This window comes from Sutcliffiella halmapala (genome assembly GCF_002019665.1).
GTDB lineage: Bacteria > Bacillota > Bacilli > Bacillales > Bacillaceae_I > Sutcliffiella_A > Sutcliffiella_A halmapala.
Map to the genome: position 1 here is coordinate 2,663,470 of NZ_KV917375.1, position 461,373 is coordinate 3,124,842.

Annotated in this window: 458 protein-coding genes, 1 pseudogene and 1 other annotated feature (2 of these 460 cut by a window edge); of the genes and pseudogenes, 64 read left to right on the forward strand and 395 right to left on the reverse strand. The window is 37.1% G+C overall.

Features of this window, described 5'->3' with window-relative positions:
- The 16 genes and pseudogenes from BK580_RS13135 to proC all read right to left on the reverse strand — a co-directional run.
- Positions 1-11, reverse strand: the start of a protein-coding gene (locus tag BK580_RS13135) for a DUF4179 domain-containing protein (protein WP_078380778.1). It extends 1,993 nt beyond the left edge of the window; the window shows 11 of its 2,004 coding nt (coding positions 1-11); the start codon lies at positions 9-11; its stop codon lies beyond the left edge, outside the window.
- A 186-nt stretch (positions 12-197) separates the two neighbouring features.
- Positions 198-1,445, reverse strand: coding sequence for a GGDEF domain-containing protein (locus BK580_RS13140; protein ID WP_169864988.1), 1,248 nt, complete (start codon positions 1,443-1,445; stop codon positions 198-200).
- A gap of 591 nt (positions 1,446-2,036) precedes the next feature.
- The gene (locus tag BK580_RS23355; protein ID WP_139364895.1) at positions 2,037-2,222 is read right to left on the reverse strand and encodes a hypothetical protein; all 186 of its coding nucleotides are present in this window, start codon (positions 2,220-2,222) and stop codon (positions 2,037-2,039) included.
- Between the two features lie 228 nt (positions 2,223-2,450).
- On the reverse strand, positions 2,451-2,840 hold the full coding sequence (locus tag BK580_RS13145) for a VOC family protein (RefSeq protein ID WP_078380780.1): 390 nt from the start codon (positions 2,838-2,840) through the stop codon (positions 2,451-2,453).
- Between the two features lie 114 nt (positions 2,841-2,954).
- A complete protein-coding gene (locus tag BK580_RS13150) occupies positions 2,955-3,416 on the reverse strand; it encodes a VanZ family protein (RefSeq protein ID WP_078380781.1) in 462 nt (153 codons plus the stop codon).
- Between the two features lie 62 nt (positions 3,417-3,478).
- Entirely contained in the window at positions 3,479-3,958 is a 480-nt protein-coding gene (locus tag BK580_RS13155; protein WP_078380782.1) for an NUDIX hydrolase, read from the reverse strand.
- Positions 3,959-4,072: 114 nt separating this feature from the next.
- Positions 4,073-4,990, reverse strand: coding sequence for an aminoglycoside phosphotransferase family protein (locus BK580_RS13160; protein ID WP_078380783.1), 918 nt, complete (start codon positions 4,988-4,990; stop codon positions 4,073-4,075).
- A gap of 175 nt (positions 4,991-5,165) precedes the next feature.
- On the reverse strand, positions 5,166-5,669 hold the full coding sequence (locus tag BK580_RS13165; protein ID WP_078380784.1) for a GNAT family N-acetyltransferase: 504 nt from the start codon (positions 5,667-5,669) through the stop codon (positions 5,166-5,168).
- A gap of 498 nt (positions 5,670-6,167) precedes the next feature.
- On the reverse strand, positions 6,168-6,329 hold the full coding sequence (locus tag BK580_RS23635; RefSeq protein ID WP_169864991.1) for a hypothetical protein: 162 nt from the start codon (positions 6,327-6,329) through the stop codon (positions 6,168-6,170).
- A 70-nt stretch (positions 6,330-6,399) separates the two neighbouring features.
- Positions 6,400-6,507 (reverse strand): annotated as a pseudogene (locus BK580_RS23360) (nucleotidyltransferase domain-containing protein); the annotation flags it as partial.
- A 24-nt stretch (positions 6,508-6,531) separates the two neighbouring features.
- Positions 6,532-6,963, reverse strand: coding sequence for a hypothetical protein (locus BK580_RS13175; RefSeq protein WP_078380786.1), 432 nt, complete (start codon positions 6,961-6,963; stop codon positions 6,532-6,534).
- Positions 6,964-7,160: 197 nt separating this feature from the next.
- Complete coding sequence (locus tag BK580_RS13180; protein WP_078380787.1) at positions 7,161-7,592, reverse strand: hypothetical protein; 432 nt, start codon at positions 7,590-7,592, stop codon at positions 7,161-7,163.
- Positions 7,593-7,696: 104 nt separating this feature from the next.
- The gene (locus tag BK580_RS13185; protein ID WP_078380788.1) at positions 7,697-8,185 is read right to left on the reverse strand and encodes a tetratricopeptide repeat protein; all 489 of its coding nucleotides are present in this window, start codon (positions 8,183-8,185) and stop codon (positions 7,697-7,699) included.
- A gap of 37 nt (positions 8,186-8,222) precedes the next feature.
- Positions 8,223-8,690, reverse strand: coding sequence for an SAM-dependent methyltransferase (locus BK580_RS13190; protein WP_078380789.1), 468 nt, complete (start codon positions 8,688-8,690; stop codon positions 8,223-8,225).
- Between the two features lie 118 nt (positions 8,691-8,808).
- Positions 8,809-9,318 (reverse strand): hypothetical protein, encoded by a 510-nt coding sequence (locus tag BK580_RS13195; RefSeq protein WP_078380790.1) that lies wholly within the window; start codon positions 9,316-9,318, stop codon positions 8,809-8,811.
- Positions 9,319-9,504: 186 nt separating this feature from the next.
- Entirely contained in the window at positions 9,505-10,347 is an 843-nt protein-coding gene (proC, locus tag BK580_RS13200) for a pyrroline-5-carboxylate reductase (protein ID WP_078380791.1), read from the reverse strand.
- 361 nt (positions 10,348-10,708) lie between these two features.
- Between proC and BK580_RS13205 the strand changes: the two genes are divergently transcribed.
- The gene (locus tag BK580_RS13205) at positions 10,709-11,497 is read left to right on the forward strand and encodes a Nif3-like dinuclear metal center hexameric protein (RefSeq protein ID WP_078380792.1); all 789 of its coding nucleotides are present in this window, start codon (positions 10,709-10,711) and stop codon (positions 11,495-11,497) included.
- Positions 11,498-11,535: 38 nt separating this feature from the next.
- On the opposite strand, the gene BK580_RS13210 is transcribed toward BK580_RS13205, so the two are convergent.
- The 5 genes from BK580_RS13210 to BK580_RS13230 form a co-directional block, all read right to left on the reverse strand.
- Complete coding sequence (locus tag BK580_RS13210) at positions 11,536-12,000, reverse strand: DMP19 family protein (RefSeq protein WP_235864047.1); 465 nt, start codon at positions 11,998-12,000, stop codon at positions 11,536-11,538.
- Positions 12,001-12,062: 62 nt separating this feature from the next.
- Positions 12,063-13,262, reverse strand: coding sequence for a hypothetical protein (locus BK580_RS13215; RefSeq protein ID WP_078380793.1), 1,200 nt, complete (start codon positions 13,260-13,262; stop codon positions 12,063-12,065).
- Positions 13,255-14,427, reverse strand: coding sequence for a DUF58 domain-containing protein (locus tag BK580_RS13220; RefSeq protein WP_078380794.1), 1,173 nt, complete (start codon positions 14,425-14,427; stop codon positions 13,255-13,257). Before BK580_RS13220 ends, BK580_RS13215 begins: the two co-directional genes overlap by 8 nt.
- Before the next feature lie 2 nt (positions 14,428-14,429).
- Complete coding sequence (locus tag BK580_RS13225) at positions 14,430-15,365, reverse strand: AAA family ATPase (RefSeq protein ID WP_078380795.1); 936 nt, start codon at positions 15,363-15,365, stop codon at positions 14,430-14,432.
- A gap of 343 nt (positions 15,366-15,708) precedes the next feature.
- The gene (locus BK580_RS13230) at positions 15,709-16,500 is read right to left on the reverse strand and encodes an ATP-binding protein (protein ID WP_078380796.1); all 792 of its coding nucleotides are present in this window, start codon (positions 16,498-16,500) and stop codon (positions 15,709-15,711) included.
- A 127-nt stretch (positions 16,501-16,627) separates the two neighbouring features.
- On the opposite strand from BK580_RS13230, the gene BK580_RS13235 reads away from it, so the two are divergent.
- Entirely contained in the window at positions 16,628-17,053 is a 426-nt protein-coding gene (locus BK580_RS13235; RefSeq protein WP_078380797.1) for a DUF2621 domain-containing protein, read from the forward strand.
- 14 nt (positions 17,054-17,067) lie between these two features.
- Here BK580_RS13235 and BK580_RS13240 read toward each other — a convergent pair whose 3' ends face one another.
- The 3 genes from BK580_RS13240 to BK580_RS13250 all read right to left on the reverse strand — a co-directional run bounded on the left by BK580_RS13240 (position 17,068) and on the right by BK580_RS13250 (position 18,882).
- Positions 17,068-17,553, reverse strand: coding sequence for a CcdC family protein (locus BK580_RS13240; protein ID WP_078380798.1), 486 nt, complete (start codon positions 17,551-17,553; stop codon positions 17,068-17,070).
- 151 nt (positions 17,554-17,704) lie between these two features.
- A complete protein-coding gene (locus BK580_RS13245; RefSeq protein WP_078380799.1) occupies positions 17,705-18,064 on the reverse strand; it encodes a response regulator in 360 nt (119 codons plus the stop codon).
- Between the two features lie 107 nt (positions 18,065-18,171).
- On the reverse strand, positions 18,172-18,882 hold the full coding sequence (locus BK580_RS13250) for a cytochrome c biogenesis CcdA family protein (RefSeq protein ID WP_078380800.1): 711 nt from the start codon (positions 18,880-18,882) through the stop codon (positions 18,172-18,174).
- A gap of 227 nt (positions 18,883-19,109) precedes the next feature.
- Here BK580_RS13250 and BK580_RS13255 point away from each other — a divergent pair, with 227 nt between their 5' ends.
- Positions 19,110-19,271, forward strand: a complete 162-nt coding sequence (locus tag BK580_RS13255; RefSeq protein ID WP_078380801.1) for an aspartyl-phosphate phosphatase Spo0E family protein — start codon at positions 19,110-19,112, stop codon at positions 19,269-19,271.
- A gap of 68 nt (positions 19,272-19,339) precedes the next feature.
- Here BK580_RS13255 and BK580_RS13260 read toward each other — a convergent pair whose 3' ends face one another.
- The 9 genes from BK580_RS13260 to BK580_RS13305 form a co-directional block, all read right to left on the reverse strand.
- On the reverse strand, positions 19,340-19,804 hold the full coding sequence (locus tag BK580_RS13260) for a GNAT family N-acetyltransferase (protein WP_328589048.1): 465 nt from the start codon (positions 19,802-19,804) through the stop codon (positions 19,340-19,342).
- A 24-nt stretch (positions 19,805-19,828) separates the two neighbouring features.
- On the reverse strand, positions 19,829-20,173 hold the full coding sequence (locus BK580_RS24160; RefSeq protein WP_078380802.1) for a DUF4306 domain-containing protein: 345 nt from the start codon (positions 20,171-20,173) through the stop codon (positions 19,829-19,831).
- Between the two features lie 126 nt (positions 20,174-20,299).
- A complete protein-coding gene (locus BK580_RS13270) occupies positions 20,300-22,093 on the reverse strand; it encodes an ABC transporter ATP-binding protein (RefSeq protein WP_078380803.1) in 1,794 nt (597 codons plus the stop codon).
- A 3-nt stretch (positions 22,094-22,096) separates the two neighbouring features.
- Positions 22,097-23,845 (reverse strand): ABC transporter transmembrane domain-containing protein, encoded by a 1,749-nt coding sequence (locus BK580_RS13275; RefSeq protein WP_078380804.1) that lies wholly within the window; start codon positions 23,843-23,845, stop codon positions 22,097-22,099.
- A gap of 1,083 nt (positions 23,846-24,928) precedes the next feature.
- Positions 24,929-25,156, reverse strand: a complete 228-nt coding sequence (locus tag BK580_RS13285) for a YneF family protein (protein ID WP_078380806.1) — start codon at positions 25,154-25,156, stop codon at positions 24,929-24,931.
- A gap of 90 nt (positions 25,157-25,246) precedes the next feature.
- The gene (gene sirA / locus BK580_RS13290) at positions 25,247-25,678 is read right to left on the reverse strand and encodes a sporulation inhibitor of replication protein SirA (protein ID WP_169864997.1); all 432 of its coding nucleotides are present in this window, start codon (positions 25,676-25,678) and stop codon (positions 25,247-25,249) included.
- Positions 25,679-26,415: 737 nt separating this feature from the next.
- Positions 26,416-28,422 (reverse strand): transketolase, encoded by a 2,007-nt coding sequence (tkt, locus tag BK580_RS13295; RefSeq protein WP_078380808.1) that lies wholly within the window; start codon positions 28,420-28,422, stop codon positions 26,416-26,418.
- An 88-nt stretch (positions 28,423-28,510) separates the two neighbouring features.
- The gene (locus BK580_RS13300; RefSeq protein WP_078380809.1) at positions 28,511-28,741 is read right to left on the reverse strand and encodes a DUF896 domain-containing protein; all 231 of its coding nucleotides are present in this window, start codon (positions 28,739-28,741) and stop codon (positions 28,511-28,513) included.
- A 45-nt stretch (positions 28,742-28,786) separates the two neighbouring features.
- Complete coding sequence (locus tag BK580_RS13305; protein WP_078380810.1) at positions 28,787-29,461, reverse strand: YneB family resolvase-like protein; 675 nt, start codon at positions 29,459-29,461, stop codon at positions 28,787-28,789.
- Positions 29,462-29,598: 137 nt separating this feature from the next.
- Here BK580_RS13305 and lexA point away from each other — a divergent pair, with 137 nt between their 5' ends.
- A complete protein-coding gene (gene lexA / locus BK580_RS13310) occupies positions 29,599-30,216 on the forward strand; it encodes a transcriptional repressor LexA (RefSeq protein WP_078380811.1) in 618 nt (205 codons plus the stop codon).
- Positions 30,217-30,248: 32 nt separating this feature from the next.
- Here lexA and BK580_RS13315 read toward each other — a convergent pair whose 3' ends face one another.
- The 4 genes from BK580_RS13315 to BK580_RS13330 all read right to left on the reverse strand — a co-directional run bounded on the left by BK580_RS13315 (position 30,249) and on the right by BK580_RS13330 (position 31,552).
- Positions 30,249-30,443: a YqaE/Pmp3 family membrane protein gene (locus BK580_RS13315; protein WP_078380812.1), complete on the reverse strand. Its 195-nt coding sequence runs from the start codon at positions 30,441-30,443 to the stop codon at positions 30,249-30,251.
- Between the two features lie 51 nt (positions 30,444-30,494).
- On the reverse strand, positions 30,495-30,728 hold the full coding sequence (locus BK580_RS13320) for a hypothetical protein (protein WP_078380813.1): 234 nt from the start codon (positions 30,726-30,728) through the stop codon (positions 30,495-30,497).
- A gap of 119 nt (positions 30,729-30,847) precedes the next feature.
- The gene (locus BK580_RS13325) at positions 30,848-31,117 is read right to left on the reverse strand and encodes a phage holin (RefSeq protein ID WP_078380814.1); all 270 of its coding nucleotides are present in this window, start codon (positions 31,115-31,117) and stop codon (positions 30,848-30,850) included.
- 42 nt (positions 31,118-31,159) lie between these two features.
- A complete protein-coding gene (locus BK580_RS13330; protein WP_235864048.1) occupies positions 31,160-31,552 on the reverse strand; it encodes a hypothetical protein in 393 nt (130 codons plus the stop codon).
- Between the two features lie 231 nt (positions 31,553-31,783).
- Here BK580_RS13330 and BK580_RS13335 point away from each other — a divergent pair, with 231 nt between their 5' ends.
- Positions 31,784-32,107 (forward strand): hypothetical protein, encoded by a 324-nt coding sequence (locus tag BK580_RS13335; protein ID WP_078380815.1) that lies wholly within the window; start codon positions 31,784-31,786, stop codon positions 32,105-32,107.
- 145 nt (positions 32,108-32,252) lie between these two features.
- Complete coding sequence (locus tag BK580_RS13340) at positions 32,253-32,801, forward strand: DUF3231 family protein (RefSeq protein ID WP_078380816.1); 549 nt, start codon at positions 32,253-32,255, stop codon at positions 32,799-32,801.
- Positions 32,802-33,032: 231 nt separating this feature from the next.
- Here the strand turns inward: BK580_RS13340 and glnA are convergent, their stop codons facing one another.
- The 4 genes from glnA to hflX all read right to left on the reverse strand — a co-directional run bounded on the left by glnA (position 33,033) and on the right by hflX (position 37,668).
- Positions 33,033-34,367, reverse strand: a complete 1,335-nt coding sequence (glnA, locus tag BK580_RS13345; protein ID WP_078380817.1) for a type I glutamate--ammonia ligase — start codon at positions 34,365-34,367, stop codon at positions 33,033-33,035.
- A 68-nt stretch (positions 34,368-34,435) separates the two neighbouring features.
- The gene (locus BK580_RS13350) at positions 34,436-34,840 is read right to left on the reverse strand and encodes a MerR family transcriptional regulator (RefSeq protein ID WP_078380818.1); all 405 of its coding nucleotides are present in this window, start codon (positions 34,838-34,840) and stop codon (positions 34,436-34,438) included.
- 278 nt (positions 34,841-35,118) lie between these two features.
- The gene (locus tag BK580_RS13355) at positions 35,119-36,387 is read right to left on the reverse strand and encodes a methionine gamma-lyase family protein (RefSeq protein ID WP_078380819.1); all 1,269 of its coding nucleotides are present in this window, start codon (positions 36,385-36,387) and stop codon (positions 35,119-35,121) included.
- A gap of 12 nt (positions 36,388-36,399) precedes the next feature.
- Positions 36,400-37,668 (reverse strand): GTPase HflX, encoded by a 1,269-nt coding sequence (gene hflX / locus BK580_RS13360; RefSeq protein ID WP_078380820.1) that lies wholly within the window; start codon positions 37,666-37,668, stop codon positions 36,400-36,402.
- A gap of 195 nt (positions 37,669-37,863) precedes the next feature.
- On the opposite strand from hflX, the gene BK580_RS13365 reads away from it, so the two are divergent.
- Positions 37,864-38,472: a trimeric intracellular cation channel family protein gene (locus BK580_RS13365; protein ID WP_078380821.1), complete on the forward strand. Its 609-nt coding sequence runs from the start codon at positions 37,864-37,866 to the stop codon at positions 38,470-38,472.
- A 120-nt stretch (positions 38,473-38,592) separates the two neighbouring features.
- On the opposite strand, the gene spoVK is transcribed toward BK580_RS13365, so the two are convergent.
- From spoVK to BK580_RS13995, 125 genes are all read right to left on the reverse strand, one after another.
- The gene (gene spoVK, locus BK580_RS13370) at positions 38,593-39,534 is read right to left on the reverse strand and encodes a stage V sporulation protein K (RefSeq protein WP_078380822.1); all 942 of its coding nucleotides are present in this window, start codon (positions 39,532-39,534) and stop codon (positions 38,593-38,595) included.
- Between the two features lie 368 nt (positions 39,535-39,902).
- The gene (gene hfq, locus BK580_RS13375; RefSeq protein WP_078380823.1) at positions 39,903-40,130 is read right to left on the reverse strand and encodes an RNA chaperone Hfq; all 228 of its coding nucleotides are present in this window, start codon (positions 40,128-40,130) and stop codon (positions 39,903-39,905) included.
- 30 nt (positions 40,131-40,160) lie between these two features.
- Positions 40,161-41,111 carry a tRNA (adenosine(37)-N6)-dimethylallyltransferase MiaA gene (miaA, locus tag BK580_RS13380; protein ID WP_078382770.1) on the reverse strand — a complete coding sequence of 317 codons (951 nt, stop codon included), beginning with the start codon at positions 41,109-41,111 and terminating at the stop codon, positions 40,161-40,163.
- A 103-nt stretch (positions 41,112-41,214) separates the two neighbouring features.
- Complete coding sequence (mutL, locus tag BK580_RS13385; protein WP_078380824.1) at positions 41,215-43,101, reverse strand: DNA mismatch repair endonuclease MutL; 1,887 nt, start codon at positions 43,099-43,101, stop codon at positions 41,215-41,217.
- 18 nt (positions 43,102-43,119) lie between these two features.
- Positions 43,120-45,720, reverse strand: coding sequence for a DNA mismatch repair protein MutS (mutS, locus tag BK580_RS13390; RefSeq protein WP_078380825.1), 2,601 nt, complete (start codon positions 45,718-45,720; stop codon positions 43,120-43,122).
- Positions 45,721-45,857: 137 nt separating this feature from the next.
- Positions 45,858-46,397: an outer spore coat protein CotE gene (locus BK580_RS13395; protein WP_078380826.1), complete on the reverse strand. Its 540-nt coding sequence runs from the start codon at positions 46,395-46,397 to the stop codon at positions 45,858-45,860.
- A gap of 273 nt (positions 46,398-46,670) precedes the next feature.
- Entirely contained in the window at positions 46,671-47,102 is a 432-nt protein-coding gene (locus BK580_RS13400; protein ID WP_078380827.1) for a YlbF/YmcA family competence regulator, read from the reverse strand.
- Between the two features lie 2 nt (positions 47,103-47,104).
- The gene (miaB, locus tag BK580_RS13405; protein WP_078380828.1) at positions 47,105-48,640 is read right to left on the reverse strand and encodes a tRNA (N6-isopentenyl adenosine(37)-C2)-methylthiotransferase MiaB; all 1,536 of its coding nucleotides are present in this window, start codon (positions 48,638-48,640) and stop codon (positions 47,105-47,107) included.
- A gap of 234 nt (positions 48,641-48,874) precedes the next feature.
- Positions 48,875-50,053 carry a glycine C-acetyltransferase gene (locus tag BK580_RS13410; protein WP_078380829.1) on the reverse strand — a complete coding sequence of 393 codons (1,179 nt, stop codon included), beginning with the start codon at positions 50,051-50,053 and terminating at the stop codon, positions 48,875-48,877.
- Between the two features lie 354 nt (positions 50,054-50,407).
- Positions 50,408-51,448, reverse strand: a complete 1,041-nt coding sequence (tdh, locus tag BK580_RS13420; protein WP_211279029.1) for an L-threonine 3-dehydrogenase — start codon at positions 51,446-51,448, stop codon at positions 50,408-50,410.
- A 258-nt stretch (positions 51,449-51,706) separates the two neighbouring features.
- Positions 51,707-52,573: a 2-oxoacid:ferredoxin oxidoreductase subunit beta gene (locus BK580_RS13425; protein WP_078380831.1), complete on the reverse strand. Its 867-nt coding sequence runs from the start codon at positions 52,571-52,573 to the stop codon at positions 51,707-51,709.
- Positions 52,574-52,576: 3 nt separating this feature from the next.
- Positions 52,577-54,313 carry a 2-oxoacid:acceptor oxidoreductase subunit alpha gene (locus tag BK580_RS13430; RefSeq protein WP_139364896.1) on the reverse strand — a complete coding sequence of 579 codons (1,737 nt, stop codon included), beginning with the start codon at positions 54,311-54,313 and terminating at the stop codon, positions 52,577-52,579.
- Between the two features lie 263 nt (positions 54,314-54,576).
- The gene (locus BK580_RS13435) at positions 54,577-55,500 is read right to left on the reverse strand and encodes a dipeptidase (protein ID WP_078380832.1); all 924 of its coding nucleotides are present in this window, start codon (positions 55,498-55,500) and stop codon (positions 54,577-54,579) included.
- 104 nt (positions 55,501-55,604) lie between these two features.
- On the reverse strand, positions 55,605-55,865 hold the full coding sequence (gene spoVS, locus BK580_RS13440; protein WP_009330666.1) for a stage V sporulation protein SpoVS: 261 nt from the start codon (positions 55,863-55,865) through the stop codon (positions 55,605-55,607).
- Positions 55,866-56,015: 150 nt separating this feature from the next.
- Positions 56,016-56,810: a TIGR00282 family metallophosphoesterase gene (locus BK580_RS13445; protein ID WP_078380833.1), complete on the reverse strand. Its 795-nt coding sequence runs from the start codon at positions 56,808-56,810 to the stop codon at positions 56,016-56,018.
- Positions 56,811-56,939: 129 nt separating this feature from the next.
- The gene (rny, locus tag BK580_RS13450; protein ID WP_078380834.1) at positions 56,940-58,499 is read right to left on the reverse strand and encodes a ribonuclease Y; all 1,560 of its coding nucleotides are present in this window, start codon (positions 58,497-58,499) and stop codon (positions 56,940-56,942) included.
- A 553-nt stretch (positions 58,500-59,052) separates the two neighbouring features.
- Positions 59,053-60,090 carry a recombinase RecA gene (gene recA, locus BK580_RS13455; protein WP_078380835.1) on the reverse strand — a complete coding sequence of 346 codons (1,038 nt, stop codon included), beginning with the start codon at positions 60,088-60,090 and terminating at the stop codon, positions 59,053-59,055.
- Between the two features lie 241 nt (positions 60,091-60,331).
- Positions 60,332-61,582, reverse strand: coding sequence for a competence/damage-inducible protein A (locus BK580_RS13460; protein ID WP_078380836.1), 1,251 nt, complete (start codon positions 61,580-61,582; stop codon positions 60,332-60,334).
- A gap of 104 nt (positions 61,583-61,686) precedes the next feature.
- Positions 61,687-62,265 (reverse strand): CDP-diacylglycerol--glycerol-3-phosphate 3-phosphatidyltransferase, encoded by a 579-nt coding sequence (pgsA, locus tag BK580_RS13465; protein ID WP_078380837.1) that lies wholly within the window; start codon positions 62,263-62,265, stop codon positions 61,687-61,689.
- A gap of 275 nt (positions 62,266-62,540) precedes the next feature.
- A complete protein-coding gene (locus BK580_RS13470) occupies positions 62,541-63,416 on the reverse strand; it encodes a helix-turn-helix domain-containing protein (protein ID WP_078380838.1) in 876 nt (291 codons plus the stop codon).
- Between the two features lie 22 nt (positions 63,417-63,438).
- The gene (locus tag BK580_RS13475; RefSeq protein ID WP_078382772.1) at positions 63,439-64,230 is read right to left on the reverse strand and encodes a DUF3388 domain-containing protein; all 792 of its coding nucleotides are present in this window, start codon (positions 64,228-64,230) and stop codon (positions 63,439-63,441) included.
- Between the two features lie 153 nt (positions 64,231-64,383).
- Entirely contained in the window at positions 64,384-64,641 is a 258-nt protein-coding gene (locus BK580_RS13480; RefSeq protein WP_078380839.1) for a DUF3243 domain-containing protein, read from the reverse strand.
- 71 nt (positions 64,642-64,712) lie between these two features.
- Positions 64,713-65,429, reverse strand: a complete 717-nt coding sequence (gene ymfI, locus BK580_RS13485) for an elongation factor P 5-aminopentanone reductase (RefSeq protein ID WP_169865000.1) — start codon at positions 65,427-65,429, stop codon at positions 64,713-64,715.
- A gap of 80 nt (positions 65,430-65,509) precedes the next feature.
- Positions 65,510-66,793 (reverse strand): EF-P 5-aminopentanol modification-associated protein YfmH, encoded by a 1,284-nt coding sequence (yfmH, locus tag BK580_RS13490; protein WP_078380841.1) that lies wholly within the window; start codon positions 66,791-66,793, stop codon positions 65,510-65,512.
- Between the two features lie 3 nt (positions 66,794-66,796).
- Complete coding sequence (gene yfmF, locus BK580_RS13495) at positions 66,797-68,077, reverse strand: EF-P 5-aminopentanol modification-associated protein YfmF (protein ID WP_078380842.1); 1,281 nt, start codon at positions 68,075-68,077, stop codon at positions 66,797-66,799.
- A gap of 668 nt (positions 68,078-68,745) precedes the next feature.
- The gene (locus tag BK580_RS13500) at positions 68,746-69,471 is read right to left on the reverse strand and encodes a GntR family transcriptional regulator (RefSeq protein ID WP_078380843.1); all 726 of its coding nucleotides are present in this window, start codon (positions 69,469-69,471) and stop codon (positions 68,746-68,748) included.
- A 182-nt stretch (positions 69,472-69,653) separates the two neighbouring features.
- Positions 69,654-72,008: a DNA translocase FtsK gene (locus tag BK580_RS13505; protein ID WP_078380844.1), complete on the reverse strand. Its 2,355-nt coding sequence runs from the start codon at positions 72,006-72,008 to the stop codon at positions 69,654-69,656.
- 156 nt (positions 72,009-72,164) lie between these two features.
- Positions 72,165-72,386, reverse strand: coding sequence for a YlzJ-like family protein (locus BK580_RS13510; protein WP_078380845.1), 222 nt, complete (start codon positions 72,384-72,386; stop codon positions 72,165-72,167).
- Positions 72,383-73,135, reverse strand: a complete 753-nt coding sequence (locus tag BK580_RS13515; RefSeq protein WP_078380846.1) for a ClpP family protease — start codon at positions 73,133-73,135, stop codon at positions 72,383-72,385. The genes BK580_RS13510 and BK580_RS13515 overlap by 4 nt, the downstream gene beginning before the upstream one ends.
- Positions 73,136-73,272: 137 nt before the next feature.
- Positions 73,273-74,937: a ribonuclease J gene (locus BK580_RS13520; RefSeq protein WP_078380847.1), complete on the reverse strand. Its 1,665-nt coding sequence runs from the start codon at positions 74,935-74,937 to the stop codon at positions 73,273-73,275.
- A gap of 216 nt (positions 74,938-75,153) precedes the next feature.
- The gene (dapA, locus tag BK580_RS13525; RefSeq protein WP_078380848.1) at positions 75,154-76,026 is read right to left on the reverse strand and encodes a 4-hydroxy-tetrahydrodipicolinate synthase; all 873 of its coding nucleotides are present in this window, start codon (positions 76,024-76,026) and stop codon (positions 75,154-75,156) included.
- Positions 76,019-77,290 (reverse strand): aspartate kinase, encoded by a 1,272-nt coding sequence (gene dapG, locus BK580_RS13530; RefSeq protein WP_078380849.1) that lies wholly within the window; start codon positions 77,288-77,290, stop codon positions 76,019-76,021. Before dapG ends, dapA begins: the two co-directional genes overlap by 8 nt.
- A gap of 179 nt (positions 77,291-77,469) precedes the next feature.
- A complete protein-coding gene (asd, locus tag BK580_RS13535; protein ID WP_078380850.1) occupies positions 77,470-78,510 on the reverse strand; it encodes an aspartate-semialdehyde dehydrogenase in 1,041 nt (346 codons plus the stop codon).
- A 130-nt stretch (positions 78,511-78,640) separates the two neighbouring features.
- Positions 78,641-79,240 (reverse strand): dipicolinate synthase subunit B, encoded by a 600-nt coding sequence (locus tag BK580_RS13540; RefSeq protein ID WP_078380851.1) that lies wholly within the window; start codon positions 79,238-79,240, stop codon positions 78,641-78,643.
- 2 nt (positions 79,241-79,242) lie between these two features.
- A complete protein-coding gene (gene dpaA / locus BK580_RS13545) occupies positions 79,243-80,139 on the reverse strand; it encodes a dipicolinic acid synthetase subunit A (RefSeq protein ID WP_078380852.1) in 897 nt (298 codons plus the stop codon).
- A gap of 373 nt (positions 80,140-80,512) precedes the next feature.
- Entirely contained in the window at positions 80,513-80,755 is a 243-nt protein-coding gene (locus tag BK580_RS13550; protein ID WP_078380853.1) for a YlmC/YmxH family sporulation protein, read from the reverse strand.
- Between the two features lie 78 nt (positions 80,756-80,833).
- Complete coding sequence (locus BK580_RS23365; protein ID WP_139364898.1) at positions 80,834-82,078, reverse strand: M16 family metallopeptidase; 1,245 nt, start codon at positions 82,076-82,078, stop codon at positions 80,834-80,836.
- 30 nt (positions 82,079-82,108) lie between these two features.
- The gene (locus BK580_RS23370) at positions 82,109-83,074 is read right to left on the reverse strand and encodes a polysaccharide deacetylase family protein (RefSeq protein ID WP_139364899.1); all 966 of its coding nucleotides are present in this window, start codon (positions 83,072-83,074) and stop codon (positions 82,109-82,111) included.
- Positions 83,075-83,226: 152 nt separating this feature from the next.
- Positions 83,227-85,344 carry a polyribonucleotide nucleotidyltransferase gene (pnp, locus tag BK580_RS13560; RefSeq protein ID WP_078380854.1) on the reverse strand — a complete coding sequence of 706 codons (2,118 nt, stop codon included), beginning with the start codon at positions 85,342-85,344 and terminating at the stop codon, positions 83,227-83,229.
- A 415-nt stretch (positions 85,345-85,759) separates the two neighbouring features.
- Complete coding sequence (rpsO, locus tag BK580_RS13565; protein ID WP_078380855.1) at positions 85,760-86,029, reverse strand: 30S ribosomal protein S15; 270 nt, start codon at positions 86,027-86,029, stop codon at positions 85,760-85,762.
- Positions 86,030-86,113: 84 nt separating this feature from the next.
- Positions 86,114-87,103, reverse strand: a complete 990-nt coding sequence (ribF, locus tag BK580_RS13570; RefSeq protein WP_078380856.1) for a bifunctional riboflavin kinase/FAD synthetase — start codon at positions 87,101-87,103, stop codon at positions 86,114-86,116.
- A gap of 57 nt (positions 87,104-87,160) precedes the next feature.
- A complete protein-coding gene (gene truB / locus BK580_RS13575) occupies positions 87,161-88,081 on the reverse strand; it encodes a tRNA pseudouridine(55) synthase TruB (RefSeq protein WP_078380857.1) in 921 nt (306 codons plus the stop codon).
- Positions 88,082-88,603: 522 nt separating this feature from the next.
- Positions 88,604-88,963, reverse strand: coding sequence for a 30S ribosome-binding factor RbfA (rbfA, locus tag BK580_RS13580; RefSeq protein ID WP_078380858.1), 360 nt, complete (start codon positions 88,961-88,963; stop codon positions 88,604-88,606).
- A 13-nt stretch (positions 88,964-88,976) separates the two neighbouring features.
- A complete protein-coding gene (locus BK580_RS13585) occupies positions 88,977-89,255 on the reverse strand; it encodes a DUF503 domain-containing protein (protein ID WP_078380859.1) in 279 nt (92 codons plus the stop codon).
- Positions 89,252-91,393: a translation initiation factor IF-2 gene (gene infB, locus BK580_RS13590; RefSeq protein ID WP_078380860.1), complete on the reverse strand. Its 2,142-nt coding sequence runs from the start codon at positions 91,391-91,393 to the stop codon at positions 89,252-89,254. The genes BK580_RS13585 and infB overlap by 4 nt, the downstream gene beginning before the upstream one ends.
- A 17-nt stretch (positions 91,394-91,410) precedes the next feature.
- Positions 91,411-91,710 carry a YlxQ family RNA-binding protein gene (locus BK580_RS13595; protein WP_078380861.1) on the reverse strand — a complete coding sequence of 100 codons (300 nt, stop codon included), beginning with the start codon at positions 91,708-91,710 and terminating at the stop codon, positions 91,411-91,413.
- Entirely contained in the window at positions 91,707-91,991 is a 285-nt protein-coding gene (rnpM, locus tag BK580_RS13600) for an RNase P modulator RnpM (protein ID WP_078380862.1), read from the reverse strand. The genes BK580_RS13595 and rnpM overlap by 4 nt, the downstream gene beginning before the upstream one ends.
- Before the next feature lie 23 nt (positions 91,992-92,014).
- Positions 92,015-93,136 (reverse strand): transcription termination factor NusA, encoded by a 1,122-nt coding sequence (gene nusA, locus BK580_RS13605; protein ID WP_078380863.1) that lies wholly within the window; start codon positions 93,134-93,136, stop codon positions 92,015-92,017.
- Positions 93,137-93,216: 80 nt separating this feature from the next.
- Positions 93,217-93,687: a ribosome maturation factor RimP gene (gene rimP, locus BK580_RS13610; RefSeq protein ID WP_078380864.1), complete on the reverse strand. Its 471-nt coding sequence runs from the start codon at positions 93,685-93,687 to the stop codon at positions 93,217-93,219.
- Positions 93,688-94,007: 320 nt separating this feature from the next.
- Positions 94,008-98,318 carry a PolC-type DNA polymerase III gene (locus BK580_RS13615; protein WP_078380865.1) on the reverse strand — a complete coding sequence of 1,437 codons (4,311 nt, stop codon included), beginning with the start codon at positions 98,316-98,318 and terminating at the stop codon, positions 94,008-94,010.
- Positions 98,319-98,400: 82 nt separating this feature from the next.
- Positions 98,401-100,104, reverse strand: a complete 1,704-nt coding sequence (locus tag BK580_RS13620) for a proline--tRNA ligase (RefSeq protein ID WP_078380866.1) — start codon at positions 100,102-100,104, stop codon at positions 98,401-98,403.
- A gap of 100 nt (positions 100,105-100,204) precedes the next feature.
- Positions 100,205-101,464 carry an RIP metalloprotease RseP gene (gene rseP, locus BK580_RS13625; RefSeq protein ID WP_078380867.1) on the reverse strand — a complete coding sequence of 420 codons (1,260 nt, stop codon included), beginning with the start codon at positions 101,462-101,464 and terminating at the stop codon, positions 100,205-100,207.
- A 14-nt stretch (positions 101,465-101,478) separates the two neighbouring features.
- Positions 101,479-102,630, reverse strand: a complete 1,152-nt coding sequence (gene dxr / locus BK580_RS13630) for a 1-deoxy-D-xylulose-5-phosphate reductoisomerase (RefSeq protein ID WP_078380868.1) — start codon at positions 102,628-102,630, stop codon at positions 101,479-101,481.
- Positions 102,631-102,671: 41 nt separating this feature from the next.
- Positions 102,672-103,460, reverse strand: a complete 789-nt coding sequence (locus tag BK580_RS13635; protein WP_078380869.1) for a phosphatidate cytidylyltransferase — start codon at positions 103,458-103,460, stop codon at positions 102,672-102,674.
- 18 nt (positions 103,461-103,478) lie between these two features.
- A complete protein-coding gene (locus BK580_RS13640) occupies positions 103,479-104,252 on the reverse strand; it encodes an undecaprenyl pyrophosphate synthase (protein ID WP_078380870.1) in 774 nt (257 codons plus the stop codon).
- A 129-nt stretch (positions 104,253-104,381) separates the two neighbouring features.
- Positions 104,382-104,939, reverse strand: coding sequence for a ribosome recycling factor (gene frr, locus BK580_RS13645; RefSeq protein WP_078380871.1), 558 nt, complete (start codon positions 104,937-104,939; stop codon positions 104,382-104,384).
- Between the two features lie 2 nt (positions 104,940-104,941).
- Entirely contained in the window at positions 104,942-105,664 is a 723-nt protein-coding gene (gene pyrH, locus BK580_RS13650) for a UMP kinase (protein ID WP_078380872.1), read from the reverse strand.
- A 105-nt stretch (positions 105,665-105,769) separates the two neighbouring features.
- The gene (gene tsf / locus BK580_RS13655) at positions 105,770-106,651 is read right to left on the reverse strand and encodes a translation elongation factor Ts (protein WP_078380873.1); all 882 of its coding nucleotides are present in this window, start codon (positions 106,649-106,651) and stop codon (positions 105,770-105,772) included.
- A 136-nt stretch (positions 106,652-106,787) separates the two neighbouring features.
- Positions 106,788-107,495 (reverse strand): 30S ribosomal protein S2, encoded by a 708-nt coding sequence (gene rpsB / locus BK580_RS13660; protein ID WP_078380874.1) that lies wholly within the window; start codon positions 107,493-107,495, stop codon positions 106,788-106,790.
- 159 nt (positions 107,496-107,654) lie between these two features.
- Entirely contained in the window at positions 107,655-108,134 is a 480-nt protein-coding gene (locus BK580_RS13665; RefSeq protein WP_169865003.1) for a hypothetical protein, read from the reverse strand.
- 78 nt (positions 108,135-108,212) lie between these two features.
- The gene (locus tag BK580_RS13670) at positions 108,213-108,977 is read right to left on the reverse strand and encodes a FliA/WhiG family RNA polymerase sigma factor (RefSeq protein ID WP_078380876.1); all 765 of its coding nucleotides are present in this window, start codon (positions 108,975-108,977) and stop codon (positions 108,213-108,215) included.
- A gap of 37 nt (positions 108,978-109,014) precedes the next feature.
- The gene (locus tag BK580_RS23375; protein ID WP_139364901.1) at positions 109,015-109,515 is read right to left on the reverse strand and encodes a chemotaxis protein CheD; all 501 of its coding nucleotides are present in this window, start codon (positions 109,513-109,515) and stop codon (positions 109,015-109,017) included.
- Positions 109,516-110,142 carry a chemotaxis protein CheC gene (locus BK580_RS23380; protein ID WP_139364902.1) on the reverse strand — a complete coding sequence of 209 codons (627 nt, stop codon included), beginning with the start codon at positions 110,140-110,142 and terminating at the stop codon, positions 109,516-109,518.
- A gap of 11 nt (positions 110,143-110,153) precedes the next feature.
- Complete coding sequence (locus BK580_RS13680) at positions 110,154-110,603, reverse strand: chemotaxis protein CheW (RefSeq protein ID WP_078382773.1); 450 nt, start codon at positions 110,601-110,603, stop codon at positions 110,154-110,156.
- Positions 110,604-110,635: 32 nt separating this feature from the next.
- Positions 110,636-112,669, reverse strand: coding sequence for a chemotaxis protein CheA (locus BK580_RS13685; RefSeq protein WP_078380877.1), 2,034 nt, complete (start codon positions 112,667-112,669; stop codon positions 110,636-110,638).
- A 15-nt stretch (positions 112,670-112,684) separates the two neighbouring features.
- Complete coding sequence (locus tag BK580_RS13690; RefSeq protein ID WP_078380878.1) at positions 112,685-113,758, reverse strand: protein-glutamate methylesterase/protein-glutamine glutaminase; 1,074 nt, start codon at positions 113,756-113,758, stop codon at positions 112,685-112,687.
- A 45-nt stretch (positions 113,759-113,803) separates the two neighbouring features.
- Positions 113,804-114,685: a MinD/ParA family protein gene (locus tag BK580_RS13695; protein ID WP_078380879.1), complete on the reverse strand. Its 882-nt coding sequence runs from the start codon at positions 114,683-114,685 to the stop codon at positions 113,804-113,806.
- Complete coding sequence (flhF, locus tag BK580_RS13700) at positions 114,685-115,827, reverse strand: flagellar biosynthesis GTPase FlhF (protein ID WP_078380880.1); 1,143 nt, start codon at positions 115,825-115,827, stop codon at positions 114,685-114,687. Before flhF ends, BK580_RS13695 begins: the two co-directional genes overlap by 1 nt.
- Positions 115,824-117,863, reverse strand: coding sequence for a flagellar biosynthesis protein FlhA (flhA, locus tag BK580_RS13705; RefSeq protein ID WP_078380881.1), 2,040 nt, complete (start codon positions 117,861-117,863; stop codon positions 115,824-115,826). Before flhA ends, flhF begins: the two co-directional genes overlap by 4 nt.
- Before the next feature lie 27 nt (positions 117,864-117,890).
- Positions 117,891-118,979 (reverse strand): flagellar biosynthesis protein FlhB, encoded by a 1,089-nt coding sequence (gene flhB, locus BK580_RS13710; RefSeq protein WP_078380882.1) that lies wholly within the window; start codon positions 118,977-118,979, stop codon positions 117,891-117,893.
- On the reverse strand, positions 118,980-119,756 hold the full coding sequence (gene fliR / locus BK580_RS13715) for a flagellar biosynthetic protein FliR (RefSeq protein ID WP_078380883.1): 777 nt from the start codon (positions 119,754-119,756) through the stop codon (positions 118,980-118,982).
- A 4-nt stretch (positions 119,757-119,760) separates the two neighbouring features.
- Positions 119,761-120,030, reverse strand: a complete 270-nt coding sequence (gene fliQ / locus BK580_RS13720; protein WP_078380884.1) for a flagellar biosynthesis protein FliQ — start codon at positions 120,028-120,030, stop codon at positions 119,761-119,763.
- A gap of 18 nt (positions 120,031-120,048) precedes the next feature.
- Positions 120,049-120,714 (reverse strand): flagellar type III secretion system pore protein FliP, encoded by a 666-nt coding sequence (gene fliP, locus BK580_RS13725; protein ID WP_078380885.1) that lies wholly within the window; start codon positions 120,712-120,714, stop codon positions 120,049-120,051.
- Positions 120,711-121,394: a flagellar biosynthetic protein FliO gene (locus BK580_RS13730; RefSeq protein WP_139364903.1), complete on the reverse strand. Its 684-nt coding sequence runs from the start codon at positions 121,392-121,394 to the stop codon at positions 120,711-120,713. Before BK580_RS13730 ends, fliP begins: the two co-directional genes overlap by 4 nt.
- Positions 121,395-121,405: 11 nt before the next feature.
- Positions 121,406-121,768 carry a chemotaxis protein CheY gene (locus BK580_RS13735; RefSeq protein WP_078380886.1) on the reverse strand — a complete coding sequence of 121 codons (363 nt, stop codon included), beginning with the start codon at positions 121,766-121,768 and terminating at the stop codon, positions 121,406-121,408.
- Positions 121,769-121,786: 18 nt separating this feature from the next.
- Complete coding sequence (gene fliY, locus BK580_RS13740; RefSeq protein WP_078380887.1) at positions 121,787-122,995, reverse strand: flagellar motor switch phosphatase FliY; 1,209 nt, start codon at positions 122,993-122,995, stop codon at positions 121,787-121,789.
- Positions 122,985-123,983 (reverse strand): flagellar motor switch protein FliM, encoded by a 999-nt coding sequence (fliM, locus tag BK580_RS13745; RefSeq protein ID WP_078380888.1) that lies wholly within the window; start codon positions 123,981-123,983, stop codon positions 122,985-122,987. The genes fliY and fliM overlap by 11 nt, the downstream gene beginning before the upstream one ends.
- 36 nt (positions 123,984-124,019) lie before the next feature.
- On the reverse strand, positions 124,020-124,451 hold the full coding sequence (gene fliL / locus BK580_RS13750) for a flagellar basal body-associated protein FliL (RefSeq protein WP_078380889.1): 432 nt from the start codon (positions 124,449-124,451) through the stop codon (positions 124,020-124,022).
- A 14-nt stretch (positions 124,452-124,465) separates the two neighbouring features.
- Positions 124,466-124,657: a flagellar FlbD family protein gene (locus BK580_RS13755; RefSeq protein WP_078380890.1), complete on the reverse strand. Its 192-nt coding sequence runs from the start codon at positions 124,655-124,657 to the stop codon at positions 124,466-124,468.
- 39 nt (positions 124,658-124,696) lie between these two features.
- Positions 124,697-126,178: a flagellar hook-basal body complex protein gene (locus tag BK580_RS13760; RefSeq protein WP_078380891.1), complete on the reverse strand. Its 1,482-nt coding sequence runs from the start codon at positions 126,176-126,178 to the stop codon at positions 124,697-124,699.
- A gap of 30 nt (positions 126,179-126,208) precedes the next feature.
- On the reverse strand, positions 126,209-126,859 hold the full coding sequence (gene flgD, locus BK580_RS13765; protein WP_078380892.1) for a flagellar hook assembly protein FlgD: 651 nt from the start codon (positions 126,857-126,859) through the stop codon (positions 126,209-126,211).
- Positions 126,856-128,022: a flagellar hook-length control protein FliK gene (locus BK580_RS13770; RefSeq protein ID WP_078380893.1), complete on the reverse strand. Its 1,167-nt coding sequence runs from the start codon at positions 128,020-128,022 to the stop codon at positions 126,856-126,858. Before BK580_RS13770 ends, flgD begins: the two co-directional genes overlap by 4 nt.
- A gap of 26 nt (positions 128,023-128,048) precedes the next feature.
- On the reverse strand, positions 128,049-128,642 hold the full coding sequence (locus BK580_RS13775) for a MotE family protein (RefSeq protein ID WP_078380894.1): 594 nt from the start codon (positions 128,640-128,642) through the stop codon (positions 128,049-128,051).
- Positions 128,643-128,649: 7 nt separating this feature from the next.
- A complete protein-coding gene (fliJ, locus tag BK580_RS13780; RefSeq protein WP_078380895.1) occupies positions 128,650-129,099 on the reverse strand; it encodes a flagellar export protein FliJ in 450 nt (149 codons plus the stop codon).
- Positions 129,100-129,108: 9 nt separating this feature from the next.
- A complete protein-coding gene (gene fliI / locus BK580_RS13785) occupies positions 129,109-130,419 on the reverse strand; it encodes a flagellar protein export ATPase FliI (protein WP_078382775.1) in 1,311 nt (436 codons plus the stop codon).
- Entirely contained in the window at positions 130,419-131,192 is a 774-nt protein-coding gene (fliH, locus tag BK580_RS13790; RefSeq protein ID WP_169865008.1) for a flagellar assembly protein FliH, read from the reverse strand. The genes fliI and fliH overlap by 1 nt, the downstream gene beginning before the upstream one ends.
- Positions 131,185-132,204, reverse strand: a complete 1,020-nt coding sequence (gene fliG, locus BK580_RS13795) for a flagellar motor switch protein FliG (RefSeq protein WP_078380897.1) — start codon at positions 132,202-132,204, stop codon at positions 131,185-131,187. Before fliG ends, fliH begins: the two co-directional genes overlap by 8 nt.
- 18 nt (positions 132,205-132,222) lie before the next feature.
- Positions 132,223-133,809: a flagellar basal-body MS-ring/collar protein FliF gene (gene fliF / locus BK580_RS13800; RefSeq protein ID WP_078380898.1), complete on the reverse strand. Its 1,587-nt coding sequence runs from the start codon at positions 133,807-133,809 to the stop codon at positions 132,223-132,225.
- A 139-nt stretch (positions 133,810-133,948) separates the two neighbouring features.
- Positions 133,949-134,245, reverse strand: a complete 297-nt coding sequence (gene fliE, locus BK580_RS13805; RefSeq protein ID WP_078380899.1) for a flagellar hook-basal body complex protein FliE — start codon at positions 134,243-134,245, stop codon at positions 133,949-133,951.
- A 15-nt stretch (positions 134,246-134,260) separates the two neighbouring features.
- Complete coding sequence (gene flgC, locus BK580_RS13810; RefSeq protein ID WP_078380900.1) at positions 134,261-134,713, reverse strand: flagellar basal body rod protein FlgC; 453 nt, start codon at positions 134,711-134,713, stop codon at positions 134,261-134,263.
- On the reverse strand, positions 134,713-135,102 hold the full coding sequence (flgB, locus tag BK580_RS13815; RefSeq protein ID WP_078380901.1) for a flagellar basal body rod protein FlgB: 390 nt from the start codon (positions 135,100-135,102) through the stop codon (positions 134,713-134,715). The genes flgC and flgB overlap by 1 nt, the downstream gene beginning before the upstream one ends.
- Positions 135,103-135,945: 843 nt before the next feature.
- Positions 135,946-136,725, reverse strand: coding sequence for a GTP-sensing pleiotropic transcriptional regulator CodY (gene codY / locus BK580_RS13820; RefSeq protein WP_078380902.1), 780 nt, complete (start codon positions 136,723-136,725; stop codon positions 135,946-135,948).
- Positions 136,726-136,749: 24 nt separating this feature from the next.
- Positions 136,750-138,150, reverse strand: coding sequence for an ATP-dependent protease ATPase subunit HslU (hslU, locus tag BK580_RS13825; protein ID WP_078380903.1), 1,401 nt, complete (start codon positions 138,148-138,150; stop codon positions 136,750-136,752).
- A gap of 17 nt (positions 138,151-138,167) precedes the next feature.
- Positions 138,168-138,710, reverse strand: a complete 543-nt coding sequence (gene hslV / locus BK580_RS13830) for an ATP-dependent protease subunit HslV (protein ID WP_078380904.1) — start codon at positions 138,708-138,710, stop codon at positions 138,168-138,170.
- Positions 138,711-138,732: 22 nt separating this feature from the next.
- Positions 138,733-139,641: a tyrosine recombinase XerC gene (gene xerC / locus BK580_RS13835; protein ID WP_078380905.1), complete on the reverse strand. Its 909-nt coding sequence runs from the start codon at positions 139,639-139,641 to the stop codon at positions 138,733-138,735.
- A gap of 63 nt (positions 139,642-139,704) precedes the next feature.
- Positions 139,705-141,009 (reverse strand): FADH(2)-oxidizing methylenetetrahydrofolate--tRNA-(uracil(54)-C(5))-methyltransferase TrmFO, encoded by a 1,305-nt coding sequence (trmFO, locus tag BK580_RS13840; RefSeq protein ID WP_078380906.1) that lies wholly within the window; start codon positions 141,007-141,009, stop codon positions 139,705-139,707.
- Positions 141,010-141,186: 177 nt separating this feature from the next.
- On the reverse strand, positions 141,187-143,265 hold the full coding sequence (gene topA, locus BK580_RS13845) for a type I DNA topoisomerase (RefSeq protein ID WP_078380907.1): 2,079 nt from the start codon (positions 143,263-143,265) through the stop codon (positions 141,187-141,189).
- A gap of 698 nt (positions 143,266-143,963) precedes the next feature.
- Positions 143,964-144,833 (reverse strand): DNA-processing protein DprA, encoded by an 870-nt coding sequence (dprA, locus tag BK580_RS13855; RefSeq protein WP_078380909.1) that lies wholly within the window; start codon positions 144,831-144,833, stop codon positions 143,964-143,966.
- Between the two features lie 86 nt (positions 144,834-144,919).
- A complete protein-coding gene (sucD, locus tag BK580_RS13860) occupies positions 144,920-145,822 on the reverse strand; it encodes a succinate--CoA ligase subunit alpha (protein WP_078380910.1) in 903 nt (300 codons plus the stop codon).
- A gap of 18 nt (positions 145,823-145,840) precedes the next feature.
- Positions 145,841-147,001, reverse strand: a complete 1,161-nt coding sequence (gene sucC / locus BK580_RS13865) for an ADP-forming succinate--CoA ligase subunit beta (RefSeq protein WP_078380911.1) — start codon at positions 146,999-147,001, stop codon at positions 145,841-145,843.
- Positions 147,002-147,235: 234 nt separating this feature from the next.
- Positions 147,236-147,553 carry an EscU/YscU/HrcU family type III secretion system export apparatus switch protein gene (locus BK580_RS13870; RefSeq protein ID WP_078380912.1) on the reverse strand — a complete coding sequence of 106 codons (318 nt, stop codon included), beginning with the start codon at positions 147,551-147,553 and terminating at the stop codon, positions 147,236-147,238.
- A complete protein-coding gene (locus tag BK580_RS13875; protein WP_078380913.1) occupies positions 147,550-148,851 on the reverse strand; it encodes a hypothetical protein in 1,302 nt (433 codons plus the stop codon). Before BK580_RS13875 ends, BK580_RS13870 begins: the two co-directional genes overlap by 4 nt.
- 20 nt (positions 148,852-148,871) lie before the next feature.
- The gene (locus tag BK580_RS13880; protein ID WP_078380914.1) at positions 148,872-149,642 is read right to left on the reverse strand and encodes a ribonuclease HII; all 771 of its coding nucleotides are present in this window, start codon (positions 149,640-149,642) and stop codon (positions 148,872-148,874) included.
- Positions 149,643-149,798: 156 nt separating this feature from the next.
- Positions 149,799-150,656 (reverse strand): ribosome biogenesis GTPase YlqF, encoded by an 858-nt coding sequence (ylqF, locus tag BK580_RS13885; protein ID WP_078380915.1) that lies wholly within the window; start codon positions 150,654-150,656, stop codon positions 149,799-149,801.
- A 39-nt stretch (positions 150,657-150,695) separates the two neighbouring features.
- Positions 150,696-151,250, reverse strand: a complete 555-nt coding sequence (gene lepB, locus BK580_RS13890; RefSeq protein WP_078380916.1) for a signal peptidase I — start codon at positions 151,248-151,250, stop codon at positions 150,696-150,698.
- A 198-nt stretch (positions 151,251-151,448) separates the two neighbouring features.
- On the reverse strand, positions 151,449-151,793 hold the full coding sequence (gene rplS / locus BK580_RS13895; RefSeq protein ID WP_078380917.1) for a 50S ribosomal protein L19: 345 nt from the start codon (positions 151,791-151,793) through the stop codon (positions 151,449-151,451).
- A 121-nt stretch (positions 151,794-151,914) separates the two neighbouring features.
- Positions 151,915-152,661, reverse strand: coding sequence for a tRNA (guanosine(37)-N1)-methyltransferase TrmD (trmD, locus tag BK580_RS13900; protein ID WP_078380918.1), 747 nt, complete (start codon positions 152,659-152,661; stop codon positions 151,915-151,917).
- Positions 152,662-153,180 carry a ribosome maturation factor RimM gene (rimM, locus tag BK580_RS13905; protein ID WP_078380919.1) on the reverse strand — a complete coding sequence of 173 codons (519 nt, stop codon included), beginning with the start codon at positions 153,178-153,180 and terminating at the stop codon, positions 152,662-152,664.
- A gap of 357 nt (positions 153,181-153,537) precedes the next feature.
- Entirely contained in the window at positions 153,538-153,768 is a 231-nt protein-coding gene (locus BK580_RS13915; RefSeq protein WP_078380921.1) for a KH domain-containing protein, read from the reverse strand.
- A gap of 8 nt (positions 153,769-153,776) precedes the next feature.
- A complete protein-coding gene (gene rpsP, locus BK580_RS13920) occupies positions 153,777-154,049 on the reverse strand; it encodes a 30S ribosomal protein S16 (RefSeq protein ID WP_078380922.1) in 273 nt (90 codons plus the stop codon).
- A gap of 117 nt (positions 154,050-154,166) precedes the next feature.
- Positions 154,167-155,513 (reverse strand): signal recognition particle protein, encoded by a 1,347-nt coding sequence (gene ffh / locus BK580_RS13925; protein ID WP_078380923.1) that lies wholly within the window; start codon positions 155,511-155,513, stop codon positions 154,167-154,169.
- A 12-nt stretch (positions 155,514-155,525) separates the two neighbouring features.
- Positions 155,526-155,855, reverse strand: coding sequence for a putative DNA-binding protein (locus tag BK580_RS13930; protein ID WP_078380924.1), 330 nt, complete (start codon positions 155,853-155,855; stop codon positions 155,526-155,528).
- 411 nt (positions 155,856-156,266) lie between these two features.
- On the reverse strand, positions 156,267-157,256 hold the full coding sequence (gene ftsY, locus BK580_RS13935; protein ID WP_078380925.1) for a signal recognition particle-docking protein FtsY: 990 nt from the start codon (positions 157,254-157,256) through the stop codon (positions 156,267-156,269).
- A 16-nt stretch (positions 157,257-157,272) separates the two neighbouring features.
- Complete coding sequence (smc, locus tag BK580_RS13940) at positions 157,273-160,839, reverse strand: chromosome segregation protein SMC (RefSeq protein ID WP_078380926.1); 3,567 nt, start codon at positions 160,837-160,839, stop codon at positions 157,273-157,275.
- 119 nt (positions 160,840-160,958) lie between these two features.
- Positions 160,959-161,699 (reverse strand): ribonuclease III, encoded by a 741-nt coding sequence (rnc, locus tag BK580_RS13945; RefSeq protein WP_078380927.1) that lies wholly within the window; start codon positions 161,697-161,699, stop codon positions 160,959-160,961.
- A gap of 336 nt (positions 161,700-162,035) precedes the next feature.
- Positions 162,036-162,269, reverse strand: a complete 234-nt coding sequence (gene acpP, locus BK580_RS13950; protein WP_078380928.1) for an acyl carrier protein — start codon at positions 162,267-162,269, stop codon at positions 162,036-162,038.
- Between the two features lie 142 nt (positions 162,270-162,411).
- A complete protein-coding gene (gene fabG / locus BK580_RS13955; RefSeq protein WP_078380929.1) occupies positions 162,412-163,152 on the reverse strand; it encodes a 3-oxoacyl-[acyl-carrier-protein] reductase in 741 nt (246 codons plus the stop codon).
- The gene (gene fabD, locus BK580_RS13960; protein WP_078380930.1) at positions 163,145-164,101 is read right to left on the reverse strand and encodes an ACP S-malonyltransferase; all 957 of its coding nucleotides are present in this window, start codon (positions 164,099-164,101) and stop codon (positions 163,145-163,147) included. Before fabD ends, fabG begins: the two co-directional genes overlap by 8 nt.
- Entirely contained in the window at positions 164,101-165,120 is a 1,020-nt protein-coding gene (plsX, locus tag BK580_RS13965; protein ID WP_078380931.1) for a phosphate acyltransferase PlsX, read from the reverse strand. Before plsX ends, fabD begins: the two co-directional genes overlap by 1 nt.
- Before the next feature lie 26 nt (positions 165,121-165,146).
- Positions 165,147-165,713 carry a transcription factor FapR gene (fapR, locus tag BK580_RS13970; RefSeq protein WP_078380932.1) on the reverse strand — a complete coding sequence of 189 codons (567 nt, stop codon included), beginning with the start codon at positions 165,711-165,713 and terminating at the stop codon, positions 165,147-165,149.
- Positions 165,714-165,880: 167 nt separating this feature from the next.
- On the reverse strand, positions 165,881-167,929 hold the full coding sequence (gene recG, locus BK580_RS13975; protein ID WP_078382776.1) for an ATP-dependent DNA helicase RecG: 2,049 nt from the start codon (positions 167,927-167,929) through the stop codon (positions 165,881-165,883).
- Positions 167,922-168,809, reverse strand: a complete 888-nt coding sequence (gene sdaAA, locus BK580_RS13980) for an L-serine ammonia-lyase, iron-sulfur-dependent, subunit alpha (protein ID WP_078380933.1) — start codon at positions 168,807-168,809, stop codon at positions 167,922-167,924. The genes recG and sdaAA overlap by 8 nt, the downstream gene beginning before the upstream one ends.
- Positions 168,810-168,859: 50 nt before the next feature.
- Positions 168,860-169,522: an L-serine ammonia-lyase, iron-sulfur-dependent subunit beta gene (gene sdaAB / locus BK580_RS13985; RefSeq protein WP_078380934.1), complete on the reverse strand. Its 663-nt coding sequence runs from the start codon at positions 169,520-169,522 to the stop codon at positions 168,860-168,862.
- Positions 169,523-169,649: 127 nt separating this feature from the next.
- On the reverse strand, positions 169,650-171,323 hold the full coding sequence (locus BK580_RS13990) for a DAK2 domain-containing protein (RefSeq protein WP_078380935.1): 1,674 nt from the start codon (positions 171,321-171,323) through the stop codon (positions 169,650-169,652).
- 16 nt (positions 171,324-171,339) lie between these two features.
- A complete protein-coding gene (locus BK580_RS13995) occupies positions 171,340-171,702 on the reverse strand; it encodes an Asp23/Gls24 family envelope stress response protein (protein WP_078380936.1) in 363 nt (120 codons plus the stop codon).
- A 364-nt stretch (positions 171,703-172,066) separates the two neighbouring features.
- Here BK580_RS13995 and rpmB point away from each other — a divergent pair, with 364 nt between their 5' ends.
- Complete coding sequence (gene rpmB / locus BK580_RS14000; RefSeq protein WP_010193132.1) at positions 172,067-172,255, forward strand: 50S ribosomal protein L28; 189 nt, start codon at positions 172,067-172,069, stop codon at positions 172,253-172,255.
- Positions 172,256-172,411: 156 nt separating this feature from the next.
- Here the strand turns inward: rpmB and spoVM are convergent, their stop codons facing one another.
- The 17 genes from spoVM to BK580_RS14085 form a co-directional block, all read right to left on the reverse strand.
- Positions 172,412-172,492, reverse strand: coding sequence for a stage V sporulation protein SpoVM (gene spoVM, locus BK580_RS14005; protein WP_078380937.1), 81 nt, complete (start codon positions 172,490-172,492; stop codon positions 172,412-172,414).
- Positions 172,493-172,562: 70 nt separating this feature from the next.
- Positions 172,563-173,219 (reverse strand): thiamine diphosphokinase, encoded by a 657-nt coding sequence (locus BK580_RS14010; RefSeq protein WP_078380938.1) that lies wholly within the window; start codon positions 173,217-173,219, stop codon positions 172,563-172,565.
- A 473-nt stretch (positions 173,220-173,692) separates the two neighbouring features.
- Entirely contained in the window at positions 173,693-174,346 is a 654-nt protein-coding gene (gene rpe, locus BK580_RS14015) for a ribulose-phosphate 3-epimerase (protein WP_078380939.1), read from the reverse strand.
- Between the two features lies 1 nt (position 174,347).
- Complete coding sequence (gene rsgA / locus BK580_RS14020) at positions 174,348-175,226, reverse strand: ribosome small subunit-dependent GTPase A (RefSeq protein ID WP_078380940.1); 879 nt, start codon at positions 175,224-175,226, stop codon at positions 174,348-174,350.
- Positions 175,227-175,243: 17 nt separating this feature from the next.
- On the reverse strand, positions 175,244-177,229 hold the full coding sequence (gene pknB, locus BK580_RS14025; RefSeq protein ID WP_328589049.1) for a Stk1 family PASTA domain-containing Ser/Thr kinase: 1,986 nt from the start codon (positions 177,227-177,229) through the stop codon (positions 175,244-175,246).
- Positions 177,226-177,975, reverse strand: coding sequence for a Stp1/IreP family PP2C-type Ser/Thr phosphatase (locus tag BK580_RS14030; RefSeq protein WP_211279030.1), 750 nt, complete (start codon positions 177,973-177,975; stop codon positions 177,226-177,228). The genes pknB and BK580_RS14030 overlap by 4 nt, the downstream gene beginning before the upstream one ends.
- A gap of 9 nt (positions 177,976-177,984) precedes the next feature.
- Positions 177,985-179,076, reverse strand: a complete 1,092-nt coding sequence (rlmN, locus tag BK580_RS14035) for a dual-specificity RNA methyltransferase RlmN (RefSeq protein WP_078380943.1) — start codon at positions 179,074-179,076, stop codon at positions 177,985-177,987.
- A 3-nt stretch (positions 179,077-179,079) separates the two neighbouring features.
- The gene (gene rsmB, locus BK580_RS14040; protein WP_078380944.1) at positions 179,080-180,417 is read right to left on the reverse strand and encodes a 16S rRNA (cytosine(967)-C(5))-methyltransferase RsmB; all 1,338 of its coding nucleotides are present in this window, start codon (positions 180,415-180,417) and stop codon (positions 179,080-179,082) included.
- Position 180,418: 1 nt separating this feature from the next.
- Positions 180,419-181,363 (reverse strand): methionyl-tRNA formyltransferase, encoded by a 945-nt coding sequence (gene fmt / locus BK580_RS14045; RefSeq protein WP_078380945.1) that lies wholly within the window; start codon positions 181,361-181,363, stop codon positions 180,419-180,421.
- A 4-nt stretch (positions 181,364-181,367) separates the two neighbouring features.
- A complete protein-coding gene (def, locus tag BK580_RS14050) occupies positions 181,368-181,841 on the reverse strand; it encodes a peptide deformylase (protein ID WP_078380946.1) in 474 nt (157 codons plus the stop codon).
- 17 nt (positions 181,842-181,858) lie between these two features.
- Entirely contained in the window at positions 181,859-184,267 is a 2,409-nt protein-coding gene (gene priA, locus BK580_RS14055; protein ID WP_078380947.1) for a primosomal protein N', read from the reverse strand.
- Positions 184,264-185,484: a bifunctional phosphopantothenoylcysteine decarboxylase/phosphopantothenate--cysteine ligase CoaBC gene (gene coaBC / locus BK580_RS14060; RefSeq protein ID WP_078382777.1), complete on the reverse strand. Its 1,221-nt coding sequence runs from the start codon at positions 185,482-185,484 to the stop codon at positions 184,264-184,266. Before coaBC ends, priA begins: the two co-directional genes overlap by 4 nt.
- A 148-nt stretch (positions 185,485-185,632) precedes the next feature.
- Positions 185,633-185,866: a DNA-directed RNA polymerase subunit omega gene (gene rpoZ, locus BK580_RS14065; protein WP_060665844.1), complete on the reverse strand. Its 234-nt coding sequence runs from the start codon at positions 185,864-185,866 to the stop codon at positions 185,633-185,635.
- A gap of 1 nt (position 185,867) precedes the next feature.
- Positions 185,868-186,482 carry a guanylate kinase gene (gene gmk, locus BK580_RS14070; RefSeq protein WP_078380948.1) on the reverse strand — a complete coding sequence of 205 codons (615 nt, stop codon included), beginning with the start codon at positions 186,480-186,482 and terminating at the stop codon, positions 185,868-185,870.
- A gap of 14 nt (positions 186,483-186,496) precedes the next feature.
- Positions 186,497-186,757, reverse strand: a complete 261-nt coding sequence (gene remA / locus BK580_RS14075) for an extracellular matrix/biofilm regulator RemA (protein ID WP_078380949.1) — start codon at positions 186,755-186,757, stop codon at positions 186,497-186,499.
- Between the two features lie 60 nt (positions 186,758-186,817).
- Positions 186,818-187,693, reverse strand: coding sequence for a YicC/YloC family endoribonuclease (locus tag BK580_RS14080; RefSeq protein ID WP_078382778.1), 876 nt, complete (start codon positions 187,691-187,693; stop codon positions 186,818-186,820).
- A gap of 199 nt (positions 187,694-187,892) precedes the next feature.
- Positions 187,893-190,580 carry a calcium-translocating P-type ATPase, SERCA-type gene (locus BK580_RS14085; RefSeq protein WP_078380950.1) on the reverse strand — a complete coding sequence of 896 codons (2,688 nt, stop codon included), beginning with the start codon at positions 190,578-190,580 and terminating at the stop codon, positions 187,893-187,895.
- Between the two features lie 154 nt (positions 190,581-190,734).
- On the opposite strand from BK580_RS14085, the gene BK580_RS14090 reads away from it, so the two are divergent.
- Positions 190,735-192,444: an Rqc2 family fibronectin-binding protein gene (locus tag BK580_RS14090; protein WP_078380951.1), complete on the forward strand. Its 1,710-nt coding sequence runs from the start codon at positions 190,735-190,737 to the stop codon at positions 192,442-192,444.
- Between the two features lie 406 nt (positions 192,445-192,850).
- Entirely contained in the window at positions 192,851-193,582 is a 732-nt protein-coding gene (locus BK580_RS14095; protein WP_078380952.1) for a SurA N-terminal domain-containing protein, read from the forward strand.
- Positions 193,583-193,880: 298 nt separating this feature from the next.
- On the opposite strand, the gene pyrE is transcribed toward BK580_RS14095, so the two are convergent.
- From pyrE to BK580_RS14325, 45 genes are all read right to left on the reverse strand, one after another.
- Positions 193,881-194,513, reverse strand: coding sequence for an orotate phosphoribosyltransferase (gene pyrE, locus BK580_RS14100; protein ID WP_078380953.1), 633 nt, complete (start codon positions 194,511-194,513; stop codon positions 193,881-193,883).
- Positions 194,510-195,226, reverse strand: a complete 717-nt coding sequence (gene pyrF, locus BK580_RS14105; RefSeq protein WP_078380954.1) for an orotidine-5'-phosphate decarboxylase — start codon at positions 195,224-195,226, stop codon at positions 194,510-194,512. Before pyrF ends, pyrE begins: the two co-directional genes overlap by 4 nt.
- Complete coding sequence (locus BK580_RS14110; RefSeq protein WP_078380955.1) at positions 195,198-196,136, reverse strand: dihydroorotate dehydrogenase; 939 nt, start codon at positions 196,134-196,136, stop codon at positions 195,198-195,200. The genes pyrF and BK580_RS14110 overlap by 29 nt, the downstream gene beginning before the upstream one ends.
- Positions 196,133-196,909, reverse strand: coding sequence for a dihydroorotate dehydrogenase electron transfer subunit (locus BK580_RS14115; RefSeq protein WP_078380956.1), 777 nt, complete (start codon positions 196,907-196,909; stop codon positions 196,133-196,135). Before BK580_RS14115 ends, BK580_RS14110 begins: the two co-directional genes overlap by 4 nt.
- Positions 196,909-200,124: a carbamoyl-phosphate synthase large subunit gene (gene carB / locus BK580_RS14120; RefSeq protein WP_078380957.1), complete on the reverse strand. Its 3,216-nt coding sequence runs from the start codon at positions 200,122-200,124 to the stop codon at positions 196,909-196,911. Before carB ends, BK580_RS14115 begins: the two co-directional genes overlap by 1 nt.
- Positions 200,109-201,209 carry a carbamoyl phosphate synthase small subunit gene (locus BK580_RS14125; RefSeq protein WP_078380958.1) on the reverse strand — a complete coding sequence of 367 codons (1,101 nt, stop codon included), beginning with the start codon at positions 201,207-201,209 and terminating at the stop codon, positions 200,109-200,111. Before BK580_RS14125 ends, carB begins: the two co-directional genes overlap by 16 nt.
- The gene (locus BK580_RS14130; protein ID WP_078380959.1) at positions 201,206-202,495 is read right to left on the reverse strand and encodes a dihydroorotase; all 1,290 of its coding nucleotides are present in this window, start codon (positions 202,493-202,495) and stop codon (positions 201,206-201,208) included. The genes BK580_RS14125 and BK580_RS14130 overlap by 4 nt, the downstream gene beginning before the upstream one ends.
- A complete protein-coding gene (locus tag BK580_RS14135) occupies positions 202,461-203,387 on the reverse strand; it encodes an aspartate carbamoyltransferase catalytic subunit (protein ID WP_078380960.1) in 927 nt (308 codons plus the stop codon). The genes BK580_RS14130 and BK580_RS14135 overlap by 35 nt, the downstream gene beginning before the upstream one ends.
- A 166-nt stretch (positions 203,388-203,553) precedes the next feature.
- A complete protein-coding gene (locus tag BK580_RS14140) occupies positions 203,554-204,873 on the reverse strand; it encodes a solute carrier family 23 protein (protein WP_078380961.1) in 1,320 nt (439 codons plus the stop codon).
- Positions 204,874-205,016: 143 nt separating this feature from the next.
- Entirely contained in the window at positions 205,017-205,559 is a 543-nt protein-coding gene (gene pyrR / locus BK580_RS14145; protein WP_078380962.1) for a bifunctional pyr operon transcriptional regulator/uracil phosphoribosyltransferase PyrR, read from the reverse strand.
- 204 nt (positions 205,560-205,763) lie between these two features.
- Positions 205,764-206,678, reverse strand: a complete 915-nt coding sequence (locus tag BK580_RS14150; protein ID WP_078380963.1) for an RluA family pseudouridine synthase — start codon at positions 206,676-206,678, stop codon at positions 205,764-205,766.
- On the reverse strand, positions 206,678-207,145 hold the full coding sequence (gene lspA / locus BK580_RS14155; RefSeq protein WP_078380964.1) for a signal peptidase II: 468 nt from the start codon (positions 207,143-207,145) through the stop codon (positions 206,678-206,680). Before lspA ends, BK580_RS14150 begins: the two co-directional genes overlap by 1 nt.
- A gap of 209 nt (positions 207,146-207,354) precedes the next feature.
- The gene (gene ileS / locus BK580_RS14160) at positions 207,355-210,123 is read right to left on the reverse strand and encodes an isoleucine--tRNA ligase (protein WP_078380965.1); all 2,769 of its coding nucleotides are present in this window, start codon (positions 210,121-210,123) and stop codon (positions 207,355-207,357) included.
- Positions 210,124-210,179: 56 nt separating this feature from the next.
- Positions 210,180-210,416 (reverse strand) — a binding site (T-box leader).
- 92 nt (positions 210,417-210,508) lie between these two features.
- On the reverse strand, positions 210,509-211,009 hold the full coding sequence (locus tag BK580_RS14165; RefSeq protein WP_078380966.1) for a DivIVA domain-containing protein: 501 nt from the start codon (positions 211,007-211,009) through the stop codon (positions 210,509-210,511).
- 79 nt (positions 211,010-211,088) lie between these two features.
- Positions 211,089-211,862 (reverse strand): YlmH family RNA-binding protein, encoded by a 774-nt coding sequence (locus tag BK580_RS14170; protein WP_078380967.1) that lies wholly within the window; start codon positions 211,860-211,862, stop codon positions 211,089-211,091.
- A 91-nt stretch (positions 211,863-211,953) separates the two neighbouring features.
- Positions 211,954-212,223 carry a YggT family protein gene (locus tag BK580_RS14175; RefSeq protein WP_078380968.1) on the reverse strand — a complete coding sequence of 90 codons (270 nt, stop codon included), beginning with the start codon at positions 212,221-212,223 and terminating at the stop codon, positions 211,954-211,956.
- Positions 212,224-212,229: 6 nt separating this feature from the next.
- Positions 212,230-212,688 carry a cell division protein SepF gene (locus BK580_RS14180; RefSeq protein ID WP_078380969.1) on the reverse strand — a complete coding sequence of 153 codons (459 nt, stop codon included), beginning with the start codon at positions 212,686-212,688 and terminating at the stop codon, positions 212,230-212,232.
- A gap of 16 nt (positions 212,689-212,704) precedes the next feature.
- Positions 212,705-213,394, reverse strand: a complete 690-nt coding sequence (locus BK580_RS14185; RefSeq protein WP_078380970.1) for a YggS family pyridoxal phosphate-dependent enzyme — start codon at positions 213,392-213,394, stop codon at positions 212,705-212,707.
- Positions 213,387-214,223: a peptidoglycan editing factor PgeF gene (pgeF, locus tag BK580_RS14190; RefSeq protein ID WP_078380971.1), complete on the reverse strand. Its 837-nt coding sequence runs from the start codon at positions 214,221-214,223 to the stop codon at positions 213,387-213,389. Before pgeF ends, BK580_RS14185 begins: the two co-directional genes overlap by 8 nt.
- 107 nt (positions 214,224-214,330) lie before the next feature.
- The gene (locus BK580_RS14195; RefSeq protein ID WP_078380972.1) at positions 214,331-214,591 is read right to left on the reverse strand and encodes a YlmC/YmxH family sporulation protein; all 261 of its coding nucleotides are present in this window, start codon (positions 214,589-214,591) and stop codon (positions 214,331-214,333) included.
- A gap of 265 nt (positions 214,592-214,856) precedes the next feature.
- The gene (gene sigG, locus BK580_RS14200) at positions 214,857-215,636 is read right to left on the reverse strand and encodes an RNA polymerase sporulation sigma factor SigG (protein WP_078380973.1); all 780 of its coding nucleotides are present in this window, start codon (positions 215,634-215,636) and stop codon (positions 214,857-214,859) included.
- Positions 215,637-215,776: 140 nt separating this feature from the next.
- Positions 215,777-216,496 (reverse strand): RNA polymerase sporulation sigma factor SigE, encoded by a 720-nt coding sequence (gene sigE, locus BK580_RS14205; protein WP_078380974.1) that lies wholly within the window; start codon positions 216,494-216,496, stop codon positions 215,777-215,779.
- Positions 216,497-216,556: 60 nt separating this feature from the next.
- The gene (spoIIGA, locus tag BK580_RS14210) at positions 216,557-217,486 is read right to left on the reverse strand and encodes a sigma-E processing peptidase SpoIIGA (protein ID WP_078380975.1); all 930 of its coding nucleotides are present in this window, start codon (positions 217,484-217,486) and stop codon (positions 216,557-216,559) included.
- Between the two features lie 637 nt (positions 217,487-218,123).
- The gene (ftsZ, locus tag BK580_RS14220) at positions 218,124-219,275 is read right to left on the reverse strand and encodes a cell division protein FtsZ (protein WP_078380977.1); all 1,152 of its coding nucleotides are present in this window, start codon (positions 219,273-219,275) and stop codon (positions 218,124-218,126) included.
- 47 nt (positions 219,276-219,322) lie between these two features.
- Positions 219,323-220,612 (reverse strand): cell division protein FtsA, encoded by a 1,290-nt coding sequence (ftsA, locus tag BK580_RS14225; RefSeq protein ID WP_078380978.1) that lies wholly within the window; start codon positions 220,610-220,612, stop codon positions 219,323-219,325.
- A gap of 107 nt (positions 220,613-220,719) precedes the next feature.
- Positions 220,720-221,088 (reverse strand): small basic family protein, encoded by a 369-nt coding sequence (locus tag BK580_RS14230; RefSeq protein ID WP_078380979.1) that lies wholly within the window; start codon positions 221,086-221,088, stop codon positions 220,720-220,722.
- Positions 221,089-221,090: 2 nt separating this feature from the next.
- Entirely contained in the window at positions 221,091-221,807 is a 717-nt protein-coding gene (locus BK580_RS14235) for a DUF881 domain-containing protein (RefSeq protein ID WP_139364904.1), read from the reverse strand.
- A gap of 40 nt (positions 221,808-221,847) precedes the next feature.
- On the reverse strand, positions 221,848-222,534 hold the full coding sequence (locus BK580_RS14240) for a DUF881 domain-containing protein (RefSeq protein ID WP_078380980.1): 687 nt from the start codon (positions 222,532-222,534) through the stop codon (positions 221,848-221,850).
- Entirely contained in the window at positions 222,518-223,300 is a 783-nt protein-coding gene (locus BK580_RS14245; protein ID WP_078380981.1) for a cell division protein FtsQ/DivIB, read from the reverse strand. Before BK580_RS14245 ends, BK580_RS14240 begins: the two co-directional genes overlap by 17 nt.
- Positions 223,301-223,407: 107 nt before the next feature.
- A complete protein-coding gene (gene murB / locus BK580_RS14250) occupies positions 223,408-224,316 on the reverse strand; it encodes a UDP-N-acetylmuramate dehydrogenase (protein WP_078380982.1) in 909 nt (302 codons plus the stop codon).
- Between the two features lie 471 nt (positions 224,317-224,787).
- The gene (spoVE, locus tag BK580_RS14255; RefSeq protein ID WP_078380983.1) at positions 224,788-225,888 is read right to left on the reverse strand and encodes a stage V sporulation protein E; all 1,101 of its coding nucleotides are present in this window, start codon (positions 225,886-225,888) and stop codon (positions 224,788-224,790) included.
- 158 nt (positions 225,889-226,046) lie between these two features.
- The gene (gene murD, locus BK580_RS14260; RefSeq protein ID WP_078380984.1) at positions 226,047-227,396 is read right to left on the reverse strand and encodes a UDP-N-acetylmuramoyl-L-alanine--D-glutamate ligase; all 1,350 of its coding nucleotides are present in this window, start codon (positions 227,394-227,396) and stop codon (positions 226,047-226,049) included.
- A gap of 1 nt (position 227,397) precedes the next feature.
- Complete coding sequence (gene mraY / locus BK580_RS14265) at positions 227,398-228,372, reverse strand: phospho-N-acetylmuramoyl-pentapeptide-transferase (protein WP_078380985.1); 975 nt, start codon at positions 228,370-228,372, stop codon at positions 227,398-227,400.
- 406 nt (positions 228,373-228,778) lie between these two features.
- A complete protein-coding gene (locus BK580_RS14270) occupies positions 228,779-230,248 on the reverse strand; it encodes a UDP-N-acetylmuramoyl-L-alanyl-D-glutamate--2,6-diaminopimelate ligase (protein WP_078380986.1) in 1,470 nt (489 codons plus the stop codon).
- Positions 230,249-230,554: 306 nt separating this feature from the next.
- Positions 230,555-232,492, reverse strand: a complete 1,938-nt coding sequence (locus BK580_RS14275) for a stage V sporulation protein D (protein WP_078380987.1) — start codon at positions 232,490-232,492, stop codon at positions 230,555-230,557.
- Between the two features lie 214 nt (positions 232,493-232,706).
- Positions 232,707-234,923 (reverse strand): penicillin-binding protein, encoded by a 2,217-nt coding sequence (locus tag BK580_RS14280; protein WP_078380988.1) that lies wholly within the window; start codon positions 234,921-234,923, stop codon positions 232,707-232,709.
- Between the two features lie 6 nt (positions 234,924-234,929).
- On the reverse strand, positions 234,930-235,289 hold the full coding sequence (gene ftsL, locus BK580_RS14285; protein WP_078380989.1) for a cell division protein FtsL: 360 nt from the start codon (positions 235,287-235,289) through the stop codon (positions 234,930-234,932).
- Positions 235,290-235,334: 45 nt separating this feature from the next.
- Entirely contained in the window at positions 235,335-236,276 is a 942-nt protein-coding gene (gene rsmH / locus BK580_RS14290) for a 16S rRNA (cytosine(1402)-N(4))-methyltransferase RsmH (protein WP_078380990.1), read from the reverse strand.
- 128 nt (positions 236,277-236,404) lie between these two features.
- Positions 236,405-236,836 carry a division/cell wall cluster transcriptional repressor MraZ gene (mraZ, locus tag BK580_RS14295; protein ID WP_078380991.1) on the reverse strand — a complete coding sequence of 144 codons (432 nt, stop codon included), beginning with the start codon at positions 236,834-236,836 and terminating at the stop codon, positions 236,405-236,407.
- A 331-nt stretch (positions 236,837-237,167) separates the two neighbouring features.
- The gene (gene bshC, locus BK580_RS14300; protein ID WP_169865011.1) at positions 237,168-238,796 is read right to left on the reverse strand and encodes a bacillithiol biosynthesis cysteine-adding enzyme BshC; all 1,629 of its coding nucleotides are present in this window, start codon (positions 238,794-238,796) and stop codon (positions 237,168-237,170) included.
- 112 nt (positions 238,797-238,908) lie between these two features.
- On the reverse strand, positions 238,909-239,298 hold the full coding sequence (locus BK580_RS14305) for a DUF3397 domain-containing protein (RefSeq protein WP_078380993.1): 390 nt from the start codon (positions 239,296-239,298) through the stop codon (positions 238,909-238,911).
- Positions 239,299-239,369: 71 nt separating this feature from the next.
- Positions 239,370-240,281 (reverse strand): 2-dehydropantoate 2-reductase, encoded by a 912-nt coding sequence (locus BK580_RS14310; RefSeq protein WP_169865015.1) that lies wholly within the window; start codon positions 240,279-240,281, stop codon positions 239,370-239,372.
- Between the two features lie 167 nt (positions 240,282-240,448).
- Entirely contained in the window at positions 240,449-241,990 is a 1,542-nt protein-coding gene (locus tag BK580_RS14315; protein ID WP_078380995.1) for an acyl-CoA carboxylase subunit beta, read from the reverse strand.
- A 34-nt stretch (positions 241,991-242,024) separates the two neighbouring features.
- Positions 242,025-242,237 carry an acetyl-CoA carboxylase biotin carboxyl carrier protein subunit gene (locus BK580_RS14320; RefSeq protein WP_078380996.1) on the reverse strand — a complete coding sequence of 71 codons (213 nt, stop codon included), beginning with the start codon at positions 242,235-242,237 and terminating at the stop codon, positions 242,025-242,027.
- 27 nt (positions 242,238-242,264) lie between these two features.
- Positions 242,265-243,620 (reverse strand): acetyl-CoA carboxylase biotin carboxylase subunit, encoded by a 1,356-nt coding sequence (locus tag BK580_RS14325; RefSeq protein ID WP_078380997.1) that lies wholly within the window; start codon positions 243,618-243,620, stop codon positions 242,265-242,267.
- Between the two features lie 347 nt (positions 243,621-243,967).
- On the opposite strand from BK580_RS14325, the gene BK580_RS14330 reads away from it, so the two are divergent.
- Complete coding sequence (locus BK580_RS14330) at positions 243,968-244,474, forward strand: N-acetyltransferase (RefSeq protein ID WP_078380998.1); 507 nt, start codon at positions 243,968-243,970, stop codon at positions 244,472-244,474.
- Between the two features lie 80 nt (positions 244,475-244,554).
- Here the strand turns inward: BK580_RS14330 and BK580_RS14335 are convergent, their stop codons facing one another.
- The 5 genes from BK580_RS14335 to BK580_RS14360 all read right to left on the reverse strand — a co-directional run bounded on the left by BK580_RS14335 (position 244,555) and on the right by BK580_RS14360 (position 247,830).
- Positions 244,555-244,971, reverse strand: a complete 417-nt coding sequence (locus tag BK580_RS14335) for a thiol-disulfide oxidoreductase DCC family protein (protein WP_078380999.1) — start codon at positions 244,969-244,971, stop codon at positions 244,555-244,557.
- 147 nt (positions 244,972-245,118) lie between these two features.
- Positions 245,119-245,736, reverse strand: a complete 618-nt coding sequence (locus BK580_RS14340) for an RsfA family transcriptional regulator (protein WP_078381000.1) — start codon at positions 245,734-245,736, stop codon at positions 245,119-245,121.
- Between the two features lie 92 nt (positions 245,737-245,828).
- The gene (locus BK580_RS14345; RefSeq protein WP_328589051.1) at positions 245,829-246,617 is read right to left on the reverse strand and encodes an enoyl-CoA hydratase/isomerase family protein; all 789 of its coding nucleotides are present in this window, start codon (positions 246,615-246,617) and stop codon (positions 245,829-245,831) included.
- Between the two features lie 479 nt (positions 246,618-247,096).
- Entirely contained in the window at positions 247,097-247,270 is a 174-nt protein-coding gene (rpmF, locus tag BK580_RS14355) for a 50S ribosomal protein L32 (RefSeq protein WP_078381002.1), read from the reverse strand.
- Positions 247,271-247,314: 44 nt separating this feature from the next.
- Positions 247,315-247,830, reverse strand: coding sequence for a YceD family protein (locus BK580_RS14360; protein WP_078381003.1), 516 nt, complete (start codon positions 247,828-247,830; stop codon positions 247,315-247,317).
- 161 nt (positions 247,831-247,991) lie between these two features.
- Between BK580_RS14360 and BK580_RS14365 the strand changes: the two genes are divergently transcribed.
- Positions 247,992-249,236: a nucleotidyltransferase gene (locus BK580_RS14365; RefSeq protein ID WP_078381004.1), complete on the forward strand. Its 1,245-nt coding sequence runs from the start codon at positions 247,992-247,994 to the stop codon at positions 249,234-249,236.
- Positions 249,237-249,287: 51 nt separating this feature from the next.
- Here the strand turns inward: BK580_RS14365 and BK580_RS14370 are convergent, their stop codons facing one another.
- Both BK580_RS14370 and BK580_RS14375 read right to left on the reverse strand, forming a co-directional pair.
- The gene (locus BK580_RS14370) at positions 249,288-250,313 is read right to left on the reverse strand and encodes a SepM family pheromone-processing serine protease (protein WP_078381005.1); all 1,026 of its coding nucleotides are present in this window, start codon (positions 250,311-250,313) and stop codon (positions 249,288-249,290) included.
- Entirely contained in the window at positions 250,303-251,100 is a 798-nt protein-coding gene (locus BK580_RS14375; protein WP_078381006.1) for a patatin-like phospholipase family protein, read from the reverse strand. Before BK580_RS14375 ends, BK580_RS14370 begins: the two co-directional genes overlap by 11 nt.
- A gap of 529 nt (positions 251,101-251,629) precedes the next feature.
- On the opposite strand from BK580_RS14375, the gene ylbJ reads away from it, so the two are divergent.
- Positions 251,630-252,871, forward strand: a complete 1,242-nt coding sequence (gene ylbJ / locus BK580_RS14380; protein WP_078381007.1) for a sporulation integral membrane protein YlbJ — start codon at positions 251,630-251,632, stop codon at positions 252,869-252,871.
- 42 nt (positions 252,872-252,913) lie between these two features.
- Here the strand turns inward: ylbJ and coaD are convergent, their stop codons facing one another.
- The 3 genes from coaD to BK580_RS14395 all read right to left on the reverse strand — a co-directional run bounded on the left by coaD (position 252,914) and on the right by BK580_RS14395 (position 254,958).
- The gene (coaD, locus tag BK580_RS14385) at positions 252,914-253,402 is read right to left on the reverse strand and encodes a pantetheine-phosphate adenylyltransferase (RefSeq protein ID WP_078381008.1); all 489 of its coding nucleotides are present in this window, start codon (positions 253,400-253,402) and stop codon (positions 252,914-252,916) included.
- Between the two features lies 1 nt (position 253,403).
- Complete coding sequence (rsmD, locus tag BK580_RS14390) at positions 253,404-253,976, reverse strand: 16S rRNA (guanine(966)-N(2))-methyltransferase RsmD (RefSeq protein ID WP_078381009.1); 573 nt, start codon at positions 253,974-253,976, stop codon at positions 253,404-253,406.
- Positions 253,977-254,634: 658 nt separating this feature from the next.
- Positions 254,635-254,958: a hypothetical protein gene (locus BK580_RS14395; RefSeq protein ID WP_078381010.1), complete on the reverse strand. Its 324-nt coding sequence runs from the start codon at positions 254,956-254,958 to the stop codon at positions 254,635-254,637.
- Between the two features lie 124 nt (positions 254,959-255,082).
- Here BK580_RS14395 and BK580_RS14400 point away from each other — a divergent pair, with 124 nt between their 5' ends.
- On the forward strand, positions 255,083-255,472 hold the full coding sequence (locus BK580_RS14400; RefSeq protein ID WP_078381011.1) for a DUF7147 family protein: 390 nt from the start codon (positions 255,083-255,085) through the stop codon (positions 255,470-255,472).
- An 82-nt stretch (positions 255,473-255,554) separates the two neighbouring features.
- Here the strand turns inward: BK580_RS14400 and BK580_RS14405 are convergent, their stop codons facing one another.
- Positions 255,555-255,830, reverse strand: a complete 276-nt coding sequence (locus tag BK580_RS14405; protein WP_078381012.1) for a YlbG family protein — start codon at positions 255,828-255,830, stop codon at positions 255,555-255,557.
- Positions 255,831-256,044: 214 nt separating this feature from the next.
- Between BK580_RS14405 and BK580_RS14410 the strand changes: the two genes are divergently transcribed.
- The gene (locus tag BK580_RS14410) at positions 256,045-256,377 is read left to right on the forward strand and encodes a hypothetical protein (RefSeq protein ID WP_078381013.1); all 333 of its coding nucleotides are present in this window, start codon (positions 256,045-256,047) and stop codon (positions 256,375-256,377) included.
- A 40-nt stretch (positions 256,378-256,417) separates the two neighbouring features.
- Here the strand turns inward: BK580_RS14410 and BK580_RS14415 are convergent, their stop codons facing one another.
- The 4 genes from BK580_RS14415 to ylbD form a co-directional block, all read right to left on the reverse strand.
- Positions 256,418-256,867 carry a YlbF/YmcA family competence regulator gene (locus BK580_RS14415; protein ID WP_078381014.1) on the reverse strand — a complete coding sequence of 150 codons (450 nt, stop codon included), beginning with the start codon at positions 256,865-256,867 and terminating at the stop codon, positions 256,418-256,420.
- A gap of 73 nt (positions 256,868-256,940) precedes the next feature.
- A complete protein-coding gene (locus BK580_RS14420; protein WP_078381015.1) occupies positions 256,941-257,366 on the reverse strand; it encodes a hypothetical protein in 426 nt (141 codons plus the stop codon).
- A gap of 465 nt (positions 257,367-257,831) precedes the next feature.
- Complete coding sequence (locus tag BK580_RS14425) at positions 257,832-258,071, reverse strand: YlbE-like family protein (protein ID WP_078381016.1); 240 nt, start codon at positions 258,069-258,071, stop codon at positions 257,832-257,834.
- Positions 258,072-258,085: 14 nt separating this feature from the next.
- The gene (gene ylbD, locus BK580_RS14430) at positions 258,086-258,487 is read right to left on the reverse strand and encodes a YlbD family protein (RefSeq protein WP_078381017.1); all 402 of its coding nucleotides are present in this window, start codon (positions 258,485-258,487) and stop codon (positions 258,086-258,088) included.
- A gap of 132 nt (positions 258,488-258,619) precedes the next feature.
- On the opposite strand from ylbD, the gene BK580_RS14435 reads away from it, so the two are divergent.
- Both BK580_RS14435 and BK580_RS14440 read left to right on the forward strand, forming a co-directional pair.
- Positions 258,620-259,108 carry a PaaI family thioesterase gene (locus BK580_RS14435; protein WP_235864049.1) on the forward strand — a complete coding sequence of 163 codons (489 nt, stop codon included), beginning with the start codon at positions 258,620-258,622 and terminating at the stop codon, positions 259,106-259,108.
- A gap of 15 nt (positions 259,109-259,123) precedes the next feature.
- Positions 259,124-259,483, forward strand: coding sequence for a hypothetical protein (locus BK580_RS14440; RefSeq protein WP_078381019.1), 360 nt, complete (start codon positions 259,124-259,126; stop codon positions 259,481-259,483).
- A gap of 27 nt (positions 259,484-259,510) precedes the next feature.
- Here BK580_RS14440 and BK580_RS14445 read toward each other — a convergent pair whose 3' ends face one another.
- Positions 259,511-260,566 carry a CAP domain-containing protein gene (locus BK580_RS14445; protein ID WP_078381020.1) on the reverse strand — a complete coding sequence of 352 codons (1,056 nt, stop codon included), beginning with the start codon at positions 260,564-260,566 and terminating at the stop codon, positions 259,511-259,513.
- Between the two features lie 237 nt (positions 260,567-260,803).
- Positions 260,804-261,217 carry a CBS domain-containing protein gene (locus BK580_RS14450; protein ID WP_078381021.1) on the reverse strand — a complete coding sequence of 138 codons (414 nt, stop codon included), beginning with the start codon at positions 261,215-261,217 and terminating at the stop codon, positions 260,804-260,806.
- Between the two features lie 229 nt (positions 261,218-261,446).
- Between BK580_RS14450 and BK580_RS14455 the strand changes: the two genes are divergently transcribed.
- Positions 261,447-261,803 (forward strand): YugN family protein, encoded by a 357-nt coding sequence (locus BK580_RS14455; RefSeq protein ID WP_078381022.1) that lies wholly within the window; start codon positions 261,447-261,449, stop codon positions 261,801-261,803.
- Positions 261,804-261,864: 61 nt separating this feature from the next.
- Here the strand turns inward: BK580_RS14455 and BK580_RS14460 are convergent, their stop codons facing one another.
- From BK580_RS14460 to cyoE, 8 genes are all read right to left on the reverse strand, one after another.
- Entirely contained in the window at positions 261,865-262,203 is a 339-nt protein-coding gene (locus tag BK580_RS14460; RefSeq protein WP_078381023.1) for an Asp23/Gls24 family envelope stress response protein, read from the reverse strand.
- A 271-nt stretch (positions 262,204-262,474) separates the two neighbouring features.
- Positions 262,475-262,942, reverse strand: a complete 468-nt coding sequence (locus tag BK580_RS14465) for a DUF420 domain-containing protein (protein ID WP_078381024.1) — start codon at positions 262,940-262,942, stop codon at positions 262,475-262,477.
- 163 nt (positions 262,943-263,105) lie between these two features.
- Complete coding sequence (ctaG, locus tag BK580_RS14470; RefSeq protein ID WP_078381025.1) at positions 263,106-264,014, reverse strand: cytochrome c oxidase assembly factor CtaG; 909 nt, start codon at positions 264,012-264,014, stop codon at positions 263,106-263,108.
- A 202-nt stretch (positions 264,015-264,216) separates the two neighbouring features.
- Positions 264,217-264,546 (reverse strand): cytochrome c oxidase subunit IVB, encoded by a 330-nt coding sequence (ctaF, locus tag BK580_RS14475; protein ID WP_078381026.1) that lies wholly within the window; start codon positions 264,544-264,546, stop codon positions 264,217-264,219.
- A 6-nt stretch (positions 264,547-264,552) separates the two neighbouring features.
- Positions 264,553-265,170: a cytochrome c oxidase subunit III gene (ctaE, locus tag BK580_RS14480; RefSeq protein WP_078381027.1), complete on the reverse strand. Its 618-nt coding sequence runs from the start codon at positions 265,168-265,170 to the stop codon at positions 264,553-264,555.
- Positions 265,170-267,041, reverse strand: coding sequence for a cytochrome c oxidase subunit I (gene ctaD, locus BK580_RS14485; protein ID WP_078381028.1), 1,872 nt, complete (start codon positions 267,039-267,041; stop codon positions 265,170-265,172). Before ctaD ends, ctaE begins: the two co-directional genes overlap by 1 nt.
- 24 nt (positions 267,042-267,065) lie before the next feature.
- Positions 267,066-268,112, reverse strand: coding sequence for a cytochrome c oxidase subunit II (gene coxB / locus BK580_RS14490; protein ID WP_078381029.1), 1,047 nt, complete (start codon positions 268,110-268,112; stop codon positions 267,066-267,068).
- Between the two features lie 383 nt (positions 268,113-268,495).
- Positions 268,496-269,431, reverse strand: a complete 936-nt coding sequence (cyoE, locus tag BK580_RS14495) for a heme o synthase (protein WP_078381030.1) — start codon at positions 269,429-269,431, stop codon at positions 268,496-268,498.
- A 491-nt stretch (positions 269,432-269,922) separates the two neighbouring features.
- Here cyoE and BK580_RS14500 point away from each other — a divergent pair, with 491 nt between their 5' ends.
- Entirely contained in the window at positions 269,923-270,846 is a 924-nt protein-coding gene (locus tag BK580_RS14500) for a COX15/CtaA family protein (RefSeq protein WP_139364905.1), read from the forward strand.
- A 214-nt stretch (positions 270,847-271,060) separates the two neighbouring features.
- Here the strand turns inward: BK580_RS14500 and pyc are convergent, their stop codons facing one another.
- From pyc to glsA, 3 genes are all read right to left on the reverse strand, one after another.
- The gene (pyc, locus tag BK580_RS14505) at positions 271,061-274,504 is read right to left on the reverse strand and encodes a pyruvate carboxylase (protein ID WP_078381031.1); all 3,444 of its coding nucleotides are present in this window, start codon (positions 274,502-274,504) and stop codon (positions 271,061-271,063) included.
- A gap of 231 nt (positions 274,505-274,735) precedes the next feature.
- On the reverse strand, positions 274,736-275,017 hold the full coding sequence (locus BK580_RS14510) for an Fpa/YlaN family protein (RefSeq protein WP_078381032.1): 282 nt from the start codon (positions 275,015-275,017) through the stop codon (positions 274,736-274,738).
- 136 nt (positions 275,018-275,153) lie between these two features.
- Entirely contained in the window at positions 275,154-276,083 is a 930-nt protein-coding gene (gene glsA / locus BK580_RS14515; protein ID WP_078381033.1) for a glutaminase A, read from the reverse strand.
- Positions 276,084-276,226: 143 nt separating this feature from the next.
- Here glsA and BK580_RS14520 point away from each other — a divergent pair, with 143 nt between their 5' ends.
- A complete protein-coding gene (locus BK580_RS14520; protein WP_078381034.1) occupies positions 276,227-276,727 on the forward strand; it encodes a hypothetical protein in 501 nt (166 codons plus the stop codon).
- An 83-nt stretch (positions 276,728-276,810) separates the two neighbouring features.
- On the opposite strand, the gene BK580_RS14525 is transcribed toward BK580_RS14520, so the two are convergent.
- A complete protein-coding gene (locus BK580_RS14525) occupies positions 276,811-278,139 on the reverse strand; it encodes a PhoH family protein (RefSeq protein ID WP_078381035.1) in 1,329 nt (442 codons plus the stop codon).
- 252 nt (positions 278,140-278,391) lie between these two features.
- Between BK580_RS14525 and BK580_RS14530 the strand changes: the two genes are divergently transcribed.
- The gene (locus BK580_RS14530; RefSeq protein WP_078382782.1) at positions 278,392-279,000 is read left to right on the forward strand and encodes a YhcN/YlaJ family sporulation lipoprotein; all 609 of its coding nucleotides are present in this window, start codon (positions 278,392-278,394) and stop codon (positions 278,998-279,000) included.
- 55 nt (positions 279,001-279,055) lie between these two features.
- On the opposite strand, the gene BK580_RS14535 is transcribed toward BK580_RS14530, so the two are convergent.
- Positions 279,056-279,517, reverse strand: coding sequence for a pyridoxamine 5'-phosphate oxidase family protein (locus BK580_RS14535; RefSeq protein WP_078381036.1), 462 nt, complete (start codon positions 279,515-279,517; stop codon positions 279,056-279,058).
- Positions 279,518-279,638: 121 nt separating this feature from the next.
- Between BK580_RS14535 and BK580_RS14540 the strand changes: the two genes are divergently transcribed.
- Positions 279,639-279,839 carry a YlaI family protein gene (locus BK580_RS14540; RefSeq protein WP_078381037.1) on the forward strand — a complete coding sequence of 67 codons (201 nt, stop codon included), beginning with the start codon at positions 279,639-279,641 and terminating at the stop codon, positions 279,837-279,839.
- A 2-nt stretch (positions 279,840-279,841) separates the two neighbouring features.
- Positions 279,842-280,282, forward strand: a complete 441-nt coding sequence (locus BK580_RS14545) for a hypothetical protein (RefSeq protein ID WP_078381038.1) — start codon at positions 279,842-279,844, stop codon at positions 280,280-280,282.
- A 52-nt stretch (positions 280,283-280,334) separates the two neighbouring features.
- Here the strand turns inward: BK580_RS14545 and BK580_RS14550 are convergent, their stop codons facing one another.
- From BK580_RS14550 to typA, 3 genes are all read right to left on the reverse strand, one after another.
- Positions 280,335-280,619 (reverse strand): hypothetical protein, encoded by a 285-nt coding sequence (locus BK580_RS14550; protein WP_078381039.1) that lies wholly within the window; start codon positions 280,617-280,619, stop codon positions 280,335-280,337.
- Between the two features lie 15 nt (positions 280,620-280,634).
- Complete coding sequence (locus BK580_RS14555) at positions 280,635-280,955, reverse strand: YlaH-like family protein (RefSeq protein WP_078381040.1); 321 nt, start codon at positions 280,953-280,955, stop codon at positions 280,635-280,637.
- Between the two features lie 170 nt (positions 280,956-281,125).
- A complete protein-coding gene (typA, locus tag BK580_RS14560) occupies positions 281,126-282,961 on the reverse strand; it encodes a translational GTPase TypA (protein ID WP_078381041.1) in 1,836 nt (611 codons plus the stop codon).
- 128 nt (positions 282,962-283,089) lie between these two features.
- Here typA and BK580_RS23640 point away from each other — a divergent pair, with 128 nt between their 5' ends.
- Positions 283,090-283,263 carry a YlaF family protein gene (locus BK580_RS23640; RefSeq protein ID WP_169865017.1) on the forward strand — a complete coding sequence of 58 codons (174 nt, stop codon included), beginning with the start codon at positions 283,090-283,092 and terminating at the stop codon, positions 283,261-283,263.
- 88 nt (positions 283,264-283,351) lie between these two features.
- On the opposite strand, the gene BK580_RS14565 is transcribed toward BK580_RS23640, so the two are convergent.
- Both BK580_RS14565 and BK580_RS14570 read right to left on the reverse strand, forming a co-directional pair.
- Positions 283,352-284,155, reverse strand: coding sequence for an inositol monophosphatase family protein (locus tag BK580_RS14565; RefSeq protein ID WP_078381042.1), 804 nt, complete (start codon positions 284,153-284,155; stop codon positions 283,352-283,354).
- A gap of 185 nt (positions 284,156-284,340) precedes the next feature.
- Complete coding sequence (locus BK580_RS14570) at positions 284,341-284,529, reverse strand: hypothetical protein (RefSeq protein ID WP_078381043.1); 189 nt, start codon at positions 284,527-284,529, stop codon at positions 284,341-284,343.
- A gap of 261 nt (positions 284,530-284,790) precedes the next feature.
- Between BK580_RS14570 and BK580_RS14575 the strand changes: the two genes are divergently transcribed.
- Complete coding sequence (locus tag BK580_RS14575) at positions 284,791-285,435, forward strand: YktB family protein (protein ID WP_078381044.1); 645 nt, start codon at positions 284,791-284,793, stop codon at positions 285,433-285,435.
- Positions 285,436-285,490: 55 nt separating this feature from the next.
- Here BK580_RS14575 and BK580_RS14580 read toward each other — a convergent pair whose 3' ends face one another.
- Positions 285,491-285,760, reverse strand: coding sequence for a UPF0223 family protein (locus tag BK580_RS14580; protein ID WP_078381045.1), 270 nt, complete (start codon positions 285,758-285,760; stop codon positions 285,491-285,493).
- Positions 285,761-286,042: 282 nt separating this feature from the next.
- Between BK580_RS14580 and BK580_RS14585 the strand changes: the two genes are divergently transcribed.
- A complete protein-coding gene (locus tag BK580_RS14585) occupies positions 286,043-287,524 on the forward strand; it encodes an aminotransferase class I/II-fold pyridoxal phosphate-dependent enzyme (RefSeq protein ID WP_078381046.1) in 1,482 nt (493 codons plus the stop codon).
- A 292-nt stretch (positions 287,525-287,816) separates the two neighbouring features.
- On the opposite strand, the gene BK580_RS14590 is transcribed toward BK580_RS14585, so the two are convergent.
- Together BK580_RS14590 and BK580_RS14595 are read right to left on the reverse strand one after the other, a co-directional pair.
- Positions 287,817-287,942, reverse strand: coding sequence for a GapA-binding peptide SR1P (locus tag BK580_RS14590; protein ID WP_078381047.1), 126 nt, complete (start codon positions 287,940-287,942; stop codon positions 287,817-287,819).
- A gap of 234 nt (positions 287,943-288,176) precedes the next feature.
- Entirely contained in the window at positions 288,177-288,476 is a 300-nt protein-coding gene (locus BK580_RS14595) for a DUF3055 domain-containing protein (protein ID WP_078381048.1), read from the reverse strand.
- 153 nt (positions 288,477-288,629) lie between these two features.
- On the opposite strand from BK580_RS14595, the gene BK580_RS14600 reads away from it, so the two are divergent.
- Positions 288,630-289,052, forward strand: coding sequence for a DUF1885 family protein (locus BK580_RS14600; RefSeq protein WP_078381049.1), 423 nt, complete (start codon positions 288,630-288,632; stop codon positions 289,050-289,052).
- 48 nt (positions 289,053-289,100) lie between these two features.
- Here BK580_RS14600 and fosB read toward each other — a convergent pair whose 3' ends face one another.
- The 4 genes from fosB to BK580_RS14620 all read right to left on the reverse strand — a co-directional run bounded on the left by fosB (position 289,101) and on the right by BK580_RS14620 (position 291,664).
- Positions 289,101-289,517: a metallothiol transferase FosB gene (gene fosB / locus BK580_RS14605; RefSeq protein WP_408055262.1), complete on the reverse strand. Its 417-nt coding sequence runs from the start codon at positions 289,515-289,517 to the stop codon at positions 289,101-289,103.
- On the reverse strand, positions 289,517-290,242 hold the full coding sequence (locus tag BK580_RS14610) for a nucleotidyltransferase domain-containing protein (RefSeq protein ID WP_078381051.1): 726 nt from the start codon (positions 290,240-290,242) through the stop codon (positions 289,517-289,519). The genes fosB and BK580_RS14610 overlap by 1 nt, the downstream gene beginning before the upstream one ends.
- Before the next feature lie 168 nt (positions 290,243-290,410).
- Positions 290,411-291,292: a polysaccharide deacetylase family protein gene (locus BK580_RS14615; protein WP_078381052.1), complete on the reverse strand. Its 882-nt coding sequence runs from the start codon at positions 291,290-291,292 to the stop codon at positions 290,411-290,413.
- Positions 291,293-291,421: 129 nt separating this feature from the next.
- Positions 291,422-291,664 carry a hypothetical protein gene (locus tag BK580_RS14620; protein WP_078381053.1) on the reverse strand — a complete coding sequence of 81 codons (243 nt, stop codon included), beginning with the start codon at positions 291,662-291,664 and terminating at the stop codon, positions 291,422-291,424.
- A gap of 255 nt (positions 291,665-291,919) precedes the next feature.
- On the opposite strand from BK580_RS14620, the gene BK580_RS14625 reads away from it, so the two are divergent.
- Positions 291,920-292,336: a YbbN family protein gene (locus BK580_RS14625; RefSeq protein ID WP_139364906.1), complete on the forward strand. Its 417-nt coding sequence runs from the start codon at positions 291,920-291,922 to the stop codon at positions 292,334-292,336.
- Positions 292,337-292,490: 154 nt separating this feature from the next.
- Here BK580_RS14625 and lpdA read toward each other — a convergent pair whose 3' ends face one another.
- The 5 genes from lpdA to BK580_RS14650 all read right to left on the reverse strand — a co-directional run bounded on the left by lpdA (position 292,491) and on the right by BK580_RS14650 (position 298,754).
- Positions 292,491-293,903: a dihydrolipoyl dehydrogenase gene (lpdA, locus tag BK580_RS14630; protein WP_078381055.1), complete on the reverse strand. Its 1,413-nt coding sequence runs from the start codon at positions 293,901-293,903 to the stop codon at positions 292,491-292,493.
- Positions 293,904-293,906: 3 nt separating this feature from the next.
- On the reverse strand, positions 293,907-295,262 hold the full coding sequence (locus tag BK580_RS14635; protein WP_078381056.1) for a dihydrolipoamide acetyltransferase family protein: 1,356 nt from the start codon (positions 295,260-295,262) through the stop codon (positions 293,907-293,909).
- Between the two features lie 144 nt (positions 295,263-295,406).
- Positions 295,407-296,384, reverse strand: a complete 978-nt coding sequence (locus tag BK580_RS14640) for an alpha-ketoacid dehydrogenase subunit beta (RefSeq protein ID WP_078381057.1) — start codon at positions 296,382-296,384, stop codon at positions 295,407-295,409.
- Between the two features lie 3 nt (positions 296,385-296,387).
- Positions 296,388-297,503, reverse strand: a complete 1,116-nt coding sequence (pdhA, locus tag BK580_RS14645; protein ID WP_078381058.1) for a pyruvate dehydrogenase (acetyl-transferring) E1 component subunit alpha — start codon at positions 297,501-297,503, stop codon at positions 296,388-296,390.
- 585 nt (positions 297,504-298,088) lie between these two features.
- Positions 298,089-298,754 carry a YkyA family protein gene (locus tag BK580_RS14650; protein ID WP_078381059.1) on the reverse strand — a complete coding sequence of 222 codons (666 nt, stop codon included), beginning with the start codon at positions 298,752-298,754 and terminating at the stop codon, positions 298,089-298,091.
- A gap of 265 nt (positions 298,755-299,019) precedes the next feature.
- Between BK580_RS14650 and def (BK580_RS14655) the strand changes: the two genes are divergently transcribed.
- Entirely contained in the window at positions 299,020-299,574 is a 555-nt protein-coding gene (gene def / locus BK580_RS14655) for a peptide deformylase (RefSeq protein ID WP_078381060.1), read from the forward strand.
- A gap of 284 nt (positions 299,575-299,858) precedes the next feature.
- Here def (BK580_RS14655) and BK580_RS14660 read toward each other — a convergent pair whose 3' ends face one another.
- Together BK580_RS14660 and BK580_RS14665 are read right to left on the reverse strand one after the other, a co-directional pair.
- The gene (locus tag BK580_RS14660; protein WP_078381061.1) at positions 299,859-300,641 is read right to left on the reverse strand and encodes a Cof-type HAD-IIB family hydrolase; all 783 of its coding nucleotides are present in this window, start codon (positions 300,639-300,641) and stop codon (positions 299,859-299,861) included.
- A gap of 21 nt (positions 300,642-300,662) precedes the next feature.
- Positions 300,663-301,562, reverse strand: a complete 900-nt coding sequence (locus BK580_RS14665) for a DMT family transporter (protein ID WP_078381062.1) — start codon at positions 301,560-301,562, stop codon at positions 300,663-300,665.
- Between the two features lie 1,265 nt (positions 301,563-302,827).
- Between BK580_RS14665 and BK580_RS14670 the strand changes: the two genes are divergently transcribed.
- Positions 302,828-303,037, forward strand: a complete 210-nt coding sequence (locus tag BK580_RS14670) for a DNA-dependent RNA polymerase subunit epsilon (RefSeq protein ID WP_078381063.1) — start codon at positions 302,828-302,830, stop codon at positions 303,035-303,037.
- Positions 303,038-303,043: 6 nt separating this feature from the next.
- Positions 303,044-304,711 (forward strand): ribonuclease J1, encoded by a 1,668-nt coding sequence (gene rnjA / locus BK580_RS14675; RefSeq protein ID WP_078381064.1) that lies wholly within the window; start codon positions 303,044-303,046, stop codon positions 304,709-304,711.
- A 41-nt stretch (positions 304,712-304,752) separates the two neighbouring features.
- Here the strand turns inward: rnjA and BK580_RS14680 are convergent, their stop codons facing one another.
- Complete coding sequence (locus BK580_RS14680) at positions 304,753-304,986, reverse strand: hypothetical protein (protein WP_078381065.1); 234 nt, start codon at positions 304,984-304,986, stop codon at positions 304,753-304,755.
- 178 nt (positions 304,987-305,164) lie between these two features.
- The gene (locus BK580_RS14685) at positions 305,165-305,830 is read right to left on the reverse strand and encodes a potassium channel family protein (RefSeq protein ID WP_268877393.1); all 666 of its coding nucleotides are present in this window, start codon (positions 305,828-305,830) and stop codon (positions 305,165-305,167) included.
- Between the two features lie 175 nt (positions 305,831-306,005).
- Between BK580_RS14685 and BK580_RS14690 the strand changes: the two genes are divergently transcribed.
- Positions 306,006-306,461 carry a helix-turn-helix transcriptional regulator gene (locus BK580_RS14690; RefSeq protein WP_078381067.1) on the forward strand — a complete coding sequence of 152 codons (456 nt, stop codon included), beginning with the start codon at positions 306,006-306,008 and terminating at the stop codon, positions 306,459-306,461.
- A 143-nt stretch (positions 306,462-306,604) separates the two neighbouring features.
- Here BK580_RS14690 and BK580_RS14695 read toward each other — a convergent pair whose 3' ends face one another.
- From BK580_RS14695 to BK580_RS14710, 4 genes are all read right to left on the reverse strand, one after another.
- Positions 306,605-307,084, reverse strand: a complete 480-nt coding sequence (locus BK580_RS14695) for a GNAT family N-acetyltransferase (protein WP_235864050.1) — start codon at positions 307,082-307,084, stop codon at positions 306,605-306,607.
- Positions 307,085-307,097: 13 nt separating this feature from the next.
- Complete coding sequence (locus BK580_RS14700; RefSeq protein WP_078381068.1) at positions 307,098-308,036, reverse strand: DMT family transporter; 939 nt, start codon at positions 308,034-308,036, stop codon at positions 307,098-307,100.
- 104 nt (positions 308,037-308,140) lie between these two features.
- Entirely contained in the window at positions 308,141-309,964 is a 1,824-nt protein-coding gene (locus BK580_RS14705) for an ABC transporter ATP-binding protein (RefSeq protein WP_078382784.1), read from the reverse strand.
- A 40-nt stretch (positions 309,965-310,004) separates the two neighbouring features.
- Complete coding sequence (locus BK580_RS14710; protein WP_078381069.1) at positions 310,005-311,759, reverse strand: ABC transporter ATP-binding protein; 1,755 nt, start codon at positions 311,757-311,759, stop codon at positions 310,005-310,007.
- 344 nt (positions 311,760-312,103) lie between these two features.
- Between BK580_RS14710 and BK580_RS23645 the strand changes: the two genes are divergently transcribed.
- Positions 312,104-312,268 carry a hypothetical protein gene (locus BK580_RS23645; protein WP_169865023.1) on the forward strand — a complete coding sequence of 55 codons (165 nt, stop codon included), beginning with the start codon at positions 312,104-312,106 and terminating at the stop codon, positions 312,266-312,268.
- A 293-nt stretch (positions 312,269-312,561) separates the two neighbouring features.
- On the opposite strand, the gene BK580_RS14715 is transcribed toward BK580_RS23645, so the two are convergent.
- The gene (locus BK580_RS14715; protein ID WP_078381070.1) at positions 312,562-313,011 is read right to left on the reverse strand and encodes a redoxin domain-containing protein; all 450 of its coding nucleotides are present in this window, start codon (positions 313,009-313,011) and stop codon (positions 312,562-312,564) included.
- Positions 313,012-313,104: 93 nt separating this feature from the next.
- Positions 313,105-313,647, reverse strand: coding sequence for a peroxiredoxin (locus tag BK580_RS14720; RefSeq protein WP_078381071.1), 543 nt, complete (start codon positions 313,645-313,647; stop codon positions 313,105-313,107).
- Positions 313,648-314,086: 439 nt separating this feature from the next.
- Here BK580_RS14720 and BK580_RS14725 point away from each other — a divergent pair, with 439 nt between their 5' ends.
- Both BK580_RS14725 and BK580_RS14730 read left to right on the forward strand, forming a co-directional pair.
- Positions 314,087-314,926, forward strand: coding sequence for a mechanosensitive ion channel family protein (locus BK580_RS14725; protein WP_078382785.1), 840 nt, complete (start codon positions 314,087-314,089; stop codon positions 314,924-314,926).
- Positions 314,927-315,020: 94 nt separating this feature from the next.
- Entirely contained in the window at positions 315,021-315,431 is a 411-nt protein-coding gene (locus BK580_RS14730; RefSeq protein ID WP_235864051.1) for an RDD family protein, read from the forward strand.
- A gap of 219 nt (positions 315,432-315,650) precedes the next feature.
- On the opposite strand, the gene BK580_RS14735 is transcribed toward BK580_RS14730, so the two are convergent.
- From BK580_RS14735 to BK580_RS14750, 4 genes are all read right to left on the reverse strand, one after another.
- Positions 315,651-315,896 carry a YkuS family protein gene (locus tag BK580_RS14735; RefSeq protein ID WP_078381073.1) on the reverse strand — a complete coding sequence of 82 codons (246 nt, stop codon included), beginning with the start codon at positions 315,894-315,896 and terminating at the stop codon, positions 315,651-315,653.
- Between the two features lie 70 nt (positions 315,897-315,966).
- Positions 315,967-317,100 (reverse strand): N-acetyldiaminopimelate deacetylase, encoded by a 1,134-nt coding sequence (locus tag BK580_RS14740; RefSeq protein WP_078381074.1) that lies wholly within the window; start codon positions 317,098-317,100, stop codon positions 315,967-315,969.
- A 210-nt stretch (positions 317,101-317,310) separates the two neighbouring features.
- Positions 317,311-318,021 carry a 2,3,4,5-tetrahydropyridine-2,6-dicarboxylate N-acetyltransferase gene (dapD, locus tag BK580_RS14745; RefSeq protein WP_078381075.1) on the reverse strand — a complete coding sequence of 237 codons (711 nt, stop codon included), beginning with the start codon at positions 318,019-318,021 and terminating at the stop codon, positions 317,311-317,313.
- A gap of 149 nt (positions 318,022-318,170) precedes the next feature.
- Positions 318,171-319,058, reverse strand: a complete 888-nt coding sequence (locus BK580_RS14750; protein WP_078381076.1) for a transcriptional regulator CcpC — start codon at positions 319,056-319,058, stop codon at positions 318,171-318,173.
- A 121-nt stretch (positions 319,059-319,179) separates the two neighbouring features.
- Here BK580_RS14750 and BK580_RS14755 point away from each other — a divergent pair, with 121 nt between their 5' ends.
- A complete protein-coding gene (locus BK580_RS14755; RefSeq protein WP_078381077.1) occupies positions 319,180-319,920 on the forward strand; it encodes a sulfite exporter TauE/SafE family protein in 741 nt (246 codons plus the stop codon).
- A gap of 13 nt (positions 319,921-319,933) precedes the next feature.
- Positions 319,934-320,302 (forward strand): VOC family protein, encoded by a 369-nt coding sequence (locus BK580_RS14760; protein WP_078381078.1) that lies wholly within the window; start codon positions 319,934-319,936, stop codon positions 320,300-320,302.
- Between the two features lie 52 nt (positions 320,303-320,354).
- On the opposite strand, the gene BK580_RS14765 is transcribed toward BK580_RS14760, so the two are convergent.
- From BK580_RS14765 to BK580_RS14790, 7 genes are all read right to left on the reverse strand, one after another.
- Positions 320,355-321,863, reverse strand: coding sequence for an MDR family MFS transporter (locus BK580_RS14765; RefSeq protein WP_078381079.1), 1,509 nt, complete (start codon positions 321,861-321,863; stop codon positions 320,355-320,357).
- 292 nt (positions 321,864-322,155) lie between these two features.
- On the reverse strand, positions 322,156-322,599 hold the full coding sequence (cbpB, locus tag BK580_RS14770; protein ID WP_078381080.1) for a cyclic-di-AMP-binding protein CbpB: 444 nt from the start codon (positions 322,597-322,599) through the stop codon (positions 322,156-322,158).
- A 169-nt stretch (positions 322,600-322,768) separates the two neighbouring features.
- Positions 322,769-322,942, reverse strand: coding sequence for an antirepressor AbbA (gene abbA / locus BK580_RS14775; RefSeq protein WP_078381081.1), 174 nt, complete (start codon positions 322,940-322,942; stop codon positions 322,769-322,771).
- Positions 322,943-322,973: 31 nt separating this feature from the next.
- Positions 322,974-323,492: a ribonuclease H-like YkuK family protein gene (locus BK580_RS14780; RefSeq protein ID WP_078381082.1), complete on the reverse strand. Its 519-nt coding sequence runs from the start codon at positions 323,490-323,492 to the stop codon at positions 322,974-322,976.
- Between the two features lie 236 nt (positions 323,493-323,728).
- Complete coding sequence (locus tag BK580_RS23650; protein WP_169865026.1) at positions 323,729-323,872, reverse strand: hypothetical protein; 144 nt, start codon at positions 323,870-323,872, stop codon at positions 323,729-323,731.
- 11 nt (positions 323,873-323,883) lie between these two features.
- The gene (locus BK580_RS14785; protein WP_078381083.1) at positions 323,884-324,273 is read right to left on the reverse strand and encodes a YueI family protein; all 390 of its coding nucleotides are present in this window, start codon (positions 324,271-324,273) and stop codon (positions 323,884-323,886) included.
- Between the two features lie 55 nt (positions 324,274-324,328).
- The gene (locus BK580_RS14790) at positions 324,329-324,568 is read right to left on the reverse strand and encodes a YkuJ family protein (protein ID WP_078381084.1); all 240 of its coding nucleotides are present in this window, start codon (positions 324,566-324,568) and stop codon (positions 324,329-324,331) included.
- Between the two features lie 197 nt (positions 324,569-324,765).
- On the opposite strand from BK580_RS14790, the gene BK580_RS14795 reads away from it, so the two are divergent.
- Positions 324,766-325,002 carry a glutaredoxin domain-containing protein gene (locus BK580_RS14795; RefSeq protein WP_078381085.1) on the forward strand — a complete coding sequence of 79 codons (237 nt, stop codon included), beginning with the start codon at positions 324,766-324,768 and terminating at the stop codon, positions 325,000-325,002.
- A 130-nt stretch (positions 325,003-325,132) separates the two neighbouring features.
- On the opposite strand, the gene BK580_RS14800 is transcribed toward BK580_RS14795, so the two are convergent.
- From BK580_RS14800 to fadH, 5 genes are all read right to left on the reverse strand, one after another.
- Positions 325,133-325,927 carry a DUF3993 domain-containing protein gene (locus tag BK580_RS14800; protein ID WP_078381086.1) on the reverse strand — a complete coding sequence of 265 codons (795 nt, stop codon included), beginning with the start codon at positions 325,925-325,927 and terminating at the stop codon, positions 325,133-325,135.
- Positions 325,928-326,142: 215 nt separating this feature from the next.
- Complete coding sequence (locus tag BK580_RS14805; protein WP_078381087.1) at positions 326,143-326,382, reverse strand: hypothetical protein; 240 nt, start codon at positions 326,380-326,382, stop codon at positions 326,143-326,145.
- Between the two features lie 65 nt (positions 326,383-326,447).
- Entirely contained in the window at positions 326,448-327,665 is a 1,218-nt protein-coding gene (locus BK580_RS14810) for an EAL domain-containing protein (protein WP_078381088.1), read from the reverse strand.
- A 158-nt stretch (positions 327,666-327,823) separates the two neighbouring features.
- Positions 327,824-328,396 (reverse strand): LysM peptidoglycan-binding domain-containing protein, encoded by a 573-nt coding sequence (locus BK580_RS14815; RefSeq protein ID WP_169865028.1) that lies wholly within the window; start codon positions 328,394-328,396, stop codon positions 327,824-327,826.
- Positions 328,397-328,513: 117 nt separating this feature from the next.
- Positions 328,514-329,287: a 2,4-dienoyl-CoA reductase gene (gene fadH / locus BK580_RS14820; RefSeq protein ID WP_078381090.1), complete on the reverse strand. Its 774-nt coding sequence runs from the start codon at positions 329,285-329,287 to the stop codon at positions 328,514-328,516.
- A gap of 243 nt (positions 329,288-329,530) precedes the next feature.
- Here fadH and BK580_RS14825 point away from each other — a divergent pair, with 243 nt between their 5' ends.
- Positions 329,531-330,400, forward strand: a complete 870-nt coding sequence (locus BK580_RS14825; RefSeq protein WP_078381091.1) for a metallophosphoesterase — start codon at positions 329,531-329,533, stop codon at positions 330,398-330,400.
- A 90-nt stretch (positions 330,401-330,490) separates the two neighbouring features.
- Complete coding sequence (locus tag BK580_RS14830) at positions 330,491-330,676, forward strand: hypothetical protein (protein WP_078381092.1); 186 nt, start codon at positions 330,491-330,493, stop codon at positions 330,674-330,676.
- Between the two features lie 169 nt (positions 330,677-330,845).
- Here the strand turns inward: BK580_RS14830 and BK580_RS14835 are convergent, their stop codons facing one another.
- Together BK580_RS14835 and BK580_RS14840 are read right to left on the reverse strand one after the other, a co-directional pair.
- Positions 330,846-332,954: an RNA degradosome polyphosphate kinase gene (locus BK580_RS14835; RefSeq protein ID WP_078381093.1), complete on the reverse strand. Its 2,109-nt coding sequence runs from the start codon at positions 332,952-332,954 to the stop codon at positions 330,846-330,848.
- A gap of 93 nt (positions 332,955-333,047) precedes the next feature.
- Positions 333,048-334,568 (reverse strand): Ppx/GppA family phosphatase, encoded by a 1,521-nt coding sequence (locus BK580_RS14840; RefSeq protein WP_078381094.1) that lies wholly within the window; start codon positions 334,566-334,568, stop codon positions 333,048-333,050.
- A 97-nt stretch (positions 334,569-334,665) separates the two neighbouring features.
- Between BK580_RS14840 and BK580_RS14845 the strand changes: the two genes are divergently transcribed.
- Positions 334,666-335,163, forward strand: a complete 498-nt coding sequence (locus tag BK580_RS14845) for a L,D-transpeptidase family protein (RefSeq protein ID WP_078381095.1) — start codon at positions 334,666-334,668, stop codon at positions 335,161-335,163.
- Positions 335,164-335,409: 246 nt separating this feature from the next.
- A complete protein-coding gene (locus tag BK580_RS14850; protein ID WP_078381096.1) occupies positions 335,410-335,895 on the forward strand; it encodes a YkyB family protein in 486 nt (161 codons plus the stop codon).
- Positions 335,896-336,065: 170 nt separating this feature from the next.
- Here BK580_RS14850 and BK580_RS14855 read toward each other — a convergent pair whose 3' ends face one another.
- Positions 336,066-336,965, reverse strand: a complete 900-nt coding sequence (locus tag BK580_RS14855) for a chemotaxis protein (RefSeq protein ID WP_078381097.1) — start codon at positions 336,963-336,965, stop codon at positions 336,066-336,068.
- A gap of 198 nt (positions 336,966-337,163) precedes the next feature.
- Here BK580_RS14855 and BK580_RS14860 point away from each other — a divergent pair, with 198 nt between their 5' ends.
- Together BK580_RS14860 and BK580_RS14865 are read left to right on the forward strand one after the other, a co-directional pair.
- Positions 337,164-337,493 carry an ArsR/SmtB family transcription factor gene (locus tag BK580_RS14860; RefSeq protein ID WP_078381098.1) on the forward strand — a complete coding sequence of 110 codons (330 nt, stop codon included), beginning with the start codon at positions 337,164-337,166 and terminating at the stop codon, positions 337,491-337,493.
- 45 nt (positions 337,494-337,538) lie between these two features.
- Positions 337,539-337,784, forward strand: a complete 246-nt coding sequence (locus BK580_RS14865) for a hypothetical protein (protein ID WP_078381099.1) — start codon at positions 337,539-337,541, stop codon at positions 337,782-337,784.
- A 111-nt stretch (positions 337,785-337,895) separates the two neighbouring features.
- On the opposite strand, the gene BK580_RS14870 is transcribed toward BK580_RS14865, so the two are convergent.
- Entirely contained in the window at positions 337,896-338,543 is a 648-nt protein-coding gene (locus BK580_RS14870; RefSeq protein ID WP_078381100.1) for a glycoside hydrolase domain-containing protein, read from the reverse strand.
- Between the two features lie 141 nt (positions 338,544-338,684).
- Here BK580_RS14870 and BK580_RS14875 point away from each other — a divergent pair, with 141 nt between their 5' ends.
- Positions 338,685-339,353 (forward strand): HAD family hydrolase, encoded by a 669-nt coding sequence (locus tag BK580_RS14875; protein WP_078381101.1) that lies wholly within the window; start codon positions 338,685-338,687, stop codon positions 339,351-339,353.
- 72 nt (positions 339,354-339,425) lie between these two features.
- On the opposite strand, the gene treR is transcribed toward BK580_RS14875, so the two are convergent.
- The 17 genes from treR to BK580_RS14960 form a co-directional block, all read right to left on the reverse strand.
- Entirely contained in the window at positions 339,426-340,133 is a 708-nt protein-coding gene (gene treR, locus BK580_RS14880; protein WP_078381102.1) for a trehalose operon repressor, read from the reverse strand.
- A 28-nt stretch (positions 340,134-340,161) separates the two neighbouring features.
- Positions 340,162-341,862 (reverse strand): alpha,alpha-phosphotrehalase, encoded by a 1,701-nt coding sequence (treC, locus tag BK580_RS14885; protein WP_078381103.1) that lies wholly within the window; start codon positions 341,860-341,862, stop codon positions 340,162-340,164.
- Positions 341,863-342,049: 187 nt separating this feature from the next.
- Positions 342,050-343,468, reverse strand: coding sequence for a PTS system trehalose-specific EIIBC component (gene treP / locus BK580_RS14890; protein WP_078381104.1), 1,419 nt, complete (start codon positions 343,466-343,468; stop codon positions 342,050-342,052).
- Positions 343,469-343,499: 31 nt separating this feature from the next.
- Positions 343,500-344,009 (reverse strand): PTS sugar transporter subunit IIA, encoded by a 510-nt coding sequence (locus BK580_RS14895; protein ID WP_078381105.1) that lies wholly within the window; start codon positions 344,007-344,009, stop codon positions 343,500-343,502.
- Positions 344,010-344,109: 100 nt separating this feature from the next.
- A complete protein-coding gene (locus tag BK580_RS14900) occupies positions 344,110-344,634 on the reverse strand; it encodes a CBO0543 family protein (RefSeq protein WP_078381106.1) in 525 nt (174 codons plus the stop codon).
- 195 nt (positions 344,635-344,829) lie between these two features.
- Positions 344,830-345,315: a hypothetical protein gene (locus tag BK580_RS14905; protein WP_078381107.1), complete on the reverse strand. Its 486-nt coding sequence runs from the start codon at positions 345,313-345,315 to the stop codon at positions 344,830-344,832.
- A gap of 97 nt (positions 345,316-345,412) precedes the next feature.
- Positions 345,413-346,699 carry an MBL fold metallo-hydrolase gene (locus BK580_RS14910; RefSeq protein ID WP_078381108.1) on the reverse strand — a complete coding sequence of 429 codons (1,287 nt, stop codon included), beginning with the start codon at positions 346,697-346,699 and terminating at the stop codon, positions 345,413-345,415.
- 71 nt (positions 346,700-346,770) lie between these two features.
- On the reverse strand, positions 346,771-347,238 hold the full coding sequence (locus BK580_RS14915; RefSeq protein WP_235864052.1) for a GNAT family N-acetyltransferase: 468 nt from the start codon (positions 347,236-347,238) through the stop codon (positions 346,771-346,773).
- On the reverse strand, positions 347,213-349,438 hold the full coding sequence (locus BK580_RS14920; RefSeq protein WP_078381109.1) for an alpha/beta hydrolase: 2,226 nt from the start codon (positions 349,436-349,438) through the stop codon (positions 347,213-347,215). Before BK580_RS14920 ends, BK580_RS14915 begins: the two co-directional genes overlap by 26 nt.
- Before the next feature lie 76 nt (positions 349,439-349,514).
- The gene (locus BK580_RS14925; protein ID WP_078381110.1) at positions 349,515-350,675 is read right to left on the reverse strand and encodes an acyl-CoA dehydrogenase family protein; all 1,161 of its coding nucleotides are present in this window, start codon (positions 350,673-350,675) and stop codon (positions 349,515-349,517) included.
- Positions 350,676-350,735: 60 nt separating this feature from the next.
- Positions 350,736-351,287, reverse strand: a complete 552-nt coding sequence (locus tag BK580_RS14930; protein ID WP_078381111.1) for a DUF6241 domain-containing protein — start codon at positions 351,285-351,287, stop codon at positions 350,736-350,738.
- A gap of 397 nt (positions 351,288-351,684) precedes the next feature.
- A complete protein-coding gene (locus BK580_RS14935) occupies positions 351,685-352,380 on the reverse strand; it encodes a YjjG family noncanonical pyrimidine nucleotidase (RefSeq protein ID WP_078381112.1) in 696 nt (231 codons plus the stop codon).
- Between the two features lie 5 nt (positions 352,381-352,385).
- Entirely contained in the window at positions 352,386-353,249 is an 864-nt protein-coding gene (locus BK580_RS14940) for a GNAT family N-acetyltransferase (protein ID WP_078381113.1), read from the reverse strand.
- Between the two features lie 142 nt (positions 353,250-353,391).
- Positions 353,392-353,838, reverse strand: a complete 447-nt coding sequence (locus BK580_RS14945) for a PNPOx family protein (protein WP_078381114.1) — start codon at positions 353,836-353,838, stop codon at positions 353,392-353,394.
- A 225-nt stretch (positions 353,839-354,063) separates the two neighbouring features.
- Positions 354,064-355,296, reverse strand: a complete 1,233-nt coding sequence (locus tag BK580_RS14950) for a D-alanyl-D-alanine carboxypeptidase family protein (RefSeq protein ID WP_078381115.1) — start codon at positions 355,294-355,296, stop codon at positions 354,064-354,066.
- 323 nt (positions 355,297-355,619) lie between these two features.
- Positions 355,620-357,212: a M2 family metallopeptidase gene (locus BK580_RS14955; RefSeq protein ID WP_078381116.1), complete on the reverse strand. Its 1,593-nt coding sequence runs from the start codon at positions 357,210-357,212 to the stop codon at positions 355,620-355,622.
- Positions 357,202-358,095: a GNAT family N-acetyltransferase gene (locus tag BK580_RS14960; protein WP_169865030.1), complete on the reverse strand. Its 894-nt coding sequence runs from the start codon at positions 358,093-358,095 to the stop codon at positions 357,202-357,204. The genes BK580_RS14955 and BK580_RS14960 overlap by 11 nt, the downstream gene beginning before the upstream one ends.
- A 244-nt stretch (positions 358,096-358,339) precedes the next feature.
- On the opposite strand from BK580_RS14960, the gene BK580_RS14965 reads away from it, so the two are divergent.
- Entirely contained in the window at positions 358,340-359,485 is a 1,146-nt protein-coding gene (locus tag BK580_RS14965; RefSeq protein WP_078381118.1) for an amidohydrolase, read from the forward strand.
- A gap of 105 nt (positions 359,486-359,590) precedes the next feature.
- Here BK580_RS14965 and BK580_RS14970 read toward each other — a convergent pair whose 3' ends face one another.
- A complete protein-coding gene (locus tag BK580_RS14970) occupies positions 359,591-360,397 on the reverse strand; it encodes a polymer-forming cytoskeletal protein (protein WP_078381119.1) in 807 nt (268 codons plus the stop codon).
- A gap of 76 nt (positions 360,398-360,473) precedes the next feature.
- Between BK580_RS14970 and map the strand changes: the two genes are divergently transcribed.
- Positions 360,474-361,226 carry a type I methionyl aminopeptidase gene (gene map / locus BK580_RS14975; RefSeq protein ID WP_078381120.1) on the forward strand — a complete coding sequence of 251 codons (753 nt, stop codon included), beginning with the start codon at positions 360,474-360,476 and terminating at the stop codon, positions 361,224-361,226.
- An 82-nt stretch (positions 361,227-361,308) separates the two neighbouring features.
- On the opposite strand, the gene BK580_RS14980 is transcribed toward map, so the two are convergent.
- The 20 genes from BK580_RS14980 to BK580_RS15080 all read right to left on the reverse strand — a co-directional run bounded on the left by BK580_RS14980 (position 361,309) and on the right by BK580_RS15080 (position 380,406).
- On the reverse strand, positions 361,309-361,863 hold the full coding sequence (locus BK580_RS14980) for a GNAT family N-acetyltransferase (protein WP_235864053.1): 555 nt from the start codon (positions 361,861-361,863) through the stop codon (positions 361,309-361,311).
- A gap of 11 nt (positions 361,864-361,874) precedes the next feature.
- The gene (locus tag BK580_RS14985; protein WP_078381121.1) at positions 361,875-362,213 is read right to left on the reverse strand and encodes a hypothetical protein; all 339 of its coding nucleotides are present in this window, start codon (positions 362,211-362,213) and stop codon (positions 361,875-361,877) included.
- A gap of 11 nt (positions 362,214-362,224) precedes the next feature.
- Positions 362,225-362,740, reverse strand: coding sequence for a GNAT family N-acetyltransferase (locus BK580_RS14990; protein WP_211279035.1), 516 nt, complete (start codon positions 362,738-362,740; stop codon positions 362,225-362,227).
- Positions 362,741-363,844: 1,104 nt separating this feature from the next.
- The gene (gene safA, locus BK580_RS14995; protein WP_078381122.1) at positions 363,845-364,465 is read right to left on the reverse strand and encodes a SafA/ExsA family spore coat assembly protein; all 621 of its coding nucleotides are present in this window, start codon (positions 364,463-364,465) and stop codon (positions 363,845-363,847) included.
- 119 nt (positions 364,466-364,584) lie between these two features.
- A complete protein-coding gene (locus BK580_RS15000; RefSeq protein ID WP_078381123.1) occupies positions 364,585-365,346 on the reverse strand; it encodes a threonine/serine exporter family protein in 762 nt (253 codons plus the stop codon).
- A complete protein-coding gene (locus BK580_RS15005; RefSeq protein ID WP_078381124.1) occupies positions 365,339-365,818 on the reverse strand; it encodes a threonine/serine exporter family protein in 480 nt (159 codons plus the stop codon). The genes BK580_RS15000 and BK580_RS15005 overlap by 8 nt, the downstream gene beginning before the upstream one ends.
- A 125-nt stretch (positions 365,819-365,943) precedes the next feature.
- On the reverse strand, positions 365,944-366,525 hold the full coding sequence (locus tag BK580_RS15010; RefSeq protein ID WP_078381125.1) for a YdcF family protein: 582 nt from the start codon (positions 366,523-366,525) through the stop codon (positions 365,944-365,946).
- A gap of 91 nt (positions 366,526-366,616) precedes the next feature.
- Entirely contained in the window at positions 366,617-367,735 is a 1,119-nt protein-coding gene (locus tag BK580_RS15015; RefSeq protein ID WP_078381126.1) for a Ger(x)C family spore germination protein, read from the reverse strand.
- On the reverse strand, positions 367,732-369,171 hold the full coding sequence (locus BK580_RS15020; RefSeq protein ID WP_139364907.1) for a spore germination protein: 1,440 nt from the start codon (positions 369,169-369,171) through the stop codon (positions 367,732-367,734). Before BK580_RS15020 ends, BK580_RS15015 begins: the two co-directional genes overlap by 4 nt.
- Positions 369,155-370,255, reverse strand: a complete 1,101-nt coding sequence (locus BK580_RS15025) for an endospore germination permease (RefSeq protein ID WP_078381127.1) — start codon at positions 370,253-370,255, stop codon at positions 369,155-369,157. The genes BK580_RS15020 and BK580_RS15025 overlap by 17 nt, the downstream gene beginning before the upstream one ends.
- Before the next feature lie 519 nt (positions 370,256-370,774).
- Positions 370,775-371,758, reverse strand: coding sequence for a stage II sporulation protein P (gene spoIIP / locus BK580_RS15030; RefSeq protein ID WP_078381128.1), 984 nt, complete (start codon positions 371,756-371,758; stop codon positions 370,775-370,777).
- 401 nt (positions 371,759-372,159) lie between these two features.
- The gene (locus BK580_RS15035; RefSeq protein WP_169865036.1) at positions 372,160-372,630 is read right to left on the reverse strand and encodes a FixH family protein; all 471 of its coding nucleotides are present in this window, start codon (positions 372,628-372,630) and stop codon (positions 372,160-372,162) included.
- Between the two features lie 14 nt (positions 372,631-372,644).
- Entirely contained in the window at positions 372,645-374,021 is a 1,377-nt protein-coding gene (locus tag BK580_RS15040) for a PepSY-associated TM helix domain-containing protein (protein WP_139364994.1), read from the reverse strand.
- 79 nt (positions 374,022-374,100) lie between these two features.
- Positions 374,101-375,486, reverse strand: coding sequence for a sensor histidine kinase (locus tag BK580_RS15045; RefSeq protein ID WP_078381131.1), 1,386 nt, complete (start codon positions 375,484-375,486; stop codon positions 374,101-374,103).
- 4 nt (positions 375,487-375,490) lie between these two features.
- Positions 375,491-376,168: a response regulator transcription factor gene (locus tag BK580_RS15050; protein ID WP_139364995.1), complete on the reverse strand. Its 678-nt coding sequence runs from the start codon at positions 376,166-376,168 to the stop codon at positions 375,491-375,493.
- Entirely contained in the window at positions 376,158-377,135 is a 978-nt protein-coding gene (locus tag BK580_RS15055; protein WP_078381133.1) for a YncE family protein, read from the reverse strand. The genes BK580_RS15050 and BK580_RS15055 overlap by 11 nt, the downstream gene beginning before the upstream one ends.
- 511 nt (positions 377,136-377,646) lie before the next feature.
- Complete coding sequence (locus BK580_RS15065; RefSeq protein ID WP_078381135.1) at positions 377,647-378,195, reverse strand: GNAT family N-acetyltransferase; 549 nt, start codon at positions 378,193-378,195, stop codon at positions 377,647-377,649.
- Positions 378,196-378,210: 15 nt separating this feature from the next.
- Positions 378,211-378,603 carry a hypothetical protein gene (locus tag BK580_RS15070; protein ID WP_078381136.1) on the reverse strand — a complete coding sequence of 131 codons (393 nt, stop codon included), beginning with the start codon at positions 378,601-378,603 and terminating at the stop codon, positions 378,211-378,213.
- A 301-nt stretch (positions 378,604-378,904) separates the two neighbouring features.
- Entirely contained in the window at positions 378,905-379,468 is a 564-nt protein-coding gene (locus BK580_RS15075; protein WP_139364908.1) for a maltose acetyltransferase domain-containing protein, read from the reverse strand.
- Positions 379,469-379,485: 17 nt separating this feature from the next.
- Positions 379,486-380,406 carry a phosphatidate cytidylyltransferase gene (locus tag BK580_RS15080; RefSeq protein ID WP_078381138.1) on the reverse strand — a complete coding sequence of 307 codons (921 nt, stop codon included), beginning with the start codon at positions 380,404-380,406 and terminating at the stop codon, positions 379,486-379,488.
- A gap of 116 nt (positions 380,407-380,522) precedes the next feature.
- On the opposite strand from BK580_RS15080, the gene BK580_RS15085 reads away from it, so the two are divergent.
- Complete coding sequence (locus BK580_RS15085) at positions 380,523-381,071, forward strand: hypothetical protein (RefSeq protein ID WP_078381139.1); 549 nt, start codon at positions 380,523-380,525, stop codon at positions 381,069-381,071.
- Between the two features lie 62 nt (positions 381,072-381,133).
- Here the strand turns inward: BK580_RS15085 and BK580_RS15090 are convergent, their stop codons facing one another.
- The 22 genes from BK580_RS15090 to BK580_RS15195 all read right to left on the reverse strand — a co-directional run bounded on the left by BK580_RS15090 (position 381,134) and on the right by BK580_RS15195 (position 405,740).
- The gene (locus tag BK580_RS15090; protein WP_139364909.1) at positions 381,134-382,057 is read right to left on the reverse strand and encodes a DUF6612 family protein; all 924 of its coding nucleotides are present in this window, start codon (positions 382,055-382,057) and stop codon (positions 381,134-381,136) included.
- Between the two features lie 341 nt (positions 382,058-382,398).
- Positions 382,399-382,977, reverse strand: a complete 579-nt coding sequence (locus BK580_RS15095; RefSeq protein WP_078381141.1) for a nitroreductase family protein — start codon at positions 382,975-382,977, stop codon at positions 382,399-382,401.
- Positions 382,978-382,995: 18 nt separating this feature from the next.
- Positions 382,996-383,970, reverse strand: a complete 975-nt coding sequence (locus BK580_RS15100) for a siderophore ABC transporter substrate-binding protein (RefSeq protein ID WP_078381142.1) — start codon at positions 383,968-383,970, stop codon at positions 382,996-382,998.
- 364 nt (positions 383,971-384,334) lie between these two features.
- Positions 384,335-385,663, reverse strand: coding sequence for a group II intron reverse transcriptase/maturase (gene ltrA, locus BK580_RS15105; protein ID WP_078380098.1), 1,329 nt, complete (start codon positions 385,661-385,663; stop codon positions 384,335-384,337).
- Between the two features lie 665 nt (positions 385,664-386,328).
- A complete protein-coding gene (locus BK580_RS15110) occupies positions 386,329-387,087 on the reverse strand; it encodes an iron ABC transporter ATP-binding protein (protein ID WP_078381143.1) in 759 nt (252 codons plus the stop codon).
- A complete protein-coding gene (locus tag BK580_RS15115; protein WP_078381144.1) occupies positions 387,075-388,031 on the reverse strand; it encodes an iron chelate uptake ABC transporter family permease subunit in 957 nt (318 codons plus the stop codon). Before BK580_RS15115 ends, BK580_RS15110 begins: the two co-directional genes overlap by 13 nt.
- On the reverse strand, positions 388,015-388,974 hold the full coding sequence (locus BK580_RS15120; protein WP_078381145.1) for an ABC transporter permease: 960 nt from the start codon (positions 388,972-388,974) through the stop codon (positions 388,015-388,017). The genes BK580_RS15115 and BK580_RS15120 overlap by 17 nt, the downstream gene beginning before the upstream one ends.
- Before the next feature lie 205 nt (positions 388,975-389,179).
- A complete protein-coding gene (locus BK580_RS15125; RefSeq protein ID WP_078381146.1) occupies positions 389,180-389,626 on the reverse strand; it encodes a MarR family winged helix-turn-helix transcriptional regulator in 447 nt (148 codons plus the stop codon).
- 147 nt (positions 389,627-389,773) lie between these two features.
- Positions 389,774-390,928 (reverse strand): DUF2812 domain-containing protein, encoded by a 1,155-nt coding sequence (locus BK580_RS15130; RefSeq protein ID WP_078381147.1) that lies wholly within the window; start codon positions 390,926-390,928, stop codon positions 389,774-389,776.
- Positions 390,925-391,254: a PadR family transcriptional regulator gene (locus BK580_RS15135; protein ID WP_211279037.1), complete on the reverse strand. Its 330-nt coding sequence runs from the start codon at positions 391,252-391,254 to the stop codon at positions 390,925-390,927. Before BK580_RS15135 ends, BK580_RS15130 begins: the two co-directional genes overlap by 4 nt.
- A 222-nt stretch (positions 391,255-391,476) precedes the next feature.
- Complete coding sequence (gene leuD / locus BK580_RS15140) at positions 391,477-392,082, reverse strand: 3-isopropylmalate dehydratase small subunit (RefSeq protein WP_078381148.1); 606 nt, start codon at positions 392,080-392,082, stop codon at positions 391,477-391,479.
- The gene (gene leuC, locus BK580_RS15145) at positions 392,082-393,503 is read right to left on the reverse strand and encodes a 3-isopropylmalate dehydratase large subunit (RefSeq protein WP_078382791.1); all 1,422 of its coding nucleotides are present in this window, start codon (positions 393,501-393,503) and stop codon (positions 392,082-392,084) included. The genes leuD and leuC overlap by 1 nt, the downstream gene beginning before the upstream one ends.
- A 41-nt stretch (positions 393,504-393,544) precedes the next feature.
- Positions 393,545-394,636 carry a 3-isopropylmalate dehydrogenase gene (gene leuB, locus BK580_RS15150; RefSeq protein WP_078381149.1) on the reverse strand — a complete coding sequence of 364 codons (1,092 nt, stop codon included), beginning with the start codon at positions 394,634-394,636 and terminating at the stop codon, positions 393,545-393,547.
- Positions 394,633-396,183 (reverse strand): 2-isopropylmalate synthase, encoded by a 1,551-nt coding sequence (locus tag BK580_RS15155; RefSeq protein ID WP_078381150.1) that lies wholly within the window; start codon positions 396,181-396,183, stop codon positions 394,633-394,635. Before BK580_RS15155 ends, leuB begins: the two co-directional genes overlap by 4 nt.
- Positions 396,170-397,243, reverse strand: a complete 1,074-nt coding sequence (gene ilvC, locus BK580_RS15160) for a ketol-acid reductoisomerase (protein ID WP_268877456.1) — start codon at positions 397,241-397,243, stop codon at positions 396,170-396,172. The genes BK580_RS15155 and ilvC overlap by 14 nt, the downstream gene beginning before the upstream one ends.
- 62 nt (positions 397,244-397,305) lie before the next feature.
- Positions 397,306-397,563 carry an acetolactate synthase small subunit gene (gene ilvN, locus BK580_RS15165; RefSeq protein ID WP_078381152.1) on the reverse strand — a complete coding sequence of 86 codons (258 nt, stop codon included), beginning with the start codon at positions 397,561-397,563 and terminating at the stop codon, positions 397,306-397,308.
- Positions 397,560-399,278 (reverse strand): biosynthetic-type acetolactate synthase large subunit, encoded by a 1,719-nt coding sequence (gene ilvB, locus BK580_RS15170; protein WP_078381153.1) that lies wholly within the window; start codon positions 399,276-399,278, stop codon positions 397,560-397,562. The genes ilvN and ilvB overlap by 4 nt, the downstream gene beginning before the upstream one ends.
- A gap of 22 nt (positions 399,279-399,300) precedes the next feature.
- A complete protein-coding gene (gene ilvD, locus BK580_RS15175) occupies positions 399,301-400,968 on the reverse strand; it encodes a dihydroxy-acid dehydratase (protein ID WP_078381154.1) in 1,668 nt (555 codons plus the stop codon).
- Between the two features lie 33 nt (positions 400,969-401,001).
- Positions 401,002-401,907 carry a branched-chain-amino-acid transaminase gene (gene ilvE / locus BK580_RS15180; protein WP_078381155.1) on the reverse strand — a complete coding sequence of 302 codons (906 nt, stop codon included), beginning with the start codon at positions 401,905-401,907 and terminating at the stop codon, positions 401,002-401,004.
- A 531-nt stretch (positions 401,908-402,438) separates the two neighbouring features.
- Entirely contained in the window at positions 402,439-403,698 is a 1,260-nt protein-coding gene (gene ilvA, locus BK580_RS15185) for a threonine ammonia-lyase IlvA (RefSeq protein ID WP_078381156.1), read from the reverse strand.
- 223 nt (positions 403,699-403,921) lie between these two features.
- Positions 403,922-404,692 (reverse strand): hypothetical protein, encoded by a 771-nt coding sequence (locus BK580_RS15190; RefSeq protein WP_078381157.1) that lies wholly within the window; start codon positions 404,690-404,692, stop codon positions 403,922-403,924.
- A 64-nt stretch (positions 404,693-404,756) separates the two neighbouring features.
- Positions 404,757-405,740 (reverse strand): ABC transporter substrate-binding protein, encoded by a 984-nt coding sequence (locus BK580_RS15195; RefSeq protein WP_078381158.1) that lies wholly within the window; start codon positions 405,738-405,740, stop codon positions 404,757-404,759.
- Between the two features lie 212 nt (positions 405,741-405,952).
- Here BK580_RS15195 and BK580_RS15200 point away from each other — a divergent pair, with 212 nt between their 5' ends.
- Positions 405,953-406,798, forward strand: a complete 846-nt coding sequence (locus BK580_RS15200; RefSeq protein WP_078381159.1) for a patatin-like phospholipase family protein — start codon at positions 405,953-405,955, stop codon at positions 406,796-406,798.
- A gap of 108 nt (positions 406,799-406,906) precedes the next feature.
- Positions 406,907-408,190, forward strand: coding sequence for an ATP-binding protein (locus BK580_RS15205; protein ID WP_078381160.1), 1,284 nt, complete (start codon positions 406,907-406,909; stop codon positions 408,188-408,190).
- A gap of 131 nt (positions 408,191-408,321) precedes the next feature.
- Here BK580_RS15205 and BK580_RS15210 read toward each other — a convergent pair whose 3' ends face one another.
- The 11 genes from BK580_RS15210 to nagE all read right to left on the reverse strand — a co-directional run bounded on the left by BK580_RS15210 (position 408,322) and on the right by nagE (position 423,126).
- Positions 408,322-408,702 (reverse strand): TraR/DksA C4-type zinc finger protein, encoded by a 381-nt coding sequence (locus BK580_RS15210; protein ID WP_078381161.1) that lies wholly within the window; start codon positions 408,700-408,702, stop codon positions 408,322-408,324.
- A gap of 182 nt (positions 408,703-408,884) precedes the next feature.
- Positions 408,885-409,442 carry a GNAT family N-acetyltransferase gene (locus tag BK580_RS15215; RefSeq protein ID WP_078381162.1) on the reverse strand — a complete coding sequence of 186 codons (558 nt, stop codon included), beginning with the start codon at positions 409,440-409,442 and terminating at the stop codon, positions 408,885-408,887.
- Between the two features lie 24 nt (positions 409,443-409,466).
- Entirely contained in the window at positions 409,467-410,357 is an 891-nt protein-coding gene (locus tag BK580_RS15220) for a TIGR01777 family oxidoreductase (protein ID WP_078381163.1), read from the reverse strand.
- 514 nt (positions 410,358-410,871) lie between these two features.
- Positions 410,872-412,494 carry a long-chain fatty acid--CoA ligase gene (locus BK580_RS15225; RefSeq protein WP_078381164.1) on the reverse strand — a complete coding sequence of 541 codons (1,623 nt, stop codon included), beginning with the start codon at positions 412,492-412,494 and terminating at the stop codon, positions 410,872-410,874.
- Between the two features lie 72 nt (positions 412,495-412,566).
- Complete coding sequence (locus BK580_RS15230) at positions 412,567-413,682, reverse strand: CaiB/BaiF CoA transferase family protein (protein ID WP_139364911.1); 1,116 nt, start codon at positions 413,680-413,682, stop codon at positions 412,567-412,569.
- A 2-nt stretch (positions 413,683-413,684) separates the two neighbouring features.
- On the reverse strand, positions 413,685-415,253 hold the full coding sequence (locus BK580_RS15235; RefSeq protein ID WP_078381165.1) for a fatty acid--CoA ligase: 1,569 nt from the start codon (positions 415,251-415,253) through the stop codon (positions 413,685-413,687).
- Between the two features lie 24 nt (positions 415,254-415,277).
- Positions 415,278-416,429 (reverse strand): thiolase family protein, encoded by a 1,152-nt coding sequence (locus BK580_RS15240; RefSeq protein WP_078381166.1) that lies wholly within the window; start codon positions 416,427-416,429, stop codon positions 415,278-415,280.
- A gap of 30 nt (positions 416,430-416,459) precedes the next feature.
- Positions 416,460-417,605, reverse strand: coding sequence for an acyl-CoA dehydrogenase family protein (locus tag BK580_RS15245; RefSeq protein WP_078382793.1), 1,146 nt, complete (start codon positions 417,603-417,605; stop codon positions 416,460-416,462).
- 42 nt (positions 417,606-417,647) lie between these two features.
- Positions 417,648-419,171 carry a class I adenylate-forming enzyme family protein gene (locus tag BK580_RS15250; protein WP_078381167.1) on the reverse strand — a complete coding sequence of 508 codons (1,524 nt, stop codon included), beginning with the start codon at positions 419,169-419,171 and terminating at the stop codon, positions 417,648-417,650.
- Between the two features lie 408 nt (positions 419,172-419,579).
- Positions 419,580-421,652: a sigma-54-dependent Fis family transcriptional regulator gene (locus tag BK580_RS15260; RefSeq protein WP_078381169.1), complete on the reverse strand. Its 2,073-nt coding sequence runs from the start codon at positions 421,650-421,652 to the stop codon at positions 419,580-419,582.
- A gap of 121 nt (positions 421,653-421,773) precedes the next feature.
- Positions 421,774-423,126, reverse strand: a complete 1,353-nt coding sequence (gene nagE, locus BK580_RS15265; RefSeq protein WP_078381170.1) for an N-acetylglucosamine-specific PTS transporter subunit IIBC — start codon at positions 423,124-423,126, stop codon at positions 421,774-421,776.
- Between the two features lie 204 nt (positions 423,127-423,330).
- Between nagE and nagA the strand changes: the two genes are divergently transcribed.
- From nagA to BK580_RS15285, 4 genes are read left to right on the forward strand one after another with little or no spacing between them, the layout of a single operon-like run.
- Positions 423,331-424,527: an N-acetylglucosamine-6-phosphate deacetylase gene (gene nagA / locus BK580_RS15270; RefSeq protein ID WP_078381171.1), complete on the forward strand. Its 1,197-nt coding sequence runs from the start codon at positions 423,331-423,333 to the stop codon at positions 424,525-424,527.
- Positions 424,528-424,532: 5 nt separating this feature from the next.
- Complete coding sequence (gene nagB / locus BK580_RS15275) at positions 424,533-425,270, forward strand: glucosamine-6-phosphate deaminase (RefSeq protein WP_078381172.1); 738 nt, start codon at positions 424,533-424,535, stop codon at positions 425,268-425,270.
- 16 nt (positions 425,271-425,286) lie between these two features.
- The gene (locus tag BK580_RS15280; RefSeq protein WP_078381173.1) at positions 425,287-426,021 is read left to right on the forward strand and encodes a GntR family transcriptional regulator; all 735 of its coding nucleotides are present in this window, start codon (positions 425,287-425,289) and stop codon (positions 426,019-426,021) included.
- A 9-nt stretch (positions 426,022-426,030) separates the two neighbouring features.
- On the forward strand, positions 426,031-426,759 hold the full coding sequence (locus BK580_RS15285) for a sugar isomerase domain-containing protein (RefSeq protein WP_078381174.1): 729 nt from the start codon (positions 426,031-426,033) through the stop codon (positions 426,757-426,759).
- 242 nt (positions 426,760-427,001) lie between these two features.
- On the opposite strand, the gene BK580_RS15290 is transcribed toward BK580_RS15285, so the two are convergent.
- From BK580_RS15290 to BK580_RS15310, 4 genes are all read right to left on the reverse strand, one after another.
- The gene (locus BK580_RS15290; RefSeq protein WP_078381175.1) at positions 427,002-427,769 is read right to left on the reverse strand and encodes a 3-hydroxyacyl-CoA dehydrogenase; all 768 of its coding nucleotides are present in this window, start codon (positions 427,767-427,769) and stop codon (positions 427,002-427,004) included.
- A gap of 844 nt (positions 427,770-428,613) precedes the next feature.
- Positions 428,614-429,072: an immunoglobulin-like domain-containing protein gene (locus BK580_RS15300; protein WP_078381177.1), complete on the reverse strand. Its 459-nt coding sequence runs from the start codon at positions 429,070-429,072 to the stop codon at positions 428,614-428,616.
- 161 nt (positions 429,073-429,233) lie between these two features.
- Positions 429,234-429,935, reverse strand: coding sequence for a class I SAM-dependent methyltransferase (locus BK580_RS15305; protein WP_078381178.1), 702 nt, complete (start codon positions 429,933-429,935; stop codon positions 429,234-429,236).
- A gap of 295 nt (positions 429,936-430,230) precedes the next feature.
- On the reverse strand, positions 430,231-430,536 hold the full coding sequence (locus BK580_RS15310) for a hypothetical protein (RefSeq protein WP_078381179.1): 306 nt from the start codon (positions 430,534-430,536) through the stop codon (positions 430,231-430,233).
- Between the two features lie 246 nt (positions 430,537-430,782).
- Here BK580_RS15310 and BK580_RS15315 point away from each other — a divergent pair, with 246 nt between their 5' ends.
- The 5 genes from BK580_RS15315 to BK580_RS15335 all read left to right on the forward strand — a co-directional run bounded on the left by BK580_RS15315 (position 430,783) and on the right by BK580_RS15335 (position 434,084).
- Positions 430,783-431,028, forward strand: a complete 246-nt coding sequence (locus tag BK580_RS15315; RefSeq protein WP_078381180.1) for a hypothetical protein — start codon at positions 430,783-430,785, stop codon at positions 431,026-431,028.
- A gap of 28 nt (positions 431,029-431,056) precedes the next feature.
- Positions 431,057-431,455, forward strand: coding sequence for a hypothetical protein (locus BK580_RS15320; protein WP_139364912.1), 399 nt, complete (start codon positions 431,057-431,059; stop codon positions 431,453-431,455).
- A gap of 300 nt (positions 431,456-431,755) precedes the next feature.
- Positions 431,756-432,718, forward strand: a complete 963-nt coding sequence (locus tag BK580_RS15325; RefSeq protein WP_078381182.1) for a D-2-hydroxyacid dehydrogenase — start codon at positions 431,756-431,758, stop codon at positions 432,716-432,718.
- Positions 432,719-432,781: 63 nt separating this feature from the next.
- Positions 432,782-433,606, forward strand: coding sequence for an STAS domain-containing protein (locus tag BK580_RS15330; protein WP_078381183.1), 825 nt, complete (start codon positions 432,782-432,784; stop codon positions 433,604-433,606).
- 52 nt (positions 433,607-433,658) lie between these two features.
- Positions 433,659-434,084 carry a DUF1801 domain-containing protein gene (locus tag BK580_RS15335; protein ID WP_078381184.1) on the forward strand — a complete coding sequence of 142 codons (426 nt, stop codon included), beginning with the start codon at positions 433,659-433,661 and terminating at the stop codon, positions 434,082-434,084.
- A 50-nt stretch (positions 434,085-434,134) separates the two neighbouring features.
- Here BK580_RS15335 and BK580_RS15340 read toward each other — a convergent pair whose 3' ends face one another.
- Genes BK580_RS15340 through uxaC form a run of 5 tightly spaced genes read right to left on the reverse strand, consistent with a single transcriptional unit; the run spans position 434,135 to position 439,128 of the window.
- Complete coding sequence (locus tag BK580_RS15340) at positions 434,135-435,136, reverse strand: sugar kinase (RefSeq protein ID WP_078381185.1); 1,002 nt, start codon at positions 435,134-435,136, stop codon at positions 434,135-434,137.
- On the reverse strand, positions 435,133-435,780 hold the full coding sequence (locus BK580_RS15345; protein ID WP_078381186.1) for a bifunctional 4-hydroxy-2-oxoglutarate aldolase/2-dehydro-3-deoxy-phosphogluconate aldolase: 648 nt from the start codon (positions 435,778-435,780) through the stop codon (positions 435,133-435,135). The genes BK580_RS15340 and BK580_RS15345 overlap by 4 nt, the downstream gene beginning before the upstream one ends.
- 26 nt (positions 435,781-435,806) lie before the next feature.
- Positions 435,807-436,655 (reverse strand): SDR family oxidoreductase, encoded by an 849-nt coding sequence (locus BK580_RS15350; RefSeq protein ID WP_078381187.1) that lies wholly within the window; start codon positions 436,653-436,655, stop codon positions 435,807-435,809.
- Between the two features lie 11 nt (positions 436,656-436,666).
- Complete coding sequence (gene uxuA / locus BK580_RS15355; protein ID WP_078381188.1) at positions 436,667-437,707, reverse strand: mannonate dehydratase; 1,041 nt, start codon at positions 437,705-437,707, stop codon at positions 436,667-436,669.
- The gene (gene uxaC / locus BK580_RS15360; RefSeq protein ID WP_078381189.1) at positions 437,704-439,128 is read right to left on the reverse strand and encodes a glucuronate isomerase; all 1,425 of its coding nucleotides are present in this window, start codon (positions 439,126-439,128) and stop codon (positions 437,704-437,706) included. The genes uxuA and uxaC overlap by 4 nt, the downstream gene beginning before the upstream one ends.
- Positions 439,129-439,339: 211 nt before the next feature.
- Here uxaC and BK580_RS15365 point away from each other — a divergent pair, with 211 nt between their 5' ends.
- Both BK580_RS15365 and BK580_RS15370 read left to right on the forward strand, forming a co-directional pair.
- Positions 439,340-440,491, forward strand: coding sequence for an ROK family transcriptional regulator (locus BK580_RS15365; RefSeq protein WP_169865039.1), 1,152 nt, complete (start codon positions 439,340-439,342; stop codon positions 440,489-440,491).
- 114 nt (positions 440,492-440,605) lie between these two features.
- Complete coding sequence (locus BK580_RS15370; RefSeq protein ID WP_408055246.1) at positions 440,606-440,788, forward strand: H-type small acid-soluble spore protein; 183 nt, start codon at positions 440,606-440,608, stop codon at positions 440,786-440,788.
- A 70-nt stretch (positions 440,789-440,858) separates the two neighbouring features.
- On the opposite strand, the gene BK580_RS15375 is transcribed toward BK580_RS15370, so the two are convergent.
- The 5 genes from BK580_RS15375 to BK580_RS15395 form a co-directional block, all read right to left on the reverse strand.
- Complete coding sequence (locus BK580_RS15375) at positions 440,859-441,389, reverse strand: mismatch-specific DNA-glycosylase (RefSeq protein WP_078381192.1); 531 nt, start codon at positions 441,387-441,389, stop codon at positions 440,859-440,861.
- Positions 441,390-441,581: 192 nt separating this feature from the next.
- Positions 441,582-441,944: a cyclic-phosphate processing receiver domain-containing protein gene (locus tag BK580_RS24115; RefSeq protein WP_328589093.1), complete on the reverse strand. Its 363-nt coding sequence runs from the start codon at positions 441,942-441,944 to the stop codon at positions 441,582-441,584.
- Positions 441,945-442,114: 170 nt separating this feature from the next.
- On the reverse strand, positions 442,115-442,393 hold the full coding sequence (locus BK580_RS15385; RefSeq protein ID WP_078381194.1) for a hypothetical protein: 279 nt from the start codon (positions 442,391-442,393) through the stop codon (positions 442,115-442,117).
- 608 nt (positions 442,394-443,001) lie between these two features.
- Positions 443,002-443,736, reverse strand: a complete 735-nt coding sequence (locus BK580_RS15390) for a YwaF family protein (RefSeq protein ID WP_078381195.1) — start codon at positions 443,734-443,736, stop codon at positions 443,002-443,004.
- A 118-nt stretch (positions 443,737-443,854) separates the two neighbouring features.
- Positions 443,855-444,838 carry a S66 family peptidase gene (locus tag BK580_RS15395; protein WP_078381196.1) on the reverse strand — a complete coding sequence of 328 codons (984 nt, stop codon included), beginning with the start codon at positions 444,836-444,838 and terminating at the stop codon, positions 443,855-443,857.
- Positions 444,839-445,098: 260 nt separating this feature from the next.
- Here BK580_RS15395 and BK580_RS15400 point away from each other — a divergent pair, with 260 nt between their 5' ends.
- On the forward strand, positions 445,099-445,887 hold the full coding sequence (locus BK580_RS15400; protein WP_078381197.1) for an alpha/beta fold hydrolase: 789 nt from the start codon (positions 445,099-445,101) through the stop codon (positions 445,885-445,887).
- A gap of 43 nt (positions 445,888-445,930) precedes the next feature.
- Here the strand turns inward: BK580_RS15400 and rsgA (BK580_RS15405) are convergent, their stop codons facing one another.
- Both rsgA (BK580_RS15405) and BK580_RS15410 read right to left on the reverse strand, forming a co-directional pair.
- Positions 445,931-446,992: a ribosome small subunit-dependent GTPase A gene (gene rsgA / locus BK580_RS15405; RefSeq protein ID WP_078381198.1), complete on the reverse strand. Its 1,062-nt coding sequence runs from the start codon at positions 446,990-446,992 to the stop codon at positions 445,931-445,933.
- Between the two features lie 560 nt (positions 446,993-447,552).
- The gene (locus tag BK580_RS15410; RefSeq protein WP_078381199.1) at positions 447,553-448,749 is read right to left on the reverse strand and encodes an MFS transporter; all 1,197 of its coding nucleotides are present in this window, start codon (positions 448,747-448,749) and stop codon (positions 447,553-447,555) included.
- A gap of 392 nt (positions 448,750-449,141) precedes the next feature.
- Between BK580_RS15410 and BK580_RS15415 the strand changes: the two genes are divergently transcribed.
- Positions 449,142-449,318, forward strand: coding sequence for a YvzF family protein (locus BK580_RS15415; protein WP_078382794.1), 177 nt, complete (start codon positions 449,142-449,144; stop codon positions 449,316-449,318).
- Positions 449,319-449,420: 102 nt separating this feature from the next.
- Here the strand turns inward: BK580_RS15415 and BK580_RS15420 are convergent, their stop codons facing one another.
- Together BK580_RS15420 and BK580_RS15425 are read right to left on the reverse strand one after the other, a co-directional pair.
- Positions 449,421-458,906, reverse strand: a complete 9,486-nt coding sequence (locus tag BK580_RS15420) for a carboxypeptidase regulatory-like domain-containing protein (protein WP_078381200.1) — start codon at positions 458,904-458,906, stop codon at positions 449,421-449,423.
- 524 nt (positions 458,907-459,430) lie between these two features.
- Positions 459,431-459,922 carry a hypothetical protein gene (locus BK580_RS15425; RefSeq protein WP_078381201.1) on the reverse strand — a complete coding sequence of 164 codons (492 nt, stop codon included), beginning with the start codon at positions 459,920-459,922 and terminating at the stop codon, positions 459,431-459,433.
- 82 nt (positions 459,923-460,004) lie between these two features.
- Between BK580_RS15425 and BK580_RS15430 the strand changes: the two genes are divergently transcribed.
- Positions 460,005-461,066 carry an AbrB family transcriptional regulator gene (locus BK580_RS15430; protein ID WP_078381202.1) on the forward strand — a complete coding sequence of 354 codons (1,062 nt, stop codon included), beginning with the start codon at positions 460,005-460,007 and terminating at the stop codon, positions 461,064-461,066.
- A gap of 97 nt (positions 461,067-461,163) precedes the next feature.
- Here the strand turns inward: BK580_RS15430 and BK580_RS15435 are convergent, their stop codons facing one another.
- Positions 461,164-461,373: the 3' portion of a hypothetical protein gene (locus tag BK580_RS15435; protein WP_078381203.1), read on the reverse strand. 54 nt of this gene lie beyond the right edge of the window; 210 of the gene's 264 nt are visible here — the last part of the coding sequence; its start codon lies off the right edge, out of view — the gene reads right to left on this strand; it ends in the stop codon at positions 461,164-461,166.

Sequence of the window (461,373 nt, forward strand, 5' to 3'; positions counted from 1 at the left end):
TAATCATTCATCTCTCTCCACCTCTATCTCCTTGTGTTAATCGTATAGTCTTGTATCTTTCTCATTCAAAAATAACTCTCTTGACTATTTCTTTAAAAACCATAAAATTCCTGCAAAAAGGGAGAGTTTCCTTTATTAGAGAAACTCTCCCTTTTTAAAATGATTTCTATGAAAATATTAATTCTACCTATCTTTATCTAACTAATTACAAAACTTTCTTCAAAGACTTCGACACGATTTCGGCCGCTTGATTTTGATTTGTAAAGGGCTCTATCTGCATCTTCCATTAACTGCTCCATATCATTTTCATTTTCAACATTACCAGAAGCAATCCCAATACTGACCGTAACGTGGTTTTCGACTAGTGAAAATTCATGAGAAATCTTTAAATCGATAATGGACCTTCGGAGATCTTCTGCAAGCCGTACTACTTCTGCTTTCTCTAAATCAAAGACCGCTACAATAAATTCCTCTCCTCCAAAACGCGCAGCAATACTTGCAGAAGAGGCAATATTATATCGCATTCTTTGTGCAACCTTCCTGATTACTTTATCTCCTTCAAGATGTCCGTAGTTATCATTGAATAATTTAAAGCAGTCAATATCTAGCATCATCAACGTTAATTTTCGTTTTTCAGTGGAATTCGATAAAACTGAAGCTATATATTGGTGAAAGCCTCTCCGATTAGGAATATTCGTTAATTCATCAATGATTGTCATTTTCTTAAGCTGTTCATTAACCTTTGCCAATTCCAGATTGATTTTTTCGTTTTCTGCTATTTTCAATGCGAGACTATCATTAGATTCCGTTAAGAGCATTTTATTATAGAAATTCGAAGAAACACTTATGTATAACATTCGTGAAGCCAACCAACAAAAAAATAAAAATACAGAAAGATTGATATAATGACCCATTAAAATAGCACTTGAAGACTGAAAAATTGGCAATCCGATTACAAGTACACTAATTGGTAGGATGTACAACATTAGTATGGTCCGATTCGAGGTGTGAAAAAGGATAGATACACACATGAAATTAACGACAAACGCCATAACGTGTCCATAGTCCTTCTGATCAACTAAGGTTACTACTGCTCCCCAAACTAAAAAGAAATTCACAAAGCTCAACAAGCCAAAGCGGAACCTCTTATACTGTTCTTCTGTATATGTAAGCCTTTTTTCGAAGCTCCGCATATAGAAGAGCATGAATATACTCATGATTAACAAAATGAAATATAACAATAAATAGATATTAAAAACAAATATAGTGTTCATTGATGTATACATGGAAGATAAATTCATCATAATAAGAATTACTTCAAACAAGATTACAATACTCGCGAAAAGCTTACAGCGCTGTATGTTAACATTAAATAGATGCTTTTCGAGCAAGCCTTGTTTTTCAAGAGAAGCTTGTGGCATAGCAAACGCATACTTAATCTTCATTTTTGGCAGCCTCATCGTTCATTTATAATTTTCTTAATTATAAATCAAATAGGACAAAAGTAACATATTTTTTTACTTACACAAATTTGCAGCTCGTATAGCACTTATAAAAGTAAAATCGCAACACCACCTATGTTGAAATTATTGCTTAAAAATGAAAATAAACAAGTTTAAAATGATTCATAAGAAATTGGAGTTAGTCTAAAGAGGCTGGGACATAAATTAAATTCCCAGCTTCATTTACGAACAATTTAACCTTAATATAAAGGATCCGTTAAACACCGCTGTTGATTTCCGCACTAGGCTTCGCTTTCCGCGGGGCGCTTGTGGAGCCTCCTCGGCTTTGCCTGTGGGGTCTCCACAAAACGCTATCTCCCGCAGGAGTCTTCGCCTTGTGCTCCAATCAACAGCTAGGTTATCTAAAAATCAGACTTAAACAGAATAAAACTAAAAAAATACGAACTAATGCAAAACTCTACTTAGATTTTCGCATATCAGTTCGTATTTTTCTTTATCAAATATTCTTTTGTCCCAGCCTCTTTCTTTTCGTTATCTGCATACTTAAAAAGACTTCTTATAGCTGGGAATTCTTTATTTAAAACCTTTGATAAACAGTACTACAATAAGCAATATTATCCCAAATACAATTAAGAATGGGCCAAGACCTGAGCTAAACACGATGAATATCCTGATGTATCGGAAAGCACTCACCACGATATATAGGAGTAAGATGATACCTAAAAAAGCAATGAGTGGCATATATTTATTTCTATTCAAAGTAACCAACCCCTTAAGGATGCTTTTTCTTGTATGAAAGACCTTCACCTACTAGGTATTGGAAACTAAATCTAGTCCCTTTATTACACACTATGTTATACCTGACTTGTATTATTCAGAGAGAGCTATTAAATTTCTATTAAAAACACCTCAAACTATTCACAAGTTCGAGGTGTTGTCTTTTCATAATATGATTATGGCAAACTAAGTGTTTTGTTAATTTTAAAGTTAAAGTTGTTTACTTTTTTCCATGACTGCAAAATAATTATTCTCACTATCAGCAAAGTTAAAAACTCTACCGGAAGGCATATTTACAATTTCTCCGACTGTGACATTTTTACTTGATAGATCGTTAAATAATTTTTCTAGATTTTCAGAGAAAAACATTAACGATGGTGTGCCGAGATTTAGTCCAGAATCCATTTTCGCAATTAATTCCTTGTTATGAAGGATAATGCTTGTTTCAGCATCTTTTGTTGGGGCTATTTCAATCCATCTCATTCCTTGGCCGTTATTTTCATCAGAAATTACACTAAACCCTAGTTTTTCTGTCCAAAAATTCACTGCTTCATCTTGGTTATTTACGTACAACATAATTTGACCAATTTTATTAATCATTAAATTCCCTCCTACTAGTTTGAATGTTCTTAATTAATTTCTATTATCACTGCGGATAATTCTATATTTCATCACTTTCATGCAAATATAGAAAGAACTTATAAAAGATATGTATTATTTGAGCAACTTCTGAACAACTTTCATTTTCCACATTCCAAATCCTATTAATGCGCCGGATATATTAAGTAAGAAGTCATCTACATCAAAACTTCCTCTTCTTGTCACTAATTGTAGTACTTCAACACTAAGTATAACTATTGAAATAGAAATAATAAAAACTTTGATATTGTCCATTTTTCTTATTAAGAATGGTAGATAAATACCCATTGGAAAAAACAAAATTAAATTGCCAAGTAGATTTTTTATTGGTATGTCTATATTCATACTCCCATCAATAATTGCCATAACGTATATACTTATAGTCTTAAAGGGTACAAAATTTGATGAGCGTTGAATATATTCTAATAGTGGCATATGTACCCAATATCCCCTTGAACTCAAGAATAGAAAAATAGTTAAAACAAATAAATAAATTAAAAAACTTACTCCTAAAGATATCTTTAAAACTTTGTGCATCTAATCCCCCAACGTTCGTCTTGTGCATTTTTTTTGAAAAGCAAGTACATAACTATTAATTTTTAGGCTTCTTGGTTTTGCTTTACTACTAGCTGTTCTGTATGCATTGGTAAATTATTTATAGCAGTTCTTAAGAATTCTGGATACAATGCTACATTTCTCAGTTCCTCGATTGGCGTCCACTTGAAAACCAATCTCTTTCCCTCAACCCCATAAAAAGGATTTTCGGTAAAAACAAGTGGATCTTCATCTGATGAAATAATGAAATAAAAACCTATCTCATGAAAATCCTTTCCATCATACTCAAAGAAGTTTTCTACAATCCAAACTAATCTTTCGACATTTATATCAATTTCCAGCTCTTCACGAATTTCCCTTTTTAAACTTACTTGTGATTCTTCCTGAATTTCTACTCTCCCGCCGGGAAGTGACCAATGATCATCATCAACAACCTTATGTAAAAGAACATGTCCTTTTTCTATCCAAATTCCAGCTACTCGATAATTAAAAATTGCTTTATCTGTTTTAAATACTACATCCATATAGTTCATCCCCTAAAATTCAACTTATAAAAGAAGTATTTCTCTATGAATTAACAAATATTTTGTTCTAGTATGACTATGATGTGTTTTAATGCAACACCAAGAATTTCACTATTAGACTGTTTTATACCAAAGTGGTTTATCAAAATTAAAGTAATCATGATCTTGTAAAATCAAATCTATTCTTTCCAAGGCATCATCAAATGAATGTTCATCATACTTTCTTGTCCATACAATAGTTGAAAAAAGGTTCATGGCAGCATACAGAGCATATAATCTCCAAAATGTATGATCAGGTTGATTGTTTGGAAAATAACTTTTAATCTGGCCAATACAATAAGGAACACTAACCCTCCTACTAAACAAAGATAGGTTATAAAAATCGTGATAAGGGTCCCCAAAGTCATATCCGTTCAAATCAATGAATCCATTGTAAGCATTATTATGAAGTATTATATGCCCAAGATGAAAGTCATCATGAAGTAAAGTAGATGGTCTATGCTTTAGCTGGGACAGATTACCTTCAATAAAACGAATGATTTCATCCTCGTTTTTAAGCTTAAAACTACCCTTTCTATACTCACTTAAATAATAGCTAAACTTCTTCTTTTGAGTAACTTCCCAATTAAAATCTTGAGGGGCATTTACTGCGTGAATTTTTCTTAATTGTTGTCCAGCAACTATTCCTATTTCATATTGGGTTTCATCAGGAAGTACAGAAATCACCTCATTAGCAGGGATTCCATCTATGTAGCTCAGCACCATAACAGATAAAGACGCTTTCTCTAAAAATATGTGTTCTATTGCTTTATTCGTTTGAACACCTTGTTTTTCTAAATCTTGCAGTAATAAAAATTCTAGTTTTCTCTTATCTTTAAACCTCTTGTCAGATAGACGTAGTAAATACCTATTCAATCTAACATTCACTATATATTTGTTATCTGCGGAGTAACCTTCATCAATTTTCTCAACAGATGAATATCCCTTGAGGCTAGGTATATTTTCTAAGATGTCTATGACCTTAACATTCAAATTCTATCATCCCCCATCAATTAATCAGAAGATACAAAATACTACATAAATAAATGTCTGTCAATTATAAGAAAAAAGGAGCTATGTAAGTCAATTATTCCGACTTTATGTCAGCACCTTTTTACTAGTTATCTATTACATTATTAAGCCGCTAATTTTAAATCAAAGGATAAATTCAAGTAAACCTCCAGAATAATAACTCATCCGTTTCTTTATACATTTCTGCGCTAGCTTTTTTCAGTACTTTATGGGATGGAATATTATTCCTATCAGTATCTGCGATAACATATCTAACATTACTTTGACTTAACAACCAATTTTTCAGATTTAAAATAGCTTCCGTCATATAGCCATTGCCTTGATGTTCAGGTAGTGTATAGTATCCAATTACTACTTCTCCATCACTATTTGGAATACCTTTTACCATTACTCCACCAACAATACAGTTTGCATTTTGTAATATGATTATCCAATTGGTATACCAAATAAAGTTTTCCTCATCTTCTAGCAATCTTGAAAGTCTTATTTTCATCGCTTGTTTAATTTCTGTACTCAGAGATGTAGCTGATTCCTTTAATGATAATCTACGCTCCAATTCTTTTTGATTATCAATTAGTAATTTCAGATTTTCGGCATTTAATGGGATTAAACGTAATCTTTCCGTAATCATTTCTTTCATTATTTTAGCTCCTATCTAAAATTGTAAGTCGATTAAGTATTTTAAATAGGTTTATATGCGTATTGGCAGCTACTCCGATTCTCTAATTCCTTATAAAGGATGTCTATCATTTTATCACAACAACATACTGTCTTTCCCTAAACATAAAACGTTCACTTAAATCTTCATGTAGACGCTTTTCATTTAACTTAAATGTACCTAAATGATTAGTATAATGATTTGTTCTAAAATTTATGATGATATCTAAAGAATCATCTTTTTGTTTAAACTTATCTTCCGCAAAACATGTGTATAATTCGATTTTTTCATTTTCTAATAGAAACTGATCTATATAATAGAATAAGTTTTCATAACTCTTTCTGTCATTAGAACAATACAGATAATATACAAATGGATTTATAAATCTACTTTTTATCTCATCATTATCCTCTAATTCTGAGACTCCAATACTCGAAAAAAATTCTTCCTTGTTTTCATAAACTATCACATTCTGTTCGTTTAAATCAGATTGCTGCTTATATTATTCACCTTAGTTTTTTTGAATTCCAAACCTTTTATTTTAATGCCTGATATATCTGATATTGGAACTAAGTTAGTTTTTTCAGGGAAAACTCCTGTTAAAATATCACGATTGGCGGCTATATAATGGAAAACGGTCAAAAAGCTTCCTCCTTAAATGCTAGCAGAAATCCATTTTTGCACATATTTGTTTCTGAGATCTCTATAAATAGGAACTAAGTTCTTTATCAAAAATCACGATTTCAAGGTCCGATGTTTCTGTTACTTCTCCCCGTACTACACTCCCAGCCAATAGTGCGCCTTAACAAGTTAGAAAATGTTTATTAGTAAACTCCTGTGCTACTTAAATCCTCAAATCACCTATTTTATTTAAAATTAAACTACATCTGTCTTTTACTCTAGTACTTCTGAATATTTCATCAATACACCAAAAAAGACTAGAAGCTAAAATGCAAAGCATAAAAATGAAATTCACTAAAAAAGTCTTTAAATCAGAAAATGAAATACTTTCCTCCCACCCTAAGTATATAGGTATTAAATAAAACATCGTGGCGAAGAATAAGTGAATGAATAATGCCAAAATTGCTCTAATAACCCCTTTTAATCTTTTTGTAGTAAAATCGGACAATATAGAAACAGGTACTCCGTAAAGTAAGAGGATAGGAAGTAAGTACATCCCAATAAAAATAATAAACGCTGTCCTTTCTATGAAAAAGAAAATTAGCATAACTAAGCCACAGGTCAATATTGAAGTTACTAGTTTTCTAAATATCATTTTTTACCTCCTTCTGTACTAATCCAATTGGCAGGTTCCTGCCCTTCCTGGATGAGATAGAAACACAATCCGAGCCAATACTTAGTTGAACGTTGTTGCAATCATTCTATGAAATGAGTAGTTGAGTTGCTTTCTGTTCTTAGTTGTATTTTACCGGGCATAAAGGGGAAAAATTCCAATAACATTCTCGCTTAACTTCACTTTGTTTTTTCTAGCGCCATATATCCTTCATTTTTAGTAATTAATATATCATTTGCGTTAGCGAACTTTATTAACTCTTCCAATACATCATCAGGAGAAAAATTCACCACGCGCATATTAAAGCCTTTTTTGATTTGTATAATAGCACCTTTCTTAAACCATCCAACACGTTTAAACTTCATTTCGATAATCTGATTAGGAGATACCTTCTTTTGGTAGATAGATATTGTCAAAAGTAATATTTGATAGGTAATAAAACCGTCTTCTATCTTAAGCTTAAATTGGATTAGATAAGCTAAAAGAATTAGCAGTATAAATAAAATTCGAACGAAAATACCATTGGAAAAGTTATTTATTATTATAGGTAATAATGTTATCCCTAAGTAAAATCCTAGAACTCCTCTTTGAGTTCTTGCTACATAAAGCAATTTTCTTCCTCCTTAAAAACTTACACATTAACTGGTGCTTTCATTAACAAATAGTTGTGGGTCAACATACTTTTCAAAGTTGTTTTCTATTGTTTTTTCCCATTTCATTTTCTCCATACATCATCTAGCTTATTAGAATAAAAGTGGATAGCTTTCTCGTAATCTAATATGTTTTTATCAGTAGTTGTTTCGATTAGGCTTTTTAATAGTGTTTCCATTGCACTGCTATGTTCCTTTAAATTGTACAGAGTCATCGAGTAGAAAACGCGGAGTGCTCTGTTAGTTGGGAATAATTCTATTCCAGCAAGGAACACTTTTTGGGATTTTTCATATTCTCCTAGTGTTCGATATGTACTGCCCAGCCCTAAATAAGCCCCTTCTAACTCCTTACCAGTCAGTCCTAAATCAATGGCCTTCTCATAATAAGGAACTGCCTCTAACTCCTCACCTAGCAGATCAAAGCTCCAAGCGCATTGGTAGTTAATCATTGCGTCTTCTGGATATTCCATTACTAATCTTAAAAATAAGTTATTTGACTCCTGATGCTTCCCTTCTTTTCTTAGCTTGATGGCTCTTTCTATTTCTGTTTGCACATTTTCTCCCCCCAATTAAAATTCGATGATCTAATTGCTACTTATTCCAATAATTCTTCATTACATCATTTGTCCATGTTGGTTGTACAATCGATCCCTGTGGCAAGAACTCCTTCATTACAGGTTTGATATCGATAATAGGTGTTTCATCGATACAATCGAGTCCCAATACATACAAGTCCCTACCCTCTCTTCTAAGTAGTCTAACAGTGCTTAAACCTAACTGATTAGGTCGATTTTTCCCACGTTGTGCAAATATCCCAACTATCGGGAGATTTTTATTATTTCTTGGATGCCTTGCTTCCGTTACTATTTTTTCTTTTTTAACTCGATGAAAATAAAAAATGACTTCTAAATGGGAAAAGGATTCAATTCCAGCTAATGAATCCTCCGAAATATCTTGTACTAAAACAATTTTTGTTTCCACCTTACCCCAATTGTCATCAGTCATTTCTTTTCTTTCATTATAGGCGTGTGCTATTGGTTTAATAGAAAACATTATCATTCGCTCCTCCAAAATTTTAAGATGTTTTCTTTAAGTATAACTTGGAGAACTTGATAACAAAATTCACTTTTCGTTTATTGAAATGATAAGAAATTCTTATCTTTGTACCAATATAAATTTATTTAAATTCAGCAATATTATTCGAATACCACATAGTTATTTTGTTCGGCCATTTATTACTGTCGTATTCTATTGGTGAAAATCCTCCTAATTCTATAAGAGCATGATCTCCACGTACATTCACAATGTAATAATCTTCAAATGGAGTAGGATTAATGTGAAGAACCTCTATATTTTGCTTAGTATAAAAATCCCTTATTTCAGCTTCTGCTAATATAGGCACTTCCTTAACTTCCCCTTTCCCCTCATCTGGTAAATGGTTGCTACTAGATGCCTCTGTAGCTGGATCTTCGGTTAACGGATTTATTTTGTTATGTATTCCTGTTAGTAAGCGGAGGATCTCTGCAAAGCCAATCAAAAGTATCCCGTATATAGAGAGTGTAAAAAACTGACTAGCTGCTAACCATAGACTTGTTGTGTTTTCAAGTGTAATAAGTGCTGTGATAAAACCAAGCCCCATAACAACGAAGCCGATTACTTGAATCAATTTTCCTATTGAACTATTCATTTTAACTATCCCCTTTTCTTTTATGTCCTTTAATTCGACATTTTCCCATTATATTCCTCTATAAGGTCTGCAAAGTTCGACTTATTTCAGCCATTTTAGGTTTACATTTTAAAAATCCAAAAAAAAGAACCCGATCTCTTAAAAATCAGATGATCAGGTTCACTAATTAAATTCTTTAATTGCTCGTTAGCTTACTACCTTAATTCTAGAATTCTCTTTACTAATTTCCTTAGAACGACGTGCAGCACCTTTGATGGCGGCAGAAATCGCCTTACCTCCGCCATTTTTTCTTAATGCTTCAAGGCCAGCAGCTGTGGTCCCGTTAGGTGAGGTTACTTTTCTGCGTAAGCTTTCTGGTTCTTCATGGTTATTAAGTAGCATTTTCGCAGCTCCTAGGATGGTTTGCGCCACAACATCTCGAGTAACCTCTTCATCTAGTCCTGCTTCATTCGCTGTTTTTTCCATGTGTTCCATTAGGTAATAAAAATAAGCTGGGCCGCTTCCGGCAACACCAGTAAATACATCCATTTGCTCTTCATTAATCGTGTAGACTGTCCCAATTGTGTTTAAAATTTCTTTTGCATCCACTACATGATTCCCATTAACAGAAGCTCCTATAGAGATCGCTGTTGCTGATTCTCCAATCATACTCGAAGTGTTTGGCATAACTCGAATAACCGGTTGATTAAGATGCAAGCCGGCTTCTATATAATCTGTAGAAATTCCAGCTAAGACAGATAGTATTAACTGTGTTGGATTTATTTTATTTTTTAAAAAAGTAAGGGCTTGGTCGATATCTTTCGGTTTCATTGCAAGTACAATAATGTCTAACTCTTCAATATTTAAGTTTTCTTTTGGGACACCGACAACACCGTATTTATTTACAAGTTCATTCAATCGAATTATATTAGAGCGATTGCTCACCATTACATTTTCAACTGGTACGATTTTACTTGCCACAATTCCTGAAACCATTGCCTCTGCCATCGATCCTGCACCAATAAAACCAATCTTTTTTTCACCTAACATTGTATCTCTCCTATCTAATCCGTCCATTTATATAACGCATTTATAGTAACACGCAGAAAAAAAGTATCAAGGGGGTTTTCCCCATTACTTTGTATAAGGACCAGATAGTGAGTGTAAACGCTACCATTGGTAAGATACTACTCTTATTTACAGTAGAGCCTTAATAATCCTGAATAACAGTTAAATATGAGTGAATATAAGAAGTGCTGATTTACAAAAACATACTCCTTCTTTCCTGTAAAATCTACATTCATCGAAATCGATTAGATGGATTATAAAATAAATTTCCCAATATTGTTAAATTATTATGTTAAACTATGTAAAACCTATTTTAGAAGAACAAGTATCAGGAGGATGTTCAATGGACTTAAAAAAATTTGAAGAGTCGATAATAAAACTATTTAAAAAAGAGTTTTTAGATGCATTTGAGGATGAGCATGGCTTTACAAATAAAACTAATAACTCCATTTCAAGAGTAGGCTATTCTACTAATCTTTCTCTGGAAACTATTGATATTGCCATAAAAAATAAAATAGACTTAATGATTACTCACCATGATGCTTGGGATTTTATTTATGGCCTAAGAGATGATTGTATAAAGAAACTAAAAGAACATTCTATTAGCCATTTTTGGATACACAGTCCATTAGATTTTATTGAATTCGGAACCTGCACTTCCTTAATGAAAGTTCTCGAAATCGATACGATTAAACAATATTCACGCTTCACGAATGGTGAGACACCTGGAATCGGTGAGTTCAATGAAACTGTAGATTTCCCTATACTGGTAGATAGAATGCGCACGAAATTAAATGAGCCTGTAAGAGCATGGAAAAATAATAATAAAGGAGTAAAAAAAGTTGGAGTATTAACTGGTGCCGGACATTCAACCAATCATATTAAATTTGCATTGGAAGCAGGCTGTGATACATATATAACGGGTGAAGCAACATTGTATACGATACAATATGCCCAGTTTGTTGGAATCAATCTTTTAGTGGGAAGTCATACTTTTACAGAAATTTACGGGGTGGAGAGTTTAGCTAAAAGAATACAAGAATTCAATAATGATATAGAAATTATGGAGCTTCGAGAGGAACACGTTGAAATTAAATCACTGAGTTTTAAATGTAAGGGAAACTACACATAGTAGTTCCCTTACCTTCTCCATACACAATGATCTTTGTATCAATCTTCAACTACTTCAATCAGTTCGGTATAGATGTTTACAAAATATGACGCTAAGAACTCTTCTAGTTTTCCGTTAAGATTTGCATAATCGTTATTTGCTTTTTCGATAATAGATAAAAATTCATTTTCATCTACCTGATCATTTTCTAAAGCCATAAATATTTCCCACATTTTCAGACCATACTTTTTTACAATATTAGCATATTCATGAGCACCAATTTTCTCAAGTATGCTTATTAGTTCTTTTAAATAAGTGGTAATTCCGATGTCTTCGATATATTCGGATTGCCAATTGAGTAAGCTCTCATGCCCCCCACTTTCTAGCTCGGAATAGTATTGATAAACCGTACTCGCTTCCTGAAAAACTGTATTTTCTTTATTCTCACTTACTAACACGTCAATTACTGCATTCCAAATGTCGTCAGGATTCATTAGTGTGCTTCTGTACATTTTAGGCTTCAACGCTTTTCCTCCAGTTAATTAATAATAGCCATTATAGAAAAATTTCACACTCTATTAAAATCTCACTCCACCCTTTGCAATTCTTTTAATGTTTTACGAAGTTCTTGTGTCATTACTTTACACTGTGCGATTTCCTCAGGAGATAATTTTATATCTCCATATCTAACTTTTGCATATAACTGCATAAATTCTTGATTCAGGAAGGTCTCTTTTTTTAACCAGTCTTCTAAGGTTTCATAGGAGAGTCTACCTCTTTTTTTCTTAGCCATAAGCTTTTCTAAATCAAACATCAATCTTCTTACCTGGTCTTCAGGTGGTTTTTGATTTTCCCTTGAAAATCCGAACTTTTCACTTTTTCTAGTCATCTTGGAGGCGAAAGAAACTTCGTTTGTCTCTATTTCTTCATCCTTTTTTACCTTTGTCCTTTTTAGTAGCATGTAAAGAATGACGACAAACACGAGAATCAGAATTGACGCTAAGAATGGGTTACTATTTCCCTGTTCCAATATAGCTTCTGGTATCCCTTCCTCTTCCCCTTCGAAAATGACTGTGTTATCTCCCACAGTTTGATTTGCTTTCGGTTTCCAATCATGTAAGCCTAATAAATACATGATTGGTGTTGCTATTAAACCTGTTATAAAAGCTATCGCACTTCCAAAAAACGAAAAGGCTCCTGCAATTACCCATTTTCCTACTGTCGAAAAGAACAAAGCCGTCGCAACGATAGCAGCAAACACTCCAGTGGTTGTAATCAGGACTCGTTTCTGGATCGGACGGTTACCACTTAATGCAAAAAATGTTTCGCCACTATACAGTACAAGAACAAACACAAGCTGCAAAGCAAATAAGCCTAATAAGACGTTGCTAAAAGGATAATCTACTGCTACTCCACCAACATAGATAACTGACATCCAAAAGAAGGAATGCATTAATATAGCAAACGTAGAAATAGGTCTTTCCTCAATAAAATACATAAACCCCCTAAAGCTAAGAAACAATCCGATTAACAAGGAAACTACGAGGTTGTATGAAAAGAGATAAGGTACAATAGCTATTACAGGTGCAACTAGCATAATAGACACATAGGTGGTAGATAGTCTTGAAGCTAAGTAAATAAAGGTGGCAATAGTACTCGCATAAGCTAACAACACTCCTGGGATAGATGGGAGAATTCCACCATCCATGTAGATAAGCACAAGAAAAAAGTAAATGATATTTAATTCCATCAATATAGAGAGACTATTTTTCCAGCGATTAGCCATGAAGCACCTCCTGCTGTGTGGAATAACTCCATTGTCTCAATATAGAATGTTGTTCCTCCATAAACAGCCTATACGCATTGGTTGAGGAAGGCAGCTTCCAATCACTCACTCTATCTCTATCGGCACAAATAATGACATAAGGTGCCGTTAAGGCATGCTGATACGTAATACGCTCAAAGGTCTTCATTCCAATTGCTACATTATTTGTTTGAAGTCTGGCTAAAAAGGTTAAGGCAACTTGCAAATGCTTTTTCCCTTCACCATATGGCAATTCAAAGTAAGATGGCTTTCCAACTTTTTTAATATTTATTAAAAGAGAAAAAGGAATACTATAAGTGGTTGCATGATGTAATAGAAACGTAATCGCTTTTATTTTTTCTTCCAGTTCCCCAGAACGAATATCTAGGACAATCAACCATGAAAATTGAGAAGTTCGTTCAAACATCTTAGTTTGTAGCTTCGCCATACGTGCAGTAGCTTTCCAATGTACTTTATTAAATGGATCACCATTCTGATAATTTCTCGTGCCTACAATCGTGGACATATCTTCAAAAAGGGAGGTTTTTGTCGGGTAACTACCTTGACTTCGTGGAATAATCCTTTCTAATCCTGAAACAAGTCTTTGGTCGGAATATACAATCGCCTCAAATTTTGTCACATCATTTTTTTGTAAATAAACTTTACCAAAGTCCATAAAATGACTGATTTCGATATCCACTCGGTGAATTTTTGCTACTCCTCGTTGTACAACTATAAATGGCACATCTATTAATAGTTCACTTTTTCCAAACAAGGAAAACGGTATCTTCAAAACATTTAATCTGCTCTGTTCTTCCCCAATTGGAAACTTAATATTTTTATCTACCGCTAAATGTATGTTTCCAAAGAAAATTGGCAAACGAGAATGCTGCTCTATTTTTATCGTGAATTTCCCCTCATCTCTAGGAAACAGCTTCATTTGACCTTCCACAATAGTGAATTTTAGCTTCTTCCCCACATATGCCAGATAAAAATAGCTGGCAAGAAAATAGAACATGTATAAGCTTGCGATAAAAAAGAAAATCGTGTTGCCGCTTAAAAATCCAGCAAAGAGTAGCATGAAGGTAGCCGCTCTTAAGTATTTATGATAACTTAAATTATCTATTTGCTGATTCCAGTTATTCATTCCTATAATGTCGCCTCCACCGGTACCGTTACACGAGAAAGCACATCATCGATAATTTGCTTATTGGTCTTCTTTAAAGACCCTTCCATTGTCAATACAATGCGATGGCTAAGGACATATGGTGCCATTTTCTTTACATCCTCTGGAAGCACAAACTCTTTTCCATTAATAAATGCGTTTCCTTGAGCAGCTCTCATTAGCGCTAATGTTCCACGAGGGCTTACACCAAGCTCGATTTCCTCATGGTTTCGCGTAGTATGTACAATGTCCAATATATAATCTTGCACGATAGAAGAAACCTTTATATTCTTCACTTCATTTTGAAACTCTAGAATCTCTTCTTTCGTAAACAGGGAAGAAAGTTGCTGAATTGGATCTTCTACTCGGTAACTATTCATTATCTGCTTCTCTTCTTCTAACGTAGGATAGCCCATATCGACTTGAATGAAGAACCGATCCATTTGTGCTTCCGGCAACGGAAATGTTCCTTGTTGAGACTCAATAGGATTTTGCGTGGCTACTACCATAAATGGACCAGGAATCGGTAATGTAACCCCATCTATCGTCACTTGTCGTTCTTCCATTACCTCTAGCAAGCTCGACTGTGTTCTGGGTGTAGCGCGATTTATTTCATCAGCTAGTAAAACATTCGTCATGATTGGACCTGGTCGCAGCTCAAAATTCTGCTCCTTTGGATTGAAAAACTGAATGCCGGTTACATCACTCGGCAATACGTCTGGCGTAAATTGAATCCGCTTAAAGTCTGCATCCAACGTCTTAGCAAAGCTCTTTGCTAATAAGGTTTTCCCAGTGCCAGGTACACTTTCAAGTAATACATGTCCTTTATTAATTAACGCATTAAACATAAGCTCCACTACATCGTTTTTCCCGATTACTACATTGGCCATTTCACTTTTTAGTTGTTTTACCATTTTCATTGTTTAACCACCCTTTTATCTATCTATTTATAATTATTTTATCATTAATAATATTGCAAAAATAGAAATAAATTGTAAAAAAAGAAGGAACCGTTATTTTCAGCAGATTCCTTCTTCTATTTTGTTGATAGAAACATAGCAATCAAAATTTACTTTACCTTATTATTAGGTAGATTAAGGTAGTAAATAATGTTAGGCCAGATGAATTCGGGGAAGTGTTAGATAAAATTCAGGATGTGTCAGATATTTTTGATCATTTTTATAAAAAATCACAAAAAAAGACGTTACTCCAAGTTCATTCCCATGTGAACTTGAAGAAACGTCTCATCATCCCCAACCCTTACTAATCCTTAAACATCGTCAAATCTTTGGTACGGTAACTTTCTGGAGTCACGATCGAAATCAATTGATTTTGACTCATCTTATTCTTAATGCGATCGGCAATTCTTTCTCCGTAACGTTTCGTTAAATCACCTGGGTGAATGTTGGAGGTGAAAACGATACTTTTCCCTTGGCGTTGATTCAAAATTGAATAAATGGTTTGGTCCACCCATTCACTAATGCGCTCTACTCCAAGATCATCTAAAATAAGCACGTCTACCTCTGCTATCGCCTTCATAAATTTGCTCTCGGAATACCCCGAATCATTTTCCCATGAAGCGACAATCGTCTCCATCAGCTTGGGAACATCAAAAAACATAGCAGTAATGTTATTTTGTTTAAAGTATTTGTATAGCCCTACAGCTAAATGAGTTTTTCCTCTTCCGGTACGACCGTAGAAATATAGATTTTCTTTACCGGTGAACTGGTCAAAGAAATCCATCGCGTTGGCTAATGCTTCCCCTTGACTGCTGTAATCTACTTTGAAGTTTTCTAATGTTGCCTTTTCAAGCTCTTTGGGTACGATACAGAACTGCTCAAAATATTTATGTCTTCTCAGTTTTTCTGCTTCCATGGTTTCTTGGGCTAAACGACAATCACATTCGTTTTCATATTCTTGCCATTTACCTTTATTTTCGCCACCAATGATTTGCATACGGACTCTTTTGACTTCTCTGTTACACTTTGGGCATACTCTAGTAGACAAGATTTCTGTTTTGCCCATATTGCCTATTACAGCTCCTATTTTTTTCAATGGACACACCTCCGATAAAACTGTTGTTTCTATATTAATTTAATTAGTATCATTGTTTTACTAGTGCAATTATAATAGTTTCGGGTATAATAATACAAGAATGTTAACGAGTTCGGAGGGAAAGAACATGTTAACCGGATGGTTTTTATGGTTAATTTTATTTTGGGTTGTAACAATGGTTGGATTGCTTGCCATTGGTGGATTTTTTATGTTTCGAAAATTTTTAAAGCGACTGCCAAAAGCAGATGGAATGTCTGAATTAGATTGGCAAGATTATTATTTGAAAGAAACACGTCACCTTTGGCCTGAAGATTTAAAAATGTTATTGGAGGAGCTAGTGTCGCCTGTACCAGAACTATTTCGAGATATCGCTAGACAAAAGATTGCTGGTAAAATCGGGGAACTTGCATTTAAAGAAAAAGCACCTAAAATCACAAAAGAACATGTGATAAGAGGTTATATACTAGCAACCCCCAAGCGTGATCACAAATTCCTTATCAAAACATTAGAAAACCTAAACATTGATCAAACCCCATATCAACATTTATTTTAATAAAAACCACGGTTTTAAACCGTGGTTTTTATTGTGGATGGAAGTCCTCCACTCTCTAGCTTCTTATACTTTAGATACATTGCAATTCTCCACGGAACAATCATACCAAATGCGAGTAACCAGAACATTCCTGTTAGTTCACCAATATCAATTGTCGTGCTTAATACTAGCTTCAACACAATTCGAATAGCCAATAATCCCAATAAAATAAAGACAAATGCCTTTGAACGTTTTAAGTAGATGTCCGAATCTTTCACTTCAAATTTAGATGTTTTTATTAAGAAAATCGAAAAAATCGCTCCCACAGTTAGTGCTTCAATAATTTGAATGGAAGAAACACGAAATTCTGGAAACAGGAACATAAGAGCTCCGGTACTCATAAAAATTGGTGGCAAAATTATTTTTTTTACGGATGAAGGTTTTTTTGCAGCCTTCATTCTTATAAAAATGACAAGAAGCGCCATACATACTGCCAAAATCGTCGATAGAACTGTTTGCACAAGAAATCATCCTCTATTTTCACAACTTATTTCCTTTTACTATTATACCGAAAAAACGAAATAATAAAAGTGAATATATTATTTAAAAAGCCATAAATAAATGAATAAACTACCATTTATAAAGAGCTACAAATGGTAGTTTATCATTCTTTTATCCTAATACTCTTTTTACGGCTTCTATTACTCTACTTTCATCGAACGGTTTCACAATGAAATCCTTCGCTCCAGCTTCGATTGCTTCCACAATTAATCGCTGTTGGCCCATAGCAGAGCACATGATTATCTTTGCTTTAGGAAATTCCCTGAGGATTTCGTTAACCGCATCAATTCCGTTCATTTCTGGCATGGTAATATCCATTGTCACGAGATCAGGCTGATAGTCACGATAGAGAGAGACTGCTTCTTTCCCGTTCTCCGCTTCCCCGACAACAGTGTGGTTGGCTTTTGTTAGAATGTTCCTAATTGTTAGTCTCATAAATTTTGCATCATCCACCACTAAAACATTAGCCACACAGAAATCCTCCTTTTGTCCTACAAAAAAGTTTTTATTTTCCTTTATTCCCAATTTTACTTTACCCTTTTTATGTAGAGGAAGCAACTAAAACAGTGGCTAAATCATTAAAAACCTTGGAATCCACCTGTTAGTAGGGAAAACCATGCAATAATTTTTGTCATCCAGTCAAAGAACAAGAGAATCCCCATTACGATCATGGCGTACCCTCCAATTTTCATAATGAGAGCGTGGTTTCGTTTAATCCAAGATAGCTTATCAATAAAGAAGGATAATACGAAAAATGGAATTCCAAATCCCAGTACATAGGCAGTCATATACACGACACCTGAAGTAGGGTTGCTCGCTGCCAATGCCATTACTGAAAATAATATAGGGCCTGTACAAGGTGTCCACCCAGCTGCAAAAGCCATTCCGATTAAGACAGTCCCAAGATAGCCTGCAGGTTTATTTTTAAAGGAAAATTTCTTGTCCTGCATAAGGAACTTTGGTTGAAAGACACCTAGAATAACAAAACCAAAAAACAAGATTAAAATAGCTCCAACTTGACGTATTAATTCTTGATATTTACTAAAAAACTCTCCAATAAATGAAGTACCAAAACCTAAAGCAATAAAAATTATCGAAAAACCAATTAAGAAAAACAATGTATGTAAGATACTTTTTCTTCTCATCATTCCTTTTTCTTCTTTCAACTCTCCTACTGAAACTCCAGTTATGTATGATAAAAAAGCTGGATAAATAGGAAGCGTACAAGGTGAAATAAAGGATAAAATACCTGCACCAAACGCTAACAATAAAGTTAAATCTGCATCCACACTATCACTTCTCCTACACAGTAATATCTATAATAGTACCAGAAATAAGAGGAAATCAAACCATCTCTTCTTAACATTCTATGACGAAACCATGACAATCTTACCTACTACTATTTCAATTTCTTGACAATCATTATAGTACCATTAACTTGAAAATATTCTTTGAATTCCCTACCAGATTCTTGTATAATGTTATTAGGAATTGGAAGAAGAAAGGAAACTCAACATTGGCTACTAAACAGGAAATCTTACAACTAATAGAGAAAAAGCGAACTGAGTTAATAGATATTGTTGCAAAATATGGAATGTCTTCTTCTAAGACGTTACAAATCAGTCAAGAATTAGATACATTATTAAATAAGTATAACCATTTAATTGTACCGAAATAATATAAATTAAGTTACATATGGATACAGAAAGAACCATTGCCTTGAACAATGGTTCTTTTTCCTTCTCACTAACTTTTTTTGATTCTCTTCATAAAAGAAGTTAATGACAGGTTAGCTAGCACTATTTTTTCACCTGTTACCTGAAAACCGTGTTTTTGATAGAACTTTTTAGCTGGTACATTTTTAGATCCGGTCGATACAATAATCGTATCTATACTATTTTGGTTATTTTCCATCGTTTTCAGCAACGTTTCGGCAATTCCCTTTTTAAAGTGCTCTGGATGCACCATTAATCGATGTATATCCACTATTTCTTTTTCTACTTTATAGGAAATGGCTCCGCATATCTCACCATTAAGGTAATATCCGAGAAACGTCTCACCACATTCTTGTAATGATTGCACGGTATCTTTAAGTGGAGGAATCTCATAAAAATCAATAATTTGTGCTTCCACCAAATAGGAAGCTGTCTGAAGCTTAAGTATTTTTTTCGCTATTGCAGAATTTGTAATATCCAATTGTTTAATCAACATTCACACCTTCATTTTCCCAGTTTACTATCCAATAATCTCTATTTTGTTTTTTTCTTTTATGTACCTTATTAATTTTCTAATTAAAACTAAACTACTCACACATAGCACAATAAATGAAACTATACTTATTATTACAGGGCGAGGTTCAATCATGTACGAGTATACGAATTTATCGATTTCATATATTTGCCTAGGATCATTTATATCTACAGGAGTGAAAATGGTGTACTCTTCCCAGTTTCTATCATAAGGAAGATAACTTCCCGTCCACGAAGCAAAGAAGAAATAATAATTAAATACAAATAGACTTAATAAAAATACTACAAGCCATTTCAAAAAAACATCCCCTTTACTAGCTGATTCTTCCATCTACTAACTAAAACGAACTAAACAATTAGAAGGTTTACTTTCCGTATTAATTAACACACAAAATAAAAGACATGGTAATTCATTTAGTGATTTCCATGTCTTTTCACTTATAGCTGTTTTATCCTATTACAACACAGCATCCTCCACTTTATCCGGCTGGCCATTTTGTAAAAGATACATCTTATAATACAAGCCTTCCAGATTTAAAAGTTGCTGATGCGTCCCTCGTTCGACAATTTCTCCTTGATGAAGAACGAGTATTTGCTCTGCATCTTGAATAGTAGAAAGGCGATGGGCAATAGCAATGGTGGTTCGACCTTTCCTCATTTTTTCAAGTGCAGTTTGAATTGCCTCTTCAGTTTCGGTATCAATATTAGCTGTTGCTTCATCTAGGACTAGTATTTTTGGTTTCGTCGCAATAGTTCTTGCAAACGCAACTAATTGCCTTTGTCCACTAGAGAAAGTTGCTCCCCTTTCAACAACTAGCTGTTTATATTGATCTGGTAGTTTTCGAATAAAGGTATCTGCTTGGACGAATTCTGCAGCATCGATAATTTCTTGATCCGTGATACTCGGATCATGTAAACGAATATTGTGATTGATAGTTCCATAGAAAAGGAACGGGTCTTGCAAAACTAACCCCATTCTTTTTCGAAGCTCCACGTCCTCAAATCTTTTCAAAGATACTCCATCTATTAGAATTTCTCCTTTTTCAATTTGATAAAATCGCATTAAAAGGTTAATAATGGAGCTTTTTCCACTTCCGGTATGCCCAACTAACGCAATCGTTTCTCCAGGTTTTGCTTTAAACGTAACATCTTTCAAGACATCTCTTTTGCCATCATAGGAGAATGTAACATTCCGAAATTCGATTTCCCCCTCCGTAATGACAGGCTTACTTCCTTCAGTTGATGCTGTTGGTGCAAGCTCTTTCTCATCCAATAAAGTAAACACCCTTGAAGCAGATACTATCGCTTGCTGGTACATGGAAAGCCTCATCATCATTTGATTAACTGGCTCAAAGAATCTACCTAGGTAATTTACAAATGCGTATAGTACTCCAATTTCAATGACATTGCCAATAGAGGAAATTCCAAAATAACTTAGAACTAATATGAGTGACAACACATAAACAAAATCTATCGCTGGACGAAGTAATAGTCCGTCTAGTTTGATATTTTTCACACCTGCTTGGTAATGTGCTTCATTAATATCAGCGAATTCTTTCCGTAATCTCCGCTCTTGACGAAACACTTGAATGATTGACATTCCTTGTAATGACTCATTTAGCTTCGCGTTAAGCTGGCTAAGTCTCTCCCTCATATCCGCATAGAACCGAGAACTAAAATGACGATAAGTTGCCATAATCGCAAATATAATGGGGATAATTAGAAGACAGAACAATGCTAGTTTTACATTTAACAAGAACATCGCTATGAATATTCCAACTAAGAATACACCATTTTGAACAAAGGTGGAGATAACACTTACAAACATATCTTTAATCGCTTCTGTATCATTCGTAACACGTGATACGATACTTCCACCAGGGGTTTTGTCAAAAAACTTAAGTCCGAGACTCTGTACCTTGGAAAATATATCGATTCGAAGTTCTTGAATTATTTTTAATGAAATTTTCTGGAACATAAGTAGCTGAAAATAAGTAATGATAACCTTCAACACAAGTATGCCTAAGTAGAGTGAAGCCAACATAATTATAGGTCCTCTTTCCATCACTTGTGGGGTTAAATAATCATCGATAAAAATTTTAATAATGTATGGTCCGGCGATTTCTCCTATCGTCGCAAGCACTAGAAGTGAAAAAGCAAAAATAATTTGCTTCGTATGCGGCTTGGCATAGGACAATAGTCTTTTTAATACTTGTCTTTGGTCTTTTGCAGTTAATGTTTGATTATTCATCGTTTAGCCCCCATGCTCCACAAGGGATTCTAATTGCTGACGGTGATACATGTCACGATACCAGCCATCTTCCTCCATCAGTTCATCATGTGTACCTTTTTGAACGACATTTCCATTATCCAAAACAAGAATAAGATGGGCGTGCCCAATCGCACTCAAGCGATGTGAGGTAATGATGGTGGTTTTCCCTTGACGGTTTTCCTTTAATGCAAGCAGGATACTCTCTTCTGTTTTTGCATCCACTGCTGAGAGAGAATCATCCAGTATTAGTACTTCTGGATTCATTAGTAAGGCACGGGCAATAGACAGGCGCTGTTTCTGGCCACCTGATAATGAAACACCACGTTCCCCTACCATCGTTTGATAGCCATCGGTAAAACCGATAATATCATCGTGAATATTCGCTAATCTCGCAGCGTTTATAATATCTTCAAACGACGCATCTGGAACGGCAAAGGCTATATTATCTGCAATGGTAGCAGAGAATAAGAAATGATCCTGTGGTACATACCCAATTGCTTTTCGTAATGCATCTAGTGAATACTGATGAATGGAGCGCGACCCAATTGTTATATTCCCTTGTATACCATCGAATTCTCGTAGTAATATTTTTAAGAGAGTCGTTTTGCCACTTCCCGTTTTTCCTACAACTCCAAGTGTCTCTCCTTGTCTTAATTCAAATTTAATATCTTTTAGCAATGCTTCATCTTCCGTTGGATAAGTGAAGGTATCGACATTATAAATAATATCTCCTGTAGGTACTTCTTTTTTCGGGGAGTCGACATCCTTAATATCCACTTCCTCCTTTAATAGAGCTGAAACCCTGTCATAAGATGCGCGCCCACGCTCCACAATATTAAAGAGCCATCCAAAGGCAAGCATCGGCCAAATTAGTAGCCCTAAGTATGTCGTGAACGATATCAGTTCGCCAATTGTAAGTTCACCTTGTAATACATAATGAGAACCAAAAGCTAATGCTAAAAAGAAAGAGATTCCTATGATCAACCCAATCGTTGGATCAAATAAAGAGTCTATTCTAGCAACCGTGACATTCTTTTTCACCACATCTTCCGCCTGCTTTTCAAACTCGTTAATTTCTTCTTTTTCTTGCCCGAAAGTTTTAATAACCTTAACGCCATTTACGCTTTCTTGCACCTTGTCGTTTAAGGATGAAAAAGCTGCCTGCGCTTTGTGAAAGGTTTTGTGTAATAGTGATCCATAAAAGTTCGTTGCAAGCGCCATAATCGGTAATGGAATGAGACAGATTAGAGTAAGCTTCCAACTAATCATTGTTGCCATTGCTATTAAGACAAATCCACCGGTCATCAGGGAGTCCACTAACGTTAACACACCCACTCCAGCCGTCTGTTGAATGGCTTGCAGGTCATTCGTTGAGTGCGCCATCAAATCACCTACTCGACGTCTCTGATAAAAGCTAGGAGACATTTTCGTAAAGTGCTCATATAAATTATTGCGCAATAATCTTGCTAGTCGAACCGAAGGACCAAATATCATGATTCTCCATAGATAACGAAGAATATATACGATAATTGCTGTCCCTAAAAGAATCAGCATCAACTTCCAAATTAAATCGCTAGTTAAGTTGCCTTCTGCAATGTAGTCTACTGTAAGCCCCACTATTCTTGGTGGAATTAATTCCAAAAAAGCTACTAATGCAAGTAGGAAAACTCCTGGTAGGTAAGATCTCTTTTCTTGTTTAAAAAACCACCACAAGTCCTTAAAAATGCTCATAGATTTTCCCCCGATATTTTCTATCTATATTCAACTTAAATAGTTTAGCAAAAATTCTAATAGTTAGGAAGATTTTTTCAGTTTAATTTTAATTTTCGACACTAATAAATACGATATTTTTGTCTCAGAAATAAATGCTCAAACGGAAAAAAAACTCACACTCCAAATTAAACAAAATTTCTTCCTATAAACATAAATAAGACCACCAACATTCCCATCTGGCGGTCTTATTTTTATCCACAACCCTATCTAACCCAACTACTTCAAACTATCAGTATAAAACGGATACTTATTCTTAATCACTCCATAACTCCCAATATCCTTAATCAAATCCGTATCTTGCTCATAACAAGTAAAATGAGTCAAAGTATTAATCCAATTCATAATTATAATATCTTCATTATCCAACTCTTCACGACAATTACCACAATGAATTTCCATATAAACAACACCTTTCTATATTTGCATAAGGTATATTATACAGAATATTCTTGAATTGGTAAATGGAAAGTAAGACAATCCACTCAAACAATAACAGTACTCATCACAACTCCATTTTCGTAGAAGGATAAGTGCTTTTACTGGTTATAGAATTTTAGTTTGGAAATAAAGAAGAACCCACAAACTAATGTGAAAATCTTTTTAATGTTTTATGTAACTCTAGAACGTCTTACTGATTCATCTAAAGCATTGTAAGGAAGTTTATTTTGTCCACGCTCCTTACCCCCTTTTCCATTGACCCTACACTTTCTAATTCGGTTATAGCACGTTTTTCTTTCAGGAATGTTATTAACTACTTACCTTCTTAACGCTTGTTAATCATGGGTTTTCTTTTATATCCTTTAGCTATACAATGATAGTAATAATCTTCCATTACATCCTCTAACAATATAAAAAAGCCACCTCTCCTGCTTTATTTTTCAGCAGAAAAAGTGGCTTTACTAAAATTTAGAAAGATTCACCAAATATATCATAAAATTAAGAAGAAGGATTCAGTTTTCACCCTCTTCTCCTTAACTTTAGGTATCTTGTGACTAATCAAACCTTTGATGAACCTTAGAGCTATATTGAGTGCTCTATCGTCTATTTCACTTGTTGGTTATTCATTGCTTTCATCATTTGGTTGATTTTCTTTTGGGATGGTTTCATTCCCATTTGCATCATCATCACGCGAAGCATTTGCTCATTAATCGGTGGGTTTTTCTTCAGGTAAGTCATCATATACTTACGAGCGATGAAAAATCCTAGTGCAACTCCAGCAATTAACGCTAGAACTACAATCAGAATCCAAATCCAAGTGCTTAACACCATCTTACTTTCCTCCTCAAAACTATGTCTACCAATGTAGTGTACTAAACCAAATGCTATTATACAACATTTCCTGACAATTTTCTCTATCTATTAGACAAATTTCCTCTGTTTTATTGGTTGTAGCCAGCCAAACCGCTCCGATTTTGTATCAATAGCCAAAAAATACGGTGCTTGCTTTCTTATTATTTCAAAAAATATCGCTTCCGCTTCAAATGATCCCGTAGAAGTTAGCTTCAAACATTTTTCAAAGATGGACAATTTAGCGACAGAATCTACTTTCTCTATTTTATGTTGATAAGAATTTCGTTTATAACCATCTATACTTTTTAGGGTGTTTTCTAATACTTGCTGCAGAGGAAAGGTTGGGATTGGTATCGTGATGTAATCGACTTGTTGTTTCACAACATTTTGAAGACGATCCTCTTGTTCATACTGATTAAATAGCTGAAATAGTTTTACTTCATTCCCTGAGTAATGCTTTGCAATTTCTTCCTCTATGAGATATATCATGTATTGACGCAAACGGAACCCTCCTATCATCCTCTTTCTATTATTATAAAGAATGATAGAAGAAAGTTTTGTCTGTTGATGTAGCAGTCAATAACTTTCTTTGTTGAAAATTGTCGAATAGGATAAATAATTTGCTTTTAGGGAGTGCAGCCTTAGAGATGACGCGGTCAATTGGAAGTTCTTTCTTTTAGTAAGAAAACTTGTGTGATAAAAAGAATGGTGGGATGATTGTTACTCTCTTTTTTCTTTGGGGACTTTGAGGGTATGTGGAACCCTTGATCGTTACCTCTATTTTCATTTTCCCCAATTTGAGGGCACAATTAGCCCTTGATCGTTACCTCTATTTCTACTTTCCCCAATTTGAGGGCACGATTAGACCTTGATCGTTACCTCTATTTTCACTTTCCCCAATTTGAGGGCACGATTAGACCTTGATCGTTACCTCTATTTTCACTTTCCCCAATTTGAGGGCACGATTAGACCTTGATCGTTACCTCTATTTTCATTTTCCCCAATTTGAGGGCACGATTAGACCTTGATCGTTACCTCTATTTTCACTTTCCCCAATTTGAGGGCACGATTAGACTTTGATCGTTACCTCTATTTTCATTTTCCGCAATTTGAGGGCACGATTAACCCGTACACAGTATCTCATCATCTCCCCAAATCGAAAACTACAATAATCTCCCGATCGACCCAACATGAAAAGGGCTATGCACATATGCGCATAGCCCTTTTACAGTTAACTCTTAATTATCTAGTAATGCTTTCACTCTTGCTACTACATTTTCAACAGTGAAGCCGTATTCTTTCATGATTCTATCTCCAGGAGCGGATGCACCAAATGTGTTGATAGCTAAGATGTCTCCCTCGTCTCCTGTGTAGCGCTCCCAGCCTAGTGGAGTTGCCATCTCAATACCAAGACGCTTTTTCACGTCTTTTGGTAACACAGAATTTTTGTATTCTTGAGTTTGTTGTTCGAAACGATCCCAAGCAGGCATACTTACTACAGAAACTTCAATCCCCTCTTGTTGAAGTGCTTTTTGAGCTTCTACCGCTAAGCCAACTTCAGAACCAGTTGCAAGAAGCAATGCATCCGCTGTTTCTTTACCAGCTTTGGAAATAACATAAGCACCTTTTTTCACACCTTCATATGCTGTTTCGTCTGTTCCTTTAATTGTAGGTAGGTTTTGACGAGTTAACACTAGAGCAGTAGGTGTTTTTTCAGATTCTAACGCAAGTTTCCATGCAGCTGCTGTTTCATTTCCATCTGCAGGACGAATAACTGAAAGGTTCGGCATTGCACGTAACGATGGTAACTGTTCGATTGGCTCATGCGTTGGTCCGTCTTCCCCAACAGCAATGCTATCATGTGTAAATACAAACGTAACTGGAAGTTGTTGTAATGCCGCTAAACGGATTGCTGGGCGTAAGTAATCAGAGAAAACGAAGAATGTTCCACCGTATACTTTTACTCCACCATGAAGGGCCATTCCGTTTAATGCTGCACCCATCGCAAATTCACGTACACCAAACCAGATGTTACGTCCGCTATAATCCTCTGCAGTAAAGTCCGCTTCGTTTTTGATATTTGTATTGTTAGAACCTGCTAAGTCAGCTGAACCTCCAAAGAAATAAGGAACTTTCTTCGCAATCGCATTTAAAACTTCACCAGATGAAGCACGTGATGCTAAGCTTTTTCCTTCTTCATAAACTGGAATTTCAGAATCCCAACCTTCAGGTAATTCTCCTTTGATCGCTAATTCTAATTGTTGACCTAATTCAGGATACTTTTCTTTATATGTTGCAAAAAGTTCAGTCCACTCAGACTCAAGCTTTTCCCCTTTTTCTACAACTGTTTCACGGAAATGAGTATACACTTCTTCTGGAACATGGAAATCATTTTCGAAAGTCCATTTGTATGCTTCCTTCGTTAACTTTCTTTCATCTGCTCCAAGTGGTTTACCATGAACATCTGATTTCCCAGACATATTTGGTGAACCGTATCCAATCGTTGTTTTCACTTCAATTAGTGTTGGGCGAGAAAGATCACCGCGTGCTTCTTCTACTGCAGCTGCAATTTCTTCTAAGTTGTTTCCATCTTCTACGCGGATATACTGCCAGCCATAGCCTTTAAAGCGCAGCTCCACGCTTTCAGAGAAAGAACGGTCTAAATCGCCATCTAGTGAGATGTCATTTGAATCGTAAAGTACAATGAAACGACCTAGTTTCAAGTGAGATGCTAAAGAAGCTGCCTCATTTGAAATACCTTCCATCAAGTCTCCATCTCCACAAATGCTGTATGTAAAATGATTTACTAATTCCAAGTCTTCTTTGTTATATGTAGCTGCTAAGTGACGCTCTGCCATTGCCATTCCGACACCCATAGCGATACCTTGTCCAAGAGGACCAGTTGTAGCATCTACGCCTGCAGTATGTCCAAATTCCGGATGGCCAGGTGTTTTACTTCCCCATTGACGGAATTCCTTTAAGTCTTCGATCGATAGGTCATAGCCTCCTAAATGTAGTAGGCTATAAAGAAGCATAGAGCCGTGTCCTGCAGATAGTACAAAGCGGTCGCGGTTAAACCAGCTAGGATTTTTAGGATTATGATTCATAAATTTAGTCCATAAAGCATATCCCATTGGTGCAGCACCCATCGGCATTCCTGGATGTCCTGAATTTGCTTTTTCGATAGCGTCAATCGATAATGTGCGAATAGTATTAATGGAAAGTTGATCTATATTATGTGTCATCAATTCCATCCTTTCTTTTATCTTATTTTATTTAGGAAAATTCTATTTTAACATAAATAGTATGTTCCAATGTTCTGAAAAAAAGCGCTTAATGCTTTAAATTCTTTTTTTGTTCTTTTAGCTTTTCTGGTGTAACGTCATTTCCTTCAGGATCTACGATTGTTACAGAGTGAAGCGTGTTTTCCATAGATGCACGGAAGGTATTAATATATTCTTCTCGAAGTGCTTTTTGCTCTTGCGTTTCTTCATTGGTAAGGCCTTGTGATTTCGATTTTTTTGATAATGCATTAATCCTAGCAATTTTTTCTTTTGATAACATAAAAAACTCCTTCTTTCTTGCTTGTAAAGATATGTCTTTATCTTACTAGAGCGTTTCTTTTTTTACAAGCAAACTGCTAGCCTGTTCTTCCATAAATTCTTTGTATCGCCTATGTACAGTCGCTTTTGAGACTTCGTACCCTAACCCTCTTAACGTGGCAGCAATCTCATGAAATGTTAGTTTATTCTTCCTAAGCCTTACAACCTCTTCTATCGGAATTTCTAGCTTCTCTCGCCCTGGACTTAGGTGAAGATTCGAAAGATTTTTTGCAGGGTTGTACCCGTTTTTAACTGCTCTTTGCATCCCGCGCTTAATTTTCAGATTGTGTAATTTACGTTGATATTCTTCCACTATTGCTACAATATCCAATACCATCGAATCAGAATCTGATAGAGACACCTCTCCATTATCAGTTATCGTATATATCTTCACCTCATGTTTTCTAAGCCAGTGCAAAAAAGCAATCTTAGCATTCCCTCTTCCAAGTCGTGTTTCATCTTGAATAAGTAAAACATCAATTTCTTGATTCGAAATGATCTCGATAATCTGAAAGACACCTTCCCGCTCTAAATCAAAGCCACTAGCTTGTTCTTCTATTACTTCAACAATATTTATTTGGTGCTGAGTCGACAATGCTACCAATTCTTCTTTCTGTCTAGCTAATGAGGTTTCTTGACTATCTTTTTTCGTACTTACTCGGCAATAAATAATACCATTCATCTCACTCACCGTCCTCTACTTTCTAAACAATTATTATCATGCGAACATGTATTCCTGTCAATTATTCGAACTTATGTTTGTATTTGTACATTAAACATGCTATAATATTCATAATATTAATGATAGAGGTGCGGAATATGAAACTATCAAAAAGGCAGCAAGATATTCTAAATTTCATTAAACAAGAAGTGCAAGCAAAGGGGTATCCCCCTTCTGTTCGAGAAATTGGCGAAGCAGTTGGCCTAGCTTCTAGTTCCACTGTACACGGTCATTTAGCGCGACTTGAAACGAAAGGCCTAATCCGTCGAGACCCTACTAAACCGAGAGCTATAGAAATTATTAGTTTAGAAGACGACATGGTACCTAAAGTTTCCGCGATTAATGTACCAATTATCGGTAAAGTTACTGCAGGTCAGCCGATTACCGCTATTGAAAACGTAGAGGACTACTTTCCTCTCCCTGACCATTATGTTACGGCAGATGAGCAAGTGTTTATGCTAGAAGTCATGGGAGACAGTATGATTGAAGCAGGAATTTTAGACGGAGACTACGTCATTGTTCGCCAACAACAATCTGCTAACAATGGGGAGATTGTCGTTGCTATGACAGAAGAAGATGAAGCCACTGTAAAGCGATTCTTTAAAGAAAAAGACTTTATTCGTTTACAGCCTGAGAATTCCTCAATGGAGCCAATCATCGTTCGTAATGTTAGTATTTTAGGAAAAGTTATTGGGGTTTACCGGAATATTCATTAAAAAAGAGCCAACACTGCGCTGTTGGCTCTTTTTTATTTGTTTCTCATTAGCTTCGCTTGTTTCTTCATTCTTTTATCCGCTTTATGTTCATTTACTACTAAAATAGCGTGAACCGCACCTGGGATCCAAAAAAACAAAGTTAAGATTAGATTTAGAAATGCTTGGATTGGCCTCCCAGTAAACAAAACTGCAACAGGCGGTAATAAGATTGCAAGTAAATACATCATTAGGTATCAACTCCTGACCAATTAATATTTTACAAAGTACATTTTCTTCCCTTATATACTTCGTTCTTTCTCTCTTTCTTTCAGATATGTTTCATACGTCTCTTGTACTTTATCTGATTTCGGCCTAATTGGAGCAACTTGTTGTCTAATTACGTTAAGTAGGTATACGCCTCTAAATAAACATCCTCCGATAATACCAAAAGCGATAACGCCACCTATTAATGGATCCAACATAAGAAAAAAACCTAAAATGGTCGCTAGTATAATGGATAAAAGCAAATACAATCTTAACTCCCCCTACATAAATATTCCATTTTAATTATATAGGAATTCACTATATTATGCATCTATTGGAAAATAAATAAAGACCCCTTCTTAAAAAGAGGTCAAATGGCCAATTGCAATTATTTAATTCTTTGTCTTGCCTTCTTCGTCCAGTCATTATCCTTCCACCATGCTATTATTGATGCAACAATGGTCAACGTTATGGTGTATAGTTGTTCTAATTCTTCAGAACTTACTGGTATTGGGGACTTTCCTTGCATAACTAACACTTGGTTAACTAAAGCCAAGACTAAGAATACAACACGGAACCAAGCGCCTTTGGACACTGACCTTATTGGTTTTTCTGGTTTTTCCGGATTTTCTGGACTTGTTGTTGTATTTTCTGTCATTTTAGAACCTCCTCCATTTTAAAACCTATTTTTAACCTCTCATTATCTTGGGGTTGTTGGCTTTACGGTAATTGCAGGAGTAAATGTGGTAGTTTTGCAATCGACTAGATCATTTTCTTTCAATAGATTCAATTGAAAAGCAGCTGCGATTTTCGCTTCATCCGGCTTTTTTATTGTTTGAATTAAATCTACCATTTGAAGCTCCTCTAACCTTTTAATGGTCTCTTCATCGATAAATTTCTCTGATTTTTTTACTTGTCGTTGAAGTTTAAAACCATTTATAGTAATTTCGCCTTTCGAATCAAATCCGAATTGTTTATTAAAATAGTGATGAAACTTTTCCTTGAGCTCCTTCATCTCCAATTCGATTTCTTTTTTCTGTTTGTTATACTCATAATACTTTTGTAGCATTTCCCCAGTTATCTGTTGTTCCACACTTGATCCTCCTAAAACAGTAAGATACTTCATCATATTTTGTGAAAGTGAATATTATGACAAGGTGTACAACTTATCTAAATAGAAGTAATCTTAGATTAGAAAATACTATGAATTTTTTCAAAAAGGACTTCATTCTAATTGCCAATCTTTCACGGAACAAAGATAATTTAAACGAAATGTATTTTTAGAATAATTCGACTAAATCGTATATTGGGGGGGCTATTTAGTGTGCAAGCACAAAAATATAAAGCGAGGACAACTAGCGTGAAATATTTCAAATTCCTACTACTTTACTTCTTTTTGGCGAGTGTATTAATTATGGGAAATTATTATGTTAGTGACTATTTAAGCAAACCGTTTACCCTAATTGATTTCTTTGTCATCTGTATTTTTGCTATTGTTGCAATCATAATCGTTATAGTCATGGAACATTTCACCAAACGATTAGGACATATTCGATACATATATAAGCTCTTACTCTTTATCCCTGCATTTATATTGGCCAGTATAATTGTTGGGTTATCTCTAGGAGAAATCATTGTAATAGAATAATCCAAACTGTACACATATTAAAACTTTTGAAGCACAACAACTTATATAAACACTCCCTTTCTGCTAAAATTTATTTTTTGATTAAATGTATCAGTATCCTGTTCATGGAAAATATATATTTATAAGGAAAGGAGATCGATTATGTATGACATCTATATTTGAAACTTTTAAGGATTATTTGCAAATCAGCTTAGATAATGAACCAAAAAATCCCCTTCACATCGGAGAAGTAATGGGTTGTTGGCTTTATCTAACGATCATGGATGAGGCGAATATTTATATTCAAATAGGATTAAATACCACAACAGACGATGACGTAATCAAAATATTAAGAGAAAGCTTGAAGCAATGTGAAGCACAAGGGTACAGATTTAGAGAATTCATGAAAAAAGAAGGGATATCATTACCTAATACCAGTGAACAACGTCCAAATTCTGATTCGACCGGAGTGCCTTTAGGGGCAAAATTAACAGATGATGAGATCATGAATGGTTTAAGTATAAAAACAGTTGCTGCCATCATGCATTGTGCAACCTCAGCAAGCCAATGTATAAGAAACGACATTAGTACCCTTTTTACTGTATGTATGTTAGAAAAGATGAAGTTCGGGACTACCTTAAAAGAATTAATGATAAAAAGAGGTTGGATTAAAACCCCTCCTTATTACTATCCACCTGGAGCACCAACAAATTAGTTTGGTGCTTTTTCTATTCGATTTGAAGTAAAGAAAACAAAATCCATAACCTTTGTCATATATTTATTTTATTTATGACGTTTAAAAACATATTACATATTCTCTTGATTTTCGGACGTTAACCGGGCACTTATCGGGCTATTTATATATTAGCTATTCAAGCACAAACTGCCTGGATCCGTCACAACAAAAAACCCCTCAACACCAAACGGTATCAAGGGGTCATACATCTTAGTATTGAGTTAAATATTGATCGCGTTCCCATGGGTGAACTTGCGTGCGGAACATATCCCATTCGATCTCTTTTGCTTCGATGAAGTGCTCTAGTAAATGCTCACCAAGGGCTGATTGGATAATTTCATCGGATTTTAAGTTGTCAAGAGCTGCAGCTAGTGTGGATGGTAGATCTACGATTCCAGCAGCTAAGCGCTCTTCTTTGTTCATTACATAGATGTTGCGGTCGATTGGTTTTGGAGCTTCTAAGTTGTTTTTGATTCCGTCTAGACCAGCTTTTAGTAAAACAGCCATTGCTAAGTATGGGTTTGCAGCTGGGTCTACGCTACGTACTTCAACACGAGTAGAAATTCCGCGAGAAGCTGGGATACGGATTAATGGGCTACGGTTACGAGCAGACCATGCTACGTAACAAGGAGCTTCGTATCCTGGTACTAAACGCTTATACGAGTTTACAGTTGGGTTTGTTACCGCTGTAAAGTTAGGTGCATGCTTGATGATACCTGCGATAAATTGTCTTGCTGTTTCGCTCAACTCTAAATCACCTGTTTGATCGTAGAATGCATTTACTCCGTCTTTAAATAAAGATAAGTTACAGTGCATTCCAGATCCATTTACACCGAACAATGGTTTTGGCATGAATGTTGCGTGTAGTCCGTGTTTACGCGCGATTGTTTTTACAACTAATTTGAACGTTTGGATATCATCACATGCCGTAATTGCATCTGCATATTTGAAATCGATTTCGTGCTGTCCTGGAGCTACCTCATGGTGAGAAGCTTCTACTTCAAAGCCCATCTCTTCTAACTCAAGAACGATATCACGACGACAGTTTTCACCTAAATCAGTTGGTGCTAAGTCGAAGTAGCCACCTTTATCGTTTAACTCTAAAGTAGGTTCACCTTTTGCATCTAATTTAAATAGGAAGAACTCTGGCTCTGGTCCAAGATTGAAGTTAGAGAATCCTAAATCTTCCATCTCTTTTAAGATACGTTTTAAATTCGCACGTGGATCTCCATCAAACGGAGTTCCGTCTGGATTGTAGATATCGCAAATAAAACGAGCAACTTTACCTTTTTCAGAAGTCCAAGGAAATACTACGAAAGTATTTAAGTCAGGGTATAAGTACATATCTGATTCCTCAATACGTACAAAACCTTCGATAGATGAACCATCAAACATCATTTTGTTGTCTAATGCTTTTTCTAATTGACTTACAGGGATCTCGACATTCTTAATTGTTCCTAAGATGTCTGTGAATTGAAGTCGGATGTACTTTACGTTTTCTTCCTCAACAATGCGTTTAATATCCTCTTGCGTATACTTAGCCATTTACTTGTTCCTCCTCAGATTTTCTACTATTTTAGTTTTTAATAAAACTTTCTCAACTACTCAAAATATTAATGGAAGAATCGAGACATATCTCCTTGACGAAGATTAGTGCGATTATGTCTTCCAGCTTGCATCATATCTGCTCGTAATAATTTTCGAAGTTCTTCGTTCGATAGATCAGGTTTTGCAACTTCCGTCACCACTTCATTATGCTCCGGCGCTAATTGCTGCTTTTTTACAGCCATTAATTGCTTTATTCCTGCTATATTAACCTTTTGTTCAATGAGGCTTTTAATTTCAAGTAAAGTATCCACATCATTGAATGAAAAAAGGCGGCGATTTCCTTCTGTACGTGCAGGGAGAACTAATTCATTCTCTTCGTAATAACGGATTTGTCGAGCGGACAATTCCGTTAGTTGCATGACAATTCCCATTGGAAACAAAGGCATTGAACGTCTGATATTGTCACTCACTACAAATCCTCCTTTCACTATTACCTTGTGAAGTTAACCTAAGTTTATCTCATGTTAGATAATCTGTCAACAACATGTTAGGTTTTCTAACACCGTTTTTTAAGTAATTTACTTTTTAAAGAATAAAAGATTAATTTATGGGCAAGAAGCTTGTTCAATCCACTCTCTCTTCTTCTATCTAGTTATATACAAAAGACGAATTCCCTTAAGAATTCGTCCAAAAAAACTATATTAAATTTCATAAGTCTAAGCAGTGCAAATTAGCTGCTGCCCTTGAATTAAACTTCCAACAATTTTTTACTTATTAAATTGTCAACCGCAGTACAAACCGCAATTTTCACGTGCGAATAGGTTAAACCACCTTGTACGTATGCTACGTATGGTGCACGTATTGGACCATCTGCTGTTAATTCAATGCTCGCTCCTTGGATAAAGGTACCTGCAGCCATGATGACGTCATCTTCATAGCCAGGCATATAGTTGGCATATGGAGTGACATGCGAATTAACTGGGGATGCATATTGGATTGCTTGGCAAAAAGCAATCATTTTATCTTTGTCGTCAAACTGCACCGATTGAATTAGATCCGTTCTCGGCGCATCCCAACTAGGAGTTGTATTCATCCCAAACTCTTCTAGGAAAGCTGCTGTAAACATCGCTCCCTTGAGCGCTTGTCCAACTACATGTGGCGCTAAGAAAAACCCTTGATACATCTCTTGTAAGCTATAGAGGGATGCACCCGCCTCTGCACCGATTCCTGGAGAAGTCATACGGTATGAACAAGCTTCAACAAGCTTCTGTTTCCCAACGATGTATCCTCCTGTTTTCGCAATTCCTCCGCCCGGATTCTTGATAAGTGATCCAGCCATTAAATCCGCTCCAACATGACATGGTTCTAGCAGTTCAACAAATTCTCCATAACAGTTGTCGACAAATACTACGACATCTGACTTGATTTCTTTTACGAATGCAATCATTTCTTTTATTTCCTCTATCGTAAAAGAAGGACGAGTTGCATACCCTTTAGAACGCTGTATTCCGATCATCTTTGTGTTTGGTGTAATCGCCTTACTAACCGCTTCAAAATCAATACTGCGGTTATTTCGTAAGTCGACCGTTTTGTATCCAATATTAAATTCTTTCAGGGAACCTACTCCAGAACCGCGGAGTCCAACTATCTCTTCTAAGGTGTCATAAGGCTTACCTGTTATATATACAAGTTCATCACCAGGGCGCAGTACACCGAAAAGAGCAATGGAAATCGCATGTGTGCCTGAGATGATTTGTGGGCGGACTAATCCTGCTTCAGCTCCAAATACTTCTGCATATATCTTTTCCAGTGTATCTCGGCCAGTATCATCATAGCCGTAGCCTGTGGTTGGTATGAAATGGGAGTCACTCACGCGATTTTGTTGGAAGCTTTGCAACACGCGAAATTGATTCGTCTCTATGTTCGCGTCCACTTGCTTGAATAGCTCTTGTAGCTTGTCTTCTACTTTCGTTACAATTGGTTGTATCGTTTCTCCATGCTGTAATAACTGAAACATTGCCATTCTCCTCTAACTATGCGTTCTATTCTGTATATGCTGGGCTAATTTAGAATTATCAAAGTAGAAACCTTTTATTTCATAGCCTTCTTTTTCTTCGATAAAAGTTGTATCCTCTACAATCGTTTCTTGTTTCAATTGCGCCATCAATTTCCCTTCGGAAGACGGAAGAAATATATGGTAAGTCTGCATTTCTTTTTTCATAAGATTTTCTATTTTACTAATTAGCGCTTGAATATCAGCTTTTTGTAATGCGCTAATATGCATCATTTCTTCGTTATAAGAAGGAACAAAGGACTCCGTTACTTCATCCTTTTTATTATAAATGGTTAGTACCGGTATTCCTTCCACATTTAAATCCTTTAATAGCTTATCTACCGTTTTTTCATGGTTAACATGATCCGGACTAGAGCTGTCTACAACATGGAGGATTAAATTAGCTTCTGTTACTTCCTCCAGAGTCGAACGGAATGCAGCAATGAGAGACGTAGGGAGGTCTTGGATAAACCCTACCGTATCTGTTAATAACGCTTGAAAACCTGACGGCAAAGCGACTTTCCTTGTCGTTGGATCAAGCGTTGCAAACAGTAGATTTTCTTCAAACGCCCCTGCTTCAGTTAATCGATTAAATATCGTCGATTTGCCCGCATTTGTGTAGCCTACCAAAGAGAGTTGAAAAGCTTGGTTTCGTTTACGTCTATCACGGTATCGTTCTCGGTGACTTACTATAGAAGAAAGTTGCTGCTTTATATCAACAATCCTTCTATTAATATGCCTTCTATCCGATTCAAGCTTTGTTTCCCCTGGCCCTCTTGTTCCGATACCACCAGCTAATCTCGACATTTCCACACCTTTACCTGTTAAGCGCGGCAGTAAATATTGTAGCTGAGCTAGTTCAACTTGAAGTTTACCTTCTTTTGATTTCGCTCTCTGTGCAAAGATATCTAAGATTAGCTGTGTTCGATCAATGATTCTAGCTCCAATCACTTTAGAGAGGTTTCTATTTTGACTTGGAGATAATTCGCCATTAAATATAACGATGTCTGGTTCAAGTTCTTCTTCTAATTGAACCAGTTCTTCTAATTTTCCTTTTCCTATATATGTAGCTGGATGAATCCGATCTCGTTTTTGAGTAAGTATTACTAACACTTCTCCATTTGCCGTTTTCGTCAAAGATACCAGTTCATCTAAAGAATAAAGAAAGGAATCATCTTCATCCTTAGGCAATTGACAACTTATTAATATAACTCGCTCTTTTTCTTTGTTTTGCGTGTCGTTCAAGCACAATACCCCTTTTTCTATAAAATAAATGCATTATTTACATGACTTATTAAATATTTAGTGATGAAGTTCAACCTAATCATATCAAAATATCGTTTATTTCTCTAATATTTCTTCGATAACTATTGATTTCCTATAGGATTCTATATAAAATCAGGAAGGCTTTAATGTTTTTGTAAGAGAGTGAGTGATTAAATGACTTGGGAAGTATTTAGTATTATCGGTACGATTGCCTTCGCCATAAGTGGGGCGATTGTCGCAATGGAAGAAGAATATGATATCCTTGGGGTTTATATATTAGGTATTGTAACCGCATTTGGCGGAGGAGCTATCCGGAATTTATTGATTGGAGTCCCTGTATCGGCACTATGGGGTCAAGGCATGCTGTTTCAAGTTGCTCTAGTAGCAATGACAGCTGTATTCTTATTTCCAAATAATTTATTACGTCATTGGAGAAAGTGGGGGAATTTCTTTGACGCGATTGGATTGGCAGCCTTTGCAATCCAGGGTGCCCTCTATGCTACCAATATGAACCATCCCATTAGCGCAGTTGTCGTGGCCGCAGTGCTTACGGGAAGTGGTGGCGGAATAGTTCGTGACTTACTAGCAGGGAGAAAGCCGTTAGTATTACGTGCAGAAATTTATGCAGCTTGGGCCATACTAGCAGGTTTAGTTATTGGCTTTGGGATAGCAAGCTCCCCCTTCCAACTCTTTGTCCTTTTCATCGGTATCGTTGTGTTACGAGTACTTTCTTACACGTATAAATGGAGATTACCGAACAGAGCTCTACAGCAGCAAGCTTAGCTAGCATTTTACCAACTTGATAAAAGACGAGTAGAGAAGATGGTGTAGAAATTACGCCATCTTCTTTATTTTTCGCTAATCGCAGTAAAATAAAAAAACCGCTCTATTACTCAGCGGCTATCACCATTGCAAAACCAAGTCTTTCCCTTCAATTTTCATCAATTCACTTTTATCAAACCGATCAAGTGTTAGTAGTCTCATTGCCTGCGTTCGAATTGATTTCTCTAGGATATTTCGAATATAACGCCCGTTACTAAATGCAGTTGGTAACAGCATATTTTTCATTTGATTAAGATGATCCCGCAGTTTCCATTCCGCTTCTTTACTAAGTACATACTCTCTTTCTTTAAGCATCTTCATGCAAATTTCCATCAACTCATCTACAGTGTAGTCCGGGAAATCTACAATTATCGGAAACCGAGATACTAAGCCGGGATTGGTGCGTAGGAATTCTTCCATTTCTCGTTGATAACCAGCAAGAATTAAAATAAAATCATGCTGCTTATCCTCCATATGCTTCACAAGTGTGTCAATTGCTTCTTTTCCAAAATCCTTTTCCCCACCCCTTGCTAGCGAATAAGCTTCATCGACAAAAAGAATGCCTCCAAGTGCTTTTTTTACAAGATCGCGTGTTTTCTGAGCAGTATGGCCAATATATTCCCCCACTAGATCTGCTCTTTCTGCTTCTATTAAATGACCTTTCGTTAAAACATTCATATCACAAAATAATTTCCCTATCAGTCTGGCAACTGTTGTTTTTCCAGTACCAGGGTTTCCTTTAAACATCATGTGTAATACTTGTTTTTCTGCTTTGAGCCCTACCTCTTCACGTTTTTTATTCACATAGATCCAAGCATAAATTTCTTTAACTACCTTTTTCATCTCTTGAAGGCCGATCAACTCTCCTAATTCCCGCTCTATATCTTTTAAAATGGCATGTTTAGGATACGTATACTGTTCCTCGATAGTTTGTGTGGGGATATGAGTAACTTTTATTTGCTTTTTCTGTCCATTCAGGACAATATTTATTTTCCCATTATTATTAGTCATCGACTGTTCCAAGAGCATTCACCTCACATTCCGAACGTACCAAAATAATCAGCTCTTGCTGTATTTGTGACAAATCCCATACAAATACCAATAATCACGCCTTGCTTCGAGCCGATTCTACATTTTTTTGGATTCTTTCATCATTCTGTTGACAAATTTGTCAGATTATGCGCTTTCCCGAGAAATAATGAGGAATTTATTCATCCCTAGCATTAAGCCATAAAAAACAAATGGAGAGAATATCTCCATTTATTAACTAACTATATGTTCAGATTATTTGGAACATGAATATTTATTTGGAAGTGTCCGGTTTACCATCGACAAGCATGACGCATCCACGGAGTATTGACCTACAAAAAAAACCAGCAGTTACGCTGGTTTTAAGCTTCTGTTTCAATTTGGACATTTTTTGATGGAGAAAAAGTTGAAATAGCATGTTTATAAATTAACTGTTGCTTGCCTTCGGTTTCTAACAAAACAGTAAAATTATCAAATCCCTTAATTAATCCTCTTAGCTGAAACCCATTTAGTAAAAATACGGTGACATTTGTACCATCTTTTCTTAGTTGATTAAGAAATTGATCTTGGATATTAATTGATTGCTTCATCTTTTCGTCCTCCTCTTATCTCTATATTTGTTACTTATTCGCTTCAAGTTTGAGCTTTCCTGCTACAAATGAAAAAATTTCATCTAACTTTTCCTCAAAGTCTGCATCGGTCATATCAAACCAGGTGACATCCATTTTATTTCGGAACCAGGTTAGCTGACGTTTCGCATATCTTCTTGAGTTTTGTTTTAATGCATCAACAGCCTGTTCTTTAGTCACTTTGCCATCAAAATAGGCGTAAATCTCTTTGTACCCGATTGCTTGGATAGACTGGCATTCTCGAATACCTTTTCGATAAAGTTTTTCTACTTCTTCCAAAAGGCCTTCTTTCACCATTAAATCTACTCGTAAATTAATTCTATCATATAATGTTTCACGATCCATAGTTAAACCAACATACGCAACATCATACAATAGCTCCTGATTCTGGGACTGCTGATACTCCGTCATCGTCTTTCCGGTAGAATAAAACACTTCTAGCGCCCGAATGACTCTTCGCACATTATTGGGATGAATATTTTCAGCGCTTATTGGATCAATACGCCTAAGCTCTTCATATACTTCTTCAATCCCCTGCTCCAGCACTTGCTTTTCAATTCGAAGACGAATTTCTTCATCTTTTCCAGTGTCAGAAAACTGGTAATCATACAAAACAGATTGGATGTAGAGTCCAGTTCCCCCAGCAATAATAGGAACACAGCCTTTTTGAGTAATATTTTGAATAAGCTTTCGTACATCTTGTTGGAATTCTGCTACGGAGTATGGTTCAGTAGGCTCTTTAATATCTATTAGGTAATGGGGGACACCTTGCATTTCCTCGTGTGTAACCTTTGCTGTGCCGATATCCATTTCCTTGTAGATTTGCATCGAGTCTCCACTAATGATTTCTCCATTCACTCTTTTTGCTAACTCCACACTTAATTTCGTTTTTCCAACTGCTGTTGGACCAATAATAACAATTACCTTTTGCTTCTCTCCCAACACGCATTCACTCTCTCAACTAATCTATATCACAAGATTTCATTATACCCATTTCCCTATGGGTTCAATCCATTTTTTACGTAATTATGAAGTTTTTAGTGCACTACATTACTCGCTTAAACATTTTCTCCATGTCATAGGTGGAAAAATGAATTAATATAGGTCTACCATGAGGACATGTAAAAGGATTTTCCGCTTTTCTTAACGTATCCAACAGGGCAGCTATTTCTTCATTTCGCAAATGGTGGTTTGCCTTTATTGCAGCTTTACAACTCATCATGATAGCTGCTTCCTCTCGCAAATCTGAAAGTTTAATCTTTTTCTTCTCCATCACTTGCTCCATCATCTCGTCAATAATTTCGCGTTCCTCGCCCTTCGGAAACCATACTGGATGAGCTTTGACGATAAATGTTTGATGACCAAATGGCTCTAGAAAAACTCCTACTTCTCGAAAGGCCTCCACATGTTCTTCTAAAAATAAATACTCATCCATTGAACATTCTATTGTTAGTGGAACAAGAAGTTCTTGCAGATTTCTGTCCTCTTGCCCAAGCTTACGATAAAAGTATTCATAATTAATTCTTTCCTGTGCGGCATGTTGATCGATAAGATATAGCCCATTTTCATTTTGTGCCAGAATATAGGTGCCATGCATTTGACCGATTGGATAAAGTTGAGGAATTCTCGTGGATTCCGCTTCCATTACTACCGGTTCCTCTTCTTCCCTTCCTTCATCTTGACTGTCAATGTAACTCGATTCTTCTATATAATCTTCTATTTCACGCTCAGTTGGCTCAGGTGCTATGTCTTCTTTTACTATAGAAAAATCCGTGTCCTCTACTTTTTGTTTCGGTGATTGTTCTATTTCTGAAAAGAGCGAAGGTATCCTGCTATTAGATAGTTCCTCGTTCTCACTTTTATGTTCTAATGTAAAAGTTTGCTGGAACGGTTTTTCCTCCTGTAAATAGCTTGTAGTTTTTCTAGGAGTATTGGAAGGAATAAGTTGTTTCGATTGAAACACTGCTTTTATTCCATCAGCAATTAAACGATATAGCTCATCTTCTTTACTTAACCGTACCTCCAGTTTGGCTGGATGCACGTTTACATCGACCAGTAGCGGATCCATATCTACTTGTAGGTAGCATATTGGAAATCTTCCAATTGGTAAAAGAGTATGGTACCCCTCTTGAATAGCTCGAATAATAGTATAGTTCTTTACATTTCTACCATTTATAATAGTTGAAATATAATTTTTAGATGCTCTTGTTATTTCTGGTAGAGCAATATAGCCTCTTACTTCAAAATCTAAGGAGGTAAAGGAAATAGGAATCATTTTCTTGGCAATGTTCATTCCATAAATGGCAGCTAGAACATGAAGGCTATCTCCGCTTCCATTAGTTGCGAGCATTCGCTTTCCGTTATGGCTCAAACGAAAGGAGATGGAAGGGTGAGCAAGTGCCAAGCGATTGACTAAATCTGAAATATTACCAAGCTCTGTATGAATCGTTTTCATATATTTTAAGCGAGCAGGTGTGTTAAAAAACAAATGCTGAACGACAATATCTGTTCCTTTCCTACTACTTGCCATTTCATGGGTTTCTAAATGACCACCTTTTAGTTTTAAATAGGTGCCAGGCCCATCACCAGTGCTAGTTGTGAGTTCGAAAATAGAAACAGAAGCAATACTCGGCAAGGCTTCTCCTCTGAATCCTAATGTTCGAATGCGGAACAGATCATTTTCATTCTTAATCTTGCTTGTCGCATGGCGTTGAAAAGCGGTAATGGAGTCATCTTGGTCCATTCCATCTCCATTGTCTAGCACGCGAATTTTCGTTAATCCAGCTTCTTCTAATTCGATTTCGATAATAGTAGAATTTGCGTCGATAGCATTTTCCACAAGTTCTTTTACAACAGATGCAGGTCTCTCGACAACTTCTCCAGCCGCTATTTTATTGGCCAAGCTTTCATCTAATTGAATAATCTTCCCCATCCTATTCCCTCCTTTCTTTTATTTTTTCGTTTTAAGTAGCTTTTGAATTTCATATAATTTATTTAGTGCATCCATTGGTGTCGTATCTAATAAATCCATTTTTTTAATCTTGGCTATTGCTTGTGCCTCTTGCTTGTTAAGCTTTTCATCATTTGGTACTCTCTCCTCTTTCACTTCAAAGAATGAAAGTTGCGTTAGCGGATCTTTACTCTGTTCCCTTACTTGTGGGATATTGACTTTTTCTGGTGTAGCTTCTAGTTTTTCTAGGATGGATTGCGCACGTTCAATCAACTCTTTTGGAAGCTCTGCAAGCTCCGCAACATGAATTCCATAGCTTTTATCTGCTGGTCCCTCTTTCATTTTATGAAGGAATACAACTTTCCCATTCTGCTCAACAACACTCACATGAATATTTTTAAGCTTGTCCAGCTCTTGATCTAAGGTGGTTAGCTCATGATAATGTGTGGAGAATAAGGTTTTTGCACCAATTTTATCATGAATATATTCTATTAAAGCTTGAGCTAGTGCCATGCCATCATAGGTAGACGTTCCTCGACCTATCTCGTCAAACAAAATTAAACTATTTTGCGTTGCATAGACGATGGCATTTCGTGCTTCTAGCATCTCTACCATAAAGGTACTTTGACCAGAAATCAAATCATCTGCCGCACCAATTCTAGTGAATATTTGATCAAAAATCGGGAGAGATGCTTCTGTCGCGGGCACAAAACAACCAATTTGCGCGAGAATAGCCGTTAATGCCACTTGACGCATATAGGTGCTTTTACCAGACATGTTCGGCCCTGTAATCAGGAGCATTTCATTTTCTCTATCCATCCAACTATCATTTGGTACATATTCATTAGAATCCATGACCTTTTCAACAACCGGATGACGCCCATCCTTTATATATATTTTGCGTTCATCATTAAAGGATGGTTTTGTATAATGTCTTTCCTCACTAATCGTTGCAAAGCACTGCAAGACATCGATTCCACTAACCGCTTTTGCTAATTTTTGAAGTCTTGGAATAAATCCTTTTACTTCCTCTCGAAGTTTCAGAAAAAGCTCATACTCCAATGCAATGATCTTTTCTTCTGCTTCTAAAATGAGTGTTTCTTTTTCTTTCAATTCTTCAGTAATATAACGTTCTGCGTTTGCAAGAGTTTGCTTTCGTTCATAGCGTCCCTCAGGAAGCGTGGATATGTTCGCCTTCGTTATCTCGATATAATAACCAAAAATTCTGTTATAGCCTATTTTTAAAGAACGAATTCCTGTCAGTTCGCGCTCTCTTTTTTCGAGCTCTGCTATCCAGGTCTTCCCATTTCTTCTTGCATCACGATATTTATCTAATTCCTCGTGGAAGCCATCTTTCATCATATTCCCTTCTTTGACAGAAAGGGCAGGCTGCTCAACTAAACTATCGTGTAATAATCCGGTTAATTCCGTACATTCATCCATATTTTCTAATACAGAGGTCATATCAATAGGAAGTCCTGCTAATAGTTCTTTCAAGCTAGGAATTTGTGATAATGATTTACGTAGCTGTACTAGATCTCGAGCATTGACATTTCCAAATGCAACCCGACCAGCAAGTCTTTCTAAATCATACACTTCTTTAAGAAGCTCACGGATTTCCTGTCTCGTAAAATACTCTTTCATTAAGGTTTCTACTATTTCATGACGTTTTTCTATTTGATCTTTTTTTATCAATGGACGGTCTACCCATTGCTTTAATAATCTTCCACCCATTGCCGTTACGGTTTGATCAAGTAACCAGAGCAAGGAGCCTTTTTTTCCTTTAGATCGGATTGTTTCGGTTAATTCAAGGTTTCTTTTAGAAAACAAGTCGATTTTCATCGCATGATCTAACTCATAAAATAGCGCAGGTTGCAAGTGATCAAGGCTTCGTTTTTGCGTTCGTTTTAGATAGTGCAGAAGACGCCCAACCGTTATTAGTAGTTTTTCTTGCTCTAGCTTGTCTACTAAATGGATAAATTCTTGCGGAATAGTTTTTGCTTGTTCATAAGAGAAGGTAACAATCATTCTCTCTTTCAACATTTGAATAATACTCTCTGGGAAACTATCCTCCACTACTACCTCTTTAGCCCCAATAGAATATACTTCATTAATTAATTGCTGAACGGGACCAGAAATAATAGTTGTGTGCATTTCCCCTGTTGAAAGGTCTGCAAATGCCAAACCAAATGTTTCGTCACCAAAATCTGTTAAGGTGGTTAAGAAATTATTTTGCTTATCACTTAACCCTTTTCCCTCCATCACCGTACCAGGGGTGACAAGTTGAACGACTTCTCGTTTAACAACCCCTTTCGTGAGTTTCGGATCTTCCACTTGTTCACATATTGCTACTTTAAAGCCTTTATTAATTAATTGCTCTATATAATTAGGAGCCGCATGATGAGGAACTCCACACATCGGGATGCGCTCTTTGCCCCCTCCATCGCGGCTTGTTAATGTAATCTCTAGTTCTTGTGATGCGTTGACTGCATCATCAAAGAACATTTCATAAAAGTCTCCCAGACGAAAAAATAAAAAGGCATCCTGGTAATCTGCCTTCACTCGTAAGTATTGTTGTATCATAGGCGTATAAGAAGCCATGTTATTCCCCCAACTATTTTCCATTGTTTTAGCTGTTTAATTATATCATATTTTACAGATCCCTTATAGGAAAGTTACGTGTGGAAGTAAAAAGAAACAAAAAGAAAACTAGGAAGCAAACCTCCCTAGTAATCTTATTATTCCTCGTATCCGTCTACGATAAAGTCAGGATTTAGATCTTCGAATTCTTCATCATCGACATCCCAATCTGTATCATCTGTTAATGTTTCTGGATGTACTTCTACGACCACTTTTGTTTCCCCAATTATCTCTGCTAAAAATTCTCTTTCTACCTGCACTTCCACTTTTGCGCCAGTTTGAGCGATGCTTGCTTCTAAACAGTTCGGCTGTTGTAAGACTCGAGCCACTACCTCATGCTCGTCACCGATACTGTTGTCATCTTTATACCGAAGCTTTACTACATCCGTATAGGACACTGTCTCTGTTACTACTTGCGTTTTCGTATTATCGCTGTAGGAATACCAAACGTTAATATCATAAAATCCTGCTACTTCTACCGTATCGTCCACTTTCTTCGCATCATACTTATGGTTAATGACCCAGCATCCTAAAATACTAGTAGGACGATGCGAGGGACTTATCGTATGTTTAGACTGCGTAAACTTTCTGCCTTTACCGGTAACTGCTCTTGTGATAATTTCTCTGTATTCAGACATTCGAGCATACACCCTCCTCATTACAATCTTCATTTCATCCTATGCGGGTTAAATGACTATTGTGCTTTGATTACATTTACAACATAACAAATAATTTCTAACACATTAACGTATAGTTCATTGTATGCAAGCTTTCCAAGATATGTGCCTATTTTTTCTTGAAAATTTAGATTGGTAGTTGAGGGAGGAAGAACGCATAAAAAAAGAGTGTAAAATCCATAATTAGGATTTCACACTCTTTCGAAGCAAAACGAGCCAGCTTCGCTTTTTTTATCACCCACAAGATCCGCCGCTACTGTTTTTCACGTATGATCCTGTTTCGCCACGTAATACATCGCCACCAGTAGCAACGATAATTTCGTCTGTAACTTTATTTGAGATGGCAGAAGAAACTAATTGTAATAGTTCATTTACATTTTTTTGAGAGTCTTTGAACTCTTGTACAATTGGAAGGCCGTCTAATTCCTTTAATAAATTATCTAGCTTTTCTTCTGTTTTCTTTAATGCTTCTTGTTTGCCATAGTGTTGGAAATTCACTGCTTGCTTTTGCAAACTTTTCACACTAGCAACCATTTCTTTGATTTTTTGATTTTCGTTAATTTGTGCTTCTGCACGTTTAAAGTAATCTACCTCTTCTGTTTCAGCGATCATTTGCGCTAAGTCTTTTGCTCTTGCTAAGATATCGGATTTCGTGTACTTTGCCATTGTCATTTAACCTCCAGTGCTTCTTCTACCAATTCTCCGTCTAATGTCCAAGTCTTTGTTTTCGTTACTCTTACTTTAATTAACTTTCCAATAATCGATTTCGGTCCTCTAAAGTTAACTAATTTGCTCTTTGATGTATAACCAGCCAACACATCAGGGTTTTTCTTACTTTCGCCTTCAACAAGAACCTCGACAACTTGCCCTTCATATTCCTTCAGTTTCTTAGCTGAAATCTCGTTTACTAAGGCGTTTAGGCGTTGTAGACGTTCTTTTTTCACTTCTAACGGTACATTATCCACCATTTTTGCAGCTGGTGTGCCTTCACGTGGAGAATAAATGAACGTGTATGCCGTATCGAATTCTACTTCACGATATAAAGACATGGTTTCTTCAAATTGCTCTTCTGTTTCATTTGGGAAACCAACAATGATATCAGTTGTTAAAGAAGCATTCGGCATAGCAGCTTTAATTTTCCCTACTAGTTCTAAGTAGCGCTCTCTATCGTATTTACGAGCCATCATTTTCAATACTTCTGAGCTACCAGATTGTACTGGAAGGTGAATATGATCTAGTAGGTTTCCACCTTTTGCTAAAACTTCAATTAAACGATCATCGAAATCTCTTGGATGGCTGGTAGTAAAACGAATTCTCGGAATATCTATTTTACTAATTTCATCCATTAAATCTCCAAGACCGTAGTTCCCGTCTTCAAAGTCTTTACCATAGGCATTTACGTTTTGACCTAGAAGAGTTACTTCTTTGTATCCTTGTGCTGCAAGATGACGCACCTCTTGAATGATATCTTCTGGACGTCTGCTACGTTCCTTGCCTCGCGTGTAAGGAACGATACAGTACGTACAGAACTTATCACAGCCGTACATAATGTTTACCCAAGCTTTAATCTCACCTTTACGTACCTTTGGAAGGTTTTCAATAACGTCTCCTTCTTTAGACCATACTTCCACAACCATCTCTTTGGACATATAGGCTTCTTTCAGGATGTTCGGTAAGCGGTGAATATTATGAGTCCCGAAAATCATATCGACTTGCTGATATGTTTTAAGGATTTTGTTTACGACTGATTCTTCTTGCGACATACAGCCACAAACACCTATTAATAGATTAGGCCGTGTTTTCTTCAGCGTTTTTAAATGGCCTAATTCACCAAATACTTTATTTTCCGCATTTTCACGAATCGCACAGGTATTTAATAGAATGACATCCGCGTCATTAACTGTATCTGTTGGGTCATATCCTAATCCTAAGAATATTCCTGCCATCACTTCTGTATCATGTTCATTCATTTGACAGCCATATGTGCGAATATAAAACTTCTTACCAGCACCTAAACCTTGGAATTCCTCTGCGATATTAAAGTCTTTATAATCTACTTCTTCTTTTCCACGCTTTTTAGCATCCTTTAAGGACGGTGGCGCATAAACAGTTTCAAAGTATTTACTGAAATCCTTCTCGGATTTTTTGTCCGATGAATTCCTAGCGACTACTTGTTGTGATTCCACTCTTTGTTTTTCATTCATTGTTGTGTTAACTCCTTTCTATAGAGTGCATAAAACTCTACACATTAACATAGTATATAATTTTATACAGTCTTAAACAATATAAATACATAAGTGTAGGAAAATGTTCAAAAAAAGAAGAACCGAGCTTGCTGACTTCTTTTTTTCCTCACTTAACTCCATAATTACTATCCTTGCCTTAAACGCAAGAAGAGAGACACTTTATACGGTGTCTCTCTTTTGCTTTAGTGAAAGTTAAGAGATAATTCCTAACTCTTTTCCTGCTTTTTCAAAAATATCTAATGCTTCTTGTAGCTCTTCTTTTGTATGTTGAGCTGTAACAATTGTACGAACACGCGCTAATCCTTTTGCAACTGTAGGGAAAGCGATTCCTTGTGCAAATACTCCATATTCAAGTAATTTGTCAGAAAGCTGATGAGATAAAGCTTCATCTCCAACAATTACTGGAGTTACAGGAGTCTGGCTATGTCCTGTATCAAAACCAAGTTTCACAAGACCATCCTTGAAGAATTTTGCGTTATCCCAAAGCTTTTCAATTAGTTCAGGTTCTTCTAAAAGCACTTGAATTGCTTCATCACAAGCGGCTGTAACTGCTGGTGGATGAGAGGTACTGAATAGGAACGGTCTACCTTTATGAATAAGATAGTCTATTAAAGAACGAGTACTCGCTACATATCCGCCAAGGACCCCTACCGCCTTACTCAATGTTCCAACTTGAATATGAACTCTTCCATCAAGTCCAAAATGGTTAACTGTTCCTCGACCATTTTCTCCAAGTACTCCAGAAGCATGAGCATCGTCTACCATAACTAACGCATCATATTTCTCTGCAAGTTCAACAATTTTATCTAATGGAGCGATGTTCCCATCCATTGAGAATACACCATCTGTAACGATCAAACGTTTACGGTAATCGGCAGATTCTTTTAAAGCACGCTCTAAGTCTTCCATATCTACATGCTTGTACACTTTACGAGCAGATTTTGTTAGACGAATTCCATCTATAATAGAAGCATGGTTTAATGCATCAGAAATAACGACATCTTCTGGTGATAAAATGGCAGATAAAACACCTTGGTTCGTTGTAAAACCAGATTGAAATACTAACGATGCTTCTGTATGTTTAAACTTCGCTAGTTTTTCTTCCAATTTTTGATGCATGGAGAATGTTCCTGCAATTGTACGAACTGACCCTGTTCCTGCTCCGTATTTTTCTACGGCTTCAAGCGCAGCTTTTTTTAGTCTTGGATGTGTAGTAAATCCAAGATAGTTGTTAGATGATAATTGAATTACTTCTTTGCCATTGATAACAACTTTTGAGCCTTGATCTGATTCTAGAGGAACTAACTTACGAAAAGTTCCCTGCTCTTTCATTTGGTCTAATTCTTCTTGTAGGTATTCAAAACCTTTCATTAATAAGCCTCCTAAAAATAAATATTCTTCTTTTTTGGCAACCCCGAAAATATAAAGTGACCCCTTTTACCCCCCTGATGATTTCCGTGCCAGGTGTTCGCTTTCCGCGGGCGGCCTCGGGAGCCTCCTCGGCGAAGAGCGCCTGTGGGGTCTCCCTTCGACTCGCATTCCCGCAGGAGTCTCACGCCTTGCACTACAATCATCAGGGGAGACAGGGGATATTTGACGGGCCACTTTTTCATTATCAATGGTGCGATTTTTCTTTTCATTGCATGAGTGGCTACCCTGAAAATTGATAGGTTATATCTGTTAAACTCAGCAATAAGCTTGAACAAAGCTTTTTTTAAAATTTCCTTATGGTTGTAATACAACTTTACCACATTGACCTGAAATCATTAAATCAAAGCCTTTTTCGAAGTCTTCTAGTGGGAAGTGGTGTGTAATCATTGGTTTAACGTCAACTTGACCAGATTTTAAAAGTCTAGAAACCTGTTGCCATGTGCTATACATTTTACGGCCTGTGATCCCTTGAATGGTTACTCCTTTAAATACAACGTCATTGGTAATATCAAGTTCTACTGGACGAACTGGTAAGCTCAGAATAGATACTCGTCCACCATTTGTAATCATTTTAAAACCTTGGTTCATTGCAATCGGATGTCCGGACATTTCACAAACTACATCGACTCCGTGACCTTCTGTTAATTCCATTACCAATTCTACCGGGTTTGCTTCTTTAGCATTAATTACTGTGGATGCACCCATTTTTGTCGCTAAATCTAAACGATACTCATTTAAGTCGATTGCGATTACTTGTGAAGCACCTGCGGCTTTTGCAACTCCAACTGCCATAATTCCAATCGGCCCACACCCAATAACAGCAACAGTCTTACCAGCTACATCACCTGCAAGCACAGTGTGAACAGCATTCCCCATTGGCTCTTGAACAGATGCAACATCATAAGGCATATCTTTCGGGTTTTTCCAGACGTTTACAGATGGAAGTGCGACATATTCTGCAAAACAACCATGTGTGTCTACCCCAATAATTTTTGTGTCTTTACAAATATGGTAATCACCTGTTAAACATTGTGGACACTCATAACAAACAATATGTGTTTCTGCAGAAACTTGATCTCCAAGCTCTACATTAGTTACTTTACTTCCTACTTCAACGATTTCTCCAGCAAATTCATGTCCAAACACATAAGGTGGATTTACACGACTTTGAGACCACTCATCCCAAGTATATATATGAACATCTGTCCCACAGATAGATGTTGCTTTCACTTTTATTAGTACTTCATCTTCTTTAATTTTCGGAATATCAACCATTTGAAGTTCCGCACCATACCCACGATGATGCTTCACGATTGCTTTCATTTTTCCATTCACAGAGAACACTCCTTCATTAAGTACAACTATTATTCTTGATAACTAGTAATAGTGTATCATCTATGTGAAGTAGAGTAAACACCACTGTCCACTGGAGACGAACATGTGACTGTGTAGAATAAAATTTCAGGATATTTTTTTAGTTTTTAGTAAAGCGCTTTCATTTTAGATAGGTTTGCTTATTAATTATGAATTTATAGGATTATAAATATAAATAAAAAAGAGACCCTGAACAAATGTCCAGGGTCATCTTAACTATTACATAAACTCTTTCACTAATTCGTTAAATTGCGCTTCATCCAATTGAAGGTCCGCTTTTGCTAAAGGCTCTTTACTATAATTGTGCACTAATTCTTGGTAAGATTTTTGCTCTTTGTTTTGATAAATTAAACCTGTGACAAGACCATTGTGCTCCATAAGTGTTTGCATTGCACTTACTTTATTATGAGCATCGTAGCCTTCAATGCTGCTTAATTTCGTTAAATTCTCTTTAAACCAATCATACGTGTTCACTTTGTTGTACGTTACACATGGACTGAAAACATTGATTAAAGAGAAACCTTTATGGTTGATTCCTTGTTCAATTAAAGAAGTTAAATCTTTTAAATCTGTAGAGAAACTTTGTGCAACAAATGTTGCACCTGCAGTTAACGCCATTTCCATTACTGATAAAGAAGATTCAATCGATCCTTGTGGTGTGGATTTCGTTTTGAACCCTACTTCACTACGAGGAGAAGTTTGGCCTTTTGTTAATCCATAAATTTGATTATCCATTACGATGTAAGTAATATCAATATTTCGACGAATCGCATGGATTGTGTGTCCTAATCCGATAGCGAATCCATCTCCGTCTCCACCTGAAGCGATAACCGTTAAATCTTTATTAGCCATTTTCACACCTTGTGCGATCGGTAGTGAACGACCATGAATTCCGTGGAAACCGTAGGAATTAATATAGCCTGAAATACGTCCAGAACAGCCAATCCCAGATACTACTGCAAGCTCTTCTGGTACTAATCCAACATTAGCGGCAGCACGTTGGATTGCTGCTTGTACCGAGAAATCTCCACAGCCAGGACACCAGTTAGGTTTTACATTATTACGAAAATCTTTAAACGTTGCCATTATTTATAACAACTCCTTGCATTTTGTGTGGATTTCTTTCGGTAAAAATGGATCGCCATCATACTTCAAGACACTACTAATTTTCTCAGCATGACCAACATTCATTTTCAGAATGCTAGCTAACTGGCCTGTAGCATTGTATTCCACAACAATAACTTTTTTCGCCGCTTTTACAAGTGGTAATACTTCTGCAGTTGGAAACGGGTGGATTAAGCGAACTTGTGCATGGTTTGCTTTAATACCGTCTAATTCTAAACGCTCCATCGCTTCTTCGATTGTACCTCTTGTAGAGTTAAATCCAACGATTAACACATCTGGATCTTCATGTTTTGCATTAGTATGAACAGGGTTTTTAAACTTTAGGTTGTTTAATTTTCTTAAACGTTTGTCCATTTGAGCTTGACGGTTTGCTGCAACTTCGGAAGGTTTCCCAGTTTCCTCATGCTCTACACCTGTCACATGGTGAATACCATTTTTCATACCAGGAATGACACGTGGTGAAACCCCATCTTCTGTCACTTCATAACGCTTAAAGTAGCTCTTATCAGCTGATTCGGGAATTTCTTGGTTTATATCTAATTTACCACGTCTAATTTCGACGTTATCAAATTTAAGTGGTTCAACAGATTGCTTTCCAAGGGATAATTGTAAATCAGTTAAAAGAATGACTGGCACTTGATACTCTTCTGCAATATTAAATGCTTCAACCGTATCATAGAAAGCTTCTTGAACTGTACTTGGTGCAATTACTACTTTAGGAATTTCACCGTGAGTACCGTAAATCATTGCCATTAAATCAGACTGTTCAATTTTCGTTGGAAGTCCTGTACTTGGACCTCCTCGTTGAGTATCCACTACAACAAGCGGAGTTTCTGTCATTCCGGATAGACCGATTGCTTCCATCATCAAGGATAGCCCAGGTCCTGCTGAAGCAGTTAATGTACGCACACCTGCATAGTTAGCGCCGATCGCCATTGTACAGGCAGCAATTTCGTCTTCCGTTTGAATAACAGTACCACCAAATTTCGGTAGTTTTTTAATTAAATACTCCATAATTTCAGATGCTGGAGTAATTGGGTATGCAGGCATAAAACGTGATCCCGCAGCAACCGCTCCTAATGCAATGGCATCATTTCCAATCATGAATAAACGCTTTTTGCCATCAGCTTTATCAAGCTGCATCGTTTGGACGTTTTCCGCTTGTTCTTTTACGAACTCAACACCTGCACGGATAGCTTCCATGTTCTTCTCTACAATAGATTCGCCTTTTCTTCCGAAAATCTCTTGCACTACTTCTCGGAATGACTCAGTATCTAAATCTAAAATGGCACTTGACGCTCCAACTGCAACCATGTTTTTCATTAATGAAGTACCAAGTTCTGTAGCGATTTCCGTGAATGGAACCGCATACAATGTCGCTTTTCCATCTTCAGGAATACTCGGTTTGAACTTAGCATCAGCAATTACTACTCCGCCCTGACGTAATTCATGGTAGTTAACATCGATTGTTTCCTGGTCAAATGCTACTAATATATCAAGATCATCGGATATAGAACGAACTTGTGTTGTACTAACGCGAATTTTGTTGTTAGTATGTCCACCTTTAATACGAGATGAGAAATGGCGGTAGCCATATAAGTAATATCCTAAACGATTTAATGCGATGGAGAAAATCTCACCAGTACTCTCGATACCTTCTCCTTGTTGCCCTCCAACTTTCCATGAAAGTTGATTGATCATGTGCCTTACACCCCTTTAATTACGTTCATTGTCAGAATTAATAATACGATTTTAATTGTAGCATTTTTCCAATCGAATAACTAGAATATAACATGGTAGATTCAAGAAAATTATGCATTAAAATCACGTTAAATATGTACTAAACGCTTTCATTGTAGACCTATTTATTTAAAAATACAAGCGTTTGATTCAATTTCTTTCAAAAAATTTGAAAATTTTCTTAATAAAATATGAAAGCGCATTCAAAGATTACAATCCCCTTGTTACTTAGGGAATTTTCTAAAGAAATTTCCGAACAAGAACCCCTCTACCTCTGTTTTAGAATAGTATTTTACTAATGTATTAATTAAATTAGAATAATCTTCATAGCGATTCAATCCTTGCACAGTGTTTGTAATTCCATCAAAATCAGATCCAAATCCGATATGTTGTACTCCACCTAAACTACAAATATGATCGATATGATGAAGCACATCTGAAACTGTACTTGCTTTTCCATTTGACAAGAACTGAGGAACAAAGGTAATACCTATCACAGCGTCCTTTTTGATTAATGCCTGAATTTGGTTGTTCGTTAAATTCCGTGGATTCTGACAAAGCGCCTTACAATTGGAATGAGAAGCGATAACATACTTTCCTATTTCGAGAACATCCCAAAAAGCTTTTTCTGACAGATGCGATACATCTGTCCAAATAAAATGATCATTGTTCTCTACTACTACTCGTTTTCCAAATAAAGAAAGACCAGCACCTCTATCCTCTAAGATTCCATCTGCAACTGCATTCGCATAATTCCAAGTAAGACCTACAGAAGAGACTCCCAAACGATATAATGTACGTAACCGCTCAAGACTCGTACCAATTGCATCACAACCCTCTAAGGTTAAAACGGCTCCTATCTCTCCATCTTTCAATTGTAAAATATCTTTTTTAGTTGTTACTAACTTCATTTTCGGAAATCTGTATAAGATATTTTCATAGAATAAATCAATCATTTCCAAGGCTACATAAAATCCCGATTCTTTCCTTACCTTTTCTGGAATATAAATCGCGAAGCACTGCACTCTTGCATTCGCTTTCTTTAAGCCATCCCACGTAATATGTAATGCTTCACTATCTTTAAAGAATAAGTCTTGGTCTTCCCACATTCTATAAACCGTGTCACAATGAGCATCAAAAATACGCAAATTTATCGCCTCCTAATTCATCATTTTCCAGTCAAATAAAAGCTTCAGCCTGTTTGCATATGAAAAGCAAACAGGCTGAAGCTTTTATTGAACATAGTTGTTCTTTACCTAGGTTCTACAATTAATTTTATTGCCGTTCTTTCCTCACCATCAATTAAGATATCAGTAAAGGCCGGGATACATATTAAATCAACTCCACTTGGAGCAACAAACCCTCGTGCAATTGCTACGGCCTTTACAGCCTGATTTAAAGCTCCCGCACCAATTGCTTGAATTTCCGCATTCCCACGTTCTCTTAATACCCCTGCTAGAGCCCCTGCTACCGAATTTGGGTTTGACTTGGCTGAAACCTTTAATATTTCCATTTCTAGCTCCTCCTCAACATTTACAGTACATGGTGAAAGATCCATAGGTGAATGAATTGTTAATAATTTCATTCCTACTATATTCAGGAGAATCGAAATGTATTCCTGCTTGTATCACTTTTATGTCTAAATATTCAAAAAACTAGTGTTTTAATCAAAAAATGGATGATCCTCATTAATCATTAATGGTTTGATTGATTTCGCCTTACCAGTCTTCATATCTACATCTAGAATAATTGCATTTAACTGGGCTCTGCCCTCTGTTACTTCAAACCGGACAGGTAAGGAAGTCATAAATCGTTTCAGTACAGCGTCTCTCTCCACGCCTAGTATCCCATCATACGGACCAGTCATGCCTACATCCGTTATATATGCTGTGCCTTCTGGCAAAACACGGTAATCATTTGTTTGTACATGTGTATGAGTTCCTACTACCCCTGTAACTCTCCCATCTAAATACCAGCCAATTGCTTGTTTTTCACTTGTTGCTTCGGCGTGAAAATCTACAAAAATAAATGGTGTTCGTTTTCTCGCTTCCTCCACCAATTCGTCCGCCTTCTTAAAAGGGCAATCTATCGGGGGCAAAAAGGTTCTACCTTGCAAATTAATGACCGCTAATTCTTTACCGTGAAAGGGAATATAAGCGATTCCCTTTCCAGGTGTTTCGCTCGGAAAATTTGCAGGTCGAATCATGTTTTTCGCACGATCTATAAATTCAAAAATCTCGCGGTTATCCCATGTATGATTACCAAGGGTAACTAAATTTGCACCAGCCTCTAAAAATCCTTGATAGATTTTTTCTGTAATTCCTTTTCCCCCTGCAGCGTTCTCTCCATTAATAATAGTTGCAGCAGGTTGAAATTTATTTTTCAATTTAGGTAAGTATTCTTTAATCATATTTCTTCCAGGAGATCCTACTACATCCCCAATAAATAAAATTCTCATATGTACCGTATCCCTTCTAGCAAATCGTTAGTATTAGTTTTACACAACTTTTGTTTCTTCGCAAATTGCCCACCTAAAAAGCAGGATAGACAATGCTAGACAAACAAAAAAAGTGGTGCAAGCACCACTTTATTTTGCGTATTCTACGGCTCTTGTTTCACGAATCACCGTTACCTTTATATGACCTGGATAATCCAGTTCTTCTTCGATGCGTTTTCTAATATCTCTTGCAAGTCGGTGTGCTTCTAAGTCATCAATTGTATCAGGTTTCACCATAATACGAACTTCACGACCTGCTTGAATAGCAAAAGATTTTTCTACACCTTCATACGACTCAGAAATTTCTTCTAATTTCTCTAATCGACGAATATAGTTTTCTAATGTTTCACTACGCGCTCCTGGTCTCGCCGCTGATAATGCATCTGCTGCTGCAACTAGTACCGCAATAATAGAAGTTGGTTCTGTATCTCCGTGATGAGAAGCAATACTGTTAATAACAACAGGGTGCTCTTTATACTTAGTCGCTAATTCGACACCGATCTCCACGTGACTTCCTTCTACTTCATGGTCTACCGCTTTTCCAATATCATGTAACAATCCGGCACGTCGAGCAAGTGTTACATCTTCACCTAGCTCTGCAGCCATTAGACCAGCTAAGAATGCTACTTCTGTTGAATGCTTAAGTACGTTCTGACCGTAACTTGTACGGAATTTCAAACGACCTAAAATTTTGATTAAGTCTGGATGTAAGCCGTGTACGCCCACCTCAAATGTTGTTTGCTCTCCCATTTCACGAATATATTCATCCACTTCACGTCTTGATTTTTCAACCATTTCCTCAATACGTGCTGGGTGAATTCGACCGTCTTGGACTAGCTTATCTAAGGCAATACGAGCTGTTTCACGTCTAATCGGATCAAAACCAGATAAAATAACTGCTTCTGGTGTGTCATCGATAATTAAATCTATACCGGTTAATGTTTCAAGTGTTCGAATGTTACGGCCTTCACGACCAATAATTCGACCTTTCATTTCATCATTTGGTAAGTTAACAACGGAAACTGTCGTTTCTGCAACATGGTCTGCTGCACAACGTTGTACAGCTAATGAAAGAATTTCTCTCGCTTTTTTGTCCGAGTCTTCTTTTGCCCTATTTTCACTTTCTTTGACCATAAGAGCAATGTCATGGGACAATTCATTTTCAACACGGTCTAAAATAATATTCTTCGCTTCGTCTCGTGTTAATGCTGAAATGCGTTCGAGCTCTTCCTGCTGTTTACGCACTAATTGTTCCACTTTGCTTTCTAATTCTTCAATATGCTGTTGTCTATCGTTTAAAGAATCTTCACGCCTTTCTAATCCTACTTCACGTTTATCAAGCGATTCATCTTTTCGATCTAGATTCTCTTCTTTTTGCATTAAACGATTTTCTTGTTTTTGTAGTTCGCTTCTACGGTCACGAATTTCACGTTCAGCTTCTGTACGAAGTTTGTGAATTTCGTCCTTTGCTTCTAAAAGTGCTTCTTTCTTGAGTGATTCAGCTTCACGTTTTGATTCTTCAACAATTTGTTCAGCTGCACCCTTAGCGCCTAAAATCTTTTGCTCAGCAATAGATTTACGAACATAAAAGCCAACAACTACACCGACGAATAAGGCAAGCAAAGCGGAGATGATTACATCAATTCCCATTATTACACCTCCTCTTGCTATGAACTTTTTTCTTGCTAGATTTCATTGTCGGCATGTACATTGTAACAATGTGTGTCAACATACAGCTCAAAGGCTTTTTTAGCTTTTTTATAGCTCTAAAATTCTAACAAAGTATAAAATATACATACTAATTGTAAATCTGTGAAAATTTATTGTCAAGCCCGTCCTATCAAGGATTCCATCTTTTGGGTAAACTAATTAAGATTTTCTCTTTAAATCGGGAGAAATTAAGTTATATTTGCTTCTTTTATATTAGCTACCTTGAAAATAAATGGACACCTTTGAAGCCCCTGATGATTTCCGTGCTAGGATTTCGCTTTCCGCAGGCGGCCTTGGGAGCATTCTAAGCAGGATGCCAGCGCCTTGCACTACAATCTACAGGGGGATCCGCTTAGTCAGGATTTCGCTTTTTTCATCTCTCATAGGCGTAAAAAAAAAAGTGCTAGATCTTTTTACCAATAACAACATAGTACCTGCAAAAATCCAGGTACTATGTTATAGATAGCCGATCTACACACTTATTATTTTAAAATTAAAAATCTAATTCTTCTTGTTCGCGCTCATCTGCTGGTGCATTGGCGTCTTTGTCTAAGCCGTGATGGTCACGAATTAGTTGATGAATTTCTTGTAAAACTTCCTTGTTTTCTTTTAAGAATTGCTTGGCATTTTCACGACCTTGACCAAGTCTTTCCTCGTTATAAGAATACCAAGATCCACTCTTTTGAACGATATCTAAATCAGAGCCCATATCAATTACTTCGCCCTCTCTAGATATTCCTTCCCCATACATAATATCCACTTCTGCCACTTTAAAAGGAGGAGCAATTTTATTTTTTACTACTTTAATCTTTGTCTTATTCCCTACAATGTCATGTCCTTGCTTCAATTGTTCTGCACGACGAACTTCTAGACGGACAGAAGAATAGAATTTAAGCGCACGACCACCAGGAGTTGTTTCCGGATTACCGAACATTACCCCTACTTTTTCACGAATTTGGTTAATGAATATCGCGATTGTTTTTGATTTATTAATAGCACCAGAAAGTTTACGAAGTGCTTGAGACATAAGTCGAGCTTGTAGACCTACGTGAGAGTCACCCATTTCCCCTTCAATCTCTGCTTTTGGTACTAATGCAGCAACAGAGTCAACTACGATAATATCAACAGCACCACTTCTTACAAGAGCCTCTGCAATTTCAAGTGCTTGCTCACCAGTATCTGGTTGAGAAAGTAATAATTCATCAATGTTTACGCCTAATTTTTGCGCGTATACAGGATCTAGTGCATGCTCCGCATCGATAAATGCTGCTTGTCCACCTTGCTGTTGTACTTCTGCAATTGCATGAAGCGCTACAGTTGTTTTACCTGAAGATTCTGGTCCATATATTTCTACTACTCTTCCTCGTGGATATCCACCAGCACCTAATGCTACATCTAATGCTAAAGAACCACTTGGAATTGTAGAGATTTTACGATCTGTTTGTTCCCCCAACTTCATGATGGAACCTTTACCAAATTGTTTTTCTATTTGTTTTAACGCCATATCTAAGGCAGCTTTACGATCACTCATGCAATTTCCTCCTTCGTATCTATGAAACTAAATAATTGTTATCTATTAACTACTTTAACTATACCTCTTTTCTACGCATTTGGCAACTAAAAATCGAACATCCATTCGGTTTTTTTGCACCTATAATTTAATGAAAAATGCGGATTTCTTCTAAAGAGAAAATGTAATTTTGTCTTAGTAAATTAAGGAAAGTGTGCTTTTTGATTTAGCTGAAAAAAATAAAAGTAGCTGTCGGTTTCCCTTAGCTACTTTTGAATAATTCATTTAATAGGAGATGACAGCAGTATTTAACTGTTCTTTGCCTGATTCCGTCCCTGCTACCAACTAATTGGATGTGGTGAACCGTTGTTTCTCCACTCGGAAGTGCTAGTCCGATATATACCGTTCCAACCGGCTTACCGTCCATCGTTCCTGGACCAGCAACGCCGGTAAAGCTTACACCAATATCTGTTTGAAAAAGTTTTTTTGCACAGTCAGCCATATCCCTTGCACATTCTTCACTTACAGCACCAAATTGATCAAGAATTTCTTTAGAAACGCCTAATACGTTTTCTTTAATATCATTTGTGTAACAAACAACACTTCCTTCAATAACAGAAGAAGCACCGGTAAATGTGGTCATTCTTTCTGAAAATAGTCCACCAGTTAAACTCTCGGCACTACTCAAGGTATACTTGGATTGTTGAATTTTATCAAAAAGCACGGAGAAGATGGTGTCTTCATCATAGCCATAGAAATATTCGCCCACCCTAGCTAAAATTAGCTTTTCTGTTTGAGCAATTAATCTCTTAGCCTCCTCTTCGGAATGATGCTTAGCAGTTAATCTTAATGTAACCTCTTGATCTCCGGCTAAGGGAGCAATAGTCGGATTCGTTTGCTCTTCAATCAGGTCGTCAATATCTGTTTCTAATTGAGACTCTCCTATGCCAAAGAAACGCAATACTTTAGAAACAATCTGCTCTTTTACACCTAACTTTGAAAGAATATATTCTCTCCCGTAATTGACGAACATAGGCTGCAGCTCTTTAGGTGGACCAGGTAAAAGGATATAGGTATGTTTCTTTTCTGTAAGAGCCATGCCTGGTGCCATTCCATAATCATTTGCTAAAACATTTGAGCCTTCTAACACAATCGCTTGTTTTTTATTATTTTCACTCATTAAACGATTGGTTTTGCGAAAATAGGTTTCAATATTAACTAAGGCATTCTCATCCATTACTAAGTTTTTCTGTAATACCTTTGCAATTGTTTCTTTTGTTAAGTCGTCTTTGGTTGGCCCAAGTCCTCCAGTAAAAATAAGAAGGTCTGCCCGTTCTTTCGCTGTATGTATGGCTGTAGTTAGCCGTTCTGGATTATCTCCTACTACCGTATGAAAATAAACATTAATGCCAAGCTCTGCTAATTGTTTAGACAAAAATTGTGCATTGGTATTGCAGATTTGTCCTAACAATAATTCTGAACCGACAGCAATGATTTCAGCACTCCTAAACATTTAACTTCTCTCCCCTATTTTCAACTAAATGATACTATTTCTTTCACTCGCTTTTTAAGTAAATTCTAATCGAGTAAGTAAAGGACAGTATCGTTTTCTCTTTATTATTTCGAATTTAGAAAAGCTGCTCTGTTTTTGTAAAAATAATCCCATCCTGAAATGACAGTGAATATCATCGCTACCCATAGAGCAATCGTATCAAATGGGAATGAAATAAAGACAAATGGTATATTATGTAATAATAATGCCGAAACGGCAATAATTTGCGCCCATGTTTTAATTTTCCCTAACATGTTCGCAGCTACTACTTCTCCTCCACCTGCGAGGATTAGACGTAAACCAGTTACAGCAAATTCTCTACTAATAATAACAATCACAATCCATGCTGGTGCCATTTCAAGTTCTACTAAAGCAATAAGTGCAGCAGACACAAGTAATTTATCAGCTAACGGATCTAAAAATTTCCCTAGGTTTGTCACAAGATTATATTTTCTCGCATAATACCCATCTACCCAATCAGTAATAGAAGCAATAATAAATATGATTGCCGCTATAAGATGTGTATAAGGGATTGCTGCATCGCCTATTGCTAATTCACCAAAATCCAATGGTGCGAGCAATAAAATAAGAAATACGGGGATCATTATAATTCTTGAAACGGTTATTTTATTAGGTAAGTTCACATTCATTCCTCCAACTTCAATATTGCTTTTCCACTATACATAAATATAGAAAGTTTGTCTATTAATTAGAAAAGCGGAACCGGCTCGTTCAGCACCGACAAGCATAAGACAGCTTTTCGGAGGAGGTCGATTTTTACCTCCGCAGAAAAAATGGCTTATGACTCGAGGGGCTAGCCGGTGCAGCTAGACAATTAGAAAAGTGGAACGGGCCCGTTCAGATCCGACAAGCAACATATTCTGGTTTATGTACAAAAAAAGCCATCAAGCTGATGACTTTATTGTTCTCCATTTGGTAGAAATTTAATAGTAATCTTTTGTACAGTAGCTTCAGACGGGAATTCAAAAGGCACTTCATTAATCTTGATATCCGTTTCATAGGACCTACCAACATTAAAGACAATCTCTTCTTCTTGCGATAAATCAATGGTTTCCGTTTGACCTTCTTTTATCGAGTCAGAGAAAAAATTGTGACCCTTTGTATTACTAATTCCAATCCAAGTTTCACCAGAGGAAGTTAGCTCCACAATAAATTTATCTGTATCACTAAGCTCTAAAGTTGTATTCGCACCCGTTCTTGCCACCTCTGTAATAGTACCAGTAGTAGGTGTTTCTTCATCAGGCTCTTCATCTTCTTCGGTTGCAGCGTCTTCGTCAGTCGCGTTTTCCCCTGTATCTGAATCTGAGGTTTGATTTGGAGCATCTATTTCAGTAATGGTATCACCTTGTGGAGATTGATTTTGGTCAGGATTATCTTTATTCGAAAAATATAAAACAAGGCCATAAATTAATACACATAAGGCTATAAAGCCTAGTATCAACAATAATTTAGGTAAGAAATTTAAGACTTTCGTATCCTTAGGTTGGATCTGTTTTCTTGTTTTCACACGAGATAGCTGTGGAATTTCTTCCTTCTCATTAACAGGAATATCATTTTTATACTCCTCAAAAATCTCTTCTGGATCTAATCCGACTGCTTCAGCGTATTGCTTAATAAAGGCTCGCGCATAAAACTGTCCTGGCATGATGGAATAGTTACCTTCTTCTACCCCAATTAAATATCTCTTCTGAATCTTTGTTATGGTTTGTAGATCTTCTAAAGACAAATTTTTTGCTTCTCTTTCTTGCTTTAATTTATTTCCTAATTCTGTCACTAACTAACACCTTCCAACATTTTTAAAAATCAAAACCCCCAAAGGGATTATCCTCAAACATATTATTGGATTGCACCACTTCATATGTGATTTCTTCCTCTTCACTGTTACGCAATTCAATAATGTAATCAAAATCTTCAAGTTTATATTCTGTATTTTGCACGAAAATATCAGGATGTTCAACCACTTTCACTGCAGATAATCGCATAATTTCTCTAATTAACTGCCAATGTTTCTCATTTGCTCTTTTTGTTGAGACTATTCCATCTATAATAAAAAGGTTATCCTCACTGTACTCATCTTCTATTAACTGACTACGAATTGTCTGTTTTAACAACGTACTGGAAACAAAGAGCCATCGTTTATTTGCACAAACACTAGATGCGACAATCGATTCTGTTTTCCCTACTCTTGGCATTCCCCTTATTCCAATTAGCTTGTGACCTTCCTGCTTAAAGAGCTCTGCTAAAAAGTCAACTAATAAGCCCAATTCATTTCTAACAAAACGGAAGGTTTTTTTGTCGTCTGCATCTCTTTGTATGTATCTTCCATGCCTTACAGCTAAACGATCGCGAAGTTTGGGCTCTCGAAGCTTTGTTACAGTTATATTATCCATTGTATTTAAGATAGATTCAAGCCGGACTATTTGCTCATTTGTATCACTTAATAAAAGCATTCCACGTCTTGAATCATCCACACCATTGATCGTAACAATATTTATGGAAAGCATTCCTAATAAAGAGGCAATGTCACCAAGGAGCCCTGGTCTGTTAATATGTATTTCATATTCTAAATACCACTCTTTTTTCTCCATGAAACCACTCCAATCAAAAAACATTTCGTCCAAACCCATTGTTACCTCTATAATAGCTAATAATCAAGCAATAAGGAAGCAATTCCTATCCTTTGTAAAAAATTTTAACTAAATAAAACGTAAGCAACAAAAAAAGAGAGGAAATCGCCTCTCTTAGTGTGAACCATCATGTTGAACTAATTTAACCATCATGTTTGCGATTGCATGTTGCTCTTCAGGATTAGCAACTTTCCATAAATCTGCAAGCACTCTTTCTTGGGGGTTTTTTGCTTCTACTTCTTTAGCAAGATAATCGCCAATCTCATACGCAAGCTGTGAAATAGCACTGTTATCCATTCCCTCGTGCTCTGCATGGTTAAGACGTTCACCTAAAAAACCTTTCCACTGATCCCAATTTTCTAATACTGACATACTAACTCCTCCTTCCACATATGTTCAAGAGTTAGTATGTCATGAGTAATCTAGAATTATGCAAACTTCATTCAATTCCAACCACCATTAATTCCTAAGGTTTGACCTGTCGTGTAGGAGGATTTGTTAGAAATAAGAAAGGAAACAGAATCCGCTATTTCTTGCGGGTTGGCTAGTCTTCCCATAGGGATTTCTTCGCATATCTGAAGCATATCATCTTCGGAGAAATGATGAAGCATCTTCGTGTTCACTGCACCAGGAGCGATCGCGTTTACTCTAATTCCACTTGGAGCAACTTCCTTTGCAAGAGCTTTTACGAATGAAATTTGTGCTCCCTTTGTCATTGAATATAATACTTCACAGGAAGCTCCAACCTGTCCCCAAATCGAAGAAATAACTACAATATTTCCAGATCGACTTTTTATCATCCTCGGCAGAAAACTTTGTATAGTTGAATATAACGATGTTATGTTAAGTTGGATCATTCTATTTTTTGTTTCTTCATTGATATCAGTCATTAATCCATAGTAAGAAGCCCCTGCGTTGTATACAATTGTATCCACTGCACCAGCAATTCCGTTAGCCAATATTTCAACACTGCCTGGCTGAGAAAGATCCGCTTGCAGGACTTCTGTATTTTCAGTTCCAAGATTTTTTTGTAAATCGTGGATGGCTTGATGATCCCGATTGTAATGTAAATATGTATAATATCCCTCTTTAGAGAGATTCATCGCTATTGCTTTTCCGATATCTCCACTTGCTCCAATAATTAGTGCTGTTTTTTTCACTATTCTCACCTTCATTATCTTCTTTTTAAAAGGAAAGAAGTCGATTCAGACGTGCAAAAGCACTATGAATCGACTTTCTTTTATTTTGGCACAACTTGACAAACTGTGAAAGCATCTTCTTTAATAAAGTCATTTGCCACTTGAATTAAATCAGCTAATGTTATTTTCTCTAATTGTGGAATAACCTCAAATAGATCCATATCATTAAATGCGTATCTAGTGAATTGGTTTGCGATAAATTCAGGTGAATTTAAGGCACGTAAGAAGGAACCGATTTTTTTCTTCTTGATTCGTTCGAGTTCATCCTCTTTAATGGTAGTTGGATCCAGCGATAAAAGGATATCTTTTAGCTTATTTGCAAGCTTATCTGGTTCTGCAGTGTCTCCACCCAGCATCGCAAATCCAAAGCCATTTTCACCAGTGTAGTCGTAAGAAAATGTTTCATCAATAAGTCCACTTTCGTATAGCTCTTGGTAATTGTCCGAGCTTTTCCCGAAAAGTAGGTCTAATAATACGTTGACTGATAACTCATGCTTTAATAGGTCTACACCTTGTTTAGTTGGCGATGATTCTTTGATTCCTACTAAACTTTTGGATGTATGAACGTTCATTTTTAACACTTTCTTTTCTTCATGAACATTGGTAGGTTCTTCGTCGAAATGTCGTTTGATTTCCTTGGGCTCTTTAAAGGTTTTCTTTTGCTGATTTTCCTTGATAAAAGTCATCATTTCTTTTGTATCCATTGGTCCAACTACGAATAAGAGCATATTGCTCGGATGGTAAAATGTTTCATAGCATGTATATAGAAGATCCTTCGTGGTTTTCGAGATGGATTCTATCGTACCAGCGATATCGATTTTAACAGGATGATGATGGAACATACTTTCAATTAAACCAAAATAAGCGCGCCAATCAGCGTTATCTTCGTACATCGTTATTTCTTGACCGATTATCCCTTTTTCTTTTTCTACCGTTTTTTCCGTAAAATAGGGACTTTGTACAAAATCGATTAAGGTTTCTAGATTCTTCTCCACATTGGACGTACTTGAGAATAAATAAGCCGTTCTTGTAAAGGACGTAAAGGCATTGGCTGACGCACCTTGTTTACTAAAGTCCTGGAAGACATCCCCGTGCTCTTTTTCAAATAACTTATGCTCGAGAAAGTGAGCAATACCATCTGGAACAGAAAGGTACTCCTCCCCATCAATTGGGACAAATTTATTGTCAATGGAACCATACTTTGTTGTAAATGTCGCATATGTTTTGTTAAATCCGTCTTTAGGAAGTAAGTACACTTGTAAACCATTATCTAAAGTTTCATGGTACAAAGTTTCGGATAACTGACTGAATTCAATTTTTTCCATCGATTATGCCTCCTTTCCTGTTAAGAAATAGATGGTGTCAAGCTCCACGAGTTTCGCAACCTCCTGAATCTCTTCCTTTGTCACCTTTTCAAGGCCATCTAAGAAATCATCCACAGGTTTATTAACCTTTGCTACTTCATTATTATAATGAATTTCAATTAATCCTCGTGCTGTATCCACTGTTTCAAGTATTTGATTCTTTATCACTGCTTTTGTTTGAGCAATTTCGGCTTCACTGTAATCGCCTTGCTTCATTGCTTCAATTTGTTTATTAATAATGCTAACTGCTTTATCAAAATTCCCAAAATCAATTCCTGACATAACAAGTAGCAGTCCTTTATGACTTTCCACGCGTGAGGCAGCATAATAAGCCAAGCTTTCTTTTTCTCTCACATTTATGAAAAGTTTGGAATGTGAAAAGCCACCCAAAATCCCATTGTACACTTGAAGGGCATAATATAGATCATCATTGAAGGTAACATTTGTTCTATAGCCAATATTAAGTTTGCCTTGTTTAATGTCCTGACGTTCCACTATTTCCTTTGGTTCCTTATCACTTACGGGACTCTTTGTATGAATGGTTTCAACTGTTTCATCTTGTGCTTTTATTGTAAAATGCTGTTTTACAAAGCTTTCGACTTGTGCCTCTTCAATATCACCTACTACATATAGTTGAATATCATTTGTAGCGAGCATTTGTTCATAATAGTGATAGAGCGATTCAGGAGTAATTTCATCCACTTGTTCTTTAAGTCCATTAGCTGGAAGGCGGTAAGGTTCTTCTGCACACATTTCTTCCACTAAGCGTTGACTTGCATACCTCATCTTATCGTCATAGACAGATTGTATCCGTTGCTTTAACGCTCTTTTTTCTTTTTCAAGGGTTGTTTTTACAAACACTCCATTTTCTGTTACCGGTTGTAATAAGACTTCACTTAAAAGCTGGATGCCTTTTTCCAATAATGGCGTGGAATCTTTAAGAAACTTTTCATTAGCAATCTCTAAGCGGAAAGTGATAATGTGTGACTCCCCTTTTTTGCTAAGGTCAATGGCAAGACTAGCTCCATAAAGCTCATCCAAATACCCACGAAAATGTGAGGATTGTGGGTGGGACTTCGTGCCGTTCTGCAAGACATATGGTAATAATGCACGCAGTGTCACATCTTCTTCTAACAAAGGTGCCATTACTTTTAGAACAAGAGTATTCGTTTTGAATTTTTTGGTGGAAATGCTATGAACCTTTACCCCATTAAGGGAAAAAGTTCTCTCATCAATAAGCTTCAAGAAATCTCCTCCTTTTACTTTGTTTGAACATGTTTTACCAGCATGCTTTTTTTCGACTAAAGCTGAGAACTTAATGCTTCATTATTTTACACATGGTATTCATAATTATTGCAAATTAGACAGTACTATTCTTTCATTATTTCAAGAAAAATAGTCTTAATTCCAATATAACGTTTAATTAGAAAGTATTACAAGTATTCGGCTTCATTTTTTTGTTTACATAATATTATTATAGTTTATACAAAACTCTTATATTATTGTGCTGATTAATTGCTCGATAAGTAGAAGGAACATTAAGTCTAGAATTAATGGCTCTTTTCCTATTCATTGGATAAATTGGAAGATGTGTTAGATAAATCCAGCAATCTGTTAGGTAAATTCTAAGATCTGTTAGATAAATCTAAAAATCCTATTAAAATCATCCTCTAACTGGCCAATTCAAACCCGTTTAGCGGAGAATTTTTCAATTCCCATGTAATTTGAGTCTATTTTCTAAAAAATAAAGCTATTTCAGGTAATATTTTGGATGTTTTCGGTGCATGGGCGTTGTTTTTGCCATAAATGCTGTCCACTTCCTGCTCGGTTTTATCTTACTCCATCAAAAAAATGAAAGGGGCCTGGCACCAAATGGATATAATATCCATTTGGTGCCAGGCCCCTCTTTCGTTCTATGCACGCTTCCTTAAAACGTGGAAGCTAAATTTATCTGCTCTAAAGTAATTTAGCGAGTAGAGAATTGGCTCATCATTTTGGTCATAATGCATTTGCTTTAACACAAGCAATGCTGTTTCTGGTTCGCATTCAAGTATTGGTGAAATTTTATCATGGTAACCAATTGGCTCGATATGTGCGACAGCATATGAAACATACCTACCTGCTTCTTTTTCAAGTAGTGCAAGTAACGACTCATTTTTGTAAGATTGGTAATCTTCTACAATGGAAGTTGGTATTTTATCAATGCAATATACAACTGGTTGATCATCCGCTGTTCTTACACGTTCAAAATGTAAGAGTTCTTCCAAGGAAGGATCGTGGAATTTTTTCACATCTTCCTCAGTCGGGCTTTCGATGGTGGACGATAGGAAAATCGTACCCGGTTTCAACCCTGCTTGTGTGATCATTTCTGTCACACTATTTAATTGTTCAATTCCTGATGAGAAGACCGGCTTGGAATTAACAAATGTTCCAACGCCATGTCGACGTATAACAATGTTCTCTTCTTCCAAAACACGCAATGCTTCTCTCAGTGTTGCACGACTGACTCCCAAACGTCGTGATAGTTCAAATTCTGAAGGTAATTTTTCCTTTTCTTTGTATAGCTTAGCTTCAATATCTTGTTTTAATTTATCTACTACTAACAAGTATAAATGCCTACTGTCTGACCGAATCGACATAATTCTTCCCCCATTAAGCGTTTGCAAATCTTGTGTATTCTTTTTTATCCAAAATAATATAACATTTTTCATTCTTAAATTAAATAGAAAAATAAAGTAATTACTTGAAAAACTTAATTACAATAGCTTTTCTACGCTTTTCTCATGAAGAGAAGGATAACATATTGAGGTGTTATCCTTCCTTAAGATCCGACATCTTCATTATGGCTGGATACTAATACCGTTCGCGGTTTGCTGCCTTCATAAGGGCCAACAACTCCCCTACTTTCCATCGCATCTATTAAACGAGCCGCTCTTGTATAACCGATTCTAAATCGACGTTGAAGCATGGATACAGACGCAGTTTGCATTTCTATAACGAGCTGAACTGCATCATCATACAAATCATCGTTTACATCTGCTACTTCTTCGTTTATCTCTTGTGGAATCATTTCTTCTTGATATTGCGCCTTTTGCTGTTCAATAACAAAATCAACAATCCGCTCCACTTCTTCATCAGAAAGAAACGCTCCCTGTACCCTCACAGGCTTGGAAGCTCCAGCAGGTAGGAACAACATATCACCTCTACCTAAAAGCTTCTCCGCACCACCCATATCTAGAATAGTTCTTGAATCTGTCTGGGAGGATACGCTAAATGCAATTCTCGACGGAATATTAGCCTTAATGACCCCCGTTATTACATCTACCGAAGGACGCTGTGTAGCAATAATTAAATGAATACCTGCAGCTCGTGCCATTTGTGCAAGTCGTGTAATACAATCCTCTACATCTGAGGATGCGACCATCATTAAATCCGCTAACTCGTCCACTATCACAACAATATAAGGCAGCGAAGGTTGTTTCGCTTCATCGCTTTGATTGTGTCTTCTTATATAATCATTGTAACCTTCAATATTTCTTGTGCCGGTATGAGAAAATAATTCATATCGTCGTTCCATCTCATTTACAACTTTTTTCAAAGCTTGAGCCGCTTTTTTTGGATCCGTTACAACTGGTGCTAATAAATGTGGCACCCCATTATACATATTTAACTCTACCATTTTTGGGTCAATCATCATCATTTTCACTTCATGCGGCTTTGCCCGAACGAGTATACTTGTGATAATGCCATTAATACAAACACTTTTTCCACTACCAGTTGCCCCGGCTACTAATAAATGCGGCATTTTGTTTAATTCTGCTACTACTGCATCACCAGAAATATCGCGACCAAGTCCAATTAATAGTTTAGCATCAGGCTTTTCTGCTTGCTTTGTATCCAATACTTCTCTTAGTGACACCATTGCAACTTCATTGTTTGGAACTTCAATACCTATTGCAGACTTTCCTGGAATTGGCGCTTCTATTCGAATATCTTTCGCAGCTAAAGCTAAAGCTAAATCATCACTTAAATTAACAATCTTACTAACTTTCACCCCAACATCCGGATACACTTCATATTTTGTTACAGCAGGACCTAAGTGTACCTTAGTCACTTTTGCTTTTACCCCAAAACTTGCAAAGGTTTTTTCTAGTTTACGAGCATTCTGATAAATATTTTCATGCTCGGTTGTTTGAAGATTAGTAACTGGTTCATTTAATAAGTCTAAGGAAGGCAACTCATATTCTTTATTTTCTACTTCAGTAAAAGCCATTGGCGTCGCTATAACTTCCTCCGCTTCTAGCTCCTTACTTTCCACTGTTGACTCTTCTTGCAAAGTTTTTTTCTGTCTATTCTTCTCTTCATTTTGCTTTTGCTCAGCTCGATCATTGAAGGAAGAGATGATTGGAGGAGTCATTAATTCTTCTCCCTGTTCTTCTGCAACCACTATTTCTTGTTCTACTGCCTTTTTCGCTTCATTTTCTTTCACTTTTTGATTTTTATCCGTTTGTTTTTCCTTTTTCCGCTTTTTACTTTCTGTTCGCCAAACCTTCATATCCTCGGAAAAAGCTAACCATTGGTCTTTGACAAAAGAAAATATCCCCAGCACTACTTTAATAACTGTATCATTGAGGGATTTACCTGTAACAAGGATGATCCCAATAACAATGAAAATAGTAGCAATCCACTGCGCACCTTTTGCATCAAACAATAAGTGAAATAATGCAAAAAGGACCGCTCCAATCATGCCGCCACCTAAATCTATTGTGCTTGTCTCACCGTTAACTTCAAACCAAAATAGTTCCCATGTATTTGCAATAACAGATGGGTCTGCAAATGTTCCACCTCGAGATAGCATTTTAAATAATGAAACATGACTTAATAGGAGAACGGACATGATAATGACGTAAATCCCAACTAGTTGTCTTGTGAAAAAGGAAGGCACATCACGCTTCCATATAATATAGCCTGATAATATTAACAAACCGAGTAACATAAGCATGTACCATTCGCCACTAAAAAAGCGAAATAGCAAAACAAATGCATGGCCGACCATTCCTAGTTTAGCAATGGCAATACATGTAATGGCAAGTAATAACAGGCCCATTACCTCAAAGGTAACCGTCCGTTTCCATTCATTTCGATTTTTACTCTGTCTTTTTTTTCGCTTCGACATTTTACTCACCTATCTACCAACATAATGAGAAGAAGAAAGCAGCCAATCATTTAATGGCTGCTTTTTCCTCTGATGCTTGTATTATATCATAAGCCATTCTTCTTGAAAGGTAGTTTACAGAAAATATAGAGAAACTTCGCCTTATAACTGGATGCTTTACATATATTCGCTTAAATTGATTGTTTGTCCAGGTGAATACTCATTATTTAAGAAATGTGCAGGATCTGTACTTAGATTACGAACGATTTGATAAGAATTCATTTCTGTTTGCATGACAACGAATGATACCCCATTGTAAGAAACTACTCGTTGTTTCTCATATTCGCTATTGTCTACTGGAAAAATGACTTCCTGTGGCATGGTTGTATATAAAATCATTGCAGGATCTTTCCTTCCGAATGATCTTGGCGAGCATCCACCAATTCGTTTAATTTTTTTATCGCTTCCCCTACACCACCAACTTGATCGATTAATCCATATTCTACTGCATCGTTTCCAACGACATTGGTTCCAATATCGCGCGTTAAATTCCCTTTGGAAAGCATTAATTCTTTGAACTTTTCTTCTGATACTCTGGAATTCTTCGTCACAAAGTTTATTACCCTATCTTGCATTTTATCTAAGTATTCAAATGTTTGAGGGACACCAATAACAAGTCCTGTTAATCTTACAGGATGAATGGTCATCGTTGCTGTTTCCGCTATAAAAGAGTAATCACATGATACCGCTATTGGAACCCCAATGGAATGGCCACCACCTAATACAAGCGATACAGAGGGTTTAGAAAGAGAGGCTAGCATTTCAGATATTGCAAGCCCTGCCTCCACGTCTCCCCCAACAGTATTTAAAATCACTAACAACCCTTCTATATTAGGGTTTTGTTCGATTGCGACAATTTGTGGAATAACATGCTCGTATTTGGTTGTCTTATTTTGAGGTGGCAGTTGGATATGCCCCTCTATCTGACCAATAATTGTTAAACAGTGAATCTTTGAATCGGGTGGTAATTGTGGAACATTAGTCTGACCTAATTGTTGTATTTTGTTTACCAATGAATCTTTACCTGCATCTTGCTTATTTGGTTCTTGCTGGGGTTGCTCTGAAGATTGATATGTAGAATCTGACATGAACGTTTGCTCCTTTCATCCCTTCTAACTGAAAAACATAATCTATTCTAGTATGAACACATAGGATAATTTCATTCTTTTGGGGATTAAAAAAAGCTGTTAAGGGGCTCACCCTTAACAGCTTAATCAGCTAGTTTCTATACTTCCATAATGATTGGTAATATCATTGGTCTACGTCTTGTTTTTTCATAAAGATGTTGATTTAATGACTCTCGAATCTTTAGTTTCAAACTCGACCATTCCATTACTTGCTCTCTGACAGCATGGTCTAAAATATCTGCTACAATAGCATTTGCTTTTTCAAGAAGTTGTTCAGATTCTCGAACATACACAAATCCACGTGAAATGATCTCAGGACCAGCAACGATTGTTTTTCTTCCTTTGCTTATTGATACTACGACAATTAAAATTCCATCTTGAGATAAAAGTCTTCTATCTCGTAAGACAATATTCCCAATGTCTCCTACACCTAAGCCATCAATAAGGACATTGCCCGCATACACTTTTCCACCGTATTTCGCTTCTCCAGCTGAAAATTCCATGATTTCACCTTTATCTAGGAGAAAAATCGAATTTTCCGCTACTCCTACACTTTGTGCAACTTTAGATAAAGCTATTTGCATCTTATATTCCCCTTGAATAGGAATTACAAATTTCGGATTGAGTAAATTTAACATTAACTTCAATTCTTCTTGGCAGCCATGACCAGAAACATGAATTTTTTTCTGCCCATAAATAACCATTGCCCCTGTACGATAAATTTTATCAATTACCTTGGATACGGTTAATTCTGTGCCAGGTGAAGGAGATGCTGCAATCATCACAACATCATGTTCCTTAATTTGAACATGTTTATGCGTACCCTTTGCCATTTTCAGCAAAGATGACATCAGTTGAGAATGGGTACCTATCGTTAGAACTACCATTTTATCATTAGCCATTTTTCCCATTTCACTTACCGGTACTATAAGTTCATCTGGAATGTCTATGTATCCTAGGTTAAGGGCAATATCAATGATTTTACTAGTTGGATGAGATACGATTACCAGCTTTCTTTTGCTCTCAATGGTTGCTTGAACGATTTGTTGGATTCGAGAAAGGTTAGTTGCTAAACATGCTGCGAACACTCTTCCTTTTGCATTGTAAACAACATCTGCGATTTCCTGTTTTACCACCGCTTCTGAAATCGTATAACCCGGCTTTTCTGCGTTTGTACTATCCGCTAGTACGCATAGTACACCATCATTCCCAATCTTCGCCATCTTTCCAATATCAGCATTTTGTGCTAATTGAGCTTGGTCAAATTTGAAATCTCCAGTATGAACAATCGCTCCTTGAGATGTGTGAAAACAAATACCAACTGAATCTGGGATACTATGATTCGTTCTAAAAAAGGAGACGCTAACATTTCCTAATTCCAATATAGAATCTCCATTTATTTCATGAAAAACAACTTGTCCTGAAAGTCCTTCAGCTTTTACAAGTTCTTCCGCAAGAGCTAATGTAAGTTTCGTTCCATAGACAGGTGAATTTATTTTACGCAGAATGTAAGCTAGTCCACCTATGTGCTCTTCATGACCATGAGTTAGAAAAATCCCTTGAATTCTTTCTTTATTATCCACTAAATAAGATACATCTGGAATCACCATATCGATTCCAAACATTCCATCTTCGGGGATCATCACTCCTGAGTCTATTACATAAATATGCTCATCCACTTCTAAGACGTACATATTTTTCCCGATTTCTCCAACGCCCCCAAGGGAAAATACTTTGAGCTTCTCTATCTTTGTTGTATTCACTAGTCTTCCCTCCTACTTGTATGTAAAAACTTATGACGAAAATGCATACTTCTTTTTATGAGATCAACAAACACTAACCTTTTAATCTAAAAGAATATCCGCTCCAGTCATTTGCCATTATTATAACGTATGCAAGAATTGGAATACAAGAAATATTATGAGAATAAGAAAGGCCAAAGCTTAGTAATTCATGCTTTGACCTTAACTTTTATAAAATTATATGGATTGTAATAGGCTAGTTAATTCTGCTCTTTCTTGTTCAGATAATGGAACTAAAGGTAGTCTTACTCCACCAACATCTAATCCTTTTAACTGCAATGCAGTTTTTACTGGTGTTGGACTTGGTGCAGAGAACATTCCATTCATCACAGGTGTTAATTTTTGATGAAGCTTTGCTGCTTTCGCATTCTCTCCAGTTTCAAATGCATGGATCATTTCCTGCATTTCCTTACCAATGATGTGGGAAGCAACTGAAACAATACCGTTCCCCCCAATAGAAAGCACTGGTAACGTCAAGCTATCATCTCCACAGTACAAGAGAAAATCTTCTGGTGTTTTGGCAATAATTTCAGTAATTGTATCTAAATTGCCACTCGCTTCTTTTACCGCAATGATATTTTTTTCTTGTGATAATCGAACAATAGTATCCGCACTTATGTTTACAACAGATCGACCTGGAACATTATAAAGCATAACTGGCAAGGATGTTTCTGTTGCGATTGCTTTGAAATGCTGATAGAGTCCCTCTTGGCTTGGCTTGTTATAGTACGGTGCAACAAGCATTATTGCATCTACACCGACTTCTTCAGCTTTTTTAGTTAAGTCAATTGACGCTCTTGTGTTATTACTACCCGTACCTGCAATAACAGGGATACGCCCCTCGACAACTGTTACTACATGACGAAATAATGCTAACTTTTCTTCTGTTGATAGTGTTGGAGATTCCCCTGTTGTCCCTGCAATTACAAGCGAATCTGTTCCATTTTTTATTAGATAGTTCACTAATTGTGTGGTTTTCTCAAAATCTATATTTCCTTTATTGTCAAACGGTGTCACCATTGCTGTTGAAACTTTACCAAAGTTAATCATGGACACGAATCTCTCCTTCATCTATTACTGCTTGTAGAACAGTTAGTTGTTTTTTTGCTAGGTTAAATGCTCCGTGTAATGCATTAACCGCTTGAATCATGTCTTGTTGCTTGACTAAGACCCATATTGTCGTATGGCTGTCAGCTGATTGTAGTATTTGAATACCAAGTTCAGATAAAGCTGTCACAATTTTTGCCGTAACCCCAGGGACTCCCGTCATTCCTGCACCAACTGTGGCAACCTTTGCACAATGTCTGGTTACTTTCGGTTCATAGCCTAAGCCTCTCAAAACATTAATCGCTTTTTCACTCATTTCATCCGTTACTGTATAGACAACACTAGTAGGTGAAATATTGAAAAAATCCACACTAATTTCCTCATTTGCCATTGCTCGGAAAACCTCTGTTTGGATTCCGTATTTACCTTCTTTTGCATATACTTTGATTTGGGTCACGTTTGGCACATGTGCAATCCCTGTTATGAGTCGCTCTTTAACATCTGACCCCTTGCTAACTTTATCTAATGAGGTGACAAGGGTGCCAGGTGCCTTAGAGTAAGTAGATCGTATACGTATCGGTATCTTGGCCTGCATAGCTACCTCTACAGCTCGAGGATGGATAACCTTTGCACCTTGGTATGCCATGTTACAAATTTCGTTATAAGTGACAATCGGAAGTGGTCTGGCATCTTTCACAATTCGAGGATCTGCTGTCATCACTCCCTCGACATCGGTAAATATTTCAATCCACTCTGCTTGCAAAGCAGCTCCTAGTGCCGCCGCGGATGTATCACTACCACCGCGACCTATTGTACAAATGTCACCATTCTTGGACTCTCCTTGGAAGCCTGCAACCACTACAACATCGTGCCGATCCAATGCCTCTAAGAGACGATCACACTTCATGTCTATAATTCTCGCATTTGTATGATCATTGTTCGTACGAAATCCTGCCTGTGGACCATTTAGCGAAGTAACTGCTATCCCTTTATTTAATAGCATATTACTAAAAACAATCGAGGAAATAATTTCACCACAAGAAAGGAGAATGTCTATTTCACGTTTAGAAACGTTTTGCTTACCATCTTCTACTAAGCTCAGCAAGGTGTCTGTCGCATAAGGCTCTCCTTTACGTCCCATAGCAGAAACGACCACAACTACCTTAAAACCATCATCTACAGCTTTTTTAATATGTTGATAGGCAAACTCTCTGGTACTTTCATCTCTAACGGACGTTCCACCAAATTTTTGAACAACAATTTTCATAATTAGGCACCTCTTTGTTTTAAAACATCCATAATACATACGAAACATGCTGTCAAAATAGTACCTAATGTACTAGAATTCATTGTTCAAGATAAGAGGGGATGCGTTAAAGGGTTAAGGCCTGGGATTTACAGCAGAAAAGAAAAGGTCTCGCTTCATTAGACCTTTTCTTACGTGCTTTATTTTACTACACCTAGTTTGACTAAGCTTTCTGCTATTTGCACGGAATTCCAAGCAGCACCCTTTAAGAGATTGTCTGAAACAATCCATAAATGGAATCCTTTTTTATTGTCAAGGTCTTGTCTAATTCTTCCGACAAATACATCGTTTAACCCAACACAGTTTGCAGGCATCGGATAAAGTTGCTCTTCTGGTTTGTCTTGTAATACCACACCAGGCGCTTTCTCTAACAAAGCCCTCATATCTTGAACTGTCACATTTTCGTCCTCAATTTCAATATATACAGATTCAGAATGTCCTGTGACAACTGGTAGGCGTACACATGTTGCAGCAACTTGAAGATTTTGATCATGCATGATTTTCTTTGTCTCATTTATCATCTTTAATTCTTCAAAAGTAAAGCCATTTTCCTCAAACTTATCAATCTGAGGTACCGCGTTGAAAGCGATTTGGTAATGTTTTTTATCACCTTTAACAGGTAAGATGCTCGGAGTGAAATCTTCTTTATTTAAAATCGCTTGAGATTGAGATTCCAATTCTTCAATAGCAGCTGCACCTGCACCAGAAACTGCTTGGTACGTCGATACAATAATTTTGTTTAAGCCATAATTCTTTCTAATTGGTTCAAGCGCCACCACCATTTGAATCGTTGAACAATTCGGGTTGGCAATGATGCCGTTGTGTTCATTTATATCAAACTCGTTAACTTCTGGAACAACTAGCGGTACATTAGGATCCATACGGAACGCACTTGTGTTATCGACGACTATTGCTCCTCTTTTCGCTGCTTCTGGAGCAAGCTCTTTCGAAACACTACCTCCTGCACTGAATAAAGCGATATGAACTCCTTCAAATTTTTCCGGTTCCGCTTTTTCTACAGTAAACTCTTGTCCTTTAAATAATACTTTTTTACCTGCTGAACGTTCAGAAGATAATAGAGTCAACTTCTCGATTGGGAAATTTCTTTCTTCTAATGTATGGAGCATTTGCTGACCAACTGCCCCAGTTGCACCTACTACTGCTACATGATAACCTTTCATCTATTAAAGCACCTCTCCATAACAAATAAAATAGTATAAACATTCATACTTAATTTTTAATTTTATCATATTACTCAAATAAAGAAGAGAAGAAATTTGCTTTTCTTCTCTTCTTCATTCAATTTACTTTTTAGAGATCGTCTTTGTATCGTTCTACGATAACTGGCTGCACTTGTTTATTTTCTAATGCGTGTAAGACAGTAGGAACAAGCATTTCCATCCTAGCTACCATTGAATTTGGTTTTTTTTCTGGTGCGTCCTGTCCAAAAGGGATAAAATATATATTCTTTGTCGACATAAGCCTCATTAAATTCATTCCGTTTAAACCAAGTGCATCATTAGTGGAGATTCCAAGTACAACCGGGTTATGGTTACGAAGTGTTGCCTTTGCTGCCATTAGAACAGGAGATTCAGTTAAGGCATTCGCTAGCTTGCTCATAGAATTCCCAGTTAATGGCGCAATGATCATACAGTCTAATGGAATTTTAGGGCCAAGTGGTTCAGCCTTTACGATTGAATCAATTACTTTATTACCTGTAATTTCTTCAATCTTTTTTATCCACTCTTCCCCTTCGCCAAATCTCGTGTTTGTATTTTGAACAGTGAAGGTAACAACTGGTAAGACTTCTGCACCTGCATCTACTAATTTTTTCAATTCAGGTACCACTGCATCATACGTACAATGAGAGCCAGTTAACCCAAACCCTAGACGTTTTCCTCTTAAATCCATAATTAATTCTCCTTTCGCCCTTCCAAGCCATCTTTAAGTAACTGTGACAGCACATTTGCAACTATTTGCCCCGCAGTCTTAGGAGCTACAATTCCTGGAAGTCCCGGTGCTAATAACGCTTTTATTCCTCTTTTTTCTGCATAACGGAAATCTGTTCCACCTGGCTTAGATGCTAAATCAATGATTAATGTGTGAGCAGGCATCTTGGAAATGACATCTGAAGTAACAATTAAATGTGGAATAGTATTAATGACAACATCGACATCAGAAACACTTGTTGAAAGATCCTTTAATAAAAAGGGAGTTAAGCCCATCTCAAAGATCCGAGCAATATGTTCTGATTTTCTAGCACCAACCCGTACATTTGCTCCCAGTACTGAAAACGTTCGCGCGACACTCATTCCAACACGCCCAAGACCTAAAACTGCTATCTTGGAGTTGTGGATCGTGATATCTGTATGTTGAATTACCATCATAATTGTTCCTTCAACAGTTGGAATGGCATTATAAATTGCTACGTCATCTCGTTCAAATAACTGAACTAATTTCCGATTAGTACTCAACACTAACTGATCTAAATAACCGTTTGTTATACCTGAGTAAATCGTACAATGAGCGGGAGTTTGTTTTACTAATTCCTCTGTTAAAATAATCTTCTCATTCGAAAATATTGTATCCACCTGGCCTTCTAAATTCGTCCCAGGGACAGGTAGGATAATGGCACTAACGGTGGAGAAGTCCACTTCGTCTATTTGCTCCTTTGAAGCACCAGTAAAACCATGATCCAATTGATCAAATCCAACAAGAGATAGCTTTGCGTCAAGCTCAATAAGCTTACGAATCACTTCGAGCTGCCTTGCATCACCGCCAATGACAGCTATGTGCATTCCGGTCAGCATATATCGTTCACCTTCTTCTATTTCATGAAAGTATTTAAAAACAGCCTCAACTTTTCTTACTTCCACATCTTATGTCAAAGAAAGAAATTCTGTGATTGAATAGGCGTATAAAGGTAACATGACTTTTTTGGGTAGGGTAATACTTCCTTGTAATGGAAAAAGGAAGAGGACATTTTGAGTCGGTTCTCACCGTTCTTGATGAGATTCTCACGTAAATAGCGGGGGTGCTCACGCTTCCTCTCGACGTTCTCACATAAATAGCGGGGATTCTCACGTAAGTTGCGGACGTTCTCACATAACTTCAATACGTATTCATGCTCACCTCTTTATCCAATTTTCATATAAAAAAACGACTCAGCCTTGGCCAAGTCGTTTATTCTTCATCCGGAATATCGATAATGATCATATCTGTTCCGATTTTTTTTATATGTTGCCATGGGACTCGAATATCGTTGCCTTCTTTTTTCAAACCAAACCACTTTAACGAAGGGATAATTAAAGAACGTATCTCTCCAGTGTTTTCGTTTATCTCTAGGTCTGTATGCCCTAATATTCCTAACCTCTCCGCACGCTTCACATCGACAATCTCTTTGCCGCTCATCTCACTTAATCGCATCCACACCGCCTCCTTATACTTACTATATTAAGGAGTGTCCAAAAAAAAACCTGCTAGTTCTCCTAGCAGGCAAATTTATTAATTATTCAGCGATTTTGGCAGCTCACCGTTTGGACTAATGAGTGCTACAGAAAAATCATCCGTGAAAATCTTTTTCGCTAAACTATTTACAGACTCTTCTGTAATACTGTTAATACGATCTAGGATATCATCAAGGGAGCGATGTCTTCCGAGTAGCAGCTCATTTTTGCCGTTTCTACTCATACGACTATTTGTACTTTCTAAACTTAACATCAAACTTCCTTTAATTTGTTCTTTACTATTTACTAACTCTTTTTGGGTAATACCATCTTGCTTTAATTTCTCCAGGGTTTTTTGAATAGTATCAAATAAGAGATCTAATTGATGGCTTCCTGTTCCACCATAGATTGTGAGCATCCCATTATCCTGATATGTAGAGTGATAGGAATAAACCGAGTATGCTAATCCTCTTTCCTCACGAACATCTTGGAATAACCGACTACTCATACTACCACCTAAAACATTATTAAGGACGATTAAATTATAAATATCTTTATCCCCAATTGGTAAGCCATCATAGCCTAAGCATAGATGAGCTTGTTCCGTTGTTTTTTTCTTGGCAATACTGCCTGTTTCAAAAGATGGCTTTACATATTCACGCTTTGAAAATCCAGTTTCATAACTTCCGAATAGCTCTTCAATTTCTTTTATGAATGAAGCTTCATCTATATTACCAGCAACCGATACTACGACATTGTCTGGTGTATACGTTTCTTTCATATAGTTGCGAAGAGTATCTCCATTAAAAGTGGATAATGTATCTTCTGTCCCTAAAATAGGGTATCCAAGTGGATGATTTCCATAAGTTGCTCTACTTAAGACATCATGTACGATATCATCGGGAGCATCCTCATACATTTTAATTTCCTCATAAACAACATTTTTTTCTTTCTTCAGTTCATCTTCATCAAAGATGGAATGAAAGAACATATCTGCGAGTACTCCAAGAGCATAAGTCGAGTGTTCGTCCATTACTTTTGCATAATAGCAAGTATATTCTTTAGAAGTAAAGGCGTTTACTTGACCTCCGATTGAATCGAAAGCTTCTGCAATCTCTCTCGCATTTTTCGTTTTTGTACCTTTAAAAAACATGTGCTCTAAAAAATGAGACACACCATTATTTTCATGATCTTCATTTCTTGATCCTGTTCCGATCCAAACTCCGATCGCTACAGAACGAACGTGTGGAATATTTTCTACAACGATTCTAACTCCATTTGAACATGTATGTTTAGTAAGCAACGATAATCCTCCTATTCATGTTTGCCAATTCTAGTGATGGTTAACGATTCTCTCTTCACTTAATAAAGAGGAAACGGTTCCTAGTTCTAGCCCTTTGTCTTTTATAGAGGTGATAAGTGAGTCTAATGATTGAGCTGTAGAAAGCGTTGGATGCATTAGCACCATTGCTCCTGGATGAATTTTCTCCATGACCCTATTAATTAACACTGCTGGTTCAGGCTTTTGCCAATCGATGGTATCCACGCTCCACATAATGGTTCCTAGCTGTAATTCGTGTGCGATTTCGACTACTTCATCGCGGTAGCTTCCACTAGGTGGAGCAAACCAAGTGACATTATTTCCTGTAATCGCTTCTATTACTTCATTTGTCTTTACTAATTGCTCGCGAACCGCACCAGAACCAAGCGTTTTCATATTGGGATGTGTATAGGAATGATTCCCAACTTCATGACCAGCTTCTACAATCATCTTTGCTATGGAAGGATTCTCTTTTACCCAACGTCCTTCTAAGAAAAAAGTAGCTTGTACTCCATGCTTCTTCAAAGTTTCCAACATACCCGGGATATGTTCATTGCCCCATGCTACATTGATCAAAAAAGCAGCCATTTGTTTATCTGGATGCCCACGATAAACTGGGGATGGCGGTAAATCTTCTAAATGTACGTTAGGTGGTGTTTGTTCCAAGATAAGCTTTTTCTCATCAAAAACACCGTTTTTCTTCATATTCTCATATGATTTTTGGATGTCTACCTTTAATCCATTTAAACCCGGCTGTGCTTTCCATACCTTATCGATTATTGCATCCTGTGGAGCAACCTCATAATCTGCAGCTTTTTCACTAATTTCAGCATACAGCTCACTTTTTTGCTTTGACGTCTCCATAATATTTATCGATAAGACCGTGTTTAGATCTTCGGGATTCGGGTGACTTACCGTTTTATATGTAAAAAAAGCTACTATAATAAAAGCAATAAATTGGAACGTCCTTCTTTTCATATTATCCTTCCCCCTTTCTACTAAAATTTATGTAGAAGGAGGACAAGGTAGAACAGAAAGAGGCACGGAAATGCTAAGCCAATATAGCTAGGCAAGAACCAAAATTGTAAAAGTTTTTACAAAAAAAGCCCGGTGATTACCAGGCTCTAATGTTAAGACAATTGTTCATTCTTTTCTTTTTGTTCTTTTAGAAGGACTTTTCTAGAAAGATTAACTCTTCCTTGTTTGTCGATCTCCATTACTTTTACTAATACTTCTTCACCAAGTTTAACAATATCTTCTACTTGCTTCACTCGTTCTTCTGCAAGTTCAGAAATATGAACAAGACCATCTTTTCCGCTGAACAATTCAACGAAGGCACCAAATTTCTCAATACGTTTAACTTTACCTAAGTAGATTTCGCCTACTTGAACTTCACGTACGATATCTTCAATGATTTTTTTCGCTTTTTCGTTCATTTCCATATTGATGCTCGAGATAAAGACTGTACCATCTTGTTCGATATCAATCTTAACGCCAGTCTCTTCAATAATCTTGTTAATTTGCTTTCCACTTGGCCCGATTACATCACGAATCTTATCAGGGTTAATTGCCATCATTAAGATTTTCGGAGCGTATTGAGATAGCTCTGTACGAGATTCATTAAGAGTAGCAAGCATGGATTCTAGAATATGAATACGACCGACTTTCGCCTGTTGTAATGCCTCTTCTAAAATATCACGAGAAAGTCCATCAATTTTGATATCCATTTGAAGTGCCGTTACACCTTTAGCTGTACCTGCAACTTTAAAGTCCATATCTCCAAGATGATCTTCCATACCTTGAATATCCGATAGCACTGTATAGTGCTCGCCTTTTTTGATTAAGCCCATTGCAATACCTGCTACTGGTGCCTTAATTGGTACACCTGCATCCATCATCGCTAACGTACTTGCACAAATACTTGCTTGAGAAGTAGAACCATTAGATTCTAATACTTCAGAAACTAAACGAACAGTATAAGGGAAATCCTTTTCAGATGGAATTACTGGTTCAAGAGCACGCTCACCTAAAGCACCGTGACCTATTTCACGACGACCAGGTCCTCTCATTGGTCCAGTTTCTCCTACGCTAAATAACGGGAAGTTGTAGTGATGCATAAAGCGCTTCTCTTCTTCTACCCCAAGTCCATCCAGAATTTGCACATCACCTAAAGCTCCTAATGTACAGATACTTAATGCTTGAGTTTGTCCGCGAGTGAAAAGGCCAGAACCATGAGTACGAGGAAGTAAACCAACCTCAGAGGATAATGGACGGATTTCGTCACTCTTACGACCATCAGGACGTACTTTATCTTCTGTAATAAGTCTTCTTACTTCTTCTTTCACAAGCATGCTAAGGATTTCATTAACTTGCTTTAACGTATCATCCTCTACCTCTTGCTCTTCATATTTGGCAACAACTGCTGCTTTTACTTCTTTTATAGCAGCTTCACGTGCATGCTTTTCAAATACTTGTACAGCAGTGGTCATATCGTTTTCTGCAAGGGCACGAATTTCATTTTCTAAATTCTTGTCTACTTCATAAAGCTTTATTTCTGTCTTTTCTTTTCCAACAGCTTGTACAATTTCTTCTTGGAATGCGATTAATCGCTTTATTTCTTCATGTCCGAACATGATTGCTTCTAACATAACTTCTTCTGTTACTTCATCCGCTCCAGCTTCCACCATGTTAATTGCATCTTTCGTACCAGCCACAACTAAATTAATATCACTTTTTTCTAGTTGATCAACATTTGGATTAATGACAAACTCGTTATCAATTCTTCCAACAGTTACGCCAGCGATTGGTCCTTCAAAAGGAATATCTGATACTGAAAGTGCTAAGGATGATCCAAACATTGCTGCCATTTCAGAAGAACAATTTTGGTCCACACTCATTACAATGCTGATTACTTGAACTTCATTTCTAAACCCATCAGCAAATAACGGACGAATCGGACGGTCAATTAATCTGCTTGCTAAAATAGCTTTTTCACTTGGGCGGCCTTCACGTTTAATAAAACCACCTGGAATTTTCCCAACTGCGTATAATCTTTCTTCATAGTTCACAGTTAATGGGAAAAAGTCCAACTTTTTAGGTTCTTTTGATGCAGTTGCAGTACTTAATACTGCTGTGTCGCCATAACGAACCATTACAGCTCCGTTTGCTTGTTTCGCTAATTGGCCAATTTCTACCGAAAGACTTCTACCAGCCCAATCGATAGTAAAGACTTGTTTGTCTTGTCCCATGAATTCGTTTAACCCCTCTCTAGCATTTCATATGTATAGGCTTATCTTATTATAGCTACTTCCATTACATCTTAAATCAACATCTTTACTGAAAGAAAGAAGCCTCGATGTATTTAATTCTTCATATTATGTAAGAAGGTGAAAAGTAACGTTGGAGAAAAAAGCCTATTATTAAAATAAAAATAATGTATTTAGTATTATGTATAGTATGAACGAAATAACTACAACATATCAATAGAATTCAGTGGTGTATAGGTAAAAAGTTGCCTTTTTTATAGATATGTCCCTTTTAGTGAGTAACTCCACACTATTTGTAAGTAACAGAAGCTATGGAATATTAAAGGTACAACCTTAAGATATACTTTCTAAAAATACTAATAAAAAAGCGGGAATTCTCCCGCTTTCTCATAAAACATTATCGACGTAAACCTAATTTTGTAATTAGTTCACGGTAACGAGTTACATCCTTGTTACGAAGGTAAGTTAATAAGTTACGACGCTTACCAACCATCTTCAATAGACCACGACGTGAGTGATGATCTTTTTTGTGAGTACGTAAATGCTCGTTTAGGTTATTGATTTGCTCTGTTAGGACAGCAATCTGAACCTCTGGTGATCCAGTGTCAGACTCATGAGTTTTGTACTCATTGATTAGCTCTTGCTTACGCTCTTGTGTGATAGCCATCCTATTCACCTCCCTTTAAGTAAAAACCCCTATTACCGAGCAAGCGTTGGTGATTCGACTTGCCAAGCAATGGTTTTAGTACGTTTAATAGCATACATCTTTTTTCGTTAAAAAGCAAGTATTGGGTGTGTTTTTTTGAAAATAATCAATTGCTGTTTCTTTATCTTTTTGGATTTGTGCAATAAGTGTTTCAATTCCAGAAAATTTTTGTTCTTCTCTGATGCTTTGATGCCATTCTACTATCACTTTTTCTCCATAAATAGAGTCATGAAAGTCAAAGAGATGAACCTCAACTGTAGGTAAACTGTTTTCTTTTCTTTCCTTAAAGGTCGGTTTATAACCTATATTACAAACCCCATAATACCATTTATCTTGAACAAACATTCGTACAGCATATACACCAGTTCTAGGAATAACATAATCATCCGATAACTCTATGTTAGCAGTAGGAAAACCAATTGTACGACCACGTTTATCCCCATGCCCAACTGTCCCACGTATTACATAATAACGACCTAGGGTTTGAGGAAGATCCGCTACACGTCCCGCTTGTAACTCATCTCGAATAAAAGTAGAACTTACTTTATGATTATTGGATGTGAATTTCTCAATAACAGTTTGATCAAATTGCTCTCTTGAATGAAAAGGCAGTGTTTCCATAGTTCCCTTGCCTAAACGACCGTAAGAGTAATCAAAACCTGCTACAACATGCTTTATATTCAGCCCAATAATGTACTGATCCACAAAATCTTGTGGAACAAGACTAGCAAAATCAAAATCAAATTTCACGACGTATAAAATATCAACCCCTAATGAAGTTAACAACTTAATCTTTTCTGTAAGAGGGGTGATATAACGCACATGCTGAACACTGCGTCTTAACACAACAGAAGGATGAGGATCTAACGTCATAACTGCACTGTTCAAATTCAATTCTTCTGCTTTTTCTATAGCAGCAGTAATTACCTTTTGATGTCCTAAGTGGATACCATCGAAAAATCCAAGTGCTACAACAGAAGGATCACAATCATGTTGGACTTTTGTATGAGGATGTTCTAAATATACTACTTTCATATTAATCACCTAAATCTATATGTTCATACTGTATGTATGCCAAATTCTTTTAATCATCTACAATAGATTGTCAGTCCCGTGGAAAACTTTCTTCGGTTTCATTAAACCAGGTTTGGTAGGATGTTTCATGTAAATAGCTAAACATTCGTTATCATGAAAAATACTGAAGTATTCTAGATCTTCTTCCATTTCTTCTGGATAAGGTAACACCGCTCCATTACGGACTTTCTCTGCTACTGTATCACTTATCTCAAGCTTAGGCAACGAAATTAGTGCTTTTTCCATTGGAATTAGTACTTCACTGATTTTTTCCTCTGCCACTAGTTCTTCTAGCCCCTCAAGTGTAATAGCATGCTCAATAGAAAAACTACCTGATGCGACTCTTGTTAACAAGCTCATATGCGCCGGATACCCGAGCATCTCACCAATTTGAACCGCTAATGTTCTTACATATGTTCCTTTACTGCATGTAACCTCAAAAGAGAATCGAACCTGATCATGTTCCTGTATGATGTCACTTACTAAGAAAATATCATGTATCGTTACAGTTCTGGAAGGTCGCTCAATTACTTTCCCTTCCCTAGCGTATTCATACAGTTTTTTTCCGTTGATTTTTACAGCAGAGAACATGGGTGGAGTCTGTTCTATTTTGCCCTTTAAACTTTCGAGTAGTTCCTGAATTTCTTTGGTTGAAATAGAGGTAGAAACCTTTTTTTCTTCTACTATTTCGCCAGTTTGATCTTCTGTTGTCGTTGAGAAACCAATTGTTACTTCGGCTATGTATGTCTTTTTTTCTGCGGTTAAGAATTCTACAAGTTTTGTTGCTTTACCAATACACAGTGGTAAAACTCCTGTTACTTCTGGATCAAGCGTTCCTGTATGTCCAACCTTTTTCGTTTTTAATATTTTTCTGACTTTAAATACACAATCGTGGGAAGTTAATCCCTTTGGTTTGTTTAATACTAGAATGCCATCCAAAGGAAGCACCTCTTTCTTTTATTACTTTTTTTGGAGACGGGTTAATAAGCTAAGGTTATATTTCTCATTTATAGATGTCAGTTTTCGGAACTGAACGAGCCTTTTTCACTTTTCTAATAGGCTAACCTGAAAATGAAGGGACCACATTAAACACCCTGTTGATCTCCGTGCCAGGTGTTCGCTTTCCGCGGGCGGGCCGGGAGCCTCCTCGGCCTAACGGCCTGCGGGGTCTCCCTTGTCCCTTCCTCCCGCAGGAGTCTCACACCTTGCACTCCGATCAACAGGGGGGACAGGTTAAACATGGTGCTTAACGAATCTGAGTCACTTGTTTTTTTCCGACATAGAGAAAATTTGGTTTGTATGGATGCCTACCCTGAAATTAAGGCGTCACCTTTAAATGTCCTGTTGTTTCCGGGAGTTTCACGCCTAGCAGTACTATCTACAAGGGAGACGGGTTAAGCATTGTGTTTTGCTGAGATTTCTTATAAAAAAGGATAGACACAATTTGCCTATCCTTCTTTTTTACTCTTCATCTTCAGAGTCTTTTTTATTAAGTTCATGAATTAGGTTTTCGATTCGATTACCGTATTCAATGGATTCATCGAATTCAAAGAAAAGTTCAGGTGTTTTTCTTAAACGAATTCTACGTCCGATTTCGCTTCGAATAAATCCTTTTGCTTTCGCCAGGCCAATTAGAGTATCTTGTCTTTGGTCATCATTCCCTAGAACGGAAATGAAAATTTTGGCCTGTTGAAGGTCTCCTGTAACTTGTACGTCAGTAACCGTAACAAAGCCTACACGAGGGTCCTTAATCTTGCGACCAATAATATCAGAAAGCTCTTTTTTCATCTGCTCTCCAACACGATTTGATCTGAGTGTCATATCTTTCACCCCTTTAGAGCCAATCAAGCGAAGTTTCAGCTCTTTCTATTTCCGGAAAGGAATCTATATACTCGAGCACTTTTTGCAACTCTTTTTCTGTTATTACTTTCGACGAAGAAACGGATACAATCCCAAGCTTCGTTCGTTGCCATACGTCCTGATGGTCAATCTCTGCTACAGAGACATTAAAACGCTGTTTAAGCCTTGTCATAATTCGCTGTAACACCGCTCTTTTGTCCTTCAAAGATTGAGCATCATAGATCATACAGTCACATTCTAAATACCCGATCATTTTCTTTCGATTTCTTGCATTACATACGCTTCAATTACGTCGCCTTCTTTAATGTCATTGAAGTTTTTGATTGTAACACCGCACTCATAGTTTGTCGCAACTTCTTTCACATCGTCTTTGAAGCGTTTTAGAGTATCTAATTCCCCTTCAAAGATAACGATGCCGTCACGGATTAAACGAATGCTAGAATCACGCGTGATCTTACCTTCTGTTACATAAGCACCTGCAATGGTACCGATTTTCGACACTTTAAATGTTTGTCGAACTTCTACTTGACCGATTACTTTTTCTTCAAATTCAGGGTCAAGCATACCTTTCATAGCTGCTTCGATTTCTTCAATCGCTTTGTAAATAATACGGTGTAAACGAATATCTACGTTTTCTACATCAGCCGTACGTTTTGCTCCAACGTCTGGTCTTACATTAAAACCAATAACAATTGCATTGGAAGCAGAAGCTAAAATGATATCAGATTCTGTGATTGCTCCAACACCAGTGTGAATAATTTTTACTTTAGCGCCTTCAACGTCAATCTTTTGAAGAGATGCAGCCATCGCTTCTACAGATCCTTGTACATCCGCTTTTACAATTAGATTAATTTCTTTCATTTCACCTTGTTTAATTTGCTCAAATAGATCGTCTAATGTTACACGAGTCTTTTCGCTTCTTTGTTCTTGAAGTTGCTTTTGCGCACGAGCTTCTCCAACATTACGTGCCGTTTTCTCATCTGCAAATACCATAAAGTTATCTCCAGCTTGAGGCACATCATTAAGACCGGTAATTTCAACTGGAGTTGATGGACCAGCTTCTTTTACTCGTCGCCCTAAATCATTGACCATTGCACGTACACGACCAAAGGTATTACCAACAACGATTGGATCTCCCACTTTTAATGTTCCTTTTTGAACAAGAAGGGTTGCAACAGATCCTCTTCCTTTGTCAAGTTGAGCTTCAATAACAGTACCCGAAGCAGCACGTTTAGAATTTGCTTTATATTCTTCTACTTCCGATACAAGAAGAATCATTTCTAGTAAAGTGTCAATGCCTTCTCCTTTTAATGCAGAAAGTGGTACAAAGATAGTATCTCCACCCCATGCTTCTGACACTAGTCCGTGTTCTGTTAATTCTTGCATCACACGTTCAGGATTGGCACCTTCTTTATCCATTTTGTTTACAGCTACGATGATTGGTACTTCCGCAGCCTTAGCATGGTTAATCGCTTCTACTGTTTGTGGCATTACACCATCATCAGCAGCAACAACAAGAATGGTAATATCCGTTACTTGTGCACCACGCGCACGCATTGTCGTAAAGGCAGCATGTCCAGGAGTATCAAGGAATGTAATTTTCTTACCTTCAACTACAACCTGGTAAGCACCGATATGTTGTGTAATTCCGCCAGCTTCTCCAGCAGTAACTTTAGTGTTTCGGATAGAGTCAAGAAGCGTTGTTTTCCCGTGGTCAACGTGGCCCATGATCGTTACAACTGGAGGACGCTCTTCTAATACTTCCTCTTTATCTTCGGTGTCGTAACCTTCAAAATCCGTTACTTCAAAGATAATTTCTTCTTCTACTTCCACATTGAACTCTCCAGCTATTAACTCAATAGAATCCTTATCTAGGTCTTGGTTAATAGTTGCCATAACGCCTAGCATTAAAAGCTTTTTAATAATTTCAGATGGCTCTTTGTTAAGCTTTTTTGCTAATTCTCCAACTGTAAGGGAACCTGTGAAAGTGATTTTAGAAGGTGTTTCTTTTATCTTCACTGGTGGAGTTGGCGCTGATTGTGGGCCGCGGTTTTGTTGCGTTTTTTGTTGTTTCTTTTTCCCTTTTGAGAAATTATTATTGTTATTGTTAAAAGGTTTCTTCCCAGGCTTTTGAGAAGAAGGACTGTTTTTTGCTTGAGTTGCACCTTGGTTAGAAGCAGGTTTTTTGGGTGCAGTGTTTGCACCTTGGGAAGCTGCTGGCTTTTTAGGTGTTTCATTCTTATTAGTGCCATTTAATTTTTGGATCGTGTCTTCGTCTAATGTTGCCATATGGTTGGATACCTCAATATTCATTTCTTTTAGTTTTGTGATGACATCTTTACTTGATACGTTCTTTTGTTTAGCGTATTCGTACACGCGTAATTTCGTCATACATTCACCCCCAAAGATTAATCGAGCAAGGTGAGGAGCTTTTTTGCAAACCCTTCATCTGTAACTGCGATGGAAACTCTCGCATCTTTGCCTATCGCTCGACCTAACTCGTACCGATCTTCCACCGTTCTTATCGGTACTTCATAGTAAGTACACTTGTCATGTAGCTTCTTCATCGTATTAGGAGAAGCATCACCAGCAACAAGTACTAGTTTTGCATTTCCTGCTCTTACTTCTTTGATTACTAGCTCTTCCCCAGTAATCGTTTTTCTCGCTCTTGTTGCGAGACCTAATATAGATAGCCATTGATTATTCATGATGTTGAATCTTTCTCCGTTTCTACCAGTTGAAGCAATTCATCATACAATGAATTATCAATCGCTACATCTAGATGTCGGGATAATATATTTTTCTTTTGTGCGAGAAGGATACTCTCTTTGTTTCTCGCTAAATACGCCCCTCTACCAGACTTTTTTCCTGTCAAGTCAATGGAGACTTCTCCTTCTTTTGATCGTACGATACGAATCAATTCTTTTTTAGGTCTCAATTCTTGACTAGCAACGCATTTTCGCATAGGAACTTTCTTGCGATTGTTCACCTGGTTTCACCCTCTTTTTATGATCATTCTTCTGTGTTTTCTTCCTCATAGAAGTCGTCCATGTCATCCTCATCATTTTTGGATAAAGTTAGGCTTGGATAGATTCCTAATTCTTCGGCTTCTGTTTCACTCTTAATATCGATCTTCCAGCCAGTTAACTTAGCTGCAAGGCGAGCGTTTTGCCCTCTTTTTCCAATCGCTAGTGAAAGTTGGTAGTCCGGAACAACAACAGTTGTCGCTTTGTCTTCCTCACTCACTTGTACTTCAAGTACTTTTGACGGGCTAAGAGCATTTGCTACAAAATCAACAGGGTCCTTGGACCAACGGACGATATCGATTTTTTCCCCTTTTAGCTCATTCACAATAGCTTGAACACGCTGACCTTTAGGTCCAACACACGCACCAACTGGATCCACTTCTGGATTATCACTATGAACTGAGATTTTAGAACGGTCTCCTGCTTCACGTGCAACAGACTTTATTTCAACCGTACCGTCATAAATTTCTGGTACTTCTAATTCAAATAGCCTCTTGAGTAATCCTGGATGAGAACGAGAAACAAAGATTTGAGGACCTTTGGTTGTTTTCTCAACTTTTGTTAAGAATACTTTTATTCTATCATGAGGCTTGTAATGCTCATTAGGCATTTGCTCATTTACTGGTAACAAAGCTTCGATTTTCCCTAGGCTTACATAGATAAACTTAGCGTCTAATCGTTGGACAATACCTGTCATGATATCTTCTTCACGCTCAATATACTCCGAATAAATGACGCCACGCTCTGCTTCTCTTACACGTTGTGTGACAACTTGTTTAGCAGTTTGTGCTGCAATTCGACCAAAGTCTTTTGGAGTAACTTCAATCTCAACTACATCATTCTCTTGGTAATTCGGATCAATTCCTCGTGCTTCTTGTACAGAAATTTCTAAACGAGAATCAAATACCTCGTCTACTACATCTTTTCTAGCAAATACACGCATTGTTCCTGATGTTAGATTTAAATCTACTCGTACATTTTGTGCTTGATTAAAATTTCGTTTGTAAGCAGATATCAGTGCAGCCTCAATCGCTTCTATAATTACATCTTTACTAATGCCTTTTTCCTTTTCCATCAGGGTTAAAGCATCAAATAACTCGCTGCTCATACAACCATGTCCCCCTTAACATACCTATTGATTCGTTTTAGACACATATTAGAATGTGCCCTGTAGGTAATTAACCCTTTTTAAAATTTTACTGCCAAACGAGCTTTGGCTACTTTTGGATATGGAATTGCTACTTCTTTTTTACGTGTTTTTATTGTCATCGAGATAATTAATGTCTCTCCATCAAAACTAAGTAAGTCGCCTTCAAAAGTTTTTAGACCATCTAGTGGTTCATATGTTTTAACATGTACATATTTCCCAACTGATTTTTCTAGATCTTCTTTTTTCTTTAATGGACGTTCTGCACCAGGTGAAGATACTTCTAGGAAGTAGTTATGTGGAATTGGATCGAGTTCATCAAGCTTTTCGCTCAATTTTTCACTAACCGTACCACAATCTTCAATGTCGATGCCGCCTTCTTTGTCTACAAACACACGTAAAAACCAAGCAGAACCTTCTTTTACATATTCAATATCCACTAATTCTAATTTCATTTCATGTACGATAGGTAGTGCTAATGCCTCTACCGTCTCTGTTACATTTTTGCTCATCTTTTTCCTCCTTCGCTGTAGCGAGAAACGATGTATTTAAAATCTGAACAAAAGACCCTGCTTAAAAGCAGGGAATCATAAACAAGCAAGCTTATGTACACCTAATGCGAGATCTTACCTTATCCCTTTTTCCTAAACGGAGAGTAAGGTCGCTAGAAAAACGGGAATACAATACGAAAGAGCGGGTTTCCCCACTCTTTGTTAATTACCTGTATATAGCATTTCCAATGTAAATATATCATATCCATGCTTATTATGCAAATCTTTCTAGTAGTTGCAATGCTTACTGGCGCTTAGTTTCTGTCGTTCTCTACTCCTCATTAAAACAAGGAAAGTTGATTTTGATCTGGAAGGTCTCCTAGACAACCTTGCTTGTCAAGGTACTCCATAATCGTTTTAGATACTCTTCCTCGCTGCTGGAGGTCTTCTTTAGAAAGAAACTCTCCGTCTTTTCTTGAATTCACAATATTGATTGCCGCGTTCGTTCCAAGTCCAGGAATAGAGTTGAATGGTGGAATCAGTGAGTTTCCTTCGATAATAAAATCGGATGCGTGCGATTTATATAAATCAATCTTTTGGAATGAAAAACCACGCTCACTCATCTCTAGTGCCAATTCTAAAACAGTTAATAAAGATTTTTCTTTTGGAGCAGCATCTAAACCTTTTGCATTTATCTCTTCAACCTTTTGACGAATAGATGCCGAACCTTTCACCATATTTTCAATGTCAAAATCATCTGCACGTACGGTAAAGTATGCCGCATAGTACATTAATGGGAAATGCACTTTAAAATAAGCAATACGAACTGCCATTAAAACATATGCAGCAGCATGGGCCTTCGGGAACATATATTTTATTTTCAGACAAGAATCTATATACCATGCTGGAACATCGTTCTTTATCATTTCTTCTTTAAATTCATCAGATAAGCCTTTCCCTTTACGTACAGATTCCATTATTTTAAACGCCATGGAAGGATCAAGGCCTTTATATATAAGATATACCATAATGTCATCACGACACCCGATTACTTCGCTAAGTGTACAAGTTTTATTATGAATAAGCTCTTGAGCATTTCCAAGCCATACATCAGTACCGTGAGATAGCCCTGAAATTTGAACTAGCTCTGAAAATGTCGATGGCTTTGTGTCTTCAAGCATTTGCCTTACAAATCTTGTACCAAATTCCGGTATTCCAAGTGTCCCTGTTTTACACATAATTTGTTCTTCTGTTACTCCTAGTGACTCAGTGCCACTAAAGATCTTCATAACATATGGATCATCTGTTGGAATGGTTTTTGGATCAATTCCACTTAAATCCTGGAGCATCCTAATTACAGTCGGATCATCGTGTCCTAGTATATCTAACTTTAAAAGATTGTCATGTATAGAGTGAAAATCAAAATGTGTAGTTTTCCACTCAGAACTCGTATCATCGGCCGGAAATTGAATAGGTGAAAAATCAAAGATATCCATATAATCTGGTACAACAATTATTCCACCTGGATGCTGCCCGGTTGTTCTTTTTACACCAGTACAACCAGAGGATAATCGATCAATTTCCGCACCACGTAATATGAGGTTTCGGTCATTTGCATACCCTTTTACATATCCATAGGCTGTTTTATCCGCAACCGTACCAATGGTCCCCGCTCGGAAAACATATTCTTCTCCAAACAACTCTTTTGTGTAGTTATGAGCTCGCGGTTGATATTCCCCGGAGAAGTTGAGATCGATATCTGGAACTTTGTCCCCTTTAAATCCTAAGAACGTTTCAAATGGAATATCATGGCCATCTTTCGTGAACGATTCTCCACAGTTCGGACAATTTTTATCTGGCAAATCAAACCCTGAACCTACAGAACCATCGTCAAAAAATTCCGATGTCTGACATGCTGGACAAACGTAATGTGGTGGCAAGGGATTAACCTCTGTAATCTCTGTCATTGTTGCAACAAAGGAGGATCCAACCGATCCACGAGAACCAACTAGATATCCGTCATCTAATGATTTCTTCACAAGCTTATGTGAAATTAAATAAATAACAGCGAAACCATGGCCGATAATACTCTTAAGCTCTTTCTCAATTCGTTTCTCTACTAACTCAGGTAGATTTTCACCATAAATACTACGTGCACGAGAGTAACTCATTTCTCGTATTTCATCATCTGCGCCTTCAATTTTAGGGGTATACAGATCATCCTTGATTGGCTTAATATCTTCGATCATATTTGCAATCTTCTGTGTGTTCGTCACAACTATTTCTTTCGCTTTTTCTTTTCCTAAGAATGAAAAAGCGGCTAGCATAGCATCTGTTGTCTTAAAGTGAACATCGGGAAGCTTGTGACGGTTAAGAGGATTTGCTCCGGATTGAGAACGTACAAGTATTTCACGATGAATTTTATCTTCTTCTTTCAAATAATGAACATTTCCTGTCGCAACTACTGGTTTTTCTAGTTTTTCTCCCAGTTTGACAATGTTTGAGATTATTTCTTTTAGCGATTTTTCATCTTTAATTAATTCTAACTCTATTAAATGTTGATAATTACTAGGTGGCTGCACCTCGATATAATCATAAAACTCTGCAATACCTTCCACTTCATCTGGTGCTTTTTGCATCATTCCCTCAAAAACTTCTCCTTTATCACATGCTGTACCAACTATTAATCCTTCGCGTAACTTTTGCAGCTGAGAACGAGGAATTCGCGGAACACGATAAAAGTAATTCATATGAGAGATAGAAACGATTTTAAATAGATTCTTCAATCCAATTTCATTTACTGCAAGTAAGGTAATATGAGATGGCCTAGCTCTTTTATAAGCATCAGATTTACCAGAGTTATCATTTAATTGGTCATGATAGGTAATTCCTCTTTCAAGGGAATCCTTTAACATTTTCATAAGCAAATAGCCGGTAGCTTCTGCATCATAAATGGCCCGGTGATGTTGCGTTAATTCGATATCAAACTTTTTACACAGGGTATTTAATCGATGGTTTTTCATATCAGGAAATAACAGACGACCTAACTCTAAAGTATCAATTACAGGGTTTTTTGCTTTTCCTAGATTAATGCGCTGGAATCCGATGTTCAAGAATCCCATATCAAAACTCGCATTATGCGCTACTAAAGTATCATCTTCTATCCAGTTATAGAAATCCTTCAATACATCCCCAACCTCTGGTGCATTCCGGACCATATCATCTGTAATTCCTGTAAGATTAATTGTAGTCGCAGACAAAGGGTGATGCGGATTAGAAAAGGATTCAAAACGATCAATTATTTCCCCATCTCTAATTTTCACTGCTGCTAACTCGATAATGGTGTCATACATTGCTGATAAGCCTGTTGTCTCCACATCAAAAACCACATATGTTTCTTCTGCAAGATTTCGATGGGCTGGGTTATAGGCTATTGGAACACCGTCATCTACTAGGTTCGCTTCTAAACCGTACAGTATTTTAACGCCATTTTTTTTGCCAGCTGAATATGCTTCTGGGTACGCTTGTGCTACTGCATGATCTGTAATAGCAATTGCCTCATGTCCCCACTTTTTTGCTTGTCCAACAAGCGATGATATCGAACTAACGGCATCCATCGAACTCATTGGTGAATGTAAATGGAGCTCTACCCTTTTCTCGCCTACTGGGGCAGTGTCGATTATTTCTTTCCCTTTAAATTCATTGATATCGTTTGCCATCATTACGAGATCGCGAACAAATGTATCATTCTGAATACTACCTCGAACTTTTAACCACATTCCCTTTTTAATGCCTTGTAAAAGAGGGACATCCTCTTTATCACGTGAAAACATTTTTACAAGAATAGAATTGGTATAGTCCGTAATCTTGAACGTTAATAATGTCCGGCCACTTCTCAATTCTTTCGTTTCTGCATCAAATACATAACCCTGGACTGAAACTCGTCTTTCTTCTTCTACAATCTCAGCTAGGGTTTTCATTTCAGCATCATCTTTGATGTTATATCCGATCATAATCGGTCCCGTTATCGCTGCATTATCTTGATTTGCGCTATCTTTTTTCTGCATTTCTGTCATGGCAGCTAATGCTTTTTGTTGATCTTCTAGTTGTTTTTGCTCTACAAACTGCTTATATTCCTCTTCAGAATGTGAAAGACTTGTATCAAGAACATACATGGGAAATCCATAGCTTTCATAACTGGAACAAATAATCGTATTTAATTTTCTCTTTACCGCTATTGCTTCCGCTTCATTTCTTGCAGTAAGCATGAGCTTATTTCCGTGAAGAGTGGGTAGTTGACCTTTTAAAAGCATTAGTAACGGCGGAGAACAACCTTCTAATTCTCTTAAACAAATTGGCCAGTAATCCTGGATATAAGAATCTTCATAAGAGCGATCACTCACACTAATATGAAAAGAAACGTTTGCAATATGAGCAAAGCTTTTTGTCAGTTTTGTGTAAAATAATTCATAAATGGCTGCAGGTAATATTTTCTTTAAAACAAAATGAAAATGCCATTTTTTACTCGTTTTTTCTACGGTCAGTTTATCAATTCCAGCATCCGCAAAATAGGGGAATATATCATCACTTGTTAGTTCCAGTTGCTGAAGAAGAAGGCGAAATCTATCTTTTTTTTCTTGCAATAATTCCATAGAAATGTTCAGACTCCTTTCTCCATTCATAATAGAAGGTACCACACGAAGTGGTACCTGAAGTATAAGAATTTAATCTAGCTTATTTTACTACAGATTGACGAATAGTTTGAATTAATTGATCCACAGATAATTCTTCCATCTCACCTGTTTTTCTCCATTTTACTTCTACTATTTTTTCCTCTGCTTTTTTTCCAACTGTGACTCGAACCGGAAGACCGATTAAATCTGCATCAGCAAATTTCACTCCAGGTCTTTCTTGACGGTCATCTAGCAATACTTCAAGACCAGCTTTCTTCAAGTCCGAATATAGTTCTTCTGCAAGGTTTGCTTGTGCCTCATTTTTCACGTTGACCGGTATAACATGCACATCATATGGAGTAACAGAGTTTGGCCACACAATTCCGCTCTCATCATGGAATTGTTCTACTACTGCTGCCATCACTCGAGATACACCAATCCCGTAGCAGCCCATAATCATATGTTGCGTTCTTCCGTTCTCATCTAGATAAGTTGCACCCATTGCTTCACTATAACGTGTACCCAGCTTAAATATATGTCCAACCTCAATGCCTTTTGCAAATTGGATAACACCTTGGCCATCTGGGGAAAGATCGCCCTCTTGTATGAAGCGAAGATCGGTATACTGCGTAACAGTGAAATCTCTTACAGGATTTACATTTGTATAATGATAACCTTCTTCATTTGCTCCACTTACGCCATTTACGATATATTCTACCGCTGAATCTGCTATTACTTCGATGCTAGTAGGTATACCAATTGGTCCAAGAGATCCGATAGAACAACCGAATTGCTCTTTCACTTCTTCTGGTGTAGCTAATTCAACGATTGATGCCTGGTAAAGATTTTTCAGTTTCACATCATTAATTTCATGATCACCACGAACTAATACGGCAACAAACTTCTCATCTACTTTAAAACCAATTGTCTTTATGCAATCCGCACTTTCAACCTGTAAGAAGCTAGATACTTCTTCGATTGTTTTTTGGTTTGGAGTCTCTACTTTTTCTAACTCTTTATTTTCTTCGTTCTTACGTTCATAATTCGCTACAACCGGTGCCATCTCTATGTTTGCAGCAAAAGAAGACTCAGAGGAATACGCAATCGTGTCCTCTCCTATTTCTGATAGAACCATAAATTCATGTGTATCCTTCCCACCCATTGCTCCAGAATCCGCTATAACTGCTCGGAAATTCAAGCCTAATCTTGTAAAAATATTGGAGTAGGCAGTGTACATCTTCTGATACACATCATCCAAGCTTTCATGAGAGGCATGAAAAGAATACGCATCCTTCATAAGAAACTCTCTTCCTCTTAATAATCCAAATCGCGGACGCTTTTCATCACGGAATTTATTCTGAATTTGATAAAGTGTTAAGGGAAGTTTTTTATAGGATTTAACCTCATCACGAACAATGGTCGTAATAACCTCTTCATGTGTGGCACCAAGAGCAAAGTCACGATTGTGACGGTCTTTTAACCTCATTAACTCTGGTCCATAAGAGTACCATCTACCAGACTCTTGCCATAGCTCTGCTGCTTGCATTGCTGGCATCAAAAGCTCGACAGCATCTGCATTTTCCATTTCTTCACGAACAATGTCTTCCACTTTCTTCAATACTTTTTTCCCTAAAGGTAGAAAGCTGTAAATACCACTAGTATTTTGGCGAATAAAGCCCGCTCTTAATAATAATTGATGGCTTTTTACTTCTGCATCTGCAGGGACTTCTCTTAATGTAGGAATAAGCGTCATACTCTGTTTCATATAGGGCACCCCATAACATGTTTAATTTTTCAATAAAAGCAAAGAGAACTTGCATCTCTATCGATGATGCAAGTTATTGTCTCAGTACTATCTAACTATTTTACAAGAAGAATTTTTGGATATCATTCCAAGTAACGACTAACATTAATAACATTAATAAAGCAAAGCCGATAAAATGAACTAATCCTTCTTTTTGTCGGTCAATTGGTTTTCCTCTTACTGCCTCTGCTGCAAAGAACATTAGTCTTCCACCATCTAACGCTGGAATTGGCAGAAGATTGATGATTCCTAGATTTATACTAAGAACCGCCGTCCATCTCATAAGTAAGAAGATACCTGATTCTGCCACTACTTCTGTTGATTTATATATCCCCACAGGACCTGAAAGCATATCAATGGAGAATTGTCCGGTAATTAGTTTTCCTAGACCAGTAATAATCTCTTTTGTCCAATTATATGTTTCTGTCGCTGCTTTTGGAATGGCTCCTAAAACTGATTTTTCCATTGGCATGTACACACCAATAATTCCTCTTGTTTTCCCATCAACGGTATCTGCTTTAGGTGTAATAGGAATATTCACGGATTGCCCGTTTCTATCAATTAAAAATAACAGTTCTTCATTTGGGCTAACCTGAATAATTTCTACGATTTCTTCCCAAGTAGAGACACTTGTATCATTAATTGCTAACACTTTATCGCCTTGCTGTAAGCCTGAAGTTTGCGCTGGTCCATCTGGAGTTAATTCTCCGATAACCGATTCATTAACTGGGTATCCTTGAGCTATGCCTAAGAAAGCAAAAATCAAAAAGGCTAAAATGAAATTCATCATCGGTCCTGCAAAAATAGCCATAGTCCGCTGACCTAATGTCTTAGAACCAAATTGTCTATCATATGGAGCATTTTGTAATTCTTGTCCATCCATAACAAAAAAGGATTCTTTACTTACACGAAATTCTTGAAGTGTTTCTTCTTCATTCAGCTCGTATCCTCGTATAATGAGCTCCCGCTCTAAATCAGCGTGTTCCACTTCAATAATTTTCGCGTCTGGATATTTATCTTTATTGTTGATAATAACTTTATTTACTTCTCCTTTATCATCAAACAATAGACCAATATGATAACCTGGCTTTACTTCAATAATTTCAGGATCTTCACCAGCCATCCGGACGAAACCACCAATTGGCAATAGTCTAATCGTATACACAGTTTCATCCTTTTTAAAGGAGAAAACTTTTGGCCCAAAGCCGATAGCAAACTCTCTACATAAAATGCCCGCTCTTTTTGCGAAAACTAAATGTCCAAGTTCATGAACGAAAACAAGTACACCAAATATAATGATAAAAGCAATAACTGTATTCACTAGATTTCCCACCTCTAATCTATTAGTGAACGAACATATTCTCTCGTTTCAATGTCAACTTCTTTAATGGTTATTAAATCTGGATTTTTCTGAACCGAATGTCTTTGCATTGCTTTCTCAATTAAATCTTCAATAAATAAAAACTCGATTTTGCCTTTTAAAAAGGCATCTACTGCTTCTTCATTTGCAGCATTCAGTACAGTTGGCATCGTTCCACCAATTTTCCCCGCTTCAAAAGCAAAGTGTAAACAACGAAAGCGGTTCAAATCGAGCGGTTCGAAATGAAGTTTTCCCAAATCCATTAAATTTAGTCTTTTTCCTGTTGCATGTACATAACGATCTGGATAGCTTAAAGCATATTGAATCGGTACCATCATATCTGGTGTACCTAGCTGTGCAATGATGCTTGTATCATGGAATTCTACCATCGAGTGAATCACACTTTCTCTATGGAGCACCACTTTTATTTCCTCATATGGTATCTTAAACAACCAATGCGCTTCAATAACTTCTAAACCTTTATTCATCATTGTAGCGGAGTCTATCGTGATTTTTGCACCCATCGACCAATTAGGGTGGTTTAAAGCATCAGTTACGGTTACCCCTTTTAGCATTTCTCTGGATTTATCTCGAAAACTACCTCCTGAGGCTGTCAAGATTAGAGATTGAATATTTTTTTCTTTTTCTCCTTGCAAACATTGGAAAATTGCTGAATGCTCACTATCAACCGGGAGGATAGAAACACCATGCTGTTTAGCTGCTGCCATGACAATATGTCCTGCTGTTACTAATGTTTCTTTATTTGCAATTGCGATTGTTTTTTTACTTTCTATAGCATGTAGCGTTGGAACTAGTCCCACACTTCCAACCACAGCATTCACTACTATATCTGCATCCTTATAGGTAGCAACTTCAACTAGTCCTTCTTCACCATAGACAAAACGTATAGATTGAGTAGGAAATAAGTTCTTTAATGTTTCACTATCCTCTTTACTCTTTACGGAAACTACCTTTGGTGAAAACTCCTCAATAATAGATACAGCAGCTTTCACATTACTGCCAACGCTAAACGCGACTAATTGAAAGCGGTCAGGATGTTGTTTAAGTACATCTATTGTTTGGATCCCAATCGAGCCAGAGGCACCTAATAAACTAATTTGTTTCACAAGCCTTCACTCCTCAAAACAACCACTATTCAATCAAAGGGTTAGGATAAAAATTTATGTATAAAGTGTAGTAGTGGTAAAACGAACAGAAGGCTATCAAAGCGATCTAATATCCCACCATGACCGGGCAAAAGCTTCCCTGAATCCTTGACTTGATAATGCCTCTTTAAGGCTGATTCTGCAAGGTCACCTATTTGTCCAACTACAGATAAGATACTTGCAATCAATATTGTTATTAGTAAAGAATGCTCGAACCCAACTGTGAATTGAAATATTACCGCTACAACAATCGCACATACTACTCCACCTAGTGAGCCTTCCACCGTTTTGTTTGGACTAATCTCAGGCCATAATTTATTTCTTCCAAGCGATTTGCCGATAAAATAAGCACCGGAGTCCGTCGTCCAAATGACGATTAACGCAAAGAATACATAGGCTAAGGATATCTCACGAATTTCAATAAAATAGAAAAAGCCCATTCCGACGTATACGGTAGAAATTAAGATAAAACCTACGTCATCAAACGTAAACTTATTCTTGGAAATCACGGTATAGGTTAGCAACAATAAAGCAATGAGTAATAATACATCTACTTTTGCAAACACAAAATCAGTAGGTATCCAAGCACTTGGCACTAGCAGAACTAAAATAAGTAGAAAAGAAAGAAATCCAGGAATACTTGTGATAGAGAATCCCTTCATTTTTAAAGCCTCATAGAGACCTACTGTTGCTAATAAATACATAAAGATGACAAATGGTAATCCACCATAAATAACAATAGGTAAAAATACCGCCGCTGCTATTACAGCAGTTATAATCCGTTGTTTCATTGTATGTCCAACACCTTCTTATATACCACCAAATCTTCTACCACGCTGTTGAAAACTGTTTATGGCCTCATATAGGTGTTGCTCATCAAAATCAGGCCATAGCACGTCTGTAAAATAAAACTCCGCATATGCTAATTGCCATAACATAAAGTTGCTTAATCTTATTTCACCACTAGTACGAATGAGAAGATCTGGATCTGGTAGTAGATTACTGAAGAGATAATTTGAAAAAAGCTCTTCAGAAAGTTGATCCGTTGTTAACTTATTTTCTTGAATATCTGTTGCTACATTTTTTACCGCACGTAAAATTTCATCTCTGCCGCCGTAATTTAGAGCAAAGTTCAATATTAGACCGGTATTGTTTTTCGTTTTTTCCATCGCATTTTCAACAGCTCGAAGGGTATGCGCCGGAAGATCAGATTTGTTACCCATTAATCGTACGCGAACGTTTTCTTCCATAAGCTCTGGTAAGAATGTACCAAGAAATTCTTCCGGTAACTTCATCAAAAAGTCTACTTCTAGTTTAGGTCGTTTCCAATTTTCTGTGGAAAAAGCATACATAGTTAATACTTTTACACCTAAGCTATTAGCTGATTTCGTAATTTTCCTTACCGTTTTCATTCCTTCATGATGACCAGCAACTCTTGGAAGTGCACGCTTTTTAGCCCATCTCCCATTTCCATCCATAATTACAGCTATGTGCTCAGGTATGGGATGTTTTAAAAGTTCCTCTTTGGAAAAAGAGGATTTAGAGGTTTCTTTGCCTCTCCACTCTTGTATTTTTTTCAGCATAAAAATCCTCCATTAAAAATAAACAGATGTCCCTCTATTGGTTACCTATTTATAGTAACAGTATTAACAAAAAAACCCCCTGTAAACATTAGAGGGTCTTTCCATCTTTCTATTTTACATGTAAATCGCTTAGACTTCCATTATTTCTTTTTCTTTTTCTTTTGTAACTGTATCAACCTTCGCAATATAGCTATCAGTTTGCTTTTGGATATCTTCTGTGTATCCACGTAATTCGTCTTCTGTGATTTCACCGTTCTTCTCAAGCTTTTTCAAATCATCGTTACCATCACGGCGGATGTTACGGATTGCAACCTTTGCTTCTTCAGAAGATTTCTTAACTACTTTCACCAATTCTTTACGTCTTTCCTCTGTTAACGCAGGAATAGAAATACGGATTACTGTACCATCGTTGGATGGGTTTAAACCAAGATCCGCTTTAATAATAGCTTTTTCAACATCGCCTAAAGAAGACTTATCATAAGGCTGTACTACTAATAATCTAGCCTCTGGAACATTGATAGAAGCTAGTTGATTAACTGGAGTTGGTGCTCCATAATAATCCACTGTCACTTTATCTAAAAGCGCTGCACTAGCTCGTCCTGCACGAATCGAAGCTAATTCTCTTGAATAAGCTTGAATTGCTTTATCCATTCTATCTTTTGTTTGTGTAATCACTTGTTTTGGCATGTTTATTTCCCCCTTACAATCGTTCCGATATTTTCACCTAATACTACTCGTTTAATGTTTCCTTCTTCCATAATAGAGAAAACAATAATTGGTATATCATTATCCATACATAGTGAAGAAGCTGTGGAATCCATTACAGCTAATCCCTCACGAAGAACATCTAGATAGGAAAGTGTTTCGTACTTAGTAGCAGTGCTATCAATCGATGGGTCTGCACTATAAACTCCGTCTACATTATTCTTTGCCATTAAGATAACCTCAGCCTCAATTTCAGCTGCACGTAAAGCTGCAGTTGTATCTGTTGAGAAATATGGATTTCCAGTGCCAGCTGCAAAAATAACTACGCGTTTTTTTTCCAAGTGACGAATCGCTTTTCTTCTTATGTACGGTTCTGCAACCTGACGCATTTCGATAGAAGTTTGTACACGTGTTTCAACGCCAGCATTCTCTAGGCTATCTTGAAGAGCTAAAGAGTTCATAACCGTTGCTAGCATTCCCATATAATCAGCGGATGCACGGTCCATTCCCATCTCGCTTCCAACTTTTCCTCTCCAGATATTTCCGCCACCAACAACTACAGCAACTTCTACACCTAAATCAGCAAGTTCTTTCACTTGTTTGGAAACTGACTTAATGACAGTTGGGTTGATACCAAAGCCTTGTTCTCCAGCTAAAGCTTCCCCACTTAATTTTAATACAATACGACGAAATTTTGCTTGAGCCATTATAAACCTCCATAATAAAAGGATTTTCTTTTCTTCTTTTGAACTCTCACTTTTTCTAAAAAAGGGAACACAAATTGTGCTCCCTTAATATACAGAGTTTTCCTCTTATTTTTTAACTTGGCTCATTACTTCTTCAGCGAAGTTATCTTGACGTTTTTCAATACCTTCTCCAACTTCATAACGAATGAATGTTTTAACAGTTCCGCCTTTACTTTGTACAAATTGGCGTACTTTCATATCTGGGTTTTTAACGAAAGTTTGATCTAACAAGCAGATGTCTTCGAAGTATTTACCAAGACGACCTTCTACCATTTTCGCTACGATTTTTTCTGGTTTTCCTTCATTTAATGCTTGTTGCGTTAATACTTCACGCTCACGCTCTGCCTCTTCAGCAGATACTTCGTCACGAGAAACATATTTAGGGTTAATAGCTGCGATGTGCATTGCAACGTCTTTTGCAGCAGCTTCATCAGTAGTACCCTCTAGTAAAGTTAATACACCGATACGTCCACCCATGTGTAAGTATGCACCAAATGCATCAGCATCTGTTTTTGTAGCGATAGTAAAACGACGTAGAGTTAATTTTTCACCAATTTTAGCGATTGCCGCATTAATGTGTTCAGAAACTGCAACTCCACTTTCCATTTTCATATCAACAGCAACTTCTACTGATTCAGGCTTGTTAGCAATTAAGAATTCACCTAATTCGTTAACAAGAGTTTTGAATCCTTCGTTTTTCGCAACAAAGTCTGTTTCTGAGTTAACTTCAAGAATAACTGCTTCGTTACCTTTTGTTACGATTGCAGTTAATCCTTCTGCAGCGATACGGTCTGTCTTCTTAGCAGCTTTTGCAATCCCTTTTTCACGTAAGAAGTCGATTGCTTTCTCCATGTCACCATTTGTTTCTGTTAAAGCTTTTTTACAATCCATCATTCCAGCGCCAGTTTTTTCACGTAATTCTTTTACCATTTGAGCAGTTACAGCCATAGTTAATAATCCTCCTTAGGGTATGTAAATCGGTGGTAGTTGTTTATGCATGAAATATACTACCACCCTCTATAATATTTTCCAAAAAAAGGTGATAAAAGGCTATCCCCTCTTATCACCTTTTTGCTAAATCTAATTAAGCAGTAGTAGTTGCAGTCTCTTCACCTTGTTTAGCTTCAAGAATAGCATCTGCCATTTTGCCAGTTAATAATTTAACAGCGCGAATCGCATCATCGTTTGCAGGGATTACAACATCGATTTCGTCTGGATCACAGTTAGTGTCTACGATACCTACGATAGGAATGTTTAATTTTCTTGCTTCAGCAACAGCGATACGCTCTTTGCGTGGGTCAATGATGAATAAAGCATCAGGAAGGCCCTTCATGTCTTTGATTCCGCCTAAGAATTTCTCAAGACGCTCTAATTCTTTCTTTAACATTACAACTTCTTTTTTAGGAAGAACTTCAAAAGTTCCATCTTCTTGCATTCTTTCAATGTTTTTAAGGCGTGTAATACGCTTTTGAATTGTTTCAAAGTTAGTTAAAGTTCCACCTAACCAACGTTGGTTAACAAAGTACATTCCAGAACGTTCTGCTTCTTCTTTCACAGAATCTTGAGCTTGCTTTTTAGTACCAACGAATAAAACTGTTCCGCCGTTACCAGCAAGTTCCTTCACGAAGTTATAAGCTTCTTCAACCTTTTTAACTGTCTTTTGAAGGTCGATGATGTAGATACCGTTACGCTCAGTGAAGATAAATTTCTTCATTTTTGGATTCCAACGGCGTGTTTGGTGACCGAAGTGTACACCAGCTTCTAATAATTGTTTCATAGAGATTACTGACATGTTATATTCCTCCTAATGGTTTTTTTTCCTCCGTCCATTTCATTTCCAAGCAAAACTGAACGAATCAGCACCAATGCCTGGATCGACGAACGTGTGAATTTATAACACCGGAAATAAATATATCACAATCAGTTTTCACAATCAAGTCGAAAATACGTTTCACTGTCGAAATTTCCATAATAGTTCTATCTCAGTCTTCCCTTTGTCTAGCTTTTTCGCAATTTCTTCTAAAGAATAACCTTTTTCAACTAAGTGTGATACTTGCTCATAGGTGGTTAACCTTGCAAAATCAACTTCCTCACTTTGGATCCCCACTTCATCCTCAACAGCTGCAATTTGTCCAAGAAGGGTGTGTACATCATCTTGTGTAATTTCAGGCTCTATTTCATTCACAATAGGTTCTTCTCTTTCATTATTACTCGTTGTTTGCTGCGTTTTAGGTAGTTTGTCTAAAAACATCTTATTCTCTTCTTTTAATTCATACACATACCCACTGATTGTATCTTCTGCTTCTTTTAATAAATTTCGATAATCCTCTTCAAGCTGCTGAACCTTGGAAAATTTCAAGTATAAAATTATTACAAAAAAAATCGCAAGTAAGCTAATTGCGAAATTTATAGCCAATAAAATTCCTGTCATATTCATTCACGACCTTACTTTTGACGTATAAATAAAATGAACCGGTTGTGTTATAACACTAACACAACCGGTTATCCATTACATGATTAATGTCAATTCTTTTCGTAGCTTAAAGATAGCTTTGGAGTGTATTTGGGAAATTCTCGATGTAGTAAGTCCCAATACTTGTCCAATTTCAGTAAGTGTTAATTCCTCTTTATAAAAAAGACTAATAACAAGTTGTTCGTTTTCATTTAATTTTTCAATTTGGTGTATTAATTGTTGAATAGCTTCTGATTTTAGTAATTCTTCTTCTGGAGAAACACCAGAATCATCCTTTAATGTGAATGCCTGTTGACTTGAGTCATCCTGATCGTTTGGCATATCATCTATTGAAAGGATATTCGAAAAAAATACTTCATGGGTAATTGAAGCTACTTCTTCTTCAGACATAGAAAGTTCTGTAGCCAATTCCTCAAGCGTTGCATTTCTCATCAGAGATTGCTCTAATCTTTCCATGGTTGCTTCTATTCTTTTCACTTTTTCACGAATACTACGAGGGAGCCAATCCTCTTTCCTTAGACCATCTATTATGGATCCCCTAATTCGAAAGGAAGCATATGTGTCAAACTTTAAATCTCTTGTAGGATCAAATTTTTCAATTGCGTCAAATAATCCCACTAAAGCTAAACTTTTTAATTCTTCACGTTTTACGCTCTTAGGAAGGCCTGTTGCGATACGCTGCACATGATAGTGGACAAGTGGCATATATTTTTTCACTAAAAAGTCGCCTGCATCAGGATCTTTTTTTGATTTCCAAAGATTCCAATAATGCGATTCTTGGATTACAGCTGCTGTTTTCATGGCTCCCCCCTTAATATCACTACTACATTTAAAAGCATTAAATATACCTTATTCCTTTGTTCACGGTTTTAATCATTAGCTTTCCACTTTCAGGATAGAATTCAATTGTTCTCCCACTGTTTCCACCACAATCTTCTCCAATTAATGGGATATTATTAGCTTCTAGACGAGCTTTTACTGCCTCAACATTTCTTGGACCAATTCTCATCATATCACTGCTTTTACTTGTAAACTGGAACATTTGTGCCCCACCAGCAATTTTTGCTTTAAGTTGATATAATCTTGCACCTTTTAAAAGAAGTGTCTCTAATAAATGATCAACCCCTGTATCAGCATATTTGCACGAGTTGAAAGTTGATGTTCTTGCAAGACTAGATTCAGGGAGCATCACGTGTACCATACCCGCAATTTTAGCAGAATTATCATAGATAACTACGCCTACACACGAACCAAGACCAGATGTGCGAATAGAGTGAGGAGCTTGTACAATATTCATTTCTGCAATTCCAACTTTAGTGACATTTTGTAAGCCAAGCATTTATTTCTCCCCTAATGTAGCCATGATTTTTTCAAAGGAATCAGGAAAAGGGATAAGAAAGAAATGTCCTTTTGCTTTTTGGACCATCTCATCATTTATCTCAGAAAGTTCTGTATCAATAAAAATCGCATGATCACTAAATTGAGAAATCTCGAGTAGTCCCGCCATCACAATTGCCCCTACCATATCTACTTTAACTTGAGGTACTGAAGGAGTTACCCTTAATCCAATAGCATCTGATAAGGCAGTTAAGTAATGAGCAGAAATAATGTTGCCAAGTTCCTGCAAAGCGGATAATCCCATTTCATGTTGTGAGAAATTATCCTCACATAAACTTTTATCTTCAATTAATTGATTAACAAGCTTTAAAGCATCTTCAAGAGATAGAACAAAGAACAGGCTCCCAGCTAGTTCACCTTCCATCGTTAAAAAAACTGCAGCAACAGGACGATCAGGGCCACCAGCCAGTTCCATCATTTCATTAAATGAAACAATTTTAGCTCTAGGTACATTCATATTTATTTCTTTATTTAACAACTGTGAAAGTGCGGTTGCCGCATTGCCTGCACCAATATTTCCTAATTCTTTCAGTAAGTCCAGTTCATTTAACATTTCTTGATTATTCATCTCGTCATCCTTTAATTATTACTTGTTTCAATCTGAAGGACTTCAAATAGATCTAAGCAGACAAACAATCTTTTATCTAACTTCACGACACCTTGAATATACTTCGTCTCGACAGTTCCTACGACTTCTGGTGCTGACTCAATGTCATCCTCTGTTATATCTAATACATCATTTGCTGCATCTACTATAAATCCAACTTCATGATCGCCAACAACTGTAATAATGATTCTAGTAGATTCAGAATACTCATTTTCTTCCATTTCAAATCTTAAGCGCAAATCGACTATTGGTGTTATAACCCCTCTTAAATTGATAACTCCTTTTATATGAGACGGGACATTAGGGACACGAGTAATTGGTAATAGTTTTTCGATTGAACGAACTTGATGAACCGGTATAGCATATTCTTCCTTATTTAGTTCAAAAATAATAAATTTTAATTTTTGAGCGGTTGTCTGCATTCCTTTTCCTCCAGTCATTCCTCAAGTCATCCTCATTTTATTAATGCGTTGCAATCTACAATAAGCGCCACTTGACCATCACCTAGAATCGTTGCGCCACTAATAGCGAAAGTGGAATTCAAGTATTGTCCTAACGCTTTTAAGACCACTTCTTGTTGACCGATGAATGAATCAACTACAAGTGCTGCCATTTTTTCACCTTTTTTCACTAAAACGATTGAGTAAAGATTTGATTCTTTAGACTCTTCTTTGTTAACATGAAATACTTTTTCTAAATGCACAATCGGGACGATTTTCCCACGGAAATCGATGACCTCTTGTCCATGTGCGGTTAAGACCTCTTCTTTTTTTATTATGGCTGTTTCAATAATGGATGATAATGGAATTGCATACTTTTCTTTTTCTATCTCCGTTAATAATACGGAAATAATGGAAAGAGTTAATGGCAATTGAATAGAGAAAGTGGTTCCTTTCCCTTCAATCGAGTCAATGGTTATACTTCCTCCAAGCGATTCGATAGTGTTTTTCACTACATCTAACCCGACCCCACGACCAGAGATATCAGAAATTACTTCAGCGGTTGAGAAACCTGAAGATAAAATTAGTTGGAAAACTTCCTGATCTGTTAAGCTATCTGCCATTTGTGGTGAAACAATTCCACGACTAATCGCTTTATTTAAGACCTTCTGCTTAGAAATCCCACCACCATTGTCTACAATTTCAATGAACACATGATTGCCACTATGGAATGCTTTTAACGTAATTTTTCCTTCTTCATTTTTGCCAAGTGCTCTTCTTGCATCAGGCATTTCAATCCCATGGTCAATAGCATTGCGTAAAAGGTGAACAAGCGGATCTCCAATTTCATCCATTACTGTTCTATCTAATTCCGTTTCAGCTCCAATAATTTCTATCTCTACTTTTTTTCCTAACTCTCTAGCTAATTGTCTCACCATTCGTGGGAAACGGTTAAATACTGTTTCAATTGGAACCATACGCATATTCAAAATAATATTTTGTAAATCATTTGAAATTCTCGACATTCTTTCTACCGTCTCAATCAACTCTGATTCGTTTAACTCTTTTGAGATTTGCTCGAGCCTACCTCTATCAATTACAAGCTCTTCAAACAAATTCATTAAGCCATCTAATCGGTCAATGCTAACGCGTATTGTTTTAGTTGTTTGTACTCCTTTAGTGTTTGCAACAGGTTCAGCTTTCGTGATCGGTTCTATAGCAGGAGCCGCTTGTATTGCTGCTTGTTCTATTTCTACCACTTGCTCAGCTTGGTCAACTTTTGAAGTTTGAGAGACTTGAAGATTTTTTGTATGTATGGTTTTTATTTCTACCATTTCTACTTCAGATACCTTCATAATTCGTTCCTTGATCTCGTCCTGTTCTTCTTTTGTTACCATCGTAATAGTAAAGGATTCCTCAAAATTCTCTTCTTCTAATTGCTGAACTGGTGGAGTCGATTTAATAACTTCTCCAATTTGTTCGACCACTTCAAACACCATGAACACTCTTGCAGCCTTTAGCAAACAATCTTTTCGAAGTGTTACTGTAATTTCAATTGGGGAATAGCCTTGCTCCTCTGATTGTTCAAGGATTGTCACTTCATAAGAATCATAGGTATAGTCGTTAGTCCCACTAGCTTGTGTAACTTTGGTGGAATTCTCGACATTTTCACCTTTTTCAATTTTTATTAAAAGTTCAACGACATCTGTTACATTTTTCTTTCCGTCTCCACCATCTGCAATAGAGAATACCATTGCTTCCAAATATTCTACAGACTGAAAGACAACATCTAAAAGTGTCGATGTAACGGCTAATTTATGATTTCGAATCATATCTAACACATTTTCCATCTGATGTGTTAGGCTTGCTAGATCTTCATACCCCATCGTTGCAGACATTCCTTTTAACGTGTGGGCCGAACGAAAAATCTCATTTACTATTTCAATATTTTCAGGATTTCTTTCAAGCTCGACTAACTGATTATTGATTGTTTCTAAATGTTCCTTGCTTTCTTCTAGGAAAATATCTAAATATTGACTTAATTCCATTTTGAAACACCCCTATCACAATGTATATTGATGAATAACGTTTGCAATATCCTCTAAATTCTCTACTCTATCAACAAGCCCAGTTTGGATGGCTGCATTTGGCATTCCAAATACAACAGAAGTTTGTTCAGATTCAGCAATTGCAACAGTTTGTCCACTTTCCTTTAACTTTCTAATTCCTAAAGTTCCATCTGCTCCCATTCCGGTAAGGACAACCGCTATCTTTTGATAGTCTTGGATAACACTTAAAGAGGAAAATAATACGTCTACTGCTGGGCGATGGCCTTTAATTGGTGGAATCTTTTCATTTAGAGAAATATATAATTCTCTTTCTCGCTGCATTACCTCCATATGATAGCCTCCAGGAGCAATATAGACTTCTCCTTTTTTCACCTTTTGATTATGGGTTGCTTCCATAACTTCAAAGCTACAAAGAGAATTTAAACGTTCTGCAAGTGATTTCGTAAACTGCCTTGGCATATGTTGTACAATAAAAATAGGTACAGTTATGGTGGACAAAGATGTCAACAAGGTTTGCAAGGCACGAGGGCCTCCTGTTGATGTTCCAATACATACTAGTGATTGGGTTGTTTTTTTCTTTTTATCACTTAGGTCCATTTTACTATATTGTTCTTTTAGACGAGGAGTTTTTTTCACTTCTTGCCCTTGTCTTTTTTGTGAACGGATATTTGACCTAGCTGCTAGTAGTATTTTTTCAATTAGTTCTTCTTTAACTTTATAAATATCAATAGAAATAGCCCCAGAAGGCTTCGTTACAAAATCGACAGCACCTTTTTCAATGGCAATGATCGTATTCAAAGAACCAGTGGACGTTGTACTTGAAAGCATAATAACAGGAACCGGTGTATACTCCATTAACGCCTCTAATGCCTGTAAACCATCCATAACAGGCATTTCCACATCTAATGTAACAACATCTGGAGAGAACTCTTTTACCTTTTCTATTGCTTCAAGCCCATTTTTGGCAGTTGCAACCACTTCAATAACTGGATGGTCTTTCAACAAATCTGTGATAAGCTTTCGCATAAAGATAGAATCATCTGTCACTAATACCTTTATTTTATTCATAATGAAGTGAATCCCCTTTCGAAAGCAAGTTGTAGCTTTTTCTAGTCAAGTAAAAAGACGAAAAAGCTTAGAGACAAAGGATGTTTTTTCATGTGAACGAACTGCGGCTTTACTATTACCATCTAAATAAATCGTTGATAGTTTAAATATTGCCTTGCTCGCAGGACTATTAGGGTTTTTCAAGATAAAAGGTGTTTGGTCCATAACAGCAAGTAAAACAGCTCGGTCATCAGGGATGGATCCTAAATGATTTAATTTTTTTGTTAAAAATTGTTTTGCAACAGATTGTAAACGTTCTGCCGTTTTAGCAGCAATTTTCAAATCAGGTACCTTATTCAAGATAAGGTGAAATGGTATAGAAGGATTCTGAATATTTATATATTTTAAAGCGGAATATGCATCCGTAATAGATGTAGGTTCACATGTTGTTAGAAGGCAAATTTCGTCTACGGCTAAAAGTAATTGCAAACTTTCCTCTGTAATTCCAGCACCCATATCAAAAATAATAAAATCGTACTGATAGGTGGCCTCAGCCAATTGTGATAAGAAATATTTTCTTTTTTGTTCATCCAACTTAAAAATATCAGTTAAACCTGATCCTCCAGCAATATAGGATAGGTTTTCTGGTCCTTTTTGAATGATTTGATTTAAGTTTCGACCTCCTTCAAACAAATGAACAATGCTATACTTCTGCGTGGTCCCCATTAAAATATCAATGTTTGCCATTCCAATATCTAAATCGAATAATAGAACATTAAAGCCTCTCTGTTGTAAAGACAAAGAGAAATTCAAAGAAAAATTCGACTTTCCTACTCCACCTTTTCCACTTATAATTGCAATGGTTTTGGCTTCTTTTTCCACTTCGTTTGGATTAATTAAGCGGTGTTTTACTATCTGTTCACGTAAAAGTCTTGCTTGATCATTCATCACTTTAATTCCTCAAGCAAATCTTCCACTACCATTTCCTTACTTGCATTCAGCATATCTTCTGGAACACTTTGTCCATTCGTAATATAGGAAGCAGCTTTTTTATACTGATAAATTAAACTATACATCGAGCTAGATGATGACGTTTCATCCTTCTTCGTAAATAAAAATTTCTGAATACCAATATTCCAAAACTGATCGGTGATTTTCTTCATGTCACTTAATTTAGAAGTTAAAGATAACACTAAGAATGTATCCATTTCTTCTTCAAAATTTATAACCGCCTGCAAATCCTTGACAAACTCTTCATTCAGGAAATTTCGTCCTGCAGTATCAATAAAGATAACGTCTAAGTAAGAAAGTTTTTCCTTTGCTAGCTGAAAATCTTCGGCATTATAACAAACCTCAATAGGTGCCTCTAAAATGTTTGCATACGTTTTTAACTGTTCTATCGCGGCAATTCGGTACGTATCTGTTGTAATAAAGCCTACAGACTTTTCTTGCTTTAACACTGCATCAGCAGCCAATTTTGCTAGTGTCGTTGTTTTTCCTACTCCAGTTGGCCCTACTAGCGAAATAAATTTCTTTTTAGAAATAGGTTGATTGAACTCAATATCTGCTAATTGTTGAAGGAAATATCCCTTTAAAAGTTCTAACATTTCTGGCTTGGACAGTTTTTTTTGCTTTTCCCATTGCATGTATAAAAACTCACTAGCTTCTTCCGCAAGAGAAGTGGAAAGATCAGAGTACTTTAGCTTTTCTTCTATCTCCAAAAAGTAATCAGGTACAAGCGGATCCCGCTTTGCTCCATTCGTTAACTGTTTCATCATTCTCTTCATCTCATTTAGACTATGATGAATTTCACTTTGACTAATGGTGTTAGGTCGTGAATCATTTAACTCTGCCTTTATTTTTTTCTTCTGCGGTTCCTCAAAAGGTATAACTTGATTTTTTGTTTTGGGTTTAATCGGTTCTTCATCAACCGCTGCAATAACTTCTACACTTTTCTTCGTAATTAGACCGAAAAGCTTTGATGTTTTAATTGCTTTAGAGTTTAAGATTATTGCCTCATCTCCAAGTTCAAAGCGTACTTGACTCATTGCTTCTTGCATGGTTGAAGCTTTATATTTTTTCACTTTCATCCTTCCACATTCACCACCCCGATACTTTGTACTTCTACACTTGCTTCTAATTCGTTATAAGATAAAACTGGTATTTGTGGAAGATACCGCTCAAGCAATTGCTTCATATACATTCTTACAGCTGGCGAGCACAAGAGAACAGGAGTTTGTTCATAAATAGAGAACTGTTCTATTTGCTCTCCAACTTTTTGGACAATTTCAACCGACTTGTTGGGATCTAAGGAAAGAAAATTCCCATGCTCTGTTTGTTGAATATGATCGGCTATCAGTTTTTCTACTCTTCCTGCTAATGTCACTACTTTAAAGGATTCATTTCCTACAACATATTGATTAGTAATTTGTTTACTTAATGCCTGTCGAACATATTCCGTTAGCAACTCTGTATCTGCAGACATTTTTGCGTAATCTGCGAGGGTTTCAAATATAACTGGTAGATTTCTAATAGAAACATTTTCTTTTAATAGTTTAGCAAGCACTTTCTGCACATCTCCAATTGATAAAGGAGACGGTGTTACTTCCTCGATTAAAATAGGAGTAGATTCCTTTAAATGGTCGACCAACTGCTTTGTTTCCTGACGTCCCAATAATTCATGAGCATGATGCTTTATTTTCTCTGTTATATGGGTGGAAACAACCGATGGTGGGTCTACCACCGTGTATCCATACATTTCTGCTTCATCCTTCTTTTCTTCACTGATCCATTTCGCAGCTAAGCCAAAGGAAGGTTCAATTGTATCAATACCATCAATGCTATCATCTTCAATTCCTGGGCTCATTGCCAAATAATGATCAAGTAACAACTCGCCTTTTGCCACTTCATTTCCTTTAATTTTCAAGCGATATTCATTAGGTTGGAGTTGGATATTATCTCTAATTCTTACGACTGGAATGATAATACCTAGCTCTAACGCTAACTGTCTACGTATCATAACAATTCTATCTAATAGATCCCCACCTTGTTTCGAGTCTGCGAGTGGTATCAAACCATACCCAAACTCAAATTCAATCGGATCAACAGACAATAAATTTATGACACTTTCAGGGCTACGCAATTCATCTGTAACCACTTCTTCTTCTGTTTCCACTTCAACAATTTCTTCTTTTTTCAGTGATTGCTGAATCATATACCCTCCAACTACTAGCAATAAAGCAATTGGGAGTGTTATTACAATTCCAATCGGTGTAAAAATTCCTAATAATAGAATTGTTGCACCTGTAACATAAAGCATTTGTGGAAACGCAAATAACTGTTTCGTTATGTCTGTTCCTAGATTTCCATCTGAAGCTGCTCTTGTAACAACAATCCCCGTTGCGGTTGCTATAAGTAACGCTGGGATTTGTGATACTAATCCATCTCCAACCGTTAATAACGCAAATTTTTGAGCTGATTCACCAAAAGAAAGTCCCAGTTGAGCCATCCCAATTACAACACCGAAAATCAGGTTAATAAAAACAATAATAATTCCGGCAATCGCATCTCCTTTTACGAACTTACTTGCTCCATCCATCGCTCCGTAAAAATCGGCTTCTTTTGCGATTTTCTCACGTCTAGTTTTCGCAGTATGCTCAGAGATTAAACCCGCATTCAAATCGGCATCAATACTCATTTGCTTTCCTGGCATTGCATCTAATGTGAAGCGAGCTGCTACCTCTGATACACGCTCCGCTCCTTTTGTTATTACAATAAACTGAATTACAACTAAAATAAGGAATACAACTAGCCCTACTACAATATTTCCACCTATTACGAACGAACCAAACGTATCTACGACAGTACCCGCATCTCCTTCACTCAATATGGACCTTGTAGTAGAAACACTTAGCGCCAAACGATACAGCGTTAATAATAAAAGCAAGGAAGGAAATATTGAAAACTGTAAAGGCTCCTGAATATTCATCGTTGTTAATAACACAATTAAAGCAAGGGAGATATTAATAATGATAAGAATACTTAGCAACCATGCAGGGAACGGAATAATTAACATAGCAATAATCAAGATAACGCCAAGTATTACGGATAAATCTCTTACTGACATTTACTATCTCTCCTTAAGGTAAATCCATCATTTAACATAGTTCTTTAATCGATATACATATGCCAATATTTCTGCAACAGCTTGGAAATACTCTTCTGGTATGGCATCTCCGATTTCTGACTGACTGTAAATGGCACGAGCAAGTGGTTTATTTTCCACTGTTGTGATGTTATGTTCCTTTGCCACTTCTTTTATCTTCATCGCTACAAAATCTACACCTTTGGCAAGAACGTATGGAGCGTCTAGCTTATTTTCATCATATTTCAACGCAATTGCATAATGTGTTGGATTTGTGATAATTACATCGGCTTGAGGTATGTCATGCATCATTCTTTGCATTGCCATTTCTCTTTGCTTTTGCTTTATCTTTGATTTAATAAGGGGATCACCCTCTGATTTCTTATGCTCATCCTTTACATCATGCTTGGACATCCTGATGTTTTTTTCATAGTCGAATTTTTGATATAGATAGTCAAAAACAGACAAAAACAGGAGACCAGCTCCGGCAATCAATCCCATTTGAACGGTTAAATTCCCGAGAAAGCTCAAGGCTTCATGAATGTTTTTTTGAGACAGAATTAATAGATCCTCAAGACTTTTCCAAAGCAAGGAAAATGTTAGAATACCGATAAACATAATCTTTAATAATGATTTCACTAATTCAACAATAGCTCGGACAGAATAAATTCGCTTAAACCCTTGAATCGGATCTAGTTTGTTTAATTTCATATGAATGGCTTCTGTTGAAAACATTGGACCAACTTGAAGAAAGTTTGCTATGAAGGCCCCCACCATCGCTGCAGCCATTATTGGACCGATAATAATGATTAACTGCATTAATAAATCCATAAAAATAAAATGAACAGAATCTATTGTGACTTCATCTAGGAGATATATTTGAAACGAGCGTATGAATACCTCGGTAATCTTTTCTTTTAGGGTCGGACCAATCGCAAATAAACACAGAAAGACAGCAATTAACACAAAGGCTGTATTAACGTCAGAGCTTTTGGCTACTTGTCCTTTTTTTCGAGTATCCTGCCTTTTCTTAGGGGTTGCTTTTTCCGTCTTTTCCCCAGAAAAAAATTGCAAATCTAGTTTTAATAACGACGTCATTTACAATCCTCCAAGTAAATCCATTAAACCTCTCATCGTGTGAAGCATTAATTCGAATAATTTATAAAATAGTGTAAACAAAATAGTCATGGAAAAAATGATTGCAATAAAGCTTACTCCAATTTTTAAAGGTAATCCGACAACAAAGACATTTAATTGAGGAACAGTTCTAGCAACTATTCCTAAAGCAACATCCACCAAAAAAAGTGCCCCTACAATAGGAATTGCTAATTGTAATGCAACGATAAACATCATGTTAACTGCCTTTAAAACATATTCCAATAGACGCTCATCACCTAGAGGTAACCAAGCTTGCGTAATCGATATAAGCTCGTAACTATAAAAAATACCATCAAGCATTAAATGATGACCATTCACAGATAGTAATAATAACATCGCAAACATATAAAAGAACTGGCCTATAATAGGGCTCTGGCTCCCCGTTTGCGGATCAATGACATTCGCAATAGCAAACCCCATCTGGAAGTCGATAAATCCCCCAGCAATTTGAATCGCAGAAAGAATCATATAAGCAACTAGTCCAATGAGGAGTCCAACCATCATTTCTTTTACTACTAGAAGAATGAAGAAGCCATCTATGCCTATTACCGGTAAATCTATCGAAAATGACATGACAAGTGCGAAAAGAAATCCTAATCCTACTTTAAAAGTTGCCGGTACACTCCGATAGGAGAAGAGAGGGAGCGTTACAAAGAAAGCTGTTACTCTTGTTAAAACTAACAAAAATGCTGGAAAGTAATTTAATGATTCTAGCATCTTTTCAACTCACAAAACGGTGCATATTATTAAAAATTTCCATAGCATAAGAAAGCATATTTGACAGCATCCATGGTCCAAATATAACAAGTCCTACTAAGACAGCTACTATCTTCGGAATAAACGCTAATGTTTGCTCCTGAATTTGAGTGGTTGCCTGAAATATACTTACTATTAAGCCCACTACTAAAGCTAGTATTAGCAGAGGAGCGGATATAAGTAAGATAGTGAAAACTCCGCGTTCTGCCATGGAGATTACGAATTCTGGGCTCATATTTCTTGACACCTCTTCTTAAAATGTTTGCAATAATGATTTCACTACTAAATACCAACCATCCACTAAAACAAATAACAATATTTTGAATGGCAAGGAAATCATTACTGGGGGTAACATCATCATCCCCATTGACATCAACACGCTCGCCACTACCATATCAATTACTAAAAAAGGAATAAATATCATAAATCCAATTTGAAAAGCTGTTTTTAATTCACTTATAGCAAATGCTGGTACTAAGACGGTTAATGGTATATCTGCAATTGTCTCGGGTCGTTCCATTCCCGTGTAATCCATAAATAGTGCGAGATCTTTTTGTCTTGTATGCTTACTCATAAATTCCTTCATAGGAAGGGCTGCTAGTTCATATGCCTCATCTAAAGTGATTTCTTCATTAAATAAAGGCTGAAGAGCCTGTTCATTTACCTGTGAAAAAGTTGGTGCCATGATAAAAAATGTTAAAAACAAAGACAATCCTATTAACACCTGATTCGGCGGCATTTGTTGTGTTGCTAATGATGTTCGGACAAAGGATAAAACGATTATAATCCGAGTAAAACTAGTCATTAGTATGAGAATTGCCGGTGCCAAGGAGAAGATAGTTAGTAATAATAAGAGTTGTACAGAAGTGGAAACCGTCGATGCATCATTACCACTAAACATTTCCATTAATTCTGTCATCGTTTAAACCCTTCCTTATCATCTAACTCTTGTAGCTTCTTTTTTCGATCATCAGAAAGTTGAGACATCTGATGTTTTAGTAAAGAAGAAAATTCTTTCGTTTTCCCCGATTTTTTATTAAGGGGTAACTTTTTTACTAATTCAACGATAGTTTCAGGAGAAAACGATGTCGATTCTGTTCGATCCTTATAGGACTGTACTAACAATTCAGCTTCTTTTTCATCTGTAATTTCTTTTAATAGATTAATTGAATCCCCTACACCAACTACTAATATACTGTTTCCTACTTTCACTAACTGTAATGATTTATTATTCCCTAAGTTAGTCCCGCCGATATTCTCAACAGAACGGCCATTATCAAACCATTTATTACGCTTGTTAATAAATCGCAATGCACCATAAATTAATAACAGGACAAATAATAGAGCGAAAATCATTTTTACAAAATCCCACATCGAAACGGTTGGAGCACTCTGATCACTGATCATTTCTGAATCACTAATTGTTCTCTGTTTATTTTCTGAACTAGTTTCAGGTTTTTCATCATTATTTTCAGGTTTAAATAAATCATCTACCATCTCACTCCCGCCTCCACCTGGCTGAGAAGCAGCAAAGGGAGAAGGCAGGATAAAGAAAAGTAGTACGAAGAGTAAACTAAGTTTTTTCATGTTAGCCTGCAAAATGGACACTCCTAGGAAAGTGTTTTATGGATAGCTTCAATCACTCGATCCGCTTGGAATGGCTTGACGATAAAATCTTTTGCGCCTGCTTGAATAGCGTCTATTACCATCGCTTGTTGCCCCATTGCAGAACACATAATGACTTTAGCATTAGGATTAATTGCTTTAATTTCTTTAAGAGCTGTAATACCGTCCATCTCTGGCATCGTAATATCCATCGTTACAAGATCAGGGTGATGTTCTTTATATTTCTCTACTGCTTGGGCACCGTCAGCTGCCTCTGCTACTACTTCATAGCCATTTTTAGATAAAATATCTTTAATCATCATTCTCATAAATGCTGCATCATCTACTATTAATATACGTTTGCTCATCATTATTCCTCCTAGTAATCAACGAAGCTTTTTAATTCGATCTGTTTGACTTACAATATCTGTTACTCTGACACCAAAGCTTTCGTCTATTACAACTACTTCCCCTTGGGCAATTAACTTATTATTTACTAATATATCAACTGGCTCGCCAGCTAATTTATCTAATTCAATAATCGAACCAGAAGATAATTCTAGTATATCTTTAACTGAACGCTTTGTTCTTCCAAGTTCTACTGTCACTTGTAATGGTATATCTAAAAGCATATTTAAATTATTCGGTTCTGCTTCTGCAACAGCAGTTGATTCAAAGCTAGAGAAAACTGCCGGTTGAACATTAACTGTTGGTGCAGGGTTTGATGGAGTTTGGTGCATATTTCTTGTTGGTTCTTGTTGGTACTGCTGGTGGTTTCTTGTGTCTTGATTTGTATAAGGATATAGCTGTTCTTCCTGTTGTCTTATTGATTCTGTTGGTTTCATTTCTTCTCTACTAGTTGTTGTACTTGTAATCGGAGGAGATGAGACTACCTCTTCTACATTCCCATTCTGGTTTAACAATTCTTCTACTAATTTTTTTGCAAAACGGAAGGGCAATAACTGCATGATCGAAGAATCAATTAAATGACCAATTCGAATTGAAAAGGCTACCTTTATTAATAAATTGTCTTCTGGTAACTGTTCTGTACCTTCTCCCTCTTTGAAGTCTATCAGCAGAACAGCTGGAGGAGAGATATCAATTTTCTTCGAGAAAACGGTTGACATGGAAGTAGCTGCTGATCCCATCATCTGATTCATTGCCTCTTGAACAGCACTTAAATGGATCTCATCAAACATTTCAGAAGGATTCTCTCCTGTACCTCCAAGCATTAAATCAGCAATGATTGCCGCATCTCTTTTTTCTACCACTAGGATATTAGACCCGCTAAAGCCTTCTGTATAATTCACCCTAATGGCCACATAAGGTTCTGTGAATTCTGATTCTAATTGCTTCTTTTCTAGAATGGAAACTTTAGGGGTGGTAATTTCTACTTTTTGGTTTAGCAATGTCGATAAAGCTGTTGCTGAACTACCAAAAGAAATATTACCTATCTCTCCTAGTGCATCTTGTTCTAGACTTGATAAATGATCTGCTACATTTTGTTCAACAAAGAGGGGTTCTTCATTGTCATTATCTGAACCTCGAAGTAAGGCATCTATCTCGTCCTGTGATAACATTCCATCACTCATCATCTTCGTATCCCTCCTTGATTTCCTTCATTATTTGAATAGCCATACTCTTTTTCACTTGTCCAATTTGCGCCAAAAAACTCGGCTTTTCATCCACATTAACAAAGATAGGTTGCTCAATCTTTTGATTAAGTGTTAGAACATCGCCAATATTTAAGTCTACAAGGTCTGAAAAAGAAATTTCTGATTTTCCTAGCTCTGCTGTGATTGTTAGGGTAGTCGCTTTTATTGCTTTTTCTAAAGTTGCTACCTCATGATCTTGCCTTACCCTATGCTTATCCTCCATCCAATAATGGGCGGATAACCTAGGAATAATGGGCTCTAATACTACGTAAGGAATACACACGTTAATCATGCCGGTTATCTCACCAATTATAATGTTCATGGAAATTACTATTACTGTTTCATTTGGAGAGACCATTTGTAAAAATTGAGGATTCACTTCTAAATCTGCTAAGAAAGGCTGAATCTCGGTTACCGATTCCCAAGCTTCTCCAAAATTCTCAATCGCGCCTTCGAACAGGTTGGTCATTAATTTTGTTTCAATTTCTGTTAAGCTGTCCACTTTATTGAAACCAGTTCCTCTTCCTCCTAATTGACGATCGAGCATCGCATATGCAATGTTAGGATTTACTTCCAACACAACTCTACCTTCTAATGGGGTAACTTCAAACACATTTAGTATCGTCATCTTAGGGATAGATCGTATAAATTCTTCATAGGGTAACTGATCCACCGATGCTACACTTATTTGAATATACGTCCTTAACTGTGCTGAGAAATACGTTGTTAACAACCTAGCAAAATTCTCATGAATTCTAGTTAAATTTCTAATTTGGTCTTTTGAAAACCTTAAAGCCCGTTTAAAATCATACACCTTAACTCTTTTTTCTTCATTCTCTTTTTTTAATTGATCCGCATTCATCTCACCAGTTGAAAGAGCCGATAATAACGCGTCTATTTCACTTTGAGACATTACTTCTGTTGACATACCCACCACCTCCTTTTTCACATGAATCTCTTGGCGCTAGTTTTGTAGAAGAAAGGAAGTTGTATAAACCTGTACGACTAACCCATCCTGCATGACTTCATTTAATTTAGTCTGAATCTCTTTTTCTAGATTCTCTATTCCTTTATCATCACCAAAATCAGAAGATTTCTTATTTGAGATTTCGTGAATAACGATACTTCGAACTTGGAACTCTCTTTTTTCTAACTCTGTTCGTGCCTTTTTACTATCTGTTTGTACTTTGAATTGAACGCGAAGATACCCTCCACTTTTGAGATTTGTTGTAATCTCTTCAATATCGACTGTATGTTTTATTATCTCATCAATCGATTCTGTGTCTGTTGAATTATCTGCGTAAAATACATTCATCGTAATTAATGCAACTACACCTAGAAGGGTAATAATTAATAATATAATAATCATGGTATTAACTAATTTATTGCGGAACATTTTACTTGCCCCTCCTAACGCTCAACTTGATGAATGCTTGTATAAAAGTCTTTTGATAATAAAATTACTTCTTCCATCGCTTCTTTAACGATAATTTTCTTCCCATTATTAAGCGTGATCATAGTATCAGGTGTTTCCTCTACCTGTTCAATGAGCCACGCATTTAATGCAAAGGGTTTACCATTTAGCTTCGTTAATTTAATCATAGTAGAGGGCTAGAATAATATTCTCTAGCCCACCCCCCCTTATCGTTTCAAGTTTACAAGTTCTTGTAATATTTCATCTGAAGTGGTTATGATTCTAGTATTTGCTTGGAATCCTCTTTGCGCTGTAATCATTTCGGTGAATTCCTCTGATAGATCCACGTTAGACATTTCTAAAGTTCCTGAGATAATCGCAGCTGCACCATCTTCACCTGGTCTAAACATTTCACTTAATTGAATTCCATCACCATTTTTGTCCATTGTTCCTGAGTTGTTTGATTGCTGGAATAGATTTTCTCCGATGCGCTCCAACCCTGATGAATTAGGAAATTTAGCTAACATCACTTGGCCCGCTACCTTTAAATCCCCAAACTGATCAATGAATACTACTTTACCATCACCAGAAATGCTGTAACTTCTAGCATTAGGTGGGATTTGGATAAGTCCAGGACTACCACTTAACGAATCACTCCATGTTGGTAATTGAATCATTTCTGCTTTTGCTACAAAGTTTTCAAATGTCTTATATTCTTTATCTAAGCCTTCTTTAACAGATTGTGCGTAGAATACTAGCTTGGAAAGGTCATTGACGTTTGCATTTGTTGCAGTAGGGATTGTCCCATTGTATTGTTGAACAATTGGATCCAACATTTGATAGACTACTTCTCCAGTTGCATTAATAAATGCATCAATATCACTATTTAATGACTGACCAGCTGCGTTAAAGCTTGTAATTTGATCTCTATATATGTTGTTATGGAAATCGTTAAACTCATTAGCTGCTCTATTACGGGCCGTTTCTGCCGCTACTGCTGCAGCATTTAATTGTGGATCGTTTCCACCGGCTTCAACACTTGCTTTCTGTGCATCTTCATAGGTACGCTGAGCCTCTAAAAAGGCCTGTGATAAGTTTAAGAATTTATTTGTATCATTTCTAAAATCACGGTATTCGCCAAAGAAATTCTCTGCTGCGTTTAAAGCAGCATTCGATGCGTTTACCATATTATCTGTTGGAATTGATTTCTCACCAGTTTCTCCGATTAAGTACATCCCATTTGCATTAACAATATAACCATTATTATCCATGTAGAAATTTCCTGCGCGAGTGTAGTTCATCGCAACCGCATTATTTATTGCTCCACCAAGAATTCGATTATCACCATATACTGTATTAGAATCAACATTTACACGTGTTACGTCCGCAATAGAAGCAACTGCAAAATAGCCATCTCCTGAAAGAGCTAAATCTAGTGGTCTAGCTGTAGTTTGCAAGGAGCCTTGTGTTTGAATAGAATCAATCGTGCTAATCATTGAACCTAACCCAATTTGCTTACCGTTGACCCCACCTTTTCCACCAGCAGGCCCGCTTGCTCCAGAAAGTTGTTGAACCATCATCTCTTGAAAGGTTGCCCTTCCTTTTTTAAAGCCATACGTATTGACATTTGCAATATTATTACCTATAACATCTAATTTAGTTTGAAAGTTTCTAAGTGCTCCGATACTTGAATACATGGAACGTAACATCCTGTTTCCCCCTTTTTGGTAAAACCCTTGCTATTCAGATATTTTAGTAATTGCGTCTAATGGAATCTTTTTTTCTGCTAAGTTATCAGCGGTTACAGTAAAATACGTTTTTCCATTTTTTGAAAGAACTGAGTCGACTCTTACATTGTTATAAGTTATTTCGTCTAGTAATAAAGACACTTTTTTACCAATTAAATGACTTGCTTGTAACAGAGAGGAATTTGGATAGCCTGTCATATTATCCGAATGAGATACTTTTGTAATCTGCTCAACTGCAATTTCACTTCCATCATCCATTACTAATCTTGCTTTCCCATCAGCCATTGATATGCTTGTTACAACACCATTCTTCACTTCTACGAAAGGTTCATCCTCTATATAAGTAACATCTTGCCAGCTTATTTCTGTCCCTAAATATTGTTGTAAATATAGGACATTCATTTTGTTTTGCGCATTAAGGAAACTTTCCATATTATTATTCAAATTTGTCATCTGTTCTAAGGAGGAGAAAGTTGCCATTTGGGCGATAAATTCCCTATCTTCCATTGGATTCATCGGATCTTGATTTTGTAATTGCGCCATTAGAAGGCGTAAAAAGTCATCTTTTCCAAGGACATTATTTTGTTTTGTACTCTCGACTGGACGATTTTGAATATATAGATCTGACGAAATATTGGTCATACTCTCTCACCTACACGTTCATTTGATTCAATCTCTTCTAATAGAACCTCTTCAAAAGATTGTTCATTTTCTTCACTGGTGTTCCTATTGTTTTTAGAAGATTCCTTAAATTCCTGGCGCTCTTCTTGATTCTTCTCCTGATGCAGGAAGCGTTGTTCTTGTTCTTGGTAAACGACTTCTACTTTATCCACGTTTATATTCGCATTTAGAAGATTTTGTTTCAATCCAGCTATGCCACCTTCTAATAAGCTGGCACTATGTTTGGAGTGGGCAACTAGCTTTGCTACTAACCCGTGTTGTGTTTCCTGCAATTTAATGTGCAATGTCCCTAAATGCTCAGGATTTAACCTAATCGTGATAGACTGATTACCGTTCACAATCCTAGTTTGACTTTTTGAAAGAATAGCTTCTAATTTTTGAACGAGTTGTTCTCTTGCAACTTGATCACTGGTCGTATCCACTACCCACTGAATAGTTGCTTGTTTAGGCTGTTGAATCTGACTAATAGAAAAACTGCTTACAGTATGCCCCTCCGTTAAAACGTGTGGAAAAGGATTATTCATCACCTGAGATTTTTCTATTCTTGGTATTGATTTCTCTCCACTAGGCAACACTTTTGCTAGTTTACTCTCAATCAAAGTCATTAACTCTTTAATAGATGCTTCTTGCTTAACAGATTTTTGTTCTTTTTTCTCGATGTTTCCTTCCATCCACTGATTCATAAAAGCTATTACTCTTTCAGATAATTGGAAAAGTTTTTTAGGGATATTCTCATCTATTGGTTGGTTTGTTTCTTGTTTCAAGGATGCTGATAAAACAATCAGTTCTTCTATTAATTGATAATATTCTTCTGGCACCTCTTCATCCTGCAAATTATTTAGAAGTGCGAATTCAAGATACAATAACTCTTCAAGATCCTCTAAGTGAAAAAGGTTATCTCCATCCAAACTAGCCTTTAGCTTTAGATCAACATTTCTCGTTAATTGAGATAATTTAGGTAGTAATTCTAACGTTTCGCTTGAACCATCAAATAGACTACTTAATAATAGACTTTGAAACTTCCCATCTGTGTCTGAAACAACGCCTGTATTTTTGGTAACATCTGATTTAACTGATTTGGTTAGAAGAGGATTTCCTAATTCTCCTGTTACAAAAAATGTCATCTTCGTTCATTCCTTTCACAACCGTTCTACTCATCCTTCACCAACAACTTTGTAAAACGAGCTGCTTGTTCAGGTTCTAGCTGACCAAGAATAGAAGATTTCTTACCGACACTAAGTTCTGTAAGGATACGAATCGCCATATCTTCTTCTAACTCCATCATAATTTGTGCTGCCTTCTTTGTAGACATTCTTTCATAAAGGTTCGCTAACTCTTTTGTCGAAGCATTTACTTCCTCTTGTTTAGTTTCTAATTCTGTAATTCGCTTATTCGCTTGTTCTAATTCTGCAACTAATTTGGTAATCTGACGTTGTTTATCAGTAATGTCCCTCTCAAGTAATACAACCTGTTGAGATACTTCTGCTTTTTTTTCTTCTTGTTGCATACTAGAATTTTCTTTGTCTTCTTTTACTTCTTTTTCATCGCTTTGAGTAATAGCTGGTTTTTTAGGAATAAAGGATTGAGCAAGATCAAAAACATTCGTTCCATGAAAAGTTAAAACCCCTAACACCAAAGTAATTAAAAACAAGAAAGGGAAAATAAACAAATATAGCAGTTTTTGCATAAACGAATAGTTTTTTTCTTCCTCTTGCATGTTCTGTTGTTGTTTTACTTTTTTCATAGCTATTTCACCTATTCATGTGATGCGTGTAATGAAGGATCGAGAGTTCATCAATAAATGAAGCTTCCGTTCTACTCTCATTTTGTTGCCAAATAAGCTTTTGCTTATCGTCTAGCACTTCATACTTTTTGCACTCTATTGCTTGTTCTTTTAGTTTTTCTTCTTTAAGATTCATAAACGCACGCGCATGACTTACTTTTCCTTGTTGATTCTTGACGTTTTTTTCAATGTTTCCGATGAAATATTGTTGTTGCTTTAAAATATCAATAGGTATGCCGTTCTTCAGTCTGTCTTGGAGTGTTCCTTCTAGTTGCTCTTTTTTCTTTAGCAAAGAATATAATTCCTGACCCTCTGTTTCAAATTGAGAAATTGCTTCTTGGTATTCAGAGCTTGCTAAATCCTTTTCTGCTTTCTTAACGAACAATATCTTTTCTAGACGACCCTTTTTTCCTGTCATGCGACCACCCTACTTCATCAGGTTTATTAGCTCTGTTTTTGTTTGTGTAAAACTCCACTTCGATTCAACATCTTGTTTTAGAAATTGAATAATGGTTGGAAATGCTTGAATAGCATCATCTATTTCTCGAGAAGCACCACGTTTATATGCTCCAATATTAATTAGATCCTCTGCTTGATAGTACTTGGATAGCTTCTCACGCATATACTCAGCAGCCTGTTTTTGGTCTCGACTCACAATGTTATTCATTACTCTACTTACGCTTTTTAACACATTAATTGCCGGATATTGACCTTTGTTTGCAAGCTCTCTATCTAAAACAAAATGTCCATCTAATATTCCTCTAACTGTATCTGCAATCGGTTCATTCATATCGTCCCCATCTACAAGGACAGTATAAAACGCCGTTATAGTCCCATGTTGATTCGTGCCCGTTCTTTCTAATAATTTAGGAAGCATGGAAAAAACAGATGGTGTATAACCCTTTGTTGTAGGTGGTTCTCCAATAGCAAGTCCCACTTCTCGCTGTGCCATAGCTACACGTGTAACCGAATCCATCATGAGCATCACATTGTAGCCTGCATCTCGAAAGAATTCAGCAATAGCCGTTGCAGTGTATGCACCTTTAATTCTCATCAATGCTGGCTGATCCGATGTTGCAACAATGACAATAGAGCGCTTTAACCCCTCTGGTCCAAGATCTCTTTCTAAGAAATCTCTTACTTCTCTTCCTCGTTCACCAATTAATGCAATGACATTAATATCAGCATAGGTATTCCTTGCAATCATCCCAAGTAAAGTGCTTTTTCCCACTCCACTACCGGCAAATATCCCTACTCTTTGTCCTTTTCCAACCGTTAATAAACCGTCTATAATTTTCACACCAACCTCTAATTCTTCTGTTATAGATGGTCGGGTCATTGGGTTAGGTGGAGATTGATCTGTAGGATACGTTCCAAGTCCAATTGGCATCTCTTGAGAAGGATCCAATGGATTACCTAACGCATCCAAAACCATTCCGCGTAAGCTTTCTCCTATTTTTATTTCCAATGGTTGGTGCGTTGCTTCCACCATACAACCAGGTCCAATATCTTGAATGTCAGTAAACGGCATTAAAATGACATGATCATCACGAAATCCTACTACTTCTGCTTGAACTATTCTACGTTCTTTTTTATCAATGATGATATTACAAACGTCTCCGATGGAGCTTTCTGGACCTTTAGATTCAATCATGAGGCCAATAACTCGCTTAACCTTGCCATAGCGTTTGTAAGAGTTCATGCTGTCTATTTCTTGCAAAAGCTCTTCCAGCGTTATCATTTCTTTGCCCCCACTTTGACTAGATGTAACAATTTTTCCTTTATTTCTAATAATTGCGTTTGAACGGATACTTCCATCCTGCCTGCCGAAGAATCAATCCAACAACCATCTTCTGTTAGTGCAGTATCCGGAAATACCAGTAGTTCATATTGACTATTAATTATATTTTGTAAAATTGGTTTATTCTGAATGACAAGTGGGTATTGTTTAGGGTTGACGTATATTCTAATGTCTTCTTTTTCTTTCACTTCGATTAGGGCAGTCTGAATTAATTTCAAATACGATGAAGTGTCTTTTTCTAACTCTATCCCAATAATTTTCTCAGCGACTTTGATACTTAAAGACATAATGGTTTCAATGGAACTATTTACTTTCTCGTCATGCTCTTTTTTTGCTAGTTCTACAACGTGTTTAGCTTCGGAAATGTGGTTTTCAAACTCTGAAATGGCTTCTTTCTTCCCCTGTTGAAATCCATGCTCATACCCTTGGGCAGTTGCCTGATCTATCCATTGTTGCTTTTCTACCACCCAATTATTTTTTTCAGTAGCAATATTCTGATAAATTCTGTCTCTTTCGGAAGTAGCTTTTTCCAAAATTTTCGTCGCTTCATCCTTAGCTTCTTGGACGAGATTGTTTATATGTTCAATGGAATGATTGTTGGAAACAGTCTGTTGCTCCTTTTCTTGTTGTGTAAATATAGGAGCAACCTTAATAGAGATTTTCTCTTGTTCCTCTATTTTCAAAAAAGAAGATTTGATTAATCTAGACAATGATGTCATCTCCTCCACCACGGGCAATGACTATCTCACCAGCTTCTTCTAGCTTCCTAATAATACCTACGATTCGGGACTGAGCTTCCTCTACGTCCTTCAAACGAACAGGTCCCATATATTCCATATCGTCTTTCATGGTTTCTACCATTCTCTTTGACATATTCTTAAAGACTATTTCTTTAACTTCTTCACTTGCGACTTTTAATGCTAACATGAGATCTTCACTTTCGACATCTCGTATCACACGCTGAATAGCCATATTATCTAAGGTCACAATATCTTCAAAGACGAACATTCGTTTTTTGATTTCTTCTGCTAGTTCTGGATCTTGAATTTCAAGTGCATCTAGAATTGTTCTTTCTGTGCTTCGATCAACTTGATTTAATACATCTACTACCGAGTCTATCCCGCCTGTATTTGTATAATCTCTTGTTACAGTTGTAGAAAGTTTTCTTTCTAATATTTGCTCAACCTCATTGATTATTTCAGGAGAGGTACTGTCCATTACAGCAATTCTCTTAGCAATATCTGCTTGTAGCTCTTGCGGAAGTTCTGATAGTATTTGTCCTGATTTAGTTGGTTCTAAGTAGGATAAAACCAATGCAATCGTTTGTGGATGTTCGTTTTGGATAAAGTTTAAGATTTGAGAGGCATCTGCCTTTCTAGCAAAATCAAACGGCTTAACCTGCAGGGATGAGGTTAAGCGTGTAATAATTGCCGCCGCTTGCTCTTTTCCTAAAGCCTTTTCTAAAACTGTTTTCGCATACGTAATTCCACCTTGAGAAATATAATCTTGCGCTAAGGCGATTTGGTGGAACTCTTCTAAAATATCTTCTTTAACGTGAGAGTCCACTGTTCTTACACCTGAAATCTCTAATGTTAGTTTTTCAATTTCATCTTCAGAAAGATGTTTGTATACAGTTGCAGATACATCTGGCCCTAGTGAGATTAATAAAATGGCTGCCTTTTGTTTATTACTAAATGATTTATTTAAATTTGCTTTCGCCATATAAAAACCTTCCCATCTTTACTCTGATAACCATGATCTCAATAATTTTGCGAATTCATCTGGCTTTTCCTTCGCCATTTTTTCTAGTTGCTTTCTACGCGCCGAACCCTCTGACTCTTTTTCATTGTTTATATCAGGAATATTCAGTTGCACAATCTCTTCTTCTACTAGTTCTTCTTCTAACTCTTCCTCTTTATTACGTCGCATCAATAAGACAATTAGTAAGATGATAATAGCTACTAGAATACCACCAACTACATACATCCAAATTGGTATAATCGGAGTCGAAGTTTCTACCAATTCTGCTTTCCCATTAAACGTCTGCACAGAAACAACAATTTTGTCTTCCATATCTACTTCTTGTGGATTTTCTCCCAAAGCATTCTTATCAATGGATGTTCGAACAATGGTACTTAAGATTTGTCTAATTTCATCAATCGTATTGTTCTGTAGCGATAAAGGGTCATTTGCAACAGGAGGCTCTACCATTACTTGAATCCCCATATCTCTAACTTTGTAAGGACTCTCTACGATTTCTTTACTTATCCTGTTTACATCATTATTTATTCTTTCTTCAAGCCGCTCATAATCACCGCTACCATTTGCGCCACCAGCAATATAGGAATTCGGGTCTGCTTCCCCTGTTCCATTTATGCCACCTGCACCATCTTCACTACCAGTATAGGTTTCTGTGATTCTCTCTACGCTAACGGCAATTCCCGCCATATTGTCAGGGTCTACCGGTGTCACTAAGTCTTCTTTTCTATTTTCTTGGGTAAAATCAATGTCTGTTGTAACAGAAACGACTACCTTGCTATGTCCCATCATCATGCCAAGCATTTGCTGCACTTGACGTTGAATATCTCGCTCAATCTCTTTTTTTAATTCCAATTGAGTGGTAGCATTTAGACCATTTCCTAAATTGTTATTATTTGCAAGATCAAAGTACTCAAAGTTTTGGTTCATGATGACGATATTATCTGTAGAGAGATTGGAAATACTTTTTGAAACTAAATGATACAAGGCATTTATCTGCGCTTGGTCAAATTGATAGCCTGGTTCTGTATGTAAGACAATGGAGGCGGAAGCTTCTTGTCCGCTGTCTCTTACAAAAACTCCTTCATCTGGCATCGTTATCATAACCTTAGCGTCTTTTACCCCGTCTATACTCTTAACTAGATTCGCGAGTTCTGTTTGCATAGCATCTAATTTCATTATCTGAAACTCATTGTCAGTCATACCAAAGCCTGATCTCTCGCCAAAAAAACTATAATCGATACTCCCGCTTTTCGGTACTCCTTCAGCAGCTAAGTCGACCTTTAAACCATCGACAGCTTCCTGTGGAACCAAAATTGCTGTTCCATTATCAGTAATTTGTGAGGCTATTCCCCTAGTATCTAACACTTCTTTAATTTGACCAGTTTCTAGTGGAGTCAAATCTTTATATAATGGCGCCATTGTGGTCTTTGTTAAAAAATATACAATAGCGATAATGGCGAGTATCCCTACAAGAACACTTGTTATTATGGCAGTCTTTTGTGTTTTTTCTCGGCTTCCCCAAAAGGCTGCCGCTCTATTTTTCATTTCAAGTAATTTCTCTTTCATTCTGTCAATTCCCCCGGTTATTATCTAGCAGCACATATATGCAGTTAATAACCGCATTTATTTTTATAGAGTATCGTTTTTTAAATGTAAGATGGTATTACTGTCTGCAAATCTCTAGTTCAAACTTATATATGCTCTACTATACCTGCATTCTCATGATTTCTTGGTAAGCTTCAATACCTTTGTTTCTTATCTCCATTGTTAATTGAAGGGAAACACTCGCTTTTTGCTGAGCGATAAGTACATCATGCAAGTCGATTCCTTCGTTATTAACAAGCTTTTTAGTCGCTTCATTTGAAACAACTTGAGACTGATTCACTTCATTTAAGGCATCTCTCAGAAAGCTAGAAAATTGCTGATGTACTTCACCAGTGGATTTCTTCATACTCTCAGATGTTTGAAGAAGAGGTGTTTGATTTGAAATTTTTGAAATCATTCTTCTTTATTCCTCCTATTTCCCTAATTCAAGCGTTTTCATCATGATACCTTTTGAAGCATTAAAAACCGTTACATTGGCTTCGTAGGATCTTGTAGCACTCATTAAATCGATCATTTCTTTTAAAGGATCCACATTCGGTAGTTGCACATACCCTTCTTCATTAGCATCGGGATGTTCTGGATCAAAAACGATTCTAAATGGGGCATCATCTTCTTTTATTCTCGTAACTTTCACGCCACTTCCAATATCGTTACTATTACCTGAGGCTTTTTGTAAAAACGATTGAAAGTTTTGCTCCTTTGGTGCTGTCTCGACAAGCTTTCGTTTATATGGCTCCCATTCACCGTTAACAAATTTCCCTCTAGTTGAATCAACGTTCGCCATGTTGGATGAAATAACATCCATCCTTAACCGCTGCGCCGTTAGTGCGGAAGCAGATATATTCATACTTTTAAACATAGACATTATGCTCTGCCTCCTTTAATAACTGACTGCAGGGACTGAAACTTGCCATTCAGTTGATCGATCATCGTATAATAATAGATTTGATTTTCAGCTAAATCTGACATTTCTTTATCGATATCCACGTTATTTCCATTATGTGAAAATGAATGCGATGTATTATTAATGGAGTATGCTTGTTTGGATGTTGCACTGAACTCTCGATGTCGTGTGTCCGTTCTTGTCGCATGCATTGCTCCATTATATATTTCCTTAAAAGTTGGATTTACTACCTTTTGTTTATAGTTTGGCGTATCCACATTGGCAATATTATGAGAAATGACTTTGTGCTTCGTTCCAGCGTATTGAATTCCTTTTTCTAGTGCATTGATTGATGTCGAAAAAATTTTCATTATTACCCCCACAAAAGTAAGAAAAATGACGAATTATATTCGTTTGTCGAAAATTGTTAGTATAAACTCATTGTAAATTAACCCAACCCATATGTCTATGTGTCAAATGTTAAAAAAAATCGTCTTTTAGACTCATTTTTTAAACTAGTCCCAAAGACTCACGTATTGCCAACTTTTTCATTAGACTAAATCTAGGGTCCCGATCTCATTCAAAAATCGACATTTCATCGAATCTTTTTCCCGAACAATATGATTTTAGTCCTAGTTCTATTCGATTCTTCATTTTTCGATAGTTGAATATTAATTCTGAATATTTTTTTAGAATTAATTTGTTCATTCAGTTTCTTTTTTTCAAAAATTGTATGAAGCCACAAAAAAAGTAGGGTTCCTCAGGAATTGTCGACTTTCCAAAAAGAGAACCCTACTGCGAATTCTAGTATAACTAAAAGTGACTTCTCTATTCAACTTGTAAATTTAGTAAATAAATCATTAGATATTACTGGAGGCTGGGACATAAATTAAATTCCCAGCTTCATTTACGAACAATTTAACCTAAAGAGAGCCTTAATATAAAGGATCTGTTAAACACCGCTGTTGATTTCCGCAGGAGTCTTCGCCTTGTGCTCCAATCAACAGCTAGGTTATCTAAAAATCAGACTTAAACAGAATCAAACTAAAAAAATACGAACTAATGCAAAACTCTACTTAGAATTTCGCATATTAGTTCGTATATTTCTTTATCAAATATTCTTTTCTCCCAGCCTCGTTTTACAGAAATCGTTGTTAAATTTGCGCAACAAAAAACCCACCCTTTAAATTGCAGAGCGGGTTTTGTTTCAATTATTAATGTGATTTTAACTTTGCTAATTCCATTAAGAACTTATCGTTAAGTACTTTAATATACGTACCTTTCATTCCTAAAGAACGAGACTCGATTACTCCAGCACTCTCTAATTTACGAAGTGCATTTACGATTACTGAGCGAGTGATTCCGACTCTGTCCGCAATTTTACTTGCAACTAATAAACCTTCTTTTCCGTCTAACTCTTCAAAGATGTGCTCAATTGCTTCAAGTTCACTGTAAGATAGAGAGCTGATAGCCATTTGCACAACCGCTTTACTTCTAGCTTCATCTTCAATTTCTTCTGCTTTCTCACGAAGAATTTCCATTCCAACAACTGTAGCACCGTATTCAGCTAAGATTAAATCATCATCTGAGAATGGCTCTTGTAGACGAGCAAGGATTAACGTTCCTAAACGCTCTCCACCACCAATAATAGGTACAATTGTCGTTAAACCTGTTCCAAATAAATCTTTATTTTCTACTGGGAAAGCTGTATATTCACTATCAACATCTAAGTTAGAAGATGTTTCTGAGACGTTAAATAAATTCTTTGTATACTCTTCTGGGAATTGACGATCCTCTAGCATTTTTACCATTCGTTCGTTTTCGATTTTTTGGTTAATTGAGTAACCAAGTAATTTTCCACGACGGCTTAGTACGAACACATTCGCTTCAATTACCTCACAAAGTGTTTCTGACATTTCCTTAAAGTTAACTGGTTTTCCTGCTGCTTTTTGAAGCATTGCATTAATTGTTCTTGTTTTTTGTAATAACGCCATTTTATTTCCTCCTAAAATCTACTTCTATAATATGAATTGACTTAAATCTTTATTTTTCACGATGGATCCTAATTTTCCTTCGACATATTGAGGGGTAATCACGATTTTCTCTAAATTAATATCAGGAGCTTCGAATGATAAGTCCTCTAATAGTTTTTCCAGGATGGTATGCAAGCGGCGTGCCCCAATATTATCAGTATCCTGATTAACTTGAAACGCAACTTCTGCTATCTTACGAATAGCATCGTCAGAAAATTCAACTTGTATACCTTCTGTTTCCAATAATGCTATGTATTGCTTTAATAACGCATTATCTGGTTCGACTAATATTCTGACAAAATCTTCGATAGATAGTTTCGTTAGCTCTACACGGATTGGAAAACGTCCTTGAAGCTCTGGTATTAAGTCAGATGGTTTAGCGATATGAAACGCTCCTGCTGAGATAAACAATACATGATCCGTTTGAACTTGACCATATTTAGTCACTACTGTAGAACCTTCTACTATTGGAAGAATATCACGTTGGACTCCTTCACGAGAAACATCCGCTGATGAACCACTATTTTTCTTTGCAATCTTATCAATTTCGTCTATGAAAATGATTCCACTTTGTTCTGCACGAATAATAGCATCTTGTGTTACTTCATCCATGTCGATCAATTTATGAGCTTCTTCATTTGTTAATACCGGTCTAGCTTCCGCTACGGTAAGCTTGCGCTTTTTCTTCTTCTTGGGCATTAGATTACTTAATGCATCTTGCATATTCATACCCATTTGTTCCATACCCGAACCTTGAAGTAAATCAAACATAGAACCTTGTTGTTCTTCTACCTCAATCGTTATATAACGATCTTCTAGTTCTCCAAGAGCTAATTGATGCGCCATTCTTTTTCGTTGATCCCGAATGGACACTTCTTCTTGTTTTGATTGTTCTTCGGTTTCTGAAGACTGAGTATTACCTCCAAAGAACATTTCAAGTGGGTTTTTATAAGAGGTTCCTTTTTGTTTACCGGGAACTAAGAGTTCCACGATGCGTTTGTTTGCGTTTTCTAGCGCTTTTTCCTTAACGTTTACCATTTTTTCTTCTTTTACTAATCTAACAGAAGTTTCAACTAAATCACGTACCATCGATTCAACATCTCGCCCAACATAACCAACTTCCGTGAATTTTGTTGCTTCTACTTTAATAAAAGGAGCTCCTACAAGCTTGGCAATTCGTCTTGCAATTTCAGTTTTACCTACACCCGTTGGTCCAATCATCAAGATGTTTTTCGGCACTACTTCATCTCGCAAGCTGCCAGTAAGTAAGCTTCTACGGTAACGATTCCTTAGCGCTACAGCCACCGCTTTTTTTGCATTTGTTTGCCCTACAATATATTGATCAAGCATTTCCACTATTTGCCTAGGGGTTAATTTTATACTCATATTAGCAACCGCCTTTTCTATAGTTCTTCCACAATGATATTGTCATTTGTATACACACAAATCTCACCAGCCATATCTAAGGCTGCCTTTGCTATTTCTCTTGCCGTCATATGCTCACCTGCATACCTTTTTAACGCACGACCTGCAGCAAGTGCATAGTTACCACCTGATCCAATCGCTAAAATACCATCATCTGGTTCAATTACTTCTCCTGTACCTGAAACTAATAGCAGACTCGTATCGTCCATTACGATTAACATTGCTTCCAATCGCCTTAACACTTTGTCGCTTCGCCAATCCTTGGCAAGTTCAACAGCAGCACGTTGCAGATTGCCATTATATTCTTCAAGCTTTCCTTCAAACAGTTCGTACAAAGTAAAAGCATCTGCTACAGATCCAGCAAAGCCAGCTAAAATCTTCCCATTAAAAAGTCTTCGCACTTTCCTTGCAGTATGTTTCATGACAACAGCATTTCCAAATGTAACTTGCCCGTCACCAGACATTGCAGACTGTCCATTGTGTTTGACAGCAAATATCGTAGTGGCATGAAAAGATGACATGGGGATTCCTCCTGTTCGTTCCTCAAGCACGAGGATGAAATTGATTGTAAGTTTTCTGAAGACGATCTTTTGTCACATGTGTATAAAGTTGAGTTGACGAGAGACTTGCATGACCTAATAACTCCTGCACCACTCTTAAATCTGCACCTTCATTCAGCATATGTGTAGCAAAAGTATGGCGCAAAACATGGGGACTGATATGTAAGGTTGAGCTGGTCTGTTTCACCAATTCATTTAACACCACTCTTACACCACGGGGAGTGATGGGCTCACCACGGAAATTTAAGAACAAATGCTTCGTTGTGGATGGTTGTTTAGTTTTGGCCAATAGTTCCTTTCGACCATTTTCTAAAAAATATTCTATTGCATCATGTGCAAAACTTCCAAACGGTACATACCGTTGCTTATTTCCCTTACCGTTAATAAGAATAGTCCCAAGATCAAAGTCAATATCTTGCAGTTGAATCTGACAGCATTCACTAATACGAATTCCTGTTGCATAAAGCAATTCAAGGAGCACTTGGTTTCTTTGTCCAAGAGCTGTATCACGCTTTGAAACAGCAAAAAGTTTCTCCAACTCTTCACTATATAGAAATTGCGGAAGTCGCTTTTCTTGTTTTGGAAGAGAGACAATGGAGAAAGGATTGGTAGCTATTTGATCTTCTCTTAGCAAATATTTAAAAAAGCTTCTCAAACTAGACGTTTTTCTAGCAACAGATCTTCTAGCATACTTTTTCTTATGGAGTATGGTTAAATACAAACGTGCTTCTGTATGGGTGACATCACTAATGCTAGTAATCGCTTCTTCTTTCATAAAATCAAAAAAGTCTTCAATATCTTTCTGATAATATACAATAGTATATTTTGAATAATTTTTCTCTATTTGTAAATATTCTAAAAAAGAAATTAACGGAATCTTAACATTTTGCATTTTATCACCTCACAAGGGCTACTAAATAGTATCACAATTTAGTAGCCCTTGCAATTAATTTGATTAATTTTTTACAAAATTCTGAATTGTTTCCAACGCTCTCCTAGCATGTGCTTCATTACGTTCTTGTTTATTCTTAATCTTTGTTGGTAACTCTGGAAATAACCCGAAATTAGCATTCATCGGTTGGAAGTTTTTTGCGTTTGTCGTCGTTATATAGTGTGGCATACTACCAATAGCTGACTCTTTAGGGAATTCCAATGGCTCTTCCCCATTAACTAGTCTAGCGGCATTAAACCCCGCTATTAACCCGGATGCTGCAGATTCAACATACCCTTCTACCCCTGTCATTTGCCCGGCAAAGAAAAGGTTTTCCCTGTCTTTAAATTGATAGGTTGCTTTTAAGAGATTTGGGGAGTTGATAAATGTATTACGGTGCATAACACCATAACGAACAATTTCCGCATTTTCTAAACCAGGTATTAATCGTATAACATCTTTTTGAGGTCCCCATTTTAAATGTGTCTGAAAACCAACAATATTATACAAAGTTCCTGCAGCGTCATCTTGACGTAGCTGAACAACAGCATATGGACGCTTATCCGTTTTAGGGTCTTCTAATCCAACTGGCTTTAATGGACCAAATAACATCGTTTTTTTACCACGATTAGCCATTACCTCAATCGGCATACAACCTTCAAAAAAGATTTCTTTTTCAAATTCTTTTAAAGGTACTGTTTCAGCTGCGATTAATGCTTCATAAAATGTATTAAACTGTTCCTCTGTCATCGGACAATTCAAATATGCAGCTTCTCCTTTATCATATCTTGACTTTAGATAAACGATGTCCATATTGATACTGTCTTTTTCAATAATAGGTGCTGCTGCATCATAAAAGTATAAGTACTCTTCCCCGGTCAAGGATTTTAGTTGGTCTGATAATCCCTTTGACGTTAATGGACCTGTCGCAATAACCGTTGGTCCTTCTGGGATTACTTCTACTTCTTCATGAAATACCGTTACATTCGGATGGTTCTTCACACGTTCTGTTACTTTTGCAGCAAATTCATGACGGTCTACAGCTAACGCTCCTCCTGCTGGTACCGCACATTCGTCAGCGGATTGAATGATAACTGAGTTAAGTATACGCATTTCTTCTTTTAATACACCGACAGCATTTGTAAGTGTATTTGCCCGCAAGGAGTTCGAACATACTAATTCAGCAAATTTATCTGTATGGTGAGCCGGCGTTTGTTTAACTGGTCTCATTTCGTAAAGATGAACTTGAATCCCTCTATTCGCTAATTGCCATGCTGCTTCACTACCAGCTAATCCTGCACCAATAACTGTTACAATTTCAGTTGTCATAAAAAAAACCTCCATATCTGCTTACTATCTAATCTATTTTCACTAAAACTTTGTTAAACCACACTGTACTTTAACGGCGACTCCATTAAAGCTACTTTACCAAAGGAAAAGGGGCTGACGCAAAGTGTTGAGGTGTCAGTCCCTTTTTTTCTTTGTTTAGTTTGTATTCGTTCTTTCCTATGCCTGTTGTTCTTCTTTATAATCACATTGCACACATTGTACTTGAACACCTTTTTTGAGTTTCTTTTCCACTAATAAGGCTTCACATTTTGGACATTTACGAGCAATTGGTTTATCCCAAGATAAGAAGTCACAAGAAGGATATTGATCACATCCAAAGAAAATACGTTTTTTCTTGCTTTTTCTTTCCACGATATTTCCTTTTTCACATTTCGGACAAGGAACACCAATATCTTTTACAATTGGTTTGGTATTTCGGCAATCTGGAAAATTAGAACATGCCATAAATTTTCCATAACGGCCCATTTTAAAGACCATCTCATTTCCACATAATTCACAATCTTCTCCTGCAGGTTCATCTTTAATTTCGATTTCCTGCATTTCTTGCTCTGCCTTTTCTAGACGCTTCGCGAATTCATGATAGAATCCATCAATAATATTTACCCAATTTACTTTACCTTCTTCTACATTATCTAAATTTGTTTCTAGGTTTGCAGTAAACTCAACATTAATGATTTCAGGGAAGAACTCTAAGATCAATTGAATCACAATATCACCAAGCTCTGTTGGAACAAAACGCTTATTATCTAAAGCCACATAGCCACGTTTTTGAATCGTGTCCAACGTTGGCGCATAAGTAGAAGGTCTACCTATGCCAAGCTCTTCTAACATTCTAACTAACCTTGCCTCTGTATATCGTGGAGGAGGTTGTGTGAAATGCTGCTTTGGATCTACATCTTTCGAAAACACATTGTCTGTTTTTTCTAATGGCGGTAATAGATTTTCTTTTTCTTCTTGTTGATCATCATTACCTTCCACATACACCTTCATAAAGCCAGGAAACTTGACTGTTGAGCCTGTTGCTCTGAACATTACATCCTTTTGAGAAAGATCTATGCTCACGGTATTTAGAATAGCAGGTGCCATTTGGCTTGCAACAAAACGTTCCCAAATTAATTTATACAGTCTAAACTGATCCCGTGATAAGTATTCTTTAATCGATTGTGGATCTTTACCAGTAGATGTGGGACGGATTCCTTCATGAGCATCTTGAGTGTTTGACTTCTTTGTCTCTTTTCGTTGCTCCGTTGCAAGAAAGTCTTTCCCATACACATTTTCGATGTATTCTACAGCTTCTTTCTTTGCTGTATCCGAGATACGTGTAGAGTCTGTACGCATATAGGTAATCAATCCAACTGTACCTTCTTTGCCAAGTTCAATACCTTCGTATAATTGTTGGGCAAGCATCATCGTTTTCTTAGCACGGAAGTTTAATTTACGCGCTGCCTCCTGCTGCAAAGAAGATGTAATAAAAGGTAGTGCAGGATTACGCTTTCGTTCTTTTTTAGTAACATTCATTATTTCAAATGAGTTACCATCTAATTTTGAAAGGACACTCTTTACTTCTTCTTCTGAATTTAATTCGGTTTTTTTGCCATTAATTCCATAAAAACTCGCTTCAAATTCTTGGGAATTGTTAGTGATAAAGGATCCTTTTATTGTCCAATACTCTTCTGGTGTGAAAGCATTTATTTCTTTTTCACGGTCTATAATTAACCGCACAGCTACAGATTGTACTCGCCCTGCACTTAATCCCTTTTTTACTTTCTTCCAAAGTAATGGACTTATGTTATAACCTACAAGCCGATCTAATATTCTGCGAGCTTGTTGCGCATCCACAACATCTAAATTAATCGGTCTCGGATGTTTAAAAGATTCTTTAATCGCATCTTTTGTGATTTCATTGAATACTACTCGACAGTCAGAATGTATATCAATGTCTAAACTATGTGCCAAGTGCCAAGCAATAGCTTCCCCTTCGCGATCCGGGTCAGCCGCTAAGTATATTTTTTTCGCTTTTTTTGCAGCGGTTTTTAGTTCTTTTAATACAGGACCTTTACCGCGAATTGTTATGTATTTTGGTTCGAATTCATGCTCAACATCTACACCCATTTGACTTTTAGGTAAATCTCTAACATGCCCCATAGAGGCTTTTACTTTATATTTTTTCCCTAAATATCGCTCAATTGTTTTTGCTTTAGCAGGTGATTCCACAATCACTAAGTATTCTGACATTCAATAATCCTCCTCAAGAGGGTAAATTCTTAGAAAAAATTGGCACACAGCCTTTTGTTTTCTCAAAGTTTTTAACAGCCACTTTTTTAAGTTTTATACTAAAAAATCATTTAGTTCGTAATTTCATATGACTAAATCTTCACTATTATTAAATATTCTTAAACGTTTTGTCAAACACCAGGACGTATTTCTCTAGTGTTTTCCCCATTTTTCAATAAATCAGGTAGAAAAATAGATGATAATCCGTTAAATTCTATGTTTTTTATATCGTTATCTATTATGTAGTCAGATAAATTGCTTTTCATACTTATATTCAAGAAAAAAAGTACAACGAAGGAATATCGTTGTACCCTATAATAATATAGACATATATTGATTTGTAAAGTGAAAATAGCAAATTTATAAAAAAAATGTATTTTATTTGTCTATTTCTATAATTTTTTTGGCTGCCTTGAAAAATAAATCACTTGGTTAACACCCTGATGATCTCCGCTGCAGGTGTTCGCTTTCCGCGGGCGGTCCCGGGAGCCTCCTCGGCTAGCGCCTGCGGGGTCTCCCGTTGACACACTTCTCTAAGCAGGAGTCTCACACCTTCCACTACGATCATCAGGGGCAACGGAGAATATATTACGTACACATTTTCATTATCCATGATGCAAATATCTTTTCATGAGTGTCTCTGTTAAACACTGTTGTTGTTACTTAAGCTCTTGAAGGATATCTTGATAACTCATCACGAGTTTTGCGCCTTGTTGGATCAAAGAATTGGTTCCTGTTGAGGTGTTACTCATGATTGATCCTGGAATCGCAAATACTTCTCTTCCTTGGTCTAAAGCTTGATCTGCTGTAATAAGCGAGCCGCTTTTTTCTTTTGCTTCTATTATAATAACGCCTTCACTTAGGCCGCTGATAATACGATTTCTTTTTGGGAAATGCCATTTCTTTGGTGATGTAAAAGGGGGGTATTCAGATAATAAGAGGTGCTGTGTCGCTATCTGGTTTGCTAGTGACTGATTTTCTTTTGGATACACTTGTAAAATTCCACTTCCAAGGACCGCAATTGTCCTTCCATAATGCTTAATAGATAATGTATGTGCTAGTGTATCAATTCCCCTTGCTAATCCACTTACCATTGAAAACCCTTTGTTAATTAAAGGAGGAATGATTCTTTTCAAGGCAATTTCACCGTAATCAGACATATTTCTCGTTCCTACCACACCAAGACATCGTGAATGAAGAAGTGTTTTATCTCCTTTGATATAAAGAATGATAGGGGGATCAAATATTTCTTTCAAAAGGGGCGGGTAGCACTCATCAAAAATAGTGATTGTTTGGATGTTACGTTCTTCATATTTGGCAAGTAGGTGATCCATTTGGAATGTATTTAAAAAAGTGAGGATATCATTGGTTTTTTTAATTGGCATACGTAATAGGTGAGCAAGTTGGGTAGGCGAATGTTCAGAAATTCTATCTAAATTTGGGTTTAGTTTTAACAATTGAAGTAAGGAGGAGTTATTAATTTGTGGACAATGATGAAGAGTGATCAATCTTTTTTTCCAGGCTTCCATAGAGCGCAACACCTCTATTATTTTATTTTTGAAGCAAACAAGAAATAGGAATAGCCGATTGACGACTATTCCCATAAGGTTAACGATTAATGTGTTTTACATTTTTCATAAATACCTTGTTCTTTAATTACTTTTATAAGTGTTTCACCCATTACAGATGGAGTATCTGCTACTTCGATTCCACACTCATTCATTACACGGATTTTTTCGTCAGCAGTTCCTTTACCACCAGAAATAATCGCACCAGCATGGCCCATACGTTTTCCTGGAGGTGCAGTACGTCCACCAATAAACCCTACAACTGGCTTCGTCATGTTTTCTTTAACCCATAGAGCTGCTTCTTCTTCAGCAGTTCCACCGATTTCACCAATCATAATTACTGCATACGTATCTTCATCTTCATTGAATGCTTTTAATACATCAATAAAGTCTGTACCGTTTACAGGATCTCCACCAATTCCTACAGCTGTAGATTGACCAATACCTTCTTGAGATAATTGATGAACCGCTTCGTAAGTTAGTGTTCCAGAACGAGAAACAACTCCAACATGACCTTTTGTATGAATGTAACCAGGCATGATTCCAATTTTACATTCGTCAGGAGTAATAACACCTGGGCAGTTAGGACCTACTAAGCGGGTCTTTTTCCCATCCATGTAGCGTTTTACTTTTACCATGTCAAGAACTGGGATATGCTCTGTAATACAAATTGCTAGGTCTAATTCAGCGTCTACTGCTTCCATGATTGCATCCGCTGCAAATGGAGCAGGAACATAGATTACAGACGCATTTGCGCCAGTAGCTTTTACCGCTTCATCTACTGTGTTGAATACTGGTACGCCTTCTACTTCCGTACCACCTTTACCTGGAGTTACACCTCCAACGATCTTTGTTCCATATTCTAACATTTGCTTTGTATGGAACAGCGCAGTTGAACCTGTAATACCTTGTACGATTACTTTTGTATCTTTATTAATAAATACGCTCATGTATGTCCCCTGCCTTTCTTATCCTACTTGTGCTACTATTTTTTGTGCACCATCAGCCATCGATTCAGCTGCAACGATGTTTAAACCAGACTCACGTAAAATCTGTTTACCTAAATCTACGTTTGTCCCCTCTAAACGTACAACAAGAGGAACTTCTAAGCCTACTTGTTTCGCCGCTTCTACTACACCTGTAGCAATGATGTCACACTTCATAATTCCACCGAAAATGTTAACAAAAATCCCCTTTACACTGTCATCAGAAAGGATAATCTTAAATGCTTCTGTTACTTTCTCAGCAGTTGCACCGCCCCCAACGTCCAGGAAGTTAGCCGGGTCTCCACCGTAATGCTTGATAATATCCATCGTTGCCATAGCAAGACCGGCACCGTTTACCATACAACCGATGTTACCATCTAATGAAATGTAGCTTAAATCATATTTAGATGCTTCAATTTCTTTCGCATCTTCTTCTTCTAAATCACGGTATTCTACTACATCTTTGTGGCGGTAAAGAGCGTTTGCATCAAAGTTTAACTTTGCATCCAAAGCCATTACTTTTCCGTCGCCAGTTACTACAAGTGGGTTAATTTCTGCAATAGAGCAGTCCTTTTCCACAAATGCAGTATATAAACTCATCATAAATTTAACTGCTTGTCCCACTAATTCTTTCGGGATGTTGATGTTAAATGCAATACGACGAGCTTGGAAGCCAGTTAATCCAACAACAGGATCAATTACTTCTTTGAAGATTTTTTCAGGCGTTTGTTCTGCCACTTCTTCAATTTCTGTTCCTCCTTCTTCAGATGCCATTAATACAACACTAGAAGTTGCACGGTCAAGCACTAAACCAATGTAATATTCTTTCTTAATATCGCAGCCCTCTTCGATAAGTAAGCGTTTCACTTCTTTGCCTTCTGGGCCTGTTTGATGTGTTATTAGAGTTTTTCCTAAGATTTCGTTAGCGTATTCGCGAACTTCCTCTATTGATTTGGCTACTTTAACGCCACCAGCTTTTCCACGGCCACCTGCGTGGATTTGTGCTTTCACAACACATACTTTTGTTCCTAGTTCTTTCGCTGCTTCTACTGCTTCGTCCACAGTAAATGCTACACGGCCATTTGGAACAGCAACCCCGTATTTTCTGAGGATCTCTTTTCCTTGATATTCATGGATATTCATTTCCCATCCTCCAATCTTATGTATCGCAAAAAATTGTTAAAAAATAGACTGCGCTTTCATTTTATTAAATGGATTGTCAAATGTCTACCTTTCTGCAAAAATATTATACTATTTTCAAAAAATTAATAGTTTGACAAGTGAATTAGGTGCAAAATACGGGGAATTAGCCTCATTTTTCATTAAATTAACAGATAATTCTAACTTTTTATTATAGTAATAAACTTTTTACTTACTCTACACTTCTTCTTCTAAGGGCTTTAAATTTTCTTTTTCTTGTTGATGAAGTTGATATACGAATGATAATACCTCAGCTATAACCTCATATAATTCTTCTGGAATGGTTTCATTTAGTTCAAGTTCTAAAAGCAATTCAACTAGTGCAGGATCTTCTTGAATAGGTATTTGATGCTTTACAGCTTCTTGTATGATATTCTCTGCTATCATCCCTCTTCCCTTTGCACTAACTACAGGGGCTGCTTGCTTGACTTTATCATATGTTATAGCCACGGCTCTTTTTCTAGACATTATCGGATTATCATGCTGCTGTTTCATATTCGAACATCCACCCCTTCTTCAGAGCTGCTAAGGATTTTTTTGAAAAACCGAAGAGAGATTTCTTCCTGTTCTTCCTCATTTTTAGGAATTGTTTTGATAGTCGAGAGCGTGTATCCTTTCTGGGAAAGGTTTTCCTTTAATAACGGTATTCCTTTTTCAACTAATGTTTCAATGGGAGCGTAGGAATGATGAATCGTTAGTGTGATAACCTTTTGTTGTACTAATAAATCAATCATCGTTGAAGAGAAGATGGGTAAATCAATAAATAAGACAATCCGACAATATTCTGGATCCACTACACCGCTTTTTTTCTTTTTCGAACTAATTTGTATATACCATTCCTTTGCCTCTTTTTCCAGTTGGACAGGAATAGGGAGAAACACATGATTAAGTAGTCCATCCTCTCTATTTAATAACTGAAAGCCTGTGATTTTAGAAACAAGTTGGGCAATGGTTCCTTTCTCTTCTGCATGTATCATTCTTTGTGATAATTCAAGTAAAATCGGCTTTAATTGCTCTAATTTTAGTTTAGATAAAGTATCCTGCTGTACTATACTTTCCGTTAATCCGTGTTCATAATTCAATCCTAAATTAGTAATTAAAGTTTTTACAAAAAGGAGCATGTCTTGTTTGGAGTTTAGCGGAATATGCGTAGTAATACTTTCTAATTGTCTTTGTAATGTTTGTATTTCTGGGCTAGTGTTATTTGATGATTTTTGAATATGTTTTATTTGTTCCAATGTGGAGAACATCGTCTCATTATCTAAAAAGCTGGATGTGAGCATGTTTAAGCTACTTGGTACAATCTGTGGGAGTTGCACGTTTCGGGCTAATGAAAATTTTGTTAGTTCCATCGCTATTTCTTTTTTTGTACCTGTATAGCTCTCAATTGTCTTGACAATTTCACGTAAAGTAGAATCAGGCATTTTTACTCCAAGCTGACTAACTAGCTGCTCTACCCTATTGAGCGTCGCCTGAAGCTGATTACTCTCTACAGGTTTCGATGATGGAATAAATGCACGTGTTTTTTCACTAGGTGCGATTTGGTTCTCCACTGTTAAGACTAGTGCATTTCCATCCGTCTTGCTGCGAAACTGATATTCTTTCCCAATTTCTACAGCTCCTACTATTTTCACTTCGTAAGAAACCGTTCCTTTTTGAATGGAAAACAGAGAATCATCTAGTTGCTCCGTTACCTTGGCTTGAAATATTCCTGTAAGCTTTTCCAAACTATTATTCGTTTTCACTTCCAAGCTTTCAGGAATCCTATGCTGCAAAAGCTGCCATATATTCATCGCCCATTCTCCCTCTAATATTAGCTTACTATTTCTTTTATTGGTGAAAATGAATGTCGATGCTCATTCATAATCCCTTCATGCTTTATCGCTTCTACATGCTCTTTTGTACCATAGCCCATATTTTTATCGAAACCATATGCTGGATACTTCAAGCCAAGCTCCTTCATATACGTATCACGTGTTTCTTTTGCAAGTACAGAGCTTGCCGCAATTGAAATACTTGTTGCATCCCCTTTTATGATGGATTCTTGAGGAATCTTTACATCTAATTTCATTGCATCAATAAGTAAGTATTCAGGTTTTACCGCCAACTGTTCGATAGCTTGGATCATGGCAAGTTTTGTAGCTTCATAAATATTTACTTTATCAATCGTTCTTGAATCTATAATCCCAATTCCATAGCTAATTGCATTTTTTCTTATATATACGTTAAAATCAGCGCGTTTTTGAGCGCTGAGCTTTTTGGAATCCGTTAATCCAGGTAAATAAAAATCTTGTGGAAGTATTACTGCCGCAGCCACTACAGGTCCAGCAAGCGGCCCTCGCCCCACCTCGTCTACACCTGCCAAATAACGATAGCCCTCTTGGTAAAGTGCTTTTTCGTAGCGAAGCATTTCATTAAATTGTTCATGTAAAAGAGTTTCTTGCTCTACCTTTTTTTCGAAACGACGTAGAAGCGTTCTAACGCCCTTCCTTTCATCGTTTCTAAATTTTATAAATAAAGGGTCATCTATACCGCTAACATTGCTTAAAAGCGCTTCTATCTCTCTTATCGGTTGTTTATTCATCGTATTTACCTCTCATTACTCTAAAATAAGCATAATAACTCTAAAAATTGATAGTACGTTAACAGAAATATGTGTATACAGTACAAATGAAAGAGGCCGCAATTAATTGCAAGCCTCTTTCATTTATAGTTAAAGTAAAATATAAAAAAGTTAAAATTATATTTGTTCAGGTGCTTCAAAACTTAATCTACCAAGTTTTTCTGAACGTATCTCTCTTATGACTAACTCTGCTGTTTTGTCATAATCAACATAACCGCCACTCATAATACACCCTCGCTTGGAGCCAATTGCATCAAATAACTCTACAATTTCTTCTGGTATTACATCGAGATGATAACGCCCTTTTAACTTTTCAGGATAGTTTGCTGTTAAAAAGCGCAGGGCAAATACCGCAATATCCTGTAAATTAATAATGGTATCTTTTATTGCACCAGTCGTTGCTAAACGGTAGCCAACTTCTTGATCCTCGAATTTAGGCCACAGAATACCCGGGGTATCTAGTAGTTCTAACTCTTTTCCAACCTTCACCCATTGCTGAGCTTTTGTGACTCCAGGTCGATCTCCAGTCTGAGCTATGTTTTTCTTAGCCAACCTATTAATTAGTGTGGACTTTCCAACATTCGGTATTCCTACAATTAAAGCACGAATTGCTCTTGGTCTAATTCCACGAGACTGCATTTTATCAAATTTTTCTTTTAACAACTCTTTTGAAAGGGTTGGAATTTGTTGAATTCCTTTACCTGTTTGAGAATCAATAGCAATTGCCTTTGTTGTACTGCCTTTGGTATTAAAATAATCCAACCATTGTTTCGTAATATGGGAATCGGCCATGTCGGCCTTATTTAATAAAATAATACGTGGTTTATTTGTAATAATCTCATCTATCATCGGGTTACGTGAAGAAATCGGAATTCGAGCATCGACTAGCTCGTACACGATATCTATCAACTTTAGCTTTTCTGTTACTTGTCTCCGGGCCTTCGCCATATGTCCCGGGAACCACTGAATTGTCATGACAAATGCCTCCTGAATTCCATTCCATTATAAATTAATCTACTCAACCATCCTTAAATCAGGTAAAGGCCAATAGACGATATTTGTTTTCCCTAATACTTCATCCTGACTAACCGTGCCTATATGACGTCCGTCCTTGCTGTATCGTCGATTATCACCAAGAACAAAAATATGACCTTCCGGAACAACTTTCAACCCTGTTCGTTCTTCAAGAGTAAAGTCTTCTGTTAATGGACCCTCGCCTCGCAGCTGTTCTTTATATTTATCTAAATAAGGTTCATCATAAGCTTTTCCGTTAATATACAGAGTGTCATCTCGATATTCTATTTCATCACCCGGTAACCCTATGACACGCTTAATATAGTCTTTTTCTGCAGTTGCATGAAAGACAACGATATCGAATCGTTCAGGTTCACCTATCTTATAACCAATTTTGTTCACAATCATTCTATCCTGATCATGAAGAGTCGGCATCATGGATTCACCATCCACTACTATTGGTGCAAAAAAGAAATAACGAATCCCAGCGGCCAACAGGATGGCTATTGCTAATGCTTTTACCCATTCCCAAAGCTCATTTTTTGATCGTGCCATATATGCTCCTCCGCTACTATCAGTTAGTGTTATCATTCATAAAGAAAATATATGTATATTTGTTTCTTCTATTATATACCTTCATTAGGCTATGAGAAAACTTTTATGTTAGGAATGGTTTTTTTATTGGACAACTAACTATGCTTACCGTTCCTTTATTAACAAAAAAAGAGCTTGTTTCCAAGCTCCCTCTTTTTATTATCGAATTTCTTTAATACGCGCTTTTTTACCACGTAATGCACGAAGATAGTAAAGTTTCGCACGACGTACTTTACCGCGACGAATTACATCAATTCCCTCAACCTTTGGAGAGTGAACAGGGAATGCACGCTCTACACCAACACCGTAAGAAATCTTACGAACAGTAAATGTTTCGCTAATGCCGCCACCACGACGTTTAATAACTACTCCTTCATACACCTGAATACGTTCACGTGTACCCTCGACAACCTTAACGTGTACACGTACAGTGTCACCAGGACGGAAAGTAGGAAGGTCAGTTTTTAATTGCCCTTGCGTAATTTCTTGAATTAATTTTTGCATAGTTTTCTGCTCCTTTTCCACAGATGCTCATATCATACTTAATTGAATGCAGCGGAACATCGTTTTAAGACCTAGCCATGCTAAGTCACAAAGAGTATAATAGCATATTGAGTGAAAAAAATCAATATCTCTTATCCTCTTTTTTCAGTTCTTCTAACCATTGTTGCTGCTCTTTCGTTAGTGAAAAATTCTCTAACAAATCAGGTCTTCTGTTCCATGTTCTTCGCAGCATTTCTTTTGAACGCCATTTTTCGATATTCGCATGGTTTCCAGATAAAAGTACGTCTGGAACCTTCATTCCACGAAACTCGGCAGGTCGCGTATAATGAGGATGCTCTAATAGTCCGGTACTAAAAGAATCCTGCTCATGTGATTCTACTTTTCCAAGTACATCTGGCAAAAGCCTAACAACACTATCCACAATAACCATGGAGGCTAGTTCTCCACCTGTCAGCACATAATCTCCTATAGATATCTCATCGGTGACAACATACTCTCTTATCCGTTCGTCATAGCCTTCATAATGGCCACAAATAAATACTAAGTGTTCTTCTTGAGCAAGTTCCTCTGCCTTCTTTTGTGTAAAACGTTCACCCTGAGGGCACATAAGTATTACTCTCGGCTTGATTGCTTGATTTGCGGCAGTCAGACTTTCTACTGCATCAAATATCGGCTGAGCCTTTAATACCATCCCAGCTCCTCCACCATATGGATAATCATCTACTGTTTTATGCTTATTGGAAGCAAACTCTCGAAAATCTGTGACGCGATACTCTACCGCTCCTTTTTCAGAGGCCTTTCTCAGAATAGAAGATTCCAACACGCCCTTAAACATTTCAGGAAAGATGGACAGAATATCTATTTTCATTTAAAACAGCCCCTCTAACGGCTCAATAATTATTGTTTTATCCTTTATGTCCACTTTTTTCACAACAGAATCTATATATGGTATAAGAATGTCTTTTCCTTTTTTAACTTGAACAACCCAAACATCATTTGCCCCAGGCGTAAGTACTTCTTTAACTGTCCCGAGCTCTTCCATGTTTTCTTGAAGTAATACCTTACATCCAATAATCTCATGAAAATAATATTCGCCTTCTTCTAATTCACCGAGCTGATCTTCTGGAACTTTCACAATCGCTCCTTTAAACTTATCCACTTCATTCACATTATGGTAGCCTTCAAATGTAACTAAATCAAAGGACTTATGTACTCTTCTAGTTTCCACTACTACTTCAACTGGTGTTTCTTGATCCGGTAAAAACAAATATAAACGATTTCCTTTTTTGTAGCGTTCTTCTGGGAAATCGGTTCTAGATACTATTCGTACTTCTCCTTTGATACCATGTGTATTCACTAATTTTCCAACGTTAAACCATTTTAACATCCTTGCACCCCCGTATTCTACTATTTCAAGCTTGTATGTAATTCTATTTTACCCTTAAACCGTTTTTTAAAAATGGCTACCCTGAAAATAAGAGTACTACATTAAACACCCTGTTGATCTCCGTGCCAGGTGTTCGCTTTCCGCGGGCGGTCCGGGAGCCTCCTCGGCGCTATGCGCCTGTGGGGTCTCCCTTCGACTCGCATTCTAAGCAGGAGTCTCACACCTTGCACTACAATCATCAGGGGAGATGGGGATATTTGACGCTCCACTTTTTCATTCTCCACCCATGCAAATTTGTTTTGCATGGGTGGAGAATTACCTATAAAACAGGAAAAAGGGAAGCTTGAAAGCCTCCCCCTACTCCAGTATTTCTAATTGTACTCGTTTATTGTCGTGAGAGGCAGCTGCGAACAATACGGTTCGAATTGCTTTTGCAATTCTTCCCTGCTTTCCAATCACTTTCCCTAAATCATCTTGATGCACAGTAAGTTGATACGTGACAGCATTACCTGTTTCTTTTTCCGTAATCACTACATTCTCTGGATGATCTACTAACGACGTGACAATTGTTTTTATCAGTTCTGTCATTTGATCTCTTATTTACTTAACTTAGCATTGTGGAATTTTTCCATAATACCTTGGTTAGAGAAAAGGTTACGAACTGTGTCAGAAGGCTTAGCGCCATCTTGTAACCATTGTAAAGCTAGTTCTTCATTGATTTTAACTTCAGCTGGTTGTGTTACAGGGTTGTAAGTTCCAACTGTTTCAATGAAACGTCCATCACGAGGAGAACGAGAATCTGCTACTACAATACGATAGAATGGGGATTTTTTAGAACCCATACGTTTTAAACGAATTTTAACTGCCATTATTAAAGCACCTCCGAAAATATTTCACACAAGATAGTATGATAACAAGTTGTTTAATGTTTGTAAAGTGTTTTTTCTTGTCACTTCATTTATTAAGAGAAAAACGAGTAAGTTATGTTACATGAAAGGAAATTTAAAGCCACCTTTTTTGCCTTTTCCTTTAGACATGGTTGTCATCTGCTTCATCATTTTTTTCATCTCTTCAAATTGTTTAAGTAAACGGTTCACTTCCTGAACAGGACGTCCGCTACCCTTTGCTATACGTTTTTTACGACTAGCATTGATTAAATCTGGATTTGCTTTCTCTGCCTTAGTCATGGATTTAATAACAGCTTCCACATGACCAATTTGCTTTTCATCTACCTGGACGTTCTTTAAGCCCTTCATTTTGTTGGCTCCAGGTATCATCCCTAAAATTTCATCAAGCGGTCCCATACTTCTCACTTGACCTAATTGCTCTAAGAAATCATCAAACGTAAAGTTCATCGTACGTAGCTTTTGTTCAAGCTCTTTTGCCTTCTCTTCGTCTACATTCGATTGTGCTTTCTCAATAAGAGTAAGTACATCTCCCATACCAAGAATACGAGAGGCCATACGTTCAGGATGGAAAGCTTCAATAGCATCTAACTTTTCTCCCAATCCAACAAACTTGATCGGAGTATTCGTTACCGCCTTAACAGAAAGTGCCGCACCACCACGAGTATCTCCATCTAGTTTTGTTAATACAACTCCGGTTAATCCGAGCTGCTCATTGAAGCTTTCTGCTACATTGACAGCATCTTGACCAGTCATTGCATCGACTACAAGGAAAATCTCATCTGGTTTAGAAACTTCTTTTACCTGTTTTAACTCGTCCATTAATGCTTCATCGACATGCAAACGACCAGCGGTATCAATCAACACATAATCATGATGATCGTCCTTCGCCTTTTGGATAGCTTGCTTGGCAATTTCAACAGGACTTACCTTGTCTCCAAGTGAAAAAACTGGCATATCTAATTGTTTCCCTAAGGTTTCAAGCTGCTTAATTGCTGCTGGACGGTAAATATCAGCCGCAACAAGTAGTGGCTTTCTATTGTGTTTTTTACGCAATAAATTAGCAAGCTTACCTGTTGTTGTCGTTTTACCTGCACCTTGTAATCCGACCATCATAATGACTGTCGGCGGGCGATTGCTTACTGCAATCTTACTTTGTTCTCCACCCATAAGTTCGGTGAGTTCTTCTTTTACTACCTTAATAACCTGCTGACCGGGTGTTAGACTTTTCATGACCTCTTGTCCAACTGCACGCTCATTTACGCGTTTTACAAAGTCTTTCACTACTTTGAAGTTTACGTCCGCTTCGAGTAACGCTAGTCGAACCTCACGCATCATTTCTTTTACGTCTTGTTCGCTAACCTTCCCTTTTCCACGAATTTTCTGTATCGTATTTTGCAAACGGTCGGCTAAACCTTCAAATGCCATGCATGCCGCCCCCTAATCTAATTTCTCAAGCGACTCAATAAAAGTTAGAAGCTCTTCTTTAGACGGGTTTGTCAAAAGAGTCCCTTTTAACTGATTGATTAACTGTTGTCGCTCTTGAAACTTTTGAAATAACAAAAGCTTTTCTTCATATTGTTCAAGCATTTGTTCCGTACGTTTTATGTTGTCGTACACCGCTTGACGACTTATGTTATATTCCTCTGCTATCTCACCAAGGGAGTTATCTTCTAAGTAATACAAAGCCATATAACTTCGTTGCTTTGGCGTTAACAACGATTGATAGAAATCATACAAGTAGTTCATTCTCGTTGTTTTCTCAAGCATCCTACTCACTCTCCCTTGTTAAGTGAAATGCCTTTACAGAAAGTAGTTTACAGATTTTTTTGTGGTATGTCAAGTTTTTTCCTTGTCATATAAACTAGTGGGTTCAAATTAGCTTGGAGATAAAAGCTACCATGGAAATGCGGCGGCCTCTTTGAACGCCCTGTTGATTTCCGTGCTAGGTGTTTGTGAGTGTTCAAGGTCATGGATTATGAAAGGAAGGAAAAGTAAGAACTCAGAGTGAGAGTCTACCCTGAAAATAGGCAGGTTATCTGTTAAACACGATGTTATTGGAGCAGAAGGGATGAAAGCGGCAGGGAGACTTTAAAATAGTGGGCGAAAATCAGTAGCTTTGGTTAACTGTGTCAAAAAAAGAGCAGCTCTTTTTAGAGCCACTCTCGCAAACCGTACTTTTTATGCTTCTTCTTTTTCTACCATATCAGCAAATAGTCCATATACATATTGTTCTGCATTAAACTCTTGAAGGTCGTCCACTTTTTCTCCTAGTCCAACAAACTTAACTGGAATCCGCAGCTCGTTTCGGATAGCTAGGACAATACCTCCCTTAGCTGTACCGTCTAATTTAGTTAAGACGATTCCAGAAACATTGGTTGCTTCTGAGAATATCTTCGCTTGATTGAGAGCGTTTTGACCAGTCGTTGCATCTAAAACTAGTAATACTTCATGTGGAGCCCCAGAGACTTCACGTTCAATAACACGCTTTACCTTTTCAAGCTCTTTCATCAAATTCACTTTGTTCTGAAGGCGTCCGGCGGTATCACATAACAATACATCGACGTTTCGAGCCTTTGCCGCTTGAATTGCATCAAACATAACCGCAGCCGGATCAGAGCCTGAGGATTGTTTGATTACATCAACCCCTACTCTCTCTCCCCATACTTCCAATTGTTCAATGGCTCCAGCGCGGAATGTATCTCCTGCTGCTAACAACACTTTTTTGTCATCCTGCTTTAATTTGTTGGCAATTTTACCGATAGATGTTGTTTTTCCTACTCCATTAACCCCAACCACTAATACAACCGTTAGGCCATCATCTTGAATATTTATTCTTGGTGAAATATCTTCCCCAGCTTCATAAATTTCTACTAGCTTTTCAGAAATAACACTTTGAACTTCACGTGGGTCTTGAATATTACGGCGTTTCACTTCTGTTTTAAGTTCATCTATTAAGTTCATTACCGTGTTTACTCCAACATCGGCACCGATAAGAATCTCTTCTAACTCTTCAAAGAAATCCTCATCTACTTTACGATAACGAGCAACTAGGTCATTTACTTTACCTGAAAAAGAATCTCTTGTTTTCGTTAGACCTTCTTTGAACTTTTCTGTGACTGTTTCTGTTTGCGTCGTTAATTTTTCTTTTAATTTCTTAAAAAAGCTCATTCTTCTCTCTTCCTCTCTATTGAACAAGTTCTTTTGACTCTTCTAATCGAACAGAAACTAGCTTAGATACTCCTGATTCTTGCATCGTTACCCCATAAAGAACATCACTAAATTCCATTGTTCCTTTACGATGCGTGATGACAATAAACTGGGTATCCTTACTAAATTGTTTTAAATATTGTGCAAAACGGTGAACGTTCGCTTCATCCAGAGCCGCTTCTACCTCATCAAGAATACAAAACGGAACTGGTCTTACTTTTAAAATTGAGAATAATAGGGCAATCGCCGTTAACGCTCTTTCTCCACCCGATAATAATCCGAGGTTTTGAAGCTTTTTCCCAGGAGGCTGAGCCACGATGTCTACACCCGTATTAAGCATATCATTTGGGTCTGTCAGTACTAAATCGGCGCGTCCTCCCCCAAACAACGAACGAAAAACATCATGAAAATGTGCACGAATATTGGTGAATGTCGTTTCAAAGCGCTTTTTCATTTCCTCATCCATTTCACCAATTACTTGGTATAGCGTGTCTTTTGCTTCTTGTAGATCATCTTTTTGCTCTTTTAGGAAGTAATAACGTTCACTAACACGATCGTATTCCTCAATAGCCGCAATATTGACCGAGCCTAACTCTTCAATCGCAAGCTTAATGAGTTTCAATTTTTTTCTAGCCTCATCGATAGGTATCTCTAGAGGATAATCATGTTTCGCTGCTTCAAATGATAGCATATACTCTTCCCTTAAATGGTGAAGTCTATTATCAAGTTCCACATCTAGTCGATTTAACTTTACCTCTTCTGCTTTTAAAATGTCCGAAAGCTGTTTATATTGTCGCTTAAGTTCCTTTAATTCTATTTCCTCTTTTTCTACTTTTTCATAAATCGTTAAACGCTGAGCACGTCTTTCAGCGATTAATTTCATCGTAGTATTTTTGTCTTGCAACTTTTCTTTGGCTGCAATTTCTAACTTTTGTTCTCCAGAGGAATTATTATTCATTTCACCTTGCAGAAGGTCTAAATCTTCCTGTACTTCTGTCAGTTTTTCTTGGGAATGTTCCAGCTCTTGCTTAATCGTTACCACTTTTTCCGACTGATTATGCAATTTTTCCTTTTTACTTGCATAATCAACTTTTAATTGTGTTAATTCATGTTGGATGGCTTCTTTTGACGTGTGTTGTTCATTTTTCTTTGTATTAAGATCTGAAATTACTTTATCAAGCTCTACTATACTAAGTCCCACGTGTTTTAAGTCTAGCTCCAATTTCCCTTTACGTTCAACCGCTTGCTTGATGGATAATGTTAACTGTTGCTTTTCATAGTCATACAAACTTAAATGTTCATTCACATTTTTTTCTTCTAGCTCAATCTCACGAATTTGGCTTAGCAACTGCTGCTCTTTATAGCGTAACTCTTCACCGGAATCTTTTAATGTTTGTACTTGAACTTCTTTTTCAGTAATTTTTTGTTTTAAAGTTTTAACTTGATCTTCTAGAAGTGCCGTTTTGCCTTCCATTTCTTCAAGTTTAGCTGTAATAGAATCAAGCTCACGACTACGACTTAACAAGCTGTTAGTTTTTTGCTTAACGGCTCCTCCAGTCATCGAACCCCCTGGATTCACGACATCGCCTTCTAAGGTGACGATCCGATACCTGTGTTGAAGGATGCTTGCTAACGCATTCGCTCCCCTTAAATCTTTAGCAATAACAATCGTTCCTAGTAAGTTAAGGACAATATTTTCATACGCAGGAGCACAATCTACTAAAGAAGCAGCCACACCAACAAATGCTTCATGCTGACTAATCTGTCCTATCTGATATTCCGGAATGGTTCTTGGTTTCATCACTGATAATGGCAAAAAGGTCGCCCGACCATAGCCATTATTCTTTAAATATTGGATAGAAGAACGAGCACTTTGTTCATCCTTCACCACAATATGCTGAGTTGCACTTCCAAGCGCAATTTCAATAGCAGTTTCCACCTCTTGCTTAACTTGGATGATTTCAGCAACCGCACCTTTAATGCCTGAGAGCTTATTTTCATCCCGAGCTTTTAGGATTTCTTTTACTCCTTGAAAAAAGCCAGCAAAATCACCTTGCATCGTTTCAAGCATTTCTTTACGAGATCTTGTTTGCTGTAAGAATTGATATGCTTGATATAGCGTCGTTTCTTTCTTTTGATAGGACTGTTTAAATTGCTCTAATGTAGCTTGTTCTTTTCTATAGTTGTCTATTGTCTGATGTAGTTCATCTTGTACACGTTTTTGGTCATACTCGATATCTTTCTTTTTTTCCTTTGTAGTTAAGCGCTGATTGACATATTTTTTGTTTCCTTCATCAAGCCTCGAAATTTTCATTTCTTCCTGTTTTTCTTGTTGCTCCAGATAGGAAAGCTCATTACGAACTGTTGCTTGCTTGTTTAATAGTTCAATATATTCACTTTTCAATGCATCAATTTTTTCTTCAATGTTTTGATCAAATAACTCATTAATACCTTGTTTTTCTTTTAACTGTTGTTCTGTCATAACTAGTTCTTGATGCAGTGTGTCTAACACTGATTGTTCTATTTTTAACTTTTCTTTATGCGTATCTAGAAATTGAGCCAACTCTACTGAAGATTTTTCTAGTTGCGCTCGATTTGTTGTTGCATTCTTTTTCCGTTCCTTGAGTACTTCTTTTCGACCCTCTAACTTTTCTAACTCCGAACTAGCCACTACTAATGCTTGTTGGAGAGAGTCTACTGATTCATCTAACGCTGCCACATGGTCCTTATATTTCTCAAGAGTTGCCTCTTTATGAACTAATTCTGTAGACAGTTTGATTTCTTTTTCTGTACTTTCTTTTACTTCTTCTGAATTCTTTTCCCACTTTTGATGGAGTTCTTCAATTTCATAAACAGTTACCCCTACTTCAATTTGCTCCAATTCAGCTTTTTTCTCTAAATAATCTTTCGCAATGGAAGCTTGTATCTTTAAGGGCTCAACTTGTCCTTCTAATTCATGTAAAATATCAGACACGCGGTTTAAATTTTCTTGGGTATCCCACAATTTACTCTCTGCTTTTTTCTTTCGAGATTTATATTTTAAAACACCTGCTGCTTCTTCAAAGATACTACGGCGTTCTTCTGCCTTACTACTAAGGATTTCTTCTACTTTGCCCTGACTAATAATGGAGAATGCTTCTTTCCCAAGTCCAGAGTCCATAAACAAGTCCACAATATCTTTAAGCCTACATGTTTGTTTGTTTATTAGAAATTCACTATCTCCGGAACGAAATGCTCTCCTCGTCACACTTACTTCCATATAATCAATCGGTAAGATGCGATTGCTATTATCAAGAGTTAAGGTAACTTCTGCAATATTTAAGGCTTTTCTACTATCACTTCCTGCAAAGATAATGTCCTCCATTTTTGTTCCACGCAGGGATTTGGCAGATTGCTCCCCCAGAACCCATCTGATAGCATCAATAATATTACTTTTTCCACTTCCATTTGGACCAACTACCGCCGTTACACCTGGCACAAAATCTACGGAAATTCTTTCTGCAAACGACTTAAATCCAACCACTTCTAATCGTTTGAGGTACATTCTACTTCACCTCATTTTACTCTAATCTATTCATCTATTCAGTACACGAGGAAAGAAGGCGATCCTTATAGCCATAAACAGGCACCATTGGATCGCCCTCCCTCTTCTATTTCAGTCTACTATTTCAAGTTTTTTAACTTTTCTAAGGCAAATTGTGCCGCGTGTTGTTCTGCTTCTTTTTTTGATCGACCTATTCCAGTTCCAAGTTCTTCTTTATTTAAAGAAACTTTCGAAACAAATTCTCTGTTATGAGCAGGTCCTTTTTCTTCTAACACTTCATATTCGATAGCACCTAGAGCATTTCGTTGAATCAATTCCTGTAATTGACTCTTATAATCCATCACATGAGAAAAAGCACCTTCATTAATCTTTGGATACACATATTTTTCGAGGAATAAGAAGACTGCAGGTAAGCCAAGATCTAAGTATAGAGCGCCAATAAAAGCTTCAAATACATCTGCCAGCAACGCAGGTCTAGCTCGTCCACCTGTTAATTCTTCTCCTTTACCTAATAATACATAAGTCCCAAAGGAAAGTTCATTTGCAAAGGATACCAAGGAAGGTTCACAAACAATAGATGCGCGCAGTTTCGTTAATTGCCCTTCACTCATCATTGGGAATTTTTTATATAAAAATTGAGAAACTGTTAATTCTAGAACAGCATCTCCTAAAAATTCTAATCGCTCGTTATCCTCATATGGCTTTCTCCGATGCTCATTCACATACGATGAATGGGTAAAAGCTTGATATAATAACTTTTCGTTTTGAAATTCAACGCCTAATTCTTCTTGAAGCTTTTGGAACTTCTTGCTAATCGCTTCATTTTTCTTCTCATTTAATCGACTTCTATTTCTCGTCATAAAGGTGCCTCCAACATACAATCTTCTTTCTCTAAGCAGACTTTTTCTTTTCTGTAATGAAAGATGTATAACATCACTATTTTAACAAATTATTGCTAGGTTACAAATAGCATCTTACACCATTTATCCTCTTTTATGTAAAAATCTTTTTCTGAAGGCTCTTTTTATAAATTTTGTTGCATATTATGGTGCAATTTGCGAAAACAGTTAACCTACTTTGCACCTCTTCTATATATGTAGCTGGGGGTTTTTCAAATTTCCCGAACCACCCTCAGAAAGTGTTACATTCTCAAAAAATAAAAGTCCCACATTCGAGTGGGACTTAAAAGTGAAACATTATTTGTTTGCATTTATGTAGTTAACCACATCGGCAACCGTTGTAATGTTTTCTGCTTCGTCGTCTGAAATTTCTAAATCAAACTCATCTTCAAGCTCCATTACTAGTTCAACTACATCTAAAGAATCTGCACCTAAATCGTCTTTGAATTTAGAATCAAGATTTACTTCAGACTCGTCTACACCTAAACGATCAACAATGATCTTTGTTACACGCTCTAATACATCTGCCATAACTTTCACCTCCCCTCAAGTATTATAGAGAAACTCTTCAAAAAAAACCAGATGTTTTCAATCTTTTGCATTTTGTGTGTCAGCTTCGCTTGGCTTTTGTCTTATGCTTATCAGGTCTGAACGAGCCGTTCCGCTTTTCTTGTTACATTACCATTCCGCCGTCTACGTGGATTGTTTGGCCGGTGATGTAGGAACTTTTTTCGGATGCTAGGAAGGAGACAACTGATGCGATGTCTTTTGCTTCTCCAAATCGTGCTAATGGAATATGCTTTAACATTTCTGTTTTCACTTCTTCTGTTAACTTATCTGTCATGTCAGTTGTGATAAAGCCAGGAGCAATCGCGTTCGCTGTAATATGTCTTGTTGCTAGTTCTTTAGCAGTTGTTTTGGTGAGCCCAATTACTCCAGCTTTAGCTGCCACATAGTTAGCTTGCCCAGGATTTCCACTAACACCAACAATAGATGCGATGTTGATAATTCGTCCGGAACGCTGTTTCATCATTTGTCTTGTTACAGCTTTCGTGGCATTAAAGACACCTTTTAGGTTGATATTAATAACATCATCCCATTCATCTTCTTTCATCCGCATAAGTAGATTGTCTCTTGTAACACCAGCATTATTTACAAGAATGTCGATGGTGCCAAATTGTGCAAGGCTTTCCTTCATCATTGCCTGTACTTCATCCATGCTTGCTACATTCGCTTGAACAGCAATAGCATTTCCACCCATATCTTTTATCGCTTCTACTACCTCATGTGCTTTTGCTTCACTACCAGCGTAGTTCACAACTACATTTGCACCTTGTTCTGCTAATTCTAAAGCAATCGCACGGCCGATTCCACGTGATGCTCCTGTTACGACAGCTGTTTTTCCTTTAAGCATTTGTTGAACCCTCCACTTCGAAATATTCGATTGCTTTTTGTAACGTTTCCAAATCATAGACAGGAATTGTCGTTACTTTACGGTCAATCTTTTTAATGAGGCCTGATAATACTTTGCCTGGACCAACCTCAATAAATGTGTCTACTCCTAGTTCAATCATTTTTTCAACAGATTGCTCCCAACGTACCGGAGAATATAATTGTTGAACTAATTTTTCACGCATCTCACTTGCTACACTCATTTCTTCTGCATTGACATTTGCAATGACAGACATTTTCGTATCTTGAATGTTAATGCTAGCGAGTGTTGCAGCAAGTTTTTCCGCAGCTGGTTTCATTAAACTTGAGTGAAATGGTCCACTCACAACTAAAGGAATTACTCGTTTTGCACCTTTTTCTTTTGCTTTTTCCGAAGCTACTTTTACACCTTCAGCTGATCCGGAAATAACGATTTGACCAGGGCAATTTAAATTAGCAAGCTGAACCGGCGCTACTTCACTTGTAACTGTATCTGTTACTTCCTTCAACGATACTTCATCTAAGCCCAGAACTGCTGCCATCGTTCCTTCTCCAGCCGGGACAGCTTCTTCCATAAATTTACCGCGTAAATGCACCGTATGAACAGCATCTTCAAAACTTATCGCATTTGCTGCAACTAAAGCGGAATATTCACCAAGACTATGTCCTGCTACATAATCAGCCGTAATCCCTGCAGCTGTTAATTTTTGAAGAATCGCAATGCTAGTTGTTAAGAGTGCAGGTTGAGCGTTATATGTTAAAGTAAGCTCTTCTTGAGGCCCTTCAAACATAAGGGACGATAAGTTAAACCCTAACTTTTCATCTGCATTTTTAATAATAGCATTAACTTCTGTGTATTCATTTGCAAGTTCTTGCCCCATCCCAACACTCTGAGAGCCTTGACCTGGAAAAACAAATGCAACTTTACCCATTATTGTCCTCCGTTCTCACTTTCTGTGACAAATTCCATTTTTTCAATCGTCGTTGTTATCGTGCCAACCATGTCTGATTGGAGCATTTCTCTCGTTTGGCGAATTGCGTTAAAAAAAGCGTTCGCATCAGATGAACCATGTGCTTTCACTACTGGTGCTTTTAAACCGAATAGTGCAGCTCCCCCATACTCTGAGTAATCCATCTTATTTTTTATTATTTTCAATTTCGGCTTTAAAACAGCGGCTGCTAGTTTGCTTTTAAAATCGCTTGTTAATGCATCTTTTAACATGGTAAACACTGATAGTGCTGTGCCCTCGATAGCTTTCAATGCGACATTACCAGTGAATCCATCTGTAATTACTACATCAGCAACACCTGTTAAAAGGTCACGCGATTCAACATTTCCCACAAAATGAACAGCACCAGATTCTTTTATTAATTCATAGGTAGCCTTTGTTAGCTCATTACCTTTATTATCTTCCGTACCAACATTCAACAATCCAACTCGCGGTGCTTTAACACCTCGAACTTTTTCTGCATAAATAGAACCCATTAAGGCGTATTGGAATAAATGCTCAGGTTTAGCATCAACATTTGCACCTACATCTAGCATTACAAATCCTTCTCCGCCTATTGTTGGGAAGGTAGGTGAAAGTGCTGGTCTTTCAATGCCTTTGATTCGACCTACTACTAGAAGGCCAGCAGTCATTAATGCACCTGTATTACCAGCGGAAATACAAGCATCTGCATTACCTTCTTTCACTTCTTTTGCCATTAGAACCATAGAGGAATTCTTTTTTCTACGAACCGCTTTGACAGGCTCTTCATCTCCAGAGATTACTTCTTCTGTATGTATAATCGTAATATTTTTGTCGTTCGTTAAGTATGGACGGATTTTACTTTCATCTCCAACTAATGTGAATGTCACATCAGAATAAGCCTCGACCGCCTTCATTGTCCCTTCCACGATGGATTTAGGAGCATGATCGCCACCCATAGCATCAATTGCAATTCTCATCATGTTTACTACCTGCCTTTGCTATATTAAAAACTTGTAGAGCGAAACATCTCAAATTCACCATGAAATACCTTTTCACTACCAACGGTACTCTTAACCTCAACGGTTGTTCTACCTTTTTCATTATCCACTTTACTTACAACCGCTTTCGCTACAATTCGTTCTCCTACCTTTACAGGTCTGGTAAAACGAATGGTTGCCTTTGCCGTTAATGCTAGTTCATCATTTATCACCGCTACCGCTAAGGAGTTTGCTTGTGCAAATAAATGGTGACCTCGTGTGATGTTATTTCGACTAAAAACATGCTCATTCTGTACATCAAAAATCGATATGGCGCTATGGTCAAGCTCAAGATCAATAATCTCTCCGATCACTTCGTCAAGGGGTAATGAGCGCACCTCTTTTTCTAGTGTTCGCGCAGCTACATTTTTAATTCTTTCTCGTAATTCTGGTATACTAAGTTCCAAACGATCTAATCGAATCGTTTGAATACTAACTTGAAAAAACTCCGCCAATTCTTCATCCGTAATAAAAGGGTTCTCTTTAATCTTATCTTTTAACGATAATTGACGCTCCTTTTTGTTTCTTTTCATCCTTTTTAACACCATCCGAACTATTATGACTAGGTACTAATAGTAGTATATATAGGAGTCCGTCAGATTGCAAGAAAAAATGTGCGTAAAAAGGAAAGATTGCTCGTAATTACACAATTTTAGAACTTGAAAAGGAAGCTGGCTACTACAAGCCAAACTCCCCATTATTAATCAAGCTTATCTCCATCTAGCACACCTGATTCCTCAATTACATTACGTAGACCTTGATATTGATCTTCTTCCCAAAAATCTGATGAATGAAGCATCTCATAAGCGTCCTGTCTTGCTACTTCCAACGCTCGATAATCATGAACCATATCTGCTACTTTAAATTCTGGTACACCGCTTTGTTTTCTCCCGAAAAAGTCACCAGGTCCTCTTAGTTCTAAATCTTTTTCCGATAAAACGAACCCATCATTTGTTTCAGTCATGATCTTCATTCGCTCTTTTCCAACTTCAGATTTAGGGTCGGCTAACAATATACAATAGGATTGTTCGGAACCTCGCCCAACACGTCCTCTTAGCTGGTGCAATTGTGATAATCCAAAGCGTTCGGCATCATAAATAACCATCATTGTTGCGTTGGGCACATTCACCCCGACCTCTACCACCGTTGTTGAAACTAAAACTTGAACATGGTTCTCACTAAATTTCTGCATGACTTTTTCTTTTTCGTCTGAATTAAGTCGTCCATGCATTAAGCCAATATTCCAGTTACCATCGTAATAGTGAGTCAACATATCATGTACGTCGATAGCGTTTTGGACATCAAGCTTTTCGGATTCTTCTATAAGCGGACAAATTACATAAGCTTGTCTACCCTTTTGGAGTTCCTTTTCTACAAAAGCCAATACTCGGTCAATCATTTGGTGCTTAGCCCAATAAGTTTCAATCACCTTACGACCGGCAGGCATCTCATCTATTACTGAAACATCCATTTCTCCAAATGCAGTGATTGCGAGCGTTCTTGGAATGGGAGTTGCCGTCATAAATAACACATCTGGGCTTTCCCCTTTTTCCCTCAGCACTCGTCTTTGCTCCACCCCAAACCGATGCTGTTCATCCGTAATAACTAACCCTAATCGAGAAAAATCCACTTCCTCTTGGATTAGGGCATGAGTCCCAACTAGGATATCTATTTCACCTTTTCCCAGTCTTTCTAATAGTTCTCTTCGACGTTTTCCTTTTACTGAACTTGTTAAGAGTTCAATTGTTAAAGGGGTGTTCGCAAAAAGGCTTGTTAAGGACTGGGCATGTTGTTCTGCTAAGATTTCAGTCGGTACCATAAGTGCACCTTGATATCCTGATAAACAAGATGCGTATAAGCATATAGCCGCAACTACAGTTTTACCTGATCCAACGTCCCCTTGTAATAAACGATTCATCCTAAATGGGGTAGATAAATCACCCAAAATCTCTTTTAATACACGCTGTTGTGCACCTGTTAGCGGAAATGGAAGCGTTGCAATAAAGTCAAGTAAAGCCTTCTCAGTAAAGTTATGAATAATACCTTTAGAATGCTCACGTTTATATTTACGTAAGGCTTGTATTTTTAATTGAAACAATAAAAATTCTTCATAGACAAAATAACGCCTGGCATGCTTTAACACTTCTTGATTAACTGGATTATGTAATGCTTGAATAGAGTCACTTTTTGATGGCAATTTATATTTACTTAATAACGATGATGGCAATGAACTTTCAAGCTCGTTTCCATATACCTTAAGTGCGTTGCCAATAAATTTCCTCATTTGTTTTACCGTGATGTTTCCTTTTACGGAGTATACTGGTTCCACTTCTTTTTCCTTTGTAAATGGACCAAAGTGTATTTCTAAAACGGTAATAGTCTGACGATGCTGATCCCATTTTCCAGTTACAGTAACGGTGTCGTTTATCGCTAGCTTGTTCTTATAAAACGGGCGATTAAAACAAATCGCTTTTACTAAAAAGCGCCCCACAAATAACCTAAACGTTAATCTTGATTTCTTTTTCCCATAATACATAAGAGAAGGTTCGCCATGAACCTTCCCTTCGACTGTAATTTTTTCATCATGTTTTACTTCTGAAATATCCCGCAGCCGATAATCTTCATAGCGGTATGGAAAATGCATTAGTAGATCCTCGACCGATTGAATCCCCATGGCATAAAGGGAATTAGCCGTTTCTTCGCCAATTCCTTTTAAATTTGTAATCGATGTTTCAGCTAATTTACTCACCTTTTTGTAAGGGAACACCAAATATTTTCGCTTCTAGCTCACGTCCAGTTGGTGTCGCCGCCAACCCTCCTTGTGCTGTTTCTTTAAGTGCTGTTGGCATTGTTAGACCGATTTTGTACATCGCGTCAATAACTTCATCACAAGGAATGGTGCTAGTAATTCCTGCGAGGGCCATATCCGCTGCTACCATAGCATTTGCAGCCCCCATTGCATTTCGCTTTACACATGGGACTTCTACTAAGCCTGCAACAGGGTCACAAACTAATCCTAACATGTTTTTAAGCGTAATGGCCATTGCTTGGGCACTTTGATCTGGAGTCCCCCCTGCCATTTCCACTATTGCTGCTGCTGCCATCCCAGAAGCCGAACCTACTTCTGCTTGGCACCCACCTGCCGCACCTGAAATTGATGCATTGTTCGCAACAACAAATCCAAAAGCTCCTGAAGTAAATAAAAAGTTAATCATTTCTTCACGTGTCGGATTTAAAACATTCTTCACTGCGAAAAGTGTCCCCGGAACAACACCAGCAGAGCCGGCAGTTGGCGTGGCACAGATCGTTCCCATTGCCGCATTCACTTCATTAGTTGCGACAGCTTTACTTACAGCATCTAAGATATTTTTACCCGTTAGAAAGGTTCCTTTTTCGATATATCTTTGAAGTAGTACTGCGTCACCACCAGTTAAACCTGAAACTGATTTAACTCCTTGTAACCCCCGTTCTACAGCTTGTTCCATTACTTCTAGGTTTTTATCCATTTGAGCAATAATAGTTTCTCTGGTTTTCCCTGTGAACTCCATTTCTTGCTCAATCATAATTTCGGATATTTTTTTATTCGTACTCTCAGCAATCTCTATTAATTCAGCAACATTACGAAACATTTTAATTTCCCCCTCGACGAGATGAAAGCGTTAACAATATTTTTTGAAAGTTAATCTACTATCTTCGTTACTTGTGTTATATGTGGAAGTGCAGATAACTCTTTTATAACAGCATCATTGATATTCTGATCTACTTCTATTGTCATCAAAGCCTGTTTCCCTTTTTCTTTCCGGGAAACTTCCATATGACCTATATTAATCGCGAATTTCGCAAGTACATTAGCAACTGCAGCTATGGCACCGTAACGATCATTATGCACGACTAGTAATGCTGGGTGGTTTCCTGAAAGTCTTAGCTCAAAACCATTTAACTCTGTGATCTCAATTTTTCCGCCACCTATCGAAATCCCAACTAATTCTAATTCACCTTCGTCATCGCCAATCAGTACTTTTGCAGTATTAGGATGATCGGTAATTGCATCTTCTTCGTGAAAAGAAATCCGCATTTCTAAAGACTCTGCAATTGCTAAGGATGTTTTAATTCTTTCGTCAAAGGTATCAAAATCAAGTAATCCTCCAACAATAGCAACATCTGTACCATGACCTTTATAGGTTTTAGCGAATGAGCCATAAAAAGAAATGGTTGCCCATTTTGGCTGTCTCCCAAACAAACTTCTGGCAACTCGACCAATTCTAGCAGCACCAGCAGTATGTGAACTAGATGGACCAATCATGACAGGACCGATTATGTCAAATACACTTCTATATTTCATTTTTTCCCACTCCCCCTACGCGACAATTATAACAAAGTTTATCATTTTTTTGTAAACAGACAAAAGAAGGGTATTAACCCTCCTTTAGTTTTACGTAGATTCCTAAAAGTTCTATTAGGTTTTACTACTATTCAATCGAGAATATATAAGAGTATAACGGCTGTTTTCCGTTATGCACTTCTACTTCTGCATCCGGGTAAGCTTGCTCTAGTTCTTCTACTAACGCTTCGACTTCATCTTCAGCTACATCTTCTCCGTAAATCACGGTTAAGATTTCTGCCTCTTCGTCCATCATCGTATCAAGTAGGTCTTTTGCAGCCTGTTTTTTGTCCTTGCTTGTAATGACAATTTTACCATCTGCAATTCCCATGAAATCATTTTTCTGGATTTCAATGCCATCGATGTTCGTATCTCTTACAGCAAAGGTAATTTGACCAGTTTTTACTGATTTTAAAGCTTCCTTCATTGTTGCTTCATTTTCTGTTAGTTCTCCAATAGGATTGAATGCTAAGATCGCAGCCATTCCTTGAGGAACTGTTTTACTTTCAACTACCACAACATTTTGCTCCGCAACTTCCGCAGCTTGTTTTGCCGCCATTACGATATTACTGTTGTTTGGCAGAATAATAACGTTATCTGCATAAACATCCTCAATCGCTTTTAAGATATCCTCCGTGCTTGGATTCATCGTTTGACCGCCCTCAATAACAGCCTTCGCTCCGATACTCTTAAATAGCTCAGAAATCCCTTCTCCCATTGCAACTGCGATAATACCAAACTTTTCACGTTTTTTCTTTACTTCAGGTGCAATAGTTGGAGTTGCATAACTCTCTTCTTCAAAAAGAAGGTTACTATGCTGTTCACGCATATTCTCAATTTTCATATTAATTAAGCTACCATAGCCTTGTGCATATGTTAACACATCACCTGGTTGTTCAGCGTGGATGTGTACTTTTACTAGCTCTTCATCTGCAATAACTAACAAAGAATCTCCATATTGAGATAAATCATTACGGAAATTTTCTTCTGTAAAAGGTAATTTTTCCGCCTCAAAGCGCACCATAAACTCTGTGCAGTACCCAAACTCAATGTCCTCTGTGTTCATGTGAGCTTGTACACCTTTATGATGCTCGGCATTTACTAATTCGTTCATAGAAGTAGTTGATACGATATCTTCAATCCTTTGCCCTTTCAACTCTGCTAAGAAGCCTTCATAGATATAAACTAAACCTTGACCACCACTATCTACAACACCGACTTCTTTTAATACAGGTAAAAGATCAGGAGTACGTTTTAAAGATGCAATTGCTTCTTTTAACGTTTCTTCCATTAAAACGATAATATCATCTTCGTTTTTGGCAACGCTTACTGCTTTTTTCGCAGCATCTTTTGCAACAGTTAAGATTGTACCTTCAACTGGCTTCATTACTGCTTTATAGGCAGTTTGGACACCAGCTTCTAGAGCTTCTGCAAAATCTTGACTCGTAATCGTTTCTTTTGATTCAATATGTTTCGAGAATCCACGGAATAATTGAGAGAGAATTACTCCTGAGTTACCTCTTGCACCCATAAGTAGGCCTTTAGCCAGAGCAGAACCAACCTTACCGATATGCTCTGATACATTATTCCTAACTTCCTTAGCTCCTGAAGTTATAGAAAGGTTCATGTTCGTTCCCGTATCCCCATCTGGCACCGGAAACACATTCAACGCATCAACAATCTTGGCGTTGTTAGATAAATGATTTGCACCTTGAATAACCATTTGTGCAAAACGTTTCCCATTTAGAACTTTTACTGACACTAAATTTTCCTCCTTATTACGGGTTCGTAACTCGAACTCCCTGTACATAGATGTTTAATGATTCCACGGAAAGACCGAGCATTTGATTTAGGGTGTATTTTACTTTTGTTTGAACATTATGCGCCACTTCTGAAATTTTCGTCCCATAGCTTACAATAATGTACATATCAATATGTAGCTGATCTTCATCTTGACGTACAATAACGCCCTTTGTGAAATTTTCTTTTCGAAGAATTTCTGATAACCCATCTTTAATTTGACTTTTGGAAGCCATTCCTATGATACCGTAGCAGTCAATAGCTGCTCCTCCTGCAATAGTTGCAATTACATCATTAGAAATATCTATGTGACCATAAGATGTTTTTAATTCGATGGACATAAAGGTTCCCCCTTCAATTGGTTTTTTCACCTTATCTACTCGCTATTTTACTATAAATTAAAGGTTTTTGAAAGAAGGCGATTACTATCGTAACAATACTATTATTATACTGAATGCTAGAAACATGTATGTCAAGGCTTTTTTCTTGAAAGCTTTCTTTAGAACTATTGCAATGAGGCGGGTTGTATGTTAAATTATATAAGTATTTTCTACAGTTTAATTTGCAGAAGAAAGACGTTACAAATGCCTACTTCTTATAGTCGAAAGGTAGCTGGATTGTTTTTCTTACACTAATAAGAATGTATTTTCTCATTAGTATGAAAATATTGATTGATGTTTCTTTGTAGTTAGGAGGGAATTTAACATGGCACGTAAATGTGTAATTACTGGTAAAAAAACTGGTTCTGGAAACGCACGTTCTCACGCAATGAACTCTACAAGACGTACTTGGGGTGCAAACCTTCAAAAAGTTCGTATCTTAGTAGATGGTAAACCAAAGCGTGTATACGTTTCTGCAAGAGCTTTAAAATCAGGTAAAGTTGAGCGCGTGTAAATCAGGCGCACATACAAAAGCGACAGGGTTTCCTGTCGCTTTTTACTTTGAGTTTTTCTGTTCAAGCACCTTTTTATTCATACTTAACATTTTTAGTTAACATGATTAAATTATTTATCTGGTATATCTATCAAAAAAGCACCTAATTTAGGTGCTTTACTCCTTTTTAAACGAACCCAGCATCGCACGGATGATTCCACCTAAAAACCTTGGCAACTTTATTGTATAAAATCTCATTCCCTTTCCCTCCTCCGAACTTTTTACCATTATTAATAAATGAATAATTACGTACTGATGTACAGATCCGTTAAATAATAGGGGATAAATCACGGCTCCTTATCACCATTAATATGCCATCCTTAAATGAAAAAGTACCAATTTCATTATCTAGTTCATTACTTATACATAGTGTGTCGCCCCATTGAATATTCCTATTTTTTAACGGATACTTGAACCCTTCCAGCGTCAGTGCCGTTACATTTGGGGTTATGGGAATAAAAGAAATATATGGTAATACTGAGCTTCTTACAATGGAATGCTTGCTTTTATTTACTAGGAATAGGACATTCTGTTTATCATGAATACTAATTAATGTTCCTTGTTGAAGCCCTTTTATTAGCAGTTGCACATTACCAAAGAAGTGGTCGAGTCTTCCTCCTGTTACTCCGAATAATTTTATTTTGTCAGGTTTCTTACTTAAAGCCCAGTTTACGGCGATTTCTGTGTCTGTTTCGTCTTTTTCACTTGGAAATATCTCTATTTCCTTTAACTCTTTTCTCATGTGACTAAGCTCTGTCTCTGTTACAGAATCAAAGTCGCCGAAGGCTTTTACTGGCTTGATATTTTCTTCTAATAAATAATGGACTCCTCTGTCTACACCTACCCAGATTATGTTTTCGTTATTTGTTTTTTTTAGGTCAGGCAACTGATTTCTAGGTCCACCTGCTACTATATGTATAATCATCTTTTTTGCTCCTTGTTTCTGAATAATTGATTTGTTTTTAGGGGCTCTATTTGATTTATTCGACCATCATAACCTATCATTCGAGTAATTTTCTATTGCATTCGCCATATAAATTTTTTACTTCCTTTTGTAATAGGCTACCCCTGAAAATAGAGGGTAGCACATTACACACCCTGTAGATCTCCGTGCCAGGTGTTCGCTTTCCGCGGGGCGCTTGTGGAGCCTCCTCGGCTTTGCCTGCGGGGTCTCCACAAAACGCTACTTCCCGCAGGAGTCTCACACCTTGCACTACGATCTACAGGGGAGACGGGTTCAACATATTGTTCAAATTTTTCATAAACCATGGTGCAAATTTCTTTGTATGGGTGTCAGTCCTGAAGATAGGAATACTTGTTAAACAGAGCCCTAAAAATAAAAAAGCCTTCATAATGAAGACTCTTCTGCTTACAACTGATGGGGGAATCCCTAAATAATTATGTTAAATCCCCACGAATGGCTGAAATTGCTTGCTTACGATCTTTCTTTTGGTAAATGGCTGAGCCTGCCACTAATACGTTTGCACCAGCTTCAACACAAAGTGCGGCAGTTTCTGGATTAACTCCTCCGTCTACTTCTACCTCGACAGACAATCCCTTTTCTTCGATAAGTGAGCGCACCTGTTTGATTTTTGGAAGTACACTAGAAATAAATGCTTGTCCTCCAAAACCTGGATTTACCGTCATTAATAAGACAAGGTCTACATCATCCAGAATAGGGACGATGTTTTCGACAGGGGTTGCTGGGTTAAGTACAACTCCAGCTTTTACTCCTTGTGCTTTGATTAGCTGGATTGTGCGGTGTAAATGACGACACGCCTCTACATGGACAGATATTATATCTGCCCCTGCTTTTGCAAATGCAGGAATATATTGATCTGGATTTTCTATCATTAGATGTACATCTAATGGGAGTGTTGTTACTGGACGTACAGCCTCAACAATTAGCGGTCCTATTGTGATATTGGGAACAAAGTGACCGTCCATTACATCAATATGAATATAGTCTGCTCCACCTTGCTCCACTTCTTGAATGTCTTTTTGAAGGTTAGCAAAATCTGCACTTAGGATAGAGGGGGCAATTTTAATCATATTAGTACCTCGGCTTTCTGTCTTTTATTTCTTCTACAAATGATAAGTAATGTTTATAGCGAAATGGGGCAATTTCTTCTCCTTCAACAGCAGCCTTCACTGCACATTTCGGCTCCTTTACATGTGTACACTCTCTGAATTTACATTGATCACTAAGATTGACGAATTCAGGGAAATACTCTTTTACTTCTTCTGCTTCTATTTCTAAGAATTCCAGTGAACTAAAACCAGGTGTATCTGCAACAAAACCATTATTTATTTCCATTAGCTCCACGTGGCGTGTTGTATGCTTTCCACGACCTAAATGGGTGGAAATATTATTGGTTTTCAACTCTAATTCTGGTCGTAACACGTTTAATAAAGAGGACTTTCCTACGCCAGATTGTCCAGCGATAACGGATGTTTTATCCTTTAAATATGGTAGAATTTGTTTTAATTGTTCTGGTTCCTTTGTTGAAGTTAGCACAACCTCGTAGCCAATATTACGATAATATTCAGCGAAGCTTATTAGTTTTTCATCTTCATCAATCAAATCCATTTTAGATATGCAAATAAGAGGGGTTACTTCTTTTGATTCGATTAAAACTAAAAATCTATCTAATAAAACGGTGCTAAATTCAGGCTCTAATGCAGAAAATACTAGGATTGCTTGATCAATATTCGCAATAGGCGGTCGAACTAGCTCATTTTTTCGAGATAAGACTTCTAGAATATACCCTTCTCGGTCATTATCTGCTTGAAAAACAACCGAGTCCCCAACGAGAGGGGTAATTTTATTTTTGCGAAATACCCCTCTACCTCTACATTGGGTTATATGGCCATCTGCTGTCAAAACATAATAAAATCCACTCAGTGCTTTGACAATCTTGCCTTCTGGCATACACTCACTCCTTATTCTTACTCAATATCATCATAATCTATCGTAATAGATTGGACCTTTTCTCCATCAACAAATACTTCATACCTTGCTTTTTGCTTATATGGCACCGTAATAGTGAATTCAGTTTTTAAATCATCTGTAATAATATACGTTTCTTTAGGGTCATCCATATTTGTATTTAAATCTTCGACAAAAAGGTCTATTTTTTGTTCTGCACCTTCTTCTGAAGGTTTATACGCTATTTCAAGTGGAACGTCAATCGTTTTATCTTCAGGCTGTGGACCTTTGGAAACAATTAGTTGTATCTTATCCCCTTTTTTTACTCGAGATTCAGGGGCAGGATTCTGTTTAATTATATTTCCGGCTGACACATCAGCGTTATATTCTTCTTCAACTTCTGGTATTATTCCAAGGGAATCCAAATGCCTTTTGGCAAAATCTAAAGATGAACCTTGATAATTATCTAACACGATTGGACTTATCCCTTTGGATACTACTAATTTTATTACCGTTTCTTCTGGAATGACCGTTTCATTCGGTTCAGGAGTTTGACGTATTACGATTCCTGCTGATACATCCTCTGAATGTACTTCTTCTATCTCAGGATCTGGATAATCTTTCTGCTTTATTCTACTTATAGCGTCCTCTACCTGAAGATTTGTATAATCTTCTACAGCTACTTTTTCTTTCCCAACGCTACGATAAACAGTAATTTCCGAGCCTTCTTTTCTAGTCTTACCAGCCTCTGGCCACGTTCTAATTACATTACCTTCTGCTATATCATCACTTGGCTCATCTACGGTTTTATCAATAACAAAGCCTGTTGATTTTAGCAAATCAATCGCTTCTTCGTATTCCATATCAGTGACATCATCAACGACGATATCTTTAGGAAGTAAAAGTGATGGAAGAAAAGTAAATGCCGCTACTACTCCTCCTATAAGTAAAAATAAGAGAATTAGTAGTGAAATGAACCATTTTTTCTTTTTCTTTTTTTTCTTCTTCTTAGAAGGTTCTTTCGTTTCAGTTGGTCGAACAGCTTTATCGGTTGGACGTACCTTTGTTTCATGATCATTTTGGAGATGCTGAGATAGATTGCCTTTAATAATCGGAATTGCTTTTGTAGCCTCTTCATCTTCATTTGGAATAAAAAACTTCGGTTCATGTAAACGACCAGGCTCTAATACGGTATCCAAATCTTCAGACATTTCCTCTACCGATTCATATCGGTGAAAAGGATCCTTTGCCATCGATTTTAAGATAACATTTTCTAAGCTTTGAGGGATAGTTGGGTTCCATCTCTTTGGTGATGGTGTTTCCGATTGTAAATGTTTTAAAGCAATAGAAACTGCTGATTCCCCAGAAAAAGGAAGTCTGCCAGTTAACATTTCAAACATGACTATCCCTAGTGCATAGACATCAGATTTTTTAGTTGCTAAACTTCCTCTTGCTTGCTCTGGTGATAAATAATGAACTGACCCTAATAAAGAGTTTGTTTGGGTAATAGTAGTAGAACTTAAAGCCATCGCTATCCCAAAGTCTGTTACTTTCAATGTACCATAATCGTCTATTAATATATTTTGCGGCTTAATATCTCGATGAATAATGCCATTTTCATGGGCATGTGCAATTGCTGAGGTAAGCTGTTGCATAAGCTCCACCGTATTGTATTGCTCGATAGGTGCAGATTGTTGAATATATTGTTTTAGTGTTTTCCCTGACACATGTTCCATGACAATATAATAAATATCATCCTCTTCACCAATATCATAAATACTGACAATATTAGGATGATCTAAACTAGTTGCTGACTGTGCTTCTCTTCTAAAACGTCGTATAAATTCTTCATCATTTGCAAAATCTAGACGTAACACCTTTACTGCTACATCCCGATCTAGAATCATGTCACGAGCAAGGTAGACATTCGCCATTCCACCGCCGCCGATGACTTCGAGAATTTTATATCGCCCGTTCAATCTTTTGCCAATTAACAAAGATATCACCCGCTTTCATCTTCGGTGACAGATAATTCCAATATGGCAACCGTGATGTTATCTTCTCCGCCGTATTGATTTGCACGATTTATTAACTCTTCTGCTTTGGCTGAAAATGGAATTTTATTATTGTTAAGTACCTCAACAAATTCCTTGCCATTTACTTTGTTACTTAATCCGTCAGAACAAAGTAAAAGGTAACCAGCTTCATCATATGTAATAGTCTTTAAATCAATCTTTACGGTTTTCTCTGTCCCTAAAGCTTGTAGTATAACATTTTTTCTCGGATGATGCTCGGCATCCTCTTTAGAAATTTGTCCACTTTTAACTAATTCATTAACAAAGGTTTGGTCCTCTGTTAATTGTTTTGCCTCTTCTTTTGAAATGATATAAATTCTACTGTCTCCAACATGGGCTAGTGTAACAAAAGACTCTCCGCGAATTGCTGCTACAATAGTAGTTCCCATTCCATGACACTCTTCATGCTCATTTGCATACTCAAACAAAAGTTGATTTATCTGACTAATGTAAGTCTTAAACCAGATTTCAGCAGGTTCTGGGGAAGAGACATTTTCTGACTCCTCCCACATCTCTTTCATATGTTGGATTGCCCTTTCACTGGCTACATCCCCTGCTTTATGTCCCCCCATTCCATCACAAACAACCGCTAAAACGGTTCCGTCTTTATTAACAAAAATTCCCCCGTTATCTTCATTATGCGAACGAACTCTCCCTTTATCTGTTAAAAAGACCATCAACACTTGTCACCTCGTCTCTTCTTTTCGCTCCTTCGCACGTAGCTGGCCACATGCAGCATCAATATCATGCCCTTGCTCACGACGAACTGTTACGTTTATCCCTAGGTTCTTTAATGTTTTTTCAAATAGATTAATCTGTTCCTTTGGAGTCCTTACATAGTCACGTTCTGGGACATAGTTAACGGGAATTAAGTTAATGTGACACTTGATTCCTTTCACTAGCTTTGCTAATTCCTCGGCATGCTCTACTTGATCATTTACTCCACCAAATAAACCGTACTCAAAACTTACGCGGCGTCCTGTTTTCTTAATATAATAATGCACAGATTCCATTAAATCAGGTAGCTTGTACGCTTTATTAATCGGCATTAGTCTGGAGCGAATTTCTGTATTTGGTGCATGCAAGGAGATAGCAAAGTTGATTTGCATATTCTCATCAGCAAATTTATAAATTTTCGGGATAATTCCACTTGTCGATACGGTAATATGACGTGCACCAATATTTAAGGCTTGGTCATGGTTGATGATTTTCAAAAAGCTTAACATTTCATCATAGTTATCAAATGGCTCCCCGATTCCCATAATAACAACATGACTTACTCGCTCTTCTAACTCATCAATCGCTTGTTGTACTTTTACGACTTGCGCAACGATTTCTCCTGCTTCTAAATTACGCTTTAATCCACCAAGCGTGGAAGCACAAAACGTACAACCGATACGGCAACCTACTTGAGTTGTCACACAGACAGAATTTCCGTATTCATGTCTCATTAGTACCGTTTCAATGGAATAGCCGTCATGTAGTTCAAATAAAAACTTCATCGTGCCATCCGCTGACGTTTGCTGGATTATCGTTTTCAGAGTAGTTAGAACAAAAGCATCGTCTAATTGTTCACGTAATGACTTGGATAAATTGGACATATCCTCAAAAGATGTCACTCTTTTTTTGTATAGCCATTCAAAGATCTGTTTTGTTCTAAATTTCTTTTCTCCAATACTTGCTAACCAATCTTCTAGTTCGTGTAATTGAAGAGAATAGATGGACGGTTTACGGGTTACGTCTTCTTGTTTCTTAGTTGTTGTTGTATTTTGTTCCATCTTTTACACCTGCCTTTTTAGTCTAACTATAAAAAATCCATCCGTACCAAAATAATGTGGTAAAAGCTGGAGCATACCATCTTTAACAAAGTTTTCGAGCTTTGCTGGTAATAAATCTTTTATGTTGATATCTATTTCAAAGTCTGGATGACTTTCTAAGAAAGCATTCACAACTTCTGTATTTTCTTCTTTATCAATTGTACATGTACTATATACTAAAGTTCCACCTTTTTTTACTAATGGCGCTACCTCGTTCAAAATGGTGGATTGAATTGTAGCTAGCTGTTTCACATCTTGCATTGATTTCGAATATTTCAAATCAGGCTTTCTTCGTATAACCCCAAAGCCTGAACATGGTGCATCAACCAGTATTTTATCAAAATGTTCTTTTTGAAAAACCTGTTGTGCTTTTCGGCTATCCAATGTTTGTACTTCAATATTAGGAAGATCCAATCGTTCTGCTTGTTCTTTAATAAGACGTGCTTTGTGTTCGTGTAAGTCTGCTGAGACAACCGTTCCTGTTCCATTCATGAGTTCTGCGATATGAGTGGATTTCCCTCCAGGAGCTGCACAACAATCAAAGACAACTTCACCTTCTGAAACTCCAAGGGTGCTTGCAACAAGCATTGAGCTTTCATCTTGGATTGTAATATACCCATTTTTGAAAGCGTTCGAATAGGCTAAATTCCCTTTATTGGAAATAATGCTTTCTTTTGCTACTTCTCCCTTATCCACATCAAAACCTTGGTTCTCTAACATCGCTATAACTTCCTCCACCGTAGCCTTTGCTGTATTTACTCGTGCTGTTTGACTAGGTGGAACTAAATTCATCTCACACATTCTTTCTGTATCCGCTACACCGTACTGCTCAATCCATTTCTCAACCAACCAGCGTGGGTGGCTTGTAGCTATGGATATTCTATCGAGATCATTTTCCATTGTTTCTAAGTTGGGAACCCCTTGACGTTGTATGGATCTTAGGACACCGTTAACAACAGATGCAACGCCTTTATGTCCTTTCTTTTTCGCGATTTCAACCGCCTCAAAGATCGCTGCTCTCGCCGGCACTTTATCAAGATAAATCATTTGATATAAGGTCATTCGTAGTAAAATCTTAACCCAATCTTGAAGTTTTTTTTGTTTTTCTATATACGGAGCTAAATAATAATCAATTGTTATCGTACGTTGTATCGTGCCATAGACGATTTCAGTGAATAGTCCCGCATCTTTTTTGTTTAGCTTTCCCGAATCTAAATAATTGTTTAATAAAAGGTTACTATATGCTTGCTTTTTTTCGATATTAACTAATGCTTCAAAAGCTAGCTCTCTCACATTTTTCATCTTATTCTCCTAGCTGTATGCCTTCTGATAACGAAGCTCCTGCCCCGTTTAAAAATTGTGTTCCAGTCATTCGTTTTTTTCCTGAAAGTTGAAGATCGGTTATTTTTATACTTATAGTATTACCAGTTTTCACAATGAATCCATCTTCTTCTTTTCCGATAATCGTCCCTGGAATCGCATCACTGTTTGTTTCAAGCTTTTCTCCCCACCAAACCTTCATTACTTGACCTTGTAAGGTTGTATAAGCGACAGGCCAGGGGTGCAAGCCACGAATATGATTATAAATTTTTTCACCTGGCTGATTCCAATCAATTTTCTCCTGCTCTCTTTTTATATTCGAGGCAAAAGTTGCTTCTTCTTCCACTTGTTTGATTGGTGTCAGTTTCTCTTCAAATAATAATGGCAGTGTTTGAGCAAGTAATAAAGAACCCGCTTCACTTAATTTATTATGCAGTGTACCTACATGATCTTTCTCAGAGATATTTACTTCAACTTGAGTCAGGATATCCCCAGCATCTAATTTCTCTACCATATACATAATGGTCACACCTGTTTTCCTTTTACCTTGCAGAATAGAATAGTGTATCGGTGCCCCGCCTCTTAGCTCTGGAAGTAAGGAGGCATGTACATTGATACAACCAAACTTTGGCGCATCCAATAATGGGTTTGGCAAGATTTGACCAAAGGCCGCGGTTACGATTAAATCTGGTTCTAATGATGTGATTTTTTCGTATTCTGTTTTTTCTCTGATTTTTTCAGGTTGATAAACAGGTATTCCGTGTTTTTCTGCTTCCACCTTAACGGGTGGTGGGGTTAATAACTTTTTTCTACCTTTTGGACGATCTGGCTGAGTTACAACAGCTATTACCTCATATCCATCTTGGAGAATTTGTTGTAATACTGGAACCGCAAAATCAGGTGTTCCCATAAATACTATTCGTTTCATCGTATCACCTTTCTAACTCTTCTTCTTCGTAATATTTTATTACTTTCGACGTAAATAACACGCCGTGTAAATGGTCGATTTCATGTTGGATTGCTCGCGCTAAAAATCCTCTTGCTTCAACCTCATACCATTTACCTTTACGGTTTTGGGCACGGACCTTTACGTAATTAGAACGACTTACCTCACCGTACAATCCAGGAAAGCTTAAACATCCTTCGGGCCCTACTTGCTCGCCTTCTATCTGAATAATTTCAGGATTTATTAACTCGATTTTCCCCTGCACTTCATCTACTTCTACGATTGCTATTTGTTTGGCAATACCTATTTGCGGTGCAGCAAGGCCGACACCATCTGCTTCTAGCATCGTATCATACATATTATTGAGAAGGCGAACTAGCCTTTTATCAAAGGTTGTCACCATTTCACATTGTTGCTCTAATACCGCTGCTGGATATTCTACGATCTTTAATATTGGCACTTTTCTTCCTCCAACAATTACATTAACATGTAAGGATTTAAATCTATATGAATAGATAACTTTTCTTGGTCCATCTGTGCTTGATACTTTTCTACAATTCTTTTCAATGCTTCATGAAGATTAGGTTCTTTTTTATATTTAATGATACATTGATATCTGTATTTGTCCTTGATACGAGCGATAGGAGAAGACACTGGACCTAATATAATGGCTTCTTTTGATAACTGCATTCCTAAAAAGCTAGTAATTCTCTCTGTGACAGTTACTACTTTTGTAAGCTCTTGATGGGTAACTGTTACAAGAGCTAGATAATAAAATGGCGGATATTGATGGTTCTTTCTAATTTGCATTTCCTTTTGATAAAAGGCCAAATAATCATGTGCACTTGCTAATTCTACACTATAATGCTCTGGGCTGTAAGATTGAATAACTACTTCACCTGGAAGAAGATGTCGACCTGCCCGTCCACTCACTTGTGTTAGTAGCTGGAAAGTTTTTTCAGAGGAACGAAAATCCGGGATATTTAACATAGTGTCAGCAGTTAATACTCCAACTAGTGTAACTAAAGGAAAATCAAGTCCCTTAGCAATCATTTGGGTTCCTAGTAAAATATCTGCTTTTTGGTCGCCAAATTGTTGAAGCAGCTTTTCATGTGATCCTTTTTTGGTGGTGGTGTCGACATCCATTCTAATAACTCTGGCGTTCGGTAACAACTTAGTCAGTTCTTCCTCCACTTTTTGTGTTCCGGTTCCAAAAAACCGGAAGTGCTCACTATCACATGAAGGACAAGTTGCATGAACAGGCTCTTCATAGCCACAATAATGGCATTTTAATTGATTAGAGCTACGATGATAAGTTAAGGAAATGTCACAATGAGGGCATTCTACTACATAGCCACAGTCTCGACACATTACAAAGGAAGAATAACCTCGTTTATTTAAAAATAATACTGATTGTTCACCACGTTCTAAACGGGACTGAAGTTTTTCAAGAAGGTTTCTAGAAAACATGGATCTGTTTCCTTCTCTTAATTCTTCTCTCATGTCCACAATTTCAACTGGTGGCATGCCCTGGTCGCTCATTCTTTTATCCATCGTTAATAGCTGATAAACCCCTTTAGTTCCTCGCGCAAAAGTTTCTAGCGTAGGGGTTGCACTTCCCAATACTACGGGACATTGATGGTATCTTCCTCTTTCCATGGCAATATCACGTGCATGATAGCGAGGGGTATCTTCTTGTTTGTAGCTTGTTTCATGCTCTTCATCAATAATAATAATCCCGACATTTTCAAAGGGGGCAAATATTGCCGAACGTGCTCCAACTACCACTTTTACTTCTTTACGGTGAATTTTACGCCATTCATCATATTTCTCACCCATCCCTAACCCACTATGCATCACCGCTACATCTGATCCAAATCTTGATTTGAAGCGGTTCACCATTTGTGGAGTTAGTGAAATTTCTGGCACAAGTACGATTGCCTCTTTCCCTTTTTTCAATACTGCATCTACCGCTTGCATATATACCTCAGTTTTCCCACTACCTGTTACGCCAAACATTACATAACCTTTATGTTTATTTTCTTCAATAGATTGAAGGATAGGTGAGATTACTTCTTGCTGTTGAGCTGTTAGGGGGAGTGGTTCTGATTTTTTGAACTCTCTATTTTCATATGGGTCACGATAAATCTCTTCTTGTATTTCTTTCATTAATTCTAACTTTACAACTGCTTGAATGGCACTCGTACCTATTTGTAGAACTTCTAACAGCTGTTTCTTCTCTACACGCTCTTTATTAGAATGAATAAAATAATCTAAGAGTTTATGTTGAGCAGACGCTCGAATTGGGATTTGTTGTTTGGCAGTTATTAATTCATCCTTTTTCACATTTAATTCAATCATTCGTACTGTTTTTTTGGATAATTTATCTTTTACTTCATAATAAACTTCTACAATATCTTCTTCTATAAGTTGTTTGATTAACTTATAATGACTGGTTCCTTCTAGCTCTTCAAAACGAACACGGCTTGACGGTTGAAATAAAAGCTGCAAATGCGGTGGAATTTTATCCAGGTCCTTTGCAATAATCCATTTTTCATATTTTGCTTTCAATGCAGCTGGTAGCATCGCTTGAAATGCAGATATAGTAAAGCATAATGTATGATCTCTTAACCAGCCTGCTAGTTGTAGCAGTTCCTTTGTTAAAATCGGACTAACATCAATTAAAGAGGAAATTGGCTTTGTTTTTTTGACAGATGAAGTGGCTTTGATTTCAATAACAAAGCCTTGTACTTGACGTGGTCCAAATGGAACAATAACTCTCATTCCTGTTTGGATAAACCCTTCCCATTTCTCAGGTATTTCATAATCAAAAGCTCGATCCGTTTGTTTTGCAGGAACATCAACAATCACACTTGCATATGTCATGCTTTATCCTCTATATGAGAAGCGATTTCTAACAATAAAGCAGAAGCTACTTCCTTCTTCTTCATTAAAGGGAGCGAAATACTTGTCTCATCCTTACGATAGATCGTAACGATGTTGGTATCTGTACCAAATCCTGCTCCAAGCTCTGTTACATTATTAGCGACTATATAATCGAGATTTTTTTTCTCCAGCTTGCCCTTGGCATATTCTTCTACATTATTTGTTTCAGCAGCAAATCCTACTAGAACCTGATGCGTTTTTCTTTTGCCTAATTCTTTCAAAATATCTTGTGTACGTTCCATTTCTAGTACACTATCACCATCTTGTTTTTTCATTTTCATTTCTGAAATATGTTTTGGACGATAGTCAGCTACTGCGGCTGATTTGATTACCACATCACTGTTTTCGAAATTCTCCAATACTGCGTCATACATTTCTTTAGCCGATTCTACTCTAATGGTGTGCACGTGTGATGGATCTTCAAGAGTTGTTGGTCCAGAAACAAGTATTACATTTGCTCCTAATTCAGCAGCAACCTCTGCAATGGCGTATCCCATTTTTCCTGTCGAACGATTAGTGAAAAATCGAACTGGGTCCACTTTTTCCACAGTAGGGCCTGCAGTTACTAGAAAATTTTTACCTGAAAGAGGTTTCGGTTCTTGATCGCTAGAACTAGAGCCGAAATGTTGAGTAATTGCAGCAACAATAGCTTCTGGCTCTTCAAGACGTCCTTTCCCTACATAGCCACATGCTAAAAAGCCTTCTCCTGGCTCAATAAAACGATACCCATAGGAAGCTAGTCTATTCATATTCACTTTTACAGCTGGATGATCATACATATGAACATTCATTGCAGGTGCTATCCATACTGGAGCAGTTGTTGCAAGTAAGGTTGTTGTTATCATATCATCGGCTAAGCCATTGGCCATCTTCCCAATCACATTAGCAGTTGCGGGTGCTACTAGAACAAGGTCCGCCCAATCGGCTAAATCTATATGAGAAATAACTGCTGGATTTTTCTCTGCAAATGTATCTGTATATACTTCATTTCTTGATAATGCTTGAAAGGATAGTGGTGTAACAAATTTGCATGCCGATTGGCTCATGATCACCTTTACTTGTGCACCTTGCTGCACGAGCTTACTCGTTAGCGCCACCGCTTTATATACAGCAATTCCACCTGTTACACACAAAAGGATTCTCTTATTGGTTAACAACATTTTTCTTTCCCCCGATTATTAATTTAACTCATCTAGAAAAAGCTCAAGTTTCATCTCTCAATCACAATGAGTTTAGACGGTTTCTTTGAGAATGTCTTAAAATGTTAACTTAAAAAAATAACAACCTATCTCTAGGTTGTTATTTTTATTTGTGATTCAGGATTCCTTCGCTTCTTTCAGCCGTTTTAATCGTTTTAGCAGATAGTAATCCAGCGTCAATTTCTTCTAACGCTTTTCCCACAAATTTATGAGATACTGTCTTTTCAATCATTTGGTCGTTTACTTGTTGTAGTTCACGAGCACGTCTAGCAGATACTGTTACTAAAGTATATTTGGAATCAAGTTTTTGCATTAAGGAATCAATAGAAGGGTATAACATATTAATCAGCCTCCACCATTTGTTTGTATTTTTCACGCAGTCTCGTTCTTTTACAATGTTCCGCTTGTACGATTGCTTGAATTCTGTCACAAGCTAAATCCACCTGATCATTCTCCACTACATAATCGTAAGCATCCATCATTTCAATTTCTTCTTTTGCAACAGTCATTCGGTTGTTGATTAAATCTTCTGTTTCTGTTCCTCTTGTCGTAATTCTGTTTTTCAATTCAGAAAGACTTGGAGGCATTAAGAAGATGAAAACACCTTCTGGAAATTTACTTTTCACTTGAATCGCACCTTGGACTTCAATTTCCAAAAAGACATCTTTGCCTTCTGTTAAACATTGCTCTACATAGTCTACTGGCGTACCATAATAGTTGCCAACATACTCTGCCCATTCTATAAATTTATCTTGTTCAATTAACTGTTCAAAATCCTCTTTGGATTTGAAGAAATAATCTGTACCGTCTATTTCTCCGGCACGTGGACTTCTAGTAGTCATGGAAATTGAATAATGAAGACTTACATCTTCCTTTGAAAACAACGCTTTTCTTACCGTTCCTTTACCTACTCCAGAAGGACCTGAAAGGACGATTAATAACCCTCTATCTCTCATTTATCTATAAATACCTACCCTTCATCAGACATATCATCTTTATTAACAAGCCTTTGTGCAACAGTTTCTGGTTGCACAGCTGACAATATTACATGATCACTATCCATTATTAGAACTGCTCTTGTCCGTCTACCATAAGTAGCATCAATAAGCATTCCTTGATCCCTTGCGTCTTGAATAATCCTTTTAATCGGCGCAGATTCAGGGCTTACAATAGATATGATACGATTTGCTGAAACAATGTTACCAAAGCCAATATTAATTAACTTAATCATGGTTTCCACCTCTAGTTACAAACTCTATTCTAACCTTGTTAAGTGGTTAGTAATCAAAGATTATTCAATGTTTTGCACTTGCTCTTTTATTTTCTCTATGCAAGCTTTCATTTCTACAACAGAATTCGCAATCTTCGCGTCATTTGCTTTTGAACCAATGGTGTTTACTTCGCGATTTAATTCTTGTACGAGGAAATCCAATTTCCTTCCAATTGCATCCATACTTTCAAGCGAATTGGTGAACTGCACAATATGACTATGAATTCGTTTTAATTCTTCATTAATATCTGCCTTATCCGAAAATATTGCTGCTTCTGAAATAAGTCTTTGTTCATCAATGATTGTTCCAACAAAATCCTTCATTTTTTTCTCTAATCTAAGTCGATACGCCTCCACGACTATTGGTGCATATGTATGAAGTTCATGTGCTGTCTTTTCGATCCGAGAAACATGATCTAAAATGTCCTTTTGCAGCTGAGCCCCTTCAATAGTCCTCATAGATAACAGTTGTTCTGTAGCAATATGTACATTATTCAATAAAGCATCTTCTAATTCATCTTGAATGTACGCTTCTTCTATTACAGTAAACACGTTCTCTAATTGTAGTATATCATTTATTTGTATGGAACTAGAAATTTGAAATCTATCTTTCACCTGTTTTAACGATTGTATGTATTCTGACAGTAAGTTCCAATCAACTGTTACTTCTTTTTTTGCAAGACCTTGGCCTTCTATGGTAATAAAAACTTCTACTCTTCCCCGCTTTATAAATGCGCTTATTGCCTTTTTTATTTTATCCTCTAGCGAAAGCAATTGCTTAGGCATCCTAATGTTTATTTCACAAAAACGATGATTCACCGATTTCATTTCTACTAAAATCCAGTAGGAATCCGTACTCGTTTCTGCTCGACCAAAGCCCGTCATACTTTTTACCATCATACTCACGTCCGTTCCTTAAGTATATAATGCTCTTTTTCCAAACATGTTTTAGAAAAAAGAGCCTAGTAGTGGCTTGTTTTGATGCTAAGCAAACACTATATTAGCATTGTTTTACTATTTTTAAAAGAAGTTATTTTATTCTTTCTTATTAAACAAACGAAAGGTAATAGAGAATGTCTCTACTACCTTTTTTAAATTATACCATATTTTTCTTTGCTTTACTTGTAAAAAGAGTACCCACTAGTAAAAAAGTTGGTAGGGATGCCAATCCTAGTATTAAGAGCCATTCTTGTGGGTCAAGTGCTACTGTATGAAAAATGACTTGGAGTGGCGGGTAATAGATTACAATAAGCATTAACAAAATACTTGAAATAACAGCCCCCACTAAATACAAATTCTGAAATGGGTTTCGGTGAAAAATAGAACGCTCACTTCTACAATCAAAAACATGTATTAACTGCGCCATAACTAAAGTAGCAAAGGCGACCGTTTGGGCATAAATCAAATCGTCTGGGTGCTGTTTATAGACGATGATAAAGGCAATTAGGGTAGCAATTCCAATGAGGAACCCTCTGCTAATGATTTTCCACCATAATCCTCTTGCAAACACCCCTTCTTTTGGGTGCCTTGGCTTTCGCTTCATGACGTCCCCTTCTGCCTGGTCCAAACCTAATGCCATTGCAGGTAGGCCATCTGTTACAAGGTTTACCCATAATATTTGAATTGGGACGAGTGGAAGAGGCAGTGCTAGTAGCATGGCAAACAACATAACAAGAATTTCTCCAACATTGGATGCAAGTAAATAGCGAATAAACTTGCGGATATTTTCGTATATGTTTCTACCTTCTTTTATAGCAGATTTAATGGTCGCAAAATTATCATCCAATAATACGAGGGAAGATGCTTCCTTCGCCACATCCGTTCCTGTAATCCCCATTGCAATTCCGATGTCAGATGCTTTAATAGCTGGTGCGTCATTGACACCATCCCCTGTCATTGCAACAATATGTCCCTTCTTCTGCAGTGCTTTAACGATAGATAACTTATGTTGTGGGGAAACTCTTGCGAACACATAAACATCATCTACCATGTTCTCAAGCTCTTCTTGTGACATCTTTTGGAGCGTTTTCCCTTCTAACACTTTGCCACCCATCGGCAAGATTCCGATTTCAGTAGCGATTGCTTTTGCTGTTACGATGTGGTCCCCTGTAATCATCACCGTTTTTATGCCAGCTTCTTTACACTCTCTAACCGCTTGTTTGACTTCTGGTCTTGGAGGGTCAATCATGCCTTGTATCCCAATAAAGATAAGGTTTTTTTCCACTTCTTTTTCCGTCATACTGTGATGATAGTCAGTAAGAGGTTTAAATGCGACAGCTATGTTTCTCAAAGCTTGTGAAGCTAAAACGTGAACGGTATCTTTCACTATGTTGGCATATTTATCTGTAAAGAGTTGTTTTTTGCCTTCCCAAAGGATTGATTCGCTAACATTGCTGATAACATCAGGTGCTCCTTTTGTAATCAGGAATAGCTTTCCTTGTCGATCATGTACGACCATACTCATCATTTTCCGTTCAGAATCAAATGGGTATTCCTTAACTATTGTAAATTCTTGCAATAGGTTTTCTTTTGTGTAGCCAGCTTTTAATGCCGCTACAGCCAAAGCCCCTTCTGTCGGATCCCCATCAAGAATATATTGATTATTTTTTTGCGTTATATTTGCATGATTACAAAGTAATCCAAAGCTCAATAGTTGCTGTAATGATTTATTTTTCGCTGGATCTTTCGAATTATTTGCAATAAATTCTCCAGATGGTTCATAGCCGTTACCCGTGATAGTCCAAGTATTGCCACCTGACCATGCTTGAGTGACAGTCATTTTGTTTTGTGTTAAGGTACCTGTTTTATCCGAGCAAATAACAGATGCGCAACCGAGCGTTTCCACCGCTGGTAACTTTCTTACAATTGATTTTTGTTTAATCATTCTTTGAACACCGAGGGATAGAGCTACAGTAACAATAGCAGGTAAGCCTTCTGGAATAGCAGCAACAGCTAAAGATACTCCTGCTAAGAACATGTCATATATATTTTGTCCTTGAATAACTCCAAGAATGACGACAAGCAAAGTTAAGAACAATGCTACAACAATTAATATTTTCCCTAACTGCTCTAACTTTCGTTGTAATGGAGTAATAGTCGTTTCAGCTGATTGAAGAAGATCTGCAATCTGCCCCATAGCTGTGTTCATCCCTGTAGCAACCACGATTCCAACGCCTGTACCACGTGTAACTAGCGTCCCCATGAAAGCCATGTTTTCTTGATCCCCTAAGGAGATATCATTTCCATGGACTGGAGTTTCACTTTTGACAGCAGGGACGGATTCACCAGTTAATGCAGATTCTTCAATTTCTAATGAACTTGACTGGACAATACGTAAATCTGCACCAATTCGATCACCGCTTGAAAACTTCACAACATCGCCTACAACAATTTCTCGTGAAGCTATCTTTCGCCATTCTTTATCACGTAAAACGGTGACCTGAGGTGCGGAAAGTTCTTTTAACGCTTGTAAGGAACGTTCTGCTTTCCTTTCTTGGAAAAAGCCCAATACTCCATTAATTAATACTATCGCCATGATGGCAACTGCATCGATGTATTCTCCTAGTAGCCCTGAAATTAAAGTTGCCGCTAGAAGAACCACTACCATAAAATCCTTAAACTGCTCTAGAAAAACTAAAAAGGCGTTTGGTCGTTCTGCCTCTTGAAGTTCATTCGTCCCAAACTGCAACAGACGATTTTTCGCTTCTGTTTCGCTTAATCCTGCTTTTACATCAGAGTTTATCCTCTCTTCTACTTCTTCTGTACGCATCTCATGCCATTTCATCTGTTTCACCTCACAACCTTTGCACAAAATCTATCTAAGAAAGCTTATTCAGACTCGTCCAAAAAAATGATACACTTTTTAGGACTTATGCTATTTGGTTGTATATAATAGTTTTAGAGTTAAAAGGTACATTAGGTAGGAAAGGGAGTTTTATATGTCTTTTGATGGCGTTTTTACATATGCAATGATAAGTGAGTTAAAGGAGAAATTAGAAAGTGGAAGAATTACGAAGATTTATCAACCTTATAAAAACGAATTAGTTTTGACCATTCGTTCAGGCAGAAATAACCATAAGCTCCTTATTTCCGCGCATCCTAGTTATGCAAGGATCCACTTGACAGAGGAATCTTATGATAACCCAACAGAGCCACCGATGTTTTGTATGCTTTTACGAAAGCATCTAGAAGGAAGTATTATTACGAATATCCATCAAGTGGCGATGGATCGGATAATTGTATTTGATGTAAAAGCTCGCAATGAAATTGGGGATGTTTCTTATAAGCAGTTAATTGTAGAGATTATGGGACGTCACTCTAATATCATATTTGTAGATAAAGAAAGAAAAATGATACTCGATAGTATTAAGCATGTAGCGATGTCGCAAAACAGACATCGTAGTTTGTCTCCTGGTCAACCGTACGTGCATCCCCCTGAACAAAATAAAATCCATCCATTTGAAGCTACCGAGGAAATCGTTCAGCGGAAAATTGATTTTATCGGTGGGAAGCTCGATAAGCAGTTAGTAAATACCTTTGCAGGAATCTCCCCTCTTTTTGCGAAAGAAGCAGTTCACCGGGCAGGACTTGCAAACCGTCAGACCTTGCCTGCGAGCTTTGTAAGCCTTGTAGACTTCGTTAAAAGTGGGAAAATCGAGCCTCAGTTGACAATGGCTGATAATAAAGAATTCTTTTACTTACTCCCTTTAGAGCATATAAGGGGTGAGAAAAAATTATTTTCTAGTCTAAGTGAACTACTTGATCGCTATTATTTTGGTAAAGCTTCCAGAGACCGGGTGAAGCAACAAGCGAATGATTTAGAGCGCTTTATCTCCAATGAATTAGAGAAAAACAAAAAGAAAATAATGAAACTAAAACAAACATTAGTTGATGCAAGGGAAGCAGATAGATTTCAACTTTATGGTGAATTATTAACCGCCAATTTATATCAACTAAAACGCGGAGACACAGAGGCGGAAGTACTCAATTATTATAGTGAGAGTGGAGAAAGCATTGTCATTCCTCTTGATCCAAAACGCGGCCCTTCTGGAAATGCACAGCGCTATTTTCAAAAGTATCAAAAGGCGAAGAATTCTATTTCAGTTGTAGAAGAACAAATTACAAAAGCAAATGCTGAAATCGAGTATTTTGAAATGATTCTACAACAGGTGGAAACAGCTTCTCCTAAGGATATTAAAGAGATACGGGAAGAATTAGCTGAAGAAGGCTATATGAAAATCAAGCAAAAGCGTAACCAAAAGAAAATGAAACCTCAAAAACCTGTACTAGAATTATATACTTCGTCTGACGGCACTGAAATAATAGTTGGAAAGAATAATAAGCAAAATGACTATCTTACTAATCGAATTGCAAGGCGTGATGATATTTGGCTGCATACGAAGGATATACCTGGTTCTCATGTCGTAATTCGTAGCACAGAACCTTCAGAAGAAACCATCAGAGAAGCGGCCACAATCGCTGCCTACTTTAGTAAAGCACGTCATTCTAGTTCCGTTCCAGTGGACTTTACCAAAGTTCGTAATGTGAAGAAGCCATCGGGATCAAAGCCTGGATTTGTGATTTATGAACAACAGCATACGCTGTATGTAACGCCAAATGAAGAAATGATTATAGCGTTAAAAGGATAATAAAGCACCAAAGAGGCTGGGACAAAAGAATATTTTTCAGTTTGATTCTGTTTAAGTCTGATTTTTAGATAACCTAGCTGTTGATTGGAGCACAAGGCGAAGACTCCTGCGGGAGATAGCGTTTTGTGGAGACCCCACAGGCGAAGCCGAGGAGGCTCCACAAGCGCCCCGCGGAAAGCGAAGCCTAGTGCGGAAATCAACAGCGGTGTTTAACAGATCCTTTATATTAAGGCTCTCTTTAGGTTAAATTGTTCGTAAATGAAGTTGGGAATTTAATTTATGTCCCAGCCTCTTTTAATTTGATAAGTCATTAATATAAAGGTAAAAAGGGTAATTAGTTGCTTCCTAATAAAAACCATGTTTAAATGAATAAATAGTTTTAAATGTATTTTATGGAGGTTTCAACATGAAAAATAAACTTACACTCTTTTTAATGGTATTGATGTCCAGTATCCTACTTGCAGCATGTGGAGGAAATGATAACAACGCCGCAACTGAAGATGATCAAAACGAAGAGCAACCAAATGAACAAGTAGATCCAGAAAAAGTCGTAGCGAAAGTAAACGGGGAAGAAATTAAAGGACAAGACTATAATAGCATGATGCAACAAACACAAATGATGATGATGCAATATGGTCAAGCCGGTGATCCTGAAACGATTAAAGAACAAACATTAAACACTTTAATAGATCAAGAGCTTCTATCTCAAGAGGTTGCTAATAAAGGGTATACGGCAACTGAAGAAGAAGTCGAAGAGTCTATTGCTGAAATTAAAGCAAATTATGAAACTGAAGAGCAATTTGAAGAGGAGCTTGAGAGTATCCCTCTTACAATGGAAACACTAAAAAAACAAATTGCAGATGATGTAGCTTTTAGAAAATATTTAGATAAAGAACTTGCTGCGGCCGAGATTACAGACGAGCAAGTAAAAGAATATTATGAGCAAGCGAAAGAACAAAGCGAAGCACAAAAGCAACAAAATGAAGAGCAAACAGAAGAGGAAGAAACACCTTTCCCTGAGTTAGCAGATGTACAGGATCAAATTAGAAGTCAATTAGAACAACAAGAAGTTCAGAAACAACTACAAGCTATCGTAGAAGACCTGAAAGCAAATAGTGAGATTGAGCGATTAATCTAATCTGTTTTATGAAAAACATACTAAAAGAATATTAGTTAAAGAAAAATACGAACTATTATGCGAAATTCTAAGTAGAGTTTTGCATTAGTTCGTATTTTTTTAGTTTGGTTGTTTAAGTCTGATTTTTAGATAACCTAGCTGTTGATTGGAGCAATAGGCGAAGCCTAGTGCGGAAATCAACAGCGGTGTTTAACAGATCCTTTATAGTAAGGCTCTCTTTAGGTTAAATTTTTCGTAAATGCAGCTGGGAATTTAATTTATGTCCCAGTATGTTTTTTCCGTTAAGCAAAGGATATTCTTAAAACTGCATCCACGTTTCACTCGTTGGATTCTCTAACCATTTTGCTAGCTTTAATCGGTCTGACTCTTCCAGAAACCCTTTGTGAATCGCGACATCCAATAATGTTTCATAATCACAAATTGCATGTGCCTGAATTCCATGGCTCGTTAAATTATCTTTCGCAATCTCAAGACCATATGTAAAGATTGCAACTACTCCTAATACCTCACAACCAGCCTCACGAAGCGCTTCTACGGCATTAATAGAACTACCACCTGTTGAAATTAAATCTTCCACCACAACTACCTTTTGTCCTTCACTTACGATACCTTCAATTTGTTTCCCCTTACCATGCCCCTTTGGCTTACTTCTTACATAACACATCGGTAAATGGAGTTCGTCACTTACTAATGCCGCATGTGGGATACCAGCTGTTGCAGTTCCAGCAATAACTTCTGCTTCTGGAAACTTTTCCTTAATCAGGTTTGAAAGTGAAAATGCTATATTCTTTCTAACATCAGGATAGGAAATGGTTAATCGATTGTCACAATAAATAGGTGACTTTATTCCAGATGACCATGTAAAAGGGTCATTCGGTTGGAAAAATACCGCTTTAATTTTCAATAAGTCTTCAGCGATTGTAATGTTCATATGATTTCCACTCCTTGCCATTGTTGTAAAATTGTTTGATAAGCTTTTAGAGGATCCTGTGCTTTCGTGATACTTCTTCCAACCACAATTTCTGTTGCACCAAATTTGCGGGCATCCGCAGGTGTTACTATTCTGCTCTGATCAGCTTTATCGTCATCCTTTAATCGAATACCAGGCGTTACTTTTTTAAATGTTTCACCCAGATGCTCAGTTAGAATTGGTGCTTCTAGCGAAGAACAGACAACCCCATCTAGTCCGCTTTCACAAGCATTTCTAGCATAATGAAGTACGACATCATTTAGGTTGTGATTTATTAATAGCTCCTGTCTCATACGGTTTTCCGAGGTGCTTGTTAATTGCGTCACCGCTATTAGGTCTGGTCGAGCGTTTTGTCTCGAACCTTCCTGTAACCCCTCTAAAGCAGCTTGCATCATCTCTCTTCCACCAGCTGCATGTACATTTGTCATCGTAACTCCAAGCTTAGCTAGTCCTTTCATTGCTTGATAGACAGTATGAGGAATATCATGAAGCTTTAAATCCAAGAAAATATCATGCCCTTGATCTTGAAGGAACTTTATAATTTCTGGACCTTCTTGGTAGAAAAGCTCCATTCCAACTTTCAGATATAGTTTTTCGTTCTTAAACTTCGCTAAGAAGGTTGAAACCTCCACTTTACTCGGAAAATCAAGCGCGATTATAAGCGATTTTTGCATGTTGGTTCCAACTCCTTCCGATACATTCTGAGATATGATTAAACCCTAAATCATTTAGCTTATGTGGCAGTTCTTCAATAATAGTCGGACAAATATATGGATCAACGAAATTCGCTGTTCCTACAGCGACTGCACTAGCTCCAGCATAATAATACTCAATGACATCTTCTGCTGATTGTACGCCACCCATTCCAATAATAGGGATATTAACTTTTTGACTTACTTCATAAATCATTCTTATTGCAACTGGTTTAATTGCAGGACCAGAAAGGCCACCAGAACCATTCGCTAAAATAGGGCGTCCTGTTTTTAAATCCAGTCTCATTCCGAGGAGCGTATTAATCATGGTCAACCCATCTGCACCAGCTTTTTCTATACTCGTAGCAATATCTACAATATTCGTTACATTAGGCGATAACTTCACATAAACTGGAACCTCTGAGACGTTTTTTACCGCTTTTGTCACTTCATAAGCAACCTTAGGATCAGTTCCAAAAGCAATTCCACCTGTTTTTACATTCGGACAGGAAATATTTAATTCCAAAGCTTTTACATTCGGTGCCTTTGAGATTTCTTTTGCAACTTCTACATAGTCTTCTAGTTTTGAACCGGCGACATTTGCAATAATTGGAACATCGTAGTTTGCTAAAAAAGGCAGTTCTTCTTGGATAACCTTATCTAAACCGGGATTCTGAAGACCAATCGCATTTAACATTCCAGAAGATGTTTCTGCAACCCTTGGTGTTGGATTCCCGAACCTTGGCTCATTTGTAGTCGCTTTTATCATAATGGCACCTAACACACTTAAATCATACAGCTTGGCATATTCGCGACCAAAACCAAAGCAGCCAGATGCAGGCATAATTGGGTTTTTTAAATCAAGTCCAGGTAAGCTCATATTTAATGTCATAGTACAACCTCCTTGGCACGAAAGACCGGCCCATCTGTGCATACTTTTTTGTAGGAGTAACCATCTGGATCATTTTGCAAATGGCACACACATGCAAAGCACGCACCAATTCCACAACCCATTCGCTCTTCCAAGGATAGATAGACATTATCGTTCGGATATAAATCCTCCAATGCTTTTAACATCGGAGTTGGCCCACATGAAAAGAGGGTATGAAATTCTGGTTGCAAGTCTTCCAGTACATTGGTTACAAAGCCTTTTGTACCATAAGAGCCATCAACTGTTGCAATATACGTATCTCCATAATAAGCGAATTCATTTTTATAAAAAACATCTGCTTTGGATTGAAAACCCAGTACATGCGTGGTTTGTATGCCTTTACGATATAACTGTTTCGTTAGTTCCAAGAGGGGGGGGACTCCAATTCCCCCTCCTACGATTAGTGCTTTGTCTCCTCTTTGTAGTTCATGAATAGGAAAGCCATTACCCAAAGGCCCTAATACATCAATTGATTCTCCCTCATGCTTTCTAGAAAGCATGATTGTTCCTTTCCCCTCAGCACGGTAGGTAATCTTACATTGGCCTTTTTCCTTATCAATACCAGCAATACTTATTGGTCTTCGAAGTAAAGGATCTAGCCCTTCACCAACACGTATATGAACGAACTGTCCTGGAGAGCTCATCATATCAATGAGTTCTCCTTCTAATGTCATTTCAAATATATTGCGTGCCAGATTTTGTTGTGAGACAACCTTCATCCATGCCTTTTTCATTAATTGAACACCGCCTCAGATTCATTACTTTCTAATGTTTCAATCGATTCTATTGAAAATGTCATTGATTCTAATACTCGTAGAATTGCTATCGCTGTATCAAGAGAAGTTAAGCAAGGAATACCATTTTCAACAGATTCTCTTCGAATTCTAAATCCGTCTCTAGCAGGCTGTTTACCTCTCGTTAGCGTATTGATAACAAATTGAGCTTGTCCTTTTCGGATGATATCAATTAGATTAGGAGATTCCGCTCCGATTTTATTAACGATGGTCACAGGGATGTTCTCTTGTTCAAAGAACTTAGCTGTTCCTTCTGTTGCTAATAACTTATACCCAATACCATGGAATCTCTTCGCAATCATCAGAGCCTCTTCTTTGTCCTTATCTGCAATCGTAAATAGTACTGATCCATAAGTCTTAATCGAAATTCCAGATGCTACTAACCCTTTATACAACGCTTTTTCTAGTGTGTTATCTTTCCCCATTACTTCTCCCGTAGATTTCATTTCTGGCCCAAGTGTAATATCTACATTTCTTAGCTTTGCAAAAGAGAAAACTGGCACCTTTACAAATACACCTTTCGTTTCAGGCTGTAATCCTGTTTTATACCCTTGATCACTTAGACTTTGCCCTAAGATAATTTTCGTAGCAACCTTGGCCATTGGTACGTGCGTGATTTTACTGAGAAAAGGAACCGTACGACTTGATCTTGGATTTACCTCAATTACATATACGTTGTCTTTATAGATAACAAATTGAATATTGAGTAATCCGACAATGTTTAATCCTTGAGCTAACTTAATTGTGTAATCAATTATCTGCTCTTTTATTTCCTTACTTAAGGTTTGAGGCGGATATACTGCGATCGAATCTCCCGAGTGGACGCCTGCTCGCTCTATATGCTCCATAATTCCTGGGATGAATACATCTTTGCCATCTGATATGGCATCTACTTCGATTTCTTTTCCAATCATATATTTATCAATCAAAACTGGATGCTCTGGATTTATTTTCACTGCATTTTTCATATAGTGCAGTAGTTCTTCCGATTTATAGACAATCTCCATTGCACGACCACCGAGAACATAGGAAGGGCGCACTAGAACTGGATAACCGATGTTTTCTGCAATTTCAATTGCTTCTGGAATCGAGATTGCTGTTTTCCCATTTGGTTGGGGGATACCTAAATTGGTTAGTGTTTGTTCAAACTTGTCACGATTTTCAGCTCGATCTAAATCCTCAAGGGTAGTACCTAGAATTTTCACGCCGCGAGCTTCTAGCTCTGCAGCAAGATTAATTGCCGTTTGTCCACCAAATTGAACCACGACACCTTTTGGTTTTTCTAAATTAATAATACTCATTACATCCTCTATTGTTAACGGTTCGAAATATAACTTATCAGAGATACTAAAGTCTGTGGAAACCGTTTCAGGATTATTATTAATAATGATTGCTTCGTATCCCGCTTCCTTAATCGCCCAAACGGAATGAACTGTTGCATAGTCAAACTCTATACCTTGCCCGATTCTGATTGGACCTGAGCCTAAGACAACGATACTTTCTTTTTCTGTGACGATTGATTCGTTTTCTTCTTCATAAGTTCCATAAAAATAAGGTGTACCTGATTCAAACTCTGCTGCACAAGTATCAACCATCTTGTAAACTGGAATCATTCCTTCTTGCAAGCGTAGCTCATAAATTTCACGTTCGGTAGTGTTCCAAAGCTTTGCGATGGTTAAATCACTGAAGCCCATTTGTTTTGCTTCATAGAGAGTTGTGAGTGAACCGCTATTGCTAGTAATTACGGATTCCATGGATAATATATTGTGTAGCTTTTTCAAGAAGAACAGGTCTACTTGACACCACTCATGAATGGTTTCTATATCCACACCACGGCGAATTGCTTCGGCGATGTAGAATAATCGCTCATCTCCCGCTTTTCGAATACGTTTTTCGACTAATTCATCAGAGAAATCCCCACTTGCTTCTAATTCAAGATGTGAGATGTTGGATTCTAGCGAACGAACGGCTTTTAGTAACGATTCCTCAAAGGTTCTACCAATTGCCATTACTTCACCAGTTGCTTTCATTTGAGTCCCTAAACGACGATTTGCACTTTCGAATTTATCAAATGGAAATCTTGGGATCTTCGTTACAATGTAGTCTAATGCTGGCTCAAAGCAAGCATAGGTTTTCCCTGTAACAGGGTTCATCATTTCATCCAAAGTTAGACCAACTGCAATTTTAGCAGCAAGTTTTGCGATTGGATAACCAGTTGCTTTCGATGCAAGTGCCGATGAACGACTTACCCTCGGGTTTACTTCGATAATATAGTATTGGAAGCTATGTGGATCCAAAGCAAGCTGTACATTACATCCGCCTTCAATCTCTAATGCTCGAATTATTTTCAATGACACATTTCGTAGCATTTGATATTCTCTATCGCTTAGCGTTTGACTTGGTGCTACAACTATGGAATCTCCCGTATGAATACCAACCGGATCGATATTCTCCATATTACAAACCACTATCGCGTTATCATTACTATCACGCATTACCTCATATTCAACTTCTTTAAATCCAGCAATGCTTTTTTCTAAAAGACATTGTGTCACAGGACTATTTTTCAATCCACTTGTTACAATTTCATCTAGTTCTTCTTTATCAGAACAAATTCCTCCGCCCGTTCCACCTAGTGTATAGGCAGGGCGTACAATCACTGGATAACCAACTTGTTCAATGAACTGATAAGCTTCTTCTAAGTTATGGATAATTTCACTCTCAGGTACAGGTTCTGAAAGCTCGTTCATTAATGTCCGGAAAAGATCACGATCTTCTGCTTTTTGAATCGCAGAAAGCTTGGTTCCTAATATTTGAACGCCACATTCCTCTAACACTCCTGCTTCTGCTAATTCCACTGCTAAGTTTAAGCCTGTCTGACCGCCCAATGTTGGTAAAATTGCATCTGGTCGCTCTTTACGTATGATTCTACTTACAAATTCAACCGTTAGAGGCTCCATATACACTTTATCTGCCATTTCTTGATCTGTCATGATTGTGGCTGGGTTCGAATTTACTAATATGACGCGATAGCCTTCTTCTTTTAGGGCGATACATGCTTGTGTACCTGCATAATCAAACTCTGCTGCTTGCCCAATAACAATGGGACCTGAACCGATAACTAAGATGGATTGAATGTCTAGACGTTTTGGCATACTGGTTCCTCCTTCTGGTTTGTTTCTGCAATAAGTGTCATAAATTGATCAAATAAGTAGTTTGCATCCTCAGGTCCTGGACTTGCTTCAGGATGATATTGTACAGTAAAGACTGGATAATCTTTATGTTTGACACCTTCCACTGTGCCATCATTTAGCGCTATGTGAGTTATTTCTAATCTTGTTTCCCCGATGGATTCTTCTGTTACTGTATAACCATGGTTTTGAGACGTCAGTGCCACTTTTCCTGTTGCTAAATCTTTCACTGGGTGGTTAGATCCACGATGGCCAAACTTCATTTTTTCTGTGTTTGCCCCACATGCTAGTGCAAATAATTGATGACCTAAGCAAATACCAAAAATCGGTACTCTTCCAAGAAGCTCTTGAATCATGTTGATCGCCTCAGGAACATCTTTTGGATCTCCAGGTCCATTTGAAAGCATCACTCCATCAGGACTAAGCTGCATAATTTCATCAGCAGTGATGTTATAAGGTACTACAACTACATCGCAGCCTCTTTTATTTAATTCTCTTAAGATACCATGCTTCATTCCAAAATCGACCAATACCACACGATAGCCTCTCCCTGGACTTGGATAAGCGGTTTTTGTTGACACTTGCTCCACTTGGTTTGTTGCAAGTGTCGTATCTTTTAGCTGCTCAATAATGCTTTCTCTGTCAACATCTAGACTACATAATGCACCTTTTAGCGTTCCATGTTGACGGATAATTCGCGTTAGCTTTCGAGTGTCAATCCCTGCAATTCCAGGAATATCCTTTGCTTTGAAAAATTCATCCAACGACCATTGATTACGGAAGTTTGAAGGATAATCACTAACTTCCTTTACAATAAATCCATGAATAGCAGGGTGGATTGATTCAAAATCATCTCGATTAATTCCGTAATTTCCAACTAACGGGTAAGTTAAGGTAACAAGCTGTCCGCAATAAGAAGGATCTGATAAAATTTCTTGGTATCCAGTCATCCCTGTATTAAAAACTACTTCCCCAATAGAGTCCTTTAAGCTGCCAAACGCCTTTCCAATAAAGAAAGTGCCATCTTCTAAAATTAGTTGTCGATTCATACTTGAACACTACCTTTCTCCCAAACAAGTTTTCCGTCTACGATTGTCATTACTGGCCATCCATTACATTCCCATCCAGTAAAAGGAGTGTTTCTTCCTTTTGATAGGAATGTTGTTGGATCAATACTTGCACTTGCTTCTAAGTCAATGATGGTAATATCTGCAGGTGCACCTTCTTCTAGTTTTCCATATGGAAGATTGAATATATTCGCAGGTTTCACCGTTAACCATTCTGTCAGTTGAACTAATGTCATTTTTCCTGTTTTTACAAAGTTTGTATACAGCAATGGAAAAGCTGTTTCTAATCCAACAATTCCAAAAGGTGCTTTTTCCATCCCCTCTGCTTTTTCCTCTGTAGTATGTGGGGCATGATCGGTTGCGATGAAATCAATGGTTCCGTCTAGTAACCCTTCGATTAGTGCCTCTTTGTCTGCTTTTCCTCTTAATGGAGGGTTCATTTTATAATTGGAATCAAGGCCTGGAATATCGTCCTCACTTAATAATAAGTGATGCGGGCTAACTTCTGCCGTTACCTTAATTCCTGCTCTCTTAGCATCTCGCACCACTCTTACTGATTCCTTCGTGCTTATGTGACACACATGATAATGACAGTTTGCAGCTTCTGCTAAAAGGATGTCGCGAGCTATATGCACCGACTCACAAACAGATGGTATTCCGTTTATCCCATGCGCTTTTGAAAACGCGCCTTCATGGACACTTCCTTTGTTGATTAGCGTATTTTCTTCACAATGAGCAACGATTGCCATATTTAATGCAGCTGCTCTTTTCATAGCTTCTAGCATTTTGGAAGCATCCTGTACTCCTACCCCATCATCCGTAAAGGCAAATGCTCCTGCTTCTTTAAGCGCTGTGAAGTTTGTTATTTCTTCACCAAGCTGGCGAGTAGTAATGCAGGCATAGGGTAAAACTCTTACATGCGCTGTATCTTTAATTCTTTGTTGTAACCACTCTAATTGCTCTTTCGTATCTGGAGTTGGCCTTGTATTAGGCATCGGACAAACGGTCGTAAATCCACCTTTCGCCGCTGCTAATGTACCAGTTTCAATCGTTTCCTTCTTTTCGCCACCTGGCTCCCTTAAATGAACATGTACATCAATAAATCCAGGAGAAATGTATTTACCTGCTAGTTCGATTTCATCATCTTTGCCACTATTTACTATGTTGGAGGAAATTCTTTTAATTGTGTTACCCTCGATCAGGATGTCAATCTTCTCTAATGCACCTTCTGAATTAAGCCATTTCCCATTCTTTAGTAATGTTGTCATTATTTGTTCCTCCTTCATTTTTTGTTAATACTCTTTTTAAAACTGCCATTCTCATATACAGACCATTTTCCATTTGTTTGAAAATTCTTGAACGCTTACACTCTACTAATTCTGTTGCAATCTCTACCCCTCGATTAATGGGAGCAGGATGCATAATAATGCTAGTTGGTTTCATTTGCTTTTCACGCTCTAGCGTTAGGCCATATTGTTGATGGTAAAGCTCTATCAATTCGTTTTTCTTCTCATGCCTTTCATGCTGAATACGTAGAAGCATAACTACATCGCTTGTTTTAATAGCTTCTTCCATTGTGATGTAGTCTTGTTCTTCGTAGGATGAATCTTTCCATTCCTCAGGAGCAACAAACTTCACATTTGCTCCTAAACGTTTTAAAACAGCAGTGTTCGACCTTGCTACTCTACTGTGTCGAATATCTCCAATGATGGTTATTTGTAAGCCTTCGAATTTTCCGTACTCTTGATAGATTGTCATGAGATCTAACAGCGATTGAGTTGGGTGATGGCCACATCCATCTCCGCCGTTAATAATGGACAAGTTCAAGTTTTGTAACGGTTGAAAAAATTCTTCCTCAGGATGGCGAATAACAAGTGCATGTACGCCGAGTGACTCTAAGGTTTTTGCTGTGTCATATAAGCTCTCTCCTTTATTAACACTTGATGTGCTTACTTCAAAAGGAAGAACGGATAATCCAAGTTTTCTTTCTGCTACTTCAAAGCTACACTTTGTTCTCGTACTTGATTCATAGAAAAGGTTCGTTACAAAATACTGTTCATTCGGTACCCAACTCTTTCCTTGTTGAAACTCCAGTGCTTCTTCAATTAAGGAGAATATCTCTCTATCGCTTAAATCATCCATTGTTCTTAAATGCCTCATATTCAACAGCCCTCCATAATTTCTTTATAAAAAACACCCAATCCTAGAGGAGGAAAGGGTGTTTTCGGTATACTTGTATACAAGAAGACCCTACGTTAGAGTTTCTCATTCTACAAGTTTGTGCCGTTCACCCTTTTTAGCCTCTCTGGACTTCATTTAAAAGGTTTTACGCTACAGTATCATTTTTATTTTCAAGAACATCTAATTGTCCAACTTCTTTATCTTTCCCCGGTAAGACTTGGTTCAATACAACTCCTACGATGGCCGCTAATGCCATACCTGGAATTTGAAAGTCTCCCATCTTAAGGAATGCTCCACCGATTCCAATGACAGTAATGACAGATGCTATGACTAAATTTCTTTTTTCCCCAAAATCAACTTTACTTTCAATTAACATTCTTAGTCCACTTGATGCAATGATACCGAAGAGTAGGATGGATACTCCCCCCATCACTGCACTTGGAACCGATCCGATAAGTGCAGTTATCTTACCGATAAAGCCAAAGCTGATAGCAATAACCGCTGCTCCCCCGACTACAAACACACTAAACACTCTAGTAATCGCTATGACCCCAATATTTTCTCCATATGTCGTGTTAGGTGGCCCACCGATAAATGATGCAATAATCGTTGCTACCCCATCTCCTAAAATAGATCGGTGTAAACCAGGCTTTTTCACAAAATTTCTTCCAACAATATTACTTAGCACCATTTGGTCTCCGATATGTTCTGCCAATGTTACGAGTGCGATTGGAACCATGATGACGATAATCGCCAGGCTAATACTTGGTGTATAGTTCACAAACGGAATGATAAAGTCTGGTGCTGCAATCCAAGAAGCTTCTTTTACAGCGGTGAAATTTACTAACCCAGCAAAATAAGCCGTTGTGAATCCACCTATAATCCCTATTAGAATTGGTATTATGCTAAAAATCCCTTTTAGAAAAATCGCACTTCCTATTGTTATAACTAATGTAGTTAATGCTACCATTAAATGTTTCAGACTATAAACTAATTCATCTGGATGTGCTCCAGGATTCTCGTACATCGCCATGTCTACTGCCACATTTGCCAGACCCAGTCCAATTACAATTATGACTGGTCCAACAACAATTGGTGGTAATAGGTTTAAAATCCACTTATATCCTAACTTCTTTATTAGTAATGCTACTATTCCATAAACAATACCTGTTAGAAAACTTCCTACCATTGCTCCCCCAGGACCCCCGAGGGCAATAGCTGATGTAATAGGGATAATAAAGGCAAAGGATGATCCTAGATAAGCTGGAATTTGCCCTTTCGTAATGATTAGATATGCTAAGGTTCCAAGTCCACTTGATATCAATGCAACTGCTGGACTTAATCCAACAAGCATCGGCACAAGTATCGTCGCACCAAACATTGCAAATAAATGCTGTAAACTTAATATTAGCCATTGGGGCGCTTTTGGTTTTTCGTGTACGTCTAGAATTGGTTTTGCTCTCATGTTAGTAACCTCCAGATTGTCTTTTGCATAAAAAAACCTCTTTGTGCGAACACAAAGAGGTAGAGAGGTCCCTAATATCCATCAAAGGATTAGAGCCAATTTACCCCTTTGCTAGCCTCACGGGACTGCATTTAAAAGGGTTTTTATTTTTCATGTATACTTACTTGATCGTTTTCGTCTATTTCTGTTAGTTCAACCACGATTTTCTCTGAACTTGCAGTAGGAATATTCTTCCCTACAAAATCAGCTCGTATCGGAAGCTCTCGATGTCCCCTGTCAACTAGTACAGCAAGTTGAATTTGTGAGGGTCTTCCGAAATCCATCAAAGCATCCATTCCAGCGCGAACCGTTCTTCCTGTAAAAAGAACATCATCCACTAGAATTACTTTTTTATTAGTGATGGATACTGGAATGTCAGAGCCTTTTACAAGTGGCTCATTATCTTGTGTTTTAGTAGTAAGGTCATCACGATATAAGGTAATGTCCAACTCTCCCACGGCTATTTCTTTTTCTTCAATTTCATTTATGCGAGCTGCTAAGCGTTTTGCTAAATGAATACCTCTCGTTTTAATTCCTATTAGTACGGAATCCTCCACACCTTTATTACGCTCGATAATTTCATGTGCAATGCGTGTTAAAGCTCTTCGTATTGCTTGTTCATCTAGGATTAATGCTTTTTCTGCCATACTCAGTCACCTCATCCTCACTTTTAGTTACTGTAACGATACAAAAAACCTCTCACCGTATAATGAGAGGTTTCTGCATACGAAAATAGAGGGATGTCTAGATAGACCACCATTCGCATATACCGTTACCTTCTCAGCCTCACGGGACTGTCGTTTAAAGGTCTTATTCAACTATTATGATTATCTCAAAATAATATTAGGCTGTCAACGATTTTTTAATACTTTTAGTAAATGCTCGAAATCTGCCGGAATTGGAGCTTGAAATTCAAGGTACTCACCTGTGCGAGGATGTTCGAAGCCTAAGACGCCTGCATGTAAAGCTTGCCCATCAATATCCAAAGTCTTCTTCGGTCCATACTTCGGATCACCTGCTATTGGATAGCCAATGTATTTCATGTGAACGCGGATTTGGTGTGTTCTGCCTGTTTCTAACTGACATTCTACATGAGTAAAATCTTTATAGCGCTCGAGAACGCGGAAGTGCGTTACAGCATGTCTGCTATTATCATCTGTAACAGTCATGCTTTGGCGTTCTTTTTTATCTCGACCAATTGGAGCATCTACTGTTCCAACATCATGTGAGATAACGCCATGAACAATTGCTTCATATTTTCTTGTTACTGATTTTGCAACAAGTTGATTTACTAATTTCTCATGAGCAAAATCATTTTTCGCCACCATCAATAATCCACTTGTATCTTTATCGATTCGGTGTACAATTCCTGGACGCAAGACGCCATTAATACCTGAAAGATCTTTACAATGGAACATTAGTCCATTTACAAGTGTACCTGAAGCATGTCCAACCGCCGGATGAACAACCATCCCTCTAGGTTTATTTACTACAATAACATCTGAGTCTTCAAAATAGATATCTAATTGCATATCTTCTGGTACAACATCTAAAGCTTCAGGTTCAGGGATAATAACTGTTATATTGTCCCCTAAGCTACATTTATAATTTGGTTTTGTTTTTTCACCATTCACTAATATTTGGCCGTCTTTAATCCACTGCTGAACCTGAGATCTTGACCATTCTTCATTTTTGGTGGAAATTACTTTGTCAATACGGTCGTTCTTTTGTGTTGCATCGATATGAATCATTACGGTTTCTTCCATTAGTTTGATAGCTCCTTCTCTTTCTTACCCTCAAGTAAGGTTAACACTAGAATAATACCAACACCTATTACTAATGCAGAGTCTGCTACATTAAAAATCGGAAAATCGTAGGTAAAAATCCAAGTATTGATAAAATCAATTACTTCTTGATGAAGCAGACGGTCAATAAAGTTTCCGATTGCTCCGCCAAGCATTAGACTTAAGGCAAATTTCATCCATTTTTGGTCATAAGGTAGCTTTTTTATATACACGATTAACCCAATCACTACTACCGTTGTTATTACATAAAAGAAATACATTTGACCCTGTAAAATGCCCCAAGCGGCCCCTTGATTACGATGGGAAGTTAAATATAAAAAGTTTTCTATAATTGGTATATTCTCTCCAAGCTCCATATATTGTACAACTAACCATTTTGTTACTTGATCTACAATTATGATAAAAAGTGCAATTAAATAATAAATCACTAATGGTACCCCCAACCTAATATATGTACCTTAGCATTATAGCAAATAAAGGATAGTAAATAAAGCTGAAGTAGTGAGGGGGGATGTTTTTAGCAACTCTTGGTATGCAAACTTGTTGAAATTCAGTTGCAATGTTCTCCTCACTTTATTACCAATCAAAAAAACAAACCCACATCGGACTTTTAGTCCGATGTGGGTTTGTTACAAAATTATGCAATATAATTATTTTTCACAACTGTTGCACAACGTAAGCATAAAGATGGATGATCCGCATCTTCTCCTAATTTTGGTGTTACAACCCAACAACGTTCACATGTTTCACCCTCTGCAGGTGTAACAAGGATGGCGATATTTTCAAATTGTTGTGCTTCTGCTGGCGCTTCATCTTTAGTCTCAGCAATTTCAAGACCAGAAACGATAAATAATTGTTGTGTATTTTCATCGATAGAATCAAGTAGTGCTTTTGTCTCGGCATTTGGATATAACGTAATCTTAGCTGCTAATGATTTACCAATAACTTTTTCATTACGAGCAACTTCTAGTGCTTTTAATACGTCATCACGTAATGTCATGAAGTTATTCCACTTTTCTTCTATAGCTGCTGCGTTATCCACTTGAAGTACTTCTGGCATATCCACCAACTGTACGCTTTCTTCTTTAACAAAATCAATATGCTTCCAAACTTCATCAGCAGTATGTGGAAGAATTGGTGTTACTAGCTTAGTTAGAGCAAGTAATGTTTCATAAAGAACTGTTTGAATAGAGCGACGATCATGTTGATCTTTTGCCTCAATATAAAGAATATCTTTAGCAAAATCTAAATAGAACGAACTCAATTCAATGGTACAGAAGTTATGAACAGCATGATAAATTCCTGCAAATTCATAGTCTTCATAGGATTTCTTCACTTTTGTAATTAAGTTATTTAGCTTAACCATCATATAACGATCCACTTCACGAAGATCCTTTACTTCCACTGCATTTACAGTAGGATCAAAGTCAGCTAAGTTTCCAAGTAAGAAACGGAATGTGTTACGAATTTTGCGGTATACCTCTGCTACTTGCTTTAAGATTGCATCAGATACACGTACATCTGCTTGATAGTCAACAGAAGCAACCCATAAACGAAGAATGTCTGCACCTAACTGATTCATCACTTTAGAAGGTAGGACAACATTTCCTAACGATTTACTCATTTTTCTTCCGTCTCCATCAAGGGCAAATCCGTGACTTAAAATTCCTTTATAAGGAGCTTTGCCTGTTACAGCAACACTTGTCGTTAATGAAGAGTTAAACCAACCACGATATTGGTCAGATCCTTCTAAATAAAGGTCAGCTGGTCGCTGAAGATCATCTCTTTCTTCCAAGACAGATTGATGAGAAGATCCAGAGTCAAACCAAACATCCATAATGTCCATTTCTTTTGAAAAAGTGCCATTTGGACTTCCTTCATGCGTAAAGCCTTCTGGTAACAAATCTTTAGCTTCTCTTTCAAACCAGATGTTTGACCCATGCTCTCTAAACAATGCGGAAACATGGTCAATTGTCTCATCTGTAATAATTTCTTGTCCGTTTTCAGCATAGAATACTGGAATTGGTACACCCCAAGCACGTTGACGAGAAATACACCAATCACCACGGTCACGAACCATATTATAAAGACGTGTTTCGCCCCAAGCTGGAACCCATTTTGTTTCTGCTACTGCTTGTAATAACTGATCCCTAATTTTATCAATGGAAGCAAACCATTGAGCTGTTGCACGGAAAATAGTCGGCTTTTTTGTACGCCAATCATGTGGATAGGAGTGCTTAATAAAGCTCAATTTTAACAATGCGCCGACTTCTTGAAGTTTTTCCGTAATTGGTTTATTTGCCTCATCGTAAAATAATCCCTCAAAACCAGGAGCCTCTTGTGTCATATTCCCTTTAGAATCAACAGGACATAATACGTCTAAGCCGTATTTTTGACCAATGATAAAATCATCTTCACCGTGCCCAGGAGCTGTATGAACACAACCAGTTCCAGCATCAGTTGTTACGTGATCCCCTAACATAACAAGAGATTCGCGCTCATATAATGGGTGCTTTGCTACGATATGTTCAAGTTCTTTTCCTTCTACTGTTTTCACAACAGAAGCATTTTCCCATCCTAATTCATTTGTTACTGTTTCTACTAATTCAGAAGCAATAACATATTGCTCTCCGTCAACTTCGACAACACTGTACTTTAATTCAGGGTGCACGGCGATTCCAAGATTAGCAGGAATCGTCCAAGGAGTTGTTGTCCAAATGATGAAGCGCTCTTTCCCCTCTAACACTCCTTTTCCGTCTGTAACTTGGAATGCTACATAGATGGATGGTGAACGTTTGTCTTGGTATTCGATCTCCGCTTCAGCAAGAGCAGATTCACTTGATGGGGACCAATAAACAGGTTTTAAGCCTTTGTAAATTAATCCGTTTTTCGCCATATCACCAAACACTTTAATTTGCTGTGCTTCATACTCTGGCTTTAACGTGATATATGGATTAAACCAATCTCCACGAACTCCTAGACGCATGAATTGCTCACGTTGACGGTCCACTTGATCATAAGCGTACTCTTCACAAAGCTTACGGAAGTCAGCAACAGACATTTCTTTACGTTTTACTTTTTTATTTTTCGTTAATGCTGTTTCAATCGGAAGCCCGTGTGTATCCCAGCCGGGAACATAAGGGGAGTTATAGCCGCTCATAGACTTATAACGAACGATAAAGTCCTTTAATACTTTATTCAACGCGTGCCCCATGTGGATGTCACCATTCGCGTAAGGAGGTCCGTCATGTAGTACATACATTGGACGGTCCTTTGTACGTTCCTGTACTTTTGCATAGATGTTCATTTCATCCCATTGTTGTTGAATCTGGGGTTCGCGATTTGGTAAATTCCCTCTCATCGGGAAATCAGTTTTTGGCATTAGTAATGTATCTTTATACTCCATTTGTCTTTCCTCCAACAAAAATAATTTTAAAAAAACAAAAAAGTCCTCTCATCCCAAAAAGGGACGAGAGAACTCCCGTGGTACCACCCTAAATTGACTGTGTTATCTACTAACAAGTCCGCTTTAGCATCCGTAACGTGGATAAAACGATTAAACTTACAGGCATTTATTCATGCGTTCAGTTCAATACTCCAGGGTGATCTTCATTTCTCCGCTTTTCCCGAGCTTGCACCACCCTCGAGTCGCTTGTAAAAGTGTGAAAAGAAACTACTAATCCCTATCAACGTTTTAAAAGTATCATAAGTTCATTTACTATGATTATTAGCAATAAAAAAAGATTAATTTGTTTCGTTATTATACTGAATATAGCCTAATTTAGTCAAGGTTATACTCTATTTTCTTCTAATTCTTTTTCTTTTTCTTCGTATTCCATTAGATGTTCCCAATCGTCATTGTCAATTAGCTCTAATTGTGCTTCTACAAGCATTTTGAAACGATTTCTAAATACTTTTGATTGTTTTTTCAGTTCATCAATTTCCACTTGAAGCTTTCTAGATTTTAATAAAGATTCATTAATGATACGATCTGCATTTTTTTCTGCTTCTTTAATGATTAATTTAGCTTCTTTTTGTGCATTTCGTCTCACATCTTCTGCCGTTTCTTGCGCAACAAGGATGGATTTGTTCAACGTTTCTTCAATGGTGTTAAAATGAGATAAACGACTGTTCAATTCCTTTACCTTTTCTTCGAAATCCTTCTTTTCACGAATGACTAATTCATAATCTTTTATCACCTGATCAAGAAATTCGTTTACTTCATCCTCATCATAACCTCTGAAAGATTTATTAAACTCTTTATTATGAATATCAAGCGGTGTTAAGGGCATAGATGCCACCTCCATTAAAGTCTCTACTGTTAGTAAACAATATTCGACAGTGCCAAGCAAATTCCTTCTCGCTGTCGAATTATTTTTGTTTTCCTACAATAATTCTCCATTTATCTTTTTTCGTTTTTCCATCAACCGTTATTAACTTACTTCTACCAAAGCCTCGAAGGGAAATGATATCCCCTTCTTGACATTCAAAGGAAGATTGCTCAATCAACTTCCAATTCACCTTCACTTTTTTTGCACTAAGGAGCATTTGGGCCTTTTGTCTCGATAGGTTATAAACCGAGGCAATAATAACGTCCAATCGAAGGGATGCAGCTGTAGTAGACTGCTCCTCCCAGTCGGATTCCTGACTAACAAGCTCTGTTATTGGAATACTTTTCAATGAAACTTTCACTTTTCCGACTTCTTGAAGTTGTAATTCGATGTACGAACTTACTTCTTCCCCTACAACAAGCTGAACATGCTTATCATGAAAATAGATATCGCCAAACTTACTGCGCTTTAAACCAATACCCATTAACGACCCCAGTACTTGACGGTGCTCAATTTGTACAAATTTGTCTGGGTAGGATAAGTCATAAGCTTTCACTTGATAATCTTCCATAGCAGGCAAATAATAAGCAGGGTAAAGAAAGGCTCTTTTTCTTTCAGCTCCACTAGCTCCGCCAAAAAAATCGAGCTTCACTTCTTCATTGCTTCCGATAACACTTTTAACCATCTCCTGCTCCCGGGGATCTAAAAAATCAGTAAGCTTGGGAGCATATTGCTCTAAAACCGTTTCCTTCCATTCCAGAACTTGATCAATAAAGTCATGTTCTTCTGGGCGGAAATGTTGATAAATACTCATTCTTATCACCATCACATCAACAACTTCAACAATTAGCAAAAAATTAAGTAGGGAACCTTTACTGATTCCCTACTTTTAGTTTTCAACACATTTACACTAATCCTAACATTATGAATAGTTGACCAAGCCCTTGCATCGCAAAACGCAATACTAAAATTGCTACGATAGGGGAAATATCAATCATACCTAATGGCGGAATAATTCGACGGAACATTTCTAAATAAGGTTCGCAAATTCTACCTAACACCCTACCAATCGAGGACTCTCTTGCACCTGGAAACCAGGACATAAATATATAAATAATTAATGCAATCATATAAAAACCGACAAGCTGTTCTATTAAATTAAAAACTAACCCCATAAGTCTCTACCACCTCTTATCACTATAGTCTTCCTGCTCTTGTTGCATAATTTCAGAAATAGATCCTGAGACATCTACGTTATCTGGTGTACATAAGAAAATATTTTGGCCAACACGTTGAATGTCTCCTCCAATAGCATAAACAGTTCCACTTAGGAAATCGACAATTCGTTTCGCTTGGTCATGATCTATTCTTTGTAGATTCACAATGATTGCTCTGCGACTTTTTAAGTGATCAGCAATATCTTGCGCTTCTGAATAAGATCTTGGTTCAAAAAGCACCACTTTTGAGGAGGATGATTTTTGAACGCTTTGTAAACTAACTACATTTTGTTTAGATGAAGAAGCAGATCTAGTCCTTCTTGGTTCCTCAATTGTCTCTTCTTCTTCATATTCTTCTTGTTCTTTATACTCATATTCATCTTCTAAGGCAAAAAAACTTTTGAATTTTGATTTAATTGTCATTCCTTACACCTCCAAATTAATGTTCGTTCCCAACAAGCGCACTACCAATTCGAATAAAGGTTGCTCCTTCTTCGATTGCTATCATATAGTCGTTTGACATTCCCATGGATAATTCTGTACATGGTGCAAATGGTAATTGCATGGTTTGAATGCATTCTTGTAAGTTCTTAAGTTCACGAAAGCATTTTCGTAAGGTATCTTCATCCTCGGTGTAAGGAGCCATCGTCATTAAACCTACTATTTCAATATTAGTAAACGGAGCTAATTCTTTCACAAAGTCAGCTACGTCATGAGGAGCTATTCCATGCTTCGATTCTTCTCCAGAAACATTTAATTGAATAAAACATTTTACCTTTTTAGTTGCACGCTTATGTATTTCTTCCGCTAAGGAGACTCTATCTAAAGAGTGGATATAATCGACCTTATCAATTATTTTCTTTACTTTTCTTGTTTGCAATGAACCAATAAAATGCCAGGAAGCGTTTTTCGAAAGTATCTCGAATTTCTCAAGTAAACCCTCGTCTCGGTTTTCACCAAAATCTGTGATTCCACTTGCAAATGCCTCTTCCGTTCTTTCCACAGACACATACTTCGTCACCGCAACTATTTTGACATTCTCAGGATTACGGTTTTTATGTAGACAAGCAATGCGAATGTTTTCTTTGATTTCTTCGAGATTCGCTTTAACAGAAAAAGCATTACTCATTTCTCTGTACCCCTTTCATTCCAATAAAACTCATCATTCTACCCGTTTTTCCTTTATCTCTACGATGAGAGAAAAACAGTGTATCGTGAGTGCTTGTACAAAAAGAGCTACAACTAATATTCTCTTCCTTTACACCTGCTTTTAAGAGCAATTCTTTGTTTACTCTTTTTAGGTCCAATTCATACTGCCCGCAAGATACCTCATTATAGACAACATGATGGATGGAAGGTGGTAAAACCGACTTAACCTGATTAAGTACGTAATCATCTACTACATAGGCAGAAGCGGAAATGGAGGGCCCGATGACAGCCTTTACTTCATTGGGAGCAACCCCCTCCTCCTTCCATAACTCTACCATTTTTGCTCCAATGTTTTTCACGGTACCTTTCCAACCAGCATGTGCCAATCCAATAAGAGATTTTTCTGGTGCAAAAAAATACAATGGAACACAATCCGCAAAACATAAGGTTAGTAGTATGTCATTCTTATCTGTATAAATTCCATCTGTTTTAGGTATCGCATTATCATATGAGAGGACACCTTTACCAATAGAAGTGTGATTTACTTTTTCGATTTTCGCTTCATGCACTTGGTCACAGCCGACCCAACTCGATGTCGGGAAATTTAAGGAATCAGCAAGAATAAGCTTGTTTTGTCGCACTGAATCCACATGATCTGCTACATGTAATCCCATGTTTAAGGAAGTGAAAGGACCTTCACTAACTCCCCCATTTTTCGTTGAAAATCCAACTACCAATTTACTTTCGAGAGTTTTCCAACTTGGGATGGATAAAATTTGTTCTGTTTCTTGAACAAAAGGCTCTAACATAGTTGACACCTTCTTTTTATGTTTCACACATATTCCTACACATTGTACCACATTTTTCATCTAAATTAGAATGGTTAAGTAAGATTCGACACGAATTTTCGCACTTCTTACTCCTCGTAGGCTGTTTCTACTGTCGTTTGATAACGCACTAAGATTACATCTGCACCAATTTTAACTATATTTCGCCATGGAATCACAACTTCTTCATCTTTCCCAAAAAAGCCCAACATCTTACCTCCGCCTGTAATAATAATAGCTTCAATTTTTCCATTCGTTAAATTTATATCGATGTCCCCAATATTTCCAAGCTTTTTCCCATCGGATACACTTACTACATCTTTCATTTGGAAATCTGATATTTTGACCATATCCATTCCTCCAATAAAAAGCATCTTAATCTACTATATGATACTTGTATCAGAGTTCATGAAAGGTATTTTCGGATATCGATGAATTTTCGAGAACAAAGGCAATGGAGCTGGACGTCACCTCCCTTGCTTAAACGCCTTCCCCTTAAGCGTGTTTTTTGCTTTCTTACACTGTAAAATAGAGAAGGCACCAGATAATTCCTAATGTTATTAGGAATTATTTGGTGCCTTATTTATACATTTTCATTTTTATCATGACAATCAATTAACTTTGAATATTTTTATTCATTTGCTTTATCGCGGCTTTTTCAAGTCGAGAAACTTGTGCTTGCGATATTCCAATTTCATCAGCAACTTCCATCTGTGTTTTTCCTTGAAAAAATCGTTTTCTTAAAATGAGCTTTTCCCTGTCATTGAGACGTCTCATTCCTTCTTTAAGAGCAATTTCTTCAATCCACTGTATGTCCTTATTTTTTTCATCACTAATTTGATCTAACACATAAATTGGGTCTCCTCCATCATTATATATTGGTTCAAATAATGAAACTGGATCTTGAATTGCATCTAAAGCGAAAACAATCTCTTCATGAGGCACTTCAAGTACTTTCGATATTTCTTCTGCGGTAGGTTCTCTTGATGTTTCACTCATTAATCGTTCTCTCACTTGAAGTGCTTTGTAAGCAATATCGCGCAAGGAACGAGAAACTCTAATCGGATTATTATCTCTTAAGTAGCGTCTAATTTCCCCGATTATCATGGGTACTGCATATGTAGAGAACTTTACATTTTGACCTAAATCAAAATTATCAATGGATTTCATTAACCCAATGCATCCAACTTGAAATAAGTCATCTACAAATTCACCACGGTTGTTAAACCGCTGAATAACACTGAGAACAAGCCTTAGATTTCCATTAACAAGCTTCTCTCTTGCAGATAGTTCACCACTTTGCATTGCTCGAAATAATTTCCGCATTTCTTCATTTTTTAAGACAGGAAGCTTAGAGGTGTCTACTCCGCAGATTTCTACTTTATTACGTGTCATTCTTTCCCCTCCTAACAGGAGTTGCTGTTCAGAGTTAAGTATCTCCTCTGGAGGGAAAAATATGCACAAGCGAAAATTTATCAATTCTGACAAATAAGTTGAAGCCTTATAAATACTGGAAAATTTTATAAAAAAATATTTTACACCATTTTATTAAACTCTTTACGTAACCTTTTTATGATTCTCTTTTCTAAACGAGAAATATATGATTGAGAAATCCCCAGCATATCTGCAACATCTTTTTGGGTCTTTTCCTCTCCACCAATTAGGCCAAATCGAAGCTCCATTATTTGCTTTTCACGATCATTTAACTGCTCTAATGCCTTCAGAAGTAACTTCCGATCAACATTCGCTTCTAAATCCTTCGTTATGATGTCTTCATCCGTACCTAAAACATCGGATAAAAGTAATTCATTTCCATCCCAGTCAATATTCAAAGGTTCATCGAAGGATACTTCCGAACGAACCTTATTGTTTCTTCTTAGATACATAAGAATCTCGTTCTCAATACAGCGGGAAGCATAGGTTGCAAGCTTAATTTTTTTCTCGGGATTAAACGTATTTACTGCCTTTATAAGTCCGATAGTACCAATACTAATTAAATCCTCAATATTAATACCGGTATTCTCAAATTTTCTGGCGATATAAACAACAAGTCTTAAATTTCTTTCAATAAGTATAGAACGTGCTGCCTGGTCTCCTTTTGGAAGCTTTACTAATAGATGTGCTTCCTCTTCTTTGGATAAGGGAGGTGGAAGTGCTTCGCTTCCACCTATATAGTAAATTTCGTCTGTTTTCAGACCCAATTTTATTAGAAGCTTATACCATAAATAGGTGAATTTTATTTTCAGCTTTCCCAACTCAATTCCTCCTTCTAATAATACACTCATGAGCATTTATATAGTAAGAACGGCTCCTTATTATGAAACGTGTTCGACTACTTCTCCCTGGAGCATTTTAGGATGCAAGATACATTTATAATCTCCTTCAGAAGATAATTGCGTCTGTGTAAGGCCTATTAAGAATTTATTTGTTTCGTACTGCTTGTTGTCATGTAAAATAATTGCCTTATCCGGTTTAATTGCTAACATCAATGTCGTTTCTTTCCCTACTGCACGATAAGGAATAATTCGAATTCGATCCACCCACTTTGTTTCATCAGAAAATGTTGGCCAACCTTGTGTTTGTTCAATTGATCGCATAGCATGTACAATTTCTTCTGGGATCACTTCTACAAGGCTCGTTACTTCTACAATCATAACGGGAGTTTTGGTTATGGGATCTTGAAGCTGATTTCCACTATCAACTAAGCCAGTTAAAGTAATCACTTCCTTTTCAAGGCTAATCGTAATAGTAGCCAGTTGATCGTAGCGAAATTTCCTTGTTTCAACTGTGCTAAATTGCTTCTGAGAGAGATACAAAAGGAGAGGAAACCCAACTATTACAAATAACCAGGAAACTGGATCACCAAGACCAGTTGTTAATGTCATGATGGTTTCATTTGCAAATTGATGATCTACTCTTAAAAAGTAATGAAATGCAAACATTCCGCCGCCAACTGCAAACGTTGTGACGTAGAATACAGTGAGATTTTCTATGAAGTAACGAAGGCGATGGAATCCAAAGGTAACGAAAATCATACATAATGAAAACAGTAACTTCACGAAAACATTTGTTACAATCATCTGGAGAGGAGTAAACATAAGAACAACAATTAATGAACCAATCAATGCCCCTAATACCAATCTCCATGTAGCAATATGACGTTTTAAAATTAACCCAGTAATTTTTAAAAGTAGAAAATCAAAACCAAAGTTTAAAAGCCAAATGGCATCTAAATAAACGGTCAAGTTATTCCCTCATTTATACCTTTTTGTATTTGAAACTAGTATATATTACTACCTCTTAGAAAGTCTGTCAGTTTGTGCCGATAGTAGAATATATTTTTTGAGGGATTTCTAGCTATTTTGTCGGAGTATGCTAGGTAATTGTGAAGCGCTTGGAGTAAAGTACGTTTACGAGGCTCTAATGACTCTTTTGTTAACATTATTGGGAATGTAGGAACACTACTGGATTGCTAGTTTAAAATGATTTATGTAGTAGGAGGAGGGTTTCAGGGCAAGTTTATATGGTTTCTAAGTGGGGCTTGGGGTTTGTGGGTCAGTTCTCTTGATTTCTGAGCCGGTTGGGGCTGTTTGTGAGCTAGTCTCCTCGTTTTCTGAGCCGATTGGAGCTTTGTGAGTCGGTTTCCCCAATTTGTGAGCCGATTTGGGCTGTTTGTGAGCCAGTCTCCTCGTTTTCTGAGCCGGTTGGCACTGTTTGTGAGCGTGTCCCATCATTTTCTGAGCCCATTAACATCTATTCTAATCCAAGCTAGTTGAAAGTCCCTCTCTATTAATACAAGAAAAAAAGAGTGCGAATCCGTTTAATTGGATTTCACACTCTTTTCGGAGCCGATCTATATGAGCCTCGCCTATACTTTTTTAATTAACGACGACGATTTCTATTTCGTAGGAACGTCGGGATGTCTAATGTTTCCTCAACTTGTGGTTGAGGTTGTGATTGTTGCTGTTGACGTGTAGTTTCCTGTTGAACAGGCTCTTCACGTTTCACTTCGCGTTTTTGGACTGGTGATTTTTGTGCACCGAATACTGGACGAGCACCTTGTTTAGTGTGATTTATTTCAGCCTCACTAAACCCAGTTGCGATAACAGTAACGACAATCTCATCCTTCAAGTTTTCATTAATAACAGATCCAAAGATCATGTTTACTTCTTGATCAGAAGCACTTGCTACAATATCAGCTGCTTCTTGTACTTCATAAAGACTTAAATTTGTTCCACCTGTAATGTTCATTAGAACACCTTGAGCTCCATCGATAGAAGTTTCTAAAAGTGGGGAAGAAACAGCTTTTTTTGCTGCTTCTGCTGCACGATTTTCACCAGTTGCAACACCGATACCCATTAAAGCAGAACCTTTATTAGACATAATTGTTTTTACATCAGCAAAATCAAGGTTAATTAATCCAGGAGTTGCGATTAAATCAGAGATACCTTGTACACCTTGACGTAAAACATTATCCGCCTCACGGAATGCTTCAAGCATTGGCGTGTTTTTATCTACAATTTCTAATAGACGATCATTAGGAATAACGATTAGTGTGTCTACTGCTTCTTTCATTGATGCGATACCGCCAGCAGCTTGGGTCGCACGTTTGCGGCCTTCAAAAGTAAATGGTCTTGTTACAACCCCAACTGTTAAAGCACCCAGATCTCTAGCGATTTGAGCGATAACAGGAGCTGCTCCAGTACCTGTACCTCCACCCATTCCTGCGGTTACGAATACCATATCCGATCCCTTTAGCACTTCTTCTAGTTGTTCTTTACTTTCTTCAGCAGCTTTTTTCCCGACTTCTGGATTGGCACCCGCACCAAGTCCACGAGTCAGCTTGCCTCCGATTTGCATTTTCACTTCTGCTTTGGACAAGTTTAGTGCTTGAGCATCTGTATTGACAGCGATAAATTCTACGCCCTGAACACCATGCTCTATCATACGGTTAACAGCGTTATTTCCACCGCCACCTACTCCGATTACTTTAATGGTAGCTAATTGATCGATATTAGTATCAAAATCTAACATGACTGTTCCTCCTATTTCTAAGAAAGTACTAACAAATTAACAAACTATTAATCAAAGAAAAGACCAAAAAATTTCTTTACTTTTGTTCCTACCTTTTCTTCTTCATTCACCTGTTTGGTTTGCTTTCCTTTTTGTTGTGTTGGTTTTGCACTGCGCTTTTCTACATTTTCTTCAGAGGCAGAAGTAGACTCGATTTTTCTTCCTTGAAGCTTTGCATTTTTATATGCAAATTGGATAAGTCCTACACCTGTTGTATATTGGGGCTCTCTCACACCAATATAATCTGGAACAGCTTTTCGTACATTGTTATTTAGGATTAATTGTGCTAGTTCTAATACTCCAGGCATCGTTGCAACACCGCCTGTTAGAACAAATCCACCTGGAATCTCTCTAACACCCATTCTCTTAATCTCATGTTGTACAAGATCAAAGATTTCTTCCATTCTAGCTTCAATGATATCAGAAATTTCTAACTGACTAAATTGTTGATGTTGATCGCTTCCTATAATAGGAACACTAAAAACCTCTTCATCAGAGGCATGGTCATAAAATGCATGTCCATGCTTTATTTTGATTTTTTCAGCATCTTCCGTTGAAGTACGCAGTCCAATCGATATATCTTTTGTGATATATTCTCCGCCTACAGGTATTACACTAGTGCCTTTTAAAAATCCATCTTGATAAACAGCGACAGTAGTTGAACCACCACCTATGTCGACTAATGCTACACCAAGACTTCGCTCGTCCTTTGACAAAGCAATGGATCCTGAGGCGAGTGGCTGTAAGCAAATATCTGTAATTTCCAGACCTGCTTTTTCCACACAGCGTAATAAATTATGTAAAACCGTTTTGGAGCCCGTAATGATTGTGCCTTCCATTTCAAGGCGGACACCTAACATTCCACGCGGATCAGTAATCTCATCTAATCCGTCCACAATAAATTGTTTCGGAATACAGTCAATTATCTCTCTCTCAGGAGGAATGGAAAAGACTTGTGCTGCATCAATAACTCTTGCAATATCTTCATCTGCAATTTCTCGATTATCACTAGAGACTGCTACCACTCCATGGCAATCCTGCAGTTGTACATGGTTTCCTGTGACCCCTACCACCACTCGGTTAATAGGTAGGCCAACCATTCTTTCTGCTTGCTCAATTGCCTTTTTAATGGAATGAACTGTCTCATCTATGTCTACTATTGATCCTTTGCGTAAACCAGTTGATTTAACATTACCGACTCCAATTATATTTAAAGTATCATTGACCATTTCTCCAATGATTACTTTAACACTGGATGTACCGATGTCTAAACTTACGTAAATTTCATTGCTGTTCATTCTATGGCACCTCCTTCTACAACTAAAAACACCCAATTTATATAGAACAACAAGAGGAAAAACATATTATACTAAAAGTATTCCACACACATGATGTTTTCCCTTTATTAAAATTGTTTTTTTTCATTTTTTTCTTTGGAAAGTGACCATTTGGATAATAAAATCCTTCTAATCACTGCAATATTTTGGAATAGCCTTACTCCAAAGGCGAAAACTGCCGCTAAATACAAGTCTACACCAAGATGGACACCTAGAAAAGCTAAACTTGCTGCCAATAGGATATTAAAGAAAAAACCAGAAACAAATACTTTATCATCATAATTATTTTGAAGATGAGCCCGTATTCCTCCAAATAAAGTATCAAGTGCAGCAAGTACTGCAATAGACAAATAGTTTGAATATTCATCCGGCACTCGGATTTCAGAATATAAACCTAAAACTATTCCTACCAACAGCCCAAGGAGTGGAAGCCACATAATTAATTCCCCTCCTTTTCAGCCTTTACCGGCTCCATAAATTTCACTCTTATTGACTCTTCGTATGCCGGAATAGTTACATGATTAATGGGCGTTGATACTTCAAGTAGTAAGTTTTCAATCGCGAATTCATCCATTGCTCGTGATACTTGCAAACGATTGTATAGCTTAGTTGGATCCTTTGTAATGACAATTATTTCGAAATTAGCATTTGGAATCCAAGCATTATTAACTTTAGTTCTTCCATTAATTTCACGAATCACTGTGTTACTAACAATACGTTGACCAGCAATAGAGATATGTTCACTATTATACGAATTTAATTCATTCACAAATCGACGTAACAACTCAGCTGAAATATTTTCCTGCACTTCTCCAAGAATATCTTCTCCAAAAAGTGGTCTTACGGTCAACTTTATGCCTGGTCCACTTACTTCTGTTAACCCTGCTTCTTTTTTTAATTTATCAAGTGTATCTCGGACAACCACTTCTTTTGATTCATTACGTTCCCTTGTATAGTCTTGTAAGGTTTGCTCATATTTTCTAATTTCCTGGATAATTTGTGATTGTAGTTCTTGCTCTCTCTTTAAATCACTTCTAAGTTCCCATGTATCACGAGTATCACGGATGATAGGCTGTTTAACTGTTTGAAACTGAATGGCAACCATTAAACCTATGATTACGGTAATAATGGTAAAACTTAATTTACGATTGACCACCTAGAACACCTAACCTTATCAAGCATGAAGCCCAATTAATCTATTGAATGACTGGATCTAAAACGATCGTACTTTTTTCCATCATTTTAATTGTTATATTATCTGCAACTAATTGATCTTTTACGCCACCAAGGATATTAAGTGCCGGAATAAGTACTTCTGGGTCTCCTATGGCGCTTATGACAAAGGGAGCTGGAAATTGATTACCATCAATTGTGATAACAGGACCATTACAAATGATATAAGAGTTTTTCGTAATTCGTTGACCATTAATGGCGACCGCAGATGCGCCTGAAATAAATAATTCGTTCATTACTTTGAATACATGACTTTCATGAACAATATAGTTATTTACATTCTCTTCGGATGGCACATATGAGGCATCCGCAAGGGTTATTTCTACACCTTGTCCTTGCACCTTTACGTTTCCGTTGTACATCCGAAGATTTTCTACATCTTCTACAAGGTTAAACAATAATTGTTCCCCTGTTGCGAGCTCTTCTTCTATTTTCCTTACCTCTTCTTGGATATCCAAGAGCTCTTGTTGTAATTCTAAATTGCGTTCTTCCGTTTTAATTAGCGTTTCACGAATCGCAAAATCACGTTGCCATTGTCTGTCTGTTCCTTTATTATCTTCCTCTTGAGTTAATTGGTACGAATAGGAAATGATGAATCCAAGTACTAAACATACAAAGGATAAGACGACATGTTTACCGTTCACCTTCATCTTGTTCTTCATCTCCAACTGTTTCATAAGGTTTAAAATATGTTCCAACCTCAATGTTAATAACACCTTTTTGGTTAGGATCTAGTTGAGCAATAATGGATGGATAAGCTGCCATTTTAGTAGAAAAATCCCTGACTGTAGCACTTACTTCAAACCCATCATTCATAAACAGGGTGATATGATATGGTTCTATTTCTGTTGGTGTATGATGGATTTCAGAAATTGCGTAAATGATTGATTCAGGAAGCTTCATTAATTCTCCAATAAATTCTTCTACTTTGTCTCCTTGGTTCCAATTCATCATTAAAGGTGCATCATCAGGTAATGTCTCTAATTCCATTGAGGCTAGTATTTTTCCATTTTCAATAACAGGATAATAATCTCCATCTTCATATATATAAGCAATCCGATTATATTCAGTAATGATAATTTCCACTTTATTAGGGAATTTCCTCTTTACTTCTGCACCCTTAATTTCTTGATGTTGAAGAATGCTTGTAGATGCTTTTTCTTCATTCACTCGCCAGATGCTTGTCTCATTTGAGATCTCAGTTAAATTAATAATCTCTTGTTTCGTCACATGTCGATTTTCACTTACACTTATAGCGGAAACCTTACTTAAGGAAGATTGTGAGTAAATAATAAGAGATAACAAGATGAAAAATAAGGATAAGTATAGGATTAACCTTCTGTTAGCCTTTTGTTTTCTTTGCTCTTTTAATTTAGGTACACGATCTTCTAATGTAACTACTTTCCCTTTTTCCATGTAGTACGTATTCACCCCACCGCATGGTATTTCCCATGCTGTTATTATACATTAATTTTCTAGCATAATTATACCACATGTGAGGTGAAAAATAAGGATAAAAAATACTATTTTCTTCCTATTATTTCAACTTCTGTTTCTAGTTGAACATTATATAATTCTAAAACGGTTTTCTTGATGTGGGAAATTAAATCCAATACATCTTGTGCTTTTGCTCCATTATCATTCACAATAAAGTTTGCGTGCATTTCGGAAACCTTTGCACCACCAATGGAGAACCCTTTTAAACCCGCTTTCTCAATTAATTGTCCAGCGTAATTTGGTAATGGGTTTCTAAAAACGCTCCCAACACTTGGATAATTAAACGGCTGGGTATCCCTTCTATAATCTTTATTTTTTTGGAGCTGCGCTACTACCTTTTCTCGCTCTCCTTGTACTACGTTTATTATTGCTTCTAAACAGATTCCAGGGCGTTCTTTTTGTAAAAGTGATGTACGATAAGAGAAATTCAATTCTTCTGGTGTTAACCATTCCATCTTCCCATCTTCAAATAATACATGGGCTCTTTTTAACACCTTGGACATATCAGATCCGTGTGCTCCAGCATTCATGTAAACTGCTCCACCCACTGACCCTGGAATACCACCAGCAAACTCTAAGCCTGATAGTCCTTTTTTACTAATAATTGTTACTAGTTTGATTAATGAATAGCCAGCACCAACAATTATTTCATTCCCTTGAATTTCTAAGTCGTCCATTCCTTTTCCAAGTTTAATGACGACTCCTTCAATACCTAAGTCAGATACTAATAGATTAGATCCACGACCAATGGCAGTCCATTTCGCATTATGTTTCTGGATAATTTTCATTGTTACTTGCAACATTTCTAAACTACTAGGCTCCACCAACACATCTGCTGGTCCACCAATTTTCATAGTTGTATGGTTGGCTAATGGCTCATCTTGAAGTACCTTCCCTACCACTGCTTCTTGTAATTCCTTCACTAACTGTTCCATAAATTCCTCCTGTATACACGTTCAGTCAATCATTTCATTTAATTTTCAATGATAAGTAATTAAAACGTTTTAGTTGCCGTGTACTTTATCTATATTTCCTATTATATGCACGAGAAAATAGAACGGTACATCAGCCTAATTCATGTCTTGAATCATAAACAGACGGGACTAATTGCGTATGTATATAAAAAACAACTATATTCCTATACCCATCGTACTATTTTCATAAACCTTTTATTATCATCCTAGCATATTTTATAAAAGTCTAAACCTCTGATAATAAAAAAGACTTAATTATTCAAGAACGCATAATATCTATATACTATATCCCTTGTTAAAGATGTGCAATGATATTTAGGTTTTGTAATGAAATTTTTATTATTTGTCATAAAATGTTGGTTGTATGTAATAATTACTAGTCTAAAATAATAAATAGCCGCTTCCCACTGTTTAAAGGAGAAGCGACTTCTTTTAATATTTTGCATATCGACTTACATTAAGTAATACCCCTACTGCTAAGAGCATTAACGTTAATGATGAACCACCATAACTTAGAAAAGGTAGTGTAATACCTGTTACTGGCATTAACCCTGTAACCACCCCGACATTTATGATTACTTGAATCGCGATCATCGCAATAATTCCCACTGCTAGAAAGCTACCGAATAAATCAGGTGCACCAAGAGCGATTCGAATTCCCCGCCATAGTAACAAAGCAAACAATAAGACGACTAATGAACCACCGATAAACCCAAGTTCTTCTGCCAGAATAGCAAAGATAAAATCTGTTTGAGGCTCTGGTAGATAGAAAAACTTCTGTCTACTTTGCCCTAATCCAAGCCCTAGTAATCCTCCTGGACCGATTGCATACAGCGACTGAATAATTTGAAAGCCGCTACCTAAAGGGTCTTCCCAGGGATTTAAGAAGGAGGTAATCCTTTTTATTCGGTAAGGAGCTGACAAGACTAAAGCAACAAAACCGACGACCCCTACTAAGCCTAAACCGACAAAGTGGCTAATTCTTGCTCCAGCTACGTATATCATTACAATACACGTTCCAACCATTACAGTACCAGTTCCTAGATCAGGTTGTAACATAATCATTCCAAAAGCTAAGAAAACTAAACCGAGGCTTGGTACTAATCCTTTTTTAAAGGAAGTAATTTTCTTTTGATTTTCACTTAAATATTTTGCGAGAAACGCGATCATCGCTAATTTCATGAATTCAGAAGGCTGAACAGAAAATGCACCAACGCCAATCCAACTTCGAGAACCATTTCGCTCCATTCCAATTCCAGGTATTAACACAACTATTAATAGAAAAAAACATACAATTATGAGCAGCTTTGCCCAAGTTCTCCAAGTCCAATAATCAATATTCATAATAAAGAACATCGCGATAACACCAAGTACTGCGAATAGTAATTGCCTTTTTGCAAAGAAAAAGGTGTCTTGGAATTTATAGTCGGCCCAAACAGCACTTGCACTGTAAACCATAATGAGACCAATAGTTAATAGTGTTAAGGTTGTTAATATTAGGATTAAATCCGGAGTAGATCGCTTTTTCGACAACGTGAAACACCTCTTGGACCTATATTAGGGCAAATAGAACAAGGATATTACCATTCTACTTTTTAGCCAAAAAAGGCTTTGTCCGTTTGTTAGCTGCTAACTATAAATGAGTTAGCAGTCAACTATCAGAACAAAGCCTTTTATCTGTGGCCAAGCCCTTACTTAAGCTTATGCACGGCGTTTATAAAAATGTCTCCTCGTTGTTCAAATGTTTTATATTGATCCCAGCTAGCGCACGCGGGAGATAATAAGATAACATCGCCTTCACTTGACATTTCATATGCGACCGGAACGGCTTTTTCCACATTATCGACATGTTTTATCTCTTTTATTCCAGCTTCTGTTGCTGTTTTTTCAAGCTTTCCAGCAGTTTCGCCAAATGTAATTAGTGCTTTAACATTTTTAAGGTACGGGAGAAGATCATCAAAGTCATTTCCGCGATCTAATCCACCAGCAAGTAGTATAATATCTTCTTCAAAAGCAGCTATAGCTTTTTGAGTAGCTAAGATATTGGTAGCTTTCGAATCATTGTAAAACCTTCTCTTTTGTATCATGTCTACATACTGCAAACGGTGTCTAACCCCTGTAAACGTGGTTAAAACGTTATAAATAGATTCATTTGATGCTCCAACAAGTTTTACCGCTGCAACAGCTGCTAAAATATTCTCTAAGCTATGTTTTCCAGGAAGCACTATGTCTTTTGTATCGATAACTTTTTCACCTTTAAAGTAAATCGTATTATCATCAATAAAGGCACCATCCACTTTTTTCGAAACAGAAAACGGAATAATGGTAGCACTAGTTGATTGAATTAATTTCATAATAACTGGATCATCTGCATTTACTACTGCGTAATCCTCTGCTGTTTGGTTCTTCATGATTGCAGCTTTAGCTTCTGCATAATTATCAACCGTACCATGGTAATCTAAATGAGCCTCAAATATATTAAGGAACACGGAAATTTTCGGACGAAATGTTTGAATGCCCATTAATTGAAACGATGAAAGTTCTGTCACCATAATATTATCACTTGTCGCTTGTTGCGCTACTTCTACTGCAACCTTCCCGATATTACCAGCTATCAAAGGTAATTTGGAATCTTGTGTAAGAATTTCGTCTATAAGAGTTGTTGTTGTCGTTTTTCCATTTGAACCCGTAATTGCAATAAAATTCGCTTCGCTTATTTGATAAGCAAGTTCTACCTCTGTTAGTACAGGAATGTCTTTTTCAAGTGCAGCTTCCACCAGAGGATTCGTATATGGAATTCCAGGGTTTTTAAAAACAACATCTATATTACGATCAAAAATACTTAAGGGATGCCCACCACAAATAACTTCCATTCCTTTTGACAATAGCAATTGTGCTGATTCATTATTTTCCATTGGGTTTCGGTCATTAACAATAACATTTGCTCCAAGGCTATGTAATAGAATTGCTGTTGCTGTTCCACTTTTTGCAAGTCCTAGAACGAGTATGTTTTTTCCGTTGTATAGGTCAATCTGTTTCATATTAGATCCACACCTCTAAATAAATTCCTAACATTGCACATAATAATCCTACCGTCCAAAATGACACTACCACTCTCCACTCAGACCACCCTACTAATTCGTAATGATGATGCAGCGGACTCATCTTAAAGATTCTTCTTCCTGTTGTTTTAAAAGAAATAACTTGAATGATAACAGAAAGTGTTTCAAGTACAAATACTCCACCAATAATTATTAAGATGATTTCTAGTTTTAGCAGAACTGCTACCGTTGCAATAGCTCCACCCAACGCCAAGGATCCAGTATCCCCCATAAATACTTTAGCAGGATGAGCATTAAACACTAAGAACCCTAATAATGCGCCTACTACTGCCACTGAGAAAATAGATACTTCAAATTGTGATTGGTTCCAAGCAAGAATTGCAAAAGCACCGAAAGCAATTGCAGCTGTCCCGGATACAAGACCGTCTAAACCATCAGTTAAATTAACCGCATTGGAAAATCCAACCAACCAAAAAATAAGGAATAAACAATAGAAAAAACCTAGTTCAATCGAAATTGTGGTACCAGGAATAGATACCGCTGTTGAAAATTCAAATTGAATAAACACCAAATAAAAGATTACTGCAATGACAATTTGACCAATCAATTTCTGGAGAGATGTTAATCCCAAGTTTCGTTTTAACACCACTTTAATGAAATCATCCAAAAATCCTAATAGGCCGTATCCAACCGTAACAAAAAGTAAAAGATACGTTTCTACAGATGGATTTGCAAATTTACCTGTAATTACAAGTGTTGTGACAACAACAGAAAGTAAAATCATTAGTCCTCCCATTGTTGGGGTACCAGTTTTCTTCTGGTGAGACTGAGGCCCTTCCTCTCTAATGCTTTGACCAAATTTTAATCTCCGTAGGAAGGGAATAAAAATTGGTGATAATAGAACAGTGATTAAAAAAGACATAACGATCGCAAATAAAACAATTTGTTGTTGCATCGTTATTCCCTCCTCTCTTTTTATCTGATTAGAGGTATTTTCACCAAAAGCATTCAACAACATCTTTATAGTAATAGGTTTTGTAACAGATAGAATGATTCGTTCATCTACCAACTTCCATAAAATGCGGGATAATTGCCTTAGGCTTCATACACTTCTACAAGATATTTAATATTTTTTTACACTAGCTTTGAATATAGTTTTTTCTTCCAATTAAAAACTCGTGCCAAAAGTAAATTTTATCTGTTTTTGGAGCACATGCAAATACTTTTTTGGATGTTTTTTATTTTTCTTTTATTTTTGTAACTTTTTCATTACTTTTCATTCAATAAATGGGATTACAGGTGACTAATTACACAGTTAGTTAGGTAGATTGATTGACTGTTTCTCCCATTACCTAACTAGCTTATGAACGTTGCTTTAAATGTATGGCTTCAAGGGCAATTTTTCTATCATCAAATTCCAATACTTCATCCCCAATTAATTGGTATGTTTCATGACCTTTCCCGGCAATTAATACAACATCTCCGGGCTTCGCCTCAAGTACAGCCTTAAAAATTGCTTTGCGACGATCCTCCACGATTTCATATGAACGGTTTACTACACCTGATTCCATGTCTGAAAATATTTGCTTTGGATCTTCTGTTCGTGGGTTATCTGAAGTAAAAATAGCCTTAGTCGCATAATTCACCGCAACTTTTGACATAAGAGGTCGTTTCGACCGGTCCCGGTCTCCACCACACCCTACCACACAGAATATGTCGTGTTCTGCTAATTGCTTTGTTGTTTTCAATACATTTTCTAAGCTATCTGGAGTATGAGCATAATCAACGATAACAGTGAAATCTCGCGCCTCTTCTATCACTTCGAATCTACCGGGAACTCCCTTAATCTCTTCTACCACAGATACTATTGTCTCCATGGGTATATTAGAAACATAGGAAGAAGTAATTGCAGCTAATACATTATACACACTAAATTGACCAACTAATTTTAATTGTATAGATATTACCTTATCGTCATATACTAAATCGAAATTTGTTCCTTTGCCATTCATCACAATATTTTTAGCCATAATATCACTTGAGTTGTAAATGCCGTAAGTAATGACCTGTGCTGCTGTTGCCTGTGAGAAACAATGACTCGCTGGATCATCTGCATTAAGAACGGCAAATTTAGGTTTTTTAAGATTATAAGCATTACCTAGAGTTGAAAACAATAACGATTTTGCAAACTGATACTCTTCCATCGTTTTGTGATAGTCTAAATGATCTTGGGTAAGATTCGTAAAAACTGCTACATCAAAATCACAGCCGTATACCCTCCCCATGTGAAGTGCATGGGAGGAGACTTCCATCACTACAGTCTGCACTTCATGCTCCACCATTTGACTAAAGGATTCTTGGAGGGTAAGCGCATCAGGCGTCGTATTTTTGACTGGGTATGTTTGATTCCCAATTTTCATATAGATAGTGCCTATCATTCCCGTTTTTTGTTGATGTTTCTGGAAAATAGATTCAATGATATGAGTAGTCGTAGTTTTGCCATTTGTTCCAGTTATGCCGATGAGATGTAATTTCTGTGTAGGCTGGTTATAAAAAATATCCGCTAAAATGGCCATCGCTTTCTTGGTATCTGGAACTACTATTATCGGTACAGACACTTGTAAGGCTCTCTCTGCAATAATTGCCACTGCTCCATTACGAATCGCTTCAGCTACGTATCGATGACCATCTACCGTATACCCCTTAATGCAAAAGAATAAACTACCCTGCTTCGCTAGACGCGAATCCATTACAACAGACGTTATCTCTGGATCTAAGGCAGAGGAAACCTGATAACGGTGTAAGTATTGAATTAAACTCTGTAATCGCATAAGAAATCATTCCCCTCAACATAGAAAAGTGCAAGCGCCTTCTCAAAAAGGAAACCAGTATATTCTTTTGATGTGAAATCAAAGAATATTTTCCTTTATTGTTCGGCCCCGACAGTACCACACTTTTTAAATTTGCTCTTTCCTATTAAATTTAGTTTACGTAAGCGCTTTGGTTAGTTTACAAGAAAACATAGGAGTTACGAGGTTAAGTGAAAGTCTCTTCGGTAGAATTTTCATCCTATCTCCATTCTATCCTATTTAGGGAAAATAAACCAAGAGCCTTAAATTAGGCTCTCGTTTTTTTCACTAATTTTCATCACTTTTTTTCGTTCCAGACATATATACTCGAATAGTCGATCCTTCCTCTACCTTTGTTCCTGGTTGAGGTGCTTGTTGAACCACAGTGTCACCTTCACCACTTACATCAAGTTTTAATGTTACTAGTTGTTGAAGCAATTCTTTTTTAGACATTCCCTTTAAGTCTGGTACTTCTACAAGTGGGACATCTGGCCATTGTAACTTCTTTTCTATTTGTCCTTTTCTCTTCTCTACTCCAAGTACACTTAGGCTTTCCTCCATTATATTCCCAACAATTGGAGCTGCTACTACTCCACCAAATTGAACTGTTCCTTTAGGATTGTCTACCGCTAAATAAACAACAATTTGTGGATCATCTGCCGGAGCAAAACCAATAAAGGAAACTATATGGTTATTTTCTAAATAACGACCATTATTTACTTTTTGGGCTGTACCTGTTTTTCCACCTACACGGTATCCATCTACAAATGCATTTCTCCCAGTACCTTGTGCGACTACGCTTTCTAATGCATATCGAACTTGACTGGACGTTTCCTCTGAAATTACTCTTCTTTTTTCTACTGGTGTATTTCTAGACACAACATTCCCAGTTACAGGGTCTGTGAATTCTTTCGCGATATACGGGGTATACAATATTCCACCATTAACAGCTGCAGCAACTGCAGCTACTTGCTGAATCGGAGTGACCGATATACCTTGACCAAAAGCTGTTGTGGCTAACTCTACTGGTCCGACGTTTTCTGGTTTAAAAAGAATTCCTTTTCCTTCACCCTGTAAATCTATACCAGTTTTCTCACCGAATCCAAATGACTTTATATAATTAAAGAGAGTATTTGTCCCTAAACGTTGACCTAATTCGACAAAACCCGGGTTACAAGAGTTTTGTACGACTTCAAGAAAGGTTTGGTGACCATGTCCACCCTTTTTCCAACAACGGAGTCTAGCACCGGCAACTTCTGCTGCACCGCCATCATTGAATGTATCCTTAGTTAAGTTCACTTTGCTTTCTTCTAGGGCAGCTGCAAGGGTAATAATCTTAAACGTCGATCCAGGTTCATACGTACTCCAAACCGGAAGATTGCGATTATATATTTCAGGGGGTACATCTTGAAATTGTGCAGGATCAAAGTCTGGACGACTCGACATCGCAAGAATTTCTCCTGTATTCGGATCCATCGCAATGGCAATAATTCCATCTGGATTGTATAATTCATATGCCAAATCTAATTGATTCTCTACAATTGTTTGAACCTTAGAATCTATTGTTAACCTTAAATTATGGCCATCCACTGGCGCAACATATTCATCTGGAATATCAGGCATTCTGCGTCCCTTAGCATCTGAATAAAATTGCACATGTCCTTGTTGCCCTTTTAATTGTTTGTCATATTGTAGTTCTAGTCCCATTAAGCCTTGGTTATCTATCCCAGCAAATCCAAGAACATGAGCTAAATAGCTTCCAAAGGGATAATGCCTTTTTGAGTCTTCGGCAATATAAACCCCTTTTAAATCTAAAGCTCGTATCTCTTTCGCTTTTTCATGAGAAATTTTTCTTCCTTCAGGATTAATTTTTTCTTTTGAAGAATTTTTTGTAATTTGCCTGTACACCTTTTCCTTAGACATATTTAAAGTTGCAGCAAGTTTTTCAGCTGTATCGTTTGGATCTTTAATTTGTCGTGGTACAACAAAAACAGTAGGTGCACTCATATTTGTAGCGAGAGGAATCCCATTACGATCTTGGATTTCGCCACGCTCTGGTTCAAAAGGGATATCTCTACTCCAAGAGTCCTTTGCACGGTCCGTTAACATATTTCCGAGTGCAAATTGTACATACCCAAGTCTTAAGTCAATAATGCTAAATAGAAGTATACCTACAAGTAATACGATTGTTAGCCTTCTCCGTACCGTTACATGAGATACTCGCATAACACATGAACCTCCTTTAATATTCGTTGTAATATATGCTTGTACCAAGCTGGATAGAACTTCTTACCCTGACTTGAAAGGCTTTTATTATAGTACTTGAGAGGTGTGTACAGAAGAATGAATCCAAAGAATTACTTTTTATTGCAATCCGGATAATAATAAAAAAGGTTGTGTAAGAAGGAAAATCATTTCCTTCATACACAACCTAAAAACGTTAACTTACCGCATCTCTTTCCTCTTCTTCCTCATCCTCATTAACAGGAAGTGGACGATTAGATTTTAATTCAATGATAAGATGATCTTTTTTATTTATTACCTTGCCTGGTGCGATATTTTGTTTGTGAACATAGCCATTTCCAATAATATTGGGTTTGATCCCTAATAAATTGGTTAATTTTCTTACATCCCTTAAGCTCCAACCAGTCATATCTGGCATTGGCGGGTCTTTTTCTGTTAGTAACAATACGCGTTCCGCTTGTATAACAGATTGACCTGGTGCTGGAATTTGTTTTAATACTTTAGAACCCTTACCAAGCACGAAATAGTTCGGCGCTACCCCACTATCACCTGTTGACAAAGCACTTTCAACATTTTCCCCAACAAGATTTGGGACTTCCACACCTGTCTTTTTCTTAGATGTGTCTGTTGGTTGAGTCTCATCAGGCTGAATGCTTAAATATTGTAAGCTTCTACGCATTACAGAATTAAACACTCCAGAAACAGGACCAACTCCATTCTCATGCTGGGCAATTCTAGGCTTTTCTACTGCTACATACATGACGATTTCCGGATCATCAGCAGGAGCCATTCCTGTAATGGAATAAATGTATTCTCCATGACCACTAAGATAGCCTCCACCAGGCTTTGGAATTTGTGCGGTTCCTGTCTTTGCTGCAACCTCATATCCTTCGACAGCATACGGTCGACCTGTCCCAAATTCAGAACTAACTACTGATTCTAAGATTGATCTGACCTTCGTGGCTGTAGCCTTTGAAATAGGTTGTCCTTTTTCTTTTGGTTTGTTTTCGAGAACAACTTCATTCGTGTTTGGATCTACTATTTTATCAATTATATATGGCTGCATCATTTTCCCATCATTAGCTATTGCTGTTACTGCTTGAATTTGTTGAATTGGCGTAAATGCAGAACCTTGTCCAAAAGCAGTTGAAATTCGATCTCGATAGTAATGATAGTTAATGCTACTGGTTGCTTCATCTGGTAAGTCAATGCCTGTTGGCTTATCCATTCCAAACGCTTTAATGTATTCAAGTAATGTATCTGTTCCCATTCTATCAGCGAGCATCGCAAATACTACGTTAGATGAACGTTGAACTCCTTCGTCAAAGGAGATTAACCCCCAACCAGATTTGTTATGGTCACGCACTGGAATTGGGTCATTAGGGAGCATATAAGCCCCTGATTGATATAGCTCTGAACCGTTATAAACTCCTTCTTCGACAGCGGCGGCTAAAGAGAAAATTTTCATCGTTGATCCTGGTTCATAACGATAAGAAATAGCATCATTATTCCAATTATCTGTTAAACCTGCTCGCGTGTTTAGATCAAATGTAGGACGTGAACCCATTGCTAGAATTTGTCCCGTCTTCGGATCTGCCACAATAGCAATGATTTTTTCAGGTTGATAATTTAAGACAACTTCATTCATCGCTTCTTCTAAAAAGGTTTGTATTGTCTTATCTAACGTCAAATGTACATTTTTACCATTTATTGCTGGTACATAAGAGACATTTGAATCTTTTGGTAGAATTATTCCCTTATTATCCGTTTTTACCGTATAATTACCATCCTGCTCAATCAATTCCTCTTCTAACATTTTTTCTAAGCCTACAACGCCACCAAATTCCCCATCTTCATTTGGTCTTGCAAAACCAATAACATGGCTAGCAAATACCCCATTCCAATAAAAGCGCTTTTTATCTTGGATAAACGATATTCCAGGTAGCTGTAGCTCTTCAATTTCGTTTTTTACAGAAGGAGAAAGATCACGGCCAATTGCTCCAAATTCCACCTGTTTTCTTTCTTCCGTTGGAGTGAGAAAGGCTAATAATTCACTTTCATCCACTTCAAGGATTGGTGCTATTTTCCTTGCCGTTTCTTCTGGATCCACAACATGACGCTTTACTTTTTTAGTAGAAAGCGATTCATCTAACACGGCGACTAAACTAAAGGAAGGTGTATCTTCTGCAATCGGGTTTCCACTCCGATCAAAAATAGTTCCTCTTTGTGCTTCAATTTTCTTGTTTACATTATATTTTTTTTCTGCTTGTGAAGCCATATTATGTCCTTTTACTTCACCGGTCGCTTGTAAATAGAAAAAACGTCCTATTAATAGAAAAAAGAGCAACGCAAATATTACAAGTAAAAATGCGGCTCCCAAATGAATTCTCTTTTTATGAACAATATTTGACATAAGCAGTTAGTCCCGTACATTCTTCACGTTATTTTCGTTTAATGAAAGCCCTAGATTTTTCGCTTTTTCTAAGATGCGTTCATAGCTACTTTCTTCTGCAACTTGTAGCTCTAGTTCACGGTTTTTATTAATTTGGGAAGCAACTGTTCCTTCTAGAGTTTGTATTTCACTATTGACTTGATAAATTGACGTGTTATTTGACACAATTTGAATGGACCCAAATGCTAAAAATCCAATAAATAGATACCCTAACACTTTTTCCCCAAGCGTAATCTTGGCACGCTTTTTTATGACTTGGCTTTTCTTCGGAGCTTGTTGATGTCGTTCTTCGTGTTGTCTCTGAATTTTATGAGCTAAGTTACTCACTTCACTTCCCCCTATTCTATCAATTTTTTCGTTTTATGCCTTATCCTACATATCCTTTACCTTTTCAGCGATTCTAAGTTTCGCCGATCTAGCACGGTTGTTTTCCTCTAATTCTCTCTCACTTGGTAAGATAGGCTTCCTTGTCACTAGCTTTAGGATTGGTTCAAAGCCTTCTGGGATAATCGGTAAACCTGGAGGCAATTGTGGTAGCTGACTTTTCTCTTTGAAAGCAACTTTACACATTCTGTCCTCTAGTGAATGGAAAGTAATGACACTTACTCTTCCACCAGGCTTAAGTACATCGATTGCTTGATGAATCGCATCCTCAAAAACTCCTAATTCATCATTTACTGCAATACGGATTGCTTGGAAAACTCGTTTTGCTGGATGTCCTCCAGTACGCCTTGCAGGTGCAGGTATACCATCTTTAATAATTTCCACTAACTCTAATGTAGTTTCAATTGGTTTGTGCTTACGGTATTCTTCAATTTTCCTAGCGATTTGCTTGGAAAACTTCTCTTCTCCGTATTGAAAGAAAATACGAACTAACTTTTCATACGTCCAATCGTTTACAACATCATAAGCGCTTAATGGACTATTCGTATCCATTCTCATATCAAGTGGAGCCTCGTGGTGATAGCTAAACCCTCTCTCCGGGGTATCTAGCTGTGGAGAGGAAACACCTAAATCAAATAAGACGCCATCTACCTTTGTAATTCCTTGCTCGTACAATTTTTCTTTTAAAAATTTAAAATTACTTTTGATAAAAATGACACGATCCAAATAATTATGTAAAACGCTCTTAGCATGTTCCAACGCACTGTCATCCTGATCAAAAGCTATTAGCTTCCCCTTTTCTGAAAGCTGCTTTACAATCTCAGAACTATGTCCTGCTCCTCCTAGAGTGCAATCCACATAAATGCCATCTTCTTTAATGTTAAGACCTTCTACTGCTTCGTTTAAAAGTACTGTTACATGGTGAAACATCTTCCACCGCCTTTCTAGCTCTCGGCTGTTTCCATCTAGTTTGTTTTCCGTCACACTCTAATATTTTTCCAAGCTTCATTGCTTTTATCCATGTAGCTCTTGATCGTAGATAAGTAATTGAATCCCTTTTATAAGTCAAAGTCCACGAGGTTCTCTGCAATCTCTGCGAAGGAATCTTCTGAGTCTTCCACAAATGAATTCCAGTTTTCCTTGCTCCATATCTCTATTCGATTTGAAACCCCAATTACTACACATTCTTTTTCCAATTGGGCATATTGTACAAGTGGAGAGGAAATGTTTACCCTTCCTTGCTTATCCAATTCACACTCTGTCGCTCCAGAAAAGAAAAAACGTGTAAAAGCACGGGCATCTTTTTTTGTAAGTGGTAACTGTTTTAATTTATCTTCTACAGTTTTCCATTCAGATAGCGGGTAACCAAAAAGACATTTATCAAGTCCTCTTGTTAGAACGAAGGCTTCACCTAAATGATCACGAAATTTAGCTGGAACTATCATACGCCCTTTTATATCGATAGTATGATGATATTCCCCCATGAACATTCGGCTTCCCCACCTTTCCTCTACTTTGTACCACAATCCCCCACTAATCTCCACTTACTTTATTGTACTATTCTCTTCCCTAAAAGAAAATCCTTTAAGCCTAAAATTTTTTCGTTTTTCATCTTTTTACAACATTTTTTGACAAAAGGACGAAATTAGAACGAACTTGACTATATTTGGCTGTCAAAATACATATTCGGCTAAATTTTTTCATCAAAACAAGATTTACGACTACGATGTCAGATTGAATTGTCAGAAAATAAAAATTATTATTTTGATCAAAAAAGGCAAAAATAAAAAAGCAACGAGATTTTTCCGTTGCTTTTACATTTTATAAATAAATGATTTTATGTTTACCGTTATGTCGAAGAGGCATTTCACAAATCCTCTGCACTACATCCATCCCATATTCATTTAAATAATAGTAAATATTCCAAATCCGCTCTTGCGGCATACCTTTTGGAATAAGCGAAAGTTCCACACGATGATATTTTTTCATCATATTCTCATGTTTTTCATAAGCCGATCGCTCCATGAGACGTTTTATATATTGGAATTGCTTGTCAATCAACATCCGATTTTTCTCAAAAACAGGTTCTAAATGTGGCAATAAATCCTGGCCGACGCCCTTGAACTTGCCATGCAACTCTCGATACTTTTCATAGTGCAATTCAAGCTGACTCTCCATCGCACCTAGTTCTTGTTCTAATAGCCACGCTTTACGTTTTTCTTCTAAGCCATTGTTTAAGATGTCTTCCAAATCTTCCTCCAACTCTTCAATAGTTGAAGCGATATGCCGTTCAAGAAAGGTTAGACCGATTCGAGGCATAACAGGTGGCATTTCTATATCCATTACTTGAAATGCATTTTTCAGTTCTGCCCAATAGCTAATTTCTCCAGGTCCCCCGATAAATGCAAGTGTAGGAAATAAGCACTCTTCCATTAATGGCCTTGTAACCACATTATTAGAGAATTTCTCTGGAGAATCTTCTATTAATTTCATAAGCTGCACAAGAGTAAATGTAATTTTAGCATCCTTAGTAGTAGCTATTTGGTTCTCTTCATTCCAATAAAGAAGTTCTCGTTCTCCGTATTGGTGATAAAACAAATTCATCGATTCACGTTGAATTTCTAGCATCGGGGTAAACCCAAGTTCGATTAATTCATCTTGGCTATTTAAAACCTCTCTCGTTATCTGTTCATGTTTTACCAGCATTTGTTGAAAGTAAGAGGTTTCTAACTTACGTAACTCTAGGTCCGATGCGTTTACTAATATTAAACCAGTCCCTCTAAATAGTGTAGTGATAAGTTCAGCAAAAAAATCAACTACATTATTGGACGATTGTAGTGCTCGCTCAAGCATGCTCTTTATATCTTTCGTGTAAGCTGTTTCTCCATAGGAGTTTATCACCTTATCAAGCCATTCTTGAATTTCCACTTTATCGATAGGTAATTCGGATACCATTTTTTTACCGGCGGATTTCATATGTAAGGTTATTTTTTCAATCTCATTTTTTTGGGGGACATGAATATGGTTTATTTCATGATAGTCATGGTCTTCTCCTGCAATCCAAAAAACAGGGACGACTGGTACTTCGAGCATTTTTTCCTGTTCTTCTGCAAGCTTAATAATACTAATAATCTTTGAAATAGTATAAACAGGTCCTGTTAACAATCCTGCTTGCTGTCCACCTATTACTACCAAGGAGTCATGCTTGCGAAATCTCTCTATATTATGTAGTGTTTTTTCATCAGCTTGATATTTTTTATTGAAATTAATTAAATGGTCTGCTAGCTCTTCTCTTTTAAAGCTTCTATGTTTTAAAGCGTTTTTTCGTTGTTCAAAAGTATTTGTGGAAAATGGATTGTATGTAAAAAAGCGATGGATGCTTTCCTTTTCTGATAAATAAGCAGATGAAAACTTATTAATAGTAGGAAGCGATAATTCTACTATATTCATAAAGTACTTCCTTTCTAATCGATCAAATGTACACGTCTCCATGAGTATAGCATTGATTTCATTCGTTTCAAAAAAAATTGCTTCAAAAAAAGTTCAAAATAGGTCCAAGCTTTTACACAAGCGATTCATAGACTCTTTTTATCATTCCAAATAAAGCAAGGCAAAAATAGGCAGAAAAAAAGAGTAAAAAATTAAAACGCCAAAAACCTTTAATTACACGTTTAAACTGTATTTCTTGCTTTATCTTATAATGCGTGATAACCATAATTGATGCAATCGCAACAAGAACCACCCAAATTATCCATAGGAAAGACTGATTCCAAATGATGATAACTAAGAAATGCACTGCCAAAATGAAGAAAAAGGTAGAAAAATCAATCGCAACATGAAAAGACCTTTTATTATTTTTCGTCATAAGCCTTGCAAAAACATAGAACATAAACATAGCAAAAATAGGGACCGTCACAATGGTCGCAAAAAAGCCTGCAAATATACTTGACATGATTATTCTACCTCTCTTCACTAACCTATAATATTTTTTCTATGGATGTGTATGTATTTCTAAGAGGATTTTTAAAATTTTCGATTATTACTTTCAAGGCCTTTTATAGATTTATAAAGAAATTCTGTAAGTGGCACGTTTATCCCTTTTTGTTGTGCAAGAAAAATAATGTAGCCTAAAATAGCATCCACCTCTGTCTCCCTAGCTTGTTCTAAATCTCGCTGCATAGAGGACCAGTTTTCAGCTGTTTTTTGACAAATATTCTGGATGTGTTCCCACATCTTGATTTTAGATTCTTCAGGGACTAGAAAAGCTATTTCATCGTATAAGGATTTCATCGTTTCTTGAAAGGAGGGATTGCTAAGTAATACTCCATTTTTCACATTATAGAGTGACGTTAACGGATTGATTATCGCATTAACTATTAGTTTTTCTTTTAGCATATTTTCAAAGTTTAAACATATTTGTATAGGAAAATTCCCTGAAAGTTCTTGCTTCCATTTTTCTATGAATAAAGAATCGGTAGATGCACCACTGTACCCTGCTATTTTAGTGCTCCCTTTGCCAGTCCATTTTACGGTAACATCGTCCTCTTTTTTCACCCCATGCTCCACAACGCCTAGAATCACCTGACTGCTAGTTATATTTTTCACTAACTCTAGGTGTGCCATCCCATTTTGTAGAAATAGAATGGTTTGATGGTCTCGGAGATTTAGCAAGGACGACATAATATCATCCAATGCATATTGTTTCACCGCAACAACAATAACATCCTCTATGAGCGTGTCTTCTTTATGTAAGAGCTTCACAGACACACTTCGCTCTCCTAGTACTTGATTATTATCTAGTAATCTTATTGCTTTTTCTTGAAGCTGTACTAATTGGTCTGTTCTTCTTACATAAATAGTTACTGGAAAAGCAGCTGAAAATTGGTATGCGTAGAAAAGTCCTATTGCACCAGCTCCTATAATTCCAATTCGCATTTGCATCTCCTCACTTTTACCTATTTCTTCTTATTGTACCAATATATACGAAAATTTGTACTAATAAAAATGAAAAAAACTAGGTGCAAACAAGTTATTTTTTATCATTCCTAGACAATCAAAAGAGGGCTGACCCTTTGAAAGAAAGTCAGCCCATCAATACTTATTTAAACAGGATACACTGGATGTTTTCGATGACTAAAGGTCATTTGCTTACTTGAGTAGTGTGCAAAACGACTTATTAATACATTACGTAAGTCTTGTGCAGGTACAATATCATCAACAATTAGCTCGGAAGCTAACTTATAAATATCAATATGCTCCTTGTATTCTTGATGCTTTTCTTGCACATATGCTAGCCTTTCTTTCGGATCCTCAATTTCATTAATTTTATTAGAATATACTGCATTGACAGCTGCTTCTGGTCCCATAACTGCAATTTGAGCTGTCGGTAGTGCAATGCAACAATCTGGTTCAAATGCTGGACCAGCCATGGCATATAAGCCGGCTCCGTATGCTTTTCTCACCACAACCGAAATCTTCGGTACCGTTGCAGAGCTCATGGCAGCAATTAACTTCGCACCATGACGAATAATTCCTGCTCGCTCAACTTTCGTACCAATCATAAATCCAGGCACATCCGCGAGGAAAAGGAGTGGTATGTGATAAGCATCGCAAAGCTGAATAAATTTAGCCCCTTTATCCGCTGAGTCTACAAATAAAACTCCACCTTTTACCTTAGGTTGGTTGGCGATTATTCCAACTACTTTTCCATCAATACGAGCTAGACCAGTAACCAACTCAGGAGCAAACAGCTTCTTAATTTCAAAGAAGCTATTCGCATCAATTAATCGATCAATCGCTTCATACATATCGAACGGAGCATTTTGGTTTAACGGAATAATGTCCGTCAAAGATCTTCCTTCTTTCGGACTTACCGCATCTACTTCTTTGGTTTTGTTTTGGTAGCTACTAGGAAAATAGCTAAGATAGTTACGAGCTTGTTGGATTGCTTCTTCTTCAGTTGCAGCTAAGACATCCCCACATCCACTTACAGAGCAGTGCATTCTTGCTCCACCCATTTCTTCCAATGTAACCTTCTCACCAATTACTTTTTCGGCCATGCGCGGAGACCCTAAGTACATGGAAGCATTCCCGTCTACCATCACCACGATATCACAAAATGCCGGAATATAGGCCCCACCAGCTGCTGATGGTCCAAAAAGTAAACAAATTTGTGGAACCATCCCAGAAAGCTTTACTTGATTGTAAAAGATTTTTCCTGCTCCACGACGATTAGGGAACATATCTAACTGATCGGTAATTCTAGCCCCTGCTGAGTCAACTAAATAAAGAATCGGGACCAGTAGCTTTTCCGCTGTTTCTTGAATGCGAATGATTTTCTCTACAGTTCTAGCTCCCCAGGATCCTGCTTTTACAGTAGAATCATTTGCCATCACACAGACGGTTTGTCCATTTATTTTCCCAATCGCAGTCACTACTCCATCAGCTGGCAAACCCTGTGCTTTATTATTTGCGAACATTCCATCTTCATCATATTGACCATTATCAAATAATAATGCTAAGCGGTCACGGACAAACATTTTATTTTGTTCTTTTAATTTTTCGTGGTATTTTTCACTTCCACCACTTTTTATCTTGTCTACCGTTTGCTGAAACTGTTGATCTAGATCATTTATTTTAATCATGACGATCCTCCATTTTCATTCTTCGTTGTATTTTTTATTCTAATTCTAAAAGCACATCTCCATCGTTTACAAAATCACCTTCTGCAATGGAAAGAGATGCAACCTTTCCATCTATTGCTACTTCAATTGGAATTTCCATTTTCATTGATTCTAATATAATGACCGTTTGTCCTGCAGTGACATCGTCTCCAGCACTCACCAAAACTTTCCAAACTGTACCTGCCATCGATGCTTCAATCTTTTTCATTATGATTTCCTCCTAAGATTCATGATGTTATAGTAATTGATTTTTTGTAATCGGCTCCATATTCTGAATAAAGCCTGTGTGGTAATTCCCTGCTTGAAACTCTTCCGTTTCCAACACATGGCGCAAAAATGGAAGATTAGTTTTTATCCCAGTCACTAAAGCCTTAGCTAAATATTGTTTTGCTCTCGCTATTGTTTGCTCTCTTGTTTCATCGGTGATTATTATTTTCGCTATCATCGGATCATAAAATGGAGTCACTTTTAGATCCGGGCCATACCCACTATCAATTCGAACTCCTTCTTCTTCTGGTAAATGCCAAGTAGTAATTTGTCCTGGAGATGGAAAGAAAGTGACAGGATCTTCTGCATAAAGTCTTAACTCAATGGAATGTCCGTTACTTATGATTTCCTCTTGCGTTAATGGTAAAGCATTCCCTTTAGATACAAGGAGCTGCCACTCCACTAAATCTAATCCTGTTATTGATTCCGTTACGGGATGCTCCACTTGCAATCGCGTATTCATTTCTAGAAAATAAAAGTTTTCCTGCTCATCCATAATAAATTCAACAGTCCCTGCGTTAACATACTGAACTGTTTTCGCAGCCTTGACTGCTGCCTCACAAATCTTCATTCTTGCTTCATCACTAATTGCAGGGCTCTGTGCCTCTTCTATCACTTTTTGATTTCGTCTTTGAACAGAGCAATTTCTTTCATACATATGTACAACATTGCCATGAGCATCGCCAAAGATTTGAACTTCAATATGCTTGGCGTTACCTACATATTTTTCAATAAACATATCTTCATTTTTAAAGTAGGCTTTTGCTCTTTTTTTCGTTTGCTCAAATGTATTTTCGATATCCTGTATAGTTTCGCAGCGATGCATGCCAATTCCACCGCCACCACCGCTAGCTTTCAACATAACAGGAAACCCCATTTCTTCTGCTAATTGGCAAGCTTCCTCTAATGATTCGAGCGGCCGCTCAGATCCAGGGACAACAGGGACTCCAGCTTGAATCATCGCTCTCCTTGAAGAAAGTTTATCTCCCATTAGTTTAATAACTTCTACTGAAGGACCAATAAATACGAGGCCAGCTTTTTGTAGAGCCTCTGAGAACTCACCATTTTCAGATAAAAAACCATAGCCAGGGTGAACCGCATCGACGTTTTCTTCTTTCGCTATCTCAAGCAATCTTTCAATATTTAAGTAAGATTTCTGCGGAGGTGGCTCTCCTATATGCCTTGCATGTGTTGCTAATTGAACATATGGTAGATCCTTATCAGCTTCGGAATAAACTGCAACGGTCTCGATTCCCAACCGATTACATGTTCGAATAATACGTTCTGCTATTTCCCCTCGATTGGCAATTAATATCTTTTGCATGGAGCTATCCCCTTTCTTATCAACATTCACTAGTTCCTTGTTGCTAGCACTAACCAACATGAAAAAACTCACACTTCATTTTTATACGAAAGATTAGGCAATTATTAACCTTTATCAATTTAACTCTTCACTTACAGAGCATAAAGCACCTAATCATTACTATTACTTCTACATAATACTTTCATTTCCTTCTTTTTTTGCAAACGCTTTCTAAAATTATTGCAGAATTTTTTGTTTTTTTGTTATATAATTATAATGAAAAGAATCCACTTATCGTAATAAGATAATAGAAAGCGCTTTATTGTAATATGCTAATCAAGCGCAGAGAGCCATGAGGGGGAAAAGGAATGACAGTAAAAAAATTATCAATTAACTATAAAACTTTAGAAGAATTTAAACAATTTAGAGAATATGGGATTCAGGAGTTATCGATGCTTGAGGATCTTCAAGATAATATGATTGAAAATGACAGTGAATCACCTTTTTACGGCATTTATTTTGGCGAAAAATTAGTAGCACGCATGAGCTTATATAGAGTACAAAAAGAATTAGATAAATATTTCGAACCACAGCAGGACTATTTAGAGCTTTGGAAGTTAGAAGTGTTAACTGCCTACCAACGTAAAGGTTTTGGTAAAGAATTGGTGGAATTCGCTAAAGGATTTGGTTTGCCAATCAAAACAAATCCTCGAATTAAATCTGCCGACTTCTGGAATCATTTAGGCTTCACTTCTGTCAATTACGATGTAAATCGCGACCTTGGGGAGAACCCATTAGTATGGTATCCAAAAGGCGTTTCCGCACAAGCACGACCACAATCAAGTACATCCGATCTAACAGATACTACCGAATAAATGAAAGAGGAACCAGTCAAGTAATAGCTGACCGGTTCCTCCTTTTTTATTCATTCTAAATGGACAATTTCTTTTTATTTTTATAGGAAGCGCTTTTTCATATCTGGGCTTGGAATCATACATTCATCTTTTTTCCCAAACCATTTGTAGCGATTTTTTGCGATGTAACCATAAATGAGGTCTCTTAACGGCTTTGGAACGATTATGAGAGGGTAGAAGAACTTCCATGCTCCACCAAGGTTCTTCAACACTTTTAATCCAGCAGAAGATTTTGTGTAATAGTTGTCTCCATCGATAAAATAAAAGCTATCAAAATCATTTAATGGAAGATCAAGATTTTTTAATATACTTTGCCCTACTTCTGATTGTAAAGACGCAAATTTAAAGACTGCTTTCTTATCATGCTTAATAACAAACATAACTAACGAATTACACATATTACATACTCCGTCAAATAATAAAATAGGCTGAGAAGGTTTTTCTTTTTTGCTTACCATAGTAAACCCTCGCTTTATATAGGTATGCAACTATTATACCTCTACTTGTTAATATAGTAGAGGTTTTATGCTCAACATTTCAAAAAGAAAGGGTTACTATTTAATCGAAAAAGACCACTTTCACAAGTGGCCTTTTAATGAAATCAGCTATTTTTCAACTCTTTCTAGGTTACCATTACGGTCCATCTGAAATTTTACTTTTTTGTTTTTTTCATCATCTTGGAGAACCACCATTTTACGTGCTCTTTCCATAATTTCGATAAGCGCACGGTAATCCTCTTCTACAAGATTCATAGATGTTTCTAGCTCGATCTTTGCTTCAGCTAGTAATTGTACTTCTCCTTCTAGCTTTTCTACTTTTCTCTTTAGTGTATAGTTTTCATCTTTAAGCTTCGTATATTCATTTTCCAGTTGTTCTAAATGATTAAGATAACTAATGACAGCTGAGATGGTCAGGTTATCGGTTGCATATAACTTATTGTTTATACTATTATAGTCTGTTTCTGCATGATCAGGAAGTTTTATAGCATGTTCCTTTTTGAGTTCCTTACGCTGTTTCTTTGCAAGTTCTATTCCTGATTTATACTGTTTTCTAACATATGAATTCCATCTAAATCCACAAGCAGCTGAAGTACGTGTAAGCTTTTTCCCAACTTCCTCAAAGGCTGTTAATTGCGTTCCACCATCTCTAATATATCGCAACACCACTTCCGCCAACAATAAATCTTCATCTTGAGTCCAAGCATCTTGACGAACGGTAGACATAGGCTATCCCCCTTACACACTTTTTTATCATATACATATGCAAGTAGTAGAAAAGATAGACTATTTGAGTGATTAAAAAGGACGGGACTACCTTATTTTTTCTTTCTTTTTAGGAAATCTGCGACTGCATCATGATGTTCATCTTGTTCCCAAAGAATCGAACATTGTGTCACTTCAGCTAGCATCCTATCCTTTAAATTAGTATGATCCCATTTTGCGATTAATGCTTTTTTATAACTCCGTAAAACATTAGCAGATGAAATTATATATTGATCGATATCTGAATTAGAGGAAGCTTCATCTTCATGTTTTTGTATAATCTTTTGAATAAAGCCTAATTCTTTTGCCTCTTCCGCAGTGTAGATTGCACTTGAAGAAAGCATTTTTAATGCATTAGGGCCCGTTGCCTTTTCAAAGAGCATACTTGCGCCGCCCCAACCTGTAGTGATGCCGAGTTTCCCTTGAATAAATCCTACTTTTGCATGAGGAACCGCCAAGCGGAAATCGCACGCAGCTGCAATTTCACAACCTCCTCCGACAGCCGTACCATTTATAAGCGCAAAAGTGGGCATTGGAATGGTCATGAGTGAATATAAAATATTAGCCATTTTAGAGAGCATGCTGAACGCTTCTTCTTTTGTATGTAGGGCATGAAAGACGGAAAGGTCTCCTCCTGAACAAAAGGAATGGTCGCCAGTTCCGGTTATCACGAATGCCCGAATTGATGTATCATTTTTGGCATTAGCAATTGCTTTTTTTAGTTCATTCATTACATCATAATCAACTGCGTTTCTTTTATCAGGTCGGTTGATTTTAAACCAAAATAGATTATTTTCGTCTTTATAGGTAATTATTTTTTGTGAATGGTTATTATGCATCATTTTAGGAGCCACCTTTTTGTATGTATTTAACACTTATTTTAAATGAATAGGTAGGGATATTTGTTGATTTTAACAAAAAACCACCCTGAAAATAAGTAGGTTGGCTGTTAAACTCCCTGTAGATCTCCGTTGCAAGTGTTCGCTTTCCGCGGGGCGCCTGTGGAGCCTCCTCGGCTTTTGCCTGCGTGGTCTCCACAAAACGCAACTTCCCGCAGGAGTCTCACACCTTCCACTTCAATCTACAGGGGAGACGAGAAAACTTAACTTTCCTCTTTTTCATCAACCATTGGGCAATTTTTCTTTGTATTCCATGGGTGTCTACCCTGAGCATATAAGGTGACCTCCTTGAAAACCCTGTTAATTTCCGTGCCAAGTGTTGGCTTTACATAGGACGTTCTCGGGGTAGTTTGAAATCAAGGATTAATTTTAATGAATTCAACAAAAAAAGCACAAGGTAATATACCTTTGTGCTTTTTTCATTATTTATTTACTACTTCTTTTCCTTTGTAGGTACCGCAGCTTGAGCATACACGGTGTGATAATTTCATTTCACCGCAGCTTGGGCATTCTACCATACCAGGAACTTGTAGTTTAAAGTGTGTACGACGCTTTCTCTTCACAGTTTTAGACGTTCTTCTAAAAGGTACAGCCATTCTTCCCACCTCCTTAAAACGAGTAACATTTGGTAATTATACCTTTACTCTTGGTCCTTCTCAAAAAACTTAGCCAGTCCGGCAAGTCTAGGATCAACCTTGTTTTCTTGATCCTTTTCTGAAACGACGCCCCAGTCTTTACCAGACTGTGGTGCTGCCTCTTCCATATTAGGAGAGTCACTGAAAATTTGCAACGGTATTTCTGCAAGTATTGCTTCATGAATTATTGGTAATAATTCTATCACATCACCTTGCACCATATGCAATTCTTCTTCATCGCTTTCATATTCTGCAGGCTGAAATAAGAATGTTTCAGTTGTTTTTATAGTAAAAGGATAGTTCACATCAACCAATGTACGTGAACAAGGTAAAACCATACTACCTTCCAAAGTTAAATGGAATGTAGCACTTTTAGAACTTAAATCAGCTTTACCAGTTACGTGAACTGGATCAATAGATCGAATTTCACTATTTGTCGTAATATCATTTACATCAACTGTTTCATCGATTTCTAAACCCTTATGTTGTAACTGATTTAACTGGAATAATGTCCATTTCAACAAGATATTCACCTCAAGGCAACAAAAGTAATTATAGCTTTCGCAAGATTATTTGTCAATATTTTTTCTTTACACTATAATTATAGACATAATCGTTTATTTTGAACAAGTGCCTAATAAAAAATAGCGATAAAATTCTATATATAAAAAGGGGCCCAAAAATGAGATCTTTAGGTGTAATTGTAGAATATAACCCTTTTCATAATGGACATATGTTTCATTTAGAACAATCCAAGCAAACAACAGAAGCAGATGTTGTCATCGCTGTGATGAGTGGGCAATTTCTGCAGCGTGGAGAACCCGCTCTTGTATCTAAATGGACAAGAACAAAGATGGCGTTAGTAAATGGCATTGACATAGTCGTTGAACTACCATATGCATTTGCCACACAAAAAGCAGAAATATTTGCAAGCGGCTCTATTTCTATCTTGTCTGGTTTAAATTGCGATACAGTATGTTTTGGTAGCGAACAAGGTAATATACAAGATTTCGAAAACACTGTGGCGCTTATGAAGGCTAAAAAAAACGACTATGATCACCTTGTACAAAAATATAGTCAACAAGGATATAGTTTTCCGAAGGCATCATCGCTTGCTTTTAAAGAACTAACTCAGACGGAGCAGGTTCTAGATTTAACACAACCAAATAATATTCTTGGTTATCATTATGTAAAAGCCATACATGAGCAGGAAAGTTCCCTTCAAGCCTTTACAGTCGAGAGAACAAATGCTGGCTATCATGACCCAAAATTCAATGATACGTCTATCGCAAGTGCAACAAGTATTCGCAAAGCTTTGTTTGAGAATAACGGAAACATAGAGAAGGTACAACACTATGTACCAGAAGGAACGTATCAGTTATTATCTCATTATCAAAAGAGCGCAAGTGGCTTCCATTGTTGGGAAGATTACTTTAAGCTTCTCAAGTACCGGGTATTATGCAGTACTCCTTCTGACCTCGCAGAAATTTATGAGGTGGAAGAAGGACTAGAATACAGATTACAACAAAGTATGAAAGAAAGCAAAACTTTTCAAGAATTTATGACTTTGCTAAAAACAAAACGTTATACCTGGACAAGACTGCAAAGGATGTGTACGCATCTCTTAACCAATACAAAAAAAGAAATAATGGTGAGTACCTCCGCTAACAAAAAAAGTGAATATATTAGGTTACTAGGTATGTCACAAAAGGGCCAAGCTTATTTAAAACAGATAAAAAAGGATGTTGGTTTACCTTTACTTTCAAAAGTTTCTTCCATGGATAATAAAATGTTAGATATGGATATTCGTGCGACTAATACATACGCGATGAAGTTTGCAGAGCCAGCACGTAGTGAATGGATGCAACTGGAATACACTAGGCCTCCAATTAGGTACGACGAGGAAGCTTTAAAGTTTCTGAACTAACAACACCCCACAAAGCCTATTAAAATGGCCTTGTGGGGTGTTTAGGTTAGGTTAATTTGATTTTCGTTCCAACTTTTCTAAGTATTCTATTGCATCATCGAACGTGTTAACTGGAACAATTTTCATATCGGTTTTAATATCTTTTGCTGCATCAACGGCTTCATTGTAGTTAGAATTTTCCGCTCCATTTTCATATGGTGCCAAAAATATATCCACCCCTGCATTGTCAGCAGCAAGTACTTTTTGTGAGATTCCACCGATTCGACCAACTTCGCCTTTTTCATTTATTGCACCAGTGCCAGCAATTTTAAATCCTTTTGAAATGTCTTCTTCTACTAGTTGATTGTATATTTCAAGAGAAAACATTAATCCTGCTGATGGACCACCTATCTGTGCTGTATTTATCGTAATCGCTGGATTTGTTGTAATTTCATAATCAGTCAATAAACTAATGCCCACTCCAGGAAATCCGGGTTTTTCTGGATGCTCAGCAAGTGTTATTTTAGTTTTTTCTTCTTGATCGTTACGGTCGTATGTAACCTCGATTGTTTCTCCAATTTCCTTAACACTTACTTGTTCCATAAAGCTTTCTGCAGTAGGTGTTTCTTCTCCATTGATATGGGTTATTCGATCACCAATTGTTAGTTTATTTTCAGCAGGCATACCTTCAAGAACCTTAAAGACATACACACCTTTTGAAATTAATTCCACTTCTTTATTGGCTTTCTCATAAGCAACTTTAATTGCCGTTTCCTTAGAGCTTTCCATCATATGTAACTGACGGTAAGAATACTCTTCATCAGTTTCATTTTCACCTCGTATTTGAGCGATTGGGTAAATATATTGATAATCACTTAATTTAGCAAATGCATACGTAAAAACATTGGCTTTCCCCATTTTTACGGTAGTTAACATAAAGCTTCCTTCATCTGTATTCCCGCCCTCAACTGAGACCAATGGGCCTAATTCCTGCGCATCACCTGGTCTTGTTACATAGTAAGGTAACGTAAAAAAATTCAATACAACTGCGATAACGACCCCAATAATTAGTGAATTTAAGTAATATTTATTTTTCATCTAGTTGCTTCCCCTTCCACTCCTCTATCGACTTTCGAATTAGAGGTATCTGCCTTTTTGTCTCTTCTTCCCCTATTCGAATTATTTCATCAATATTCGTAAACGCTCGTGAGCTATAATGAGCTACTGGTGGACGGATCATCACATCTGCTTCCAATTCACTGCGTTTTACTAATTCATTCTGCATGATGTCAATCGTCTGTAAAATAACATCAAAAATGGAATCAATCGGCTCATTCGTTTTTACATGTGAGACATCTATCGCAATAACGATATCTGCCCCCATCTCCTTTGCTACACTTGCAGGAACTCGATCTACAACGCCACCATCGACAAGTAATCGACCATTCAGCTTTTCCGGAACAAATATGCCTGGAATAGAAATACTTGCTCTCACAGCATCGGCAATAGACCCTGTCGTTAAGACAACCTTCTCCGCCTTCTCGAGATCTGTTGTAACAATAGAAAGTGGAATAGATAAATCTTCGATGTTTTTATTCTGAGTAAACATTCTGAAAAGATCTTTCACACGATTTCCGCTAACAAACCCCATTTTAGGGACAGTAAAATCCAAATAGTATTTCCGTTTAAATGCTGTAGCAATTTTGTACAAACGTTCCATATCATGTCCCATAGCATAAAAACTACCAACTAAGGCACCCATACTACTCCCAGCTATTAAATCAACAGGAATGTTTTCTTCTTGTAATACTTTTAGCACACCGAGATGGGCAAACCCTCTTGCGCCACCGGATCCCAGTGCGACTCCAATTTTTGGTCCTTTCAAGTCATCACCTCTAGCTTGTTAAAAACCACCTGTAAATCAATAAGAAATCTACTCGTCTTCCTTACATCATACGCTTATCCTTTATTTAACGTGAACAAACTGTTAAGACTTAGGTCAATTTTTGTTCTAAATCTCTACCCTAAACACGTATATTGAAAGGTAAGATGGACAAACCTTTTTACCTTTCTAATTGGGTTTGACTTTCTTAAATTGATTTTAGTCTTTTTAATGAGTGAGATTTAGCATGTAACTTTAGATTGAGGCAACTTTCGATAAAAAAATACTTTTTTCCAAAAATCGATAGGATTAATAACTTAATGATAACCCAAAAGCAACAATATAAAAAAGCTTATGTAATTATTAATATTCTAACAAAAACACTCTCATTCTTGTACTAAAAAGAAAAGCGAAACGACTCGTGTTCGCTAGGCACTAATTTTTCAATATCTAGACCAATTTCTTTATCAACATAAGATTACCTTCTACTCTCTCATTATTTTTTTCTAAGATTATTTAGGAGGCTAAAGGATTGAGCTATTCAAAATTAAAAACGCTTTTCTTCGCATTTATTATCTCCCTTTTGGCTATGTCACTTATTCTAAATCCACAGGCATCGTTTGAAGCAAGTTTACGTGGGTTAAAGATGTGGTGGGAAATTGTATTTCCTTCGCTATTGCCATTTCTAATTATCAGTGAATTACTTATAGGCTTTGGTGTTGTTGCATTTATTGGTGTTTTATTAGAACCACTCATGCGCCCGCTTTTTAGAGTACCTGGTGTGGGAGGATTCGTGTGGGCTATGGGGATGGCATCTGGCTTTCCTTCAGGCGCAAAGCTGACAGTAAGATTGCGTCAAGAAAATCAAATTACTGCTTACGAAGCAGAGCGTCTTGTTTCCTTCACTAACTCCTCCAATCCATTATTTATATTTGGAGCAATAGCAGTTGGATTTTTTCATAATGCCAAGGTTGGGATAATACTTGCCTTAGCTCATTATTTAGGAAATATATGTGTGGGGTTGGTGATGCGTTTTTATGGTCCGTATTACAAAGGGAGGAAAGGAGAGCGTCATCACAGCGTTGCAAAAAGAGCTTCGATACGGCGAGCATTTAGCCAACTTCATGAAACACGCTTGAAAAATCAAAAACCGCTAGGTAAATTATTAGGTGATGCTGTCCTTTCTTCTGTTCAAACATTGTTAATGGTTGGTGGTTTCCTTATCTTATTTTCTGTGTTAAATAGCATGTTGAGTCTTATTCAAATCACAGCAATACTAGCAAGTATCGTTGGGCTTGTGCTTCAACTATTCCAGATTTCCAGTGAACTTAGCATTCCTTTGATTTCTGGAATATTCGAAATTACCCTTGGTGGAAAACTAACGAGTGAGGTTCTTCATGTTTCCTTAATGGATCAAGTCATTGTTACAAGTTTCTTTTTGGCATTTAGTGGATTATCCGTACAAGCACAGGTTGCAAGCTTACTAGCTGAATCAGATATTCGATTTAAACCATTCTTTCTTGCAAGAATTTTGCATGGGTGTTTTGCTGCAGTAATTACCTATTTATTATGGAAGCCACTTGATCGAAAATTAGACGGCTTAGAAAATGCAGCAGTGGACCTTCCGGTATTTTCCCCTTTTCTTCCAGCTGGTTTTTGGGAGCAAACACTTAGCTTCTTAACAACGTTTGGACCGATATTTACCGTTGGGATGCTTTGGATTTATATCTTAATTTACTTTAATAAGAATAGGCAGTTAAATCCCAACAAATAAAACCAGCACATTACAAAAGTGCTGGTTTTATTTATGCCATTTTTATTTTTTCTCTTGAAACTTTACTCTTAACGCTTCCTCTACAACTGGTGGTACTAATTCAGAAACCGCTCCACTATATTTTGCTACCTCTTTTACAATACTAGAACTTAAGAAGGAGTATTGGTTATTAGTCATCATAAATAGCGTTTCGATACTTTCATCCAGTACCCTGTTCATAGATGTAATCTGCATTTCATATTCGAAGTCAGAGACCGCACGCAGCCCTCTCACAATAGCGCTTGCATTTTTACTTCGAGCATAATCAATTAGCAATCCGTGAAAGTCCTCAACTTCTACATTGCCAAATTCCTTTGTAACTTCTTTGAGAAGTACTATGCGCTCCTCCACCGTAAATAATGGATGTTTAGAAGCATTATTTAAAACACAGACATAGACCTTGTCAAATACCTTTGATGCTCTTCTAATAATATCTATATGTCCAAATGTGACCGGATCAAAGCTTCCCGGACAAACAGAAATGCTTGCCACCTTAATTTCCCCCTTCAACCTCTATTGCATATTTATATACTGATATGACTGTTAGTCCATAATGTTCTTGTCTCGTTCGTTTGAAATTCCCAAGTTCTTCTGGCAATATGACCTCTTTGCTATGTTCAGCCATAATCAAACCTGATTTGGCTAATAATTCAAAATCGCTTATCTTATGTAGTAATTCTTCTAACTGATGCCTCTTATAAGGAGGGTCAAGCAGGATTAAATCAAATGAAACTTCTCTTTTTTGTAAGGCGTTTAAGGCTCTCGTCGCATCATTTCGATAAATTTCAACCTGTGACTCCAACGCAAAGGATTCGATGTTTTGCTTTATCGTTTGAATTGCTTTTCCATCTTTATCCACAAAAATCACTTTGTCTATCCCACGACTAATCGCTTCTATCCCTAGAGAACCACTACCACCGAATAAATCTAGTGCAAGTCCCCCATCAAAATAAGGTCCGATTATATTAAATACAGACTCTTTTACTTTATCGGTAGTCGGACGTGTGTTCATGCCTGGAACCGCTTTCAACTGTCTACCTTTTAATTTCCCTGAAACTACTCTCATTATCTCACCACTACTTTTATTTCGTTATAGAAAAAGTTCAAAAAATCTTCTTATCTGAACAACCTCTTAAATTCCAATATCATTATCCTATCATATTCGACAAAAAATTAAAAAGTTTTTGTTGAACTGGCCATTTTTTCAGATTCTTTAAATGTGCAAGTCTATATTAAAGCTCCTAATTTATTTTGACTGATGTTGATTGGAGTAGGGAGGTGTGAGACACCTGCTTAAAGAAGCATGTTTCGGGATACCCATAAAAGATCCGAGACTTCCTTCTTTTTTTCCCTCTGATTTAGACTACTCTGAGGGCTCCCTTTTCCTTCCTTTCAAAACTATGACCTCGAACACTCACAAACGCCTACAACGGAGATCAACGTGGAGTCCGAACAAGTAACCCTCCTATAAAAAGGGTAGCCATGCAAAAAAAAGCCATTATGTACGAACATATATAACTTCTGTGTATAGCATCCCTTTTTTTGGTTCATACTTATGGTTAACAACATCTATTCGTGTGATGTTGTTGCCAACCGCGGAGAAGACTTACGTTTCCCCATAAGTTCTTCCTCCGGTTTCTCCTCTCCCTTTGCCTTCTTAACCTTGATTCGTTTCAAGGGATAGAAGGACCCTGCATGGGTATCCGTGCAGGGTTTTTTTTATTCTAATTGAGTGGCATATCTTTCTCAAAATCACCAAAAGTCACCATATCGTATTCTTCTAAGATTAAGTCCATCCATTCTTGTTTGGTTAAAATTTCATTGCCCATAATGTAACCTTCAAGCTCTTCTAAATTCATTGATTCTAGCATCTGCTCCTCTTCCTCACTTATAAAACCTCGCGATAGTAGGTAGAACAAGGCACCAGAAACAAGAATGCCTTTTAATGGGAGAGGCTTGTCAGTACTTCGAGACATACCATATGTGAATTGATCTTTTACAAAAAGAAATAGCAATAATCCTAATAAACTCAAGAAAACCCATAGCATAAGCTTTCCTCCTTTAATTAGTCTTTGGGATGTACTTCTATTTTTATGCGGAAAGTGGTAAAGTAAAACCGGGATAACGATAGTTGATATTTTTTTGCAGACATTCTAGAGAGGAGAATTTCCAATGATCCAACGCTTTATTGAACTTGGTGAAGGCTATTCAGATATTTATGAGCTATTAGAACTAGCAAGATGTAATAAAGAGCGCTTACAGCATCTTATGATGTTTCATACAGTAAAAGACGGTAGAAATGTTACGTCACTCGCAGTGGTAATGAAACCAACAACCCTAGGAGATTTTCAAGCAATTTATATTTGTCTTGAAGGAATTCCAAACCCGCACCACCAACCTAATAAAAGAGTGAATCTATTTGAAGAACTCGCTAAAGAATTAGATAAAATGATTATTCAAATGGACATCAAGCCCTCCACTACCTTCGTGGAAAAAGAATTGTTTTTTCAGTACATAATTGGAATACTACGATTAAATCATTATATTCCTCCATTGCGCTAGCGTTTTTACTTACTATAGAAAAAAAGAAAAGCAGTACAGAACCTAACACGAGTGTTTAAGTTTGCGCTGCTTTTCTTTTGATTTATAAGCCCATTTTGTAATCGTATTCTTTGGCTTTATCGGGTCGAGAGTTTTCATAATGAGTCTTAATGGAAGGTTTGTATGAAACTTCCACTTTTTTTACATAAGATTGCTTTTTCAGCTTTTCTACTAATAAATCCGTATCATCTATATTACAATAAAATAAAACATATTTTAATTTCTTAGATATATAAATGACATTTCCATAACGTCGTAATAACTTCGCCTGTTTTAACGAATGTAACCATACTACAATGCCTTGTCTTTGTGTCAGCATACGTTTTTTACCCCTTTTAATAATTCTAGCCTTACCATCTATAAAGATTTGTTCCACTAGATCTATCTTGTATTATTCCTATAGTATCATATTATAATCAAAACCTTTAATCTATTTTAGCATGGATAAGTAGAAGATAACATACTTTAAGGTCTCAAAATATGTGAAAATTCATTCATTGAATGATAGTTTGTATCAGGAGGAGGGAATTCCAATGGAACTCGAACAAATATGGTCCTCTTTTTTAAACGAATTAAAGCAAAATGAACTAGTTGATGGATGTTATCGAAAAAACATAACGGGTATCCCGTTTTTATATGTAAAAGTGAACTTAGACAATGGATTAGCTTGGGAGAAAATTGGCTCTTCTATCATTGGAGCCTGTGCCAAGAAAGCGATGTTTCGAAAAAAAGTAACAGTTGAAACTTATTATGTTCGTCATGATGAAACACATTTTGTTTATCGTCATCGCTTCTTTGTACCTCAAGAAAAGATGTTCTGTTGTGGCAATCTTTGCGTAGATTGTATTCGTTTAAAAAACACATAAAAAAGAGACTAACATTGTAGTCTCTCCTAAAGCTATGTTATTAACTTGCTTTACACCCGCAGCCTCCACCAGACCCACAGCCTCCGCCGCAGCTAGAAAGTGAATCAAAAAACGGATTTCCAGTTGGAACCTTGACGTTCTCTGAAACGGCTTTTCCAATCATCACACTGATCTCATCAAGTGTTTTTTGAATTTCATCCTCCGCTTGCTTAAACGCGTGAATGGTTTCATGTAAATCAACTTTACGTTTTAGCTCCCTCGTTTCTAACGTCACCTTCCGATAATCAGGATGGTATTTACCGAAACGTTGAACTTCGTCATAACGTTCTTTTATCGACTGAAAGGAACGTATTAACTCTTGTGCTTCTTTATCGTGTTGTACATTATATAAACAGCGATGATAATTGTCAGCAAGCTCTGATTGCCAAACCATTTTCGCTAATTCTTCTGCTTTATCAACCATTTGGACATGCTCAAATGTAGCTATCACTATGGAATACACCTCCAAAACCATCATAACATGTTTTGCTACGGAAGTATAATAGGTAACTTGTCCGTAGAACTTATTTAATAACTAAGTCAAATGATTCTTCAAGTCCATATTCAGATTGATCATTATGAATTAGCTTGACTGTTACTTCATGCTTTCCTTTTGGAAGATCCTTCAAAATAAACGCCCCTTGTGAAAAAGACTCTATTTTCTTACCATCCACATACACATCGAGACGACCTTCACCGTGCTTTTTCTTCTTCTTCATTTCTGTAAAATGAAAATTCGGTGTAACAATGCATTCCATATATACTTGCTGCTCTTTAACATGAAAATGAACCGTCATATTTAATGGTCTCTTGATTCTGGTATCCAGTTCATGAGTAATTCCCGATACTTCTGTAGCTTGTTTTCCCGCTTCAGGTTTTTGTTGTTCTTCCTTGCAACCAATAAGTAGCATGAATGAAAAACAAATAAATAATAAAGTTAGTTTTCTCATATATACAGTGCTCCTTTCAACATTTTTCTTAGTTTGAGAAATTAGGAGTATTTCTATACTAAATCTGGAAAAGGATAGAAAAATGTTGAAAGGAGCAAAAAGAAAAAAGATACATAAAAAAAAGAGGCTGGGACAAAAGAATATTTGTTAAAGAAAAATCCGAACTATTATGCGAAATTCTAAGTAGAGTTTTGCATTAGTTCGGATTATTTTAGTTTGGCTCTGTTAAACACCGCTGTTGATTTCCGCCCAAGGCTTCGCTTTCCGCGGGGCGCTTGTGGAGCCTCCTCGGCTTTGCCTGTGGGGTCTCCACAAAACGCTACCTCTAAGCAAGGAGTCTTCGCCTTGAGCTCCAATCAACAGCTAGGTACTCTAAAAATCAAAAGTGTACTTTAACAGGGCATTTAGATTAAATCGTTCGTAAATAGAGATGGGGATTTAATTAATGTCCCAGCCTCTCATTTATTAATCCATATTCTTCATCGTTTGAAACATATGAACCATCATTGATGCCATTTGCACCGAATTTTGAAACTTTTCTACTTTGTGTGGAATCGTTTGTTTGTAGTAGTGCATTGAAGAAAGTTCAAAATCATTTATTTTCTCTGGGTTTCTTGTTAAGGTACGGTACCAACTCGGTTGCTCTCGTAAATAAGATTTTAGTGTTTTTTTCTTTTGAATATACTCATATACATCTTTTCTCATGTTTTCATTCAGTCCTAGTCTTTTCGAAATGAAAAAGGATTTTTTGCACCTTGTGCTGGAGTACTGCCTTTTGATGAATTCGGGATAAACTGTTGAATGAGTTGTTGGATGTTTCCTATCGCTGAGTTGACATTTGTTAAATGATACTGCATTTGGTTCATATCCATTTTCTTTAAAGATTGTAGAATTTGAGGAATAACATCTGATTTAGATTCCTTCGATTCCTTTTCATCTTGATGATTATCACCTTCTCGAAAGCTTTTCCAGCTTTCGTCCTCTTCCCCAAGTAAATACCATTCTTCAAATAATTCTTGCCAAGTCTTTTTATTGTTTCTAACTTCTTGAGCAAGCTTTGGATGTTTTTTAACAAAATCTTTAAATTTCTCAATACTAGGGTGCTTTTCTTTCGTTGCCATCCTCTCACCTCTCTCCTCTATATGCCTAGTGTATATTATTGAAAAAAAAGAAAAAACGTTCGCCTATTTTCCTTTTCTTTCTTAGACATTAATTGTTAAGATAAAGATAAACTGTTATGAAAGTAGGATTTAATGATGGACATATCAAAGCAATGGACTAATTTCTTAGAGGACGCAACAGAAGAAGAACAAGAAATGGCTTCGTTATACTTAAATAGTTTAAAGCGAAAAAAATCCGGTGAAAACGGAACACATATTGGAGCATTAATGGCAATAGAAAGTGAATTTCAGGAACCAGGCACTCTAACAATGACTATTCCTAATACAGAGTTCCTACAAAACTCCTTACATATATTACATGGGGGTCTGACCGCTACCCTACTTGATTCTGCAATGGGGACACTTGCCTTTCGGTTACTACCCGAAGATAAGGCTGCTGTCACAACTGAAATGAAAATCAATTATGTCGCAAAGGGTGTGGGCACTCATTTCACCTGTATTGCTAGTGTGATACATAAAGGATCTAAGCTACTAGTAATGGAAGGCAAAGTATATCGAAGTGATCAAACATTAATTGCGCACGCAACTGGAAGTTTTTTCGTTATCCCTAATAAAAAATAGAGAGGGTCAATCTATATGGTTACAGCTATTGTAATCCCTATTTTAATTTTTTATTTTTATTGGATAACAAAAAAAGAATTAGCAAAGCAAAAACAAAATTGGCAAACGCTTGAGGATATAAAGCATGAAGCTCGTGTTGAAGGTTCTATAACCAATATTTCCATTGTAAAAAAACGCTTTTACCACCAATATTACATAATGGTTACTACGCTGCAAATTCAGAATCAAACTCAAATCTATACGGTTATCCGAAAACAGCCTTTAACAGATTCCTGGGAGCCTATGCCTTTAAATCAAGGAGATCATATCGTAGTTTACGGACACTGGGAAGAGGATTTTTTTGTTGCAGGTAATATAAAAAAGATAACCCAATAATTTAAATTAAAGGGTTATCTTTTTTGTTCACCTGGTTTCGATGAAATTTTGGGTATAGTATTTTTCGGAGACTCCAACTCCTAAATGAGTAAACCGTTCATTAAGTAAGGTCTTCCGATGCCCCTCACTATTTAACCAGCCTTCTACCGCTGCAACTCCATCAACGTATTTTGCGGCAATGTTTTCACCAGCATACTGAAAAGGTACATTCCCAGCCATTAATCGATCAGAAAGGCTGCCAGTAGTAGGTGACGTATGAGAAAAGTAATTAGCAGTTCTCATATCCTTACTGTGTAAATAAGCCACTTCTGCTGTTACCTTATCCCATTCTACAACTTCTTGGTTAAATCTATTTCTAATAATATTGGTAAAATCAATAATTTGTTTTTCTGTTCCTTCCTCTACTACTGCCCATTCGTCAGCAGATAATTCCTTGGGATCCAGTAAAGGTCCACGATAAACCAACTCATATGGTCTTTGTTTTACTAACGTTTCTGCATTTAAATAACGAACGCTTGATAATTTTTTTTCAAAATCATCAAAATAGAGCTGTACGTAAATGTCTCCTACTACAACTAACGGACGTGTCGAGAGCTCTTCTTCTTTCATTTCGAATCGATAAGACCCCTCTTCATACACTACCGTTACAGAATCTGCAAAAGAAAACTCTTCATTTAATGATTCATAACTTTGTCCAATATTAAACTGTTGTTCATTACTTTCTGAGCCTGTACGGAATGCAGTGACAACTACCCCATTTTCCACACCAAATTGAATATAATTTTCAAGGTTGTTGTTGTATATCCACCATTCATAATCATAGGCGGATAAATCCTTCCGATTAGGTTCTCCATATATATCTAGAATCACTTGCTCTGATTTACCTATTAGGGAAGCTATATCATCTATCGTTTCATTAGATTGTACACTCGATTGAATTACTGGTTGCTCTTCTTCCATTATTCTTTCTTCTTCATTATTTTGAGGTTGCTTACTTAATAAATCTTCTATTTGATGAGGTTCAACATTAATAAATAAATATAAGCAGAAAGCTACAAATAATAAAATAAATAATCCTCTCATTTTCTTGTAAACTCCTCCTTTTCTATTAATATATTTACTAGAGTTCTCATACATTCTAGTTCTATGTAAAATTAGTAGTGTTTATTTATTATTTTTATACCCAACTTTTTAAGAAAGAATACTTTTCCTGTGTTTTAATATTAATTATTACTACTATTATATATGGAGTGTACATATAAAAGCATGTAAAAAGACTATAGCATATACTGCCATAGTCCTCTCTACACTTCTATTTTTTTATTTCTCGGAGATTTCACTCAAGGCAGCTCCTGCACTATCATCTGAGTAATTGTTTACCGCTAAATCCCCTAACGCAAGTATTCCGATCAATTGGCCATGCTCCACAACGGGTAGTCTCCTTACTTGATGCTGTGCCATTAAATGGGCAGCTTCCTCTACTGAGGCATCCGGTGTGATTGTCACAAGCTGTTCACTCATTACATTCGTTACTGAATTGGATCCAGCATGCTTTTCTGCTATTCCTCTGACAACTAAATCTCGGTCTGTAATCATCCCAATTAATTGATTATTATCTACAATGGGAATTGCCCCTACATTCAAGTCTTTCATTTTTGTTGCCACTTCATATACATTGTCTAATGGCGTACAGAAATCCACATTAGTTGTCATTACATCACGTACTGTTGCCATTTTCTCACCTCGTATTTTTTAAAAAATTGGATAGGATACATAGTAGAGGACTAAATCTCTATTCCTTCTCGAATAGTTTAGCCATTTTCTACAAAATCATGACTTTTTCTAAAAAAAATCGGGTGAAAAGTCGAGTTCGTCTAACCTAATATTGAAAGTTGTCTTCTTTCGTACTATTATTAACAAGGAACAAACTTTTTTGGTAGTGATTGAAAGGGAGTGTACATACATGAGAATTGAAAACACTGGAATTGAAAATGAAGTTGTTGAACTATCTCACTTAACAGATATTATGGAGGACTTAGGATTCGTTCTTGCGGGTCAGTGGGATTACGAACGTGTAACATTTGATCGTAAATTCGAAAATAAAGGTGACGTATACTATTTACGTGTTTTTGGTTATGCAACAGAAGGAGATGTTGGTGGCTCACATGCAATGATTAAATTAATGACGCCACTACTTGGTAAACACTATTATCCACACGGAGTGGAATATGGAGAAGGCGAAACATTCCCAGCAAATGTTGTAGCTACATCTAAGTCATTATTATCACAATCTAAAGAACGTATGGATTTAATTAAATAACAAAAGATAAGAGAGGGTGAATTAGCTTAGAGTGTATAAACACGTGAGCTTCACCTTCTTTTTATTTTATTAGTACGGCATCAACGTATATATTAACCGCTTTAACATCGTAGCCTGTAATTACTTCGATTTCTTGTTTAATTAACTCTTGGAGTGTCTCACAAGTAGTTGGGATCGAAACATTAAATTCCACGGCAATAAACACGTCCACTGTAACGATATTCTCTTGTTCAATTTGAATAATCGCAGCATGTCTCTGCTCTTGATTAAAAAGTGAATATACTTTTCCTAATAATCGCGGAGGAATTTGCCTTATTCCCTCCACATCTGAAACACATATTGAGGTGATGGTCTGAAGCAACAAGGTACTTATATCAACCTGCCCTCTTTTATTTTGCATATATACCTCCTTGGATTCTCTTCCGAATCAAAATAACACTTATGTCCCTATCCAAGCCCTCGATAAGATTGATTTCAGAACCTCAAATTATTTTATGTTGACTAAGGCTTCTTTAAAGCATAGTTTCGGAAAATCGGAATCATTATTAGTGTTACTTAAGAACCAGACATCTATGTAATTCAGCATATGGGATTCATAACTCAGTGGTGCGTTAAAACTACATGTACTAATAAAGAAAAGGTGTTTGGATGAGAATCCAAACACCTTTTCTTTAAAAACCTAAAATCGCTTTTATAACGGAGGTTGTTTCTCCACCTTGATAAATAACATAGAGCAAGCAATAGACTGCAACTCCTGTTATAGCAGTGGCAAACCATATAACGCTTGTAATTGGGCCTAATTTACGATGTTTAGAAAGATTGTTTTTATAGCCTGTCCACAACGTAATTATCCCCATTACAGCTCCTACTGTAGCTAATGTAATATGGAAAAGTAAAAAGATAGTATAGTAAATTTTTATATTTTCAGGTCCACCAAAACTTGTATTACCGACAAAAATGGTTCTCGATGAGTAAATAATAAAGAATATAATCGCAAATATAGCCGCTAAAAACATCGTTTTTTTATGTGCTTCAATTTTTCTTTTACTTATTAAATACCAACCGATTGCGACAAAAATCGCACTAAGTACAATAAAAAATGTACTAATTGTTGGCAGAATTGGAATAGAATAATCCATTTCTTTCTCCTCTCACACTACTCGTTCATTTTCTCCATATAAGACTATTCTAGAGAACCGAGTTAGATCTTTCAATAAGATTAAAAAACGTTCATGATATTGTAAAATTCCTGCATACATAGAAAAGCAGCAACCACATTTTGTTGCTGCTTTTCCTAACAACTTACTCTACTGCCTTTGGATTCATCGAGGGAGCTAATTCAAGCTCATCCTTTTCTCTCTCACGACGAGCCCACTGGAAGAATACAAACGCTAATATACTGCCGTACATAATCTCTTGGATAATTTTCATTATGACTCCACCAAGTTGCTGATCTTCAACAAGTGGGAGTGCATTAAAGAGCTCAGGTCCACCTAAATCAAGACCCGCAAGCGTTCCAGCAGGTACACATAGCTCTAAAGCTGCTAACCAAGCAGTTAATTCAGAATAAGTAGCATAAAGTGGTTGATCCGCAAAAATAATTAGCGCGCAGGCTGGCGTTAACAAGATTCCGTCGGCCATGATATAACCGATTTTTTTAATCCCAGATAACCGTTGTTCTTCTGGAAGTGGATTCACCAATGGCCACCACATGATAAATGCAGCTAGAAACATCACCGCAGTGTAAGTTGTATGCATTGCCATGTCCACTTTCACTGTATCAAATACGACAGGTATATGATACAACGAGAAGATAGCATTAAAAACAATTAATGCTATTAATGGCTTAGAGAAGAACCTAAAAATCGGTTTAACAACAGGTAAATGAATCGCTTTTCTTAAAAGCCAAGCTGGCATACCCATTAATAATAATGGTGGTAAAACTAAGTACAAAACCGCCATCTGTGTCATATGTGCACTTAACATTAAATGGCTTAGTAAATCAACTGGAGAACCTTTTACAAGATAAAAAAGAACCATACTTACTAAAAAGAAAGTTCGTTGTTTATTACTAATAGGTTCCGTATTCTTAAAATGCTTCCGGCCCTTACCTGTTATATAAATATAAATTGTGGTAATTACGAGCGTGGACACTAATAAATAAGGACTCCACAATGCCTGAAATCCGAACATATCTAAGTTGCCTATCATGATAAATGGTCACCTCATTTTTAATAGAGCTTTAAAGCGTCTATTGTGCATACGAACATTATACTACACGCTCCATGCCCCTTCAATGTCACTAGTAGATACTAGGAGTGACAGAATCCAATTGTCATGAATTAGACAAATGGACAGGGTTATCGTTTAAAAAAAGCGGCAACCCAAAGGCTGCCGCTTTTCAAATTACTAATTACCACCAAATAATTGTCGTAAATGCCAAAATAGTTATTAAACCAACTGTTAATCCCGAAAATAAGAACATAGAAGGTACTTCATGACCTTTATGGTTCATATGCATGAAATAGTAAAGTTGGAAAATACATTGTACGACCGCTAATAAAATAATAAACGGTACGATAAACAATTTTGACATGTCTGCTCCTACTGCTAAAAATGCAAGAACAGTTAGGAAGATCATTAAGGTAAATGATACAACCTGGTATTTCATTTCTTCTTTGTTCTTTTTACGACGATATGCTAAATCTACTTTTGGATTACCTGTATTTGTTTGATTTGCCATCAGTCATCACACCATTCCCATTAAGTATACTACAGTAAAGATGAATAACCATACAACGTCGATAAAGTGCCAGTATAGAGAAGCAACATAGAACTTTGGAGCGTTGTATAGATCAAGACCACGTCTCATGTTACGGATTAATAATGTACCAATCCATAATAATCCGAAGAATACGTGGGCACCGTGAGTACCAACTAATGTGTAGAACGCGGAACCAAATGCACTACTTGTAAAAGTGTGGCCCAAATGAATATAGTGTAAGAATTCATAAATTTCAAGGATTAAGAACGCTAATCCAAGTAACCATGTAATTCCCATCCATAATTGCATTTTCTTAAAGTTGAAGTTCTTCATGTGGTACATTGCATACACACTTGTTAAAGAACTTGTTAAAAGAATCATTGTTGCTGCAAATACTAACCCTAAATCAAATAATTCTTGTGTTGTTTTACCACCAGCTGTTGAATTATTAAGGGCTAAATATGTTGCGAATAATGAAGCAAATAGTACTGTCTCTCCACCAAGGAAAAGCCAAAAGCCTAAAAATTTGTTTTTGCCTTCAAGGGTCGCTTTTTCAGGCGATGCTGGAAAATTTTCTGCTGTTAATTTTTCTTCACTATGCATTATGCCTTCGCCCCCTTGTCGTCATCTTCATCTAAAAGGTCTTCCTTATGAATATGATACCCATGATCGTCGATAATTGAACGGAAGAACATTGCTCCAAATGTAATCAATAATCCGATAATCATGACTGGGATACCCCATCCAAAGTCGTTTTTGTAAAGAATTCCAAAAGCGGAAATAAATAATCCAAGAGATATGATGAATGGAAGAATCGATCCATTTGGCATATGGATATCACCAACTGGTTCTGCAGGAGTCATACCTTTTTTACCTTCCATTTTCTCTACCCAAAGTGGATCTAAACCACGAACAAGTGGTGTTTGCTTAAAGTTATATTCTGGTGGTGGTGAAGGAATTGTCCACTCTAATGTACGACCATATCCCCACGCATCGCCAGCACAAGTTTGTTTGCTTAATGCTGTTTTAATAATGTTAACTAACAAGACAATAGTTGCTATTGCCATTAAGAATGCACCAATTGTACTTACTAAGTTAGCAAAGTCCCAACCTTGTTCACCCTTAAAGGTAAATACACGGCGTGGCATTCCCATTAAACCTAAGAAATGTTGGATAAAGAATGTTAAATGGAAACCAGAGAAGAATAACCAGAATGTAATTTTTCCTAATTTTTCATCTAACATTTTTCCAAAGATTTTCGGGTACCAGTAATGTAAACCAGCGAATAGACCGAATACTACTCCCCCAACAATTACATAGTGGAAGTGAGCTACTACGAAATAAGAATCATGATATTGATAATCAGCTGCCGCAGATGCTAGCATAACCCCTGTTACTCCACCAAGTACGAATGTTGGAATAAAGGCAATAGACCAAAGCATTGCAGTATTGATTTTCAACTGTCCGCCCCACATCGTAAAGAGCCAGTTAAATATTTTTATACCAGTAGGTACGGCAATTGCCATCGTTGCAACGGCAAAAATCGCGTTTGCAATTGGCCCTAGTCCTGTTGTGAACATATGGTGAGCCCATACCATGAAACCTAAGAAACCGATTAATACGGTTGCGAATACCATGGATGAATATCCAAATAAACGCTTCTTAGAGAAGGTAGAAAATACATCAGAGAAAATACCGAACGCCGGCAAGATCAATATGTATACTTCTGGGTGACCAAAAATCCAGAATAAATGCTCCCAAATTACCGTATTACCACCAAGAGTTGGATCAAAGAATGCTGAACCGAAAAGACGATCGAACATTAATAATGCTAATCCTACTGTAAGTGGAGGGAAAGCAAAAAGAATAAGTGCTGATGCTACAAACGTAGACCAAGTGAATAATGGCATACGCATATACGTCATACCAGGTGCGCGCATATTAATGATGGTTACTAAGAAGTTAATTCCACCGATTAATGTCCCGATCCCTGATATTTGTAAACCTAATGCATAGAAATCAATCCCGTGACCAGGTGAGGCCAATGATAAGGACGCATAGGATGTCCAACCTGCATCGGGAGCTCCACCTAAGAACCAACTTAAGTTTAAGAATACTCCTCCAAAGAAGAATAGCCAAAAACCTAATGCGTTAATAAATGGAAAAGCAACGTCACGAGCACCTATTTGCAATGGAACAGCAGCGTTCATAAAAGCAAATAGCAATGGCATCGCAGCTAGGAATATCATGGTTGTACCATGCATTGTAAGTATTTCATTATAAAGTCCAGCAGCAACAAAGCCACTATCTGGTACTGCTAATTGGATACGAATAATCATCGCTTCCACACCACCGACGATAAAGAAGAAGCCGCCGGCTATTAAGTAAAGGATGGCAATTTTCTTATGGTCAACCGTAGTTAAATAATCCCATACCGTTGCGCCAAATCCCTTTTTCTGTGCTAACGTACTCACAATGTAACCTCCTTTTCAAAAAATCTATTCAACTTTTAATTCTGACAGATATTCAACAAGTGCATCAATTTCTGATTCATTTAGCTTAGGGTACATACCTGTCATTTTATTTGCTGGTTTAAACGCTTCTGGATCTCTCAACCATTCAGCAACTTTTTCAGGTGTGTTTTTTTCATGTCCAGCAACCATCTCTCTGCTACCAAAGTTAGCTAAGTTGGGAGCTACACTTGCTTGATCCCCAGAAATTGCATGGCACGTAATACAGCTTTGAGCGAAGATTTCTTCTCCAGCTTGTGCTAATTCTGATTCAGCAACATGTTCAACGTTTTGCATTTTCTCAATCCATTGATCAAATTCTGCACGAGACACTGTTTTTACTTTGAAATCCATTAAAGCATGAGATGGTCCACATAACTCTGCACACTTACCAAAGAACAGATTTTCTGCTTGCCCAACTCGTTCAGAGTCAAATTCTAACCAGAAACGGTTTACGTTATCTGTGTTTGTATCTAACTTCCCTCCAGCTGAAGGAATCCAGAATGAGTGTTTAACATCACTAGCTTGTAAGTTAAAATAAATCTTCTCATCTGTTGGTACGTAAAGGTCTTGACTTGTTACTACTCCATAACCTGGGTATTCAAACTCCCACCAGTATAGGTGTGCAGTAACATCAACTACTAGTGCTTCTGACTCTTCATTATCCATTTCTGCTACATCAGCTAAATGGAATGTGTAAGATACAGTTGGAACTGCTAGGATAAGTAGTAATAAAATCGGAATAACAGTCCACGTAATTTCTAATTTGTGGCTTCCTTCTACTTGTTTAGGAATGCGTTCTTCTTCTCCATCACGCTGACGAAACTTAACTACAACGTAAACGAAGATAATGGTAACAACCACTACTACAAGAATCATAACTGCTGAACTTAACAAGATTAGTGATTTTTGCATATCTGCTACCTCACCAACCGGCTGAAGTGTAGATAAGAATGGTTTACCACAGCCTGCTAAGAATAGCGCCATTACACTAAAAAGCGATAGAATTCGCCAATTTGGTAGCCATTTCTTCATAGCTTAATCAAACCCCTCTTTCATATTTAGTAAGTGAAGTAGAATGTATTGATAAATTCCTTCAAATCTTTCGAGAAAGAATCTAATCATAACTTAATAGCGCACAAGCGCCTAAGATTAGCCTCGTCTTACATAAGGCATTTTCCGGCAGAGGTCGCAAATGACCTCTGCTGGAAAATGCCTTATGTCCTGAAGGCCAAAATTTAAAGATTTGTTTTTTAATTAATGGGTTACGTATTTGCGCACTCGTTTTCAACGCGAATTTTGCACTCATTTGTTACTATACCACAGGTTGTGCACTTTCACGCTTGCTCTTTATGCATTCAGTGAAAAAAAGACAGTCATTCCTAACTTAAGAAATGGAAATATAACTGTCTTTACTTTTAAATGATTGTAACAATAATCATCGAGACAAAAAGAATAGTGAGATAATTTAAAGAATAGACAAACATGAGTGTAGCCCACTTCATCTCATTTTTCATTTTAAATCCAGCGAAACTTAAAGCCAACCATCCAATATTCAATACGGTTGCTAATACTACAAATGCTAGACCTAATTCAAACAAATAGAAAGGTAGTGGTAATAAACAGGCTACCCAGACTAACATTTGTCTTCTAGTAATGTTAAAACCATGTACAACTGGAAGCATTGGGATCCCAGCATTTCGGTACTCCTCACAGCGACGAATCGCAATTGCTAAGAAGTGAGGGATCTGCCAAACAAACATAATGAAAAATAATACCCAAGCGATATAAGAAAGATTTGCATCAACTGCTGCCCAACCAATTAAAGGTGGTACTGCACCTGAAATACTTCCAACTACCGTATTAAGTGTATTTCTCCTCTTTGACCACATTGAATAAAGAACTACATAAGTGAAAGCACCAATTAATCCTATTACTGCTGCCGTTATAGTTGTAAGAGCTAAGAGAATTGTACCAACAGCTGTTAAACCAATACCCAAATATAATGCACCTTTTGGATTCATTCTCCCAGTAACCGTTGGTCGATTCTTTGTTCTTGTCATTAGATGATCAATATCACGGTCAATATAGTTATTTAAGCTGCATGATCCTGCTATAACTAGTGAAGATCCAATAATAGTGAGTAGAACAATATCTATATTGGCAATAAAACTCCTTTGGGTAAAAAATAACGCTAACCAAAGGCCAGTAAAAGTTGTTATAAAATTAGAATTTACAATTCCTATTTTAATAAGCGCTAAGAAGTCTTTCCATGCAGAATTCACTTCTTTATCTTGAGGACGGTCATCTGTCAACGAAGCAGAATCTTGATCCAAAGTCCTCAAATTTGCCATTTGTATTCCTCCTTTGAACCTTGCTAAATGTGCTAATTCACTTCTAATTTAAAAATGCTAGCAGAAAAAATGAATCCGTTTCCACTAAGTGTGCACATACGAAAACACAAGGATGTCACATAACATTCTCTCTGTATATTAAATCATATTTGCCTAAAACTTTGTGAATTATATTTGAAGAAAATATGACTAATTTGTGTCACCTAGAAAGAATGATACATACACTCGTTAAATCATTATATAATAGGGTTTGTTGAGATTCTTGACTTAATGTTTACAACCATCACAACAAGTCCCTTATATATTTCTAGCAAACTCCACAGCAATATTCAACCTTTTTCACGATAATATTTACCCTTTTGTAAACTTACCTAGGATATTGTCAATTATCGTTGGATTGTGTAGTATTGGGAGGACGTTTACTATTTTACCACTTCCACTACTTTTTTTGTATAAGGGAAAAATAAATTCTTTATAAGAAGGTGAATCGATTGTCTAGATTATTAAAATGGTTCGCCGTTTGTACGTCTATTGTCATGCTTTTTGTCTTAATCGGGGGAGCACTTGTAACAAAAACTGGATCTGGTATGGGATGTGGAAACTCCTGGCCGCTATGTCACGGAGAATTAATCCCTACTAATATTAACTTTGAGCTTATTGTAGAATTAAGTCATCGCATCGTTTCAGGACTAGCTGCGATTATGGTACTAACTTTAGCTATTTGGGCTTGGAAAGTAATTGGGCATAAAAGAGAAACGAAATTTCTAGCACTATTATCTTTTGCCGTCCTAATACTTCAAGCACTTATTGGAGCAGCCGCAGTTTTATGGGGACAATCATCCGCAGTATTAGCACTTCATTTTGGGATTTCCCTTGTATCTTTCGCATCTGTTTTCTTGCTGACTCTACTAATATTTGAAGCTGATAAGCGTTTTGATGCTGAATCCTTAATAATTGACCGCCGAATGTCCTTTCATATTATTGGTATTATTACCTATTGTTATATGGTTGTATATACCGGCGCATTAGTTCGCCATGTTGGTGCAAGCTTAGCATGCCCTAGTTGGCCAACATGTACCCGAAACGGACTAGGAATTCCTACACAAATGCATGAATGGATTCAAATGGGACACCGAGCTGCAGCTGGTTTAATTGTAGTGTGGATTTTGTACGTTACGATTCTAGCTTTTAAAAAGTATAAGCATCAGCCTGTTATTTATCGAGGGTGGCTGATTTGTACAGGACTTGTATTATTTCAAGCAACAACTGGCGCTTTAGTCGTCTTAACAAAGTTGAATATTTTCGTATCTTTGCTACATGCATTAATTATTTCTTGCCTGTTTGGTGTGTTGAGTTATCTATTGATGCTCGTAACTAGAAACAAGAATAATATACGAAAACAAGAACAAAAGTAAAAAGCGAGTGGATCATTTTCATAGATCCCTCGCTTTTTATTTGTTTATTTTTTCTGGCCCTATTAAACACCGCTGTTGATTTCCGCACGTGGCTTCGCTTTCCGTGGGGGCTTACGAGATCCTCCTGATGTATCTGATATTGACACAGGATTTATTTGATAACTTCCAAAAAAGCCCTGCAAGTGTGTTAGTAAACACTTGCAGGGCTTTTTGTTTAACCTTTTGTTACTTCAATCAATAAATCTCCAGTTGCAATTGCTTCACCGGCACTTAAATAGATATCTTTAACTGTTCCACTAAATGGAGCTTGGACTGTTGTTTCCATTTTCATGGCTTCGGTAATTAATAGATGGTCACCTTTTGTTACTTTTTCACCCTTTTCTACGAGCACCTTGATGACAGTTCCTGGCATCGTAGCACCAATATGTGAAGGATTACTTGCTTCTGCTTTTGCTTTAGCGATAACCGTTGATTTAACATTTTCATCTTTAATGTTAACCTCACGTGGTTGTCCATTTAATTCAAAATAAACAACTCTTGTACCATCTTTTTGAGGTTCGCCAATGGATACTAGCTTAACCATTAGTGTTTTACCTTGTTCAATTTCCACTTGTATTTCTTCCCCAAGTCTCATGCCATAAAGGAAAGTAGGAGTATCAATAACAGATACGTTTCCATATTGCTCATATTTCTTGTGGTAATCTAAAAATACTTTTGGATAAAGTGCATAGGCAATCATTTCGTGACTTGTAACCTGACGCTTCAATGTATCAAATAGTTTCTGACTAATTTCATCAAAATCGACATCATCAAGTAATTCTCCAGGGCGAACTGTTATTGGTGATTTTCCTTTTAAGATTACCTGTTGTAACTTTTCTGGAAAACCTCCATGTGCTTGTCCTAATGATCCTTCGAATAATTCAATAACGGAATCAGGAAAATCAATAGATTGTCCCCTTGCTAGCACATCTTCCTCAGAAAGGTTGTTTTGCACCATAAATAAGGCCATATCACCGACAACTTTAGAAGAAGGAGTTACTTTAACAATATCACCAAACATATCATTAACTCGACGATACATTTCTTTTACTTCTTCCCAGCGTTCACCCAGACCTACAGCTTTCGCTTGCTGCTGAAGGTTACTATACTGCCCACCAGGCATTTCATGCTTATACACTTCCGTGTGCGGACTCATCATACCACTTTCAAAATCACTGTAGTATTTACGAACATCCTCCCAATAATGAGAAAGCTCTTCTAGTGCTTGAATAGAAACATCTGGTTTACGGTCTGTTTCCTCCAGTGCGTAGTATAGTGTGTTCGCACTCGGCTGTGAAGTTAATCCAGACATAGAACTAATAGCAACGTCCACTATGTCAACACCGGCTTCAATTGCCTTGGCATACATATAAATTCCGTTTCCACTTGTATCATGAGTATGAAGGTGAATTGGAATATCGATTGTCTCTTTTAATGTAGATATTAGGCGATAAGCTGCTTGAGGTTTTAGTAACCCAGCCATATCTTTTATTGCAAGAATATGTGCCCCACTTCGCTCTAATTCTTTTGCTAATTCACAATAGTAATTTAAATCATATTTTGTTCGTGATGAATCGTTAATATCACCTGTATAGCAAATTGCCGCTTCTGCAATTTTTCCAGTATCTCTCACTGCATCAATTGCTAATGTCATACCCTTTACCCAGTTTAAACTATCAAAAATTCTAAATACATCGACACCTGCATGTGCTGACTTCTCCACAAATTCTTTAATTAAATTATCTGGATAGTTCTTATAACCTACTGCATTTGAGGCACGTAATAGCATTTGAAACAACACATTAGGTGCTTTCTCTCTTAATGTTAAAAGGCGATCCCATGGATCTTCACTTAAGAATCTGTATGCTACATCAAAAGTGGCACCTCCCCACATTTCCATAGAAAAGAGATTTGGCAGTAATCTTGCCGTTGGTTCCGCGATTTGTCTAATGTCGTTCGTTCTCAATCGTGTCGCCAATAAAGATTGATGCGCATCTCTAAACGTGGTGTCTGTTAAAAGTACTTCCTTTTGATCTGTAATCCATTTAACTAAGCCATCAGCGCCTCGCTCGTCCAAAATTTGTTTAGAGCCTTGTGGAATCGGATCCGTTATTTTCACTTTTGGCATTCTTGGTTTTGCAAACAATGGCTTTTTCTTCTTTGCTACTCCAGGAAAACCATTTACTGTGACATTCCCAATATAAGTAAGCATTTTCGTTCCACGATCTTTTAGATTAGGGAAGATAAATAACTCTGGAGTAGTATCAATAAAGGAAGTATTATACTCTCCATTCATAAACTTAGGATGCTTTACGACATTTTCTAAAAATGGAATGTTTGTTTTGATTCCACGAATACGGAATTCTTTCAAATTACGTTCCATTTTAGATGCTGCTTGTTCAAAAGTTAACGCCCATGTCGAGAGTTTCACTAACAAAGAATCATAGTATGGTGTAATTACTGCACCTTGATACCCATTTCCTGCATCAAGACGAACACCAAAACCACCGCCAGAACGATATGCCATAATTTTCCCGGTATCTGGCATGAATCCGTTTAATGGATCTTCAGTAGTGACACGAGATTGAATAGCAAATCCATGTACACGTATATCCTCTTGCTTTGGAATACCTAATTTACTACTATGTAAGGCATGTCCTTCTGCAATCATGATTTGGGATTGTACGATATCTACACCCGTAACCATTTCCGTTATTGTGTGTTCAACCTGAACCCGCGGATTTACTTCAATAAAGAAGAATTCATCCCCTGAAACTAGGAACTCGACCGTTCCGGCATTAATATAATCAACATTTTTCATCAATTCAACTGCTGCATTACAAATTCGATCTCGCAACTCATCAGTTAAAGAAACGCTTGGTGCAATTTCTACTACTTTTTGATGGCGACGCTGTATCGAACAATCTCGTTCAAACAGGTGGATAATTTCGCCATACGCGTCCCCTAAAATTTGGACTTCTATATGCTTTGGATTTTCAATTAATTTTTCTATGTACACATCATCGTTACCAAAAGCTGCTTTTGCTTCTGATTTTGCACGTTCAAAAGCCTCTTTTAACTCTGATTTACTACGAACGATACGCATTCCACGTCCACCGCCCCCAAGAGCAGCCTTTATCATAAGTGGAAAACCATATGTTCCGGCAAAGTCCATTACCTCATCTAAGGAATGAACTGGCCCATCTGTTCCAGGAATTACTGGAATATTAGCAAGATGTGCTTGTGTGCGTGCCTTTACCTTATCACCGAACATATCAAGATGTTTGGAAGTAGGACCAATAAAGATAATTCCTTCTTCTTCACACTTTCTAGCAAAATGTATGTTCTCTGATAAAAAACCATAGCCAGGATGAATTGCGTCAACGCCATTGGCTTTGGCAATTTCAATAATACCTTCAATATCTAAATAGGCATCAATTGGTTTCTTTCCTTCTCCCACTAAATACGCTTCATCTGCTTTATAACGATGAAACGATCCAATATCTTCGTTTGAGTAAATAGCAACAGTTCGAATTTTTAATTCTGTACAAGCTCGAAAAACACGAATTGCAATTTCGCCGCGGTTAGCAACAAGAATCTTATTAATTTTCTTCGTCATTTTGTCTCCCCCTAGTAGCTACTTCTCTTCTGGAAAAATTTTGAATACTTATTCAATTTAATTTTATTATACATTATATTTTTATCTTTTTCCTTCTTTTCTTATCGGAGTAACGAAAAATGTCAAATAATGTTTTGGTATAATCCACTCCCCTTGTCATTTCCCTTACTTAACCATAATAAAAACGCCCAATCAACATTTTGTAAAAAGTTGATTGGGCGTTTTATTTATTTAGTTTCTTTCCCATGCTTCATGTAAAGCGGACAGTTCTCTTTCAAGTTTTGCTAGAATGTCCTTGCCTTCTTTATCAGATATTAAGCCTAGACGAACTGCAAAATCCATTTCTCTCGATAAGCCAAACATCTGCGTGTCAAGCACCTCTTCGTACAATGGACATTGCGGCATAGTCAAGTTATCCATCTGAACTTGAATAAGCTTCAAAATTTTATCTGAATCAGCTTTTAAAAGCGACATAGCTTTATCACGATGATCGACTACGATATCTGATGCCAATATCGATCCCTCCGTTTACGAACAAATACCTATCCTATCTATAAATATTATCGCTAAATCAATAAAAATGCAAGGACAATCAGAAAAGTAGAAGTGGCTCGTTCTGCTCCGACATGCATAAGACGAGTTTTCTCCTTCAAAACATACTCAAGTCGTATTTTTCCTGAAAGAGTTCTAACAATCTCATTCCCGTGTGACTGTTACCTATTTCGTTTAATGGTGGTCCAAATATACCTATACCAAATCGCCCTGGAACTGCACACATAATTCCTCCTGAAACGCCACTCTTAGCTGGTACCCCTATTTTTATCGCAAATTCTCCTGAGGCATTGTACATCCCACATGTCACCATAAATGTCTTACAGATTCTCGCAACATTTTTCGGAATTACTTCTTCCTGTGTGACGGGACATATTCCATCTCCTGCAAAAACGGCACCGATTATAGCTAATTGCAAGCAGTTCATGCTTATTGCACATTGTTTCGTATAAACTTCCATAATCTCCTCTACATTTCCATGAATCACCCCGGCACCCTTCATATAATAACAAAGCGATCGATTTAAAAAAGAAGTTGTAAATTCTGAGATAGCTACGTCCTTACAGTACGTTATTTCAGGGTCATGACAAAGTTTTCTAACAAAATCTAATATGTACTCAACCTTTTCGGTAGCATCCTTCCCTTTTATCATCGACGTCACCGAAAGAGCCCCTGCATTAATCATTGGATTCAAAGGTTTCGCCTGTGAAGAAGTCTCCAGCTTAATGATAGAATTAAATGGGTCTCCGGTCGGTTCCATCCCGACCTTATGAAAAACATGCTCAGATCCATAATCCATAAGAACTAAAGCAAGCGTAATTATTTTTGAAATACTTTGTAGTGTAAAGTTTTTTTGAATGTCTCCTGCTGATATACACTGACCATCAGGGTAGGCTATTGCGCAAGACAATGTGTCAGGGTTCTCTCTTTGCAATGCTGGTATATAACTTGCTACTTTTCCTTCATTCGCCACTTTCTTTGCCTCATTTAACAATTCTTGCAATTCTTCATTTCGTTGACATGCCAAACTTTATTCCCTCCCCCGTCCTTTTAATTCTTCCTATTTTGTCCATCTACTCTCTTGTTATGTAGCGAGAGTTAAGCCTAACATGACAAAATTAGCAGGAAGCATTATAATAATGTAAAGGATTACATTCTAGGGAGGACCACATGGAAACAATCATAAGAATTGAAGGCAATGTTCATTACTCCATAACCTTAGATCCAGGTGTATGGATTTTTGATGATCGTCGCTTGGATTTGGATACATATTTTACAGAAGAAGATCGTCAAGAAGTGAATGAACTAGAGGAATATACGAAAAAAGTCTCCAAGCATTGGGAACGTGAAATTCGAGAAGGTGCGATCCAACCCCCTACACTAAAAACTGAGCGAAAGTTTGAAAAACAAAAGCTTTTAACAGGTACTTTCGGGATAAAATTCGCACCATTTTTGAAAAATGCTGAACCAAAAAGCGATGCTACTTCTGTAGTATTTATTGCAGGTGAACAAGAAGTAGAAATGGATATAGAAACAGCGAGTAATGTTATATTCGCTTACTCCAATAAAGGGAAACCTTTAAAAGAAGACGGTCCTGTTCATGTTTATTATGGAGATGGCTCAAATCAAAACTCACCGATAAAATCAGTTCATCGAATTATTGTTAAATAAAAAATTGCCGCTTAGGGGTCTGAGTCATTATTTGCTCAGGCCCTAAATTTGCGGCATTTCATAGGTTTTTTTTTAAGTGCATCTTACAATAAGTCCGCCGCCAACTTAGCAAGCTTAGATCTTTCACCTTTCACAAGCTTTACATGTCCGGCCAACTTTTGATCCTTAAACCTCTCAACCACATACGTTAGTCCATTATTGTACTCATCTAAATATGGATGATCGATCTGTTCAGGGTCGCCCATTAAAACTATTTTACTTCGCTCCCCCACCCTAGTAAGGATTGTTTTCACTTCATGCTTTGTTAAATTTTGTGCTTCATCAATGATAATAAATTGTTCCGGAATACTTCTCCCTCTTATATAAGTGAGTGCCTCTACTTCAATTGATCCCATGCCTGCTAGAATAGCATCTAATTCACCCGGTTTTTTTGTATTAAATAAATACTCTAAATTATCATAAATAGGCTGCATCCACGGCCTTAATTTTTCTTCTTTTTCTCCTGGTAAAAAACCGATATCTTTTCCTACTGGAACAATTGGTCTAGCTACTAACAGCTTTTTATAACGATTTAAATCTTCCGTTTGCATCAGTCCCGCAGCTAATGCTAGTAGCGTTTTTCCTGTACCAGCTTTTCCTGTTAGTGTGACTAAGGGTATATCCGTACGTAATAACATTTCAAAAGCCATAGTTTGTTGAACATTTCGTGGACGGATTCCCCAGATATGTTCTTGATCAAAGACTAATTTTTTTACTTTTTTACCTGTTGCATCTACAAGGCCAACTGCAGAAGATGAACTACCAAGAGCATCCTTTAAAAGGATAAATTGATTTGCATAAAATGGATGATTTGCTAGCTCAGATACATTCAACTCCCCTTTTTCATAAAACAAATTTAAATTATCTGTCTGTACATAAATCTCCAAAAAACCTTTATATATGTGGTCTACTTCCACTACCCTATCATTCAAAAAATCCTCCGATGTTAGTCCAATGGCATCTGCTTTGACGCGGACAAGAGCATCCTTACTAACAAGGATAACTGCTCGCCCATTTTCTTTAGTTTGTTCTTCTAAAGATAAGTTTTTAGCTACTGCAAGTATTCGATTATCATTTGTTTTCTCAACAAAAATCTCTTGTAATTGATGAAAACTCCGATGATTCAACTCAATTCGTAAAGATCCTCCATTGTGTAAAGGGATTTTCTCATGTAATTTACCTGTTTCTCTTAAAGAATCAATAATTTTGGATACTTGCCTTGCATTCCTTCCAATTTCATCCATGTATCGTTTTTTCGAATCCACTTCTTCTAAAACTACCGCAGGGATGACCACTTCATTATCTGCGAAAGAATAAAGAGAATACGGATCCTGTAACAACACATTTGTATCTAAAACATATATTTTATTCAACCTGCCGCCTCCTACTCCTGGCTATATTCTTTTTTCTTTCTGGAGCGAATCAAGGCATCCGTCCTTTCCTCGTTAGCTTGGCCCCACAATTATGTGAAATGTGATACTTGACCATCAAGAAGGACGGACCGTTGATAAAATATATGTCTAAATGAATAAAGATAGAAGAACAAATAAACAATAAAATCAAGCAATATGAAAATTGGTCAAAGTTTGTTGAAGGAGGTAGTCACAGTGAAAAAACAACTATTTATGTTTTTCATATTAGTATTTGTCATTTCAGGCTGTACCAATCAACCCCGAAATCTCGCTCGGGAGGATAACAAATCACAAGTCATTCATGTAAAAGACTCCGCTGATGTGCATGTGGACAGAAAGACAGGACAAGAAATATCAGCCCACTTAGTTGAATTAGCAACAAGAATACCTAATGTCAACGATGCTACTGCAGTAGTATTGGGACCATACGCTGTAGTAGGAATTGATGTTAACTCTGACCTAGATCGTGCAAGAGTAAGCACAATCAAATATTCCGTTGCAGAAAGCTTAAAAAACGATCCTTATGGAGCAACAGCTTTAGTTATTGCAGACGCGGATACTTATGTTCGATTGCAAGAGATGGGAAGAGATATCCAAAGAGGTAGACCAATAACAGGTATAATGGAAGAACTTGCGGAAATTGTCGGACGTGTAATTCCTGAGATTCCGATTGATTTAAAAGAACCTACCGCTCCGAATCCGACTGAGCTAAATAATTCTCAATTACCAAAAGGTGAAGAGAAATCTTTAGAAAAACAACAACAAAAACAATCGAATTACCATAAAGATGAAGAGCGTAACAAGAAAGTAAGACAAGATTAAAAAAAGTGCCAGGAAAACTCTGAGTTAAACACAGTTTTCCTGGCACTTTTATTAGTTAACTTATTTTAGTCTTTAAGGTATCCATCACTTGCTTATCCAATTTTTTCGCTGCTTCTTTATCATATGTCTTTTCAAAATGCGGCTCGATACTTATCTTAGCACCATAAAACATGACATCTCGTACCTCTCTTATTTGCAAGACGATTACAGCTAATTTTAAAGGAAGCTCTTCTAGTTCTCTTTCTAAGACACTTGCAGTTGTATGAATTGCATAAACAGACTCGTTTGCATAAAGAGTAACTACGACATTTCTATTCTCTTCAATGTTCTGTACAATTCGAGACTTATTGGTTACTGCAAGCAATATTTTGGTTTCATCCGGGGCATAAACCCAAGAAATAGCACTTACATTGGGAGCACCTGTTTCAAAATCAACAGTACTTATGGAGACTAAACGTTCTTCTTGTAATGCAACAAGCAGCGGTTCCACAAGAACCGATTCCACTAGATTGGGCATTACTTTCTCCCCCTTTTCCAATTATTTTCTACTATCATACCACAACGCTTTTCTCTTTTATATTCTGTTTATAAGCCTTTATGCTATACTATACCTAAAGATTGATTTAATGAGGTGACCCATGAGAGTAAAGTGTGTAATTTGCGATAAAATCGAGAGCATTAATGATGAATCATTAATAGCAAAGCGACTTCGCAATAGACCCATTCACACGTATATGTGTGATGATTGCAACGCAAGAATTGAAAAAAGAACGCATGAAAGAATCGCAACTGGGAATTTTCGTCTTTATGAGCAAAAACAAAATCAAGATGAGTGGTAAAAATGATACTAAGAGGAACTCTTTCAGGTTTAGCTAGCGGCTTTATAATGGGATTTTTCATAAGGGGTTTGGAAGCTGTTTCCTCAAAAAAGATTTACATTTTATTATTAAACATCGATTTTATTCCCTATTTAGGAAAACAACATTTCTCAGAAGCAGTTGAATTTACCTTCCATTTGTTCATCTCTTTAATTATTGGAATTGTTTTTGCTTGGATGATTAATAAGTATAGTATACACAGTAAAGCTAAACAGTTTGTTTTAGCGCTGTGCTTAACTTTGCCAACTGTATTTTTATATTTCCCGCTAACTGAGCTCGCTATAAAAGAAACACCTGCAGTTACTGACATATATAGCTTCAGTCTTTGGACAATTGGCCATTTAATCTTTGCATGCTTACTACCGGTTTTTTATTGGCTTCCAAAAATTAAACAAAGAGGATAACTCTACTAGAATGTGCATCGCACTACTCTATAGGTTATCCTCTTTGTTTATCTTATTCATAGTTTTGATATTTCTCAGGTTCATTATTTATTTGTTCAATCATTACGTCTATTAATTCAATTGGAAATCTTACTTTATGCGCTTCTCCATCTTTTATGTAGGACACATAGTACATGGGTTCTTCTTTAGTAACTTCTACATCAGTCAGCTTGTGGTCATCTATTAATATCGATGAAAACAACTGTAATGTATCTTGTGCAGATTTATCATCCGATCTAGCTTCAGCTACTACTTTAATTGTCAACCAATTGTATAGTGTATCTTGTAAGGACCTCATCACTTTGTCCTCCTTTTAGGATTGCGAACCTTCTTCTTCCTTAAAACGACGTAAGCGAATTTTATAAATAATTAAAATTAATGCCGCAACAACTAACCCTTCCGCTACAGGAAGGAAAATCCCTAAAAAGGCAAGAACTGTTCCACCTAATGCTAAGAAAAGGTAGATAACAGCAGATTTCAAGATTGGAAGCTTTAAAGCAAAGCCTAATTTGTATACTAAAATAGACAATGCAAAAATAGTTAAATAAAGCATCCACATACCTAGATCAGGGTTTTCATCAACACGGTAGAGACTTGCAAAAAACGACAGTCTTTCAGGTATATTCTCTTCCATTGCCTACTCACCTTTTTCCTTTATTTAGAAGTATTTGTTAAACGCCACTGTTGATTTTGATTTCCACGAAAGTTAGTCAAAATACCCACAATAGGCTTAACATAGCCATTTAGAAAAAGGGTAGCGATGATTATGTTAACACAATCATCACTTCCCTATTTATTTGCAAATTAAGCTTCTGCGTATTTCTTTTTCTTAGCTGCTCTTTCACGCTCGTTCTTATCTAGAATCTTCTTACGTAAACGGATAGATTGAGGTGTGATTTCACAATACTCATCATCGTTTAAGTATTCTAATGACTCTTCTAATGTCATAAGACGAGGTTTCTTCATGCTTACTGTTTGATCTTTTGTAGCAGAACGAACGTTTGTCGCTTGCTTCATTTTACATACGTTAACAACTAGGTCGTTCTCACGGTTATGTTCTCCAACGATCATCCCCTCATACACTTCTGTACCAGGTTCAACGAAGATAACTCCGCGATCTTCAATACCCATAATTCCATAAGTAGATGCTTTTCCTGCTTCCATAGAAACAAGGACACCTTGGCGACGTCCACCTACTTGGCCAGCAGCCATCGGTTGGTAGCTATCGAACGTATGGTTAATGATTCCGTATCCACGAGTTAAAGAAAGAAATTCTGTTGTGTAACCAATTAATCCACGAGAAGGAACCATAAAGATTAGACGAACTTGACCATTACCATTGTTGATCATGTCTACCATTTCACCTTTACGTTCACCAATGGATTCCATAATAGCACCAGTGTAATCTTCTGGAACATCAATTTGAACACGTTCAACTGGCTCTGATTTCTTACCATCAACGTTCTTGATGATTACTTCAGGTTTTGACACTTGAAGTTCGAAACCTTCACGGCGCATGTTTTCAATCAGGATAGATAAATGAAGCTCTCCACGACCTGAAACAACCCATGCATCCGGAGAATCAGTTGGATCAACACGTAAGCTTACGTCAGTTTCCAATTGAGCCTCTAAGCGCTCTTCAATTTTACGAGAAGTTACAAACTTTCCTTCTTTTCCTGCAAATGGACTGTTATTTACAAGGAAAGTCATTTGTAAAGTCGGCTCATCAATACGAAGCACTGGTAATGCATCTTGGTTATCAACCGGGCAAACTGTTTCCCCTACGTTGATATCTTCCATTCCAGAAACTGCTACTAAGTCTCCAGCTTTTGCTTCTTCAATTTCTACACGTTTAAGTCCGATAAAACCAAACAATTTCGATACACGGAATTGTTTCACAGAACCGTCAAGCTTCATCAATGCAACTTGTTGCCCAACCTTCATCGTACCACGGAAGATACGTCCTACCCCAATTCTTCCTACGTAATCGTTGTAGTCTAATAAAGCAACCTGGAATTGAAGTGGTTCTGCACTATTATCGATTGGAGCAGGTATGTTTGCGATAATCGATTCATAGATAGCTTCCATGTTTTCGTCTTGCTTTTCTGGGTTTGTGCTAGCTGTACCATTGATAGCAGAAGCATATACCACTGGGAACTCTAATTGTTCTTCTGTAGCATCAAGTTCGATAAATAAATCGATTACTTCGTCAACTACTTCAGTTGGACGAGCAAAATCACGGTCAATTTTATTTACAACCACGATTGGTGTTAAGTTTTGCTCTAACGCTTTCTTTAATACAAAGCGTGTTTGAGGCATACAGCCTTCATAAGCATCAACTATTAAAAGTACACCGTCAACCATTTTCATGATACGTTCCACTTCTCCACCAAAGTCGGCATGTCCTGGTGTGTCCATGATGTTAATGCGTGTATCTTTATAGTTAATTGCCGTATTTTTTGCCAGTATGGTAATCCCACGTTCTCTTTCTAGATCGTTTGAATCCATGGCACGTTCTGCTACATGCTCGTTCGTTCTAAACGTACCAGCTTGGTGTAGCAATTTGTCTACTAACGTTGTTTTACCATGGTCAACGTGAGCTATAATTGCGATGTTTCTAATATCATTGCGGATGTTCACTATTTCATCTCCCTAAATTAACAACTTAATAACTTTAGTATTATACCACAAACATAGTAGAAAAGACGAAGAGACTTCTGTAAAATATGTGATAAGCGTTAAATACGCTACAATAAGGAGTGGAAAACATGAAAAACATTCAATGGATCTTTGTACTCTTCGCTGTATTAGCAGCCTCTTCCTTGGCACTGATTGGCATTGCAATTGCAGAAAGAAGTACTATAGGAATAGTATCTGCATTTATTTTATTATTTATTGTAATGGGTTTTGGATTTAGAAAAAAACGTAGCATGAGGCAATAGAAACTGTTTATGGATTATGAATAATAAACATAAAACCGCAGAAATGATTATTTAATCATTCTGCGGTTTTTTAAATTTCCCAAATCATTTAGGGATTTTTCTGAAATTTAGCTAAGTAATCTTTACTAATTTCCTCATGCAGACCAGGTTTACAAACAAAAACACTGTTTTGTCCAATTAGATTCAATTCCTCACCATGAAGAGTTGTTACTTTTCCTGCCACCTCATTTACAATAATTAAACCAGCTGCAAAGTCCCAAGGTGATAGTCGTAATGTAAGGTATGCATCAATTCGCCCGGTTGCCACATAGGCCATTTCAAGAGCTGCGGAACCATAGGACCTTGTTCCCCTCACTTTTTTTACAAGTGGGGCTAAAATGTTAGGATCAATTCTTTTGTTTTCTGTAATCCAAGTTGCATTTAGGGCAATAATTGCTTGTTCCACTGCAACTTCTTCCAATTTCGGTAGCTTTAAGTCATTTAAATAAGCACCTTCACCGATTTTTGCATGATACAACTCATCATGTACAACATCATATATCAACCCAACTTTCCCAATACCATCTTCGTAAACCGCGACAGATATGGCAAAATTACGTTGTTGATGGATAAAGTTCGTTGTCCCATCGATAGGATCAATAATCCATACCGTTCCATCTAATTTATCTAGCTTATCTCCAAAGCCTTCCTCTCCCAGAATTTGATGATCTGGATAAGCTTCTCTAATCTTCTCAATAAAAAACTGTTCCGTTTCACGATCGATGTTCGTTACGAGATCATCTGGTGATGTTTTTGTATGTATTAATAGCTCTTCACTGAAAGAAGTTCGAATTCGTTCACCTGCTTCTCTTGTCCACTTTTTTGCATTTGCATCGATTTCCGACCATTTCATTCGGATTCCTACCTTTCTACAGCAATTAAAATTATCTAACTGCTTGTCGGAATTGGGATAGCCATTTTAGCTTTATGTATTCTTTATTGTATTCTTCTTAGCTTACTTAAATGGGTTGGTAAAATCAAGTAATCCGGCACAGAGAAAAACGAACCTCTTACAGGTTCGCTAGGCAGCAAATGCTACTAAACCTCTAAATTCATGAATTCTTTCCGTAACTGTTCTAATTTTGATTTACTTTTCTTAATCATCTCCACATCATTCTCTGCCAGTGCATCAAATAATGATACTAATTCATAATCAATCTCAAGTTTTAACACGGCTCTTTGGTTTTCTTCCTTCTTCTTTTTCCAAGGTGTCGCTACTTGTTTCATTAATTTCCCCTCCCTTTTTTACATAAAATACTGGTTTCAATTTTCTCTCACTTTTTTTATGGTTGCTATATCATATGAAAGGATTAAAAGAAGGTAACTAAAATGTGCAATTACCTAAAAAGAAATAAGTACAATTCTTCCGGTCTAAATCCTTTGGAATAAGGATAGGGCTATGCTAAAATACCGATTATAGATAAAGCTTTCTACATTGCATTTATTGAAAATTAGGCAAATGGGATAATCAGACCTGGAGTGATAAAAATGACAACTAATCGATTCAACGGCTTTCAACAAGCTGATTTTAATGTATTTACAATCAATGGTTTAGAAGAACGAATGGATGCTTTGAAAGAAATAATTCAGCCTAAATTCGAACAGCTTGGTGAGCATTTTACACCATCTTTATCTGCAATGACGGGGGATGAAATGCATTATCACGTCGCAAAGCATGCTAGAAGAACCAAAAACGCCCCTAAGGATTCTTGGGTTGCTTTTGCAAGCAATAATCGCGGCTATAAAATGCTACCTCATTTCCAAATCGGATTATGGGAAACACATGTATTTGTTTGGTTCGCGGTCATTTACGAAGCACAAATAAAAGAAGCGTTTGGTGAGACTTTACTTGGAGAAATAAAAAAAATTCGGAAAGATATACCTTCTTATTATGTTTGGTCAAAGGATCATACAAAACCAGAAGTCATTCCTCAAAGCACCCTATCAGAAGAAGAACATAAAGAACTGTTCGAGCGTTTAATGAATGTCAAAAAAGCAGAAATATTATGTGGCATCCAAATTCCTCAAGAAGAAGCAATTAAGTTATCGGGGGATGAAACAATTGCAAGAATCGAAGAAGCATTTCAAACATTAAGACCTTTGTATAACTTAACAAAACAAACAACTGTATAAATAAAAAGATCAGTGCCAAATCCAGCACTGATCTTTTTAGGTCGTTCTATTTCACTTACATTTTCACCATGTCTCCGGTTTGCAATTCTTTTGCCTTCTTGATGGTTCGATAAATTGAAAAACCACTTAACTCTTCATACTCGTTCGCTAAATTTCGTTCCTGGGCTTTACCAGGTACAATTTCTTTAAAGCGACGGTAAATGCTCATTAGTTTATCTCGTTCCAACCCTTTTTCATAGACACGTTCCACAGCCTCGTAGAACGCAATTACGTCTACAATTTCATCTGTTGACCAGTCGTGGGATATTGGATAGGAAAAGTCCATAAGGTCACCTCATATACGATAGTAAATAATAACTTATTATATCATTCATTCTCCTTTATTCTGTCCCTTTCTTTCGATAATTTATATTTTTCTTTTTTCATCACTAAAAATCCTTCCTTAATCTAAAAATACCTAAGTTAAAAATCTATGCAAGCTTAACTTTAAATGCTATAATTCACTTGTTTTATGTGAAAATTTGTTCTGCGTTTTAAGATACGTTAAGATGAAGATACATACATCACAAAGGATTTAGAAATATAGATAAAGAGGTGCTTACTTACGTTGTCATATTCTCAAAATGAAACACCCTTGTTTACTGGATTGTTAAACCACGCCAAAAAAAATCCAGTTCAATTTCATATACCCGGTCATAAAAAAGGCGCAGGAATTGATCCTGAGTTTCGTGAATTTATCGGAGACAATGCTTTGTCCATCGATTTAATTAACATCGGTCCCTTAGACGATCTACATCAGCCAAAAGGTATGATTAAAGATGCGCAAGATCTAGCAGCCAAAGCTTTTGGTGCAGACCATACGTTTTTCTCTGTACAAGGTACTAGCGGCGCTATCATGACGATGGTAATGGCTGTATGTGGACCTGGAGAAAAAATAATTGTTCCAAGAAATGTTCACAAATCTGTAATGTCAGCCATTGTCTTTTCTGGTGCAGTTCCTATCTTCATTCATCCAGAAGTTGATAAAGAGCTCGGAATATCTCATGGTATAACGACAGATTCCGTAGAAAGAGCCTTACAACAGCATCCAGATGCAAAAGGTGTATTAGTCATAAATCCAACTTACTTTGGAATTTCGGCTGACTTAAGTCAAATTGTTGAAATTGCTCATTCCTTTAATGTTCCTGTCCTTGTAGATGAAGCACATGGTGTTCATATTCACTTCCATGAAGAGCTCCCTTTATCCGCGATGCAAGCAGGAGCAGATATGGCTGCTACAAGTGTTCACAAGCTAGGTGGCTCGATGACACAAAGCTCGATTTTAAATGTACGTGAAGGTCTAGTAAATGTAAATCGAATTCAAGGTATTCTAAGTATGCTTACAACCACGTCTACATCTTATCTACTTTTAGCTTCTTTAGATGTGGCACGTAAGCGTCTTGCTACTGAAGGTCATATGCTTATCGAAAAAACGATTCAACTTGCAAACAAAACTAGAGATGCAATTAATGAAATAGAGAACTTATATTGTGTCGGTTCTGAAATACTAGGCAGAAAAGCAACATTCGATTATGATCCAACAAAATTAATTATTTCAGTTAAAAAGTTAAATATAACAGGTTACGAAGTGGAAAATTGGCTACGAAAGAACTACAATATCGAAGTTGAACTTTCTGACTTGTATAACATTCTTTGCATTATCACACCTGGGGATACAGAAGTGGAAACAGGTATTTTACTTCAGGCACTTCAGGAATTATCAAATGAACACCGTGATCAAGCAGCAGATATAAGTAAACAAGTTAAAGTATTTTTACCAGACATTCCTGTTTTAGCCATCGCACCCAGAGATGCCTTTTACTCTGAGACCGAGGTGGTTCCTTTCGAAAAATCTGCAGGTCGAATAATAGCAGAATTTATCATGGTCTACCCACCTGGTATACCGATATTCACACCAGGTGAAATCATAACAGAAGATAACCTTGCTTATATCACCAAAACCTTGGAAGTCGGTCTGCCAGTCCAAGGACCAGAAGACTATGAACTAAAAACATTACGAGTAATAAAAGAACACAAGGCAATCCAATAACCGTCCCTCCTATAGATTGTAGTGCAAGGTGTGAGACTCCTAGTGAGGTCTTTGGTTTTCCTTATTTAGGATTTCGTAGGCTCCAACACTCACTCTGAGGGCATCGATTTTGGTTCTTGTCAATTCCATGCTCTCAGACAGGCGCTTTGAGGGCACCAATTTCGTTTCTTTCAGATTATAGGGTCTTTAATGGCACCCCTATTTCAGGGTAGCCTATATAATAAAAAAAACAGCAGGCGCTTTGTTAAGCAGCACTGCTGTTTTCATATTAATTCATATATATCATTCTCTATTAATCTAAATCTTCCACTTTTTCAGAGCATTGACAATCTGCACATTTTGCATAATAAGTCGTTACTTTTTCATCCTCGAAGTGATCCACAGTGCTGTTGCAAGTTTGACAAATGATTGTACCCATACTCAAAAACCCCTTTTCCGAAGTAGATTCTTATTAGAAAATCATCAAATGTTAACAGTTATTGAAAGCGTTTTCTGTTGTTAAATATATCATAATCGCTTAAATGTGTTATGTCAATGGTTAAATTGTATAACACATTTAAAAAATTTTATGTATATTGTGATATTTTTCAGCATGTATCTTCATCAAGCATAACAAAGCCATCGTCTATTGAAACGACGATGGCCATTAAAACTATTCGTACTGTTCTTGAAAAGGCATCGTAGGGATGGCTTCTGAAAAGAATTCCGCTAGATCTTCTGCTTGTTCTTGTGAATCAATTCGGAATACGTGTTGAAGATGGTTAAGGTCGGTAATATCTTTAGGATCGAGGAGTGTGGAACGGCCGGTTTGCATACAGATGACAAGAGGTTTACCAAAAAACAAATTCGTGTACACGATTCCGAAATCATACCTAATATCCTTGGTTGTAAATCCGACAAATCGCACAGGGACATTCTCATTGTTATCGTAAAGCTTGTCAAATAAGTTCATAAGGTCCTCCTTCTCTATTTTTTGTTAATTCAGAACTTTATTATAACTCATCAATTGATTGAATTGCAAGAATTTTAACTTAATGTTGTCACGGTCTTTCTGCTAATGCTAAAATAATGGTAAGATGTATTGTCATATTTAGGAGTGAAACAAATGGCCAGTAGCGCTTTTATAAACCTAGTTCCAAAATCAAAAAAGAAAACCCTTACAATTGAAGATGTGAAAGAGTTATTAACCTATTATAAAGAAATCACCGCAAAAACTGGTGAACAACTAGGCTGGGAATATAGCCAGACAGCCTTTCCTTACGAGGTAAAAGAAACCCCAGAAGGAAAAGGTCAATGGTTTTATTTAAAGGCGACAGAGGATCGTTACAAGATGATTTTAATCGGAGTAGGAAGTCAGCCTCAATCAACAGAAGAAGAACCGCTATCATACATACAAGTAACCCTCCATGACCAAAGCACCCACGGTGATAAAGGGAAAGCAAACGAGTTTTGTAAATTCCTTGCAAAGAAATTAGAGGCTGAGCTTAAGTTATTCACTGGAAGTATTATGTATTACTATAAACGTTAGACAATCTGTTAGAATGACCCGCTAGTAATGAAAGCGGGTCATTTCGATTTAATAAAAAGTCATATGCTTCTTCTCTCTTTTATAGTAGTCTAAGCGGTCCTTTAAACTACCTGTATGAAACTCGAATTTATGCCCATCTGGATCTGTAAAGTAAATTGACCTTTTATCTTGTTTTGCTCTTTCTCTACTAGGTAGGATACGAACTTGCAATTTTTTTAGTCTTTCTTCTATTAGCTCCAATTCATTTTCCTCTACTGTAAATGCCAGATGTGTATAGGATTGATGGATTTCATTACGAGGTATATCTTTTTCTTCGTTGAGTGCTAACCAAATACCTTGGAGGTCAAAGTATGCTGTCGTACGTCCTTTCACTAAGAGCTTTGCAGCAAAAACCTCTTGATAAAAAGAAATGGACACCTCTAAATTAGACACTGAGAATAATAGGTGATTAATTCCCTTTATAATCATGCTTTTTTCTCTCCTGATATAAAACCGTGAAAGAATCTTCCACCATATGGTTCTAACACTTTATCTACTAATTTTGCGACACCTTCTATTTGATTAGTGCGATAAAATAGATCAAAGGCACTAACAAAATCAAGTGTAAAATTAGGGTCGAACTGTTTCAATGCCCGTACAAGCCACTTCGAAGCACCTGTCCACTGCCGATTCGTTCTTAAATAAAATTCACTTACCAACTCTGCTAATGTGTTAGCAATAAAGAGCGCTTCTTCTCTTTTTTGACACCCTATTAGATCGTCTAGGGCATCTGTAATGAAATACCTTTTTGTATCAATCATTAATTTCGACCAAGGCTCCGGGCCTCTGTTCAAACATTCACTCGCTTCTTCCCTTAATGCACCCATCATTCCTTCATCTTTCAGGACAACTCCTTCTGCAACCATTTGCGGCATGGAAGGGCGCCCTCTTCTACAGTCCTCCATAAAAAAGTACTTATAAGAGGAAAAACCATGAACAAAGATTTCCATTGGCCAGTCGTAAGCAAAAAGGGATTCCCGATAAGAAGCTTTCCTATCTTTTTCAAAGATTACGATATCTAAATCAGAAGTCTGTGTCGCTTCCCCTCGTACCACACTTCCAGCTAGTAATGCACCTTGACAATGTGGAAAATTACTACTTATCAGTTTTTTCGCAGCAAGCACTGGTGTTAGCCGCTCTCTTTCAATCATCTTCTCTCCCCACTTTACTTTAGCTCTATTTCTAATAAAATATAAATAAAGTATAAATTTCCTTGAATGCATGCAAGAAGAGTTTATACTTCCTTAAAACTTATTGTTGATTTTTAACTGTCCCAAACAGGTGTCGGAGCCAGCAAACTCTTACTCTAAATAACTAGTCTATGTTCCTGATGGCACTTCAATTAAATCAGGGTCTACCATTTCATAACCCTTCTCCTGCAGGCCTTTCACAATCTCCCTCAAAGCCTCATTGGTCCATTCACGATCATGCATAAGAAGATTTGCACCACTTTTCAGCAAATTGGTGTTTACCATAATATCAGCAAGAGCTTTTGCTGACGTATATTCCTTTTCCCAATCATACCCATAAGTCCAATTCATGCGAACCATTCCTTCTTTCGCAACCAAATCATTGGAATAATCCGTATTTTCACCAAATGGTGCTCGGAAAAACTTCGGTCTTTGCCCAATAATTTCTTCAATTAAGTCGCTTAAACCAACAATAGCAGCATATTGCTCTTCTTCCGTTTGCTGATTTAGATTTTTGTGATTCATTGTATGATTTCCAATTGGAAAACCCATCTCATAAATCTCTTTTAATAAGGCTTGTTCCTCTTTTGTTTGAAGAAAATGTCCATTCACAAAGAAAATCGCTTTTACATTTAATTCTTTTAAAGTAGTTGCCATTTCTAAAGCGTAGCGATCTGGGGCATCATCGATTGTGAGAAGGACAACATCTGGATTTGCATCACCAATAGGTTCAAAAGATGAATTAGCAAGATTTAATATGTATTGAGGTTCCTCTTGGTTCTCCTTATTACCTGTCGTTGATTCAGCATCTTCATCTTTATTAGTGTTTTCCGAAGTACTCATATCTTCTTCCGAATTTTCGTCATCTAAATGAGTGCCTTCATTTTGATCTTGATCTCCTATATTACCCTGATAGTCTTCACTAGCTTGTCCTTGCTCATTATTTTGAGTCGAGGCATTACAAGCAGTCAGGAGGAGTAATATAAGAATCGGTAATATCCATTTTTTCATCTACTTTCCTCCATCTTTATAGTTCTCATCTAATCATACTAATAGCCAATAGTACTGGCAATATTTTTACTTTTTTACATTTTGTTCATTTGAATTCACTTAAAGAATAGTAGGTAGAATGACTCACTATTAAAAAAATAAGTAATAAAAAAGACTTTGGAAACTAAAATAGAAAATGAAGCTTATAGCAGTTGTAATTACAGCTTGCTTTTTCTTATGAATGATTGCCATAGCTAAAACATAACTAAGATAGATAAAAATTCCTAATAAAAGTAACTTTGCTTGCATCTTATCTCGGACAGAAAACCATTCAATGATACTGTATGTGCCAAAAAGGATATTTTGTATTAAAAACACCACATAGCTTTTCATATGAGCAGCTCCTTACAACATATTTCTATAATTGTTTATAGCCTTTTTTTGAAAAATGGAAACCTCCTTAATATAAATATGCAAGCAAGGAACATTCTATTTTTCAATTTTGTAACAATTAGATGACAAGCATAAATATGATGTTTTTTCATGGTAGAATAGCACCGAATAGTTAGATTGTAGGAAAAGATATGGTTACTGAATAAGACTTTACGGTCATGTCATTTCTCTACAAGTATTAAATGATACATAATTTTGAAAAAGAAAGTGAGGATTGCCATGATTAGAGGCTCTGTCATTTTTATTACGTTGTCTTTTTTCATATTATCTTCTTGTCAAGAAAATAAACCATTTACTCACCTTCAATTTCCTAACGATTCTAAAACTCTCGTCTTCTTTACTGATGAAGCAAATATTCAAAATGAAAGTACGTATTATGACGCTATTATCGACTTGAAAAGGTCTTTTCCCAATGAAGTTGCTAACTTAAAAGTTATTCCATTCCAAAACGAAAAAAAATTATACAAGCAGTTTAATATTAAAAGTACTCCATCGTTACTTGTTGTAAGTGATAATGAAGTTGTTACTCATATAGATGGTACCCGTCAAAAAGAAGAAATTATCGGTTCAATTGAACAAGCACTAAGTGAAACAGAAGAATCCATAAATTAATATGGAACTTCTGTTTTTTTAGGAGTGGGATAAAAGAGTTGGAATTGTATATAACTAACCTACCTATAACTTACTATTAACTTTAGAGTTTTTCTGTATACTACTAGAAAAAAGCCTCCGAATAAATTCCGGAGGCTTTCTCTATATTAATCACTTATTTCACAATGTGAATTGGGCTTCCCATTGCAACTTCTGCAGCTTCCATCGTAATTTCACCTAATGTTGGATGCGCATGGATTGTCATTGCAATATCCTCTGCCGTCATGCCAGCTTCGATTGCTAAACCTAATTCAGCGATCATATCAGAAGCGCTAGATCCAGCAATTTGAGCTCCAATGATTAGTCCATCTTCCTTACGAGTTACAAGCTTTAAGAAGCCATCTGTAGCGTTTAACGCAAGAGCACGTCCGTTTGCAGCAAATGGGAATTTAGAAGCAACTACTTCTAATCCTTCTTCTTTCGCTTGTGCTTCTGTGTAACCAACAGATGCTAATTCTGGCTCTGAGAATACTACCGCTGGAATACCAAGGTAGTCGATTTCAGATGGATGACCAGCAATCGCTTCAGCAGCAATTTTACCTTCATAAGAAGCTTTATGTGCTAATGGAGGTCCTTCTACAATATCACCAATTGCATAGATGTTAGAAACGCTTGTGCGGCATTGCTTATCAATTTTGATAACGCCACGGTCAGACATTTCTACTCCAACTTGCTCAAGTCCTAGTTCATCAGTGTTTGGACGACGACCTACAGTAACTAATACATAATCAGCGTCGATTGTTTGTTCTTCACCTTTAACTTCGATTGTTACTTTTACGCCGTCTGCTGTTTCTTCTACACCTTTAGCCATCGCTTTTGTGAAGATTTCGACGTTACCCTTTTTCTTCAGATTACGTTTAACAATAGAACTCATTTGTTTTTCGAAACCTGCAAGAATTTCATCAGCAGCTTCAACAATTACTACTTCCGTACCAAAGTTAGCATATGCAGTGCCTAGTTCCGTACCGATGTAGCCGCCACCTATTACAACTAATTTCTTAGGAATTTCAGTAAGCGCTAATGCTCCAGTAGAATCAAGAACTCGTTTTGTGTACTTGAAAGTTGGAATTTCTATTGGACGAGATCCAGTTGCAATGATACAGTTCTTGAACTTGTATGTTTGCGCAGAGTTTTCGTCCATGATACGTACTGTGTTTCCGTCTACGAAATATGCTTCTCCAGAAACGATGTCGACTTTATTTCCTTTTAGGAGGCCTTCTACACCACCAGTTAATTTATTCACAACTCCAGCTTTCCACGCTTGAACTTTAGTGAAATCAACTGTCACGTTTTCAGCTGTAATTCCCATGTCATCTGAGTGTCTAGCTGTTTCATAGCGGTGTCCTGCAGAAATAAGAGCTTTAGAAGGTATACATCCTACGTTCAAGCATACTCCTCCAAGTGTACCTCTTTCTACGATTGTTACTTTTTGTCCTAGTTGAGCCGCGCGGATAGAAGCTACATATCCGCCAGGGCCCGCTCCGATGACAAGTGTATCTACATCAATTGCGAAATCTCCTACTACCATTTATTAACCCTCCATTAATAATAATTGTGGATCGTTCAATAGACGCTTAATGTGGTTTAGCGCATTTTGAGCAGTAGCACCATCAATCATACGATGGTCAAAGCTTAGTGATAAAGCAAGAACAGGAGCTACTACAATTTCCCCATCTTTCACTACAGGTTTTTCAGCAATACGTCCAATACCTAAAATCGCAACCTCAGGATGATTAATAACTGGAGTAAACCATTGCCCACCAGCAGATCCGATATTAGTAATTGTGCAAGATGCACCCTTCATTTCATCAGATGCCAATTTTCCATCACGAGCTTTTCCAGCAAGTTCATTGATTTCATTAGAGATAGAGAAAATAGATTTACGGTCTGCATCCTTCACAACAGGTACTAATAGACCTTTTTCTGTGTCTGCTGCAATTCCGATATTGTAATAGTGCTTTTGTACGATTTCATCTGTTGCATCATCTAAGGATGTATTTAATACAGGGAATTCACGTAAAGCAGAAGTTAAAGCTTTTACTACGTACGGTAAGAATGTTAACTTAATACCTTTGTCCGCTGCAACATTTTTGAATTTCTTGCGGTGTGCAACTAGATCTGTTACATCAATTTCATCCATTAATGTTACGTGTGGTGCAGTATGCTTCGAGTTAACCATTGCTTTAGCAATAGCACGACGCATTCCACTCATCTTCTCACGAGTCTCTGGATAAAGTCCCTCTGGAATAGCTTGCTTTTTCTCTTGTTTTGCTTCTGTTTTTGTTTCTTCTGTAGCAGTAGTAGTAGCTTCTGCTGCTGGAGTTTCTTCGACTTGCGTGCTTCCACCTGTTAAGAATGCATCAATATCACCCTTTAGAACACGTCCATTGTCACCAGAACCGGCAACTTTACGAATCTCCACACCTTTTTCACGTGCGTATTTACGAACGGAAGGCATTGCAATTACACGTTTGTTCGGGTCTACTTCCACTTGTTCTTGAGCGCCTGCACCTGTTGCAGCTACTGGCTCTTCTTTAGGTGTTTCTTCTTTTTTAATTTCTTGTCCAGCTTCTGCAGTCGCTTGAACTTGTGCTTCTGTTTTAGCATCATCGCTATGATCGTCACCTTTAAATTTAAGGTCTTCATAACCAGGAGCGTCCAATGTAATGATGGTTTGACCTACAGTTGCTACCGTTCCTTCTTCTACCTTTAATTCCAATACTTTCCCTTTTACTGGAGATGGAATTTCAACAACCGCTTTGTCATTTTGCACTTCAGCTAAAATATCATCTTCATTAATCTCTTCACCAGGCTTAACAAACCATTTAACGATTTCACCTTCGTGAATACCTTCACCGATATCCGGCAATTTAAATTCGAATGCCACAGTCTTCAACCTCCTGTTTTAAATCTGTTTTACATGTTGTTCTATAAATAACTGAATAGTCCACTTTATAGTTGTAAATGGGATAGCCCATTCCAAAGTGCAATACATTAATGGAATGGACTACTTTCATTATTTCAATAAATATTAAAAGTTTAGAACTTTCTTAGCTGTTTCTAAGACATCTTTATGATTAGGCAACCATACGTTCTCTGCTTGAGAGAATGGGAACACTGTGTCTGGAGCAGCGACTCGAAGTACAGGAGCTTCTAAACTTAGAATAGCACGGTCATTGATTTCAGCAACGATTTGCGCACCGATTCCAGCTTGCTTTTGCGCTTCTTGAACGACAATAGCACGACCAGTTTTTTCCACAGAAGTAATAATTGCTTCAATATCAATTGGGCTTATCGTACGTAGGTCAATAACCTCTGCTGCTACACCGTCTTTTTCTAACTCATCTGCTGCTTTTAAGCACTCATGTACCATTGCACCATAAGTGATCATAGTAATATCTGAACCTTCGCGCTTGATGTCAGCTTTCCCAAGTTCAATTGTATACTCTTCTTCTGGTACTTCTTGACGGAATGAACGGTATAATTTCATATGTTCTAAGAAAATAACTGGATCGTTGTCACGAATCGCAGAAATTAATAATCCTTTTGCGTCATAAGGAGTTGCCGGAATGACAACCTTAAGACCAGGCTGTTGAGCTACTAAACCTTCTAAGCTATCCGCATGAAGTTCAGGAGTATGAACACCGCCTCCAAAAGGAGAACGAATAGTAACAGGAGAACTCCAACGTCCACCAGTACGGTAACGCATACGGGCAAGTTGTCCACTTACAGAATCCATTACTTCATAAACGAAACCAAAAAATTGGATTTCCATAATAGGACGGAAGCCTGTCACACCTAAACCTACAGCAAGACCACCGATTCCAGATTCCGCTAGTGGTGTATCGAAAACACGATCTTCACCGAATTCAGCTTGCAGGCCTTCTGTCGCACGGAAAACCCCACCGTTTTGCCCAACGTCCTCACCAAATAGCAAGACGTTTTCGTCGTTTTTCAATTCTGTGCGTAATGCATCAGTGATTGCTTGAATCATTGTCATTTGAGCCATGGCTTACTTCGACTCCTTTTCTTTGAAAATTTCATTTTGCTCTTTTAAGTTGTAAGGTAACTCCTCATACATGAAAGAGATTAAATCCGTTACTTTTTGTTTTGGCTGATCATCAGCTTTCTTGATTGCCACTTTAATATCTTCTTTCGCTTCTTCGATTACTTTGTTTTCTTCTTCTTCGCTCCAAACACCTTTGTTTTCAAGGTATTTACGGAATCTTACTAAAGGGTCTTTCTTTTCCCACTCATCATCTAACTCAGAAGTACGGTAGCGAGTTGGGTCATCTCCAGCCATTGTATGTGGACCATAACGGTAGCAAAGAGTTTCAATTAGTGTCGGACCTTCACCATTAATTGCACGCTCACGAGCTTCGCGAACTACCGCATAAACAGCTAATGCATCCATTCCGTCAACCTGAACTCCAGGAATTCCAGCAGCCACTGCCTTTTGAGCAATTGTACCTGCAGCAGATTGTTTTTCTACAGGTGTAGAAATTGCAAATCGGTTGTTTTGTACTACAAAGATTGCTGGAGCCTTATATGCGCCTGCAAAGTTAATTCCTTCGTAGAAATCACCTTGAGATGCTCCACCGTCTCCTGTGTATGTAATAGCAACTGCTTTTTTACCTTTTTTCTTAAGACCAAGTGCAACACCAGCTGCTTGAATGATTTGCGCACCAATAATAATCTGTGGCGGTAATAGGTTAACACCCTCAGGCATTTGGTTTCCGTGGAAATGTCCACGAGAGAAAAGAAATGCTTGGTATAATGGAAGACCATGCCAGATCATTTGTGGTACATCACGGTAGCCAGGTAAGATAAAATCTTCGCTTTCTAAAGCAAATTGAGAAGCTAATTGAGAAGCTTCTTGTCCAGCTGTTGGCGCATAGAATCCTAATCGTCCTTGACGGTTTAAACTAATAGAACGTTGATCAAGAACACGAGTATATACCATACGACGCATTAATTCCTTTAATTGATCATCACTTAATTCAGGCATAGCAGCTTCATTTACTACTTCGCCTTCCTCATTTAAGATTTGAAACATTTGGAATTGTTCTTCCACTTTCGCTAACTGCTGCTTTGGATCAAATTTAGCTTTTTTTGTTTTTGCAGCCATTTACGTCACCTCTTCCTTTCTATTAAGAGAAACTCATTGATACATAGTTTACACACAACTTTAGGTTACCCAAAAATATACTTTAAAAGACATTTTTCTGTTTCCCATGCAAAAATGTACTTTTTCTCTTTTTATCGCTAAATAACCTATCGTTAAGAAGCTTATTAAGTTATCTGTATTAATCTTATAAAATAATATATTAATACAACATTTCAACAAGTTCAATTTTACAACACACCTAATTCCCCCGTCAATCTCTTTGCTTCTATTGTATTTCTTTTCTATTTACAATTCAAAAATAATAACAATCATGAATCTGTACTAACACAATTGAAATATCTGTATTACAAATTATTTTGTCGAACCATCGCATATTATCTTATAATAACAAATACCTACTATTTACCCCTTTCCCTATCTTCCTCTTTCATAATCATTCCTTTTATTTTGACTATAGTAAAATACATTTTTAAAGTTCTTGTTATAAAACAACGATCTTTTTTCATAAACTAGAGATATTGCTTTTTCAAAGGGTTCTGATAATAAAAAAACACCACCCTTTAGTAAAGGAGGTGCATGAGACACTCAGTTTTTGTATTCTACATCAAGACCAGCATTTTTATAGAAGGTAAACTTCGCTTCATTGTATTGTTCAGTAAAATCATTAAACAATTGGTTTGATTCCTGAATCTTTTCGTACGTTTCATTAATTTTGTTAATTTGAAGTTGTAGCTGTTCTAAGGTTAGATCTTCTGTTTGGAAAAGGACATAAAGTTCTTTATCTAACTCCGTAGCTGCCATATAGTCATTGAATAAGGTCATGTATGACTCATAGCGCTTTTCCATTAATTGATATAAACTTTGCGCTTCTTTTTTCAATTCTTCATCTTCTAATAATTCAATTGAATTTTTCACTTCTTCAAACTGTTCTCTTGCTGTTTCAATGCTCTCTTTTTCGGTGTGCATAGCAGCTTCTCTTTGCTCTACCAAAGATAATCCTTCTTCTGAAAGCTTAACAATTTGATCGAATTCTTTCATCCCAAGGTTAATGATTTCATTGTACACTTCTTTTTCTTTTTGCTCTAATTCTAATAATGGCTCTTGTTGTGTTTCAAAACTTTCTTCAAGACCTACAACTTTTTCAAGTGTTTCAAAAATCTCCTGTTCAGGTGATTCGCCATTAACACAACCAGATAAAAGAAGAGAACTTGCAAATGCAACTGAAACAAATGATTTTTTCCATAAACGCAATTTAAATCCCCCTAACATTATTTCCTCTTTAACTATAAATTTTATAGCCTAATTTGACAACATCTAAATGAGTGTATATAGAAGATAAACACAAATACGATATCTTCTATTATACCCTATTACTTTGTCCGAAAAATAAGTACAATTCTTTCTTTTCCCTTACCTATGCCTTTTCTGGTAAAATAGCTGGAGCAATGGTATTTTTCTACTCACAAAATCGGTAAAAAAATATAGTGTATGAAATAGATTGGAGTGAATGCAATTGATGTTAACTACAAATGAAATTATTAAAGAAGGACATCCTACATTAAGAATTGTAGCAAAAGAAGTACCACTTCCACCAACTTTAGAAGATGTGGAAACTTTAAATTTGATGATGCAATATCTTCAAAATAGCCAAAACCCTGATATCGCTAACGCTTATAACCTTCGACCTGGAGTAGGTTTAGCTGCACCCCAAATTAACGTCCCAAAGAGAATGATTGCTGTCCACATTGCTGACGAAACTGGAAAGCAACATAGTTATGCTTTATTTAATCCTAAAATCGTTAGTCATTCTGTGGAAAAAAGTTATCTTACTACTGGAGAGGGTTGCTTATCAGTTGAAAGAGATGTTCCAGGATTTGTTCCTCGGTATGCCAGAATAACTGTAAAAGCTACAACCGTGCAAGGAGAAGATATTAAACTCCGCTTAAAAGGACTCGTTGCAATTGTATTCCAGCATGAAATTGATCATTTAAACGGCGTTATGTTTTATGACCATATCAATAAGCAAGACCCATTCCAAGCCCCAGAAAATGCTATACCTATCGAAAGATAAACAAAATAACAGATACCTATCTATTTTCAGGGTAGTCTAAAAAATGGAAAGAGGATGGGACAAAACTAAAAAAACTCTTACAAAAGACGAACAATTTAAGTACCGGCTCTAAAAACCGCTATTGATTTCCGTGCAAGACGAAGACTCCAATCAACCGCTGGAGTAGCCTGAAAATTAAACGTATAGTTGAACACATAAAAAAACCGAACTAATTTGATTTTAAAACTCAAATTAGTTCGGTTTTTCTTAGACTAAAAACTCTTTTGTCCCAGCCTCTATTGCATTTATTTCAACAGCCCTACTAATTCAAGCCCATGCTTTATACCATCTTCTCCGACATCCTTTGTCACTCGATCTGCTACTTCAAATAACTTCGGATGACCATTCCCCATTGCCACACCGGTTCCAACAAATTCTAACATCTCTATGTCATTTAATCCGTCACCAAAAGCAAATACATTCTCCTTTTTAAAAGGCAAACGTTCCAGCATCCTTTGAATTCCGATTGCTTTAGAACCACCTTTAGGTAAAATATCAGTAGAATAAGAATGCCAGCGGATAAAATGGAAGTCTTTATACGCATCTAAGTATGTTTGTTGATCCTTCTCTTCAATAAATAATAAAGCTTGATATATTTCTGTTTCTTCTAAAAAGTTTTGGTCTTGTTCTGGATGCAAAAACTTTAGACTGCCCATGCTTTCATGAATAAAGGGGTGATCCGTCACATTCGACTTCATTGTCTCATGATTCATATAAACTAAAGGGTGCTTTTGTTGCTCTGAATATTTTCGAAGCAGTTGCATTTTTTCAAGGCTAAGTGGGTTCTTATAGATTACTTCTCCTTCGAACACTACATATTGCCCATTAAAACTAACAAACGTATCTATGTTCAATTCTTGACGCAAATCTTCAAACATAAATGGCGCCCTACCAGTTGCAATTGCTACATAGACTCCATTTTCTTTTAGTTTTGCAATAGCTTGTTTGGTTGAAGCTGGAAGTTCCTTATTATGATCAAGCAAAGTACCATCTATATCAAAGAATACAATTTTCTTATTATTATCCATATTAACCACCTTAAAAAGTTTTTAAGCGACAACCTTATTGGCTGCTCTTTGCTGTTTTGTTTTGTACGACGATAAGTATACACCACTAAATATAAGAACTAAACCAATTAGCATAGAGAAGGTTATCTGTTCATTTAATATGAGACTTCCCCATAGCATCGCTGTAATCGGAACGATATATGTAACAAGTGAAGCGAATTCCGCACTTCCCTCTTTTACCATATAATAATAAAGTAAATACGCGATTCCCGAACCAAATACTCCTAAGCCTATTAATGAAAATAAAACTGTCATACTACCTAATTGCAAAAATGCTTCTGGTTGAAAAAAAAGCACCATAATACCGGAAACGATACCTGCTAATAAAAGGGTAGTAAACGAAATTATCGTAATTGGTATGTCCTTCAAGTATTTCCTACTTAAATGTGCACCAAAGCCATAACATATGGTTGCCCCAAGCATCGTTCCTACACCTAGAAGATTATCTTGAAAGAGCTGGACTACATTTAATTCTAATAAAACTAAAATACCGAAGAAACCAACACCTACTCCAAGCCATTGCGTTCTTTCCAACTTACTTGCAAAAAGTGTAAATCCAATTAATATGGTCCAAATTGGAGTTGTTGCGTTAACCACAGATGCCATACTACTACTGATCGACATTTCACTAACTGCAATTAGTGCCCACGGTAATGCGTTATTCAATAGTGCGATTAGGAGTAAAGGTAACCATTTCACTTTTTTTAGGTCAAATAACTTTTTTTGCATAGCAAGTAATACAAATAAAGTTCCTGCTCCAAACACACATCTCCAAAAAACAACACCACCTACTCCTAGTTCACCAACGAGTATTTTGATGAACAAAAATGAAGTGCCCCAAATTAAACTTAATGTTAGTAATGCCAGATATAAACGTCTCAAAATAATCCAACCACCTTATATTCTTAGGGTTCCGAAATATCAATTTACCCTTACGCTACATGAGGTAAAGGCTTTCTGTCAATAAGTTTTTCATCTAATTAATCACTCCATTACAAATTACCTTTTGTCCTGCACTGAAGGTTGCACTTCGACTCAGAAACGAAAGATTCTTACGGGGCTTATTCCCAAGAACGTACACTTATGATACGCTAAAGCTAACTAAGCTTTATTTTGTTACAAAAGTATATTTGCCTTTGAACCGTTATTGGCCATTCCTTGGATAAAATAAACTTTATTTTTTTCTAATAACAAATTGTCCAGATTGCACATACTACTAGTAAAAACAATTCGGACATACCTTGATAACAAGGAGTGAGGCGCTATGCTTAGAAGACTAAGAAAGAAAATAATGCGTAAAATGAACAATATCCTTAGAAGAAAAACGATTGCTTAATTTATAAGATTAATGAGTCCTTCTCTATTTTGAAGGGCTCTTACATATATTAAGGAGAGAATTAGTTTTACAAGCTTTCCTCCTCTCACTATAATAGAGATAAGTACGATGCTTTCCGACGTTGTAATCAACAATCTTTTATACATAATGCCACTACACTTTTATTTTTCTCTACATTGGAGAAAATAGAAAATAACCTCTTTTATGAAAGCTTGTTTTTCCATTGATTGTTGTTTTTCGTTCTTTTTTCAAGGCTATGTTAAAGGGTAATGATTGATATTTGACTACTCTTAGCTGGTGATTGGAGCGAAAGTCGTAGACTTCTGCGGGAGTAGCGGAGTTAGGGAGACCCCGAAGGCGTTAGCCGAGGAGGCACCATACCCGCCCGCGGAAAGCGGAGACTTTCGCGGAAATCAACAGCGACGTTTAACAGAGACGTTTTGAAAAAGGACTATTTGTTTCCTGGCATCTTAATGTTATAAAGTAGGCTACTAATAATGTTCATGAAAATAGCCTAAAAAAAGAGCCTTAATGAAAAACATGAAATCTAAGGTTAATTCGTATATAATATAGGGTAATGATGGCTATATTGCCAAAGTGCGGCTAAAATAAAATATTTAGGAAGCATTTATGAATAGTGCGTTGTCTTTTTGTAAGGTTGTATTGGCATAGTAGCATTACTCAAATTAGAGAGTCGACGGACTTCTGCCAAAGCAACCAAACATAAAATAACTATATATACCTTCCTTTCGTAGCTACTTTTTCATGGTAGACGGAAGTATAGGGGAGAAATTTTTAAGGAGAGATTCGAATGTTGTTTAAAGTCTATTATCAAGAAAATGTTGCAGAAGCACCTGTACGAGAGAATACGGAAGTCTTATATTTGGAAGCTTCTGCTGTTTTTGAAGTGCGTAGAAAATTAAAGGAAAAGCCATACAATATTGAGTTCATCCAAGCGGTGGATGGAGCTTATTATGAGTATGAAAAACAATCTGAAAACTTTAAAGTATTGGAGAACTGATAGAAAATGAAATTTGTCAAAAACAATCAAGCAGCGGTTTTCGCTTTAGGAGGACTTGGTGAGATCGGGAAAAACACCTATGCAGTCCAATTCCAAGATGAGATTATTCTTATAGATGCTGGAATTAAATTTCCTGAAGACGAGTTATTAGGAATTGACTACGTTATTCCTGACTACACATATTTAGTAAAAAACCAAGAAAAAATCAAAGGCTTATTCGTTACGCATGGTCATGAGGATCATATTGGCGGAATCCCTTATTTGTTACGCGAAGTTGATATTCCTATATACGGCGGCAAGCTAGCACTTGGTTTAATTAAAAATAAACTAGAAGAGCATGGACTCTTACGCAAAGCGAAATTAATTGAAATCCAAGAAGAAGATATCATTAAATTCCGCAAAACATCGGTTACTTTTTTCCGCACTACTCACAGTATTCCTGATTCTTATGGAGTTGTTGTAAAAACTCCACAAGGAAGTATCGTACACACAGGTGACTTTAAGTTTGACTTCACTCCAGTAGGTGAACCCGCGAACTTAACAAAAATGGCTGAAATCGGGAAAGATGGCGTTTTATGCTTACTTTCTGATAGTACAAACAGTGAAATACCTGATTTTACAATGTCAGAGCGTCGTGTTGGCGAAAGCATTCAAGATATTTTCCGCAAAGTAGACGGCCGTGTTATTTTCGCAACATTCGCTTCAAACATTCATCGTTTACAGCAAGTTACGGAAGCTGCTGTGGCTCACGGACGCAAAATCGCTGTATTTGGTCGTAGTATGGAAGCAGCTATTAATATTGGACAAGAACTCGGCTATATTCGAGCACCAAAGGATACATTTATTGAAACACATCAAATTAACCGCATGCCTGCTAACAAAGTAACCATCCTTTGTACAGGTAGCCAAGGTGAACCGATGGCAGCACTTTCTAGAATTGCTAACGGTACACACCGTCAAATTCAAATTATCCCTGGAGATACGGTTGTATTCTCTTCTTCCCCAATCCCAGGTAACACATTGAGTGTTAATCGTACAATTAATTTGTTGTTCCGTGCTGGCGCAAACGTAATTCATGGTTCATTAAGCGACATTCATACTTCTGGACATGGTGGTCAACAAGAACAAAAGCTTATGCTTCGTTTAATTAAACCTAAATACTTCATGCCAATTCATGGTGAGTACCGCATGCAGATTACGCATAAGCAACTTGCCATTGATTGTGGAGTACCAGAACAAAACTGCTTCATCATGGATAATGGAGAAGTATTAGCACTTGGAGAAGATGAAGCTTCAGTTGCTGGCAAGATCCCATCCGGAAATGTTTATATTGATGGAAATGGGATTGGTGACATCGGTAATATTGTATTACGTGATCGTCGCATCCTTTCTGAAGAAGGCCTTGTAGTAGTGGTCGTTAGTATCAATATGAAGGACTTCAAAATCGCTTCTGGTCCAGATATTATCTCCCGTGGATTTGTATACATGAGAGAATCCGGCGATTTAATCAATGATGCACAAGCTTTAATAACGAAACACTTAAATAAAACAATGGAACGTCGCACTACGCAATGGTCTGAGATTAAAAACGAAATCACCGACACACTTGCACCTTTCCTTTACGAAAAAACAAAGCGTCGTCCAATGATTTTACCTATCATTATGGAAGTTTAATGTAATATTTGTAAAGCCCCGTGAACTTCACGGGGCTTTATTTAATCTATTCGAAAAGCTACCTGTTCTTTCTCAACTACATGAAGGATAGCCCCTTCTACCATCGCCCTATTTTCATTTATTAAGAAGCCAGTAATGATAAGTATCAACCCCATTAATACTGAATAAACTGCTGTCTTGTTATCCCTTTGTGAAAAGAAAAATAAGAGCCCCATCACTATCAAGCCTATTCCAATTAAGTAAAGTATCAAAACAATATAAAGTATAATTCCCATACAAACCTGCTCCTCCTGCTTTTTGCGCCTTACATTATCTATACTAACTATTAAGGTTCTTTAGCACTTTTAAAGTAAGCAGCACAGAAGCAATTCTTTCCTACATTAAGAACGAACAGGAGTAAACAAAAAAATAAAAACTAGCTAGAGTTAGTAACTCGCTAGTTTATGCTTTGCTTTATTCTTCTACTAGTTTTTTTTCAAATCGATTAATATCTCGATCAGCACCAATGACAATTAAAATATCTCCTTGCCTAATTCTTTCGGTTGCCTGAGGCGAGACAATGATATCCTTCCCACGCTTTATTGCAACAATATTAATTCCGTATTTGGCACGAATATCCAAATCAATTAGTGTATAACCACCCAATCGCCTACTTGCTACAATTTCCACTATACTATGTTCATCCGACAATTCTAAGTAATCCAGCACATTATTAGAAACAATGTTATGTGCAATCCTTCTTCCCATATCACGCTCTGGATGAACAACCTGATCAGCTCCTATACGAATAAGGACTTTTTCATGATAGTCATTTGTTGCTTTTACGGTAATATGTTGCACACCTAACTCTTTAAGAATAAGTGTCGTTAATATACTAGCTTGGATGTTATCCCCAATAGCAACAATCACATGATCAAAATTTCTAATACCGATGCTTTTTAATACCGCTTCATCTGTTGTGTCACCTACAACCGCATGAGAAGCAATATTTGCAAATTCATTCACTTTATCTTCATCTGTATCAATAGCTAAAACTTCTACTCCTTCTTCACTTAACGCTTTAACCATACTTCCACCAAAACGCCCTAAGCCGATAACTGCAAATTCTTTTCTTTTCAACGACTTTTCCTCCAATAACAACATCTCTCATTTCATTCATTGTATCACAAATGCAACATTTCGTTGATTCGAACATCCTTCAGAAAAAAGTTAATTATCTTCTTGAAAACCGCTCAAATAAAGTGTAAAATTACACAATAAAGCACTTTTTATTCTGAAGGAGATTTTAATTCTTATGATTCAAGAAGAAATAATTCAGATAGTCTCTAACAAACTAAAATTAATAAGGATAGAAAACGAGTACACACAAGAAAAAATGGCTGAGATCCTAGGAGTATCAAAAAAAACCTTAGTACAAATTGAAAAAGGTAGAAATGATGCAAGTTGGACGCTTGTCGTTGCTACGTGCGCCCTCTTTAGGGAAAGCGATACATTAACTTCTATTCTGGGAGAAGATCCATTAGAAGTAATTGAAACAATTGCTCATGAGCGGATAAACATGCAACCGGATAAAACATTCGGTGGAAAAATATGGTGGAAGGAAGTTGCTAAGTCAACATCCTATCGTCTACAACAAAATGTAATTAGTCAGCATTACCGCATTTTAGATGATGAAAATTATCGATGGTTCAGTTCATTTAGTAAAGAGGAAGCCGAACAACGTCTTAAAGAATTAGAGCACAACAAATAAGGAGGGTTCTGACAATGAATACGTTAGCGATAATAGCTATCTTGTTTCCAGTTTTTCTTATGGTTTGCTACTTAACTGAGTATTTGGAATTTGGCAAGTAAAGATTTATTTATAAAGGTAGGTTTAATTTTTAAGTAGTACTGTTAATTTTCACCTACCTTTTTCACCATCGTCATAAACGATACTGAGTTATGTTGAAATTCCACTCCTTTTTCAAATCCCATTTTCGAATACAAATGTATGGCTCTTTTATTAAATGTTGCAACAGTTAGTCGCACAGGTGTACTTTCATATTCCTCTTCAACATACTTAAGAACAAAAGAGAAAAATTCAGTTCCCCTTCCGCTACCGGTTATATCAGGTTTCATTCCGAGACCGATATCACACCAAGCCTCCTTATAAGCATTGACACGATCTCCTGCCGGGACTTGTGCCGCTTGTCCCAAACAAAAGAAACCTATAACTTCACCGTTGCTTACTACCACCAAATAAGGATTGTCTAACATTTCATGCAACGCTTCTTCCGTACACTCGTTATTATAAAAATCATATGGCGGTTCATAACGCCATTGCAAAATTTCTTCAGCACACTTCTTGGTCATTTTTTGAATCGATAGAATCAAAAAGCTTCCCCCCTTACATTTTTTTAGAGAGATAGCTGTACATTAGCATCCCAATGATAATAATCACTAAGCCGACAATAGCCAAAGCGCTTGGTAGTAGGCTAGATAGCAACAATACCTCCCCAATTAACACAAAAATAACTTGTGTTGATTGCGTAGCTTCTACAGAGGCAAGCTTACCATGGTTATCTCTCACTCTATCTGTCGCTAGAAAAAATAATGTCGTTGCTATTACCCCAGAACAAATTGCGACAATTAACGTTTGAAGAACTTGACCAGAAGAAGGCGCACCCACTTCTATCAATCCCATCACAGCTACAATTAGCCAAAACGGAATGGTAGCTAAAGTCATCCCAAGTACTCGCTGAAATGTATCTAATCTACCGCCACAAAGTTCCATCATTTTTCGATTACCTAAAGGATAAGCAAATGCGGCAATTACTACAGGTGCTACCCCCATAATTAATTCAGACATTGTGATAGTTTGGGCCTTTTGCCATTGAATAAGCACGACCCCGAGAAAGATAAGCATTGATATTGCTAGTGCTTTTAAAGGTATTTTCTGTCTAATTCTTTCTATTCCAACTTCTGTTTGAATCGTTTGATAAAAAAGTGGTCCTAATAAAATTCCTGCAATGATCGTAAGCTGCCACGTACCCGCTACCAGCCAACCTGGACCGGATGCAGCAGCGTAGGTGATTGGACCATAAAATAATACAAAGCCAACAAAGCTCCAGCATACCCAAGCGATCGGATGTCTTCTCATTTCTACAAATACTTGACCTGAATTTTGACGAAATAAAACAATAATAAATAGAAAAGGAACCATGAAAAAAAAGCGGAGAGAAGAACTCCATAACCAGCTTCCTCCTGCTAGTTCCATCGAACGATTTAGAATAAACGTGACCGCGAAAAAAAGGGAAGCCAGGATACCAAGAATAATTTCTTTCACTTATTAACACCACCAGACTTAATAGCACAATGAATTTTATTTTATCCTATTTTGCTTACAAACGGAGGCACCGGTTTAAAAGACCGGTGCCTCCAATAATTATTTTACCCAACGTCCTTCATGGTATATTGTGCTTTTACAAGGTGATAGTAAATACCTTTATGGTCCATCAGTTCTTCATGATTACCTTGTTCCATAATGTTACCATGATCCAAAACAATAATATTATCTGCTTCTCTAATAGTAGATAAGCGGTGAGCAATGATAATAGCTGTTCTATTCTTTAAAAGCTTCTTTAAAGCGGATTGTATTTGTACTTCTGTTTCTGTATCAATACTTGCCGTTGCTTCATCAAGAATAATTATACGCGGATCTGCTAACAGTGCTCTGGCGAAAGAAATTAATTGCCTCTCCCCTACTGATAGGACATTCCCTCGCTCTTCAACTTCTGTTTCGTAGCCATTCTTCAACTTCTCGATAAAATTATTCGCCCCCACAGCCTCTGCAGCTGCTTTTACTTCCTCATCTGTTGCTGTCGGTCTCCCAAAGCGAATATTATCATTAATAGTCCCCGAGAAAATAAACGTATCTTGTAAGACCACACTAATTTGCGATCGCAAGCTCTGCAAGGACACATCTCGAATATGATGGCCATCAATCTTTACGGTTCCACCAGTAGCATCGTAGAAACGAGAGATTAAGTTCGCAATAGTCGTTTTTCCAGAACCAGTATGACCAACTAGCGCTACTGTTTGACCAGCTTCCATTTTAAGCGATATTTTATTAAGTGCAGTACGTTTGCTGTCATAAGAGAATTCCACATCCTCAAACTCAATTTCGCCTCGTACATCCTCTAGTTTAAATGCTTGATCTTTTTCATCGACAATTGGTTTCTCATCAAGAAATTCGAAGATACGCTCAGAAGATGCCATCCCTACTAGGAGCATATTATAAAGCTGACCTAATCTTGAAATTGGCTCCCAGAACATCCCTAAATAAAAGGCAAAGGAAATGAATACACCAACGGTAAGTGTGCTAGTTCCACCTTGCATACTTGACTGAATCAAGATAGCACCAAACCAAATTAGTATAGCGGTTCCAATGGCATTCGTCATTTCAACAAATGGTCGGAATATCGCATTTTGCTGCGTTGCATTCCTCCATGATTCAAAGTTTTCCGTATTAATGCGATCGAAAAACGACATATTTTCTCTTTCTTGTGTGAATGACTGCGTGACACGTACCCCTTGAATACTTTCATTTAAATGTGAGTTCAGCATGGATTGCTTTATTCGAACATCCTGCCATGCTCTTCTAATTCTTCTACGCAAGCTAGTAGATATAAAGAACATAATTGGCAGAATAACTAAAATGGCCGTCGCAAGCTCTGGACTCAATACAAAGAGAATGATGACAATACCGAATAATAGTATAAAGTCCATCAAGAGGTTTATAACTCCATTGGTAAACAATTCTTGCAAGGAATTTATATCATTCATAATACGTACTAGGATAGATCCTGCTGAACGTTGATCGAAGAAACGATGTGATAAACCTTGTACATGGGTAAATAAATGCTTTCTCAAGTCATAAATAACATTTTGTCCAAGCATGTTCATCCACCTTATTCGTAACGCATTTGCTACGTACGAAATAAGATAGAGGACGGTAATCAGGACGGCTAACTTCGTTAAAAGATCCATGTCTCTATTAGCAATTGCACCATCATACAAGTATTTACCAATGATGATTGGAATAGCTAAACGAACAGCTGTTGCAACCAACATCGTAATAATAGCAAGTGGTAATAATGTCTTGGAATATGGTTTCATATAAGCAAACAATCGCCACATCTGCTGCCAATTGAATGGCTTTTCGATTGCTTGGTCTGTTGAGTAGTAAAAACGCTTTTTAACATTATCATTCATTTCTGTTTTTTGCTTCTTGCTCACACTGTTTCACCTTCTTTCAATTTGTCTGAGCTTCTAAGACAGTTTTTTGGTCTTTATATTGAATGTCATATATTCTGCGATAAGGTCCCTGATTCAGAATTAATTGTTCGTGTGTACCGCGCTCTGCTACTTTTCCTTCGTCTAGTACGATGATCTCATCTGCATGCTTTAAAGAGGAGATACGGTGCGCAATAATAAATGTTGTACGACCAGACATTGCATTCTTTAACTCTTTCTGAATATTGAATTCTGTTTGCATATCTACAGCACTTGTTGCATCGTCTAATACTAAAATGCTCGGATCTAGTATTAACGCACGGGCAATAGCGATCCGTTGCTTCTGTCCACCAGATAGACCCATTCCTCGTTCACCTAACATGGTGTCATAACCATCTGGTAGTTCCATTATAAATTCATGTGCTTGAGCCATCTTAGCTGCACGAATAATCTCATCCATGGAAGCATTCGGTCTACCATAGGCTATATTTGACTTAATGGTGGAGGAGAACAAGAAAGATTCTTGAAGAACAAAACCAATTTGATTTCTTAAAGAATGTAAGGTGTACTTGTTTACTTCCTGACCATCTACTAAAATACGCCCAGACTGCGGCTCATAAAATCTTGTAATTAACTGCGTGATACTTGTTTTTCCTGAGCCAGTCGCACCGATTAAACCGATTAATTTCCCAGGTGTAGCATCAAACGAAATATTTTGAAGGGCTGATTTATCTTCATTCGGGTAACGGAATGATACATTCTGAAAAGAAACATAGCCTTTCATTTTTGCAATATCCTTTGCATCAGGGAGATCTTGAATATCTTCTTCTGCTTCTAAAATTTCTAATAATCTCTCTCCAGAAGCCTTCGCTTGCGAAAATTGGTTAATAACAAATCCTAAATTGGCAATTGGCCATACAATATACCAAACAAGACTAAAGAAAGCGACTAAAGCCCCTCCACTCATATCTCCATTTATAACCAAGTATCCACCGAATCCTAATAATCCGACTACACAGGCATTGCCGATAAACTCCATTAGCGGAAAATATTTAGCCCAAATATTCGCCGTATTAATGTATTTATCTTTGTAATCAATGTTAGAATTATTAAATTTACCGATTTGGTGAGCTTCACGAGATAAAGATTTTACCGTATTGATTCCACTGATGTTTTCTTGAACATTCGTGTTTAATTTTCCGAATGACTTTCTGATTCCTCGGAAAGCAGGGTGAACTCTTTTATCGAAGCGGTATGTTACAAACGCTAGAAATGGCATCGCTAACAATGTTACAAACGTTAATGCAACAGAATAGTAAAACATTAATCCTAACGTAATCGTGACCAATAGTGCGAAACGAATTAGCTCGGCAAATCCGTAAGATAAGAAAAAGCGAAACCCTTCCACATCGGCCGTTAGCCTAGACATTAAGTCGCCTGTCTTCGCATTATCGTAATAGCGAAACGGTAGAAATTGTAGTTTTTCATACAATTCATTACGGAGGCGATAAACAGACTTGATCCCAAACAAGTCGCCTAAATACTGATTATAATAAGTAAATACCCCTTTTAATGTCATAATCCCAACAAAGCCAAGCGCTATATATGGTACATACTGGAATTGTTGTTTAAGCATAACTTCATCGATCGTAATTTGCAGAATCACTGGGTAGATGACGGTTATGACCGTAACAAGTAATAAAAATAGTAACGAAATATAGAAACTTTTACGATACGGCCAATAAAACTGCTTTAATTTCTTAAATGTCTCCACATGTTTCCCCTCCCTTGTTTATTCATGCTGGAAAATATAAGATAGTATCTAATATATCGAGTTTCGAAATATTTTTCCAGTCTTTTTTTCAAAAATTTAAACTATTTATATTATTATTTTATACATAATGAAAATACTTGTAAGCAACACGAAGTCTGATGTTAACTACTACTTTAGATGGAGATAGTTCTCGTCTTGAATTTGCATTATAAAATCAGTGGCTAATCGCTCTCTAAAGTTAGAGGTGAAAAATCCTTAGGTTTGAGTTATTAAAGGCGAAATGAATAACTTTACACTATATGTGCCTTGGACTTGTCTTAATACAAGGTAAAGGAGGCATTTTTTTGAGTTTCTATTATTATCGTTTTTTAGGAGCGGTTACTGAATTAGAATTCGGTGGGTGGGTGGGTGGTCCATATACACATTGGCACCAACTTTATAATGGAAACGGAAGGAACATTAAGGCTAAATTAGATGTAAGGGATATTTTCTTCGTATTAGTTAAATAGAATTGGAGATTTGTTAGGTAAATCTTCGCATCTGTTAAAATCAACGCGATATCCAACCTAGTATGAGTTGTTTAGCTATGTATTTTTCATTTTCACTTAATTCGAGTCCCTTTTTTCATAAAAAAGGCAATTTCAAGTGATTTTTTTGGCTATTTTCTGCCTCCTGCTTGTTTCCAGTTCACTAAACTCTCAAGAAGCGAAACGTGGCAGATAGACACAAACCAAACAAAAAAAGAAAAAAACCAAAAGTAAGGATCCACACATACTTAAGGTTTCATTCAATCTTTAAAACATTATTTTTCATTTTCTCCTAAAACACGATTTACACGTTTTTCTAACATTTTCATTCCACTTCCGCCTGCTTGGAAGTGACGAAGATTCCCTTCTGCATCGAATACATAATATGCAGGGACATATTGATTTTCAAAAGCATTTGTTAACGCATGATCATTATCGACAAAAATAGGTTGTGAGATGTCATGCTCGCTTGCAACTTTTTTGATTTCTTCCATATTTAGGTCATCTTCAGAACGTGGCATATGAACAGCGACTACGTTCAGTTTATCCTTGTAATTATCGCGGAATTCGTTTACTTGCGGCATTGCTTCTTTACAAAGGTGACAACTAATGGACCAGAAATGAATAAGGGTCGGCTTTTCACCAATCAATTCCGCTTTTGATACTTCTCCATTCAACCATTCAGTAGCACCAGAAAGTTCCGGCATAGGTGAGCGTAGTTTCATTGTTTTGGCCTCCAATATGTAATTTATTTAGCATTAAAACAAAAGGCAAGAAAAGGCCTAACAATAGTTAGACCTAATCATTTGCAGATAGAATTATAATGTAGCTTGTCCAGGCTTCCAGTTAGCTGGGCAAAGTCCACCAGTTTGTAATGCTTGAAGTACACGTAGAGTTTCTTCTACATCACGACCAATGTTGTTATGGAAAACTGTTTGGTATTGTAATTCGCCTTCTGGGCTGATGATGTAAAGACCACGAAGAGCAATACCTTCGTCTTCGATTAGGACACCATAGTCACGAGATACAACGTGGTTTGTGTCAGCTGCTAATGGATATTTTAATTCGCCAAGACCATTGCTTTTACGGTCTGTGTTAATCCAAGCTAAGTGAGTATGGATTGTATCAGTAGATACACCAATGATTTCTGCGTCTAAGTCTTCAAACTCGTCATAACGATCAGACATTGCAGTGATTTCAGTTGGGCAAACGAACGTGAAATCCATTGGATAAAAGAATAGAACCGTCCACTTATCGTTTTTCATGTTCTCTTCTAAACTTACTTTTCCAAATTCTTTATTTGGTAATACAGCATCCATTTCAAAACGTGGAGCTTGTTTACCTACCATGCGTTCTGCCATTAAAAATCCCTCCAAAATAATATTTATTGAGAATATAGCTTGTACATTCTCAATTACTTTTTTATCAACAGTATCAATTATAAAACACACACAAATTTTAGTCAATGTTAAATGATAATTAATTTAAAATAGGACTAATTAAAAACTATTTCTTTTTTTACCCTTAATTGTTATACCCTATTTCATTTCAAAATACACAGACCTTTTCTTAGCTAAATAACTGGCAATTATTTCACATATATATTTTAACATTCTTTGATGAAGGAACAAAATAATTAGCACTCCCTTTTTGATATGGTAAGAAAGTATAATAGCCGTAAGCTGAACGAGGAGCTTGCACTTTTGTTCTTTCCGTATTGTTTGGTTTTATTGAGCTAATCCTATATAATGCCTTACTATAGGTCTTTTTATATTTTTGAGAGGAGATTTTGGATTAATGATGAATTTTGGTTTTTTTGATTTCAATTTTTATGCAATCTTATTAGCTATCGGAAGTATACTTCTAGAGTTAATCGTGATAATTGTTGTTTATTCCATTGTAAAATCAATTGGTAATAAAGTAATTACTCGAGTATTCTCACGAGCTATTGAGAGACAAGGAATTTCGTTAGGAAGAGCAAAAACACTAGAGAAATTAACAGTCAATGCTTTTACATATGTTTTAACATTCCTTTTAATTGTTATGGTGTTAGAAAATGTCTTTGGTGTTCAGACAACAGCTATCTTAGCAGGAGCTGGGGTTGTTGGATTAGCAATTGGGTTTGGAGCTCAAGGGTTAGTAAGTGATGTCGTTACTGGATTTTTTCTTCTATTAGAAAAACAAGTGGATGTAGATGATTATGTTACAACTGCTGGGTTCTCCGGAATTGTCGAAGAAGTTGGATTACGAACCACTAAAATTCGTGACTTTGATGGTTCCCTACACTATGTACCTAATCGAGAAATTTCTAAGCTATCCAATCATTCTCGCGGAAACATGCTTGCTCTTGTGGATATCGGGGTCACCTATGATAAAGATATCGATGAGGCTGTAGAAGTTATGCAAAGAGCTTGTGATGAGTTAGCTGAACAAGAGGAAACCATTAAAGAGGGACCAAATGTCGTAGCTGTTCAAGGACTTGGGGCTTCTAAAGTAATAAGGATAATTGCGAAAACAGAAAATATGCAGCAACGGGCAGTAGAGCGAAAAATACGCAAGGCAATTAACGCAGCATTAGAGGCGAACGGAATCAACATTCCATTCCTAGACCAAATAAAACTCGAGAATAATGTAGAGTAACAGAAACAAGAGGCTTAGAAAATTTCTAAGCCTCTTTATATTTTTGTTGTAAATGGAAGTATAAGCTAATACCATATTAATGGGGGTGAAAAGATTGAGTAATGAATATGGAGGACTCGGAAGACGCTTCGTTGCTTTATTAATTGATGGCTTGATTGTTACCATTGGGTTATTTATTATCCTCTTTATCCTTGGTATAGAGCTTTCAGACGCACAAAGCAACTCATTAAATACGACCATCAGTAATATTTATATGTGGTTAATACCGACCATTTGGACCGGTTATACTATTGGTAAAAAAGCTTTAAATATTAAAATAGAAAAACTGGATGGTAGTGATGTAACACTCTGGACGATGTTTTTAAGGCAAATTATTGGTTCAATTGTTTACGCCCTTTCCTTTGGTATCCTCTTTATCGTGAGTGTCTTTATGGTAATCATCCGAGAAGACAAGCGGGCTATCCATGATTTTATCGCTGGAACTTGTGTTGTAAAAACAAAATAACGAAAAGCTGTTTTCGCATACTTTGTTGCTTTTCGTAAATAGAATCAACCCGTCATTATTGTTGCAATCGTGCTCTTTTCCATTATGTAATCGAGAGCCTTCTTCTATTTTCTAAGCAAAATGACGGTAAAAAGTCCAAATGCCGACTTTTCACCAGCTTAAAGCAACAATCTTTATGAAAAGAGCCTAACGAAAAGAAGAGCCCAACAACGGCTCTTCTTATTGGTTAATTTTGCTCTCAACTTGTTGACATACTTCATCTGCAGATAAGCCATGTGCTGCTATGACAGACCCCGCTGTTACACTATTCGAAATCCCCATTACATTGTTGTCAATTCCCGTTACTACACAGCAGTCGCAACCTTTAGCATCGTCCTCGTTATTTAGTTGAACCACATCATATCCTTTTTGTTGTAACGCTTCTTGAACAGCAGTTAAGGATTGCTCTACACCTATTTTTGGCATAATTGGTCCACCTCCTCCTTCTTAATTTGGCTATCTTTCAGAAAATTATTCTAGGAGGCAGAAGAAATCCTTATTCATTTCCTTTTTTCGTCATATATCCTATTAACATATTAATAGCAACGCCAATCGCGTCTTCATTTGGATTAAGTTTGGAATGATGCAACCCATATGGCGATTCAACGCCAAGCCAAAACATAAAACCAGGGATATTTTGAATCATATATCCGTAGTCTTCACCAGTCATAGCATGTTTACATTCGATTAGATTTACCATTGTGTTTTCCTTTACAAAATTCATAAACTCTTGTGTTAACTCCACGTCATTATCTACTTGATGATACATACATCCATAATCAATCTTAGCCTCACAACTGTAGCCGACCTCTACACCTTTTACAAGGGCTTCTATGCGTTCTTTTACCTTCTGCATACTCTCGACAGATAAAGTTCGAATTGTGCCTTCAAGCCTTGCACGTTCAGCGATAATATTTTGAACGGTCCCCCCAGTAATTTTCCCAATCGTGATTACTGCACTATCTAGTGGATCCACATTTCGAGAAATAATGGTTTGCAATTGTGAAACTAGTGAACAAGCAGCTATAACCATGTCATTTGTTTGATGTGGATAGGCTGCATGTCCACCTTTTCCTTTTAAATCAACAAAAAGTTCGGAAGTGTTTGCAAATAGTAAACCTGGCTTCGTTGCAATAGTGCCAACTGGATATTCTGGTGCGATATGCAATGCTATAATCAAGTCTGGCTTCCATTGGTTAAAAATGTCCGATTGTATCATTGGAAGTGCACCACCTGGGCCTTCTTCTGCTGGCTGAAACATAAATAGAATATGATCTTTAGGTGGCTGTAGCGAAAAGTGAGTCAACACACCTAACGCAATACTCATATGCATATCATGGCCACAAGCATGCATCAATCCTTCATGTAAAGAGTGAAAAGGAAGGTCCGTTTCCTCTGTAATCGGCAGACCATCAATATCTGTACGGTAACCAATTGTTTTTGTAGGGTTTGTCCCTTTAATTCGCACAAATAAACCTGTTTCCCATTTCTTAACTTCCATATTTTCTGGTGGAAGACTGTTTAAGTATTGAAGTAAGTAGCTTTGTGTTTTCCGTTCTTGGAACCCTTTTTCCGGTATTTGATGAAGATCTCGACGTATTCGGATAAAGGGATTTATTACATTACTCATGGTACTCCTACTTTCTAAAAGGCTGTTTTCGCATACATTATTGCTTTTCGTACTGAACCCTGATACTTGTATTTCTTGTGCATACGAGCTCTTTTCGCTTGTTTATTTTTCTTGTATTTCTAAATGTAAGTTTACAAATCGATAGAAAAGAGCCTTCTAAAAAGAAGGTGTGGATACGTTCTAATCCACACCTTCTTTGAATTTCTTCTATTAAAGCTGACGAAGCTCTTGTTTGATTTCAGTTTTTGATTTGGTTTTCTCGTCAATATCTTTGATTTTACGAGCCGGAGTTCCTGCAACTACTGTATATGGTGCTACATCGTCAATAACAATGGCACCAGCTGCAACTACTGCTCCTTTTCCAACTGTAACACCTTCTAATACCACCGCATTAGCGCCAATTACAACATCATCTTCTACAATAACAGGCTTAGCAGAAGGTGGTTCAATTACACCTGCGAGGACGGTCCCTGCTCCAATGTGACAATTTTTCCCGACCGTTGCACGACCACCAAGTACCACGTTCATATCGATCATAGTACCTTCACCTATAACTGCCCCGATATTAATAGAAGCACCCATCATAATAATCGCATTATCGCCAATTTCTACTTGATCACGAATAATAGCACCTGGTTCAATACGTGCTTTAATTCCTTTAAGGTCTAGCAATGGAATGGCAGAATTACGACGATCATTTTCAACTACATAATCCTCAATCTTTGCTTCGTTCTCTGTAAGTGCTGCTGCAATTTCAGTCCACTCACCAAACACAACGCCACTGTTACCAGTTATAAAGGTTTTAGAAGAAGCACCAAAGTTAACAGCTTCTAAATCACCTTTCACATATACTTTTACTGGAGTAGATTTTGTACTATTTTGAATAAAAGAGATAATTTCGTTTGCATCCATCATTTTCATTATGTATTCCTCCTAAAGCAAAGTTGTCTTCATCCCTTTACTCTATCAAACAAGAAAAAGGGTGACAAGTAAAATGTAACATATTTAAAATGGTAGCACCCAGATATTTAGATAATTCTGATTCCACAATAAGGATTCACTATTAAATTCTAGCTACCTTTATTTCTACCCGGAGCGCATTCATTTAGCACTTCTAAAAAAGCTTCTACTTGTTTTAGTCGAAAAGCAGATTCATATCCAATTAGCCATGTATCCCGATGCAAGTTAAAGTCTGCCTTACGTGTAAGTGGAATTTTATTTATATGATCGTATTCTTCTTGCAAAGTAATAGAAGGAAGTATAGCATAACCAATTCCGTTTAATGCCATCTGTTTACACGTTTCAATTTGATCAACAACAATAGTCCTTTTCGGAGGCGTTTGAAATTCCTTATGCCACCAAACCTGAATCTCTTGATAATAGGTAGAATCGCTTTTAAATTGAATAAAGGGGCGTTCTGTATGTTGAAGTTCTTCTAATTCCTTAATTTCAGTATCCACCACATATAAATCATCACTCAGTAAATGCTTTTTGACACCTTTCCATTCTGGATTCCCTCGAATGATGCCTATATGAACTTCATCTTCATATAGACTTTTAACGATGTCACTACTCCAACCCGTGATTAAGGACACTTTTGCATTTGGATACCTTTGTATGTATTTCTTTAAAACTTTCGGCAGCCAATACTGACCAATAATCGTCGCAACTGCTATCTTTAATGTTCCATATACTTCTTTATCGAGGGAGAAGATTTCTTCCCTCACCTTTGCATCCTTTGCAATTACCTCATCCGCAAATTCTACTATTTTTTCACCAGCAGGAGTAATTAGTAAGCCTTTTTGAGTACGAATAAAAATCTTGGTATTCCATATCTTTTCGATGCTTTGAAGACGCTGTGATAATGCCGGCTGAGAAACAAATAAGCGTTCAGCTGCCTTTCTCATATTTTTTTCTTTTGCTAAAACAGAAAGAATGTGGAATTCTGATGAATTCATAACGACACCCTCAATATAAGTTTTTCTTATATTATATCTTAATTTATTTGATATTTCATTATGACTTTCCCAGACATACAATGAAATAGAATAGTCAACTTATTTGAGGGTGGAGATACTCATGGAAAATTCTTTTTTTTTGCTTATATTGATAGGATTTGTCGCTACATTTGTTGGAACGTTAGGGGGTGGTGGTGGACTCATTAACCTTCCTGCCATGCTTCTTCTTGGAATTCCAATTCATTCTGCTATTGCTGCTAATAAGTTTTCCAATACATTTAGTTCTTTCAGTAGCTTTTATTTATTATGGAAACGCAAAGAAGTAAACTTAAAATTAGGACTATCATTGGTACCATTTACTCTACTTGGTGGCCTTATGGGAGCTTTATTTGCTTCATTTTTATCAGAGGGGATTCTCTTAAGAATTGCGCTTTGTCTATTAATTTTTGCAACTGCTCTGAATATAAGAAAGTCTCGGAAAAAAGAAAATCTTGGAGGACAGCCACCTAAGAAACTTTTTCTTCCAACTTATGTTTTTATCGGTGCATTTGACGGGTTGTTCGGCCCCGGTCAAGCCACACTTCTTATGCATTCTTTCTTAAATGCAGGATATACTTTTCTGACAAGTATTGGGCTTACACGACTTCTAACACTTTCAAGTTGTTTTATTTCTTTTACTGTTTATTTTGCAATGGGCCTTTTTGATTGGCGAGTAGGTGTTTTACTTGGAATCGGATCATTTTTAGGTGCACAAGCAGCTGTTAGATTGGCGCCAAAATTATCGCATCTACCATGGAAAAAAATATTAGCTGGATTTTCCATTTTTTTAATAGGCTATTTGATAATAAAAATTTTCGTGTAAAGGACTGATTAGTATGAAAATAAAAATAAACCGACTTAATCATGTTCAATTATGTATTCCAGTTGGCGCAGAAAATAAGGCTAGGGAGTTTTATTCTCAACTGCTAGGCTTAACCGAAATACCTAAGCCAGTATCATTACAAGCCAATGGTGGATTATGGTACGAAGTTGGTGATATTGAACTTCATATTGGGGTCGAGAATATGAACGGAGAAAAAAGCAAACGACACCCTGCATTTGAAGTCGAAAATCTAATAGAAGTGAAACAATTTCTACATTCCAAAAAAGTCATCATGAAAGAAGAAATCCCTATCCCAAACGTAGAACGTTTTAGTTTTTTCGACCCCTTTGGTAATCGTATTGAATTTCTTCAAAAAACATGAATAAAGCATCTGTTTCCTTTTTATGGAGACAGATGCTTTATTTTTATTCGTGTTATTCTTTTTTAGGGAGGAGTAAGATTAAGAAAAAACTGATGACAGCAATGACTCCAACTACTAAATACACAGACTGCAAGGCCGATGTTAATCCATCCTGTAGAAGTATTCGCATAGAATCGGATAATTGATTTCTTTGTGCCTCGTTCAATAATAGAGTTGTCGAATCGAGGGAAAACTCCTCACTAACCCCATTATTCTTCAAGTGTTGTTGGATGCGTGAATTCAAGATACCTCCTAATAACGCCGCTCCAATGGTACTACCTAATGTTCTCATAAACATGTTTGATGCAGTAGCTACTCCTCGCTTTTGCCACGGAACCGTGCTTTGAATCGAAACAATAAAGGAAGTGGTCGAAAACCCCATCCCAACCCCAATCATAAAGGAACCAAACGCCGCCCATACCGGGCCGTCATCAGGGCTTAATGTCATAAAAATGATACTTCCCAATACAAGTGCAACTCCACCAATTATTGAAGTCGTCCTAAATCCAATTTTCAATAAAAGACGACCCGCAATCATAGCAGCGATTGGCCAACCTATCGACATAGTTGTCAAGGTAAACCCTGCAACAATAGGCGGTCTTTCCATCACACCTTGTACGAAAGCTGGCAAAAAGCTTGAAATACCAATTAACATCATTCCAGTTGTTAATGAGGTTGTGTTTGCGATTAGTATGGAGCGCTCTTTCCAAATGTCAAATGGCATCATCGGATCGACCGCTCTTCTCTCTTGGAAGATAAAGAGAATAAACGTAATTACTGCTAGGGCACTAATTCCTAAGATTTGAGGAGAAAACCATGGCCAACGAACTCCACCTTCTACCAACACATACATAAAACTACTAACAGAAATGAATAGTAATCCAGCTCCTGCATAATCAATGGAATGTTTTTTCTTTTCTACTCCTTCATGCAAGAAGAGAAATAACCCGATTATTGCTAAAATACCGAGTGGAATGTTCACCCAGAAAACAAAACGCCAGCTGACATATTGAACTAATAGCCCTCCAATAGCAGGACCTAATATTGCCGAGATTCCCCATACACTTGATAAATAGCCTTGAATCTTTGCTCTTTCTTCTTTCGTATACATATCTCCAACAATTGTGGAAGCAATCGGCATAACCGCACCTGCACCAAAGCCTTGTATAAACCGAAAGAAGATAAGCATTTCAATGGACTCTGCCATACCACAAAGAATAGAGCCAATTAAGAACACAACTATACCAAAAGTTAAAATCGGTTTTCTCCCAAAAAGGTCAGAAAGCTTCCCATAAATTAAAACGGTAACAGCATTCATTAATAAATAAGAAGAAAAAACCCAGCTATATAATGAAAAACCACCTAAATCTGCCGCAATAGCAGGCATGGCAGTGGATACAATAGTTGCTTCCACTGCAGCCATAAACATCGCGAGCATTATTGCTGCTAACACAAAAGGACGTTTAGTCTTTTTCTTCTGATCTTGTCCAAGTATTACTCTCTCTTTAACCGCAGTTCCCATACCATTCCCCTTCTTTCTAACATAATGCATCCTTCCCAAAAAACTATTTCGTGCCTCTACTTAAATTGTACCGTGTATCTACTTCCTTGGCTACCAAAGTTCAACTGTTCCTTTTATCATCTTTTACTCTTATTATTTGTTGGCTCTGTTAAACATCGCTGTGGATTTCCCACGAAGCTTCACTTTCCGGGGCGCTTGTCGAGCCAGACACCAACAGGAATTTCTTTGTCTATGTCGGAACCTCAAACAAACCAATGGATGAAACGAAAAAAAGGACCTAAAAAGGTCCCTTTTATTTGTTGAGTTTTTGAATTTGTGTATTTAGGCGTTCTAGAATACTTCTTCTTGTTAGGATTCCCTCGAAAACCTGTTCTTCATTTTCCACACATATGAATGGGTGATTGACGAGAAGTTCTAATCCCTTTTCTAAGTTATTATTTAAGTTGAGTCGTGGAATGTCCTTGTTCATAACTTCTTCCACTATCATGTTCTCTAACCGCTCAAATTCAATTCGCTCTAATCCAAGAATCGAATCCATCACTTGCGTTGTACTAATTAAACCATGCAATTGATATTTAGGATCTAATACAGGTACAGCTGTATATCCTGTTTTGGTTAGCACTAATAGAGCATGTTCTAAGTTATTCTTAACTTGAACATGTGCTACCCTCTCTGCTGGTATGATTAGTTCCGCAATTGTAGTTCCTAAAATTTCACCATTATGGAGGCTGATCATGAATGTTCTTCCTCTCTTTGTTTACTCTCAGAAATAGTATATGATACTTTTCATAATTGACCATTATCATTGTAGCATAAATTTGCTTCTTACTCGAATGATAAACCAATAAATATTACCTTATTATTCGACAAAAAAAGCTACTCGTGTTAAGAGTAGCTTAAAAATATTACGATGAAATTTTGTCGTAAAGCTGTACTAATTTTATATACGTGTTACTCTCAAGCTTCTTTTCTCCTATTTCAATATCGTTAATTTCATTAACTACGAGTTCTTTCGCAAAATTTGTAGAAATTAACAAGGATACAAGTAATTCCTTTTCTTCTTCCGTAAAGCTTACCATATGGTTCCTGTCCCCTTCCATTTAATAACCGCTACTTGGTATATCGATTTGCATAACAAAAAGCAGCGTAAGCGTCAGGTTTAATCTTCGCATCAAACCCCATCGCTGTAATTCTTCCAGTCATTTCCTGGATAAAGTCTTTTGTTGCTCCTTTTTGCCCAATATCCAAATGAATTTCAAAGCGAAAATCAGCACCCTGCTCTAAGTGAGGAATTAACAAATTTTGAATGGTTTCTAACCGTTCATTAGAAAATAACATCGCAACTTCCTGACTTAATGCTGTTTCGAGTGAAATTTTCTCATGCAAGCTGCGAATAGCTCTTCTAGCAATATAAGGTCTTACACATCCCCATGCTCCCTTTCCTACCCGATGTAAATGAATAGCCGTCATAAATTTGGTTTCTTTTTGATGAACATGAGAATCTGTTCCAATTGACAACAAATAAGAGGCCTTTACATCTTTTTGGATAAAAGAAAGTATCTGTAAAAAAGCTTGTTCAAAAGTAAGGTAGCCGTGGGTAATATTATAAAACTTACTGGGGTTATCCATTAAGCCACTTCCTTCTTTTGTACTTTCCTACTTAACATATATGATGGAAAGGAACAAAAAATTAGTACTTTTAAGATAGTTTGTTGTTTCCCCTTTGAAATAGTATCAGTATGGACAGGATCAGCTAACTAATATACACCGAAATGCTGATTCAGCTCATTCAAGAAAGACAAATCCAAATTTAATAAAGATCTCGATTCTTACCCACAAAAAAAACCAAGCTAATTAGCTTGGTTTTAACCTTTGCTTGTATGGATTTGTCGTTTTGAATAGGCGCAGTGAGGACATTTATAAATCACATTTTGATTGGATTGTGCAGTTAATACTCTGTCTAAAGCTTCTTCTCTATTACATTTAGGACAATGAACAACTGGCATCATGATAACCACTCCTAACGTAAATGTCGCTTAAACTCTCCATTTTCTACAAAGATATCTTCTTTATCAATAGCTGTTGGTAACGCAAGCACTAACCCGATATTGGTAGTGGCGGCTTTATCATCTACAATAGTGAATGAAATATTATGTTGATTGGCTATGCGAGTATATTTAGAAAGATGTGCATAATTTATATCTCCATCTAAATACAACCGAGATGAAGGATACCTTTTCATCAAATCAACAATAGGAGCATACACTTTCGTTTGCATTACTTGCCCGTTGGTAAGAGCTAAAATAATCCGCTCTCTTAGCTGAGTTAAGTATTCTCTTCTCTCACTAGGTCTTATTTCAGGAGTACCTTTTAAGCCTCTATCTATGTAATCGTCTATGCTTTTTCCCATAAAACTCGTCCTCTCCGTAATGAATGACTAAGCGATTGGCAACATAGTTTCTTAATTAATGGATTAGATCAAAAATTTCAATGGCAATCATATCAATGTTATCAAATTGATACGTTTTGGGACTCTCGCCTTTAATAAAAACTTCTAATTCATATGTATTAGTTTTGTCGTAAAATTTTACGCTACATACCTTTTCTCCATTTACTTCGAAGAAACGTTGAGCTGGTTCGTTTCCAGTCTCTGAAGTTTCTTTTAAATCATTTAATCTTTTTACAATTCCTACTAATAGTGACATGTCACAACTCTCCTTCTATTCCTTCTACCTATATCATTAACCTACAATGCGTTGAACATTCGTTTTTTGTAGGAAAAATAGAGTAGAAATATTAATATTTTCATGTTACATTTTTATTTCCCTCTTATTGTAGTCTAAAACTACAGAAAAGAGCGCATAAAAATATGAATTTTTTTCTAACAAGGAGTGCAATATTAATGAAAATCACTGTATATACACAACCCGACTGTCCACCATGCCAAGTAGTTAAGCAATTTCTAACACACCATGGCATTCCATTTGAACAGATTGATATTTCACAAGATCATCATGCTAGAGAATACTTAGTTTACGAATTACAATCCTTTTCCACTCCCACTGTAACAGTGGATGAGCATATTGTAAAAGGATTTGATTTACAAACGTTACAACAAATCCTGCAAATAGAGGATTAAAAAAAGCAACTCACCAACCAGCAGAGAATACATCATACCATTAATAATATAGGGATTAAAGCTTTTTATTTATTCTCCCTTCTGAAATTATGCAAATAAAAAAAGAGCAACTATGCTCTCTTTTTATTTGCTACCTTATTATCGATACATGGGAATCAGTACTTACAGAAAATAGTTGTGAGACAAACATTGGCAACGATTGAAAGAAGGAAAAGGCAGAATATTGCGTACCATTATAGAGTGTAGCAACGGCAAAAGGTTTATTTATTTGATAAAAAGATAATAGATCTTGCTTACCTTTTTGTAAATCCTCATTAGTATGAAACAACTTTTCCCCTATAACAGTCGATTCATTTCTATTAATTACTACATCGGCTGTTTGAAAGCGCTCTGTTGAAAGTCGTTCTGTAATAGCTTTATTCCCCTCAGCTAGAAAATAGGGCTTTTCCTTTTCACTTCCATAACCTACTACTTTAAATCCTTGGTCCGTAACCTTTAATTCAACATATTCATAATGATTCTCATATAGATAAGGCATAGATTCATCTACCTCAAAAAACTCATAAGCGAAAATCGTATCTGTTGCTTCTACTCGATGAATCTTGGTCTCTACATCAAAAGTAAAGAAGGGAATATAAAATATAGTAAAGTCCGTTCCATATGTGATATAACCTTGTGCTTCTTCAAATAAATGAGCATCTAGAAACTGTCTCTGATAGTCTCGTGTAAAATATGGGTCTAATATTTCTTGAATCTCAGCTAAGCTTCGGTGTTTCTCTCCTAAGGAAAATTGAGCTTGTTGTGCTTCTTGTAAAAATGAATAAACTTCTTCATCTGAAGGTGGAGTTTCCGCTGCGACATTAGGTATACCGAATAGTAGAATAATAATTAATGCAAATAATAACTTTGTCCATTTTTTTTGCAATCTATTCTCCTCCTATAATTATGTCTCCTAATTTTACCAAGTTTATATACATTAATGGTGTGAAACCGTTCGTAAAATTCCTTGCTATTTTGACAAAATATTCTCTTTTCTAATGTTATACCCTGCCTATCTTCTTCCAAACAATATTATCTAAGATTTTTTTTGGTATAAAAATAAACAAAAAAACTGACCAAAATAATTTCGGTCAGCTTCTTTTACCAACTTGTCGTTAATGCTACATATCCAATATAGAGTAATATTAATACAGCTCCAACAATACAAGCTACAAAAATTGGATTTCGTAGCACATAATGCTCTTGGACTTTCTCACTGATTTCAGAATCCATTTCACTTGGACTAGCGCTTGTTTGACGCCCTACCTTATACGTATAGATTAGGGCACCCGCAATAATCAACAGAGCTAAAATTGCTAACATATAATCAAAAGGACCCATTCTTATCACCTCACGAGCAATGTTTACTCTTAAGGTCCGCTATCTACCTGTTTCTATACCATTTCTTATAAAAAATCCTGATTTTCATACAGAAAATCGTAAGCAAGATCAATATAAAGGTAGCGATTAGGACTGATTGGAAAAGAAAAAGTACGAACTGATTCCCCAGATTCAATATCACTATAAATATCTGATAAAAGTCCTTTTCTCTCCACTCGCATTTTCATTACATATTCTAAGAAATACGGACGCCAACTCCAATTTTTCATTTTATATTCTGGTTTTACTTTCCAATTTCCATTCTCTTTCATTAGGTTTGCCGATAACTGAAAGCCATTTTCATCACATATATACATCCGGAAGCTAATATCTGAAAATTCTTTCGCTATAAGCTGAAGCCACAAGTCTAGCTCCTCCATTTTTTTATGTTTACTTATTAATTGTTGTATCTTATCCTGAAGCATCTCTGTTAATTGCTGGATTGCTTCAAGCTTTCTTTTTTCATAACGAATGAATTGTTGAAATTTTTCGATCAGCACGCTTTTCCCATAATCCTCTGGGATAAATGTAGGTCCTGGTCTATGTAAATAAAAGCCTTGATAATATCTTCCCCCGTGTCTCCATGCATATTGGAGTTGATAAGACGCCTCAATATTCTCATAAAGTAAGGTTGCACCAATTTTTCTAGACAAAACCGCCAATGAGAATAATACATCCTGATGAGTGCTTACTTCATGACTTTGGCGTAAAATTTGTAGATCTACTTTTAGAATATTAGGTGATAATCTTCCAATACGATCTAAATTTGACCCTGCTTCACCGATATTAGAAACTGCTATTTGAATACCAAAGGTACGATAATAACTTATTAAATGCTGCAAATTCTCAATATCGCCAATATATGCATGTTCATCCAGTTCCAATACTATGTTCTCAAGTTTCAAACCCTTTGGAACATAGGAAAGTAGCAGTTCCAATAGAGACTCCCCTTGATCTACTAAAAGTAGCTGTGCATTTTGATTTATAAATAAAAGCAACCCACTCTTTTCCTCTATAAAAGCTGTTAATGCCTGGTTTAAAATTACTTTTTCTACTTCTAAACGATATTCATCAGGAATACTAGTATCATGAAAAAAAGCTCCTAAGCTATGCACATCAGCGGTTTCCATTTGTATCCTACCGAGTACCTCATACCCGATCACTTCTTGTCTATCAGCACTAAAAATTGCTTGATAATAGGGAATGACCCTTTCTAAGTTTGTCATTATATCTAGTGGATCCATACCCTTCTCCCCTTTAACCCTTATTTCTGAAAATTATAACATGTTTCTATATCAAAATTCTCATTCTAAACTAAGAATTCAGTAAGAAAAGCAGAACTCGCACATTTTTCCCCAACTTAAAACAAAAAACTACTGGAATCCAGTAGCTAATACGTCTTTCACACCATTCTCATTGGAATTTTCAATTCAAGTCCTGGACTTATACAATCTGTATTTAACTTATTTATTTTCCGGATTGCCTCTTTCGTCGTATCATATCGCTGGGCTACCTTTTGAAGACTGTCAGAGGGGACAACGGTATGTCTATAAGCTGGTATTTTTAATTCCATACCAACAAATAGGGTATCACTTACTAAGTTGTTTTCCTTCATTAAGACCGATTCATTTATTTGCAAGAGCTGAGAAATATCTTTGAGTGTATCATTTGGTTTGATTTTATAAAAGCCGTATTCACCTATTTCAGGCTCTGTAAGTAAACTCTCTTGTTTTTCCTTTAAAATTGCAACCAGAAACTGCTGAAATTTCACTCGGTAACTTTTAATGTTTTGAGTAACTGGGAGGAGTTGTTTCGAGTATTGCCTTGCTGCTCCTAATAAATTTTCTTTCCGCTCATTGCTACCTTTTTGATTAGTAAATTCTACTGCAAATTCAAAAAATGCTTCGGAAGGGTTTATATATAAGGTCAGCTCTTTGTTTTCTTCATCCCATTCATGCTTATAAAACAAACTCAAGGATATTCCTCCCTTTTGATTATCCAATTTTCATTAGTATGTAACCAAAAGGGATAGAATTATGAGTAAAAGAGCTTGCTTCTCGTTACACTACGAGTATTCAATCTATCAAAACGTTTAAAATGGGAATGGTTGCAACCACTGTCCACCATCCATTGTGACACATTCTCCATTTATATAAGCAGCTTTTTCTGAGCTTAAGAAAAATGCTAATTCTGCGATTTCCTCTGGCGTACCAAAGCGTTTTAGCGGGACACTTGCAGCGATTTTTCTAGCCTCCTCTTCGGACTGCATTAATTTATCCGCACCACCAGTACGTTCAATTGGTCCTGGAGCGATAGCATTTACTCTTATTCCATACTTAGTTCCCCATTCTACTGCTAGAGTTCGAGTCAACGATAACACACCCGCTTTCGCAGCAGCAGAGTGAGCAACACCTGCACCAGCATTCCAAGCGTAGGTAGCAACCATGTTAATCATGCTGCCTTGATGTTTTCTTTCCATCCAATATTTTCCCACAGCAGAGCTACAATAGAATGTGCCATTCAACACGATATCAATAACAGATTTCCAGCCATTCACAGAAAGCTTTTCAGCTGGACAAATAAAATTACCTGCAGCATTATTTACAAGAACATCAATCCGTCCAAATGCTTCATCCGTCAATTTCACCATTCTTTCCACATGTTCTGGATCTCTTACATCCATCTGGACCGTTAATACTTGTCCTCCATTACCTTCAATTTCCTCTTTTGCACTAGCTAAACGCTCCAAATCTCTTCCAGTGATAACAACCTGATATTCTTCCTTGGCAAATTTCAGCGCCATATACTTCCCCATTCCACTTGATCCACCTGTAATAATAACAACTTTCTTCTCACTCACATTCATTCCCCCTAACTATTATTTCTTTTATTCTATCTTAATTTTCAAAATAGTGAAAACGTTATCTTTTTCAATTTCCAACAAAACTTCTTCAAAGATGTAGAGAGAACAAGGAACTGCCGAATAGATGATGGTATAATAAGTTATAGTGAGAAGAGTCTGGCCCAAAAAGTGAACTTTTCCCACACAGTAATCCAATAAAACAATTTTTGGAACTGAATAAATTTTTATATAGTTAGGTTGATTTTTATGAAGCAGAAAATATCGAGAAGAAGTTTTTTTAAGCGACTATTTACCATTCCCTTTCTTGCCTTTATTTCTAGTGGCATTGGGTATTGGTATGCTAGATATATAGAGCCGAAGCAAATAAAAAAAGAGGCTCATAGAATAAGGAATACAAAAATCCCTAAAGGCTTTTCAGGAATGAAAATTGTCCAGTTTTCCGATACTCATGTTGGGCATCATTTTGAAATAGCAGATTTAGAGAAAATCGTGATAAAAATCAATGAAGAACAGCCAGATGTTGTGGTCTTTACAGGAGATCTTATGGATGATCCTTTAAACTATGATTACGCAGATCAATTGATTCCAGTTCTCCATAAGATAAGAGCACCGTTTGGGAAATTCGCAATATTTGGCAATCACGATCATGGTGGGTATGGAACGGAAACGTATGAAGAAATTATGGTTGCCTCTCAATTTACGGTTTTAAAAAATGAACATACACATATTGAATTAATCGATAAAAGTCGCATTTATATAGCTGGGGTAGATGATTTAATGTTAGGTAGGCCAGATTTCACCGAAACCTTACAGGGGATTCCAGAAAAAGCTTATACGATTCTCCTTGCCCATGAACCAGATGCTGCTAAAGAGATATCTGAGCAATTCCAAGTATCTCTACAATTATCTGGGCATTCTCATGGAGGTCAAGTGCAATTGCCCTTTATTGGCCCCATAGTGACTCCTCCACTCGGGTCTAAATATTATGAGGGGTTCTATGAGTTGAATCACTTAACACTCTATGTGAATCGCGGACTTGGCACAACTAGGCAGCCATTTCGGTTTCTAGCACCACCTGAAATTACCATTTTCACCTTAGAAAATTCTGAAACATAAAAATGGGCGATTACATGAAAGCATGATAAGCGCACAATCTCCTTTAAAACCATACAATATATCAACTTATAAAAGGAGGCGTATGTCTATATGCAAAGAAATAATCCCTATGGAACTAGAAGAATTGGTGGGTTTGGCTTTGGGTTTCCGTTTTTACCCTTTGTTGGGGGATTAGCAGTTGGTTCTTTACTCGCTCCAAGACCGTATTATTACCAACCGTATCCTTATTATCCTCCATATCCACCTTACCCATATCCATATCCTTATTATCGTTAAGGATAATAGCTTTACAGAACAATAGTGCAAGCTTCTCGTTTAAGCTTATGCCTCAGAAATGCTAGGTGCTGAAGCTCGACGTAACTCCCCTTACTATACAACCGTCCACCGTACGTTTTTCTAAATCAACAAAAAAGGGTCGCTGCTTTCTAGCAGCGATCCTTTTTTGTTATTCCTCATCTTCCTTCACATGATAAGCGAGCTGAAAGAGAGCAAGTTGGCAATTTAGCTTTGCCTCAGTAGATTCTACTTTCACATAATAATATTCTCCAGCTTCATTCTGTTCACGCGCCTTTACATTGTCGGAAAGTTCCATCGCAATAACGTGCTTAAGTCTTTTTTTTAGTCGACCAGAAAAGACAGGAAATAGAATTTCGACCCTTTTTTCCATATTCCTTGTCATCATATCTGCTGAAGACAAATATATTTTTTCTTTACCATTTTGATAAAAATAATAGACTCTACTATGCTCTAAAAATCTTCCCACAATACTGCGAACTCGAATATTTTCACTTACTCCCGTTAATCCCGGACGTAAGCAGCAAATACCACGTACAATTAAGTGAATTTTTACACCAGCACTAGAAGCTTCATATAATTTCATAATCAATGACTTATCTGTTAAGGCGTTCATTTTCGCAATTATTTTACCGTTCCCGTATTTACGATGAAATTGTATTTCCTTGTCAATCAAACTAATGAATTTCTCCCGAATATCTAATGGAGCGACACAAAAATGGTAAAAAGACGGCTTCTGTGTATATCCACTTAAATAGTTGAAGAAATTTGTGGCATCGATGCCTATTTTTCGATTAGCTGTTAGAAGTCCTATATCAGTGTATACCTTTGCAGTAGCATCATTGTAGTTTCCTGTACCTAAGTGTACAAAACGTTCAATTTTCTTATCCTTCCTACGAACGACTAACGTAATTTTGCTATGGGTCTTTAACGATGTCATTCCATAAATAACATGACAACCTGCTTTTTCTAACTCCCTCGCCCATTGCACATTGTTTTCTTCATCAAAACGGGCCTTAAGCTCGACTAGTACTGTTACTTGTTTACCGTTTTCAGCAGAGCGTTTTAAGGCTTCAATGACAGGGGAACCACCACTTACTCGGTATAAAGTTTGTTTGATCGCTAATACATCGGGATCATCTGCCGCATCTCTGACAAAATCAATGACTGGCTCAAAAGATTCATAAGGGTGATGCAGCAAAATATCCTCTTCTAATAATTTTTCGAAAATATTTTCTTGAAATCCAAGCTGTTTAGAGGGTTGAGGGATGAGTGTTTCAAAGATTAGATGGTCCTTGATTGAGGATAATTTCTTGTATAGGGAAAATAGATAAGTAGGATCCAATGGACCGTCCACAACATAAATATCTTTGCTATGAACCTCTAACTCTTGCATTAAATAGGTAAGTATATCCGGTTCCATTTGACCAGAACGAACTTCTAAACGAACAGCAGCTCCCCATTTTCTTCTTTTCAATTCTTTTTCTATTTCTTTCAAAAGGTCCCGAGACCCCTCTTCATGGATGTTCATATCGGCATTTCGAGTAATTCTAAATTGGGTGATTGCAAGTACCTGATAACCCCTAAAAAGTTTATAGATATATGATGTTATTACTTCCTCTAACATAATATAACTGTACTTGTTCTCCAACTCTGGAAGCTCGATAAAGCGCTCTAATACGGAGGGGACCTGGACGATAGCTCGTTTTATTTTATTTTCTACTGTTTCCTCCACAGATTCCAGTGTAATAGCTAAGTTTATCGATTTATTAAGTAACATTGGAAAAGGCCGATAAGCATCCACTGCTAGAGGCGTTAGAACTGGAAAAATTTGTTCATCAAAATAGTCCTCCACATACTTCTTTTGCTTTGAAGTTAAGCTTTCCATTGTTTGAAATACTACTTTCTCCACATTAAGTTCTTCCGTTAATTCTTGAAATGTTTGATAAAGCAATTGGACTAAGCCATGAGTTTCATGTGATATTTTACTAAGTTGTTCTTTGGGTGTTAGGCCAGCTTTGTTTTCTGGCTTATTAAAGCCTGCTTTCACTTGATCCTTAATTCCAGCTACTCTTACCATAAAAAACTCATCTAAATTAGAACTAAATATACCTAGAAATTTAAACCGCTCTAATAACGGATTCGTCACGTCGATTGCCTCTTCTAGTACACGCTTATTAAATGCCAACCAACTTAGCTCTCGATTATTGTAGTAAGAGGGATCGTTCAATTCGATTTTTTTTAAATTAGTAACTTCCATCTAGGAACACCCTTTGCTATTCATTCCATAACCTCCATAACAAAGCGTTACTTTACTCCCCAAAGTATAGGGCATAATTTATAAATGATTAAATTATTTAAAATGGATCGTAATGGTATATCCTAAGAGCTTTTCTAAATGTTTTTTTTGTTTTTCTGCTTGGTATTCTTCTATAGCACTATTCTTTTTAGTTACAATAAAAAATGATAGCTCGTTATTCTCTACTTTTATCTCCAAAGTTTCTACAACGTTTCTTTTTGTTCTATTTAAACTGTATGCAAACTTGAGAAGTGCTCCAAATAAGTGTAACCTTCTCATCTCCTCTTCTGAAAACCAGCTATTAAAAGGGAAGGCATATTGTTTAAAAATAATTTTGTTTTTAAATGACGCCATAAGTGCAAGTTTGACTCGCTCTTTATGCATAAGTCCATCAATAGTCCGATTTGCAAGCAAATAAAAGGTATGCTGACTACTATTTTCCGAATCAATATATTCTCCTAAATGGAACACAAATGCAGCTCTTTGCATCTCCTCCAATTCCTTCTTATTTACAGAAATAATCTTTAATCTATTCAGCTCACTTACAAGTTGCATCAGTATTTCCGTTACTTTTTTTACATTTTCTAGATTGATATCATAGTCTTTTGCTAATTTATTGAAGCTTTCTGCTATTACATTCGGAAACTCTGTTACGGTTAAGCTTTGCATCCATTCTTCTAATAAAACTCCTTCTCGAAGTCCCTTCCTACTTAACACAAACGATGGTGCTTGTGAAATAGCTACGAGTTCTTCAAACACGTGTATTGCCGGGATCATTAGCTCTGCCCGATCCTTGGAAATACCTTCTAATTTTTGCAGCCCTTCCACTGGTAGTGAACGCACATAGTTCCCAATTGTCGCAATATCTTCGGCAGGCATTTCATATAAATGTAAACCAGCTAGGGGATAATTCTTTAAGACTTGGTCTACTTGAACCATATTTCTTGCACTCCCACCCATTCCAATCAATGGAATCCTCTTGTTTTCAAGCCAGGACAAGGATTGGAAATTAGACTTAATAAATTCCTTCATCTTAGCTATTTCAACGGAAGAAGGAAGTTCATTACTTATAAATTGCTGACTTAAGGAGAGTGCTCCAAAAGGAAAGCTATGATATTGAGCTAGTGCTCTATCTTTGAAATAAGTGATTTCAGTACTTCCACCACCAATATCAATTGTCATACCTTCCATAAATGATGTCGTATTTACCACCGCTAAATAACCATAAAAAGCTTCTTCAAATTCAGATAAAACCCTCATAGTAAAACCTGTTTCTTTGTTGACTAAGCGAATAATTTCTTCCTTGTTTAATGCTTGACGAATGGTTGCAGTTGCCACACATTTGATAGATGATAATTGATGGAATTCCGTAATTTTCCGAAAACTTAATAAGGTTGTTATTAATTTATGCACACCAGTCTCGGTTAAATACCCATCTGGATGTAAATAGTTTCTCAGTCTTGCGAGCGATTTCACATTTTCCAGTTCATTAAGCCGACCGCTTTTTTCTCGTCCATAAATAACAAGCCGCATCGTATTAGAACCAATATCAATAATTCCGTATAATTTATTCATTAGATAACATCCTTTTTCAAAAGCAGTAATATGTATCAACAGTCAGAAATATTAATCCATTGACAATAACAAAAGCATTTCATAGGAGGTGTAGTAATTGGCTATCCACATTGTACAACTTGGAGAAACGCTAAGCTCCATAGCGATTGATTATAGAAGAACAGTACCTCAATTATTGCAGGTTAATCCACTGTCTAATCCAAATATGATTCTTCCTGGCCAACACATCATTATCCCTGGTCTACCTACTAAAGAAAGCATTCCTTTTTCAATAGAGGTATCCATCTCAAACCGTACTTTAACGTTGAAGGAAAACGGACAAATTAGAAAAACCTATCCGATAGCTGTAGGTAGAATGCTATATGATACCCCTATTGGTGACTATGTGATTGTAAATCGCGAACCAAATCCGGGTGGACCATATGGTTCGATGTGGCTTTCTTTATCAAAAGTTTCTTATGGTATTCATGGTACTAACGATCCAAGCTCGATTGGAAAAGCTGTCTCTAGAGGCTGTGTTAGAATGCACAACTCCGATGTGAATGAACTTGCATCCATTGTTCCCAATGGTACTGGTGTCTCTATTCGACCTTAGTTTATCCTTATTCTACTTTCCCCTCCTAACCCAATCAAAAGCAATAACAACAATCCTAAATTTGATTATAATAGAGGTGGGAAACTCAACTTCCCACCCGAAGTTAGCGAATGTTTTTAATACCATTATGCAGAAAAGAGAAAAAAATGCTCTAGTTCTCTTAAATACAGAAGACAATTTGGTACTACACTTTCTTTTTTTGTAAAAGATAAGTATAATGAAGAAAAGAAAGGAGCCTATCAAAGAATGCCCAATCAAGACTACTATACAAATCAAAGAAATAATGATACCTCAAAGCAATCTTCTGTTGAAAACCTCTCTCGTGCCATCTTTACTGTGAATCGCCATGCGAAAACAGCACCAGATCCGAAATTTCTGTACACTTTAAAACGAAAAGCTCTTGAGAAACTACTTGCTGAAGGGAAAGCATCAAAAAAAGGATTACACTTTTCTAAGAATCCGAAAAATAGTCGCCAGCAATCAGATGTGCTGGTTCTTGCTGGAGAATACTACTTCCATCTCCCTCCTACGAAGGAAGACTTTGCTAAGCTTCCACACCTCGGTGAATTAAACGACTATTATCGAAACCCAAAGGCTAACATGTCTTTATCCGTTGCCAAAAACCTGTTGCAACAATACGCCAACTATTACCCAACAGATGGACAAAACAAGCCGACCAAAAAAACTTACCAAAAGCCTGTGTTTAAGCGTCTCGGGGAGAGTTATTTGTAATTGTTCATTTCTAATAGTTTATAGTTTTTCTCAAGATGTAGAATTATTTTAGCCAAGGTCTAGCTGCTAGATTCTAGGCAATAAAAAAGAGCCCACCAAATTATGATTTGGTGGGCTCTTTTACCTTATTAATTTACTCTAGAAAACCCTAAAAAATAGGAAAGTTATTTTTATTTTGCAACAATCAATTCATCCATTAATTCGATTAATCTTGTTAGTTGAGGTTTGCTAATTTGTGCATCTGCACCAACTAATTCCCCTTTATGGCGTAAGTGATCTGTTATTAATGAGGAGAAAATAACAACTGGTATTGATGATAAAGTTCCATCTTCTTTTAATTTTTTCGTTAAATGATGTCCATCCATTTGTGGCATTTCAATATCCGTTATTAAAAGGTCGACTTTTCTTTCTCCGCTTTTCACCTTTTCTTCAAAGAACTCCCATGCCTCTTTGCCATTTTCAAAAAAAGATAAATGTTCAAAGCCTGCTGTAACAAGAGTTTCTTGTAAAAGCTTTCGAAGCATAGGTGAATCTTCCGCTATAACGATAACTTTTTCGCTTCTAGCAGGATTTATTGAATAAGTTCTACCTTGCATACCATCAATATTCGGGTAAATATCATAAATAATCTTCTCAACATCTACTAACAATATCATCTTACCTTGCTGTTTAATGACACCTGTCACATGGTCCTCCAGACCTTGATTAAGGGACGCTGGCTTTTCCATTTGTGACCAGGAAAGACGATGAATTTGCGTTACATGATCCACACGTAAAATGACTTTTATACCATTAAACTCTGAAACAATGAACTTATCCTCAGGAAAAGTGCTCTCTTCTTCTATGGATAACGCTTTTCTAAGACTGATAACAGGCAGGACCTCTCCCCTTAACTCGATAATTCCCTCTATATATGTATGAGAATGAGGAATTTTCGTAAGACCGACTGGATTAATAATCTCTCTTACTTTTAATACATTTATCCCAAAGCTCGTTGCTCCTACCAAAAACTCAAGAAACTCCACTTCATTTGTACCTGAGTCTAGTAAAATACCATGTTTATTCTCCAAAATTTGAACGTCCTTCCATTTATAAGTTTCTTATCTTTACTTTCTATATCGGAAGAAATCATGAAAGGTTAAGGGTGTCCACAACAGGCGATTTATGCTTTCCTTGTTTTTGTAGATATAGAATAGTGGAATTAGTTATATGAAAATTTCTCCTATTCATATTGTAAAACATTTTCATATGTAATAAAATTATTACATATGAAACATACAAACTATGGAGACGAGTTACTAAAGCTTTTAGAAGCCCTTTCCAATCCGTATCGCTTCAAGATTATTGCTGCACTAAATGAAGAAAAGCAATACGTTAGTCAGCTTGCGCGAGAGTTAGGAATCAGTCGGCCTCTACTTTATTTGCATTTACATAAGCTTGAGGCAGCAGGTCTTATTAAAGGGCATCATGAAATCTCCAAAACAGGGAAGGCAATGAAATTTTTTGAGTTGCTTCCTTTTAGTATCCCCTTGGATCAAAACCTCATTTCACACGCGGCAGCTACCGTAACGTTAAAGAAAAAAAAGGAGGATAAGTAGTAGTTTAGAAGTACAACTATTCGCACCCTAGGAGGAATTTATTGAATGTTATCATTCGGAGATTTAATTTTTCAATCCATCACTATATTAATATTATTGGTACCTATTCTCTTTCTCATTCTAATTATCATTTTTATTGTTCGGGCATTTCGCCGAATGGAAGCAAGGGCTGAAGAAAGATTGAAATTAGATAGAGAGAACATTGCCTTTCAACAAGTACAAATAAAAGCAAATAATGAGTTAAATGAACGCCTATCGAATATTGAGAAGTTATTGAAAGAAGTAGATTAAAGGATAAAAGGAAGAGCGAATTCGAGAAAATAATTAGGAAACCTCTTTCATCCAATTAATTAGTGTTTCAAAAGGAAAAAAACACGCTCCCTAAACGCGTGTTTTTGCACTTCAATATAAGTATTGCATTAGCTTCCGATCAGCAAGCACCGTGTCAATTGGGCAGGCATCGGCATCTCTTCCATATTGCCATGCCCAAACATTCGCTTTACATGGGGGAGAAGCTGGATCAAATCGTGGCGCCTTCCGTTCAGTTGATACACCCGTTTCTGGTTCTGCACTCCAAAGAATCGCTTGGGTCGCTACTTGTGGATTTTTTTGAACAGCCTCACAATAGGCGCTCGCAAAACCACCTTCTATTGGATCATGATAGATACCTGGACGGTAGCCCGTTGTAAATATAGAATCAACCCATCCTCTGATAAAGGCTTCATCTACATCAAAAAAGCGTTCCACATTAGCAAAAATCACTTTATCTTTCGGAAGCCCTAATCTTCTTGCATGATATACGGCATTTCGAGCGATTACTCTTCCTTTTTCATATCCGACCGCATTATCAAATACATTATAAATGGGTAAAAGTTTCATTCCACGACTTCGAATATATTGGATTTCATGTTTCGTTAATCCATCTGACACTCCTTCCACTTCTGCTAAGTACCTCCCCCAATACTTAGGGGTTCCAAAGTTATCTTTGACACATTGAAATAGTTCTTCTGTTACTTTTGCTGCGGAATCAACTCCCCAGACACTCACCATATAGGTTCCCTCACTTTATAGAACTTTTTGGGCTAAAAAATCTCCTGTTGCAAGTATATGAAAAGATAAGTCGACTTGCTAAAAAAATTTGGATATTTACGATATAATAAAACTAAAAATAGATTTGTTAGGAGTCATTAGATGATAAAAGCTTTGATATTTGATTTTGATGGACTAATAATTGATACCGAATCGATTTGGTTTGACTGTTTTAAAGAAGTAATGGCCAGTGAGTACCAACACGAGCTTTCTATCAAGGCTTATAGCACCTGTATCGGTACAAGTAATCATGTGCTTTATGACCTCTTGAAGGCATCTGTACCACAATTAGAGGAAGAAAAAATCGAGGAGTTAGCAAGTCTCTTGTATCAAAAGAACTCCACTAAGCTTGTTATGCGCCCAGGGGTACTTTCTTATCTGAAAACAGCAAAAGAGCTGGGGTTGAAGATCGGCTTGGCATCAAGTTCAGGACACGATTGGGTAGTAGGATATTTGAAAAGTCTCAATATATTTGATTACTTCGAAGCTATTGTGACACGTGAGGATGTCGAACAGGTTAAACCTGATCCAGCATTATATATGAAGGCTTTAATGAACTTAGACGTCCTTGGAGAAGAAACAATTGCCTTTGAAGATTCCATCCACGGCTCACAGGCAGCAATTAAGGCAGGTATTAATTGTGTTGTGGTACCGAATCCAGTTACTATGCATATGAACTTTACCGATTTTCATTTACATTTATCTTCAATGGAAGAAAAGGAGCTTACATCCGTTATCGAGGAATTAGAAGCGATAGCGAAGAACCTGTAAAATCGGTTCATCCTAATTGCAAAAACGAGCCACAGGCTTCCTTTTTTATTCAGGAAGATTGTGCTCGTTTTTTCATTTCATACGTCGTGCAAAATCTACAAAACGGAATTTATCAAGTCGGTGGCGCGATTCCGAAAACTGAAAGGGGCTTGCATCATCTAAGTGAACGACACTTTTAACAACTACAACATGCGTTTGCCCATTTAGATCTAGTAATTCAAAATCTTCCTCTGTCGCTTCTTCCACAGTGATTTCTTTTTCTGCAAAGCTTATTTGTAAACCTAAATCATTTTCTAAATATTCATAAATGGAATGCTCTGCAATTGATATTGTTAAAGAAACTACATACTTTGTATGAAAGTAATCCTTGTCTAAGATGATACTTTCTCCATCTACATTACGAGAACGGACAACCTTCCAAAGCGTGTCTTCCCCCAGTAACTCTTTTAGTTGATCACTTGCTTTTACAAGCTGGAGTTCATGAGCTTTCGTAAACCAAGTATTCTCTGTTTTCTCTGCTAATTCTTTAAAACTAATAAGTCCTGAAACAGGAAAATCAAATCTTGTCCGATCTAAGACGATGGAACCTTTTCCACGAATTTTTTGAATAAAACCGTTCTGCGCCAACAAATTAAGCGCCTTTCGAATAGTTTCACGAGAGGTGTTAAATTGCTCCATTAATTCATGTTCAGAGGGCAATTTATCTCCAACACTGAACTCATGCTGCTCTAATTTTTTCACTAACTCTTGATAGATCCTATGGAATTTATTGTTTTTCATCTCTTTACCACCCAACACTATTGTAGCATTACTTTTTCAAGTGATAAATAATGGATTCATAAGGACGAAGAGTAATTTCCTTGTAGTTTTCACAAGAGTCTTTATAGTTACTCAATAGAATTTCAGCTTGGTAACCATCAATGTCCACGTCATTTGGCAAAGAAAACTCAGTGGTTTTCCCATAATAGTTACTAATAACTAGTAATTTTTCGTCGTTCCAATTACGTATATAAGCAAAAATATCTGGATCCTTTTCTAAGATTAACTCGAAGTCACCCCATGTGATGATATCATATTGCTTACGTAGTTCGATTAGTTTTTTATAATGATAAAAAATAGAATCCTTAGTCTCTACCGCTTTTTCAGCGTTAATCTCAGGATAGTTATCTGCTACGCTAATCCAAGGTGTACCGTTTGTAAAACCGGCATGCTCTTTGTTATTCCATTGAACTGGTGTACGAGAATTATCACGTGATTTATGTCGTAGAATTTCTAAAATTTCTTCTTCTGACATGCCCGCTTCCTTTTTCAATCGGAAGGTATTTAATGATTCTACATCACGGTAGTCCGATATTTTTACATATCCTGGATTTGTCATTCCGAACTCTTCGCCTTGATAAATATAGGGTGTTCCTTGCATCATATGCATACTTGTTGCTAGCATTTTGGCTGATTCTTTATGATATTCTTTGTCATTTCCATAACGAGAAACGATGCGAGGTTGGTCATGATTACACCAGAACAGAGCATTCCAGCCCCCACCTGCATGCATTTCTATTTGCCATGTGGATAAAATATCCTTTAACTGTTGAAAGTCAAAATCTGCTACAGACCATTTTTCACCATTTGGGTAGTCCACTTTTAAATGATGGAAGTTAAAGGTCATGCTCAGTTCATTACGGTCAGGACGTGTGTATTTAATGCAATGATCAATTGTGGTAGAAGACATTTCCCCTACAGTCATACTATCGTACTTCGAGAATACCTTTTCATTCATTTCTTTCATGTATTCATGGACACGTGGACCATCTGTGTAAAACTTACGGCCATCACCAGGTGGGACAGAACCATCATCATCAGGAAATTTTTGGTCTTTCGAAATTAGGTTAATGACATCTAAGCGGAATCCGTCCACTCCCTTTTCAAACCAGAAGGTCATCATCTCGTATACTTGTTTTCTTACCTCATCGTTTTCCCAATTTAAATCTGCTTGGGTTACATCAAATAAGTGTAAGTACCATTGACCTGTTTGTTTGTCGTATTCCCACGCATTGCCTCCGAATTTTGAATCCCAGTTTGTCGGTTCATCTCCATCAGGTTTACTATCCTTCCAAATATAGAAATCACGATATGGGTTGTTCTCTTTTGCCTCTTTCGATTTCTGGAACCATTCATGCTCTGTTGACGTATGGTTCACGACAATATCCATTATTACTTTTATACCACGTTTATGAGATTCCTTTAAAAGTTGATCAAAGTCTTCCATTGAACCATATTCCTCGTGAATGGAGAAATAATCACTTATATCATAACCATTATCCTTTTGTGGAGATTTGTAAATTGGGGTTAGCCAAAGCACATCCACACCTAACTCCTTTAAATAATCCAACTTCTCAATTATTCCTTGAATATCTCCTACACCGTTTCCAGACGTATCATTAAAACTCTTCGGATAAATCTGATACACTACCGAACGCTTCCACCACGGCTCCTGTTGCACTTTACTCATCTACTAAACACCTCTTTGAACTATTTTGAGTCAGAAACTAATTTACATAAAATCACAATTTAAACCTTACTCATTTTCCTTGTTATTCATAAACAACTATCTTATCAATGAATGCTAGACTTAAAAATTTGTAAAGGATTGTAAAATGGGGCCAGGTCCCGTTTTACAATCCTTTACAGTTCATTTGTTAGTTGGCTTCTTTCCTCATTTTGATTTTGGCAATGATGTAGGTGATTGCAAATGGTACAACAAGTACGATTCCCATTCCCACGAAGAAGATTGGCCAGAATTCGTTAAGGATGGAGAAGAAGGCTGGGAGGCCACCTACTCCAATAGATGGTGCCATAACTCCGGCGATTGTTATGATGATACCTGCGATTGCTGATCCAATCATGGCAGCAAAGAATGGATAACGAAAGCGTAAGTTTACTCCGAACATCGCTGGTTCTGTGATTCCTAACCAAGCAGAAATAGAAGAAGTTAGCGCTAGTCCTTTTAACTTCTCATCCTTTGTTGCAAGCATCATGGCAAAAGATGCTGAACCTTGCGCAATATTAGATAGAGCTACCATTGGCCATAGGAATGTTCCACCAATAGCTGTAATTAGTTGTAAATCCACTGCCAAGAAAGTATGATGCATCCCCGTAATTACGAGTGGTGCATACAGCCCACCATATATCAGTCCACCAATTACCGGTACTGCGTCAAAGATGGAAACAAAGCCATCTGTCAAAAAGTTACCAATAGTAAACGTTATTGGTCCAATTGCGACGAATGTAATAAATCCAGTAAGTAGTAAAGTGATAGGCGGTACAACTAATAGATGGAAGCCATCACTTACTCGTTTTGTTAAAAATTTCTCAACCTTAGCTAATACATAGGCGGCAACAAGAACGGGTAGCACTTGACCTTGGTAACCTACCTTTTCAATTTCTAAGCCAAGGAAATTCCAAGTATCAATAGCCCCTTCTTTTTGTGCTTCTGCATAGCCCCATGCATTAAGAAGATCGGGATGAACAAGCATTAATCCAAGTACTATTCCTAGTAATTCACTTCCACCAAATCGTTTTGCTGCTGACCAACCAATGAGTCCAGGTAAGAAGACGAATGCCGTATTAGCAATTAAGTTAATAATTCCCGCGATATCTGCCCATTGGGGATGTACATCAATTACAGATGCATCATTATAAAAGATTCCGGCTCCAGTAAGTAAATTGTTAATACCCATTAACAAACCAGCCGTAACGATAGCTGGTAAAATCGGAATAAATATATCTGCAAGCGTTTTAACTGCACGTTGAATAGGATTTAGGTTTTTCTCCGCTGCTTTTTTCACATCTTCTTTAGATGCTTCCCCAACCCCAGTAATCTCTACAAACTCTTTAAAAACTTTATTTACCGTACCTTGTCCAATGACAACTTGGAATTGCCCATTTGTAGAAAATGATCCTTTTACACTCTCAATTTGTTCTAGAGCATCCTTGTCCACTTTGCTTTCGTCATTTAATGCCAATCGGAGACGTGTTACACAATGTGTTGCAGCACTAATATTTTCTTTTCCCCCAAGTGCTTGGACAATCTCTTCTGCCTGTTTTCTAATGTCCATTTTCGTATCCTCCCGTTTCCTAACTAACTTATTAGCTCTTTACTTTTAAGCGAAACAATTCCGTTTGTCCTTTTACTGCATTGTCAGTAAGCTTCTTCTCAAGGCTTTCTACAATTTCACCATTTGTAATAATGATAGGAGTTATTGTACTGGAAGCTTTTTCATTAATTAGATTGATATCAAAGCTAATCAGTTTATCTCCCGCTTTCACTTTATCTCCTTCTTTTACGTGACCCTCGAAGCCTTCACCATTCATTGCTACTGTCTCTAGTCCCACGTGAATTAAGATTTCTGCTCCTGTTTTCGAACGAATGCCAATCGCATGCTTCGTATGAAAGAACTGAACAATCTCCCCATCTACTGGCGAAACCACTACCCCTTCCGTCGGGATAATCGCCAATCCATCTCCCATCATTTTTTGTGAGAATGTTGGATCTGGCACTGCTTCAAGCTCTGTAACTTTCCCACTAATAGGTGCGAGAATTGATTCTTCTTTAGGCTTTACTTCTGTATTTTTCATACCGAAAAGTTTTTTAAACATCTTATTCCCTCCAGTTTTAATCCACTTTAAAAAACGCTTACATTTTTACAACAACATGTATATACATGTTTAGAATATTAGTCTAACTTGTATATACATGTTAGTCAACAATAAACTTTTTTTGTAATTTTTTCACTAGCATTATTATTCCTCTGGTAAGAAGCGCTAAGAATATAAATGCAATGAAAGACTTAATATGACTCCATGTTATGAGATTTAACATATTTAACTTTATAAACAATGGTTCGAATACAAACGAAAATAGAGAGGATACAATGACACTTCCTATAAAGAATGTTTTCCATTTAGGAGCATACTGATAAAGCAAGGTAAATAGGACTGGGATAACCGAAATATCTGCTGGAAACAGAGTAATTACTTTGTCATACAATTTTACAGGATATTCCCACAATCGATTCGATGTCCCAAAAATGTCTAACCAAGTTGCCAAACATCCCCATAATAATCCATAGGTTAAAAGTTCAAATAATCTCTTCTTATCAGCAAGTTTCCACCAAATTATCCAAGGTAAAAAAATAGAGATGAATAGTAACCACCATCTAGGGTCTTCTATATTACTTAGAAGTATCCAGTCGAAAAAAATTGTTAAGCTGATTGGCTTCATTACTTACATTCCCTCTCTTTCTTGCCTTAAACTCAGGAAGAATCAAATCCTTGCCGAATAATGTCAGAACACTTTTTATTTTTACCTGTTAGGTCCAGTTTTACTCTAATTGAATTCCTAACCTAGCAACCAGATCCTTTAAATATAAATGACGCTGAAATATCGTTATTTCAGCGCCACTCGAGATTATTCACCTTATAAATGTACGTTAGTTCGAAAAGGTATCAGCTTAAAGACCTTGAAGGAAATAGATACTTTACTTGCATTATGAACACTAGAGCTGTCTTTTTTGTTCATCAAGTAAAAATAATAATTCTTCTCCTTTTTACTACTGTTACTAGGAATGATTACTTCATTCAATTCTTCAAACATATCTGTTTTTTTCGACATATATTCTTGATCCACTACCGCATCAGAGCTACTAGATAAACCATTTAAGATAATACTGTAGGTTTTTGCAGATATTCTTTTTTCATTTTCGTCTACCACTTCCGCATGATATATTTTTATCGGTGTGAGATAGGGGTTTTGTATATTCACGGTCACCCCACCACCCGACTTATCTAAGAATGCAGATGCTACTACTTCATCTTTAATTGTTTGAATGTAGAGGAAAAATAATCCCCCGACACTCAGCAGTAGAATTAAAAAGATGCGATATGGCCTACGTAGTTTCTTCACGAATTCCTCTCCTAACTGATTTCTTCATTTTGCTTTCATAATAGATTAACTACCCTCTCCTATTACATTACACAAAACAAAAAAATTAAACTCAAGTTCAGTCAGCAGTTTCCTCCGTTGCTTCAAATTCGTCCACCAGTTCTCCTTTTTCATTAAACAATTGAGCTTTATCACCTTTATTATTCCATAAATGATCACTTAGCCAATGAATATAACGTTTTAGATGTTTCTTTTGTGCACCTGATGTAATATAGATGATTTCACCCGGTGCCAGTTTGTAGTTCTTCGGAAAATCAAATGTTTGGTAACCCTTCTGACTAATTAATTTCCAATTAGATAGATCGACCGTCTCCTCACTTTGATTATGTAAAGTAACCATCTCTCCTTTTACATCTAAATCTGTTATTGTAATGGCATTATTTTTTGTCCGTTCTTTCTGATTTGCATATAACCAAGGTCGATTATTGACGAAAAGAAGATTTCCATCTGTAGAAAATACAATATCTCCTGCCTCTGCAGTGTTATATATATCCGCTCCACTCTCAATTAACCGGTTGAGAACAGGTTGATGAGGATGACCAAAATCATTTTCCTTCCCTGCTGATATAACCGCTATTTTTGGTTTGACGTCTTTTAAAAATGCAGTGGTAGAGGAACTATTTGATCCATGATGAGCAACCTTTAAAATGGTTGATTCTAACTGATATTTTCTACTTAATCTCTTTTCTTCCAATTCTTCAGTATCTCCCATAAACAAAAACTTTATATCTCCGTAAATTATTTGTAAGACAATGGAAGCATCATTGGTTTCCTTTTTTCCAATTCCACTATTTAAAACTCTCACTTTCAAATCTGGATCTAGGACGAGTTTCATTTTTTCTTTTGCATATTGTACAGGCACTATATTATTCCAAACATATTGTTTGTATTGAATAAAAGATAAAGTAGAATGCGCTTTGCCACTATCTAAAATTTTCTTAACTGGGATTTTTTCTAATAGTGCAGGTATCCCTCCAATATGATCAAAATCTGGGTGAGTAATAACGAGAAGATCGATGGAGTGAACAGACACTTTTTTTAGGTATTTAATAAGCTTTGGAACAGATTCCTTTGGCCCCGTATCGATTAACACATTCGATCCATTTGGAGTTTCTAATAGAATAGCATCTCCTTGTCCGATATCAATAAAATGCACTTTTAAAGTAGCTCGTGTATCTCTTTCTAGTTCTACTGGTTTTTTAGGGACTTCATATAAAAAGGAGGAAAAATGAGGCTTTACTTGTAGATTTACAGTGTTCAGCGCACTACTGGATTTCGCATCGGAGTAAGGCTGAATAAAGGATAGAACAATAATAAAGGTATAAATAAAATTCTTAATAAACATTTTTCTCCCCCCAGTACAAATTGAATCATATTGTTACTATGAGGGAGAAAAAACAATATTATACGTAAAGTTTAAAGCTTTTGAGAAAGACGAATCATATCTACACATGGAATACTGTTTTCTATAATGGGTTCCCGGTAATTTTTCGTAAAAAAGTCACGCTCGATACTGCTTATTCGAAAACCACATTTCTGATAAAGAGCTAATTGATTTATACTGGAATTACCTGTACCAATAAAAAGTTCTATAAATCCATATTCTTTCGCCTTACTTATAGTCTCCATTAGTATCTTCTTTCCAATTCCCCGCCCTTGGTATTCACTTAAAACGGCAATGTTCATAATTTCTGCTTTCTTTTCATCGAGTTCCTTTAAAACGGCAACCCCAATTATTTCTTGGTCATGCTCCCAAATAAGGCAAATACCATTAATTAAATAACGGTCGACCATTTCTTTGGAAGGATCAGCAAGTAGGAGTATGTCATAAGGAGGTGTCTCTTCTTGTTGTAAAAGTCTATTTTTTAAAGCCAATGTTATCAAGAAAAATCAACCCACTTTCTGTTTGATTAAACTCAAAGATTATTTCATCCAAGGTTTCGTAATTTACAGATGGTATATGTTCAGTTAAAAAGCTTAATGGTACTTCGTATGTTTGAAGCATGTGCTCATAGTCATTGCCGAACCGTTCATTCCACCAGTCAAATTTATATAGATTGGAAGAATAGGTTGGATCTATCGATATCGTTGTCCGGTTTCGACTATCCAATTTCATCATTCCTTTTGATTTCAAAATGACTGAAATAGGAATTGCTTCACCTTCCAACCCTTTAGGTTGTTGAATACCATAAAACTGATAACGACTTGGATGTAACTGAACTGCATCAAAAGTGAGAACCGTCTCTTTGTCTAACGATGCAGAGATCTCTTCTGGTAATTTTATGGAATACCTTGCATTTGATCTGCGCCATCCCAATTTGACCGCCTGATTACCTTGTGGCTCCTTGTTTCGTAAAGTCAGATTAATCTCTTTCCATACTTGGAGATTATACCCATTGATTCCTCCACCCTCCTGCGTCAATGAAGTGACATCCACGTCCTCTTCAAAGGTTGCAACTGGCATAAAAGTGCTTTCTTCATACCTTTGCCTAATAGAATCAGTTGGAATCCAACTCGAAGCTGTATCTTTTGATGAAAAAATTTGACGATATTCTTTTTTATCTTTTAAGGTAGCATCTAAAAATGCGGATAGATATAGCTTCGTCATTTCTCTTTGCAATTCTGGTTCCATTACCTCAGCACGATTCCGAAACCACCAATATGGAGCAGGTTGATCCACTTCCCAATCTGAATTAAATTGACCATGATTCGCACCGTATAGATAAATACTACTTTTAAAGCCATCAAATCCTCCAGTGAAATTAACTCGTTCATACTGTCTCATCCCAAGATAATTGACATGATCTGAGTCATTAGCCCCCTGAAGAGTTAAGTAATTTATATTATTCAATTCTACAGGCTGATCACCTAGTTTAAAGCGTCCGTCACCTGGTGAAAGTCCAATCAAGGATTTAATAGAGAAATCAAAGCTCAAACTGATTTTAGCATTATTAGGAAAACGATCAAGTTCATTCATTAATGTTGCGATACTAACCGCTTCTCCACCACGAGAATGACCAATCATTCCAATTTTGTCCATATCAATTCGACTATATAAAGGATGATTTCTATCCTTATTCCATTTATCCCATTGTTCCAAATGTTTCAGTAACATCCACGCTCTTCCTGAATTGTCCCAACCGATATGGCCTGACTTTCCAGAATTCAAAAAATTTTGATCGATAGATGCCACAACATAACCCCTACTTGCTAATAATTCTCCAATATAGGCGTATCCTCCGTCTGAAAAATCAACCATATTATGATTTCCATGCACAATCAGCACTAAAGGGAACGGACCTTTCGCTGACTCCTCCTCTGGCATCCATACACGTCCGTTTAAAGGAGCTTGGTGAAGGTTAAAACCCCAAAACCATTCTCGGTACCATTTATTTAAGCCTTTTGGTTGAATAATAAATGGAGACATATTAACAGATTGAGTTTCATACTCAACCTCTCTATACTCTGCGCGCCTTTTATCCTCACCACTTCCATATGTAAAACTTTTAATAGGAAGGCTTCCTTCTATACTTGGATTTTGAATGGCTTGCGTTGCTATCTTCTCGGACAACTTTAACGACCAGGAACCCGATTTCCCTTCAGAAAAAATAGTGTAAAAAAATAACCCGTGTACGCAAATTGTTGTTGAACACATGACACAAATAAGCCATATTCGACGTTTAGTAGTTCTTCTAACCATACGAATGGTAAGAGCTACCAAGCTACCTAATACTAAAACAGCAAAAGCCATCATCCGAAAAAATGGCCCTAAATAGGTGCCAACACTAAAAATTCCAACAATGGCACCTACTATAGATGCTACCAATACAATTGGGAGACTTCTAATAATCTTTAATCCTATAACACTAATAACTAACCCAAGCAGAAAACTTATAGTTGCTGTTAAAAAAGTAAAGGTGACATCAAACCACTTGCCAACTCCAGTAAAAAAGAAAAAACCCATAATAAAAACAAAAGTACAAAAATAAGAAAGTAATCCTAAAACAATGGTTCGCCAATTATGATCGATGAAATTAGTACACGTTTCTATACACCTATGAAATACACTTTTTATAGATTCCATGTTTATCTCCTACATACTTTCGCAAATAAATTTTTACACTTTTGTTAATCTCTACATGTAAAGAAATCAATATTTTTTAAGATAAAGCCCGCTTTGCCATTAATTCTAATGTTAAATCATCTGCCGGCGGATTGTGAAGACCTGCTCGAACATCACGATAATGACGTTGAAGAGGGTGATTCGCAGATAAACTTTGTGCCCCCACGATTCTCATCGCTTCATCCACTACAGAAAGAGCAACATTTATGGCAACATACTTTACCGCTGCCAGTTCCTCCAATAACTCGTTACGCAATTTTGGGTGATCATCCCATTTTTTTGCAACACTGTAAATAAAGTGTCTTGCCGCGGTTAACTCAACATCCATTTTACCAATTCGTTCTCTTACCCTTGGAACTTCACTTATTGGATGAGTTAGGCTATTGGGTTGATAACTTTCAGCAAACGTCACTGCCTCATTTCTTGCTGCGATTGCGATTCCTAAATAACAAGCAGGAATATGAAGCAACCATCCCTGAGGCTTTGGCTCACGAGTTCCTTGTTTTATATAAAGTAACGCCTCACTTGGGACATTTACATTATCTAACACTAGATCATCACTTCTCGTTCCCCGCATACTCATCGAGTTCCAGGTTTCAATTATAGAAAGACCGGAGATATCACGCGTAAGAAGGAATTCTGCTACTTCATCCGTTTCTTCAATCGTAGCTGAAACAATAAAATAGTCTAAAATTGGTGCCAATGAAGTAAAAGTTTTTCTACCATTAAGTACCCATTCGCCAGTTTCTAGTTTCCGTGCTTTCGTTTGCGGCAGTCCTCCCCTTGCAGGGCTACCAGTTCCAGCTTCTGAATGAGCGCTATTTATCAGCTTCTGATTCTCAATAATATCTGCACAAACCCTTTGAAACGTTGCCTCTGGCCAGCTCTGATATGTAGAAACATTCATTATAATTCCTAGATGCCAACCTAGACTCAAAGCTGTTGGAGCATCTCCTTGAGCGATTGCTTCTTGTAAGAGCATGAATTCATACAGACCAGCACCCCTACCACCTTGTTCTTTAGGAATCGTTAAATCTAATAGGCCAGCATTCCTAATTTCTGTGAAATTCTCAAAAGGAAACAAAGCATGTTGATCATAATAGGCGGCTCGAGTTGCAAAAGAAGCGGCCAGTTTCTTGGCACAAGTGACCAAATCATATTGAGAGTTGTTGACTGCAAAAGTAGGAAGAAATTTCATAAATCTATCCCCTTTTTCCATAGTTTCTATACATATTACCATATTGAAGGAATAATCCTACTATTTAAGCTTTCTGCGGAATTTTTTTAAATAATCCTCTTCCTCTTCTGGGGTTAATACACCTGTTGCCTTACCTATTGTACCTCCCTGTAGACTCCAAATACGGTTGTGATCTGTGTCTGAACTAGAAAAATTCCCATTTTGCCATTTCTTCAAAATATCCAAATAAATATCTTCATGTTGATATTTACTTGCTTCTACCTGTGCTAATAACCATTCGACTCGTTCAGGCGTTAACAGATAATGAGTCCACTTATCTTCAGCCACTACCTTTTGATGAGACATCCAATGAATATAGTTCTGTACATGATCCTCAGAAAGAGTACCACGATGGCTGAATGGATTTTCACCTTGTTCATTTTCAAGATCTACTTGGCGCTTTCTAGTGTTTGTATTTGTTTCTGATTCTTGAGGGATATTTTCTATTGCTGCGCTTCTTACAGAAGGTGTGCTTGAATTTTGTAAGTAATACACCACAAAAGAAGTAGCCAAAATGACTACTACTAAAAAAGGAATCGTTTTATATTTGTTTCTTTTTAACCATGTGAGCATACTATGCCTCCCTGTTTTAATATGTAATTTCATGAAGATGAGAGTTTTTTGTTTCCCATTATTTTCTTGATTCTACAAGATTCTACAAAGAACCTACATTTTCCTTTTTCTTTTTTAAAAAAGTACCTTACAATAGAAATTTTGCAAAAGCTAATTGTTGGATTTTGACTATTCCAAACGAATGTTCACTCCTAATCAATAGCTTGGTGTTTGTTGTATCGTTAATTATTAATTCCTGAAAAATAATTATTAATGAAACATTTAATTGAACAATTCAAGATTAACAGCTTCATATCAAAAAAAGACGTCTTTACCTCCTAAAGATAGAAGAAAATCCGTCTTGTTTAACTGCTTTTTTCAATTGGATGATTTTTCATTTCAGTCTCCCTTTGAATGATTAGGGGCATTCACCGACTATCACGCCTTTATATATCTCTTTCAAATCCAATAATGATTCCACTGTATAGTTCGGTCTACAATCGCTATAGAGTGCTCTACCCTTTTTGTTATACCAGCAAAAATCGATTCCAGCCTTGTGGGCACCAAAGCCATCATGATCCAAAGAATCCCCAATAAAGAGAGCTTCTTCTCGCCCTATACCTAATTTGCGAAGGGCCAGTTCGAAAATTTCGGGATCAGGCTTCTCTACACCTACCTCTTCTGAAATAATGATGCAATCGAAAAAATCCTTTAATCTACTTGCTTTCAATCTTCCCCTCTGAGACTCTGCAAAGCCATTCGTTATCATACCTAGCTTTACTTTCCCTTTCAATTCTGTTAAAACTTCTATCGCATAATCTTCTAACTCAGCAGTTTGACAAAACGCCCTCCAATAAAGACTTGCAAGTTCTCTGGCATCCCCCGTCAACTCTAGCTTATTTAAAGAATCCTTAAATGAAAATATAAGAATTTCTTCTTTCGTCAGTTTCCCATGTTGTTTCCAATAAGAGACACTAACTCTTTGAAAGCATTCAAAGAATTCACTACCCCACATTAGTCCAGTCGTATTTAAAGCTTCTTTTACTGCATTTTCAATTCCTTTAGAAAAACCGATTAACGTATCATCTAAATCAAAGATTATAGCTTTATACATCTCTATTATCCCCCTATAAACTTTAATGGAATGACAACAGCATCACATGCTTTTTCATAAAATCCTATTGGACCCGCTCCTTCAATCACCACATATTTATATCGTTTACTTTTTAATTCAGCTAAACAATGATGCAGAAGCATTTCCCCAATCCCCTTCTGTCGTTTTGTTTTAACCACCCCCATTGGCCCAAAGGTACCTCTCCTTTTTGCATGTGACTCATAACAAGCAAACCCTAGAATTCTTTGGTTTTCTTTTACTAGATAAATAGATATATCATTCTTCTCAAATCCATTATTAATAGAACTTAGCCAACCTGATTCAAATTCCTTTTCTACCATCTGAATAAGTGCTTCTTTATCATCTAAGGTTGCTTTTTTTATCATATCTACACGACCAACTGCTAATGGAATTTCATAATCATCCATATGTACGAATAAATCCCGTGCCGTGCAAACGATTTGCTGGATGACATTTTTATCTTGTTCTGTTAGAGAGGAGAAAATTCCGCTTTCGAGTTTCAATAACGCCTGCATTAGATGACCCTCATTTAATTGCATTTGATTATAGCGATGCATTCGCTTTTCTGCATAATCTATAATATTTCTTGTTTCTGGTGATACTGGAACAGAAATTGAGGGTAGAAAGATCGGCGATAAATGAAAAGGTTCAATCTTCTCGCTAAAATCATGTATAAAAGAATAACCATATTCTTTTACAAAGTAGTGAAAGAGTTCCGCACACACCCCTGAATTTTCTTCACACATTGCAATAAATAAATGAGATGGCGTGAGAACCTGTTGATCCCCTACCTTGCCTGAAGCAAGTTCTATTATTCTTTCCACCCGATTGGTAAATAACAGATTCATTTACGTACTTCCTTTCCTCCAAAAATAGTAAATCCAGACTAAACATCTTCCTATTTTATCATTATTTACAGTTTTTTTTGAATAGTTTTATTTTTAAAACAACAAAAAAACTACACCCTTCACAGGTGTAGCCTCATAGTATCTATTGATTTAACATCTCATATACTTCCTCATCTAATTTCTTCGCTAATTCTGCATCATATGTTTTTTTATAGTCAGGTTCTTGTGTGATTTGTCCACCGTAGAAAATGACATCTTCCACTGATTCCACCTCGACAGTGACCACTCTATATTTCATGGTCTTATCGATCACATCAGAAACCACACCTTTTCCAACAATAGAGTAGCAACTTCCTGCACCTGTAACACCTAAAATAAGATCAGGATTATCGTCAATATTAAATGCACTTTCAGCTTTATGACCTAATGCAAATTTAATGGTCTTGCCATCTTGATGTGCTATTAACCAAGAAACAATACTTAGGTTCGGTCTTTTAGTCTTTTTGTCAGTGGTTATTAGAGAAACAATCTTTTCACCTTGTAATAAGTCTATAAGTTCTTGTTTAAGCTTAGTCTCTTTTCTTGCCATCGTTACCCCTCCTATATTCTACATATCATCATTATATACATTGATTGATTGGTAATCCAAATGTTACTTCTTTCTTTCCCTTCTATTTAAAAGTAAAACAACGCGAATTTCCTTAACAGAAACTCGCGTTGTTCAGATAGACATTAATAGTGCATGTTCAAAAAGGAGTAGATTAGGAAAGAAGAAATTCGAAGCTACTTCTCCTAAACGTTTGAACATCCTCTATTATTTACTTCTTCTAGGTAAAATAATGGAATCTGACATTCTTTCTCGATGCCGTTTTCTTCTGCGGCGCCTTCGGTTACGACTCACTAAATAAGCTAAGAAAAGCAGACCACCAAAAACTAGAATTACGGGTAATAAACTACTTTTTTGTTCTGTCGTCTGATTTGCTGCTGTATTTTTATCTCCTGCTACTGTAGAAGCAAGTGGGCTTATATCATTTTTTCGCTGCTCTTCTACAACATCTTCCTTGATATTTTCTCTGTCACCCACTGTCACCACTAACTGTCTATCCTCGTTTACCGTATATTTTATTTCCTCATCCGCTTGTTTAGAGACTAGAATATTTTTTGCAATCATATAATCGGTTCCAGCTGCATCCTTTACCATTTGACCTTTTGCTACTTCGAAGTTCTCGAAATTCTGAAAACCATAATCAAGAAGCGTCATGGTGTCAAGATAAGTATAATACTTGGACGCAGCTTTAAGGGTTACTACAATTAATTCCTTGCCATCACGTTCAGCAGATGTAACAAGGGTATGTCCTGATTCTGGTACATAGCCGTTTTTTACACCTGTTGTACCTTCATAATCCCAAAGAAGGCGATGATGGTTGAAAAGAGTCGTTTCCCACCCTTCTCCAATCCATTCCATTTCTTTTGTTCCAACAATTTCTCGAAACGTTTCGTTCCCCATCGCGTATTGAGCGATTTTTGCCATATCTTGTGCTGTTGTCACGTGTTTAGGCTCGAAAAGTCCATGAGGATTCGTAAAATTCGTGCTTTTTGCACCTAATCTTTCCTTCACGAATTTAGTCATTCTTAACGCAAACGCCTCTTCGCTACCATTCATATGCTCCGCAATAGCAGTGCCGGCATCATTTCCAGAATTTATCATAAGGCCTTGTACTAGCCTTAAAAGTGGGACCTCTTCTCCCTCTAGTAGATACACTTTTGAACCTTCTTGATATCGTGCTTTTTCACTGACTGTCACAATATCATCTAAATTCCCTTCTTCAATTGCAATTATTGCCGTTACTATTTTCGTAATACTTGCAGGGTACATGATTTTCTCACTATCTTTTTCATAAAGAATATCACCCGATTTTGCATCTATTAATAAAGCTGATTCACTAAACAATTCCATTTGTTCGTTTGCTTGTGCTTTTTGTATAGGAAATCCTACCGTTAATAAGATAGGAATTATAAGTAAATATGCTAACCAGTTTTTTTTCATAAAAGAGACATACCTTTCTATTGCAGTCTAGTATTCTACTTTGTTAAAGGTTGTTTTCGCACATAGATTGTTAATTTTCTCTGTGCTTTATATTTCATAGTTATTCTATCCGACAAATTACTTATTAATAGTACAAAAGTAACGATGTTTACGCAATAGTCTTGTCAAAAAAACTCGAAAAAACACCATTTTTCTTAGTTTAACGTAGAACACAAGTATTTACATCAGGTATTTTGAATTGTTAAAAAAGTAATATTCCAGTAATAAAATTGAAAAAAAGAAGAGAAAAAGAGAAGCAAATAGCTTCTCTTTTTCTCTTCTTTTTATTTATTCAGTTGGCCTTTTTGACAATATGCTTTTACAAAGAATGCTGGATTTAACGGTTGACCAGTTACTTTTTCGATTTTTTTATTCCAATGAAAGGAGGCTCCTGGAGCAAGGAATTCATCCCGTATAAATGCGCCTACTTGTGGTGTAAAGAACTCTTTATCAATATGATTCAAGATATATTGGTGAAGCTGGGCAGAGGTTAATTCACCAAGTAGGTAGTTTTGATAATAAACTGGGGCAAGCGTAAAATGAATTTTCGCAGCCCAATCTGGGTTTGATCGATCCTCTGGAGGATTTACAAGTTGTATTTTTTCAACCATCTCCCACCAAAATTTATTTAAATCTTGGTCTGGATTTTGATATAGTTCTCTTTCAAAGAATACAAACGTGATAATCCAACGAGCTGAAATTAACATCTTTAATTGTTCGTGTTTTTCTAAATTGGGTGATAAATTGTTAAGTGTCTCCTCATCCAATTGTAGAAATCTTGAAAGCCATTCGCGGTTCTCTGTCATTTTTCCAAAGAGCATCGCAATTGCTTCAGTTGTTAGGATGTGTGCGGGACTACGAAGAAGTGCTGGTAAGTCACGATTGGTGTACTTATTGTATGCGGCATGGCCAAACTCATGAAGCATCGTTCCCATCCAATAAGTATTGTCTACATTATTACATAGCACTCGGATGTCTCCTTCACGATCCATATCCATACAAAATGCAGTTGGGTTTTTACCATCACGTGGATTTAGATCTGAAGATGCATAAAGTCCCTCAATTGGCATATCCATAGAATCAAACGTATCCGCAGTAAGTTTTTCTAAATTTTTTCCTTTGAAAAAAGAATCTAAATTTGTTTTTTCATTAGCTGGGGCTTCTTGGAAAAATGGATCTACATAATGCCAAGGACGAAGCTCTGAACTAGATACATTGTACTTTTTTGCTAAAGAAGAATCTAGTTCTCCTTTTAATTCACGAAAGGTATCGTCTGATTGCTCCACTAGCTTTGCAAAGATGGAGAAAATCTCCTCTAAATCTAACTCTTGGTTTGCAAAAGCCATCTGATAATAATTGTCGTAGCCTAAAATCTGTGCAGATTCATTTCGTTTTTTTATTAGTTCCAATAATTTGCTTGAGACAATTGCTCCTACCTCTTTACTCGCTTTCCATGCTTTTTCTCGCTCCAAATTATCAGTGCTATTTACTAAAGTGTCACGAATATCATTGGCAGATAATTTCTTCCCATCCACTTCCGGCATGTATGTATTAAACAAATAATTTAATTCGGATGACATTGTGGCAAGCTCTTCTATCGTTTCTTTTGATAGTTGGTTTTCTTTCATTTCCGTTTCCAAAATTTCTAATTGGCGCTTTTGCTCAAACGTCAGGTTCCCTTGTTCAAGCAAGCTCTTCACTTCTTCATAACGACTAGCATCGGAGTAGTATAAACTAAATTGACTGGAGGCTTTTCCTGCTTCCTCCGCCCATTTTTTCTCTCCAGTGGTTTGTGCCATCCATCCAGCGTAGGACGCTTTTTTTAATAATGTTTGAAATTGTTCATTTTGTTCTTTTAAAAATTGTTCAACTGCCATACATTTTCACTCCCTCTTTTACAAGCCTTTTCATCCAAACTTGGTTTACTTTCCTCGTAAATCCCTTTTCTAGCAAGTAATGATAGATTCTTTTGTTACTTATAAGAAAAAAGGCAACTGTGCATTCATAATTGGTAATGGAAGGAGGAAATAAATGAGAAAACAGGGAATCTATTAAATTATTATTCACACTGACGTCCTCTCTTACGTAACAATGCGTGACAATAACAGATTTTAACGTCCCATCTGCATCAAATTGTCTTTTAAATAACCCATAAGCAACTGTTTTTCCTTCACTATCAATTAGTTGTAGCGCTTGTCCTTCTTTCATAGAAAACCATTGACTTTGCCAAGGGGTATCAGTCTGATACATTGAAAAAAACTGTGCATCGTGTGCTGATGTATAAATGGCTTGATAGTCTTGGCTGCCATAGAATTCAGGTACAACGTCATTTCTTAAGTGGATAACTTCATCTACCTTTTTATAGCCTTTTTGCTCATATAATTTGATGGCTCTTGTATTCTCCGATAAAGCTTCCAACGTTGATATCTCTACGTCTGCTTCCTTATATAAATCTACAGCCTTGTCAATTAATAGTTTCCCAACCCCGATTCGTCGATAAGCAGTCGCTACCCCAGTACCACCATTCCATGCAATATTCTTACCGTTAATTTTTTTAAGTCCACTTAAAAGAATCCCCACAGGTTTTTCTCCGTCAAACGCAATAATAGAAAGGGAAGGGGAAAGGTTTTCTAACCCAAATCTTGCAAAAAATCGATCCACGTCCATTGACGCATCAAAATAATACCCTTCAAAGCCAGAGTTCCAAGCTATAAGTGCTTCATCTAACTTGCATTCACTTAATTTTTTGATGGTTAACAATATATTTCCCCCTCTAGTATAACGTTGTGTATTTATCTGATGATCTGCTAAGTTTTCAAAAATTAACATTTACTAAAATCATACACCACGACTCAACAAAACTAAAGACAGTATATTCAAAAAAATAAAATAACCGGTTTCCCTCTTCCGTTAATTTACAATTATTAGTATTTCCTTTACTATCTATTACTAAGTTAGGTACGATATCTACAAAGGGTACACCATTTAATAAGGAGGAAAAGCAATGCTCGCTATTACGAATGCAACGATTTTAACTGGTCTAGGGAACATTCTAGAAAATGCAACACTCGTACTTAATAATGGAAAAATTGAAAACCTAGGATTTTCTATCTCTATACCAAGTAACTATGAAGTGATTGATGCAACAGGGAAATACATAACCCCCGGACTAATTGATGTCCATACACATTTAGGAGTTCATGAAGAAGGTATTGGTAAAGAAGGGCATGATTTCAATGAAACGACCTCAGCCACACCGACTCATGTACGTGCGCTTGATGGTATTAATCCCAGAGAAAAAGGATTTGATTTTGCACGTAAAGCTGGTGTTACAACCGTACAGATAATGCCTGGGAGTGCTAACGTTTTAGGAGGCGAGATGGTGGTACTTAAAACGATTCCGACTACAATTGTAGATGAGATGATTCTCCTTGAGCCATCCGGTATGAAGGCCGCTTTTGGAGAAAACCCAAAAAAAGTACATGGAAGTAAAGGGAAATTTCCGGAAACTAGAATGGGAGTTGCAGCTCTGTTCAGAGAACAATTAGTTCAAGCACAGAATTATCTAGACAAGAAGAGGAAAAATAATGAAACAGAGCGAGATTTAAAAATGGAAAACTTGGCAAAAGTATTAACAGGAAAAATGCCAATTCGTGCCCACGCACATCGTGCAGATGATATTGTTACAGTGCTCCGCCTAAGAAAAGAGTTTGACATCGATATCACAATTGAACATTGTACAGAAGGACATCTTATCGCTGACTTCTTAGCAAAACAAGAAGTTCGAGTGTCAGTCGGGCCGACTATGTCATCTCGTTCCAAAGTAGAAACAAGTAATAAAGGGTGGGAAACTCTATATTCTTTAGCAGAAGCCGGTGTAGCGTTCTCTCTTACAACAGATCATCCTGTTGTTTCCATCGATTATTTATGGACAAGTGTCATTCATGCTGTGAAACATGGTATCACTGAAGAACTTGCACTAAAATCTGTTACCCTACATGCAGCAAAGCATTTAGATTTGGACGATAGAATAGGGTCCTTAGAGATAGGTAAGGATGCTGATGTAACCATTTGGAGTGGTAATCCATTTGATTTAAGATCTCATGTTGAAAAAACAATAATTAATGGTACAGTTGTATATCAACAATAATTAATGGTACAGTTGTATATCAACAATAATAAAGAAAACTGCAGTGTATGATGTATTTTCATCACTGCAGTTTTCTTTATTATTGATTTTCTATAAAATACCACTTCAAGCTCCAACCTTTACCTGCTTCCCTACCTTTGCGTCCTTGCTAACCTCTATCGTATCAACATATTCTACTAAGGCTATTTTACAGCCTTCACCAATCACAACATGCTGCCCGATTATTTTTTCTGCCACAGTAGCTTCCACATGTACATTTTTCCCGTTAATCTCTTTTACTTGAAGGATTCCAGTTTCTCCAGCCATTGAGAAGAGAGCCTTCAGCCAACCTAATATGCCGTTCGTTACATTATTTTTTCTAACAACTACTGATTCGGAAAATATTTTTCTGATTTTACTATTGGAATTTCGTAACGACATCTCCACTTCTTGAGCTTGAAGAACTTCTTCTATGTAAACTACACCATCAGAAAAAAATGAATCCGTATTACATCCTGCCTCGATATCTAGTTTTCCGTGAATTTTTATACTCTCTGTGTTAACTTCTTTCTTTATCGAGCAGGCTCCTTTTACTCTAAAGCTTGATGCATAGAGCCCTCCCTTTAAATCACTGCGACCATTCACATCGAAATCATGTATAAATAGATCTTCTTTAATACTCGCTCTTCCCCTTATAACCCCTGTTTCCGCCTTTAAATTTCCTTTTATATCGCATGCACCATTTATCTTAAAGCTCGTACACTGAACATCCCCATTTATTACGCCACTTCCATTAATGGAGACATTATTAAATGTTCCCCCTGAGACCGTCATACTACCATTAATCTTCAAGTCTTTTTCTAATTGTCTTGTTTCCATCATCTTCACACCCATTTCAAATATAATCGCTAGTTTAGTAAGTTCCCTATTCAATTTAAATTTCCTGCTTTAAATTTTTTGTACCCTTTGTAAGTTGATAGCTATAATATAAACAAAGGAGTGAAGTTAAGTGATTACCATCAAGAGTGAGCGAGAAATAAAATTGATGCACGAAGCAGGAAAATTACTTGCTGCGTGTCATAAAGAACTAAGAACTAGAATAAAACCAGGGATTTCAACCATGGAAATCGATCAATTTGTCGAGAAATTCTTACTTAAACATGGAGCGACACCTGAACAAAAAGGTTTTAAAGGATATGAATATGCTACTTGTGCCTCCATTAATGATGAAATTTGTCACGGGTTTCCACGAAATGAAGCTCTAAAGGATGGGGACATCGTGACAATTGATTGTGTTGTCAATTTAAATGGTGCCTTAGCAGATTCTGCTTGGACTTATACAGTAGGAAAAGTTAGTAAAAAGGCTCATGACCTTCTAAAGATAACGAAAGAAGCTCTATACATTGGGATAGAGCAAGCTGTGATTGGAAATAGAACCGGAGATATCGGCTTCGCTATCCAGGATTTTGTAGAAGGAAATGACTATTCCGTCGTTCGAGATTTTACTGGGCATGGAATTGGAAGGACGATACATGAAGAGCCGCAAATCTTTCACTTTGGCTCAAAAGGAAGAGGAATGAGACTAAAAGAAGGAATGGTTATCACTATTGAGCCAATGGTTAATATTGGTACGTGGTACTCTAGTCTCGATAATAACGGCTGGACAGCCAGAACATTGGATGGTACATTGTCCGCTCAATATGAACACACTATCGCCATTACTAAAGACGGTCCACTTATTTTAACCTCACAGGATGACTAACTAAAGAACGCGGTCATCCTGTGAGCTGAACCGCGTTCTTTATCCATCTTTAAGGAATAAAGTGAAAAGAGTCATCTCCTGATCACGACTCTTCATTGCTGCCTAGCACTTCCCTTTTCAATATGGAAAATACATTTGCATCGTGAAAGACTCCACCTTGAAAAAGATAGCTTCTCAGCAATCCTTCGTGGGTAAATCCTACTTTCTCTAATACCCTTCTTGAACTTGCATTTTCAGGATAGACATTTGCTCCGATTCGTTGAAATTTCATAGAATCAAATCCAAAAAACACAAGTGCTTGAATGGCTTCGGTTGCATACCCTTTTCCCCAGTATGGTAGATTTATTTCATACCCGATTTCTGCACGAAGATGCTTTTCAGAAATAGCGTGAAAGCCGCATGTACCAATTAATTGATTGCTCTTTTTTTCCACGATTCCCCACCGATATAGCATCGTATAATCATCAAGAAAATCTTTCACAAATTTATCCGCTTCTAATCTAGACTGAAATGGCTCCATACCGTAATACTTAGTCATTTCTGGGTTAGAGAAATACGTATAAATTTCCTCAGAATCTTTCATTGTTAAACTTCGTAATTGTAAACGCTCCGTTCTTAACATTGGAACTGGTTTCAATGCAGTTCACCTCACCCTTCTGTCATCTCCGCCACAATATATTGGTTTGTCCACATTTTCATCATTAAAACGAGACTTTCTTCGTCTCTCGAAAAAATAAGTGTCGAACCTATCTGGTCCGTTAACAGCCAACCATCTGTTTCAATAAGCCATAACACCTCTTTAAACCCATCCCCAGCATTCATTTTTGTCATAACGGTCTTGGTATCTTCCTTTGACGCAAGAGTAACAACTGGAGAACCAGTAATGGCAAGTTTTGCCGCACCTCGTACATTAGGATTAAAGGAAAGTAGCACTCCTGTTATAAGTACTATCCCTCCTATAATCAACAGTGTCCATTTCAACCGCATCCGCATCACCTTTACATATTTATTTTTCTACCCAAGATCACTAAATCCCTCTTTATTCCTTCCAATTCTGCCACCTGAGGTAAGTAACCCCATTTTTCGAAGCCGAATTTTTGGAACAATCGAAGGCTTGGTACATTATGTGCAAAGATAAATCCTAATAGATTTTCAATATGAAGAGACGGGCAAGCCTCTAATGATTTACCTAACAGATATGCCCCTAATCCGTTCCCTCTTGTGCTTTCATGGAGATAAATACTAATTTCTGCAGTAGCCTCATAAGCTGGACGACCATAAAATGATTGAAAACTTAACCAAGCACATACTGTCCGTGTTTCTGCTTCTTCCACCACCCATAATGGTCTTCTTTCCTCATTATGTTCATGGAACCAAGCAAGCTTGTCCTCAACTGTTACAAACTGAGTGTCTGCCGTAACCATTCTACTTTGAACAGTGGAGTTATAAATCGAAACAATAGCTGGCAAGTCATCTAAACCCGCAGAGCGAATTATTAAATTTGAGTTATTCATGCTGATTCACCTTTCTAGTATTCTATGCTTTTATCCTTGTATTAGTATATTATTTTTTAGGAAAATGGAATAGAATATTTTTTAAAATATTTTCAAAAAGTTAACAGAATACACACCTACTATGAAAGCAAATATGGCCGTTACAGGAATCAAACGAAGAAAAGCGGTTGAGGAATACAGAGGTCTATATAAAAAGAAAATAGTTTGCATTTATTTGTTTAACCTAGAGGAGAAAAGTGGCAGATTAATTCTTAAATGAATGAAGAGCATTCTCCTCAATAATAAACTCTGATTGTAATGGATAACAGATTAATAAAATGATACTAAACACAAAAGTATAGTGTGTTATCTTCTGTCTTTTAAAATTGGCTACTATACTATTTCATATGGATTAACAACTACTTATTCATTATTCTCACTTTTTAAACTCTCTGCCTTAGCACATTCTACCCCTACACATACCGTGAACCAAAAGGCTATGAGATAGATAATTTTCATCGAAAGTCCTCCTTGTTTTACTGTTAAGGTATCTTAATTATTCTTTATGCAGTCTTTAGCAAATACATTCGTTAATTGTTGCGCTACTATCGGCTCCTCCTCCATTGCTATAGAGTCTCTTTCTATTATTTTGACAGGACAAGGAAGAACCCTGCTTATTGACAGGAAACGTCATCTTGTCATCACCACTTTCAATTTATTTAGTATTATCTTATAGCATATTTCAAAATTTTTATAGCTTTATTTTTACACTTTTCCGAAAATTAAAACATTATCTCGTCTTATGGTTTTTAACTAGCTCAAACTAATTATTTAAGCGAAAATTGTAGACTCTTGCTTAAAGAAGCGCGTTTCGGGATACCAATAAGAGCGCTCCTTGACCTCTTTCTTTTCCCTCTGATTTGGGCAATTCAGAGGTCATGCTTTTCCTTTCTTACAAAATCCACATGCCCTGACGCCTAGAAGGCTCCCAAGACCGCCCACGATTGCTGCCACCTAGCACAGAAATTTACAGGGCGTTAAAAGGGGTCACCTTGTAGTAGCTGGATTGACCAAACAAAAAAGCAGTGGATTCACAAAAGGAATCTCACTGCTCGTCGTCATTCATTAGTTTGAAATAAACATTTGCGTCCAATAATGACCTGAACGGCCACCCTTCGCATAACCTACCCCAATTTCAGTATACTGGGTAGACAAAATATTCTTTCTATGGCCATCACTATTCATCCAAGCATTCATGACCTCTTGTGGTGTTCTTTGCCCAGCAGCAATATTCTCACCTGCTGCTCGGTAAGTAATACCAAAATTACTAATCATCGTAAACGGAGATCCATATGTTGGAGACGTATGACTAAAATAATTCTTATCTATCATATCTTGGGACTTGTATCTTGCAACTCTAGATAACTCCCAATTCATTTTTAATGGTTTTAAGCCATGTTTACTACGTTCTTGATTCACTAGAACAGCAACTTGTTCCTCTAGTGACTTCTCCTCTCCTAACTCTGGAATGTTAAGTTTTTGACCTGGGTAGATAAGATTAGGATTCTTAACGGTAGGGTTCGCAGCTATCACTTCTGAAACACCTACTTGATACTTAACAGCAATTTTCCACATCGTATCACCGGATTGTACCGTATGACTTGTAGCTGCTAATGCTGCAGTATTTCCACCTAAGACTAAAGCGACAATCGACAAGGGTATGAGGACTTTCTTTAAATTTTTCATACTCTTACTCTATTATGAATAACCAAAAATAGAAACAAGAAATTATTGTAAGAAAACAAAATCAAACTCCAAAGAACCATACCTTTAAATCCCAAAAGGGGCCTGGCACCATATGGTATTTATTGTAATAATAGAAATACAACGGCTACTCCGGCGCCGATTGCGAAGGCGGTAAGTAGGGCTTCGGCTCCTTTAGATAGGCCAGATACGAAGTGACCTACCATTAGGTCGCGGACTGCGTTGGTTATTAGGAGTCCTGGAACGAGAGGCATGACTGATCCGATTATGATTTTATCAAGTTCTTGACCGATCCCGAAATTAACCATCTGAAAAGCAAGAAATGCGATAATCAGGGAAGCGATAAACTCCGCAAAAAATTTAACCTGTGTATAATGTTGAACACAAAGTAAGCTTGCAAATCCTATCCCCCCTACAATTATTGCTGGTAAAAAATCACCCCAAACTCCTTTGAACATAATTAAAAACGAACCACTTGCAATCGCCGCTGCAAGTATTTGAATCCAAATCGGAAAGGCTAAATGGGACGCTTCAAGTTCCTTAAGTGACTCATATGCAACTTCAACATCTAGCTGACCACTGGAAATTTGTCGAGAAATGCTATTTACTCGAGCAACCTTTTCCAAATCTGTCGATCGATTACTGATTCTCACTAGTTGAGTAGGGTTAGTCCCTTTAAGTGAAACAATAATACCAGTTGGCGTCACAAAACTATGCGTTTCTGTTATTCCATATGATGCAGCAATTCGAGTCATGGTGTCTTCTACTCTGTATGTCTCCGCTCCACTTTCCATCATGATTTTACCTGCTAGAAGACATACCTTTATAACTTGTTCTGCGCTATGCTCCACCACTCTACTCATTTGCCCTTTTCACCTCTTTACTTGATTCACCACTCGACTTTTTAATCACCTTCATCACACTTTGTACAAGAACCTCAGCAAACACAAGCCCCATTGCAATTGCACCTGAAATCATAAATGCTTTTGCTGCCAACGGTATAGCTGCTAAATAATCATTTTGAGCAAGATTGCGCATTGTATTATAAGCAATCCCACCAGGAACAAGCGGGATGATTCCTGCAACACTAAAAATAATCATTGGCATTCGAAAACGCTTCGCCATTATATGTCCTACTAAGGCAACTGCGAACGAACCGACAAAAGAAGCAATTACCGGATCCACTCCAGCATCAGCTAATAGTATGTATGAAATCCATCCGACCATTCCAACAAAGCCACAATGAATTAACGATTTTCTTGGCGCATTAAAAATTACTCCAAAACCTGCCGAAGCAATAAAACTAAATAATATTTGTGACCCGATATATCCCATTGCTTCACCTCATTTTTTCTAATAAAGCTTATTATATAGCATTTTGAAGGAAGAACCCAAAGAAACTAACAGAGAAAAATACTCTGTTAGTTTCTTTGGGTAATTTTCATATATGATTACTAACTTCATCTATCCACTAACCATGTTTTTGCTACTGCCACATACTCTCTCGTCCAAAGTTTAAAGATAGCAATTTTCGGAGTTTTTCCAGGTAGTGTATGCACTTCTTGAAACCCCAAACGTTTGGCAATGATAGATGCACGGTAAAGATGAAAATCATTGCTAACAATTGCTACAGATGCGTTTTCTTCCATGAATTGTTTAGAATAAGATAAATTTTCATATGTAGTAGTCGAAGAACCTTCTTTAATGATTCGCTCATTCTCGATCCCATGTGCCAACAAAAAACGTGACATTGCTTCTGCTTCTGTTATGTCTTCTCCTGGCCCCTGTCCTCCAGAAACAATTACCTTCGTACTTGGATTTTCATTTAAGTAATCCAACGCAGCTTCTACTCGATATTTTAATGCTAGAGTCATTTGTTCGCCTTTCACCCTTGCCCCTAGTACTATTAAATAGTCCACCTCATTTGGGGGTTGTTCTTTAGCGGTATGATAGATAAAAGCATGTACTGTTATCAAATATATACCTAAAATAAATCCTAGAGGGAGAAGCAGCTTTTTCCACTTTAATTTCTTCAACATCATTCCCCTACCATTCAAAAAAATCTTTATCTACTTATTTAACGTATAGTTAATTGGTATAGTTCCAAAAAAGGGAGAATATGTTTTCGAAAGATCAAAGTTCTTCTTCGCGCAATTTATCATAACTTCTAACAGGCTTAATGTTTATTTCTACCTCCAATAACTCAGGTACAGATTGATGTTTAAATGTAGCATTCCAATCATCATAATGATGACGAAAAGCATGATCCTCTAGATTAAAAATATCTGCTCCTAAATTCCTTCCTTTTTGATAAGAATTCATCACATCCTTTTTTATGTTTTCGCTTACCTTCTCTTTAATCTTGTTTAGGTTCAGCCCCTCAATACTCTCTCTTACTAACACGCCTATTTGAGAGGTGAGAACATAGCCTTCTTTTTTCATGACCAATTTTGTATGAGGTTTTAAAACTTCTATAGCCGAAAGCGTGTTTGCTACATCAATAACAGTTATATTCCGGCGTGATGCTTCATTAACTTGTATAAATCCATATAGATCATTTTCAGACAACCAGCCCAAAAATGTTTGATTTTTCACTAAATATGCGCCACTGATATAAGTAGTGATGATACCTTTTTTATTTTGAAGTATAACTTGATCCTCTAAACTTATAGAGGGAATTAACATCGTTTTGGTTTTTTCATTATACATATAGAGCAGTTCTCTAAATGTAATAGGTGGAATGGTTGAATTCTGATGTTGCATATCTTGTGGCTGATTCATTCTTGAAATAGAATAGGGATATTGAAATGGCATTTTGGCTGTAAACACATTTTCCAAATCCACATTCGTTCCATAAACCCATCCAGTAAGCCTGACGTTAAAATTAGAAACTAGCGACTGGAGGGTTTCTTGTAAGTTTCTCTCTAAGATTCCTTCACCAAGTAAAAATAAATTAAGCTGATCATAATTCACCTGTATTTGGATGTTTTTATAAATTTCTTCTATAGCAGTTTCAACAGTATTTCCACTTCCCTTTGCCAACCACACAGGTATCGATTCATTAGCCTTTCCTTGTTCTGTTTTAGCAACATTCGAAAAATCCAAAAATTGCAATATAACTTGATATTCATCATCGATATAATCAATACCCAATCCAACTACATAAGCTAAGAATTGCACTTCTTTAGTTCCACTGCAACCTACTAAAACTAAATGAATAACTAAGATCAATGACAATATTATATTTCTCATGAGGAAGTCCCCCCAATCCTTGTCTTATCTTTCGGTTTTAATGATGTTGACCTTTTATTCGCTAAATTTGCTGGGTTGCGAAAAAGAATATATAGTATATCCTTCATATTAAATTCAAGAAAGTTTACCATATATGAAATCCCGAAAGATTGTAGCCTACAAAGAAGAAGCACAATAGATAGGAGACCTATCATAAAACCAAAGATTCCAAAAAATGCGCTTAATGCTAAAATATATAATCTGATTATAAAAACATTACCTAATAATGATTGATTCACTAATGTAAAACTTGCAACAGCCGTAATACCAATGATTACTAACATCGTTGGAGAAGTAATGCCCCCTCTAATAGCTGCATCACCAATGATTAATCCTCCAAGGACAGCTACCGTCTGCCCAACTGATTTCGGTAACCTGACACCCGCCTCTTTAAATAATTCGAACATTATTAACATAATGAGAGTTTCAAGAAATACAGGAAATGGTAGACCAAGTCTTGATACCGTTATTGTCGCAATAAGAGGTAATGGTAGCTGACCAACATTATGTGTAATTAGCGCGGTATAAAACCCTGGTAAAAATAAGGTGACCGCAAAACCAAGAAACCTCAATAACCTTTCTATGGTGGCATAATAAAAGTTAACATTTGCATCTTCAGGTGTTTTAAAAAGATAGGAAAAATTTGAAGGTGCGATTAATACAGTTGGCGCACCATCAACAATTAGCGCAAAACGTCCCTGATTTAGTGAATCCACAACAAAATCTGGTCTCCCACTATAGTTAACTAAAGGAAATATGGACGCTGGCGTATCCACAATTAATTCTTCTAACATCGAGCTACTTGTAAGAACATCAATATCTATTTGCTCCATTTTCTCCTTAATATTCGATAAAATTTCTTGGTTGATAATATCTTCTATATAAACTAAAGTAACAATTGTTTTAGATCTATCTCCTACTATGTAATCCCTCATTACCAAGGATTTAGTTTTTAAACGCTTCCTAATTAGACCAATGTTTGTTATTCTTTCTTCTATAAACCCATCCTTCGGTCCCCTAATCGAAATATCTGTAGAGGATTCTTCTGTATTACGAGATGGGATCTTGCTAATATCATATAAATAGATAAACCCATCATCTTCTGGAGTTATTAGCACAAGTTTCCCGTCAAATACCTCTTGGACGATAAAATCTTCAGTTACTTCTTCTAAAGACTTCTTCTCCTCTTGAAATGCGGTGGAAAGATTTTTTTTATCCTTTAGAAAAGGCATCCTTAATGTATGTAATAAACTAGAATCAACCAAGGATTTACAATAAATTATAATAATTGGTTTTCCCATTATTTCTTCTTCTGATTTTATCCTCACATCAGAAGATTGATTGAATAGTTCTTGTAAAGCGTCTAGTGATAAATCAATCTCATGAACTTGAGCCACTACTCATACCACCTCGTATTCTCTTCTTGCCCTTTTTCCAAAGAATAAAGTATAGAAATGGCAGATAAACCACCAGTGCACATAAGGAGAAAGGTAAGAATAGCTCATTAACGAATGAATACAGCGTACTTAAATCCATCGGAAGAATAACTCCTGCATACATAACAAGGTACATTCCTATCATCAAACCAAGGGACTTTTTTCCTTTCCCCAAAATTTGCACAGCTATTAATACATATAGAGATATTCGAATGAATCCCCCTGCTAACCATTGAAAAATAGCCAAAAAATCTGCATGAGAAAAGTATTTTCCAATGGTTAGGATGCGCCACTGTTCAAAAGCAGGATAACGAAAGTGACTTACTTGATGAGGACCAAACTCCACAATTGCACCTACAGTAGGTCCTACCATTAAACCTAAAATAATACATCCAACTAAGAATACTTTTTTCTTCGTTAATGGTTTCTTTAATTGTGGGAGAAAAAAAAGCAAAATAATTAACTCTAGAATTGGCATCGAAGAATACAATACGCCATGAGTTATCGGCCCATATCCATTTTCTAAAATTGGCAATAATAACTCATAATTTTTATTTTTTATATTCCCGAGCATTACAAAAAAACCTAAAAAAGTGACAAATGGTAATAGGATGCACCCAGCAGCTATAATAGCCCTTAATCCTGACTCCGACCCCCAAAAACATAAGAAAACAAGAAAAAAACCTATAACAAAAACCGGAATATCTTGCATATAGCTGATCTTACTCCAGATAACAATATCTTTCGTTGTTATCCATGCACTGACATATAAATAAAGTGCTAGCGGCAGTAAGGAAATATAATAAACTACTGAGGTGCTGCTATTTTTCAGAAATTCAACTAATGAAAGTTTGTTAAGTATTTTACTCATATTTGACAATAAAAAGCTGATAATCAATAGAGGGAGAATTGCCATTAAAATACTAACCCAAGCATCCCTCTTTGCTACAGTTACGAGCGGAGGAATGATTTGGACATGTGCGAAAAGACCTGTTGATAGCATAATGACGAACACAATAGAAATAAATTTCAATGATGATTTCATGATGCACCCTTCACGGATAGTTTTTCCTTATTATTACAAGAAAAGATAATTTTATTCGAATGGATATTAAAATATGTTGGCAAAACGGGTTTTTCATTATTATTTGGGCTACCCTGAAAATGACTTGGTTATCAGTTGAACGTCCTGTTGATTTGCGATTCTAGAACCTCCTACAGAACAAGGAAGGCTATGAAAAAAAGCTATTTCTACATACATATCCCGTTCAAGCAACTTAGTCATAAATCTTTTAACACACCATCTACAAGTAGACTATAACAATGTGAATACTCACCTTTTCTAACTCAAAAAAGAGAGTAGATTAATATCTCACTCTCAACATAAATAAACTTAGAAATTAAATTCTTCATATAAAGAAAGGGACATTAGAATGATTCCCGCAATAAAAAAAGCTAGAGTTGCAATCCAGTGAAAGATCGAAAAAGAAATAATCGTGGAAACAAAAGTAAATAATAACCATTTAAATGTATTCCTAATCGAACTCACATCCTTACATACTTATTAAAAGGCTCCCGCGTCCTTTTCCTTCCAAAGGATCTCACTATATACTTCAGCAAATGCTTTAATCGTATTATGAAGTTCTTCTAAATTATTATCTACACCGCCAACTTCTAAGAGGATTGATTTATTGGATAAATCTTGACCATACACACCATTCCCCTGGGATTTATTTTTCGGCCATATCTTCCTACTAATTCCGGGATATTTTGCTTCCATGGCATTATCTAATTTAGTTGCAAACTCCATGTTCTTTTTATAATCCTTATGACTTTCACCTACTACAAACATCACTTTAGCATAGCTCTTCCCATTAATAATTGCAGTAGTGTGTTCTTTTCGAGCAGAATCTCGATGAATATCAATGACATATTTCACTTCATTATTCGTAGCTAGAACCTCTTGTAATCCTTCCCTGGAATATTGATAAGCTTGTGATGCTTTCCATCCCCTAGCATGTAATTCTTTCGTTACATTGGTCATATCGTGATTCGCATTTATACCTTTATTTTTTAATTCTTTCTTTAACATGTTTCCAACAGCTATAACGTTAACTTCCGGGTTATTGCTTATTGCCTCAACAGGAATGGTAGCATCTTTCAGTAGCGGCAAAAAAGACTCATAACTGTGAGAATGATAGATATAGACCAATTCCTCCTCCATCGTTCTCTCTGACGGCGGTGCTGTTTCATTATGATTCTCTTTATATTGATTTATTTGTTCTTGTGCAATTTCCCTTTCTTTTAACAAAACTTCCATTGGCGGAGCAGATTCATGCGATAAAGTAACATCGTCTGTTCCTTGACTTGCGAAATATATATGGTTTTCATAGGCAAAAAAACCAGGTAGTTCATTACCTAATAGGCTTCTTACATCTTTAGGTTTAATATTTGTTGCTAGCTGAAAAATAATAGATTGGACAGGTAGCTTTTCTACCACTACATCTTTCCCTACTAAATAGTGATTTTGGCTCTGAATTATGTTCAAATATAAATTAGCTTCATTTATATTGCCTAACCATGAAGTGATAATTTCAGATGACATTCTATTAGAAAAGACTGAACTGATAGAAGCGATTAATAGAAATGTCATAATGATGGCTATGATGGTACTGTTCAGATATATAATAAAGACATTCCTAGTTTGATTCTTCGTAACCTCTATAGTAAACTCCCTCCTTTTTCTATTATTTGTATGCAAATGTTGAAATAGTTAGAAGAGTATAGGTTTCTTTTTTGAAAAATGTTACCCTGAAAATAATTAGGCTACTGTTGAAACTCCCTGATGAATCCCGCTCTAATTAACAATAAGTTTTAACGAAGCTAAAAAAAGAAGGCAAAGTCATTTTTATCTGACTCTACCTTCTTCCAGTTTACTATATCTATAAGTTAATGATGATTTCCATCATCGGTAGGAGATTCTTCTTCTTTATTAGACTCTTCTCCTAAAATTCTCTCTATTTCTTCTTGTGATAAATCACCTACCACAAGTTGCTTCGTAGGCATTACATGCATCCCTCGGGCTGTCACATGAGCTTGTACTCGATAGATTCCTTCTTTTTCGAAGACTTCTTCCACTTGGTAGATACCGTCCCTTTGATGGGAAATTTCTACTAGCTTACTAGCCTCTTTTCCTTTTTCGACATTCCAAATTTCAAACTGAACCTCCTGTGCGTCCTCTACGTTTTCTTCGCCTTGTCTCACGTGAGTTTTCAGTTCAATAGATTGGTTGGTCTGTACTTTTTCAGGTAATTGGATATCGACATTTATAACCGTTAGTTCCACTTCTTCCTCTTGGACACTTGTACATCCCATAAGAAAGATACCTAACGTTACTAAGATAAGACTAATATTTTTCATTACGTTTCTACTCCTTACCCTAACCATTCTTTTAACGGTTTTATTCTAGTAAAAACAACTTTATCTAAAATCAAAATAACAATGATAGAAATTCCAACTAACGGCATAATGATACCAAATCCTAACATAATTAGCGTAACAGCCCTCTTAATCTTCTTATCCACTTGTTTTCCAGGTGCACCAAGACGATCTTTAGGTTTTCTTTTTCTCCACATCACAAGCGAACTTATGATTAAACCGATTAGTCCGATGCATAATACGAGACCTATTAACTGATTCATAAGTCCAAATAAACGCCCTTCATGTAGTGCTATACCCAGAGTAATAGCTTTTGCCATTATTCCATAATCTCCAAAGCGAACATCTGTCAACACCGCACCACTGTACTGGTCAATATGCAAGGTCGCGCTGTCAAACGGTTTAGAATGGGATGTAGCAATTGTAAATACCCCAGTTTCTCCTTTTGGAAAGGTTACGGAAAAAGGCCTTTGAACTTGTTCATGCTCAGCAATCCGAACGATATCATGAATCGCTAACGGAACATATTGGTTATTTATTGATGATGGAACAGGTACATTTTCAGCCGCCCATGGAACATCCTCCGCAATATCCTTAGTGACTGTAATAGACTCTGGTTTCTCCATAAAACTTAATGCATAAGGAGGATAACCTGAATTCGTCGAGGTAGCAAGACGATTAATTTGTTCCCCCATCACACCAGACCATGGTAATCCCGTTAAAATGAGCAATAGTAATCCGAGGGAAAACCAAAATGCCGGTACTGCGTGCATATCTCTCCAAAATGTCCTTCCTTTGCTTTTCCACCTCGGGAGGATTGTGCCCCAGATGGCTGCTCGATTTCTTGGCCACCAAATATACAAACCAGTTACAAGTAAAATAATTGCCCAGCATGCCGCAAGCTCTACTAATCGGTTCGCAACTGTGCCCCCGACAACGAGCTCGCTATGTAACTTTTTAATAATTGTCATGAACTCTTCTTCAACTGACAATGCCCCCTTTATCTCTCCAGAATAAGGATTTACAAATACACTCACCAGTTCCCCGTTCTGAATGGTTCCCACTTTCATTGTACGTTCATCTTCTGCGAAAATTGTAATGCCAGTGACTCCTGCATCTGGATAAGCTTTCTTCACATTGCCCACAAGTGCATTTGAAGATAAAGTCTGGTGTTCCACATTCTCTACATAAAATAAATCTTGATAAAGCATCGACTCAATTTGTGGCTTAAATAAATAGACAGCTCCACTAAAAGCAAGCACAATCAAAAAAGGAGCAAAAACAAGCCCTGCATAAAAATGCCATCGCCACATCGTGTGATAAATGCCATTTCGCACTTGTTTACCGCTCTTTTCTTGTAAGTTATCTTTCATTTCCATATGCATACAAACTCCTTTGAAAAATTTCTCTGTATGCATAGCATAAAAAATAAATGTGAAAAAAGAATGAAGTTCAAAGAGAAAAAATCGGCAAAGTTATCGTCACCGTCGTTCCTTTGCTCTCTACTGATTCAATCTTTACCTCCCCTTCATGCTTCTTTACAATTTGCTGTACTATAGATAACCCTAAACCAGTTCCGCCATCCTGCCTAGTTCTCGCTTTATTGACACGATAAAACCTCTCAAAGATATGAGAAAGGTCTTTTTCAGGAATTCCAACTCCTTGATCTTGAATAATGAATATTGCTTTATCTTTTTGCTGTTTGAGTGTCATTCTGATTTCTTTTTGTTCCAAACTATATCGTATTGCGTTACTAATGAGATTCGTAAGTACTTGATCAATACGGTCTCTATCACCTTTTACAATAATAGCTTCATCTAGTTCAGTTTCTATTGAAATCTGCTTCTCAGCTAGCTTCAGTTCAAATCTTTCCACCACATCATGGATCACTTCCGATACAATAACTGGCTCTTGATTAATCGGGTAAGTGTCTCCTTCAAGCTCCGCTAAATCTAGTAAATCATGGACGAGACGATTCATTCTATCTGATTCTTTATAAATAATTTCTGCATACTTTTTATGATCGACAATTCCTTCTACAATCGCCTCGCTATACCCTTTTAAATAACTAATCGGTGTTCGAAGCTCATGAGATACATTCCCTAAAAACTCTCTCCGCTTTTGTTCTACTTCATCCAAACTTGCCGAAAGCGTGTTAATCGAAGATGCTAAATTGGAAAGCTCGTCCTTCCCGACGACCGCTACTCTTTTAGCAAAATCTCCTTCTGCCATCTTACCTGCAACAAGATCCATTTCTTTGATTGGTTTTACCAGTTCATTAGTAATTTTCATTCCAACTAAAAAAAGAAGAAACACTATAATAACGAGACCTCCAAATAAAATCATACGGATTGGTTGAAAGGCTTCTGTTATCGCAGTCAAAGGTAAATATAAAAATACCGCTCCAGCTAAGCGCTCATGCTCTTTTAAAGGAACTACCACTGCTAGTACTTCTTGATTTAAACCTTTATGTATTCTAGAGAAACTAATCGTTTTTCCTTGAAGGAGTTCTTGTCTTTCCGAAAATGTGATCAAATTCTCATCCGAAAAAGAGTCAAAAGGAGCACCACTTGCAAGTAACATTGGATCATCCGTAAAGATGATTTCAGATTCTGAACTTTCTTTCAACCATTCCACCTTTTGTAGAAATACTGTACTTCCATCTTGGTGAAAGGATTGTTCAAGCTCTTGCCCTTGAAGCATTAACATTTTTAATTGTTTTTCAATATACAGCGTTTCATATAAATAGTAGGAAAGTGCAACCACGATTACGATAGTAAAAGTAGAAACTGAGATTATAGAAATCCAGATTTTTTGGCGTATAGAAAGTGACTTCATTTCTTTAATCCTCAAATTTGTAGCCGATACCCCATACTGTCTTAATGGTGTCACCTGCTAAATTTAATTTATACCGAAGTGTTTTTATATGTGTATCTACCGTTCTTAATGTTCCTTTTTCCGAATCGATTCCCCAAACAACCTCATGTAAATGCTCTCTCGAAAACACTTGTCCAGCATGCTCCATTAAAAACACCAATAAATCATATTCCCTTCTCGCTAAATTTATTTTTTCTCCCACTACCTTTACCTCTCTTGCACTCTTTTGAATGACCACATTAGTAGAAGTCAATTTATCAAAAAAAGATTGTTTGGAGCGCCTAAGCATTGCCTCTATCCTTGCCAGCAATTCTTTTGGACTAAATGGCTTCATCACGTAATCATCCGCACCAAGCTTTAAACCTCTCACCTTATCTAACTCATCACTTTTAGCTGTTAACATCAATATCGGGGTTGTATAGTGTTGGCGAATTTTTTTACAAGCTGTAAATCCATCCATCTCTGGCATCATGACATCCAGAATAATGAGATCAACATTTTCCACAAAAAGAAAATCAAGTGCATCTTCCCCATTTACTGCATGATACACCTCGTAGTTTTCCGTTAGCAGATACGTCTCAATCAGTTGTCGCATTTCTTTTTCATCATCTACGATTAAAATACGAATGGAATTACTCAAGATGAGTACCTCCTTTGTATAACAAAAATGGACCACCTTCAAAAGAGAAAGAATTTATAATCTTCCAGTCTTTTTTATCAATGATCATTACTTCATCTCCGTCTATACAAGATACGTATAAATAGTCTGAATCCCCGCTCATAAAGTTTGGGTTGTCACAAAGTTCAAGCTGATCCTCCAGTTGAAAAGTAGTAGAATTAAGCCTTGATAAACGATGATCTCCGTGGCTTAGTACATATATTGGGGAATCTTCTTCATCCTGATGAAAGAAAATAGGCATTAGTCCTATTTTAACTGATGTTATCTCATTACCCGATTCTGGATCATAAGCATAAACCCTATCATTAAGTTCACCTGAAGCTCCGTGACCGCCAACCCAAAGAAGTTCTCCATCAAATAGCAAGCCTGCCGGTCGATGATTTACCTCAAATGTTTTAATAACTTCTTCTTTATCTAAATCCAACACGTAAATTTCACCACTACCACCTGCTAACACATAGAGAAAAACTCCATGTTGCTCCATCTGGACAGGATAATCCCCTACTTTTATTTCGTTTATCACCAATTCCTTTTCCATATCAATAATCTGTATACTATTCTTTTGCACGTTTGCCGTATAAAGCAGACTGTTATCTTTGTTGTATTCCATATCGATTATTCCTTCACCTACTTCAAATAAGGGGCGCATTTCATTGTTGCCAAAATCCAAAGCAAATAGATTTTTTTCATTCTTTCCTGCTGCGAAGACGTAACTCTCATCCTTCGCTGTAATTGCTGAAATAATAAAAGGAATACCTATATTACTCCCTTCCTCATTTTTCAAATTTAAAATAGAAATACTTGGTTCTTTAAGATTAGTTACTAATAGGCTGGTATTAGAATCTAGCGAAGGAATATTAATATGTTCCCTATTACAACCTGTTGCGATCGTTAATAAAAATATAATGAAAATAAGACGTACATTTTTCAATACCATACACTCCTGTAAACACCGTCGAATAATAAATAGCTTAAACAAAAATTGTGAAGAATCTGTGAGAAAAGTTTATATATCGCTAGAATATCATAAAACACAAAAAATTTATAAAGAACTCGCGCCTATAGGATTAAGAAGGAAGAACTTGGATGGTTTCAACCATAAAAATTAATCATTTCTATGTTATGGTTTTATGTTGAAAGAGGTAATGGAGGTATTTCGAGGTTTTTTGCATGGCTTTGGAATTTCAAACAGTGTATTGGATATGTTTTTACCCGTTGCTTAAGAGAACAACTATTTTTCTAATGCTAAAGCAAGTTCCATAGATTCATTTAATGTAGGAACTCGCTTTTCTCTTTTGATAGCTAACGCACTTTCCAAACAAAAATTCGCTTCCTCAAATCGGTGTAATCCATGAGAAACTTCTCTAATGCTTAAATACGAAATCGAGAATTGTTTGATTAACTGAAAGCATCTTTTTCCTGAAACTTTCAAAAAGTAATGGCTATTCCTCCTTTCTTAACGAATAAAACTTCGAATCTCTCCACCCATCTCGAATGAGCAAATGCTTCGTAATCGTCTTTTGAAAAGTCATTCCGATTTTTTCTAACACTCTAGCAGATCCCAGATTTCGTGTATCACAGGTTGCACATATTTCATTTAATTTTAACCTATTAAATCCATCATTAACTAGTAATTCTGCTGCCTCTGTTGCATACCCCTGCCCCCACCACTTTGGATGAAGGACGTAAGAGAGTTCAGCCTTTTTTCCAACTGACAAATGAAGTTCAATTGCACCCACAAACAGCTTAGTTTCCTTGTGTATAACAACATATGCGAAACGTGTTTGAGGATTCATTACATACGACTGTAAAATTTCCTGTACGTAGTTTTGTGAATCCTTCTCTGTATTTGGACCCCATGGTTGATATTGATAAACTTCTGAGAGTGAAGCATATGTATGGACTTCATTCCAATCTTCATATGTAAATTGGCGAAGAATTAGGTTTCTAGATTCTAACTGATTCCGTCTTTTTTTACTGCCCGATAGCATCTTTACCCCTCCATCTTAAGAATTCCTCACTAGAAAGATCAGCTTTAATAGAGGATATACGACAATCGCCATAGAAAGCTGAATGTACAGTACCATTTCCAACGATATCTTTTCCATTATTAAAAAAAGAACGGAAAATACTACACTAGTTGCCATTAATAAATATGCAACATGACCACTTTTCTGATTAATCTCTGCCCGTTTTCTTTTTGTAGGACGATATTCTCTTCTCATGAAAGCTCTGATTATTTCTGATAATCCAAGCAAAATAAATACAACTGGAATATACTTGAGCTTTCCTGAGTTATGAGCTTCTACTAATAGAAACATCCCAAAAAGCATAATTAATATAGGTAAGCCAAAGGCTACAATTGGTTGATCAAAAAATGAATGCTCCTCTTTTTCCAAAAGCTCGTCCCTCCCCTTTAAATCCCCTAGTATTTAACTTTCGATAACAACAATGAGAAATCCTTTTCTATTTTTAACTACTTAGGCTACCATGAAAATAAGGTGACCCCTTTGAATACCCTGATGATTTCCGTGCCAGATGGTAACGATCGCGGGCTGGGTTAGCTCTGTGATCCTTAGCTAATCATCAGCTTGAGATTGTCAAAAATTCGAAAAAAATTTCCACAAAGCAAATTGCATAAAAAGAAGAATCGTTACATTATATGCAACGATTACTAGAAAAAATGATAGTTTCTTTTGTTTACTTAACTTCTATTTCTTTTATTACTCTTGCAGGGTTCCCTCCCACTATTACATTATCTGGAACATCCTTCGTCACAACTGCCCCGGCAGCCACCACCACGTTGTCCCCAATTGTCACTCCAGGACTAATAACTGCTCTACCACCTAGCCAGACATTATTTCCAATTTTCACAGGCTTCCCGTATTCTGGACCTTTATTACGTTCTATTGGATCCACAGGGTGGGTTGCCGTATATATATGTACACCTGGCGCCAACATGCAATTTTCCCCGATTTCAACTTTGCAGACATCTAATATGACGCAATCAAAGTTTGCAAAAAAATTTTCTCCAACGTGGATGTTATAGCCATAGTCACAGCGAAATGTTGGTTCTATGTTAATCGTTTTGCCAGTGGAACCGAAAAGTCGTTTTAATAACTCACTCCGCTTCTCTTCCTCAGTTTCTGTTGATTCATTAAATATTCTCGTTAACTTCCTTGCATGGATTCTTTCCTTTGATAATTCTTCATCCCAAGCTTTATACAATTCACCAGCAAGCATTTTTTCTTTTTCTGTTTTCATCTCTATTCCTCCTCTTACTACATAAAATCAAAATAATATCGAATCACATGAAAAAATATCGGAGCCGAATAGGCTAAGCTGTCTACCCTTGTTAAATAGCTTTTCTTGAGTACAGATGCTTTTTCATCATCTCCAATTAATAAATCCCGCTTCAATACAGAGATTGCTAAACTCCCTCCGAAGCAAGCAACACTAATAATGAGTCCCGATAGTATACCAAACACTTCATTTAATGGGGTTAAATATGGATATAAATTGTATGAAACTCCTGTCGTTACAAAGGTTGAGATAATAAATCCTTCCCAAGTAATATTCGGATTAGAAGATGGAACAACTTTTTTCCTTCCAATAAACACTGACACTAGAAATTGGATAACGTCATGTAATTGAGTAAGAACGACTAAAAACAAAACTAAATTCGCCCCATACTCAGGTGTTGCAGTTTGAAAGAATGCTAGATGACTTAACCCAAACACCATAAGCATTAATCCCCATTGTGTCGAGCTTACGGATCGGAGAAACCCTACTGTCCCTTTCCCTAAAATCCTTGGTAATGGCAAAAACAAAAAAACATATACTGGAATAAAGACGATAAACATTCCGTACCATCCGATATAGATCCAATAAAATTGGAGTGGAATGGATAAATAAGCCCATAAAAATAACTGGCGATCCACTTTTCGTGTTTTTAAAATAGAAAAGTATTCTTTTAAAGAAAAGAAACATAAAAACATAAGTGCAAATAATGATACTAATGGGTTAAAAAGCGTCGCAATACTAAAAACGACCAGCATTCCCCACCACGTTTTCACACGGACAGATAAATCGGAAAAATCTTTTGTTGGATTATTCTTTTTAACGGTATAAAAAACCAAGCTAAATGCGCATAATCCCATTGCTATAATAAGTAAAGTAATAATTGCTTCTATCTCAAACATTAATTCCCCCCTGTCTATCTTTCATTATGAAATTAATGGTTAATTTTGGTCAAGAGAAATTGTATAATAAAATTGAATTACTTTCTTTCAATCTAATAAATTGGAGTATGATTACTATGAACCAAGAGTATGTGTATATTTTATTAACCGATACAGGTACACTTTTTACACGTTCCATTAAAAAATATACAAAAGCTCCTTATAACCATGTCTCCATATCCTTTGATTCTGATTTAATAGAACTATACAGTTTTGGTCGTAAAAAACCAAATAATCCACTATATGGGGGTTTTGTTAAAGAAGATGTGAAGTATGGGACTTATCGAAATTATCCAGGTACCACCTGCGTTATTTATAAATTACCTGTTACACCAAGGGAAATAATTAAAATGAAGCGACTTATTGGAGTGTTTCAAAAGAAAGAAAAGAAGTGGTTTTATAATCTTTTAGGGGTACTTGGAGTATCCATTAATGAACCGGTTGAAATAGACTCCTCTTATTTTTGCTCACAGTTTGTTTCAGATGTCTTACACCGATCTGGCATTAAACTTTGGAACAAACTCCCTTCCCTTGTAACTCCTGATGATTTTCGAAAAAGCAATCGTTTGGAATGGATGTATGAGGGCAAGTTGTATGATTATGAGCCAGTGAAAACGAGGATTTAACACTATCAAAATAGTAAGGGAACGAAGAGTTCTTATTTACTCTTCGCCCTCTTAACATTTACTTAGATCCCATTTTCTTCTTCTATCAACTCTAGATCATCTAATGAGATTTCTTCCGCATTATCTAGTACTTCTTGTGGGATTATTATTTCACTAACTTCGTTAAAGTTAGAAAAAGTCGATTCCATTGTTTGAACACTGACCATCTTTTCGCCTTCTAAATCCATTTCCATATCCATCATTACAACTACTTTTGTTTGGTAGAAGGTTTCTTTATTTACATGAACTTCATAGTTTAATTGATTTATTGTCATCATAGAAAGCATTTCTTGCATCATTGCTCCCATATCATCGCCTATCATCCCACTAAACATTGAAATCATTTCATTATACTGTTCCCCTGAACCTTCAATATTTAGGACATAAACGTCGTTCTCTTCTTTCATTGTCATATCATCTGAAAAAGCTTTTAACATTTCTAATTGTTCAGCAGGATTAGTTTGTATTTCAGAAAGGGCGCTTATTTCTGCTGCAAACTCGCTTGGCATTTTAAACCATTGAGCCGCCATCCCATCAAAAAAGAAAATACCTTCAGGTGAAAAATAGGATTCCGTTTCCATGCTACCCATCAGACTATCTGCATCTTCCATCGTTGTCACTTGGTACATAACAAGGGGATTGATGGTCATATCCGTATTGGTTGTAGTAACCATGTTTAACGGATCCTCTCCCCCCATAGAAATTTCCTGATTAGCAGTCATTTCCATGGAATAACTAGTTAATTGTGCCATGACTTCTGTTGATTTTTTTAGTACCTCGTCAGCGGTTAAAGCATGTGGCTCTGTCGATACTTCTGACTCGACTTCATTTTCAGTACTATCAGTTTTCTTTTCATTTTCTTGAACATTCCCATTAGTTGCATTCCCACAAGCTGTTAATAGCATTACCGCAAGAAAGCCTATAAACCACATTTTTAATCGATTCACTAAATCCTCTCCCATTCACCTTTTTCTTTTACTACTCATCTTTCATTACCCTTTTTTCAAGGTTAAAACTAACATTTTTTTCAAGATAGTTTTTATTCCTTGAGTAGTTATAACTCATCTAGTTTCTCCGATAGTATGTTTACGCTTAGAAAAGAAAAAGGTTTCATAATCAGACATTTTTAGGAATATTTTACTATGTAAATCATGCAAATTGGCATAAAGAAAGATGTTCATCTTACTAACATTCAAAAAAGAACGACAAAAAACAGAGCTAGGAATTTCACTTAGCTCTGTTCTTTATAATTTGGCTCTGTTAAACACCGCTGTACTTTAATAAACCTTTACTTACGAATCTCTAACTTTTCTACGATATTACTTCGTTCTCTGGTTTTAGGTATGTCTAACGGGTAGCCAATGTGTAAAAGCCCCACTATCTTTTTGGTAGCATTTATCCCAAGTTCATCAAAGAATGATGGATCCTCAATAAAGAGCGGAGTTTTCCATACCATGCCTATCCCATGATCCCAAGCCAGCAATTGAAAGTTTTGAATAAAAGCAGAGGTTGCAGCATAGTCTTCTTGATAAACTTTCTTGTTATCCGATACATCACAAAGGACAATTAAATGTGCTGGACATTGCTGATAAATGTTTTTCATCTTATTGATTTTTTCTACTTGCTTTTCAGACGTTAGAGCCTTCATTTTTTCGCTTTCACGTACTCTTTTCAAGGCTGCTTCACTAAGCTTTTCTTTCGCCTCGTCACGAAACAGAATGAATGACCATGGCTCACGATGCTTATGATTGGGAGCAAAGCTTGCATCCTGTAATAACTCCACCAAAAGTTTGGTTGGAATATCTTTATCAATAAAGCTGCGAATTGTCCGTCTCTCACGGATAACCTTTCTTATCAAGCTAGACATTTACATTAACCTCCTACTTTATTCCAAAGCCGCTTCTACTTCTTTTACCATTTCGGAAACAGAAATTAAGCCCCCACCAGAAAGATACCAATAGTTAGGATCAAGATAAACCACATTATCTTCCTTTACTGCAGTAACTTGTTTCATTAAGTCGTTATCTAATAGCTCTTTCGCTGAAGATTCTCCTTGAACAGCAGCTCCTCTATCAATTACGAAAAGGTAATCTGGATTCTTTTCCATTATATATTCAAATGAGATATTTTGTCCGTGAGTGGATACTTCAATTCCCTCATCTACTGCTGCGAATCCAAATTGATCGTGAAGGATACCAAATCGCGAACCAGGACCATACGCACTTATGTTACCTTCATTTGCTAAAATAATAAGAGAAGTTTTATCCATTTCAGAAGCTTTTTCAGCTAAAGCTTTAATGGAAGACTCCACATTTTCAAGCTCTTCTTTTACTGTATCTTCTTTTTCAAATATTTCACCAAGTGTCATCATGTTTTCTTTATATGAATCTAAATATCTAGATGTGTCTACTCCTAAGAAAATGGTTGGAGCAATCTTCGTTAATTCCTCATATGCATCCGATTGTCTTCCAGAGATAATAATTAAATCAGGATTTAAGGAATGAATTTTTTCAAAATCAGGTTCTTTCAAGCTGCCAACATTCTCGTATGTTGCATCCTCATATTTTGATAGATAAGGAGGGATATTCGCTTGAGGTACACCTGTTACTTCCACTGCTAATTTATCTAATGAATCAAGAATTCCAAAATCAAATACAACTACTTTTTCTGGATTCTTTGTCACAACTGTTTCACCTAATTGGTGTGTAATCGTTAGTTCTTTTGACTCTTTTACAGCAGTTCCTGTCGCTGTTTCGTTTGTTTCTTTTTTTGCATTGTTAGTAGTTGCGTTCTCAGATCCACACGCAGCTGCTACAATCGCAATAATGAAAGTTAATAATAGGATCGATATTTTTTTCATGTTTTTCACCTCATAGTTTTTTTGTTTGATGCTTTATAACTTGGAAACTTTCATGCAATTATGGAATGTTTCCGGTATGTATCGTTATTTGTCGTGAGTCTTGCAATTTATGTTCCCTCCTTTTAGCAATTAGGAAGACCTAAAAATAAATAGAGTACTGTTAAACTCCCTTTCGATTTCCGCTCCTGCCACAAGATTCCCCGGGGCGCTTGTGGAGCCTCCTCGTCGCTGGCGCTCCTGTGGGGTCTCCACAAAACGCTACTTCCCGGTCGAGTAAGCGGGAGCCACACTTTTACTGTGTTCTCCTCACTCCTCACAGATCCGTGCATGCGATACTATCGCACACGGCTCTTCTCATCACCCTTCACAAAATGTAGCTAATGTCTTTCTTCAGTTGATATATGTTTACTTTCGCCCTTGGACTCTTCAAAGGATATTTACTTAAAAATATGTTGAACTTCTCCCATGTGAATGATTTCCTTTGGCTCCTTCGGTTCATCCACTTGAACAATAGTAGTCGGATACGATACAGAAAACTCTCGACATGTTGAGTGTTATCGGTAATACAGTAGTAGTTGTAGTAGCCTGTTAAGGAACGGTTAATGCTTTTCATAATGTCCTTGATGTCCATTGTTCGATTAGCTTTGAGCCATTCCTTATGTTTCTTTAACTTGGCTGTTACTTTCTTCTTACTACTCTTCCGTTTAACCCTAAATGACCCTTTCTTACTCTCACTACAATAGTGAGTGAAGCCTAAGAAATCGAATGTTGGTGGTTTTCCTTGTCCATTCCGCTTACTATCTTTATCTGCATAACGACCAAAGGAAATGATTTTCGTTTTATCTTCTGCAATTTCAAGATGGAACTTTTGTAAACGCATGATAAGGGCAGAGTAAAAGGCATCTGCATCGCTTTTGTACTGAAAGCAGCACACAAAGTCGTCCGCATAACGGACCATGTAAGCTTGACCATTACACTGTTTACGAACCACTTTTTCGAACCATAAGTCTAGGACATAATGTAGATATACGTTCGCTAAAATTGGTGAAATGATACCCCCTTGGGGAGTTCCTTTATCCGTATCGAAATATTTACCTTCTTCCATGTACCCACCTTTTAGAAACCTAGCGATAATTCCTAAGAAGTTTGGGTCATTGATACGTTGTTTCAAGAATTTCATCATCCACTCGTGATTAACGTTGTCAAAGAATCCTTTAATATCAACATCCACTATATAGTTGGTGGGGCGTTCTTCAATATACACATTCAGAATCTTTAATGCATCGTGGCAGTTTCTACCTGGTCGAAATCCAAAGGAACTGTCCAGGAACTCATGCTCAAATATGGCTTTGAGAATTTTCCCAATGGCTTGTTGAACGATTTTATCCTCGTGGTCTGGGATACCCAGTGGTCTTTTCATCTTCGTTCCAGGTTTATCGATGTATGTTCGTTTTACTGGGATAGGACGATAAGCCTTCTTCTTTAATTTCCCCACTAGTCTTTTGGTGTTCTCATCCAGATTTGTGTCATATTCCGCCTTTGTCATGCCAGTTATGCCTGTTGCCTTCTTGCTTGGCAACTCTCGGTGACATTGTTTAAGATTCTCTTCATTAAGTAAATGAGCCAACGAAGTGAAAACTATATCTTGATTCGATTTCGCTAATTCTGTTATCCTTGCTAGTTTTGTTTCCACTTCTCTCTCTACCTCCGTGTGTAGTAAGTGTGTCTCTTTCAAGGTCGATGACGAGTAATGGCCTTTCCTATCATTATTTTAATAGGTACTATGCCACTATCCGACTTCCTTTAAGCGTTTGACAGCCCTCACTTTGTTATCGCTTGTTCGTCATTACTCTCCGATATGAAGGAGAGACTTAAAGGACCTCCCGAGTTGCCGTAATATATCAATGTGAAACGTGCCACGGTCATCGACTCCGAGGAAGTTGTCATTCTCTCACCATTACGAGAATAACAATGTTGCCTTCTGCACTCCCGAACACATCGGCCTTCCTAACTTGGCACTGATTTCGGAGCTCAATCCCTTCAACCTTTATTCGGTTTACGGCCCATTCCCTAACTGTCTACGCTTAAAGATATAGTGTTACCACATATCCTCCAAGACTCGCTACGAGTGAATGGTTAGTTCTTTCTCGACGGGAATCCCACCCGTTATATATTACGACCTTGCTCGGTCGCTCCAGGAGTCAAGTGCCATCCGCTCCAATCTACAGGGAGGACGGGGATACTTGACTTTCCCCATTTTCATCATCAATGGAGCAATATTTTAATAAGTTTGAGTGCCTACCTTGAAAATAGTTTGAAGTGAACGTTTTACACTGAAAGAAATCTATCACAAAGCCATCAGCTAAAGTAGATACAGATGTTGTTGCCATTAATGTTTTCTATTTGAATGTCGAGGTCATAGATTTCTTTTAGCACTGCTTCATCTACGATATCCTTTGTTGGACCTTCTTTTACTAGTTTTCCGTTTTTTAAAGCAACGATATAATCCGAATAGCAAGAGGCAAAGTTGATATCATGGATTACTATAATTACCGTCTTGCCTAATTCATCAACTAATCGCCTTAATACTTTCATAATTTGCACTGAATGCTTCATATCTAGATTATTAAGCGGTTCGTCTAGCAAAATATACTCCGTGTTTTGGGCAATTACCATCGCAATAAAAGCACGTTGCTGTTGTCCACCGCTAAGCTGATCTAAAAATTTATGCTGCATATCTTCTAAATCCATATAAGCAATTGCTTCATCAACAAATTCCCAGTCGGATTTAGAAAGGTTTCCTTGTGAATAAGGGAATCTACCGAAGCTAACTAACTCCCTAATAGTTAACCTAATTGGTAGATGATTAGCCTGCTTCAAAATGGAGATTTTTTTGGCTAAATCATTACTTTTGGCCTTTGTAACATCTTGACCATCGATTTTCACTTCTCCACTATCCATCGCAGTTAATCTACTGATCATGGAAAGTAACGTGCTTTTTCCAGCTCCATTTGGACCAATGAATGAGGTGATTTTTCCTTTTTGTATGGTAGTGGAGACATGATCGACCACCAATTTCCCTCCATATTTTTTTGAAATGTTTTTTACTTCGACCATGATTTACTCTCCCTTAAAAGTAGATAAATAAAGTAAACGCCACCAATGAAGTTAATAATGACACTTAGTGTCGTCGAAAAGGTAAACACTCGTTCTACAATGAATTGTCCTCCGACTAATGCAATGACACTGATGAAAATTGATGCTAGTAAAATGTACTTATGTTGATAGGTTTTCATAAACTCATAGGTAATGTTAGCTACAAGTAGTCCTAAAAAGGTGATTGGTCCTACTAGTGCCGTTGATATCGATACTAGTATCGCCATTACGATTAACAGTCTTTGAACAACGTGATTATATGGAACACCTAAATTAATGGCATGTTCTTTTCCTAAAAAAAGAACATCTAGGAACTTTAAAAACCTTGAAACGTAAACAGCGATTCCTATTAACAATACGATCGTGAGCATTAATAGATCGGTGTTCACATTGTTAAAGCTCGCAAACATTCGATCTTGTACCATCATAAATTCATTTGGATCAATCAAAACCTGCATAAATGTTGATAGACTACCAAACAAAGTTCCAAATACAATTCCAACTAACAAAAGAAAGTAAATATTACGACCTTCACCCTTAAATAAGAAACGGTACAATACAACTGCGAACATGACCATCAATAACACAGACAACATGAAGTTCAAATTCTTGTTCAATGCAATAAAACTAGTAGAACCAAATGCGAAAATTAAAAAGGTTTGGATTAACATATAAAGAGAATCTAATCCGATAATACTCGGTGTTAATATTCTATTACTCGTTATGGTTTGAAAGATTACAGTAGAGAACGCAATGGCCGCACCTGTTAAGACAATAGCCAATACTTTATATGTCCGTCTTGGTAGTACATAATCCCAATTAGTTCCGATATCGTAGAATAAAAATAAGGCTATTGCCATAAGTGATATACAGGCTAAGATGAAAATTTTAAGCGTTGGCTTCATATGACCTTCTCCTAAATAGTAAGTAAAGGAATACCGCACTTCCTATGACACCCACCGTTAATCCGATCGGTATTTCGTAAGGGTAAATGATTATCCGACCGAGAATGTCACAAACTAGCACGAAAATCGCTCCAAGTAATGCTGTATGTGAGAGGTTCTTTTTCAAATGATCCCCTTGGTAGATGCTGACGATATTCGGGATAATTAATCCTAAAAAAGGAATCATTCCCACCGTTAGAATGACAATAGACGTAACCGCGGCGACAATAACTAATCCCAAGTTAACAATTTGTTTATAAGGAAGACCTAAATTAATAGAAAACTCTTCACCCATTCCTGCAACCGTAAATTTATTCGCAAAAAGGTAAGTAATAATAACCAATGGAATGCTTATGTATAAAAGTTCATATCGCCCTTTAATAATCAAAGAGAAATTCCCCTGTAACCAGGATGACATATTTTGGATAAGGTCATATTTGAAAGCAAAAAAGGTAGTAATAGAACCTATAATACTTCCAAACATTAATCCTACTAACGGAATAAAAATTGTATCTTTGAACTTTATTCTTTCTAAAATTTTCATAAAAATAAAAGTTCCCATTAGTGCAAATAGAAAGGCAACCGTCATTTTCAGAATTGGACTTGCCGAGGCAAAAAGTATTAAAGAAACTAATACTCCTAATCTTGCAGAATCCATCGTTCCTGCAGTAGTCGGTGAAACAAATTTGTTCCGAGTAAGCTGTTGCATAATGAGGCCACAGATACTCATGCTAACCCCAGCAATAATGATACTTACTAATCTTGGAATTCTGCTTAATAACAGAACCTGAACCTGCTCACTTTTTAAATTAAATAAATCTAGCGGAGTGATTCCCTTTACACCTATAAAGAGAGAAGCAAACGCTAAAAGTAGGAGTGCACCTACTAAATATCTTCTTTTCATATCCCCTTACATTCCTAACTTTATTATTTTGATAAATCGGGTTTATTGAAATGGATAATCATTCTCAATAGAGTTTAAAAAAATAAAACTTACTCTCTTTTATTATGATAATGATTATCGTTATCATTTGTCAATAGGTTTCACAAAAATACTTGTTTAAACAACTAATTAGTTGCTAAAATTGACTTGCTTAAACAGTTATTTTTTAAGCTTTTAAATTATCTCTTATTCTATCCAAAAGAGCGAGACACTGTTCTACTTCAATTTGCGGTAAATCTTTCGTCGCATCTTTAATTGTTTGCATGGCTATAGAGGTTAGTTCCTCTTCCTTGCGTTTCGCCTCTTCTGTTAAATAGATTAAATTTATTCTGGCATCTGTCGGATGAGCGACTCGTTTCACTAAACCTCTTTTTATCATATTATCTATTAAACGAGATACACTTGGTTGATCTCTTTCGTTTAATTCTGCAATTTTATTTTGAGTTAATCCGTCTGTTTCATATAATCTACTTAAAATTTGCCATTGTTCATGAGTAACCGGAAAATTTTTGTCTTTAAAATGCTGGTTAATCCGATTATTCATTAAACGCGAAGCATGAAACAGCTTATACCCAAGGGAATCATCCAACAAATATTCTTTATCCTGATTCATTCTATCACTCCCAAAAGTTATCTCTTTCATCGTACTGATAAATACTTGTTTATGCAAGTATGTTTTGCAACTTGTCCATTTTCCTTCTCAGTACTTCACATGTCTACGATAAAAAATCTAGGAGTCGCCCTTATAAAAGGGCAACTCCTAGATTAGTTGTTGTTTTAATCTCCTATAATAAAGCCACGGCCTAACAGTGAAAGAGCAAAAAGCGCAGAGACAGATGAAAAACACTAGTGATGTCCATAAAGTGATCATATCTTGCATGAAAAAAACCATCATTCCTACATTAAAGAGATACAGGAGAATCACCGGTAAAAACATACAGGTGTATGTAATAGATACTTTTCGAGCATGTTTTAAAATATGAGTAGGATCACTATAAAGTTGTGGTTTTTCCTCCCCCTTCCCATACTCTCGACTCCAAATTGTCCATTTTTGCAAAGATCCAAAAGAACCAAAAACTTTTTTCCATCCTGCATCTTGATGAATCGCGACATAGCTTTCATCAGAAAAAGTTTGATAGTCTGCACAATAGCTTACTTGTCGTGATTCGCCTTTTAAGAAATAAAAAGTTGTACCCATTCTATTCACACGGTATAAGTTAAATCCTTGCAGTTCCATTTGCTCAAGCCATTTTTCAAGCTTATCAGGACCGTACATCCAGGCTATTTTTCTCTTTTTCACAATTTCACCTTGTGGTTTCCATTCCTTTTCGTTAACTTTTTCTACCGAATTAGAAGATTGTGTTTCAGCTTCCTTCATTCTATTAATTAACAGCTTACTAGAACCATAGATTTTTAACATAGAGAATAAGGAAAGTAAATAGATAGCAATACAGATAGTTAAAAGTGTATAAGTAATGATCCAAAGTGGGCTTTCCACTACTTCTCCTTCCGAACTAAAACCAATAATTAATACATTGTTTACTACTAAACCTGTTAAAAATGCGACGATACCAAAGAAAACATAAAAATGATAGCTATTTCTTTTCATAATGGCATCTCGTGCAGGAAGCAACTTGATTTCCTGTGCGGGCTTTTCATTACTCATAACAGCCCATTTTCCGCTTGCAAAAATTTTAGTCCAACCTTCACCCACTAATGTTTGGGATAATCCCACACCTTGAAGCTTATCATAGACGAAACGATAGGTGAGAAGCATAGGAGGTGCTTTCACAAAATAAAAACAGCGAGTAGTTCGATTCAGTTTGACAAACAAATAACCTAGAGCTGCCATAGCAGATAACCATTCCTCTGTTTTATTCACATCATAGCTCCATAAAGGCCTAAACTTTTTCATTGAAATTCCCCCTCATACATTAGTGCATTTTCGTGTAATTCTTTCAATCTCGCTATCTCTACAGAAATTAACTTCTTTCCTACTTCTGTCACTTCGTATACTGTTTTTCGGTCCTCATCTGCAAAGACTGTAATAATCCCGTCTTTTTGCATTTTCGTTAAGGTGCCATAGACCGTCCCAGACCCTAAGCGGAGTCTTTCTCCTGAAATATCCTCTACATGCTTCACAATCCCATATCCATGTCTTGGTTTTGTTAAGGATAATAAAATATAAAAAGCAGTTTCTGTCATTGGTATGTATTTTTTCAATACTTTTTCTATGTCCAATTTCTTCACCACCTCTACTTCAATGGTATTCGTTTATTTTTATATCACAATAAAACATGTCATACCATGACTATATCACGACGCGACTTATTTTACAATCATTTTCCATTATTGGAATCACTGTTTTTTTGTTTTTTTGTTTTTTTGTTTTTTTGTTTTTTTACGTTTTGTATACAAAAAAACCACCGTTCAACATAAGAACGGTGGTTACTTGATCTGCTTTTATATAGTAGCTTCTACTAGCAATTTCCTAGTTTTTTCGTACTCTGAAATTTGCTTCGTATACATTTCTGTCAATCCGATATCGTCCAAGCCATTTAAGAGCATTTGCTTCCGATACGGATCTGCTTCAAATGAATAAATTGCGCCATCATCTGTTGTGATTTCTTGTTTCTCTAAATCAACGGTTACCACTAGTTTCCCAGATGTAGCCTTTTTAAATAGCTCCTCTACTTCACCTTCAGCCAATACAACTGGTAATATGCCGTTTTTAAAACAGTTATTATAGAAAATATCTGCAAAAGAAGGGGCAATTACGACCTTAATTCCATAATCCAGTATGGCCCAAGGTGCGTGTTCTCTTGAAGAACCACAGCCAAAGTTATTTCTCGCAAGTAGCACTGAAGATCCTTCGTATTTCTGCTGATTCATTACGAAGCTATCATTTGGTTTTCCCTCTTCATCAAATCGCCAGTCGTAAAATAAAAATTGCCCAAATCCCGTTCTCTCAATTCTTTTTAAAAATTGCTTTGGAATAATTTGATCGGTATCGACATTTGCCTTATCTAGCGGAATTATCCTTCCGACATGAGTGATAAGTGGTTCCATTAAACAACCTCCTCTCTTTCATATCGAAGTTCTCCTACATTTACAAAGTGACCTGCAATGGCTGCCGCAGCTGCCATTGCTGGACTAACAAGGTGCGTGCGAGAGCCTCTACCTTGGCGTCCTTCAAAGTTGCGATTTGAGGTCGATGCACACCTTTTTCCTGAAGGCACGACATCTGGATTCATGCTTAAGCACATGCTACAACCTGCTTCTCTCCACTCAAATCCTGCTTGTAAAAAGATTTCGTGTAAACCTTCTGCTTCTGCTTGTTGCTTTACTTTTTTCGAACCCGGGACGACGAGTGCTGTGACATTTGGCGCAATTGCTCTACCTTTTACAATCTCAGCAGCTTGGCGTAAATCCTCAATCCGTGAGTTCGTACAGGAACCTATAAAGACATAGTCAATCGCAATATCTGAAATTCTCATCCCTGGTGTTAATCCCATATATTCAATTGCCAGTGCAACAGATTTTTTCTCTGTTTCGTTTTGGATAGCAGCTGGATTTGGAACCCTACCCGTTACTGGAGAACCCATGGAGGGATTGGTTCCCCAAGTAACTTGTGGTTCCAAATTAGTAATGTCAAATTCCATTACTTTATCATAAACTGCTTCATCATCAGTTCTTAACGCAAACCACTCGACTTCTGCAATGTCTCTATCTTCACCAGTAGGAGCATATTTTCTTCCCTTCAAATAAGAAAAGGTCGTTTCGTCTGGTGCAATTAAACCAGCACGAGCACCTGCTTCAATAGACATATTACATACTGTCATTCGTTCTTCCATTGACATATCTCGTACCACTTGACCAGTAAATTCAAGGACGTATCCTGTTCCAAAGGCTGTGCCATGCTTGGCAATCACAGCTAAAATGATATCCTTTGCAGAGACACCTAATGGTCGAGTTCCTTTAAAATCTAGCTTTAATGTTTTCGGTTTTGTTTGCCATAGACACTGGGTGGCAAGTACATGCTCAACTTCACTTGTACCAATACCAAATGCCAACGCGCCGAAAGCTCCATGTGTAGAGGTATGACTATCTCCACAGACAATGGTTTTACCTGGTAACGTAAGACCAAGCTCGGGTCCAATAACATGGACAATCCCTTGGTCTGCACTATTTAAATCTGCTAATGTTATCCCGAATTCTCGGCAGTTTACTTCTAGCGTACTCATCTGTTTTGCTGCAATTTCGTCTGTGACATGAAAAGGATTAACCGTAGGCACATTATGATCCATCGTTGCAAAGGTCAGGTTTGGCTGTCTTACTTTTCGTCTGTTTAAGCGCAAACCTTCAAATGCTTGAGGTGATGTGACCTCATGGACCAAATGCAAATCGATGTAGAGTAAGCTTGGTTTATTCTCTTCTTTTACCACAATATGTTTATCCCATATTTTTTCAAACAACGTTCTTGGTTGCATGCCACTCACCTTCCGCATCATTTTTCCAATCACTTCATCAACTAGTTCTTGATAGTTGCTTTCAAATAGCTTCGCACTGCTTCGCCCATTTGTGACGTACATAACACTCTCTCCCATTCAGAACCAATATCCTGTGTTCGATATCCTTGTTCAAGAGCTTTATCCACTGCTTGCTCCACAAGATTAGCCTCCTCTTCTAAACCGAGGGAATGTCTTAAAAGTAAGGCGGTTGATAAAATAGTAGCAAGTGGGTTCGCAACTTGTTTTCCAGCAATATCTGGTGCTGAACCGTGAATAGGTTCATATAGTCCAGGTCCACTAACACCTAAACTAGCTGAAGGTAACATACCAAGTGACCCAGTGAGCATTGAGGCTTCATCGCTTAAAATATCACCAAACATATTTTCTGTCACAATCACATCAAATTGCCTTGGATTTCTAATCAATTGCATTGCCGCATTGTCGACTAGCATATGACTTAACTCCACATCTGGATAATCAACTGCGATCCGATTAGCCACTTCCCTCCAAAGTCGGCTACTTTCTAGCACATTCGCTTTATCAACGGAAGTAAGCTTTTTCTTACGCCCTTGGGCTAACTCAAAGCCTTTGCGAATAATGCGCTCCATTTCTTTTTCTGTGTAAAAAAGAGTGTCGACAACTTCCACACCATTTTCCCCTACTCTTCGTTCTCGAGGTGTTCCAAAATAGATACCACCTGTAAGTTCACGAACAATTAAAATATCCGTGTCCAAGACTACTTCTCTTTTTAAAGGTGAACTATGAATTAAGGAAGAAAATAGGGTAACCGGACGGAGGTTAGCGTAAAGTTGTAATGCTTTACGAATCCCAAGTAATCCTGTTTCCGGCTTCCGTACAGGTGGCTCGTTATCCCACTTGGGACCTCCAACGGCTCCTAATAGGACAGCATCACTGCTTTTACAAAGTTCGATTGTTTCTCCCGGGAGAGGCGTTCCTACTTCGTCAACGGCAACTCCTCCGATTTTCCCGTATTTAAAATCGAATTGATGATTATATTGTTTTCCTATCTCTTCTAGTAATAGAACGGCCTCTGTTACAACCTCTGGACCGATCCCATCACCAGGTAAAACAGCAATTTTATATCTACTCAACTTACCACCACTCCTTTTGCTGAATAGCTGGCAAATTTTTCTCTTATAGAAAGACGATTTACTGCATCTAAATAGGCTTTCGCTGATGCTTCTAATACATCATGTTCAATCCCTCTACCGTTACTTACCTCACCCTCACAATTGATTTTCACATAAACCTCTGCCAAAGCATCACTTCCATCTGTTGTGGATTGAATTCGATAGTCCAGAAGTGAAATATCTTTATTTAGAATTCTAGAAATAGTGTTATAAACTGATTCAACACTACCTTTTCCAGTTGCAGATTCTTGGAGAACTGTCCCATCCTCTGTTTTAATCGCAATCGTGGTCGTTGGAATAATATGTGAACCATATGAGATTTGTAGACGTTCCATCTGGTAATGCGGAAACAGACCCTTTACAGATGAGTCCATCATCAAGGCGAAAATATCATCCTCTGTTACCTCTTTCTTTTTAGAGGTTAAATCTTTAAAAGCAGTAAATAGTTTTTGGCCCTCATCTTTTGTAAGATGGATGCCAAGTTCTGTGCATCTTTGATAGAAAGCATGGCTACCTGAATGCTTTCCAAGTACCATTTTATTGGAGTTTAGTCCGACCATTTCTGGATTGATTACTTCATAGGTACTCTTATTTTTCAGGACACCATCTTGATGAATGCCGGATTCATGAGCGAATGCATTCGCTCCAACCACTGCTTTATTTTGCGGAACAATCATCCCTGTTAATTTACTTACGAGATTACTAGTTCGAATCGTTTGCGTTAAATCAATATTGGTTTCTACTTTGTAAACATCTTTTCTGATTTGGAGTGCTACCACAATTTCTTCAAGTGAGGCATTCCCTGCTCGTTCGCCGATTCCGTTGATAGTCCCCTCAATTTGATCGATGCCGCTTTCAATGGCGGATAAAGAGTTGGAAACTGCCATTCCTAAGTCATCGTGACAATGAGCGGAAAGCTTAACTTTGTGGATATTTGGCACATGCTCTTTAATGTATGTGATTAAATGAGCATATTCTTTTGGAGTGGTGTAACCAACTGTATCCGGAAGATTGATTACATTCGCACCAGCCTCAATTACTTTTTCGATAATATGTGCTAAAAATGGCCATTCACTGCGGGTAGCATCTTCAGCTGACCATTGAATATGAGTGAAGAATTTTGAGGCATATTCGACTGCCTGAACCGCTGCTTCCACCACTTCTTTAGGCTTCTTTTTTAATTTGTATTCCATGTGGATGGGAGAAGTTGCTAAGAATATATGAATGCCTGGTTTTGCAGCGTCTTTTACCGCTTCGTAGACAGCATCAATATCCGATTTTGTTGACCTAGCTAATCCCACTACAGTTGCATTCTTAATGGTTTTTGCAATTTGTTGGACTGCTTGAAAGTCACCATAGGAGGAAGCAGGAAAACCTGCCTCCATAATATCTACTCCATATTTTTCAAGTTGCAAAGCAATCTCTAATTTCTCATGAGGGTGCAGATTTACACCTGCAGACTGTTCTCCGTCTCTTAAGGTCGTGTCAAAAATGTCAACCTTTCGCACTGCCAACGACTCCTTTCTTTTTGGATTGGATGAATGGCATTTTGCTACGGAGCTCCCTTCCAACCACTTCGAGTGGATGTTGTTTTTCTTGTTCATTAATGGCATTAAACATAGGTCTGTTTGCTTGATTTTCAAGGACCCATCCTTTTGCGAACTGACCTGATTGAATTTCGGAAAGGATTTTTCTCATTTCGTCTTTTGTGCTGTCATTTACTACTCTTGGACCCGCTGTGAAATCGCCCCATTGTGCAGTATCAGAGATGGAATAGCGCATTCCTTCTAATCCAGACTCATACAATAGGTCCACAATTAGCTTTAATTCGTGTAAACACTCAAAATATGCGACTTCTGGTTGATAGCCTGCTTCCACTAATGTTTCGAAACCAGCTTTTACTAGAGCAGTTGTACCACCACATAATACTGCTTGTTCTCCGAAAAGATCTGTTTCTGTTTCTTCCTTAAAAGTCGTTTCCATAACCGCTGCTCTTCCTGCCCCCACTGCCTTACAATAGGCTAGTGCAACTTCTGATGCTTCACCTGTAGCATCTTGATGAACAGCGAACAATGCAGGTACTCCGCCTCCTTCTTCGTATACGCGGCGTACTAAGTGACCTGGACCCTTTGGTGCAACTAGGAAAACATCTACATCCTTTGGTGGCACTACTTGATGAAAATGAACATTAAAACCATGAGCAAAGGCTAGTGATTTTCCGGCAGTTAGGTGAGGTTCAATTTCCTGCTTGTATACTTCTGGTTGCCTTTCATCTGGCAGTAATACCATGATAAGATCAGCTTTTGCTACTGCTTCCGCTACACTATAAACTTGAAATCCATCCTCTTGCGCCTTTTGCCAAGAACCACCGGGTCGAACTCCAACTACAACCTGAACTCCACTATCCCTTAAATTCTGTGCATGAGCGTGCCCTTGAGAACCGTATCCAACCACCGCTACCGTCTTACCATTTAAAGCTACCTGAGAAATATCATCGTTATAATACATCTTTGCCATTTTAAACTTCCTCCTTAATTGGTTGAGATTGTTTAGTTGTTTAGTTTCAATTTACTTAATTTGGATAATGGTGCCAGGCACCTATTTACATTTTTTGTAACATTTCATCACTATTAATTGGTCAAGGCTATTTGTTCTGAGATGTCGGTTATTTGGATGACGTCGATTTGTTTGTCTAGTTGGAGTTTGATTTTTTCAACTTCATGTTCTTCTACCACGTTTACAACAATGGTCATGAGCGAAATAGAAGATTCATTTACAGGAGCTACTGCTAAACTTTCAATATTCAGGCCTTTTCTTAAAAATAAATTCGTTAATCGATTTAATACACCAAGTTGATTGTTTACTAGTAAGGATAGGGTTCGTTTCATGGCTTCACACCTTCCATTTCTTGAATTCCTTTACCTGGCGCGATCATTGGATACACATTTTCCATTGTTGTTACCCGACAATCTAACAAAAAGGCTTCATCCGTAGTGAGAGCCTCTGCAAATGCAACTCTAAATTCAGTCTCATTGCTGACCACTACACCTTTTATCCCGAATGCGTCCGCTAATTTCACATAATCCGGTTGGTTCGGAAGCAAGGATTCTGAATATCTTTCCTTATAGAAAAGTTGTTGCCATTGGCGCACCATCCCCATAGATTGGTTGTTTACTAGAACAACTTTAACCGGTAGTTTATATTCTTTTAATACAGCCAACTCCTGAAAGGTCATTTGGAACCCTGCATCTCCCAAAATAGCAACTACTGTACCATCTTTATCTGCTACTTGTGCCCCAATTGCTGCAGGTAACCCAAAGCCCATCGTTCCAAGGCCACCTGATGTCACCCATTTGTCTGGAGCTTGAAAACCATGAAACTGTGCGGTCCACATTTGATGCTGACCTACGTCAGTTGTCAAAATCGCTTCTCCTTTAGATAGTTCGTGGACGATTTCAATTAGTCTTTGTGGCTTAAAGCTAACGCCATCCTCCACATACCATAATGGGTAATCTTCTTTCGATTGCAATAAATGAGCTAACCACTCACTCGTATCTCCGCCTTCCAAAGATTCTTCTAATAAGAGCTGTAATGATTTCGCTGCATCTCCTACTACTGGAAATTCTGTCGCAACATTTTTCCCGATTTCCGATGGATCGATGTCAAAATGTACGACCTTCGCAAACTTCGCAAACTCTTTTAAATTTCCGGTTAAGCGGTCATCAAATCTTGCACCAATATTAATTAATAAATCCGCCTCATATAAAGCCATATTCGCGGTATATGTTCCATGCATTCCTGCCATCCCTAAGGACATAGGATGATCATGTGGAAAGCTTCCTAGGCCCAACAGTGTGTTAGCAACTGGGATTGTTGTTTTTGCTACTAATTCTTTTAAAAGATTACTAGCCTTGCTGTGGAGAACGCCTGCTCCTGCTAGAATAACTGGTTTCTTTGCCATTTTTATTGCTTGTGCGACTCTTTTTACTGCTTGAGGATCTGGTTCAGTCTGTAACTTATAGCCAGGTAAATGAACCTTTTTGGAATAATCATAGATTCCTGGTGTAGCTGTAATATCTTTTGGAATATCAATTAATACCGGTCCCGGTCTTCCAGTGGATGCAATATGGAAAGCTTCCTTGATGATTCTCGGTAACTCATTTACATCTTGCACTTGAAAATTATGCTTCGTAATTGGCATGGAAATTCCAAGAATTGGCGCCTCTTGAAATGCATCAGATCCGAGAACTTGGGAGTTGACTTGACCCGTAATTACGACTAGTGGCAAAGAATCCATCATGGCATCGGCAAGTCCTGTAACGATATTGGTTGCACCAGGACCTGATGTCGCTATCACAACTCCTGGCTTACCTGTAATTCGAGCATAACCTTCTGCCGCATGAATCGCACCCTGTTCATGCCTTGTTAAAAGGTGTGGAATGCCTCCATCATATAGTGCGTCATAAATGTTTAAGACTGCTCCTCCAGGATAACCAAAGATCACTTCTACTTTTTCTTCCTTCAAAGCCTCTACAATCATGCCTGAACCAGTTAGTACCCTTTGAGAGGCTGCTGCTACTCCACTTTTTTCAGCAGTTTTCATTCGTTTCTCCACCTCCTGTTCCTTACACCTTTAAAACGCCACCTGTATTTGCTGATGTAACTAACGCTGCATACCTTGCCAAATATCCACTTTTCACTTTTGATTCGGGTTTCTTCCAGTTGACTTTTCTCGCATTAAACTCTTCTGATTCCACTAAAACATGAATGCTTCGTTTTTCTAAATCAATCTGTATCGTATCGCCGTTTTCTACAAAGGCGATAGGACCACCTTCAGCTGCTTCTGGCGAAATATGTCCAATAGATATACCACGTGTCGCTCCTGAAAATCTTCCATCTGTAATCAATGCCACTTTTGTCGATAACCCTCTACCAGCAATTGAGGAGGTTGGCGATAACATTTCCGGCATTCCCGGTCCTCCTTTTGGACCCTCATAGCGAATCACTACTACATGACCTTCGCGAACCAAACCACTATCAATACCCTCTTGTGCTTCTTCTTGAGATTCAAAAATGATTGCCTCACCTGTGAACTTTTTGATGGAAGGATCTACTGCCCCTACTTTAATGACCCCACCATTTGGAGCTAGGTTTCCAAAAAGAATTGATAATCCACCAACAGGACTGTATGGATTCTCTTTTCTTCGAATTACTTGATCGTTAACAATCTCCGCATGATCCACAAGCTCTTGAATTGTTTGACCGGCAATCGTAGGACGGTTTGGATGGATTGCCCCTTCTATTTGACAAAGTTCTTTAATAATGGCGCTAACTCCTCCAGCCTCATGTACATCCTCCATGGAATAATCAGAAGCTGGACTTACCTTACATAAATATGGTACTTTTTCCGCAATTTTATTGATATCTTCAAGTCGATATTCAATTCCCGCCTCATGGGCAATGGCAAGTGTATGTAAAACCGTGTTTGTTGACCCACCCATCGCCATATCAAGCGCAAATGCATCATCGATGGCTTCTTTTGTAATAATATCTCGTGGTCTAATATCTTCTTCCACTAATCTCATCAAATGCTTTGCCGCATCTTTAATTAATTGTTTCCTGCCATCTGATGTTGCCACAATGGTACCGTTACCAGGTAGGGCCACTCCTAGCATTTCCATTAAGGTATTCATGGAATTAGCCGTGAACATTCCAGAACATGATCCACAAGTTGGACAGGCACTTGATTCAATTTCTAATAACTCTTCTCGACTCATCTTTCCTGATAAAACACTTCCTACTCCTTCAAACACAGATACTAGCGAAAGTGGTTCACCGTTTTTCGTTCTTCCAGCTTCCATCGGACCACCTGAAACAAATACTGCTGGAACATTGGTCCTCGCTGCTGCCATCAACATACCCGGTGTAATTTTGTCACAGTTTGGGATATAAAATACACCATCAAACCAGTGAGCATTAATTACTGTTTCTGCTGCATCTGCAATTAGTTCCCGACTTGGTAAGGAATATCGCATTCCGATATGTCCCATTGCGATTCCATCATCCACACCAATTGTGTTGAATTCGAAAGGTACACCGCCCGCTTCCCTAATTGCTTCCTTTACTACCTCGGCAAATTTATTTAAGTGCATATGTCCTGGAATAATATCGACATAAGAGTTACACACAGCGATAAATGGTTTATCCATATCTTCAGGCTTTACTCCCGCCGCATATAACAAACTGCGGTGGGGAGCACGATCAATACCTCTTTTGATAGTATTACTTCTCATTTTCTACTCACTCCTAAATTTGGGTTACTCATGTTAGCCTACTTGGTATTTACTACCTTCTGGATAAACCTTTACGCCATCCTCTACAACAAGCTTTCGGAAATGGTTTAATAGATTATGTGTTTCAGAACCTGGTTTTCCGTCTGCAATAACTCTTCCATCAAGACTTATTACAGGTATAACTTCAGCTGCAGTCCCTGTTAAGAAGACTTCATCCGCCACATATACATCATGTCTTGTAAATGGTTCTTCACGAACGTCATATCCTAATTGTTGAGCAAGATCGATGATAGCATTTCTTGTGATTCCTTCTAATGCTCCGACATAACTTGGTGGCGTTAAGAGTTTCTTGCCTTTTAGGATGAAGATGTTTTGACCAGAACCTTCTGCTACATAACCTTCTGTGTTAAGAGTTAGTGCTTCATTCGCACCAGCCAAATTGGCTTCCGCTTTTACCATGATGTTATTCAAGTAGTTTAAAGATTTTACTTTCGGGCTTAGAATATCTGGACGGTTTCTGCGAGTTGGTACCGTCACCATGCTAATTCCAACGTCATACAAGTCTTTTTGGAAAAGAGCAAGTTGCTCAGCAATGACAATTAAATTGGGGTTTAGGCATTTTGAAGGGTCTAGACCCAGATCGCCAACACCTCTTGAAACGACTAAACGAATATATGCTGTATCAAATAATTCGTTCTTCTGAAGCGTTTCTACGACAATCTCCTCTAGCTCAGAAATGGTATAGGGGATATGCAAAAGAATTGATCTTGCAGAATCATATAGTCTCTCTAGATGTTCTTTTAAACGGAATACATTGCCGTTGTACATTCGGATTCCTTCAAATACTCCATCTCCATATAGAAACCCGTGGTCATATACAGATACAGTAGCCTTCTCTTTTTCTACTAATTGCCCATTCATATAGATGTATCTACACATACTTAATCTCCTCTTTCTCTGTTTTATTATTCGAATATTCTGATAAATGAACTTTTAAAATTTGCCCCTTCGACAGGTTGAATAAGCGTTGTGCGTTAATCAGAACCTGTCCGTAGAGGCTTTTTTCCTCACGGTGTACATCATCTATGTTGATGATGCTGGTATCGCTTGGACCAGACATGCCTTGGAAAATGAAGTGGAAAGGAATTTTATGTTCCTGATATTACTGCTTTATTTTCCTAAATACACCGGAACCCTAGATACCCTCCTGATAAGGGAAATGTAATTTCATTTATCAATGTTTGTTTGGGTTGTTGTTATTTTAATACCGTCTATACTGGTCGTCAACACCTAAATTCAGATAATTCTAATTATACCGACAATAATAAAACGCTTACAATTTTGTCCTATCAACAAAGAAAACGCTTACAATAACCTTGTAAAAAAAATTTACATACCCCCCTTTTCTTCTCGAAAAACAAGAAAAAGAACGAGGTTTCTCGTCCTTTTTCCTAAAAAACAATATTCGCATTAAATTAATAAATTAAATAGCTGCTTATCTTTATTGATTTCTAAATAGGTGAATCCCTTCTTTTTCATTCGATCAATGAGTGAAAAATAATCATCAGGCTGACGTAGTTCTATTCCAACAAGCACCGGCCCTTTATCCCGATTGTTCTTTTTTGTATATTCAAAACGAGTGATATCATCCGTCTCACCGAGTACATCCTCCATAAATTCCCTTAGTGCTCCTGCACGTTGTGGAAAATTGACAATAAAATAATGCTTTAATCCTTCGTAAATAAGAGACCGCTCCTTCATTTCTTGCATTCTATCTAAATCATTGTTACCACCACTTACTATACAGACAACCGTTTTCCCTTTAATTTCCTCTTTGTAGAAATCTAAAGCTGCAATGGACAAAGCTCCAGCTGGCTCCGCAATGATGGCATTTTCATTGTAAAGGTTGAGAATCGTCGTACAAACCTTACCTTCTGGAACAAGCACGATGTCATCAGCTAAATCTTTTGTTAATTCAAACGAAAGCTGACCAACCTGTTTCACTGCTGCTCCATCTACAAAACTATCAATTTCCTCCAAAGTTACGACTTCATTTTGGGCTAGTGACTGTTTCATACCAGGTGCACCGAACGGTTCTACCCCTATGATTTTCGTTTGCGGACTAACATTTTTCAAATAGGAACCAACACCAGAGATTAATCCACCTCCGCCAATCCCCATAAATACATAGGCACATTCTTCTTCCAATTGCTCCATTATTTCTAATCCAACTGTTGCCTGACCGGTAATAGTGAGAAAATCGTCAAATGGATGAACAAATTTCATTTTTTGCTCTTCACAGACTTTTATTGCCTTTTGATAGGAATCGTCATACGTGTCTCCCGTCAAAATAACCTCTGTAAATTCTCCGCCAAAAAATTCAACTCTTGAAACTTTTTGGCGTGGCGTAGTGGTTGGCATGAAAATTTTACCTTTAATTCCAAGCCGTTTACAAGCATAAGCAACTCCTTGTGCATGATTCCCTGCACTTGCACAAACCACCCCTTTTGCTCTTTGTTCCTCTGATAAACTCTGTACTAAATAATAGGCACCGCGGATTTTAAAGGAACGCACCACCTGTTGGTCCTCTCGTTTTAAATAGACCTTGCACTCATACCGCTCTGATAAAATCGGATCTAACTGCAGGGACGTTTTCACTACTACCTCTTTTAATACGTTATACGCTTTTTTAATTTCTTCAATCGATATCCTACTATGTACTACTCTCATGTATTCTGCCCCCTTACATCGTGTAATGTTTATATTTAAATGAATATTGTGAATCATTGTACAACAGGAAGGAGACACCTGTCACTACCCTAGATTTTTTTGTTAAAAAAACTCTAGCTTGTCTTACACACCTCGAAATATGTCGAAAAAACATTTGTTGTACCTCTTCATACTCCAATGTAATAAGCCCTATTTCTTTAATAAATAGAAATAGGGCTTTAAGTTATTTAGTAGCTATTACTCTTTGAAAAATACTACTACGCTCTTCTTTTTTCATTCGTGGGCAAGTGAAGCAACAATGTCCAGCTTCCGTTTGGTAGGCTAAACAACAGGAGGGTTTTATTGGCATAGGATCATTCAAGTCCCATGGATTTTCGACAAAAATGAACTTTTTTCGATAAGGATGTAGGGTTAGGCCAAATAGATTAGGAGAAGTTTTTTCAATAAAGATTTGTAACTCTCTCTCATACCTTTCTACTATTTCCCGAGAAAGAATCGAGTGGTTAATTCTGTGCTTCATCCAGTAAAAACTATGAGTAGCTTGATACCACATATGTAGTAAATTATTTTTGGTTAACCTGGAAAATGCCTGATAAATCGGGGTGATCTGTAACTGATAAAAAGCCTGAATCCAATCATTTTTTCGATCAATTATGTCTTCAACCTTGATATAAAAAGAAATTGCCAAATGATTATTTGCCTTTTTATATACTTGTACAGTTATATTTTCTGCTTCCACTTGCTTTCCTACGTTTGAAAAAAAATGCATAGCTCCGCATAAATATCCTAACCAGCCTGCGAGATACATAGCAGTTGCTTCCTTATTTTCAGCTTGAATTCCTTTTCCATAGATAAAAAGAAGCTCATGTAAAGCAATTTCCGACAATAACTCTTTCAAACTGCATTGAAAAACGACATTCTCTTTTTCATTATTCGATAAATAAAAAAAGTGCTCCAGTTGTTCCCAAGTCCAGTCTGTGTTTTTTTTTAGCAACTTAATCCCTCCTTTTATAAAAAATGGAAGGTTGACTCTACAAAGTCAACCTTCCATTTTTACCTTATTCCATATGCTTAACGATGTCTTCTAAAAGAAGATTCGCTGCTTTAATACCACCTGAAAGATTCCAGATGATTTCATCTACTTTGAAGGCTTTTTCAGTTTGTGCAACATTTAGTTTTTCATATAAAGGGTGCTTCATCCATTCTTCTTGCATTTTCGTTCCGCCTTTATCCTCATCATAATCGGCGTTGAAGTAGAACATAACATCTCCGTCCATACTTTCCATTTGTTCTTCAGTAATAACTTCCATGAAGTTATCTACATCTTGGGATGCTGGTCTAGCCATACCAAGATCTGATAAAATTGTTCCAGCAAACGTATCCTTTTGGTAGATACGTACTGTTGTTGGAAGGAAGCGAACAACAGAGATTTCCATTTCTAATTTATCCGAAAGTGTTGCTTGTACTTCCTTAACATGTTCATCATACTTTGCCATTGCTGCTTTTCCTTCTTCTTCTTTGTTTAACGCTTTTGCGTATAACTCAAAGTTTTCTTTCCAAAGTCCAGCTAGATCTTCAGAGAAAACTGTAGGTGCAATTGCCGATAATTGTGAATAAATTTCTTCGTGTCTAATTTTATTCCCAATAATTAAATCTGGCTCAAGACTTGCGATTGTTTCTAAGTTTGGTGCTGACTCTTCACCAAGCTCCGTTACACCTTCCATCTCTTCTTTAATATGAGAATACCATTCTGTTCCCACTCCAGGACCAACCGCTCCAACCGGAATGACTCCTAGCTCTAACACAGCTTCTGTTCCTTCATTAGTTAATACAACGACTTTTTTCGGAGTTTCTTTGATTTCTGTTTCTCCCATTGCATGTTGAACAGTATATGCTGTAGATTCCTCAACTTGCTTCTCATCTTCCTTCTTTGGCGTTTCATTACCGTTACTACCTGTGTTATTTGCTCCGCATCCTGCCAATAAAAGTGCTATTAAACTGAAAACTAGCACATATTGTATAAATCCCTTTTTTTCTTTCATTCTATTTCTCCCTTTCTTTAGCTGATAGCAGCTTATGTAATTGATAATGATTTTCATTGTTATTATAGAGCCTATTTTCCTATTCTGCTATGCACTTTTTTTACAATCTGCATGGACTTTTCACTCACTTCTTCATCATGTAAGCAACCTTTCTGACAAAGTTGTTTACGTTTTGATACAATATTTCTTATTGTACGAAAGGAGGACGCTATATGATTAATAGCGGTCTTGTATTAGAAGGTGGCGGTTTGCGAGGTGTGTACACCGCTGGGGTTCTGGAATATTTCATGGAAAAAGAGCTGTACTTTCCATATGTCATTGGTGTTTCTGCTGGTGCTTGTATGGCTGCCTCTTATTTATCGAGACAAAAAGGCAGAAATAAAAAGGTCAATATCGATTTCGTCACAGATTCACGTTATCTCTCCTACCGAAATTATTTCAAAACACGACAGCTTTTTGGAATGGACTTTATTTTCGATGAAATTCCTAATAAACTCGTACCTTATGACTATGAAACTTTTTCAAACAGCATGGAACAGTTTGTCGTCGTAACAACGGACTGTCTATCTGGTGAACCTGTTTACTACCATATGGATGAGCACCGTGAAAATATGTTGCAATTAATTCGTGCATCTAGCTCCCTTCCTTTTGTTGCTCCAAGTATTCCTTATGAGGGACGTGTGTTATTAGATGGGGGTATCATCGATCCGATTCCAATAAAAAAAGCACAATTGGACGGGTTCAAGAAAAACGTGGTTATTTTAACAAAACCTGCTGGATATAAAAAGAAAGCAAGTCGTTTCTCCTCTCTAATTAGATATAAAGAATATCCTAAAATTTCGGAGCGAATACAAACAAGATATCAAATTTATAATGATACACTTGCTTATTTGGAAGCCGAAAAAGAAAAGGAATCCGTTTTTATATTCCAACCAAGTAAGCCGTTAGCTGCAAGTCGGATTGAGCGCAACAAACAGCGGCTAACCAACTTGTATGAACTTGGCTGGAATGATGCGAAGGAGAATTATGAGGCACTACAACGATTTTTAGAACAGTAAAACTCTTGAACTTCCAAGAAGTCGTACCATTTTATTGTTGCCACTTCTATGAAACCTGAGTAAAATAAACATACATCGAAAACTACAATAAATGGAAGAAGGAATGACATGCAAAAAACTCCTTACTTAATTGAGTTTAATGAAAAAACAAAAGAGAAGATTGCCAATTATCATGATTATGGATATGTAGTTCATCTTATCAAGACTTTGCTTCATGATAAATATGGCTTCCCTTTTCATATGTACGCCGATGATGAGACTTCTAATGAGATATGGGAGGTTTTAGAGGAAGATCTAGAGTTATATCCAGAATCGGTAGAGGTAGTTTCTCATCTTTTTGATGGACTAGAAACGAGAACAATCTCCTCTAATCACACAGTTAAACAATTAGATTTCATTATTAAGCCTAGAATAGCTAATACGCTTTATTATTATCCAGGCTTTCAAGTAGCTCTCGCAAGATCTCCAATTTTCCTGTCACATAGTGAAACACAACATGATTTTATTCTAGCCAAGAATAATGAATGTTTAGTAGCTTTCTTGAATTATATTTTGAAAAGAAAAAGGGAATACACGAAGAACTATGTAACAGTTTTTACGGATACCGAAAATGGAATTGATAGTTCAAAGGAAAAAATCACTACCTTTGTGACTAGAGAGGATGTTTTTTTAGAAGAATCTCTGAAAAAAGAAATCTATCGTTCTATCGATGAATTCTTTACAGATAGTGGTTCCTTCTTCCAAACATATAATATTCCGTATAAACGTGGAATTTTACTATATGGAAAACCAGGTAACGGAAAAACAACTTTGGTTAAGTCTATTGCAAATAGCATCACGGCTCCTGTGGCCTATTGGCAAATCACGGAGCATACTTCGAGCTACTCAGTTCATGAAGTATTTTCTACAGTTAATCGGATGACGCCGATGGTGCTGGTCATAGAAGATATTGATTCAATGCCGTTGGATGTTCGTTCCGTCTTTTTAAACACGCTTGATGGTGCAACTTCAAAGGATGGCATTTTCTTAATTGGGACAACGAACTACCCAGAGAAAATAGACCCTGCTTTAATTAACCGCTCAGGTCGATTTGACCGAGCCTACGAAATTAAATTACCTACAAATGAGCTTCGGTTGGCATATTTAAAAAAGAAAAAAATGAGCCAATTTATTTCAAGTGAAGAACTAGAACGCATCGTAGAATTAACGGATGCCTTCTCCTACGCTCAGCTCAATGAACTTTACACCTCCGTTGCACTGCAATGGCACTACGAAAAAGAAGTACAAATCGACCAAATATGTGCCGAGCTGCAAGCAGACAACAAGAAAAAGAAAAAACAAACCTGGGACTCAGAAACAGACACACACCCAGTTGGATTTGTAAGATATTGAGAAATGGTGCCAGGCCCCTAAAGTAAGGTCCTGGCACAACTTTTTTTACAATACACTTATTTTTTGTCACTCTTCATATTCCCATATCTGCGACTACAAGAATTCGTATTCGTCTAAGCAAGATTTATCCCCTACACTTTTAACTCATTATCAAACTTCTTTTGTGCTACTGCTGTTCTTTTTGCATATGGCACTGCTTCTAGTCTCTCATATGGAATATTATCACCAGTATCAATACATACGCCAAAAGATCCGTTTTCAATGCGTTTTAGCGCCTCTTCAATTTCACTTAGAATTTTTTCATCAATAAGTTCAAAGGTTTGTTCTTGTTCCCTTTCAACTCGTTCGGCGTTACCTTCAGCAAGGTGATTTCCGATTCCAATTGATATTTCCCTTGTCGACTCTTCCATCGCTTCATGGGAAAACTCTTTCCCCTGCTTTTCTTCTATGCTTTTTTTCATAGCTACCAGTTTATTCTTTAAAATGTTTACTCGATCTTTTGTTAATTTCATTTAGATCTACTCCCTTCTATCTATAGGAGATATTCCCTTTCATGTTGAAAATAAAACGGAATAATATATTTTACATTACGTATATTGCTGAAACATTTCATCAAGATAACCTGCTAGCTTTTGATAAGTTGAATCACCTTTTTTATAGAATAATACAAATGAAAAAAATTATCTCCACACTTTTATCGTTCATTGTTTTTGTAGTAAATCAAAAAATCAGTCCACTTTTCATTTTCTAAGGAAAACTCTTTACGTATGCATTCGAATTCAAATCCAGCCTTTTCTGCTAATCGTTTAGATGGAATATTATCCAAATTTATGTGAAGCTCAATACGATGGAAATTCAACTCATGAAAAAAGACTTCTCTTGCTGCGACAACGCTCTCTAAACCATATCCCCTCCTCCAATACTGATTGTGAATAGAATAACCCATCATTGCCCACTGATAATCCATTCTTAGTATTGGTATGAGCTCTACCTTCCCGACATTTGCTCCATCCTCTTGTCTAAACACTCCTAAATTGTACATTTCATCCTTCCTTGCTTTCTCTTCAAACAAATGAACCCAACGACCAAACCACTCCTCCGTAAAGGAAGACATGTCGGAATAGCCCTCGTCATACTTAGATTGGGAAGGTGACCTGTTATGAAACCCGTTATAGGTATTGGTATAGTCCTCTTTCACAAAAGGACGCATGATTAAACGATCTGTTTCAATATATAGATTAGGATTGTTCATACAAAATTGTCTCTCCTCTTAATACTAACTCTTCATAATTTCTGCTAGTGCCGAATCAATACGTGCATATTTGAATGTATAACCCTCCTGCTCCAGCCTCTCGGGTATGACCCAACGACTTTTTAAGATCAATTCCGTTTCTGTTCGGATGAAAATTGCACCAAGCTCTAACATCCACTTTGGTGAAGGTAATCCTATTTTCCTATTCATTGCCTCCCGTAGCTGAGTCATAAATTCTCGGTTCGTGATTGGGTTAGGAGCTGCGCAGTTAAAAACCCCGTCTAAGTCTTTTCGTTCTTTCAAAAATTGAATGATTTGATAAACATCCTCTATATGTACCCAGCTGAACATTTGATTACCCGATCCTTGAACACCACCGAGCCCGAAAGTTACGAGGTTTTTAAATGGTGTCATGACTCCTCCATCCTTCCCTAATACTATCGCTATTCTTAGAGCAGCCTGTCTCGTTTTTGGTAATGTGAATTGAAAAAATGACTTTTCCCACTCCTTTGCCACCTCCACGGAAAAGCCAGTCCCTATTTCGCCTTTCTCTTCCGTCATCGGTCGATCTTCTGCATTCCTATAGATAGTTGCCGTGCTTGAGTTTATCCATAATTCAGGTGGGTTATTTGCTTCTAGAATAGCTCCACCTAAAATTTCGGTAGTTTCCGTTCTCGAATCAAAAATCATTTTTTTGTTTTTTTCATTATAACGACAGTCGACCGATTTTCCCGCCAGGTTAATCAACAACTCCGCATTCTCCAGTGCTTCTACTATTTTTGTTCGATCCCCCCAAGAAATATGTTGTGGTTGTCTGGAAATAATCTTCACTTCATAGCCTAGATTTCTATATTTATCTTCCAAATATGTGCCAATAAACCCAGTTCCACCAGCTAAAACTACTTTTTTCATCATCTAAAATCACTCGTTTCTTTTTAAATTAAAACCAGTTCCGACCTATACAATTAAATCAATTTGCAGATAATATAAAGAGTGAAAAAATATGTAAGTTCTTTTATCTTATATGAATACAAACTTGTGGTGGCATTGAAACGGATTTCCAGTAATATCCTTCCATTTAATTATACAACAAATGAGCGATTAGATATCATTTTGTTTCTTTAGGCGATGTATCGGTATCTTTTTAGCGATTTATACGTTAACTTTAGGTAGCATTTTAAGCAAAATAGTAAAATCACCTGCATTTATCTATGAAATGGGGATTGAAAGGAGGGTTTTCGGTTGATTCTGAGATTTCTCAGGTTCTATCTAACATTCCCTGTGATTCACCTGACATTTCCTGATATAACATAATTTTCCTACACAAATCTAGTCCTTACAATCAAGGAAGCCTGTTACTTTATGATCAGCTAACTTTTCAGGAAAATTAAAACAGGCCAATCCTCATTGAGAAAGGCCTGCTCAACACTTATTCCACTACTCCACTTAATTCCTGCTCCACTTTATCCCGTAACGCTCGCTTCAAAAACTTCCCAACCGATGTTTTCGGGATTTCTTCCATAAATATCACTTCATCTGGAAGCCACCATTTTGCAAACTGCGGAGCGATAAAGTCAATTACTTCTTGTTTTTCGACTTTACCTTTATACGCTTCTTTTAATACGACACAAGCAACTGGTCTCTCCTGCCATTCATCATGTGGAACAGCTACGACGCTAGCTTCAAAAACTGCTTCATGTGCCATGATGGCGTTTTCTAGATCCACAGAAGATATCCATTCTCCACCACTCTTTATGAGATCCTTTGTGCGATCAACGATTTTCACTACTCCCTCTTCATCGACTGTTACAACATCGCCCGTATAGAGCCAGCCATCTTTAAAGGCATCATTGGATCGTTCGTCCTTATAGTATTCGTCCGCGATCCATGGTCCTCGCAGACAAAGCTCACCCATTTCTTTTCCATCCCATTTCACATCACCTTCAGGACCAATGACCTTCATTTCAAGTCCCGGAACAAGGAGGCCTTGCATCGAACGTTTATCTAGCATGTCTTCCTCATCTAGATTTAGTTGGTGACTCTTTAATCGAGAAACAGTGGCAAGTGGTGTCGTTTCTGTCATTCCATATGCGTGCAAAAATGGGATACCATATTTTGTTTCAAACGTTTTGATCATCCCTCGTGGTGCTGCTGAACCTCCACAAAGAATGGCCCGTAAACTAGAGGTATCATACTCCCCTTTTTCCAGTTCATTTAATAGCGCTAGCCAAATAGTCGGCACACCTGCTGTAACCGTAATATTCTCACTTTCAATTAGTTCTGCCAAAAGCTGTGGCGTAAACTGCGGCCCAGGTAGAACTTGCGTTGTCCCAAACCAAGTTGCGGCAAAAGGTAAGCCCCAAGCGTTCGCATGGAACATCGGTACTACTGGCATGCATGTATCATATTCTGATAACCCTGCTGTGTCAGCTAACCCTAAGGCAAAGCTATGGAGCACTAAGGATCGATGAGAATAAACGACCCCTTTTGGATTTCCAGTTGTTGCTGAGGTGTAACACATCCCTGCTGCATCGTTTTCGTCAATATCCTTCACAAAGGAATAGTTAGGGTCACCATCTTCTATTAAATCTTCATAGGAGAATACTGGGTGCAGGCTTGTTGCAGGAATCTCTTCTTTATCGGTCATGATGATGAATGCCTTGACGGTTTCTAATTGATCTTGAACACGCTCGACAAGTGGTAAGAGGTCTTCATCCACAAACAGTACGACATCTTCAGCATGATTGACGATATAGGTGATGTGCTCTGTCGCTAAACGAATATTGATCGTGTGGAGTACTGCCCCCATTCCTGGTATGGCAAAGTATGTTTCTAAGTGTCGGTGATGATTCCATGCAAGCGTTCCGACTCTATCTCCTTTTTGTACGCCGATTTTTTCCAACGCACTAGAAAGTCTTCTTGTTCGCTCCCCTATCTTTTTATAGGAAAAGCGCTGCACACCTGATAATGTTCTCGACACAACCTCTTTATTAGGGAAAAACATTTCTGCCCTTTCTAAAAGCGAACTAACGGTCATTGGTACATTCATCATCTTGCATTACCCCTTTCTTATCCACCATTTATTAGATTAATTCGTTCTGGAATACTCCTAAAATCACTCAAACTATTCTTCTATTAGACCTAAAAACTCTCGTAAAACCGCTTTATTATGCTCACCCTTTTCGGGAGATTGAGCATCCCTTTTTTCTGACTCAACATGCATTTTCACTACTAACTGAACCGCTTCATTTCGATAAACGGTTTCTTTTTCTTGAAAATAAGGATAGGTAGCTAGTTCCCCCACCTCTAAAACAGGGGCAAGGCAGCAATCAACCTCTTGACTAACACGTATCCATTCTTGAAAAGTCCTACTTCTAAACAACTTTTTTACCTCTTGATATACGAGATTACTTTCCTCTTTAGGAGAAACGTGAGCAGCTAGCCATTCAGGTCGATTCATCGCATGACAAAATTCCTGCCAAAACTTTGGCTCTAATGCGCCTAACGACATAAAACGTCCATCCTTTGTTTCATAAATCGCATAAGAGATGATTTCTCCATTTAATTCCGTTATTCCATTCTCTCGTCCTGTTTCTTCCTGGATCATCAAATGATTCCCCATCATCGAAGTCATTACATCCGTAATAGAGATACAATGATACCCTCCAATACCTGTTCGTTCCTTCTTTATAAGAGCAGCTAGAATCCGCTCGCATGTCGCAAAACTACCAAAATAGTCAGCAATTGTAATGGAGGGATGAATCGGTTTGCCAGAATCATCTTTTAACTGTGCCAAAACCCCACTTAATGCCATGTAATTTAAATCATGACTACCAAACCTACTTAATCCGCCACTTGACCCATAACCAGTAATCGAACCATAGACAATTTGTGGATTGCGTTTTTGGACCGCTTCATAATCTAAGCCTAGCTTCCTCATGACTCCAGGTCGGAAGCTCTCTAGCACGACAGCTGATTGCTCGATAATGCCCATTATGATTTCATGAGAACCGTCCGTTTTCAAATCAATCGAAAAGCTTTTTTTCTCACGATTATTAGCTAAATAAACAACGCCAGTTCCATTCCGCTTTAACCCTGTATTGCGTGCTGGATCCCCAGCTACTGACTCAATTTTGATGACCTCTGCTCCAAGCGCTGCCAAACGTTGGGTAGCAAATGGGCCTGGTAAGTAGTTAGTGAAATCTACAATTCTAATACCTTCTAACATATTGTCTAGCATCGCTATGCCTGTTCCCCTGTAAATAGTGCTTCCATTTGCTTTCTGAGCACAAATTTTTGAATTTTCCCGCTGGCATTACGAGGTAGTGCATCGACAAAAAGATATTTTCTTGGGCGTTTATAACGCGCCAACTTGGAACTGTTTTGGCACCATTCATCCAGCTCATTTTCTGTTAAAGCTGCCTCCTTTTTTACAATAAAGGCAGTAACTGTTTCACCCCAGCGATCATCCGGTAACCCTACTACCGCGATGTCTAGAATGCCTTTGTGCTCATATAAAACATCCTCTACTTCCCTTGGATATATATTTTCACCGCCACTAATAATCATGTCATCCACACGGTCCTTTACCCATAAAAAACCTTCTTCATCTAGATAGCCAATGTCACCAGAATGATACCAACCCTTATACAATGCTTGCTCTGTTGCTTCATCTCTTTTAAAATATCCACTCATCATACAAGGTCCTTTTACGATAATTTCGCCTGCTTCACCTGCTAACAGTGTATCGTCTGGATCTGCTGGTCCTTCTTCATTCGGTCGGACTATTCTTATCTCATGGTTTAGACAAGCTTGTCCCGCAGACCCTGCTTTTGTGAGCTGATCTTTTTCAGTAAGGAAAGTAATCGCTGGACCCATTTCTGTCATGCCATACGCCTGTACAAGAGCGATTCCTAGTTGGTCATGACATGAACGAACTAAGGCTGGTGCCATTGGTGCTGCTCCATACAAACCTAGAGACAAGCTACTCAAATCGTATTCTTTTATATCTTCTTGCAATAGCATATTCCACATCGTCGGAGCCGCAAAGAACTTGGTGATTTTCTCATTTTGGATGAGCTGCAAGACCTTTTTCGGTTCAAACTGATGCAGAATGACATTGGTTGCTCCCACATGTATTCTCGGGATTACCGCACAATGAAGCTCTGCACAATGAAACATTGGAGCTGTCACAAGTCCTACATCTCCTGATTCAAGCTTCGTAGCAGGAATTACTATTAAACTTTGCTCGGCTATTTCTCGGTGGCGATGAATGACTCCTTTAGGTCTTCCTGTAGTACCACTTGTGTACATAATGGCATATACATCATTCTCGTCCACCGAAGCTGTCACCTCTTCTTCTGTAACAGCATTAATTTTATCTTGAAGTTTACCTGCATAAGCAGGAGCCTCACCATCAATCAGCCAAAAGCTAGTTTTCTTAAACCGATCGGCAATTGAAGTGACAACTGGCTCAAGTGCTTGCTCATACAAAATAACCTTAGGTTCTGCGTCCTGTATGATATAGGCAACCTCTTCTGCTTGGAGACGAAAATTAATCGGATTAAAAACTGCACCAATTTTGGCACAAGCTAGCATAGTGCTCACAAGCTCTTCTGTATTAAAAAGGAAGGTTGATACTCGATCTCCCTCTTTTATTCCTTCTTGGAGTAGAGCATTTGCTAGTCGATTCACTCGGTTATTCCACTCTTTATAGGTATAACGTAAATTCTTCTTTACATCATAAAGCGCCTCTTTATTTGGAAACTTTTTCACCGTAAGCTCAAAGATTTTCCCAATAGTTGTCGACATCTTTTCCCTCCTATAACCTGTGAATTAATTGATTCGCTCGATTATCGTTGCATTGGCCATCCCGTGTCCTTCACACATTGTCTGCAAACCGTATTTACCACCTGTTCGTTCTAATTCATGCATCATGCTCACCATGATTCTCGCGCCACTTGCTCCTAACGGATGGCCAAGTGCAATCGCCCCACCATTAGGGTTTAGTTTAGCTGGATCTGCTCCGGTTTCTTTTAGCCAAGCTAATGGGACAGGAGCAAAGGCTTCATTTACCTCGAAAAGATCAATCTCTTCTAATGTGAGTCCTGATTTCTGCAATACTTTTTCTGTTGCAGGAATTGGCCCTGTTAACATTAAGGTTGGATCCGATCCTACCACTACTCTCGTATGGACTTTAAATCGAGGTTTGAGCCCAAGCTCTAAAGCCTTTTCCTTTGTCATTAATAAAAGTGCTGCTGCGCCATCACTGATTTGACTCGCATTCCCTGCATGGATGACGCCATCTTCCTTAAATACTGTTTTTAATCCGCCAAGTGCCTCAACAGATGTTTCCTTTCGAGGACCAGAATCTTCCTTTATCATCGTTCTCGATCCATCTGGCAATGTAACTTTAAGTGGCATGATTTCTTTATCAAAATAACCCTCAACTTGTGCCTTAAGCGCCTTTTGATGACTTTCAAATGAAAATTGATCTAAATCCGCCCGGGTAAAACCATATTTTTCGGCAATTCTTTCCGCGGATAAACCTTGATTAATAATCTCAAAGCGGTCTCTTAGCTTTTCACTTAACGGTGCCTTCTGGTAATTGGAACCCATCGGCACGCGCGACATACTTTCCACTCCACCAGCAATGACGACTTCCATGTCTCCAGCTAAAATTGCTTGTGCCGCAAAATGAACCGCCTGCTGACTTGAGCCACATTGCCTATCAAGCGTCGTACCTGGCACTTCAATTGGAAAGCCTGCTATTAGAGCTGCAACTCTCGCGATATCTCCAGCTTGCTCACCAGATTGAGTGACACAACCAAAAATGACATCTTCTATTAAACTAGCATCTATTCCCGCTCTGCTAACGAGCTCTTTTAATACTTCTCCTGCTAAATCATCTGGCCTCATATCCTTTAATAGCCCGTTTCTTCTTCCTACTGGAGAACGAACTCCTTCGACAATGACGACTTCTCTCATGCTGATCTCCCTTTCAAAAGTGAATTTATTTTATAAGCCTAGATTTTTTGCAATAATCGTTTTCATAATATCGTTTGTCCCGGCATAAATACTCGCGACCGGAATGTCTCTATATCTTCTCGCAATCTTATATTCTTCCATATAGCCATAGCCGCCATGAAGTTGCATGCATTGCGTGGCAATATTTCTCGCAATCTCTGTTAATTTCCACTTTGCCATCGATACTTCTGTGACAACATTAGCTCCTGCTATATGCTTGGCGATTAATTGATCAAGGAACACTCTTCCCATTTCAACATCTGTTGCCATCTCCGCAATTTTGAATTGAGTATTTTGAAATTGACTAACAGGTCTTCCGAATGCCTCTCGACTTTTCACATAGTCAATCGTACTCTTAAGCATGTCTTCGGATGCAATTTGTGCACCAATCGCAACAAGTAGACGTTCCTGCTGCAGTTTATCCATTAAGTAAAGAAAGCCTTTTCCTTCTTCCCCTAAGAGATTTTCTTTTGGAACCTTGCAATCTTCAAAAAATAATTCGGCCGTATCTTGAGAATGAAGTCCCACCTTATCTAGCTTTCTCCCTCGGCTAAACCCTGGATGGCCTCGTTCAATCACTAGCAAGCTTACACCTTTATGTTTAGGCCGAACTTCTGTATCTGTTTTACAAGCAACAATCACTAGGTCGGCATGAATCCCATTTGTAATAAAGGTTTTCGCCCCATTTACAATATAGTAATCTCCTTCTAGCTTGGCTGTTGTTTGGATATTTGCTAAATCGGATCCAGTTCCAGGCTCTGTCATCGCGATTGCTGTAATCGTTTTACCAGTCGTGCACGATGGTAACCAGCGCTGCTTCTGCTCATTCGTTCCAAAAGAAGTAATGTAAGGAACTACAATATCATTGTGTAAGGCAATACCAATTAAACCTGTTCCTACTCTCTCTAATTCTTCATCAATAACAACGGAATACGCCCAATCCGTTTCGCTTCCGCCATACTCTTCGGCAATATCAGGGCAAAGATAGCCCTGTTCCCCCATCTTTATCCAAAAGTCTCTCGGAATGATGCGGTCATTTTCCCATTCTTCATAATTTGGTATGGCTTCTTTTTCTAAAAACTTGCGAAATGATTTTCGAAACTGTTCATGCTCTTCCTGCAAATAAGGGTGTTTCAGCGACTCTTTCTTCGTTGAAAGCGATTTCAATTCTCATCACCTCTAAGCCTTTACTTGGTTTAATTTCTGACGCAATTGATATTTTAGTATTTTTCCAGATGCATTCCGCGGCAAGACTTCTTCTACAAATATTCGCCTTGGTACTTTGTAACCGGCAAGCTTTTGACGACAAAATTGCTTTAATTCCTCTTCATTAACGGTTCCGTCTTTATGTGGAACAACAACAGCACAAACCGCTTCTCCCCACACTTCATCCGGCAAGCCAATAATCGCTGCTTCTAACACCTGCGGATGTTCATACAGTACCTCCTCCACTTCAATCGAGTAAACATTTTCTCCGCCAGATATAATCATGTCTTTCTTGCGATCCACTAAGGTGATATATCCTTCTTCGTCAATGGTCGCTAAATCTCCTGTATATAACCATCCATCTTTTAAGGTTGCTTTTGTTTCTTCTGATTTTTTATAGTATTCCTTCATAATGGATACACCTTGTAGGACAAATTCACCAACGGCACCAGGTGCAACGTCATTACCTGCTTCATTCACCACCCTTGCTTCTGTTAAAAAGGAAGCCTTCCCATTTTTTCCGAGATGATTTTTATGTCCACTTGGATCAAGTAAAATTCCATTTGGTCCTGCTTCTGTTAAACCACAAAGATTGTAAAATTGATCATTTTTGAACAGATTCATACTCTTTTTTACTAGCTCTGGCGCCATCGGAGCAGCTCCATAGCCACAGCGTTTAATCGATGAAAGATCATACTCATTAGCATTTGGTACTTGTAAAAGGAAATTAAACATTTCTGGTACGCCAAAAAAGTGCGTGATCTGATGCTCTTGAATGGCTTGCAGTGTATGGACGGGATGGAAATCACGATGAATAAAATGGGTTGCTCCTAATACGACTCCTGAAACAAGAAACAGGTTTAACTGAGCCGAATGGAAAAGTGGGGCAATATGTAGAAAACGCTCCTGCTGATTAATTCCCATGCTAATCATCATCGATAAGCCAACATTAAAAATTCGACGGTGATCAAATAATGCACCTTTTGGACGCCCCGTTGTTCCAGATGTATAGAGAATTTCTAAATCATCTGTTTCGAGCACTTCTATTTTCGGGTCTTGTTCATTGATAGATAAAACTTCTTTATATGTTCTATTTTCTGCATGCTCCGGACTTCCAAGTACAATTACCTTCTGGACAGCTGCTCCCACTTTTGCCTGCTGAATCGTCTCTTCAAACTCTTCATCACAAATCACTATTTTTGCTTCCGATTGTTCTAAAATATAATGAATCTCTGATGATGTTAATCGAAAATTCATAGGGACAATTACAGCGCCAATCTTTGCTCCGGCAAAGTAAGAGAAAACAAAGTAATCGGAATTCTTCATCATGAAGGCTATCTTGTCGCCCTTTTCCACTCCTACATCTACTAAACCATGGGCTAGCTTATTGACTTCTCGATTAAATTGGTCATAATTGTATGTTCTTCCTTCACAGTTAATGGCGAGCTTTTCGGGAACTTTTCTTGCATTTTGCGAAACATACATACCGATGTTCATTCATTTTCCTCCTTTTAGTAGGTGATATTATTACATATGCAATAACTGTGCCAATAGTAAAGAAGTTATTTGCGTATGTTTTACTCGCTTTGTTGTACTGGTTTTAGACAAAACGAAAAAAAGTGTCCTGGAATTGGACACTTTTCCGTCATAATTAAAAATACTACCCTGAAAATAAGGAGAGTACCTTTCAACTCCCTTTCGATTTCCGCTACTGTCACAAGATTCCCCGGGGAGCTTGTGGAGCCTCCTCCGCTTTGCATGTGGGGTCTCCACAAAACGCTACTTCCCGCAAGAGTCTCACACCTTCCACTTCAATCTACAGGGGGGACGGGGATATTTGACATTCCCCTTTTTCACTATCCTTGGTACAATTCGGGTGAATTTCTTAATACATTGCGATTCTCTTTAACTCAGCTGATATTTTTTTATTTTTTCATATAGTCCTGAACGGCTTATTCCCAGGATGCGTGCTGCTTTTGCTTTATTTCCGTTTGTTTTCCTTAGGACGCTTTCTATCGTGTTTTTCTCGGCATTTTCTACCATCGTGATTTCTTCTTGATCTTCCATTTCCTTTGTAACCACTTTTCCTTTCCACATGTACTCAGGCAAATCTTCCGCTTTTATTTTGCCATGCTCAGCAAAGGTCATCGCACGTTCCATTACATTTCGTAGTTCTCGCACATTTCCTGGCCACCCATAATTCAGTAAAAGCTCTTCGGCATTTGACTCCATACCGACAATACTAGTTCCTAGAATCGTATTTAATTCCGTCATTAATTTTATCGATAATAATTCCACATCTCTTACTCGCTCCCTTAAAGGAGGGATTAAAAAGGAAATGACATTTAAACGATAATATAAATCCTCGCGAAAATTACCTTCCTTCACCATTTCTTCTAGGTTACGATTCGTTGCGGCGATGATGCGAACATCCACTTGGATTCGTTTTGTTCCACCAACTCGATAAAACTCTCTTTCTTGTAGAACACGTAATAGCTTCGCTTGCAAGGTTAATGACATATCTCCAATTTCATCTAGAAAGAGCGTACCGCCATTTGCCAAATCAAATTTACCTATCTTTCCGCGATTTTTCGCCCCAGTAAACGCTCCCTCTTCATAACCAAAAAACTCTGACTCTAGCAAGTCTTCTGGAATAGCTGCGCAATTGACCACAACAAATTTACCTTCTTTTCTTGCGGAGCTATTATGAACGGCATGAGCGAATAATTCTTTCCCTGTTCCACTTTCTCCTCGAATCAGCACCGTAGAGCGTCCTTTCGCCGCTTTTGCCGCACTTCTTTTCAACTTCTCTACATAAGGATCTTCACTTATAATATGATCCCAAGTGAATCGTGCTGATTCTGCTTTTTGAAACTCTGAATGATAGTACTTTGCCTTGTTTTCAGCGGTCTGTAGTTTTTTAAATAGCTCGCTCACTTCATTTAGCTGGCGAAACATCACCTTTCCAATTGCTCCAATGACTTTACCCTCTTGGACAATTGGAATACGATGAAGGATATATTTTATACCAGTAATTTCTTTAAATTCACTAACCTCAGCTGTTTCTGTTTGATAGACGGTTGACAGATGAAACTGCGGAAATACCTTATCTACATGTTTATGTAAAATATCTTCTTGTTCTAATTGAAACAACTCAAGTAAAGAGGGACTTACCATTTGAACTAGCTGGTTTTCGTCCGTCATCATTATGCCATCATACGCATGATTGATGGCTGTTTGGAGTGATTGTTTTAGATTTTTCACTGATTCTAATTCTGAAACAATATCTTCAAGTTCAGAAAGATCTTGAAACAAAATAATATAGCCTGATTGATGACGAACTGTCTGATAAGTTGTCGTCGTAAGCACTGCTTTAATTCTGTCCAATTTAAGAGGTTGATATGAACCCTGTCCATCAAAAACACTGGCTACTTCCGGAAATATTGATAGTAGACTTGCTTGAAGAAGTCTGCTCTCCTTTTTCTCAAGTTTCCTACATAATCGTTCATTTACATAGATGATTTTTTGATGTTCATCGGTCATAAGTACACCTATTGTTGAATTTCTCATAACTGTATCAAGCTGCTCCTTAAGGGTACTAGTCGATCGCAGCAATGACATCACCATGTCTGTTTTCGTAAAAAGACCGATGACTCTTTCACACTCATCCACTACAACACCGGTTCCTACTGGGCTTGTCCGTACCATTTCCTCCACTTGTTCATAAGGAGTGTCCACTGCAAGAGAGGTTACATCCTTTTTCAAATATTCTTTAATAGGAGTACTTAACGGCTTTTGCTCGATAATCATTTTAAATAGGCTTGATCTTGTAAAAACCCCCTGCAGTTTCTTCTCCTCATCCGTTATCGGTAAGAGGTTCCACTTATTCTCATTCATTAGCTTTATTGCCAACTCCAAAGAAGTGTTTTCCGTTATATTTTCGTAGACAGGTGTAATCATTTCTTTTAATGGAAGCATGGCAATTCTCCTTTTAACATAGATATCTTTATTCTACCGGAAAACCGAATTAATTTTTAGAAAATTAAAACAAAAATAAAAAAACAGTGCTCCATTTCGATGATGGGCACTGTTTTGGTCTTTATCTCATTTTATCTCCTACAAATTGTACATCCGTACCAACGATTACTTGCAGATTTGTACTGTTAATTTTTATAACACCTTTCGCTCCATGTTGTTTAAGCGAGGCTTCATTTATTTTTGACATATCCTTTATCGTTAAACGAAGTCTAGTAGTACAATAATCAACTGACGTAATATTTTCTCTTCCACCTAAGTCCTCTACGAAATGTTGGGCCATGATAGAATACTTGTTTTCACCGGAATTACTCTCTTCTACAATTTCATCCTCTTCTTCTCTACCCGGTGTTTTTAAATTGAAGACTCTTATTAAGAAATAGAATACAACGAAATAAACAGCTCCATAAATAATACCGATGATAAGTAGTAAGAATGGTTTCTGTGCAATACCCCAATTTAATAAAAAGTCAATGGCACCTGCCGAGAACCCGAAGCCATGCTTTATATCTAGTAAATAAACGATAACCATCGAACTAGCTGTTAAAAGAGCATGAATGACATATAAAAACGGTGCTAAAAACATAAAAGTAAACTCTAAAGGTTCAGTAATCCCTGTTAAGAAAGACGTAAAGGCTATACCGATAAGCATTCCCGAAACGGCTTTACGGCGATGTTTCTTGGCAGTTGCCACCATCGCGAGTGCTGCAGCTGGTAAACCGAACATCATAATTGGAAAGAACCCCGTCATAAATATGCCAGCTGATGGATCCCCAGCAAAGAAACGTTTTAAATCCCCTGTCGCCCCATCATACTCACCAAATACAAACCAAACTAGACTATTTAAAACATGATGAAGTCCGATTGGGATTAACAAACGATTTAGAAAACCGAAGATTCCTACTCCAACTGCACCTGCTTCAATAATCCACTGCCCAATATTATTGATGAATTCTTGAACAGGAGGCCATACAACGCCAAATACACCCGCTAACAAAACCATTACTGTCGCTGTAATGATCGGAACGAAACGTCTCCCTCCGAAAAACCCAAGCCAGTCGGGCATTTTTATATCATGAAAACGATTATATAGCAGACCTGCGATTACCCCAGAGATTATCCCACCTAATACCGCCATATCGATTTCTTCATTAATTGCTTGCGTGCCATTAACTAATACCAGATAACCAATAGCCCCCGCTAAAGCAGCCGATCCATTATTATCTTTTGCAAATCCTACTGCTATTCCGATAGCAAAAATAAGTGCTAAATTTGCAAAAACCGCATCCCCGGCATTTGCGATAAACTCTATCCCTAGTAAATCCTCTTGGCCAATTCGCAATAAAATAGCTGCAGCTGGTAATACTGCAATTGGTAGCATTAGTGATTTACCTATTTTCTGTAAAAAACCTAACATCTTATTCACAACCCCATTTCATTTGTAAGTGCTTGCATTGCATTTATCCTAGCATACAAAACGAATAGATGTCTATACCAATTTTCTCTAAAAAACAGATTAAACAACGATTCGTGATGTTAGTAAACTAAAAGTGGTATATACAACTATACATAAATTTGATACAATGATTATATAATGAGAAATGAAAGGAGCAAAGAAACTATGAATAAAACTCCTAACGGGTATGCATTATTATCTATTAATGTAATCCAAGAAAAGAAAATCATTCCGAACGGATTTATTAAAATACGGGATGGAAAAATTATTGCAACTGGTTCCATGGAAAACTACGAAAAAGAGGATGGCTTGATTGAAAAAGAATTCACTACTCCTCTCTATGCTGCGCCTGGTTTTATTGACATTCATATTCATGGCTTAAACGGTGCCGATACTATGGATGCAAGCGAAGAGGCACTTACCACTATGGCTCAAACTTTACCTAAAGAAGGTACGACGAGCTTCTTAGCTACAACTATTACCCAAGATAAAGAGCCGATAGAAGCTGCTTTACTTACGGTTCATTCTTTTATAGAAGAACAAGCAAATAATCATAGCGGTAGCAGCGAATTATTAGGTATACATTTAGAAGGACCATTTATCTCGAAAAAAAGAGCAGGAGCACAGCCTTTAACTTATATTATCGACCCATGTATTTCTACATTTTCAAAATGGCAGAAACAAAGCGGAAATAACATTAAAGTCGTAACGCTCGCACCAGAGCTAACGGAGGGTACAGAGTTTATCCAACACTTACATCAAACAGGAGTGATTGCGTCTATCGGACATTCTGATGCTGTTTATTCAGAAATGGTCACTGCCATAGAGGCCGGAGCATCCCATGTCACACATTTTTATAATGGCATGAGAGGTATTCACCATCGTGAACCTGGTGTCGTTGGGGCTGGACTTGCTCATCAGGAACTATTTGTGGAAATGATTGCAGACGGCATTCATGTTCATCCAGCAGTCATTAAGGCAACCTTTTTAGCAAAAGGATCAGAGCGAATGATTCTTATAACTGACTCCATGAGAGCGAAATGGTTAATAGATGGAGAATATGAATTAGGTGGACAAAAAGTATTAGTGGAAAACAACACCGCACTGTTAGAGGATGGGACACTTGCCGGCAGCGTGTTAAAGATGAATGATGCAGTCAGGAATATGATCGAGTATACAAATTGTTCAATAACAGAAGCGATTCAAATGGCTTCGAGCAATCCTGCTAAACGCTTAAATGTTTGGGATAGAAAAGGCAGTATTGAAGCTGGTAAAGATGCCGATATTGTCCTTTTTAATGAAGAGATAGAGATTATTTTAACCATTTGTAACGGGAAAATCACATATAAAGGAGCGAATTAACAATCATGGATATCATCACTACTACTTCATATGAAGCTTTAAGTATAACTGCTGCAAATTATATTATTGAAAAGCTAAACAATAATCCCTCAGCAGTTTTAGGCATGGCAACAGGAGGGACGCCTACAAAAATGTACGAGTTCCTTATCAAAGATCGAATCCAAAACAATACGTCTTATCAAAACGTTACTACCTTTAATCTAGATGAATATGTTAACCTTGCAAAAAACGACGCAAATAGTTATTTTTCCTATATGAATAAGCATTTATTTACTCATATTGATATTACAAAACAAAATGTTTTTATTCCTGATGGTCTAGCGGAAAATTTAGAAGATGAATGTAAGCGCTATGAGCAATTGTTGCAAGATAAAGGACCAGTCGATGTTCAAATATTAGGATTAGGTGAAAATGGACATATCGGCTTTAATGAGCCAGGAACTCCATTTACTAGTAGAACTCACGTGGTTGAGCTAACGGAATCAACCCGTCAAGCTAATGCAAGATTCTTTCCGAGCTTGGAAGATGTCCCAACTCATGCTATAACAATGGGAATAGCATCTATCATGAACGCAAAAGAAATTATCTTACTAGTTTCAGGTAAGAACAAAGCGGACGCATTTGAACGTTTATTACATGGAAAAATATCAGAGGATTTTCCTGCTTCTATCCTTAAAAATCATCCTTGTGTTAAAATCATTGCAGATAGAAGCGTTCTTGAACAATCCAGCATAATTGCCTGAAAGGGGCTTGCCAATCATGATTAATAAGAATTCTCCCTTACCTATTTATTATCAATTAGAATCCCATATAAAGGAATTGATTGATACAGGTGTTATTCTTCCTGGAGATAGCATCCCTTCAGAACGGGAGTATGCGGAGAAATATGAAATTAGCAGAATGACTGTCAGACAAGCGATTAATTCCCTCGTCAATCAAGGGCTACTTTATCGTAAAAAAGGGAGTGGTACGTTTGTATCTGACAAGAAAATTGAACAGCCACTTCAAGGATTGACTAGTTTTACCGAAGATATGAAAAAAAGAGGTATGATTCCGAGCAGTAAATTAATTCATTTTGAAATTGTACCTGCCTCTAGTTTTATCGCAAATGAGCTTAAAATTAGTGAATATGCACCGGTCTATGAAATTAAACGAATTCGATTGGCAGACGAGGTACCAATGGCATATGAGACCAACTATCTTTCGGCTAATTTAGTAAAAGGTCTAACAGAAGCGGACGTTAATGCTTCCCTTTATGCTTTTATTGAAGGCAAACTAAATTTACACATTGCAAGTGCTGAGCAAATGATAGAATCCACTAAAGCATCAAGTGAGGACGCAAAGCTTTTACAAATAAATAAAGACCATCCAATGCTACTTATTCAACGGAATACTTACTTGCAGGATGGGACCCCATTAGAGGTCGTAAAGTCCCTTTATCGCGGAGATCGCTACAAATTCTTTATTAAAATGGATCGCACGGATAGTCCTTAGGAGGATAATATGCATTCTAATTATATGCTAGAAGTACAACAGCTGTTGAAAAAAATAGAGCTAATAGAAGATGAGAGCATTGAAAAAAGCGCGACAGTTTTAGCAAAAAGTTTTGCTGCTGGAGGCATCCTTCATGTTTTTGGCTGTGGCCACTCTCATATGATTGCAGAAGAGGTGTTCTATCGAGCTGGTGGTGTTGTTCCAGTTCGCCCTATTCTAATTGAAGATGTTATGCTCCATAAAGGGGCTTTCCGTTCTTCTGCTTTTGAAAAAAGCACATCATTTGCTCATACATTTTTAAATGAATTAGACTTTCAGGAAAACGATATTTTACTTGTTGTCTCCACTTCAGGTAGAAATCCGGTTCCAATAGATGTAGCCCTTTATGGAAAAACTAAAGGATTAACGGTCATATCGATATCTTCTCATCTATACCATAATCTTTCTTCTCGTCACCAATCAGGGGAAATGCTCGGAGAAACTGCTGATATAGCAATTAATAATCATATTCCTCAAGGGGATGCCCTTATTTCCTTTTCCGAATTAAATACTAGTGTTGGTCCAGGTTCTACTATCGCCAATACAGCCATAGTAAATAGTATCATCGTAAAGACGGTAGAAATTCTTACGCAACAAGAATTTGATGTTCCTATTTTCAAGAGCGGAAACCTAGATGGTTCAGAGGAACATAATGAAAGGTTGGTAGAGAAATATCGCGGGCGGATTGGATTGTTTTAATATAAAGACTCTTTTAAAACACCGCTGTTGATTTCCGCACTAGGCTACGCTTTCCGCGGGGCGCTTGTGGAGCCTCCTCGGCACGCCTGCGGGGTCTCCACAAAACGCTATCTCCCGCAGGAGTCTTCGCCTTGTGCTCCAATCAACAACTAGCGTCCGAAAAATCAACACTGACCTTTAACAGAGCCTAAGGAAAAGAGGCACTTTTCCTTTATAGGTGGTTGCCTCTTTTTCTATCCTTTTTATTTTGGTTGCATTCGAATCGCTCCATCTAAGCGAATCGTATCTCCATTCAGCATTGGGTTCTCGATAATACTTTGAACAAGCTGGGCATATTCCTCTGGATAACCTAATCTTGATGGAAATGGTACCATTTTTCCTAAGGAATCTCTTGCCTCTGTAGGTAGAGAATCAAACATCGGCGTATGAAATAATCCTGGAGCAATTGTCATTACCCGGACTCCATGAGTAGCTAGTTCTCTAGCAATTGGTAAGGTCATTCCTACAATTCCACCCTTTGATGCCGAATATGCAGCCTGACCAATTTGTCCATCAAACGCAGCAACGGATGCCGTATTGATAATGACTCCGCGTTCCCCTTCTTCATTAGGCTCATTATCTACCATTCTCTCAGCTGCTAGTCGGATAACATTAAACGTACCAAGCAAATTTATCGAAATTACTTTTGCAAAGAAATCCAGGGAATGTGGCCCTTTTCGACTGAGAACTTTTTGTGCAATCCCGATACCTGCACAGTTAACAACTGAATTAATAAGACCTAGCTTTTCGATTCCTTCGTCAATGGCGTTCCTAACATCCTCTTCCTTCGTCACATCGGCTATTACAAAATGAAGCGCTTCTCCAAACTCCTCTTTCAATAGCTTGCCTCTTTCTTCCGCTAAATCTAAGACAAGTGCTTTTCCACCTTTACCCACAATATTTCGTACAGTCGCTTCTCCAAGACCAGAAGCTCCCCCCGTCACTAAAGCACATGTATGTTGAATCTTCATTTTAACTACCTCCTAAATAATTTGCATAACCTAATTTATGCAATAAGTATGCCAATGAAGAAGCCTCATGGATAGAATAAGAAAGTGTCTAGATAATGGACAGCTTTCATTACTTAAGTGACTAATAGCTGGACACATGCAACGCAAAGAAGATTGCACCATGAGGGATGAAAATAAATGCTATGTATTGTTTACCGTTAACTTTAAAGAGGCTTCCCCTGTAGATCGTAGTGGAAGGTGTGAGACTCCTGCGGGAAGTAGCGTTTTGTGGAGACCCCGCAGGCAAAGCCGAGGAGGCTCCACAAGCGCCCCGCGGAAAGCGAACACCTGCAACGGAGATCTACCAGGGTGTCTAACAGGTACCCTATCTATTTTCAGGGTAGCCTACTTACAAAGTATTAGGACACCAAATTAACACCTCACTCACTGCTCAATAAAAGGAAATAATGCAAAACTTGAAATAAATAGTAAACAAGAAGCAATAAAGACAGGGTTAACAGAATAGATAGCCTTAACAGCCCTGCTCGGTGGTCTATAATTCCCCAACGTCTCTATAGAAGCATAGCCCTCCCCTAGAGCAGAATATCCTCCCCCGCTATATGATATAAAACAAGAAATCAATCCTATTACAAATGCGACATTGGTTAACCTAAATTGAAAAAAGTATGAAATACAGAATACCAATACAGATAATAGAATCAATGATAGAATCATAATTAGAACATATTTTTTCATTTTATCTAACAGCTCCTCTCTACTTTAATTCTGTCAAATTTAAACAATTCCTCCTCTTTAACTATCGATTTACCTTTTGAAATCAACATGAAGACAAAACTGCTAAACTTTAATTTGCTATGCTAAATTCAGCCGCAAGGATAACTTTAGAACCATCCTTCCAAAACTCTTTTACCATTCGATACGTTCCATCCGTTAACTGATGATCCAAATCTTTAACCTTTAAAGTACTCTCCGTGCTTGCTCCCGCTTCTAACATATAACCAATCTCAATAAATGCGACACTTTCTAAAAATGGAACCTTGTACCACAGACCATCTTTCAACTTCTCCACTTGATAATATTCACCAAAACCAACCATATCCGCACCTAAATTGTTAATTACTACAGTTATTTGCTCTACATTTGAAGAATAGGTCTGAGAAGTTGTATTCATTTGCATGTGGAAATGTTCATTTTCTATTCCGTTAGGCACGTCACTTCCAAACTCACTTAACTCTTGTAAATCCGATTCCTGTGAAGTACAGCCCACTATTATAAGTATGAGTAATAATAGAAATTTTTTCATAAATTCTTCCTCTCTTTTACTAAATAGGACGTTTCACGCTTGATAAAGTTTCATATGCCCTTGAGGAAGTTCACCCTAAATATAATAGAAACTTTCTCTCCTATACACAAACACAATATTCTTTCTTTATGAAAAACACTACTTTTGTCGAATAGCACAAATTATTTTTTAAACAACGCGGTCCACAACCCAGAAAGACCAAACTCAAAATCAACTTCCGTACGTTGTTCCATTTGCCGAATTTGCACTTCCTCAAAATCTTTGAAAATAATTCGAAGCTTTTCTTTTGAAAAACCCAATCCACCTTGAAGACTACGAACCTGGTAAACCTCCCAATCTGATATTGTCGATCCACCTAATGCTCCATTTTCCTCAAAACAAGTAAGTGCAAAATAGCCTCCTGGCTTTAATTTCGTCTTTACTAATTCGATGTAGCTCACTCTTCTATGTGGAGCAATATGATGTAAGCAGCCTGAATCATAGATTAAATCATAGGTGTCATTTTCCAACTGGATATCAAAAATGTTATGATGGATAAAATTTACTTCTACTTGTTTTTCAGTCGCACGCTCCTTGGCCCAACGAAGGGATTCTTGTGACACATCAATCGCATCTACCTTCCATCCCTTTTCAGCTAAATAGATGGCATTTCTCCCAGGACCACATCCTAGCTCTAGTGCTCTTCCCTTTTCGATAACACCATTTTCCATATACTGGACTAAATTTTCATCTGGTTTATTTATAAAAAAAGGGATTTTGTTTTGGCGATTTTCATAAAAACAATCCCAAAATTCAGTCGGTTCTCTTAACAGTGAATCTAACATGTTTAACACATCATCATAACTTGTTATTAACTTTTGCAAGTAACAAACACCTTCTTATCACTTAAGATTTGATAAGATAATTTTACCAATTCAATTGTTACAGCAGGGTTAACTTCACATTAAAAAGGAAGTGAATCATTTCCATGAGTCTTTAATTAAATTGCTCTCTGACACCTGTAAAGTAGTTATTTTTTACTTTTATATTCCATTTAGTGGTATAAGATAGGGTTGCAAATAAAACTTTACAAGGCATCATACATCCATTTTCATCACTCTATTAAAAAGGAAACTATGTTATAACATTACAAATATTACAGAAATATTTCATAAAAAATCACCGTGCCTGCCGTAACTCCGTTTTATTTTCATAAATTGTATATTCTGTACTGGAACCCTTGTTTCTTAATCCTACAACAAACTGTTCACCCTCTATCCATATCTGATAATAACCTTTTCCTATCGCTATTATCTCGTTCACTTCAGCATCTGAATTCAAAAGTTCTAATCGGATAGTTGGATCTTCTAGTAAAGTAGCTAATGTCCTTTTATCCTTTTTGTCTAAATAAATTTGCCATGGTCCTGTATAGAAAACCATTCCAATTAAGATAACACATGCGATAGCCACCCATTTATTCTTCATTTTTAGTGCCTCCTGTCATACAACAAACTCTCCTATGTTCAAGTCGAATAAATCGATATATCCAATGTTATCTTTAACGTCCCTTTATTTTATTACAGTTGTTTCCCTTCCAATTCAAACAACCTCCATTCAATTTTTAAATTATTAGCACTGATAATTAGTCTTTTCTGCACTTTTCCACTTCTTATTCAAACATTTTGAAACCTGTTCGAGATTAACTACGTATTAGGTAAAGGAGGTGAAAGCATGAAAAAGTTTCTAATATTTATCGCTGGTTTTCTCATTACATCCATCGTTCTTCAAATTTTATTAGGTGTTTATTTAACTGCAACCTATACTCCACCCGCTTTAAATGAGGGCAGTTTACCCCTTAATAACGTAAGCTTTGGTACCTTTCGTTATTCTCCAATCATCATTGCATGTTTATCTGCTAGCATTGGCTTTTTTATTGCCGAAAAAAAAATATGGCATAGACATGTAACTAATGATTAAAAAATACCTGCTAACTGTATCATTCCTTTTGTTATGCATGACTATTATCATCGGATTTAATGCATACGATGGTAGAGTTAAGAATTTTTACGAAGTTGTCGGCGGGGAGCCAGAAGAAATTCCTTTCACTTTACTCACAGACATATCTAGCACTAATACGACAGACGATAGTAAAGTTGTTTTTGATTTCGATCAAATTAGAGAGATTGTGAGTTATTTCAATCAATTTCAATATCAAAAAATGAAAGAACAGCACCTAACTTTAGTACCCTCTAATCAAACCATGTATCTAAACATCTTTGAAAGCGAGATCTTTATTGACACAAATAAAAATGAAATCATTGTGGATACTATTATCTATGAAGTATTGGGCGGTAACATTGATTATCATTGGCTCAAAGAAATATATGATTCTATTGAAGAATAGAAACCAGTTAGATTCGCTTATTAATCTTTCTGAGGGAAAATGGGACCTCAGACTGTTGAATAGATTTATTTACAGACTGAGTCCTCCCTACTTTCCTCATAAACTTCCCCCTGATTACAGGGCAAAACTAACTCTACACTTCAAATTTGTTACCTTCTAGATCACCCTCACTTCGAGCTATTATTCTTATTTTCTATTAAATGTCCTACGACCCCTGCAAAAATCAGCCGAAATATTTCTAACTTTACTGACAACTCTGGTAAAATAAAAACAAATACAATTAATGGAGGACAACCAAGGATGGCAAAACGAACATTAGTAGTAACACAAGATATAGGAGACGAATATAAGCAGCAAATAAAAGCAGTAGCTCACGATTGGGAGATCATCAGTGGAAAAGATAGTGAGAACTGGACTCCGCATATAAAGAATGCCGAAATTATTGTTGGTTGGAAGAAAGAATTAGAGGAACTATCTTTTGGCGATGATTCGCCCTTACGTTGGATTCAAGCATGGAGCGCAGGAGTAAACAATATGCCGCTTGCAAAGCTTGCTGCAAAAGAAATTTCACTTACAAGTGCAAACGGAGTCCATGCCTACCCTATCTCGGAAACGATTTTCGGACTACTACTCGGACTTACTAGAAAAATACATACCTATGTAAGAAATCAACAAGCGAAAACTTGGCACCACGCCCATATGAACTTGGAACTGCATGAGAAAACTATTGGTATTATCGGTGTTGGTGAAATTGGGAAAGAAACGGCGAAAATAGCTAAAGCTTTTGGAATGACTGTCTTAGGAGTACGTCATTCCGGAAAATCAGAAGAGTATGTGGACAAGATGTTTACTTCCAAGCAATTACATGAGGTCCTTCCACAATGTGACTATGTTGTTATTACACTTCCTTTAACAAAGGAAACAAACGAAATGTTTGGACAAGACGAATTCAAGCTTATGAAAAACTCCTCATTTTTAGTAAACATCGGAAGAGGTGAAATTGTGAAAGAAGATACTCTCGTAGATGCACTAAAAACTGGTGAGATAGCAGGTGCTGGCTTAGATGTATTTGTCCAAGAGCCATTAGAACAAATAAGTCCATTATGGGATATGGAGAATGTTATCATTACTCCACATACTTCTGGTTCTACAGAGCATTATACAAAGCGTGTCATCGAGGATATTTTCATTCCAAACTTAAAGCAATATTTAAATAATGGGAATCTCCCTAAGAATCTTGTGGATTTTTCAAAAGGCTATTAATAGAATTAAAGTTTTGGAACAAATTTATTAAGCTTGTTAACTAACTGATAGGTGGGATTATTCTTGCACAGAAACCCAGAATTGCACACATTTTTATTAGATAAGGCTAAGAATCTTACAGAGGAATGGTATAAGTCTTTAGATAAAAGTAATACATCAGGGGTTTATGCTTCAACAAACCACGAAGTTATAGAAACCTTAAAAAAGCAAAATTACGAATTTCACTTGCAGCTTTGTAAAGTTTTTATTGAAGAAGAAACAAAATTCTATCAAGGTTTTCAAAAATGGATCCTTACAATTGCACAGGATGACCAGCATCTATGTACACCTGTTCATTTTACTATAAAAGAATTTTTCAAAGTAAAAGAGCAGTATTTACATTTTATTCATAACTTTGTTTCCTTGCATGAAACGGAAAGGGATAGAGAAGTGCTTTGGAATCAAATGGTCATGAGAGCTTTCGATAAAATTGTCCTTAAATATGTGGAGGAACATCAAAAATATGCAAATCAAAAATTACAAGCTCAACAAGAAATGATACAAGAATTAAGTTCCCCAGTTATTGGATTGGATAATAATAGAGCCTTGCTTCCTTTAGTAGGTGAAATTGATACTAGTAGAGCAAAGTTTATCCTAGAGCATACTTTAGAGCAATGTTCTAAACTAAGTGTGAACCATTTATATATTGATTTATCTGGTGTTGTAATCCTAGATACGATGGTAGCAAATCAAATTTTCCAGTTAATTAAAGCATTGAACTTAATTGGGGTAGAAACTACTCTTTCGGGGATTAGACCTGAGATCGCACAAACTACTGTTCAATTAGGCTTATCCTTTGATGATTTATGCATTAAATCAACTCTTGCTGGAGCACTTGCAATAAAGTAATCCAAGAAGTATATTTTGTTTTAATAATAAGTAATGAGGATGAGGGTATAGTATGTACGAGTTAAAAACAAAAGAAACCGATAATAGCGTCAATGAATTTATTGAAAATGTTGATAGCCCGAAAAAAAGAGAAGACGCATACAAATTACTAGATATTTTCAGCGAAACAACTGGTTATGATGCGAAGATGTGGGGGCCAAGTATAATTGGGTTCGGCTCATACCATTATAAATACGAATCTGGTCATGAAGGTGATGCGCCGCTTGTGGGATTTTCCCCTCGCAAAGCTAAAATAAGCCTATACTTTGCACCCGGAGAACCAAAACGCGAGGCATTATTAAAGGGCTTCGGGAAACATACAACTGGAAAAGCGTGTGTCTATATTAATAAAATGGCAGATATTGATGTAGAAGTACTAAAAGAATTAATTAACCAATCTGTTCTTTTTTTAAAAGAAACTTATCCAAGTAATTCATGAATTGCTTAGTAAACGTAAAGAGCCGGGGTAATCCCGGCTCTTTACGTTTGTTATCTTGCTATCGCACTTTTTCCTTTTTCCACTAAATAAGCTTGTACTTCCTCTACCGTGACTGCGTTACTATCTCCCGAGATAGTATGCTTCAGCACAGAGGCACCTAAAGCAAAATTCAACGAATCCATTTCACTCCATCCCGATAGAAAGCCATGAAGGAACCCTGCAGCAAATGCATCACCTCCACCTACCCGATCAAGGATATCAAAGGAATGAGCAGACGTTGAAATTAATTTCGTTTCATTGGAATAAAGATACCCTGTTAACGTATGATGTGTGACAGAATGAATCTCTCTATTCGTACAAACAATCTGTTTCACCCCATACTGTAGAGCCAATTGTGAGAAAAGATCCGAATAAATAGCTGTTAATTCTCCGTTTTGCACCTTACTTTTTATCCCTAAAATGTTTACTGCATCTAAATATCCACCGAAACAAATATCTACATATGGAAGAATACTTTTCATCGCTTCTTGCGCTTCTTCAAGTCCCCAAAGCTTGCTTCGATAGTTCATATCAAAACTGGTCGTTATCCCGCGACTTTTCGCCTCTCTCATCGCTGTTAACGTAAGCTGTCTCGCTTTTTCACTAATACCAGATGTGTGAAAAAGAACTGCATCTTCAAAAATATTGTCCCAGTCAAAGTCAACATGATCTGCCAATGCAATAGAAGAATCTTTCCGGTCATAAATAACCTGTGACGGTCTGACTGACATCCCTTGCTCGAGAAAATATATCCCTAACCTTTCTCCGCCCCTTGCCAAAAAGTTAGTCGCGACTCCTTGCTTTTGTAAAAAGCGCGTTGCACCTTTCCCTAACTCATTCGTTGGCAATTTCGTTACAAATTCAACATCATGACCAAACAAAGCTAAGGAGACCGCTACATTCGCTTCCCCTCCACCGAAAGTAGCCTGATAACTAGTTGTTTGTATTATTTTGTCATAATTAGGTGGGGTAAGACGCATCATTATTTCACCAAATGTTATTATTTTTTTCATGGGTGAATACCTACATTTCTTACTCTATTCACCTTTTCTACAAACTGCCTTGCTAAATCGGTTACAGCATAATAGTCTCCTTGTTTAGCTGGAGCTGTTAAATCTCCACCAATTCCTACTGCTATTGCACCTGATTGAAACCAATCTTCTATATTATCTAATGTCACACCACCAGTTGGCATAAAGGAAGCTTGTGGTAATGGACCTTTAAATGTCTGGATCGCTTTTGGAGAAAAAAGATTCCCTGGGAAAAACTTAATGATATCTACACCATATTCTAGTGCAGTAATCATTTCTTTTATCGTCATACATCCAGGTAGATATGGGATTTGGTACCTATTACAAAGGAGTGCAGTTGCCTGATCAAAACTCGGACTCACAATATAGTCAGCACCAGCCAAAATGGCTATTCTCGCAGTCTCGGCATCTAGTACTGTTCCAGCACCAACTAGTAATCTATCCTCAGACTTTAGTAAGGAAATAACCTTATCTGCACCTGGAACTGTAAAGGTTATTTCAAGCGCTGTTATCCCCCCATTTGCGCATGCCTCCGCTAGCTTTTGACCTGCCTCTGGATTTTCTGCACGAATAACTGCGACTACCCCTAAATCGATTAGCTTACTCAAGGTCTTATATCTTCTCATTTCTCCCATCTCCCTTCTTTACATGTTTATACACCTGAATACGCTGAAAATCCTCCATCCACTGGCACGACAATCCCGTTTACAAAACCAGAAGCCTGCTCATTCACTAACCAAAGAAGAGTTCCAATTAACTCATCACCTTCACCAAAGCGCCCCATCGGTGTTTGAGAAATTATTTTTTCCGCTCTCTCCGTATATGAACCATCTTCTTTTTGCAAAAGGGTTCTATTTTGTTCCGTTAAGAAAAATCCTGGTGCAATAGCATTTACCCTTACTCCAGCCTTTGACATATGCACAGCAAGCCACTGCGTAAAATTACTAACAGCAGCCTTTGCTCCACTATATGCAGGGATTTTCGTCAAAGGAGTAAAGGCATTCATCGAAGAAATGTTTACAATTGTTCCTCTTTCTTTTTCCACCATATCTCTGCCAAACACCTGTGAAGGAAGTAGCGTTCCTAAAAAGTTTAATTGAAATACATAGTTAATCCCTGCTTCATCTAGATCGAAAAATGTACGAAAATCTTTTTGGAGATCTCCCTTTTCGAAGAACTCCCGATCTGTAGTCCCTTGCGCGTGGTTCCCTCCAGCACCATTTATCAAAATATCGCAAGTTCCGAATTTTTGATGAATCAATTCTCTAGCCACTTCTAATTCACTTTTATCTAGGACATTGGCTGAAATACCAAGAGCTTCTCCACCATTTTCTATAATTCTACTAGCAACATGCTCTACTTTTTCTTTCGAACGACCAATAATCGCAATCTTGGCTCCGCACTTTGCTAATGCCTCACTAAAGGAAGAACCTAATACCCCACTACCACCTGTGATAACAACTACTTTTCCGCTTAAATTCACTTGAAATGGAAGATTCATTAATTTCTCTCCTATGACTTTGTTTTAACTAGAGCTTCCCAGATTCCATTTAAATAAACTGCTCCTAATGCTCGATCATATAATCCATATCCTGGACGTCCCGTTTCTCCCCAAATCATTCTGCCATGATCAGGACGGAGTGGACCAGTAAAGCCAATTTCATTGTACGCTTGCATGACTTCTACCATATCAACAGATCCATCAGATGATAAATGGGAGGATTCTTCAAAAGTTCTCTCACCTGTTCTTTTAATGTTTCTGCAATGTGCAAAATGGATTTTCGAACCATAGGTACGTATCATTTCAGCTAAATTATTTTCAGAATTAGCGCCAAAGGAACCTGTGCAAAACGTAATTCCGTTGTTAGGACTATCCTGAATATCAATTAATCTTGCTAAACTTTTTTCACTAGTTATGATTCTAGGCAAACCAAAAATCGACCATGGTGGATCATCCGGATGAATTGCCATTTTTATGTCTACCTCTTCTGCAACAGGGATGATTTCATGTAAAAAGTAGGCTAGGTTCTCCCATAGCATTTCTTCTGTTACATCTTGATAAGATTGCAAAAGTTCTTTTAACTCACCTTCTGCATATGAAGAGTCCCATCCCGGTAAAGACAAGCCTTCAGCAAGCGGATTCATCTTTTCAACCACTTTATCTTCATAGATAAGAGTTGTAGAACCATCTGCTAATGGAAAATAGAGATTGGAGCGAGTCCAATCAAAGACAGGCATAAAATTGTAGCAAACTACCCCTACTCCGGCATTCGCGAGATTTTTTAACGTCTGCTTATAATTGGCAATATATTTATCCCTAGTCGGTAACCCTAATTTAATATCTTCGTGCACGGGAACGCTTTCAATTACGGTAAGAGTTAAATCATGCTTTTCAATTTCTTCCTTCAAGCTTTGGATTTTTTCGCTTGGCCACACCTCACCTACCGGAACATCGTAAATCGCCGATACAATCCCTTGCATTCCTGGAATTTGTCTTATATATTCTAGAGTTACTTCATCCTCTTTCCCATACCATCGAAACGATAACTTCATTTTCCAACCTCCGCTTCTCTCTCATCCCCAAAAAAGGTTTTCGCATTTTCATACGAAATATTTTTCACCATCTGACCTAACAACGCAGCATCATTTGGTGCCTCACCTTTTTCAACCCAATCTCCTAGTAAATTACAAAGAATACGTCTGAAATATTCATGTCTCGTATAAGATAAAAAGCTTCGGGAATCCGTCAGCATACCGACAAATTTACTAAGTAGTCCGATATTCGCCAAGTCCTTCATCTGACGAATCATTCCATCCTTCTGGTCGTTATACCACCAGCCTGAACCGAACTGAACTTTACTTGGAATTCCTTCTTCATGATAGCTTCCTGCTAATGCAGCTAGTACAAAATTATCTTTAGGGTTCAAGCAATATAGAATGGTTTTTGGTAGTTGCTTCGTTTTCTCTAGTTCATCTAAAAAATTTGCTAAAGGCTGAGCTACAGGATAATCTTCAATCGTATCAAACCCACTATCAGCACCTATAAGGTGAAACATTCTTGTATTATTGTTTCGCATCGCTCCAATATGTAGTTGCATTGTCCAACCTTTGTCTGCATAGAGCTGACCCAAAAATACCAGAATATAGGTTTTATATTTTCTTTCATCCTGAATCGTTACATCTTGTTTTTTAATTGCTTTTAGAAAGATAGCTTCTACCTCTTGTCTGGAAGCAGACTCAAAAACCATTTCACTTATTCCATGATCTGATAAGCGCGCTCCTTTTGAATGAAAATACTCCACTCTTGCTTCTAATGCTACAAGTAAATCTTCTAAGCTATTAATTTCCTGTTTTGTACAGACTGATAGTTTATCTAACCACGGTAGAAAAGTTTCCTTTCTTATTTCAATGCCTTTATCTGGGCGGAATGTTGGTAATACCCTTGGTTTCCATGTATCATCGTTTGCTAAATTCTCATGGTAGGTTAAAGAATCCGTTGGATCATCTGTTGTCCCAATCATTTCAACATTAGAACTTGTAATTAATTGTCTTGCACGAAAAGAACTGTCTGCAAGTTTTTCGGTAGTCATATCCCAAACCTTTTCTGCATTCTCTTCATTTAACAACTCATAGTACCCAAAGTAACGAGCTAACTCCAGATGTGTCCATTGATATAATGGATTTCCAATTGTATATGGTACTGTTTTTGCCCATGCAAGGAACTTCTCTTTATCAGAAGCCTCTCCAGTTATGTATTTTTCTCCGATGCCATTTGAACGCAATGCTCGCCATTTATAATGATCTCCAGCAAGCCATATTTCAGAAATATTGTTGTACTGTTTATTCTCCCATATCTCCTTTGGTTCTAAATGACAATGAAAGTCAAAGATTGGTAAGTTTTTGGCGTAATCGTGATACAAAATTTTTGCCATTTCATTTGTTAGTAAAAAATCATCATGGATAAAAGGTTTCATGTTAAATTCCTCCCAAATAAGGTAGACTTAACTTAGTTTGTTTACTCAACAAACCGCTTTTTCTTTTATCATACACATGCACACTTTTAGTATCAAGCATTTATTTATTCTTTATCAGCTACTTCATTCTAGCTATTGCTGGATAAGGCTTCTTTTGTTACCCTTGGATTATCTTTAACGACATTTTCTTTTTACGATGGAGGAATTCCCCTTGAATACTGGTGATGCGACATATATACGTCACTTAAATAGAAAAATAATTTTAGAAAAAATCATGCAACATAAAAATATTTCTCGTGCCGAACTCGCCAAAATAACTGGTTTAAATAAAGCGACTGTTTCTTCACAGATTTCTACCCTGCTAGAGGAGAATTTACTCTACGAAAAACATTCTGATATCTCGTCTGGCGGAAGAAAGCCTATAATACTTTCAATAAACGAATCAGCAGGCTACTCACTTGGAATTGATATCGACACAAGTTCCATAAATTTAATCGTCACAGATCTTGTTGGTAGTATTCTTTATCATTCTATAACTCCTTTAGACGAGCATGGCTTTACATACATTGAAAATTTACTTATTTCTTTGATTAAGGATGTAAAGGAGACTTTGCCTGATACAACATATGGAATAGTAGGAATTGGGATTGGCGTTCATGGGATAGTGAAAAATAATCAACTAATTGTTTTTACCCCCTATCATCAATGGAGAAATGTTGACCTCAAAGCTTCATTAGAAACTACCTTTCAAATTCCTGTAGCAATTGAAAACAATGCTAATCTTTGTGCATTAGCAGAACAGGTTTATTCAGAAAAAAATTCCAATTTAGTATGTGTGACTACCTATTCTGGTATAGGGTTGGGCATCATCTTTAATCATCAACTCTTTAAAGGGTTTGACGGTTTTGCAGGAGAAGTTGGACATATGATTATAGAACCAGAAGGAGTATCTTGTTCCTGTGGAAACAAAGGATGTTGGGAGCAATACGCTTCGGAAAAAGTCTTACTCAACACAATTGCTTCTAAGATGGATTTGGAAGTTTGTACTGTTGAAGATATAAATAGATGGGTGCAAGCAGAGCATGTGCTTGTCGAGGCTGCAATCGAGGAGTATTCAAGGTATCTTGCAATTGGGTTAAACAATATCATCAATTTTATTAATCCCGAAACGGTAATTTTAAATAGTGATTTGTTTTCGAGCTATCCTGATATTGTTTGCAAAATACAGAAATACTTAACTTCCTCTATGAATCATTATAAAGATATACGTGCATCTACTCTAGGTAAGAATGCATGTGTTCTTGGAGGAAGTGCATTAGCTATGAAAGATTTCTTTGGTGTGGACCTTTTAAATTTCTCCTAGTAGTTGAGAATCGGGTATGATTTTCTTTATAAATGATAACTAAAATTTCGTTAGTTGAAGAGTCTTTCGTGTATAAACTCTCATTCTTTCACAAATGATACTTTGTGGAGGTGTATGATGAACAAATTACGAGCAAAAGAAATTGCTGCTTCACCTGAATTGATTCACGTGACATGTAACGATGTTCCTATTTACATACAACATGTGGATGATGCAAATAACACCGCAAGAATCTTTCCTTTAGCAGACCGTGAGAAGGAACAAGTAGTTTCCCTAGATATGTTAACAGAAGGCTAATTTCACTAGAAAAGCACTTTATATAAGTGCTTTTCTAATTGTCTGTTTTGTGCAAATTAATTGCCTATTTTCAGGAGCATAATTCACTTTTAACCTTTTCAAGTTCTTTATAAATGCTCACTATTTCATCTAACTTCATCCGAACCAAACCACTTGAAGAAGGTGCGACAAAATCAATGGTACCAGGAACTATTGGTTCTTCCTGTACTCCCCAGTCAATCGTTCGACGCCCACTGTACTCTTGATACACGCCCTTTCCTACAAAACATACAATCTTAGGATGGAAATTTTCAATCTTGTGCCTGAGCTCTTTTCTTCCTTCCTGATATTCTTCCCGCGTAATATCTGCAGCACCGACGGTTGGTCTTGAAACAATATTAGTAAGGCCGTAATTTAGTTCCATTAGCTTAAAATCTTCCGTAGGAGCGTACTTTCTAGGTGTAATACTTGCTAGATGGAGAATACTCCAAAATCGATTATTTGGATTCGCATAATGATGTCCTGTTTCACCAGAACGGACACTTGGATTAAATCCAACAAATAAAATATCTAAATTCTTTTTAATATGATCATAAATGAACTCCAGTTTGCATCTCTCCATTTCTTACAACTTCATTATATATAGCTATTTTATCAAAAGTAAAAAACCAAACGGAAGGTTAAATGTAAGATTTCGTTTGGTTTTTTACTTGTTTATTTCAAGGCTACCCTGAAAATACGGTGACCCCTTTGAACGCCCTGTAGATTTCCGTGCTAGGGATTGTGAAATGTATGGAATATGTTTTAATATAGCCTATCTAAATAATGGTAGTGGTCTTAGAAGTATTTTTATTGTAGGTGGGATTTTCAATTCTGCTTGTGCTTGTTTCAAGTAGTTGTACATTGCTTTACTGCCGACTGAGTTTGCGGAATGAATCGTTATCCTCTCCGCATAAAGTTCGTTTTCAACCATAATTTGAACGAGCAGAAGACCATTTCTTTCTCTATTTAATAAATCATGGTCTAGAGAAAGATGCTCAATCGCATTATTCTCTAATAAAGTGAGGCATTCGTCAATGTCTTCAGCAAGGATATAACCATTTGGACATGCGCGATAATCATCTAGAAATACATTAATTTTCAGGATGGCCCCTCCTATATTTCGACTTCCGTTCAGTTTATCATATACAAATTACGAGTATATTACATACAAATTACGACAATCCAAAGGAATCCTTATACACCAAGGTTTTACCATGATATCAAAGGAATAATGTACCAATTTATCCTATAAGAAATAACCCTTCATGTTCATTTATGTAAAGTAGAAGAACACCTCTTCTACTATTAAGGATTCCTGAATTCAGGAAAATTAAATATCCACTTCATCCAGAAAGACTGTAATCGATTTTGTAACCGCTCATACGTATTGTATTCTCTTTGGTATGTTTGTCTAAAAGCATATGGAACATCGCCTGTTGCTTGTTTTTCAATGAGTTCTTGCTCTAAAAGCTCTAATTTTTCTATTTTTACTTGAATGCTATTGTAAGTTAATACAGCAAGTAAGCCATAAATAATTGTAAATGTTAAGAAATATAAAAGTAAAAGCTTTATAGCAGTCCGCATTCCTCTTCCTCCCTTCACTTTTCTACATACTATGACGGGAAACGGGAATGTGACAGGACTGTTACAAAATAATGTGATGGTTCAATTATCCATGCTTTAATTGAAATTATTCTCTGAAGGAGATAAGATAAGAGAAACAATAGCTTCGGAGGAATTAGAATGGCAGTGCTAATTGATATTATTATCGTTATTGCTTTTGCGTCAATATTTTTTGGAGTATACAAATATGTAAGAAACACATTGAAGAAGTATTAAAAACAGGTTGGGACAAAAGAATATTTGATAAAGAAAAATACGAACTAATATGCGAAATTCTAAGTAGAGTTTTGCATTAGTTCGTATTTTTTTAGTTTGATTCTGTTTAAGTCTGATTTTAAATAACCTAGCTGTTGATTGGAGCACAAGGCGAAGACTCCTTGCTCAGAGATAGCGTTTTGTGGAGACCCCACAGGCAAAGCCGAGGAGGCTCCACAAACGCCCTCTGGATAAGCGAAGCCTAGTGCGGAAATCAACAGCGGTGTTTAACAGATCCTTTATTAGGTTAATTTGTTCGTAAATGAAGCTGGGAATTTAATTTATGTCCTAGCCTCTTTTTTGTCGCCATTTTTTCAGTGCTGGCTTGCTTTTTGGGTAGTCTTTTTTCTATGTAAGAGTAGGAAAGGTGCATAGAGGATAAAGAATAATGATAGTACAACAATCTCTAAAGACAGAATATACCAAGGATATGGTCCTAGAAAGTCAATTAAACTTGCACTAGACGGTTTCTTAGCTAAGAACATATAGTTACCACCCGTTAATCTATTCATAAAAAAGACGAACAAAGCAATAATTTGTAGTAATCCAAATGCTTTCCAGAGTGATTGAATTCGGATCACTCTTCTCTCCACCCAAATCATATAAAGAACAGCCAGAATAATCGCAATGTGTGCAATAAAAAAATGGATAAAACGAAAATGAGGAAAATCATAAAACAACTCAGGTGTCAGTATCGCTTGTAGTGCACCACCAATTCCTAGAAAGTAAGCAACCTCAAAGGACCAGTTTTGTTTCGTTAACAGCATCCACATGCATAAATACAAACTGATAGAGCAAAGCTGAAAAGGAAGCGTGTAGCTTATATCCCACATTTCAGTTGCAAGATACCAATAGTTCAGCCAGACTTCTGAACCTAGTAAACTTAAGAAAATTAGCCATCTACCATACCTTTTGATGATAAATTGTTCACGAAAAATATATAAAAATATAATAAGTACCATTGTAACGATTAAACTAGCTATATGGGCAGGTGATAGCAGTATAGTACCTTCCATAAAAGCATTTGGATCTGTATAAGATTCAAACATACGTGCAATCCTCCATAAGTTTTATTAAAAACCTATGCTAGCTTCAGCCCTCTTTCAGATTCTGAGACTAATATTAGGGATCCATTCATTTCAATTGTCTTACAAATAGCTTTAATGGTTACTTTATTTTAGAAATGGCGATACTTACTTTTCCCTGTTTAATAGAGACTTGAGCTTCTCCTCCTATTGGGAAGGTAAACATGGGACTTGTATGACCAAAGTCTGCATTTGCTATAACTGGTAGGTTAGCAAGTTCTTTTTTTGTAGAGATAATATCTATTAGTATATCGTTTGAAAAGTTGGACCCTTTTTCAAAACGGCCAATCACGAGCCCCTTTACTCCAGCAAAGCCTGGTTGATGTATCAATGATTGTAGATCACGATCGAATGTTCTTGGATTTACCAATTCATCATCCTCTAGAAAAAGAATGGACCCTTCTAAGCTCGGCATAAATTCGGTGCCTTGGAGGAGATTTAAGGTGCAGAGATTTCCACCTATAATTGTCCCTTCACATTGACCTTCATGAACAATTAAATATCCTTCATTCCGATAAAACTCTCTCTTTTCTTGATCAAGATACCAAGTATCATTGCTCCATTCTGTAGAAGGATATAGTTGAATGTTATCACTATCTTCCAAAAATGCTCGAACAAAATATTCATGGGTATACTCAAAACCCTTTTTCATTCCAAACGTTGAAAAATGTGGACCCGAATACGTTACTAGTCCTGTTTTGGCATAAATGGCATTACTAAGAGCAGTAATGTCAGAATAACCGCAAAAGATTTTAGGGTTTTTCTTTATTAAGTCATAGTCAATATAAGACAATAGTTGATTGGCTTGAAATCCGCCTATTGTAGTTAAGATGGCTTTTACATTAGTATCATTAAATGCGTCATGTAAGTCTTCAAGACGTGATTTAATAGATGAAGTTAATAGGCTGTTCTTCTCATTAATATTTTTACCAAATGTTACTTTTAACCCTAATTCTTCAAGTCTACGAGTAGAGAGCTCGATATTTTCCTCTGATAGAATGGAATGGGTTGTGGATGGGGCAATTATTCGAACCTCATCCCCTTCCCTTAGGTTTGCTGGAATCATATTTATCTCCTCCTTCTTATGCTTTATCCATTATTCTACTAAACTGTTGCCTATTCCTTCTATATTTTTCCTAAATGTATTTTCTTATCCTCCTAAAGGCTTATAACAGCATAATTTTATCGTCTGTCACAAAATAGTTATAATTTGAAGGTTGAGCAAAAGTAACTATTATGTGTATACTTAAAATTGCAAGTTTTTTGCACTCCCTTGATTGGGTATGGATTTAAGATTTAAAATTTGTTTCATAAGTGAGGAAAACGATGTTTTATAAAACTCTTACACATCCTACTTCAAAAGAATGGATCGTACTCTTTCATGGTTTCGGTGGAAACTCTTCTATTTTCTACAAACAACTTAAACCGTTCCGTTCTGAATATAATCTACTTTTACTAGATTTACCTGGTCACGGGAAATCCCCTTATCCAAAAAATGTAAATCTATTTGAGTATTCAGCAAACAAAACCATTGAAATTTTAAAAGATTTAAAGATAAAATCCGCGCATTTTGTTGGTATCTCCTTAGGTACAATTATTATGCAGGAAATAGCCATTCAACAACCTTCCCTCATTAAGTCTATGGTATTAGGCGGAGCTACACCTAAGCTAAAAAAATGGGGAGAAGTTCTTTGCCGCCTTTCCGTTTTTTATCCACTAAGAAAAAGTCTTCCACACATGGTGCCATACAAAATTTTCGCAAGAGTTCTATTGCCCAAAAGCAACCATGGAGATTCGAGAAAGGCTTTCATTAAAGAAGCGCATAAATTATCAAAGGAAGCGTATTTAGGATGGGTTATCGCAGGCTTAAATTGCTATATTACATTTGATCGTTTAGCCAAAACCGAAAATAAGATTCCGAAACTATATATTTCAGGATCTGAGGACCATATGTTCTTAAGCAACACGCAAAATTATATCAAAAATGAAGCGAACTCTACTATTGAGGTAATTGATAACTGCGGGCATGTATGTAATATCGAAGAAAGCGATATATTCAATGATTTTGCCATCTCGTTTATGAAACGTGTAGATAAAGTACAGATTACTGCCTAAACAAAAAAGAGCTAGAGATCTCCAGCTCTTTTTTGTTTGTATTCTATTTCTTTTTTGACGTTTTCACACTTGTTGAAATTTTCTTCCACTTGTCTTTTTCTGCCAACTGTGCTCGTTTATTATTTTTTCTTTCTAAAAATGCAAGTTCCTTTTGGAGCTTCAAGTAACTTTGGTATCTAGCTTTTTCTAACTGCCCACCATTAATCGCCTCTTGGACGGCACATTTCGGTTCATTTTCGTGTTTACAATCACGGAAATAACATTGCTCTGCCAATTCTTCTATATCTTGAAAACTCTGGCTGATTGCGCCATCAGCCTCCCATAATTGTAATTCCCGCATTCCTGGTGTATCGAGCACTAGTCCACCTGTTGGCAAAAGATAAAGCTCTCGATAGGTAGTAGTATGACGACCTTTATCATCATCTCCCCTAACATCTTGAATCAACTGTTTTTCTTCCCCTAGTAAATAGTTTGTTAAAGTAGACTTTCCAGCTCCAGATGAACCTAACAACGCCACTGTCTTTCCAAGAGTAAAATAAGAAGCTAGTTCTTCAAGTCCTGTTTCATCCTTAACACTTACAGCATGCACTGGTACTCCAAGAGCCACGGCTTCTACTTCCACTATTTTCTCAGCGATATCCTCACATAAATCTGATTTTGTTAACACGATGACCGGGTTTGCACCGCTCTCCCAAGCCATAATCATATATCTTTCGATTCTTCTTGGATTAAAATCATAGTTAAGTGATTGTACTAAAAAAATGGTATCTACATTAGCTGCCACAATTTGCTCTTCTGTTGTAACCCCTGCCGCTTTTCGCGAAAACTTACTAAATCTTGGGAGTGTGGCATGTATAGTTGCTTTTCCTTCATGCTGTCTTTCACTTAAAACTACCCAATCTCCAACCGCCGGATAATCCTCACGCGCTGATGCTTCAAAACGATATTTACCAGAAACCTCAGCCAAGCATTCGCCATTTTCTGTTTCCACTCTATAAATTCTTTTATGCTCAAGCATTACTCTTCCAACAGAAAAGCCCTGTTCCTTGTAAGCAGTAAAATTATTATTTAAATATTCATTCCAACCTAATTCATTAATTTTCAAGATTGTTTCCTCCTAATGGAAAGTAGATTATTTTTTTGCAAAACAAAAAGACCGCATACACGGTCTTTAAATTAAATACATTTATAAACCATGAGACTCTACACAGCCCATGGGAATCTACATTCTCATCAATAAGGATCAGGAAATGCTAACGATTTCCGTGCAAGGGCTGTGTTGTTTTATTTAATTGGATTAAGTTCATTACAATTAACGTTTCCATAAAACATCCCTCACTTCCTGAAAATTTGAATTACTATGACTATTATAATATGGTATTTTTATCTAAAAGTAAATAGATAACTAAAAAAAACAACTAACTATTTCATTCTTGTCTACAGTTGAAAAGTGGAACGTCAAGTTTCCCCCGTCTCCCCTGTTGATTGTAGTGCAAGGTGAGAGACTCCTGCGGGAAGTAGCGTTTTGTGGAGACCCCCGCAGGCAAAGCCGAGGAGGCTCCACAAGCGCCCCGCGGAAAGCGAACACCTGGCACGGAAATCAACAGGGCGTTCAAAGGTCTCACCATTTTTTCAGGGTAGCCTTTGACTAAAGCCTTCGTTCTATTATTTTGCTTCAACTTGAACCAATCTTTTCCGTTGACGATTCTGCCAAGTCATAGAAAGGGTAATAGTAAAACTTAAAACAACTAGACCCAGCACAAAAGGATAAGAAATATTCACATCATACAAAATCCCAGCTAAAGTAGGTCCAAGCACATTCCCAATACTCATATAAGCATTGTTCATTCCCATCGCAAAGCCTTGTTCATTCCCTGCAAGTTTAGAAATCAACGTATTGATTACAGGTCTTAAAATTGAAGTAGCTAAGAAAATGATAAGCGTTATTACGAAGAAAAATACATAACTAGAAGCAAATAACGATAAGAAAAATCCAAGTGCTGCTACACCGATAAATATATTCAACACTTTTCCTTCACCTAGAGTTCTAACAATACGATCTACGACAAAGAGTTGCACGATCACACTAATAATCCCTGTTGCAGTAATCATTATTGCGATTTCTTGTGGAGTGGCTCCAAATTGATTATCAACAAATAGTCCTAAAACCGATTCATAGGCCATTAATCCAAAACTCATTACTAAGGTAATAACAAGTGGAATAAAATATGGCTTACTTACAGACTGTGCTAGCATTTTCATCATCGGATCTGGATTTACTTCCGGTGCAAGCTTAGAATCTTTTTCTTTACTTTCCTTCAATACCATAATCGAAAAAATAGTCGCTGCTAACGAAACAAGTGCCGAAACTAACAGCGGCATTTTCAAGCCAAAGTCTGCAAGAAAACCACCTATTCCTGGCCCGATTACAATACCAAGAGACATCGCTGCAGAGATAAAGCTATTTCCCTTTGCACGTTGATCCATTGTAGTTATATCCGCAACATAAGCAAAAAGAGCAGGGATAAGTAAGGCAGCTCCAACTCCTCCAATTACACGTGAAAAATAGAGCATCCAAATAGAATCAAATGCATAAAACACAAACATCGATAGTGTTAATCCTGCTAAACCAAGAATTATCATAATGCGGCGACCATATTGATCCGCCCACTTTCCAGCAACAGGTGACATCACAAGCTGTGCTCCGGCAAATATAGCAATCATTAAGCCTGCCGCCATTCCACCTTCACCAATGGATGCTAAGTAAGCTGGAAGAATAGGAATAATAATACCGAAGCTACCTACGGCGATAAACATATTGATCATTAATATTAGCATCTTCTTACGTTGTTCTGGTGCCATAGTAACCCTTCTTTCTATATAAGAATAATAATTATTTCGTATTTCGGATGATAAATCACCTTAAGTATCGTATGACTTTTCTAACTGAGTGTCAATGAAAAAGTTTTAAAGAGCAAATTTCACTAAATACTTTTAATGTTGTAAGAGATTATCAGCCATGCTATACTTTTCTCTTTGGCTTTGTTATACACCGCTGTTGATTTCCACACGAGGCTTCGCTTATCCAGAGGGCGCTTGTGGAGCCTCCTCGGCTTTGCCTGCGGGGGTCTCCACAAAACGCTACCTCCCGCAGGAGTCTACGCCTCGTGCTCCAATCAACAGCTAGGGACATAATAATAATCACTGTACTTTAACAGAGCCTTTAATAATAATTGGAAGAAGGTGAACAAGTGGTGGTGAAAATCAGGCTGTCTGGTACAAAACAAGAAATGGATACCATTATCCGTTCATTTGAACAAAATTATTGTGTCCAATATGTATCAAAAGATTATGCTTCAAGTAAAAATCCAAAATATAAAAGTTCAAAAGATGTCCGAATCTATTTGGAGTTAGGAATGAAGGATAAATAGGAGAAATTCGCGTTGATTTTCCCTCATGCCATCAACAACTTCACAAAAAAAGTATCAGGCCTCCTCAAAAGCAGAAAGCCCGATACTTATGCTCAAAATCATTTAATCTATTTTAACAGTAATCTTCTCCACTCCACTACTTCCAATCATCATTCCATCCTTATATCCGATAATCTGGTAAGCAGCTACCTCTCCTTCATGTTCGGGCTTTTCATCAAGAAAGCTAGTACCGTCCTTCACTTTCCCAAAAACAACGCCTTCTTTTAAGACTTCATAATATTCCGCTCCGATGTCTTTCCAAACCAATCTTACTCCTTCTGATGTAGCAGAAACCTCTAGCTTCACGACCGAGGATAAAGCTGTTTCATCAATCCTAACTTCCCTTTGCACCATCGGTTTCCCTGAATCCTCAGGACTCCTAGGCTTCAACGGTTCTTCTGGTACTCGTGGAATTCCTGGATTTCCAAGCGACTCTCCAATAATAATCACCCGAAGCGTTTCACTCCACTCTGACACCCCAGCCTCATTCTTTGCTTGTGCTAGTAAAAAGTGACTACCACTCTTCAATGTAACCTCTACTGAAAAACCCCCATCACTTTCAACAACAACTGACGTTAATAGTGTATTTACTGTTCCTTTTTGTTCATAAATTAGAACCGTTGTCCCCACTTCTCCTCTACCAGTCACAGTTATCAGTCTCTCATCAGTACGAATCAGTTCTTCATCCCAGACTGGTGCATTCGGAAGCGGCAGCTCTGCATTCATCGCAAACTGTAAGGCTTGAACAAAAACTCGTTTCCCATCTATTGTCCATCCACTAGCTGGACCAACCATATTGTTTACAGCAAAAGAAGACATTAATAGATGCATATGATTTTTCCCTTTAAACTCATATGCAATAGCTGCTCCCTTTTCATCTCCATTTACATGAACGTTCCCAATAATTTGTCCAGGATAATCTTTGAAGGTTGAGTATGGACTCTTTTCTGCAAGAATGGTAATTTGACCTTCTTCATTAGGAACAATTCCTTCAAAAATCGGGTGGTCCTCAACCACTTGAAGAGACACAGATCCCTCGTTATAGCCCTGATGATGGAGCTTCGGATATCCAAGTACTGTTTCTAATAAAGGAATAGATCCCTCATTTACTCCCCATGTTCCAACAAAAACGAGACTAACCTCCTGCTCATCTGCAACTTCCAATAAATTTTGCATTTGTTCTTTTGTCCCTTTATTACTGTTAACGACAACTAATTCATATAATGATAGGTCCTCTATAACGTCCCAACCCCTTGATTCAGCAAAGAGTTCTTCTTCGTTCAAAAAGCTAGTTATACTATTATTCCAGTCACCCAAGACAGCTACTTGAATGGGATTTAGTAACAATGTTAGATCCACATTCTCGTCTACTAAGGTTACATTTTCAGTATGGTTCAAATATCCATCTAATTCGACAGATAGTGCATACTCTCCAGCTATTAAGTCGCTAAACTCGATAACCCCATGTTCATTTGAAACACCTTCTTCTGATAATCCGGAATTATCTAATGAACTTAAAGTTACTTTTGCATTTGGAATAGCTTCTTCTGTTTGTTTATCTACTAACTTAGTACTAAGGGTAACACCTGCCATTTTAACTAGTTCAAAATCGGCTACTACTGCATCCCAAAGCTGCGGAACCTCGACTGTTTGAACTTGTGCTTCATATCCATATGCTGTTACTTTCACTTCATACGAGCCTGTAGCAACTCCGATACGATATTGCCCTAATGTATTCGTTCTTGTCTCGATACCAAGTGAATTAATTTGCACTTTAGCATTAGCAATTCCTTTACCCTCTTCATTCCTCACTGTGCCAGTAATCTCCCCTAAGCTTGCTGAAATCGCCCAATCTATCGCGTTAAAATAAAGCTGTTTCGCTTCCTCTGTCCATCTGCTTTCTGGATGTCCATAAGTACCTGCCTGGAGACTTGATAAAAGAAGATGCACTGAATTTGCTGTTCGGAATTCAAAGCCAATCCCTTCTCCCAATACTCCTATCTCAGGATGTGACATGGCTCCTATTGTTGTTCCACTATATCCTTCATAGATATTGTATTGCTGGCTGCTTGTTCCATTTGACAATATCGTAATGTACTCAGATTTGAACCCTGCGAAAATAGGGTGATCCTGTAAAACTTTAACTTGAACCTGGCTATTCACATAGTTCCACCTTACAGCGCTAGGATTACCAGTAATCTCTGATAAATCTCTAATCGTTCCTCCACTAAATTGAGAGGCAAAAATAATACTGACCTGCTGTTGATCTGCTTGCTCAATAAATGCTTCAAACTGAGCATTGTTCATACTCGAATGCTTGTCATTAAAAATAATAAGCGCATAATCACCTAGGTTGTCTAATAAAGGCTGCAAATTATTATTTATATGGAGATCCGCTTCATACCCACGTTGGTCTAGTAAATTCATCATTCTATTTCCATTCGCAGAAGTTGCAACCACTGCTATTTTCTCAGATTGTTCTAAAAGGAATGTAACATCAACGTCTCCAGCCTCTTCCACTGTAACCTGATTCTGTACCACAGTTGCATATCCTGGAGCAGATACACGGATAGTGTAAGTACCTACTGGAACGACCGTTTTAAATTGTCCATTTTCATCAGTAGTTCCCGAAATTGGTGTACCTAGTATGGAAATAGTAGCACCTTCAATTAGTTCGTCACTTTGTGCATTTTTTACAGTATTTGTTAGGACACCAACTTGATCTGTTGATAAGATAAATGTTTCGTTTTTTATTTCTCCATTTGTAATCTCAACTGTAAACTCGTCTGCAAGATGCCCAAATGCTTCTATCGCTAATGTAAATGTTCCACTTGGTAATCCTAGATAAAACTCTCCTTGTTGATTTGTTTCGACTGTTTCACCTGTTTCTTCTACTGTCAGTCTAGCTTGAACCGGCATATCTTGTTCATTCTGTACCTTACCACGTAGCTCGCCTACCAGAGCTTCCTCATTATCTAATGCCCATAATATTGCATTATTAAAAATACGCTCTCTTATAGGATCAAAATACTCTGGTTCTCCTGGATGAAAAGAATGACTAAAGGTAAAGTTAGCAAGTAAGATCTCCACGGAATTCGCCGTTCGACCGTTTAACGCAATCATACTACCTAGTCTTTCCCCAGAGGAATTCAATAGGTCCGCCACTGATACTCCGTTATAACCATCAAAGGCATAGTGATAATTCGATCTATTAGTAACAGGAAAAGCTTCATTCATGAGGACTCCTTCTACAATCGGATGACTAGATGTTACCATTCCTTGTGCCCCAGCGGTTGAACCTCCGAGCTCTACAGTTGGGTTTCCATCAAATTGAGTTAAGAATCTTATGGAGCCTCTCGCACCATGCTGCCCCGTCCAGATTATAGAGGTTTCTGTTTGATCAAGCGCCTTCTGAAAAGCTTTAAATTCGGCACTTGTTGGAATTTTACTAGGATCATAGTCTGAGTTCGCAATCACTAAATCCACTTTATCTAGCCTATCAAGATCAGTGTAATACATATAATCAACTTGATATCCACGCCCCTCTAAATATTCCTTCATGGTGACAGTTCCAGATGCAGTGGAGTCCACGATCACACCAATGGTAGGAGATGGTTTCATTTTCACATTCAGTTCCACTTCTTCATTATCATCCACCTCGACTGTCACCTGCTTTTGGACAAAACCTTCTTTCGTGAATTGAAGTGCATATGAACCAGGAAGTAATCTCTCTAAGGTAAAGCGACCTTGAGAAACGCTTAGTGTTTCTCTTGGAAAACCTAATACTCGAACTTCCACATCCGTAACAGAGGTTCCATCGTGTTCATTTTCCACAATCCCTGAAACAGATCCAACCGTAGTAGTCACCTCTAATTCTATTGAAAATGGTTCTAAGCTTGCGTTCACTTGAACTGGAACCGCTATACTCTCATACCCAAAGGATTCAATTGTTAGCTCATACTCTCCATCAAGAATAGAAATGGAGAATTCGCCCGATTCTGGATTTGTTGTCGCTTGAAATGGTTCCCCTTCAACTGTAATCGTTGCATTTAAAGGTATACCTTCTTCATCTAAAATGACGCCAGTAATGGTATTAAACTGGACATTTGCTGCCCACATAACTGCGTCTACTAGCAACTTCTTCCCCTCTTGTGTGTAATGCCCATTATGACGTAATGCTCCAAATCCATGCGCGCTCATTAAAAGTTCCATACTACCTGCTGTTCGTGGTTTATAGGCAATGCCTAATCCGTGCGGCTCCTCATTTCCTTCATGCGTCACGGAAGCTAATGTGTAGCCACTATAATTTTCAAAGACTCCTAATCTTCCACCTGTAGGTAATAGTACATCTGTATAATCTCCGACCTCTCTCCCTTTAAAAAATGGATGTTCCTCCTCTACAATATATCCGGAAGATTTTGTTGTATTAGTTACCGTTCGGCGGACTTTTGGATCTTCTCTTAGTCGAACTAATTGTCCAATACCGGAACCTGCTCCAAATGAATCTCCAAAAATCACACTTGTTTGTGCGGCATCTGCTTTCTCCATCATCGAATCAAACAGTTTTTTTGAAAATGTTGTATTGGAAAGTTCATTAACAAATAATACATCGTAATTCCCTATTTCCTCTTCTACATTTGCGATTGATAAAGAAGTGACTGTAATTCCTGCTTCCCCCATAGTAGCTTGGAAATTACGATCGCTTGAAGAGTAGTCTCCTAAAACAGCGACACGCGGGATAGGAAATATTTCAAGTAACATTTCATCTTGTTCTCTACCTACTTCAATCGTCTGGTTTACTTGAATATAGCCTTCTTTTTCGATACGAAGCGTATAGGTTCCATACACTAGATTAGTGAACTCAAAGCGTCCATTTGCCGGTGTTTCATGTTCTACTATTATCTCATTATCTTTGATCATTTGGACGACAGCCGATGCTTGAGGTTGTTTCGTAATTCCATCTGTTACTAAGCCCGCTATCCGATCTCCATTCGTAGAATTTAATACCACCTGGACTTCTGTTGGACTTCCGTGCTCGATTACTACCTGCTCGGTTTGCGTTGCATAACCCGAAGCTCTTATCTCAAGCGTGTACTCTCCTTCATCATGGAATAACTGAAACGAGGAATTGTCTCCAGATGTTTTCGTCGATATATTTGTTTCTACTATTCCTAACTCTGCTTGCACTGGATTGCCCTCTACATCTACCACCGTTCCGACAATTTCTCCAAAATTGGTATTCTGTAAAAAACGTATGCCATTAAATAAGATCGTTTGCATCTCTGGTAGCCATCCTTGTAGAGGTGAAATCCAAGGAGAGGCTCCATGATTAGCCAGAAGTAGGTGCGCGCTATTTTCAGACACTGCTTTATAGGCCACTCCTGAGCCCATCATCCCTTGGGTCGTACTTCCTATACTCGCTAAATGCCTTCCTGAATAATTATTAAACCAGGAAAAGTCTCCTGTTCTAGTAAATAAGGTTACTCTATCTCCTTTATTAAAACCTTCTAGTATCGGATGGACCTCCTCTACCTGGATACGAACTTGACCACTGCCGTAGTAATGTGCCAACTCTTTTGGATCATCGGTATATTCGACTAAATGATGGATAGAACCATAATTCCCCCCCCAAGAGTCTGCAAATACTAAACTTACGTCATGTTCTTCTGCCTTTTCTAAAAGTTCGTCAAACAGCGCTGGATTTGGTCGCCATCCCTCAGAGCCATAGGCGCCGTTTAAGTAAACTACTTCATAGCGATTAATATCCTCCACTAAATCCCAATCTCTTTCCTCTGCTAAAAAGCCATTTCGATTTAGAAGTGTCGTTACTTCACTTTCCCAATCATTTAAAACCGCAATATCAAATGGCTGCATGGATACTTCCAACGTAATCGTTTCACTAGGCTGAATCGTTACTTCTTGGTTCACCTTTTTATATCCATTCAAAGTAAATTCTATATGATAGGTTCCCTCAAATATTTCTTCATAGGAAATGAATCCATTTTCATTGGATATCCCTTGTAAAGGTGTATCTTTCACACGCACTTCAACATCAGGTAATGCTTGTTTAGAACGCTCGTCTTGCACCGTAATGTGCAAAGAGCCAACATCTGCATCCTCTAACTCAAAATCTCTTTTTTCTTTGAATCCAGACACAAATTTTATTGGTTGAACAACTTGTTTTTTCCCATAGGAAGCTACTTTTAATGTGAAGTCACCAGGATTATGAGAAAAGCTAAAGCTACCATCCTCAAAAGTTTCTGCTTCAGCTTTAGTTTCCATTACCGATACTTTTGCAGGAAGCGGCTTCCCGTCTTTGTCCAATATAGTTCCTTCTAAGATTCCTGGTGCTTTATAGCTAATCAAGCCACTTCGATGCGGCACCAATACATTCCCGGCAATTACAACAACTCCGGATGTACTGTAGTCCGGTAAGGTAAATTCCTTTAGGATAGACCCAGAATATACATCCATTGCATGGAGCATCCCACTCGTACCTGCAAAAAATAAAACTCCATTGGCTGTGACAGAACCGTTATTTAGGGACGTTCCAACTGAGCGATTACTCCATACTTCCTCCCCTGTTTCCTTTTCAAAAGCCCGCAAAATAGGTTGAGTGGAAGAGCTTGCAATAACTAAATCCTCAAACACGATAGGAGAAGCAGCCTGAGAATCCCCAACACCTGCCTTTTCCCACAATACTTCACCTGTGGATCCGTTTAATGCATGTAAAGTACCTGTACCATTGGCAAAGTTTGTACTTTGAACAAAAACGGTACCATTTTGATACACTGGTCTAGAGGCAAAGCCCTCATTTGTAAGCTGAATACTCCATGCCTCTGTTCCATCTTCTACATGTAGTGCTTTTAGGGTTCTGTTATCGTAAGATCCTATATAAAGATAGTGATCACCAAGTGTTCCACCAAAAAAGGAAGCCCCTCCTAAAGGTGTTGACCAAAGAGTAGCACCATTAGAGGCATCCAAAGCATATATACTAGGATTCTCTACTAGTCCTGATCCAACATACAAAACGCCATTTCTATATAAAGGGGATTCATAGACGGCAGGTTGTCCAATGTCTTTGCTCCATTTTACATTCCCATTTGTACTATCTAAAGCATATATATTTCCATCCTGCCCACCTGATAAGTAAATAGTATCATCTGCAATTGTAGGAGTTGAACGGTTCATTCCACCGATTCGAATACTCCATAACTCTTCACCTGTTCCTGTATCAAGGGTTGTAACCCATCCTCTGTCTGTAGTAAATACCACAAATTGTTCAGTTGACGAGGGGGTTGAGAACAATATTTGTCCTTTCGTTCCATTTACATATTCCCATTGAGTACTTAGGGAGTTCACATCTATCGCATATGGTGAAATTGCATTTCTTTGATAATTATTATTGGCAGTTGTCCAATTTTCTAATTCAGCAGAAGCTTTCCTTTCTACTTCTAAACTCACTTCCATATTTCCGGTTACTTCTACTTCTTGGGTTAAGCCCGTTATTCCTTCCCCAGTCACCACCAATTCAAAAGTACCATTTGGAACTTGTGCAAGAACAAAACCTCCAGAAGCATCCGATCGTTCGGTTGATAACGGAGTATTTTTCAAATGAATATAAGCAAAAGGAATATGTTCTCCTGAATCCTGATCTATTACTTTTCCTTTTATTTGAAAGCGATCAGATGATTTTAACGTCCAATTTACTTCTGTGGATTCTCCTTTTTTAACGGTTATTTCTACTTCTAAGCTCTCATACCCAAACGCCTCTATTGTTACCTTATGTGTACCCTCTCGAATCGATAAATCTATATTTCCTTCCATAACTTCTACACGTATCCCTTGAGAAGGTATTTGAATCGTTACAGGAACATCCTCCCCATCATCGGTTTGAACAGAGCCAACTATTTGACCAGCGTATGCTGCTTCTGTTACCGCTTGATAAATATTAACAATTCCAGTTCCATAAAGATCATTTGGGAGTGTCCCCATATGAGGTTCGACTCTTGCCGTATTTTTCAATAATTCCTTTACACCATTTATGCTTAAATTTGGATTCGCCTGCAAAAGTAAAGCGATGGCTCCTGCAACATGAGGTGTCGCCATAGAAGTCCCGCTTATTGTGTTGTATTTACCAGCTCCTCTTACGCTTGGCCAGGACGAATAAATTTGATGACCTGGAGCCGAAATGTCTGGCTTTAAATAACGCACTTGATTACCTTCTTCATCTGCCCAAAAAACAGGACCACGACTTGAAAAAGGAGCAATCTGATCATTACTATCGGTGGCTCCAATTGCAAAGGAATCAGGAAAGCTACCAGGCGAACCAATTGTTTGCGACCCTGGGCCATCATTTCCAGCAGCAAAAAGTGGAAAAATACCAGCTGCAATCCACGCTTGGACATCCTCATAGAATTCTAGATTATACGTATTCGCGCTTCCCCATGAATTATTAACGACATGAGGAGCTTTACTTGGATCTCCACCAGGTGCCAAAAACCACTGAAATGCTTGGTGAATAGCTGAAGAAGTAGCAGCTCCTCCATCTGTAAAAATTTTTGCGGCTATCCATTCTGCATCTGGAGCTACTCCAATTGGTTCACCTGCTCCTCCACCGACAGCTGTACCTGCAACGTGAGTACCATGGCCATTCCCGTCACTAGGTGTAGCATAATTTTGACCAGATAGATCAACCCAAGAATATTGATGATCCCCATCTTTTCCACGATAATTGTGCACTAATGCTTCATGGGAGCCATCAACTCCAGTATCCATAATCCCAACAACTATCCCTTCACCCTTGAGGCCATATTCTCCCCAAACCTTTGTAGCTTGTATCTTTTCTAATCCCCACTCAGGTAAGCGCGGTTTAGTGTTCTCTACTATGACTTCTGGTAATTCTATTACTCTATCTAATGTGATTGTCTCTACATCTTCCCTTTTTTGCAGTTCCTCTAATGCCGATGCATCAACCGTTAATGAAAGTCCATTTATCACCCAAAGTGTAGCGTTTTTTGTCGCACTTCCCTTTTCTTCAAGAGTAGCTACTGCTTTTTCAATTCCTTTTTGCGCAACTTCAGCATGCTTCTGAAGCTCCTCTTTCACCACTTTTGCACGTTCCGTTCGCTTCTTTTTCACCTTAACATTAGTATATAATGCGTTTAAATCCTGCTTTTCCTTTAAGCGAACAATAATATCGACCGTTTCATTTTCCTTTAACTCTTCCACTATTGCTTTCTCTACTTTTTTATTTTCTGTGAATTCAATCGTTTCTTCCTCCTCTAACGGAGGAGGTTCCCATCCAAGCCCTGAAAGAATACTAGCAAGCTCCCCTTCTTCAAGTGGAACATCCTCTTCTAATAGTTCCTTTTCTCTGTACTCTAGTTCTCGTTCCTTTTCAAACTCTGATTCTAGAAATGTTAAATCTGATTCTGATGCCTCGTCATATGCAAATGCCGTCTGTGGTATGAAACTACTTACGAACAAAAGCAGTATAAAGAAACTCGAAAATATTCTTTTCCTGCTTTTTCTCAACCCCCTAATCATTCCGCCACCCCCATAAATTGATTCGCTTTACTAATTACCGTATAAAATGACGATAACCTTTTAATTTTTAGAATTTTTAGACTCCTTTTAACAATTCACCTCTTTGTACCTAAGAACTATGTCGAATCTGTAATTCAAAGTACTTACCATATTTTGTCGATTGCGACTATGTAATGAGTCTGAAATCATTGTTGTATTTTTACAAACGGCTCCTCTGAAAATAGGTAGGTTACCTGTTGCTCTCCGTTGCAGGTTGTCGCGAGTGTTCGAGGGCATGGATTTTCGTTAGTATGGAAAAGCAAGACCTCAGAGTATACCTATGTAGCCAAGGAGGTTTTATGATTCCGAACCACGAGTCTCACACCTTGCACTCTGATCTACAGATGGGACGGGTTAAACATAACGTTCAATGGAGCTTTGTCTCACATTTTTATCTCCCATGGTGCAAATTCAATTTGCTTGGCTTCTATCTTGAAAATAAAAAGCACTAATCAATCCACATTTAGGGATTGGTTAGTGCTTCATTATGGCCAATATGCTTGATTCATTTTAATAACTTCTCCGGTATCAGGGTGAACAAGGAAATTTAACTTTTCTTCATCTTTCGTAATCACCTCAAAATGATAGTTTCTATCCGAAAGAAAAATTCTTTTTTCCTCCGTATAGATTGGAACATTATCCCGATATCTATCTGTTTGCTCCACAATGACCGCACCTTCATCTATTTCTTGAGCAACTAATTGCTTGGCTTGATGAAACGTAAAATTCGGAGTGTAAAAGTAAAATACAATCGGAACGATAGCAAACATAATGATTAAGGCTGCTTTTCCGAAAAATTTTCTCGTGTTCGCATTTAAATAACCAAATGTAAGAACTATTTGCAAAACCAAGATTGGGACAAAAAAGGAGGTATAATATACACCACGATAGACGACATGATCTATTCTTAAAATAATAATTAATTCTGTGAGTGTAACCAGAAGAACAAATAATTTTATATTTCTAATTCGTTTCATTTAATTCGCCTCTCGAAAAAACCTCTGTTTTTTTTGCAAATTGTGTTACAATTACTTTATCGAAGTAAAGGAGTGTTTAGTTATGCGAAATATTCCTTATGGAAGGCTAATCGAAACCTATTTAGTAGGTACCCTTGGCGGATTTATATTTTTTTTAGGAGGATTACCTTTGCCATGGGTGCTTGGTGCTTTAACTACTGTAATGCTTTACCAAGGAGTTTCCAAGCGACTGATGTCTTGTCCTGAACCACTAAAACAAAGCGGTTTTTTAGTACTTGGCATGTTTTTTGGTTTATATTTCACTGCCAGTACCCTTGGAACAGTAGCACCTTACGTGTTGCCATATGTACTTGCTACCATTGTATTAATTGCAGTAAGTATTTTAAACAGTATGATTGTCACTAAATGGATTCCTGTCGATAAAATCACGAGTGTATTTGGTTCTATCCCAGGAGGTCTCTCCGAAATGGTGATCGCAAGTGAAGCGTTAAACGCTCGCTCATCACTTGTCGTTATCTTTCAAACCGTGCGTTTATTAACCGTACTGTTTATGGTCCCTTTTATCGTCGTTCATACCTTTACCTCTACAGGAACTAGTATCGGAGCAATCTTACCTGGTTCCAGTTATGTATTTGGTGGATGGGGATATTTGTGGTTTATCATCCCTGTTATCCTTGGAGTATTGTTTAGGAAAAAGATTCCCGCTGGCATTGTGATTGTACCTTTAGCTGCTACTGCCCTATTAAACATTCTCTTTGTCGAGATGGCAACACTACCACCATTATTATTAATCATTGCCCAAATAACTGTCGGTATTGGGATGGGAAAAAGTATTTCTTTTGCTGATTTGAAGCTTGGTGGCAAATACTGTTTCGTTTATTTTGGCTTAACCGTTATGCTTATTCTTATTTCTTTTGGTTTGGGCGTAGTTTTAGCTACATTCACCTCTCTTAATCTTCCAACTGCCATTTTAAGTGTGGCACCAGGTGGTCTTATAGAAATGGTATTAACCGCGACAGCAGTCGGTGGGGACCCAGCAGTCGTCAGTGCACTCCAATTAGTACGCTTGTTATTTATCATTATCGTCGTACCGCCTTTATTAAAATGGTATTTTAGTAGAAAATTAGAGCCCAAGGCAGCATAGAAAACAATTACTAGCTCAGACTTAATTGTCTGGGCTAGGCTAAATTAAAAACCTTTGTTTATGATGATTATCTATTCAGTCCATAAAACGCCTATTTTCAAATGAAAAAGTATAAAGAAATGATTATTGACACAATACCAATTAGAATAAATAGCGTGTTTATCACATCATTATACTCTTTATCCAATAATCCTTTGCAATTAATTAACTCTAAAAGACCAAAGATAACTAATGCAACAATAATGCTTTCCACTTGCGTTTTATAGGGATATGTAATACTTTCAAACAAAAAGGCAAAAGGAATAGC

Bases quoted from the DNA above. Each gene is read 5' to 3' on its own strand.
- BK580_RS13140 (WP_169864988.1), bottom strand. From the start codon at position 1,445: ATGAAGATTAAGTATGCGTTTGCTATGCCACAAGCTTCTCTTGAAAAA.
- BK580_RS13145 (WP_078380780.1), bottom strand. From the start codon at position 2,840: ATGATTAATAAAATTGGTCAAATTATGTTGTACGTAAATAACCAAGAT.
- BK580_RS13150 (WP_078380781.1), bottom strand. From the start codon at position 3,416: ATGCACAAAGTTTTAAAGATATCTTTAGGAGTAAGTTTTTTAATTTAT.
- BK580_RS13155 (WP_078380782.1), bottom strand. From the start codon at position 3,958: ATGGATGTAGTATTTAAAACAGATAAAGCAATTTTTAATTATCGAGTA.
- BK580_RS13165 (WP_078380784.1), bottom strand. From the start codon at position 5,669: ATGAAAGAAATGATTACGGAAAGATTACGTTTAATCCCATTAAATGCC.
- BK580_RS13175 (WP_078380786.1), bottom strand. From the start codon at position 6,963: ATGATATTTAGAAAACTAGTAACTTCAATATTGACCTGTGGCTTAGTT.
- BK580_RS13190 (WP_078380789.1), bottom strand. From the start codon at position 8,690: ATGATAATGTTTTCTATTAAACCAATAGCACACGCCTATAATGAAAGA.
- BK580_RS13195 (WP_078380790.1), bottom strand. From the start codon at position 9,318: ATGAATAGTTCAATAGGAAAATTGATTCAAGTAATCGGCTTCGTTGTT.
- proC (WP_078380791.1), bottom strand. From the start codon at position 10,347: ATGTTAGGTGAAAAAAAGATTGGTTTTATTGGTGCAGGATCGATGGCA.
- BK580_RS13205 (WP_078380792.1), top strand. From the start codon at position 10,709: ATGGACTTAAAAAAATTTGAAGAGTCGATAATAAAACTATTTAAAAAA.
- BK580_RS13215 (WP_078380793.1), bottom strand. From the start codon at position 13,262: ATGGCTAATCGCTGGAAAAATAGTCTCTCTATATTGATGGAATTAAAT.
- BK580_RS13220 (WP_078380794.1), bottom strand. From the start codon at position 14,427: ATGAATAACTGGAATCAGCAAATAGATAATTTAAGTTATCATAAATAC.
- BK580_RS13225 (WP_078380795.1), bottom strand. From the start codon at position 15,365: ATGAAAATGGTAAAACAACTAAAAAGTGAAATGGCCAATGTAGTAATC.
- BK580_RS13235 (WP_078380797.1), top strand. From the start codon at position 16,628: ATGTTAACCGGATGGTTTTTATGGTTAATTTTATTTTGGGTTGTAACA.
- BK580_RS13260 (WP_328589048.1), bottom strand. From the start codon at position 19,804: ATGTTGATTAAACAATTGGATATTACAAATTCTGCAATAGCGAAAAAA.
- BK580_RS24160 (WP_078380802.1), bottom strand. From the start codon at position 20,173: ATGGAAGAATCAGCTAGTAAAGGGGATGTTTTTTTGAAATGGCTTGTA.
- BK580_RS13270 (WP_078380803.1), bottom strand. From the start codon at position 22,093: ATGAATAATCAAACATTAACTGCAAAAGACCAAAGACAAGTATTAAAA.
- BK580_RS13275 (WP_078380804.1), bottom strand. From the start codon at position 23,845: ATGAGCATTTTTAAGGACTTGTGGTGGTTTTTTAAACAAGAAAAGAGA.
- BK580_RS13285 (WP_078380806.1), bottom strand. From the start codon at position 25,156: ATGGTGTTAAGCACTTGGATTTGGATTCTGATTGTAGTTCTAGCGTTA.
- tkt (WP_078380808.1), bottom strand. From the start codon at position 28,422: ATGACACATAATATAGATCAACTTTCCATTAATACTATTCGCACATTA.
- BK580_RS13300 (WP_078380809.1), bottom strand. From the start codon at position 28,741: ATGTTATCAAAAGAAAAAATTGCTAGGATTAATGCATTATCAAAAAAA.
- BK580_RS13305 (WP_078380810.1), bottom strand. From the start codon at position 29,461: ATGAATGGTATTATTTATTGCCGAGTAAGTACGAAAAAAGATAGTCAA.
- lexA (WP_078380811.1), top strand. From the start codon at position 29,599: ATGAAACTATCAAAAAGGCAGCAAGATATTCTAAATTTCATTAAACAA.
- BK580_RS13315 (WP_078380812.1), bottom strand. From the start codon at position 30,443: ATGATGTATTTACTTGCAATCTTATTACCGCCTGTTGCAGTTTTGTTT.
- BK580_RS13325 (WP_078380814.1), bottom strand. From the start codon at position 31,117: ATGACAGAAAATACAACAACAAGTCCAGAAAATCCGGAAAAACCAGAA.
- BK580_RS13340 (WP_078380816.1), top strand. From the start codon at position 32,253: ATGACATCTATATTTGAAACTTTTAAGGATTATTTGCAAATCAGCTTA.
- glnA (WP_078380817.1), bottom strand. From the start codon at position 34,367: ATGGCTAAGTATACGCAAGAGGATATTAAACGCATTGTTGAGGAAGAA.
- BK580_RS13355 (WP_078380819.1), bottom strand. From the start codon at position 36,387: ATGTTTCAGTTATTACAGCATGGAGAAACGATACAACCAATTGTAACG.
- BK580_RS13365 (WP_078380821.1), top strand. From the start codon at position 37,864: ATGACTTGGGAAGTATTTAGTATTATCGGTACGATTGCCTTCGCCATA.
- hfq (WP_078380823.1), bottom strand. From the start codon at position 40,130: ATGAAGCAATCAATTAATATCCAAGATCAATTTCTTAATCAACTAAGA.
- mutL (WP_078380824.1), bottom strand. From the start codon at position 43,101: ATGGGGAAGATTATTCAATTAGATGAAAGCTTGGCCAATAAAATAGCG.
- mutS (WP_078380825.1), bottom strand. From the start codon at position 45,720: ATGGCTTCTTATACGCCTATGATACAACAATACTTACGAGTGAAGGCA.
- BK580_RS13395 (WP_078380826.1), bottom strand. From the start codon at position 46,397: ATGTCTGAATACAGAGAAATTATCACAAGAGCAGTTACCGGTAAAGGC.
- BK580_RS13400 (WP_078380827.1), bottom strand. From the start codon at position 47,102: ATGGCAAAGTACACGAAATCCGATATCTTAGCAAGAGCAAAAGACTTA.
- miaB (WP_078380828.1), bottom strand. From the start codon at position 48,640: ATGAATGAAAAACAAAGAGTGGAATCACAACAAGTAGTCGCTAGGAAT.
- BK580_RS13410 (WP_078380829.1), bottom strand. From the start codon at position 50,053: ATGAAAGGTTTTGAATACCTACAAGAAGAATTAGACCAAATGAAAGAG.
- BK580_RS13425 (WP_078380831.1), bottom strand. From the start codon at position 52,573: ATGGCAACGTTTAAAGATTTTCGTAATAATGTAAAACCTAACTGGTGT.
- BK580_RS13430 (WP_139364896.1), bottom strand. From the start codon at position 54,313: ATGATCAATCAACTTTCATGGAAAGTTGGAGGGCAACAAGGAGAAGGT.
- spoVS (WP_009330666.1), bottom strand. From the start codon at position 55,865: ATGGAAATATTAAAGGTTTCAGCCAAGTCAAACCCAAATTCGGTAGCA.
- BK580_RS13445 (WP_078380833.1), bottom strand. From the start codon at position 56,810: ATGAGAATTTTATTTATTGGGGATGTAGTAGGATCTCCTGGAAGAAAT.
- rny (WP_078380834.1), bottom strand. From the start codon at position 58,499: ATGGGAATTGATGTAATCATCTCCGCTTTGCTTGCCTTATTCGTCGGT.
- recA (WP_078380835.1), bottom strand. From the start codon at position 60,090: ATGAGTGATCGTAAAGCTGCCTTAGATATGGCGTTAAAACAAATAGAA.
- BK580_RS13460 (WP_078380836.1), bottom strand. From the start codon at position 61,582: ATGTTTAGGAGTGCTGAAATCATTGCTGTCGGTTCAGAATTATTGTTA.
- BK580_RS13475 (WP_078382772.1), bottom strand. From the start codon at position 64,230: ATGGAGAAAAAAGAGTGGTATTTAGAATATGAAATACATATTAACAGA.
- BK580_RS13480 (WP_078380839.1), bottom strand. From the start codon at position 64,641: ATGTCAGTATTAGAAAATTGGGATCAGTGGAAAGGTTTTTTAGGTGAA.
- yfmH (WP_078380841.1), bottom strand. From the start codon at position 66,793: ATGGAAAAAATTGAATTCAGTCAGTTATCCGAAACTTTGTACCATGAA.
- BK580_RS13500 (WP_078380843.1), bottom strand. From the start codon at position 69,471: ATGTCGATTCGGTCAGACAGTAGGCATTTATACTTGTTAGTAGTAGAT.
- BK580_RS13505 (WP_078380844.1), bottom strand. From the start codon at position 72,008: ATGTCGAAGCGAAAAAAAAGACAGAGTAAAAATCGAAATGAATGGAAA.
- BK580_RS13510 (WP_078380845.1), bottom strand. From the start codon at position 72,386: ATGATTTTATATACAACCATGCCACAGGAAGTCATTTTTCCAGTAGAC.
- BK580_RS13515 (WP_078380846.1), bottom strand. From the start codon at position 73,135: ATGTCAGATTCTACATATCAATCTTCAGAGCAACCCCAGCAAGAACCA.
- dapA (WP_078380848.1), bottom strand. From the start codon at position 76,026: ATGATTAACTTTGGTAAAGTTTCAACAGCAATGGTGACACCGTTTGAC.
- dapG (WP_078380849.1), bottom strand. From the start codon at position 77,290: ATGAAAATTGTTGTTCAAAAATTTGGTGGAACGTCCGTTAGAGATGAA.
- asd (WP_078380850.1), bottom strand. From the start codon at position 78,510: ATGAAAGGTTATCATGTAGCAGTAGTAGGTGCAACTGGGGCAGTTGGT.
- BK580_RS13540 (WP_078380851.1), bottom strand. From the start codon at position 79,240: ATGGATTTAAGAGGAAAACGTCTAGGGTTTGGGTTAACTGGCTCTCAT.
- dpaA (WP_078380852.1), bottom strand. From the start codon at position 80,139: ATGCTGACCGGAATGCACATAGCTGTCATTGGCGGTGATGCAAGGCAG.
- BK580_RS13550 (WP_078380853.1), bottom strand. From the start codon at position 80,755: ATGCGATTAAGTGAGATGAGCGGCAAAGAGATTGTCGATGTGAAGCGT.
- BK580_RS23370 (WP_139364899.1), bottom strand. From the start codon at position 83,074: ATGAAAAGAAGGACGTTCCAATTTATTGCTTTTATTATAGTAGCTTTT.
- pnp (WP_078380854.1), bottom strand. From the start codon at position 85,344: ATGGGACAAGACAAACAAGTCTTTACTATCGATTGGGCTGGTAGAAGT.
- rpsO (WP_078380855.1), bottom strand. From the start codon at position 86,029: ATGGCTATCACACAAGAGCGTAAGCAAGAGCTAATCAATGAGTACAAA.
- ribF (WP_078380856.1), bottom strand. From the start codon at position 87,103: ATGAAAGTAGTATATTTAGAACATCCTCATACAAAAGTCCAACATGAT.
- rbfA (WP_078380858.1), bottom strand. From the start codon at position 88,963: ATGACACTCAGATCAAATCGTGTTGGAGAGCAGATGAAAAAAGAGCTT.
- BK580_RS13585 (WP_078380859.1), bottom strand. From the start codon at position 89,255: ATGATCGGGTATTTAGAATGTGACTGTATGATCTATGATGCTCAATCT.
- infB (WP_078380860.1), bottom strand. From the start codon at position 91,393: ATGACGAAATTACGCGTGTACGAATACGCTAAACAAAAGAACGTATCA.
- BK580_RS13595 (WP_078380861.1), bottom strand. From the start codon at position 91,710: ATGAATAATCAATGGCTATCTATATTAGGTCTCGCAACAAGAGCGAGA.
- nusA (WP_078380863.1), bottom strand. From the start codon at position 93,136: ATGAGCAGCGAGTTATTTGATGCTTTAACCCTGATGGAAAAGGAAAAA.
- rimP (WP_078380864.1), bottom strand. From the start codon at position 93,687: ATGAGCAAAAATGTAACAGAGACGGTAGAGGCATTAGCACTACCTATC.
- BK580_RS13615 (WP_078380865.1), bottom strand. From the start codon at position 98,318: ATGGAATTATTGCAAGAAAAAAAAGATAGATTTCGCCTTCTTCTTCAG.
- BK580_RS13620 (WP_078380866.1), bottom strand. From the start codon at position 100,104: ATGAAACAGAGTATGACGCTTATTCCTACATTAAGAGAAGTCCCTGCA.
- BK580_RS13635 (WP_078380869.1), bottom strand. From the start codon at position 103,460: ATGAAACAACGGATTATAACTGCTGTAATAGCAGCGGCGGTATTTTTA.
- BK580_RS13640 (WP_078380870.1), bottom strand. From the start codon at position 104,252: ATGCTGAAAAAAATACAAGAGTGGAGAGGCAAAGAAACCTCTAAATCC.
- frr (WP_078380871.1), bottom strand. From the start codon at position 104,939: ATGCCAAAACAAGTGATTACACAAACAAAAGATAGAATGGATAAAGCA.
- pyrH (WP_078380872.1), bottom strand. From the start codon at position 105,664: ATGGCTCAAGCAAAATTTCGTCGTATTGTATTAAAATTAAGTGGGGAA.
- tsf (WP_078380873.1), bottom strand. From the start codon at position 106,651: ATGGCTGTAACTGCTCAAATGGTAAAAGAATTACGTGAAAAAACTGGC.
- rpsB (WP_078380874.1), bottom strand. From the start codon at position 107,495: ATGTCAGTAATCTCTATGAAACAATTATTAGAAGCTGGTGTACACTTC.
- BK580_RS13665 (WP_169865003.1), bottom strand. From the start codon at position 108,134: ATGACAGGAATTTTATTGGCTATAAATTTCGCAATTAGCTTACTTGCG.
- BK580_RS13670 (WP_078380876.1), bottom strand. From the start codon at position 108,977: ATGAAAACAGCAGCTGTAATCCAAGAATCGCATTATTGGAATCTTTGG.
- BK580_RS23375 (WP_139364901.1), bottom strand. From the start codon at position 109,515: ATGCTTGGCTTACAAAATGTCACTAAAGTTGGAATTGCAGAAATGAAT.
- BK580_RS23380 (WP_139364902.1), bottom strand. From the start codon at position 110,142: ATGAATAATCAAGAAATGTTAAATGAACTGGACTTACTGAAAGAATTA.
- BK580_RS13680 (WP_078382773.1), bottom strand. From the start codon at position 110,603: ATGCAGACAACCGCTCAAAAATTAAAATTTATTATTTTTGAACTAAAT.
- BK580_RS13685 (WP_078380877.1), bottom strand. From the start codon at position 112,669: ATGGAATTAAGTCAATATTTAGATATTTTCCTAGAAGAAAGCAAGGAA.
- BK580_RS13690 (WP_078380878.1), bottom strand. From the start codon at position 113,758: ATGAATAAAATAAAGGTATTAGTGACAGATGATTCTATCTTTATGCGA.
- BK580_RS13695 (WP_078380879.1), bottom strand. From the start codon at position 114,685: ATGAATGATCAAGCAAGACTTTTACGTGAACAGATAGTAAAACACCGC.
- flhF (WP_078380880.1), bottom strand. From the start codon at position 115,827: ATGAAAGTGAAAAAATATAAAGCTTCAACCATGCAAGAAGCAATGAGT.
- flhA (WP_078380881.1), bottom strand. From the start codon at position 117,863: ATGTCAGTAAGAGATTTATCCGTAATACTTGGCGTTATCTTGATTATT.
- flhB (WP_078380882.1), bottom strand. From the start codon at position 118,979: ATGACGTCGTTATTAAAACTAGATTTGCAATTTTTTTCTGGGGAAAAG.
- fliR (WP_078380883.1), bottom strand. From the start codon at position 119,756: ATGCTAGAATCATTAAATTACTTTCCAGCATTTTTGTTAGTTTTAACA.
- fliQ (WP_078380884.1), bottom strand. From the start codon at position 120,030: ATGAGCCCAGAATTCGTAATCTCCATGGCAGAACGCGGAGTTTTCACT.
- fliP (WP_078380885.1), bottom strand. From the start codon at position 120,714: ATGACAGAATTAATGGAAATGTTTAGTGGTAATGATGCATCGACGGTT.
- BK580_RS13735 (WP_078380886.1), bottom strand. From the start codon at position 121,768: ATGAGCAAACGTATATTAATAGTAGATGATGCAGCATTTATGAGAATG.
- fliY (WP_078380887.1), bottom strand. From the start codon at position 122,995: ATGATGAGTGATGGAATGTTATCACAGGACGAGATAGATGCCTTACTT.
- fliM (WP_078380888.1), bottom strand. From the start codon at position 123,983: ATGTCAACAGAAGTAATGTCTCAAAGTGAAATAGACGCGTTATTATCG.
- fliL (WP_078380889.1), bottom strand. From the start codon at position 124,451: ATGTTCCGCAATAAATTAGTTAATACCATGATTATTATATTATTAATT.
- BK580_RS13755 (WP_078380890.1), bottom strand. From the start codon at position 124,657: ATGATTAAATTAACGAAGCTAAATGGTAAACCCTTTGCATTAAATGCG.
- BK580_RS13760 (WP_078380891.1), bottom strand. From the start codon at position 126,178: ATGTTACGTTCCATGTATTCAAGTATCGGAGCACTTAGAAACTTTCAA.
- flgD (WP_078380892.1), bottom strand. From the start codon at position 126,859: ATGACCAATATTTCGTCAGATCTATATATTCAAAATCGTCCAGTCGAG.
- BK580_RS13770 (WP_078380893.1), bottom strand. From the start codon at position 128,022: ATGACATTTTTTGTAACAGGAGAATTAGGAAATCCTCTTCTAACCAAA.
- BK580_RS13775 (WP_078380894.1), bottom strand. From the start codon at position 128,642: ATGAAAAAAGTAAAACAACAACAGAACATGCAAGAGGAAGAAAAAAAC.
- fliJ (WP_078380895.1), bottom strand. From the start codon at position 129,099: ATGACAGGAAAAAAGGGTCGTCTAGAAAAGATATTGTTCGTTAAGAAA.
- fliG (WP_078380897.1), bottom strand. From the start codon at position 132,204: ATGGCGAAAGCAAATTTAAATAAATCATTTAGTAATAAACAAAAGGCA.
- fliF (WP_078380898.1), bottom strand. From the start codon at position 133,809: ATGAAAGAGAAATTACTTGAAATGAAAAATAGAGCGGCAGCCTTTTGG.
- fliE (WP_078380899.1), bottom strand. From the start codon at position 134,245: ATGATTTCAAAAATTTCAAATCAAACACCTCTTCTTCAAACATCTGAG.
- flgC (WP_078380900.1), bottom strand. From the start codon at position 134,713: ATGTCTATGTTTAAAAGTATGAATATATCTGCTTCCGCACTAACGGCG.
- flgB (WP_078380901.1), bottom strand. From the start codon at position 135,102: ATGAAAATTTTTTCGACATCAATCAATGCACTAGAAAAAGGAATTCAA.
- codY (WP_078380902.1), bottom strand. From the start codon at position 136,725: ATGGCGTTATTACAAAAAACAAGAACAATTAATGCAATGCTTCAAAAA.
- hslU (WP_078380903.1), bottom strand. From the start codon at position 138,150: ATGAGTATAAAATTAACCCCTAGGCAAATAGTGGAAATGCTTGATCAA.
- hslV (WP_078380904.1), bottom strand. From the start codon at position 138,710: ATGTCATCTTTTCATGCCACTACGATATTTGCTGTCAAACACAATGGA.
- xerC (WP_078380905.1), bottom strand. From the start codon at position 139,641: ATGCAAAATGTTAAGATTCCGTTAATTTCTTTTTTAGAATATTTACAA.
- trmFO (WP_078380906.1), bottom strand. From the start codon at position 141,009: ATGACAACTGAAATTGTAACAGTTATTGGTGCAGGATTAGCTGGTAGT.
- topA (WP_078380907.1), bottom strand. From the start codon at position 143,265: ATGTCAGAATACTTAGTGATTGTGGAATCACCTGCTAAAGCAAAAACA.
- dprA (WP_078380909.1), bottom strand. From the start codon at position 144,833: ATGGAAGCCTGGAAAAAAAGATTGATCACTCTTCATCATTGTCCACAA.
- sucD (WP_078380910.1), bottom strand. From the start codon at position 145,822: ATGAGCGTATTTATTAATAAAGATACAAAAGTAATCGTACAAGGTATT.
- sucC (WP_078380911.1), bottom strand. From the start codon at position 147,001: ATGAATATCCATGAATATCAAGGAAAAGAGATCCTCAGAAAATACGGG.
- BK580_RS13870 (WP_078380912.1), bottom strand. From the start codon at position 147,553: ATGAAACAGCAGCATGATAATCCGATAATGTCTAGAAAAAGAGCCGTG.
- BK580_RS13875 (WP_078380913.1), bottom strand. From the start codon at position 148,851: ATGAATATATGGCAGCTTTTGCAGCATAGGATTCCTGAAAGCTTGGAA.
- BK580_RS13880 (WP_078380914.1), bottom strand. From the start codon at position 149,642: ATGAATAAACAACCGATAAGAGAGATAGAAGCGCTTTTAAGCAATGTT.
- ylqF (WP_078380915.1), bottom strand. From the start codon at position 150,656: ATGACAATTCAGTGGTTCCCGGGACATATGGCGAAGGCCCGGAGACAA.
- lepB (WP_078380916.1), bottom strand. From the start codon at position 151,250: ATGGCACGATCAAAAAATGAGCTTTGGGAATGGGTAAAAGCATTAGCA.
- rplS (WP_078380917.1), bottom strand. From the start codon at position 151,793: ATGCAAAAATTAATTCAAGAAATTACGCAAGGGCAATTAAAAACTGAC.
- trmD (WP_078380918.1), bottom strand. From the start codon at position 152,661: ATGAAAATAGATATTCTGTCCATCTTTCCTGAAATGTTTAAGGGCGTG.
- rimM (WP_078380919.1), bottom strand. From the start codon at position 153,180: ATGTTAAAATGGTTTAACGTTGGAAAATTAGTGAATACACATGGTATC.
- BK580_RS13915 (WP_078380921.1), bottom strand. From the start codon at position 153,768: ATGACAGAACTGATAAAAACAATTGTCACGTCGTTAGTAGATCATCCA.
- rpsP (WP_078380922.1), bottom strand. From the start codon at position 154,049: ATGGCAGTTAAAATTCGTTTAAAACGTATGGGTTCTAAAAAATCCCCA.
- ffh (WP_078380923.1), bottom strand. From the start codon at position 155,513: ATGGCATTTGAAGGTTTAGCCGACCGTTTGCAAAATACGATACAGAAA.
- BK580_RS13930 (WP_078380924.1), bottom strand. From the start codon at position 155,855: ATGCTTGAGAAAACAACGAGAATGAACTACTTGTATGATTTCTATCAA.
- ftsY (WP_078380925.1), bottom strand. From the start codon at position 157,256: ATGAGCTTTTTTAAGAAATTAAAAGAAAAATTAACGACGCAAACAGAA.
- smc (WP_078380926.1), bottom strand. From the start codon at position 160,839: ATGTACCTCAAACGATTAGAAGTGGTTGGATTTAAGTCGTTTGCAGAA.
- rnc (WP_078380927.1), bottom strand. From the start codon at position 161,699: ATGACGAGAAATAGAAGTCGATTAAATGAGAAGAAAAATGAAGCGATT.
- acpP (WP_078380928.1), bottom strand. From the start codon at position 162,269: ATGGCAGATGTATTAGAGCGTGTAACAAAGATCATTGTTGATCGTTTA.
- fabG (WP_078380929.1), bottom strand. From the start codon at position 163,152: ATGCTTAAAGGAAAAACAGCTGTCGTAACAGGAGCATCACGTGGAATC.
- fabD (WP_078380930.1), bottom strand. From the start codon at position 164,101: ATGGGTAAAGTTGCATTTGTTTTTCCAGGTCAAGGCTCTCAGAGTGTT.
- plsX (WP_078380931.1), bottom strand. From the start codon at position 165,120: ATGAGAATTGCAATTGATGCTATGGGTGGCGATCATGCTCCTAAATCC.
- fapR (WP_078380932.1), bottom strand. From the start codon at position 165,713: ATGAAAAGAAACAAAAAGGAGCGTCAATTATCGTTAAAAGATAAGATT.
- sdaAA (WP_078380933.1), bottom strand. From the start codon at position 168,809: ATGTTTCGTAATGTTGCTGAATTAATAGAGATTGCTGAGAGTACGAAT.
- sdaAB (WP_078380934.1), bottom strand. From the start codon at position 169,522: ATGAAATATAGAAGTGTATTTGACATAATCGGTCCTGTCATGATTGGT.
- BK580_RS13995 (WP_078380936.1), bottom strand. From the start codon at position 171,702: ATGTCCATCGAATTAAAAACATCTTATGGTCACATAGATATTTCTAAT.
- rpmB (WP_010193132.1), top strand. From the start codon at position 172,067: ATGGCACGTAAATGTGTAATTACTGGTAAAAAAACTGGTTCTGGAAAC.
- spoVM (WP_078380937.1), bottom strand. From the start codon at position 172,492: ATGAGATTTTATACAATAAAGTTGCCAAGGTTTTTAGGTGGAATCATC.
- BK580_RS14010 (WP_078380938.1), bottom strand. From the start codon at position 173,219: ATGATTATACATATAGTAGCAGGTGGACCTAGAAATCAGTTGCCTGAC.
- rpe (WP_078380939.1), bottom strand. From the start codon at position 174,346: ATGATTAAAATTGCCCCCTCTATCCTAAGTGCAGATTTTGCTAACCTT.
- rsgA (WP_078380940.1), bottom strand. From the start codon at position 175,226: ATGCCAGAAGGCAAGATTGTCAAAGCACTGAGTGGATTTTATTATGTT.
- BK580_RS14030 (WP_211279030.1), bottom strand. From the start codon at position 177,975: ATGGTCTTTTTAACAGATAAAGGGAGAGTTCGTTCGCATAATGAAGAT.
- rlmN (WP_078380943.1), bottom strand. From the start codon at position 179,076: ATGGAACAAAATACAACAACAACTAAGAAACAAGAAGACGTAACCCGT.
- rsmB (WP_078380944.1), bottom strand. From the start codon at position 180,417: ATGAAAAATGTGAGAGAGCTAGCTTTTGAAGCATTAGTTAATATCGAA.
- fmt (WP_078380945.1), bottom strand. From the start codon at position 181,363: ATGAAACGAATAGTATTTATGGGAACACCTGATTTTGCGGTTCCAGTA.
- priA (WP_078380947.1), bottom strand. From the start codon at position 184,267: ATGACATATGCAAGTGTGATTGTTGATGTTCCTGCAAAACAAACGGAT.
- rpoZ (WP_060665844.1), bottom strand. From the start codon at position 185,866: ATGTTATACCCTTCTATTGATTCCTTAATGCAAAAACTTGATTCCAAA.
- gmk (WP_078380948.1), bottom strand. From the start codon at position 186,482: ATGAGAGATAGAGGGTTATTAATCGTCCTTTCAGGTCCTTCTGGAGTA.
- remA (WP_078380949.1), bottom strand. From the start codon at position 186,757: ATGATTAAGTTAATTAATATTGGCTTTGGTAACATTGTTTCAGCAAAT.
- BK580_RS14080 (WP_078382778.1), bottom strand. From the start codon at position 187,693: ATGGTAAAAAGTATGACGGGCTTTGGTCGAGCAGAAACGAGTACGGAT.
- BK580_RS14085 (WP_078380950.1), bottom strand. From the start codon at position 190,580: ATGAAATGGCATGAGATGCGTACAGAAGAAGTAGAAGAGAGGATAAAC.
- BK580_RS14090 (WP_078380951.1), top strand. From the start codon at position 190,735: ATGTCTTTTGATGGCGTTTTTACATATGCAATGATAAGTGAGTTAAAG.
- BK580_RS14095 (WP_078380952.1), top strand. From the start codon at position 192,851: ATGAAAAATAAACTTACACTCTTTTTAATGGTATTGATGTCCAGTATC.
- pyrE (WP_078380953.1), bottom strand. From the start codon at position 194,513: ATGAACATTACAATCGCTGAAGACTTATTGAAAATTAAAGCGGTATTT.
- pyrF (WP_078380954.1), bottom strand. From the start codon at position 195,226: ATGCAAAAATCGCTTATAATCGCGCTTGATTTTCCGAGTAAAGTGGAG.
- BK580_RS14110 (WP_078380955.1), bottom strand. From the start codon at position 196,136: ATGACATTAAATATGAGCTTACCTGGACTTGATTTAAAAAACCCAATT.
- BK580_RS14115 (WP_078380956.1), bottom strand. From the start codon at position 196,909: ATGAAAAAGGCATGGATGAAGGTTGTCTCACAACAAAATCTGGCACGC.
- carB (WP_078380957.1), bottom strand. From the start codon at position 200,124: ATGCCAAAACGTCTAGACATTCAATCCATCTTAGTTATCGGTTCAGGT.
- BK580_RS14125 (WP_078380958.1), bottom strand. From the start codon at position 201,209: ATGAATCGACAACTAATTTTAGAAGATGGCACTTTCTTTATTGGAAAG.
- BK580_RS14130 (WP_078380959.1), bottom strand. From the start codon at position 202,495: ATGACAACATTACTAAAGAATGGGAAATGGCTTAATTCAGAAGGTGCA.
- BK580_RS14135 (WP_078380960.1), bottom strand. From the start codon at position 203,387: ATGAGGCATTTAAGAACAATGGATGATTTAAGCGATAGAGAGATATTC.
- BK580_RS14140 (WP_078380961.1), bottom strand. From the start codon at position 204,873: ATGAGAGCAAAACCAATTCTAGACGTACACGAAAAACCAAAAGCGCCC.
- pyrR (WP_078380962.1), bottom strand. From the start codon at position 205,559: ATGGCAGAAAAAGCATTAATCCTAGATGAACAAGCAATACGAAGAGCT.
- BK580_RS14150 (WP_078380963.1), bottom strand. From the start codon at position 206,678: ATGGAAGAAACCGTAATGATTCATATCGATGCAACACAAAAGAACGAC.
- ileS (WP_078380965.1), bottom strand. From the start codon at position 210,123: ATGGAGTATAAAGATACATTACTAATGCCAAAAACTGATTTCCCGATG.
- BK580_RS14165 (WP_078380966.1), bottom strand. From the start codon at position 211,009: ATGCCCTTAACACCGCTTGATATTCATAATAAAGAGTTTAATAAATCT.
- BK580_RS14170 (WP_078380967.1), bottom strand. From the start codon at position 211,862: ATGAGTATTTATCAACATTTCCGCCCAGAAGAACATGACTTTATTGAT.
- BK580_RS14175 (WP_078380968.1), bottom strand. From the start codon at position 212,223: ATGGGGTTAGTTTTTAATTTAATAGAACAGCTTGTCGGTTTTTATATG.
- BK580_RS14180 (WP_078380969.1), bottom strand. From the start codon at position 212,688: ATGACAATTAAATCAAAATTCAAAAGTTTTTTTGCCTTAGAAGATGAA.
- BK580_RS14185 (WP_078380970.1), bottom strand. From the start codon at position 213,394: ATGAGTAATGCTTTTTCTGTTAAAGCGAATCTCGAAGAAATCAAAGAA.
- pgeF (WP_078380971.1), bottom strand. From the start codon at position 214,223: ATGTTAGAGCCTTTTGTTCAAGAAACAGAACAAATTTTATCCATCCCA.
- BK580_RS14195 (WP_078380972.1), bottom strand. From the start codon at position 214,591: ATGGTCAAAATATCAGATTTCCAAATGAAAGATGTAGTAAGTGTATCC.
- sigG (WP_078380973.1), bottom strand. From the start codon at position 215,636: ATGACACGTAATAAAGTAGAAATCTGCGGAGTAGACACCTCTAAGCTT.
- ftsZ (WP_078380977.1), bottom strand. From the start codon at position 219,275: ATGTTAGATTTTGATACTAATATCGATCAATTAGCTACCATTAAAGTA.
- ftsA (WP_078380978.1), bottom strand. From the start codon at position 220,612: ATGAACAGCAATGAAATTTACGTAAGTTTAGACATCGGTACATCCAGT.
- BK580_RS14230 (WP_078380979.1), bottom strand. From the start codon at position 221,088: ATGTGGCTTCCACTCCTTGGGCTGTTGGTAGGAATAGTTTTAGGTTTA.
- BK580_RS14240 (WP_078380980.1), bottom strand. From the start codon at position 222,534: ATGAAGGTGAACGGTAAACATGTCGTCTTATCCTTTGTATGTTTAGTA.
- BK580_RS14245 (WP_078380981.1), bottom strand. From the start codon at position 223,300: ATGGAAAAAGGGAAAGTAGTTACATTAGAAGATCGTGTACCTAAATTA.
- murB (WP_078380982.1), bottom strand. From the start codon at position 224,316: ATGGAACAGTTAGTGAAGGAATTACAAGAAGCAGTGGTAGGGAAGGTA.
- murD (WP_078380984.1), bottom strand. From the start codon at position 227,396: ATGAAACAGATTGACCTATACAACGGAAAAAACATACTCGTTCTAGGA.
- mraY (WP_078380985.1), bottom strand. From the start codon at position 228,372: ATGCAACAACAAATTGTTTTATTTGCGATCGTTATGTCTTTTTTAATC.
- BK580_RS14270 (WP_078380986.1), bottom strand. From the start codon at position 230,248: ATGCGATTACAGAGTTTAATTCAATACTTACACCGTTATCAGGTTTCC.
- BK580_RS14275 (WP_078380987.1), bottom strand. From the start codon at position 232,492: ATGCGAGTATCTCATGTAACGGTACGGAGAAGGCTAACAATCGTATTA.
- BK580_RS14280 (WP_078380988.1), bottom strand. From the start codon at position 234,923: ATGTCAAATATTGTTCATAAAAAGAGAATTCATTTGGGAGCCGCATTT.
- rsmH (WP_078380990.1), bottom strand. From the start codon at position 236,276: ATGTTTCACCATGTAACAGTACTTTTAAACGAAGCAGTAGAAGGTCTT.
- mraZ (WP_078380991.1), bottom strand. From the start codon at position 236,836: ATGTTCATGGGGGAATATCATCATACTATCGATATAAAAGGGCGTATG.
- bshC (WP_169865011.1), bottom strand. From the start codon at position 238,796: ATGAATATAGTAGAATTATCGCTTCCTACTATTAATAAGTTTTCATCT.
- BK580_RS14305 (WP_078380993.1), bottom strand. From the start codon at position 239,298: ATGTCAAGTATATTTGCAGGCTTTTTTGCGACCATTGTGACGGTCCCT.
- BK580_RS14310 (WP_169865015.1), bottom strand. From the start codon at position 240,281: ATGCGAATTGGAATTATAGGAGCTGGTGCAATAGGACTTTTCTACGCA.
- BK580_RS14315 (WP_078380995.1), bottom strand. From the start codon at position 241,990: ATGATTAAAATAAATGATCTAGATCAACAGTTTCAGCAAACGGTAGAC.
- BK580_RS14320 (WP_078380996.1), bottom strand. From the start codon at position 242,237: ATGAAAAAGATTGAAGCATCGATGGCAGGTACAGTTTGGAAAGTTTTG.
- BK580_RS14325 (WP_078380997.1), bottom strand. From the start codon at position 243,620: ATGCAAAAGATATTAATTGCCAATCGAGGGGAAATAGCAGAACGTATT.
- BK580_RS14330 (WP_078380998.1), top strand. From the start codon at position 243,968: ATGACAGTAAAAAAATTATCAATTAACTATAAAACTTTAGAAGAATTT.
- BK580_RS14335 (WP_078380999.1), bottom strand. From the start codon at position 244,971: ATGGTAAGCAAAAAAGAAAAACCTTCTCAGCCTATTTTATTATTTGAC.
- BK580_RS14340 (WP_078381000.1), bottom strand. From the start codon at position 245,736: ATGTCTACCGTTCGTCAAGATGCTTGGACTCAAGATGAAGATTTATTG.
- BK580_RS14345 (WP_328589051.1), bottom strand. From the start codon at position 246,617: ATGATGCATAATAACCATTCACAAAAAATAATTACCTATAAAGACGAA.
- rpmF (WP_078381002.1), bottom strand. From the start codon at position 247,270: ATGGCTGTACCTTTTAGAAGAACGTCTAAAACTGTGAAGAGAAAGCGT.
- BK580_RS14365 (WP_078381004.1), top strand. From the start codon at position 247,992: ATGAGATCTTTAGGTGTAATTGTAGAATATAACCCTTTTCATAATGGA.
- BK580_RS14370 (WP_078381005.1), bottom strand. From the start codon at position 250,313: ATGAAAAATAAATATTACTTAAATTCACTAATTATTGGGGTCGTTATC.
- rsmD (WP_078381009.1), bottom strand. From the start codon at position 253,976: ATGAGAGTAGTTTCAGGGAAATTAAAAGGTAGACAGTTGAAAGCGGTT.
- BK580_RS14395 (WP_078381010.1), bottom strand. From the start codon at position 254,958: ATGCTATGGGTTTTCTTGAGTTTATTAGGATTATTGCTATTTCTTTTT.
- BK580_RS14400 (WP_078381011.1), top strand. From the start codon at position 255,083: ATGATCCAACGCTTTATTGAACTTGGTGAAGGCTATTCAGATATTTAT.
- BK580_RS14405 (WP_078381012.1), bottom strand. From the start codon at position 255,830: ATGCTGACACAAAGACAAGGCATTGTAGTATGGTTACATTCGTTAAAA.
- BK580_RS14410 (WP_078381013.1), top strand. From the start codon at position 256,045: ATGGAACTCGAACAAATATGGTCCTCTTTTTTAAACGAATTAAAGCAA.
- BK580_RS14420 (WP_078381015.1), bottom strand. From the start codon at position 257,366: ATGAGAAAACTAACTTTATTATTTATTTGTTTTTCATTCATGCTACTT.
- BK580_RS14425 (WP_078381016.1), bottom strand. From the start codon at position 258,071: ATGAGAAAAGATGTATATGAGTATATTCAAAAGAAAAAAACACTAAAA.
- ylbD (WP_078381017.1), bottom strand. From the start codon at position 258,487: ATGGCAACGAAAGAAAAGCACCCTAGTATTGAGAAATTTAAAGATTTT.
- BK580_RS14435 (WP_235864049.1), top strand. From the start codon at position 258,620: ATGATGGACATATCAAAGCAATGGACTAATTTCTTAGAGGACGCAACA.
- BK580_RS14440 (WP_078381019.1), top strand. From the start codon at position 259,124: ATGGTTACAGCTATTGTAATCCCTATTTTAATTTTTTATTTTTATTGG.
- BK580_RS14445 (WP_078381020.1), bottom strand. From the start codon at position 260,566: ATGAGAGGATTATTTATTTTATTATTTGTAGCTTTCTGCTTATATTTA.
- BK580_RS14450 (WP_078381021.1), bottom strand. From the start codon at position 261,217: ATGGCAACAGTACGTGATGTAATGACAACTAATGTGGATTTCTGTACG.
- BK580_RS14455 (WP_078381022.1), top strand. From the start codon at position 261,447: ATGAGAATTGAAAACACTGGAATTGAAAATGAAGTTGTTGAACTATCT.
- BK580_RS14460 (WP_078381023.1), bottom strand. From the start codon at position 262,203: ATGCAAAATAAAAGAGGGCAGGTTGATATAAGTACCTTGTTGCTTCAG.
- BK580_RS14465 (WP_078381024.1), bottom strand. From the start codon at position 262,942: ATGGATTATTCTATTCCAATTCTGCCAACAATTAGTACATTTTTTATT.
- ctaG (WP_078381025.1), bottom strand. From the start codon at position 264,014: ATGATAGGCAACTTAGATATGTTCGGATTTCAGGCATTGTGGAGTCCT.
- ctaF (WP_078381026.1), bottom strand. From the start codon at position 264,546: ATGGCAAATCAAACAAATACAGGTAATCCAAAAGTAGATTTAGCATAT.
- ctaE (WP_078381027.1), bottom strand. From the start codon at position 265,170: ATGCATAGTGAAGAAAAATTAACAGCAGAAAATTTTCCAGCATCGCCT.
- coxB (WP_078381029.1), bottom strand. From the start codon at position 268,112: ATGAAGAAATGGCTACCAAATTGGCGAATTCTATCGCTTTTTAGTGTA.
- cyoE (WP_078381030.1), bottom strand. From the start codon at position 269,431: ATGGCAAATTTGAGGACTTTGGATCAAGATTCTGCTTCGTTGACAGAT.
- pyc (WP_078381031.1), bottom strand. From the start codon at position 274,504: ATGACGAAGAAAATTAATAAGATTCTTGTTGCTAACCGCGGCGAAATT.
- BK580_RS14520 (WP_078381034.1), top strand. From the start codon at position 276,227: ATGGAAACAATCATAAGAATTGAAGGCAATGTTCATTACTCCATAACC.
- BK580_RS14530 (WP_078382782.1), top strand. From the start codon at position 278,392: ATGTTTTTCATATTAGTATTTGTCATTTCAGGCTGTACCAATCAACCC.
- BK580_RS14535 (WP_078381036.1), bottom strand. From the start codon at position 279,517: ATGCCCAATCTAGTGGAATCGGTTCTTGTGGAACCGCTGCTTGTTGCA.
- BK580_RS14540 (WP_078381037.1), top strand. From the start codon at position 279,639: ATGAGAGTAAAGTGTGTAATTTGCGATAAAATCGAGAGCATTAATGAT.
- BK580_RS14545 (WP_078381038.1), top strand. From the start codon at position 279,842: ATGATACTAAGAGGAACTCTTTCAGGTTTAGCTAGCGGCTTTATAATG.
- BK580_RS14550 (WP_078381039.1), bottom strand. From the start codon at position 280,619: ATGAGGTCCTTACAAGATACACTATACAATTGGTTGACAATTAAAGTA.
- BK580_RS14555 (WP_078381040.1), bottom strand. From the start codon at position 280,955: ATGGAAGAGAATATACCTGAAAGACTGTCGTTTTTTGCAAGTCTCTAC.
- BK580_RS23640 (WP_169865017.1), top strand. From the start codon at position 283,090: ATGAAAAACATTCAATGGATCTTTGTACTCTTCGCTGTATTAGCAGCC.
- BK580_RS14565 (WP_078381042.1), bottom strand. From the start codon at position 284,155: ATGAAATGGTCGGAAATCGATGCAAATGCAAAAAAGTGGACAAGAGAA.
- BK580_RS14570 (WP_078381043.1), bottom strand. From the start codon at position 284,529: ATGAAACAAGTAGCGACACCTTGGAAAAAGAAGAAGGAAGAAAACCAA.
- BK580_RS14575 (WP_078381044.1), top strand. From the start codon at position 284,791: ATGACAACTAATCGATTCAACGGCTTTCAACAAGCTGATTTTAATGTA.
- BK580_RS14580 (WP_078381045.1), bottom strand. From the start codon at position 285,760: ATGGACTTTTCCTATCCAATATCCCACGACTGGTCAACAGATGAAATT.
- BK580_RS14590 (WP_078381047.1), bottom strand. From the start codon at position 287,942: ATGGGTACAATCATTTGTCAAACTTGCAACAGCACTGTGGATCACTTC.
- BK580_RS14595 (WP_078381048.1), bottom strand. From the start codon at position 288,476: ATGAACTTATTTGACAAGCTTTACGATAACAATGAGAATGTCCCTGTG.
- BK580_RS14600 (WP_078381049.1), top strand. From the start codon at position 288,630: ATGGCCAGTAGCGCTTTTATAAACCTAGTTCCAAAATCAAAAAAGAAA.
- BK580_RS14610 (WP_078381051.1), bottom strand. From the start codon at position 290,242: ATGATTGAAAGAGAGCGGCTAACACCAGTGCTTGCTGCGAAAAAACTG.
- BK580_RS14615 (WP_078381052.1), bottom strand. From the start codon at position 291,292: ATGAAAAAATGGATATTACCGATTCTTATATTACTCCTCCTGACTGCT.
- BK580_RS14620 (WP_078381053.1), bottom strand. From the start codon at position 291,664: ATGAAAAGCTATGTGGTGTTTTTAATACAAAATATCCTTTTTGGCACA.
- lpdA (WP_078381055.1), bottom strand. From the start codon at position 293,903: ATGGTAGTAGGAGATTTCGCAATTGATGTAGATACACTTGTCATCGGA.
- BK580_RS14640 (WP_078381057.1), bottom strand. From the start codon at position 296,384: ATGGCTCAAATGACAATGATTCAAGCAATCACTGATGCATTACGCACA.
- pdhA (WP_078381058.1), bottom strand. From the start codon at position 297,503: ATGGCTGCAAAAACAAAAAAAGCTAAATTTGATCCAAAGCAGCAGTTA.
- def (WP_078381060.1), top strand. From the start codon at position 299,020: ATGTTAACTACAAATGAAATTATTAAAGAAGGACATCCTACATTAAGA.
- BK580_RS14660 (WP_078381061.1), bottom strand. From the start codon at position 300,641: ATGGATAATAATAAGAAAATTGTATTCTTTGATATAGATGGTACTTTG.
- BK580_RS14670 (WP_078381063.1), top strand. From the start codon at position 302,828: ATGTTGTTTAAAGTCTATTATCAAGAAAATGTTGCAGAAGCACCTGTA.
- rnjA (WP_078381064.1), top strand. From the start codon at position 303,044: ATGAAATTTGTCAAAAACAATCAAGCAGCGGTTTTCGCTTTAGGAGGA.
- BK580_RS14680 (WP_078381065.1), bottom strand. From the start codon at position 304,986: ATGGGAATTATACTTTATATTGTTTTGATACTTTACTTAATTGGAATA.
- BK580_RS14690 (WP_078381067.1), top strand. From the start codon at position 306,006: ATGATTCAAGAAGAAATAATTCAGATAGTCTCTAACAAACTAAAATTA.
- BK580_RS14705 (WP_078382784.1), bottom strand. From the start codon at position 309,964: ATGAATGATAATGTTAAAAAGCGTTTTTACTACTCAACAGACCAAGCA.
- BK580_RS14715 (WP_078381070.1), bottom strand. From the start codon at position 313,011: ATGAAACTACGCTCACCTATGCCGGAACTTTCTGGTGCTACTGAATGG.
- BK580_RS14720 (WP_078381071.1), bottom strand. From the start codon at position 313,647: ATGGCAGAACGCATGGTAGGTAAACAAGCTCCACGTTTTGAAATGGAT.
- BK580_RS14725 (WP_078382785.1), top strand. From the start codon at position 314,087: ATGAATTTTGGTTTTTTTGATTTCAATTTTTATGCAATCTTATTAGCT.
- BK580_RS14735 (WP_078381073.1), bottom strand. From the start codon at position 315,896: ATGCCAAAAATAGGTGTAGAGCAATCCTTAACTGCTGTTCAAGAAGCG.
- BK580_RS14740 (WP_078381074.1), bottom strand. From the start codon at position 317,100: ATGAGTAATGTAATAAATCCCTTTATCCGAATACGTCGAGATCTTCAT.
- dapD (WP_078381075.1), bottom strand. From the start codon at position 318,021: ATGAAAATGATGGATGCAAACGAAATTATCTCTTTTATTCAAAATAGT.
- BK580_RS14750 (WP_078381076.1), bottom strand. From the start codon at position 319,058: ATGAATTCATCAGAATTCCACATTCTTTCTGTTTTAGCAAAAGAAAAA.
- BK580_RS14755 (WP_078381077.1), top strand. From the start codon at position 319,180: ATGGAAAATTCTTTTTTTTTGCTTATATTGATAGGATTTGTCGCTACA.
- BK580_RS14760 (WP_078381078.1), top strand. From the start codon at position 319,934: ATGAAAATAAAAATAAACCGACTTAATCATGTTCAATTATGTATTCCA.
- BK580_RS14765 (WP_078381079.1), bottom strand. From the start codon at position 321,863: ATGGGAACTGCGGTTAAAGAGAGAGTAATACTTGGACAAGATCAGAAG.
- cbpB (WP_078381080.1), bottom strand. From the start codon at position 322,599: ATGATCAGCCTCCATAATGGTGAAATTTTAGGAACTACAATTGCGGAA.
- abbA (WP_078381081.1), bottom strand. From the start codon at position 322,942: ATGGTAAGCTTTACGGAAGAAGAAAAGGAATTACTTGTATCCTTGTTA.
- BK580_RS14780 (WP_078381082.1), bottom strand. From the start codon at position 323,492: ATGGATAACCCCAGTAAGTTTTATAATATTACCCACGGCTACCTTACT.
- BK580_RS23650 (WP_169865026.1), bottom strand. From the start codon at position 323,872: ATGATGCCAGTTGTTCATTGTCCTAAATGTAATAGAGAAGAAGCTTTA.
- BK580_RS14785 (WP_078381083.1), bottom strand. From the start codon at position 324,273: ATGGGAAAAAGCATAGACGATTACATAGATAGAGGCTTAAAAGGTACT.
- BK580_RS14790 (WP_078381084.1), bottom strand. From the start codon at position 324,568: ATGTCACTATTAGTAGGAATTGTAAAAAGATTAAATGATTTAAAAGAA.
- BK580_RS14795 (WP_078381085.1), top strand. From the start codon at position 324,766: ATGAAAATCACTGTATATACACAACCCGACTGTCCACCATGCCAAGTA.
- BK580_RS14805 (WP_078381087.1), bottom strand. From the start codon at position 326,382: ATGGGTCCTTTTGATTATATGTTAGCAATTTTAGCTCTGTTGATTATT.
- BK580_RS14810 (WP_078381088.1), bottom strand. From the start codon at position 327,665: ATGGATCCACTAGATATAATGACAAACTTAGAAAGGGTCATTCCCTAT.
- fadH (WP_078381090.1), bottom strand. From the start codon at position 329,287: ATGAATGTGAGTGAGAAGAAAGTTGTTATTATTACAGGTGGATCAAGT.
- BK580_RS14825 (WP_078381091.1), top strand. From the start codon at position 329,531: ATGAAGCAGAAAATATCGAGAAGAAGTTTTTTTAAGCGACTATTTACC.
- BK580_RS14830 (WP_078381092.1), top strand. From the start codon at position 330,491: ATGCAAAGAAATAATCCCTATGGAACTAGAAGAATTGGTGGGTTTGGC.
- BK580_RS14835 (WP_078381093.1), bottom strand. From the start codon at position 332,954: ATGGAAGTTACTAATTTAAAAAAAATCGAATTGAACGATCCCTCTTAC.
- BK580_RS14840 (WP_078381094.1), bottom strand. From the start codon at position 334,568: ATGAATAAATTATACGGAATTATTGATATTGGTTCTAATACGATGCGG.
- BK580_RS14850 (WP_078381096.1), top strand. From the start codon at position 335,410: ATGCCCAATCAAGACTACTATACAAATCAAAGAAATAATGATACCTCA.
- BK580_RS14860 (WP_078381098.1), top strand. From the start codon at position 337,164: ATGAAACATACAAACTATGGAGACGAGTTACTAAAGCTTTTAGAAGCC.
- BK580_RS14865 (WP_078381099.1), top strand. From the start codon at position 337,539: ATGTTATCATTCGGAGATTTAATTTTTCAATCCATCACTATATTAATA.
- BK580_RS14870 (WP_078381100.1), bottom strand. From the start codon at position 338,543: ATGGTGAGTGTCTGGGGAGTTGATTCCGCAGCAAAAGTAACAGAAGAA.
- BK580_RS14875 (WP_078381101.1), top strand. From the start codon at position 338,685: ATGATAAAAGCTTTGATATTTGATTTTGATGGACTAATAATTGATACC.
- treR (WP_078381102.1), bottom strand. From the start codon at position 340,133: ATGAAAAACAATAAATTCCATAGGATCTATCAAGAGTTAGTGAAAAAA.
- treC (WP_078381103.1), bottom strand. From the start codon at position 341,862: ATGAGTAAAGTGCAACAGGAGCCGTGGTGGAAGCGTTCGGTAGTGTAT.
- treP (WP_078381104.1), bottom strand. From the start codon at position 343,468: ATGGACATTAGAAAACAGGCAGAAGAGATTGTCCAAGCACTTGGGGGA.
- BK580_RS14895 (WP_078381105.1), bottom strand. From the start codon at position 344,009: ATGTTTAAAAAACTTTTCGGTATGAAAAATACAGAAGTAAAGCCTAAA.
- BK580_RS14900 (WP_078381106.1), bottom strand. From the start codon at position 344,634: ATGAAGCCAATCAGCTTAACAATTTTTTTCGACTGGATACTTCTAAGT.
- BK580_RS14910 (WP_078381108.1), bottom strand. From the start codon at position 346,699: ATGTTTATTAAGAATTTTATTTATACCTTTATTATTGTTCTATCCTTT.
- BK580_RS14920 (WP_078381109.1), bottom strand. From the start codon at position 349,438: ATGGAATCTATAAAAAGTGTATTTCATAGGTGTATAGAAACGTGTACT.
- BK580_RS14925 (WP_078381110.1), bottom strand. From the start codon at position 350,675: ATGAAATTTCTTCCTACTTTTGCAGTCAACAACTCTCAATATGATTTG.
- BK580_RS14930 (WP_078381111.1), bottom strand. From the start codon at position 351,287: ATGCTCACATGGTTAAAAAGAAACAAATATAAAACGATTCCTTTTTTA.
- BK580_RS14935 (WP_078381112.1), bottom strand. From the start codon at position 352,380: ATGTATAAAGCTATAATCTTTGATTTAGATGATACGTTAATCGGTTTT.
- BK580_RS14940 (WP_078381113.1), bottom strand. From the start codon at position 353,249: ATGAATCTGTTATTTACCAATCGGGTGGAAAGAATAATAGAACTTGCT.
- BK580_RS14945 (WP_078381114.1), bottom strand. From the start codon at position 353,838: ATGGCAAGAAAAGAGACTAAGCTTAAACAAGAACTTATAGACTTATTA.
- BK580_RS14950 (WP_078381115.1), bottom strand. From the start codon at position 355,296: ATGAAAAAAAACTGGTTAGCATATTTACTTATAATTCCTATCTTATTA.
- BK580_RS14955 (WP_078381116.1), bottom strand. From the start codon at position 357,212: ATGGCAGTTGAACAATTTTTAAAAGAACAAAATGAACAATTTCAAACA.
- BK580_RS14965 (WP_078381118.1), top strand. From the start codon at position 358,340: ATGCTCGCTATTACGAATGCAACGATTTTAACTGGTCTAGGGAACATT.
- BK580_RS14985 (WP_078381121.1), bottom strand. From the start codon at position 362,213: ATGCGGTTGAAATGGACACTGTTGATTATAGGAGGGATAGTACTTATA.
- BK580_RS14990 (WP_211279035.1), bottom strand. From the start codon at position 362,740: ATGAATAACTCAAATTTAATAATTCGCTCTGCGGGTTTAGATGACTTG.
- safA (WP_078381122.1), bottom strand. From the start codon at position 364,465: ATGAAAAATTTAAAGAAAGTCCTCATACCCTTGTCGATTGTCGCTTTA.
- BK580_RS15000 (WP_078381123.1), bottom strand. From the start codon at position 365,346: ATGAGTAGAGTGGTGGAGCATAGCGCAGAACAAGTTATAAAGGTATGT.
- BK580_RS15005 (WP_078381124.1), bottom strand. From the start codon at position 365,818: ATGGGATATATCGGGTCACAAATATTATTTAGTTTTATTGCTTCGGCA.
- BK580_RS15010 (WP_078381125.1), bottom strand. From the start codon at position 366,525: ATGATGTTGAAGAAATTAAAGTGGAAAAAGCTGCTTCTCCCTCTAGGA.
- BK580_RS15015 (WP_078381126.1), bottom strand. From the start codon at position 367,735: ATGAGAAATATAATATTGTCATTGATCTTAGTTATTCATTTAGTTTTA.
- BK580_RS15025 (WP_078381127.1), bottom strand. From the start codon at position 370,255: ATGAAATCATCATTGAAATTTATTTCTATTGTGTTCGTCATTATGCTA.
- BK580_RS15035 (WP_169865036.1), bottom strand. From the start codon at position 372,630: ATGAAAAATATTAGTCTTATCTTAGTAACGTTAGGTATCTTTCTTATG.
- BK580_RS15040 (WP_139364994.1), bottom strand. From the start codon at position 374,021: ATGAAAGATAACTTACAAGAAAAGAGCGGTAAACAAGTGCGAAATGGC.
- BK580_RS15045 (WP_078381131.1), bottom strand. From the start codon at position 375,486: ATGAAGTCACTTTCTATACGCCAAAAAATCTGGATTTCTATAATCTCA.
- BK580_RS15065 (WP_078381135.1), bottom strand. From the start codon at position 378,195: ATGCTATCGGGCAGTAAAAAAAGACGGAATCAGTTAGAATCTAGAAAC.
- BK580_RS15075 (WP_139364908.1), bottom strand. From the start codon at position 379,468: ATGAAAACAGAAAAAGAAAAAATGCTTGCTGGTGAATTGTATAAAGCT.
- BK580_RS15080 (WP_078381138.1), bottom strand. From the start codon at position 380,406: ATGTTTGAGATAGAAGCAATTATTACTTTACTTATTATAGCAATGGGA.
- BK580_RS15085 (WP_078381139.1), top strand. From the start codon at position 380,523: ATGAACCAAGAGTATGTGTATATTTTATTAACCGATACAGGTACACTT.
- BK580_RS15095 (WP_078381141.1), bottom strand. From the start codon at position 382,977: ATGTCTAGCTTGATAAGAAAGGTTATCCGTGAGAGACGGACAATTCGC.
- BK580_RS15100 (WP_078381142.1), bottom strand. From the start codon at position 383,970: ATGAAAAAAATATCGATCCTATTATTAACTTTCATTATTGCGATTGTA.
- BK580_RS15110 (WP_078381143.1), bottom strand. From the start codon at position 387,087: ATGGTCGAAGTAAAAAACATTTCAAAAAAATATGGAGGGAAATTGGTG.
- BK580_RS15115 (WP_078381144.1), bottom strand. From the start codon at position 388,031: ATGAAGCCAACGCTTAAAATTTTCATCTTAGCCTGTATATCACTTATG.
- BK580_RS15120 (WP_078381145.1), bottom strand. From the start codon at position 388,974: ATGAAAAGAAGATATTTAGTAGGTGCACTCCTACTTTTAGCGTTTGCT.
- BK580_RS15125 (WP_078381146.1), bottom strand. From the start codon at position 389,626: ATGAATCAGGATAAAGAATATTTGTTGGATGATTCCCTTGGGTATAAG.
- BK580_RS15130 (WP_078381147.1), bottom strand. From the start codon at position 390,928: ATGAAAAAGTTTAGGCCTTTATGGAGCTATGATGTGAATAAAACAGAG.
- leuD (WP_078381148.1), bottom strand. From the start codon at position 392,082: ATGGAACCACTTATCACTCATGTCGGAAGGATAATTCCGCTAGATAAG.
- leuC (WP_078382791.1), bottom strand. From the start codon at position 393,503: ATGCAACCAAGAACGTTGTTTGAAAAAATATGGGATAAACATATTGTG.
- ilvN (WP_078381152.1), bottom strand. From the start codon at position 397,563: ATGAAACGAACCCTATCCTTACTAGTAAACAATCAACTTGGTGTATTA.
- ilvB (WP_078381153.1), bottom strand. From the start codon at position 399,278: ATGAAAACTGCTGAAAAAAGTGGAGTAGCAGCAGCCTCTCAAAGGGTA.
- ilvD (WP_078381154.1), bottom strand. From the start codon at position 400,968: ATGAGAAGTAATACTATCAAAAGAGGTATTGATCGTGCTCCCCACCGC.
- ilvE (WP_078381155.1), bottom strand. From the start codon at position 401,907: ATGTGTAGATACATCTATATGAATGGGCAATTAGTAGAAAAAGAGAAG.
- ilvA (WP_078381156.1), bottom strand. From the start codon at position 403,698: ATGAGAGTAGTACATAGTAGGATATCGATTGAAGAAATTAAAAAAGCG.
- BK580_RS15195 (WP_078381158.1), bottom strand. From the start codon at position 405,740: ATGAAAGAAAAAAAGGGATTTATACAATATGTGCTAGTTTTCAGTTTA.
- BK580_RS15200 (WP_078381159.1), top strand. From the start codon at position 405,953: ATGATTAATAGCGGTCTTGTATTAGAAGGTGGCGGTTTGCGAGGTGTG.
- BK580_RS15205 (WP_078381160.1), top strand. From the start codon at position 406,907: ATGCAAAAAACTCCTTACTTAATTGAGTTTAATGAAAAAACAAAAGAG.
- BK580_RS15210 (WP_078381161.1), bottom strand. From the start codon at position 408,702: ATGAAATTAACAAAAGATCGAGTAAACATTTTAAAGAATAAACTGGTA.
- BK580_RS15215 (WP_078381162.1), bottom strand. From the start codon at position 409,442: ATGAACAATCCTAATCTATATATTGAAACAGATCGTTTAATCATGCGT.
- BK580_RS15220 (WP_078381163.1), bottom strand. From the start codon at position 410,357: ATGATGAAAAAAGTAGTTTTAGCTGGTGGAACTGGGTTTATTGGCACA.
- BK580_RS15225 (WP_078381164.1), bottom strand. From the start codon at position 412,494: ATGATGAATGTACCAATGACCGTTAGTTCGCTTTTAGAAAGGGCAGAA.
- BK580_RS15230 (WP_139364911.1), bottom strand. From the start codon at position 413,682: ATGCTAGACAATATGTTAGAAGGTATTAGAATTGTAGATTTCACTAAC.
- BK580_RS15235 (WP_078381165.1), bottom strand. From the start codon at position 415,253: ATGTCGACAACTATTGGGAAAATCTTTGAGCTTACGGTGAAAAAGTTT.
- BK580_RS15240 (WP_078381166.1), bottom strand. From the start codon at position 416,429: ATGAGAGAAGTCGTCATTGTCGAAGGAGTTCGTTCTCCAGTAGGAAGA.
- BK580_RS15250 (WP_078381167.1), bottom strand. From the start codon at position 419,171: ATGAACATCGGTATGTATGTTTCGCAAAATGCAAGAAAAGTTCCCGAA.
- BK580_RS15260 (WP_078381169.1), bottom strand. From the start codon at position 421,652: ATGCTTCCATTAAAAGAAATGATTACACCTGTCTACGAAAATATAACG.
- nagE (WP_078381170.1), bottom strand. From the start codon at position 423,126: ATGTTAGGTTTTTTACAGAAAATAGGTAAATCACTAATGCTACCAATT.
- nagA (WP_078381171.1), top strand. From the start codon at position 423,331: ATGAATAAAACTCCTAACGGGTATGCATTATTATCTATTAATGTAATC.
- nagB (WP_078381172.1), top strand. From the start codon at position 424,533: ATGGATATCATCACTACTACTTCATATGAAGCTTTAAGTATAACTGCT.
- BK580_RS15280 (WP_078381173.1), top strand. From the start codon at position 425,287: ATGATTAATAAGAATTCTCCCTTACCTATTTATTATCAATTAGAATCC.
- BK580_RS15285 (WP_078381174.1), top strand. From the start codon at position 426,031: ATGCATTCTAATTATATGCTAGAAGTACAACAGCTGTTGAAAAAAATA.
- BK580_RS15290 (WP_078381175.1), bottom strand. From the start codon at position 427,769: ATGAAGATTCAACATACATGTGCTTTAGTGACGGGGGGAGCTTCTGGT.
- BK580_RS15300 (WP_078381177.1), bottom strand. From the start codon at position 429,072: ATGAAAAAATTTCTATTATTACTCATACTTATAATAGTGGGCTGTACT.
- BK580_RS15310 (WP_078381179.1), bottom strand. From the start codon at position 430,536: ATGAAGAATAAATGGGTGGCTATCGCATGTGTTATCTTAATTGGAATG.
- BK580_RS15315 (WP_078381180.1), top strand. From the start codon at position 430,783: ATGAAAAAGTTTCTAATATTTATCGCTGGTTTTCTCATTACATCCATC.
- BK580_RS15325 (WP_078381182.1), top strand. From the start codon at position 431,756: ATGGCAAAACGAACATTAGTAGTAACACAAGATATAGGAGACGAATAT.
- BK580_RS15335 (WP_078381184.1), top strand. From the start codon at position 433,659: ATGTACGAGTTAAAAACAAAAGAAACCGATAATAGCGTCAATGAATTT.
- BK580_RS15340 (WP_078381185.1), bottom strand. From the start codon at position 435,136: ATGAAAAAAATAATAACATTTGGTGAAATAATGATGCGTCTTACCCCA.
- BK580_RS15345 (WP_078381186.1), bottom strand. From the start codon at position 435,780: ATGAGAAGATATAAGACCTTGAGTAAGCTAATCGATTTAGGGGTAGTC.
- BK580_RS15350 (WP_078381187.1), bottom strand. From the start codon at position 436,655: ATGAATCTTCCATTTCAAGTGAATTTAAGCGGAAAAGTAGTTGTTATC.
- uxuA (WP_078381188.1), bottom strand. From the start codon at position 437,707: ATGAAGTTATCGTTTCGATGGTATGGGAAAGAGGATGAAGTAACTCTA.
- uxaC (WP_078381189.1), bottom strand. From the start codon at position 439,128: ATGAAACCTTTTATCCATGATGATTTTTTACTAACAAATGAAATGGCA.
- BK580_RS15370 (WP_408055246.1), top strand. From the start codon at position 440,606: ATGATGAACAAATTACGAGCAAAAGAAATTGCTGCTTCACCTGAATTG.
- BK580_RS15375 (WP_078381192.1), bottom strand. From the start codon at position 441,389: ATGGAGAGATGCAAACTGGAGTTCATTTATGATCATATTAAAAAGAAT.
- BK580_RS15385 (WP_078381194.1), bottom strand. From the start codon at position 442,393: ATGCGGACTGCTATAAAGCTTTTACTTTTATATTTCTTAACATTTACA.
- BK580_RS15390 (WP_078381195.1), bottom strand. From the start codon at position 443,736: ATGTTTGAATCTTATACAGATCCAAATGCTTTTATGGAAGGTACTATA.
- BK580_RS15395 (WP_078381196.1), bottom strand. From the start codon at position 444,838: ATGATTCCAGCAAACCTAAGGGAAGGGGATGAGGTTCGAATAATTGCC.
- BK580_RS15400 (WP_078381197.1), top strand. From the start codon at position 445,099: ATGTTTTATAAAACTCTTACACATCCTACTTCAAAAGAATGGATCGTA.
- BK580_RS15410 (WP_078381199.1), bottom strand. From the start codon at position 448,749: ATGGCACCAGAACAACGTAAGAAGATGCTAATATTAATGATCAATATG.
- BK580_RS15420 (WP_078381200.1), bottom strand. From the start codon at position 458,906: ATGATTAGGGGGTTGAGAAAAAGCAGGAAAAGAATATTTTCGAGTTTC.
- BK580_RS15425 (WP_078381201.1), bottom strand. From the start codon at position 459,922: ATGAAACGAATTAGAAATATAAAATTATTTGTTCTTCTGGTTACACTC.
- BK580_RS15430 (WP_078381202.1), top strand. From the start codon at position 460,005: ATGCGAAATATTCCTTATGGAAGGCTAATCGAAACCTATTTAGTAGGT.